430 protein-coding genes, 6 tRNA genes and 2 riboswitches (1 of these 438 only partly in view) are annotated in these 461,373 nt (G+C 52.7%); of the genes, 213 read left to right on the top strand and 223 right to left on the bottom strand.

Translation table 11 applies throughout. The features are described from left to right. The 3 genes from COO92_RS05945 to COO92_RS05935 all read left to right on the top strand — a co-directional run. A protein-coding gene (locus tag COO92_RS05945) for an LpxI family protein (protein WP_101300614.1) crosses the window boundary here: on the top strand, nucleotides 1–587 show its 3' portion. 262 nt of this gene lie to the left of the window's left edge; only the last 587 of its 849 coding nucleotides appear in the window; its start codon lies off the left edge, out of view; the stop codon is at nucleotides 585–587. Next, a complete protein-coding gene (gene lpxB, locus COO92_RS05940) occupies nucleotides 584–1,750 on the top strand; it encodes a lipid-A-disaccharide synthase (protein WP_101300613.1) in 1,167 nt (388 codons plus the stop codon). The genes COO92_RS05945 and lpxB overlap by 4 nt, the downstream gene beginning before the upstream one ends. Nucleotides 1,751–1,825: 75 nt before the next feature. Beyond that, complete coding sequence (locus COO92_RS05935; RefSeq protein WP_101300611.1) at nucleotides 1,826–2,266, top strand: VOC family protein; 441 nt, start codon at nucleotides 1,826–1,828, stop codon at nucleotides 2,264–2,266. Nucleotides 2,267–2,357: 91 nt separating this feature from the next. Here the strand turns inward: COO92_RS05935 and COO92_RS05930 are convergent, their stop codons facing one another. Continuing rightward, nucleotides 2,358–3,665 (bottom strand): citrate synthase, encoded by a 1,308-nt coding sequence (locus COO92_RS05930; protein ID WP_101300610.1) that lies wholly within the window; start codon nucleotides 3,663–3,665, stop codon nucleotides 2,358–2,360. Nucleotides 3,666–3,776: 111 nt separating this feature from the next. Beyond that, entirely contained in the window at nucleotides 3,777–5,183 is a 1,407-nt protein-coding gene (gene gltX / locus COO92_RS05925) for a glutamate--tRNA ligase (protein ID WP_101300608.1), read from the bottom strand. Nucleotides 5,184–5,498: 315 nt separating this feature from the next. Here gltX and COO92_RS05920 point away from each other — a divergent pair, with 315 nt between their 5' ends. Beyond that, entirely contained in the window at nucleotides 5,499–7,490 is a 1,992-nt protein-coding gene (locus COO92_RS05920; protein WP_240626341.1) for a ComEC/Rec2 family competence protein, read from the top strand. Nucleotides 7,491–7,642: 152 nt separating this feature from the next. Here the strand turns inward: COO92_RS05920 and lexA are convergent, their stop codons facing one another. The 5 genes from lexA to COO92_RS05895 form a co-directional block, all read right to left on the bottom strand. Then, nucleotides 7,643–8,350: a transcriptional repressor LexA gene (gene lexA / locus COO92_RS05915; protein WP_022732354.1), complete on the bottom strand. Its 708-nt coding sequence runs from the start codon at nucleotides 8,348–8,350 to the stop codon at nucleotides 7,643–7,645. Between the two features lie 150 nt (nucleotides 8,351–8,500). Beyond that, nucleotides 8,501–8,980, bottom strand: coding sequence for a cyclic pyranopterin monophosphate synthase MoaC (moaC, locus tag COO92_RS05910; RefSeq protein ID WP_101300606.1), 480 nt, complete (start codon nucleotides 8,978–8,980; stop codon nucleotides 8,501–8,503). 18 nt (nucleotides 8,981–8,998) lie between these two features. Further along, nucleotides 8,999–9,796 (bottom strand): indole-3-glycerol phosphate synthase TrpC, encoded by a 798-nt coding sequence (gene trpC / locus COO92_RS05905; protein WP_101300604.1) that lies wholly within the window; start codon nucleotides 9,794–9,796, stop codon nucleotides 8,999–9,001. Beyond that, nucleotides 9,793–10,827: an anthranilate phosphoribosyltransferase gene (gene trpD / locus COO92_RS05900; RefSeq protein ID WP_101300603.1), complete on the bottom strand. Its 1,035-nt coding sequence runs from the start codon at nucleotides 10,825–10,827 to the stop codon at nucleotides 9,793–9,795. Before trpD ends, trpC begins: the two co-directional genes overlap by 4 nt. Nucleotides 10,828–10,860: 33 nt before the next feature. Next, nucleotides 10,861–11,433 carry an anthranilate synthase component II gene (locus COO92_RS05895; protein WP_101300601.1) on the bottom strand — a complete coding sequence of 191 codons (573 nt, stop codon included), beginning with the start codon at nucleotides 11,431–11,433 and terminating at the stop codon, nucleotides 10,861–10,863. Between the two features lie 245 nt (nucleotides 11,434–11,678). On the opposite strand from COO92_RS05895, the gene COO92_RS05890 reads away from it, so the two are divergent. Both COO92_RS05890 and COO92_RS05885 read left to right on the top strand, forming a co-directional pair. Then, nucleotides 11,679–12,866: a divergent polysaccharide deacetylase family protein gene (locus COO92_RS05890; RefSeq protein ID WP_101300599.1), complete on the top strand. Its 1,188-nt coding sequence runs from the start codon at nucleotides 11,679–11,681 to the stop codon at nucleotides 12,864–12,866. A 136-nt stretch (nucleotides 12,867–13,002) separates the two neighbouring features. Next, nucleotides 13,003–13,482: a hypothetical protein gene (locus tag COO92_RS05885; protein WP_101300597.1), complete on the top strand. Its 480-nt coding sequence runs from the start codon at nucleotides 13,003–13,005 to the stop codon at nucleotides 13,480–13,482. On the opposite strand, the gene trpE is transcribed toward COO92_RS05885, so the two are convergent. Together trpE and COO92_RS05875 are read right to left on the bottom strand one after the other, a co-directional pair. After that, entirely contained in the window at nucleotides 13,479–14,975 is a 1,497-nt protein-coding gene (gene trpE / locus COO92_RS05880; protein WP_101300596.1) for an anthranilate synthase component I, read from the bottom strand. The genes COO92_RS05885 and trpE overlap by 4 nt on opposite strands. A gap of 92 nt (nucleotides 14,976–15,067) precedes the next feature. Further along, nucleotides 15,068–16,960 carry a peptidyl-prolyl cis-trans isomerase gene (locus tag COO92_RS05875; RefSeq protein ID WP_101300594.1) on the bottom strand — a complete coding sequence of 631 codons (1,893 nt, stop codon included), beginning with the start codon at nucleotides 16,958–16,960 and terminating at the stop codon, nucleotides 15,068–15,070. Between the two features lie 335 nt (nucleotides 16,961–17,295). Here COO92_RS05875 and tpiA point away from each other — a divergent pair, with 335 nt between their 5' ends. The 12 genes from tpiA to COO92_RS05815 all read left to right on the top strand — a co-directional run bounded on the left by tpiA (nucleotide 17,296) and on the right by COO92_RS05815 (nucleotide 30,844). Continuing rightward, nucleotides 17,296–18,051, top strand: a complete 756-nt coding sequence (tpiA, locus tag COO92_RS05870; protein WP_101300592.1) for a triose-phosphate isomerase — start codon at nucleotides 17,296–17,298, stop codon at nucleotides 18,049–18,051. Between the two features lie 97 nt (nucleotides 18,052–18,148). Continuing rightward, entirely contained in the window at nucleotides 18,149–18,508 is a 360-nt protein-coding gene (gene secG, locus COO92_RS05865) for a preprotein translocase subunit SecG (protein ID WP_101300590.1), read from the top strand. Between the two features lie 121 nt (nucleotides 18,509–18,629). After that, nucleotides 18,630–20,258, top strand: coding sequence for a CTP synthase (locus COO92_RS05860; protein ID WP_022732343.1), 1,629 nt, complete (start codon nucleotides 18,630–18,632; stop codon nucleotides 20,256–20,258). A 44-nt stretch (nucleotides 20,259–20,302) separates the two neighbouring features. Next, a complete protein-coding gene (gene kdsA / locus COO92_RS05855) occupies nucleotides 20,303–21,160 on the top strand; it encodes a 3-deoxy-8-phosphooctulonate synthase (protein WP_101300961.1) in 858 nt (285 codons plus the stop codon). A 104-nt stretch (nucleotides 21,161–21,264) separates the two neighbouring features. After that, nucleotides 21,265–22,536 carry a phosphopyruvate hydratase gene (gene eno / locus COO92_RS05850; protein ID WP_101300588.1) on the top strand — a complete coding sequence of 424 codons (1,272 nt, stop codon included), beginning with the start codon at nucleotides 21,265–21,267 and terminating at the stop codon, nucleotides 22,534–22,536. Between the two features lie 393 nt (nucleotides 22,537–22,929). After that, the gene (locus COO92_RS05845; protein ID WP_022732340.1) at nucleotides 22,930–23,280 is read left to right on the top strand and encodes an FtsB family cell division protein; all 351 of its coding nucleotides are present in this window, start codon (nucleotides 22,930–22,932) and stop codon (nucleotides 23,278–23,280) included. Between the two features lie 567 nt (nucleotides 23,281–23,847). After that, nucleotides 23,848–24,858, top strand: coding sequence for a pyruvate dehydrogenase (acetyl-transferring) E1 component subunit alpha (pdhA, locus tag COO92_RS05840; protein WP_022732339.1), 1,011 nt, complete (start codon nucleotides 23,848–23,850; stop codon nucleotides 24,856–24,858). Nucleotides 24,859–24,912: 54 nt separating this feature from the next. After that, nucleotides 24,913–26,346, top strand: coding sequence for a pyruvate dehydrogenase complex E1 component subunit beta (locus COO92_RS05835; RefSeq protein ID WP_022732338.1), 1,434 nt, complete (start codon nucleotides 24,913–24,915; stop codon nucleotides 26,344–26,346). Nucleotides 26,347–26,410: 64 nt separating this feature from the next. Further along, nucleotides 26,411–27,736 (top strand): pyruvate dehydrogenase complex dihydrolipoamide acetyltransferase, encoded by a 1,326-nt coding sequence (locus COO92_RS05830; protein ID WP_101300587.1) that lies wholly within the window; start codon nucleotides 26,411–26,413, stop codon nucleotides 27,734–27,736. 95 nt (nucleotides 27,737–27,831) lie between these two features. Then, nucleotides 27,832–29,229 (top strand): dihydrolipoyl dehydrogenase, encoded by a 1,398-nt coding sequence (gene lpdA, locus COO92_RS05825; RefSeq protein WP_022732336.1) that lies wholly within the window; start codon nucleotides 27,832–27,834, stop codon nucleotides 29,227–29,229. 118 nt (nucleotides 29,230–29,347) lie between these two features. After that, nucleotides 29,348–30,346, top strand: a complete 999-nt coding sequence (gene lipA, locus COO92_RS05820; RefSeq protein WP_101300586.1) for a lipoyl synthase — start codon at nucleotides 29,348–29,350, stop codon at nucleotides 30,344–30,346. Nucleotides 30,347–30,385: 39 nt separating this feature from the next. After that, nucleotides 30,386–30,844 (top strand): type II toxin-antitoxin system RatA family toxin, encoded by a 459-nt coding sequence (locus COO92_RS05815; protein ID WP_101300585.1) that lies wholly within the window; start codon nucleotides 30,386–30,388, stop codon nucleotides 30,842–30,844. A gap of 52 nt (nucleotides 30,845–30,896) precedes the next feature. Here the strand turns inward: COO92_RS05815 and COO92_RS05810 are convergent, their stop codons facing one another. After that, nucleotides 30,897–31,394 (bottom strand): CinA family protein, encoded by a 498-nt coding sequence (locus tag COO92_RS05810; RefSeq protein ID WP_420823335.1) that lies wholly within the window; start codon nucleotides 31,392–31,394, stop codon nucleotides 30,897–30,899. Further along, entirely contained in the window at nucleotides 31,391–31,882 is a 492-nt protein-coding gene (locus COO92_RS05805; protein WP_022732332.1) for a phosphatidylglycerophosphatase A family protein, read from the bottom strand. Before COO92_RS05805 ends, COO92_RS05810 begins: the two co-directional genes overlap by 4 nt. Nucleotides 31,883–32,110: 228 nt before the next feature. On the opposite strand from COO92_RS05805, the gene COO92_RS05800 reads away from it, so the two are divergent. Beyond that, nucleotides 32,111–33,439 carry a M23 family metallopeptidase gene (locus tag COO92_RS05800; RefSeq protein ID WP_101300583.1) on the top strand — a complete coding sequence of 443 codons (1,329 nt, stop codon included), beginning with the start codon at nucleotides 32,111–32,113 and terminating at the stop codon, nucleotides 33,437–33,439. Then, nucleotides 33,396–33,860 (top strand): bactofilin family protein, encoded by a 465-nt coding sequence (locus COO92_RS05795; protein WP_101300582.1) that lies wholly within the window; start codon nucleotides 33,396–33,398, stop codon nucleotides 33,858–33,860. Before COO92_RS05800 ends, COO92_RS05795 begins: the two co-directional genes overlap by 44 nt. Nucleotides 33,861–33,997: 137 nt before the next feature. Here COO92_RS05795 and COO92_RS05790 read toward each other — a convergent pair whose 3' ends face one another. Both COO92_RS05790 and COO92_RS05785 read right to left on the bottom strand, forming a co-directional pair. Then, on the bottom strand, nucleotides 33,998–34,696 hold the full coding sequence (locus tag COO92_RS05790) for a haloacid dehalogenase type II (RefSeq protein WP_101300580.1): 699 nt from the start codon (nucleotides 34,694–34,696) through the stop codon (nucleotides 33,998–34,000). Between the two features lie 99 nt (nucleotides 34,697–34,795). Further along, the gene (locus tag COO92_RS05785; protein WP_101300579.1) at nucleotides 34,796–36,829 is read right to left on the bottom strand and encodes a lytic transglycosylase domain-containing protein; all 2,034 of its coding nucleotides are present in this window, start codon (nucleotides 36,827–36,829) and stop codon (nucleotides 34,796–34,798) included. A 208-nt stretch (nucleotides 36,830–37,037) separates the two neighbouring features. On the opposite strand from COO92_RS05785, the gene dapA reads away from it, so the two are divergent. The 4 genes from dapA to COO92_RS05765 all read left to right on the top strand — a co-directional run bounded on the left by dapA (nucleotide 37,038) and on the right by COO92_RS05765 (nucleotide 39,791). Further along, nucleotides 37,038–37,919, top strand: coding sequence for a 4-hydroxy-tetrahydrodipicolinate synthase (dapA, locus tag COO92_RS05780; protein ID WP_101300959.1), 882 nt, complete (start codon nucleotides 37,038–37,040; stop codon nucleotides 37,917–37,919). A gap of 17 nt (nucleotides 37,920–37,936) precedes the next feature. Beyond that, a complete protein-coding gene (smpB, locus tag COO92_RS05775; RefSeq protein ID WP_101300577.1) occupies nucleotides 37,937–38,413 on the top strand; it encodes an SsrA-binding protein SmpB in 477 nt (158 codons plus the stop codon). Between the two features lie 132 nt (nucleotides 38,414–38,545). Continuing rightward, complete coding sequence (locus COO92_RS05770) at nucleotides 38,546–39,205, top strand: sulfite oxidase-like oxidoreductase (protein ID WP_101300576.1); 660 nt, start codon at nucleotides 38,546–38,548, stop codon at nucleotides 39,203–39,205. 88 nt (nucleotides 39,206–39,293) lie between these two features. Beyond that, nucleotides 39,294–39,791, top strand: a complete 498-nt coding sequence (locus COO92_RS05765) for a glutathione peroxidase (RefSeq protein WP_101300574.1) — start codon at nucleotides 39,294–39,296, stop codon at nucleotides 39,789–39,791. 53 nt (nucleotides 39,792–39,844) lie between these two features. On the opposite strand, the gene recQ is transcribed toward COO92_RS05765, so the two are convergent. The 3 genes from recQ to COO92_RS05750 all read right to left on the bottom strand — a co-directional run bounded on the left by recQ (nucleotide 39,845) and on the right by COO92_RS05750 (nucleotide 43,026). Beyond that, a complete protein-coding gene (gene recQ / locus COO92_RS05760; RefSeq protein ID WP_101300572.1) occupies nucleotides 39,845–41,677 on the bottom strand; it encodes a DNA helicase RecQ in 1,833 nt (610 codons plus the stop codon). A 19-nt stretch (nucleotides 41,678–41,696) separates the two neighbouring features. Beyond that, the gene (locus COO92_RS05755) at nucleotides 41,697–42,338 is read right to left on the bottom strand and encodes a uracil-DNA glycosylase (protein ID WP_101300571.1); all 642 of its coding nucleotides are present in this window, start codon (nucleotides 42,336–42,338) and stop codon (nucleotides 41,697–41,699) included. Nucleotides 42,339–42,414: 76 nt separating this feature from the next. Continuing rightward, nucleotides 42,415–43,026 (bottom strand): LabA-like NYN domain-containing protein, encoded by a 612-nt coding sequence (locus tag COO92_RS05750; RefSeq protein WP_028791546.1) that lies wholly within the window; start codon nucleotides 43,024–43,026, stop codon nucleotides 42,415–42,417. Between the two features lie 184 nt (nucleotides 43,027–43,210). Here COO92_RS05750 and folK point away from each other — a divergent pair, with 184 nt between their 5' ends. The 15 genes from folK to COO92_RS05680 all read left to right on the top strand — a co-directional run bounded on the left by folK (nucleotide 43,211) and on the right by COO92_RS05680 (nucleotide 56,622). Further along, nucleotides 43,211–43,759, top strand: a complete 549-nt coding sequence (folK, locus tag COO92_RS05745) for a 2-amino-4-hydroxy-6-hydroxymethyldihydropteridine diphosphokinase (RefSeq protein WP_240626340.1) — start codon at nucleotides 43,211–43,213, stop codon at nucleotides 43,757–43,759. A gap of 109 nt (nucleotides 43,760–43,868) precedes the next feature. After that, nucleotides 43,869–44,201: a DNA-directed RNA polymerase subunit omega gene (gene rpoZ, locus COO92_RS05740; RefSeq protein WP_022732319.1), complete on the top strand. Its 333-nt coding sequence runs from the start codon at nucleotides 43,869–43,871 to the stop codon at nucleotides 44,199–44,201. A gap of 144 nt (nucleotides 44,202–44,345) precedes the next feature. Then, nucleotides 44,346–46,499: a RelA/SpoT family protein gene (locus COO92_RS05735; protein WP_101300569.1), complete on the top strand. Its 2,154-nt coding sequence runs from the start codon at nucleotides 44,346–44,348 to the stop codon at nucleotides 46,497–46,499. 131 nt (nucleotides 46,500–46,630) lie between these two features. Then, nucleotides 46,631–47,341, top strand: coding sequence for a DUF2062 domain-containing protein (locus COO92_RS05730; protein ID WP_022732317.1), 711 nt, complete (start codon nucleotides 46,631–46,633; stop codon nucleotides 47,339–47,341). Continuing rightward, nucleotides 47,338–48,090, top strand: a complete 753-nt coding sequence (locus tag COO92_RS05725) for a pyridoxine 5'-phosphate synthase (protein WP_101300567.1) — start codon at nucleotides 47,338–47,340, stop codon at nucleotides 48,088–48,090. Before COO92_RS05730 ends, COO92_RS05725 begins: the two co-directional genes overlap by 4 nt. Beyond that, nucleotides 48,087–48,482, top strand: a complete 396-nt coding sequence (acpS, locus tag COO92_RS05720; RefSeq protein WP_022732315.1) for a holo-ACP synthase — start codon at nucleotides 48,087–48,089, stop codon at nucleotides 48,480–48,482. Before COO92_RS05725 ends, acpS begins: the two co-directional genes overlap by 4 nt. 28 nt (nucleotides 48,483–48,510) lie before the next feature. Next, nucleotides 48,511–49,257, top strand: coding sequence for a signal peptidase I (gene lepB / locus COO92_RS05715; RefSeq protein ID WP_022732314.1), 747 nt, complete (start codon nucleotides 48,511–48,513; stop codon nucleotides 49,255–49,257). After that, on the top strand, nucleotides 49,257–49,940 hold the full coding sequence (rnc, locus tag COO92_RS05710) for a ribonuclease III (RefSeq protein WP_022732313.1): 684 nt from the start codon (nucleotides 49,257–49,259) through the stop codon (nucleotides 49,938–49,940). Before lepB ends, rnc begins: the two co-directional genes overlap by 1 nt. Beyond that, the gene (era, locus tag COO92_RS05705) at nucleotides 49,933–50,871 is read left to right on the top strand and encodes a GTPase Era (protein ID WP_101300565.1); all 939 of its coding nucleotides are present in this window, start codon (nucleotides 49,933–49,935) and stop codon (nucleotides 50,869–50,871) included. The genes rnc and era overlap by 8 nt, the downstream gene beginning before the upstream one ends. Before the next feature lie 44 nt (nucleotides 50,872–50,915). Next, entirely contained in the window at nucleotides 50,916–51,146 is a 231-nt protein-coding gene (locus COO92_RS05700) for a hypothetical protein (RefSeq protein ID WP_022732311.1), read from the top strand. After that, the gene (locus COO92_RS22040; protein ID WP_022732310.1) at nucleotides 51,146–51,313 is read left to right on the top strand and encodes a hypothetical protein; all 168 of its coding nucleotides are present in this window, start codon (nucleotides 51,146–51,148) and stop codon (nucleotides 51,311–51,313) included. The genes COO92_RS05700 and COO92_RS22040 overlap by 1 nt, the downstream gene beginning before the upstream one ends. A 9-nt stretch (nucleotides 51,314–51,322) precedes the next feature. Continuing rightward, on the top strand, nucleotides 51,323–52,078 hold the full coding sequence (gene recO / locus COO92_RS05695) for a DNA repair protein RecO (RefSeq protein ID WP_101300563.1): 756 nt from the start codon (nucleotides 51,323–51,325) through the stop codon (nucleotides 52,076–52,078). A gap of 137 nt (nucleotides 52,079–52,215) precedes the next feature. Then, the gene (gene parC, locus COO92_RS05690) at nucleotides 52,216–54,459 is read left to right on the top strand and encodes a DNA topoisomerase IV subunit A (RefSeq protein ID WP_022732308.1); all 2,244 of its coding nucleotides are present in this window, start codon (nucleotides 52,216–52,218) and stop codon (nucleotides 54,457–54,459) included. Between the two features lie 244 nt (nucleotides 54,460–54,703). Then, a complete protein-coding gene (locus COO92_RS05685; RefSeq protein ID WP_165792286.1) occupies nucleotides 54,704–55,249 on the top strand; it encodes a TRAP transporter small permease subunit in 546 nt (181 codons plus the stop codon). Then, complete coding sequence (locus tag COO92_RS05680; RefSeq protein ID WP_101300561.1) at nucleotides 55,249–56,622, top strand: TRAP transporter large permease; 1,374 nt, start codon at nucleotides 55,249–55,251, stop codon at nucleotides 56,620–56,622. The genes COO92_RS05685 and COO92_RS05680 overlap by 1 nt, the downstream gene beginning before the upstream one ends. Before the next feature lie 156 nt (nucleotides 56,623–56,778). On the opposite strand, the gene COO92_RS05675 is transcribed toward COO92_RS05680, so the two are convergent. The 4 genes from COO92_RS05675 to motA form a co-directional block, all read right to left on the bottom strand. Further along, a complete protein-coding gene (locus COO92_RS05675) occupies nucleotides 56,779–57,873 on the bottom strand; it encodes a TRAP transporter substrate-binding protein (protein WP_101300559.1) in 1,095 nt (364 codons plus the stop codon). Nucleotides 57,874–58,024: 151 nt separating this feature from the next. Then, nucleotides 58,025–58,780, bottom strand: a complete 756-nt coding sequence (locus COO92_RS05670; protein WP_101300557.1) for an arginyltransferase — start codon at nucleotides 58,778–58,780, stop codon at nucleotides 58,025–58,027. Between the two features lie 123 nt (nucleotides 58,781–58,903). Further along, nucleotides 58,904–59,857 carry a flagellar motor protein MotB gene (locus tag COO92_RS05665; protein WP_101300556.1) on the bottom strand — a complete coding sequence of 318 codons (954 nt, stop codon included), beginning with the start codon at nucleotides 59,855–59,857 and terminating at the stop codon, nucleotides 58,904–58,906. A gap of 44 nt (nucleotides 59,858–59,901) precedes the next feature. Then, nucleotides 59,902–60,756: a flagellar motor stator protein MotA gene (gene motA / locus COO92_RS05660; protein ID WP_101300554.1), complete on the bottom strand. Its 855-nt coding sequence runs from the start codon at nucleotides 60,754–60,756 to the stop codon at nucleotides 59,902–59,904. A 253-nt stretch (nucleotides 60,757–61,009) separates the two neighbouring features. Here motA and COO92_RS05655 point away from each other — a divergent pair, with 253 nt between their 5' ends. Continuing rightward, the gene (locus tag COO92_RS05655) at nucleotides 61,010–61,492 is read left to right on the top strand and encodes a flavin reductase family protein (RefSeq protein WP_022732301.1); all 483 of its coding nucleotides are present in this window, start codon (nucleotides 61,010–61,012) and stop codon (nucleotides 61,490–61,492) included. An 82-nt stretch (nucleotides 61,493–61,574) separates the two neighbouring features. On the opposite strand, the gene COO92_RS05650 is transcribed toward COO92_RS05655, so the two are convergent. Together COO92_RS05650 and COO92_RS05645 are read right to left on the bottom strand one after the other, a co-directional pair. Continuing rightward, complete coding sequence (locus tag COO92_RS05650) at nucleotides 61,575–62,795, bottom strand: threonine ammonia-lyase (protein WP_101300954.1); 1,221 nt, start codon at nucleotides 62,793–62,795, stop codon at nucleotides 61,575–61,577. A 354-nt stretch (nucleotides 62,796–63,149) separates the two neighbouring features. Continuing rightward, nucleotides 63,150–64,637: an aldehyde dehydrogenase family protein gene (locus tag COO92_RS05645; protein WP_101300553.1), complete on the bottom strand. Its 1,488-nt coding sequence runs from the start codon at nucleotides 64,635–64,637 to the stop codon at nucleotides 63,150–63,152. Nucleotides 64,638–64,869: 232 nt separating this feature from the next. Between COO92_RS05645 and COO92_RS05640 the strand changes: the two genes are divergently transcribed. Then, on the top strand, nucleotides 64,870–66,036 hold the full coding sequence (locus COO92_RS05640) for a type III PLP-dependent enzyme (protein WP_101300552.1): 1,167 nt from the start codon (nucleotides 64,870–64,872) through the stop codon (nucleotides 66,034–66,036). Nucleotides 66,037–66,188: 152 nt separating this feature from the next. Continuing rightward, entirely contained in the window at nucleotides 66,189–67,703 is a 1,515-nt protein-coding gene (locus COO92_RS05635) for a malonate--CoA ligase (RefSeq protein WP_101300550.1), read from the top strand. A gap of 125 nt (nucleotides 67,704–67,828) precedes the next feature. On the opposite strand, the gene COO92_RS05630 is transcribed toward COO92_RS05635, so the two are convergent. Then, on the bottom strand, nucleotides 67,829–67,987 hold the full coding sequence (locus tag COO92_RS05630; RefSeq protein WP_081649507.1) for a DUF1127 domain-containing protein: 159 nt from the start codon (nucleotides 67,985–67,987) through the stop codon (nucleotides 67,829–67,831). A gap of 483 nt (nucleotides 67,988–68,470) precedes the next feature. Here COO92_RS05630 and COO92_RS05625 point away from each other — a divergent pair, with 483 nt between their 5' ends. Next, nucleotides 68,471–69,433 (top strand): HAD-IIA family hydrolase, encoded by a 963-nt coding sequence (locus tag COO92_RS05625; protein WP_101300548.1) that lies wholly within the window; start codon nucleotides 68,471–68,473, stop codon nucleotides 69,431–69,433. A gap of 97 nt (nucleotides 69,434–69,530) precedes the next feature. Here COO92_RS05625 and hemB read toward each other — a convergent pair whose 3' ends face one another. The 4 genes from hemB to COO92_RS05605 form a co-directional block, all read right to left on the bottom strand. Then, on the bottom strand, nucleotides 69,531–70,532 hold the full coding sequence (hemB, locus tag COO92_RS05620) for a porphobilinogen synthase (protein ID WP_101300546.1): 1,002 nt from the start codon (nucleotides 70,530–70,532) through the stop codon (nucleotides 69,531–69,533). A gap of 89 nt (nucleotides 70,533–70,621) precedes the next feature. Further along, on the bottom strand, nucleotides 70,622–71,818 hold the full coding sequence (locus COO92_RS05615) for an MFS transporter (protein ID WP_101300544.1): 1,197 nt from the start codon (nucleotides 71,816–71,818) through the stop codon (nucleotides 70,622–70,624). A 5-nt stretch (nucleotides 71,819–71,823) separates the two neighbouring features. Next, nucleotides 71,824–72,582, bottom strand: a complete 759-nt coding sequence (locus COO92_RS05610) for a DeoR/GlpR family DNA-binding transcription regulator (protein ID WP_240626339.1) — start codon at nucleotides 72,580–72,582, stop codon at nucleotides 71,824–71,826. Between the two features lie 156 nt (nucleotides 72,583–72,738). Beyond that, the gene (locus tag COO92_RS05605; RefSeq protein ID WP_101300542.1) at nucleotides 72,739–74,025 is read right to left on the bottom strand and encodes an O-acetylhomoserine aminocarboxypropyltransferase/cysteine synthase family protein; all 1,287 of its coding nucleotides are present in this window, start codon (nucleotides 74,023–74,025) and stop codon (nucleotides 72,739–72,741) included. 228 nt (nucleotides 74,026–74,253) lie between these two features. Here COO92_RS05605 and COO92_RS05600 point away from each other — a divergent pair, with 228 nt between their 5' ends. From COO92_RS05600 to COO92_RS05555, 10 genes are all read left to right on the top strand, one after another. Next, entirely contained in the window at nucleotides 74,254–75,393 is a 1,140-nt protein-coding gene (locus COO92_RS05600; RefSeq protein ID WP_101300541.1) for an acyl-CoA dehydrogenase family protein, read from the top strand. A gap of 3 nt (nucleotides 75,394–75,396) precedes the next feature. Further along, a complete protein-coding gene (locus COO92_RS05595; RefSeq protein ID WP_101300539.1) occupies nucleotides 75,397–76,491 on the top strand; it encodes an enoyl-CoA hydratase/isomerase family protein in 1,095 nt (364 codons plus the stop codon). Between the two features lie 69 nt (nucleotides 76,492–76,560). Then, entirely contained in the window at nucleotides 76,561–77,451 is an 891-nt protein-coding gene (gene mmsB / locus COO92_RS05590; RefSeq protein WP_101300537.1) for a 3-hydroxyisobutyrate dehydrogenase, read from the top strand. Between the two features lie 130 nt (nucleotides 77,452–77,581). Further along, nucleotides 77,582–77,773, top strand: a complete 192-nt coding sequence (locus COO92_RS05585) for a DUF6898 family protein (protein ID WP_081649506.1) — start codon at nucleotides 77,582–77,584, stop codon at nucleotides 77,771–77,773. 353 nt (nucleotides 77,774–78,126) lie between these two features. Beyond that, nucleotides 78,127–79,050, top strand: coding sequence for an ABC transporter permease subunit (locus tag COO92_RS05580; protein ID WP_022732285.1), 924 nt, complete (start codon nucleotides 78,127–78,129; stop codon nucleotides 79,048–79,050). After that, on the top strand, nucleotides 79,050–80,570 hold the full coding sequence (gene livM, locus COO92_RS05575; RefSeq protein WP_206186367.1) for a high-affinity branched-chain amino acid ABC transporter permease LivM: 1,521 nt from the start codon (nucleotides 79,050–79,052) through the stop codon (nucleotides 80,568–80,570). The genes COO92_RS05580 and livM overlap by 1 nt, the downstream gene beginning before the upstream one ends. After that, a complete protein-coding gene (locus tag COO92_RS05570) occupies nucleotides 80,567–81,424 on the top strand; it encodes an ABC transporter ATP-binding protein (RefSeq protein WP_101300536.1) in 858 nt (285 codons plus the stop codon). Before livM ends, COO92_RS05570 begins: the two co-directional genes overlap by 4 nt. 20 nt (nucleotides 81,425–81,444) lie before the next feature. Then, nucleotides 81,445–82,155 (top strand): ABC transporter ATP-binding protein, encoded by a 711-nt coding sequence (locus COO92_RS05565; protein ID WP_028791542.1) that lies wholly within the window; start codon nucleotides 81,445–81,447, stop codon nucleotides 82,153–82,155. A 10-nt stretch (nucleotides 82,156–82,165) separates the two neighbouring features. Further along, on the top strand, nucleotides 82,166–82,519 hold the full coding sequence (locus COO92_RS05560; RefSeq protein ID WP_022732281.1) for a DUF6867 family protein: 354 nt from the start codon (nucleotides 82,166–82,168) through the stop codon (nucleotides 82,517–82,519). A gap of 208 nt (nucleotides 82,520–82,727) precedes the next feature. Next, nucleotides 82,728–83,834 (top strand): branched-chain amino acid ABC transporter substrate-binding protein, encoded by a 1,107-nt coding sequence (locus tag COO92_RS05555; RefSeq protein WP_022732280.1) that lies wholly within the window; start codon nucleotides 82,728–82,730, stop codon nucleotides 83,832–83,834. A gap of 131 nt (nucleotides 83,835–83,965) precedes the next feature. Here COO92_RS05555 and COO92_RS05550 read toward each other — a convergent pair whose 3' ends face one another. Beyond that, nucleotides 83,966–84,385, bottom strand: coding sequence for a Ros/MucR family transcriptional regulator (locus COO92_RS05550; protein WP_101300534.1), 420 nt, complete (start codon nucleotides 84,383–84,385; stop codon nucleotides 83,966–83,968). A 460-nt stretch (nucleotides 84,386–84,845) separates the two neighbouring features. Between COO92_RS05550 and rpiB the strand changes: the two genes are divergently transcribed. From rpiB to thiL, 9 genes are all read left to right on the top strand, one after another. After that, nucleotides 84,846–85,280, top strand: a complete 435-nt coding sequence (rpiB, locus tag COO92_RS05545; protein WP_101300533.1) for a ribose 5-phosphate isomerase B — start codon at nucleotides 84,846–84,848, stop codon at nucleotides 85,278–85,280. A gap of 96 nt (nucleotides 85,281–85,376) precedes the next feature. Next, complete coding sequence (gene glyA / locus COO92_RS05540) at nucleotides 85,377–86,651, top strand: serine hydroxymethyltransferase (RefSeq protein ID WP_101300531.1); 1,275 nt, start codon at nucleotides 85,377–85,379, stop codon at nucleotides 86,649–86,651. Between the two features lie 24 nt (nucleotides 86,652–86,675). Next, nucleotides 86,676–87,149, top strand: coding sequence for a transcriptional regulator NrdR (nrdR, locus tag COO92_RS05535; protein ID WP_022732276.1), 474 nt, complete (start codon nucleotides 86,676–86,678; stop codon nucleotides 87,147–87,149). Further along, nucleotides 87,149–88,270: a bifunctional diaminohydroxyphosphoribosylaminopyrimidine deaminase/5-amino-6-(5-phosphoribosylamino)uracil reductase RibD gene (gene ribD / locus COO92_RS05530; protein WP_101300529.1), complete on the top strand. Its 1,122-nt coding sequence runs from the start codon at nucleotides 87,149–87,151 to the stop codon at nucleotides 88,268–88,270. Before nrdR ends, ribD begins: the two co-directional genes overlap by 1 nt. Nucleotides 88,271–88,274: 4 nt before the next feature. Beyond that, nucleotides 88,275–88,862, top strand: coding sequence for a riboflavin synthase (locus COO92_RS05525; protein ID WP_101300528.1), 588 nt, complete (start codon nucleotides 88,275–88,277; stop codon nucleotides 88,860–88,862). Between the two features lie 6 nt (nucleotides 88,863–88,868). Then, complete coding sequence (gene ribB, locus COO92_RS05520) at nucleotides 88,869–90,023, top strand: 3,4-dihydroxy-2-butanone-4-phosphate synthase (protein ID WP_101300526.1); 1,155 nt, start codon at nucleotides 88,869–88,871, stop codon at nucleotides 90,021–90,023. 4 nt (nucleotides 90,024–90,027) lie between these two features. Continuing rightward, complete coding sequence (ribH, locus tag COO92_RS05515; protein ID WP_022732272.1) at nucleotides 90,028–90,492, top strand: 6,7-dimethyl-8-ribityllumazine synthase; 465 nt, start codon at nucleotides 90,028–90,030, stop codon at nucleotides 90,490–90,492. Continuing rightward, complete coding sequence (gene nusB, locus COO92_RS05510) at nucleotides 90,492–90,989, top strand: transcription antitermination factor NusB (protein WP_022732271.1); 498 nt, start codon at nucleotides 90,492–90,494, stop codon at nucleotides 90,987–90,989. The genes ribH and nusB overlap by 1 nt, the downstream gene beginning before the upstream one ends. Before the next feature lies 1 nt (nucleotide 90,990). Continuing rightward, nucleotides 90,991–91,965 carry a thiamine-phosphate kinase gene (thiL, locus tag COO92_RS05505; RefSeq protein WP_101300524.1) on the top strand — a complete coding sequence of 325 codons (975 nt, stop codon included), beginning with the start codon at nucleotides 90,991–90,993 and terminating at the stop codon, nucleotides 91,963–91,965. Nucleotides 91,966–91,993: 28 nt separating this feature from the next. Here the strand turns inward: thiL and COO92_RS05500 are convergent, their stop codons facing one another. Further along, a complete protein-coding gene (locus COO92_RS05500) occupies nucleotides 91,994–92,443 on the bottom strand; it encodes an outer membrane protein assembly factor BamE (protein ID WP_022732269.1) in 450 nt (149 codons plus the stop codon). 164 nt (nucleotides 92,444–92,607) lie between these two features. Between COO92_RS05500 and COO92_RS05495 the strand changes: the two genes are divergently transcribed. The 7 genes from COO92_RS05495 (at nucleotide 92,608) to COO92_RS05465 (ending at nucleotide 97,170) form a co-directional block, all read left to right on the top strand. Beyond that, nucleotides 92,608–93,156 (top strand): ubiquinol-cytochrome C chaperone family protein, encoded by a 549-nt coding sequence (locus tag COO92_RS05495; RefSeq protein ID WP_101300948.1) that lies wholly within the window; start codon nucleotides 92,608–92,610, stop codon nucleotides 93,154–93,156. Between the two features lie 19 nt (nucleotides 93,157–93,175). Further along, nucleotides 93,176–93,754 carry a YceD family protein gene (locus COO92_RS05490; RefSeq protein WP_101300522.1) on the top strand — a complete coding sequence of 193 codons (579 nt, stop codon included), beginning with the start codon at nucleotides 93,176–93,178 and terminating at the stop codon, nucleotides 93,752–93,754. Nucleotides 93,755–94,009: 255 nt separating this feature from the next. Next, entirely contained in the window at nucleotides 94,010–95,080 is a 1,071-nt protein-coding gene (gene plsX, locus COO92_RS05485) for a phosphate acyltransferase PlsX (protein WP_051145985.1), read from the top strand. 41 nt (nucleotides 95,081–95,121) lie between these two features. After that, complete coding sequence (locus COO92_RS05480; RefSeq protein WP_101300521.1) at nucleotides 95,122–96,093, top strand: beta-ketoacyl-ACP synthase III; 972 nt, start codon at nucleotides 95,122–95,124, stop codon at nucleotides 96,091–96,093. A gap of 159 nt (nucleotides 96,094–96,252) precedes the next feature. After that, nucleotides 96,253–96,543 (top strand): integration host factor subunit alpha, encoded by a 291-nt coding sequence (locus COO92_RS05475; RefSeq protein ID WP_101300519.1) that lies wholly within the window; start codon nucleotides 96,253–96,255, stop codon nucleotides 96,541–96,543. Between the two features lie 11 nt (nucleotides 96,544–96,554). Then, the gene (locus COO92_RS05470; RefSeq protein WP_101300518.1) at nucleotides 96,555–97,025 is read left to right on the top strand and encodes a MerR family transcriptional regulator; all 471 of its coding nucleotides are present in this window, start codon (nucleotides 96,555–96,557) and stop codon (nucleotides 97,023–97,025) included. Nucleotides 97,026–97,093: 68 nt separating this feature from the next. Continuing rightward, nucleotides 97,094–97,170: transfer RNA gene (locus COO92_RS05465), tRNA-Pro, on the top strand. 29 nt (nucleotides 97,171–97,199) lie between these two features. Here COO92_RS05465 and COO92_RS05460 read toward each other — a convergent pair. Together COO92_RS05460 and COO92_RS05455 are read right to left on the bottom strand one after the other, a co-directional pair. Further along, entirely contained in the window at nucleotides 97,200–97,790 is a 591-nt protein-coding gene (locus COO92_RS05460) for a histidine phosphatase family protein (protein ID WP_165792283.1), read from the bottom strand. A 189-nt stretch (nucleotides 97,791–97,979) separates the two neighbouring features. Continuing rightward, complete coding sequence (locus tag COO92_RS05455) at nucleotides 97,980–98,225, bottom strand: hypothetical protein (RefSeq protein ID WP_022732262.1); 246 nt, start codon at nucleotides 98,223–98,225, stop codon at nucleotides 97,980–97,982. An 89-nt stretch (nucleotides 98,226–98,314) separates the two neighbouring features. Between COO92_RS05455 and cutA the strand changes: the two genes are divergently transcribed. Both cutA and COO92_RS05445 read left to right on the top strand, forming a co-directional pair. Continuing rightward, on the top strand, nucleotides 98,315–98,671 hold the full coding sequence (cutA, locus tag COO92_RS05450) for a divalent-cation tolerance protein CutA (RefSeq protein ID WP_101300516.1): 357 nt from the start codon (nucleotides 98,315–98,317) through the stop codon (nucleotides 98,669–98,671). Nucleotides 98,672–98,734: 63 nt separating this feature from the next. After that, on the top strand, nucleotides 98,735–99,298 hold the full coding sequence (locus tag COO92_RS05445; RefSeq protein ID WP_101300515.1) for a septation protein A: 564 nt from the start codon (nucleotides 98,735–98,737) through the stop codon (nucleotides 99,296–99,298). A 90-nt stretch (nucleotides 99,299–99,388) separates the two neighbouring features. Here the strand turns inward: COO92_RS05445 and COO92_RS05440 are convergent, their stop codons facing one another. Further along, the gene (locus COO92_RS05440; RefSeq protein WP_101300513.1) at nucleotides 99,389–100,597 is read right to left on the bottom strand and encodes a bifunctional 2-C-methyl-D-erythritol 4-phosphate cytidylyltransferase/2-C-methyl-D-erythritol 2,4-cyclodiphosphate synthase; all 1,209 of its coding nucleotides are present in this window, start codon (nucleotides 100,595–100,597) and stop codon (nucleotides 99,389–99,391) included. Nucleotides 100,598–100,720: 123 nt separating this feature from the next. Here COO92_RS05440 and COO92_RS05435 point away from each other — a divergent pair, with 123 nt between their 5' ends. The 12 genes from COO92_RS05435 to COO92_RS05380 all read left to right on the top strand — a co-directional run bounded on the left by COO92_RS05435 (nucleotide 100,721) and on the right by COO92_RS05380 (nucleotide 114,831). Next, nucleotides 100,721–101,530 carry a cytochrome C assembly family protein gene (locus COO92_RS05435; RefSeq protein WP_022732258.1) on the top strand — a complete coding sequence of 270 codons (810 nt, stop codon included), beginning with the start codon at nucleotides 100,721–100,723 and terminating at the stop codon, nucleotides 101,528–101,530. Nucleotides 101,531–101,735: 205 nt separating this feature from the next. Further along, nucleotides 101,736–102,746 (top strand): tRNA dihydrouridine synthase DusB, encoded by a 1,011-nt coding sequence (gene dusB / locus COO92_RS05430; RefSeq protein WP_101300512.1) that lies wholly within the window; start codon nucleotides 101,736–101,738, stop codon nucleotides 102,744–102,746. 49 nt (nucleotides 102,747–102,795) lie between these two features. Further along, on the top strand, nucleotides 102,796–103,941 hold the full coding sequence (locus COO92_RS05425; protein WP_022732256.1) for a two-component system sensor histidine kinase NtrB: 1,146 nt from the start codon (nucleotides 102,796–102,798) through the stop codon (nucleotides 103,939–103,941). Further along, nucleotides 103,938–105,386 (top strand): nitrogen regulation protein NR(I), encoded by a 1,449-nt coding sequence (gene ntrC / locus COO92_RS05420; protein ID WP_022732255.1) that lies wholly within the window; start codon nucleotides 103,938–103,940, stop codon nucleotides 105,384–105,386. The genes COO92_RS05425 and ntrC overlap by 4 nt, the downstream gene beginning before the upstream one ends. Continuing rightward, nucleotides 105,383–107,647 (top strand): sensor histidine kinase NtrY-like, encoded by a 2,265-nt coding sequence (locus tag COO92_RS05415; RefSeq protein WP_101300511.1) that lies wholly within the window; start codon nucleotides 105,383–105,385, stop codon nucleotides 107,645–107,647. Before ntrC ends, COO92_RS05415 begins: the two co-directional genes overlap by 4 nt. Nucleotides 107,648–107,705: 58 nt before the next feature. After that, nucleotides 107,706–109,079 carry a nitrogen assimilation response regulator NtrX gene (gene ntrX / locus COO92_RS05410; RefSeq protein WP_101300509.1) on the top strand — a complete coding sequence of 458 codons (1,374 nt, stop codon included), beginning with the start codon at nucleotides 107,706–107,708 and terminating at the stop codon, nucleotides 109,077–109,079. Nucleotides 109,080–109,163: 84 nt separating this feature from the next. Beyond that, nucleotides 109,164–110,543 (top strand): Trk system potassium transporter TrkA, encoded by a 1,380-nt coding sequence (gene trkA / locus COO92_RS05405; RefSeq protein WP_022732252.1) that lies wholly within the window; start codon nucleotides 109,164–109,166, stop codon nucleotides 110,541–110,543. A gap of 63 nt (nucleotides 110,544–110,606) precedes the next feature. Beyond that, the gene (locus COO92_RS05400) at nucleotides 110,607–111,293 is read left to right on the top strand and encodes an HAD family hydrolase (protein WP_101300507.1); all 687 of its coding nucleotides are present in this window, start codon (nucleotides 110,607–110,609) and stop codon (nucleotides 111,291–111,293) included. A gap of 119 nt (nucleotides 111,294–111,412) precedes the next feature. Beyond that, nucleotides 111,413–111,670, top strand: a complete 258-nt coding sequence (gene hfq / locus COO92_RS05395; RefSeq protein WP_008891082.1) for an RNA chaperone Hfq — start codon at nucleotides 111,413–111,415, stop codon at nucleotides 111,668–111,670. Nucleotides 111,671–111,677: 7 nt separating this feature from the next. Beyond that, nucleotides 111,678–113,009 carry a GTPase HflX gene (gene hflX / locus COO92_RS05390; RefSeq protein WP_420823341.1) on the top strand — a complete coding sequence of 444 codons (1,332 nt, stop codon included), beginning with the start codon at nucleotides 111,678–111,680 and terminating at the stop codon, nucleotides 113,007–113,009. Nucleotides 113,010–113,042: 33 nt separating this feature from the next. After that, on the top strand, nucleotides 113,043–113,864 hold the full coding sequence (locus COO92_RS05385; protein ID WP_240626337.1) for an inositol monophosphatase family protein: 822 nt from the start codon (nucleotides 113,043–113,045) through the stop codon (nucleotides 113,862–113,864). 97 nt (nucleotides 113,865–113,961) lie between these two features. After that, a complete protein-coding gene (locus COO92_RS05380) occupies nucleotides 113,962–114,831 on the top strand; it encodes an AraC family transcriptional regulator (RefSeq protein WP_101300504.1) in 870 nt (289 codons plus the stop codon). A 41-nt stretch (nucleotides 114,832–114,872) separates the two neighbouring features. Here the strand turns inward: COO92_RS05380 and mazG are convergent, their stop codons facing one another. From mazG to ectA, 5 genes are all read right to left on the bottom strand, one after another. Next, on the bottom strand, nucleotides 114,873–115,697 hold the full coding sequence (gene mazG / locus COO92_RS05375; protein WP_101300502.1) for a nucleoside triphosphate pyrophosphohydrolase: 825 nt from the start codon (nucleotides 115,695–115,697) through the stop codon (nucleotides 114,873–114,875). Between the two features lie 162 nt (nucleotides 115,698–115,859). Beyond that, nucleotides 115,860–117,365, bottom strand: coding sequence for an aspartate kinase (locus COO92_RS05370; RefSeq protein WP_101300500.1), 1,506 nt, complete (start codon nucleotides 117,363–117,365; stop codon nucleotides 115,860–115,862). Nucleotides 117,366–117,450: 85 nt separating this feature from the next. Then, on the bottom strand, nucleotides 117,451–117,852 hold the full coding sequence (locus COO92_RS05365) for an ectoine synthase (protein WP_022732245.1): 402 nt from the start codon (nucleotides 117,850–117,852) through the stop codon (nucleotides 117,451–117,453). An 82-nt stretch (nucleotides 117,853–117,934) separates the two neighbouring features. Beyond that, complete coding sequence (gene ectB / locus COO92_RS05360) at nucleotides 117,935–119,218, bottom strand: diaminobutyrate--2-oxoglutarate transaminase (protein WP_101300499.1); 1,284 nt, start codon at nucleotides 119,216–119,218, stop codon at nucleotides 117,935–117,937. Between the two features lie 127 nt (nucleotides 119,219–119,345). Continuing rightward, a complete protein-coding gene (gene ectA, locus COO92_RS05355) occupies nucleotides 119,346–119,894 on the bottom strand; it encodes a diaminobutyrate acetyltransferase (protein WP_022732243.1) in 549 nt (182 codons plus the stop codon). A 323-nt stretch (nucleotides 119,895–120,217) separates the two neighbouring features. Here ectA and COO92_RS05350 point away from each other — a divergent pair, with 323 nt between their 5' ends. Beyond that, entirely contained in the window at nucleotides 120,218–120,694 is a 477-nt protein-coding gene (locus tag COO92_RS05350; RefSeq protein ID WP_022732242.1) for a MarR family winged helix-turn-helix transcriptional regulator, read from the top strand. 81 nt (nucleotides 120,695–120,775) lie between these two features. On the opposite strand, the gene COO92_RS05345 is transcribed toward COO92_RS05350, so the two are convergent. From COO92_RS05345 to COO92_RS05320, 6 genes are all read right to left on the bottom strand, one after another. Then, nucleotides 120,776–121,909: an AbrB family transcriptional regulator gene (locus COO92_RS05345; protein WP_101300497.1), complete on the bottom strand. Its 1,134-nt coding sequence runs from the start codon at nucleotides 121,907–121,909 to the stop codon at nucleotides 120,776–120,778. Next, nucleotides 121,909–123,591 (bottom strand): methyl-accepting chemotaxis protein, encoded by a 1,683-nt coding sequence (locus tag COO92_RS05340; protein WP_101300495.1) that lies wholly within the window; start codon nucleotides 123,589–123,591, stop codon nucleotides 121,909–121,911. Before COO92_RS05340 ends, COO92_RS05345 begins: the two co-directional genes overlap by 1 nt. Nucleotides 123,592–123,627: 36 nt before the next feature. Further along, on the bottom strand, nucleotides 123,628–125,163 hold the full coding sequence (locus tag COO92_RS05335; protein WP_101300494.1) for a tripartite tricarboxylate transporter permease: 1,536 nt from the start codon (nucleotides 125,161–125,163) through the stop codon (nucleotides 123,628–123,630). Nucleotides 125,164–125,173: 10 nt separating this feature from the next. Beyond that, the gene (locus tag COO92_RS05330; protein WP_101300492.1) at nucleotides 125,174–125,647 is read right to left on the bottom strand and encodes a tripartite tricarboxylate transporter TctB family protein; all 474 of its coding nucleotides are present in this window, start codon (nucleotides 125,645–125,647) and stop codon (nucleotides 125,174–125,176) included. Between the two features lie 44 nt (nucleotides 125,648–125,691). Then, nucleotides 125,692–126,690 (bottom strand): tripartite tricarboxylate transporter substrate binding protein, encoded by a 999-nt coding sequence (locus COO92_RS05325; protein WP_206186366.1) that lies wholly within the window; start codon nucleotides 126,688–126,690, stop codon nucleotides 125,692–125,694. Nucleotides 126,691–127,018: 328 nt separating this feature from the next. Then, entirely contained in the window at nucleotides 127,019–127,699 is a 681-nt protein-coding gene (locus COO92_RS05320; RefSeq protein ID WP_101300488.1) for an IclR family transcriptional regulator, read from the bottom strand. Nucleotides 127,700–127,818: 119 nt separating this feature from the next. On the opposite strand from COO92_RS05320, the gene COO92_RS05315 reads away from it, so the two are divergent. Then, the gene (locus COO92_RS05315; RefSeq protein ID WP_101300486.1) at nucleotides 127,819–129,036 is read left to right on the top strand and encodes a CaiB/BaiF CoA transferase family protein; all 1,218 of its coding nucleotides are present in this window, start codon (nucleotides 127,819–127,821) and stop codon (nucleotides 129,034–129,036) included. Next, nucleotides 129,033–129,881 carry a citryl-CoA lyase gene (locus COO92_RS05310; protein WP_101300484.1) on the top strand — a complete coding sequence of 283 codons (849 nt, stop codon included), beginning with the start codon at nucleotides 129,033–129,035 and terminating at the stop codon, nucleotides 129,879–129,881. The genes COO92_RS05315 and COO92_RS05310 overlap by 4 nt, the downstream gene beginning before the upstream one ends. A gap of 29 nt (nucleotides 129,882–129,910) precedes the next feature. On the opposite strand, the gene COO92_RS05305 is transcribed toward COO92_RS05310, so the two are convergent. Then, entirely contained in the window at nucleotides 129,911–131,035 is a 1,125-nt protein-coding gene (locus COO92_RS05305; protein ID WP_101300483.1) for an ABC transporter substrate-binding protein, read from the bottom strand. A 121-nt stretch (nucleotides 131,036–131,156) separates the two neighbouring features. Here COO92_RS05305 and COO92_RS05300 point away from each other — a divergent pair, with 121 nt between their 5' ends. Together COO92_RS05300 and COO92_RS05295 are read left to right on the top strand one after the other, a co-directional pair. Next, nucleotides 131,157–131,822 carry a response regulator transcription factor gene (locus tag COO92_RS05300; RefSeq protein ID WP_101300482.1) on the top strand — a complete coding sequence of 222 codons (666 nt, stop codon included), beginning with the start codon at nucleotides 131,157–131,159 and terminating at the stop codon, nucleotides 131,820–131,822. Then, nucleotides 131,819–133,237 (top strand): sensor histidine kinase, encoded by a 1,419-nt coding sequence (locus COO92_RS05295; RefSeq protein ID WP_101300481.1) that lies wholly within the window; start codon nucleotides 131,819–131,821, stop codon nucleotides 133,235–133,237. Before COO92_RS05300 ends, COO92_RS05295 begins: the two co-directional genes overlap by 4 nt. Nucleotides 133,238–133,485: 248 nt before the next feature. Here COO92_RS05295 and COO92_RS05290 read toward each other — a convergent pair whose 3' ends face one another. Next, nucleotides 133,486–134,538: a LacI family DNA-binding transcriptional regulator gene (locus tag COO92_RS05290; RefSeq protein ID WP_206186365.1), complete on the bottom strand. Its 1,053-nt coding sequence runs from the start codon at nucleotides 134,536–134,538 to the stop codon at nucleotides 133,486–133,488. A 300-nt stretch (nucleotides 134,539–134,838) separates the two neighbouring features. Between COO92_RS05290 and COO92_RS05285 the strand changes: the two genes are divergently transcribed. From COO92_RS05285 to COO92_RS05250, 8 genes are all read left to right on the top strand, one after another. Beyond that, nucleotides 134,839–135,819 (top strand): NAD-dependent epimerase/dehydratase family protein, encoded by a 981-nt coding sequence (locus COO92_RS05285; RefSeq protein WP_101300479.1) that lies wholly within the window; start codon nucleotides 134,839–134,841, stop codon nucleotides 135,817–135,819. A gap of 48 nt (nucleotides 135,820–135,867) precedes the next feature. Next, nucleotides 135,868–136,851: a substrate-binding domain-containing protein gene (locus COO92_RS05280; RefSeq protein ID WP_101300941.1), complete on the top strand. Its 984-nt coding sequence runs from the start codon at nucleotides 135,868–135,870 to the stop codon at nucleotides 136,849–136,851. A gap of 83 nt (nucleotides 136,852–136,934) precedes the next feature. Beyond that, nucleotides 136,935–137,939, top strand: a complete 1,005-nt coding sequence (locus tag COO92_RS05275; protein ID WP_206186363.1) for a Gfo/Idh/MocA family protein — start codon at nucleotides 136,935–136,937, stop codon at nucleotides 137,937–137,939. Between the two features lie 131 nt (nucleotides 137,940–138,070). Beyond that, a complete protein-coding gene (locus COO92_RS05270; protein ID WP_101300476.1) occupies nucleotides 138,071–139,018 on the top strand; it encodes a sugar-binding protein in 948 nt (315 codons plus the stop codon). A gap of 181 nt (nucleotides 139,019–139,199) precedes the next feature. Continuing rightward, nucleotides 139,200–140,639: a sugar ABC transporter ATP-binding protein gene (locus COO92_RS05265; RefSeq protein ID WP_240626349.1), complete on the top strand. Its 1,440-nt coding sequence runs from the start codon at nucleotides 139,200–139,202 to the stop codon at nucleotides 140,637–140,639. Between the two features lie 3 nt (nucleotides 140,640–140,642). After that, complete coding sequence (locus tag COO92_RS05260) at nucleotides 140,643–141,626, top strand: ABC transporter permease (RefSeq protein WP_101300473.1); 984 nt, start codon at nucleotides 140,643–140,645, stop codon at nucleotides 141,624–141,626. A gap of 66 nt (nucleotides 141,627–141,692) precedes the next feature. Beyond that, the gene (locus COO92_RS05255; protein ID WP_101300471.1) at nucleotides 141,693–142,433 is read left to right on the top strand and encodes an ATP-binding cassette domain-containing protein; all 741 of its coding nucleotides are present in this window, start codon (nucleotides 141,693–141,695) and stop codon (nucleotides 142,431–142,433) included. Between the two features lie 26 nt (nucleotides 142,434–142,459). Then, nucleotides 142,460–143,455: an ABC transporter permease gene (locus COO92_RS05250; RefSeq protein ID WP_206186362.1), complete on the top strand. Its 996-nt coding sequence runs from the start codon at nucleotides 142,460–142,462 to the stop codon at nucleotides 143,453–143,455. Between the two features lie 176 nt (nucleotides 143,456–143,631). Here COO92_RS05250 and COO92_RS05245 read toward each other — a convergent pair whose 3' ends face one another. The 9 genes from COO92_RS05245 to COO92_RS05205 form a co-directional block, all read right to left on the bottom strand. Next, nucleotides 143,632–144,405, bottom strand: coding sequence for an MBL fold metallo-hydrolase (locus COO92_RS05245; protein WP_101300470.1), 774 nt, complete (start codon nucleotides 144,403–144,405; stop codon nucleotides 143,632–143,634). Beyond that, nucleotides 144,402–145,220, bottom strand: a complete 819-nt coding sequence (locus COO92_RS05240; protein ID WP_101300469.1) for a TatD family hydrolase — start codon at nucleotides 145,218–145,220, stop codon at nucleotides 144,402–144,404. The genes COO92_RS05245 and COO92_RS05240 overlap by 4 nt, the downstream gene beginning before the upstream one ends. Further along, nucleotides 145,217–146,782 (bottom strand): methionine--tRNA ligase, encoded by a 1,566-nt coding sequence (gene metG, locus COO92_RS05235; protein WP_101300467.1) that lies wholly within the window; start codon nucleotides 146,780–146,782, stop codon nucleotides 145,217–145,219. Before metG ends, COO92_RS05240 begins: the two co-directional genes overlap by 4 nt. Before the next feature lie 85 nt (nucleotides 146,783–146,867). Continuing rightward, nucleotides 146,868–147,977: a DNA polymerase III subunit delta' gene (locus COO92_RS05230; protein WP_101300466.1), complete on the bottom strand. Its 1,110-nt coding sequence runs from the start codon at nucleotides 147,975–147,977 to the stop codon at nucleotides 146,868–146,870. A gap of 4 nt (nucleotides 147,978–147,981) precedes the next feature. Then, nucleotides 147,982–148,638 (bottom strand): dTMP kinase, encoded by a 657-nt coding sequence (tmk, locus tag COO92_RS05225; RefSeq protein ID WP_101300465.1) that lies wholly within the window; start codon nucleotides 148,636–148,638, stop codon nucleotides 147,982–147,984. After that, nucleotides 148,635–149,717 (bottom strand): D-alanyl-D-alanine carboxypeptidase family protein, encoded by a 1,083-nt coding sequence (locus COO92_RS05220; protein WP_240626335.1) that lies wholly within the window; start codon nucleotides 149,715–149,717, stop codon nucleotides 148,635–148,637. Before COO92_RS05220 ends, tmk begins: the two co-directional genes overlap by 4 nt. Nucleotides 149,718–149,996: 279 nt before the next feature. After that, on the bottom strand, nucleotides 149,997–151,061 hold the full coding sequence (locus tag COO92_RS05215; RefSeq protein WP_101300462.1) for a septal ring lytic transglycosylase RlpA family protein: 1,065 nt from the start codon (nucleotides 151,059–151,061) through the stop codon (nucleotides 149,997–149,999). Between the two features lie 75 nt (nucleotides 151,062–151,136). Then, nucleotides 151,137–152,141, bottom strand: coding sequence for a lytic murein transglycosylase (locus COO92_RS05210; RefSeq protein WP_101300461.1), 1,005 nt, complete (start codon nucleotides 152,139–152,141; stop codon nucleotides 151,137–151,139). A 20-nt stretch (nucleotides 152,142–152,161) separates the two neighbouring features. Beyond that, on the bottom strand, nucleotides 152,162–152,842 hold the full coding sequence (locus COO92_RS05205; protein WP_165792282.1) for a YdcF family protein: 681 nt from the start codon (nucleotides 152,840–152,842) through the stop codon (nucleotides 152,162–152,164). A 304-nt stretch (nucleotides 152,843–153,146) separates the two neighbouring features. On the opposite strand from COO92_RS05205, the gene COO92_RS05200 reads away from it, so the two are divergent. Further along, a tRNA-Ser gene (locus COO92_RS05200) sits at nucleotides 153,147–153,236 on the top strand. A 108-nt stretch (nucleotides 153,237–153,344) separates the two neighbouring features. Further along, nucleotides 153,345–153,683, top strand: a complete 339-nt coding sequence (locus COO92_RS05195) for a zinc ribbon domain-containing protein YjdM (RefSeq protein ID WP_101300939.1) — start codon at nucleotides 153,345–153,347, stop codon at nucleotides 153,681–153,683. A gap of 89 nt (nucleotides 153,684–153,772) precedes the next feature. On the opposite strand, the gene COO92_RS05190 is transcribed toward COO92_RS05195, so the two are convergent. Then, entirely contained in the window at nucleotides 153,773–156,013 is a 2,241-nt protein-coding gene (locus tag COO92_RS05190; RefSeq protein ID WP_101300457.1) for a TRAP transporter permease, read from the bottom strand. A 113-nt stretch (nucleotides 156,014–156,126) separates the two neighbouring features. Continuing rightward, entirely contained in the window at nucleotides 156,127–157,101 is a 975-nt protein-coding gene (locus COO92_RS05185; protein WP_101300455.1) for a TAXI family TRAP transporter solute-binding subunit, read from the bottom strand. A 300-nt stretch (nucleotides 157,102–157,401) separates the two neighbouring features. On the opposite strand from COO92_RS05185, the gene COO92_RS05180 reads away from it, so the two are divergent. Further along, nucleotides 157,402–159,348, top strand: coding sequence for a methyl-accepting chemotaxis protein (locus COO92_RS05180; protein WP_101300454.1), 1,947 nt, complete (start codon nucleotides 157,402–157,404; stop codon nucleotides 159,346–159,348). On the opposite strand, the gene COO92_RS05175 is transcribed toward COO92_RS05180, so the two are convergent. After that, nucleotides 159,322–159,651: a hypothetical protein gene (locus COO92_RS05175; protein ID WP_133125046.1), complete on the bottom strand. Its 330-nt coding sequence runs from the start codon at nucleotides 159,649–159,651 to the stop codon at nucleotides 159,322–159,324. The two genes, COO92_RS05180 and COO92_RS05175, sit on opposite strands and share 27 nt — an antisense overlap. A gap of 113 nt (nucleotides 159,652–159,764) precedes the next feature. On the opposite strand from COO92_RS05175, the gene COO92_RS05170 reads away from it, so the two are divergent. From COO92_RS05170 to COO92_RS05135, 8 genes are all read left to right on the top strand, one after another. After that, entirely contained in the window at nucleotides 159,765–160,538 is a 774-nt protein-coding gene (locus COO92_RS05170) for an ABC transporter ATP-binding protein (RefSeq protein WP_101300451.1), read from the top strand. An 87-nt stretch (nucleotides 160,539–160,625) separates the two neighbouring features. Continuing rightward, entirely contained in the window at nucleotides 160,626–161,423 is a 798-nt protein-coding gene (locus tag COO92_RS05165; protein ID WP_022730822.1) for a lysine/arginine/ornithine ABC transporter substrate-binding protein, read from the top strand. A 110-nt stretch (nucleotides 161,424–161,533) separates the two neighbouring features. Further along, nucleotides 161,534–162,226, top strand: a complete 693-nt coding sequence (locus tag COO92_RS05160) for an ABC transporter permease (protein ID WP_101300449.1) — start codon at nucleotides 161,534–161,536, stop codon at nucleotides 162,224–162,226. 3 nt (nucleotides 162,227–162,229) lie between these two features. After that, entirely contained in the window at nucleotides 162,230–162,973 is a 744-nt protein-coding gene (locus COO92_RS05155; RefSeq protein ID WP_101300448.1) for an ABC transporter permease, read from the top strand. Nucleotides 162,974–163,076: 103 nt separating this feature from the next. Further along, nucleotides 163,077–164,216, top strand: a complete 1,140-nt coding sequence (locus tag COO92_RS05150) for a succinylglutamate desuccinylase/aspartoacylase family protein (RefSeq protein WP_101300446.1) — start codon at nucleotides 163,077–163,079, stop codon at nucleotides 164,214–164,216. Nucleotides 164,217–164,417: 201 nt separating this feature from the next. Continuing rightward, nucleotides 164,418–165,251 carry a deoxyribose-phosphate aldolase gene (gene deoC / locus COO92_RS05145; protein ID WP_101300444.1) on the top strand — a complete coding sequence of 278 codons (834 nt, stop codon included), beginning with the start codon at nucleotides 164,418–164,420 and terminating at the stop codon, nucleotides 165,249–165,251. Between the two features lie 60 nt (nucleotides 165,252–165,311). Beyond that, the gene (locus COO92_RS05140; protein ID WP_101300442.1) at nucleotides 165,312–166,535 is read left to right on the top strand and encodes a phosphopentomutase; all 1,224 of its coding nucleotides are present in this window, start codon (nucleotides 165,312–165,314) and stop codon (nucleotides 166,533–166,535) included. 4 nt (nucleotides 166,536–166,539) lie between these two features. Next, nucleotides 166,540–167,229, top strand: a complete 690-nt coding sequence (locus tag COO92_RS05135; RefSeq protein ID WP_101300440.1) for a DsbA family oxidoreductase — start codon at nucleotides 166,540–166,542, stop codon at nucleotides 167,227–167,229. A 57-nt stretch (nucleotides 167,230–167,286) separates the two neighbouring features. Here COO92_RS05135 and mfd read toward each other — a convergent pair whose 3' ends face one another. Beyond that, nucleotides 167,287–170,784: a transcription-repair coupling factor gene (gene mfd, locus COO92_RS05130; protein WP_101300437.1), complete on the bottom strand. Its 3,498-nt coding sequence runs from the start codon at nucleotides 170,782–170,784 to the stop codon at nucleotides 167,287–167,289. Nucleotides 170,785–170,791: 7 nt separating this feature from the next. Then, nucleotides 170,792–171,064, bottom strand: coding sequence for an FAD assembly factor SdhE (locus tag COO92_RS05125; RefSeq protein ID WP_022730814.1), 273 nt, complete (start codon nucleotides 171,062–171,064; stop codon nucleotides 170,792–170,794). A gap of 227 nt (nucleotides 171,065–171,291) precedes the next feature. Here COO92_RS05125 and recG point away from each other — a divergent pair, with 227 nt between their 5' ends. Next, nucleotides 171,292–173,379 (top strand): ATP-dependent DNA helicase RecG, encoded by a 2,088-nt coding sequence (gene recG / locus COO92_RS05120; protein WP_101300435.1) that lies wholly within the window; start codon nucleotides 171,292–171,294, stop codon nucleotides 173,377–173,379. A gap of 106 nt (nucleotides 173,380–173,485) precedes the next feature. On the opposite strand, the gene COO92_RS05115 is transcribed toward recG, so the two are convergent. Then, nucleotides 173,486–174,364 (bottom strand): DUF502 domain-containing protein, encoded by an 879-nt coding sequence (locus tag COO92_RS05115; protein WP_101300433.1) that lies wholly within the window; start codon nucleotides 174,362–174,364, stop codon nucleotides 173,486–173,488. A 203-nt stretch (nucleotides 174,365–174,567) separates the two neighbouring features. Here COO92_RS05115 and COO92_RS05110 point away from each other — a divergent pair, with 203 nt between their 5' ends. Together COO92_RS05110 and COO92_RS05105 are read left to right on the top strand one after the other, a co-directional pair. Further along, nucleotides 174,568–174,837 carry a hypothetical protein gene (locus COO92_RS05110; RefSeq protein ID WP_101300431.1) on the top strand — a complete coding sequence of 90 codons (270 nt, stop codon included), beginning with the start codon at nucleotides 174,568–174,570 and terminating at the stop codon, nucleotides 174,835–174,837. Next, the gene (locus COO92_RS05105) at nucleotides 174,830–175,285 is read left to right on the top strand and encodes an NUDIX hydrolase (protein WP_240626334.1); all 456 of its coding nucleotides are present in this window, start codon (nucleotides 174,830–174,832) and stop codon (nucleotides 175,283–175,285) included. The genes COO92_RS05110 and COO92_RS05105 overlap by 8 nt, the downstream gene beginning before the upstream one ends. A gap of 132 nt (nucleotides 175,286–175,417) precedes the next feature. On the opposite strand, the gene rpoH (COO92_RS05100) is transcribed toward COO92_RS05105, so the two are convergent. Then, nucleotides 175,418–176,287 (bottom strand): RNA polymerase sigma factor RpoH, encoded by an 870-nt coding sequence (gene rpoH, locus COO92_RS05100; protein WP_022730809.1) that lies wholly within the window; start codon nucleotides 176,285–176,287, stop codon nucleotides 175,418–175,420. Between the two features lie 631 nt (nucleotides 176,288–176,918). Between rpoH (COO92_RS05100) and COO92_RS05095 the strand changes: the two genes are divergently transcribed. Beyond that, the gene (locus COO92_RS05095) at nucleotides 176,919–177,422 is read left to right on the top strand and encodes a YchJ family protein (RefSeq protein ID WP_101300428.1); all 504 of its coding nucleotides are present in this window, start codon (nucleotides 176,919–176,921) and stop codon (nucleotides 177,420–177,422) included. 31 nt (nucleotides 177,423–177,453) lie between these two features. Here COO92_RS05095 and COO92_RS05090 read toward each other — a convergent pair whose 3' ends face one another. From COO92_RS05090 to COO92_RS05010, 17 genes are all read right to left on the bottom strand, one after another. After that, nucleotides 177,454–177,858 (bottom strand): NUDIX domain-containing protein, encoded by a 405-nt coding sequence (locus COO92_RS05090; RefSeq protein WP_240626333.1) that lies wholly within the window; start codon nucleotides 177,856–177,858, stop codon nucleotides 177,454–177,456. 93 nt (nucleotides 177,859–177,951) lie between these two features. Further along, nucleotides 177,952–178,824 (bottom strand): hypothetical protein, encoded by an 873-nt coding sequence (locus COO92_RS05085; RefSeq protein WP_101300426.1) that lies wholly within the window; start codon nucleotides 178,822–178,824, stop codon nucleotides 177,952–177,954. A gap of 121 nt (nucleotides 178,825–178,945) precedes the next feature. After that, nucleotides 178,946–179,482: a single-stranded DNA-binding protein gene (ssb, locus tag COO92_RS05080; protein ID WP_101300425.1), complete on the bottom strand. Its 537-nt coding sequence runs from the start codon at nucleotides 179,480–179,482 to the stop codon at nucleotides 178,946–178,948. Nucleotides 179,483–179,542: 60 nt separating this feature from the next. Next, complete coding sequence (locus COO92_RS05075; RefSeq protein ID WP_101300423.1) at nucleotides 179,543–180,016, bottom strand: GAF domain-containing protein; 474 nt, start codon at nucleotides 180,014–180,016, stop codon at nucleotides 179,543–179,545. A 142-nt stretch (nucleotides 180,017–180,158) separates the two neighbouring features. Beyond that, nucleotides 180,159–181,229 carry a sn-glycerol-3-phosphate import ATP-binding protein UgpC gene (locus COO92_RS05070; RefSeq protein ID WP_101300421.1) on the bottom strand — a complete coding sequence of 357 codons (1,071 nt, stop codon included), beginning with the start codon at nucleotides 181,227–181,229 and terminating at the stop codon, nucleotides 180,159–180,161. A 59-nt stretch (nucleotides 181,230–181,288) separates the two neighbouring features. Beyond that, nucleotides 181,289–182,143, bottom strand: a complete 855-nt coding sequence (ugpE, locus tag COO92_RS05065; RefSeq protein WP_101300419.1) for a sn-glycerol-3-phosphate ABC transporter permease UgpE — start codon at nucleotides 182,141–182,143, stop codon at nucleotides 181,289–181,291. Nucleotides 182,144–182,152: 9 nt separating this feature from the next. After that, nucleotides 182,153–183,031, bottom strand: a complete 879-nt coding sequence (locus tag COO92_RS05060; protein ID WP_101300418.1) for an ABC transporter permease subunit — start codon at nucleotides 183,029–183,031, stop codon at nucleotides 182,153–182,155. An 82-nt stretch (nucleotides 183,032–183,113) separates the two neighbouring features. Continuing rightward, nucleotides 183,114–184,412, bottom strand: a complete 1,299-nt coding sequence (locus COO92_RS05055) for an extracellular solute-binding protein (protein WP_022730800.1) — start codon at nucleotides 184,410–184,412, stop codon at nucleotides 183,114–183,116. A 437-nt stretch (nucleotides 184,413–184,849) separates the two neighbouring features. Then, nucleotides 184,850–185,707 carry an ABC transporter permease gene (locus tag COO92_RS05050; protein WP_101300416.1) on the bottom strand — a complete coding sequence of 286 codons (858 nt, stop codon included), beginning with the start codon at nucleotides 185,705–185,707 and terminating at the stop codon, nucleotides 184,850–184,852. Nucleotides 185,708–185,716: 9 nt separating this feature from the next. Beyond that, nucleotides 185,717–186,598, bottom strand: a complete 882-nt coding sequence (locus COO92_RS05045) for an ABC transporter permease (RefSeq protein ID WP_101300414.1) — start codon at nucleotides 186,596–186,598, stop codon at nucleotides 185,717–185,719. After that, on the bottom strand, nucleotides 186,595–187,704 hold the full coding sequence (locus COO92_RS05040; RefSeq protein WP_101300413.1) for an ABC transporter ATP-binding protein: 1,110 nt from the start codon (nucleotides 187,702–187,704) through the stop codon (nucleotides 186,595–186,597). The genes COO92_RS05045 and COO92_RS05040 overlap by 4 nt, the downstream gene beginning before the upstream one ends. Before the next feature lie 124 nt (nucleotides 187,705–187,828). Further along, nucleotides 187,829–188,920: an extracellular solute-binding protein gene (locus COO92_RS05035; RefSeq protein WP_101300411.1), complete on the bottom strand. Its 1,092-nt coding sequence runs from the start codon at nucleotides 188,918–188,920 to the stop codon at nucleotides 187,829–187,831. 310 nt (nucleotides 188,921–189,230) lie between these two features. Beyond that, nucleotides 189,231–190,349 carry an ABC transporter ATP-binding protein gene (locus COO92_RS05030; RefSeq protein WP_101300409.1) on the bottom strand — a complete coding sequence of 373 codons (1,119 nt, stop codon included), beginning with the start codon at nucleotides 190,347–190,349 and terminating at the stop codon, nucleotides 189,231–189,233. A 27-nt stretch (nucleotides 190,350–190,376) separates the two neighbouring features. Then, the gene (locus tag COO92_RS05025) at nucleotides 190,377–191,225 is read right to left on the bottom strand and encodes a carbohydrate ABC transporter permease (RefSeq protein WP_022730794.1); all 849 of its coding nucleotides are present in this window, start codon (nucleotides 191,223–191,225) and stop codon (nucleotides 190,377–190,379) included. A gap of 12 nt (nucleotides 191,226–191,237) precedes the next feature. Continuing rightward, entirely contained in the window at nucleotides 191,238–192,176 is a 939-nt protein-coding gene (locus COO92_RS05020; RefSeq protein ID WP_022730793.1) for a carbohydrate ABC transporter permease, read from the bottom strand. Nucleotides 192,177–192,353: 177 nt separating this feature from the next. Continuing rightward, on the bottom strand, nucleotides 192,354–193,616 hold the full coding sequence (locus tag COO92_RS05015) for an ABC transporter substrate-binding protein (RefSeq protein ID WP_101300407.1): 1,263 nt from the start codon (nucleotides 193,614–193,616) through the stop codon (nucleotides 192,354–192,356). A 46-nt stretch (nucleotides 193,617–193,662) separates the two neighbouring features. Next, nucleotides 193,663–194,550, bottom strand: a complete 888-nt coding sequence (locus COO92_RS05010; protein WP_101300406.1) for an N-acetylmuramic acid 6-phosphate etherase — start codon at nucleotides 194,548–194,550, stop codon at nucleotides 193,663–193,665. Nucleotides 194,551–194,825: 275 nt separating this feature from the next. Here COO92_RS05010 and COO92_RS05005 point away from each other — a divergent pair, with 275 nt between their 5' ends. From COO92_RS05005 to uvrA, 7 genes are all read left to right on the top strand, one after another. Then, nucleotides 194,826–195,707, top strand: a complete 882-nt coding sequence (locus tag COO92_RS05005; RefSeq protein WP_101300404.1) for a glucosamine kinase nucleotide-binding domain-containing protein — start codon at nucleotides 194,826–194,828, stop codon at nucleotides 195,705–195,707. Continuing rightward, nucleotides 195,704–196,465, top strand: coding sequence for a GntR family transcriptional regulator (locus COO92_RS05000; RefSeq protein WP_101300402.1), 762 nt, complete (start codon nucleotides 195,704–195,706; stop codon nucleotides 196,463–196,465). The genes COO92_RS05005 and COO92_RS05000 overlap by 4 nt, the downstream gene beginning before the upstream one ends. Nucleotides 196,466–196,508: 43 nt before the next feature. Beyond that, complete coding sequence (locus COO92_RS04995; protein ID WP_101300935.1) at nucleotides 196,509–197,552, top strand: SIS domain-containing protein; 1,044 nt, start codon at nucleotides 196,509–196,511, stop codon at nucleotides 197,550–197,552. Beyond that, the gene (gene nagA / locus COO92_RS04990) at nucleotides 197,552–198,688 is read left to right on the top strand and encodes an N-acetylglucosamine-6-phosphate deacetylase (RefSeq protein ID WP_101300400.1); all 1,137 of its coding nucleotides are present in this window, start codon (nucleotides 197,552–197,554) and stop codon (nucleotides 198,686–198,688) included. Before COO92_RS04995 ends, nagA begins: the two co-directional genes overlap by 1 nt. Nucleotides 198,689–198,730: 42 nt before the next feature. Next, nucleotides 198,731–199,798 carry a Gfo/Idh/MocA family protein gene (locus COO92_RS04985; RefSeq protein ID WP_101300398.1) on the top strand — a complete coding sequence of 356 codons (1,068 nt, stop codon included), beginning with the start codon at nucleotides 198,731–198,733 and terminating at the stop codon, nucleotides 199,796–199,798. A gap of 20 nt (nucleotides 199,799–199,818) precedes the next feature. Beyond that, nucleotides 199,819–200,898: a class II fructose-bisphosphate aldolase gene (fbaA, locus tag COO92_RS04980; RefSeq protein WP_101300396.1), complete on the top strand. Its 1,080-nt coding sequence runs from the start codon at nucleotides 199,819–199,821 to the stop codon at nucleotides 200,896–200,898. A 196-nt stretch (nucleotides 200,899–201,094) separates the two neighbouring features. Continuing rightward, entirely contained in the window at nucleotides 201,095–203,923 is a 2,829-nt protein-coding gene (gene uvrA, locus COO92_RS04975) for an excinuclease ABC subunit UvrA (RefSeq protein WP_101300394.1), read from the top strand. A gap of 42 nt (nucleotides 203,924–203,965) precedes the next feature. Here uvrA and COO92_RS04970 read toward each other — a convergent pair whose 3' ends face one another. Then, nucleotides 203,966–204,940, bottom strand: coding sequence for a hypothetical protein (locus COO92_RS04970; protein WP_101300392.1), 975 nt, complete (start codon nucleotides 204,938–204,940; stop codon nucleotides 203,966–203,968). 197 nt (nucleotides 204,941–205,137) lie between these two features. On the opposite strand from COO92_RS04970, the gene trmFO reads away from it, so the two are divergent. Then, entirely contained in the window at nucleotides 205,138–206,484 is a 1,347-nt protein-coding gene (trmFO, locus tag COO92_RS04965) for a methylenetetrahydrofolate--tRNA-(uracil(54)-C(5))-methyltransferase (FADH(2)-oxidizing) TrmFO (RefSeq protein WP_101300391.1), read from the top strand. A 59-nt stretch (nucleotides 206,485–206,543) separates the two neighbouring features. Here the strand turns inward: trmFO and COO92_RS04960 are convergent, their stop codons facing one another. The 3 genes from COO92_RS04960 to COO92_RS04950 all read right to left on the bottom strand — a co-directional run bounded on the left by COO92_RS04960 (nucleotide 206,544) and on the right by COO92_RS04950 (nucleotide 209,288). Then, nucleotides 206,544–207,116 carry a hypothetical protein gene (locus COO92_RS04960; RefSeq protein ID WP_101300390.1) on the bottom strand — a complete coding sequence of 191 codons (573 nt, stop codon included), beginning with the start codon at nucleotides 207,114–207,116 and terminating at the stop codon, nucleotides 206,544–206,546. 148 nt (nucleotides 207,117–207,264) lie between these two features. After that, nucleotides 207,265–208,110 (bottom strand): phytoene/squalene synthase family protein, encoded by an 846-nt coding sequence (locus tag COO92_RS04955; RefSeq protein WP_101300388.1) that lies wholly within the window; start codon nucleotides 208,108–208,110, stop codon nucleotides 207,265–207,267. A gap of 5 nt (nucleotides 208,111–208,115) precedes the next feature. Further along, nucleotides 208,116–209,288: a mechanosensitive ion channel family protein gene (locus COO92_RS04950; protein WP_101300387.1), complete on the bottom strand. Its 1,173-nt coding sequence runs from the start codon at nucleotides 209,286–209,288 to the stop codon at nucleotides 208,116–208,118. Nucleotides 209,289–209,398: 110 nt separating this feature from the next. Between COO92_RS04950 and COO92_RS04945 the strand changes: the two genes are divergently transcribed. Then, entirely contained in the window at nucleotides 209,399–210,757 is a 1,359-nt protein-coding gene (locus COO92_RS04945) for an NAD(P)-binding protein (protein ID WP_101300385.1), read from the top strand. Here COO92_RS04945 and COO92_RS04940 read toward each other — a convergent pair. The 5 genes from COO92_RS04940 to yajC all read right to left on the bottom strand — a co-directional run bounded on the left by COO92_RS04940 (nucleotide 210,754) and on the right by yajC (nucleotide 215,280). After that, nucleotides 210,754–211,134: an Mth938-like domain-containing protein gene (locus tag COO92_RS04940; protein ID WP_022730777.1), complete on the bottom strand. Its 381-nt coding sequence runs from the start codon at nucleotides 211,132–211,134 to the stop codon at nucleotides 210,754–210,756. The two genes, COO92_RS04945 and COO92_RS04940, sit on opposite strands and share 4 nt — an antisense overlap. Nucleotides 211,135–211,185: 51 nt before the next feature. Beyond that, the gene (locus tag COO92_RS04935; protein ID WP_240626332.1) at nucleotides 211,186–212,097 is read right to left on the bottom strand and encodes a DMT family transporter; all 912 of its coding nucleotides are present in this window, start codon (nucleotides 212,095–212,097) and stop codon (nucleotides 211,186–211,188) included. Between the two features lie 136 nt (nucleotides 212,098–212,233). Beyond that, complete coding sequence (gene secF / locus COO92_RS04930; protein WP_101300383.1) at nucleotides 212,234–213,163, bottom strand: protein translocase subunit SecF; 930 nt, start codon at nucleotides 213,161–213,163, stop codon at nucleotides 212,234–212,236. Nucleotides 213,164–213,182: 19 nt separating this feature from the next. Further along, nucleotides 213,183–214,757 carry a protein translocase subunit SecD gene (secD, locus tag COO92_RS04925; RefSeq protein ID WP_101300932.1) on the bottom strand — a complete coding sequence of 525 codons (1,575 nt, stop codon included), beginning with the start codon at nucleotides 214,755–214,757 and terminating at the stop codon, nucleotides 213,183–213,185. 142 nt (nucleotides 214,758–214,899) lie between these two features. Continuing rightward, the gene (gene yajC, locus COO92_RS04920; protein ID WP_022730774.1) at nucleotides 214,900–215,280 is read right to left on the bottom strand and encodes a preprotein translocase subunit YajC; all 381 of its coding nucleotides are present in this window, start codon (nucleotides 215,278–215,280) and stop codon (nucleotides 214,900–214,902) included. A gap of 235 nt (nucleotides 215,281–215,515) precedes the next feature. Between yajC and COO92_RS04915 the strand changes: the two genes are divergently transcribed. Beyond that, on the top strand, nucleotides 215,516–216,379 hold the full coding sequence (locus COO92_RS04915; RefSeq protein WP_101300381.1) for an ATP-binding protein: 864 nt from the start codon (nucleotides 215,516–215,518) through the stop codon (nucleotides 216,377–216,379). Between the two features lie 57 nt (nucleotides 216,380–216,436). Here the strand turns inward: COO92_RS04915 and COO92_RS04910 are convergent, their stop codons facing one another. The 14 genes from COO92_RS04910 to argS form a co-directional block, all read right to left on the bottom strand. Next, nucleotides 216,437–217,492, bottom strand: a complete 1,056-nt coding sequence (locus COO92_RS04910) for a M23 family metallopeptidase (protein ID WP_240626331.1) — start codon at nucleotides 217,490–217,492, stop codon at nucleotides 216,437–216,439. A gap of 97 nt (nucleotides 217,493–217,589) precedes the next feature. After that, nucleotides 217,590–218,243, bottom strand: a complete 654-nt coding sequence (locus COO92_RS04905; RefSeq protein ID WP_101300379.1) for a protein-L-isoaspartate(D-aspartate) O-methyltransferase — start codon at nucleotides 218,241–218,243, stop codon at nucleotides 217,590–217,592. Further along, the gene (gene surE, locus COO92_RS04900; protein WP_101300377.1) at nucleotides 218,240–219,007 is read right to left on the bottom strand and encodes a 5'/3'-nucleotidase SurE; all 768 of its coding nucleotides are present in this window, start codon (nucleotides 219,005–219,007) and stop codon (nucleotides 218,240–218,242) included. Before surE ends, COO92_RS04905 begins: the two co-directional genes overlap by 4 nt. An 11-nt stretch (nucleotides 219,008–219,018) precedes the next feature. After that, the gene (serS, locus tag COO92_RS04895) at nucleotides 219,019–220,296 is read right to left on the bottom strand and encodes a serine--tRNA ligase (RefSeq protein WP_101300375.1); all 1,278 of its coding nucleotides are present in this window, start codon (nucleotides 220,294–220,296) and stop codon (nucleotides 219,019–219,021) included. A 100-nt stretch (nucleotides 220,297–220,396) separates the two neighbouring features. Next, a complete protein-coding gene (tatC, locus tag COO92_RS04890; RefSeq protein ID WP_420823339.1) occupies nucleotides 220,397–221,392 on the bottom strand; it encodes a twin-arginine translocase subunit TatC in 996 nt (331 codons plus the stop codon). Nucleotides 221,393–221,394: 2 nt separating this feature from the next. Next, a complete protein-coding gene (gene tatB, locus COO92_RS04885; RefSeq protein ID WP_101300372.1) occupies nucleotides 221,395–221,808 on the bottom strand; it encodes a Sec-independent protein translocase protein TatB in 414 nt (137 codons plus the stop codon). A gap of 35 nt (nucleotides 221,809–221,843) precedes the next feature. Next, the gene (tatA, locus tag COO92_RS04880; RefSeq protein WP_022730766.1) at nucleotides 221,844–222,080 is read right to left on the bottom strand and encodes a twin-arginine translocase TatA/TatE family subunit; all 237 of its coding nucleotides are present in this window, start codon (nucleotides 222,078–222,080) and stop codon (nucleotides 221,844–221,846) included. A 164-nt stretch (nucleotides 222,081–222,244) separates the two neighbouring features. Continuing rightward, the gene (locus COO92_RS04875; RefSeq protein ID WP_101300370.1) at nucleotides 222,245–223,288 is read right to left on the bottom strand and encodes an ABC transporter ATP-binding protein; all 1,044 of its coding nucleotides are present in this window, start codon (nucleotides 223,286–223,288) and stop codon (nucleotides 222,245–222,247) included. Between the two features lie 133 nt (nucleotides 223,289–223,421). Next, nucleotides 223,422–224,192 (bottom strand): SMC-Scp complex subunit ScpB, encoded by a 771-nt coding sequence (gene scpB, locus COO92_RS04870; RefSeq protein ID WP_028791288.1) that lies wholly within the window; start codon nucleotides 224,190–224,192, stop codon nucleotides 223,422–223,424. A 17-nt stretch (nucleotides 224,193–224,209) separates the two neighbouring features. Further along, nucleotides 224,210–225,082 (bottom strand): segregation and condensation protein A, encoded by an 873-nt coding sequence (locus COO92_RS04865; RefSeq protein ID WP_022730765.1) that lies wholly within the window; start codon nucleotides 225,080–225,082, stop codon nucleotides 224,210–224,212. 37 nt (nucleotides 225,083–225,119) lie between these two features. Beyond that, nucleotides 225,120–225,803 (bottom strand): site-2 protease family protein, encoded by a 684-nt coding sequence (locus COO92_RS04860; RefSeq protein WP_022730764.1) that lies wholly within the window; start codon nucleotides 225,801–225,803, stop codon nucleotides 225,120–225,122. Continuing rightward, complete coding sequence (gene nagZ / locus COO92_RS04855; RefSeq protein WP_101300369.1) at nucleotides 225,800–226,870, bottom strand: beta-N-acetylhexosaminidase; 1,071 nt, start codon at nucleotides 226,868–226,870, stop codon at nucleotides 225,800–225,802. Before nagZ ends, COO92_RS04860 begins: the two co-directional genes overlap by 4 nt. After that, nucleotides 226,857–227,744, bottom strand: a complete 888-nt coding sequence (locus COO92_RS04850) for an SPOR domain-containing protein (RefSeq protein ID WP_101300367.1) — start codon at nucleotides 227,742–227,744, stop codon at nucleotides 226,857–226,859. Before COO92_RS04850 ends, nagZ begins: the two co-directional genes overlap by 14 nt. A gap of 3 nt (nucleotides 227,745–227,747) precedes the next feature. After that, nucleotides 227,748–229,499 carry an arginine--tRNA ligase gene (argS, locus tag COO92_RS04845; protein WP_101300928.1) on the bottom strand — a complete coding sequence of 584 codons (1,752 nt, stop codon included), beginning with the start codon at nucleotides 229,497–229,499 and terminating at the stop codon, nucleotides 227,748–227,750. Nucleotides 229,500–229,739: 240 nt separating this feature from the next. On the opposite strand from argS, the gene erpA reads away from it, so the two are divergent. Continuing rightward, entirely contained in the window at nucleotides 229,740–230,081 is a 342-nt protein-coding gene (erpA, locus tag COO92_RS04840) for an iron-sulfur cluster insertion protein ErpA (RefSeq protein ID WP_022730760.1), read from the top strand. A gap of 97 nt (nucleotides 230,082–230,178) precedes the next feature. Then, complete coding sequence (gene xth / locus COO92_RS04835; protein WP_101300365.1) at nucleotides 230,179–230,958, top strand: exodeoxyribonuclease III; 780 nt, start codon at nucleotides 230,179–230,181, stop codon at nucleotides 230,956–230,958. A gap of 125 nt (nucleotides 230,959–231,083) precedes the next feature. On the opposite strand, the gene ribB (COO92_RS04830) is transcribed toward xth, so the two are convergent. The 11 genes from ribB (COO92_RS04830) to COO92_RS21960 all read right to left on the bottom strand — a co-directional run bounded on the left by ribB (COO92_RS04830) (nucleotide 231,084) and on the right by COO92_RS21960 (nucleotide 242,991). After that, the gene (gene ribB, locus COO92_RS04830; RefSeq protein ID WP_022730758.1) at nucleotides 231,084–231,752 is read right to left on the bottom strand and encodes a 3,4-dihydroxy-2-butanone-4-phosphate synthase; all 669 of its coding nucleotides are present in this window, start codon (nucleotides 231,750–231,752) and stop codon (nucleotides 231,084–231,086) included. 132 nt (nucleotides 231,753–231,884) lie between these two features. Further along, nucleotides 231,885–232,040: riboswitch (FMN riboswitch) on the bottom strand. 116 nt (nucleotides 232,041–232,156) lie between these two features. Further along, complete coding sequence (locus COO92_RS04825; RefSeq protein WP_101300363.1) at nucleotides 232,157–233,434, bottom strand: EAL domain-containing protein; 1,278 nt, start codon at nucleotides 233,432–233,434, stop codon at nucleotides 232,157–232,159. Between the two features lie 57 nt (nucleotides 233,435–233,491). Continuing rightward, the gene (locus tag COO92_RS04820; protein WP_101300362.1) at nucleotides 233,492–234,355 is read right to left on the bottom strand and encodes an aminotransferase class IV; all 864 of its coding nucleotides are present in this window, start codon (nucleotides 234,353–234,355) and stop codon (nucleotides 233,492–233,494) included. Next, the gene (locus COO92_RS04815) at nucleotides 234,340–234,948 is read right to left on the bottom strand and encodes an anthranilate synthase component II (RefSeq protein WP_101300360.1); all 609 of its coding nucleotides are present in this window, start codon (nucleotides 234,946–234,948) and stop codon (nucleotides 234,340–234,342) included. Before COO92_RS04815 ends, COO92_RS04820 begins: the two co-directional genes overlap by 16 nt. Then, on the bottom strand, nucleotides 234,945–236,333 hold the full coding sequence (gene pabB, locus COO92_RS04810) for an aminodeoxychorismate synthase component I (RefSeq protein WP_101300359.1): 1,389 nt from the start codon (nucleotides 236,331–236,333) through the stop codon (nucleotides 234,945–234,947). Before pabB ends, COO92_RS04815 begins: the two co-directional genes overlap by 4 nt. Before the next feature lie 224 nt (nucleotides 236,334–236,557). Then, nucleotides 236,558–239,224: a valine--tRNA ligase gene (locus COO92_RS04805; protein WP_101300926.1), complete on the bottom strand. Its 2,667-nt coding sequence runs from the start codon at nucleotides 239,222–239,224 to the stop codon at nucleotides 236,558–236,560. Nucleotides 239,225–239,314: 90 nt separating this feature from the next. Next, nucleotides 239,315–239,968, bottom strand: a complete 654-nt coding sequence (locus tag COO92_RS04800; protein WP_338063608.1) for a DUF2497 domain-containing protein — start codon at nucleotides 239,966–239,968, stop codon at nucleotides 239,315–239,317. A gap of 93 nt (nucleotides 239,969–240,061) precedes the next feature. Continuing rightward, on the bottom strand, nucleotides 240,062–241,414 hold the full coding sequence (locus COO92_RS04795; RefSeq protein ID WP_101300357.1) for a TolC family outer membrane protein: 1,353 nt from the start codon (nucleotides 241,412–241,414) through the stop codon (nucleotides 240,062–240,064). Between the two features lie 143 nt (nucleotides 241,415–241,557). Then, nucleotides 241,558–241,881, bottom strand: a complete 324-nt coding sequence (locus COO92_RS04790) for a rhodanese-like domain-containing protein (RefSeq protein ID WP_101300356.1) — start codon at nucleotides 241,879–241,881, stop codon at nucleotides 241,558–241,560. A 68-nt stretch (nucleotides 241,882–241,949) separates the two neighbouring features. Next, nucleotides 241,950–242,603 (bottom strand): protein-L-isoaspartate O-methyltransferase family protein, encoded by a 654-nt coding sequence (locus COO92_RS04785; RefSeq protein ID WP_101300354.1) that lies wholly within the window; start codon nucleotides 242,601–242,603, stop codon nucleotides 241,950–241,952. Beyond that, the gene (locus COO92_RS21960) at nucleotides 242,578–242,991 is read right to left on the bottom strand and encodes a hypothetical protein (protein ID WP_133125045.1); all 414 of its coding nucleotides are present in this window, start codon (nucleotides 242,989–242,991) and stop codon (nucleotides 242,578–242,580) included. Before COO92_RS21960 ends, COO92_RS04785 begins: the two co-directional genes overlap by 26 nt. An 87-nt stretch (nucleotides 242,992–243,078) precedes the next feature. Here COO92_RS21960 and COO92_RS04775 point away from each other — a divergent pair. The 5 genes from COO92_RS04775 to COO92_RS04755 all read left to right on the top strand — a co-directional run bounded on the left by COO92_RS04775 (nucleotide 243,079) and on the right by COO92_RS04755 (nucleotide 247,059). Beyond that, nucleotides 243,079–243,152: transfer RNA gene (locus COO92_RS04775), tRNA-Cys, on the top strand. Nucleotides 243,153–243,156: 4 nt separating this feature from the next. Further along, nucleotides 243,157–243,232, top strand: a tRNA-Asn gene (locus COO92_RS04770). A gap of 450 nt (nucleotides 243,233–243,682) precedes the next feature. Then, nucleotides 243,683–243,758: transfer RNA gene (locus tag COO92_RS04765), tRNA-Asn, on the top strand. Between the two features lie 73 nt (nucleotides 243,759–243,831). Beyond that, nucleotides 243,832–244,149: a hypothetical protein gene (locus tag COO92_RS04760; RefSeq protein ID WP_022730746.1), complete on the top strand. Its 318-nt coding sequence runs from the start codon at nucleotides 243,832–243,834 to the stop codon at nucleotides 244,147–244,149. Between the two features lie 219 nt (nucleotides 244,150–244,368). Beyond that, the gene (locus tag COO92_RS04755; protein ID WP_101300351.1) at nucleotides 244,369–247,059 is read left to right on the top strand and encodes a bifunctional acetate--CoA ligase family protein/GNAT family N-acetyltransferase; all 2,691 of its coding nucleotides are present in this window, start codon (nucleotides 244,369–244,371) and stop codon (nucleotides 247,057–247,059) included. Between the two features lie 91 nt (nucleotides 247,060–247,150). On the opposite strand, the gene COO92_RS04750 is transcribed toward COO92_RS04755, so the two are convergent. Both COO92_RS04750 and COO92_RS04745 read right to left on the bottom strand, forming a co-directional pair. Beyond that, complete coding sequence (locus COO92_RS04750) at nucleotides 247,151–247,588, bottom strand: MerR family transcriptional regulator (protein WP_101300350.1); 438 nt, start codon at nucleotides 247,586–247,588, stop codon at nucleotides 247,151–247,153. 144 nt (nucleotides 247,589–247,732) lie between these two features. Beyond that, complete coding sequence (locus tag COO92_RS04745) at nucleotides 247,733–249,220, bottom strand: hypothetical protein (protein ID WP_101300348.1); 1,488 nt, start codon at nucleotides 249,218–249,220, stop codon at nucleotides 247,733–247,735. A 213-nt stretch (nucleotides 249,221–249,433) separates the two neighbouring features. On the opposite strand from COO92_RS04745, the gene COO92_RS04740 reads away from it, so the two are divergent. Beyond that, nucleotides 249,434–250,219 carry a DUF4198 domain-containing protein gene (locus COO92_RS04740; protein WP_101300346.1) on the top strand — a complete coding sequence of 262 codons (786 nt, stop codon included), beginning with the start codon at nucleotides 249,434–249,436 and terminating at the stop codon, nucleotides 250,217–250,219. Between the two features lie 70 nt (nucleotides 250,220–250,289). Further along, complete coding sequence (locus COO92_RS04735; RefSeq protein WP_133125044.1) at nucleotides 250,290–250,961, top strand: hypothetical protein; 672 nt, start codon at nucleotides 250,290–250,292, stop codon at nucleotides 250,959–250,961. Between the two features lie 6 nt (nucleotides 250,962–250,967). On the opposite strand, the gene COO92_RS04730 is transcribed toward COO92_RS04735, so the two are convergent. Genes COO92_RS04730 through COO92_RS04705 form a run of 6 tightly spaced genes read right to left on the bottom strand, consistent with a single transcriptional unit; the run spans nucleotide 250,968 to nucleotide 256,074 of the window. Then, a complete protein-coding gene (locus COO92_RS04730; protein WP_240626330.1) occupies nucleotides 250,968–252,416 on the bottom strand; it encodes an MFS transporter in 1,449 nt (482 codons plus the stop codon). Between the two features lie 22 nt (nucleotides 252,417–252,438). Next, on the bottom strand, nucleotides 252,439–253,173 hold the full coding sequence (locus tag COO92_RS04725; RefSeq protein WP_101300340.1) for an energy-coupling factor ABC transporter ATP-binding protein: 735 nt from the start codon (nucleotides 253,171–253,173) through the stop codon (nucleotides 252,439–252,441). After that, nucleotides 253,157–253,954, bottom strand: a complete 798-nt coding sequence (gene cbiQ, locus COO92_RS04720; protein WP_101300338.1) for a cobalt ECF transporter T component CbiQ — start codon at nucleotides 253,952–253,954, stop codon at nucleotides 253,157–253,159. Before cbiQ ends, COO92_RS04725 begins: the two co-directional genes overlap by 17 nt. Continuing rightward, nucleotides 253,951–254,565, bottom strand: a complete 615-nt coding sequence (locus tag COO92_RS04715) for a cobalt ABC transporter permease (RefSeq protein WP_240626329.1) — start codon at nucleotides 254,563–254,565, stop codon at nucleotides 253,951–253,953. The genes cbiQ and COO92_RS04715 overlap by 4 nt, the downstream gene beginning before the upstream one ends. After that, complete coding sequence (gene cbiM / locus COO92_RS04710) at nucleotides 254,558–255,259, bottom strand: cobalt transporter CbiM (RefSeq protein WP_101300337.1); 702 nt, start codon at nucleotides 255,257–255,259, stop codon at nucleotides 254,558–254,560. Before cbiM ends, COO92_RS04715 begins: the two co-directional genes overlap by 8 nt. Nucleotides 255,260–255,276: 17 nt before the next feature. After that, on the bottom strand, nucleotides 255,277–256,074 hold the full coding sequence (locus COO92_RS04705; protein ID WP_101300335.1) for a DUF4198 domain-containing protein: 798 nt from the start codon (nucleotides 256,072–256,074) through the stop codon (nucleotides 255,277–255,279). A 168-nt stretch (nucleotides 256,075–256,242) separates the two neighbouring features. Next, nucleotides 256,243–256,448, bottom strand: a riboswitch (cobalamin riboswitch). 151 nt (nucleotides 256,449–256,599) lie between these two features. On the opposite strand from COO92_RS04705, the gene COO92_RS04700 reads away from it, so the two are divergent. Continuing rightward, complete coding sequence (locus tag COO92_RS04700) at nucleotides 256,600–257,142, top strand: DUF924 family protein (RefSeq protein WP_101300334.1); 543 nt, start codon at nucleotides 256,600–256,602, stop codon at nucleotides 257,140–257,142. Nucleotides 257,143–257,228: 86 nt separating this feature from the next. Here COO92_RS04700 and COO92_RS04695 read toward each other — a convergent pair whose 3' ends face one another. Beyond that, the gene (locus tag COO92_RS04695) at nucleotides 257,229–258,293 is read right to left on the bottom strand and encodes a glycosyl transferase family protein (RefSeq protein WP_101300332.1); all 1,065 of its coding nucleotides are present in this window, start codon (nucleotides 258,291–258,293) and stop codon (nucleotides 257,229–257,231) included. Between the two features lie 36 nt (nucleotides 258,294–258,329). Beyond that, a complete protein-coding gene (gene yaaA / locus COO92_RS04690; RefSeq protein ID WP_101300330.1) occupies nucleotides 258,330–259,103 on the bottom strand; it encodes a peroxide stress protein YaaA in 774 nt (257 codons plus the stop codon). A 194-nt stretch (nucleotides 259,104–259,297) separates the two neighbouring features. On the opposite strand from yaaA, the gene COO92_RS04685 reads away from it, so the two are divergent. After that, entirely contained in the window at nucleotides 259,298–259,618 is a 321-nt protein-coding gene (locus COO92_RS04685; protein ID WP_022730731.1) for a peptidylprolyl isomerase, read from the top strand. Nucleotides 259,619–259,696: 78 nt separating this feature from the next. On the opposite strand, the gene COO92_RS04680 is transcribed toward COO92_RS04685, so the two are convergent. The 3 genes from COO92_RS04680 to COO92_RS04670 all read right to left on the bottom strand — a co-directional run bounded on the left by COO92_RS04680 (nucleotide 259,697) and on the right by COO92_RS04670 (nucleotide 261,414). Next, nucleotides 259,697–260,047: a DUF1491 family protein gene (locus COO92_RS04680; RefSeq protein WP_101300328.1), complete on the bottom strand. Its 351-nt coding sequence runs from the start codon at nucleotides 260,045–260,047 to the stop codon at nucleotides 259,697–259,699. Further along, entirely contained in the window at nucleotides 260,048–260,842 is a 795-nt protein-coding gene (locus tag COO92_RS04675) for a peptidoglycan DD-metalloendopeptidase family protein (protein ID WP_240626328.1), read from the bottom strand. Nucleotides 260,843–260,928: 86 nt separating this feature from the next. Next, nucleotides 260,929–261,414 carry a hypothetical protein gene (locus COO92_RS04670; protein WP_022730728.1) on the bottom strand — a complete coding sequence of 162 codons (486 nt, stop codon included), beginning with the start codon at nucleotides 261,412–261,414 and terminating at the stop codon, nucleotides 260,929–260,931. Between the two features lie 211 nt (nucleotides 261,415–261,625). Here COO92_RS04670 and COO92_RS04665 point away from each other — a divergent pair, with 211 nt between their 5' ends. Beyond that, complete coding sequence (locus tag COO92_RS04665) at nucleotides 261,626–262,303, top strand: DUF599 domain-containing protein (protein ID WP_101300327.1); 678 nt, start codon at nucleotides 261,626–261,628, stop codon at nucleotides 262,301–262,303. A gap of 66 nt (nucleotides 262,304–262,369) precedes the next feature. On the opposite strand, the gene COO92_RS04660 is transcribed toward COO92_RS04665, so the two are convergent. Continuing rightward, a complete protein-coding gene (locus tag COO92_RS04660; protein WP_101300325.1) occupies nucleotides 262,370–263,557 on the bottom strand; it encodes an MFS transporter in 1,188 nt (395 codons plus the stop codon). A gap of 411 nt (nucleotides 263,558–263,968) precedes the next feature. Here COO92_RS04660 and thrS point away from each other — a divergent pair, with 411 nt between their 5' ends. Further along, nucleotides 263,969–265,906 carry a threonine--tRNA ligase gene (thrS, locus tag COO92_RS04655; protein WP_101300323.1) on the top strand — a complete coding sequence of 646 codons (1,938 nt, stop codon included), beginning with the start codon at nucleotides 263,969–263,971 and terminating at the stop codon, nucleotides 265,904–265,906. Between the two features lie 106 nt (nucleotides 265,907–266,012). On the opposite strand, the gene COO92_RS04650 is transcribed toward thrS, so the two are convergent. Next, on the bottom strand, nucleotides 266,013–266,729 hold the full coding sequence (locus COO92_RS04650; protein ID WP_101300322.1) for a DUF4126 domain-containing protein: 717 nt from the start codon (nucleotides 266,727–266,729) through the stop codon (nucleotides 266,013–266,015). Nucleotides 266,730–266,896: 167 nt separating this feature from the next. Here COO92_RS04650 and COO92_RS04645 point away from each other — a divergent pair, with 167 nt between their 5' ends. Both COO92_RS04645 and COO92_RS04640 read left to right on the top strand, forming a co-directional pair. Further along, nucleotides 266,897–267,331, top strand: a complete 435-nt coding sequence (locus COO92_RS04645; RefSeq protein ID WP_240626327.1) for a tetratricopeptide repeat protein — start codon at nucleotides 266,897–266,899, stop codon at nucleotides 267,329–267,331. 124 nt (nucleotides 267,332–267,455) lie between these two features. Next, a complete protein-coding gene (locus tag COO92_RS04640) occupies nucleotides 267,456–267,842 on the top strand; it encodes a hypothetical protein (protein WP_101300318.1) in 387 nt (128 codons plus the stop codon). 14 nt (nucleotides 267,843–267,856) lie between these two features. On the opposite strand, the gene COO92_RS22035 is transcribed toward COO92_RS04640, so the two are convergent. Next, nucleotides 267,857–268,195, bottom strand: a complete 339-nt coding sequence (locus COO92_RS22035; RefSeq protein WP_165792281.1) for a hypothetical protein — start codon at nucleotides 268,193–268,195, stop codon at nucleotides 267,857–267,859. Nucleotides 268,196–268,199: 4 nt separating this feature from the next. Between COO92_RS22035 and COO92_RS04635 the strand changes: the two genes are divergently transcribed. After that, nucleotides 268,200–269,474, top strand: a complete 1,275-nt coding sequence (locus tag COO92_RS04635) for an SPOR domain-containing protein (RefSeq protein WP_165792280.1) — start codon at nucleotides 268,200–268,202, stop codon at nucleotides 269,472–269,474. 66 nt (nucleotides 269,475–269,540) lie between these two features. Here COO92_RS04635 and COO92_RS04630 read toward each other — a convergent pair whose 3' ends face one another. Continuing rightward, nucleotides 269,541–269,864, bottom strand: a complete 324-nt coding sequence (locus tag COO92_RS04630) for a hypothetical protein (RefSeq protein WP_101300315.1) — start codon at nucleotides 269,862–269,864, stop codon at nucleotides 269,541–269,543. Between the two features lie 175 nt (nucleotides 269,865–270,039). Here COO92_RS04630 and msrA point away from each other — a divergent pair, with 175 nt between their 5' ends. After that, entirely contained in the window at nucleotides 270,040–270,684 is a 645-nt protein-coding gene (gene msrA, locus COO92_RS04625) for a peptide-methionine (S)-S-oxide reductase MsrA (RefSeq protein ID WP_101300313.1), read from the top strand. A gap of 224 nt (nucleotides 270,685–270,908) precedes the next feature. Then, entirely contained in the window at nucleotides 270,909–272,249 is a 1,341-nt protein-coding gene (locus tag COO92_RS04620) for a diguanylate cyclase (protein WP_165792279.1), read from the top strand. A 59-nt stretch (nucleotides 272,250–272,308) separates the two neighbouring features. Here the strand turns inward: COO92_RS04620 and COO92_RS04615 are convergent, their stop codons facing one another. From COO92_RS04615 to moaB, 5 genes are all read right to left on the bottom strand, one after another. Further along, a complete protein-coding gene (locus COO92_RS04615; protein ID WP_101300309.1) occupies nucleotides 272,309–273,070 on the bottom strand; it encodes an IclR family transcriptional regulator in 762 nt (253 codons plus the stop codon). A 72-nt stretch (nucleotides 273,071–273,142) separates the two neighbouring features. After that, nucleotides 273,143–273,955 carry a hypothetical protein gene (locus COO92_RS04610; RefSeq protein ID WP_101300307.1) on the bottom strand — a complete coding sequence of 271 codons (813 nt, stop codon included), beginning with the start codon at nucleotides 273,953–273,955 and terminating at the stop codon, nucleotides 273,143–273,145. Between the two features lie 190 nt (nucleotides 273,956–274,145). After that, complete coding sequence (locus tag COO92_RS22340) at nucleotides 274,146–275,165, bottom strand: methyl-accepting chemotaxis protein (protein WP_101300305.1); 1,020 nt, start codon at nucleotides 275,163–275,165, stop codon at nucleotides 274,146–274,148. Between the two features lie 268 nt (nucleotides 275,166–275,433). Further along, entirely contained in the window at nucleotides 275,434–276,213 is a 780-nt protein-coding gene (locus tag COO92_RS04600) for a sulfite exporter TauE/SafE family protein (protein WP_101300303.1), read from the bottom strand. Nucleotides 276,214–276,283: 70 nt separating this feature from the next. Further along, nucleotides 276,284–276,814, bottom strand: coding sequence for a molybdenum cofactor biosynthesis protein B (moaB, locus tag COO92_RS04595; protein WP_206186360.1), 531 nt, complete (start codon nucleotides 276,812–276,814; stop codon nucleotides 276,284–276,286). Between the two features lie 421 nt (nucleotides 276,815–277,235). Between moaB and COO92_RS04590 the strand changes: the two genes are divergently transcribed. From COO92_RS04590 to COO92_RS04565, 6 genes are all read left to right on the top strand, one after another. After that, complete coding sequence (locus tag COO92_RS04590) at nucleotides 277,236–279,188, top strand: acetoacetate--CoA ligase (protein ID WP_101300301.1); 1,953 nt, start codon at nucleotides 277,236–277,238, stop codon at nucleotides 279,186–279,188. Nucleotides 279,189–279,686: 498 nt separating this feature from the next. Then, a complete protein-coding gene (locus tag COO92_RS04585) occupies nucleotides 279,687–280,709 on the top strand; it encodes an amino acid ABC transporter substrate-binding protein (protein ID WP_101300299.1) in 1,023 nt (340 codons plus the stop codon). A gap of 115 nt (nucleotides 280,710–280,824) precedes the next feature. Further along, a complete protein-coding gene (locus COO92_RS04580) occupies nucleotides 280,825–282,021 on the top strand; it encodes an amino acid ABC transporter permease (RefSeq protein WP_101300297.1) in 1,197 nt (398 codons plus the stop codon). Nucleotide 282,022: 1 nt separating this feature from the next. Then, a complete protein-coding gene (locus tag COO92_RS04575) occupies nucleotides 282,023–283,126 on the top strand; it encodes an amino acid ABC transporter permease (RefSeq protein ID WP_101300295.1) in 1,104 nt (367 codons plus the stop codon). Nucleotides 283,127–283,219: 93 nt separating this feature from the next. Then, complete coding sequence (locus COO92_RS04570; protein ID WP_198413558.1) at nucleotides 283,220–283,930, top strand: amino acid ABC transporter ATP-binding protein; 711 nt, start codon at nucleotides 283,220–283,222, stop codon at nucleotides 283,928–283,930. Between the two features lie 160 nt (nucleotides 283,931–284,090). Further along, nucleotides 284,091–284,909, top strand: a complete 819-nt coding sequence (locus COO92_RS04565) for an ABC transporter ATP-binding protein (RefSeq protein ID WP_101300291.1) — start codon at nucleotides 284,091–284,093, stop codon at nucleotides 284,907–284,909. A 21-nt stretch (nucleotides 284,910–284,930) separates the two neighbouring features. On the opposite strand, the gene COO92_RS04560 is transcribed toward COO92_RS04565, so the two are convergent. Beyond that, a complete protein-coding gene (locus tag COO92_RS04560) occupies nucleotides 284,931–285,695 on the bottom strand; it encodes a DeoR/GlpR family DNA-binding transcription regulator (protein ID WP_101300289.1) in 765 nt (254 codons plus the stop codon). 408 nt (nucleotides 285,696–286,103) lie between these two features. On the opposite strand from COO92_RS04560, the gene COO92_RS04555 reads away from it, so the two are divergent. Further along, nucleotides 286,104–287,702, top strand: a complete 1,599-nt coding sequence (locus COO92_RS04555) for a GMC family oxidoreductase (protein ID WP_101300287.1) — start codon at nucleotides 286,104–286,106, stop codon at nucleotides 287,700–287,702. A 58-nt stretch (nucleotides 287,703–287,760) separates the two neighbouring features. Here the strand turns inward: COO92_RS04555 and deoA are convergent, their stop codons facing one another. From deoA to COO92_RS04515, 8 genes are all read right to left on the bottom strand, one after another. Further along, nucleotides 287,761–289,101: a thymidine phosphorylase gene (gene deoA, locus COO92_RS04550; protein ID WP_101300286.1), complete on the bottom strand. Its 1,341-nt coding sequence runs from the start codon at nucleotides 289,099–289,101 to the stop codon at nucleotides 287,761–287,763. A 59-nt stretch (nucleotides 289,102–289,160) separates the two neighbouring features. Further along, nucleotides 289,161–289,967, bottom strand: a complete 807-nt coding sequence (locus COO92_RS04545) for a purine-nucleoside phosphorylase (RefSeq protein WP_101300284.1) — start codon at nucleotides 289,965–289,967, stop codon at nucleotides 289,161–289,163. Next, on the bottom strand, nucleotides 289,964–290,377 hold the full coding sequence (cdd, locus tag COO92_RS04540; protein ID WP_022730700.1) for a cytidine deaminase: 414 nt from the start codon (nucleotides 290,375–290,377) through the stop codon (nucleotides 289,964–289,966). The genes COO92_RS04545 and cdd overlap by 4 nt, the downstream gene beginning before the upstream one ends. Before the next feature lie 32 nt (nucleotides 290,378–290,409). After that, entirely contained in the window at nucleotides 290,410–291,432 is a 1,023-nt protein-coding gene (locus COO92_RS04535) for a BMP family lipoprotein (protein ID WP_101300282.1), read from the bottom strand. A gap of 80 nt (nucleotides 291,433–291,512) precedes the next feature. Then, a complete protein-coding gene (locus tag COO92_RS04530; RefSeq protein WP_101300281.1) occupies nucleotides 291,513–292,484 on the bottom strand; it encodes an ABC transporter permease in 972 nt (323 codons plus the stop codon). Beyond that, complete coding sequence (locus tag COO92_RS04525; protein ID WP_101300280.1) at nucleotides 292,484–293,602, bottom strand: ABC transporter permease; 1,119 nt, start codon at nucleotides 293,600–293,602, stop codon at nucleotides 292,484–292,486. The genes COO92_RS04530 and COO92_RS04525 overlap by 1 nt, the downstream gene beginning before the upstream one ends. Continuing rightward, on the bottom strand, nucleotides 293,599–295,182 hold the full coding sequence (locus tag COO92_RS04520; protein ID WP_420823338.1) for an ABC transporter ATP-binding protein: 1,584 nt from the start codon (nucleotides 295,180–295,182) through the stop codon (nucleotides 293,599–293,601). Before COO92_RS04520 ends, COO92_RS04525 begins: the two co-directional genes overlap by 4 nt. A 42-nt stretch (nucleotides 295,183–295,224) precedes the next feature. Then, a complete protein-coding gene (locus COO92_RS04515) occupies nucleotides 295,225–296,220 on the bottom strand; it encodes a BMP family lipoprotein (RefSeq protein WP_101300278.1) in 996 nt (331 codons plus the stop codon). Between the two features lie 611 nt (nucleotides 296,221–296,831). Between COO92_RS04515 and COO92_RS04510 the strand changes: the two genes are divergently transcribed. The 3 genes from COO92_RS04510 (at nucleotide 296,832) to COO92_RS04500 (ending at nucleotide 299,888) form a co-directional block, all read left to right on the top strand. Continuing rightward, a complete protein-coding gene (locus tag COO92_RS04510; protein ID WP_101300277.1) occupies nucleotides 296,832–298,427 on the top strand; it encodes a bifunctional metallophosphatase/5'-nucleotidase in 1,596 nt (531 codons plus the stop codon). A gap of 151 nt (nucleotides 298,428–298,578) precedes the next feature. Beyond that, the gene (locus COO92_RS04505; RefSeq protein ID WP_240626326.1) at nucleotides 298,579–299,529 is read left to right on the top strand and encodes a carbohydrate kinase family protein; all 951 of its coding nucleotides are present in this window, start codon (nucleotides 298,579–298,581) and stop codon (nucleotides 299,527–299,529) included. A gap of 116 nt (nucleotides 299,530–299,645) precedes the next feature. Then, a complete protein-coding gene (locus COO92_RS04500; RefSeq protein ID WP_022730692.1) occupies nucleotides 299,646–299,888 on the top strand; it encodes an Lrp/AsnC ligand binding domain-containing protein in 243 nt (80 codons plus the stop codon). A gap of 82 nt (nucleotides 299,889–299,970) precedes the next feature. On the opposite strand, the gene COO92_RS04495 is transcribed toward COO92_RS04500, so the two are convergent. Together COO92_RS04495 and COO92_RS04490 are read right to left on the bottom strand one after the other, a co-directional pair. Continuing rightward, nucleotides 299,971–300,474: a hypothetical protein gene (locus tag COO92_RS04495; protein WP_240626325.1), complete on the bottom strand. Its 504-nt coding sequence runs from the start codon at nucleotides 300,472–300,474 to the stop codon at nucleotides 299,971–299,973. A gap of 135 nt (nucleotides 300,475–300,609) precedes the next feature. Beyond that, nucleotides 300,610–300,702: transfer RNA gene (locus tag COO92_RS04490), tRNA-Ser, on the bottom strand. 283 nt (nucleotides 300,703–300,985) lie between these two features. Here COO92_RS04490 and COO92_RS04485 point away from each other — a divergent pair. After that, nucleotides 300,986–301,207: a hypothetical protein gene (locus tag COO92_RS04485; RefSeq protein ID WP_022730690.1), complete on the top strand. Its 222-nt coding sequence runs from the start codon at nucleotides 300,986–300,988 to the stop codon at nucleotides 301,205–301,207. Nucleotides 301,208–301,364: 157 nt separating this feature from the next. Here COO92_RS04485 and COO92_RS04480 read toward each other — a convergent pair whose 3' ends face one another. From COO92_RS04480 to COO92_RS04450, 7 genes are all read right to left on the bottom strand, one after another. Further along, nucleotides 301,365–302,540, bottom strand: coding sequence for an MFS transporter (locus tag COO92_RS04480; RefSeq protein WP_101300275.1), 1,176 nt, complete (start codon nucleotides 302,538–302,540; stop codon nucleotides 301,365–301,367). Nucleotides 302,541–302,614: 74 nt separating this feature from the next. Further along, complete coding sequence (locus tag COO92_RS04475; RefSeq protein WP_101300273.1) at nucleotides 302,615–303,643, bottom strand: GlxA family transcriptional regulator; 1,029 nt, start codon at nucleotides 303,641–303,643, stop codon at nucleotides 302,615–302,617. A gap of 132 nt (nucleotides 303,644–303,775) precedes the next feature. Further along, nucleotides 303,776–305,464 (bottom strand): hypothetical protein, encoded by a 1,689-nt coding sequence (locus COO92_RS04470; RefSeq protein WP_101300271.1) that lies wholly within the window; start codon nucleotides 305,462–305,464, stop codon nucleotides 303,776–303,778. A gap of 285 nt (nucleotides 305,465–305,749) precedes the next feature. After that, a complete protein-coding gene (locus COO92_RS04465; protein ID WP_101300269.1) occupies nucleotides 305,750–306,343 on the bottom strand; it encodes a PqiC family protein in 594 nt (197 codons plus the stop codon). Then, nucleotides 306,343–308,031, bottom strand: a complete 1,689-nt coding sequence (locus COO92_RS04460; RefSeq protein WP_101300267.1) for a PqiB family protein — start codon at nucleotides 308,029–308,031, stop codon at nucleotides 306,343–306,345. The genes COO92_RS04465 and COO92_RS04460 overlap by 1 nt, the downstream gene beginning before the upstream one ends. After that, nucleotides 308,028–309,368 carry a paraquat-inducible protein A gene (locus COO92_RS04455; protein WP_101300266.1) on the bottom strand — a complete coding sequence of 447 codons (1,341 nt, stop codon included), beginning with the start codon at nucleotides 309,366–309,368 and terminating at the stop codon, nucleotides 308,028–308,030. Before COO92_RS04455 ends, COO92_RS04460 begins: the two co-directional genes overlap by 4 nt. Nucleotides 309,369–309,503: 135 nt before the next feature. Beyond that, nucleotides 309,504–310,403 (bottom strand): LysR family transcriptional regulator ArgP, encoded by a 900-nt coding sequence (locus tag COO92_RS04450; protein WP_101300264.1) that lies wholly within the window; start codon nucleotides 310,401–310,403, stop codon nucleotides 309,504–309,506. 122 nt (nucleotides 310,404–310,525) lie between these two features. Between COO92_RS04450 and COO92_RS04445 the strand changes: the two genes are divergently transcribed. Next, complete coding sequence (locus COO92_RS04445) at nucleotides 310,526–311,152, top strand: LysE/ArgO family amino acid transporter (RefSeq protein WP_101300262.1); 627 nt, start codon at nucleotides 310,526–310,528, stop codon at nucleotides 311,150–311,152. A 42-nt stretch (nucleotides 311,153–311,194) separates the two neighbouring features. On the opposite strand, the gene COO92_RS04440 is transcribed toward COO92_RS04445, so the two are convergent. The 3 genes from COO92_RS04440 to COO92_RS22245 all read right to left on the bottom strand — a co-directional run bounded on the left by COO92_RS04440 (nucleotide 311,195) and on the right by COO92_RS22245 (nucleotide 312,756). Beyond that, nucleotides 311,195–311,773 (bottom strand): thymidine kinase, encoded by a 579-nt coding sequence (locus COO92_RS04440; RefSeq protein WP_101300261.1) that lies wholly within the window; start codon nucleotides 311,771–311,773, stop codon nucleotides 311,195–311,197. Nucleotides 311,774–311,850: 77 nt separating this feature from the next. Then, the gene (locus tag COO92_RS04435) at nucleotides 311,851–312,477 is read right to left on the bottom strand and encodes a substrate binding domain-containing protein (RefSeq protein WP_240626324.1); all 627 of its coding nucleotides are present in this window, start codon (nucleotides 312,475–312,477) and stop codon (nucleotides 311,851–311,853) included. Nucleotides 312,478–312,585: 108 nt separating this feature from the next. Then, nucleotides 312,586–312,756, bottom strand: coding sequence for a helix-turn-helix domain-containing protein (locus tag COO92_RS22245; protein ID WP_240626323.1), 171 nt, complete (start codon nucleotides 312,754–312,756; stop codon nucleotides 312,586–312,588). Nucleotides 312,757–312,862: 106 nt separating this feature from the next. Here COO92_RS22245 and COO92_RS04430 point away from each other — a divergent pair, with 106 nt between their 5' ends. Next, a complete protein-coding gene (locus COO92_RS04430) occupies nucleotides 312,863–313,543 on the top strand; it encodes a type 1 glutamine amidotransferase domain-containing protein (RefSeq protein ID WP_101300259.1) in 681 nt (226 codons plus the stop codon). Between the two features lie 90 nt (nucleotides 313,544–313,633). Here COO92_RS04430 and COO92_RS04425 read toward each other — a convergent pair whose 3' ends face one another. After that, complete coding sequence (locus COO92_RS04425) at nucleotides 313,634–314,839, bottom strand: MFS transporter (protein WP_101300257.1); 1,206 nt, start codon at nucleotides 314,837–314,839, stop codon at nucleotides 313,634–313,636. 135 nt (nucleotides 314,840–314,974) lie between these two features. Between COO92_RS04425 and COO92_RS04420 the strand changes: the two genes are divergently transcribed. Together COO92_RS04420 and COO92_RS04415 are read left to right on the top strand one after the other, a co-directional pair. After that, entirely contained in the window at nucleotides 314,975–315,733 is a 759-nt protein-coding gene (locus tag COO92_RS04420; protein WP_101300255.1) for an AraC family transcriptional regulator, read from the top strand. 103 nt (nucleotides 315,734–315,836) lie between these two features. Then, nucleotides 315,837–316,391 carry an NADPH-dependent FMN reductase gene (locus tag COO92_RS04415; protein WP_165792278.1) on the top strand — a complete coding sequence of 185 codons (555 nt, stop codon included), beginning with the start codon at nucleotides 315,837–315,839 and terminating at the stop codon, nucleotides 316,389–316,391. Between the two features lie 96 nt (nucleotides 316,392–316,487). On the opposite strand, the gene COO92_RS04410 is transcribed toward COO92_RS04415, so the two are convergent. From COO92_RS04410 to COO92_RS04375, 8 genes are all read right to left on the bottom strand, one after another. Continuing rightward, the gene (locus COO92_RS04410) at nucleotides 316,488–317,051 is read right to left on the bottom strand and encodes a hypothetical protein (RefSeq protein ID WP_101300251.1); all 564 of its coding nucleotides are present in this window, start codon (nucleotides 317,049–317,051) and stop codon (nucleotides 316,488–316,490) included. 175 nt (nucleotides 317,052–317,226) lie between these two features. Then, nucleotides 317,227–318,681: an Asp-tRNA(Asn)/Glu-tRNA(Gln) amidotransferase subunit GatB gene (gene gatB / locus COO92_RS04405; protein WP_101300249.1), complete on the bottom strand. Its 1,455-nt coding sequence runs from the start codon at nucleotides 318,679–318,681 to the stop codon at nucleotides 317,227–317,229. A gap of 3 nt (nucleotides 318,682–318,684) precedes the next feature. After that, nucleotides 318,685–320,163 (bottom strand): Asp-tRNA(Asn)/Glu-tRNA(Gln) amidotransferase subunit GatA, encoded by a 1,479-nt coding sequence (gene gatA / locus COO92_RS04400; RefSeq protein ID WP_101300247.1) that lies wholly within the window; start codon nucleotides 320,161–320,163, stop codon nucleotides 318,685–318,687. Further along, nucleotides 320,163–320,453 (bottom strand): Asp-tRNA(Asn)/Glu-tRNA(Gln) amidotransferase subunit GatC, encoded by a 291-nt coding sequence (gatC, locus tag COO92_RS04395; protein WP_022730672.1) that lies wholly within the window; start codon nucleotides 320,451–320,453, stop codon nucleotides 320,163–320,165. Before gatC ends, gatA begins: the two co-directional genes overlap by 1 nt. Before the next feature lie 355 nt (nucleotides 320,454–320,808). Continuing rightward, nucleotides 320,809–322,029 carry an ABC transporter permease gene (locus COO92_RS04390; protein WP_101300245.1) on the bottom strand — a complete coding sequence of 407 codons (1,221 nt, stop codon included), beginning with the start codon at nucleotides 322,027–322,029 and terminating at the stop codon, nucleotides 320,809–320,811. Between the two features lie 4 nt (nucleotides 322,030–322,033). Next, entirely contained in the window at nucleotides 322,034–323,599 is a 1,566-nt protein-coding gene (locus COO92_RS04385) for an ABC transporter permease (protein WP_240626322.1), read from the bottom strand. Between the two features lie 198 nt (nucleotides 323,600–323,797). Then, entirely contained in the window at nucleotides 323,798–324,910 is a 1,113-nt protein-coding gene (locus COO92_RS04380; RefSeq protein ID WP_101300241.1) for an extracellular solute-binding protein, read from the bottom strand. Between the two features lie 86 nt (nucleotides 324,911–324,996). Continuing rightward, complete coding sequence (locus tag COO92_RS04375; RefSeq protein ID WP_101300239.1) at nucleotides 324,997–326,097, bottom strand: ABC transporter ATP-binding protein; 1,101 nt, start codon at nucleotides 326,095–326,097, stop codon at nucleotides 324,997–324,999. Nucleotides 326,098–326,391: 294 nt separating this feature from the next. Here COO92_RS04375 and ruvX point away from each other — a divergent pair, with 294 nt between their 5' ends. Next, entirely contained in the window at nucleotides 326,392–326,928 is a 537-nt protein-coding gene (ruvX, locus tag COO92_RS04370; protein ID WP_101300913.1) for a Holliday junction resolvase RuvX, read from the top strand. A 68-nt stretch (nucleotides 326,929–326,996) separates the two neighbouring features. Here ruvX and COO92_RS04365 read toward each other — a convergent pair whose 3' ends face one another. Further along, a complete protein-coding gene (locus COO92_RS04365; RefSeq protein ID WP_101300238.1) occupies nucleotides 326,997–327,812 on the bottom strand; it encodes a VOC family protein in 816 nt (271 codons plus the stop codon). Between the two features lie 250 nt (nucleotides 327,813–328,062). On the opposite strand from COO92_RS04365, the gene COO92_RS04360 reads away from it, so the two are divergent. The 7 genes from COO92_RS04360 (at nucleotide 328,063) to rnr (ending at nucleotide 338,739) form a co-directional block, all read left to right on the top strand. Next, nucleotides 328,063–328,986, top strand: a complete 924-nt coding sequence (locus tag COO92_RS04360; RefSeq protein ID WP_101300236.1) for an AEC family transporter — start codon at nucleotides 328,063–328,065, stop codon at nucleotides 328,984–328,986. A 165-nt stretch (nucleotides 328,987–329,151) separates the two neighbouring features. Next, on the top strand, nucleotides 329,152–330,111 hold the full coding sequence (locus COO92_RS04355) for an aspartate carbamoyltransferase catalytic subunit (protein WP_101300911.1): 960 nt from the start codon (nucleotides 329,152–329,154) through the stop codon (nucleotides 330,109–330,111). Then, nucleotides 330,108–331,430 carry a dihydroorotase gene (pyrC, locus tag COO92_RS04350; protein WP_101300234.1) on the top strand — a complete coding sequence of 441 codons (1,323 nt, stop codon included), beginning with the start codon at nucleotides 330,108–330,110 and terminating at the stop codon, nucleotides 331,428–331,430. Before COO92_RS04355 ends, pyrC begins: the two co-directional genes overlap by 4 nt. 1 nt (nucleotide 331,431) lies before the next feature. Next, nucleotides 331,432–332,100 carry a glycerol-3-phosphate 1-O-acyltransferase PlsY gene (gene plsY / locus COO92_RS04345; protein WP_206186358.1) on the top strand — a complete coding sequence of 223 codons (669 nt, stop codon included), beginning with the start codon at nucleotides 331,432–331,434 and terminating at the stop codon, nucleotides 332,098–332,100. Nucleotides 332,101–332,159: 59 nt separating this feature from the next. Next, on the top strand, nucleotides 332,160–333,437 hold the full coding sequence (dprA, locus tag COO92_RS04340) for a DNA-processing protein DprA (RefSeq protein WP_240626321.1): 1,278 nt from the start codon (nucleotides 332,160–332,162) through the stop codon (nucleotides 333,435–333,437). Nucleotides 333,438–333,603: 166 nt separating this feature from the next. Next, the gene (gene topA, locus COO92_RS04335; protein WP_101300232.1) at nucleotides 333,604–336,246 is read left to right on the top strand and encodes a type I DNA topoisomerase; all 2,643 of its coding nucleotides are present in this window, start codon (nucleotides 333,604–333,606) and stop codon (nucleotides 336,244–336,246) included. A 48-nt stretch (nucleotides 336,247–336,294) separates the two neighbouring features. After that, entirely contained in the window at nucleotides 336,295–338,739 is a 2,445-nt protein-coding gene (gene rnr / locus COO92_RS04330) for a ribonuclease R (protein WP_101300230.1), read from the top strand. 88 nt (nucleotides 338,740–338,827) lie between these two features. Here the strand turns inward: rnr and COO92_RS04325 are convergent, their stop codons facing one another. Continuing rightward, the gene (locus tag COO92_RS04325) at nucleotides 338,828–339,610 is read right to left on the bottom strand and encodes an Hpt domain-containing protein (RefSeq protein ID WP_101300228.1); all 783 of its coding nucleotides are present in this window, start codon (nucleotides 339,608–339,610) and stop codon (nucleotides 338,828–338,830) included. Between the two features lie 184 nt (nucleotides 339,611–339,794). Between COO92_RS04325 and COO92_RS04320 the strand changes: the two genes are divergently transcribed. The 3 genes from COO92_RS04320 to rpmG all read left to right on the top strand — a co-directional run bounded on the left by COO92_RS04320 (nucleotide 339,795) and on the right by rpmG (nucleotide 342,136). Next, entirely contained in the window at nucleotides 339,795–340,175 is a 381-nt protein-coding gene (locus COO92_RS04320) for a DUF983 domain-containing protein (protein ID WP_101300226.1), read from the top strand. A gap of 139 nt (nucleotides 340,176–340,314) precedes the next feature. Then, on the top strand, nucleotides 340,315–341,874 hold the full coding sequence (locus COO92_RS04315; protein ID WP_022730654.1) for a S41 family peptidase: 1,560 nt from the start codon (nucleotides 340,315–340,317) through the stop codon (nucleotides 341,872–341,874). A 94-nt stretch (nucleotides 341,875–341,968) separates the two neighbouring features. Then, nucleotides 341,969–342,136, top strand: coding sequence for a 50S ribosomal protein L33 (gene rpmG / locus COO92_RS04310; RefSeq protein WP_008890790.1), 168 nt, complete (start codon nucleotides 341,969–341,971; stop codon nucleotides 342,134–342,136). A gap of 159 nt (nucleotides 342,137–342,295) precedes the next feature. On the opposite strand, the gene COO92_RS04305 is transcribed toward rpmG, so the two are convergent. Together COO92_RS04305 and COO92_RS04295 are read right to left on the bottom strand one after the other, a co-directional pair. Continuing rightward, the gene (locus COO92_RS04305; RefSeq protein ID WP_101300225.1) at nucleotides 342,296–342,673 is read right to left on the bottom strand and encodes a DUF423 domain-containing protein; all 378 of its coding nucleotides are present in this window, start codon (nucleotides 342,671–342,673) and stop codon (nucleotides 342,296–342,298) included. Nucleotides 342,674–342,965: 292 nt separating this feature from the next. After that, complete coding sequence (locus COO92_RS04295) at nucleotides 342,966–343,646, bottom strand: Crp/Fnr family transcriptional regulator (RefSeq protein ID WP_101300221.1); 681 nt, start codon at nucleotides 343,644–343,646, stop codon at nucleotides 342,966–342,968. 247 nt (nucleotides 343,647–343,893) lie between these two features. Between COO92_RS04295 and COO92_RS04290 the strand changes: the two genes are divergently transcribed. Together COO92_RS04290 and ggt are read left to right on the top strand one after the other, a co-directional pair. Continuing rightward, nucleotides 343,894–344,730, top strand: a complete 837-nt coding sequence (locus tag COO92_RS04290; protein ID WP_101300219.1) for an alpha/beta hydrolase — start codon at nucleotides 343,894–343,896, stop codon at nucleotides 344,728–344,730. Nucleotides 344,731–344,887: 157 nt separating this feature from the next. Continuing rightward, nucleotides 344,888–346,603: a gamma-glutamyltransferase gene (gene ggt / locus COO92_RS04285; protein WP_206186357.1), complete on the top strand. Its 1,716-nt coding sequence runs from the start codon at nucleotides 344,888–344,890 to the stop codon at nucleotides 346,601–346,603. A 75-nt stretch (nucleotides 346,604–346,678) separates the two neighbouring features. On the opposite strand, the gene COO92_RS04280 is transcribed toward ggt, so the two are convergent. Together COO92_RS04280 and COO92_RS04275 are read right to left on the bottom strand one after the other, a co-directional pair. Beyond that, nucleotides 346,679–347,353 (bottom strand): HAD family hydrolase, encoded by a 675-nt coding sequence (locus tag COO92_RS04280; protein ID WP_101300216.1) that lies wholly within the window; start codon nucleotides 347,351–347,353, stop codon nucleotides 346,679–346,681. Between the two features lie 13 nt (nucleotides 347,354–347,366). Continuing rightward, nucleotides 347,367–347,720, bottom strand: a complete 354-nt coding sequence (locus COO92_RS04275; RefSeq protein ID WP_101300905.1) for an ArsC/Spx/MgsR family protein — start codon at nucleotides 347,718–347,720, stop codon at nucleotides 347,367–347,369. 142 nt (nucleotides 347,721–347,862) lie between these two features. Between COO92_RS04275 and dusA the strand changes: the two genes are divergently transcribed. The 4 genes from dusA to COO92_RS04255 are packed head-to-tail and all read left to right on the top strand — an operon-like array spanning nucleotide 347,863 to nucleotide 352,990. Further along, nucleotides 347,863–348,858 (top strand): tRNA dihydrouridine(20/20a) synthase DusA, encoded by a 996-nt coding sequence (gene dusA, locus COO92_RS04270; protein ID WP_101300903.1) that lies wholly within the window; start codon nucleotides 347,863–347,865, stop codon nucleotides 348,856–348,858. Beyond that, on the top strand, nucleotides 348,855–350,888 hold the full coding sequence (mnmC, locus tag COO92_RS04265; protein WP_101300215.1) for a bifunctional tRNA (5-methylaminomethyl-2-thiouridine)(34)-methyltransferase MnmC2/FAD-dependent 5-carboxymethylaminomethyl-2-thiouridine(34) oxidoreductase MnmC1: 2,034 nt from the start codon (nucleotides 348,855–348,857) through the stop codon (nucleotides 350,886–350,888). The genes dusA and mnmC overlap by 4 nt, the downstream gene beginning before the upstream one ends. Continuing rightward, nucleotides 350,885–352,081, top strand: coding sequence for an MFS transporter (locus COO92_RS04260; RefSeq protein WP_101300213.1), 1,197 nt, complete (start codon nucleotides 350,885–350,887; stop codon nucleotides 352,079–352,081). Before mnmC ends, COO92_RS04260 begins: the two co-directional genes overlap by 4 nt. Before the next feature lie 51 nt (nucleotides 352,082–352,132). Then, nucleotides 352,133–352,990, top strand: coding sequence for a class I SAM-dependent methyltransferase (locus COO92_RS04255; protein ID WP_101300212.1), 858 nt, complete (start codon nucleotides 352,133–352,135; stop codon nucleotides 352,988–352,990). A gap of 87 nt (nucleotides 352,991–353,077) precedes the next feature. On the opposite strand, the gene COO92_RS04250 is transcribed toward COO92_RS04255, so the two are convergent. The 17 genes from COO92_RS04250 to COO92_RS04170 all read right to left on the bottom strand — a co-directional run bounded on the left by COO92_RS04250 (nucleotide 353,078) and on the right by COO92_RS04170 (nucleotide 374,314). After that, complete coding sequence (locus COO92_RS04250) at nucleotides 353,078–354,247, bottom strand: ABC transporter permease (protein ID WP_022730642.1); 1,170 nt, start codon at nucleotides 354,245–354,247, stop codon at nucleotides 353,078–353,080. Beyond that, complete coding sequence (locus tag COO92_RS04245; protein ID WP_101300210.1) at nucleotides 354,244–355,242, bottom strand: ABC transporter permease; 999 nt, start codon at nucleotides 355,240–355,242, stop codon at nucleotides 354,244–354,246. Before COO92_RS04245 ends, COO92_RS04250 begins: the two co-directional genes overlap by 4 nt. 78 nt (nucleotides 355,243–355,320) lie before the next feature. Beyond that, the gene (locus tag COO92_RS04240) at nucleotides 355,321–357,255 is read right to left on the bottom strand and encodes an ABC transporter substrate-binding protein (RefSeq protein WP_206186356.1); all 1,935 of its coding nucleotides are present in this window, start codon (nucleotides 357,253–357,255) and stop codon (nucleotides 355,321–355,323) included. Further along, entirely contained in the window at nucleotides 357,252–359,180 is a 1,929-nt protein-coding gene (locus COO92_RS04235) for an ABC transporter ATP-binding protein (protein WP_101300208.1), read from the bottom strand. Before COO92_RS04235 ends, COO92_RS04240 begins: the two co-directional genes overlap by 4 nt. A gap of 6 nt (nucleotides 359,181–359,186) precedes the next feature. After that, nucleotides 359,187–359,810 (bottom strand): hypothetical protein, encoded by a 624-nt coding sequence (locus COO92_RS04230; RefSeq protein WP_101300206.1) that lies wholly within the window; start codon nucleotides 359,808–359,810, stop codon nucleotides 359,187–359,189. Then, nucleotides 359,801–360,559 (bottom strand): polysaccharide deacetylase family protein, encoded by a 759-nt coding sequence (locus COO92_RS04225; protein WP_101300204.1) that lies wholly within the window; start codon nucleotides 360,557–360,559, stop codon nucleotides 359,801–359,803. The genes COO92_RS04230 and COO92_RS04225 overlap by 10 nt, the downstream gene beginning before the upstream one ends. Further along, a complete protein-coding gene (locus tag COO92_RS04220) occupies nucleotides 360,556–361,698 on the bottom strand; it encodes a glycosyltransferase family protein (protein ID WP_101300202.1) in 1,143 nt (380 codons plus the stop codon). The genes COO92_RS04225 and COO92_RS04220 overlap by 4 nt, the downstream gene beginning before the upstream one ends. Next, entirely contained in the window at nucleotides 361,695–362,312 is a 618-nt protein-coding gene (locus COO92_RS04215) for a histidine phosphatase family protein (protein WP_101300200.1), read from the bottom strand. The genes COO92_RS04220 and COO92_RS04215 overlap by 4 nt, the downstream gene beginning before the upstream one ends. After that, nucleotides 362,309–363,382, bottom strand: a complete 1,074-nt coding sequence (locus tag COO92_RS04210; protein ID WP_101300198.1) for a glycosyltransferase family 4 protein — start codon at nucleotides 363,380–363,382, stop codon at nucleotides 362,309–362,311. The genes COO92_RS04215 and COO92_RS04210 overlap by 4 nt, the downstream gene beginning before the upstream one ends. A gap of 78 nt (nucleotides 363,383–363,460) precedes the next feature. Further along, nucleotides 363,461–364,741, bottom strand: coding sequence for a glycosyltransferase family 4 protein (locus tag COO92_RS04205; protein ID WP_101300196.1), 1,281 nt, complete (start codon nucleotides 364,739–364,741; stop codon nucleotides 363,461–363,463). A gap of 22 nt (nucleotides 364,742–364,763) precedes the next feature. Beyond that, a complete protein-coding gene (locus tag COO92_RS04200) occupies nucleotides 364,764–365,966 on the bottom strand; it encodes a glycosyltransferase family protein (RefSeq protein ID WP_101300195.1) in 1,203 nt (400 codons plus the stop codon). A gap of 134 nt (nucleotides 365,967–366,100) precedes the next feature. Beyond that, complete coding sequence (locus COO92_RS04195) at nucleotides 366,101–367,675, bottom strand: MBL fold metallo-hydrolase (protein WP_101300193.1); 1,575 nt, start codon at nucleotides 367,673–367,675, stop codon at nucleotides 366,101–366,103. A gap of 85 nt (nucleotides 367,676–367,760) precedes the next feature. Then, the gene (locus COO92_RS04190) at nucleotides 367,761–369,014 is read right to left on the bottom strand and encodes a molybdopterin molybdotransferase MoeA (RefSeq protein WP_101300191.1); all 1,254 of its coding nucleotides are present in this window, start codon (nucleotides 369,012–369,014) and stop codon (nucleotides 367,761–367,763) included. Nucleotides 369,015–369,082: 68 nt separating this feature from the next. Next, on the bottom strand, nucleotides 369,083–370,819 hold the full coding sequence (locus COO92_RS04185) for an ABC transporter permease (protein ID WP_101300899.1): 1,737 nt from the start codon (nucleotides 370,817–370,819) through the stop codon (nucleotides 369,083–369,085). 216 nt (nucleotides 370,820–371,035) lie between these two features. Then, a complete protein-coding gene (locus COO92_RS04180; protein ID WP_101300190.1) occupies nucleotides 371,036–372,061 on the bottom strand; it encodes a Fe(3+) ABC transporter substrate-binding protein in 1,026 nt (341 codons plus the stop codon). A 226-nt stretch (nucleotides 372,062–372,287) separates the two neighbouring features. Next, nucleotides 372,288–373,304, bottom strand: a complete 1,017-nt coding sequence (locus tag COO92_RS04175; RefSeq protein WP_101300897.1) for a Fe(3+) ABC transporter substrate-binding protein — start codon at nucleotides 373,302–373,304, stop codon at nucleotides 372,288–372,290. A gap of 176 nt (nucleotides 373,305–373,480) precedes the next feature. Beyond that, nucleotides 373,481–374,314, bottom strand: coding sequence for a 3'-5' exonuclease (locus COO92_RS04170; protein ID WP_206186355.1), 834 nt, complete (start codon nucleotides 374,312–374,314; stop codon nucleotides 373,481–373,483). A 322-nt stretch (nucleotides 374,315–374,636) separates the two neighbouring features. Here COO92_RS04170 and COO92_RS04165 point away from each other — a divergent pair, with 322 nt between their 5' ends. Further along, on the top strand, nucleotides 374,637–375,671 hold the full coding sequence (locus COO92_RS04165) for an ABC transporter substrate-binding protein (RefSeq protein ID WP_101300188.1): 1,035 nt from the start codon (nucleotides 374,637–374,639) through the stop codon (nucleotides 375,669–375,671). Between the two features lie 84 nt (nucleotides 375,672–375,755). Here COO92_RS04165 and COO92_RS04160 read toward each other — a convergent pair whose 3' ends face one another. Further along, nucleotides 375,756–376,292: a MarR family winged helix-turn-helix transcriptional regulator gene (locus tag COO92_RS04160; protein ID WP_101300187.1), complete on the bottom strand. Its 537-nt coding sequence runs from the start codon at nucleotides 376,290–376,292 to the stop codon at nucleotides 375,756–375,758. Nucleotides 376,293–376,533: 241 nt separating this feature from the next. Between COO92_RS04160 and proV the strand changes: the two genes are divergently transcribed. The 3 genes from proV (at nucleotide 376,534) to proX (ending at nucleotide 379,973) form a co-directional block, all read left to right on the top strand. Next, nucleotides 376,534–377,739, top strand: a complete 1,206-nt coding sequence (gene proV, locus COO92_RS04155) for a glycine betaine/L-proline ABC transporter ATP-binding protein ProV (RefSeq protein WP_101300185.1) — start codon at nucleotides 376,534–376,536, stop codon at nucleotides 377,737–377,739. After that, nucleotides 377,732–378,856: a glycine betaine/L-proline ABC transporter permease ProW gene (gene proW, locus COO92_RS04150; protein WP_101300184.1), complete on the top strand. Its 1,125-nt coding sequence runs from the start codon at nucleotides 377,732–377,734 to the stop codon at nucleotides 378,854–378,856. The genes proV and proW overlap by 8 nt, the downstream gene beginning before the upstream one ends. Nucleotides 378,857–378,956: 100 nt before the next feature. Beyond that, nucleotides 378,957–379,973, top strand: a complete 1,017-nt coding sequence (gene proX, locus COO92_RS04145; RefSeq protein ID WP_101300183.1) for a glycine betaine/L-proline ABC transporter substrate-binding protein ProX — start codon at nucleotides 378,957–378,959, stop codon at nucleotides 379,971–379,973. Between the two features lie 128 nt (nucleotides 379,974–380,101). On the opposite strand, the gene COO92_RS04140 is transcribed toward proX, so the two are convergent. Further along, complete coding sequence (locus COO92_RS04140; protein ID WP_101300181.1) at nucleotides 380,102–381,769, bottom strand: methyl-accepting chemotaxis protein; 1,668 nt, start codon at nucleotides 381,767–381,769, stop codon at nucleotides 380,102–380,104. A gap of 83 nt (nucleotides 381,770–381,852) precedes the next feature. After that, nucleotides 381,853–382,443, bottom strand: a complete 591-nt coding sequence (locus tag COO92_RS04135) for a PDC sensor domain-containing protein (RefSeq protein WP_206186354.1) — start codon at nucleotides 382,441–382,443, stop codon at nucleotides 381,853–381,855. Between the two features lie 294 nt (nucleotides 382,444–382,737). On the opposite strand from COO92_RS04135, the gene COO92_RS04130 reads away from it, so the two are divergent. From COO92_RS04130 to COO92_RS04120, 3 genes are all read left to right on the top strand, one after another. Beyond that, a complete protein-coding gene (locus COO92_RS04130) occupies nucleotides 382,738–383,598 on the top strand; it encodes an ABC transporter permease (protein ID WP_101300179.1) in 861 nt (286 codons plus the stop codon). Beyond that, nucleotides 383,598–384,626: a quaternary amine ABC transporter ATP-binding protein gene (locus COO92_RS04125; protein ID WP_101300178.1), complete on the top strand. Its 1,029-nt coding sequence runs from the start codon at nucleotides 383,598–383,600 to the stop codon at nucleotides 384,624–384,626. The genes COO92_RS04130 and COO92_RS04125 overlap by 1 nt, the downstream gene beginning before the upstream one ends. Before the next feature lie 89 nt (nucleotides 384,627–384,715). Further along, entirely contained in the window at nucleotides 384,716–385,810 is a 1,095-nt protein-coding gene (locus tag COO92_RS04120; RefSeq protein WP_133125043.1) for an HD-GYP domain-containing protein, read from the top strand. Between the two features lie 52 nt (nucleotides 385,811–385,862). Here COO92_RS04120 and COO92_RS04115 read toward each other — a convergent pair whose 3' ends face one another. Further along, a complete protein-coding gene (locus COO92_RS04115; RefSeq protein WP_101300175.1) occupies nucleotides 385,863–386,357 on the bottom strand; it encodes a M67 family metallopeptidase in 495 nt (164 codons plus the stop codon). 35 nt (nucleotides 386,358–386,392) lie between these two features. After that, nucleotides 386,393–386,779, bottom strand: coding sequence for a hypothetical protein (locus tag COO92_RS04110; RefSeq protein ID WP_101300173.1), 387 nt, complete (start codon nucleotides 386,777–386,779; stop codon nucleotides 386,393–386,395). Between the two features lie 291 nt (nucleotides 386,780–387,070). On the opposite strand from COO92_RS04110, the gene COO92_RS04105 reads away from it, so the two are divergent. After that, nucleotides 387,071–388,069 carry an RluA family pseudouridine synthase gene (locus tag COO92_RS04105; protein WP_101300171.1) on the top strand — a complete coding sequence of 333 codons (999 nt, stop codon included), beginning with the start codon at nucleotides 387,071–387,073 and terminating at the stop codon, nucleotides 388,067–388,069. Between the two features lie 111 nt (nucleotides 388,070–388,180). Then, nucleotides 388,181–389,047 carry an RNA polymerase sigma factor RpoH gene (gene rpoH / locus COO92_RS04100; RefSeq protein WP_101300170.1) on the top strand — a complete coding sequence of 289 codons (867 nt, stop codon included), beginning with the start codon at nucleotides 388,181–388,183 and terminating at the stop codon, nucleotides 389,045–389,047. Between the two features lie 114 nt (nucleotides 389,048–389,161). On the opposite strand, the gene COO92_RS04095 is transcribed toward rpoH (COO92_RS04100), so the two are convergent. From COO92_RS04095 to COO92_RS04050, 10 genes are all read right to left on the bottom strand, one after another. Beyond that, the gene (locus tag COO92_RS04095; RefSeq protein WP_101300168.1) at nucleotides 389,162–389,635 is read right to left on the bottom strand and encodes a hypothetical protein; all 474 of its coding nucleotides are present in this window, start codon (nucleotides 389,633–389,635) and stop codon (nucleotides 389,162–389,164) included. A gap of 9 nt (nucleotides 389,636–389,644) precedes the next feature. Further along, nucleotides 389,645–391,777, bottom strand: coding sequence for a serine/threonine-protein kinase (locus tag COO92_RS04090; RefSeq protein ID WP_101300892.1), 2,133 nt, complete (start codon nucleotides 391,775–391,777; stop codon nucleotides 389,645–389,647). A gap of 249 nt (nucleotides 391,778–392,026) precedes the next feature. Next, the gene (locus COO92_RS04085) at nucleotides 392,027–393,322 is read right to left on the bottom strand and encodes an adenylosuccinate synthase (protein WP_101300167.1); all 1,296 of its coding nucleotides are present in this window, start codon (nucleotides 393,320–393,322) and stop codon (nucleotides 392,027–392,029) included. Between the two features lie 35 nt (nucleotides 393,323–393,357). Then, nucleotides 393,358–394,524 carry an ATP phosphoribosyltransferase regulatory subunit gene (locus COO92_RS04080; protein ID WP_101300165.1) on the bottom strand — a complete coding sequence of 389 codons (1,167 nt, stop codon included), beginning with the start codon at nucleotides 394,522–394,524 and terminating at the stop codon, nucleotides 393,358–393,360. 154 nt (nucleotides 394,525–394,678) lie between these two features. After that, the gene (locus COO92_RS04075) at nucleotides 394,679–395,860 is read right to left on the bottom strand and encodes a phosphoserine transaminase (protein ID WP_101300164.1); all 1,182 of its coding nucleotides are present in this window, start codon (nucleotides 395,858–395,860) and stop codon (nucleotides 394,679–394,681) included. A 175-nt stretch (nucleotides 395,861–396,035) separates the two neighbouring features. Next, a complete protein-coding gene (locus COO92_RS04070) occupies nucleotides 396,036–397,907 on the bottom strand; it encodes an SLC13 family permease (protein WP_022730606.1) in 1,872 nt (623 codons plus the stop codon). 274 nt (nucleotides 397,908–398,181) lie between these two features. Next, nucleotides 398,182–399,006, bottom strand: coding sequence for a PhzF family phenazine biosynthesis protein (locus tag COO92_RS04065; protein WP_101300163.1), 825 nt, complete (start codon nucleotides 399,004–399,006; stop codon nucleotides 398,182–398,184). A 61-nt stretch (nucleotides 399,007–399,067) separates the two neighbouring features. After that, a complete protein-coding gene (locus tag COO92_RS04060; RefSeq protein WP_101300161.1) occupies nucleotides 399,068–400,501 on the bottom strand; it encodes a pyridoxal phosphate-dependent decarboxylase family protein in 1,434 nt (477 codons plus the stop codon). Beyond that, on the bottom strand, nucleotides 400,501–401,466 hold the full coding sequence (locus tag COO92_RS04055) for a threonine dehydratase (protein ID WP_206186353.1): 966 nt from the start codon (nucleotides 401,464–401,466) through the stop codon (nucleotides 400,501–400,503). Before COO92_RS04055 ends, COO92_RS04060 begins: the two co-directional genes overlap by 1 nt. Nucleotides 401,467–401,583: 117 nt before the next feature. Further along, nucleotides 401,584–401,868, bottom strand: coding sequence for a DUF1127 domain-containing protein (locus COO92_RS04050; protein ID WP_101300159.1), 285 nt, complete (start codon nucleotides 401,866–401,868; stop codon nucleotides 401,584–401,586). 79 nt (nucleotides 401,869–401,947) lie between these two features. Here COO92_RS04050 and COO92_RS04045 point away from each other — a divergent pair, with 79 nt between their 5' ends. The 3 genes from COO92_RS04045 (at nucleotide 401,948) to COO92_RS04035 (ending at nucleotide 406,782) form a co-directional block, all read left to right on the top strand. After that, nucleotides 401,948–403,390 (top strand): aminotransferase-like domain-containing protein, encoded by a 1,443-nt coding sequence (locus COO92_RS04045; protein ID WP_101300157.1) that lies wholly within the window; start codon nucleotides 401,948–401,950, stop codon nucleotides 403,388–403,390. A gap of 247 nt (nucleotides 403,391–403,637) precedes the next feature. After that, nucleotides 403,638–406,022, top strand: a complete 2,385-nt coding sequence (locus COO92_RS04040) for a Lon protease family protein (RefSeq protein WP_101300155.1) — start codon at nucleotides 403,638–403,640, stop codon at nucleotides 406,020–406,022. Nucleotides 406,023–406,146: 124 nt separating this feature from the next. Further along, nucleotides 406,147–406,782, top strand: a complete 636-nt coding sequence (locus COO92_RS04035) for an SPOR domain-containing protein (protein ID WP_165792277.1) — start codon at nucleotides 406,147–406,149, stop codon at nucleotides 406,780–406,782. 24 nt (nucleotides 406,783–406,806) lie between these two features. Here COO92_RS04035 and COO92_RS04030 read toward each other — a convergent pair whose 3' ends face one another. Continuing rightward, nucleotides 406,807–407,115, bottom strand: coding sequence for a DUF5818 domain-containing protein (locus COO92_RS04030; RefSeq protein ID WP_101300153.1), 309 nt, complete (start codon nucleotides 407,113–407,115; stop codon nucleotides 406,807–406,809). 146 nt (nucleotides 407,116–407,261) lie between these two features. Here COO92_RS04030 and COO92_RS04025 point away from each other — a divergent pair, with 146 nt between their 5' ends. The 4 genes from COO92_RS04025 to COO92_RS04010 all read left to right on the top strand — a co-directional run bounded on the left by COO92_RS04025 (nucleotide 407,262) and on the right by COO92_RS04010 (nucleotide 413,248). Continuing rightward, on the top strand, nucleotides 407,262–407,957 hold the full coding sequence (locus tag COO92_RS04025; protein ID WP_101300151.1) for a GGDEF domain-containing protein: 696 nt from the start codon (nucleotides 407,262–407,264) through the stop codon (nucleotides 407,955–407,957). Between the two features lie 312 nt (nucleotides 407,958–408,269). Next, complete coding sequence (locus COO92_RS04020) at nucleotides 408,270–410,123, top strand: EAL domain-containing protein (protein ID WP_101300149.1); 1,854 nt, start codon at nucleotides 408,270–408,272, stop codon at nucleotides 410,121–410,123. After that, the gene (locus tag COO92_RS04015) at nucleotides 410,120–411,844 is read left to right on the top strand and encodes a sensor domain-containing diguanylate cyclase (RefSeq protein ID WP_022730594.1); all 1,725 of its coding nucleotides are present in this window, start codon (nucleotides 410,120–410,122) and stop codon (nucleotides 411,842–411,844) included. Before COO92_RS04020 ends, COO92_RS04015 begins: the two co-directional genes overlap by 4 nt. Nucleotides 411,845–411,856: 12 nt before the next feature. Continuing rightward, on the top strand, nucleotides 411,857–413,248 hold the full coding sequence (locus COO92_RS04010; RefSeq protein WP_101300147.1) for a DUF2336 domain-containing protein: 1,392 nt from the start codon (nucleotides 411,857–411,859) through the stop codon (nucleotides 413,246–413,248). 53 nt (nucleotides 413,249–413,301) lie between these two features. On the opposite strand, the gene COO92_RS04005 is transcribed toward COO92_RS04010, so the two are convergent. Continuing rightward, nucleotides 413,302–413,784, bottom strand: a complete 483-nt coding sequence (locus COO92_RS04005) for a GNAT family N-acetyltransferase (protein ID WP_101300145.1) — start codon at nucleotides 413,782–413,784, stop codon at nucleotides 413,302–413,304. A gap of 86 nt (nucleotides 413,785–413,870) precedes the next feature. Continuing rightward, the gene (locus COO92_RS04000; protein WP_309471169.1) at nucleotides 413,871–414,218 is read right to left on the bottom strand and encodes a sulfurtransferase TusA family protein; all 348 of its coding nucleotides are present in this window, start codon (nucleotides 414,216–414,218) and stop codon (nucleotides 413,871–413,873) included. A 24-nt stretch (nucleotides 414,219–414,242) separates the two neighbouring features. Here COO92_RS04000 and COO92_RS03995 point away from each other — a divergent pair, with 24 nt between their 5' ends. From COO92_RS03995 to COO92_RS03985, 3 genes are all read left to right on the top strand, one after another. Then, nucleotides 414,243–415,166 (top strand): sulfite exporter TauE/SafE family protein, encoded by a 924-nt coding sequence (locus tag COO92_RS03995; protein ID WP_101300143.1) that lies wholly within the window; start codon nucleotides 414,243–414,245, stop codon nucleotides 415,164–415,166. Further along, nucleotides 415,166–415,930 (top strand): TIGR02186 family protein, encoded by a 765-nt coding sequence (locus COO92_RS03990; RefSeq protein WP_240626320.1) that lies wholly within the window; start codon nucleotides 415,166–415,168, stop codon nucleotides 415,928–415,930. The genes COO92_RS03995 and COO92_RS03990 overlap by 1 nt, the downstream gene beginning before the upstream one ends. A gap of 239 nt (nucleotides 415,931–416,169) precedes the next feature. Next, nucleotides 416,170–416,673 (top strand): universal stress protein, encoded by a 504-nt coding sequence (locus tag COO92_RS03985; protein ID WP_022730588.1) that lies wholly within the window; start codon nucleotides 416,170–416,172, stop codon nucleotides 416,671–416,673. A gap of 68 nt (nucleotides 416,674–416,741) precedes the next feature. Here COO92_RS03985 and COO92_RS03980 read toward each other — a convergent pair whose 3' ends face one another. Beyond that, nucleotides 416,742–419,171, bottom strand: coding sequence for a tetratricopeptide repeat protein (locus tag COO92_RS03980; RefSeq protein ID WP_240626319.1), 2,430 nt, complete (start codon nucleotides 419,169–419,171; stop codon nucleotides 416,742–416,744). A 264-nt stretch (nucleotides 419,172–419,435) separates the two neighbouring features. Continuing rightward, nucleotides 419,436–420,518 (bottom strand): saccharopine dehydrogenase family protein, encoded by a 1,083-nt coding sequence (locus COO92_RS03975; protein WP_101300141.1) that lies wholly within the window; start codon nucleotides 420,516–420,518, stop codon nucleotides 419,436–419,438. A 176-nt stretch (nucleotides 420,519–420,694) separates the two neighbouring features. Between COO92_RS03975 and COO92_RS03970 the strand changes: the two genes are divergently transcribed. The 3 genes from COO92_RS03970 (at nucleotide 420,695) to COO92_RS03960 (ending at nucleotide 425,088) form a co-directional block, all read left to right on the top strand. Beyond that, nucleotides 420,695–421,132, top strand: coding sequence for an Lrp/AsnC family transcriptional regulator (locus COO92_RS03970; protein WP_101300140.1), 438 nt, complete (start codon nucleotides 420,695–420,697; stop codon nucleotides 421,130–421,132). A gap of 47 nt (nucleotides 421,133–421,179) precedes the next feature. After that, on the top strand, nucleotides 421,180–423,039 hold the full coding sequence (locus COO92_RS03965; RefSeq protein WP_101300138.1) for an adenylate/guanylate cyclase domain-containing protein: 1,860 nt from the start codon (nucleotides 421,180–421,182) through the stop codon (nucleotides 423,037–423,039). A gap of 156 nt (nucleotides 423,040–423,195) precedes the next feature. Beyond that, a complete protein-coding gene (locus tag COO92_RS03960) occupies nucleotides 423,196–425,088 on the top strand; it encodes an adenylate/guanylate cyclase domain-containing protein (protein ID WP_165792276.1) in 1,893 nt (630 codons plus the stop codon). 67 nt (nucleotides 425,089–425,155) lie between these two features. Here the strand turns inward: COO92_RS03960 and ykgO are convergent, their stop codons facing one another. Both ykgO and COO92_RS03950 read right to left on the bottom strand, forming a co-directional pair. Further along, complete coding sequence (gene ykgO, locus COO92_RS03955; RefSeq protein WP_007090004.1) at nucleotides 425,156–425,281, bottom strand: type B 50S ribosomal protein L36; 126 nt, start codon at nucleotides 425,279–425,281, stop codon at nucleotides 425,156–425,158. 148 nt (nucleotides 425,282–425,429) lie between these two features. Next, nucleotides 425,430–426,461 carry a class I SAM-dependent methyltransferase gene (locus COO92_RS03950; RefSeq protein WP_101300135.1) on the bottom strand — a complete coding sequence of 344 codons (1,032 nt, stop codon included), beginning with the start codon at nucleotides 426,459–426,461 and terminating at the stop codon, nucleotides 425,430–425,432. A gap of 184 nt (nucleotides 426,462–426,645) precedes the next feature. On the opposite strand from COO92_RS03950, the gene COO92_RS03945 reads away from it, so the two are divergent. Continuing rightward, complete coding sequence (locus COO92_RS03945; RefSeq protein ID WP_101300886.1) at nucleotides 426,646–428,004, top strand: DnaJ domain-containing protein; 1,359 nt, start codon at nucleotides 426,646–426,648, stop codon at nucleotides 428,002–428,004. A gap of 67 nt (nucleotides 428,005–428,071) precedes the next feature. Here the strand turns inward: COO92_RS03945 and COO92_RS03940 are convergent, their stop codons facing one another. The 3 genes from COO92_RS03940 to COO92_RS03930 all read right to left on the bottom strand — a co-directional run bounded on the left by COO92_RS03940 (nucleotide 428,072) and on the right by COO92_RS03930 (nucleotide 431,922). Beyond that, nucleotides 428,072–429,532: an aminoacyl-histidine dipeptidase gene (locus tag COO92_RS03940; protein WP_101300133.1), complete on the bottom strand. Its 1,461-nt coding sequence runs from the start codon at nucleotides 429,530–429,532 to the stop codon at nucleotides 428,072–428,074. Between the two features lie 144 nt (nucleotides 429,533–429,676). Then, the gene (locus COO92_RS03935; RefSeq protein ID WP_101300131.1) at nucleotides 429,677–430,186 is read right to left on the bottom strand and encodes a GNAT family N-acetyltransferase; all 510 of its coding nucleotides are present in this window, start codon (nucleotides 430,184–430,186) and stop codon (nucleotides 429,677–429,679) included. 104 nt (nucleotides 430,187–430,290) lie between these two features. Then, nucleotides 430,291–431,922, bottom strand: coding sequence for a diguanylate cyclase (locus COO92_RS03930; RefSeq protein ID WP_101300129.1), 1,632 nt, complete (start codon nucleotides 431,920–431,922; stop codon nucleotides 430,291–430,293). A gap of 265 nt (nucleotides 431,923–432,187) precedes the next feature. On the opposite strand from COO92_RS03930, the gene COO92_RS03925 reads away from it, so the two are divergent. Together COO92_RS03925 and COO92_RS03920 are read left to right on the top strand one after the other, a co-directional pair. Further along, nucleotides 432,188–432,847 carry an NUDIX domain-containing protein gene (locus tag COO92_RS03925; RefSeq protein ID WP_240626318.1) on the top strand — a complete coding sequence of 220 codons (660 nt, stop codon included), beginning with the start codon at nucleotides 432,188–432,190 and terminating at the stop codon, nucleotides 432,845–432,847. 133 nt (nucleotides 432,848–432,980) lie between these two features. Beyond that, nucleotides 432,981–433,979, top strand: coding sequence for a cysteine synthase A (locus COO92_RS03920; protein WP_101300126.1), 999 nt, complete (start codon nucleotides 432,981–432,983; stop codon nucleotides 433,977–433,979). Between the two features lie 98 nt (nucleotides 433,980–434,077). On the opposite strand, the gene COO92_RS03915 is transcribed toward COO92_RS03920, so the two are convergent. Beyond that, nucleotides 434,078–435,439, bottom strand: a complete 1,362-nt coding sequence (locus COO92_RS03915; protein ID WP_101300125.1) for an MFS transporter — start codon at nucleotides 435,437–435,439, stop codon at nucleotides 434,078–434,080. Between the two features lie 111 nt (nucleotides 435,440–435,550). On the opposite strand from COO92_RS03915, the gene COO92_RS03910 reads away from it, so the two are divergent. Next, nucleotides 435,551–436,465: a LysR family transcriptional regulator gene (locus COO92_RS03910; protein ID WP_101300123.1), complete on the top strand. Its 915-nt coding sequence runs from the start codon at nucleotides 435,551–435,553 to the stop codon at nucleotides 436,463–436,465. A gap of 41 nt (nucleotides 436,466–436,506) precedes the next feature. Here the strand turns inward: COO92_RS03910 and COO92_RS03905 are convergent, their stop codons facing one another. Next, nucleotides 436,507–436,995 carry a P-loop nucleotide/nucleoside kinase family protein gene (locus COO92_RS03905; RefSeq protein ID WP_101300121.1) on the bottom strand — a complete coding sequence of 163 codons (489 nt, stop codon included), beginning with the start codon at nucleotides 436,993–436,995 and terminating at the stop codon, nucleotides 436,507–436,509. Between the two features lie 141 nt (nucleotides 436,996–437,136). Between COO92_RS03905 and COO92_RS03900 the strand changes: the two genes are divergently transcribed. The 3 genes from COO92_RS03900 to COO92_RS22030 all read left to right on the top strand — a co-directional run bounded on the left by COO92_RS03900 (nucleotide 437,137) and on the right by COO92_RS22030 (nucleotide 440,074). Continuing rightward, complete coding sequence (locus COO92_RS03900; protein WP_101300119.1) at nucleotides 437,137–438,156, top strand: LLM class flavin-dependent oxidoreductase; 1,020 nt, start codon at nucleotides 437,137–437,139, stop codon at nucleotides 438,154–438,156. 183 nt (nucleotides 438,157–438,339) lie between these two features. After that, nucleotides 438,340–439,914: an L-lactate permease gene (locus COO92_RS03895; RefSeq protein ID WP_101300117.1), complete on the top strand. Its 1,575-nt coding sequence runs from the start codon at nucleotides 438,340–438,342 to the stop codon at nucleotides 439,912–439,914. A gap of 1 nt (nucleotide 439,915) precedes the next feature. Next, on the top strand, nucleotides 439,916–440,074 hold the full coding sequence (locus tag COO92_RS22030) for a hypothetical protein (RefSeq protein ID WP_165792275.1): 159 nt from the start codon (nucleotides 439,916–439,918) through the stop codon (nucleotides 440,072–440,074). A gap of 57 nt (nucleotides 440,075–440,131) precedes the next feature. Here COO92_RS22030 and COO92_RS03890 read toward each other — a convergent pair whose 3' ends face one another. Further along, entirely contained in the window at nucleotides 440,132–440,764 is a 633-nt protein-coding gene (locus COO92_RS03890) for a LysE family translocator (protein WP_101300115.1), read from the bottom strand. A gap of 349 nt (nucleotides 440,765–441,113) precedes the next feature. Here COO92_RS03890 and COO92_RS03880 point away from each other — a divergent pair, with 349 nt between their 5' ends. Together COO92_RS03880 and COO92_RS03875 are read left to right on the top strand one after the other, a co-directional pair. Further along, a complete protein-coding gene (locus COO92_RS03880; RefSeq protein WP_101300111.1) occupies nucleotides 441,114–442,754 on the top strand; it encodes an inverse autotransporter beta domain-containing protein in 1,641 nt (546 codons plus the stop codon). A 73-nt stretch (nucleotides 442,755–442,827) separates the two neighbouring features. Continuing rightward, a complete protein-coding gene (locus COO92_RS03875; protein ID WP_101300109.1) occupies nucleotides 442,828–443,988 on the top strand; it encodes a PA0069 family radical SAM protein in 1,161 nt (386 codons plus the stop codon). Between the two features lie 44 nt (nucleotides 443,989–444,032). Here the strand turns inward: COO92_RS03875 and COO92_RS03870 are convergent, their stop codons facing one another. From COO92_RS03870 to COO92_RS03860, 3 genes are all read right to left on the bottom strand, one after another. Further along, on the bottom strand, nucleotides 444,033–444,311 hold the full coding sequence (locus tag COO92_RS03870; protein WP_101300108.1) for a tyrosyl-tRNA synthetase: 279 nt from the start codon (nucleotides 444,309–444,311) through the stop codon (nucleotides 444,033–444,035). A gap of 308 nt (nucleotides 444,312–444,619) precedes the next feature. Continuing rightward, entirely contained in the window at nucleotides 444,620–445,132 is a 513-nt protein-coding gene (locus COO92_RS03865; RefSeq protein ID WP_101300106.1) for a hypothetical protein, read from the bottom strand. 89 nt (nucleotides 445,133–445,221) lie between these two features. Beyond that, nucleotides 445,222–445,947, bottom strand: a complete 726-nt coding sequence (locus COO92_RS03860; RefSeq protein WP_101300104.1) for a DUF4194 domain-containing protein — start codon at nucleotides 445,945–445,947, stop codon at nucleotides 445,222–445,224. Nucleotides 445,948–446,179: 232 nt separating this feature from the next. Between COO92_RS03860 and COO92_RS03855 the strand changes: the two genes are divergently transcribed. The 5 genes from COO92_RS03855 (at nucleotide 446,180) to rpmF (ending at nucleotide 449,470) form a co-directional block, all read left to right on the top strand. Then, nucleotides 446,180–446,890 (top strand): alanyl-tRNA editing protein, encoded by a 711-nt coding sequence (locus tag COO92_RS03855; protein WP_101300103.1) that lies wholly within the window; start codon nucleotides 446,180–446,182, stop codon nucleotides 446,888–446,890. A 141-nt stretch (nucleotides 446,891–447,031) separates the two neighbouring features. Beyond that, nucleotides 447,032–447,895, top strand: a complete 864-nt coding sequence (sseA, locus tag COO92_RS03850; RefSeq protein ID WP_101300101.1) for a 3-mercaptopyruvate sulfurtransferase — start codon at nucleotides 447,032–447,034, stop codon at nucleotides 447,893–447,895. Nucleotides 447,896–448,023: 128 nt separating this feature from the next. Next, entirely contained in the window at nucleotides 448,024–448,566 is a 543-nt protein-coding gene (locus COO92_RS03845; protein ID WP_101300099.1) for a GNAT family N-acetyltransferase, read from the top strand. Continuing rightward, nucleotides 448,563–449,249 carry a GNAT family N-acetyltransferase gene (locus COO92_RS03840; RefSeq protein WP_101300097.1) on the top strand — a complete coding sequence of 229 codons (687 nt, stop codon included), beginning with the start codon at nucleotides 448,563–448,565 and terminating at the stop codon, nucleotides 449,247–449,249. Before COO92_RS03845 ends, COO92_RS03840 begins: the two co-directional genes overlap by 4 nt. A 41-nt stretch (nucleotides 449,250–449,290) precedes the next feature. Continuing rightward, the gene (gene rpmF / locus COO92_RS03835) at nucleotides 449,291–449,470 is read left to right on the top strand and encodes a 50S ribosomal protein L32 (protein WP_007090029.1); all 180 of its coding nucleotides are present in this window, start codon (nucleotides 449,291–449,293) and stop codon (nucleotides 449,468–449,470) included. A 238-nt stretch (nucleotides 449,471–449,708) separates the two neighbouring features. On the opposite strand, the gene COO92_RS03830 is transcribed toward rpmF, so the two are convergent. Beyond that, nucleotides 449,709–450,665: a threonine ammonia-lyase gene (locus tag COO92_RS03830; protein ID WP_101300095.1), complete on the bottom strand. Its 957-nt coding sequence runs from the start codon at nucleotides 450,663–450,665 to the stop codon at nucleotides 449,709–449,711. Between the two features lie 207 nt (nucleotides 450,666–450,872). Between COO92_RS03830 and metC the strand changes: the two genes are divergently transcribed. Both metC and COO92_RS03820 read left to right on the top strand, forming a co-directional pair. After that, nucleotides 450,873–452,057 (top strand): cystathionine beta-lyase, encoded by a 1,185-nt coding sequence (gene metC / locus COO92_RS03825; protein ID WP_101300093.1) that lies wholly within the window; start codon nucleotides 450,873–450,875, stop codon nucleotides 452,055–452,057. 298 nt (nucleotides 452,058–452,355) lie between these two features. After that, the gene (locus COO92_RS03820; protein WP_165792274.1) at nucleotides 452,356–454,647 is read left to right on the top strand and encodes an SLC26A/SulP transporter family protein; all 2,292 of its coding nucleotides are present in this window, start codon (nucleotides 452,356–452,358) and stop codon (nucleotides 454,645–454,647) included. Between the two features lie 46 nt (nucleotides 454,648–454,693). Here COO92_RS03820 and COO92_RS03815 read toward each other — a convergent pair whose 3' ends face one another. From COO92_RS03815 to COO92_RS03805, 3 genes are read right to left on the bottom strand one after another with little or no spacing between them, the layout of a single operon-like run. Further along, nucleotides 454,694–455,491, bottom strand: a complete 798-nt coding sequence (locus COO92_RS03815; protein WP_206186352.1) for a metal ABC transporter permease — start codon at nucleotides 455,489–455,491, stop codon at nucleotides 454,694–454,696. Next, nucleotides 455,488–456,309: a zinc ABC transporter ATP-binding protein ZnuC gene (znuC, locus tag COO92_RS03810; RefSeq protein ID WP_101300089.1), complete on the bottom strand. Its 822-nt coding sequence runs from the start codon at nucleotides 456,307–456,309 to the stop codon at nucleotides 455,488–455,490. The genes COO92_RS03815 and znuC overlap by 4 nt, the downstream gene beginning before the upstream one ends. After that, entirely contained in the window at nucleotides 456,290–456,766 is a 477-nt protein-coding gene (locus COO92_RS03805) for a Fur family transcriptional regulator (protein ID WP_022730554.1), read from the bottom strand. The genes znuC and COO92_RS03805 overlap by 20 nt, the downstream gene beginning before the upstream one ends. A 150-nt stretch (nucleotides 456,767–456,916) precedes the next feature. On the opposite strand from COO92_RS03805, the gene hisI reads away from it, so the two are divergent. The 4 genes from hisI to COO92_RS03785 all read left to right on the top strand — a co-directional run bounded on the left by hisI (nucleotide 456,917) and on the right by COO92_RS03785 (nucleotide 460,469). After that, a complete protein-coding gene (hisI, locus tag COO92_RS03800; protein WP_022730553.1) occupies nucleotides 456,917–457,315 on the top strand; it encodes a phosphoribosyl-AMP cyclohydrolase in 399 nt (132 codons plus the stop codon). 14 nt (nucleotides 457,316–457,329) lie between these two features. Continuing rightward, complete coding sequence (locus tag COO92_RS03795; protein ID WP_101300884.1) at nucleotides 457,330–458,460, top strand: CobW family GTP-binding protein; 1,131 nt, start codon at nucleotides 457,330–457,332, stop codon at nucleotides 458,458–458,460. 335 nt (nucleotides 458,461–458,795) lie between these two features. Continuing rightward, nucleotides 458,796–459,626 (top strand): aldo/keto reductase, encoded by an 831-nt coding sequence (locus COO92_RS03790; protein WP_101300088.1) that lies wholly within the window; start codon nucleotides 458,796–458,798, stop codon nucleotides 459,624–459,626. 87 nt (nucleotides 459,627–459,713) lie between these two features. Then, nucleotides 459,714–460,469: a YitT family protein gene (locus COO92_RS03785; protein WP_338063607.1), complete on the top strand. Its 756-nt coding sequence runs from the start codon at nucleotides 459,714–459,716 to the stop codon at nucleotides 460,467–460,469. A 69-nt stretch (nucleotides 460,470–460,538) separates the two neighbouring features. On the opposite strand, the gene COO92_RS03780 is transcribed toward COO92_RS03785, so the two are convergent. Then, nucleotides 460,539–461,180, bottom strand: a complete 642-nt coding sequence (locus tag COO92_RS03780) for a hypothetical protein (RefSeq protein ID WP_101300086.1) — start codon at nucleotides 461,178–461,180, stop codon at nucleotides 460,539–460,541. Nucleotides 461,181–461,373: the final 193 nt, after the last annotated feature.

Below are 461,373 nucleotides of genomic sequence, written 5' to 3'. Positions count from 1 at the left end.
GCTTTTCCGCCATGAGGCCTGATTGGCGCGCCACCAAAATTCTGATGAAAGTTGGCATGAAGGCGCTGGGCGATGATGGGCTCTTGCGTCTTGTTGGTCAGGAACTGGAACGCGAAGGTTTCCGGCTGATCGGGGCGCATGAAATCCTGACCGATTTAGCGGTCGAAGAAGGCGTTCTTGGCAAAGTTCAACCAGATGAACAGGCGATGAGCGACGCCAAACACGGTCTTTCAGTGGCCCGGATCCTTGGTCAGGCCGATGTCGGGCAGGGCTGTGTGGTTCAACAAGGACTTGTTCTCGCCCTTGAGGCGATTGAGGGCACCGATGAAATGCTCCGCCGTTCTGCTCTCTATAAACGCGAAGGCGTCGGTGGTGTTCTGGTGAAATCGGCTAAGCCGCAACAGGACAAACGCCTTGATCTGCCGGCCATTGGACTGAAAACCATTGAAGAATCTCATAAGGCAGGCCTGCGTGGCATCGCACTTCTTGCCGGTGGGACCATGATCATTGACCGTGAGGCGGTTTTGGCCCGTGCTGATGCGCTGGGGATGTTTATTGTTGGTCTGCGCGCGGATGATGATCAATGACCAATCAGACCGTTTCTAACGGCCCTAAGATCATGCTTGTTGCCGGTGAAGCATCTGGCGATCAGTTGGGTGGGCGTTTGATGGCTGCCATCAAGGCACAGGCACCCGATGCGCGCTTTATCGGCGTTGGTGGCCCGCGCATGGAACGCGAAGGCCTAAGCAGCCTGTTTCCGATGAATGAAATGTCGGTCATGGGCCTGACAGAAGTCGTGCCGCACATCCCGCATCTTCTCAAACGTATTGCACAGACCGCAAAATTTGCCCAAACCGAACAACCCGATGTCGTGGTGACAATCGATGCCCCCGATTTCAGTTTTCGTGTTGGTAAGAAGTTAAAGGGCAAGGGCATACCGCTTGTCCATTATGTCGCACCCTCTGTCTGGGCATGGCGCGAAGGGCGGGCGCGCAAAATTGCCGGTTTCCTTGATCATCTTTTGGCACTTCTACCGTTTGAACCGCCCTATTTCGAAAAAGAAGGCCTGCCAACCACCTTTATTGGCCACTCAGCCGTCGAAGAGCGTCACGATGGGGATGCAGATCGTTTTCGGGCCAAGCATGGCCTCAGCGATACCACAAAGCTGCTCGCTGTTTTACCCGGCAGCCGCAATTCAGAAGTCAAACGTCTGTTGCCTGTGTTTAAGACCGTGATCATGGACATTGCGGCCAAATATCCTGATACACGCATCGTCGTGCCAACCGTAGCCAAGGTCGCCGATACGGTCACCGCGGAAATGAAAGATTGGCCATTGTCGCCAATCGTTGTTTCAACCGATCAGGAACGTCACGATGCGTTTGCCGCTTCATACTGTGCCTTGGCCGCATCGGGCACAGTATCGTTGGAGCTTGCCATTTCCGGTGTGCCCCATGTTATTGCCTATCAGCTGAACGCAATAACCGGCTGGATTGCCAAACGCCTGATCAAGATTGATACGGTAACCATCGTCAATTTGGTGCTGGGGCGTAAGCTGATCCCCGAATTCCTGCAAGATAAGTGTCAGCCGGGCAATATTACGCCCGTACTTGATGGCTTGCTCGGAGATAGTCCGATCCGCCAGGAGCAGAAGGACGGCTTTGACGAAGCCTGCCACCTGTTGGGGTTTGGCGGGCGTGCGCCAAGTGAAAAGGCCGCCGAGCAGATTTTGAAAATCATCGCCAAAAAATAATCGACGCAGGGTGGCGTTATTGCCTGATAACGCATAGTTTCACGTCATTGATCACTTCATGACGGAGACATTGTTATGCGTTATTTGCACACGATGGTGCGTGTCGAAAACATCGATGATTCGCTGAAATTTTATTGTGACCTGCTCGGCATGAGCGAAACCCGCCGCATCGAAAGCGAGCAGGGGCGTTTTACCCTGATTTATCTGGCACCGCCTGCCGACGTTGACAGTGCCAAGGTAACCAAGGCACCGGAACTTGAACTGACCTACAACTGGGACCCGGAAAGCTATTCAGGCGGTCGCAACTTTGGCCATCTGGCCTATGAAGTTGATGACGTCTACGCGCTCTGCCAGAAACTGATGGATGCCGGTGTGACCATTAACCGTCCGCCCCGCGATGGCCGGATGGCATTTGTGCGTTCCCCTGATGGCATTTCCATCGAGTTCCTGCAAAAGGGTGAAAACCTCAAATCAGCTGAACCATGGGCCAGCATGGAAAACACCGGAAGCTGGTAAAGCACCGTCGCTTCATACCTTAGATGCAAGAAAGGCCCGGAAAAATCCGGGCCTTTCTTTTTGTTCAGATCGCGTCTGTGGTCGCCGCGAATTAACGCTTGTCGACCGGAACAAACGGACGTTCTGCGACGCCGGTAAACAGCTGACGCGGACGACCGATTTTCTGTGAAGGATCTTCGATCATTTCTTTCCACTGGGCGATCCAGCCGACGGTACGTGCAACCGCGAACAGCACGGTAAACATGCTGACCGGAATGCCCATCGCCTTGAAGATGATGCCCGAATAGAAATCGACGTTCGGATAGAGTTTCTTCTCGATGAAGTACTCGTCTTCACGTGCAATGCGTTCAAGTTCCTGCGCAACGTCAAGCAACGGATCGCTGACGTTGAGTTCTTTGAGAACTTCGTGGCAGGTTTCCTGCATGACTTTGGCGCGCGGATCGTAGTTTTTGTAAACGCGGTGACCAAAGCCCATCAGGCGGAACGGATCGTTCTTGTCTTTTGCTTTTGCAACATATTCCGGGATGTTTTTCACATCGCCGATTTCGTTAAGCATTTTAAGAACGGCTTCGTTAGCACCACCATGTGCCGGCCCCCAAAGGGACGCGATACCAGCAGCAATACATGCAAACGGATTTGCACCCGAAGAACCGGCAAGACGTACGGTCGAGGTCGATGCATTCTGCTCATGGTCGGCATGGAGGATCAGGATACGATCCATTGCTTTGGCCAGAACAGGATTAACAACATACTCTTCGCACGGGTTGCCAAACATCATCTGCAGGAAGTTTTCCGCATAACCGAGTTTGTTGTTCGGATAACGGAACGGCTGACCGATCGAATATTTATACGCCATCGCTGCGATGGTCGGCATTTTCGCAATCAGGCGATATGCCGAAATCAGACGCTGCTGCGGGTCATTGATGTCGGTGCTGTCATGATAGAAAGCAGACATCGCGCCAATAACACCAACCATAATGGCCATCGGATGCGCATCGCGGCGGAAGCCGTTATAGAAATTGCGCATCTGTTCATGCACCATGGTGTGCAGGGTGATGTCGGTTTCGAACTGTTTCTTTTCGGTGGCGTTTGGCAACTCGCCATAAATCAGCAGGTGGCAAACTTCCAGGAAGTCTGAATCTTCTGCAAGATCGTCAATCGCATACCCACGATGGCGCAGGATACCCACATCGCCATCAATATAGGTCAGCTCGGACTGGCAGGAGCCGGTCGACGTAAAGCCAGGATCGTATGTGAAAAATCCAGTTTCAGCATAGAGTTTACGAATGTCGATAACATCCGGTCCTACGCTACCCTTAAGCACCGGCATCTCGATCGACTTGCCTGTGGCGTTGTCGGTCAAGGTTACGGTGTGGGAAGTCTTGGAATTATCAGCCATGACTATTTTTCCTTCCCTGTTTGAACGAACACGGTTTCAAGTTGAATGCAGCATAATGCTGCGGCGCACCAAGCGCAAACAGACTATTAACTTTTTCGTTATTCGCTGTTGTTATGCATCGAAATGTCGGATGCGTTTCAGCGTTTGCTCTTTGCCAAGCACGATCATTACGTCGAAGATGCCTGGTGAAGAATTGGAACCTGTGAGCACCGCCCGCAAGGGTTGCGCGACTTTACCGAGTTTAAGATCGAGTTTTTCGGCAGTTTCGCGGACACTTGCGTCAACGTTCTCTTCGGTCCAGCTATCAAGCGCTTCGAGACTGTTGGCCAGTTCAGCAAACAGACCTTCGGGTGCGCTATCAATGAGGGACTGAGCTTTCTCGTTAAATGACGTAACGCCATCCGTAACGTAGAAGGCCGAAGAGCAGGCGAGCTCGATGAGTGTCTTAGCCCTTTCTTTAAGGCCTGACATGCCATTGATCAAGATTTCTTTTTGCGCTGCATCAATTGCATCGCTTCCAATCAGGGCCGCAACCCGTTGGGAAATCTCGTCTACTAGCCTCTTGTCATCTGCCTGGCGCATGTAGATGCCGTTAAGGTTTGTCAGCTTCGCGAAGTCAAATCGCGCCGCACCCTTACCGACATCGGTGATGTCAAACCACTCAATTGCCTGCTCCTGGGAGATGACTTCATCATCACCGTGGCCCCAGCCAAGGCGCAGCAGATAGTTGTTAACCGCTTCGGGCAGGAAACCCATTTCATCGCGATAGGAATCAACACCTAACGCGCCATGGCGTTTGGAAAGTTTTGCACCGTCCGGGCCATGAATAAGCGGAATATGGGCAAATGTTGGAACATCCCAACCCAGTGCGTCATACAAAGCTTTCTGACGGAATGCGTTGGTCAGATGATCATCGCCGCGAATGACATTGGTGACACCCATGTCATGGTCATCGACAACAACCGAAAGCATATAGGTCGGCGTGCCATCGCCGCGCAGAATGACGTAATCGTCAAGCTGCTCATTGCCGACCCGGACTTCGCCCTGCACCTGATCATTGATCACCGCATCGCCTTCTTGTGGCGATTTCAGCCGCACGACAGGTTTGATGCCCTCGGGGGCGTCAGACGCATCGCGGTCACGCCACGTGCCGTCGTACTTCATCGGACGGCCCTCTGCGCGTGCTTTTTCGCGCATGGTGGTCAGTTCTTCGGGCGAGCAATAGCAATAATATGCCTTGCCTGCATCCAGAAGGGATTGGGCAACCTCGGCATGGCGGTCGCGACGGGCAAACTGGAAAGTCGGCTCTTCGTCGGCGGTCAGGCCCAGCCAGTTCAACCCGTCAAAAATAGCGTCGACAGCTTCAGGGGTTGAACGTTCGCGGTCAGTGTCTTCGATACGCAGCAAGAACTTGCCGCCAGTATGTTTGGCATAAAGCCAGTTATAAAGGGCGGTACGTGCGCCGCCGATGTGTAAGAACCCGGTCGGGGACGGGGCAAAACGGGTAACAACCGTCATTCAATATATCCGTTATTTGGATGTTGTCGCTTGTCGCAAGGACTTTTGGCGTGCAGGCTATAGCACAAATGACACGCTGTTGCACCACAGCCGATGTTAGATAGAAACTAACCGTCGGGTAGGCTATTGGACATTCGTCGAAGACAGTTCAGTGGAATATTGAAAAAACAATATCTTGTGGAGGTACCTTCACAGATTGCATCCGCTGTTGCACGCCAAAGAAATAAATGGTTCCTGTCATCGGTTCTCTTCTTTGGGTTGGGATGTGCGCTGTATTTTTGTCTTCCTGCGCGTATCTGGCCGCATCAGGCCGCCTTGGCTTTGATTCTTTTGCTGTGCGGATTTTGGCGGTCCCGTCGCCGGGCCATGGTGGCGTTTGTCCTGCAATCTCTGGCGTGTCTTGTCGCCGGACTTTTGATCGCTGCTCTTCATACCCAGGCCGGACCAACGAATCTTCTGACGCGGACGTTGTATTCAACCACAGTGACCGGCGTGGTTTCTGGCCTTGAACCGCGTGGAAGCCGATTGCGCGCAACCATCGATCCGACGCATATTGATGGTTTGGATCAGGACGGTTTTGATTGGAAAGTGCGGATCAGTTTTCTGGGCGATAGCGATCTTGCGATTGGCGATCAGATATCGGCCAAGGCCCGCCTGTTTCCATTGCGCCCGCCGTCCGTGCCCGGTGATCCCGATTTTGCCCGCAACCTTTACTTTAGTGATATTGGCGCAACCGGTTTTGCCTTTGGTCGTCAATTCGAAGTGTCTCGATCCCAAAGTGATAAATCTAATGAAATCAGTTCATTATTAAGTTATTTCGAGGTTCTGCGACAAAACGTATCGCGCAGGATTGACGATGGTATGCGCCCCCCGGAAGCCGGAATCGCCAAGGCCCTGATCATTGGTGAACGGGGTGATGTCCGGCCCGATATTGCCGAAGATTTGCGAAAATCCGGACTGGCCCATCTTTTGGCAATATCAGGCCTGCATATGGGGCTTCTGTGTGGAACGGTATTTTTCCTGATCCGCTTGGGCTTGGCAGCAGTCCCGACGATTGCCTTGCGTTATCCGATTAAAAAATGGGCCGCCGTTGGTGCGATGGTGGCCGGGCTGGTCTATCTCGGATTATCCGGCGCGACCGTTCCGACCCAACGGGCATATGTCATGCTGCTTGTGGTTTGGGTTGCCTTGCTACTGGATCGACGCGCCATTTCGCTGCGTCTCGTCGGGGTGGCTGCGGTGATTGTTTTGCTCTTGCGACCTGATGTGGTGTTAGGCGCAAGTTTTCAGCTTTCATTTGCCGCAGTCGGCGCGCTTGTTGCCTTTTACGATGGACCGGGACGGCGTTGGCTTGACGGGCAGGGAGCCCGACCATTGTTTGAACGCGTGATGGTCTATCTGGTCGGGCTTGTCATCACGGGCATCATTGTTACCGCTGTGACGGCCCCGATCATTGGCTATCACTTTGGCCGGGTATCCGCCTTGGGCGTGGTGGCAAACCTGATTGCCATACCGGTAATGGCGTTTTGGATCATGCCATTGATTGTTGCCGCACTTGCCCTGATGCCCTTTGGCTTTGAATACCCCGTACTGTGGTTGATGCAGCCCGGTTTGACCGTCTTGCTTGATACCGCATCCGGGTTGGGGAGTGTCGAATGGGGATTATGGTACGTTGCGAGCCTTGATGCCGTGGCGGTATCTTGCGCGATGTTAGCGCTAACATGGTGCGTGATCTGGCGGGATCGCTGGTTGGTGTTACCTGTGATCCCGATACTGATCGCGGGGATAATCATTCAATCGCGCCATCATTCCCCTGATATTCTGATTTCCGGGGACAGGGAAAGCTGGGCGGTTTTTGATCGCGACCAGAAGGTTCTCCACATACCTGAAAAACTGTCTTCATTTCAAAAATCCCTATGGATGGCGCGGTTTGGGTTGCGTCCTGAAAACGAAGACCGGCATTTGCAAACATGTGCCAATGATCCGTGCCGTGTTGTGATGGGCAGTGATGTAATGGGGGGTGGCGTATTGGGCGGTGATGGGCAAAAGACCATCGTGATCGCCAACACATTCGCCAACCCGTTCTATGCCTGTCGCAATGCCGATATCGTAGTTGATCTCAAAAGTGATCTGCCCCAAACGCAATGCCGCGCAGCAGGGGCTGACATTCTGGTCGATGATGATGTGTTGTGGTGGCAAGGCGGGGTGACCATTGATCCGGCCAATCATGAAAACCCGGTGAGATCGGTTCGAACCGAAACCGGCGGCTGGCCATGGATTGTGATTGGTGGCAGGATTGCACACTGATCTGCACCGGGATCGGCAAAACAGCCGGTAACAAACGGCACGAAATCACCCAAAAAGTAATCATCATACAAATTAATTTCGCCCGGACTTCATCAAAGCCGGGCGAAACAAAAATGGATGTATGTATGGGGCAGAGCTTAGTCTGGCTTGCCTTAGTACTGGCGCAAAAGCCCCACCAGACGCCCCTGAATGCGCACACGGTCCGGTGACAGGGACCGGGTCTCATAACGCGCGTTGGCCGGTTCCAGCATGACTTCACCGCGGCCGCGTTTAAGGCGCTTCAGGGTCGCTTCACTGTCATCAACCAGAGCAACAACGATGGTGCCGTCATGGGCCTGCTCGCACCGCTGGATCAGCACGGTATCGCCATCAAGGATCCCGGCCTCAATCATGGAATCGCCTGATACCTCAAGCGCATAGTGATCACCAGCCCCCAGAAGGGCGGCGGGAACCTGAACCATCGTGCTTTGATCGCGCAGCGCCTCAATCGGCGTACCCGCAGCAATCCGGCCATACAGCGGCAGCGAAATGGCGTCACTGTTGTCTGAAAAGGCCGTCGGAACGGTTGTTGGCCGATGCGGGGTTTTGCGCGCACTGGCAAGCGATGTCACATTGTTTGGCGTTTCGGGCGCATCATCATCGCTGTTTTCCGGCAGGCGCAAGACCTCAAGCGCACGCGCACGATGGGCTAGGCGGCGGATAAACCCGCGTTCCTCAAGCCCGGTAATCAGGCGATGAATGCCCGATTTGGATTTAAGGTCCAGTGCCTCCTTCATTTCATCGAAAGAAGGCGAGATACCGCGATCGCGAAGGTAATTGTCGATATAGACCAGCAATTCATATTGCTTGCGCGTCAGCATGATATTTTCCGAACCTGTAACAAGAACAAAAAGAATACATAGATGTTCTACTTTAGTTCTTTTTACAGGTCAAGCGCATCAATACGATTTGACATCAAATGTGTTTAATCGCCGGTATTATTCAAAATATGTGAATAATCGAACAGGGGATTAATCCGCGACGAAGGTGCCTGATTTGCCACCTTCTTTTCGGGTCACCCGCAGATCAGTAATCTGCATGCCCTTATCAACAGCCTTGCACATGTCAAACACCGTCAGTGCCGCAACAGACGCGGCCGTCAACGCTTCCATCTCGACCCCGGTTTTACCCGTGGTCTTGCAGGTGGCGGTGATCTCAACCGCATCAACGCCGTCAACCAGTTCAAGATCAACCGTCACCGATGTCAGCGGCAGGGGATGACACAGTGGAATCAGGTCGGGGGTTTTTTTGGCCCCCATAATCCCGGCCAATTGGGCAATGGCAAGAACATCACCCTTTTTATGACCGTGATTTGCGATCAGCGCATACGTCTCGGCAGACATCAGAACGCGGGCCTTGGCAACGGCAATGCGGGCAGTCTCGGCCTTGGCCGAAATATCAACCATCACCGCATTCCCGCCAGCATCAATATGGGAAAGTTTGTCTGCCATAAAACTATCCGATCCCAATCAGGCCGCAAGGCCAAGTAGTGTGCGGGTGGCCGCGGCAACGTCGTCCTGACGCATCAGACTTTCGCCAATCAGGAAGCATTGCGCGCCGACCTTTGCCATGCGCGACAAATCATCTGGGGTGAACAGGCCACTTTCGGCGACCAGCAAGCGGTCCTCATCAACCATGGCGGCCAGTTCTTCGGTGGTGGTCAGCGACGTTTCCATGGTCTTGAGATTGCGGTTGTTCACCCCGATCAGACGCGACTTAAGCTTTAACGCCCGTTCAAGCTCCGGGGCGTTGTGGACCTCGATCAAAACATCCATGCCAAGCGCATGGGCCGCATCTTCAAGTTCGGCGGCCTGAGCATCTTCAAGAGCCGCCATGATCAGCAAAATGCAATCGGCCCCCAGTGCGCGGGCCTCGGTCACCTGATAGGGGTCAATCATGAAATCCTTACGAAGTGCTGGAAGGTCGACAGCGGCGCGGGCCGCGACCAGATAGCTGTCATCACCCTGAAAATATGGAATATCGGTCAAAACCGACAGGCAGCTCGCCCCGCCAGCCTGATAGGCCTTGGCCAGTTCCGGCGGATTAAAATCGGCGCGAATAAGGCCCTTTGACGGGGAGGCTTTCTTGATTTCAGCAATCAGGCCATAGCGACCATCGGCCACAGACGTTTCAAGCGCCTTGATAAAACCACGTGGTGCGGACTGTTCCTGAGCCAAAGCTTCAAGGGCGCCAAGCGTCGTGCGCGCCTTGCAGGCCGCAACATGATCGTGTTTGTCGGTGCAAATTTTGGTAAGGACGTCGCTCACGCTGCATTTCCTTCGTTGGTAATCTTAACAAGGCCTTGCAGCGTTTCTGCTGCCTTGCCGCTATCAATGGCGTCGGCGGCCTTTTTAATGCCGTCTGCAAGGTCGCTTGCGATATCGGTGACCACAAGGGCGGCACCGGCATTCATCAAAACGATATCGCGATAGGCACTTTTCTGACCGGCCAGAAGATCAAGAATGGCTTTGGCATTCACATCGGCATCGCCACCCTTAAGCGCATCAAGGGTCACGGTTTCAATACCATAGTCACCGGGGCTGATTTCAAACGTCGTGACCTTGCCATTTTTAACTTCGGCACCAAAAGTCGGTCCGGTGGTCGAGATTTCATCAAGCCCGTCATGACCATGAACAACCCATGCATGCACCGATCCCAAACGGTTCAGCACATTGGCAATCGGTTCGACCCATTCACGGGCAAAAACACCGAGAACCTGACGTTTTGTCTTGGCCGGGTTGGCAAGTGGGCCCAGAAGGTTAAAGATGGTGCGTGTGCCCATTTCAACGCGGGTTGGCATGACGTGACGCATGGCCGAATGGTGACGGGTCGCCATCATGAAACACAGATTGATGTTTTTAAGCGCCTTTTCCAGAAGCGCCATGTCGGCATCAAGATTAACACCAAGTGCCATCAAAACATCCGCTGACCCCGATTTGGAGGATGCCGCCCGGTTACCATGTTTGGCAACGGTCGCACCGGCGGCTGCGGCCACAATCGCGGCTGCGGTTGAAATGTTATAGGTTCCGCTGCCATCGCCACCCGTACCGCAAGTATCAACCGCGTTTTCAGGTGCAATAATCCCGGTCGCCTTGGCCCGCATGACACGCGCCGCCCCGGTGATTTCATCGACCGTTTCACCGCGCAGGCGCAAGCCCATCAGGAACGCGCCCATCTGTGATGGGGTAGCCTGACCCGACATCAGAACGTTAAAGGCCTGTTCGGCCTGTTTTTCGTTCAGCTTTTCGCCGGTTGCGACTTCGGCCAAGATGGCCTTGAGATCATAATCAGTCGACATACAGGTGTCCTCGGTTTGCGGTCCGGTGCAGGGTCATGCGCCGGTAAAATCGATAAAATTCTTTAATAATGCGTGGCCATGTTCTGACGCGATGCTTTCGGGATGGAACTGAACGCCATGAATTTGATGGGTTTTATGACGCACCCCCATGATCAGACCATCTTCGCTTTCGGCGGTAATTTCAAGGCAATCGGGCAGGGTGTCGCGTTCAATGACCAAGGAATGGTACCGTGTTGCCGTGAACGGACTGGGCAGCCCGTCAAACACACTTGTCGCGTCGTGGTTCATGGCATCGGTTTTACCATGCATGCAGTTTGGCGCACGGATGACCTTGCCGCCAAAGGCCTGACCAATGGATTGATGGCCAAGGCACACGCCCAGAAGTTTGACCTTACCCGCGGCCGACTTGATCAGATCAAGGCAAATGCCAGCCCGTTCCGGATCACAGGGGCCAGGTGATATCACAATGCCGTCGGGGTTCAGTGCAAGAGCCTCATCAACCGTGATTTCGTCATTACGGCGCACTTCGACCTCGGGGCCGAGTTCGCGCAGGTAATGCCACAAATTGAAGGTAAAGCTGTCGTAATTGTCGATGAGGAGATACATCGCGGGAAAGGCCTATGCATATTCAAGGTCGCCAGAGAATAAACGCACCTGCGGCCACGTCAAGCGGAAGCAGGATAAGGATTTTTTCGCCTGCATGGGGTGGTGATGGTCCGGGGTTAACAGGGTGCTAACCAGACGCGGTGTAAAAGCAGCAAAACAACAGCCGACACGATCGGTCTATAATCACCATATGGGTAGCACGATCCGGTAAACGAGGCCGGGCAAACAAGACTGGAGACGACCACGTGGCACGTCGGGCACAACCCGCCAAACGTAAAAAGGCGGCACCCAAAAAATCAACCCGCAAGAAGTCTGCGCCGAAAAAGAAATCGGGCGGTATCGGTCGCCTGATGCTGGGCGGGGCTTTTGTGGCCGGGACACTGTCGGCGATCATTGCGGTTGGCAGTATGCTTGAACTTGACCGCGCCTCGGATGAATTTGGTCGTGCCGTCGATCAAAAGGCCCCGGATTATACCCTGGCCGAACCTGCCCCGACGCCAAAACTGCGTAAAGATTACAAGCTTTCGGAAGACACGCCGACACGCGGTCGGACGGGCTATCTTGTTGGCAACGAGGAAGAGACAGAAGGTGCTGCGCCCAAAACGGCGGCAGTACCCAAGCCCCGTGAGACCAAACCGGAACCAGATATTCTTCCCGGTGACAGTGGATCAGATCACGGTGTTGCGCCAGACAGTGATAGGAATGCGCCGTGGCGCAAATATGCCGCCCTTGCCCCGAATGCCGGAAATGCGCCGGTGATTGCGATTGTCATTGATGATGCGGGGCTTGATCAGCCGCGCACGGCGCGCACCGTCTTGCTTCCCGGACCGGTCACTATTTCATATCTGCCCTATGCCCGCGATTTGCAGCCACAGGTCAATGCGGCCCGCAAGGCCGGCCACGAAGTGATGCTGCATATGCCCATGGAGCCGTCATCGGCATCGGTTGATCCGGGGCCGCATGCTTTGCTGGCGAACTATGACCGGCAAAAGATTTTAAACGAAATGACATGGATGCTGGATCAGTTTGACGGTTATGTCGGGGTTAATAACCACATGGGCAGCAAATTCACATCCGACCCTGACCGCATGAAGATCGTGATGGAGGTCATGAAGTCGCGGGGTTTGATGTTCCTTGATTCACGCACCAGCGCCAAATCGGTTGGTTTTTCAACCGCCAATGATTTCGGTGTGCCGGCCATCACCCGTGATGTGTTTATTGATGATGCCGATGATGACGCCAAAATCGCTGATATGCTGGCAAGAATAGAGCGGGTTGCCGCCAAGCAGGGCTACGCCATTGCTATTGGCCATCCACGTGACCGAACGCTTAAAGCACTTCGAAACTGGATTCCATCGCTCAAAGCCAAGGGATTTGTGCTTGTCCCGGCGACAGAGGTTCTCAGGCGTACAACGCAAAGTGCGACGGGCTGAGTGCTTCTTTATCTCAACAGCAGGCTTGAAGTGGAAATTGACATTTTTAAAATGCATCGACTGCTATAAAATTTTGGTGCCGAAGTGCAATGTCAATTAGGGTTCTGAACAAGTTAGCGTTCAGGAGGGTAAACTTATGCGTGATCCACGGGCAGCAGAAACGGATTTCTTCATTCACCGTCTGGCAGTTTTGGGGTTACTGCTTTTTGCTTGTGTGTTTTTTGCTGGTTTTATCGGGAACGAAGCAATTGCTTATGCTCTCACCCGGCTCGATAGCGAAAAAACTATCGCGAAAGTGACCAAATATGAATCAGTAAATCAGCTCAAAATAGTGTGGTACGAGTTTTCCGACGCAAACAATGTACGTTACGAAAATAGAGTGCATGTACCATATCGCGCATCGTTTCATCCTGAGGAGGGAATGGAAGTCGAGGTGACGTACTTCCCTTTAAACCCAGAATATTCAGATGTCACGGATCTACTGCAAGGACGTCGTGAAGCAACATCAACGTCCTTGGCGATTGGAGCGTTGGCTGTTGGTGGTGCGATAATTGTGATCTTTTTTGTTTCTGCTCGTTCTTATCGCCAGCACAAAAGAAAGATGAAGTATTACTAAGCAAACCGATGCGCTTCACGGGCTGCAGCCATTAGCGCGCCTGCCTTGTTTCGGCATTCTTTGTCTTCGAGTTCGGGTTGGCTGTCGACAACGATGCCAGCCCCGGCCTGAATGTGGATTTGTTCATCCTTGATGACGGCGGTGCGCAGCGCGATGCAGGTATCCATTGATCCGTCGGCGGAAATATAGCCAATGCATCCGGCATAAATGCCGCGACGGACCGATTCCAGTTCATCGATAATTTCCATGGCGCGGACTTTTGGCGCGCCCGAGACGGTGCCTGCCGGGAAACCAGCCTTGAGTACATCCATCGCATCGTATTTTTCGTCGACTTCACCAACAACATTGGAAACGATGTGCATGACGTGGGAATAATATTCGATCTTTTCGCGGTCGGTGACGCGTACGGTTCCGGGCTTGGAAACGCGGCCCACATCGTTGCGGCCAAGATCAAGCAGCATCAGATGTTCTGAGCGTTCCTTGGGATCGTCCAGAAGGTCATGCGCCATGACTTTGTCGTCTTCGGGTGTATGACCGCGGCGGCGGGTACCGGCAATGGGGCGAATGGTGACTTCGTTATCACGCAGGCGCACCAGAATTTCCGGGCTGGCGCCAACCACCTGAAACCCACCGATATCGAGATAGAACATGAAAGGCGACGGGTTGATCCGGCGCAGCGCACGATAAAATGCGAAAGGCGGGAGCTGATAAGGCAACGTGTAGCGTTGTGACAGCACCACCTGAAAAATATCGCCCGCGCGGATATATTCCTTGGCCTGATCGACCATTTTATGGAACCCGGCTTCGTCGACGCTGACCTTGGGGGCGGGCAGGGTATCGGGCACCGATTTCGAACGCCGGTCGATAAACAGATTGCGCTGAAACTGTAACACCACGTCATTGAGGCGCGCGCAGGCCAGATCATAGGCTGCATCAGCACTGATGCCGTCTTCGGGGCGGACCGGGGTTACCACGGTTACAGTATCGGCGATGGTGTCAAAGCTTGCCGTGACTGTCGGGCGGATGAAAATGCCATCGGGAACACCAAGTTCATCCTTGTTGCTGTCGGGCAGCTTTTCCATCAGGCGCACAGTGTCATAGCCCATATAGCCGACAAGCCCGGCACTCATGGGCGGCATATTGTCAGGCAGGGTAATGTGGCTTTCAGCCATCAGCTTTTTCAGGCTTTCGAGCGGGGCGTCTTTTTCGGCGACAAACGCATCGGCATCGGCCATGGCACGGCGGTTGAGTTCGGCGCGATCGCCAAAGCACCGCCAGATCAGATCGGGTTTCAGGCCAAGGAACGAATAACGTCCGCGAACAGCACCACCTTCAACAGATTCAAGCAAATAGGTGTTGGGCATGCCGTCGGCAATTTTAAGGAAAGCCGAGACAGGTGTATCGAGGTCCGCGGTGAGCGCTGTTGAGAGAACCTGCGAAATGCCGTTTTCGTAATTTTGCTTGAAACTGGTGAAATCCGGTTTGATTTCCATGGGGATGTCCGATTTCCGGTCTTTGGGTGTGAGTGAGATTTGATAAGAAAAAGGGCGGCCTGTTTAAACAAGCCGCCCTTTGCGTTGGATGATCAGTTTGCCGCGGCGGGCGCATAAAGCCCGTTGATCACGCTGTTGTTGATGCTGACCGAGATTTCCTCGTTCAGGTAATCAAGATACTGCGCGAGGATGTCCTGATTGATGGCTTGTTTAAGCTCATCGGTGACAGGGGCCGCATCTGCGGTATCGGTCTTGGCAGCCTTGATGTCATCAAGTTTAACGATGATGACGTTTTCGCTGGTCTGGAGTGCTTTGGCCTTACCATCCTCAAGCGAGAACAGGGCAGCGGCAACAGATGGGCTTACGCCATCGTTAAGTCCATTGCCGTCACGTTTGGTCAGGCCGCTTTGTTTGACTTCCGCACCGTCATTGGCCGCCGTGGTGGCGATGTCAGCACCTGTGTTGTTGATGTCATTGGCCAGTTCTTCGGCCTTGGCAAGCATCAGGCGTTGACGTTCATCGGTTGTCCATGCGGTCACAACCTCGTCACGTACGTCCTCAAACGGACGCAAGGCTGACGGGGTGATTTTATTTACGCGCAGGACATAGCGCAGACCGTTTGCGGTTTCCTCAAGCAGGCTCTCTTCGCCACCTTCGAGTTCAAAGATTTTGGCGTTGATTTCATCCGAACCATCGATGGTTTCACCGGCCAGACCTTCGCCACGGACAACGCCCGACAGGTCATAGGTTTTTGCCCCGACCTCGCGTGCGGCATCTTTGATCGGGGTGCCTGCACCAAGTTCTTCGTCAAAGGTTACCGACAGATCATAGATCGCGTCTTCGGCTTTGAACTGTTTCAAACCATCAACAACGGTGTCGCGAACGTCATCAAGTGACTGGGTTTTCGCCGCTGTGATCGACGGAACACGCAGAATGTGCCAGCCAAGTGCGGTTTCAACCGGTTCGGAAACACCCCCTTCAGGCAACGCAAAGGTCGCATCGCGCAAATCAGGGAGAATATCATTGGCGGTGAATTCACCCAGATTAACCACCGAGCTATCCATGCCGGCTTCTTTGGCGACGTCCATGAAGTCAGCGCCTTCTTGCAGACGTTTGTAAGCGTCTTTGGCAGTCTGTTCTTCGTTCGGAGCAAACAGGATCTGCTGCACGGTGCGCTTTTCCTGCGTCTGGAATTCGGCAATGCGCTGGTTATAGGATTCGAGGACTTCTTCGTCGGTCACGCTGATCGTGCTGACAAGATCCGCAGAAGACAGTGTCGCCAGGGTGACGTCACGGGTTTCAGGTGCGGTAAACTGCTGGGCATTGTCTTCGTGATATTTGCGAAGTGTGGCGTCATCTGGGGTTGCGATGTCGTCGAACTCTGTGCGGTTAAGGGTAAAGAATGACCCCGAACGCTGTTCGTTCCGATATGCAACGATCTGCTGTGCCATCACTTCAGGAACGGCAGCAGTGCCGGTCAGGCTGCCAACAATCTGCTGGCTCATAAGATCGCCACGCACACCGTCGATGAATTCCTGTTCCGTGTAACCCGCTGCATAGAGCGACTGCATGAAACGATCACGGCTGAACTGTTTGGTTGCCGGGTCTTTGAAGTTGTCCGAGGCAAAGATCGCGTCACGGACTTTTTCATCACTGATGCCAATGCCCTTGTCACGTGCGTCTTCACGCATGATCTTCTGGGAAACCAGCGACTGAACCGTATTGTTCAGGAGGCCCATTTGCACGGCCTGTTGCTGGTTGAAGTTCGGACCAAACACATTACGCATGTTCTGGACACTGCGCTGGAAAGCGCGGTCCAGTTCGACAGGAGTGATCGACTGATTGCCGATTTCCGCGACTTGACGTGATGTTCCAAGGTCAAGCATGGATGCGTTAAGGCCCCAGCCGACGAAGCTCAGCGCAAGCACACTAAAGATGATCTTGGCAAAGATTGATTTCGAAAAATTGCGAATGCCAGCAAGCATATGAATAAGCCTAACAATTCGTGGTTTGGTGTCGAAATGGTGTTTCGACAGGTTATAATTTTGTCCGTCACGGCATGTAATCCGATGCGGAATTGCCGCGCATCTTAATGGCGAGAGGTACCCCCGGCAACATCCGATTGCATAGAACAAATAAGCAGGACAAAACAAGGGCCGTATCACCGCCGTTTCCGGGGCTTGGCGCAGAGCATACTGCGTGCTAGAAACCGCGTATCAAGATAGAATGTAACAGATCGTAACCGGGCTATGCGCCCGACGACGCATTTGTTAGAGATACCGAACCTGTTTGACCCTGACCCAGCAAGAGGACTACATCCATGACCCAACGCCGTCCCATGATCGCCGGAAACTGGAAAATGAACTGTTTGCGCGCGGACGGTATCGCGCTGGCCACGGCTTTGGCGGCCAAGGCTGCCGAAAAGGGGGCTTTGGGCTGTGACGTTCTTGTCTGTCCGCCGGCAACTCTGTTGTCTGATGTTGTCGCGGCGACCAAGGGCAGTGCCGTTATGGTCGGCGGGCAAGATTGCCACGTAGCAACGTCAGGCGCGCATACCGGGGATGTGGCCGCACCGATGCTGGCTGATATTGGTGCGGGTTATGTCCTTGTTGGGCATTCCGAACGGCGTGCCGATCACGATGAAAGTTCCACCACCATCCGTCTGAAGGCCATTGCCGCACATGATGCGGGGCTGGCGGCGGTTGTCTGTGTTGGTGAAACCGAACAGGAACGTGATCTTGGGGCGACACTTGCGGTGGTGAATGGTCAGGTTGCCGTGTCTGTTCCAGGCGGTGCGACGGCGAAAAACACGATTATTGCCTATGAACCGGTCTGGGCCATTGGCACCGGGCGGACGGCCAGTGTTGCCGAAGTTGCCGAGGTTCATGCGGCAATTCGTGCCGAACTTGTTGAACGTTTTGAAGACGGTGATGAATTCCGTATTCTTTATGGTGGTTCGGTCAAACCGTCCAATGCGGCGGAATTGCTTGCTGTCGAAGATGTTGACGGTGCTTTGGTCGGCGGGGCCAGCCTCAAGGTTGACGATTTTTGGAAAATTATTGAAACTTGCGCCTAGCCAACAGCCATAAAACGGGTTAAATACGCATCAAATTTATGCCCGATCCGGGGCAGGTTGCGTTCGGATCGGAAGTTAGGACAAGAGTTTCGACACCATGCAAACAGTTATTCTGGTAATTCACCTTCTTCTCGCGCTTGGCATGATTGCCGTCATTCTCGTACAGCGCAGCGAGGGCGGTGGGCTTGGTATCGGTGGTAACAGCGGCGGCGGTGGCGGCGGCGGTTTCGGCGTGATGAGTTCACGCGGTGCTGCAAACTTGCTGACCCGCACGACTGCGATACTGGCAGGCGCGTTCATGATCACCAGCATCATCCTCGCACTCCAGTCCAACAGCCACACCAAGCCAGCTTCCATCTTGGAACAGGCTCCGGCAGCATCGTCCTCGGCGACCACGGATGCCCCAGCGGTTACTGAACCCGCTGAGGATACCGGGCCCGCGGCTCCGACCCGCTAGACAAAATAACCGACGACCCGAGGCGGCAAACTTGCCGCCTCATTTTTTGATTGTTGTATTTCCCGGTTCATGATGCACTGCATTGGAACCGAGGCTTTGTGCTTTGAGATGAGGCAAAGAAATGACTCGTTATATCTTTATCACCGGTGGCGTTGTTTCTTCGTTGGGCAAAGGCCTGGCGTCGGCTGCTTTGGGTGCCTCGCTACAGGCACGTGGTTTTACCGTTCGCCTGCGCAAGCTTGATCCGTATATCAACGTTGATCCGGGCACCATGAGCCCGTATCAGCACGGTGAGTGCTATGTGACCGAAGACGGGGCCGAGACCGACCTTGATCTTGGCCATTATGAACGTTTTACCGGCGTATCATCGCGCCGTTCTGATAACGTGACCACCGGGCGGATCTATTCCAATGTGATTGCGCGCGAACGTCGTGGGGATTACCTCGGCGGGACGGTGCAGGTCATTCCGCACATTACCGACGCGATCAAGGAATTCGTTCAGTCCGATGCGACCGAGGATTTCGTTCTGGTCGAAATCGGCGGCACGGTTGGCGATATCGAAAGCCTGCCGTTCCTTGAAGCCATCCGTCAGATGGGCAATGATCTTGGCGATGGCCGGACCTTGTTCATGCATCTGACACTGGTGCCGTATATTTCATCGGCCGGTGAGCTTAAAACCAAACCAACCCAGCATTCCGTCAAGGAATTGCAAAGTGTTGGTATTCAGCCTGATATTCTTCTGTGCCGGTGTGATCGTGAAATTCCGATCAATGAACGCCGCAAGATTGCGCGTTTCTGTAACGTGCGTGAAGCGGCTGTTATCCCGGCCTATGATGTTGATAACATCTATCAGGTGCCGATCAGCTATCACCAGTATGGTCTTGATAACGAAGTGCTTCATCACTTCGGCCTGCAGGCACAGGACCCCGATTTGCGTCCGTGGGATGAAATTTGCAACACCATCCGCAATCCGGAAGGTGAGGTCACCATCGGGATCGTTGGCAAATACATTCAGTTGCCCGATGCCTATAAATCCCTGACCGAAGCCCTGACCCATGGCGGCATTGCCAATAAGGTCCGGGTTAAGCTGGAATGGATTGCGTCTGACGCGCTTGAAAAAGAGGGTGACGTTAGCGAAATCCTGTCCAAGCTTGATGCGATCATGGTGCCGGGTGGTTTTGGCGAGCGTGGCGCAGAAGGCAAGATTGCCGCTGCGCGCTATGCGCGTGAAAACAAGGTGCCGTATTTTGGCATTTGCTTTGGCATGCAGATGGCGGTTCTTGAAGCAGCGCGTAATTTGGCCGGCCTTAAAGATGCATCGTCATCGGAATTTGGTCCGACGAAAACACCGCTTGTCGGTCTGATGACCGAATGGTCGAAAGACGGTGGGTCGGTTGAGCGACGTTCGGATGAAGATGATCTTGGCGGCACCATGCGCCTTGGCAATTATGAGTGCAAACTGGTTGACGGATCGCGTGCGCGCGACATCTATGCCAGTGAGACCGTGCTTGAGCGTCATCGCCATCGCTATGAAGTTAACGTAAACTTCATGGGGCAGCTTGAGGAAAAAGGGCTTAAATTCTCGGGCCTGTCGCCGGATGGGCGGTTGCCGGAAATCGTCGAATACCCGGATCATCCGTGGTTTATCGGTGTTCAGTTCCACCCGGAACTGCGGTCGCGTCCGCTTGATCCGCATCCGCTGTTTGTGTCCTACATCAAGGCTGCCAAAGAGCGCAGTCGTCTGGTGTGATCCAATCGCTTGCATGCCTGAAGCCCTGAGTGAAAGTCAGTGAAGTGACCGAAATCAAAACCGTTAAAGTCGGAAATATCGAAATCGCCAATGACCGGCCGTTTGCTGTATTGGCGGGCCCGTGTGCGATTGAAAGCCGTGCGCATGCGCTTGAAATGGCCATCGCCCTTAAGGAACTTTCCGAGGGAATGGGCATTGGGCTTGTCTATAAAAGCTCGTTTGATAAGGCCAACCGGACCAGCACCACATCCAAACGCGGTGTTGGCATGTCCGAGGGGCTTGATATTCTGGCCGAAGTTAAAGCCAAGACCGGCCTTCCGATTGTAACCGATGTGCATTTGCCTGATCAGTGTGCGGCTGTTGGTGAAGTTGCCGATATTCTGCAGATCCCGGCATTCCTGTGCCGTCAGGCCGATCTTTTGCAGGCAGCGGGCAAAACCGGGCGCGTGGTTAATGTCAAAAAGGGTCAGTTCCTGGCCCCTTGGGACATGGCCAATGTCGCCAACAATATTGCTGCCACTGGCAATGAAAATATTATGCTGTGCGACCGTGGAACCAGCTTTGGCTATAACACGCTCGTTACAGACTTCCGCGGACTTCCCACCATGGCCCGTCAGGGCTATCCAGTTGTCTTTGATGCAACCCATTCGGTTCAACAGCCGGGCGGGCAGGGCACGACATCAGGCGGCCAGCGCGAATTCGCGCCGGTGCTTGCACGTGCGGCCGTTGCGGTTGGCATCGCGGCACTGTTTATCGAAACCCACGATAACCCGGCGACGGCCATTTCCGATGGCCCGAACCAAATTCCGTTGAACAAACTCCCCGAAGTTCTTTCGGTCCTGATAGAACTCGACAAGGTGGCCAAAGCCAACCCGGTTCGTCTGGATATGTTTGACGTCTGAAAATAAAAATGCCGCCAGAACATGTCTGGCGGCATTGTTTTTGCTGTAACCCGCAGGCCCAATAAAGGGCTTGCTTCCTCGTCCTTAAGGAGAACGTTTCAGTCATGACCGCTATTATCGATATTCGCGGCCGCGAAATCCTTGACAGCCGTGGTAACCCGACGGTCGAAGTTGATGTCACCCTGGAAAATGGCGCCTTTGGTCGTGCTGCCGTTCCGTCTGGCGCGTCAACCGGTGCGCACGAAGCTGTTGAGCTGCGTGACAAAGAAGACCGCTATATGGGCAAAGGTGTCACCAAGGCAGTGGCTTCGGTCAATGGTGAGATTTTTGAAGCACTGGTTGGTATGGATGCCGAAGACCAGATTGCTGTTGATACCGTGATGATCGATCTTGACGGCACGGCGAACAAAGCCCGCCTTGGCGCAAATGCGATCCTTGGTGTGTCGCTTGCCACAGCCAAGGCTGCGGCAGAAGATGCAGGCCTGCCGCTGTTTCGGTATGTGGGTGGTTCGTTTGCCAGAACCCTTCCGGTACCGATGATGAACATCATCAACGGTGGTGAGCATGCCGATAACGCCATTGATGTTCAGGAATTCATGGTTGTTCCGGTCTCCGCCGAAACCGGGTCAGACGCGATCCGTATGGGTGCGGAAATCTTCCATAACCTGAAAAAGGCACTGTCCGCAGACGGTCTGAGCACCTCGGTCGGGGATGAAGGTGGTTTTGCCCCGAACATCGCATCGACCGAAGCTGCAATCAGCTATGTCATGAAGTCGATTGAGGCCGCTGGTTATCGCCCGGAAGAAGACGTTGTGCTGGCGCTTGATGCCGCATCAACCGAATTCTACAAGGATGGCAAATACGTGCTGGCGGGCGAGGGTAAGACCCTTGATGCCGGTGGTATGGTCAAATACTGGGCCGATCTTGTCGGGAAATACCCGATCTTCTCCATCGAAGATGGCATGGCCGAAGATGACTGGGACGGTTGGGCAGAACTTACCGCAGCAATCGGTGCTAAAACCCAGCTGGTTGGCGATGATCTGTTTGTGACCAACCCGATCCGTCTTGCCGACGGCATCAAAAAGGGTGTGGCGAACTCGATCCTGGTCAAAGTCAACCAGATCGGCACGTTGTCCGAGACGCTTGAAGCTGTCGAGATGGCCCATCGCGCAGGCTATACTGCCGTGATGTCGCACCGTTCGGGCGAAACCGAAGATTCGACCATTGCCGATCTGGCGGTTGCCACCAATTGTGGTCAGATCAAAACCGGTTCGCTGTCACGTTCTGACCGTCTGGCCAAATACAACCAGTTGATCCGCATCGAAGAGATGCTTGATGCCGGTGCGTATTATCCGGGTCGTTCGATCCTGAAGTAAGCGGGATCGATTTTAAAGATCGATAGATGTTAAAGCGGGCCGTTCCGGGAATGCCGGGATGGCCCGCTTTCTATGGGCGATGAGCGGTGCCCGAAAAGGCCCAGACGCCAAGAAGTGGTGGATGAAACGGCTGGTTCTGTGCTCTCTTGCAACACCATTTTCCTAATTCAGAATTACCTGTTTGACCGTATTTTTGTGCGTTTGAGGCGCGCGGTTAACTCTATTTTTACGCGTTTGGGTGTTACTTGACGGGTAATATTACCCGGCTTCTGACCTTAACAGGTGCTATCTACCTGATAAGGCATGGGAATAACGTATGTTGTTTTCATGTTGCGGAGCCGGAATAACTTTTTAAGCCGTGAAAATCGGCTTTGTGCGCACGGGCAGGGGTAAATGTCTTCAACATCACCGGTCTTTCGTCGCCTTAAACAGGCTGTTGCACCGGTCATCGCATTTACAGTCATGGCGTATTTCATCTTTCACAGTGTGGAAGGTGATCGCGGTCTTTTGACCTATTGGTCGATGCAGGATCGTGTCACCGAGATTGCTTTGGTCCGCGATGAGACGACGCAAAAGCGCAAACTGCTTGAACAACATGTTGTGTCCTTGCGCGCGAAGCATCTTGACCCCGATCTGCTTGATGAACGCGCGCGTGCGATGCTTAATGCCGCCCATCCAGATGATGTGATTATCTTCCATCATGATGGCTACAGCGACACCGCAACCATCACAGCGCAGAAGTAATCTTCCCGGCACTACGTCATCGTTTCTTCCGGTGCTTTAAAACAGGCCGGAGAATCCATTGATTGCAATTGTTGTAACTTTTGCCGTTTTGGCGCCGGTTTGGCACAAATCCTGTGCTTGATGTGAATATTTACAGTTGTGAAATGGCTTCAGTAATAAATCCCTTTGGATAAGGTTTTGTTTCAACTGACTTTTGGTTGAAATGCCAATTCCTCAGGAAAACAGTTGAGGGCGTTGATATTGAATGCCTTCTGGGGTTGTATTTGTTCTTTTACGGCTATGCGATATTATGTTCATAAAAGCATAGCATTTGTGACGTCAGGGAATGAACGGATTTTAAAGGATCGCCCCAAGTAGCTGAAAACTCTGAAAATCTGTATATTTGTGAAATTGCGATAATTAACCACTTTATGGTTTATCAGCAATTGTGCGTTGCAAAACAACGGTTTATTCAGTGTTAGATTACTTGCCCTTCCACGTGGTTTTAGGTAGTCATTTCGGTGGTCCAGTACCGAATTAAGCGCTCATACATGATGCTTAAGCGACAGCCATCCACCGGGAGGAAACATGGCGACCACGAAACGCAAACGCGCCACAACGCGCGCCGACAATCAGGCGAGCAGTGACGATCTCCTCAAATATTACCGTGAAATGCTTCTGATCCGTCGCTTTGAAGAAAAAGCCGGTCAGTTGTATGGCATGGGTCTCATCGGTGGCTTCTGTCACCTTTACATCGGGCAGGAAGCAGTCGTTGTCGGCATGCAGGCTGCTGTTACCGGCGACGATGGTGTTGTCACCAGTTACCGTGACCATGGACATATGCTTGCATGTGGTATGGATGCCGGTGGCGTGATGGCCGAGCTGACAGGTCGCGAAGGCGGGTACTCCCAAGGTAAGGGTGGCTCGATGCATATGTTCTCCAAGGAAAAGAATTTCTATGGTGGACATGGTATCGTTGGCGCACAGGTTCCGCTTGGGACCGGTATTGCCTTCAATTACAAATATCGCGGTGAAGACAAGGTCTGCCTGACCTATCTTGGTGACGGTGCCGTCAACCAGGGGCAGGTATACGAGTCCTTCAATATGGCCGCACTCTGGCAGCTTCCGGTGATTTATTGCATCGAGAACAACCAGTACGCCATGGGTACCTCTACCCAGCGTCATTCATCCAGTCCTGATCTTTATCAGCGCGGCTCTGCTTATGGCATTCCGGGTGAACAGGTTGACGGTATGGATGTTCTGGCGGTGAAAGCCGCTGGCGAACGTGCGGTTGAACACTGCCGCGCAGGCAAGGGCCCTTATATCCTTGAGCTGAAAACGTATCGTTATCGCGGTCATTCGATGTCGGATCCTGCGAAATATCGCACCAAGGACGAACTCGACAAGATGCGCAAAGAACACGATCCGATCGATATGGTCAAAAAGCTTCTTATTGATGGCGACATCATCGACGAAGCGGGCCTGAAAGATATCGACAAGGAAGTGAAATCCGACGTCGCAAAAGCAGCCGAGTTCGCACAGAACAGCCCGGAGCCGGATGTTTCGCAGCTGTTTACCGATATTCTGATCGACGCGTGATCGCTAACTCTCGCGAACCGCTTTTGAACGATTTTTCCCGGGAGAGAGGGAACAATGCCGATTGAAGTTTTGATGCCGGCGCTGTCGCCGACCATGACCGAAGGCACGCTTGCCAAATGGATTGTCAAGGAAGGCGACACTGTCGCATCCGGTGACGTCCTCGCAGAAATTGAAACCGACAAGGCGACGATGGAAGTCGAAGCTGTCGATGAAGGTACTGTGGGCAAGATCGTGATCGCTGAAGGTACCGAAAATGTCGCGGTGAATGCAGTCATCGCGTACATCCTCGACGAAGACGAGGATGCATCTGCACTTGATAACGTTTCTGCGTCACCTGCGCCCAAAGCAGAAGCCGCACCGGCACCCGCCGAAGAAAAAGAAACACCGGCACCGAGCACGGCAAAGGCCGCCCCGGTTTCCGCAAGTGGTACGATTGAACGTGCGGAGTCCGATCCGCGCGCCATGAGTGTTGTTAACGCAACGCAGGATGAGAAAACCTACACCAGCTTTAAAACCCAGTCGGTGCGTGAAGCCTTGCGTGATGCAATGGCCGAAGAAATGCGCAGTGATGAAAACGTCTTTGTCATGGGCGAAGAAGTTGCGGAGTACCAAGGGGCCTACAAAGTTACCCAGGGTCTGCTTGATGAGTTTGGTGACAAGCGTGTTGTTGATACGCCGATTACCGAACAGGGTTTTGCCGGTCTTGCGACGGGGTCCGCATTTATGGGCCTGCGACCGGTTGTCGAATTCATGACGTTCAACTTCGCCATGCAGGCGATTGACCAGATCATCAACTCGGCAGCAAAGACGCTTTATATGTCTGGTGGCCAGCTTGGTTGCCCGATTGTGTTCCGTGGTCCAAACGGTGCCGCATCGCGCGTGGGTGCCCAGCACTCGCAGTGCTATGCATCATGGTATGCACATTGCCCGGGTCTTAAGGTCGTTGCACCGTATTCGGCCGCAGATGCCAAAGGTCTTCTCAAGGCGGCGATCCGCGATCCGAACCCGGTTGTCTTCCTTGAAAACGAACTGATGTACGGTCAGAGCTTCGAAGTTCCTGATGACGACAATTTCGTTCTGCCAATCGGTCAGGCCAAAATTGAACGCGAAGGGACCGATGTCACCATCGTTGCTTTCTCGATCATGGTTGGCAAGGCACTGAAAGCTGCTGAACAGCTGGCAGAGCAGGGCATCTCGGCCGAGGTCATCAACCTGCGTACGATCCGTCCGCTGGATGTGAACACGATCATTCGCTCGGTGATGAAAACCAACCGTATTGTCACCTGTGAAGAAGGCTGGCACTTCGCCGGTATCGGTGCGGAAATCGCATCGGCGGTCATGGAACATGCATTTGATTACCTCGACGCACCGGTTGCGCGTGTCGCCGGGGAAGATGTTCCGATGCCGTATGCTGCAAATCTGGAAGTGCTTGCACTTCCGCAAGAGCAGCACATCGTCGATGCGGCCAAGGCCGTTTGCTATCGCTAAGTGATACGGACAGGGGCAGGTGCGGTTATAGAACGCACCGCCCCGTTACCGGGAGAATGTGTTCATGCCTGTAAAAGTATTGATGCCGGCGCTTTCGCCGACCATGACCGAAGGCACCTTGGCAAAATGGCACGTCAAGGAAGGTGATACCGTTGAATCGGGCGATGTCATCGCAGAAATTGAAACCGACAAAGCCACGATGGAAGTCGAAGCCGTCGATGAAGGCAAAATCGGTAAAATCCTTGTTGCCGAAGGCAGCGAGGGTGTTCCTGTAAACGAGGTAATCGCGCTTCTGCTTGAAGAAGACGAAGACGAAAGCGCGCTTGACGGTGCTGATACGTCAGCAGCCGATACCTCGGCGGCAGGTTCCAAAGAAACAAAAGAGCCTGCACCCGCCAAAGAAGACGCACCAGCGGCTGCTTCTGCCCCGGCAGAAGCAAGTCAGGCACCAGCAGCCCCTGTGTCTGGTGGTGAGCGCGTTAAGGCCAGCCCGCTTGCACGACGCATTGCGTCGAACGAAGGTGTTGACCTTGCGGCTGTAACCGGCTCTGGTCCGCGTGGTCGCGTTGTCAAACGTGACGTCGAAGCGGCCATGTCGTCGAAACCGGCAGAAAAGAAATCGGACGCAGAGGCTGCGCCATCTGCACCGGCTGCTTCTGCTGCACCGGCGGCATCTGGCTGGAACCCGGATTTGACTGGTCTTCCGGAATACGAAGAAGTTCCGAACAGTGGCATGCGCAAAACCATTGCGCGTCGCCTGACGGAATCCAAACAGCAGGTTCCGCATTTCTACCTGACGGTCGATTGCGAACTCGACAACCTTCTTGCCACCCGTAAGCAGCTAAATGAAAAAGCTGGTGACGGTGTCAAAATTTCGGTCAATGACTTTGTCATCCGTGCTGTTTCGTTGGCACTTAAAAAAGTTCCGGCGGCGAACGCCATCTGGACCGACAAAGCGACCCTGATGTGCAAGAAACAGGATATCTCGGTGGCGGTTGCCATTGAGGGTGGGCTGATTACGCCGGTTGTGCGTGATGCGGGCTCCAAGGGCCTTGCTGAAATCTCGGGCGAGATGAAGGCACTTGCTGGCAAAGCACGTGATGGCAAACTTAAGCCGGAAGATTATCAGGGCGGGACCTTCTCGGTTTCCAATCTGGGCATGTTTGGCATTAAGGAATTTTCTGCCATCATTAATCCGCCGCAGGGTTGCATTCTTGCCGTCGGTGCAGGCGAACAGCGTCCGGTTGTTAAAGACGGCGCACTTGCCATTGCCACGGTCATGAGTTGTACCCTGTCTGTTGACCACCGTGCGGTCGATGGCGCGGTCGGTGCCGAGTTCATGGCCGAATTCAAAAAGCTGATTGAAGATCCGCTGAGCATGCTGCTCTGAGGGTCCAAAGTTGCGCGGGGACTTTAACTAGTCCCCGCAAGCATTTGAATTTCAAGACCTGTAACCGGTGACGGGCAGGCGAAGGAGATCCTACGATGGCGGATAGCAATTTCGACGTAATCGTGATTGGTGCAGGTCCGGGTGGTTATGTAACCGCAATCCGTGCTGCCCAGCTTGGCCTGAAAACGGCTGTTGTTGAACGTGAACATCTTGGCGGTATTTGCCTGAACTGGGGCTGTATCCCGACCAAGGCGTTGCTGCGTTCAGCCGAAGTATATCGCAATATGAACCATGCAAAGGAATATGGCCTTTCGTGCGAAAAGCCGTCCTTTGATCTTGATGCGGTGATCCAACGGTCACGCGGCGTGTCGAAACAGCTGACCGGTGGCGTTGGTCATCTTCTCAAGAAGAACAAGGTCACTGTCATCAACGGCGAAGCCAAGTTTGATGGCCCGAAAAAGATCGTTGTTGAAGGCAAGGATGCAGGCACCTATACGGCAAAGCATTACATCATTGCCACCGGCGCACGCGCACGTTCGCTGCCGGGGCTTGAGGCCGACGGTAAGGTGGTCTGGGATTACAAAAAGGCGATGACGCCGGACAAAATGCCCAAAAGCATTGTGGTCGTCGGGTCGGGGGCAATCGGGATCGAATTTGCCAGCTTCTATCACACCATGGGTGCGGATGTGACCGTGGTTGAAATCATGTCGCAGATCATGCCGGTCGAAGACAAGGAAGTTGCCGCCCTTGCGCAGAAAATGATGACCAAGGACGGGATGAAAATCCTGACCGAAGCCAAGGTTGCCAATCTGAAGCGCAATGCGGATAACGTTGTTGTGACGGTTGAGACCAAAGACGGCAAGAAACAGGAAATCACCGTTGATCGCGTGATTTCGGCTGTTGGCGTGATTGGCAATACCGAAAACCTCGGTCTTGAAACCACCAAGGTCAAAGTTGATCGCAACGTCATTGGTGCCGATGAATATTCGCGCACCGCAGAACCGGGCATTTATGCCATTGGCGATGTTGCCGGTCCGCCGATGTTGGCCCATAAGGCCGAGCATGAAGGTGTGATTTGTGTTGAGAAAATCGCCGGTGTCAAAAATGTTCACCCGATTGATCCGCTTAAGATTCCGGGCTGTACCTATTGCCATCCGCAGGTCGCCAGTGTCGGCCTGACCGAAGCCAAGGCCAAAGACGCCGGATACGATGTCAAAGTTGGCAAATTCCCGTTCATTGGCAACGGCAAGGCGGTTGCATTGGGTGAGCCCGAAGGTCTGGTGAAAACCGTGTTTGATGCGAAAACCGGCGAATTGCTGGGCGCGCATATGGTTGGGACCGAAGTGACCGAGCTTATTCAGGGCTTTGTCGTGGCCATGGGGCTTGAGACGACCGAAGAAGACCTGATGCATACGATCTTCCCGCATCCGACACTTTCGGAAATGATGCATGAGTCGGTCCTTGACGCCTATGGGCGTGCGATCCATTTCTAAAATATCGCGTTTTACCGGGCAAGCATGCCCGGTATGACGTAATTTGACGAATGTCGGTTTGACAAATACGTGACGTGGCGGCACATTGCCGCCCGTCAAATCCTTCGGAGGTCACTCTATGTCGACGGCGCAGAACGAGGCGAAAGCACTTCGTCACCCGGAAAAGCAAAAACGCCCGGATCGTCCATCAGGACGCAAGCCGTCCTGGATCCGTGTTAAGGCGCCGACGTCGAAGGGGTATCAGGAAACCCGCGAACTTGCGCGTGGTCTGAACCTGCATACGGTCTGCGAAGAAGCGGCATGCCCGAATATCGGTGAATGCTGGCAGAAAAAGCACGCGTCCTTCATGATTATGGGCGACACCTGCACGCGTGCATGTTCGTTCTGTAACGTTAAAACCGGGATGCCAAACGCGCTTGACCCGTTTGAGCCGGAAAATCTGGCGATGGCGGTTGCCGACATGCAGCTTAAGCATGTTGTGATCACGTCTGTTGACCGTGATGACCTTGCCGATGGCGGGGCAGCTCACTTTGCCCGCGTGATCGAAGCGATCCGTCATAAAGCGCCGGAAACCACCATTGAAATTCTGACCCCGGATTTCCGCGATAAGCCGGGGGCGGTTGAAATCGTCGCCAAGGCACGCCCGGATGTGTTTAACCACAATTTGGAAACCGTGCCGCGTCTTTATACCAACATCCGTCCGGGCGCGCGCTATTACCAGTCGCTGCGCATTCTGGATCGGGTGAAACAGATTGATCCGACGATCTTTACCAAATCGGGCCTGATGGTTGGTTTTGGCGAAGAACGTAAGGAACTCTCACAGGTAATGGATGACCTGCGGGTTGCTGATGTCGATTTCCTGACAATTGGGCAGTATTTGCAGCCCACCCTGAAACATGAGCCGGTCAATCGGTTTGTGACGCCGGATGAATTCGATGAATATGCATCGATGGCACGTGGTAAGGGCTTCTTGATGGTGTCAGCAACGCCACTGACGCGTTCGAGCTATCACGCGGACCGAGATTTCGAACAACTGCGTGAAGCACGTGAGAAAAAGCTGGCGGCGGCAGATCAGGCCAAAGCAAAAGCGGCACGCGCAACCGAAGCCGCCGAATAAGTTAGAAACGATACGCGCGACGATAAGGGGAGATATCGAGTGCCGACGCATGCAGAGCGCAGGAAGCTGCCTTATACGCAGGAACAACTCTTTGCACTCGTCGAGGATGTCGATTCCTATTCCGAGTTCTTGCCGTGGTGTGTCGCATCGCGTGTACGCAGCCGCGAGGGTGATGTTCTTAAAGCCGATCTTGTGATTGGCTTTAAGATGTTCCGCGAGAAATACACATCCAAAGTAACCTTGCAGCGCCCGGACCGGATTGACGTCGAATATCTGCAAGGGCCGTTCAAATACCTCAACAACCATTGGGTGTTTGAAAAGGATGAGGACGGCGGGACGTGGCTTGATTTCTTCGTTGATTTTGAATTCCGATCAGCCCTTTTGCAAAAGATGATCGGGGTGGTCTTTAACGAAGCGGTCAAAAGAATGGTGGGGGCGTTTGAAAACCGCGCCCGCGAAGTTTATGGCGCGCCGAACGTGCCGCCATCGGGCGACTAATTCCCCTTTTATATCTCGATCATGGAGGCTGGGGCAGGCGTATATTGCTTGATCAGTCGCTTAGCATGTCGTTGATCATGGCAAAGGCGTGAAGGATGGTTGCCTTACGCACTGCATGGCGATCACCGGAAAAGACTTCGTGATACAGTCGGGTCGGGCGTCCTTTGCCTGCACAGCCAAAATGAACCAAACCAACAGGTTTTAACGCACTTCCGCCCCCCGGACCGGCGATGCCGGTTACGGAGACGGCAATGGTTGCATTCGGGGCGCGCTGCAATGCGCCTTCGCACATCGCCTTGGCGACCTGTTGTGACACGGCACCATGTTCGGCCAGCACATCCTGGCTTACACCGACCAAGCTATGCTTTGCCTCGTTGGAATAGGTGACAAACCCGCAATCAACCACAGATGAGCTGCCATCGACGGCGGTCAGGGCGCCGGTGATTAATCCACCGGTACAAGACTCGGCCGTTGCGATCATTTCGCCCTGTTGGGTGCATTTTTCAATCAGGTTACGTGCGGCGGTCAGGATATCGTCATCTATCATCATACAAATCCCCCGCTGATGAAATGATGGATGCCGGCAAGTATGATCATTGCGAATATTCCAGCCAGAACATCATCACACATGATGCCAAATCCACCCCCGACACGACGATCAACCCAGCGGATCGGCCATGGTTTTAAAACGTCAAACACACGAAACGCGACGAAAGCCCCAAACAGCCAGGCCAGATCAATCCAGCCATTGCCAAGCGGAATGACCATCAGGCACATCCATTGACCGACAACTTCATCAATGACGATTTCACCGGCATCATGGACGCCGATCATGTGGCTGTATCGATCAGCGATAAACACGCCGAAAACGAAAACAACGATGCTGGCAACGATAAGGGCGGTGTTGCCACCGTAAGCCCACAACAACCAGCCGAACGGTAATGCGGCAAAAGACCCCATCGTGCCGGGGGCCTTTGGACTTTTTCCGCTATAGAACCAGGTGGCGGAGCAGGTGATCAAAAAACGGGAAAAAGGCATTACTGATCCGCACATTAGCTATTGAACATGCCATTAAGTACCATAGCAAAGCAACCGACCGGAGAAAATTTTGAAGTTAAGGTTGCGTTAACATGCTTGCCTGAGTGGCGAGTTACAGGTAGCGTAAAGATAAAGCAAAAAATAAGATCGACGGGGCTAAGAAGAAACAATGCGTGATCGGGGGTCCCGGATGCGTGAGTACGGGCAAGTAGGGGTTATATACTGAATATGTCGGCGTTTGAACGCACGCGTCGCTTGGTGAATAAATGGTTCCCGGACCGGCAGATACTGGTCCGATCAAACGATTCTGTTTACCAGCTTCGGCTTGGAAAATACGCACAGCTCGGTTTGGCTTCGCTCGGGGCCGCTGCCATCACGTGGATGGTCGGTGTGTCGGGGTATAGTTGGTACCTTGATCAAAGGCTGGCGACGCGCGAACAGCAACTTTTTCGCAGCGAGCTGTCCTATAACCAGCTGATCACGCGGGTTACAGAAAGTCAGCGCCGGTTTGGCGAAATTACGACCCAGATGGAAGGGACGCACCGCAACCTTCTGTCGATGGCCGAAAAGAACATGCAGCTTCAAGCGCGTGTACAGGATTATACGTCCAAGCTCGAAAGCAGTGAGAAAGAAAAAACCCGTATTTCTGCGCTTCGGACGTCAATGGACAACCAGATGTCGGCCCTTCAGGGGCAGATCGACGGGATTACCAACCGCAATCTGGCACTGCGCGATGAACTCGAAACAGTTGAAACCGTGATGTCGCGGCTCATGCGTGAACGGGATCAGGCCTTGCAGCGGTCAAAAAAGTTGCAGGTTGAACTGAGTGACACGCGCCAACGTATTGCTGATCTGCATACCGTGCAGCAACAGGCGATGCAGCGGGTGGCAGAAACCGCAGACAGTACTATTCTTGAACTGGAAAGTGTTCTTGAAATGACCGGCTTGCAGCCGGAAGAATTTATCCTGCCGCCGATGAAGCCCGATGAACCGGGGATTGGTGGTCCGTTCGTGGCGTTTGAGCCCGAACATCCGCAGGACGAGGAATTCGTCAATACAGCCGTGGCCTTGAATGATCGCATGGATCATCTTGCCAATCTGAATGAGCGAATAACGAAGGCACCGATCGGGGAACCGGCAGGGGCTTATTATCTATCCAGTCCGTTCGGTAAACGAAAAGACCCGATCAATGGGAAATGGGCCTTTCATTCCGGCGTCGATCTTGCCGGGCCGGTCAAAACAAAGATCTTTGCTACAGCACCCGGAAAAGTGGTGCATGCAGGGTGGAGTGGCAAATACGGGAAAATGGTCGAACTCGATCATGGGAACGGCGTTCGAACCCGTTTTGGGCATTTATACAAGGTCCTCGTAAAGAAGGGCGATGAAGTAGGTTATCGAGACATCGTTGCATTGATGGGAAGTACCGGTCGAAGTACGGGAAGCCATGTTCATTACGAGGTCTTGGTTAATGACAAACCGGTCAATCCGATAAAGTTCATTGAGGCGGGACGTTATGTTTTCAAAAACGAGCAAGACGAAACAAACGGCAACAACTAATCACGGTGGTTCTGCTGCCGAGAAGAAGGGTGGCCTTTCAGTAATTAATGCGGATCTTCGGGTAACCGGCGATCTGATTTCGGAATCTGATGTGCAGGTTGATGGTTCTGTGAATGGTGACATTCGCACCCGTAACCTGACCATTGGTCAATCTGGCGAAGTCCGCGGCGAAATCGTTGCCGACAAGATTCGCATTTGCGGTTCCGTCACCGGGCAAGTCCGAGCCCGTGACGTATCGCTGGCAGACACAGCACGCATGATGGGCGATATCCTTCATGAAAGCCTGTCGATCGAGCCCGGTGCCCATATCGAAGGGCACTGCCGCCGTATTGAAGGCCTTGCCGAAGAAGGCGGCCTGACGGTTATTCAGGCAGGGCAGGTTGTTGCGTCTCATATCAAAAAAGAACAACACAGCAAGTGATCTAAAGATGATCATCTGGGCGCGACCAACAAGTCGCGATCCGCTGGTTCCATAAAATGAAAGGCAGGCCCGTTTGGCCTGCCTTTTTTATTGGTCGTGATCTCGTCTGTCAGAAAAGCACTGTCCAGTGTTCCCGGTTACGCTTTTTGCGGTGCCTCAATCAGGGGCAAAAGTTCGTCCAGACCGTTGAGGACCACATCAGCCTGATGCGACAGGCGTTCCATCGGTTGTTTGGTGCGATTGATCCAGGCGGTGCGGAAACCAAAATGCCCGGCACCGGCAATATCCCAGCCATTAGACGACTGGAACGATATCTCGGCGGCGTCAACTTCGAGCTGATCGACGGCCAATTGATAGACATCTGGGTGCGGCTTATAGGTTTTGAGATCATCGACACAGATAATGTGATCGAACAAGGTGAGTATGCCCGATGATTTTGCCGCCGAAATCAGCATATGCTTGGCCCCGTTCGACAGGATGGCCAGTTTGTGGCCCTGCGATTTAAGGGTCTTGAGCGTTTCGACAACTTCCGGGAAGGTATCAAGTGACAGATAGGTTTCCATCAGCTTGGCGCGTAAAACCGGGTCTTTTTTACCAGTCTGTTCCATGGCGAAATCAAGGGCATCGCCGGTAACGGTCCAGAAGTCGGTGAAATCACCCATCAGGCTGCGCAGCCAGGTGTATTCAAGTTGCTTTTGCCGCCAGACTGCGGAAAGTCGCTCTGCCTCGTCGCCGACCGTGTCGCGAAACTTGGCAACGGCGGAGCCGACGTCAAAAAGTGTACCGTAAGCATCGAATACAAATGCGCGGCAGGATGAAAGTTCTTTATCGGACATGTTTTCGACCTTCTTCTGACAAGCAGGATGGATCAAATTTGGTGCGATGGTAACCGTTGCGCAAGCCGGTGTGTTTTTCGACTATGCGCAACGGTGAGTTTATTCGTCGGTCTTGGCGTTGTCTTGCCCCATCGCGATTTCGTCGCGGGCAAAACGCCTGCGATAGACATAGGTTCCTTCCATCACGCGCTGCACGTAATTTCGGGTTTCGCTATAGGGGATCATTTCAATCCAGTCGACCACATCAACATCGGGATCGCGTGGATCACCATATTCGTTGACCCACTGGCGCACACGGGTTGGTCCGGCATTGTAACTGGCAATTGTCAGGACTTCTTCGCCGCCCCAACGATCGAGTAGCCGCGCAAGATAGGCACGTCCAACAGCAATATTGAACGACGGGTCTTCGGTCAGACGTTCGGTTTCATATTCAAGGTCCAGCGACTGTGCCATGCGTTTTGCCGTTGCGGGCATTAATTGCATCAAACCGCGTGCACCGGCAGATGACACCGCATTCGGGTTAAACAGGCTTTCCTGGCGCATGATCGCATGTACAAGGCCAGGATCTGGATTGCGTCCCAACGGAACCTGTTCATGGACCGGATAGGCGGCATCAAGATAGCCGCTGCCAGAACGAATGCTTCGTTTGGCAGCAATAATGCCAAGGTCGGCCCGGCCATATTCACGTGCAAGATCGGTCGCCATGGCAAGATATTCCGGTTCATCATGTTCATAAACCAGTGCCATGATGAACGGCCGGATGATGTTGCCAAGGCCAAGATCGCCAAGTTTGCGAACAACCTGTGTCAGTTCCTGATTTTCAAAATCGGCACGTTGTTCTGCTGTCGGAACCGGCTGGATCACTGAATAGCTTGGTTTGGCGCCAAGCGCATCGATTGCCAGTTGACCATAGAATGTATGGGCATGTTCCGCGGCAAGTTTATACCAATGGTGTGCACGGTCCTTGTCGCCAATTTTTTCACTGGCACGACCGGCCCAATAGGCACCGCGAGACAGGCTGATCGGGTACTGCACAACATCATAAAGATTCTGGAAGTGCGTGAGGGCGATATCCGCATCGCCAAGGAACTCGAGCGCAATCCACCCGGCATACCATTCGGCTTCTGCAATATCTCCGGCATCGGTCTGACCATGGTTGGCGACCAAACGATAGGCATCGGTGATATGGCCCTTTTGCAGGGCGCGACGCGCCAAAATGGCCTTTTCAAGCCACCAGTATTGTGGGCGGATCGAGATGTAGGCCAGATCATTTGCCTGTGACAGCAGCAGGTCACGGGCTTCCTGATCACGGTCCTTGATGCGACGCCAGCGAACACGTTCGTATATCAATCCCGGGTCATTGCGGTATTTTTCCGGAACGCGGTTGATTGCCGCATCCACACCGCCACTCATTGAGCGCAATGCTGCACGGGCCTTTGCCAGTAGGCGATAGTCGTCACTGACATATTCCATCGTGCGCGATGCCGGGCCCAGTCGGCCTTCCCACAACAGGCGGTCTAGGCGCTGTTGATGGGTATCCTGATCGATGTATTTGCTGTTCCGATCAAGGAAACGGCGTTCCTGTCCGCTGCCGAAATTTTCGTTGATCCAACTTGTGCGGATCAAGGCGGTTGCAGCAGACACCTGTCCAGCGTTCAAAAGGGCCTTGATCTGGCGGGTTGCGCCATCGGCAGTTACCGGTGCAGATCGTTTGAACCATGCGAGAATTTCGGCGTCAGGCACCGCATCGGTCATGGCTTCTTCGGCACGCTGGCGCAGTAATGACTGACTGGGCCATTTTGGATGGGCGTCGATAAAAGTGGTGATTTCTTCAAAGCTGCGCCCCGAATTCGGGGCAACAAGCCACATCCATTCTGCGGCTTTTTGCAGCAACGGATCCTCAAAATTCGGGAGCAATTGCTCAAACGTTTCTGTACGCCCGTTTTCAAGAGCATCAAGAAATGCATTCAGTCTGGCCCGGCTGACTGCGGAATAGGCAGGCGAGGGCGGTTGCGTTAGAAGAAGATTGTCTTCGTATGCCTCGGCCTTTGCCTGATTGCCCGTTGGCATCAGCATTGATAAGCCCAGTGCCAATGCGCAGACCGAAATCTTGCGGAAAGACGCTTGCGCCATGTAATTGTCCCCTTGTGCCTTTCGGCAGCTTTTGCGCTTTAGACCTGCGCATTATGGCAGTGAATTTGACAAAAGCCAAACAGTCCTCGTCGGAAATTGCAACCGCAATCGCAGAACCGACTTATTAATGTATACAGTGCTTGCGGGAATGACCAACAGCCGCTATTTTCGCGTCCGCTTTCAATCCATCCAAGATTTGGAGATCTCTATGTTTAAGGGTTCTATTACCGCTTTGATTACACCGTTTGACCGTGATGGTGCGATCGATGAAAAGGCGTTCCAGGATTTTGTGGATTGGCAGCTTAAACAGGGCACGGCGGGTGTTGTGCCTGTCGGAACCACCGGTGAATCGCCGACCCTTAGCCATGCCGAACACCATCGCGTGGTTGAACTGGCACTGGAAGTTGCCAAGGGGCGCGGTCCGGTTATTGCCGGTACAGGGTCAAATTCGACTGCAGAAGCCGTTTCGCTGACACGTCATGCCCAGAATGCCGGGGCGGATGCAGCCCTTGTTGTGACACCTTATTACAACAAACCGACCCAGGCGGGACTGCATGCGCATTACAAAGCAATTCACGATGCGACCGACATCCCGATTGTGATTTACAACATTCCGGGCCGTTCGACCGTTGACATGTCGGTTGACACCATGGCGTCGCTTGCGAAACTGCCGCGCATTGTTGGTGTTAAAGATGCGACCAGCGATCTTGAGCGTCCTGCATTGACCCGTTTGGCAGCAGGGGCTGATTTCTGTCAGCTTTCGGGCGAAGACGGGACAATTGTTCCGTTCCTTGCACAGGGCGGACATGGTTGCATTTCGGTGACATCAAATATTGCCCCGAAACTCTGCGCTGATCTTCATAGTGCATGGGCGGCAGGGAACCTTTCGAAGGTTCAGGAGTTGAATTATCGACTGATGCCGGTTCACAAGGCGATGTTCTGTGAATCGAGCCCCGGACCTGTAAAATACGCGGCAGAACTTCTCGGCCTGTGTGGACGTCATATGCGTCTGCCGATGGTCGAGATTGCCGATGAAACCAAACGCAAGGTCGAAGCCGCGCTTAAGGGCGCTGGTATTCTCGGCCACTAGGCGATTAAAGCTGATTTATGGCACCCAAGAAAGAGACAGATAACACGAATATTGTCGCGCAAAACAGGCGAGCCCGCTTTGATTTTTTCCTGACGGAAACTTTTGAAGCCGGGATCGTTTTGCGTGGAACCGAGGTCAAATCGCTGCGCGAAGGCAAAGGCAATATTCAGGAATCCTATGCCGAGGCCAAAAATGGCGAAGTTTGGCTAGTGAACTGCTATATTCCTGAATATCAAAGCAAAATGCCGTTCGGCCACGAAGAACGCCGTCCGCGCAAGTTGCTGCTGCGTAAGCGTGAAATCACAAAGATGCACGACGCGTTGAACAAAAAGGGTTTCACCCTTGTTCCCGTGAAGCTGTATTTTACGGAACGCGGCATCGCCAAACTTGAAGTCGCCATCGCAGAAGGCAAGAAAAAAGCCGATAAGCGAGAAGCAGTTAAAGCGCGTGATTGGCAGCGCGATAAAGCGCGTATTCTGCGCGATTTCAGCTGATATTGAATGTTAGCGGGTAACATCGCGCGCATGTGAATTGCACGCGGCCCACGATTTAGTGATTAAATGGCGTCGTCATGGTGAACATGTCGGCGCCATTTTTCGTATCAGCTTGTAGTAAAGGAGAGTTCTGTGACGCAAAGTTTCAGTGGCAAAATCAAGGACAAGCTGATTGCGGCCAAACGCAAATGGGCCGAAGACGGGCGTCTTTTGACCGGTACGGCGGATGAAAAGCACGAGAACCGTTTGCCGCCGGGCCAACGTTTGGTCAAGGATTGGCCGGTTCTTGATCTTGGCATTACACCGCATATCAGCCCAGATGCTTTTGAACTGTCAATTACGGGGGAGGTGGAAAATCCGCTTATCCTTGATTTTGAGCGGCTTCTTGATTTGCCAAATGTTCAGGCAAAGAATGACATTCATTGTGTGACCAGTTGGTCGCGATATGACAATCACTGGCATGGTGTGTCGGCGTTGGCACTGGCCGATATCGTCAAGCCAACCAAGGATGTGACGCATGTTTTGTTCACCGCCCATGACGGCTATACGACCAATGTCCGAATTGATCAGTTCCTTGATGACGATGTGCTCATCGCCCACCATTGGGAAGGTGAGCCCTTGACCGAGGAGCACGGTGGTCCGGTTCGCGTGGTTATTCCGAAATTGTATTTCTGGAAAAGTACGAAATGGGTGCGCGAGATCAATTTCGCCAAGCACGACAAACCGGGATTCTGGGAAGAACGTGGATATCACAATAACGCCGATCCCTGGACGGAGGAACGATATGGCTAGACGCGATTACCCAAGTAGCAAGTCATTTCAATTCGTTGTATTGTTTTCACTTCTTTTTGTAACAGTCATTTTTTCCGGGAGAGGAAGTATGGCATCGGGTGATGCGCACACTGCGTATGACTTTTCATTTCCTGCCATTGATGGTGGTGAAATTAATCTGTCAGATTATCGTGATAAGGTCGTCTTATTGGTCAATACCGCATCCATGTGTGGTTACACGCCGCAATATGAGGGGCTGCAAAAGCTGTGGGACGATTACAGGGACGATGGTTTGGTCGTTCTGGGCGTGCCGTCAGGTGATTTTGGGGGGCAGGAATATGGTGACGACGCAGCAATTCAGGATTTTTGTGAAGTCAATTTTGATATCGATTTCCCGCTGACGTCCAAAACCGGGGTCAAGGGACCAGATGCTCACCCATTTTTTAAGTGGGCAGAACAAACACTTGGTGCGGATAATGCGCCGCAGTGGAACTTCCATAAATATCTGATTGGTCGGGACGGGGCGCTCATCAACAGCTTTGAAACGCGCGTCAAACCCGCTGATGACGAGGTCATCACGGCGATCAAGGCCGGACTTGCAGATTAGTAACTCATTTCCCGAGTAGCCTGACTTGACTTCAGATAGATGGGCGGCTGTGATTAACGCCGCCCGTCCATCACATCCAAAAATGCCAAGCCATATTGGTCGAGCTTTTTCACGCCAACGCCATTGATGGACATCATGTCTTCAAGGGTGCGGGGTTTGAAGCGTACCATTTCCCAAAGTGTCCGGTCGCTAAAGATCACATACGGCGGGACATTCTGACCCGTGGCGAGCTCACGTCGCATGGTACGCAGCCGTTCCCAAAGATCGCGGTCTTCTTCATTTTCAAATTCGGTATCGAAATCGCGCAGGCGCCGCGTTGTTGCGCGTTTGCTTTCGCCCGGGTCTTTACGCATTTCAACGACTTTTTCGCCACGTAAGACCGGTCGTGATTCCTCGGTCAGGTAAACGCCGCCATGACCTTCGACATCGACTTGCAGATACCCCATCGCCAGAAGTTGACGAAAAACAGATCGCCATTGCGGCTGGGCGATGTCTTTGCCAATCGCATATACCGAAATATTATCGTGGCCGTTCTGACGGATTTTTTCGGTTTTGCGGCCGATCAAAACTTCGATTACATGGGCCGGTCCAAACCGCTGTCCGGTGCGGTAAACCGCCGACAAGGCCTTACGTGATGCCTCGGTCGCGTCCCATGTTTCCACCGGCTCAAGACAGGTGTCGCAATTACCGCACGGTTCGTGACGATCTTCGCCAAAATACGACAAGATGACTTGTCGGCGGCATTTGGTGGTTTCGGCCAAACCGACAAGCGCGTCGAGTTTGCGCGATTCAATGCGCTTTTGCGCTTCGGGGGCTTCGGAGCCGGCGACCATGCTGCGGATTGATACGATGTCAGACAGGTCGTAATTCATCCACGCATTGGCAGGCAATCCATCACGGCCCGCACGGCCGGTTTCCTGATAATAGGCTTCCATGCTTTTGGGCAGATTGAGGTGGGCGACAAACCGGACGTTGGGTTTGTCGATCCCCATGCCAAAGGCCACAGTGGCGCAAATGATCATTCCATCTTCGCGCAGGAATCGGTCCTGATGGCGTTGGCGCACGTCCTGTGTCAAGCCGGCGTGATAGGGAAGGGCCGGGCGACCATTATCGGTCAGCCATTGGGCGATATCTTCGGTTTTGCGACGCGACAGGCAATAGACAATCCCGGCATCTTCGACGTGTTCACGGTTTAAGAATGACAATAGCCGCTGTTTGGCGTTGCCCTTGGTTTCAATCCGGTACGTGATATTGGGGCGGTCAAAGCCGGTCAGAAAGCACTGTGCATCCGTCAGATGAAGGTTTTCTGCGATGTCTTTACGCGTTGGTGTGTCTGCCGTTGCGGTAAGGGCAATGCGCGGCACATGGGCAAAGCGCGTCGGCAACAGATCAAGGCGACGGTATTCCGGGCGGAAATCATGGCCCCATTGCGATACGCAGTGGGCCTCGTCAATCGCAAACAGCGAAATGCTAATGCGATCTAAAAGGTTCAAAAATCGATCAGATGCAAAGCGTTCCGGTGCGACATAAAGCAGATCGATGTCGCCATCAATCGCACGTGCCTCGATCTCGCGTGCGGCATCGGGGGCCAGTGTCGAATTGATAAAGGCGGCCTTCACACCAAGCTGGCTTAGCGCGTCGACCTGATCTTTCATCAAGGCAATCAGGGGGGAGACAACAATCGCCGTCCCCGGTCGGCAGAGGGCTGGAACCTGATAGCAAAGCGACTTGCCGCCGCCGGTTGGCATCAGGACAAGCGCATCGTTGCCGGCAATCACATGGTCAATGACTTCTGCCTGTTGACCGCGAAAACTGTCATAGCCAAAAACGTCGCGCAGAACGTCAATCGGCAGACGTTGAGCAGGTCGGTCGAGTAAGTCGTGCATGGGTGGTATATCGGGCAATTTAACCGTCCAGATGTGCGCGGATGTCGACAAAGACGTTTTCAAACATCTCTGGCGTCAGGCGATAGGTCTGGGTGTTGTAGCGCGAACAGTGATAGCTATCAAACAATGTGATGCCATTTTCCATGCGATGTGATGCACGGTGGGCGAATTTAAATGCTGAAAGCTTCAAGCCATAGGTGCGCATCATCGCCTGATGGGCGACCTGACCAAGGCACAAAATGGCCGAAAGGTTGGTCATCGCGTCAAATTCACTGATCAGGAATGGGCGGCAGGTGTTGGCTTCTGGCCCGGTCGGTTTATTTTCCGGCGGAACGCATTTAACGGCGTTGGTAATGCGACAATCAAGCAGTTCCAGCCCGTCATCAGGGCGTTTGTCGTAGGTGCCCTTGGCAAACCGAAATTTTTTGAGCGTGTCATAGAGAAGATCGCCGGCATAATCGCCGGTAAACGGGCGGCCTGTGGCATTGGCACCCTTTAGGCCGGGGGCAAGGCCGACAATCAAAAGTCGGGCATTAATCGGGCCAAATGGCCGAACGGGGCCATTATAGAAATCGGGAAATTTTTCCTGATTTGCCCGGCGAAATTCAACAAGGCGCGGGCAAAGCAGGCAATCTCGGTCGGGCTGCTGATAGGTGGTCATGGCAGATCTGACAGTTTGCCGGTTACGGTGCGGGCCGTAACCGGTCGTGATCAGGATGGGCGGGCACGGCGTTCAATCAGGTGTAATCGAACTCGTCATCAAGTTCAGGGTGGTCGGGGTGATCATCAATATCAGGATGATCATCGTCGCGACGTTGCTGAACCTTGCGTGCGATAGTGCCTTCAAGGTCGGTCAGTTCGATGAAATTGTCGGCCTGACGGCGCAGCTCATCGGCAACCATCGGCGGGTTCGATTTAACCGTGGAGACAACCGTTACACGGACACCTTTGCGCTGGATGGCATCGACCAGACGGCGGAAATCACCATCGCCTGAGAAAATAACAACATGATCAAGGTGTTGCGCCATTTCCATGACGTCAATCGCCAACTCGATATCCATGTTGCCTTTGATCTTGCGACGGCCAGTGGCATCGGTGAATTCCTTGGTCGGTTTTGTGACCATGGTGTAGCCGTTGTAATCAAGCCAATCGACAAGCGGGCGAATGGGGGAATATTCCTGATCTTCAATCAGCGCCGTGTAGTAAAATGCACGGATCAACTGACCTTTTTGCGAAAACAGTTCCAAAAGGCGTTTGTAATCAATGTCAAAACCAAGCGCACGTGCCGCAGCGTAGAGGTTGGAGCCATCAATAAAGAGCCCGATCCGCTCTTGCGGGTAAAAAATCATCATATAAATTCCTCAAACATCAAATTTAAGTATGCTGTTCCTAAAAAAAACGGAACACCAAATGTTTACCGTGGGTAGGTGGACAAGGAAAGGTGAAAATGTCACAGAATGTCATAGACAGAATATGCTGACTCCCTTAGATATGCCGTCTTTCCCGACACCCACAGACCCGAAAGCCTGCTTTGTGAGCACCTCGTCGACGTCCAACAGTCACCATACGTCTGAAAACGCTATTCTGATCGCTTTCGGTGCAAATCTGCCTACCGATCAATATGGTGCGCCAGCGCAAACATTGAAGGCGGCACTGGAACATTTGGCCAAGGATGGCGATGTTTTGGTCGATTGTGTGTCATCATTTTATGAAACAGCCCCGGTGCCGGTTTCCGATCAGCCATGGTATGTGAATGGTGTTGCGCGGTTATCGACGGATCTTTCGGCCCATGATTTGCTATCACGTTTGCATGACGTTGAATCTGAATTTGGTCGGGTGCGTCGCGAACGCAATGCCGCACGGGTGATTGATCTTGATCTGGTGGCCTATGGCCGTGAGTTGATCGCGGAAGATGGCGGAATTCAGGTGCCCCATCCCAGAATGGCCGAACGGGCGTTTGTTCTTTTGCCGTTGCGCGATGTTGCGCCAGGGTGGGTGCATCCGGTTCTGAACAGGTCGGTCGAAGACCTGATTTCCGATCTTCCATCCGATCAGCAGATCAGACAACAGGCAAATCGCTGAAAAATGCAGTGAAAACCTGTTCTGAAGTGTGGTTTCGCTGTTGCAACACAAACGATCCGGCGCTATAAAGCTCGGTCTGGACACCCCAAAAGTTTTTCTGGAGACATTTATGGCGCGCGTTACCGTCGAAGATTGCGTAGACAAGATTCCGAACCGCTTTGAGCTGGTTATGATTGCTGCTCAGCGTGCACGCAACATTTCGGCTGGCGCTGAACTGACCATTGATCGTGACAACGATAAGAACCCTGTTGTTTCGCTTCGTGAAATCGCTGAAGAAAAAGTTGATTTCGACGAACTGCGCAATGGCTTGGTTCAGGGTCTGCAGCGACATGTTGAACCTGATGAACCAGAAGAATCCGAAGATGATTTCGGACCGAAACTGGTTGCAGAAGCTGTACAAGATGCGTCGGTTGGTGTGGTTGCACCATCCGAAGAAGAATAAGGTCACAGCGACGTTGTTGTGAGACCGTTTCAAAAGAAAAGCCACGGTGTTTATCTTCCGTGGCTTTTTTTTGTCTAAATCGTACTATCTTATGAACGGGGCGTGGTTTGTGCCCCAGTCGTGATTTGCGGAGATGCCCCCTGAATGATGCGTCAATATGAACTTGTTGAACGGGTAAAGGCTTACGACCCTGATGCGTGCGAAACCACGCTTAATCGGGCCTATGTCTATGCGACCCAGAAACATGGTTCTCAAAAGCGCGCCTCGGGGGATCCGTATTTTTCCCATCCGATCGAAGTCGCGGGCATTCTGACCCATTACAAGCTCGATTGCGACACGATCATCACGGCGCTTCTGCATGACACCATCGAAGATACCGATGCCACGCCAGAAGAAATCACCAAGCTGTTTGGCACCAACATCCTCAAGATGGTGGATGGTGTTACCAAACTGACCCAGATCGAGTTGAAATCAGCCGATTCAAAGCAGGCCGAGAACTTCCGCAAGCTGCTGCTTGCCATGTCAGAAGACATTCGGGTTCTGTTGGTCAAACTGGCGGATCGCCTGCACAATATGCGCACGTTGCATTACATCGACAAACCCGAAAAACGGGTGCGCATTGCCGCAGAAACGCTTGAAATTTATGCCCCGCTTGCTGAACGCATCGGTATGCATGACATCAAGGAAGAGCTCGAAGATCTGGCGTTTCAGCATATCAATCCTGAAGGCCGTGACTCGATCCTTGCCCGGTTGGAATTCCTGCGCGAGAAGGACGACAATGTTGTTAATCGCATTGTCTCAGAGCTTAAAGACGTTATCGTGCGCCAGGGCCTGAAGGTTGATATTTATGGGCGTGAAAAACGGCCATATTCTATCTGGCAGAAGATGCAGCGCAAGAACATCACCTTTGGTGAGCTGTCTGACATCATGGCATTTCGGGTGCTGGTGGAAGATATGCCGCAATGTTACGAGGTTCTTGGCTATTTGCATGCCAATTACAAAGTCGTACCCGGGCGGTTCAAGGATTACATTTCGACCCCAAAACCGAACGGCTACCGGTCCATCCACACAACCGTTCTTGGCCCGGAAAACCATCGTATCGAGGTGCAAATACGTACCCGTGAGATGCACGAAGTCAACGATAACGGTGTTGCGGCACACTGGGCGTACAAGCAGGAAGGTGGCTCGCAAAAGGCTGGCCCGCAAAAAGAAGGTGTGCAGTATCGCTGGCTGCGCGATCTGCTGGATATTCTTGAACATGCGTCAGAGCCAGAAGAGTTCCTTGAACACACCAAGCTCGCAATGTTCCAGGATCAGGTGTTTTGCTTTAGCCCGAAGGGCGAAGTCATTGCATTGCCTGCACGCGCGACCCCGGTTGATTTCGCCTATATGATCCATACCCACATCGGGGATACCTGTGTCGGGGCGAAGGTCAATGGGGCGATGGTGCCGTTGCGCACCGTGCTGAATAACGGCGATCAGGTTGAGATCGTGACGTCTAAGGCACAAACGCCTAATCCGACGTGGGAACGGTTTGTTGTTACCGGCAAAGCACGCGCGCGAATTCGCCGGTTCATCCGCCAGCAGCAAGAAGACCAATACAAGGACCTTGGTAAAGCCATCCTGCAAAAGGCGTTCCGTCAGGAAGGCTACGATTATTCCGACAAGGCCATCGATGGTGTTCTGAAAATCTTCAAACTGCCGACGGTTGAGTCTTTGCTAAGCTCGGTCGGGGCAGGGCATCATACCGGGCGTGAAGTTGTTCATGCCGTATTCCCGGGATCGAAAGACACCGAAACCGCGCGCAAGATTATACCGCTTGAAAAAGGGCGCACCCGCAAGCACGAGCATGCTATCCCGCTTAAGGGGCTTATTCCGGGCATGGCGGTGCATTATGCCGGGTGTTGTCATCCCTTGCCGGGCGACCGCATTGTCGGGATTGTGACGACAGGTAAGGGCGTTACGATCCATACGATTGACTGTGACACGCTTGAAACCTTTACCGAGCAGCCTGAACGCTGGCTTGATGTTGGCTGGGACAATGATGGCGATCCTGAACACTTTATCGGGCGCCTGGGCTTGACCGTCGGGCACGAGCAGGGCGCACTTAGTTCCATTACCAGTGTGATCGCCAAGAATCATGGCAATATCACCAATCTGCGCTTTACCAACCGCACCACGGATTTCTTTGAGATGTTGATTGATGTCGATGTTGTCGATGTCAAACACCTGACCAATATCATTGCCGCTTTGCGGGCAACCCCGGTGGTCAATACTGTGGAGCGCGCGCGCGGGTAATGGGGAAACGTAACGTCCTTCGCCTTTTCGATTGTTTCGGCGTAAAAGCCTTGCCAAGTGCGCAGGTAGCACTTACCCATATGCCTCGACTTTGTCTTGGTTTACCTGATTTTTCCCAGAACTGATCCCACATGTTTCGGCGCCGCATCAAACCAAATTCCTTTGAAAAATTTCGCAACGTGGTTTGGCCGCGCGGCGGATGGCGGCGCTCGTCGCAATATTTTGCCCATCGTGTCGCACGCTTGCCGGGGTCGCCCTACAGCATTGCGTCGGGTTTTGCGATCGGGGCGGCGGTTTCCTTTACGCCGTTTATCGGGTTTCATTTTGTTCTGTCTGCGATTCTAAGCTTTGTCTTGCGAAGCAACCTTGTTGCATCGCTGCTGGGCACGATTATCGGTAATCCCTGGACATTCCCGTTTATCTGGATATGGCTTTATACCAGCGGAAACTGGATACTCGGTGTGGATGAAACCGCACAGGCGGTTCATTTTGATATGACCGTTCTTTGGGATTTCATCACCTTGGGGCTGAGCTATATTGGCGGGGGATTGATTTTTGGCCATTGGGATCCGGCCGATCACACGACACTGGGAAATCTGTGGCACGGCATTGTCGATATTATCTGGCCGATGATCGTTGGCTGTGTTCCGACTTCACTTGTGGTCTGGATGCTGTTTTACTTCCCGGTGCGTCGCGCTGTGGGGATTTATCGCCATAACCGTATTTTGCGTCGCATGAAAAAATCGGACCGCCATGGGTTGGTGCCGATGCTTGAAAGTGCGAAGGAAAAGATCGGAAGTGCGGCAAAGAGTGCCACCAAAAAGCAGGATGAAACTTCATGAGTTCGAAACTTCGGCTCGGCGTCAATATTGACCATGTTGCGACTGTACGGAATGCCCGTGGGGGTGTTGCACCTGATCCTGCACGTGCGGCGGCCCTTGCGCAGGCCGCCGGTGCAGACGGAATTACCGCGCACTTGCGCGAAGACCGTCGTCATATTTCTGATGATGACATGAAGAAGCTTCGTGAACATATTGATATTCCGTTGAATTTTGAAATGGCCGCAACCGATGAGATGCTGGCGATTGCGCTTGAAACAAAGCCGCACGCTGTTTGTCTGGTTCCGGAAAAACGTGAAGAACGCACGACCGAAGGCGGTCTTGATGTCGCTGGTGGGCACAATCATCTCAAGCGGTTTGTGTCTGAGCTTGGTGATGCCGGTATCCGGGTGTCGCTGTTTATCGAAGCATCGAAAGAACAGCTTGATGCTGCCAAAAGTCTTGGCGCACCCGTTGTTGAAATTCATACCGGTGCCTATTGTGATGCGCAGACCGAGGATGATCGTAACCGGGAACTTCAGCGTATCGGCAAGGCAGTTGCCTATGGTTCTGCGATCGGGCTTGAAATCCATGCCGGGCATGGTCTGAATTACGACACGGTCAAACCGATTGCGGCGATTCCTGCTATTGCGGAACTTAACATTGGGCATTTTTTGATCGGCGAGGCGATCTTTGTCGGTCTGGAAGCTGCGATTGGCAAAATGCGCCGTCTTATGGATGAGGCGCGTGGCCTTGAAACGGGTGCTAAATGATTATCGGGATTGGCACAGATTTGTGTGACATCCGCCGGATAGAGACGGCTCTTGAGCGTCACGGCGAACGTTTCATGAAACGTGTCTTTACCGAGGTTGAAATTGCCCGTGCAAAGCGCCGCCCACATCGGACTGCATCGTCGCTTGCCATGTCTTTTGCTGCCAAAGAGGCGTGCTCAAAGGCATTGGGAACAGGCTTTCGCCGGGGTGTTTATCACAATACGATGGGGGTTGTGCATCAACCCAGTGGTAAACCTGACATGGTTTTGATAGACGGTGCTTTGAAAAGACTTGAAGAATTGACCCCTGACGGGAAAATTGCATCAGTGTATGTGACGTTGACGGATGAATATCCATTGGCCAACGCTGTTGTGGTTATTTCGGCGGATTGACAGATTAAAGTGATTGGTAAGACACGGAATGGAAAAGCTAGTGCATAAAAAGAAAACGGGTGGAATTCTCGATACTCTGAAAACCGTTTTCTGGGCCGTTCTCATCGCGCTTCTGGTTCGCACATTCGCATATGAGCCGTTTAACATTCCGTCCGGGTCGATGATTCCGACCTTGCTGGTCGGCGATTACCTGTTCGTGTCAAAGTTTTCGTTCGGGTATTCCAAACACAGTTTGCCCTTCAGCCTGCCGCTGATACCGGGTCGTGTGATGGAATCACAGCCTGAGCGCGGTGACGTTGTTGTTTTCAAACTGCCGTCTGATACGTCGCAGGATTACATCAAACGTGTGATCGGACTTCCGGGTGATACCGTTCAGGTGACCAACGGGCGTCTTTACATCAACAACAAGATGGTCGAACGCGAACGGATCGAAGATTACATCCTGACCGATGGGACCGGGCGTTCAGCAGCCGTTGCACAGTATCTTGAAACGCTTCCCAATGGTCGAGTACACCGTATCCTTGAGCTGTTTGGCGATCAGGGGCCAAGTGACAACACCGAGCCATTTACCGTACCTGAAGACCATTTCTTCATGATGGGTGATAACCGCGACAATTCGGCAGACAGCCGCGCATTCCCGTCACGCTTCCGCTTCGTTCCGATTGAGAACCTTGTTGGCCGCGCTGAATTCCTGTTCTATTCCAAGGACAGTTCGCAGCCGATCTATGATTTGGGCAGCATCCGCTATGACCGCCTGTTCCAAGGGGTTAACTGATGGGCGATGGTGCTCCGCTGATCCCAGAAATTGATCACGGTTTTTCTGACCCGGACCTTCTGCGTGTCGCCTTAACGCATCGTAGTGCGGCAAAGGGCAAAGACGCACTGAGTGGGGGCAACGAACGCCTTGAGTTCCTTGGCGATCGTGTTCTTGGTCTGGTCGTGGCTGATATGCTATACACCCGTTTCGGGCGCGAACGCGAAGGGGCTATGGCCAAGCGCTTCGTCGCCCTTGTGCGGCGTGAGACACTTGCGCGTGTTGCAGTCCAGATCCATCTGGGTGATCACATCCAGATGGCAAAAGGCGAACGTGCTGCGGGTGCCGATACCAATCCGGCAATTTTATCTGATTGCATGGAAGCAGTGATTGCCGCACTCTATCTTGACGGTGGCTTGGAACCGGCGCGTAGCTTTATTGAAAAGCTGTGGACGCCGCTTCTTGATGAAGATAACAAGCCGCCCCAGGATGCGAAAACCCAGTTGCAGGAATGGCTGCAAGGACGCGGGAAGCCGCTTCCAAAGTATGAAATGGTTGGCCGCGAAGGCCCGGCTCATGCACCTGTTTTTACCATCGAACTGACCACCAGTGATGGCGACAGTGTCAGTGCCGAAGGCAAATCAAAACGTGAGGCGGAACAGATAGCCGCCCAATTGATGTTGGATAAACTGAGCTATGAATGAGGTTCCCACACCTGTGAGTGAAGACAGATTACCTTATCAGCAGCGCTGCGGCTTTGTTGCACTTGTTGGTGCACCAAACGCGGGCAAGTCGACCCTGCTGAACCAGCTTGTCGGTACGAAAGTATCGATTGTCTCGCCCAAGGTGCAGACAACCCGTACCCGTGTGCGCGGTATTGTCATGACCGAAGATGCACAAATTGTTTTCATTGATACGCCGGGGATTTTCGCCCCCAAACGCCGCCTTGACCGCGCCATGGTCAAAGCCGCGTGGAATAGTGCAGATGATGCGGATCTGATTGTTCTTGTTATTGATGCCGGGGCAGGTGTTACCGCAGAAGATCAGGCCATCATCAAGCAGCTTAAAGATCAGCACCGCAAAGCCATATTGGCCTTAAACAAGGTCGACAAGGTTACGGATAAGGAAAAACTTTTGCGCCTGTCGCAAGATCTGTTTGCGCATGAAGTCTTTACCGATGTGTTTATGATTTCAGCTAAAAAGGGTGCCGGAACACAGGATCTGGTTAATTTCCTTTCGGCAAAAATGCCTGATGGCCCTTGGATGTTCCCAGAAGACGATGTGTCTGACATGCCGCTTCGTCTGCTGGCAGCGGAAATCACCCGCGAGAAGCTATACTATCAGCTTCAGCAGGAGTTGCCGTATTCTGCAACGGTGGAAACCGAGCTTTGGGAAGAGCGTAAAGACGGTTCAGTCAAGCTTGAGCAAACCATTTTTGTTGAGCGTGAGGGCCAAAAGGCCATCATTCTGGGCAAGGGTGGCAAACGGATCAAGGCACTGGGCAGTGATGCGCGCAAGGAACTTGAGGCGATTTTCGAACGTCGTGTTCATTTGTTCTTGTTTGTTAAGGTGCGTGAAAACTGGGGCGACGATCCCAATCGGTTCGCCATGTGGGGCCTGGACCCCAACGCCTGACTTAAACGCGCCGTACGGATGAGCTATCAATCACGGGATAGATAATGGAAATCGGATCGTTTTGGGGCGTTGTCTTGATTGTTGTTGGCGCTGTTGCCGCAATGATTGTTGCGCGCATTGCCAGAAAACCTTTCCGGAAACGGATTGATCGTTCGTCCGTACGTCGCGAAACCTCTTTTTTGCATCGCCCACTTAACCTTATTGCACTGCTGGCAGCGCTGAGCATCTTTTTGCTCGGGTTGTTTTGGAAGATGACGGGCGGAGGCCCGAATTAATGACCAAACATTCCACCGATCCAATCGATATGGCTGTCGAAGACGTCGAAAACCGTTCATGGGGCAGAAAAGCTGTTCTGGGCGTGGCTCTTTTCTGTCTTGCGTCCTGCTTGATTGGTTTCTTTTTCCTTGTGACCCGACTGATAGTGCCCAGCGGCTTTTTCTAAGGTGCGTGCATGGACTGGCGTGATGACGGCATTGTTCTTTCGACACGCAAACTCGGCGAAAATGCCGTTCGTTTATCCGTCCTGACCCGTGATTATGGCCGTCATGCTGGCATGGTGCGAGGTGCCACCAGCAAATCAATGCGCGGTACACTTGAGCCGGGAAATGAAGTGCGGGTGGGGTGGTCGGCACGGCTGGCGGAACATCTTGGACAATTTCGCTGTGAGTTAACTGGTGCGCACGCGGCTGATCTTTTGCTGTCTGCGGGGCCGTTGATGGCGATGAGTTCGGCCTGTGCCATGCTTGATGCGACCTTGCCCGAACGTGAATCCCATCCTGATTTATTCCATGGAACCATCGCATTGCTGTCGGCTTTAAAGGCCGAACAGTGGCTGCCTGCCTATATCCGTTGGGAGGTCGGCCTTCTTGAAGAACTTGGTTATGGTCTTGCACTTGATTGCTGTGCGGCGACAAATGCGACCACGGGGCTTGCTTATGTGTCGCCCAAAAGTGGGCGGGCTGTGGCGGAAGAAGCCGGTCATGCCTATCGTGATCGTCTGTTGCCATTACCGGCCTTTCTTGCCGGTGGGCAGGGATCGGACGCACGCAAGGCCGCACCGCTTTCCGACCAGATACGCGATGGGCTTAAGCTTACCGGGTTCTTCATTCATCGCGATATTTTCGAAGCAAAAGCCCTAAAGCCTGTCGCGGCACGCGACCGTCTTGTCAGCCATGTCTGGCGGTCTGTGCCCGTGCAAGAAAAATAAATCACCCATTTTGTACAGCACATGTTGACCACTCCTACGCCGGGCGTAGTATGTTGCCAGAACAGTGAGACATTGACGCCAAAATCGTTTGTGTTGTCACACCTGTCCATTCTGCAAAGAAATAAGAAAAACCGTTCATGAGCACCAAGACTTCCGACCCGGCCGGTGCCGGCCAAATCAGGGAAACCCGCCTTGCCGACGCGCTGAGCGAACGTTACCTTGCTTATGCGATGTCGACGATCATGTCGCGTTCTCTTCCCGATGTTCGCGATGGATTGAAACCAGTACATCGCCGTCTTCTTTTCGCCATGCGCCAATTGAAATTGAACCCGGAACACGGGTTTAAGAAATGCGCGCGTGTGGTTGGTGACGTGATCGGTAAGTATCACCCGCATGGTGACCAGTCGGTCTATGACGCGCTTGTGCGTCTGGCACAGGATTTTGCAGTGCGTTATCCGCTTGTCGACGGGCAGGGTAACTTTGGCAATATTGACGGCGATAACGCCGCGGCCATGCGATATACCGAAGCCCGTATGACCGCCGTTGCGGCGGCTTTGATGGACGGTCTGGACGAGGACGCGGTTGATTTCCGGTCGACCTATGACGGTGAAGAACAAGAACCGATCGTTATGCCCGCCGCGTTTCCGAACCTTTTGGCGAACGGTGCGTCGGGCATTGCAGTTGGTATGGCAACCAACATACCCCCCCATAATGCGGACGAGCTGTGTAAAGGTCTGATCAAGCTTATCGACAACCCGGAAACCTCGATTGCCGAGCTTGTGCGCTGTGTGCCGGGACCTGATTTCCCGACAGGTGGTGTTCTGGTTGAACCGCGCGAAAATATTCTTGAGGCCTATGCGACCGGGCGTGGATCCTTCCGCCTGCGTGCAAAGTGGGAAGTCGAAAAACTCAGCCACGGCCTCTATCAGGTTGTGATCACTGAAGTTCCCTATCAGGTTCAAAAGGCCAAGCTGGTTGAACGCATCGCCGATTTGATGATTGCCAAGAAGCTGCCGCTTCTTAATGATGTTCGCGATGAATCGACCGATGTTATCCGTCTTGTTCTGGAACCACGCACCCGTGCGGTTGAACCAGAACATCTGATGGAAATGCTGTTCAAAAACACCGAACTGGAAATCCGGTTTGGTTTGAACATGAACGTTCTTGATGGGGATAACACGCCGCGTGTGATGAATTTGCGCGAAGTTCTTCGCGCGTTTCTGGCCCACCGTCAGGATGTTCTGATCCGTCGTTCCAATCATCGACTGGCCAAGATCAATCATCGTCTTGAGGTGTTGGAAGGCTATCTTGTTGCCTATCTGAACCTTGATGAGGTCATTCGCATCATCCGGTTTGAGGATGAGCCAAAGGCGTCTTTGATGAAGGCGTTTGACCTGACAGAAGTTCAGGCTGATGCGATCCTGAATATGCGTCTGCGGTCTTTGCGCAAGCTCGAAGAGATGGAAATCAAGAACGAGCACGCCAAACTGACCGAAGAAAAGGAAGGTCTGGAAGCGCTTCTTGCCAGCGAGACAATGCGTTGGGAACGCATTCGCGACGAAGTCGAACTGATGCGCGAAAAGTTTGGCAAGAAAACAGCACTTGGCAAACGCCGTACCGAGATCGGTGATGCGCCAGAGGAAATTGAAGTCCCGCTAGAGGCCCTGATTGAACGCGAACCGATTACGATCATTTGTTCGAAAATGGGCTGGGTTCGTGCCCTTAAGGGGCATGTTGCCGACCTTGGCGACCTTAAATTCAAGGATGGCGACGAAGGCCGCTTTGCGCTTAAGGCCTTTACGACCGACAAAGTGATTATCTTGTCAACGGCAGGACGTTGTTACACCATGTCGTGTGACAAGCTGCCCGGTGGTCGTGGTAATGGTGAACCGATCCGTCTTTCAATCGACCTGCCACAGGAACATGACATTGTCTCCATGATCGTTCACAAGAATGATCGTAACCTGCTTGTGGCAAGTTCAGCCGGACGTGGTTTCCAGGTTGCTGAGAAAGACGTTGTTGCCCAGACCAAGAACGGCAAACAGATCCTTAATCTTGGCGCGGGTGAAGTTGCCAAGATATGCCTGCCGGTCGAACACGACCATGTGGCTGTTTTGGGCGATAACCGTAAACTTTTGATCTATCCGATTGCCGAAGTGCCTGAAATGACGCGCGGCCGCGGCGTGATTTTGCAGAAATACCGTCAAGGCGGTCTTTCAGACCTGATCATGTTCAAGCTTGAAGACGGTCTGAGCTGGGCTATGGGCGGCAACGAAGGCCGTACCCGGACTGTGACTGATCTCGCCGAATGGACCGGCAAACGTGCCGGGGCAGGGCGCCTGCCGCCAAATGGTTTCCCGCGGTCCAACAAGTTTGAATAAGCTTTGATTTGTTGAACGCAGAACGATTGAAAAGCCGGATGGAGCCGTTCCATCCGGCTTTTTTTATGTTCGGACGGGCCAAAGACATCTGAAACAATATCCATGACAGTAAAAATGCCCGGAAATGGCGGAAATACGCACCAAAAGATATAGCGTTTTCGATGTTTAATATGTAACTTCGCAACCTGAATAACAGGAAGCCCGCAATTTTCCTGTGCGATACATAAGGGCTTGGGAGTGGAAAGTGAGATTTCTGGGAAATTTCGTCCGCGCGATTGATGGTCTGAATGACCTGATCGGTCGCGGGGTCGCTTGGCTGGTGATCCCGATGGTGGTGATTACTTTTTTGGTCGCCACATTACGATACGGCTTTGCGATCGGCTGGGTTTCGATGCAGGAAAGCTATATGTGGCTTTACGGCATCATGTTCATGGTCGGCGCGGGATATACGCTTTTGCATGGTGGTCATGTGCGCGTTGACGTGTTTTATCGTCCGGCATCTGCGCGCTATAAGGCGTGGGTTGATCTGTTTGGATCGCTGTTCTTGCTGATGCCGGTTATCATCATGATTCTGATGTATAGCTACCCGTATGTGGTGACCAGCTGGCACCGTCTTGAAGGGTCGCATGAAACGGGCGGTCTTCCGGGGCTGTTCCTTTATAAATCCGTGATTCTGGTGTTTTGCGTTTTGATGCTGCTGCAAGGGATGTCTCTGGCAGCGCGTAGCGTTCTGGTGCTTGCCGGTCATAAAGAATTTGAAATCAACGAAGAAGAGCACGAGGGCGTTTGATGACAGGTGAAGTTCTTAGCCTGGTAATGTTCGCCGTTGCGTGCGGCGTGCTTATTCTTGGTTTTCCGGTTGCCTTCTCGCTTGCGGGTACCGGTCTTGCTTTTGCGCTGATTGGCAATGCGCTTGGGTCGTTTGATATGCCGCTTCTGGGCTCTTTGCCGTCACGCTATTTCGGTGTGATGACCAACGAGCTTTATGTTGCGATCCCGCTGTTCGTCTTTATGGGCGTGATGCTCGAGCGTGCACGCATCGCCGAAAAACTGCTGACCACCATGGGAATGCTGTTTGGCACCATGCGGGGTGGTCTTGGTATTTCGGTGGTGATTGTTGGCATGTTGCTCGCAGCATCCACCGGTATTGTCGGTGCGACGGTTGTTACCATGGGCTTATTGAGCCTGCCTGCTATGAACAAGGCAGGGTATGACCCGAAACTGTCGACTGGTATTATTTGTGCGTCAGGCACCTTGGGGCAGATCATTCCGCCGTCAATCGTGCTGGTTCTGCTTGGTGATATCCTGCAAGGGGCCTATGCCGAAGCACAGCGTTCGATTGGCAACTGGGCCCCTGAGCCGATTTCGGTGATGGACTTGTTTGCAGGTGCCTTTATCCCTGGGATCATGCTGGTTGCCTTGTATATCGGCTGGATCATCATCAAGTCGATCATTGATCCTAAATCTGCACCAGCCCTTGTCGAAGGCAAACGTCCGGAAGGGCTTTGGGGGGAAGTGCTGCGCGCGCTTTTGCCGCCGGCTCTTTTGATTGTTGCGGTTCTGGGATCGATCCTAACGGGGATTGCCACACCAACAGAATCGGCTGCTTTCGGGTCTGTTGGTGCGATGGTTCTGGCCGCATTCTATCGTCGTCTTGATATGGCAGTTCTGCGCCATGTTGTGCGTCAGACGGTTCAGGTTAGCGCGATGGTGTTTGTCATCCTGCTCGGTGCGTCGGTGTTCTCATTGGTGTTCCGTGGTCTTGGTGGCGATCAACTGGTTGAAGACCTTTTGCACAACCTGCCGGGTGGCGCGTTTAGCGCGATGCTGGTGGTGATGCTGTTGATGTTCTTCATGGGGTTCTTCCTCGACTTCATCGAGATCGTGTTTGTTGTGGTCCCGATTGTTGGTCCGATCTTGCTTAAGATGGATATTGACCCGGTCTGGCTGGGCATCATGATTGCCATCAACCTTCAGACCAGCTTCTTAACCCCACCATTTGGGTTTGCGCTGTTTTATCTGCGCGGGGTGGCTCCACCCTCGATCAAGACGATGGATATCTATCGCGGTATTATTCCATTCGTGGTCATTCAGATGCTGGGCTTGTGCCTTGTCGCAGCCTTCCCGTGGCTTGCAACGTGGTTGCCAAGCGTTCTGTTCTAGATAACAGCATCTCAAACAATCTTACGAGAAGGGCACCCAACCGGGTGCCCTTTTTGTTTTCGGGGTGCTATTTTACAGATCAAATACGGTGCGGTTAGACGCAAAAAAAAGGGCTGGCAAAATGCCAGCCCTTGTTCGTTTCCGTAAGACGGAGACTTAGTATTTGAACGGCAGGATACGTGCCTGTGCGAAGGCCGATTCCGAGAATTTCGACCATGCGATCGACTGGGTCCGGAATTTAATCAGGCTTTCGAATACTTCCTGAGACAGCGGGTTGGATGAAACCAGATCACGCAGAACTTCCCCGGACAGTTTGCCAAGGCCTGTCAGGATGTCGTCAGAGAACGGGCGCACATCAACGTTGTGCTTGTTACGCAGGGTATCAAGCGCCTGATTGTTTCGTGCGGTGAATTCCGACAGTACCATCTGGTTTACAGCGGTGTTGGCTTGGGTAACGATTGCCTTGAGGTCATCAGGAAGGGCATTCCATGCATCAAGGTTGATGAAGTTATCAAGAACGGTCGCTGGCTCATGCCAACCCGGGTAGTAGTAGTATTTCGCGGATTTATAGAGACCAAAGGCCAGATCATTATAAGGACCAACCCATTCGGTCGCATCAATCGCGCCAGACTGCAGCGCCGGCGGAATTTCACCCCCCGGAAGGTTCACAACGTTTGCACCCGCTGCTTTGACGACTTCGCCACCAAGACCCGGAATACGCATTTTTAGACCTTTATAGTCGTCAATGGTATTCATTTCCTTGTTGAACCAGCCCCCCATCTGGGTGCCGGTGTTGCCCGACGGGAAGAATTTACAATTGAGTTCGGCATAGACCTTATCGGCCAACTCCTGACCACCGCCCCACTGGAACCATGCATTTTGTTCCTGTGCGTTCAAGCCAAACGGCATTGCCGCGATATATTGGGTCGCGTCGACTTTGCCTTTCCAGTAGTAAGGCGCGCCGTGGCCCATTTCAACGGTGCCGTTCCCAACAGCATCAATGGCTTCGAACGCCGGAACGATTTCGCCAGCGCCGTAAACGGTGACTTTCAGGCGACCTTCAGATGCCTTGGTGATGTATTCAGCAAGAAGGTTTGCACCGGTTCCCAGACCCGGAAAATTTTTCGGCCAGGTCGTGACCAGACGCCATTCACGGACGTCCTGTGCCAGTGCCGGTTTGGCAAAGGTAGATGCAGCGGCAGCAGTTGCACCTGCTACTGCGGCGCCAGAAAGAAATTGCCGACGTTTCATTTGTTACAGCCTCCCAAAGATGCAAGCTCATGATTTATATGTAAAAGCCAGTTAATTGGCTTTGTCAGGCAGCTTATATGCGTCTTTGGGTGCAGGCAACCGGGGATCGAGTTGCGTGATTGGACTTTAGTATAATGTAGAAAAAGAAAGGTCAGGCAGTGTCGTCGGGACGGGCTTTGTTTGCGTCTTCTGACATGATTTCCCATCGACCATTCTTGAAGCCTTCAAGCGGCTGGAAACGCATTTTATAGGACATTTTACGGCAATCAGAAATCCAGTACCCCAAATAAATATGAGGAAACTCAAACGTCTGTGCTTCGGCTATCAAGTCCAAAATGATGTAGGTCCCAAGACAACGCTTATGCTCCTTGGGATCAAAAAAGCTATAAACCGCCGAAAGACCATCAGACAGATTATCAACCAGTGCGACGGCAATCAGGCTGCCATCCGGACGCCGGTATTCAAAGATGGATGTGTCAATCGTGCTGTCTTCGACCATCGCGCGGTAATCACGCGCATCCATTCGTGCCATGTCACCATTGCCGTGGCGTGCATCCTGATAGGTGCTAAAAAGCTGAAACTGTTCCTGAGTAGCTGACGCAGGCACGATGCTGCGCACAATGTCGTCGTTTTTGGCTTGAATGCGGCGAAAGGAACGACCGGGTTTGAAGTCAGCACACGACACCCGAACTGGCACACAGGCGTTACAATCGCTGCAGGCGGGAAGATACGCAATTGAATGACTACGACGGAACCCGGCACGTGACAGAAGATCATGAACGCCATTGGCTTCTGGCCCACGCAATTCTGTCACCAGCTTGCGTTCAAAACGCCCGGGCAAATAGGGGCAGGGCATTGGGGCCGTCATGAAATAATGCTGGGTAAGTCGGCGCTGATTGACTGTCATTTAGCTTTTCTGTGTCCCGGTCACATTCAACCTTCTCTATTATATGAGATTAAGTGTTGTTTATGACAGTTTAAAGGGCTGAAACACAAAAGGACCGCGCAAAACCCGGTTTGCGCGGCTGTTTTATGGCTGTGACGGGACGGAGAATGACGGACGTCGCACCGGGGCTGGTGACGTCCTTGGGTCAATATTTTCCCCCGACGTGCCCGTTGTTTCCCCACCTGCACCATTTTCCTGACCACCCTCAAGTGCGGTGCGTTCACCGGTACCGCGCAGCAACGTAATGCTGATACGTCGGTTGCGCTCGTTATCAGGGGCTTCGGGCATCAGCGGATCGGTATCGGCAAGACCGGCAACTTTGGCAAAGCGATCTGTATTCAGACCAAGGTCTTCAAGGGTTCTGCGTGTTGCAAGTGCGCGTTCAGAGGAAAGTTCCCAGTTTGAATAGCCGTCGGCGCGGTTAAACGGGACCGAGTCTGTATGGCCTTCAATTGCAACGTCTTGTGGCAGTTTTGCAATGATCTCAGCGACCTTTTGCAGAAGCTTTTTGGTATGTTCGGCCATCGAGGGGCTGCCGCTTGGGAACATTGCGGTGCCGTCTTCATCAAGCAGCTGGATGCGAAGGCCTTCATCGGTATCTTCAATGCGGATATTCTTTTCGAGCCCTTGGAGCTCTTCGCTGCTTTCTATGGCTTTGCGAAGTTCTTCCTGAGCTTCGTTGAATTCCTGTTCTTCCATTTGGGCCACGCGAATGGCTTCGCGTTCATCGGGCGACTGTTGTGGCGGAATATCCATACTGACGGTCGGCGACCCAAATTCAGACCGCAACGCACCGTCTTCGGCAAGGCTGGTGCCACCTAGCAAACCACCCGACCCAGAGTCGTTTTGCGAAATGGTTTCGGGGGTAAAATAGTTCGAGACCCCCTGAAGCTGTTCTTCGGTGGCGCTTGACAGCAGCCAGAGCAACAGGAAAAACGCCATCATTGCCGTCACAAAGTCGGCATAAGCAACCTTCCATGCGCCGCCATGGTGGCCATGTCCACCTTTCTTGATTTTCTTTATGACGATATCAGGCATGCGTCGTATTTTTCCCTAAACCGGAACTTCACTATTCAAGAAAATCAAGCTGTTGGTGCATTTTGCAAGGCTTCATCAAGTTCCTTGAAGCTTGGTCTTAGGCCGTGCGGCAGGGATTTTCGCGCAAATTCAACCGAAACCTGAGGCGCATATCCCTGCATGTGTCCGATCAATGCGGCCTTGATACAGGTGTAATATTTTGCATCTGTATCAACGGTGTTTTTGATGATGGAAGCCGTCGGGGCGACAAAGCCGTATGCGCCGAGAATACCAAGGAATGTCCCTACCAGTGCTGCCGCGATCAGGCCACCAAGAATTTCGGGGGGTTCTGTCACGGAACTCATGGTTACAATCACGCCCAGAACAGCAGCCACAATGCCAAGGGCAGGAAGCCCGTCGCCAACAGTCTGAACAGCATCGGAAACCGCGTGCTCTTCCTCGTGATGGGTTTCGAGCTCCTGATCGATGACAGCTTCCAGCTCATACGGATTGGTTGTGCCAAGGGTCAGTAGGCGAAGATAGTCACACATGAATTCCAGCGCGTGGTGATCTTTCGTCAGAATCGGAAAATTGGCAAAAAGGCTGGAACTTTCAGGGTTTTCAACGTGGCTCTCAAGGGCGAGATCGCCCTTAGATTTTGCAAGTCGAAAAATTGCGTAAAGGCAGGTCAGAAGCTCGACATAGGCGACCTTCTTCTTGGGGCCCTTCATGGCACGCAAGGTGTAGGAGAACGACCGTTTGACAACGTTTAGCGGATTGGCTGTCAAAAACGCACCAAATGCAGCCCCGAAAATAATCAGGACTTCAAGCGGTTGAACGAGAATGTCAAATGACCCGTGTGGTAAATAACCGCCCAGCACCGAGCCGAGTACTATGATATAACCGATTATCAGAAACACTATTTTTCCCCGTTACGCCGATATCGATACCGGATTAATTCACGATACATTTATCTGGCCCCAAGCTGTTTTTTGCATCCAGATAAGACGCAAGCCCCATCTATATGGTCCTATTAACTTTTAATGTTATTAATATCGCGTTTAAATCTGCTGCGAGATAGGTTTGACAGCGCGAAGATTAATCGCCATTTTCCCTTTGCCCTGAGCAAGGGCCGTTAGATTATATGTTTAGTCAGTAAGAGCATTCTTCAATATGTCATTCTCTCCGCGCGATTTTCGCGACTGTCTGGGTCAGTTCGCAACAGGTGTTGCTGTTGTGACGACACGCGCACTGGATGGGACCAAAGCAGGTATCACCATCAACAGTTTTGCCTCCGTGTCGCTTGAACCGGCCTTGGTCCTGTTTTCTGTCGATTGCCGGGCGGCGACACATGACATGTTTGCAGGCGAATGCACCCGGTTTTGCATCAATATCCTGCGTCAGGAACAGCAAACCCTGTCCGATCTTTTTTCCTCACCCGGTCAGAATGATTGGGATGGTGTGACCTATCGCGATGATTGTCACGGTGTTCCGTGTCTTAGCGACAGCCTTGCAACATTTTCGTGTAAGCGCCACGCGATCCATGATGGTGGGGATCACAGCATCATTGTCGGGCAAGTTCAGGAAATTGACTTGGGTAAAACCGGGAATCCGCTTTTGTATTATGGCGGGCGTTACCGCGGACTTGATTGCTAACAGCACCAAACATCAAAGTTAGAAAAAACGGGCCGCAGCGAAATGCTTGCGGCCCGTTTTTTATTTCGCATAAAGATATTGATCAATCAAGTGATGTGTTGCCAAGCAGTCTTCCGCCAAATCCAGCGTTAATCAGGCGTGCAATGACCTGTTCTGCATGTACGGTGTCGCGGACCTCAAGAACCATATCAACGTCGGTCTGTTTGGCCGGGACATCATAGAAATGGCGCTGATGATAGACTTCAATGATGTTGGCTTCTTCTTCACCGATCAGGGTGCTGATGGTTGCCAATGCACCCGGGACATCAGGGATTTCAATGCGAACGCGCACAAGGCGGCCCTGACGGGCCATGCCGCGCATCAGGACCTGTGCGAGAAGGCGGGTGTCTATGTTGCCACCACTTATGATGAGACAGACCTTTTTGCCCTTAAACCGTTCGGGATGGTCGAGCAGAGCGGCAAGTGGTGCCGCCCCGGCACCTTCGACAACGCTTTTTTCGATTTCAATCAGCATCTGGATGGCGCGTTCGATTGAGCTTTCCTCAACCAGAACCACGTCATCAAGTTTTTCCTTACAGATTTCAAGTGTCAGGCCACCGGGTTGCTTGACTGCAATGCCCTCGGCAATTGTCACGCCACCGCCAGTGAACTCCTGATTTGTCATGCCTTCTAGCATCGACGGATATAGCTTTGTTTCGACACCGATGATTTCGATGTCGGGTCGGCGCGCCTTGATCGCAGTTGAAATACCCGACGCAAGGCCACCGCCGCCAATCGGAACGACAATGGTGTCGATGTCGGCATTTTCATTGAGAATCTCAAGTCCGACAGTGCCTTGTCCTGCGATGATATGCGGATCATCAAACGGATGCACAAAAGTCAGTCCACGCTCTTGCTGAATTTTGCCAGCAGCCTCGAGGCTTTCGGCAAATACATTACCGATCAGGACAACTTCGGCGCCATGAGATCGCGTGTGATGTACTTTGGTGAACGGGGTATTTTTGGGCATCACGATGGTTGCCGGAATGCCAAGTCGTTTGGCGTTATAGGCCACACCCTGTGCGTGGTTGCCCGCCGATACGGCAATCACGCCTTTTTCGCGTTCTTGCGGTGTCAGGCTTGCCAGTTTGACATAGGCACCGCGTTCTTTGAAGGACGCGGTGTATTGTTGGTTTTCAAGCTTAAGATAAACTTCTGCCTGACAAATATTTGAAAGCGTTAAGGACTTTACCAAAGGTGTTTTGGCAACAATGCCCTCTAAAAGTCCAGCTGCACGGACGATATCGTGATAGGAAACAGCCATAATTTCCATGCTCCTGCGGCCACCATCAAGCTTGATGTGGTGGCAATATTATCATGTAACGGGTGATAAACGGGTTTAAACCGGTCCTGTCATTCGCGAATGACAGGGATCACATTCGCAGGTCGGAAATCCCAATAATCATGGCCATCGCACCGGCACGAAGCGTCGGACGGGAATGCGATGCGGGGATGTCATTGTATAAAGACATTGCCATGTTCTTTCAGGTTTATGGACGTGTGTTCGAGCGCAGCTTTGCGGATTAGTTGCCTAAGGTCAAGGGCCGCAAAAGAAAAACCGGGTTGCAAAAGATGCAACCCGGCAAGGTTAAACGCCTGGCATAGGGTTGGTTTGGCGTTATTCCATGTTAAGAATGATGGTTTTCTTGTAGGTGAAATGTTCAAGCATGCTTTCAAGCGAGGCTTCCTTGCCCAGCCCGGAAAGCTTGATCCCGCCATATGACAGGTTGGGTTGAACAACAAGATTCTGGTTGACCTGAACAAAGCCCGCTTCAAGGCGCTTGGTTGCGGTCAGTGCGGTTTTAAGATCGGTTGTCCATACTGTTGCCGCCAAACCAAAATCACTGTCGTTGGCAAGCTCAAGTGCCTCTTCGAAGGTTTTGAACTTGAACACGCATGCCACCGGACCAAAGATTTCTTCGCGGGCGACGCGGGCGTTCGGATCAACATTGGTAAAGATCACCGGGCGCACAAACGTGCCATCGGCGAGCGCACTATCGGTTGGAAGGGCACTTAGTTCATGCTTGGTCGCACCTTCTTTTTCGCCGATATCAATGTAGCTGCGGACCTTGTCGAACTGCTTGCGGTTGATGATGGTGCCGATATCGGTTTCTTCGTCAAGCGGATCCCCCATCTTAAGGGCATTGACCTTGTCAATCAGCTTCTTAACAAACGCATCATGAAGTTTTTCATGAACAAGAATACGCGATGATGCCGTGCAGCTTTGCCCCTGACGGGTAAAGCGCATACCACCAACAGCACCGGCAATTGCCTTATCAAGGTCGGCATCGTGCATCACGATCATTGGTGATTTACCGCCGAGCTCAAGCGTGACCGGGATCAGTTTTTCCGCTGCGGCCTTGTAAACCGTGCGGCCGGTTTCGACAGAGCCGGTAAAGGATACTTTTTTGACGTCCTTATGTTCGACCAGTGGTCCACCGCAGGACGGGCCAAAGCCAGACAAAATATTTAGAACGCCCTTGGGCAGGGTTTCCTGCATGATCTGACAGACGCGCAAAGCTGCAAGCGGGGTGTCTTCGGCCGATTTTACAACGACTGCGTTACCAGCAACCAGTGCCGGTGCAACTTTGATCGCCATCAAAAGAAGCGGCACGTTCCAGGGAATAATTGCACCGACAACGCCAACCGGCTCACGGGTGGTCAAGGTCATCATGTTGGGATTAAACGGTACGGTTTCGCCCTTAAGCTCGGAAGCCAACCCGCCGAAAAAGACAAACATATCGGCAAGAACCGATGCCTCAACCCGGCTTTCGGTGCGCAGTGCTTTGCCCGATTCAAGGGCAATCAAACGACCCAGTTCTTCGGTGTGTGACATCAGCACACGACCACATTCGGCAACCAGCTTTCCGCGTTCGCGGGCAGGGCGCTCCGCCCAGTCTTTCTGTGCCTTCTTTGCAACTCCAACGGCAATTGCCACATCTTGGACGTCCCCGTCTGCCGCCTGACCAATGACCTTGCCGGTTGCGGGGTTTAAGACATCAAAGTTTTTGCCGCTTTGGGATGCAACGAGTTCTCCATTGATCAGGTGGCGGCCAGAAAGTTCGCGGGCAAGGCTGCTGGGATCAAGGATCGGGTCGATGGGCATTTCAGGCTCCCTGTATGTTGGCGTGCTGTGGCGCAGAAAAGCGTAAATCACACGATATTGGTTATTTGGTATTGGTTTACCAATTTATCGGCGGGCGTTTGGAATATCAAGATCAATTCGCCGGTTGGGGCATGACAGCGCCCAAAAGGGCTGCTACCCTTGTGTTTATAAATGGCCAGCCCGGCGATAATGCGTGTCTGGGCGCCAGATACCCGTGAACGATGGAGTTTACATGCCGCGTCATTTCGATACGACGTTCGATGTTGTTAAGGAACTTAAGCCGTCCTATCCGGTCTATTGTCTCAGGCCCAATATCCTTCGAGAAACAGCGCAGCGCTTTGTCGATATGTTCCCTGGTGACGTTCTTTATGCGGTGAAATGTAATCCGCATCCCGAAGTCATGCGCTATCTGCATGAAGGTGGGGTGCGTCATTTTGATACGGCCTCGCCAGATGAAATTGCATTGGTGCGCCGCCAGTTCCCCGGCATGAAGTCCTACTTCATGCACCCGGTTAAAAGCCGCGATGGCATTCGCAGCGCGCACCGGGTCTTTGGCATTGATCACTATGTGATTGATACTGAAGATGAACTTAAAAAAATCCGCGAAGAAACCGACGGCGACACCAATCTAAAAATTCATGTGCGTTTGGCGACCCCGCCGGCCGGTGCAATCTATAATCTGTCAGCAAAGTTTGGTGCTCGCCCAATGGCCGCGGCCGAACTTCTTAAGCAGGTTGACGCATTGGGCTATGAGGCCGGGCTTTGCTTCCATGTTGGGTCGCAATGCACGACGGCAAACGGCTATCGCATTGCGATTGAGCTGATCCGCCAAGTTGTCGATTTCTCGGGCGTGAAGGTAAAACATATTGATGTGGGCGGCGGGTTCCCTGGCCAGTATATGAACCAGCGTGGCCCGGCACTTGAAGAAATCATGGATGAAATCAAGGACTGCATCCGGTGGCTTGATATGCCTGAAACCACCTTTATGTGCGAACCGGGCAGAGCCCTTGTTTCAAGCGGCGTGTCGCTGATTACCCAGGTGCAACTGCGCAAGGAAGATCAGCTTTTCATCAATGATGGTGTGTATGGCAGTCTATCAGAAACCGTCACCGGTCAATTACGCTATCCTGTGCGGCCGATGCGTCTTAAGGGTGAATTTGATCCTGAGGAAACGCTTGATTTCACCATCTATGGACCAACCTGCGACAATATGGATGTTCTGCCAGCAACCGTGAATTTGCCCGCAGACATTCGCGAAGGGGACTGGATCGAATTTGGTCATATTGGGGCCTATAGCAACGCACTTGCGACGAATTTCAATGGGTTCCACCCGGAAGTGCAAGTCACCGTCGGCGAGGCTTTCCCGTTTGTTGACGGCGAATTCCCGTACGTTGCGTAATCTTTTCGCCTAACTGATTTCGCATAAAACCAACCATTACGGTAAAATAGTACTTGTTTACCGATAATGGTTGGTTGCACTATGCTGCCCGCGAGCATGACCGACAGCAGAAAGCTGCTGGTTCAATGATAATTCATCGGGGAAGCGTTACTGTGACCAACAGCCTTTTTATGCGTATTCGGGATCGGTTCCCGGCTGATTTGTCGTCGGTTTTGATCGAAACACCAGATGGCAAGACTTATAGCTATGGCGATGCGGATACGTATTCAGCCCGCATTGCGGGGCTTTTGATCTCTTTGGGGGCCCAAAAGGGCGACCGGATCGCGGTTCAGGTCGATAAATCACCCGAAGCCCTGTTTTTATATCTTGGATGTATTCGTGCCGGTCTTGTTTATTTGCCGCTCAACACAGCTTATCAGGCCGGTGAGTTGGCGTATTTCATGGGCAATGCATCGCCGGTGATCTTTGTCTGTCAGCCGTATCGTGAAACAGAAGTCAGCGCAATCGCCGCAGAACAGGGTGTTAAATCTGTTTTGACCCTTGGCACGGAAGCGGACGGGACGTTGGTCTCAGGCGCAGCAGAGCAGGGCGATGATTTCGCACCCGTGGCCTGTGCTGATGATGACCTTGCCGCAATCCTTTACACGTCGGGAACAACCGGCAAGCCCAAGGGCGCGATGATGACCCAGATGAACCTGTGGTCCAATGCATCAACACTCGAAACGCTGTGGGGCTTTACCGGCGACGATGTTTTGCTGCACGCCTTGCCAATCTTTCATACCCATGGTCTGTTCATTGCCTGTCACTGCGTGATGTTGTCGGGCTCAAAGATGTTCTTCCTGCCGAAGTTTGACCGCGATCAGGTTCTGGCGCTTTTGCCGCGCAGTACTGTCATGATGGGTGTTCCGACTTTCTATGTCCGATTGTTGTACGAGGATGATTTTACTGCCGATGTTAGCGCTAACATGCGGTTGTTTATTTCCGGTTCCGCCCCGTTGCTACCCGAGACCTTTACCGCGTTTGAACAACGTACCGGCAAGGCCTTGCTTGAACGCTATGGCATGACTGAAATGGGGATGGCGACATCAAATCCGCTGGATGGTGACCGCATAGTGCATACAGTCGGGCCGGCATTGCCCGACGTGGATGTACGCGTTTGTGATGATGCCGGCACGATATTGGCAACCGATGAAGTCGGGGTACTTGAAGCGCGCGGTCCGAATGTATTTGCCGGCTATTGGCAGATGCCCGAAAAAACGGCTGAGGAATTTCGCGATGATGGCTTCTTTATCACCGGTGACATCGCCAAGATTGATGCCAAGGGATATGTCCATATCGTCGGTCGGGCCAAGGATCTGGTGATCTCCGGCGGGTTTAATATCTATCCCAAAGAAATTGAAACGCTGATCGACAAAATGGATGGTGTTGTTGAGAGTGCTGTGATTGGTGTTGCCCATCCGGACTTTGGCGAGGCGGTCGTCGCAGTGATCGTGCGCAACAGTGATGAATTGTCAGAAGACGATGTCATCGGTGCCATCAAATCACAGATGGCCAATTTCAAAGTGCCAAAACGGGTATTTTTTGTGGGCGAACTGCCACGCAATGCGATGGGCAAGGTGCAGAAGAATATCCTGCGCGAAGAGCACAAGGCGCTATTTGCCAATTAGACGGCAGAACATTGATAAGCTCTGCGGGGTAGGTCATTCGTTCGTTCGATCGATTGCATAAAGCAGATAAAGAAAAACCCCGGCAAAACTGCCGGGGTTTTTTCGTCGGACGTTTCAGTCGTTGATTAACGACCGAAAGCAACGCGGTGTGCTACATCGTCGATCATGTCGCGGTTCAGACCGATGTCGGCAAGTTCGCGCGGATCAAGTTTACGCAGCGCAACCTGGGTCTGGTACTGAACGCGAAGAGCGCGGAGGAAAGCAAAAATTTTAGTTACGATCATTTCATCACCTATTTCAAACCGGCCGATTTTTCGGCGCCTGTTCAGATAACCGGCATGTTCTCACCGAAGGTATTCCGCATGCGGAATAGTTAACTGGTTTGACGTGTCGGTTTGTTTACAATGTATCGAGTGATCATCTGCTTGTTGGCGCATTCACCAGTCGATACGTCCTATTCATTTCGTGAGGGCAATCTACGCTCGGCATTTGTGTAATTCCAATGCATTTTTTGCATGGCAGTCGCTTGGAAAGTGCAAAAAGTCACCGAATCGCAATGAATTGGTTTTAATTCTGTCATGAAGCGATGCTTTTCGATGTTTTATTGCTATGCTTGCGGCGCATGGCTAACGAAGTTGCTTAACGCGTAAAGGTTGTTTAGTCCCGAATGGTCTTGCATTAAAAAATTGGGATGTAAAAAGGTCGCTTAATCGGGTTGAATGGGCCCGCTATGCGTTCCGCACCCCATACGATCAGGAGAATCGAACATGAGCATCAATCGCCCCAGGCTCAATTTTGAGCAGGCAATCGAGGCCTATTTGCATTATGCGCCCCGTTTGCCGGAGGTGCGTGCCGATGCGGTGCCCCCAAAGACAGAATATGTTGAAAACCTTCTGTCGATTGCGGATCAGTTTGATTTGATCGTCTTTGATGCCTTTGGCGTGCTTAACAGCGGTCCAACAGCCATCCCCGGTGCAGTTGATACCATTGCGCATTTACAGGGCATGGGCAAAAGCATTGCTGTTGTTACCAATGACGCGTCAAGCTCGGCCGAGGCTATTTTGGCCCGCCACCGTAATCGCGGATTTGATTTTGATGCCAGCAGTCTGATCAGCAGCCAGCAATTTGTCGCCCCGATGATGAATAGCCATGGCGACATTACGTATTGGGGGGCAATGGCGCCAAAAGATTGGCCGTTCCATGTGCTGCCTGACACTGTTGAGCCGCTTGGCGAAGACCGCGCACTATATGATGCGGTCGGTGGTTTCCTTCTTATTGATTCTGAAAGCTGGTCTGACTCCCAGCAGAACCTGCTCGAGCAGAGCCTGCGTGACAATCCACGACCGATTTTGGTGGGTAACCCGGATATCTGCGCCCCGATGGGGGAATTCCTGTCGGTTGAGTCAGGTTATTTCGCGCATTTGGCGGCGGACGCCTGCGGTGTGATGCCGCAATGTGTTGGTAAACCGTATCATCACGTATTCGAAGAAGTCCTGCGCCGTCACCCCGGTGTTGACCGGGACCGTGTGCTGATGGTTGGGGATACGGTTCATACCGATGTGCTGGGCGGGCTTTCTGTCGGGATTAAGACCCTTTTGGTGCATCAGGGTGGTTTCCTTGATGGGCAGGATATCGAAGGCGTATTTGCCCGTGCCGGTCTTCGCCCGCATTTCTGTGCCCGCGCGATTGGATTTGGCATCGGCGACAATATCAAAACCGAAGTCGCCTGATCGAAAATAAACCACATAGACCATACAACAAAGGGCCTCTGGTGAGGCCCTTTGTTTCGTTCAATAATCTTTTAAGTCAGCTAATTACATTTGCAGATTAAAGCGCTTCGGCAACTTCGATTGCGCTGTAGGTCAGAATGCCAGATGCGCCGGCACGTTTGAAACACGACAGTGTTTCAATTGCACAGCCAAGATAATCCAGCCAGCCATTTGCCGCGGCCGCACGCAGCATCGCGTATTCACCCGACACCTGATAGGCAAAGACCGGAACGCCAAATTCCTGACGGACCCGATAAAGCACGTCAAGATAGGGCAAACCGGGTTTGACGATGACGGAGTCTGCACCTTCGTTCAAATCGTAAGCCACTTCGCGCATGGCTTCGTCGGTGTTGGCGGGATCAAGCTGATAGGTTTTTTTGTCAGCCTTGCCCAGCGCGCTTGCCGATCCGATGGCATCGCGGAACGGTCCATAGAACGATGACGCGTATTTCGCGGCGTAGGCCATGATCTGCACGTTTTTAAGGTTCTCGCCCTCAAGCACGTCGCGAATGGCGCCGATGCGGCCATCCATCATGTCGGATGGGGCGACTACGTCACAACCTGCCTGCGCCTGAACCAGTGCCTGACGGACCAGTGCCTCGGTGGTTTCGTCGTTCAGAATCTGACCATCAACCACAATGCCGTCCTGCCCATCGGCATTGAACGGATCAAGGGCGACATCGGTGATCACGCCAAGGTTAGGGCAGGCGTCCTTGATGGCCTTGGTCGCGCGACAGACAACATTGTCTGGATTGTATGCTTCGCGTGCGTCCTTGGTTTTAAGGCTTACATCAATATAGGGAAACAGGGCAAGCGCCGGAATGCCAAGGCTTTGCGCATGTTTTGCTGTTGCAACCAAAACATCAATTGATTGACGTTCGACACCGGGCATGGATGGAATTGGCATACGTTGATTGGTGCCATCCACAACAAACACCGGCAAAATCAGATCATGGGGTGTCAGCCGGGTTTCCGCGACCATTTTCCGTGACCAGTCGGACATGCGGTTGCGACGCTGGCGGTTGCGGGGGAATGCGCCATAGGTATGGGATTTGGCCATGATCTGTTCTCTGTTTTGTGGGCTGCTTTGTGGGGCTGTGTCACCGGCAGGACCGGCTGGTCAATTTATGCGGCAGAATGCACGCCGGATCAACCATTGCCCGCAATTTGCAAACGCCGACGCATGGTTAGCAGATAAACAGGGATGATCAGAGACAGAAAACTGGCCGTGACGATAAAGGCATTTACAAGCCCGAATAACTCACCAATGGCACCAATAATCGGCGGTCCAGCCATGATGGCTGAATACCCCGTGGCCGCGATGATGGAAACAACCGTTCCGCCGCCTTTGCCCGTGGCTTTTGATGCAGCAGACAACAGCAATGGTAATATCACGGCAAGTCCCATCCCCGCGATGGCACATCCGATCCACGCCACAACGAAATGCGGAGACAATGCGATGATGAATGTGCCCAGGGACGCCAAACATGAACTGGCCAGAAGGACCTGTGCTCGGCCAAATTTCATCACCAGCATATCGCCTGACAATCGCGTTGCGGCCATGGCGCATGAATAGATCGCAAATCCAACCGCCGCCATAGTTGGGCCGGACGACAGTTCGCTGTTCATAAAGACAGTTGCCCAGTCGGTAATCACGCCTTCGCCAAATTGCCCGATGAAGGCACAGACCCCAAATGGCAACAGAAACACAATGAGCGGGCGCCGTTTGAGGTTTTGGGTGCTCGGGTTGGGTTGCTGTATGTCAGGTTGAGATGTTTGAGCATGGACGGCGGCATCAGGGACGAGGCCCGCCTGCACGATCACATGCGCGACAAGGAAGATAGACAGCACGGTTGGCAAGTGCGCTGCGATCGGGATGGGCAGGGCAAACCACGCGGCCGCGATCCCGGCACCAGCAAAGCCGCCGAGGCTCCAGAAGCCGTGTAGGCCCGACATGATGCTACGGCCCCGAAGGCGTTCCACATTCAATCCATTGGCATTCATCGCGACATCCAGAAACGCGCCAGAAAAGCCCAAGGCAAACATCGCAATCGTAATGCTAAGGTAGGACGGCATGAATGCGGGAAGTCCTACTGCAACAAAGTAGAATAACCCCGAATAGCGCACGACACGTTCACTGCCGAAACGGTCAGCCAGCCGTCCGGCAATTGGCATTACGGCCAAAACACCGATGGCCGCCGCCAGCAAAATGCCGCCAAGATCATTGTGACCAAGATCAAGACGTTCCTGAACCAGCGGGATGTGGGGAACCCAGCTTGAAAACGCAGCCCCATGCAAAAAGAAAATGGCGCGGACCCTGTTATGGGCTTTGGTGTAATCGTGCATGTCGTTTACGCCTGAATAACGTTAAGGCCGCGATCAGAATAATTGGCGAGGTATCCCGCCGAAAGTTTCCGCCCGGTCACAAGGTACGAAATCGCGTCAATGTCACATACGCGGTAAGGAAGGCTTGTTTCGAGTTTATCGGCCGTTGTGACAGCAATGATTTCAGCAGACTGGTTAATCATGGTGGCCTTGGTCGCGCGTTCTTCGGCCGTGCTGGTCGAAAGACCGGCTTCGGGGTGAAGTGCGCAGGTCCCCAAAAGGGCGATATCGGCATTGTAGTTGCGAATTTCGTCAACCGTTGTCGGGCCGCTGACCACCATGTCGTCTTTCAACAGAACACCACCAATCATGATGACGTTGGCGTTGGGGTGCTTGGCCAGTTCAACCGCAACCATGGGGTTAACCGTAATGATCGTGCCGCGGAACGATGGTTTTAGATGCCGGGCGACCTCGCAGATTGTCGTGCCGCTGTCGAAAAAGAACACACCGTGGTCGGGGATAAGGTCGTTTGCGGTTTTTTTTGCGATGGCCGCGCGTTCGGGCTGAAGTTCCTTGGCGCGTTCGTCATAGGTTGCTGTGGCAGTATTGGGCAGGATTGCCCCACCATGAATTCGGCGCAGGTGTCCTTCGTCTTCAAGTTGGCGCAAATCACGTCGGATCGTATCAAGGGATGCATGAAACAAAGCGGCCAGATCATGGATATGGACGGTGCCATGGGCACGGATCAAAGTTTGTATTTCCTGTTGCCGGGTGGTGACGGACATGATCGTTTGCCTGTTGCGTAAATTGCACGTTTTGCATGTTTTGCCGATAATGCGCATTTACGGCGTTTGGGCAACGGGGTCAACAAAAAACCGGCCATGCCATTTCATGGCCGGTCTTGGTCTGATGCGATTGCTTTATCGTAACCGTGCAGATTGTCAGGCTTTAGCAAGCGCCTGTGTCAGATCAGCAAGGATATCGTCAATATGCTCGATTCCAATGGAAAGGCGAACGTAGCCATCGGTCACACCCGATGAAAGACGATCTTCTTCTGAAAGCTGACTGTGAGTCGTTGTCGCCGGATGAATGGCGAGTGAGCGTGTGTCACCGATGTTTGCAACATGATAAAGAAGTTCCAGCGCATTGATAAACTTCTCACCGGCTTCCTTGCCGCCCGAAAGTTCAAAGCCCATCAAGGATCCGTACCCGCCCTTAAGATAAGTGTCCGCACGTTTGCGGCTTTCTCCATCTTGCTGGCTGGGGTGATTGACCTTTGTAACTTTCGGGTGCTTGGATAGGAAATCGGCAACCTTATTGGCGTTTTCACAATGGCGTTCCATGCGCAGGGCCAGCGTTTCCATGCCTTGAATGGTCTGGAACGAATTGAACGGGGAGGCGGCAGCACCAATGTCACGCAGCACGGTGCAGCGCAGTTTGATAGCATAGGCAACCGGGCCAATCGGCTTGACGGCCTGCGTCCAGACAGCCCCGTGATAACTGGGGTCGGGTTCGTTCAGGAGCGGGAAACGGGTTGCATGTTTTTCCCAATCAAATTTACCGGAATCAACCACGATCCCGCCAACCGATGTTCCATGGCCAGCAATGAATTTGGTTGTTGAATACATCACAATACTTGCACCATGCTCAATCGGCTTACAGATCACAGGCGCGGCAGTATTATCGACAATCAACGGAATTCCGAGCTCATCACCGATATTGGCGACATCGCGGATCGGGAAAACGTGCAATTTCGGATTAGGCAGGGTTTCGGCGTAATAGGCACGTGTCTTGTCATCGGTTAGACGGCGAAAGTTTTCAGGGTCGGACGGATCGGCAAAGCGGACCTCGATCCCCATCTGTTTAAAGGTATTGGCAAACAGGTTCCACGTCCCGCCATAAAGGTCGGTGGAACTGACAATATTGTCGCCAGCCTGGGCAATGTTCAAAATCGAAAAGGTTGATGCGGCCTGACCGGACGCCAGTGCCACGGCTGCGACACCACCGTCAAGGGCGGCAACGCGTTGTTCAAGCACATCATTGGTCGGGTTCATCAGACGGGTATAGATATTGCCCAGTTCCTTCAGCGCAAAAAGGTCCGCTGCGTGTTGTGTGTCACGGAACTGATAACTGGTGGTTTGATAAAGCGGTACGGCAACAGAACCAGTTGTCGGTTCGGCGCGGTATCCAGCATGGAGGACAATGGTTTCCGGTTTCATGGACGTCATGATGTCGTTTTCCCTGATTTATGATTTTTCTCTGAGGCAAAAAAGGTACGCGCACCGATAGGGCGTCAGCAAGAAACATTTGGTGATTTCGACAAATGTTTTGCACGTCGTTGGTGAGGCTGCGATGCATTGTGATAATTCGGTACTGTTATACCGAATGAATTGACAAACAGGCCGTTTCACGTTTACGTAAAGGGAAAATAGAAGAACATCAGAGGCGGCGATCCAATGGAATTCAACCTGACAGACGATCAGCAGGCTTTTGCTGATGCTGCCCGCGATTTTGCCCAGAACGAAATGGCGCCAAATGCGGGTGAGTGGGACACAAAACATATCTTCCCCGAAGAAACCCTGCGCAAGGCGGCTGAGCTTGGCTTTGCCGCGATTTATACCCGTGATGAATATGGCGGGTCGGGCCTTGGGCGACATGACGCGGTTGTGATTTTTGAGGAACTGGCAGCGGCATGTCCGTCGACTGCGGCCTATATTTCCATTCACAATATGGCCTGCTGGATGATTGACAGCTTTGGAACGGATGCACAACGTGCCCAGTTTCTGCCAAAGCTTGTCACGATGGAGCATTTTGCAAGTTACTGCCTGACCGAACCCGGTGCGGGGTCGGATGCGGGTGCCCTTCGGACCAGTGCGGTACGCGAAGGCGATCATTATATCCTAAATGGTGAGAAGGCGTTTATTTCCGGCGGATCGCGTAGTGATATCTATGTTGTCATGGCGCGTACCGGGGATGATGGTCCGGGCGGGATTTCGACCTTTATTGTCCCAAAGGACGCCGTGGGCCTGTCCTTTGGGAAGCTTGAAGAAAAGATGGGCTGGAACAGTCAGCCTACCTCGGCTGTTATTTTTAGCAATTGCAAGGTTCCAGCCGAAAACCGCCTTGGTGCCGAAGGCGAAGGGTTCAAGTTTGCCATGAAGGGGCTGGATGGTGGGCGCCTTAACATTGCTGCCTGCTCAATCGGTGGGGCGCGTGCCGCGATGGAGCATGCGCGCGATCATATGAAAGTCAGAAAGCAATTTGGCCGTAGCCTTGATCAGTTTCAGGCGTTGCAGTTCAAATTTGCAGATATGGTGACGGAACTCGAAGCCGCCCGCTTGATGCTGCATAAAGCCGCATGGAAACTCGACCTTAAGGCCGATGACGCAACTCAGTTTTGCGCCATGGCTAAACGGTTTGCGACCGATATCGGATTTCAGGTCTGTAACGAGGCCCTGCAACTGCATGGCGGATACGGCTATATTCGCGAATATCCGATTGAACGGTTGCTGCGCGATTTGCGGGTGCATCAAATTCTGGAAGGCACGAACGAAATCATGCGCCTGATCATATCGCGTGCCGCCCTAAAGGATTGAGAGATGACCAGCGAAAAAAACAACGATCAGAGCCAGCCGTCTGAAGCCCCCGTCTTGTTCAAAAAGGACGGACCGGTTGGTCATATCCTGTTGAACCGTCCGCGCGCGCTGAATGCGCTTAATCTCGATATGGTGGACATGATGGCGGCCCAACTGAAATCGTGGGAAAATGATCCTGCGGTCAAGGTTGTTGTTGTCGAGGGGGCTGGCGAGAAGGCGTTTTGTGCTGGTGGCGATATTCGCGGTCTTTATGATGCGCGCGCTGTCGATGATGAAGATATGCTCGATGCGTTCTATCGCCGTGAATATCATTTGAACCATGTCATCGCCAATTACCCAAAACCCTATGTCGCGATGATGGATGGCATCACGATGGGGGGCGGTGTCGGGGTTTCCATTCACGGTCGGTTCCGTGTTGTGACGGAACGCACCATGTTTGCCATGCCTGAAACCGGCATCGGGTTTTTCCCGGATGTTGGCGGTGGGTATTTCCTGTCGCGATGCCCCGGAGAAATCGGGATGTATCTTGGTCTGACCGGCGCGCGCCTTAAGGCGGCAGACTGTCTTTATGCAGGTCTTGCGACCCACGGTGTTCATGCCGATCAGGTCGCGGCAGTGAAAGCTGCGTTGGTGCAGGCCGATTACGGTTCGGATGCTTTTGCCGCAGTCACAGAGATTCTGACCGGGTTTCATGCCGACATGGGCGAGGCCAGCCTTGTTGCGCAGCGTGATAAGATTGATCAGACATTTTCCGCTGACAGTGTTGCGGCAATTTTTGATGCGTTGGGGCGTGAGGACACGGCGTTCAACGCAGATTGTCTTAAGACATTAAGTGGCAAGTCGCCAACAGCACTGTGCGTCAGTTTCGATCAAATCTGCCAAGGGCAGGATATGACGCTGGCCGAGGTGCTGAATATGGAATTTCGCCTGTCACAGCGCATGGTCCGCAAGCCCGATTTGTTTGAAGGGGTGCGTGCCGTGATTATTGACAAGGATCATGCGCCGAAATGGCAGCATGGTGATGTTGGGCAGGTTGATCCGCGTGAAGTGGCCGAATATTTCGCACCGTTGCCAGCGGATCGGGAACTGAACCTTTAAGTCACAGCGATCTGTGGCGAATGTGATGAAAACAAAGTCCCGCAAACGGGACGTCAGAGGAGACTTCAAATGGCGAATATCGGTTTTATCGGCTTGGGTAATATGGGTGGGCCAATGGCGGAAAACCTGCTTAAGGCTGGTCATGCGCTGAAGGTCTATGACCTTTCTGCGGATGCGGTGGCCAAGGCAGTTGAAGCCGGTGCCACCAAGGCAGATACAGTTGCCCAGGCTGTTAGCAATGTGAACTTTGTTGTCACGGTCCTGCCGGCGGGCAAGCATGTTTTGTCGGTTTATGATGGACCAGATGGCGTGGTTGCCAATGCAGCACCCGGAACGATCCTGATTGATAGCTCGACGATTGAAGTGGATGCCGCGCGCAAGGCCGCAGACTTGGCAAAGGCCAAGGGGTTTGGCGCTGTTGATGCACCGATATCGGGCGGTACGGCCGGGGCGGCCGCAGGAACGTTGACGTTCATGGTTGGTGGTAGCGAAGCTGATTTCGCCAGTGCCGAGCCAATCCTTGATGCGATGGGCAGCAATATCATCCACGCGGGTGACAGTGGGGCCGGGCAGGCGGCCAAGATCTGTAATAACATGGTTCTTGGCGTGAATATGATTGCCGTGTCCGAGGCATTTATGCTGGCCAAGCGTCTTGGTCTTGATGCGCAAAAGCTGTTTGATGTTTCATCAAAGGCGTCAGGTCAGTGCTGGGCCTTGACCAGCTATTGCCCGGTACCGGGGCCGGTGCCGACGTCACCGGCAAACCGGGACTATCAACCGGGCTTTGCCGTGGACATGATGCTTAAAGATTTGAAGCTGGCCCAGCAAGCATCGGCGGCATCGGGGGCAACAACCCCGATGGGGGCGCTGGCGGAAAGCCTTTATGCGCTTTATTCCAATGGTGGAAATGGCGGTATGGATTTCTCGGCGATTGTCAAAATGCTTGATGGTGAGAAGTAACGCATCATCTTGACGATTTGTTACGACGGGTCCGGTTCGCCGGGCCCGTTTTTGTTATAACTATTGCGTTGTCTGAAAATGCGCGCAAAATAGAGCGGTATTTTGTCCCGAGTAAGGTTTTACGTTCGACATGAGCACGCGCCCAACCACGACCCGAGAGATTTATTTCGAGCTGCGTCAGGTCGGAACCTATTTGCGGTGCACAGCGATTGACGGACAGACGGGAACAGAAGTGACTGTGGCAGGGCCGGTCAGCCGGAATCCGGAGCAGTTGAAGCGGGTTGCTGCACGAAAACTTGAATACGTTCTCAACAAGGGATAATGTATACAATATAAAGAGCGGGTGGCGATGTCGGTCAGTGTTTTATTCCAATTCCAAATCCGGATTTGGTGATTTCTGCTAAATTCCGAAAGCCGCTTGCAGCCTTTGAACACATGTGTCTAAGGTTTGCGCTCTAATCGCGTTCCCGGACGGAAGAGCCACAAAAAGAATGGCCGTCTCCGGGAGCTAAACGGGGTCCTACCCGATAACAATAAGACGGAGGCTTTGCGGGGTTTGCAAGGGGGCAAGGGGGAGACTATGTCTCATCCAATCAATACATATATCTATGACTTGATGCCTTCTGTTGATCAGGCGAAGACCTTGTTTGTCTGTGCCAAATCTAAGGTTGTGCAATGGATTGGGCTTATTTCCTACAACAATTGATCAACGGTCTGACGCTGGGAGCCATCTATGGTCTGATCGCCATCGGTTACACCATGGTGTATGGCATCATCGGCATGATCAACTTCGCGCACGGCGAGATCTATATGATCGGTGCGTTTCACTCCCTGATCACCTTCCTGATCTGTCAGGCAGCAGGGATTAGCGGTATTTTACCGCTCACACTTCTTTTGATGCTGTTCGTTTCAATGGTTCTGACCTCGATCTATGGTTGGGGCGTTGAACGGGTCGCATACCGGCCGCTGCGCGGATCATTCCGGCTTGCAGCGCTGATTTCTGCCATCGGCATGTCGATCTTCCTGCAGAACTTCGTTCAGATTTCGCAAGGTGCACGCGTTAAACCGATGCAGCCGCTTATTGAAGGCGGCATTACCATGATGAAAAGTGCGAACTTCGATGTTCAGCTGAGCTATATGCAGATCATCATTATTGTTCTGACCTTTGTGCTGATGGTCGTGTTCTCCACACTGATTGCCAAAACATCACTGGGTCGTGCGCAGCGCGCTTGTGAACAGGATCGCACAATGGCGGGCCTTCTGGGCGTCAATGTCGACCGCACAATTTCGACCACCTTTGTTATGGGGGCTGCCCTGGCATCGGTCGCAGGGATGATGGTGACACTGTATTATGGTGTGATTGATTTCTACATCGGCTTCCTTGCTGGTGTGAAAGCCTTCACCGCCGCTGTTCTGGGCGGTATCGGTTCACTTCCAGGTGCGATGCTCGGCGGGCTCTTGATTGGTCTGATCGAGGCATTCTGGTCGGGGTATCTCACGATTGAATACAAGGACGTTGCGACGTTCGGTATTCTCGTTCTCGTGCTGATCTTCCGCCCTTGGGGTCTGCTTGGTAAGCCTGAGGTGGAGAAAGTCTGATGTCTTCTGCATTTGCTTCATCTCGTACCAGCGGCTCAGAGATCGTCAAGGAACTCGCGTTCTTTGCCGTGATTGCGCTGCTCATGTCGGTCATGATCCTTGGGGTCGAGACCGTTGACCGTCCTACTGGTCTTGAACTGGCTGTGCGGTGGGACCTTGTCCTGATCGCCATTGGATCGACGGTTATTGGCCGTCTTGCCCTGATCGTTCGTCGTGAAGGTATTTCACGGCTGGTTCAGGCCCTCATGATTACGCTGGCTGCGGTTTGCGTTTTCGAAATGTTTGTGCGTTTCCGCGACATGGACGACCGTTGGGCATCGCCTGTGGTTCTTGATATGGCGGTTGGCAGCTTCACAAGCATTGTTGTGACGGTTTGTTTCCTCGCGATTGTTTTTGCCATCGCGTACTTCTCGATGAAGGAAAAGAGTGCTGTCGTCGTTGATGAAAGCACGAAAATTTCATCGAAAATTCAGGTTGCCTATCGGTCCAATACCAAAAAAATCGGTTTAATCGGGATCATCTTCTTCTTCATCTTCCCGTTGATCTTTGGTGAAAACCGTTCTGCAATCGATCTTGCAACCCTTGTTATGATTTACATCATGCTCGGTTGGGGGTTGAACATTGTGGTGGGGCTGGCCGGTCTTCTCGATCTTGGCTATGTGGCTTTCTACGCTGTTGGCGCATATTCCTATGCATTGCTGTCGCAGAACTTCGATCTGAGCTTCTGGCTGTGCCTGCCGCTTGCGGGCATCTTTGCGGCAAGCTTTGGCATTGTTCTGGGCTTCCCGGTTCTAAGGCTTCGGGGTGATTATCTGGCGATTGTGACCTTGGGCTTTGGCGAGATCATCCGTGTTATCCTCATCAACTGGTATGATTTGACCGGTGGGCCAGACGGTATTTCGTCTATCGAGCGTCCGAGCTTCTTTGGGCTGGCGGAATTTTCGCGCCGTGTTCCCGAAGGCTCCATCGGGTTTGGTGATTTGATGGGTATTGAATACTCATCCATGCATCGCCTGATCTTCCTGTACTACCTGATCCTTATTCTGGCGTTGGTTACAAACTTTGTAACCATGCGCTTGCGTAAATTGCCGATCGGGCGGGCGTGGGAAGCGTTGCGTGAAGACGAAATCGCCTGTCGTTCTCTTGGCATTAATCCAACCAACACCAAGCTGTCTGCATTTGCAATCGGCGCGATGTTTGGTGGTTTTGCCGGTGCGTTCTTTGCAACCCGTCAGGGCTTCATCAGCCCGGAAAGCTTCACTTTCCTTGAATCTGCTGTGATCCTGGCCATCGTTGTGATGGGAGGTATGGGCAGTCAGATTGGTGTGGTGCTTGCCGCGGTCGTGATGATTGGCTTCCCGGAAATGTTCCGTGAGCTTGCCGAGTATCGCATGCTGATCTTTGGGGCTGGTATGGTTGCCATCATGTTGTGGCGCCCACGTGGACTGTTGTCTTTCCGTGATCCAACCATCCTTTTGAATATGAGCAAGAAAGAAAAAGTTGCCGGAGAAGCCAAATGACCGACAACAACGTCCAACTTGAAGTCGAACACCTGACCATGCGCTTTGGCGGTCTGGTCGCCATTGATGATCTTTCTTTCACCGCGCGAAAGGGTGAGATCACGGCAATCATCGGCCCGAACGGCGCAGGGAAGACCACGGTCTTTAACTGTCTGACCGGGTTCTACGTTCCGACTGAAGGTCGTCTGACGCTTTATGCCAATGACGGACCGCGTCTTTTGGAGCGTAGTGAAGGCTTCCGCATCCCACGCAACAATGGTGTGGCACGGACATTCCAGAACATTCGCCTGTTTACCGGCATGACTGTTCTCGAAAACCTGATCGTGGCACAGCATAATGCCTTGATGGATGCATCGGCCTTTTCGCTGGCGGGTCTGTTCAATCTTGGTCGCTATGCCAAGGCGGAGAAAGCGGCGCTTGAAACCGCCAAATTCTGGCTGAACAAGGTTGGTTTGTATGATCAGGCCGACTGGAATGCTGGCAATCTGCCATATGGTTCACAGCGTCGCCTTGAGATTGCACGTGCGATGTGTGTGAACCCGTCACTGCTGTGTCTTGATGAACCGGCAGCTGGTCTTAACCCCCGTGAGTCTGCGGAGCTTAATGTTCTGTTGCAGAGCATCCGTGATGATCAGGGGATTGGCCTTTTGCTGATTGAACATGACATGAGCGTCGTCATGAAGATTTCCGATCATGTGATCGTGCTTGATTACGGTAAAAAGATCGCCGATGGCGATCCTGATGCCGTCAAGAATGATCCGGCTGTTATTCGCGCTTACCTCGGTGAGGATGAAGACGACGAATTGCCACCGGAAGTCGCTGCCGACCTTCATCTTGATCCGAAAGCGCAGTGAGGGAGTAGATCGATATGTCCATGCTGAAAATTGAAGGTGTACATACCTTCTATGGCAATATCGAAGCCCTCCGGGGCGTCGATATGGAAGTCAACGAAGGTGAAATTGTTACACTGATCGGCGCCAATGGTGCTGGTAAGACGACGTTGCTGATGACGTGTTGTGGATCACCGCAGGCCACCAAAGGACGCATTTTGTTCGAAGGTCAGGATATCAGTCGCATGCCAACGCATGAGATTTGCCATCTTGGTATTCAGCAGTCGCCTGAGGGGCGTCGCATTTTCCCGCGCATGTCTGTGCATGAAAACCTGCAGATGGGAGCCAACACCCAGGATCCGAAGTATTTCGAAGACGATCTTGAAATGGTGTTCGATTTGTTCCCGCGTTTGAAGGAACGTATCAACCAGCGTGCCGGAACGATGTCCGGTGGTGAGCAGCAAATGCTGGCGATTGGCCGTGCGCTTATGGGGCGTCCGCGTCTGTTGCTGCTTGATGAACCGTCGCTTGGCATTGCGCCGCTGGTCGTAAAGCAGATCTTTGAAACCATCAAAAAGATCAACCGGGAAAAGAAAGTTACGGTTTTCTTGGTCGAGCAGAACGCGTTCCATGCGCTTAAGCTTGCCCATCGCGGTTATGTGATGGTGAACGGCAACATTACCCTTTCGGGAACAGGTGCCGAACTTCTGGCCAATCCGGAAGTCCGCGCAGCTTATCTCGAGGGTGGCCACTAGGAGGGCGGATATGGAAGCGATTACAGGTACCAGTACTGGTGTCACGATCGGAATGACCGTCATCCTGATGGGGTTCTGTGCGTTCATGACCGGGCAGGCGATTGCCAATACGTGGCGTTCTGTCCATCAGCTCTATGCGTATTCATTGCTGCTGGGGCTGACTGACCGGTTTCTGACCTATGCGTTGTTCGAGGGCGAGTTGCTTTCGCTTTCGGGCTACATTTTTGACACGGTGATCATTTTTGCGATCATGTCGGCAGCCTTCCGCGTGACAAAGGTCAACAAGATGCTGTCGCAATATCCATGGCTTTATGAGCGGGTCGGACCGTTTGGGTTCCGCGCACGTGAAGGGGCGGACGTCTGATCATTCGATGGTGGCAGGGTGTTGCCACCATCGCGTTGCTAAATTGTTGGCAGCGCATTGCTTTGTACTATTGCACACCAATTTATGGGTGTTAAAGTACACGGAGATGAAACCGGTAATCGGAAGATAAAACGAGCCGGTTTTGTGTCCAGAAAGACGGTTCTGTCATGGTGACGGAACCAACCTTTGGAACAGGGAGACTTCTCTAATGTCGAAAACCAAGCTCGGCCTTCTGGCAACTGCTTCTGCACTTGTACTTTCGATGGGTGTGGCAAAAGCAGACATCGTTATCGCGACCGTTGGTCCGATGACCGGCCCTTATGCCGCCTTTGGCGAACAGATGACCAAGGGCGCCGAGAAAGCTGTGGCGGACCTCAATGCTGCTGGTGGTGTTAACGGCGAAAAAGTCGTTCTCGAAATCGGCGATGACGCATGCGATCCGAAACAGGCTGTGGCTGTTGCCAACCAGCTCGTCAGCAAAAACGTTGCACTTGTTGCTGGTCACTTCTGCTCGGGTTCTTCGATCCCGGCTTCTGAAGTATACTTCGAAGAAGGCATCGTTCAGATTTCTCCGGCTTCGACCAATCCGCAGCTCACCGAGCGTGACATGGACAACGTATTCCGTGTTTGCGGTCGTGATGACCAGCAGGGTGAAGTTGCTGGTAAATACTTGGCTGAAAACTATGGCGACAAGAAAATTGCCATCGTTCACGACAAACAGGCTTATTCCAAAGGCCTGGCTGACGAAACCAAGAAAAACATGAACGCTGCTGGCGTTGAAGAAGTGATGTATGAAGCCATCACCCCGGGTGAAAAAGATTACTCGGCACTGGTGACCAAGCTGAAATCTGAAGGCGTCGACGTCCTGTATTACGGTGGTTACCACACCGAGCTGGGCCTGATTGTTCGTCAGATGCGTAGCCAGGGCCTTGATACCCTTGCAATCTCCGGTGATGCACTGAACTCGCTTGAGTATTGGTCAATCACGGGTGATGCCGGTAAAGGCACGCTCTTCACCGCAGGTCCGGCTCTTGAAAAAGATCCGCGCAACGCTGAACTCGTAAAATACTTCGAAGCTCAGAACTACAAGCCTGAAGGTTACACCCTTTACACCTATGGTGCGATCCAGGCTTGGGCACAGGCTGCAACCAAAGCCGGTACCACTGACTCCGAAGCTGTTATCGAAGCTCTGCACAGCGGAGATGCATTCGACACCGTTCTTGGCTCCATCTCGTTTGATGCCAAAGGTGATGTTGCTGCTCCGGGTTATGTTTTCTACGAATGGGAAAACGGTTCGTACGATTACGCAAAATAATCAAATCATCTGATTTGGGAAAAGCCCGGCTTCTTGCCGGGCTTTTTTATGGGTAGTTCAAACAAAAACGCCGTTCTGAACAAACAGAACGGCGTTTTTGTTTTAGTCGTTTGGTGATCGGGCAGGGTGTGTTACTTCGCCTTGCGACCAAGACCGATTTTCTTGGCAAACTGCGAACGCTGTTTTGCATAGTTCGGCGCAACCATCGGGTAATCAGATGGCAGACCCCATTTCGCACGGTATTCTTCCGGCGTCAGGTTGTAGGTCGTGCGCAGATGGCGTTTCAGCATTTTCAGCTTTTTGCCGTCTTCAAGGCAGATGATGTAATCATCACCAACCGATTTACGGATCGGAACAGCCGGTTTAAGCGGTTCTTGCTCTGGCTCGCTCTCGTCGGCGCGGATTTCGTCGAGTGAGCCAAATACGGTCGAAATCAGTTCAGGGATTTGTGCCGCGGCAAGTGCGTTGTTACTCACATATGCAGAAACAATATCTACGGTCATCTGCAAGAGTTCGTCGCGATCAAGCACGCTATTATCGGCGTCAGCCATGAGTGATAGTTTCCTTTAGTTTGAAAATTACATAAAAATTAATGCACTAATTACCCGATATAGTCAAACAACAGAAAAGAGCAAGAGGATTTAATAATAAAATGATTCAATCAAAGTACATTCGATTACATCAGTGGCACCCAATTGTCTGTTGTCATTAAAAGGCGGTCATGTCCGAAAAACTAATATTGTAGGCTGCGAATAATCGTGCTGGGTGTGCTTAATGGTGTTTCTTTAAGTTCATCACGCTTTGATCATTTGCGCGTATGTGAGGGCAATAATAATATTATAGCGTGTGTGAAGCTTCACAACATGACTGGCGCAACGATTTCTGTTGTTGGGGCGCATATCTGGTCTTCGTAAAACTTGCAGATCAGGGTGTCCTGCGCGTTGGCAGTTTGCGTCCTATATGCTACAAGGCGCTCAAATTTAATCACTGACTTCGTTCAAGGGCGCGCCGATGACTGTAAAGACCATTGCCATTGCTGCCGATCATGGTGGCGTCGAACTTAAAACCGCAATTATCAGTGCTCTTAAGGATCGCGGCATTGAAGTTTTCGATTTTGGAACGAACGGCTCCGAATCTGTTGATTATCCGGACTATGCACATGCCGTTGCCAAATCGATTATTGATGGTCAATCCGAAGCGGGCATTCTTGTATGTGGCTCTGGGATCGGCATGAGCATTGCCGCCAACCGTTTCCCGGAAGTGCGTGCTGCCTTGGCGCATGATCGCCTTTCGGCCGAGCTTTGCCGTCAGCATAACAACGCGAATGTTTTGTGTCTCGGCGCGCGCATCGTGGGTGACGCCAAGGCACTTGATTGCGTGGATGCGTTTATTTCGACCGAGTTTGAAGGCGGTCGTCACGCGCTTCGTGTTGCGAAGATGTCTTAATCCTACCAATTACACCGCCATCTGGCATCAACCAGACCGGGTTGGTTCGCTTCGGTTCGCACCAACCCGTCATATTGCATTGAGAGAGGCCCCAGCATGTCGTTCAAAGGCTTTTTCACGACCAGCTTGTCCGACGCCGATCCGGCATTGTTCAAATCCGTCACCGATGAACAGGATCGTCAGCAAAACCAGATCGAGATGATTGCTTCGGAAAACATTGTTTCCAAAGCCGTAATCGAAGCTCAGGGAACGGTTCTGACGAACAAATATGCCGAAGGTTATCCTTCGCGTCGTTATTACGGCGGGTGTGAATTTGTTGATGTTGCCGAGCAGCTTGCGATTGATCGCGCCAAAGAACTGTTTGGCTGTGAGTTTGTCAACGTTCAGCCGCATTCCGGTGCGCAGGCGAACGGTGCAGTTATGCTGGCACTGTGCAAGCCGGGCGATACCATTCTGGGGATGTCGCTTGATGCTGGTGGCCATCTGACCCATGGCGCACGTCCGGCCCTGTCAGGTAAATGGTTCAATGCCATCCAGTACGGTGTACGTGAAGACGATTTGACCCTTGATTACGATCAGGTCGAAGCCCTTGCTGTTGAACACAAGCCTGCCTTGATCATTGCAGGTGGTTCTGCCATTCCGCGCCAGATTGATTTCAAGCGGTTCCGTGAAATCGCCGATAAGGTCGGTGCACTTTTGATGGTTGATATGGCGCACTTTGCTGGTCTGGTTGCCGGTGGTGTGCATCCGAGCCCGCTTCCTTATGCTGATGTTGTAACCACCACCACGCATAAAACCCTTCGTGGTCCGCGTGGCGGCATGATCCTGTCGAACAATCTTGATATCGGCAAAAAGATCAATTCGGCGGTTTTCCCAGGCTTGCAGGGTGGTCCGTTGATGCACGTAATTGCTGCAAAAGCGGTTGCCTTTGGCGAAGCATTGCGTCCGGAATTTAAAGATTACACGCAGCAGATCATCGACAATGCCAAAGCACTGGCAGAAGTTCTGGTGAAACGCGGTTTCGATATCGTGACTGGTGGCACGGATACCCATCTGATGCTGGTTGATCTTCGTCCCAAGGGGCTGAAGGGCAACACAGCAGAAGTCGCACTTGAGCGTGCGGGCATCACGTGCAACAAAAACGGCATTCCGTTTGATACCGAAAAACCGACCATCACGTCGGGTATCCGTCTGGGAACACCGGCTGGCACCACGCGCGGGTTTGGTGTTGAGGAATTCAAACAGATTGGTGAGCTGATCGGTGATGTTCTTGACGCAATGGTCGATAGCCCGGAAGGCAATTCCGAGGTCGAAGCCGCTGCGCGTGCGAAGGTCGAAGACCTTTGCAAACGCTTCCCGATCTATTCCTGATCGCGTCAAGAGCGAGTAAAGAAAATGCGTTGCCCGTTTTGCGGACATACTGACACACAGGTCAAGGATTCCCGTCCGACCGAAGAGCATCATGCTATTCGCCGTCGCCGGTTCTGTCCTGCATGCGGATCACGTTTTACGACATTTGAACGTGTTCAACTGCGTGAACTGATGGTTGTCAAAACCGACGGGCAACGCGAATTGTTCGACCGCGACAAACTGGCGCGGTCGATCTTTCTGGCCTGCCGTAAACGCCCGATCGAGGACGAGCGTGTTGAAAAGGCCTTAAATGGCATTCAACGACGCCTCGAAAGCAGCGGTGAAAGCGACATTACCACCGATACCATCGGTGAAATGGTGATGGAGGCGTTAAACGCACTCGATCAGGTGGCGTATGTGCGCTACGCTTCAGTGTATAAAAACTTCCGCGAAGCCCGTGATTTCGAACAATTCGTGGAAAACATGCAGGACGGGGAAGAAGAGGCGGACGCAGAGTAATGACAGCCCCCGCGTTTACAGAAGACGACCGGCATTTCATGCGGGTCGCGTTAAGCCTGTCTAAACGCGGTTTGGGAAATGTATGGCCAAACCCGGCTGTTGGGTGCGTTCTTGTTTCTCCTGACGGTGTGGCCGTCGGGCGTGGTCATACCCAACCCGGTGGTCGTCCGCACGCTGAACGTGTTGCCCTTGATATGGCAGGCAGCCTTGCAAAGGGGGCTACGGCCTATGTCACCCTTGAGCCCTGTAGTCATTTTGGCAAATCTCCACCATGTGCATCAGGTTTGATTGATGCGGGTGTTTCCCGTGTTGTCAGTGCGCTTGAGGACCCCGATGCCCGTGTATCAGGACGTGGCCACCAAATGCTGCGGGATGCAGGGATAAATGTTGATGTTGGCCTTCTGGGCGATGATGCACGTCGTCTGAACGAAGGGTTTCTGTCGCGGGTTGAGCGACATCGTCCTTTCGTGACGCTGAAACTGGCATCGACCCTTGATGCACGTTCGGCCACCGCACGCGGTGAAAGCCAGTGGATCACTGGGACAGAGGCACGCGCACACGGGCATCTTTTGCGTGCTAGTCATGATGCAATCCTTGTCGGTGCCAGTACCGTTGTTGCCGATGACCCGACCCTGACATGTCGTCTTGCCGGGCGGGAGCATCAATCGCCTGTGCGCGTCATTCTTGATCGGACAGGGGCTGTGCCAGCATCAGCGAAACTTGTTCAAACCGCGAATGAGGTTCCTACCTGGCTTGTCGTATCAGACGATCATTTTGCCGAACTATCGGAAAAATTTAAAGAAACCTCGGTAAAAGTGATCGCTGCGGGATGCGCAGACGATCATTTGAACCTACATGACGTCATGCGAAAGTTGGCTGATCTGGGGCTAACGCGTATTCTGGTCGAAAGTGGTGGCAACCTTGCGGCCGGTCTGCTGAAGGCCGATGTGGTTGACCGGGTCATTCATTTTGTTGCTCCGGCGATGATTGGCGATGACGGTAAGGCAATGGTTGCGTCACTGGGTGTCAAACAGCTTTCAGATATGCCACGGTTCGAACGTGTTTCGGTTCGCGAAATAGGTGAAGATATCGTGGTAACTTACGACAATAAAACGGATTAAGTGCATGTTTACTGGCATTATTACCGATATTGCAAACGTTCGCGCAATTGAAAAAACGGGCGATACCCGTTTTGAATTCACCACATCATTTGATACGTCCAAGATCGTTTTGGGGGCATCAATTGCGTGTAATGGCGCGTGCATGACCGTGATTGAAACCGGCGATAACTGGTTTGCGATTGAAGCATCTGCCGAAAGTCTGGACCGGACCACGCTTGGTGATTTGTCGACGGGATCGAAAGTTAATCTTGAACAAGCGACACGTGTTGGCGACGAACTGGGCGGGCATATTGTGTCGGGCCATGTGGACGGTGTCGCGACACTGACCAAACGTGTTCCTGAAGGTGATTCCTTGCGTCTGACCTTTGAAGTGCCGGAAACCTTTGCCAAATATATCGCGTCAAAGGGATCAGTAACCCTTGAAGGTGTATCTTTGACGGTCAATGAGGTTGACGGAAACACTTTCGGTATCAATCTGATACCTCATACACAGATACACACCACGTTGGGTTCGAAGCAGCCGGGTGACCGGATCAATTTCGAAATCGACATGCTTGCACGCTACGTTGCGCGCATGCTGGGCAAGGATTGATCACAGATGCCAAACAATTATCTTTCGCCGATTGAAGACGTCATCGAAGAAGCCCGCAATGGTCGGATGTTTATTCTGGTCGATGATGAAGACCGCGAAAACGAAGGTGATCTTGTCATTCCCGCCCAGATGGCAACCCCGGATGCCATCAACTTCATGGCGACCCACGGGCGCGGGTTGATCTGTTTGACCCTTGAGAACCAACGGTGCGACGAATTGGGCCTGACAATGATGAGTGCCCATAACGGCACGCGTCACGAAACGGCCTTTACCGTGTCGATTGAGGCAAAAACAGGTGTCACCACCGGGATTTCTGCCCCGGACCGTGCGCGTACGGTGGCGGTTGCCATTGATCCGACCGCGGGGCGGCATGATATCGTGACACCAGGCCATGTGTTTCCGCTGCGTGCGCGGGCAGGCGGGGTGCTTGTTCGGGCTGGTCATACCGAGGCATCAGTTGATATTGCGCGTCTTGCCGGATTGAATGCATCGGGCGTGATTTGCGAAATCATGAGCGATTCCGGTGAAATGGCGCGCCTGCCAGAGCTTGTTGAATTTGCCAAGAAACACGACCTAAAAATCGCACAGATTGCCGATTTGATCCGGTATCGCCGCAAGCACGAGAAAGTTGTGCAGCGCAAGGCAACGACGAAGATCAAAAGTTCCAATGGCGGCGAGTTTGACCTTCATCTGTATGTCAACAACGTCACCTATGCCGAACATATCGCGCTTGTAAAAGGCGACATTAGCAATGACGCGCCGGTTCTGACCCGTGTGCATGCGCTTAATGTCCTTGATGATGTTCTCGGGGATACCCAGTCGGGTCATCATGGCCATTTGGCGGCTGCCATGCGCCAGATTGGCGACGAAGGGCGCGGCGTCGTTGTCTTGATCCGTGAGCCGCGCCCCAACAGCTTGTCTTCTTCTGTTGCAAAGCTGATTGAGTTGAATGGCGGAGACGGCGAAGCCCTGCGTCAGGAACTGGCGCAGGCGACAGGTGAAACAGATTTGCGCGATTACGGCGTTGGCGCACAAATCTTGCATGATCTGGGTATTCGCGACATGATTCTGCTTTCAAATACCAAACGCCACATTGTAGGACTTGACGGCTTCGGTCTAAATCTGGTTGATCAGCGTCCGCTTGTCGTCTCGGAGGAATAAAACCATGAAAAACGCCCCCCACATTTTGATTGTGGATGCGCCGTATTACACGCATATCGTTGAAGACCTCGTGAAGGGGGCTGCATCTACTTTGGAAGCTGGTGGCGCAACGTGGGACCGTATTTCGGTATCAGGCGCGTTCGAAGTGCCAATTGCCATCCGTTATGCGGTACAATCAATGCAAGAGCTTGCAACCGGTCCGCGTTATGACGGGTATTTGGCTCTTGGCTGTGTTATCCGCGGGGAAACGACCCATTACGATCACATCTGCGAAGAAGCCAACCGTGCTTTGATGCAGCTTTGCCTCGATCTTCGACTGGCGATCGGGAACGGTATCCTGACCGTTGAGGATGAGGCACAAGCAATTGCACGCTGTAAGGCCGATCAGAAGAACAAGGGTGGCGAAGCTGCCAAAGCTGTTCTGCGGATGATCGAAGTTCAAAACCATTTTGGAATCCATCACAAGTAATGACTGATAAACCAAAGGCATCTGCCGCACAGCGGCGCAGCGCAGCGCGTTTTTCTGCCATTCAGGCACTTTACCAGGCCGAATTGTCGCAGCTTTCGGCCGGTGACATCGTTCGGGAATATTCCGATTTTCGTCTTGATGGCGAAGGTGGACGTGATCTTGATATCACCAATGATGATTTGATTGATCCGGATCGCGGCTTCTTTGCTGATCTGGTTCAAGGGGTCGCGGCCCGCATGGTTGATATCGATGCGTTGATCGATGGTGCGCTTGAAAAAGGCTGGACAACCAAACGTTTAGAGACGGTTCTGCGTAGCATCATGCGTGCCGGTACCTATGAACTTATGGCGCGTGAAGACGTTCCGATGCGTGTTGTTATCACCGAATATGTCGATGCAGCCCATTCATTCTTTGATGAGAATGAACCAAAACTTGTGAATGCGGTTCTTGATCGCATTGGCAAAACGCTGCGTCCCGGTGAAGCCGGGAAAAACTGATATGGCAGCGCGGTCAGGGGAATTTGATCTGATCGCGCGCCATTTTGCGCCTATTGCACAGCGTGACCCTGCGGCATTGTCGCTTAAAGATGATGCCGCGGTCTTTACACCGCCAACCGGCTGTGAAGTTGTCGTCACCACCGACGCGTTGGTTTCCGACGTCCATTTCCGCAATCTTGATGCCCCTGAGTTGATCGCCAAGAAGGTTCTGCGCGTGAACCTTTCTGATCTGGCGGCAATGGGCGCGACCCCGCTTGGCGTTGTTCTGACGGCAGGATATGGCCCGGATGTGTCCGAAGACTGGATAGAACGCTTCGCCAAAGGGTTTGGCGAAGATTGTGCGGCCTATTCGGTTGCGTTGATGGGCGGCGATACGGTCGGAACGCCCGGTCCAACATTTTTCAGTCTGACGGCATTCGGCTATATCGCGACGGGCAGGGCTCTGCGACGCGATCAGGCGCGGCCCGGTGACCTTTTGGCCGTTACCGGCACGTTGGGTGACGCGGCGATTGGTTTGTCTGTCCTGGCGGGTGACTGTAATGACCTTGATGACGCGGCGCGGGATCACTTAAAAGACCGCTATTGGTTGCCTCGTCCACGCATTGATATCGCGAAATCCTGCATTTCATTGGGAAAACGGTTTGCTGCGATGGATATATCGGATGGATTGGCGGGGGATTGTCGCAAGATTTGTGCAGCATCAAACGTTGGCATGACGATTGATCGAATGAAAATCCCGCTGTCAAATGCGGCTGCGCAAGCCGTTGAGCATGATGAACACCGATGGCAGAACGTTTTGGCAGGTGGCGATGACTATGAGTTGCTGATCGCGGGCGCGCCAGATTACGTGGCCGCATTGGGTGATCAGGTGACAGTTATCGGCACGGTTACCGACAAGGTTGGGCAAGTCGAATTGATCGGACCAGATGGCAAAATGGCCGAACTCGCACCGGGCGGGTTCGACCATTTTCGATAAAGCCTGAATATTTTATCAGGATGCTGTTCTATTTGCCTTCGCTGAAACGACCAAGGTTGCCAAACAGCTGTTGCAGAATGGTCATTTCACGACCTTCGGTCGGCGTGACCCGATCCGACGGAATAACTGGTTTGCCGTCTTCAAGATCATATTCGCTGAGGATGTCGACACGGTTTGCCTTGTCAAAGCTGATCAGGACAACTTTTTGCTCAACGGTTTCGGGGGCAAAAAAAGCGACGGTTTCCGTCCTGCGCGAAATATAAAGCCATACATTTTCGTCAAACGCGGCGACGGTGGATGGAGAGCCCAAAATATCGGTGACATCGCCCTTGGTCGATTCTCCGATTGTGATCTGTTCAAGCATTTCTGGTTCCGGCGCGTTACCGCGCGACGCGACCCGGGGACTGCAAGCCGATACATACAGGACGGCCAGTCCTGCCAGCATCATCAGGGGAATGCGTGTAGTTTTATTGTGCATGAAGCTCACCAGAGCGACCCTCTTATTGAAACCAAACCGGAATTGCCTTGAGTTTCTGCGCGATGCGCATGATATTGCCGGGCAATGTTTGGGGCAGAGTCGCCCCTGAAGATTTACGGCATTCTGCGTGCCACGACAGGAATGTCAACGAAGGAGTGTTACTGTTGTTTGGATGGCTTAAGAAAAAAGACCGCAACCAGTCGGCTGCGTTCGATCTTTACACCGCAATGGTCACCCAGGCGCGCCAGCCCGTATTCTATTCAAAGCTGGGCGTTGCCGACACGCTGGAGGGCAGATTTGACCTTATTCTGGTCCATGCCTTCATCCTGTTTCGCCGCTTGAAAACCGAAAATGGTGACAAGGATCTGGCGCAGAAGGTATTTGACGTGATGTTTGCTGATCTTGATCAAAACATGCGTGAAATGGGCATTGGCGACGTTGGAATTTTAAAGCGCATTCGTAAAATGTCGGAATCCTACCACGGTCGGATCGTTGCATATGAAGAAGGTGTGCAAAGTGGTGCTGCCGAACTTGCCGCTGCCTTGAGCCGCAATCTTTATGCCGATACCGAAGTCCGTGACGAACAACTGATGGCATTGGTTGGCTATGTGCATGACGCACTGACCATGCTTGAAAAACAGCCAATCTCAGAAATACAAAACGGCGATGTGCGTTTCCCGGCTGTGCCGGTGCCCGCCGTAACCGCAAACTAATTGAAAAAAGAGTCCACCCATGTCTAAAAAATATACCCCGGAATTTTCCCGCATCGTCAACACCGAAGAACAGGTCAGTAAAAAAGAGAAAATCATCCTTGAAGCTAGCGCACAGGAACGTGCGGCCTTGGCCAAGCGGTTTGAATTGGTCTCGATTGACAGCCTGACGGCTGAACTGACAATCATTGCGGCATCAAATGGCGAAGTAACGGTGCGCGGCCCAATGCATGCGCAGATCGTACAGAGCTGTGTGACGACACTTGAGCCTGTGCCTGAAATGGTTGAAGACGAGGTCAAAGTACTGTTTTCACCGCACGTTTCAGAAGAAGACATGCCGTCAAACCCTGATGACCTTGAAGACCTGTCGGAAGATGAACTGATGGCGCTTCTTGATCAGCCAGAACCGCTTGTTGATGGCAAAATTGATGTGGGTGAGGTCGTTTCGCAATTTTTGGCCGTCGCAATGAACCCGTATCCGCGCAAAGATGGCGCAGAACTTCCTGACGCTGCTTTGATCGAAGAAGAAGCTGATGAAGAACGCCCGAACCCGTTTGCCAAGCTTGCTGGTCTAAAAGAACAGCTTGAAAAGAAGAAGTAAGCCGGTTTCGGCTTGAAAAGTTGACGCGATGTGTCAGGTGGGATGCCGGTCTTTACCGGCATTTCACTTTTATGGAATACAGTGCGGGTCGGTTACGCTGGTAAGGTTGGTTCGGTTCGTGTGCTTTACCTTGTATCTGGTCGAGAATTCCGGTAATTACGGGCGTTCCGGCCAATAGATGACAGGTGACGGTCCAAAGGGCCACCTGCCGGAATATCCGGTTCAGATGTTTTAGAACAACCATAAGAGAAGACGTTGCCTGAACAGGTTTGCATATCACTTGACGCGATGGGAGGAGACCACGCGCCAGAGATGGTCGTAGCTGGTGCGGAGATCGCACTTAAGAGGCTCCCTCATCTCAAGTTTTTGATGTTTGGCGATGAAGCGCGACTTACGCCGCTGCTTGCCAAATACCCAGCATTGAAAGCGGTGAGCGAGGTTCGCCACGCTTCGCAAGAAGTCACGATGGACGACAAGCCTTCTGTCGCGCTGCGTCAACGCCGTGACTCCAGCATGCGTCTGGCGATCAATGCGGTCAAAGACGGTAGCGCACAGGGTGTCATATCGGCCGGGAATACCGGTGCGTTGATGGCGATGGCAAAATTCGTTCTGAAAACCGTGCGCGGTATCGATCGTCCCGCCATTGCGACATATATGCCAACTCAGCGTGGCGAAACCGTCATGCTTGATCTTGGTGCCAACATTGAATGTGATGAAAACAATCTGGTGCAGTTCGCCCTGATGGGGGAAGTATTTACCCGCATTCTGTTTGGCCTTGAAAAACCGTCGGTTGGCTTGCTTAACGTTGGCATAGAAGAGCTCAAAGGCAACGAATCGGTCAAGAAGGCTGCGGTGATCCTGCGCGAAATTGATTTGCCGATCCGCTTTGCTGGTTTTGTTGAGGGCGATGATCTTGCAAAAGGTACGGTCGATGTGATCGTCACCGATGGTTTTACCGGCAACGTTGCCCTTAAAACCGCAGAAGGCACAGCACGACTTCTTGTGCATTTCCTGCGTGAAACCTTCAAAAGTTCATTCTTTGCCAAACTTGGCTATCTTCTTGCGCGTCGTTCGCTTCAGCGTTTTCGCGACCGTATGGATCCGCGCCGCTACAACGGTGCGATGTTGCTTGGCCTTAATGGTATCGCTGTTAAAAGCCATGGCGGCACGGATGCTCTTGGGTTCTCAAATGCGATTGGCGTTTGCCATGATCTGATTGTGAATAATCTCAATGACAGCATCAAAAATGAACTTGCTGCCTTTGAACAGGCCATGTCGGGTAAAACAGTAGAAGAAATTGCTGTTTCTGCCGGTCAGGCCGACTGATAAATTCAACAAAATACTAGAAAACTGGCGGTCTTCACATCATGACAGTTCGTTCTCGCATTATTGGTTGCGGCTCCTACCTTCCTGCAAATGTCGTAACCAATGACGAGTTGGCAAAGCGCGTCGATACATCCGATGAATGGATTGTTGCGCGTACAGGTATTCGTCAACGTCACATTGCAGCCGAAGACCAGACCACCAGTGATCTGGCGGTTGAGGCGGCAAAAAAGGCGATGGAACATGCCGGCGTTACGGCTGCTGATATCGATCTGATTATTGTTGCGACTGCGACACCTGATAATACATTCCCGGCGACCGCGACCAAGGTTCAACATCGTCTTGGTGTGACCGGCTTTGCCTTTGACGTCCAGGCGGTATGTTCTGGCTTCATCTATGGCTTGACGACAGCTGATATGTATATCCGTAACGGTCAGGCCAAAACCGCCCTTGTGATTGGTGCCGAAACATTTTCGCGTATCCTTGACTGGGAAGACCGCCGGACCTGTGTGTTGTTTGGTGACGGGGCAGGGGCTGTTGTCGTTCAGGGATTTGAAGGTACCGGAACGCTCGAAGATCAGGGCATCCATGCCAGCCGTTTGCATTCAGACGGCAGCAAGTATGAACTTCTTTATGTTGACGGTGGTCCATCTGCGACCCAGACCGTCGGGCATCTGCGGATGGAAGGCAAAGAAGTCTTTCGTCATGCCGTAACCAATTTGGCCGGTGTGATTCGTGAAGTTCTTGCTGATACCGGGCTTGAAGCCGCTGACATTGACTGGCTGGTTCCCCATCAGGCGAACCGTCGCATCCTTGACAGCACGGCCAAGAAATTCGGAATTTCGCCAGACAAGGTTGTGGTGACTGTTGATCGTCACGCCAATACATCGGCGGCGTCGATTCCCCTGGCATTGGCAGAAGCCGTGCATGACGGACGCATTAAACGCGGCGATATCGTTATTCTTGAAGCGATGGGTGGTGGTTTTACCTGGGGCGCATCGCTCGTTCGCTGGTAAAATGACGGCAGTTATCTTTGCTGTTAGGCAGAAAAGAACGCCATTTCCTTAAAAATCACAACATTCCGCCATAAAGCAGTGTATCCTGTTGATATTGACTGATTTCGCCACCAGATATAGCCTTGTGTATATAGTCCCGAAATAAGGAGGCGGCCTGTTATGTCGGAAACAACGATTACCCGTGCGGATCTCGCTGAAGCCGTTTACCAGGAAGTAGGTCTGTCGCGGAACGAGTCCGCCCAGCTACTTGAAACTGTTCTTGATGAAATTTCGACCGCGCTGATCAAAGACGAAGTGGTGAAGATTTCCTCGTTTGGAAGCTTCTCTGTACGTCAGAAAGGCCAGCGTATCGGACGGAATCCTAAAACGGGTGACGAAGTGCCCATCTTGCCGCGGAAGGTTCTTGTGTTCCGACCGTCGCAGGTGCTGAAAGCCCGCATTAACGCTTAAGAAAAGAAGTCATGAAAACGAACTTGGGGGCTGCGGCGGGACCATCCCGCCGGACAGCAAAGTCTGATTCTGCCTTTCGCACAATTAGCGAGGCAGCAAAAGAACTTGGTCTTCAACAGCATGTGCTGCGGTTTTGGGAATCCAAGTTTCCTCAGATCCAGCCAATGAAACGGGCTGGCGGGCGGCGCTATTATCGTCCGGAGGATATCGAATTCCTCGCCAGTATTCGGACACTGTTGCATGATCAGGGTTTCACCATCAAAGGTGTCCAGAAGCTGCTTGATCAGAACAAGGGCAAACTCCCCGGTGAAATCACGGTAAATGCCAGTGATGTTGATCAGGGGGCTGTTGCTGGTTTTGCGTCAAGTGTTTCAAGCAATACCGGCTTGAATAAAGCTGCGGTTGAGACGGTTCTTGGTGAATTACAGGAACTGCAGGACATCCTTCGTGCCAGCTTGCGGGACATCAAAAAAAATCCATAAAAACCATTTGCGTCTTTGGCGCCGCGCGGCTATTTATCGAGCCGCGCTAAAGAGCGCAAACATACGGTCGGAGCGTGGCGCAGCCTGGTAGCGCACCTGCATGGGGTGCAGGGGGTCGGAGGTTCGAATCCTCTCGCTCCGACCAATTATTTCCCCTTACAGATAAATCCCACATCAAATGCCTTGTAATGCGTCAGGCATCAGGCGCCCGACAGTTGTGATGTCACCATTATCCGTGACACGGATCAGAATGATTTCGCCAGACTGTGGGTAAATCCCGGTCAGAGCTGTGATATTCACCTGATGGGTAACCATTAAGGCCGTCATGCCGGTCGGAAGACTGCCAAGGCGTTCAATCGTCTGATTGGTTTGGCTGTTTTGCATACCACGGTCTGAGAAAAACGAATTAAGTGCTGGTTCTTCCTGAACTGGCCCCAGATCAAGCAGTGCTGCGGTTTCAAGGCACCGACACCACTGACTGCTCAGCACGATATCAATCGCAACGCCCTGCGCGCGGATAAGCGTCCCTGTAGTGCGTGCCTGACTTTTTCCGGTGTCATCAAGATTACGCTGGGTGCTGCAATCGCCCAATTTAAATTGGGCGGGGTCACCGGTTCCCGGCGCAATTGCATGGCGCATCAAGGCATGAACGCCCGGTTCGGCCAATATTTCCCATGGGTCTTGTGGGGATGATTGCGCATTGGCAGGTATACGTCCGAGCGTTAGTGCAACACAGACAGATACTATTGTGAGGATGGATCGCATGACACTTCACCTTCGTTGGTGACAAGGAGGTGTCCTTGATACCCGGTGACCTGTCATACGGATCAGTTTATCTGCTTTGTCGCACGTGAGCAGGATCGTCAGATCACAGGTTTTGCGCAACGACTTGCCAGCAAGCAGACCGTCCTGCGCATTCTAAAATGCCCTATGCCCTATGCCAAAGGGCCACGCCTATGCATTGGTCGTAGAAACACGGCGACCTTCGTCGGTCAGTTTGCAGATCAGCCAATCGGGCTTGATCGGATTGTCGAACCAGGGGGCCGCCCAGCCATGATCAATGCAGCTTTGGACTGTTTTATCGCTGATCTGTTTGCCATTTTTGTCAAACAGTGGCAGTTTTCCGCCCGGTTGGCTCAGGCCCCGACGTAGCCATTCAAGCTGAACATCGGTTGGTTTTGAATGTTTTTTACCCGTCATCGGTACTCCCTGCACCGTTATGGTATCAGTGATATATTCAACATTGGATGCCATCAGTGTGGCGGATAATCAACTTTGGAGCAATCGCAATGACAGCAGATCACTTTCAGCCAAGCGAAATGTCATTTTTGTATGTCACCGTTCCGGATATGGACATGGCGCGTGTGATTGCGGGCGGTGCCATTGGTGAAAAATTGGCCGCATGCGCAAACGTGTTGCCCCAAATGACGGCTATTTACGAATGGGATGGGGATGTCGAAGAGGAAAGCGAACTTATTGTGATCCTTAAAACCGCAAAATCAACCGCATCTGCTCTGGCAAAATGGATCGAAGACAATCACCCGTATGAGGTGCCTTGTATTCTTGAAATACCGCTTGGACGGGGGAACCACGACTATGTCAGCTGGTTGCAAAAGCAGATGGGATCAAGATCACGGTTGATGTGATTGCATCGCAGCGATTTGCCCCCTAGGATGGCGCAAATTTAATCCATTAGGTGACGTGTTTTAATGAACCAGCTTACTAAAATGGCCCTTGAAATGGGGCCCTTGATTTTATTCTTTGCTGCCAATGCGACAACCAATCTGATGACGGCAACGGCTGTGTTTGTTGCGGCCACCATTGTCGCCCTTAGCGTATCTTATATCATCGCGCGCACCATCCCGATTATGCCACTTATTGGTGGTGCTTTCGTGATCGTGTTTGGTGGATTGACCCTTTATCTTGATGACGATCTGTTTATCAAAATCAAACCGACGATTGTGAACCTGTTGTTTGCGGCAATCCTGTTTGGCGGCCTGATGGCCGGAAAGCTTTTTCTCAAGCTGGTTTTGGAAAGTGCGTTCAAGGCAACCGATGAAGGTTGGCGTATTCTGACGTGGCGTTGGGCGATCTTTTTCGTTGTTCTGGCGGTGATCAACGAAGTGGTCTGGCGCAACTTTTCGACCGACACATGGGTTGCGTTCAAGGTCTGGGGCATCATGCCGCTCACCATGGTCTTTGGCATGGCGCAAGTGCCGGTGCTGATGAAGTATCAGCTGCCAGAAGAAGAGGGCGGCCCAGCGGCTTCCTGATCGACCGGACATAAAAATAGACGAAGGGGCAGGATATAAATCCTGCCCCTTCGTTCTTCAGCGAAAGGCGCTACGCGCGAACCCGGATGATTATGTGATCGGGAGTGCGATGCTGGCCGCAGCCTGTGCTGCGATGCCTTCTTCGCGACCGGTAAAGCCAAGTTTTTCGGTGGTGGTGGCTTTGACATTGACCCGGTCGATATCAATCGCAAGGATTTCTGCGACTTTCTGGCGCATCGCGTTTGTATGCGGTCCGATTTTAGGCCGTTCGCAAATCAACGTCAGATCGACATTCACAATCCTGCCGCCGCGTTGACGGACAAGGTCTGCGGCATGCTTAAGAAAGATATCGGACGCCGCACCTTCCCATTTCATATCGCTGGGAGGGAAATGCTGGCCAATATCGCCTGCACCAATCGCACCAAGGATCGCATCGGTCAGGGTATGCAGTCCAACATCGGCATCGGAATGACCCTCAAGGCGGGCGGTATGCGGCACTTTGACGCCACACAGGATGCAATGGTCGCCCGGTGCAAACCGATGCACGTCAAAGCCGGTTCCCGCACGATATTCTTCCTGTGGCATTGCCGTATCTTCCATTTTTTTCATTTCAGTGGGGGCGATCCAGTTTTGTGCCCGGCCAAAATCATCGCGCAGGGTGATCTTGTCATTCGCTGTTGCACCTTCGACGCAGACCACGTCCAGACCAAGTTGCTCGAGAAGGGACGCGTCATCGGTCTGTTCTTGACCCTCGAACTGCGAATGGGCATCCAAAATGGTCTTGAAGATAAACCCTTGCGGGGTCTGGGCACGGTGAAGGCTATCGCGCGAAATGGTGCGCAAAATGATGTTGTTTTCATTTGTTTGCTTGATGGTGTCCGCGACGGGCAGGGTGGGTATGGCCCCGGCATGGGTTTTTAAGGCATGAAGAACCCGCGAAATAACCGCATCGGAAATTCCCGGCCGGGCGGCATCATGGATCAAAACAACATCAGGCGATTTGCCCGCCAGTGCCCGTAAACCATTTAAAACGGATTGCTGGCGGGTTTCGCCACCGTTAACCGGCATTGGGATATCGGCCTTGCAGGCAACGTCGGACATGGCATCCTCATACCAATCCTGATGGACTGGATTATAGACGATTTGAATAAGGTCTGCGGATGTATGACCGACAAAGCAATCAACGCAATGAGCCAGCAGGCTTTTGCCGCCAAGTTGGTGATATTGTTTTGGTAATGGGTCACCAAATCTGCTACCGCTGCCCGCAGCAACGATGACAACCCCGATTTTTTGGGTCATAAATATTATGCCGTCGCTTGTCTGAATTGCGCCGCAGGCTATCTTTATGCGGAGAATTTGCCAAGTCGGCATTTTGCCTATCGAGATCTTTCGATCAAGACAAACGGATCAACGGACCTTCCTATGCTGGCTGCATACATTCATATCTTGGCGTTGTTACCGCTGACCGCGCAGATTTTGCGTCAGGAGCCGCGTCGCGACATATGGCTGTATGGATCGATTTTCCTGGCCGCGATCGGGACAATGGTTTTGCTTGGGGTGACCGGTGAAGAAGTGCAGTCACGCGGATTTGCCGCAGCCCTGCACTGGTCCGAGCTTACCGTTATTGTGATATTCGGCGGATTGGTGATTTGCAAGGGGCCGCAACAGGTTTGGCGACTGGCGGGCTATATCGGCGGGTATTTGTTGCTGTTTGCGGTGTTGGCGGCTGTTTTCAGTGTGTTGTTGTATCGACATGAGCCGGCAACTGTTCACGGTCCGGCTTTATATTCTGGCTGGCTGTGGGCGCATATCGGCAGCTCGCTTGTGACCTATGCCCTTGTGACCTTGGCTGCGATTGCAGCAATGGCCTATGTTGTGCAGGAACATGCTCTCAAACATCGAAAACCGACACGGTGGAGCCGTCGCTTGCCACCGCTTCGCGATAGTGAATACATGTTGGTTGGCTTTTTGAAATGGTCGGCATGGGTGTTGGTGATCGGCATTGTATCGGGCTTTGCGCTTCGTTATGTCGAAGGCAGCCCCATTTGGTCGATTGACCATAAAATGCTTTTGACCCTTCTGGGTTTTGCCACCATCTGTACGCTTATTTTTATTCATGAAAAGTCTACCTTGCGCGGTAGAATGGCTGTGCGCTTTGTTCTTGGGGCTTGGTTGCTGCTGACGCTGGCATTTCCGGGCGTTCGGTTTGTTACCGGTTATATCGTCGGCTGATCAGTGCGTAATTGCTGATCAGTGTGCGGTGCGATATGTCTTCGCCTTAAGTCGACAGCCCCTTAAAACATCCCCTGTTTTCAGTATATTCCTGATCGTTTACGTGCTTTCGCACAACGTTATTTCAGATGATACGCTTAGAGTTGTTGCAACTGGGGGCCAGTTTTATTAATCTGCCCAAGTTTTAGGCAATCGGAATTCCTTCATGTCATTGCAGATTGGTTCTGTACACGTGCCAGAGAATGTCATTCTGGCACCCATGTCAGGTGTGACTGACCTTCCATTTCGACAGCAGGTCCGCCAGTTTGGCGGTCACCTTGTTGTGTCTGAAATGATTGCGTCAGACGCCATGATTCGCATCCAGCGCCACGATAAGGAAGTGCGCAAGATGCATGGAGATTGTGCAGCCGAAAGCCCGCTTTCCGTTCAACTGGCCGGGACCGAGCCCGAAGAAATGGCGCAAGCCGCCAAGATGAATGAAGCACGCGGTGCCATCATCATTGATATCAACATGGGCTGCCCGGCAAAGAAAGTGACCAAGGGATACGCGGGTTCGGCCTTGATGCGCGATGAATGCCTTGCAGCTGATATCATCAAGGCCACCGTGGATGCGGTGTCTGTTCCGGTGACGCTTAAAATGCGGTTGGGCTGGGACGATGATTGCCGGAATGCACCGGCTCTTGCCAAAATTGCCGAAGACCTCGGCATTGCGATGCTAACCATTCATGGTCGTACTCGGTGCCAGTTTTACAAAGGCGACGCGGATTGGGACGCTATTTCGCTGGTCAAGGATGCAGTTTCCATTCCCGTGATCGGCAATGGGGACGTTAACAGCGAAGAAGACGCTGCTGAACTTTTGAAACGCTCAGGGGCCGATGGTGTCATGATTGGACGCGGTGCGCAGGGGCGGCCTTGGTTCCTTGAACAAGTTTCACATTATTTGAAAACAGGCGAGAAGCTGGCTGCACCATCACTGGCAGTCCAGCTTGAAACCATCCTGCGTCACTATGACGCGATGATTGCCCATCATGGTCGTCAGGGTGTCCGGATCGCGCGCAAACATCTGGCCTGGTATTGCAATAGCCTTCGCAACGCGACGGAATTTCGGCGTGTTGTCAATGTATTGGATGATCCAGATAAGGTGAAAGATCAAATCCGCGCTTTCTACGAGCCGCTGGTAGAAAACGAAATCAAACTCGATCGGCAAGTAGCCTGATCGTATTATAACAATAAAATGACGATGAAAATCGTTGGGGAAGAATTGAATGAGACTGGGATTTGGAAAAGGCAACGGGGTTGACCCGACGGGCGTACTTAACGCCATTGCGAGCGCCGTCGTCGTTGCCAACCGGGATGGTAATATCCGTTTTGTCAATCAGGCGACGGAACAGCTGTTTAACACCAGTGCAAGTGTTCTGTGCCGCACCAATCTGACGGACTATATTCCCGGTGACAGCCCGGTTTTTTCTTTGATCAGGCAGGCAATTGATGGCGCTACTTTGGTTGCAGACCACAATCTGATGATCGAAAGCCCGAAAATCGGTAAGCACACGGTCAATCTGACCGTCGGTTCGATGCCAGATGAAAGTGATTGTGCTGTTCTGACATTTGAACCACGCTCTATCGCGCAAAAAATTGACAATCAGCTGCTGAGCCGAAATTCTGCCCGCTCTGTCAGTGCCATGGCGGCCATCCTTGCCCATGAAATCAAAAACCCGCTTTCGGGTATTCGTGGCGCTGCACAACTGCTTGAACAGACAAGCAATGAGGATGACCGGGTTTTGACGCGTCTGATTTGCGATGAAGCCGACCGGATTGTTGACCTTGTCGACCGGATGGAGATTTTCTCTGACAAGCCGCTCGAACGTGGGGCTGTGAATATTCATACGGTTCTTGAGCACGTGCGTCGCCTGGCTGAAAATGGTTTTGGTAAACATCTGGTTTTCGAAGAGGTATATGATCCATCCTTGCCGCCGGTGTTTGGCAACCGCGATCAGCTCATTCAGGTGTTTCTCAATCTTTTGAAAAATGCTGGTGAGGCGGTCGATGCCGACGATGGTACGATCATCATTTCTACCCGCTATCAACACGGTGTCCGTCTTGCGGTTGCGGGTGCGGATGCGCGGGTGCATTTGCCGCTTGTCGTGTCGGTCCGCGACAATGGTCCGGGGATTTCGCCAGATATGCGCGAAAGCCTGTTTGACCCATTTGTGACAACAAAACCAACTGGTACGGGGCTTGGCCTTGCACTGGTGGCGAAAATTATTAATGACCATGGCGGCGTGATTGAGGTCAAGGATGTGCCGGGGGGCGGCGCTGAATTCCAGATCATGCTGCCGATATATAACCGTGCGCTGGCCGAAGATGTCGACGAGGGGGAAACAATGAAGAACAGGGGTGAAACCGTATGACCACGCGCCCGGCAAGAATTCTTGTAGCCGATGATGATCGTGCGATCCGTACAGTACTGACACAGGCGTTGTCCCGTCAGGGGCATGAAGTCCGCAGCACCGGCCATGGCCGCACACTTTGGGACTGGATTGCCGATGGGGATGGCGATCTAGTAATCACGGATGTGATGATGCCTGATGAAAACGGGCTGGATATGGTTCCGCGTATTCGCAAACTGCGCCCGGATCTGCGCGTGATTGTTATGAGCGCACAAAACACGCTTATGACTGCGGTTAAAGCTGCCCAGCGTGGTGCGTTTGAATACCTTCCAAAGCCATTTGATCTCAATGAGTTGATAAGTATTGTTGATCGGGCACTCGAAACGCCGCAGCAAGACGAAAAACGTGCTGCCACGGATGAAGAAGGCGATGATCGCCTGCCGTTGATCGGCCGTTCGGCTGCAATGCAGGAAATTTATCGTGCGCTGGCGCGCTTGATGAATACCGACCTTACGGTGATGGTGACTGGCGAAAGCGGGACGGGTAAAGAACTTGTTGCACGTGCCTTACATGAATATGGCGGGCGCCGTCATGGACCGTTTGTGGCGATTAACATGGCGGCAATTCCGCGCGAATTGATCGAAAGCGAACTGTTTGGGCACGAAAAGGGCGCCTTTACCGGTGCCAACGAACGCAAGGTTGGTCGGTTTGAACAGGCCGAGGGTGGAACACTGTTCCTTGATGAAATCGGTGACATGCCGCTTGAAGCCCAGACCAGACTTTTGCGCGTTTTGCAGGAAGGCGAGTATACCCGTGTGGGTGGTCGCACACCGATCCGGGTTAATGTGCGCATTGTTGCGGCAACCCACCGTGATTTGCGCAAATTGATCCGCGAAGGCACCTTCCGCGAAGATTTGTTCTATCGCCTGAACGTTGTACCTATCCGTTTGCCGTCCTTGCGCGAACGTCTGGAAGACATCCCGGAACTGGTTAATCACTTCCTGATGCAAGCCAGCGAAGAGGGACTACCGCGTAAAACCCTGTCATCAGACGCGATGGCACGGCTTAAGGCGCATCGCTGGCCGGGTAACATTCGCGAACTGGAGAATATGGTTCGCCGTCTTACCGCGCTTTATTCGCACGACGTGATCGGCGTTGATGTGATCGAGACCGAGTTTTCCGAAAACAGCCTCAATGATGCAGCACCAAGTACCGAACCACAGTCGCTATCGGAATCTATCGAACGCCATGTGCGTGAATACTTTGACGCCCATGATGAAGACTTGCCGTCTGCTGGCTTGTATGATCGCATCTTGCGCGAAATGGAACGTCCGCTTTTGAATATCACCCTTGAAGCGACCCGTGGAAATCAGGTCAAGGCGGCAGAAGTTCTTGGGTTAAACCGAAATACCTTGCGTAAGAAAATTCGTGATCTTGGGCTGGAAGTCGTCAGAGGCACGAAATGAATAATACCGACCGTTCGATCTCCAACCGGTTTTTACGGTCGGGCTTTGTACGGTTTCTGGGGCGGTTGGGCCAATCGCGCAGGTTTGCGTTTGGCTTGGTCGCAGCTGCACTCATATCAGTAACGGCAACCTATCTTGCGATGACGGGAACGGCGCCATTCCAGCCCGACCCGCGCCTGATCCTGTTGCTGTTGAATGCCGATTTGGTGTTGGTGTTGCTGCTGGCAACACTGGTGGCCCGGAAACTGGTGCAGATTTGGGTCGAACGTCGGCGTGGTGTTGCGGGCGCAAAGCTTCACACTCGTATGGTCCTGATGTTTTCGCTTGTGGCGGTGACGCCGGCGATTGTGGTTGCCGTCTTTTCGGCCTTGTTCCTGCATTTCGGGATTCAGGGCTGGTTTAGTGACCGGATCAGAACGGCGGTCGAAGAAAGCATGGTGATTGCGGATGCTTACCTTAAAGAGCATCAGGAATTGATCCGTGCCGACGTACTGGCAACGACCAACGATCTTCAACGGTTTGGTGTGAATTTCTCGACCAATGCGGATCGAATTTCTGACATTCTAACCGATCAGGCGCTGGCGCGTGGGTTGCCGGAGGTCTTGATGATTGACGGTTCCGGGCAGATTATTGCCCAGTCCGATTACAGTTTTTCAAATGATTTCGAATTAAAAAATATCCCACCGGAAGTTTTTGACGACGCACGGATCAAGGATGTGGTTCTGATGATCGGGTCGTCTGACAACCGGATCCGGGCATTGGCAAAAATCCCAAGCTTTGTAGATGCATATTTGCTGGTCGGCCGGTTTGTCGATCCGAATGTTCTTGATCGTATCGATAAGGCGCGCCGTGCTGTTGATGCCTATGAAAGTCTTGAAGGCGAACGATCAGGGATTGTCATCACCTTTGTGATGATCTTTGTGTTGATCTCGGTTGTGTTGTTGCTGGCCGCGGTGACGCTTGGTCTTATGGTTGCCACCCGATTGGTGCAACCGGTGTCCCAGTTGATCATTGCTGCTGAACGTGTGCGCGATGGTGACTTGACCTACCGTGTGCCACTCGACGGGCAGGGCGACGAACTCGAAGCGTTGTCGCGTGCCTTTAACCGAATGACCGCGCAGCTTGATACGCAACGCAATGAGTTGGTCGCTGCAAACCGGCTAAATGATGAACGACGACGCTTTACCGAAGCGATCCTTGGCGGGGTGACTGCGGGTGTGATTGGCCTAGACCCTGAAAGCAATATCGAACTGCCGAACCGCAGTGCATCCGATTTGCTGGGCGTGGATCTCGAAGATTATCTGGGGCAGAAACTAAGCACTGTTATCCCCGAGTTTGAGCCGTTATTTGGCGATCTGACCCGTGATGGCGATCGCAGCAAGCCGCGCCAGATCGAAATTCGCCGAAATGGCGTCAATTTGACACTTCTGGCACGTGTTACCGCAGAATGGGCCGACGATGGTGCTGTTTTCGGTTACGTCGTCACATTCGATGATGTCACTGAGTTGCAAACTGCCCAGAGAATGGCTGCCTGGGCCGATGTTGCACGCCGTATCGCCCATGAGATCAAAAATCCGCTTACCCCGATCCAGCTTTCGGCTGAACGGCTTAAGCGGCGTTACCTCAAGCAGATTGGCGACGACAAGGAAGTCTTCCAGACCTGTACCGACACGATCATTCGTCAAGTATCTGACATTGGCCGTATGGTTGACGAGTTTTCCAGTTTCGCTCGGATGCCAACGCCCAAAATGCGTTCAGAGAAAATAACCGATCTTGTTAAGAGCGCTATTTTCCTTCAAAAACAGGCGCACACAAAGATTACGTATGACTTTGATTCGAACGCGTTTCGCGATCTGAAAATCTCATGTGATTCACGGCAGGTGAACCAATGCCTGACAAATACGCTGAAGAACGCGGCTGAGGCAATTGATGGTCGCGATGGCGATGGCGGTGATCTGCCACCGGGGCGGATCGAAGTATCAATCACGCAATCAGATGAAACAAAACGTGTGTTTGTTGCGGTTTCCGATAATGGCCGTGGGCTTCCGGTTGAACATCGTGAACGTCTCACCGAACCGTATGTAACGACCCGTGCCAAGGGAACCGGACTTGGATTGGCGATCGTCAAGAAAATCATGGAAGATCATGGTGGAGAACTGATACTGTCTGACGGTGTTGAAGCGGGGGCAACGGTTACGCTTTCCTTCCCGCTGGTTGTTGATCTTGCAACGGACGATCCAGCGGACGACACACATTCCTAAGGCAGTTGATCCAATTGCCTGCCTTACAATGAAAACAGAAAATTGATTTGGTCACGATATGGCGCACGACATTCTGATTGTCGATGATGAACAAGATATCCGGGCACTTATTTCCGGTATTTTGGAAGACGAGGGCTATACCACACGACAAGCGGGTTCGAGTCAGGAAGCGCTGTCGCAGGTTTCTGCGCGCCGCCCCAGTCTGGTTGTGCTCGATATCTGGATGGATCAGAGCGACCATGACGGTATTGAGACGCTTAAGCTGATCAAACGTGAACACAGCGAAGTGCCTGTTGTGATGATTTCAGGCCACGGCAACATTGAAACCGCACTCGAAGCATCGCGTAGCGGTGCCTATGACTTCATTGAGAAGCCGTTTAATACGGATCGTCTGTTGCTGGTTGTCGAGCGCGCCATTGATGATGCGCGTCTTCGCCGTGAAAACCGTGAACTCACCCTTAAAGCTGGCGGTGATAACGAACTGATTGGCAAGTCTTCTGCGGTTAATAATTTGCGTCAGGCGGCCGAACGTGTTGCCAGAACGGGCAGTCGTGTCCTGATCAATGGACCGGCAGGGTCGGGCAAGGAAGTTATTGCCCGGCTTATCCATAAGAAGTCGGCACGGTCAGAAGCCCCGTTTGTCGTATTGAACTGCGCAAATATCTCGCCTGAAACGATGGAAGAATCCCTGTTTGGTGCGGAGGCGTCATCAGATCGCGACGCGCGTACCGGGGTTCTTGAACTGGCGCATGGCGGCACGCTTTTGCTTGATGAAGTGGCTGATATGCCCTTGGAAACGCAAGGAAAAATTGTTCGTGTTTTGCAAGATCAGACGTTTGAACGTGTCGGTGGTGCGCTTCCGGTAAGTGTCGATGTCCGTGTGATTGCGACAACCGCGCGTGATCTTGAAGCCCGTATTGCCGAGCAAACATTCCGTCAGGATCTTTATTATCGCTTGAACGTGGTGCCGCTTGAGGTGCCATCACTTCAGCAACGTCGCGATGATATCCCCGAACTCGCCGAACGGTTTCTGGTACGCTATGCCGAGGCGACCGGGCTTCCCCAACGTAAGCTGTCGCCAGAAGCCATGGCGACCCTTCACGCTTACGATTGGCCAGGGAATGTCCGGCAGCTTCGCAACGTCATTGAACGTTTGATGATCATGGCGCCGGACGACAATACAACCGATATCATCACGGGCAAGATGCTGCCGTCTGAGCTGTTTTCGGACATGCCAACATCGCTAAGTTTTGACAAAACCAGTGAAATCATGGCATTGCCGCTGCGCGAAGCACGCGAGATGTTCGAAAAAGAATATCTGCAGACACAGATCGACCGGTTTGCGGGCAACATTTCCAAAACAGCGGCCTTTGTCGGGATGGAACGTTCCGCGTTGCATCGCAAGCTTAAAAGCCTAGGTGTTGGCGGCTGATTATCAGCCTGTTGATATCAGTGTTAGGATAACTCTGATTACCAGTCGCGACATCGCAGGCTGCTGTGAACGGGAGAATACACGATGAAGGTCATCATTTGCGGGGCCGGGCAGGTGGGTTTCCACATTGCCAAATATCTGTCTGCAGAAAACAATGATGTAACCGTGATCGACCAGTCCGAAGAACTGGTCCGGAAAATTTCGGACACGCTAGAGGTCAAAGGCATCATCGGGTTTGGCTCTCACCCTGATATTCTCCAGCAGGCAGGCGCAGAAGAAGCCGACATGCTGATTGCGGTGACCTTTGCTGACGAAGTCAACATGACTGCCTGTCAGGTCGCTCATTCGCTGTTCAACGTACCGACCAAGATCGCCCGTATCCGAAGCCAAACCTATTTGCAGCCGGAATGGGCCAGTTTGTTTGGCCGTGAAAAGTTGCCAATTGATGTGGTGATTTCTCCGGAAATGGAAGTGGCCCGTGCCGTTGCGCGCCGTCTGCAGGCGCCCGGGGCGTTCGATATGATCCCGTTTGCCGATGACAAGGTCAAAATCCTTGGCCTGCGGTGTAGCGAAGACTGCCCGGTGATCAATACGCCACTGCGTCAGCTTCATCAGCTGTTCCCGGATTTGAATATTTCGATCCTTGGTATGATCCGCAATGACAAGCCGGTCTATCCCAAGGGCGATGATCAAATGCTGGCCGGTGACCTTGTGTATCTTGCGGTGTCAAGCGATCAGGTGGATCGGGCAATGTCCGCATTCGGGCACGAAGACCCCGAAGCACGCCGTATTGTCATCTTTGGCGGGGGGAACATCGCGCTGTTCCTAGCCGAAGAAATCAACAAGAACTTCCCGGGCGTGACCACACGCCTTGTCGAGGCCGACGCCGAGCGCGCGCGCTATGTCGCCCAAAAGTTGCCAAAGAAAAGCGTGGTTTTGCACGGAGACGTGCTTGATCCAGAATTGCTTGAAGAAGCAAACGTCGGCAATGCCGAGGCCGTGGTTGCGCTTACCAACGATGACGAAACCAACATTCTGGCATCTTTGCTCGCAAAGCGGTATGGCTGCCCGCGTGCTCTGACGCTGATTAATAAAAGCACCTATAACTCGCTGGTGTCTGAACTGGGCGTTGATGTGGTCATCAGCCCGCGCATGACGACAGTGTCGACGATCCTGCATCATGTGCGCCGTGGGCGTATCCGTGCGGTTCATAGCCTGTCAGAAGGCTTTGGTGAGGTGCTTGAGGCAGAGGCACTTGAAACAGCACCGATTGTCGGTAAGGCAATTAAGGATATTGCCATGCCAGCCAGTGTGGTGTTTGGCGCAATCTTGCGAAATGGTGAAGTTGTCATGCCGCGTGCCAATACCGTGATCGAAGCGAACGATCGCATTGTTGTCTTTGCCGGGTCTGAGCAGATCAAAAAGGTCGAGAAAATGTTTGCTGTACGTCTCGAATACTTCTGATCTGCGTCGGGCTTTCTATAATCCTCATACAAATAATATCCACCCAAGCCACCGGATTTCGTTATGTCTGACCAATTGCCTCATCGACCAAATGCCGTCCTGTTTGACTGGGATAATACCCTTGTTGACAGTTGGGGTACCATTCAGGCAGCCCTGAACATGACATTTGAAGAGTTCGACAAACCCAAATGGTCGCTTGATGAAACCAAGCAACGGGTTGCCCGATCACTTCGTGATAGTTTCCCTGTTTTGTTTGGCGAAGATCGCTGGGAAGCTGCCAAGGATAGTTTTTACGCACATTTTCGCAGCATTCACCTTGAAACGTTGACACCTTTGACCGGTGCCTATGATCTTTTGTGTGCGCTGCGTGAAAACGGGACATACATCGGTGTCGTCAGCAATAAGAACGGTGACTTTTTGCGCAAAGAGGCCGAACATCTTGGCTGGACCACGTTTTTTAGTCAAATTGTCGGGGCGACAGATGCCGCTAATGATAAACCTGCCGCCGACCCTGTGCATATGGCAATGGGCGACTCTTCGGCGCCGCAATATGAGAATCTCTGGTTTGTAGGCGATAGTGTTGTCGATATTCAATGCGCGCGCAACGTCGGGGCAACTGCAATCCTGATTGGGGATGAAATTACCGGACACAGTGATGCGCAGAATTCCGCGAATCTCGACCCTGATTGGCATTTCGCTGATTGCGAAGCGCTTGTAAGGGTTGTAAAAACCTTTACGAAAGTCTTATAGTTCAGGTTGGTCATTAAGATGGGGCTGGAACCGTGACGAACTTGACGTCGATGGTTCCGCATTTTGCTTGGCCGCCCGAAACTAAAAAAACGCTCATAAAAGAAGGCTAGGTCTAACCAATGGCGGAAAAATCACAAAATGTTCAGGACGTTTTCCTGAATTATTGCCGTAAAAACAAAACGCCGGTTACCGTGTTTCTGGTCAACGGAGTCAAATTGCAGGGGATTATCACCTGGTTTGACAATTTCTCTGTTTTGCTGCGGCGCGATGCTCACACCCAGCTCGTGTACAAACACGCGATCTCGACGGTAATGCCGACGACACCGATCAAACTGTTTGATCCGAGCCAGCCAGCAACGGAAGAAGAAAATAGCTGAAGAATCTCTGACGTCGGGGGGAGGCACTGAGCCGGAAGCCCCCCGAGTCCTCGTTTTCCACCCGGAACTAAAACGCGCGGACCAGAAAGCGTCCTGGCGTGACGCATCGTCGCGTCTGGCCGAGTCAATCAGTTTGACTGGCGCGTTGGATTTTGAAGTGGTGGGCGCAGATATTGTGCCCATCGCAAAAGTACGCCCTTCGACCTTATTTGGGAAGGGCGTTACCGAACGGCTCGGTCTGCAGATCAAGGCAGAAGAAGCCGACATCGTTATGATCAATGGCCAACTTACCCCGATCCAGCAGCGTAACCTGGAGAAAGAGTGGAAGTGCAAGGTTATTGACCGTACCGGTCTGATCCTTGAGATTTTTGCTGACCGTGCGCGGACCCGTGAGGGACGCTTGCAGGTACAATTGGCATTGCTGAGTTATCAGCGGTCACGACTGGTTCGCACATGGACCCACCTTGAGCGTCAGAGAGGTGGTCGCGGCTTCCTTGCCGGCCCGGGTGAACGTCAGATCGAGATTGACCGTCGTTTGATTGGTGACAAGCTTGCCAAACTTCGGCGTGAGCTTGAGGAAGTTAAACGGACACGTGAGCTTCACCGCGAAGCACGTCGCCGTGTGCCATATCCTATTGTGGCCTTGGTGGGCTATACCAACTCCGGAAAATCGACGCTGTTTAATCAGCTGACCACGTCCGAGGTGTTTGCCGAGGACATGCTGTTTGCAACTCTTGATCCGACCATGCGCGGTCTGATTTTGCCAAGTGGACGCAAGGTCATTCTGTCTGACACTGTCGGATTTGTTTCCGATTTGCCGCACGATCTGGTGGCAGCATTCCGTGCAACACTTGAAGAAGTGCTTGAAGCGGATTTGATTGTCCATGTGCGTGATGTGGCTTCGGCAGAAACAGAAGAGCAACGGCTTGATGTGCTTGAAGTTCTTAAGGAACTTGGGCTGCAAAAGGCAATTGACGGCGAAGAACTTGTTGAAGCGCTTAACAAGATTGACCAGCTTAAAGGTGATGACCTGCAGGCGGTGAACGAGTCAGCGGCGCGCCACGACAACACGATCGCCATTTCGGCCATTAAGGGTACGAATTGCGATGCGCTTCTGGGCTTGGTTGAAGACCGGCTTACGGAACATATGCCGGTGTTTGAGCTGTGCGTGCCGTATTCGGATGGCAAATCGCTGGCACGTCTTTATGAACATGGTGAAGTTCTTCAGCGCACAGAAGGCGATGACGGTATTGCCATTCAGGTGCGGATAGATTCTACGCGGGTGGGGCGTTTTGAAGACTGGTGTGCTAAATCTGGTTTTGAAATACACGTTGTCTGATTGTCGTTAAACGCCAGAAGGAGAAATTGCGTTGTGGTGAAAGTCGATATTGAAAAAGTAACCGGTATCATCCGGGAAGTATCGGCTGCTGAAATTGCCCCGCGCTTTGGACAACTGGCCGATGAAGATATCGAGGCTAAAACCCACGCGCTTGATCTGGTGACCATCGCCGATACAGAAGCCGAACGCGTTTTAACTGCCCGGTTAACCGACCTGTTACCGGGCAGTATCGCCTTGGGCGAAGAGTCAGCACATGCCGATCCGAAATTACAGGACCGTGCATTTGCCGCATCCGATCCCGTCTGGATCATTGATCCAGTCGATGGCACCAAAAACTTTGCCCACAATCGTCAACCGTTTCGCTGCATGGTTGGTTTGTATGTTGCGGGTGAAACGGTTGCGGCATGGATTGTTGACCCGATTGAGGGAACCGCAACCGTGGCCGAAAAGGGTGCTGGGACGCGTTATCAGGACAATCCTGTTTCGGTGCGATCCCACATCACAAAAGCCAGCGATGCCAAAGGGTTTCTGATTTCCTATGCGCGTGACCGTCTTGTAAGCCATTACGGGCATATGGATTTCTTTGACACCGTTGCGCATTATTCCTGCTGCGGTGCTGAGTATGAAGAATTGGCACGTGGTGATTTCGATTTTTGCGCCTATCGGACTCTAAAGCCTTGGGACCACGCACCGGGCACGCTTTTGGTGCGCGAAGCTGGTGGGTATGCCCGCTATATTACCGCAGACCGTAATAATGAATATAACGCCAATACAGAGGCCCCCGGACTTTTGTGTGCCAGTTCCGAAGACCTGTGGTCTGAGATGAATGAAATTCTTCTGCCGCTGTTTTCGTAAGTCGATCCGAGCCACGGCTTGACGCAAGATCGCAAGATTTGTCAAATCGACGCGTGTTAGCGTTTTCAAAGTGCACAACAAATTGCATGAGAGAACGATGAACAAATTACATGCCCAACGCTCCTACCAAGACCGCCTTACCCGCGTGCAGGCCCACATCCATGACCATATTTCTGACGAACTTGATTTAAATCGACTGGCCGAAATTGCCTGTATGTCGCCAACGCATTGGCATCGCATTTATCACGGTGTGTTTGGTGAAACCGTCGCCGCGACGGTAAAGCGCGTTCGCCTTCATAGCGCGGCCGGTATGCTGGCAAACAGTGCAATTCAGATTGATAAGATCGCCAAACGATGTGGCTATCCCAATCTACAATCTTTCACCCGAATATTCTCTGACAGCTATGGGATGCCACCGGCGCGCTATCGCAAGGAAGGCAGCCATCGCCAATTCCATGACGCCCTTGAAGAGCAGGGTGAAAGCGTCTGTGGTCCTTGGACTGTCGAAATACGCGATGTGCCTGAAATGTCGCTTTTGACCATCGATCACCACGGATCATTCATGCAAATTGGTGAGGCATTTGATCGCCTGTTTGGATGGCTTGCGGTGCGTGACCTGATTGAACCAAATGTCAGACTGATTGGCGTGTATCACACCGACCCAGATGCCTTTGCCGAAAACGATCTGTTCTCAAAGGCGGGTGCGCTACTTGATCAGACGGAATCAGTTACGATTGAGGCGCCGGTTGAACGCACAGTGGTGGTGGCCGGAAGATACGCATGCCTGCGGTACAAGGGACCATATGCTGATATGAAGTCAGCTTATTTATGGTTATTTGGCAATTGGTTGCCCCAGTCTGGTGAAGAAGTACGCGAGGGCCCCGTGTTCGAGGAATATTTGAACAACCCGCGTGAAACGGCACCAACCGAGCTTTTGACCGAGATTTATATGCCGCTTGAAGGTTGACGCACATATTATATGAAGGGGCAGGTGTCGTGCCGGTGCACTTATGCCTGCCCCCGTTCAACCTTCTTTGCCTTATTCCAAAGCGCGTCCATTTCTTGCAAATCGGACTGTGACGCGGTGCGGCTGTCTTTCGCCAGTTCATCTTCGATGAAGTGGAAGCGACGGGTGAATTTATGGTTCGCGCGCCGCAGGGCGACTTCGGGATCGACGCCAAGCTTACGACCAAGGTTTGCCATGACAAATAACATGTCGCCCAGTTCATCCTCGATACGGTCCTGATCGGGGTTTTCGGTCATTTCGGCTTTAAGCTCGTCAATTTCTTCATGAAGCTTGTCAAACACGTCATCCGTGCTTGGCCAGTCAAAGCCAACACGTGCAGCACGTTTGGTCAGCTTTTCAGCCCGCATGAGTGCGGGGAGGGCGCTGGCAACACCGTCAAGCGCGCTGTGACGGTCGTGACCCTTGGTTTCGGCCTTTTGCGCCCGTTCAGAAGCCTTGATTTTCTCCCATGTCTGGTTGACGCCATCGGTTGTGGTGGCGTCTCCCTCGCCAAATACATGGGGATGACGGCTGATCATTTTCGCATTGATGCTGTTGGCGACATCTTCGAAGGTGAAATGACCTTCTTCCTGTGCCATCTGCGCATGGAAAACCACCTGCAGAAGCAAATCCCCCAACTCATCGCGAAGTTCGTTCATATCACCATCGGCAATGGCGTCGGCAACTTCATAGGCTTCTTCGATGGTGTAGGGGGCGATGGTCGAAAAATCTTGTTCCAGATCCCAAGGACACCCGCCATCCGGGTCGCGCAGCTTGGCCATAATATCAAGAAGGTCGTTAATCGCTTTGCTATTATGAGTGCTCATGCGGGCTTTCCTGAGAAACGGGCGTTGGACTGGACTAGACAGATAAGTCCTATCGCGACGCACCATCTCTGACAATGGCAAGTATGGGGTTGGCACAAAACAAAACCCGCAGGCTTTTGCAAGCACTGCGGGTTTTGATGTGATGTTCGGATGCCTTAAGGCTTATGCAGCCTTAAGCTTGTCCTGTTTGTTAGCGCTGTCATTCTTGGTCTTTTTGTCTGACGCGCCTTCTTCTTTTTTACCTTCAACAAGACCGCGATGCAGGGCAACGATTGCCTTGTTGAAATCGCCTTCTGCCACAACAAACTGCAGATCGACGCGACGGCTCGGGAAGTGCGAGGCAACCAGTTCGACGCCTGCCTCATCAAGGACTGTCACAGCACGTGCAAACAGGCCAGGCTGATCAATATTGGCGCCAATCACCGAAACAATCGCGACCTTACGGGTCTGAACGGTTGCTTCAGGGTGCTTTTCCTCGATCTCGTCAACACAACGACGGATCTGCTTCAGCGGTGCTGATACATAATGCGTAATTGTATTGGCGTTCAGGTTCTTGGTAACGGTCGGAACCTTATAACGTTTAAGCACGCTAAGGATTGATTCCTCGCTGCCCGGAATGCCCACCATATCCTGATTGAAGACCTCAATCTCGAACGCGGTCGGAACGCCAGTGACAATCTCAACCCGGCTGTTTTCCGGATCCCAATGATCGTCAATGACCGTACCGGGATGTTCCGGTTCAAAGGTATTGGCGATACGCAACGGAATGTCGTTTTGACGCAATCCCTTGGCTGCACGCGGATGGATGGCTTCCATCCCCATGTTTGACAGCTGATCAGCGACGTCATAGCTCGTGCGGCCAATCGGGCGCACGGCATCTTCGCCGACGATGCGCGGATCTGCACTCGACAGATGGAATTCCTTGTGAATGATCGCTTCGCGCGCCTGCGTCAGACATGCAATGCGCGAGAAGGTGACTTCACTATAGCCACGGCCATAGATGCTCATCAGGCCTTCACTGCACTGGGCATAGCCGGTTGCAATCGCAAGCTGGCTGCCAAGATCAATGTCATCGAAGACTTTTGAGATGCGACCATCAAGGGTTGATGCTTCTGGCTCACGCCACCCCGAAAGGTCGGCGAACACAGCATTCACGCCCTTGGCACGCAGCAGCAACATGGTGTTGTGCGCACTATGGGACTCACCAATGGCAGACAGCATCTCACGAACGGTCAACAGGTGCTTTTCAAGTTTGAAATGCCCAAAGCTGCACAGACGATGGAGGTCCATCAAGCAGCTGCGCGTACCTTCAACGCGTTCCTGAACAAAGGCATTGGCCAGTTTCAGTTCGGGTGCATCACCAAAGATTTCTTCGTTGATGGCACACATTTTCTCGGAAACTTTGGTCAGAGAATCGCCCCAAGCCCAATCGGTTTCCGATCCGGCATAAAGCTGATAGACGCCTGCTTCACCGGTTTTCTTGTTTTCCAGCAGAAGGTCGGTGAACCCGCCATAAGCTGAAACGACAAAGACCCGATTATACAGTTTTTCTTCGCTGCGATTGCCGACCAGAATGTTGTCCATGACCGCTTCAACCTGGGTCATCGACGTACCACCGATCTTGTGAACGCTATGCCCAGCGTCCGTTTTTTTCTGGGCTGAAAGCATGTTGCCTCCTTTGGGGGCGTATCCTTGAAAACTATTATTTCTTAAAGTCTGGGGCGGCTTTTATCTACCGCCCCAAACCAAAAGCTTAACTGGCGAGTGCGTCGCCATCGAGCGGGTAAACCCCGTTCTCGTCATGGACTTCACGGCCATTGAGCGGCGGGTTGAACGCGCATGCGACAACCATATCCTCGGTGCCGCCGCGCAGATAATGGCGATCGTGCTTATCAAGGATGTAAACCGTTCCTGGCTCAATTTTGTACTTTTTGCCATCCGCGATGGTTTCGACTTCACCGTTGCCTGAGATGCAATAGACGGTCTCGAAATGATTGGCATAGCAAATTTCGGTTTCGGTACCGGCATAGATGGTGGTGATATGGAAAGAGAAGCCCATACCATCTTCAGCAAGCGACATACGCGTGCTTTCCCAGTTATCAGAAACCACACGGCGACCGGATGCTTCACATTCTTTCAGGGTGCGAACAATCATTTTTAACTCTTTGAATTATTTAAGGTGTGGGGCTATCTAGGTGGTAGGGAAGGGCGACACCCAATAGCATCGCCCAACCTTATTATTCCGCAGCGGCTTTGACTGCAACAACGTCCTTGCCCATGGCTTTGGCAGTTGCCAGCTCAAGGATATCAAGGCCGTGACCCAAATCCTGCTTGGAGATGATCAAAGGCACAAGGCATTTGACAACTTCATCTTCCGGGCCGCTGGTTTCAATGATCAGGTTATGCTTGAAGCATTCCTTGGTAACCTTCGATGCGAGTTCACCGCTTTCAAAGCAGATACCCTGCATCAGGCCGCGTCCTTTGCGATAGATTTTGCCGTCGCCATAGCGTTCGGCAATTTCTTCGAGACGCTTGCCAAGGAATTCAGCCTTGTCAGACACTTCGGATGCGAACTTATCATCTGACCAGAAGTGATCAAGGGCTGCTGTAGCGGTGACAAACGCATGATTGTTACCACGGAAAGTGCCGTTGTGCTCGCCCGGATGCCAGACGTCAAATTCCGGCTTCATCAGAACAACCGCAAACGGCAGACCATAAGCTGACAGCGACTTCGAAAGCGTAATCATGTCAGGTTTGATACCAGCGGGTTCAAAGCTAAAGAACGTGCCAGTACGGCCGCAGCCTGCCTGAATGTCATCAACGATCAGCAGAATGTCGTGCTTACGACAGGTCTGTTCGAGCTTTTTCAACCAGCCAAAGTCAGCCGCGTTCAAGCCGCCTTCACCCTGTACTGCCTCGACAATTACAGCAGCAGGAAGTGACACACCGCTTGAGTTGTCGGAAAGAACACGATCAAGGTAGTCAACGGTATCAACACTGTCGCCCATGTAGCCGTCAAACGGAACGGCAACGGCGTTGTCAAGCGATACGCCGGCAGCCCCGCGATGATGCTCGTTACCGGTGATGGCAAGCGCACCCAAGGTGCAGCCATGGAAGCCGTTGGTGAATGAGATCACCGTTTCGCGGCCTTTGACGCGGCGAGCAAGTTTCAATGCGGCTTCAACAGCATTGGTGCCGGTTGGACCGGTAAACTGAACCTTGTAGTCCATGTCGCGCGGCTTGAGGATTTTGTCTTCAAGCGCGGTCAGGAATGCTTCCTTGGCCTTGGTGTGCATGTCCAGACCATGGGTAATGCCGTTTGATTTGATGTAATCAATCAGCTTTTCCTGCAGAACAGGATGGTTGTGGCCATAGTTCAGGCTGCCGGCACCGGCAAGGAAATCAAGGTAACGGTTGCCGTTCTCATCGGTGAGCCAGGCGCCTTCGGCTTTTTCAAACGTAACGGGGAAGGAGCGTGCATAGCTCTGAACTTCCGATTCAAGGCGATCAAATACAGTCATGGTTCCCTCTTTCAGATTGGGAAAAGTCAAGTCCACTTGTCATGTCAAACGTCCCGGCGAACCGGATGTTCCCAATAACGGCTTTGCCGTTTTGAGGCATGAAAGCGGTGAAAATGCTTATTGAGGATCAGGCCGCGACGCGTTCGACGTCTTCACGTTCAAACGGGCCAATCTGCCACAGGATCTCACTGGCAGCCGCGCCGTCAAAATGCGTTTCGCGTTCAAACTGAACTTTGCGTTTGACGTCGGCGCCGAGCTCGCGTGCGACTGAACGGAACACACCCTGAGACGGTGCATTGGTTGACGTGATCGTCGTGTTCAGTTGCGACACATTGTAGCATGCCGGGCGATCCAGAATATCAAGGATCAAACGTTTCGCCAGACGAAGGCCACGGGCCTTCGGGGAAACGGCAACCTGCCAGATAAAGAGCTGCTCAGGCGTACTTGGGACGATGTAACCGGAAACAAAGCCCACGGCTTCGCCATCGAGTTCTGCAATCGCGCATGTGTCGCCAAAGTGCGAGCACTGCAGCAAGTTGCAATACATCGAATTTTCATCCAAAGGCTTACAATCGGCGATCAACGCATTGACCGTTGCGCCGTCGGTGGCCTTCGGTTTTCGGATAATCAGGTTGGCTTTGCGGCCGGTGTTGCCTTGATTGTTGGCAATTTTCATCGGTCTGCCTGCTCTGTTATTTCGATATGCGATCATTCATGTCGCGAGAGATGTATAGAATAGCGATACAAATTGATCAACCCTTTCTCGATGAAAATAACGTGAAACCAAGTAAGTTATTGATATAAAATAAAACATAAATTAATCGGTCTTCGATATTGATGGATCGATGTCGCTGACATATTTTCGTCATGAAATACCGAAAATCGATGAAATAAAACATCGGATATCGATGGAAGGTCATCTTAAACCGTTGCGGTTTCGCGGTTCTGGGGCTAAAACATCTTTTGTAGCAGAACAACAATTGACGCCCGGAAATTCAAATGGACAAATTGCATGAAGCGTTGATCTCCATTCGCCGCATTCTACGCGCGAGCGATATTCACGCTAAAAAACTTGGTAAAATCACCGGGTTGAAGACATCGCAGCTTCTGGTTTTGCAATCACTGGAAGAATACGGCGAGATGACGGTTGGCCAGATTGCCGCAAAGGTGAATCTGGCGCAGGCATCAACAACCTCATTGGTTGATAAGCTTCAGGCGATGGAGCTTGTCTTGCGTGCGCGTGGTGACACGGATAAGCGCAAAGTGTTTGTCCGCTTAACGGATCAAGGACGTTCCATCCTTGATCGGGCTCCCATGGCACTGCATGACAGATTTTCAGATAACTTCAATGATCTTGAAGAATGGGAACAGACGTTCCTGATCGCTGCCTTGCAACGTGTGTCCGGCATGATGGATGCAAGCGACATCGATGTCGCGCCACTGCTTGATCATGATGTAATTGTCGATAAAAACTGACGGTTAAGCGTCATCCCGTCTTTTTTGATTCCCGGAAATCTTAGTACTTAAAGGCGGAAAAATTCCGTCGGTGCAGAACGCTTACCGGGCAGGGGTGTTATTCTGCGCGTTCTTGCGCTGCATATGGCGCTGGAACCACTTAGCCATGATCGGTGCAAGTAAGACGATTTCAAATATACGCACGATGTGGTGGAAGGCAACGAAGCTTGGCTCGACATTCAGTGCCAGCGCGATCAACGACATCTCAGCCACGCCCCCCGGCGCAAACGCCAGCAACACAGCAATGAAATCAAGATCAAGCCACTGCGATACCATCCAGGCAACGCCGCCGGTAAAAGCCAAAATTACTAGCGTGGCAAAGATCGAATAACCGGCCAGTCGCGCCAGAAATGATAATTTGACGCCTGCAAAGCGGCTGCCGATGGCGGAACCAAGGATCAAAAGGCTTCCGGCCAAAAGCCAATCAGGCAAATTACCTTCAACGATCCCGGTAACGTGCAGAACCATGCTGGCAAGCATTGCACCTGTCATATAGGCAGCCGGGACGCGAAGCTTGCGAAATAGCAATACAGTGAGAAGGGCGGCACCACCTGTCAAAAGACCTTCTGACAGTGTCATATAGACCGCATCACCATCGCCATGACCGCTGGCAACGACACCCGTAATCATTAAAACGATCAAGGGGGCGGACATGACCAGCAACAGAACGCGCAAGCCTTGCGTTAATGCGATTTCCTGTTCATTTCCGCCCGCAGCAGCGCCAAGGACGACCATAGGCGTTAAACCACCTGGTGTTGCTGAAAACAGGGCTGTTGCTGGATCAAGTCGGGCGATTTTGGTATAGAACCACGTCACAAGAACCGTCACGACGGGCACGTAAATCAGCACCGCAATCATGCTGATTGGCCAGCGGGCGGCCTGATCAAGGGTTTCAGGGGTAAAGGACGCGCCAAGAAAAATGCCGATCACCCCCAGAATGACCGAGCGAAACTCCATCGGAATGCCCATCTGAACGCGCATCAAGCTTGCCACAAAAGTTGCAAGCATCGGTCCCATCATCCATGCGAGTGGCATGTCTAGGCTATGTGCGATCAATCCACCAACAAGGCCAATACCAAGGGCAATAGAGAGTCTTTTGAAAAAGCGCGGTGTCATGACACCCGAAATACGGTTGATCCAACAGGACGTGGCTGGATCTTCGGGTGATCCGCTCATTATGCGCTGGCCTTGTTCTTGTTGATCTGTTCGAGGAACCCATCAATCGCATCGCGCAGTCGCGATGCTTCGGCATTAAGTGTATTGGTTGCGCGCGTGACATTTTCCGAACCGTTGTGAACGCGGGCGGTTTCGGTATCAAGAGCACCAACAGCCTCAGCCACCGTGCGCATGCCGCCATTGGCATCATGGATGCTATCGGAAATACCAGCCGTCGATGCCTGTTGTTCTTCCACAGCTGCGGCAATCGCCGCGGCCGATTGATCAACCTCACCAATCACATTTGCAACACTTTGCAGTGCGCCGACGACATTGTCTGTCAGGCCACGGATCTCATCGACCTGATTGGAAATATCCTCGGTCGCGCGTGCTGTTTGCGATGCAAGGTTTTTAACCTCACCGGCAACGACGGCGAAGCCCTTGCCAGCGTCCCCTGCACGTGCTGCTTCGATGGTGGCATTCAGGGCCAGTAGGTTGGTCTGGCTTGCGATGTCTTCGATCAGACCGACAATATCGCCAATCCGCTGTGTCGCGTTGGTCAGCTGTTCAAACAGGGCGCGGGACTGTTCACTTTCCGAGCGGGCCTTGCCAGCGACTTCGGCCGAGTTCTGTGCCTGATGGCCGATTTCGGCAATGGCTTCGGACAGGCTTGCCGTGGTTTGCGATACGGCTTCGATATGGTGGAGAACTTGTTCGGAATGCTGATTGGCATCAGCGGAACGTGCTCTTGCCGACGTTGCGATCTGTTCCATTTCGCTTGCCGATCCGTTCAGTGAGCCAAATTCACGATCAAATCCGGAAAGGGCATCTTGAACGGTGCGCTGGAAATGATCGGTAGCGCGGATCAGATCCTGCTGGCGTTCGCCTTCGATCGTTCGGACGCGTTCGCGTTCTTTGCGCAGGCTTTCGGCTTCTTTGGATTGATCGCGCAAAACAGTTACAGATCGTGCAACTGTGCCGATTTCATCACGGCGTTGAACGCCACGAACATCAATGTCCAGATCGCCATTGGCGATTTGTTCGATCAGATGTGAGAGGTCGGTCATGGGGCGTGAAATGCGCCGGGAGACGAACACAGAAACCACCCCGGCAATAAACACAACAAGGATGGCAACAATCACGAATACCCGTTGCAAGGCTTCTGCCTGTGACGATGCATTGGCAAAGGATGTTTGGGCCAGTTCGTGGGTCTGCACCAGAATTTGAGTAAGCGGAACCTGAAGGGCGCGGAATGTTTCATCGGCCTGCGCAATGACTTCGAGTGCGCCGTAGATGTTCATTTCGCTTTCAATCAGGAACTGGTCAACCTGTTCGATGTATTTCTCATAGTTGCTGGTGAACTCGTCGCCACCAACAACCGCAAGCCGTTGTGCGAGCGGGGCAAGGTCTTCTGAAATATGGCTGACCTGTTCGCGCAACTCAGGAACAGTCGCAGCATTAATGCCGTTGGAATCCCATGTTAGGATACGAAACAGCGATCCATGCATCTCGTTCAGTGCGTTACTGAGTGTGAGTGCGTCAGACCGCCGCTCATAGGCTTCGACGCGAAGGCTGGTGAGGGTGTTTTTCTCGCTTTCAAGTGTGGCGACCGTCGCAATACCCATTGCAACGATCACAACCATCAGAAAGACCGGGACCAAAAGAGTTTTTGGCCCAATCGCCAAATTATCAAGAAAGCGCATTCATCCAATTCCTTCGCGTCGGAAGCTTTTCAGGTCTTAGAATTCACCGTCGTTTGGCACCGCTTTGCGGTTTTTTACCCATTGGCGCAGGTTGCCGACCAAAGGTGCTGACAGGAACAGGGCGCTGATCAGAAGGATCACAAGCGTGATCGGACGTTCCCAAAGGAAGGCCAGCGAGCCATCACTGATCATCAATGCACGGCGCAGGTTTTCTTCCATCATGCTGCCCAGAATGAACCCCAGCAGCATCGGCGCCATCGGATAGTTCAAAAGACGCAAACCAATGGCGATTGCTGCGGCAATAACCATCATGTGAATATCAAAGGCGTTAAAGGTCACCAGATAAACACCGATCAGCGAGAAGAACAGCACGAACGGGACCAACAATTGCTGCGGCAACGCCAAAAGGCGGGAGATGTAAGGGATCAGCGGCAGGTTCAACACCAGAAGCACGATGTTGCCGATATACATCGAAATAATAACCGACCAGAAGACTTCCGGCTGTTCAACAAACAGACGTGGGCCTGGCTGAACGCCATATGAAATCAAAGCACCCATCATGACCGCCGTCGTACCAGACCCCGGAATACCAAGGGTCAAAAGCGGAACGAACGAACCAGAACAAGCAGCATTGTTAGCTGTTTCAGGGGCAGTAAGGCCACGAATAGACCCCTTGCCGAACTGAAGCTTTTCCTTGGCGGATGCAATGTTGCGTTCCATGCCATAGGCAAGGAAGGATGCAATTGTCGCACCGGCACCGGGCAGAACGCCGGTAAAGAAGCCAAGCACCGAGGATCGACCGATCACCGGAATCATGGTTTTGACTTCTTCTTTGGACAGCTTCATCGAGCCAAGGTTTTTTAACGCCCGTTCTTCGTCGGTGCGTGTGTCCTTGGTCGGACGCAGGATCGACAGAAGGGCTTCGGAGAGCGCAAAGGTCGACATGGCAAGCAACAGGAAGCTGATGCCGTCAATAAGGTCCATATTGCCAAAGGTAAAGCGTGCAACACCAGCCGCCGGATCAGTGCCGATGGTCGACAGCATGATGCCAAACAGCGTCATGGTAATCGCCTTGAGAACCTGACCTTTACCAGCAAAGGCCGATACCGCCGTTAGGCCCAATACCATCAGGGCGAAATAATCACCCGACTGGAACGATAGCGAAACAGAAGCAAGAACAGGGGCCGCAACCAACAAGAAGATCGCCGCAATCGTGCCGCCGGAAAATGACGAGTAGGCGGCAATTGCCAGTGCCTTGCCAGCCTGACCTTTTTGGGCCATTGGGTAACCGTCAAAGGCAGTCGCAACGGTGCCGGCAACGCCGGGTGCGTTAATCAGGATTGACGATGTCGAACCGCCAAAGATGGCACCGTAATAGACACCGGCCATCAGGATCAGGCCGGTAGAGGGATCAAAGCCGTAGGTGATCGGGATCATCAGCGCAATTGCGGTGATCGGACCGAGCCCCGGCAACATGCCGATAAAGGTCCCGGCGAAACAGCCGACAGCAACCATCAGAAGGTTGATCGGCATGACTGCGGTCGAAAGACCGGAGAAAATTCCTTCAAGCATTTCTTTCGCCCTAACCCAGCATTTCGAAGATGTCACCCGGTGCCAGATAAATGCCCATCAGTTGGGTCAGCAGGTACCAGAAAATGAAAACAACGGGGATGGATGCACCCAGCAAAACCTTGATTCGGCGTTCACCAAGAACGGCAAAGCCACCGACCAAAAAGATCGTGGTTGAGATCAGGAAGCCGAGATAGCGAATGGTAAATCCATAAAAGACCATCAGCACACCAAGCTGAACAACACGGCCCCATTTCAAACCGCGGAAGGCGGACGAAAGGTTGCCTGCCTCTTGATTAGCCGGCATGACCAGTTGGATGAAGGAAACCAAACCTAATATCCACGCAAGCGCATTAGGAAGGGTTTGAGCATTAAACGGCGCATCTTCGTCGCCAAACAGCAACGGGATATCATCGACATAAAACCCGTAGATCAGCGCAAGGCATAGAAAAAGCAGTGCGCCGAATTTGTCACGATTGATGGACATGGCGTGGTTTCCTTCGGAAGTCTTTTTATCGGTTTTCTAATGGCTTATTTCAGGAAGCCAAGATCGCGCATCAGGTCGCCAACGACCTTTTCCTGGTTTTCCATAAAGGTGGAAAACTCTGCACGACCTTTATAGATTTTTTCCCAGCCGTTACGTTTGCGCACGGTGTCCCATTCCGGGGTTGCCTGCACGTCTTTGAGAAGTGCTGCATACGCATCTGCTTTGTCAGCCGACAGGGAAGGTGAGCCGAAGTAACCGCGCCAGTTGATGAATTCTGCATCAATGCCGAGTTCGCCGAGAGCCGGAACTTCCGGAGCTGCTTCGATACGTTCGTTCGAGGTTACCGCAAGAATACGAATCTGGCCTGCTTTGGCGAGTTCAAGAAGTTCACCAAGACCGGTCGACAGAACGTCGGTTTCGCCCGACAGAAGACCTGCAATTGCTTTGCCGCCGGCATCATACGGAATGTATTTTACCTGTTTGGCATCGCCGCCACCCTGCTGCACAGCATAGGCTGCAACAATGTGGTCCATGCCGCCACGGACTGAGCCACCACCAAATTTGACCGATGACGGGTCAGACTTGACAGATGCAACAACGTCGGTGAAAGATTCAAATTTGCTGTCTGCTGGTACGGCAAAGGCCGCATATTCAGCAACAACAGCAGCAATCGGGGTCAGATCGCGGAACGACTGCGGGAAGACCCCGGTCAGCGAACGCACGATGATCGGAGTGGAGTTGACCATCAAGGTGTTATCAAGGCGATCAGCAGCTTCGATCATGTAAGCAATGGCTTTACCGCCGCCGCCGCCAGACATGTTTTCATAAGATGCGGTGCCAACCAGACCGGATTTGGTCAGGGCTTCACCTGTACCACGTGCGGTACCGTCCCAGCCGCCGCCTGCGCCGCCCGGAATGATGAAGTGAACTTCATCCATTTCTGCAGCTTTGGCAGTCGTAACAGCAAAAGCAGCCGTCGAAACAGCGACAGCAGTTGCTGCAACCATAAATCCGCGACGCGAGAACATCGTCAGCTTGTTCATCAGGGTCTCCTCCAGACACTAAAGCATTTTCCCAAGCCACCAAAACGGTGGCGCGCCGATCATTAAGGACAGAACTTCAGCAACGGAGAACGATCACGACCTTTCAGGTGTGCAAACGCAACCTGACTGTCGAATTGAAAGTAAGTCCTCCCTTGCCGATATTCTTGTTTTTGATCCTTGGGCGGTTTTACCCCCTGATCGGCAGTGGCAGGACGTTAACAGTCAAACCTGTCACCAACCTGTCATTGCCAACAATCAGGTGAAAAAAAGGCATATGTTTTATGAAGCTGTGGCATAGACGGTGCTGAATATGGCGGGAAAGTGGGCCTTACGCCGAAAGAGAGCGGCCACATTCGAGGGCATGAGATTTCAATAAAGACAATACGCTCTGGCGTTTTTCTGCTGTAAACCGGCTGCCCGGACCCGACAATGACAAAACACCCAACATTTGTTTGTGTCGGTCAAGAACCGGAACAGCGATGGCTGAAATATCAGGGTCGCGTTCACCGTGGCTTTGCGCAAAACCGTGTTCAAGGACTTCTAGCGCCCGATCATCAACACCGTTGCCCCACGCACGAATAACATGTCCGGCGGCCCCACGGTCACAGGGCAGGATAGCACCTTCTTCAAGATGATGGCGCAGGCTGCGGGATGAGTTTTCGCGAAACAGGCACAGGCGGTTTGACCCTTCCGGGACGTAGAAAGAGGCTGTTTCACCACTTTGATCAACAAGGGCGCTTAGATGTGGGCGGACAACGTCATCCATCCTAAATGATCGCCGGTAAATAGACCCCAATCGCCATAAGGCCGGGCCCAATCGATATCGCCCACGCCCCGAAATCATCAGAAAACCATTCGACTCTAATGTTCCGGCCAGTCTTGAGATGGTGCTTTTGTACATTCCGGTGCGTTCAGCGAGGTCCTTAAGCGACAGATCCGCATCCTGATCGGTGAAGACATCAAGGATCATAAATGCGCGTTCAACAGCACTAACAGTTTGTTCTGACATGGTCTTTCCAAGTTCCAAGAGGTGGCAGCCTGATTGCTTACTGATTGAACCGTTTTGCGAGGACTATAAATTCTATATAATAGAACATAATTCTACCAGGCAGAATATTGGAAAATAGCATGCAAAATACCAAACCGCTTCATGGTGTCACGGTTTTGGACCTTACCAATGTGCTTGCCGGACCGTTTTGTTGTCATCAACTGGCACATCTTGGCGCAACAGTGATTAAGGTCGAAGCCCCCGGGCGCGGTGATTTGGCCCGTCAGCTGGGTGCGGATGCCGGTTTGAATGAAAAGCTGATGGGGGTTTCGTTCCTCGCCCAGAATGCCGGGAAGAAATCGATCACACTTAATCTGAAAGACCCGCGCGGCAAGGATATCCTTAAAAAACTGGTCAAGAAGGCCGACGTATTAGTTGAGAATTTTCGACCCGGCGTGATGGATCGGCTTGAGCTTGACTATGACGCGTTGTCCAAGGTGAACCCGGCTTTGATCTATTGTGCGATATCCGGGTTCGGGCAAAATGGTCCGATGAAAAAGCTGCCAGCTTACGATCAGATCGTGCAGGGCCTTTCTGGTATCATGACCATCACTGGTGAAGAAGATAAGGGAACCTATCGGGTCGGATATCCGGTTGCCGATACCATTGGGGGCCTGACGGCAGCTTGTGCGATCAGTTCAGCACTTGCGGGCAGGGCGCTTGGCAATAATGAGGGCAAGGGCAGCTTTATCGATATTTCGATGCTGGAGTCGGTCGTTGCCACCATGGGTTGGGTGGTTTCGAACTTCCTTATTGCCGGGCAGCAACCGACCGCAAACGGCAATGATAACTTTACGTCATCACCGTCCGGAGCCTTTCGTACTGCAGATGGTCAAATCAACATTGCGGCGAATAAGCAGGAACAGTTTGAAGCCGTGTGTGATGTGCTTGAACTAGACGCGCTTAAAGCCGATCCACGCTTTCTGACCCGTTCTGATCGTCTTTCAAACCGCAAAGAATTGGCCGAGTTGCTTGAGAGTGTGCTTCAAACAGGTCGTACCGATGACTGGGTACTGGCATTTAATGCAGTTGGGGTGCCAGCCGGGGCGGTTCTAACCGTGCCACAGGCACTTTCATTACCACAAATCGCCGACCGCGGAATGATCGCCGATTTCGCGAGCGTGCCGGGTGTTGAACGTGACATTCGCGTCTTGCGCACGGGCATGAAGCTTAATGGCGAAGCCCCAAGTGTCGATGCGCCGCCGCCCGTTTTGGGACAGGACAATGAAACCATTTTGGCCGGGCTTGGATTGTCGGTTGACGAAATCAAAACGCTGAAAGCGGAGGGTGTATTATGAGCGAGAAAACAGCACGTGATGTCGAACACGAAGTATCGGACTGGTGGCAAAGCTCGATCATCGATATGAAGCCCGGCGAAATTCGCTATTCAGGGTATGCCATCGAAGATTTGATTGGCAATGTCAGCTTTCCGGCAATGATCTGGTTGATGACACGGGGTGAGCTGCCCAATCCAAAACAGGCAAAATTGCTTGAGGCGGCACTGGTGGCCGCTGTCGATCACGGTCCACAAGCCCCAAGCATTGCCATTGCCCGCATGGCGGCAACCTGTGGCGTTGGACTTAACAATGCAATGGCAAGTGCCGTAAATGTGCTGGGCGACGTTCATGGTGGTGCGGGCGAGCAGGCGGTTGCCTTATATCGCGATATTGCACGACGTATTGATGATGGCGTATCCGTCGCGCAGGCGGTTTCGGACGGGCTTGATCACCAGATTTCCGAACATGGCAAACATATTCCCGGATTTGGGCATCGTTTCCATCCGACCGACCCGCGTGCGCCGCGCTTGTTGCGACTGGTGGAATATGCGGCCAAAGATGGCATTGTCAACGGGTATTTTGGCATGATTGCCCGTGAAGTCGAAAAGACGCTTGAGGCGCGTAAAGGCAAAAAAATCCCGATGAACATAGATGGTGCGACGGCGGTTATTTATGCCGAGTTGGGATTTGATGCGCCCCTGGCACGTGGGTTGTTTTGCCTGTCACGGTCGGTGGGCATTCTTGCCCATGCGTGGGAGCAAACCCAGCAAGGTGGCCGTAACAAAGGCCCAATCCCGCGTCGCATGATCTGGAACTATACCGGGCATGAACCGCGCCCCGTACCTATGGAAAAGCAGGAAGGTTAATCGTTTTCAAAGGCATGGCGGGATGTATTTTAACGCCGGTTTAAAAGTGCATCCTGCCATCGACGAATAAACCGCTGACGTTTTGCCTGATCAAGATAGACCAGCAAGCCGGGACCAACCGGAAAGGAGCGTACACGTTCTCCGTAGCGGTCAAAGATCAATGAGGAAAATGGACTTTGCGGAACATCGGCGCGCACCGGGTTAAAATTACCTGCGTCCTGCAGAACGGTTTGTCCTTCGATCGACAGCATGTAATCAAGGAAACGTGCGCCGAGGTTCGGGTTGCGCGCTCCGCGCGGGATGATGGCAATACGCGAATAAACCACAATGAAATCATCGGGAAGGATGACGCCAAGGTTGGGTGTTCTGTGGCTAAAGGTTTCCGCATAGGATCCGAGAAGGTTGTAGCCAAGGACGACCTGACCGTCGGCGATTTTTTCCAGCATGGGTGAGGTGTTTGAATACAGCTTTACCTTGGATTGACCCAGCTGCCGGATGAAGTCCCATATACCGGGGAAAAATCGTTCATCACGGGCAAGAAAGAGAAAGCCAACGCCGCTGCGCTCGATATCGTAGGTTGTTACTTTTTCGCTGAGTAAATCATCATTTGCACGCAGCAGTTCAAGGAATGCTTCGCGTGTGCGTGGTGGTTCCAGTTCATTTTCGCGGAAAAATTCCCGATTATAGGCAATGACGGCGGGTTCCTGCGTCACGGCGAATGCTTCGTTGCGCCAACGCGCCCAATTGGGCAGGGCATCCGTTTGCGTACTTTGGTGGGCGATTGCATATCCGTCATTTGCCAGCTTCATCTGCAAATCCATGGATGAACTAATGATCAGATCGGCATTGGCGGCACCACTGGCGCGTTCCTTGATCGTCATGTCATACATTTCAAGTGTCTGAAGCTGATGATATTCAATGCCAACCTGCGGGTTGTTCTGCTGAAATGCTTCGATGGCGGGGCTAAAAGCGCCAATGTCGGCAGAGCCGTATATAACGGCCACCTGATTGTAATCGGTCAGAAGGGCTTGTTCTGGGTCGGCGGGCTGGCTTGCGTGCAGGGCAGGGAACTGAAACACCTCGGCAAACGCAGAAGATGCTTGCATCGCGACGGCAATGACACATAAACGAATACAGGAACGTCCCAAGGTCATAGTGTACTATCCTAAGCGGGCGTCGATTGTCGATTTCATCGGCCAGAACTACCGACTTGGTATGATGCACCAAATCTGCGGAACCCGATTATCGGTTTATCAGGGAAGAGTACGACAAACAATGAGAGTCCTCGTCGTCGAAGATCATGCCGCACTGGCGGACGGCATAGCCAGATCGCTTCGGCAATCTGGCTATGCCGTTGATGTGATCGCAGATGGTGAAGAAGCCGATGATATTCTGCGCACTCAGGAATACGGGTTGGTCGTGCTTGATCTTAATTTGCCAAAGCTTGACGGGCTTGAAATTCTGCGCCGGTTGCGTCATCGCGGTGCCGAAAGTGCTGTTTTGATCCTGACCGCGCGCGGAGATATCGAAGATCGGGTCAAGGGACTTGATCTTGGCGCGGATGATTATCTGGCAAAGCCGTTTGAACTGGTCGAGCTTGAGGCCCGCGTACGGGCACTGATGCGGCGGAATGCAGGCACTCACAACACCCAGATCAGATGTGGTCAGTTGGTGTTTGATACGGTGGCACGGCGCGTCATGATCCATGGCGATGACATTGAAATTCCACGCCGCGAGCTTAATATCCTTGAAATTCTGCTGTTGCGGCTGGGGCATGTTCTGAGCAAGGAACAGATTGCCGACCAGTTGGCCGGGTTTGAGGACGATATCAGTGCGAACGCGGTAGAGCTTTATATCAGTCGTTTACGCAAACGCGTTGAAGCGGCTGAGGTCAAAATTCAGACGGTACGCGGACTTGGTTATTTGTTGAAAAAGACATGAAGTGGCGTAACGGATCACTCAGGCGACGGCTGATTATCTGGCTTCTGATCCCGCTTTTGGTGATCAGTTCATTAATGCTTCTTGAAGTGCGAAGCAACGCTGTTCGCTCGACAAATCAAGCATTTGACCGCGCACTTTTAAGTTCTGCATTGGCGATTGCCGACCGTGTTGTCCTGATCGGGGGCAAGATAGAAGTTGATGTACCGTATGTCGCACTTGAGATGCTGACAAGTTCGGCCGAAGACCGCGTGTTTTATCAAGTTGGCACCATACAGGGTGAATTTATCACCGGGTACGAAGATCTGCCGCCGGTACCAGAGGCGTTATTGCCACTGCGCGAAAATCCGGTGTTTTATGATGCGGTGTATAACGGCGAAAATGTTCGCATTGGCGCATTGTCGCGCTATGTCGCCAGCGTTCGAAAGGCAACACGTTTTCAGGTACTTGTTGCTGAAACCATGGGTACCAGAACAAGTCTGAGCGAAGACATCCTTGCCAGTGCGGCTGCGCGTCAGATTGCACTGATTGTGATTGCGGCTGTTATTGTCTGGTTTGGCATCGGGCAGGGGCTCAAACCGCTCACGCGCCTTGAAGAGGCACTTAACCGTCGTTCACCAACCGATTTGCGGCCGATTGAACATGATGTTCCCAATGAAGTGCGGCACCTCGTCGGCGCGATTAATCATCTTTTTCAACGCCTTGGAAACAGTTTGGCAACCATGCAGCGCTTTACAGCGGATGCTGCCCATCAGTTGCGCACGCCACTTGCCGCATTGCGCACGCAGTCTGAGTTGGGCCTTCGTGAAGATGATCCGGAAAAGCTGCACCAGATCATGGCTACGATCGCAACGTCCACCCAGCAAACGTCGCATTTGGCCAATCAGTTGCTGGCATCGGCCCGTGCCGCACCGGAAGGCCTTGCCGGTCGACCGTTTGAGAAAATTGATCTGTGTGACATCACCAGAACAGTGACAGCATCAAAAGTCATGACGGCCATCGAAAGCGGCATTGATCTTGGATATGAAGGTATCACAGAACCCACGATGATCATGGGCAATGCCACGTTGATTGAGGAGCTTTTGAAGAACCTTGTGCACAATGCGCTGACATATTGCCCGGAAGGAAGTGCTGTCACAGTCCGACTGGAAGATGACGTGGTGCGCAACAGTGTAACCTTGACGGTCGAGGACAACGGTCCGGGAATTCCATCGAAGTACCATAAGGATGTTTTCAAACGGTTTTATCGTATAGCCGAGAACGGAGAGGACGGGTGTGGGCTTGGATTATCGATCGTCCGTGAAATTGCGCTGCGTCACCATACGACTGTGAAACTGACAAAACCTGATGATCACAACGGATGTGTCTTTACCGTTCAATTCGAACGGGCGGATGCGGTAAGCGATACATCTGCCTAAAAGGCAGACCGAATGGTAGCAGAGGATTATAGAATGGCGCGCGTGGCGACCGCTGCACAATACAGTTCCGCAAATTCAGGATCGACAGTCGCCAAGTTCAAAGTCGCTCATTAGCGTATGGATCGGAACCTTGCGATCAAACACAGCTCGTGTCGCTTTGTCTTTTCGGCCAGATACCCGCAGTATGTTTGAGGCATATCAGATTACAGACACCTATTTGCGGAGTTCCAAATCTGACTTTACCTGTTTTAGGCGGTTTCTGAGGACTTTACGACAGAATCGCGCTCTACCAATAGGCACTCGACTTTGATTTGGTTGGGGTTTGCGAGTAAGCCGCCAACGCTATCAATCAGGAGTTCCGCACCAATTTCCCCCATTTCGTAGTGTGGTAAAATTAGCGTAGTAAGAGACGGGTGGGTGTGCTGCGCAATTTCCCGGTCATCGAAGCCGATCACAGCGACGTCTTCCGGAACGCTAAGGCCCAGTTCGCGCAAGGCATCAAAACAGCCAAGTGCCATCAAATCATTGGCGCAAAAAATCGCATCCGGCGGATTATCCAATGCCATAAGTTCGTGTGTCATTGAGTAGCCTGTTGAAGGCTCCCAATTGCCTGGACGAACGAGTTCCGGGTGGAATGGCATATCGTTGCTCGCAAGTGCCTGTTTGTATCCTTTAAGCCGGTCTCGCGATGCGTCGACACCTTTTTGGCCGTTAATGATAGCAACGCGTTTGCGTCCGGCACTGATCAGTCGTTCTGTCGCGGCACGTCCCCCGACAAGGTCACCTGGTAAAACCGACGGTAGTGTGCGTGTGCTATCGTAGCAATTAACGAGAACGGTTGGCTTTTTTGACAGTGCTGGCGGCAACTCTACCAGTCGGGTGAGGATCGTACCGTAGAGAAAACCAATAACATTTGAATCTGCCATCTGATTAACGATACTGGCTTCGATGTTGGCATTGCCATGGCTAACGGCCAGGCAGACATTAATCCCGTATTCCAGTGCCTTATTATGCGCGCCTTCAAAGGCGAGGGCCATCCAGGGGTCTGTGCTGATTTCATCTACGATGAAGATAATCGCAGAGCGGACTTTACTGCTTGGCGCCATTTGACTTTCTCGACGAACAAGCTGGTAACCAACGTCGTTGGCAGAATCGATCACGCGCTGTCGGGTTGCTTCGGTTAATTTGGCAGGGCTACCGTTTAGCACAAGCGATACCGTCGCCTGCGACACACCGGCCATTGTCGCCACATCCATCATCGTAGGACGGTTTTTGCCACCGTAGTGTTTCTTTTCCGACATTGACTTGTCTGCCTCTGGTCTTTTGGCCAAGCACTATTCTTGAGCGGTTGCATCAGGTGTCCCGAAACGGACTGACAAATTCAGCCGTTAATTCGGCGACTTGATCGATTTGGCGCGGGGTAGGTCACCAAAGCGCCAATGGTAATACCTTTTCGGTCGTATCAAGACAACCCGTCAGGCGGGAGAAAGGTAATAATTATTAATTGGTCTGAATCATGAATTTATCCGGTTCATTTATCGCAAGGTTACTTGACTCATTATTATTAATAAATATTATTAATTCAACTGGGAGAAAAATTAATGAAGATTCTGATTACGGGCACAACCGGAAAGGTTGGCAAAGCGTTCTTGCCAGCATTCCTTGAAAAACCGCAATTTTCATCCGCGGAGGTCGTGGCACTGTGTCACAACCGTCGAATTGAGGCGGGTGAACGGGTGGAGGTCGTGACCGGATCGCTCGCAGATCCGCAAGCTGTTGCATCGGCAATGGACGGTGTGACCCACGTGCTTCACATGGCTGCAGTGAAAGAAAGCCCCGATCTGGTGATTGATGTGGCGATCAAGGGAATGTTCCTGTTACTTGAGGAAGCCCGCCAGTCAGCGACACTAAAGCAATTCATCCTGATCGGAGGGGATTGCAGTGTCGGGCATATTTTCAAGGACTATCCAGCACCTATTACTGAAAACTCGCCGCGGAAAGCATACAGCGGGTGCTATGCGCTGACCAAGGTGATTGAGGAAGTCATGGTCGAGCAATATCAGATCCAGTATGGCCTGAACGGCACTGTTTTACGTGCGCCCTGGATCATGGAAAAAGATGATTTCAAACACGCGCTCTCATTCGGTCCAGACCAATTTGGTGGGCCAATCTGGAGTGATTTGATGAGTACGGGCAAGGCAGCGCGCCTTGGTCACGGGGGATTTGTTCCGTTAATGCGCGACAGCACCGGGGCGTCGCTTAAACGCAACTTTGTCCATGTTGATGATCTGGTTGCTGCCTTGCTGGCGGCACTGGATAACCCGCATGCAAAGCAGGAGCTTTTTAATATAGCGATGGATGAGCCGGTCGATTACGCGTCGGTGGCTGAATATCTTCTGCGGACGCGGGGGATGGAGATTGTTGAAATACCTACGCCATTTCATAGCAACTGGCTGGACAACACAAAGGCGCGTCAGGCGCTGGGTTGGCGGCCGCAAGTCGATTTCGAGGGGATGATCGAGCGCGCCTGGTCTTATGAAAGGAAGCCGAACGATCCTCGGACAATCTGGTATCCGGGGTAATCAACTCCGGGCCAGACCAACTAGGGAGAGCGAAACGTGAAAAATAAGATGTTATTAACTCTCACATCTGCGTTGATTCTTGCGACAGGTGTTGGTGCCGCAAATGCCAATGATAAAAAGACATTGGCCATTGTAGTTAAAGGCTTGGATAACCCCTTTTTCGAGCAGATTAATCTGGGGTGTCAGAAGTGGATGTCCGAAAACAAAGACTCGGAATATGAGTGCCTGTACACAGGGCCCGCCTCAAGTGCGGACGAGGCAGGTGAAGTTCAGATCGTCGACGATCTACTGACCCGTGGTGTTGCGGCGATTGCAATTTCACCGTCAAATGCGCCGGCAATGGCGAATCGCATCCGTCAGATCAATCCGGATGTGCCGGTGATGACGATCGATGCTGATTTCCTTGAAAAAGATCGCGATTTGCGTACGACCTATCTGGGGACGGACAACTACCTGATGGGTGTCAAAATGGCCGAAGAAGCCATGGCATTGAAACCGTCTGGTGGGTCTGTGTGTCTTCAGTTGGGGAATGTTGCCGCAGACAATATTAATGCGCGTGCCGCCGGCTTCCGGGACACGATTGCCGGCACCAAAGGCATTGAGCGCCTTGAAAGCACCAATGGCTGGACGGAAATCGAGGGTTGCCCTGTATTTACAAATGACCAGGTCGATCTGGCCAATCAGCAGATGGCAGATACCTTTACCGCAAATCCAGATTTGGACGCCTTTATTCTGATTGGCGGATGGGCCCAGTTTGCACCACAAGCCTATGCGCAAGTCACCGATCAGGTGATGCATCGTCTGAAATCCAAAGACATGATTTTGATTGCAGGCGATACGCTTCCTCCGCAGACGCAGGCTTTCCGTGATGGGCGTAGCCATGCTCAGGTCGGACAGCGTCCGTTTGAAATGGGCTACCGCGCGCCAGACGTCATGATCGAGTTGATCAACGGAAAATCAGTCGATGATCCGCTGTTCACCGGGCTTGATGTTTGCAATCAGTCTGATCCGGGCTTCTGCGCGGACAACTAACATCGAGAAATCATGAGCTGGGCCGGGTCTGCTTTTCAGATCCGGCCCAATTTTATCAACTTATGGCAAAGCAGGCAGTGGGCGTGGCAACAAGAAAAATCAACTGGGGCATTCTTTCGACAGCCAATATTGGGCTGGAGAAGGTGATACCCGCAATTCAGAACTCGGCTTCTTCGAATGTTTTGGGGATTGCATCACGGAGCGTGGAGCGCGCAACGCAGGCGGCTAGGGATCTTGGGATTCAAAAAACATATGCGTCGTATGAGGCCTTGATTGCGGATCCGGAAATTGACGCGATCTATAACCCGTTACCAAATGATATGCACGTAGACTGGACAATAGCCGCGGCAAAAGCAGGCAAGCACGTGCTGTGTGAAAAACCTATCGGACTGAGTGCGCAAGATGCCGAACGGCTTCGCAGTTGCCCAAAAGATGTAATGGTCACCGAAGCCTTTATGGTTCGCTACCATCCACAATGGCTTCGTCTCCGCGAAATGGTCCGAAGCGGAGAGCTGGGGCAGGTGCGCGCCATTCAGGCGGCCTTCAGTTACTTTAATGATGATAAGAATAACATTCGCAATCGCCCGGAAAACGGGGGTGGTGCGATGATGGATATTGGGTGTTACCCAATTACTGCTGGCCGTTTCCTGTTCGAAACGGAACCCTTGCGGGTAACCGCGTTGATCGAGCGCGACCCGCAGTTTAAGACCGATCGCACTGCGAGTGTCGTTGCGGACTTTGGGGGAGGTCGGCAGTTGTCCTTCGTTGTGTCGACGCAATTATGTCCGTACCAGACGTTAAATGTGTTCGGAACAAAGGCCCGTGCTGAGGTCATGATTCCCTATAATGCGCCAGCAGGCGAGGAAACAATCGTAATCGTTGATCACGGTGAAAGTTTCGACGGCAGCATGGCAGGGTGCGAGGTCATACCGCCATGTGATCAATACACCGAGCAGGCTGAGCAATTTGCCCAAGCAATTCTGACGCAAACACCATTGCCATACGGGATTGAAGATTCCATTGCCTCCATGCGCGTCCTTGACGCGATTTTCGCAAGCGAAGCCCAACAAAAATGGGTCAATGTCTGAGTTGAGATATCAACTTACGATTTTTTGACGAAAATAGCTTGATCCAATATTATTAATTATATTATTAATTAATCAGCACGAAGATAATTTATAAATACAGATGTGCTGGCAATTTATCGGGAGGACTAACAATGAAAATTGCATCAACAGTTGCGGCGTTCAGTTTGTCGATGGTTTTGGCAGGCGGAGCATTCGCACAAGAAAAACAACAACTGGCTTTTGTGGTTAATGCTGCATCTGACTTTTGGAAACTTGCCGAAGCGGGTGTTGAAGCTGCACAGGCTGAGCTACCGGAGTACGAGTTGCAGTTTCGCTATCCTGCACAGGGGACCGCTGCGCTCCAAAATGCATTGATGGATGACTTGGTTGCAGGCGGGACCGATGCGATCATGATTTCATCGGCAGATCCGAAGAACTCGATCGATGCGTTTAACCGCATTGCAGCCCAGGTTCCGCTGTTCACCACAGATAGTGATGCGCCGCAAAGCGACCGTATCTCCTATTTGGGGTCGTCGAACGTCGCTGCTGGTGTTCAAGCTGGTGAAATCGCGGTGCAATCTATGCCAGACGGTGGAAAATGCATGGGTTTTGTCGGTTTCCTTGGTGCGGATAACGCCATCGAACGTATTGCAGGGTTCCGTCAGGCAGTCGAAGGGGCAGGGATCGAGCTCATTGACGTTCGCGGCGATGATGTTGACTTTGCCCGCGCGCGCTCAAACGTCGATGACGTACTTGCGGCCAGCCCGGACATCAACTGCATGGTTGGGTTCTATTCCTACAACCCGCCTAAAATTTACGAAGCATTGCAGGCAGCTGGAAAATTGGGGCAGGTCACTGTCATTGCGTTTGACGAAGACCCTGTGACCCTTGGGGCTGTGCGTGAGGGCAGCTTTGCCGGCACGGTGGTTCAGGACCCCTATCAGTGGGGGTATCAGGGCATGCACCTGATGGCGGATTATCTGGAGGGTGATACATCGCAGGTTCCAGATGATGGTCTTATTATTGTGCCCACCAAAGTGATCGATAAATCCAATGTCGATGCATTCGAGGCCATCGTTAAGGAAAGAATAGGCGGGTAATTTCTTCCCCCTGCCTAGCGAGTGGGGGTGTGCGGATATGAGACTGCCGCCATGCCCACTCGCACCTTCTGTTGATATCGAAGACATTGGGGAGCCGAATGTAATGAGTGCAGTGCAGAGGCTTGATCTAAGACTGGAGGGTGTCACTAAGGTGTACCCAGGCGTCGTCGCATTGAACGACGTGTCTTTGCAGATCAAAGCTGGTGAAGTGGTTGGCCTTCTTGGGGAAAACGGGGCAGGTAAATCAACCCTCATGAAAATTCTAGGCGGCTTGATTGCGCCAACTTCCGGACGGATCATGTTGGATGGTCAGGAGTATCTCCGGTTCGATGTTCAACAGTCACAGCAAGCCGGTATCGCTTTCGTTCATCAGGAACTGAATGTTTTCGATAACATGGATGTTGCGGCCAATATCTTTTTGGGGCGTGAAAAGGTAAGGGGACCGCTGCGTCTTACTGATCTAAAACGCATGAATGAATTGACGCAACCGCTCCTTGATCGCGTTGGTGCACGGTTTCACTCAGACACATCGGTTTCGACCTTGTCGCTGGCGGAATGCCAGTTGCTTGAGATTGCGAAGGCTTTATCGATGAATGCGCGGTTGGTCATCATGGACGAACCGACGTCAAGCCTTACCCTGTCTGAAACCAATATGCTGTTAAAGGTGATCGCGGATCTAAAGGCGCAGGGGATTGCTGTTGTCTATATTTCCCATCGTCTGGGTGAGGTTGAGGAATGCGTCGACCGCGCAGTGGTTTTGCGCGATGGCCATAATGTGGGAACACTGGAACGTGAAGACGTTACCCATGATGCCATGATCCACATGATGATTGGACGGGATCTGAAGGCGCTTTACACACCACCTGCACAAATGTCGTCCAAACCAATCCTGTCGGTCAGAAACTTTTGCATCAAAAGCAAACCTGATCGTCCGGCAAGCTTCGACCTGATGGCAGGCGAAATCCTTGGCGTCGCAGGGTTGATTGGTGCCGGGCGTACGGAATTGGCCGAAGCCATATTTGGAGTTGGTCAAAAACTTGGCGGAGAGGTGTTGATAGATGGTCAGCACTTAAACGCGAAATCGCCGGCCGATGCGATTGCAGCCGGGCTTTATCTTGTTCCAGAAGATCGTAAACGTGCCGGATTAATTCTGGATTTTCCAACGGTTGAGAACATTACAATGGCCAGTCTTTCGGCCTTTACGTCGCACGGGCTGGTTTCGCAAAAGCGCCAGATTGAAGTGGCCGAGGTGCAGCGGAGTTCTTTGTCGATCAAGACACATGATGTTTGCCGCGCGGCCAATGAAATGTCAGGCGGAAATCAACAGAAAGTCGTTCTGGCAAAATGGCTTTCGATGGATCCGAAGGTGATCATTTTCGATGAACCAACCCGCGGGATCGATGTGGGGGCGAAAGCCGAGATTTACAGTTTGATGCGATCTCTGGCTGATCGTGGAGTAGGGGTGATGATGATATCGAGTGATATGGAAGAGGTGATCGGTGTCTCAGACAGGATTGTCGTAATGAAAGACGGGGTGATCACTGGGGAATTGCCACGCCTGAAATTTTCCGAAAGTAGCGTCCTTAATCTTGCCGTTGGCAGGGTACTGGAAGAGGCCTGAGAAATGCAAAAAAAAGACATCGGTTTGGCAGTTCTGATTATCGTTGTGGGTATCATTGTTTACATGCGAAACCCGCTTTTCCTTTCGCCAATTAACCTTGGTAATACGGCAAACCTGATTGGGTTGTTTGGACTGTTTGCCATTGGGCAGGGGTTTGTCATCATGACGGGCGGCATTGATCTTTCTGTTGGATCAGTTATTGCCCTGCTGGGCGTCCTTTTTGTCGATATGGTTGGCAAATTTGGCGTTCCATGGCCTTTGGCCGTCGCACTGATGATTGTGTTGGGGGTGGTGATCGGTCTAGCGCACGGCGTTTTAATAACCCGGTTTAAACTGCAGCCATTTGTCGTGACGCTATGTGGGTTGCTGATTTATCGCGGGATTGCGCGGGGATATACGGCGGAATCTACAGCTGGTTTCCCATTCGGGTCGAGCTACCCGCAACTTGAATGGCTAACAATCGGGCGCAGCTTTGGCGTGCCGCATTCGTTTGTTGCGATGCTGATCGTTGCTGCAATCATGTGGGTTGTTTTGCACCATACCGTCTTTGGTAGGCATCTTTGCGCAGTCGGCAAGAATGAAGAAGCGGCACGTTTCTCAGGGATCAATACCCGGTTTGTGACCATCGCGGCTTACGTAATATGTGCGGTGTTGGCGTCTATCGCGGCGATCTATTTCGCGATGTTCACCAAGTCTGTTCAGCCGTCATCGCACGGCAACTTTTATGAATTGTACGCGATTGCCGCGGCTGTATTGGGCGGATGTTCGCTTCGTGGCGGCGAAGGATCTGTGATTGGCATTGTTCTTGGCGCCGTGCTGCTGCAGGAACTGCAAAATCTTGTCAACCTGTTGGGAATTCCGTCTTCGCTGAACTTCGCAGTGATGGGCGCTGTTATCCTGCTTGGCGTTTTGGCAGATCAGCAATTTGCTGCCTATCGCAACAGAAAGAATACTGAGCGCGCTTTGGGTTTGCTGCAAAAATCATAAATCACAATAAGAAGCACTCTGTGCATTGCCTGATAAATCGGTACGGCGGCAGAGGAGGGGGGATTAATGAACGTTTTGGAATTAAAAAACATATCCAAAAGCTATGGGGCTATTCAGGCACTTAGGGACGTTTCTTTGGCGATTGAGCCCGGGGAAGTTGTCGGTCTTATGGGCGATAATGGTGCTGGGAAATCCACGTTGGTCAAAGTCATTGCGGGCAATTTCGCACCAAGTTCTGGTGATATTTTGATCTCTGATCAAAAAACGGTATTTCACAAGCCATTGGATGCCCAAAAAGCTGGTATCGAGGTCGTCTATCAGGATCTTGCAATCTGCAACAATATGACGGCCGCTTCGAACGTATTTTTGGGGCGCGAACCGACCCGTAAAATCGGGCCGATAAAAATCGTCGACTATGCATTCATGCGTAAACGGTCTGCTGAGTTGTTTGCACGTCTGAAGTCAGAAACCCGACCACGTGATTTGGTGCACAGAATGTCTGGTGGGCAGCGTCAGGCAGTTGCAATTGCCAGAACGCTTTTGAGTGATGCAAAGATCGTTCTGATGGACGAGCCGACAGCGGCGATTTCCGTTCGTCAGGTCGCAGAGGTTCTTAATCTGATCCGGCAATTGAGTGATCATGGGATCGCAGTGGTTTTAATCAGCCATCGCATGCCCGATGTATTTGAAGTTGCTCATAAAGTTGTTGTGTTGCGGCGTGGGGAACTTGTGGCCGACAAAAAAGCGTCAGACTCGTCGCCAGAAGAAATCACAGGCCTGATTACCGGGGCAATTGAAACAGCATGAGTGGAAATGAAAAAGGAACAATGAGCATGTCAGATCCTACTCTTGCTGATGCCATTAACCGTTCACAGCATCACGGATTGATCGCGCGCATTACAAGCCAGCAGATTTTCTGGGTGTTTATGGCTGCTGTGTTTGCCTGTCTTGCATTAACTATTCTCACAGACAGCTTTGCCACGGAACGTAATCTTTTCAATGTCACACGCAACTTTGCGTTTGTCGGGATTATTGCGCTCGGCATGACAGCGGTCATTGCCTCGGGCGGCATTGATTTATCGGTTGGCTCGACCTTGGTGATTTCTGCGATGACTGTAAGCGTCATAATGTCTGCGGGAATGCCGTTCTGGGTAGGGTGTCTCGCAGCACTTTCGGTTTCAATGCTTGTTGGCGCAATAAATGGCGTTCTGATCGCATATGCCAAGATGCCACCGTTTGTCGTCACGCTCGGTATGCTGTCTATCGCGCGTAGTCTGGCCATGGTGTTGTCGGACAACAAGATGATTTATGAATTTGGTCCTGACCATGACTTTTTGCTGTGGCTTGGCGGCGGCGCGACATTTGGTTTGCCACATCCGCTGATCATTTTGATCATCCTAGCGGTTATAACGGCTTTCGCGTTTCGTCAGCTGCGCTGGGGGCAGCATTTGTTCGCAATTGGGGGCAATGAGAATGCGGCTGTTCTGACCGGTATCCCTGTCGCGCGGATAAAAGTCAGCGTCTATATGTTTTCTGGCCTGATGGCCGGTATTGCAGGTGTTCTTGAAGTGGGCTGGCTTGGTGGTGTCACGACCAATCTGGGGCAAGCTATGGAGTTGACCGTGATTGCTGCGGCTGTGATTGGTGGGGCTAATTTGGCTGGCGGCGGCGGTACTGCATTCGGGGCTGTGATCGGGGCACTATTAATTGAAGTGATCCGAAACAGCCTCATTCTGTTAGGCATCAGTACATTCTGGCAAGGAACATTCGTTGGGGCATTTATTGTCATTGCGGTTGCGTTTGATCGCTTCAGGCAGGAGAAAACATAATAGTATCAATTGATAGGTGGCGTGAGTGGATATGTGACATTTAGTGTAGGGTTTGGGGCGCGCTGAAGCTACGGCTGGTTACTATTTGTCATAATATATATTATAGAACTAATCGGCATAGGAGAACGGAGCCCTTTTTCCTCTAACAATCCGGCTCCGTGAAACGCTCGTTCTGATCAGTTCACGTTAATAACAAGCCCGTCATACGCAGGTTCAACATTGCACGGTGTATCCGCCATCGCCTGCGCGTAATCAAACTGGATGCTCATGTGGGTCATATAGACCTGCTTGGGTTTGAATTCCTCAACCCAGCTCAACAGCTTTTCAACATGGGCATGTGTGTTGTGCGGTTTATGGCGCAGGCAATCGACGACCCAGACATCAAGATCATAGAGGTGTTGTTTGGACGCCTCGGGGAAATCAACCACGTCGGTCGAATAGGCAAACTTCCCGATCTTAAAGCCCAACGTCTCGCAGTAGCCGTGATCCTGAGAGAAAACTGTTATTGGGACCCCTGCTGCCTCAAACGGTCCAGAGATCACATGCGGCACCAGTACCGGTTTAAAAAAGAACGCGACGCCATCAGGAAGCGGCGTAAAGACATAAGCAAACCGATGATCAATGTCCGAGATTGTCTGCGCCGATGCGTAAATGTCGATCGGTTGTCCCATTGCAACATTGAGCCAACGCACATCGTCAATACCATGGACGTGGTCGGCATGCGCATGTGTAAACAGGATTGCGTCAAGATGATTGATATCGTGAGACAATGCTTGCTGACGAAAATCAGGTGTTACATCTACCAGTATCTTCTTGCCGGCTTCCTCTATCAGGATTGAGCTGCGCAAGCGTCGGTTTTTAGGGTTTTTCGGGTCGCACTGCCCCCATCCCAGGCCAACAGATGGCACACCATTTGATGATCCACAGCCCAAAATGGTTATTTTCGTCACTGTGCGCTATCCCCCAGCGCCAGAAGGTTATTGCGATCGGCCTTGGTAAACAGATTAAAGAAATTATCCGTTGTGATGCGGGCGATTTCTTCGACGCTGACACCTTTAATTTCCGCCAGTTTTGCCGCCGTATGGGCAACATAACTGGGTTCATTGGGTTTGCCGCGTTTTGGTACAGGTGCCAGATACGGCGCATCTGTCTCAACCAGCAACCGATCCAGCGGTACATCTTCAAGGGCGGCACGGATTTCCTTGGCGGAATTAAACGTGATGATGCCCGAACACGAAATGTAAAATCCGATTTTCAAGGCTCGTTGCGCCAAGGCCGCAGAACTTGAAAAACAATGGATAAGGCCGGGAAACGGCCCCTTTTCATATTCTTCTTCAAGAATATCCATCGTGTCATCATCCGCGTCCCGGGTGTGAACGATCAAGGGCAACCCGGTTTCACGACAGGCCGCGATATGCGCACGGAAGCTTTCCTGCTGTGCATCTCGCGGGGCATTATCATAGAAATAATCAAGGCCGCTTTCACCGATACCAATGATTTTGGGATCAGACGCCTTTTCGATCAGGGCGTCGGGGGTTGATATCCCCTCCTCGCCCGCCTCGTGCGGATGAACCCCGATCGTGCAATAAATATGGTCTGCCTGCGCGGCAACCGCACGAACCTGATCGAATGTCGTCAGTTTCACGCCGATGCTGACCATCATGCCAACACCGGCATTTTTCGCACGCGCGATGGTTCCGGCAAAATCATCGGAAAATTGCGGGTAGTCCAGATGGCAGTGGCTGTCGACAAGGGCGACATTCATGCCTTCTCTCCTTCGGCTTCCGGGTCAACAAAGCGTGGGAAGACGCCTTCCGGTTTGGGTAACTCGGTGCCAACTGCCAATGCGTGATCAGGACCAAGGGTTTCAAAGCCGCGTTTGTCATCGGCAAGAACCAGAAGATCAAGAATCTTGGCAGCAGAATCCGGCATAATCGGTTGCACAAGAATCCCGACATGGCGGATGACTTCGGCCAGAACATAAAGAACCGTTTCCATGCGTGCTGGATCGGTTTTCTTTAGGCCCCAAGGCGCCATTTCATCGACATAGCGATTGGCATCGCCCACCAGGCTCCAGATTGCTTCAAGTGCCTTGTGGAAGGCCTGTTCGTCAAACAGCGGACGCACGGTACCAAGCATGTCGTATGCTTTGCCAAGGATATCCTTGTCAGCATCGGTGAATTCACCGGGCGTCGGAACCGCTGCATTGCAGTTTTTATAGATCATCGACAACACGCGCTGGCACATATTGCCAAGGTCGTTGGCCAATTCACTGTTCATCCGGCTGACCATGGCGCGATGGCCAAAATCACCATCATTACCAAACGGGACTTCGCGCAGCAGGAAATAACGGGTTTGATCAAGGCCATAGCGTTCCGTCAGATCATAAGGATCAATGACGTTGCCGATTGATTTCGAAATCTTCTGACCTTCGTTGGTCCACCAGCCGTGCGCAAACACACGTTTGGGCGGAGCGATGCCCGCTGCAAGCAGGAATGCCGGCCAATACACAGCGTGGAAGCGCAAGATGTCTTTTCCAACCATATGCAGGTCAGCCGGCCAGAATTTTTCAAGTTTAGCCGGATCGACGTCTGGATAGCCAATGGCGGTCAAATAGTTGGTCAGCGCATCAAGCCAGACATACATGACGTGATCTTCATCATTCGGTACCGGCACACCCCATTTAAAGCTGGTGCGTGATACCGAAAGATCGTGCATGCCCCCCTTAACAAAGCTGATGACTTCGTTACGACGTGAAGGTGGTGCGATGAAATCGGGGTTGTCGTCATAGAATTTCAAAAGACGATCACCCCAAGCCGACAGCTTGAAGAAGTAGCTCGGTTCCGACACCCATTCGACCGGGGCTCCCGTCGGTGCGATTTTTTCACCGTCTTTTTCGATCAGTTCTTTTTCGGCGTAGAATGCTTCGTCGCGGACCGAATACCAGCCGTCATAGGAGCCAAGATAAATCTCGCCCTTTTCGAGCAGCGTATTCCACAATGCCTGACATGCTTTCTTATGGCGTTCTTCCGTGGTGCGGATGAAATCGTCATTGGAAAAATTCATGTGTCCGGCCAGATCGCGAAAGTTCTGCGACACTTGATCGGTAAAGGTCTGCGGATCAATGCCTTTGGCCGCAGCAGATTTATCGACTTTCTGACCGTGTTCATCCGTACCAGTCAGGAACATCACATCAAAACCGTCAAGGCGCTTAAAGCGGGCCAATACGTCACATGCCAAGGTGGTATAGGCATGGCCAATATGTGGCTTGTCATTGACGTAATAGATCGGTGTCGTGATGTAATAGGGCTGTTTGTGCCCGGTCATGGCCGCAAATCCTTCGCGCAAGTCGTGAAACAAAACGGCCCGATTGGGCCGTGATGGTCGAAATTTCGATTATTGGTCGTTGATGTCAGTTTCGCATGGTTTCTTCAAGCATGAAGAATGCATTCAGCAAGGCTTGTTTACGATCAAGATGCAAACCACGGGTCGCGCCCATCAATTCGTTGATCTTTTCCCATACCTCTAGCCATTGATCAAGCGGTTGCGATGCAGCCATACGCTGCATGGCTGGTAATTCACCGTCAACAATCTCACGTGGGGCTTGGCCAGTCGCGGCAAAACGGATCATCCGTGCCAGCCACCAATGCAAAAGTTCAGTGATTGTCGCAAACGATGCATCCTTATCGGCGGCGGAAAAACGTTCGGCAAACTTGTGTTGTCCGGCGACATCTGCATTGGGGAGTGCGGCAATAAGGGTGACCAATTCGGTATACAGCTCAAGCCCGCCAACTTCGTGAAGCTGTAAGGCGCGGCCGACACTGCCTTCTGCCAAACCAGACAATGCATCACGATCGCCAAGATCCATATCCGGGCAATAACGCCCCAAAAGGTCAACAACCTGATGTTCTTCAAGTGCCCCAAGATTAAGACGGCGACAGCGCGACCGGATTGTCGGCAACAACCGGCCCGGATGATGCGCAACCAGGATCATCAGGGCGTTGGCAGGCGGTTCTTCCAGAACCTTCAAGATCGCATTGGCTGCATTTCGGTTAAGCTCGTCTGCGGCATCGACAATGACAACGCGCCACCCGCCCTCGGCCGAGGTTTTCGACATAAAATTGCCAACTGTCCGCACACTGTCTACCGTGATTTCGCCCTGTAGACGCTTTTTCTTTTCATCGTATTTGCGTTCAATGACCTTAAGGTCACCGTGCCCACCACCCGCGATACGGCGAAAAACTGGATTTTCCGGATTGACGTAAAGACCGTTTGGGCTGTCACCAAATAACCCTGCACCACCGTCCTCGCCCCCACCTGAAAGGATAAAGCGCGCCGTACGGTAGGCAAGTGTCGCTTTGCCAACCCCGCGTGGGCCGCACAATAGCCACGCATGATGCATGCGTTTGCTGTTCCAAGCATCCAGAATGGTTTTCTCGGCCTCTTCGTGGCCCAGAAAGGCATCGTTTTTGCGTGGGGAGAAAATGTCGTCTTCGGTTTCCGTCTCGTCAGCACGGGCCATAAGGTTAGCTCCCCTGCCTGGTTAGACCGTCTTTCACCGCGGAAATCATTCGTTCGGCGACAGTATCTATGTCACTGTTAGCATCAATCATGCGGCAGCGATCCGCATCAGTTTGCGAAATTTCCTTGAACCCGTCACGCAGGCGCTGATGAAATTCGACGCCCATGCGCTCAAACCGATCTTCGGCAGCGCTGACATTGGCAAACCGTGCCCCTGCCCGGTCAAGACCGACTTCAATTGGCAGATCAAAGATCAAGGTAAGATCCGGTTTGAAATCGCCAATGGCCAAAGCCCAGAGATTGCGGATGTACTCAGCCCCCAAGCCATGGCCATAGCCCTGATAGGCAACTGATGAGTCGGCAAATCGATCACACAGAACAACTTTACCATCGGCCAAGGCCGGTCGAATGGTGCGTTCAACATGATCACGGCGTGAAGCAAACATCAAAAAAGCTTCAGTCACGGCATCCCAGCGACCGGGATCGCCGGTGAGTAGCAGGTTACGGATTTCCTCAGCACCAGGTGACCCACCCGGTTCGCGGGTGACGACAACATCGCGTCCCTGATGGCGGAACCATTCTTCAAGACGCCGAATTTGAGTGGTTTTTCCGCTGCCTTCGCCGCCTTCAAAACTGATGAAAAGGCCGGGCTTTTCACTCACCCGTTTGCTCCCCACAGCAGATATTTGATCGCAGCCCCAATGCGGCCAATGAACCCAAGGCGGCCGACATCATGTGCGGCATAGAGCGGGAATTCACGGGTTTCCTGATCAGCCATTTCGACTTTCAACGACGCGACTTGTGCGCCCTTGGTAATCGGTGCGGGGATCGGTCCCTCGTAAACAACGGAAACTTTCATGTCATTACGCGCACTGCGTGGCAAGGTCAGAAGAATGTCCTTATCCGAAACAAGGTCAACCTTTGTTTCCGCACCAAGCCAGACATTGGCCGAACCAACTGTTTCGTCCTTGGCAAACAGATCGTAATTGTCAAACTCACGGAAACCCCAATCAAGAAGTTTCTGTGATTCGGTACGACGTTCACGCACCGACCCAAGGCCATTCACGACAAGGATCAAACGACGACCATCGCGTTCTGCCGAAGCCGTCAGGCCGTACCCCGCCGTTTCAGTATGGCCGGTCTTAAGGCCGTCAACACCAGCACTGGTCCCCAAAAGCGGGTTGCGGTTGGGCTGACGAATGCCGTTATAGGTAAATTCTTTCACTGAATAGAGTTTGTAGAGTTCAGGAAAGTTACGAATTGTATCGCGCGCCAGTGTAGCAAGGTCATGTACGGTGACAAGATGCCCTTCTGCCGGCCAGCCAGTCGCATTTTTAAACACCGACTTGGTCATGCCGATATTGCGGGCTTCTTCGGTCATTTCAGTGGCAAAGGCGTCTTCGGTCCCTGCCAGCCCTTCGGCGACGACAATGGCAGCATCATTTCCTGATTGAACGATAATCCCATGCAGCAGGTCGGAAACCGAAACGTCGGAGTTTACCTCCACAAACATCTTGGAGCCGCCCTTGCGCCAGGCTTTTTCACTGACGTGGAACGTATCATCCATCGATACACTGCCGTCCTTGATATGCTTAAACAGCATATGGACAGTCATCATTTTGGTCATGGAGGCCGGTTCGGTCAGCGTATCGCCTTCCTTGTCCAACAGAACAGTGCCGGTATCAAAGTCCATGATAAAAGCTTCGCGCGCGTTAGTCTCAAGGGCATAGGCGCTGGTCATTGACATCGCCATGATAGACCCAAGTATGGCAGCACCTGCCACTACTCGGTTCAGACGTTTCTTGAACGGAATTGGCGGCATCAAAGTCATAGCGTCCTAACCTTGTAAACTAGAATTCAGTGGTACCGGGCGACCGGCGTCTTCAAGCTGTTGCTTATGTCGCAAATCCGGCAAAATTGTGCAACAGTCTGAGAATTTTCTCATAAAACAAAAATCTGTTTGGTGCGTAGGTTTTTGACCATGTGACATTCGCAAACAGATCAAAAACATAAACGATGTCTAGCAAACCGAGCTTGATTTCGGAGCTCCACCAACGTTTTCTGCGCATTCGACCACAACTTTTGCACCGTTCTGGCCTGTCGCAATCACCCGTTCAAGCAGAATGTCTGCTTCGGGAACGGTATTAAGCGGCCCCAACCGAACGCGGTAAAATGTCGTCCCTTTAACCTCAATTGGCTCTATCTTGCTTGGCCCCATGTCATACAGGCGGTTGCGTAGATTAAGCGCATTGTCATAGATCGAAAAGGCACCTGCCTGAACATAAATTGCCGATGTCGTCACCGGCTCTACGCTGATGACGGCTGCTTCCTCGATTGTACCTTCAAGGGAGGTTTGTTCAACAGTGGCCTGCGTGCTTGGCGGCGTCAGGATAATTTTGGATGTGGTTGGTTCGCCGCTATCCGTAATCGGACCATCATCAAGACGCACTGTTTCCACAGTATCGCGTGGCGCCGCCGTGACAGTTTTCTGTTCGGCTGCTGATACTGCGACTGTTGGTGCGGCTTCGCCTTTTGCAACGGCTGCAATCTGCCTGCTGTCGAGTTCAACCACTTCTACAAGGACCTTAGCGGTGCCCTTTTTCTCAAACCCGAGCAATTGGGCCGCGCGGCGCGACATGTCGATGATCCGGCTGTGTGCGAATGGGCCGCGATCATTAACACGCACTTTTAGTGAACGCCCGTTTTCAAGATTGGTAACACGCACGATGCTTGGCAAAGGAAGGGTTCGGTGGGCAGCTGAAATTTCGTACTGGTCGAAAGTTTCGCCATTTGCCGTTTTCTTGCCATGGAATTTCGGTCCATACCAAGAAGCAATGCCCGTCTCGCTATACTCATAATCAACTGCTGGATAGTACCACTGCCCTGCAATTTCATAAGGGTTGCCAATTTTATAGTTCCCAACCTGAGTGGGCTGTGACTGACCACCCCCAAGGCGTTTTACCCCGTGAACGGCAAGCTGGGTTTCGGCACAACCTGAAAGCAGCACCCCCAAGGCAACAGCAGTGATACCAATGCGTCCTTTGGTAAACATCCGTCGAAACGCATTGTTATTCGTATCTGGCATCAAGGTGTCCCCGCTTAAAGATGCTCTGTTCTTTGCAACATCCGTTACTGAATATCACATAGCGTATGCTTGATCTTAGTACCCGGCGATTGCATCAGCCAAGGTGCCAACAGCAATTGCAAAGTATGTTGACCGGTTCCAATGCATGATGGTGTGGAAGTTGTTATAAACCATATAAGCAGGACCTTCACCGTCATTTACGATGATAATCGACGCATCCATGTCCGCTTTTGGAAGATCACTGCCATTTGGCATTCTCACGCCAACTTTTTGCCATTCGCTGATCGGTTTGCGAATGTCGCGTCCTTCAAGTTCCTTGTCGAAATCCTTGGGGAGCGAAATTTTACGTCCCCAACGTTCATCCGCTTTCCACCCAACTGTTGAAAGATAGTTCGCTGCAGAGGCAAAGACATCTTCCTTTGCGCCCCAGAGGTCAATCTTCCCGTCATCATTTCCATCACGGGCGTAGTTCAGGAAGGTCGATGGCATGAATTGGGCCTGCCCCATTGCACCGGCCCATGATCCGGTCATGTCCTCAGCCGCAATATGTCCGGCATCAATGATCGTCAGCGCATTCATAAGCTCTTTGCGGAAGTATTCCGCACGTCGGCCTTCGAACGCCAGAGTGGCAAGTGAATCGACCACCGAGTAACCACCCGTATGGCGGCCAAACCCGGTTTCAATTCCCCAGAACGCCGTCAAATATTGACCAGGCACGCCATATTTCTTGGCCGCGGCATCAATGACGGCGCGGTTCTCTGCATATTTCGCGCGACCTTCGTTAATACGTGATTGTGGCACGACGCGCTGAAGGTACTGCTCGAACGTCAGTTTGAATTCAGGCTGGCTGCGGTCATATTCAATGACCTTCGGGATCGGTTTGGTGTTGGCAAACGCGATTTCAAGCGTCGGATCTGAAATGCCCTTGGCAGCAGCTTCTTTTTTAAAGGCGACAAGCCAGTCTTCGAACCCTTCAGTGGTGAATTCCGGAAGCTTTTCGTCAGTCTGCGCAAAGGCAGGCGCGCTTGCGGTGATTACGGCAAGTGCGGAAGCGGCAGTCAGGAGTTTCCAGAATTTCATCAAAAGCCTCATCCAAGATATCAGTTACCAGCCTCCTTAGGCATCGGCCCAGGAAACCATTCATCTGTTCGCCCGGTCCAGTAATAGGCGGTCAATCCAGCCCATTCACGCAGACCATGGCTTAGGGATCTGATACCGCCTGAGACGTTAAGACTTGCTAAATGAAGGTCATCAGAAGTGAATCTTCCGACCGGATAGGCAATAATTTTCCATCCCGCTTGGCGGAAAACACCAACAGCGCGTGGCATATGATCCGCTGAAGTCACCAAGACCCAAGGCTTTTGTGATTTTTCCGGCCAACGGCCAAAGACCAATGTGCGCGTGTTCACAGCATTCTCATGTGTGTTACGTGCTTCGGTCTCAAAATACATGTTCGGGGTTCGCAGGCGCGAATCGCTTAGCCATTTCTGCAAGACTTCCGCTTCACTAAACCCACGATCAACCAAGACGCCGTCCTTTCCCGTAAAAATCACCGGTTTGTCAGGATGACGATGGGCAAGGCGCAACATCGTAAACACGCGGTCCGGGGCGCTTAAAAACTGCACATCGCCTCGATCTAGGTAGCTGGCGGGATCAATAGTGCCAGACAAGGTAATAACGCCAGCAAACTCGGTATGATCAAGGTCTGGCTTGGCAAAACGTGTTTCAAGCGTATGTGACAGAAATCCCCCAACGGGGATGATTGTGATCAAAACCGTCATGACGGTAATGCCAATCAACGACATAACGGCAAACCGGCGGGTTCGCTTCAGACATAGCAACAGCACAAGCAGCAACAGAATAACGCCATGGACCAATCCAATATCGATCAGGTAGCCAACGGTTTTGGATAAAAAATAAAACACGAGAAATCAGCCTAATGAAAGTCGATCCAGAGTTGCGGCCACCATACTGTATCGATGCTTTTTGACCAGCTTTTGATACAATACGCGATTGCCCTATTGACAGTAAGGCACTGCCAATTTATTGAAAGCGCCCAGAGCGATATGCTCCAACCGATTTTGCGGAGAGGTGGCAGAGCGGTTGAATGCAACGGTCTTGAAAACCGTCGTGCCTTTACGGGTACCGTGGGTTCGAATCCCACCCTCTCCGCCATTCCTTCCGGCTCAGATCAAATGTCTAAAAAGCCTTACAGGCCAAACAGCCTGAAAGATGCCGGGCTGTGTTCGCAGTAACGCAAACCACATCACAAAGGCCCAAGATATGAGCGAACTACCACCCTGCCCTAAATGCCAGTCAGCTTACACCTATGAAGATGGTGAATTGTTGATTTGTCCAGAATGCGCACATGAATGGTCTGAAAGCGGTGATGCGGCATCAGAAAATGTCATTCGCGATTCCAACGGCACTCCCCTTGCGGATGGCGATACCGTTTCTGTGATCAAGGACCTCAAGGTCAAGGGATCTTCGTCCGTTGTCAAAGTTGGCACCAAGGTGAAGAATATCCGCCTTGTCGGTGGCGATCATGATATCGATTGCAAAATACCGGGCATTGGGCAAATGGGCCTGAAATCAGAGTTTGTAAAAAAGGTCGCGGAATAACACTGCTTGATCATTACAGCCTTGATCGCCAAAGAAAAAGCGCACCAGATTTTGGTGCGCTTTTGTCGTTTAGGGTGGTGTGCAGAAGGTTAGTCCGCACCACCTGTTCGGAACGTCGTTCCCGGTTTTGGGTTAACGATCCGTTGGATGAAGAAGGTCGCAATGGCAATCCCAATACCGATCAGATCGGTCAGAATACCGCCTTCGATCATGAATAGGGCAGCTGCCACCAATGCAATACGCAGGAACCAGACCGCGGTTCGACCAAGGAACCAGCCCTGCACGCCAGAAGACAACAAGAACACGCCGGCAATGGCCGTTACCAGCGCCTGGCCTATCTGCAGATAGGTACCGTCCATCAAAATGGCGGAGTTATAGAAGAACATGAACGGCACGATAAAGGCAGCAATGCCGATCTTGAACGATGCCATTGATGTTTCCATCGGATTGGCGCCGGATATACCGGCGGCCGCATAAGACGCGAGTGCTACGGGCGGTGTAATTGCCGAAACAACCGCAAAGTAAAACACGAAGAAATGTGCCGTAAGCGGTTCAATTCCAAGCTCAATTAACCCTGGCGCAACCACAGATGCCGCAACCGCATACGCCGCCGTTGTTGGCATCCCCATGCCTAAAAGAATGGCAATCATCATCGCAAACACTAGCGCCAATAGCTGAGATGCTTCGGCCAAACCAAGCAGAAGGTTGGAGAACCGCGCGCCAACACCTGTCAGGGCGATAACCCCGACAATGATACCGGCACAGGCACAAACTGCGATGATCTGGATCGACATTGCCCCCGCCAGTTCGAATGCCTTGGCAACCGATTTAATGCCAACCCTGTGGGGGGTCAGCCAACTGACAACGACCGCTGCCACGGTAGCCAAAGTACCCGCACGAATGACCGAATAGCCCATGAAAAGGGCGATGATCAGGATGATGATCGGAAGGAAAAGAAATACCTTTTTGATCATTTGGTTAAAGCGCGGCAGTTCGTCTTCTCTCATGCCGCGCATACCAAGCTTGGCGGCTTCGAAATCGACCATGAAATAGATCGAAACGAAATAAAGGATGGCCGGAATAATTGCGGCAATCGCGATCTCGGTATAGGGAATGCCCGTGATCTCGGCCATGATGAAGGCACCTGCCCCCATGATCGGCGGCATGATCTGCCCGCCGGTCGAGGCCGCAGCCTCAATCGCACCAGCTGTTTTCTTGTGGTAACCCACCTTTTTCATTAACGGAATGGTCAACGACCCGGTCGCAACAACGTTGCCCGCCGACGTGCCATTGATCATGCCCATCAAACCCGATGCGAAAATCGCAACCTTTGCCGGGCCACCCCGTGCCCGCCCCGCAACCGAGAAGGCAAAGTTGACGAAATAATCGCCAACCTTTGATGCCTGAAGGAATGCTGCAAAGATGATGAACAGAATGATGTAAGTCGATGAAACGGCCGTTGTTGGACCAAGAATGCCGGCATCAGTGTAAACCTGACTAAAGAAACGCTGCCACGTGACAGCAGGTGATTGCAGGAATCCCGGCAGAAACTCGCCAATGAAGACGTAGCACAAAAAGATTGTTGCGATGATCACAAGTGCAAGGCCCGCAACCCGGCGTGTGAGCTCCATGATCAAAAGCGTCCCCGATACCGCCGCAATCGAAATACCGATTGGGGCAAACGGCGTGCCGGTAGAGTTGCGCATCAAGGTGCCGTAAATCGTAATCAAATAGAGTGCAACAGCCAGACCACAGACAGTCAGCACGAAATCTGGTGGGGAATATTTTTCGCGACTGGTTTTATGGAACCATGAAAGGACAATGCCCCCAACGGTCGCCACCATCAATGGCAGTCCAAACAGCCATGTTTCATTGAATTTAATGCCTGCATCAATGCCATTCCACATGACTCCATTGTCAATTTCAAAGGCAAAACTGACGGCGGTTCCAACGGCGACAAAGGCGGGTACGAGCAAGACGTAGGAAAGATACCCCAAAAGCGGCGTCTCGCTGCTGTTGTCTTCGACAAAACTGTTTGCCGAATACCACAGAAAACCAAGTGCTAAAGCACCTGCTACATGGACTATGCGGAAATTCCACGTTTCAAGTGGGAAATCGGGCAAGAATGCAAGATCAACCAGGCCGCCTGTCATACCTGACAAAGATACCCCATTCAGGGCAAGCATATGAAAGGCCGCATAGATCGCAGCGGCCAGGGTGATGAAGGTTAGTCCCCTGCCCTCAAAAAGACGGCGATTGCTTTCAACCGGTTCATCATCCACGCCTTCAGCGATGAGAGGTTCGTCTTCAACCTGGCTTTTTTCGGTCATCAGGTTTCCCCACACTCTTGGTTCATTGTTTTTTGGCCACTTTATGCGGCAATTGAAAAAAAGCGGGCCGCCATCCTTGGACGGCCCGCTTTATCGACATTCTCAGGCGTGATTTATTTGATCATGTCTGCGGGAATGTTCGCACCATTTTCGTTAAACCACTTCGCAGCACCCGGATGCCACTTCATGACTTTGTTTTTATCCCAGTTGGCAGGAACAGTCGAACGTGCCGCACGGTGAATTGAGACCATGCGATCATTGTCCGACATCACAACGTCGGTTGCGGCATAGACAAAGCTTTCCGGAAGATCGCAATTGGCAATTGCAAAGTTCCACATCGACACTGAACGTGCCGGTGCCGTCAGCGTGGTGTAGGTGTCTGCTGCAATATCAAATTCGGATACCGGGAAGGCATCCATGATCTTTTGCTGTTCATCAGCAGTGAACTCGATGATGTTAACATCGGTCTGGACTTCAAGCTGGCTCACGGCCGGAACCGGGACACCGGCTGCGAACGCGATTACGTCAAGCAATCCATCCTGAAGCTGGCCACCAAGGTCGGACCACCCACCATTACGACGCTCGAAATTAACACCCAGTTCTTCCAGCATCCGCGGGAAATAGGTGTCCGAGGTGGAGCCTGCTGGACCAAAACCAATTTTTGCACCATCCGGAATTTCGGCAACGGACTTAATCCCAGAAGACGAAAGTGCGGTGATCGAGAACGGTGTCTGATACATCGGGAACATTGCACATGCGTTGGTCATCTGAACGCCCGGTGCAATCGGGTTGGTGCCAGCAAGTGATTCTGCTGCTGGGCCCATTGTGGTCATGCCAAAGGCTGCTTCACCGGTGTGAACCAATGCCATGTTTTGCATCGGACCACCGGTGACTTCACCACCACCGGAAATGCCAAGCTCTTCGGCAACAAGGTTTGCCCAGCCAGAACCATATGCGAAAAACGTTCCGCCCTGAGAAGCGGTGCCGACAGTAAAGCTGTCAGGCCAACCTGCACGATCCTGTGCAACGGCTGCGGTGCTCCCGAACGCGAACGCGACAGCCATCCCTGCAAATAATGCGCGTTTCATTTATTTCCTCCGATTGACGGTAATTTTTAAGACTTTGCCCCCAAAGCCATTTCCTCATATGGGGAAACCAAAGGTTGAAGGCAATGCGCTACATTATCAATAGGTAAAACGCTTCATTTGAAAAGTGATGTCGATCTCTGCGCCCCTGATACTTTGGTCGTACGTCTCGTATTTCATAGGGAAATAAGAATACCGCATATTTTTCTTATGTAACTTTAAAATCAGCCAATTAGTGGCTTGCAAAGCCCTGTAATCGACCCAACCTGAAGAAGAATTGGCATTTTTAAAAGGTTTGGGGCCATGGGGTTGAATATTGGAAGTAGAATATTGCTGGCCGCAGCAATGATCGTCGTCGCGACGTTTGTCGCCTTTATCCTCTACTTCGACTATCAGCAGCGCAATTCAATCCAAGACGCTCTGCAGTCCAAGTTGACTGAAAGCGGTTCTCTGGCAACAGCGGGCATAGCCAACTGGCTTGATGGGCGAAGATTGCTGGTGGAAAGTCTGGCGAACAATATTGCACGTGACAGTTCACCTGAAAATGTTAGCGAACTCGCGAGTGGCGAAGCCCTTTCAGAATCCTTTATCTTTTCATATTTCGGCAGTGCCGATGGCATCATGACGATGTATCCATCCGAGGAATTGCCCGCAGATTATGATCCACGCAAGCGTCCATGGTATAGCGATGCCGTCGCGATTGGTGACAGCACATTGACTGAACCGTACGAGGATGCCTCAACGGGGCAATTGATCGTAACCGCAACAACACCGGTATTTGACGGCACGAGCCTGCTTGGCGTTGTTGGCGGTGATATTGACATCACAATCCTCGGCGACCTTGTGCGTAGCATCGATCTGGGCGGAATTGGCTACAGCTTCCTTGTTAACGATCAGGGGACAATTCTTATTCATCCCAATGCAGATTTTACGCTCAAACCCATCGAGGAAGTCTTTCCAACCGATACCCCGACGGTTACCGAGGGAATGGACAATGTTCTTAATGGTACCGGCGATCAGCTGTTCACATTCTTTAAGGTAAACGGGCTTCCGTCGGTTAAATGGTACCTTGGATTTGCTCTTGATAAAAATGCGGCCTATGCATCCTTAACCGAATTTCGCTACACCGGGATTATCACCGCGATTATTGCCGTCTTGGCGATCATGGGCCTTATGGGCATCCTAGTGCGTATTTGGGTTTCACGCCCGGTCTTGAGCATGACGTCTGCGATGACACGTCTGGCCAAAGGCGAACATGACATTGAAGTGCCAGGCACTGAACTTAAGGATGAAATCGGGGCAATGGCGGCTGCCGTTCTTGTGTTCAAAACCAATGCAGCAGAGGTTGACCGCCTTGCCCATGAAAATGAAGAAGCAACAAAACGGGCTGCAGAAGATCGAAGACAGGCCCTCAATCAGATGGCCGACAATTTCGAAAAATCTGTTCTTTCAATTGTTGAAACAGTGGCGGAAGCAGCCGAACACACGCAAAACGTAGCGACACAGCTAACGGCGAATGCCAATGAATCGAATACACGGGCATCTGCCGTGTCCGAAGCCGCCATTCGGACAAGTGAAAATGTTCAGGCCGTCGCGTCGGCGACAGAACAACTTTCTGCTGCCATCCGCGAGATTGCCGCACAGGTCACCCAGTCGATTGATGTTGCCAATGAAGCTGTGAACGGTGTTAGCAACACAAGTGCGACGGTAACGGAACTGGCCGAATCCGCCGAACGGATTGGCAAGGTGGTTGGTCTTATTCAAGACATTGCAGGTCAGACCAACCTTCTTGCGCTCAATGCAACCATTGAAGCAGCACGTGCGGGCGATGCTGGCAAGGGGTTCGCGGTTGTCGCGGGTGAGGTTAAATCACTTGCCAATCAAACCGATAAGGCAACCGGCGATATTCAGACACAGGTAGACGGCATTCAGGGATCATCCAATCGGTCTGTTTCCGAAATTGACTCCATTTCTGCAACGATTGGACGGATCAACGAATTCTGCAATGCCATCGCAGCTGCTGTCGAACAGCAAGGAGCGGCAACTCAGGAAATTGCCGATAGTGTGTCTCGCGCTGCATCGGGCACGCAGGAAGTATCGCAAAACGTTAGCGCCGTGTCGGCGGCATCGACCATGGTAAGTGAAGAAGCCAATTCCTTACTGCAATCTTCAAATGATATGCGGTCCCTAGCCCACCGGCTACGAGATGAGGTTCTCGGCTTCTTAAAATCGGTGCGCAGTAATCAGTGAATTCCCCTGATCCACGACGAAGCACTTTTTTGCAAACCCGGTTCCATCGAAAATGGGACCGGGTTTGTTGTAACCGAGGGCATTTTGCATGTTATGATCGTTTCGACGACAGTTTCCACCCGCAAAATTCAGCCATTCATCAGATAATCCAATATTTTTAAGTGGTTTTTTATTGCGTAAAAACACGTACTGATGCACGATTTTTGCGGGAAGATTGCGCAAAGTGCTTATAAAGCAGGCAAAGTCGTAGATTTCTTCATAAAACTGCAAAAACCAGTGGAAATACCTGCGACCGACAGGCAATTATTTACCCCACAAGGAACGCTACTGCGTGAATTGTAGGGGGACATCCGGTTGCGGATGTTAAAGACGAATTCGAATTTCAGAACTTTCAACAGGGGAATTTTTAACTCGATATGAGCAAAAACATACCCGCCTTGCAGGTTGAAGGGATGTTCAAAAGTTTTGGGGACCACGAAGTTCTCAAGGGCATTGATTTGACAGCCAACACTGGCGATGTAATTTCCATCATTGGTTCTTCAGGCTCTGGCAAAAGCACATTTTTGCGCTGCATTAACCTTCTTGAGACCCCGAACGCTGGGAACGTCCTTGTTCATGGGGAATTGATCCGCATGCGCACCCTCAAGGACGGCAGTCAGGATGCAGCCGACAAAAAACAACTCCAACGTATTCGCACCAAATTGGCGATGGTGTTTCAGAGCTTTAACCTCTGGAGCCATTTGACCATTCTGGAAAACGTGATCGAAGCACCTGTACATGTTCTGGGCATTCCGAAAAAGGAAGCCATCGAACGCGCGGATGCGCTGCTGCATAAAGTTGGCATGTACGAGCGTCGCGATTACTATCCGGGCCATGTTTCTGGCGGGCAACAACAGCGCGCGGCAATTGCACGCGCACTTGCCATTGAGCCCGAAGTTCTTCTGTTTGATGAACCAACATCCGCACTCGACCCGGAACTGGTTGGCGAAGTTTTACGTGTCATGACAGATCTGGCAGAAGAAGGCCGCACAATGCTTGTGGTGACCCATGAAATGGGGTTTGCCAAAGGGGTATCGAGCCACGTGATGTATCTGCATCAAGGATGCGTCGAAGAGTTCGGCGCCCCGAAAGAAGTTTTCGAGAATCCAAAATCAGACCGCATGAAACAATTTCTTCAGCGTGATTTCTGATCTGGGGTGACAGCTGCATTGATATGCAGCCGTCCAAGAATAGCCGTAAGAATTGCGTGCTGTTCCAATCAACAAGGGAGACTATGAATGAAAAAATGGATCAAGGTTGCAACCGCTGCTGCGCTTGGCGTGGCAATGAGTGCTTCTGCGGCAAATGCCGCATGGGAAAAAGTTGTTATTGCGACCGAGGGGGCTTACCCCCCGTTTAACGAGATTGATGCCAACGGCAAGGCAATCGGTTTTGATGTTGATATTGCAAATGCTCTTTGTGAATCAGCTGGCTTGACCTGCGAAATTGTCACGCAGGACTGGGACGGCATGATTCCTGGCCTGTTGGCTAAAAAATACGATGCCATTATCGCCCAGATGTCGATCACCGAAGAACGGAAACGTTCGATCGATTTCACCAACTATTACAGCGCCAGCCCGGCCGTTTTCGTTGGTAAAGAAGGCATGGAAGTCAATGCCTATGCCGATGGTGAAGTTGTTGAAGATGCACTCGATGGCATGGTCGTTGGTGTCCAGCGTTCGACCACGCATTCTTCGTTCCTCGAAGATAACTTCCCGGGCGTTGAAATCCGTCTTTATGACACCCAGGACAACGCGTTGCTCGATCTGGTTGCTGGTCGTATCGACGTGACCCTGGCTGATTCCGGCGTACTTTTGAAATGGGTAGAGTCTGATGACGCCGCCGGATATGCATTCGTATCGGATGCATTTGCACCGGAAGAATGGTTTGGTGCTGGCGAAGGTATTGGTATCCGTAAGGAAGACCAGGATTTGAAAGAAATCTTCAACAAGGCGCTGGAGGACATTCTTGCCGACGGCACCTATGAAGAAATCAACAAAAAATACTTCACATCCGTCAACCTGCATTCGCGTTGATCAACGGATATTTCGGGGCGGCACATAGTTGCCGCCCCTTTCCGTTTCTGTTGGTTCAGGTCATAGCGCACGAATGAGATCGATGGGCATCAAGGTTTGCTGGAGACACCATGTTTGATTTATACGGCCGCGGCTGGCAAATGCTTGAAGGGGGATTTGTCACGATTCAGCTTTGCCTGTCTGTGTTGCCTTTTATGATCATTATCGGGTTGCTGGGGGCATCGGCGAAATTGTCGTCGTTCCGCGTGCTGCGTGTTATCGGTGAAAGTTACACTGTCATTATTCGTGGAATTCCCGAACTTCTTGTTATTTTGTTGATTTATTTCGGTGGTACCATTGCCATTCAGAATCTTGCTGAGTGGCTGTCGGGCGAAGAAACCCGCGTTGATATTCCAGCATTCTGGTCAGGGGTCGCGGCCTTGGCATTGGTTCAGGGCGCGTTTGCGTCTGAAGTCTTCCGCGCAGCCATGCAATCCATCCCGGTCGGTCAGATTGAAGCAGCAACCGCATGTGGCATGACACCCCGTCAAATATTCCTGCGCATCAAGCTTCCTCAATTATGGCGGTTTGCACTGCCCGGTTTGAATAATCTGTTTCAGGTTTTGATCAAGGATACGGCCCTTATTTCTGTGGTCGGTGTCGAGGAAATCATGCGCAAGGCCGCCATCGGGGCTGGAACCGAAAAAGCCCCCTTTACCTTCTATCTTGTTGCGATGTTGATGTTCCTGGCCTTTACGACGATTTCTCTTTTCGTTTTCAACCGACTTGAAAAGCGGGCTGCCCGCGGGATCGCGAGGGCCTGATAAATGTTTGAAGATTTTATTTATGTTCTGACAAAATATGATGTCTGGCTATGGCGGGGTTTCTTGCTGACAGCGCAACTTCTGGTAATTTCAGTTGCCTTTGGCACAGTTCTGGCCATTCCGCTTGCGGTGGCCCGTGTGTCCAAGAAAGTCTCGATACAGGCCGTTCCCTTTGCTTTCATCTATATGTTCCGCGGCACCCCCCTGATTGGGCAGTTGTTCATGATGTATTACGGGGTCGGCCAGCTGGTTGCCAACATTGATGGCATTCAGGACCATTGGACGTGGACATATCTGCGCGATCCATATTGGTACTGTCTTCTGACATTTGTTCTCAATACCGCGGCCTACGTCGCCGAAATCATGCGCGGTGGCATTCAAAACGTTCCGGGCGGTGAAATCGAAGCAGCACGCGCATGCGGGATGACTCCGTTCACCACCTACCGCCGCATTATTTTCCCGCGTATGTGGCAGATGATCTGGCCTGCCTATACCAATGACGTCATTTTCACCCTTAAAGCCACATCGCTGGCATCGACGGTGACCTTGATTGAATTAACCGGTGCCGCCCGCAAGATTGTTGCCCGCACCGCCCTGCCCTATGAGGCGTTTATTTCCGCTGGTTTGATTTATCTGATCATTGTGTATGTCCTGACACTTGGTTTTAAGATGATCGAGCGGTATTTGCGGCGAAGCGAAAAACGTAAGGATAAACTTCCCGGTAAAATCAAACCCATGGGGGTCTGATTTGAATATTTTTTGGTCAATATGTGTGTCGAGAACGCAGTATTGATATCAAAAATTTATATCGTTTCATCACGTCATATCGTTGCCAACGCAGGACCAGAAAATGCAAGAAGACCGCATTAACCTTGTGCGTCCGCAGATGGGGACATCCAGAGCACTGACCGTGCGCCGCTATGGCAAAGTTGGCAGCGGGCCGAAGGCCTATTTTCAGGCCGCATTGCATGCCGATGAACTTCCTGGTGTCATTACCCTTCATCACCTTGAGGCGTTGCTTAAAGAAGCCGACGCCAAAAGTGAAATCACCGGCGAAATCGTTGTTGTTCCATTCGCCAACCCAATCGGCTTTACCCAGTATGTCGATATGAAACCACTTGGCCGGTTTGAAATGCGCAGTGGTCAAAACTTTAACCGGCATTATCCGGATTTAAGCCCGGCCCTGATTGAGGCGGTAGCATCCAAGCTGACGCAGGATGCCGATCAGAATGTTGCAATCATTCGAGCTGAATTACGACGCCTGATTGCCAAGAGCCGCAAAGACAGTGCACCGCTAACCGATCTTGTTGATTTGCGTCTGACACTTGCGGAACTGGCGATTGATGCGGACTATGTGATGGATCTGCATTGCGACTGGGAAGCGCCAATGCATCTTTATATCAGCGACCATAACTGGCCAGATGCGGCTGACCTCTCAGCCCAGATTGGCTCGGAATGCAGCCTGATTGCAGAGATCAGCGGTGACAATCCGTTTGACGAAACATTCAGCCGTCCCTGGGTCGAGTTGCGCCGGGTCTATCGCGATAAATTCCCCATTCCAATGGCGACCCTTGCCACAACGATTGAGCTTCGCGGCGATCGCGATGTGTATGATGACTATGCGATTAAGGATGCGGACAATCTGTTTAAATTCCTGCAGCGTCGCGGTCTGATCAAAGGTGATCCGGGGGCCCTTCCTGATGCCAAATGTGATGCCACCCCGCTTTCAGGTGTTGACCGGGTAATGGCGCCGCATGGCGGTATGGTGGTGTTTCATGTTGAAGCCGGGGAAAAAGTCGAAGCAGGTCAGGAACTTGGATATGTTCTTGACTGTGAAACCGGGCAGAAAACCACGTTTTCAAGCCGGACCAACGGCGTTCTTTATTCGCGCATTGGCATTCGCCTGATCGTTCCGGGTGGGTATTTGTGTTCTGTCGCTGGCGCAGAACCATTACCGGGCCGCGAAGGGCAACTTTTACTGTCAAAATAATCCATCAGATAGGCCATTGGCATGTTCTGATTGAAACTGTGTTTTGGGACGGATTGATTGATTGCTTGGCCAAGGTTGGATACCTTTGTCGCCGGTATTCGGTCTCGATCAGACCGTGATTGAAACCGTCTTTCGTCATCATCGTTAAATGGTGATGCACACCAGAATAATTTGCGTTCTACGCGTTGCAAGGATGACCTGATGTTCGACCCGAAAACCGTTCCCGACGTTATTAAAATGGCCGCGAAAAAGGCGGTTTCTGACGCCGAAACCGCGCGTCGCGCCATTTCCGTTCTGGATCTGACCAGCTTGAATCATGACGATACGCCCGAGGTAATCGAGGCCCTGTGCAAACGCGCGCAAACGCCTGCGGGCAATACAGCTGCGGTTTGTGTGTTCTCACCGTTCGTTGAAACGTCATGGCGGGCTCTGGGCCAAAGCGGGGTTAAAACCGCGACGGTTGTTAACTTCCCCGAAGGCGGCACCAATGCCCAGCGCGTTGGCGATGAAACAGCCGACTGCGTTGCCAAGGGTGCCGATGAAGTTGATCTGGTTCTTCCCTATAAGGCGTTTCTGTCGGGTGATTTGGCAAGTGTGGTTGATGTTCTTGACGCGACACGCACGGCCTGCGGCCCCATGACCACCATGAAAGTCATCCTTGAAACCGGTGAATTTGATGACCTGTCAAAGATTTATGACGCCGCACGCCTTGCGATCAAACACGGTGCGAATTTTGTCAAAACCTCAACCGGGAAAGTTCCGGTTGGTGCCACACCGGAATCGGCCGTTGCCATGCTGACGGCCATTCGTGATGCGCGTGATGAAGATGGCGCTGTTTCGGGTTTCAAGGCATCTGGCGGGGTGAAAACCACAGCTGACGCCGCCCTTTATCTCGCGATTGCCGACGAGATCATGGGCGACGGCTGGGCCACACCGCAAACCTTCCGGTTTGGGGCTAGTGGCGTTTTAACTGCCCTGCTGGAAACCTGCGGCCTTGATCAGAACAATGCACCTGCGGCGACTGGCAACTACTAGAAAAAATTACTATCTGCCAGACAGAATAAGACGGCAGAACATGGTTAAAGGACAACATTAATGGCACGTGCCATCATCATCGTGGCAGACAGCTTTGGCATTGGCAGCGCACCGGATGCGGCCAAATTCGGTGATCAGGGTTCTGATACTCTGGGCCATATTGCCGAGCATTGTGCACAGGGCCTTGCTGATAACGATCAACGCAGCGGGCCATTGCATATTCCAAACATGGTCGCACTTGGTCTGGGCGAAGCCGCAAAAGACGCCACTGGTCGCGTTCCACCGGGATTGGATCATGGCGGTGCGATCCTTGGGGCCTTTGGCCATGCCAAAGAACTGTCACGCGGCAAAGACACCCCAAGTGGTCATTGGGAAATTGCCGGTGTGCCCGTCGATTTCGATTGGGGATATTTCCCGCAAACGGTTCCGACGTTTCCAGCGGAATTGACCGATGCCTTTATCAAACAGGCAAAGCTGCCCGGGATTCTTGGTAATTGCCATGCATCTGGCACAAATATCATTGCCGATCTTGGTCAGGAACATATCAAAACCGGCATGCCGATTTGCTATACATCGGCCGACAGCGTGTTCCAAATTGCCGCACACGAAGAACATTTCGGTCTTGATCGGCTTTATGATATCTGCGAAATCGCATTCAAACTGGTCGAACCGTATAATATTGGCCGCGTGATTGCCCGCCCGTTCGTCGGCGAAAGCCCCGCGGATTTCAAACGTACTGCAAACCGTCGTGATTTGGCCATCCCGCCGCACAAATCCACTTTGCTTGATCTGTTCAGCAATGCGGGCGGCAAGGTCATTTCGGTTGGCAAGATCGCCGATATCTATGCCCACCGTGGGATTGCGAAAAAGGTCAAGGCATCGGGCAATATGGCCCTGTTTGACGCTATGATGACAGAAATCGCCGAAGCGCCTGATAACAGCATTGTGTTTACCAACCTTGTCGACTTTGACATGGAATTCGGCCATCGTCGCGATGTTCCGGGCTATGCCAATGCACTTGAAGAGTTCGATGTCCGTATTCCGGAATTGCGTAACGCCCTGAAACCGGGTGACCTGGTGATTGTAACCGCCGACCATGGCTGTGACCCGACTTGGCGTGGGAATGATCACACGCGTGAGTTTGTGCCGGTACTGGCCTTTGGTCCTGCGATTGCGCCCGGCCCGTTTGGAATGCGCGAAACCTTTGCCGATATCGGGCAAACGGTCGCCGATCATTTAGGCATTGCGCCGCTTGCAACAGGCACGTCTTTTTTAAACGGATAACGCAATGAATTGGCATGCTGGACAAAACGAAACATCATTGATGCCGATCCGTATTGAGGCAATCGTCGATACGATTTGTCCATGGTGCTACATTGGCAAAAAGCGCCTTGAAAAGGCATTGTCGCGCGAACAGCTTGATAACCTGATTATCAACTGGCGGCCCTTCCTGCTTAATCCTGATATGCCAAATGGTGGTATTGACCGGAAACTTTATCTGTCGGCCAAGTTTGGCGGGACTGAAAGTGCCACACGCGTTTACAAGGCTATCGAAACGGCCGGGGCGGCTGTTGGTATTGATTTTAAGTTCGACGACATCAAAATCACACCAGATTCAACAGACTCACATCGCCTGATTTTCAAGGTGTGCTCAGAACGCCCTGCCGTTGGCAATGCCTTGGTCGAGGACCTGTTTGTGGCCTATTTCCTTGAAGGTCAAAACATTGGCGACCTTGATATTCTGGCGGAAATTGCCGTAACACACGGCGAAGACCGAAATGAAATCCTGGATTACCTTGCCGGCGATATGGACCGTGATTTCGTTGGACAGGAAAACCGGGTTGCACATCAGATGGGTGTGACCGGTGTTCCGTGCTTTGTCTTTAACGGTCGTCATGCACTGTCGGGCGCACAGGAACCTGAAATTCTTCAGCGCATGGTACGGCTTGCCCGACAAGAAGAAACACCCGCATCATAAAGGTGGATCAATGAAGAAAAAAAAAGGCGGGATAACAATTTGTTACCCGCCTTTTCTTTATGCTTTTTCTGCGATATCCGAAAGTCGTTTCATTAAGCGTTTCAGACCTTCCAACCGATCGGTCGGTCCATCCCAGCCCGCGGCATAGACGATCTTATGGTCGGGACGCAATCGGGCAACACCGACCTGTTGCTGAATAAAGCCGACCAATCCGCCCGGATTTGGGAATTCATTGTTACGCAGGGTAATCAATGCCCCTTTTGGCCCGGCATCAAGCTTTTCAATATTGGCAACGCGACACCATTGTTTGATGGTCACAACATCCAAAAGGTTCTCGACCTCTTTGGGGAGTTTGCCGAACCGGTCAATCATTTCTGCTGCAAACTGATCGACTTCTTCGCGTGATCGCAATTCAGAAATCCGCCGATACAGCCCCAAACGCACGCCCAAATCGGGCACATAGCGATCCGGGATCAGAACCGGCATACCGATATTGATCTGTGGGATGAAGCTTGCCTCGTCAGATGCCTCGATCTCGCCCTTGGCTTCGGCCACAGCTTCTTCGATCATTTGCTGATAAAGTTCGATCCCGACTTCTTTGATATGGCCTGATTGTTCTTCGCCCAACAGGTTCCCTGCCCCGCGAATATCAAGATCATGGCTGGCAAGGTTAAATCCGGCACCCAAGCTATCAAGGGTCTGCATGACCTCAAGCCGCTTAAGCGCGGTTGCCGTCAGTTTCTTGCCATTGGGCAGTGTCAGATAGGCATAGGCACGTTGTTTTGACCGCCCAATCCGACCGCGCAGCTGATAAAGCTGAGCCAGACCGAACATATCCGCACGGTGAATGATCATGGTGTTGGCGTTGGGCACATCAATGCCCGATTCAATAATGTTGGTCGCCAGCAACAAATCAAACTTGCGATCGGTAAAGTCGGTCATCACCTGTTCAAGGTCACGTGCACCCATTTGACCATGGGCAACGTCAAACTTGATTTCCGGAACAAGCGCTTCGAGTTCCTTGGCAACACGCGAAAGTTCATTGACCCGTGGGCAAACATAAAACACCTGTCCGCCACGATGGCGCTCGCGCAAAATTGCCTCTCGGACAACCACCGGATCGTAGGGTGTGATGTATGTCCGCACGGCAAGACGATCTACCGGCGGTGTCGCAATGATCGACAGTTCCTTAACCCCGGTCAGGGCCAATTGCAGGGTGCGCGGGATAGGTGTAGCCGTCAGGGTCAGAACATGGACGTCAGATTTAAGCTCTTTCAGACGTTCTTTATGTTTAACGCCAAAGTGCTGTTCTTCATCGACTATCAAAAGACCAAGGTCTTTGAAATGAACACCATTGCCAAGCAAAGCATGCGTGCCGCAGACGATATCAACATGTCCGCTTTCAAGGTTGTCCTTGACCAGCTTGGCGTTTTTACCGGCCACAAGACGCGACAGTTGCTCAACACGCACAGGGAGCCCGTCAAAGCGTTCCTTGAAGTTCAGGTAGTGTTGACGACACAACAGTGTCGTCGGGGCGACGATGGCAACTTGTTTGCCTGACATCACGGCCGTAAAGGCGGCCCGCATGGCGACCTCGGTCTTGCCAAAGCCAACATCGCCACAGACAAGACGATCCATCGGCTTTCCTGCCGCAAGGTCGTCGAGCGTATCGACAATTGCACGTGCCTGATCTTCGGTTTCGGCAAACGGGAACCCGGCACAGAATTCATCATAGCTGCCTTCAGGCGCGCTGAGTACGGCACTTTTGCGCAAATGACGTTCAGCCGCGACTTTAATCAGTTTGGCCGCCATATCGCGAATACGTTCGCGCAGCTTGGCCTTACGCGCCTGCCAGGCAACGCCGCCCAGCTTATCAAGGATTGAAAGTCCCTCGTCCGAGCCATAGCGCGACAGGACTTCTATATTTTCCACCGGGACGAACAGCTTGTCACCGCCGTCATATTCCAGCTCAAGACAGTCATGCGGTGCACCACCAGCCGTAACGGTCTTTAGGCCCAGATACCGACCGATCCCATGTTCAAGATGAACCACAAGATCGCCTTCGGAAATCTCGGAGGCCTCACGCAGGAAATTATCAGCCTTGCGACGGCGCCCACCCGGGCGGCTCATCCGGTCGCCAAGGATATCCTGCTCGGTGACGAACCAAAAACCTTCTCGGCGAAAACCGCGTTCCATATCAAGGATAACAACCGCAACCTGCTCAAATGTCAGATCATCGGTAATGTCTTCCCAGCATTCTGCGGTAACGACTTTGCCAACACCATGTTCACGCAAAAGCGAAACCATACGATCGCGCGATCCATCAGAATAGGCTGCAATGGCGATCTGGTTTTCCTTGCCACGTTGTTCGGTAATGAAGTCCCGCAACGCTTCGTAAAGGTTGGTGTCGGCCCGTGCGCGCACATCGCCAAAATCACGCCCGGCACGCGCGCCAATGTCGTAAATCCCGCGTTCGGGATCTTCGGCCTCGTAATAAGGGGAAAATTCAAGGACGACCCGGTCCGACAGCATCCGATCAAATTCGGCCTGATCCAGATACAGCCGTTCGGTTGGCACCGGTTTATAGACGTTGTCGCCCGAAAGCCCGCCACCCTTGATGTTCAAGCGCGCCTGATAGTAGTCATCGATCATCTCAAGACGGTTTTCAAGGACTTCGCCGTATTGGTAATCAAGGCTAATGACAGTACCGGGCAGATAGGCGAAAATCGTATCAAGCCCATCATGAAACAGCGGCAACCAATGTTCCATGCCGCCATATTTCAGGCCGTTACTGATCGATTCATACAGCGGATCGGTTTGCGAAACCGCGCCAAACAATTCCCGATAATTGCTGCGAAACCGTGAAATGCTTTCTGGGTCGAGAAACACTTCACCAACCGGCAGAAGTGCGATTTCCTTGACCTTACCAATCGTGCGTTGGCTTTCAACGTCAAAACGCCGGATGCTTTCGATCTCATCGCCAAAGAAATCAAGACGCACTGGTTCATTCATGCCAGGTGCGAAAATATCGACGATGTCGCCACGCACAGCATAGTCGCCCGGCTCCATCACCTGTTCCGACCGGTTGTAGCCCATCCGTTCGAAATAGGCGGTCAGTTCCGTGCGGTCATACTCAGCCCCTGCCTTAAAGGCCAGTTTACCGGCACGCATCACATCAACGCGCGGTACCCGCTGCAGGATCGCTGCTGCTGTTGTCAGGACAATTCGCCCGTGTCCGGCTTTGGGGGCGTCCCCTTCGGCCAAAATGGTCAGCGTTTCCACACGACGTGCGGTGACTTCCGAAATCGGCGAGACCCGGTCATACGGCAGGCAATCCCACGCCGGCAGTGTCAGGACTTCCACCTCACCAGCGAAAAAGCGCAATGCTTCTGCCAGCTGCGCCATGCGTTTGTCATCGCTGACAACATGCAAGATCGTGCTGTTCGACGCCTTGGCATCAAGCAGTTCACGCAAGACCAGTGCGTCCGCACCTTCGGGAACACCGCCGACGCGTTTTCGACCTTTGGATGATAAGATTTCTTTGATTTTTTTCAATGTTTTATCAGGCGTTGCTCAAATCCTGAATCATATGCAGCACATCGGTATCATACTCCGCCGGTGCTGCTTCCTTACGCGTCGCCCATTTGAAGAAATCTGCATCGGGAACGTCCACAATCAGGGCTTCAAACGTATCAAGCTGTTCTGCGGTCAACGTCGCAAGATGCTCGTCCATAAAGCGACCGATCAGGATATCGTTTTCCTTGGTACCACGATGACCACCACGGAACAGCAGCTTCTTGCGCCGCATTTCAAGTTCCGAAATGTTATCTGTCATAATTGATCTCCTGACTTATTCTGCACAGCAGCCTTTTGCACGGCGCTATATGATATTCTGTGGCATGGTTTGTACGGTAAAATACGCTTTTGGTCCATGCCGTGATCAGGTGATTTTGCATCAAAGGGTGACTTGATGGTTGTTGCGCGATAATTTTGTTGTATACCCGTCCGGGAAACCTATTTGTTCTATTAACGTTCTCGTCGAAAGTTGCAACGAAAACCGACATGCGCCCGGAAATTTTATTCCCGCTTTTTGCCGAAATCGAAACCCTGCCCGGTATCGGGCCGCGGTTAAAGCCACTGGTCGTACGCTTGATCGGTGGCGAACATGTTGCCGATTTACTCTGGCATCTGCCATCGGGGATCATTGACCGTCGTTTTTCGCCACCACTTGATGAAACAATCGATGGTTCGATTGTGACAATGGATGTTTGGGTAGAACGCCACGAGCCCCCCCCAAACCGGCGCCGCCCCTATCGCGTAATCTGCAAAACACTCAGCGGCACTCTGGTCCTGTCATTTTTTAATGCGCGGGCCAAATACCTCAATGATGTGCTTCCCGTCGGGGAAAAACGCATCGTGTCGGGCAAGGTCGATCATTATCGTAACGAATATCAGATCACCCACCCCGATCGGATTGGCACAGAAGCCGAGCGCGCGGAAATTCAAACCGTCGAGCCGGTCTATCCGATGTCTGCCGGTGTGACGGGCAAAACATTGACCAAGGCAATGCGTGCTGCCCTTCAATTGGTCCCAGAACTTCCGGAATGGCACGATCCCGCATTGGTTGCGCGTAATAAATGGCCTGATCTCGCCAGTGCGCTTCGTACCATTCATAATCCCGAAGACGCCGCTGATCTATCGCCAGATCATCCGGCCCGCCAACGGCTTGCCTATGACGAATTGCTCGCCAATCAACTGGCCTTGTCGCTGATCCGGGCAAAAATGCGCAAGCTTGGTGGGCGTGTGACCAATGGTGCGGGTGATTTGCGACAAAAGCTTGCCGCGAACCTGCCCTTTGCCATGACAGGCGCACAACAACGTGCACTGGCCGATATCTATGACGATATGGCCAGTGAAGGCCGGATGTTGCGCCTTTTGCAAGGCGATGTTGGTTCGGGCAAGACCGTTGTTGCGTTGATGGCAATGCTCAACGCTGTCGAATGCGGTCGCCAAGCAGCCATAATGGCACCGACCGAAATTCTGGCCCGTCAGCACTTTGAAACGATTGGTCCATTACTCGGACAAATCGGGATTAAATGTGCGATCCTAACCGGGCGCGACAAGGGTAAAGCCCGTAAGGCAACTCTTGAAGGGTTTGCCAATGGTGATGTGCAGATTGCCGTCGGCACCCACGCGCTGTTTCAGGATGATGTTGTTTTTTCTGACCTTGCATTTGCCGTTGTTGATGAACAGCACCGATTTGGCGTTCATCAACGTTTGATGCTGGCTGGCAAAGGTCAAGCCGTCGATGTTCTGGTTATGACCGCGACCCCGATCCCGCGCACCCTGACCTTGACCGCATTTGGCGATATGGAAGTATCGCGGCTTGATGAAAAGCCGCCGGGGCGAAAACCGGTTGATACCCGCGTTTTGCCGATTGATAAGGTCGATGACGTCATTTCGGGCATTGGGCGCGCAATGCGCACAGGCACCAAAATCTATTGGGTCTGCCCGTTGGTCGAAGATTCAGAAATTCTCGACCTTCAGGCTGCCGAGGAACGCTATCGCATCTTGGTTGAATTGTTCGGTGACGCCCGCGTCGGGCTTGTGCATGGCAAAATGAAGGCTAAGGAAAAAGATGAAGTTATGGAGCGCTTTGCCCATGGCGATACATCGATCCTTGTTGCGACCACCGTTATTGAAGTCGGCGTCAATGTACCTGATGCCACCATCATGGTGATTGAGCATTCCGAACGGTTTGGCCTGGCCCAGCTTCATCAGTTGCGCGGTCGTATTGGCCGTGGGGATGCGGCGTCCACCTGTCTGCTGCTTTATGGTAGCCCGTTGGGACAGGTTTCCAAGGCGCGTCTTAAGATCATGCGCGAAACAGAGGACGGCTTTATCATTGCCGAAGAAGACTTGAAACTTCGCGGTGCGGGTGAAGTTCTTGGTACGCGTCAAAGCGGGCTTCAGGAATATCGCTTGGCCAATCTGGAACTGCACGGCGATTTATTGGCAATTGCCCGCGATGATGCCCGTCTGATTGTGGATCGTGATCCAGATTTACAAAAAACGCGTGGCGAAGCGTTGCGTTTGTTGCTGTACCTGTTCGAACGCGATGAAGCCGTGCGATACTTCCGATCCGGGTAAAAAAGACGCCGCGATAAAAAACCGTATAGCCAGACACAACAAAGGGCGCAGCCAGCTTGGCATGCGCCCTTGTTTTAACTGTTAGTCACCGGCAACGGCCAAGTGATCAGGCATCTTCGCGATGTTTGTCATCTTCGCCCTGCCCGGCCTTCCCGGTATTTTCGGTACTATCGGGCTTTTGACGGGGGGCAATGTCACGCGAAACCAAAATGGGGCTGTTTTCTTTTTCGCGCAGCACATCAAGGTCTTCGTAGGTTTTCGATGAAACCCGCGGCTGATTCTGTTCTTCGGGCGAACGGCGATCCGGTGGGGTTACAATACCGCCAGACATCACCATCTTGATGGCCTCTTCGACCGACATATCAAGAATGACGACATCCTGACGCGGCACAAACAACAGGAAACCCGATGTCGGGTTTGGTGTTGTCGGCAAAAAGATGTTGATGACCGTATCTTCGGTAAGGTGTTGAACCTCACCCTTGGTTTCACCAGTAATGAACCCAATCGCCCACATGCCGCGGCGTGGATACTCAAGCAACACCGCCTGGCGGAATGCATTGGACTGATTAGCTAGAACCGTTTCAAGAATTTGTTTGATCGCACCATAGATGCTGCGCACTGCCGGAATACGGCCCAGAATGCGCTCATACAGCTTAATCAAGGCACGACCGGCAAAGTTGGTGGTGAACCAGCCAACCATGGTGATGAACACCAGCATGACCAGAAGACCAAATCCCGGAATGCCGTATTCTTGGTAGCCGTCAGGAAGATATGCTTCGGGATTGTAATGTGCCGGGATCAGCGGCATCACCTTGCTGTCGACAAACTCGATAAACCACCAAGCCAGTCCAAAGGTAATCGCAAGCGGTGTACTGATCAGAACGCCGGTCAGGAAATAGGCGCGCACACGCGCAAAGAAACCCGGGCTCGGCAGTGCGGAGCCGTGCTTGTCCGCGTCATGTTTATCGTCGCGCTTGGCGTTCATTGGTCACCTGTACTGATAAGCCGCATTAGAATACCCAAACCGTAAGAATAGCTTTTGGCATTCACCATTTATCAGTATGAATATGGTACTACTGCGACATTGGATCAGGGATAACTCCCTATTTTCAAGTGATACCAGTATTCAAGATTGCGGTGCAACCAAACAAACAGCAAATCATCAAATAGCAGCCCGATGGAGTTATTTTGAAGGTCTGGATTGTCGAATACATATACGACGACAACGGGTCAGTCGGCATCAAAACATCCAAGGTACGCGCACCTGACTATGACACGGCGCGTCAATTTGCGGTTGGAGATGCCCCGGCGGTTGATTTTGTCATGTCGTTGCGTCCTGAATCAGAAGAACAGTTTTTGGGAACCCCGACCATTCGCGCCCGCGAAATGACCGGGAAAATCGTTCACGAGGTCCCTGACCCCGATGATGACCTTGAAGACGACGAAGACGATGTCTGACGCCGATGTTCGTACATTCCTGCCGCGCCCCATCATCGGCGTCGGGGCTGTGGTTTGGCGTGACGATCAGATCTTGCTGATCAAAAGGGCCAAAGAACCCAACATTGGTAGCTGGAGTCTTCCTGGTGGGGCTCAAGAACTAGGTGAAACGCTTGAACAAGCGGTCAGACGCGAAATTCTTGAAGAAACTGGCATCGAAATATCCCCCCCGATCCTTGTCGATACGGTGGACCTGATTTCCCCCGCACCGAATGGCATCATCCAGTATCATTATACCCTGATTGATTTTACTGCCGAGGCAGTTGGTGCGGATTTATGTGCCGGCGGAGATGCCGCCGATGCGCAATGGGTCGACGCAACCAGACTTGCCCCCTATAAGCTTTGGAACAAGACGATTGAAATGATCGAAAAGGCAAGACGTGTGCGCGGTAATGCGCAGCCACGCTAAAGGCTCACGTCATGAGACCAGAATGCGTCTGACCAAAGCGACCTGTGCCGATACCAGCAATGCCTCTAATTCCTCATACAAAAAGGCGACACCCATTGGATGTCGCCTGATTTTGTCGGATGATTGAACTGATCACGCTGCGGCGTGTTGGCTCAGAACGCTTTCCTGAATCTTCTTAAAGGCACGAGCCTCAAGCTGGCGGACACGTTCACGGCTCACACCGAAACGTTCGCCGAGTTTCTCAAGAGTGATCGGATCGTCGCTGAGGAAACGGGCTTTGATGATTTCCTGTTCACGTTCCGGGAGTTCACCCATCGCGTTTTTCAGCATACCATTATTAAGCACGCGTTCTTCTTCGTTCCCGACCAGTGCCTCTGGACTTGGCGCATCCGATGACAGGGTATCGAGATACTCCATGCCTTCGTCTTTGGGCATCGGGGTGTTCAGCGAGAAATCACGCGCCGCAAGACGGCGGTTCATATCAAGCGCTTCACGATCCGTAACGCCAAGGCGTTCGGCAACCTGAGATGCCTGTTCTGGCGACAATTCACCATTATCATAGATGTTAAGCTGACGTTTGGCTTTGCGCAGGCTGAAGAACAGCTTTTTCTGTGCAGCCATCGTGCCAAGCTTGACCATCGACCAGCTTTGCAAGACGTATTCAGTTACGGCAGCACGGATCCACCACATCGCATAAGTCGACAGGCGGAAACCACGTTCCGGGTCAAATTTCTGAACCGCACGCATCAGGCCGGTATTGCCCTCTGCCACAAGATCAGCCATCGGCAGGCCATAGCCGCGATACCCGAATGCAATTTTGGCAACAAGGCGTAAGTGACTGGTGACAAGCTTGTGCGCAGCAGCAGTATCGTCATGATCCTGATAACGGTGCGCAAGCATGTATTCTTCGTCCACGGTCAGCATTGGAAACTTCCAAACTTCGCGGAGATATCCCGAGAAACCGTCTTCCTGGGAAACAGCTGGTAATTTAATGGCGCTCATTTTCTGTCCTCCTGAGAGGTTAACGCGTCGACACCTGTATATGCATACGGGGCCAGTCAGAATTTAGATGACGCGCGAACACTGTCGTTTGTGAACTTATTCACGTGGATGACCGGATTAAGACCAATAAGGTCAAAGTCGTCCGGTCGCATTTTCATCCCATTGAAAGGTCTATGGGAGAGGACAGCTGATGCGAAAAGAGTCTGTATTCATGGTGTCTCATCCTTACTTGAAGCAAATCGACAATTTCATTGTCCGCCAATAGGCCGGACTTCGATCCGGCGGTGCCTTTGGGCCCCCACCCGCACAATTAATATATCTAAACCCGACCAAATCCGTCAAGAACTTCTGACCAGCGTTTCAGTTATATTAATCACTCGATATCAGCGTTTTAATTTCTATACCCGACTTTTCCTGTCGGGAATTAAAAGCGCCGATAACTCACGGTATAAACGATATAAGGCGAAACAAAGGCAAACGACCCAAATTGCGCAGCAGAGTTGACCATCAGTCACGTACTAGGGTTTCCAACGATCCTGACCCAGAAAATGTTCCCGCCGAGCTGGAAATCAATACGATTGCGCGATACCATTATGTGTGCCCGCAAACGATAAAGACCGGAAGCCAAACCATGCCCGTTTCCTCAGAAACAGACCTTTGCCCGTGCGGCAGCTCACGCAGATTTGATCACTGCTGCGGTCGGTTTTTATCCGGCGCAGATTATCCGAGCACAGCGGAAGAATTGATGCGATCCCGCTATTGTGCCTTTGTTCTTCGCAATGGCGCCTATTTGTCCGATACCATCGCCGCTGAAAAGCGCGGTGCGTTCGACGCAAAAAGCATTGAACGCGATCAAACCGACTGGATCGGGCTTGAGATCATTGACTGCAAAGCGGGCGGATTACTCGATCAGACGGGACAGGTCGAATTCATTGCCCGATTTAATGAACACGGGCAGCACCATCACCTCCATGAACGGTCAAGCTTTGAACGCCGTGCCGGTAAATGGGTATATGTCGATGGTGATTTCCCAAATGCGAATGGTATCAAACCGGGCGCAGCGCCCCATCGGGTCGGACGTAATGATCCCTGCCCGTGTGGATCTGGCAAGAAATTTAAAAAATGCTGTGGATAATTATACACTGGCTGAGAAACTGGGGGGGTCGTCAGCCTTTCCCGACGACTTCGAGTGCCCATTGGTGAAATAACCGGATAAGCTGGCTGTGCGCGTCGTCATAGGACAGCCAAATCAGTTCATGATCATCTTCAAGTGGCGGCCCAATACGTTCAACCATTTCACATTGAAAGAACGTCGCACGCTTTAATCGGTAACGGCCCTTGCCCGGATTATTAATATACTGGGATGCAAATCCGATCCGGGACAGGATCCGAACCCGATAGCCCGATTCTTCATAGGCTTCACGGTGAAGGGCATCACGTTCGCTTTCGCCCGGTTCAACCCCGCCGCCAATCAGGACCACACCCTTTGGTGTTTTGGCCACGGCAACCCTGCCCTGATCATCCTTGATGACCGCATAGGCACAATCCTGGACTGTGTAACTTTGCCCCATGCGCGGGGTTCCAAATATCGGAGCGACCAAAATGGGCAACCTTGCCTTCGACCTGTGAGTGCACCCCCTGCTGTGCAGGATCGTATAATTGTTTTATACCGCAATAGCGCGATCAAGCATTCCTTGGCAACGTGTGACATCAAACCGCAATGACGTTTCTCGTGCATTGTCGAAATACGAATGTAATTCCGCGTCGCTTGCCGGGGTTACACACGCCCCACATTCAGCGACAAGTTTTTCATGGTATGGTGTCGGCAGATCAAGCGTCTTGCATTTGTTCCTGAACAGGAATTTCTCGGATAATGCAAAATCATGCTGCATGTTGCGGTACAAAATTGTCTGGTAGTTCGTATGCAGGCCGATATTCCCGTCCGGCGTAATCAGGAACAACGGAAACATCACGGCAAGATCCGGCAATACGCGATTGGGGTAAACCTGGCCTTTCCAATACTTTTCAGCCAAATCTGCGTAGCCATCATAATCATTAATCGGAAACATTCTGGCTTTGGAAAGTGGCAATATTTCCACTTTATCCTTGCGGATGTCGACCGTGTCATTTGAGACATCGACATATAGACTGCCAAACTGAAAAGCGTTCTGAAAATACTGATTTCGCAGATTGCCCCAGACACGTTTTGCCAAGCCACCGTTGCTTACAAAGTCACGGAGTGCAACTAGTCCGGGACTTGTTGCAGAACCAACCTTTTGCTCAAGAAGGCTTTTAACCCCAAGCGTGATTTCCTGACAAAATCCTTCCGGGTAGGATTTGCCGCCCTTGCTGAGCGACACATCAAAACTTTGGTCATACTGCTGGCGCAGCAAAAGCATATCGTTATGCAATTCCTTGATCCGCGGCAGAAGGTATTTCTTGGTTAATTTGACCTGTTTGAAATTGACGGGTGATATCTGTTCGTCTTCTGCCCGTGCTGTAATGTCTTCAAGCGTAAGCTTTTGAGGTGTCGTCATTATATGATCTGCTTATTCCAACGTTGGATCGCATTAAAATGGCATTGGATCGGCATAAAGAAAACACCCCAAAACACAGATCGCGTTTTGGGGTGCCTGAAAAATAACTTTGGAGTCTGACTTAGAACGGAATTTCGTCATCAAGGTCCGGGGCGCCAGTCGGGGCGGAACCGCCACCAGAGGACGAACCACCGTTGCCCCAGCCTGCGTCAGATCCGCCGCCACCGAAGTTGCCGCCATTGTCCTGGCCGCCGCCATATCCGCCGCCAGACGACGATCCACCACCCATTCCGCTGCCTTCACCGCCACGACTATCAAGCATGGTCAGGTTGGAGTTGAAGCCTTCCAAGACAATTTCAGTGGTGTAATTGTCTTTACCGTCCTGCCCCTGCCATTTGCGGGTCCGAAGAACGCCTTCGATGTAAAGCTTGCTGCCTTTTTTAACAAAGCGCTCCACGACATCTGCAAGGCCTTCGTTGAAGACAACAATGCGGTGCCATTCGGTACGCTCGCGGCGCTCACCAGACTGACGGTCCCGCCACTGTTCGGAGGTCGCAATACTGAAATTGGCGATTTTCTTGCCAGCCTGGGTGAACCGAATTTCAGGGTCGCGGCCGAGGTTTCCGACGAGAATGACTTTATTGACACTGCCAGCCATGGGTTATCTTCCAAAGTTTGTGTTTGTCCGTGGCCCTGTATGCACAGGACTTGTGAGTTATCATTGCGCAAAAATGCGCTGCATTAAAGTTTCAAGTTCGACGCGGTCTATTTCATCAAATGAATTGAGCTCGACACTATCGACGTCGAGCACAGCAATCAACCGATCATCCGCATTAACAACCGGCACGACGATTTCCGAATTGGACCGACTGTCGCACGCGATGTGTCCCGGAAAGGCATGCACATCGGCAACCAATTGCGTTTCGCGCGTTGACGCGGCTGTCCCACAGACACCACGCCCGATCGGGATGCGTAAACAGCCAAGTGTGCCTTGATACGGCCCGACAACCAGTTCATTTTGTTTATTGGGATCAACAACATAAAATCCTGTCCAAAAGTAATAGTCGAACTTTTCGGACAAGATGCAAGACACTGTTGCCATCAACGCAGTGACGTTTGTTTCGCCTTCGGTGATGCTAACCAGTTCTTTTGTCGCCTCTTCATAAAGCGCCTTTTTCTGATCCGCCTGCATGATGGTCTCCTGAATTCTGAGAGACTACGAACTACCCGCTCGTCAGGCTTGAGACAAGGTTAAATTGATCCATATCCCAAAACAAAAGCACCCCCGACGACAGATCATCGCCGGGGGGTCGTCAGGCACAAATTAGATATGTTCAAATACGCTTGCCGGTTTCGGAGTCAAACAGATGGATCATGTCTGGGGTAATGGACAACGTAAGCACCGTGCCCTTGGCGAACTGATGGGTTCCCTGAACACGCAATGTCACGTTTTCATTCCCGATGCCAAAATCAAGATACACAAGCGTTTCCGCACCAAGCGATTCGACCATCCGCACAGAGGCGCTTACCGGCCCGGCATCATCGCCACACAGGCGGAAATGCTCGGGACGAATGCCAACCGTCACATTGCGTCCGGCCTCGACATCGTGATCAAGGTCAAGTTTGACCTTATCACCAACAACAACATGCGTGCGATCATCTGATACTTTCCCGGGAAGGAAATTCATCGCCGGTGACCCGATGAAGCCCGCAACAAACAGGGTTTCGGGCTTTTCGTAAATATCGATCGGACTTCCGATCTGTTCGGCAATACCACCCTTCATGACGATCAAACGGTCGGCCAGTGTCATGGCCTCGACCTGATCGTGGGTGACGTAAACCGATGTAATCCCAAGGCGTTGCTGAAGGTTTTTGATTTCAAGGCGCATATCAACGCGCAGTTTGGCATCAAGGTTGGACAATGGTTCGTCAAACAGGAAAACCTTTGGTTGCCGGACAATGGCACGCCCCATGGCCACACGCTGGCGCTGGCCACCGGAAAGCTGGCTTGGTTTACGCTCAAGATGGTCTTCAAGTTGCAATATGCGCGCAGCTTCACGCACTTTGCTGTCGATTTCTGATTTGCTGTGGCCGCGGTTGCGAAGACCATAGGCCATGTTGTTGTAATTACTCATGTGCGGATAGAGCGCATAGTTCTGGAAAACCATCGCGATATCGCGATCGGCTGGCGCAACCTTGTTGACGACCTTGTCATCAATGCTGATCTCGCCGTCCGAAATGCTTTCAAGACCAGCAATCATGCGCAGCAAGGTGGACTTGCCACATCCTGACGGCCCGACAAGTACAGTAAATTCACCGTGTTGAATCTCAAGATCAATCCCGTGGATCGCTTTATAGCCGTTTGCGTAAGTCTTTTCGGCCTGATTAAGTGTAACAGTTGCCATCGTAGTATCCTGTATGCGGACAAGTTATTGTCAATTCTGCGGATCAAGGGAGACAGAGCTTATTTTTCTGTCTCGACCAGACCTTTGACGAACATGCGTTGAAAGACCACCACCACCAAAACCGGCGGAATGGTTGCCATGATTGTCAGTGCGAATGCCTTGGGGAACTGCGGAATCTGCCCGCCTTCATAAAGCGAGTTATAGACCTGCTTGATCCCGATCACGATCGTATAGAGCTGATCATCGGTGGTCATCAAAAGCGGCCAGAGATACTGGTTCCACCCAACAACGAACATGATGATAAAGATCGCCGCAATCATCGTGACCGATAACGGCACAAGAATATCGATGAAAAATCGAATGGGCCCTGCTCCATCCAGACGGGCTGCTTCAAGCAACTCATCTGGCACCGAACGGTAAAACTGCCGGAAGAAAAACGTCCCGGTTGCTGACGCAATCAACGGCAATATCAATCCCGTATAGGTGTTCAGCAAGCCAAGGCTTGCGACAACTTCATATGACGGCACGATACGCACTTCGAGCGGCAATAAAAGGGTTGAGAAAACCACCCAAAACAGCGGAACAGCGAGCTTAAAGCGGAAGTAAACAATGGCATAAGCCGCCATCATCGAGATGATGACCTTGCCAATGGCAAAGCCAAGACCAAGCACCATGCTGTTAAACAGCATCTCAAGGGCGGTCACCCTGCCCTTTGTTGCCGAGGGATCAAACAGGATTGCACCATAGTTTTCAAAAAAGTGCTCCCCCGGCCAAAACTGCAATCCGTTTTGAAAAACGAATTCACGGGTGTGGGTGGAAGACACAAACGCAATCCAGACGGGCATGATCATAAAGAGCGCGCCGAGGATCAAAATTGCGTGGTTGGTAAATATACGCCATTTCGACTGATACATAACGGCCCCCTAGTAATGAACTTTGCGTTCGATGAAGCGGAACTGGAACACGGTCAAAACACTGACCATGATCATCAGCAAGACCGACTGGGCCGAACTGCCGCCCAAATCCGCACCAAGGAACCCGTCGACATAGACCTTGTAGACAAGCGTTGCGGTCGCCCCGCCGGGCGATCCTTTGGTCGATACGTCAATGATGCCGAACGTTTCAAAGAAGGCGTACGTCAGATTGATCACCAGCAAGAAGAAGGTGGTTGGTGCCAATAACGGGAACGTAATTGTCCAGAACCGGCGTTCCGGGCTTTTGCAATCAAGTGTGGCTGCTTCCTGCACTGATTTGGGAATGCCCTGAAGCCCGGACAGGAAAAAGATGAAGTTCACGCTGACCTGTTTCCAGACGGCAATCAGAATGACGACAAATGCTGCGTCATTGGCATTCTCGATATGATTGAATTCAAAGCCAAAGCTGTTGAACGCCATATAAAGGTCCCCCATCAGGGGATTAAACAGCATGTTACCCAGCAAGCCGGCCACTGGTGGCGCAATCGCATAGCCCCACATCAAAAGGGTTTTGTACGATTTGGCACCGCGCACGACTTCGTCGGCGCGTACCGCCAAAAACAAGGAAATTGCGATTGATAAGACCGAGACAAGAACAGAAAAGACGACCGTAAAAATAGCCGACCGCGTCCATGAACTGCTCGACAGGACGTCTTCAAAATTTCTGAACCAGACAAACTGCGAAGACATGCCAAACGCGTCTTCAAGCAAGAATGACTGATACACAGCCTGGGCCGCAGGCCACAGAAAGAATATGGAAATAATCAGAATCTGGGGTGCAACAAAAAGATAGGGCACCGCGCTATGTTCAAATTGTACGCGCTTCATCGCCTACGCCACCTTCAAGCAAGTCCGGAAAATGCAAAACAGGGCGACCAACAAGGGCCGCCCCGCATTTGCGAAAAGTAGATTAGTTCGAATAGGTGTCGTTGAAACGTTTCAGAAGACCGTTTGCTTCTTCTTCAATCGTTGCAAAGGCTGCATCGATGGTTTCTTCACCGTTCATCATCTTGTCGACTTCGCGGTAAATAACTTCACGGATCTGAACATAGAAACCAAGGCGATAGCCTTTGGTCCAGTCACCACCTTCTTCCGAAAGCTGCTGAATGCCGACTTCTGCATCCGGGCTTTCCGTGTAGTAGCCGTCTTTTTTAGCCAACTCATAAGCAGCGTTGGTGATCGGAACGTAACCGGTTTCTTTGTGCCAGTAGTACTGGGTTTCCGGTTTGGTCAGGAATTTAAAGAATTCAGCAACGCCGGCATCTTGTTCGGCACTATGACCGGCAAAGGCAAACAGTGCAGCGCCACCGATAAAGGTCGATTTCGGCGCGTCACCGACACCTTTCCAATATGGAAGGGTCGAAGTACCAAAATCAAACTGTGCGGATTTTCGCAAACCACCGAATGAGCCGGAAGAACCGATCCACATTGCGACCTGCTGCTGAACGAACGCGTCCTGGTTCGCACCCCATGCACGACCGTAGTAGCCGTAGTAACCTGCATCTTTCCAATCTTTGACGTGCTGCCAGTGATCTTTGAGCGCGTCATTGTTGTAAAGGACTTTGGCATCGGTGCTGTCGTAACCGTTGTTGGCGGTTGCCATCTGCAGGTTATGACGCGACATGAAGTTCTCAAAGAAAATCCATGGGCTGTGCGACTGCGCAAGGGCGGTGTACCCAGCTTCTTTAAGCTTCGGTGCAGCCGCTTCGAATTCCTGCCAGGTTTTCGGAACATCTACGCCCGCTTTGGCCAACGCATCTTTGTTGTAATACAGAAGCGGAGTCGAGCTGTTGAACGGCATGCCGATCATTTTGCCGTCTGAATCGGCAAAGAAGTAACGCACACCCGGGATGTAGTCGTTGATGTCGAATTTGACATTGTTGGCTTCAAGCAGATCCTGAACTGGCTTAACCGCGCCCTTTGCATTGATGATGGTGGCAGCACCGGCATCAAAGATCTGGATGATGTTTGGCTGGTTTTTCGCGCGGAACGCTGCGATGCCAGCCGTCATGGTGTCTTCGTAACCGCCCTTGTTGACAGCCACGAGATGGTATTCATCCTGGCTTGCGTTGAAGTCTGCGGTGATCTGATCAACAACGCCACCAAGTGCCCCATCCATTGCGTGCCACCAGGTGATCTCGGTTGCGGCCTGTGCGGTGTTGCCAAGGGCAAACACTGCGGCAGCTGCCATTAGAGTTTTGCGAAACATGATTTGTTAGCTCCCAAATAAAAATACGTCTGCGTCAAACCGCCTGTTGTTCGGTTGAGCGCAACACGTCTTTTTTCTGTCGAGAACCACATTTCCTCAAGTGACAGTTTTCGGAAATTTACTTTTTGAACTTATAAATACGCAATAATGACTATTTAACGGGGGTATTTTGCGCGATATCCATAAACTAAAATGTTCAAGTGAACAGATATCAGAGCTATTTAGGTTTCCTTGATCACGAATACTTTGCCTTGAATCCCATACGAGTGAAGATATTTTATCGTTTGATATTTGACACTTATGTTAAAATAATATGACTCTGCCACATTATAGAAACACGCGCAGTGACGGCAAATAACAACTTGAACGTAAAGAAGGGCGGCAAATCTGCCGCCCTTCCAATAGTTTCATTTGTGAAAATTAAGTGCGCTAAACGATCATGACGTCTTGTCGCGCTGCACAAACACCGACAGCAACGCAAGCCCGCCAGACACCACCATCAGCAACAGCGACAATGCATTCAACACTGGCGTCGACCCTTGTTTTAACCGGTCAAACATCGCGATTGTCAGAGGGGCATCCGACCCCACCAGCATCAAGGTCGTGTTGAAATTCTCAAACGACATCAAGAACGCAACGATACCTGCCCCCACCAAGGCGGGTTTCAGGAACGGAATGGTCACTGTCCAAAGGGCTGCACGCCGCGACGCGCCAAGATTTAAGGCCGCCTCTTCGAGGCTGATGTCAAATTTACGCAGGCGAGCTGAGATCACCAAGGTCGTGATCGTTGTGATAAAGGCAAACTGGCCAATAATCACAAGGAACAGCCCCGGACGCAGGAATTCAAGATCCCATCCAATAGCCTCCTCTACGCCATTGGCAATTGCATTGGAAAAGACGAGTATCGAGATGCCTAGAATAACCCCGGGAATGACCAGCGGTGACAGCGACACGATATACAGCAGGTTCTTGCCCGGAAACTGGCTGCGTTCAAACAGAAACGCATTACATGTACCAACCGTGACCGACAGAACCGTCACCCAAAAGGCCACAAAAGCAGAGACACCAATGCTTTCAAGCAACTTACTGTCGTTGAAAATCCCGATATACGGCCCTTCGGTTCCAAAGAACCACGCCAGTGTGGCTCCTTCCCATGGCATCGATGGGAACAGGCTATCGTTGAACGCAAAAACACCAACAACAATTAGCGGTGCACTGAGATAGATGAAAAATAGGGTGATATAGCCCGAATAAAGACCCTTATAGAATTTGGGCTGCGGAATACTTGGAATCATGATGCGCCCCTAGCCCACGGTTTCTGAAAGTGTCTGTTTGCTGAGCTTCAATCCGACCCAGACAATCAACGATGAAAGCACCAACAACAAGAAGCCAAAGGCAGAACCTGATTCCCAGTTAAAGCGCGTGATGAACTGGGTGTAAATTTGCTCGGTGAACCACAGACTGTCTTTCCCGCCCAAAAGGTTCGGTGTCAGGTAATTTCCCAACGTCAACATAAAGACAACGATACACCCCGATGCAATACCAGGCATTGCATGCGGGATGACGATGTCGCGGGTGACCGTAAAGCCATTGCCGCCAAGATCGTACCCCGCCTCGATCAGGCTATCGTCAAGACTGTCGAGCACCGATACCAGCGGCACGATCATAAACAGCATGGATGTGTAAACCAGACCGACCATGATCGTCGCATCATTATACAGCATTTCAACCGGCCCATCGGCAATTCCGGACCACTGCAAGAAGTTGCTGACCACACCGCTTTCACGCAGCAGGATCATCCAACCAAATGTGCGGACAAGTTCCGACACCCAGAACGGGATCAAACACATCAGGAACAAGACGTTCTTGCCCTTTCCGCGCATGAATTTTGCAATGTAGTAGGATACTGGAAAGCCGATTACCAAAGTCAAAAAGGTTGCAAAGATCGACATGACGGCGGTGCGAACGTAGGTATTCCAATACAGCGGCTCTGAGAAGAACTCGATATAATTGATCAGGCTGAACTCGTATTTGCCATACGAAATGCGTTCGCGCATCGACACCAGAAACAAGTCGATGTGCGGCAGAACCACCAGCAGGAACAGCCATAACAGCAACGGGAATGCCAATAACAGCAACCCAAAGCAAAATGTGCCGCCTCCTTTTACAGAAGTGCCATTGCTCATGCCGTTGCTCCGCTATCTGACGCGGCAAAGCATCTGGTCTGCTCAAAGCTCCAGGACAGATTGATGTTATCGCCAGCCTTGACCGACGCGAACGCACCGGTTTGCGGCAATGCGACGGTCATCTCGTGACCTGTGGTGGTTTCGCGTACCTGAAGACTGCTGGCAGCACCATTAAACAGCACGTTCTCAACCTTGGCCGACAGAGTGTTATCAACCGCCCCTTCGCCGTCAATGGCGATGGCCTCAGGGCGAACAAAGACGTCAACCGCCTGCCCGTCTTTCAGGGCCGCATTCGCGTCGCGCTTGGCGACAACCTTGCCTCCAGCCGCCAGATTGATTTCGACTTGATGTTCATTCCCGCCACCGACAACTCCGTGCCATCGGTTGCTTTCCCCAACAAATCCGGCAACGAACGCCGTTTGCGGATTGTAATAAAGATCTTGTGGCGCACCGACCTGCTCAAACCGGCCCGCATTCATCACGGCAACCTGATCAGACATCACAAGTGCTTCGGACTGATCATGGGTGATGTAGACAAAGGTGGTGCCGATCTCGTGCTGCAATTGCTTGAGCTCAACCTTCATATGTTCACGAAGCTTTAAATCAAGTGCGCCAAGCGGTTCATCAAGCAACAGCACCGCAGGATCAAGCACAAGACAGCGCGCAATCGCAATACGCTGTTTCTGCCCACCTGAAAGCTGGCTGATTTGTTTTGGACCGGAATCGGGCAACCCCACGCGTGCCAGTGTCTCGTTGACCTTTTGCGCGATGGTGGCTTTGTTTACGCCGCGACGCTTTAAACCGTACGCCACGTTTTCCGCCACATTCATCATCGGAAACAGTGCCAGATGCTGGAAAACCATATTCACCGGGCGACGGTTTGGTGGAACGCCCAAAACCGATGCCCCCTTAATCAGAATATCGCCCGAAGTCGGCGCCTGAAAACCGGCAAGCATCCGAAGCAACGTGGTTTTCCCACAGCCACTTGGCCCTAGAATGGAAAAGAACGACCCCTTGGGAATGGCAAGCGAGATGTCATCCACAGCAGTAAAGTCGTCAAATTTTTTGACCACATTGCGGCATTCAAGGTCAAACTGATCAGCCATGGGAGCCCTGTTCTCGTTATATTTTTTAATGAAATAACCATGACGGCAATTGCCATCGTAAAAAGCAGAATGTCCCCGGCATAAACCCATGCCGGGGACCAGAATATTGGCGTCGTGTTAGGCCTTAGTTCGACTGTGCGGCTTTCACACGGTCAAGCGTCTTGCCTTCAAGTACTTCCAGACCCGCCGGAACGGTCGGATACCACTTGATATTATCAAGGTCTTTTGCCGGGAAGCTGCCCTGGAACTGAGCTTTAAGCTTGTCATCTGCAAACTCGTCAGCACCCTTGGACGCGGTGAAGTTACCGGCATTCGCCGTAATCATCGCGGCAATTTCAGGCTGCATCACAAAGTTGATCCACTTGTAAGCGGCATCTTCGTTCTTGGTTTTGCTCGGCAGAACAAAGGTATCGATCCAACCAAGGGCACCCGATTTCGGGGCGACAAAGGTGATGTCGGCATTGTCGTTGTTCAATTTCCACCCACCGGTATCCCAAGCCATGGCGGCAACAACTTCACCAGAACGCACAAGGTTCAGCAGCGCATCGCCACCTTCCCAATAGGTTTTGACGTTTGCTTTGCAATCGATCAGCTTGGCTTCAACCGCATCAAGGATTTCCTGATACTTTGCTTCGTCGCCATAAGCAGCAAACGGATCAAGACCCATCGCATAGGCAAAGCCGATCAAGGTTGGACGTTTCAGACGATAGGAAACTTTGCCTGCAAGATCATCGGCACAAAGATCGGTGTAATCGGCAACGTTTGCAGCCTTGGTTTTATCAACAATCAAACCGCTGGTGCCCCAAACGTGTGGCACGCCGTAGACTTCCCCATCAACCGTTGTGTTGGTCTTGGTCGCAGCAAGCATGGACGGAATGAATTTCGCGCTGTCGACTTTCGACAGGTCCATCGGCTTATAGATGCCGTATTCAAGCTGTGCGCCGGCAATACGGTCCTGCGATGGCTGCGCAAGGTCAAAGCCCCCGCCACCCGTGGCGCGAAGTTTGGAAATCATGTCTTCGTTGTTTGACAACGTCACTTCAACATCGATGCCAGTTTCTTTTTCAAATGCCTCGATGACCTCATCGGGGGCATAGCCACCCCAGGTCAGAAGACGAAGTTCATCCGCCTGTGCGGCCGAAACAAGAGAAACCATTCCTGCAATTGCCGTAAGGCCGAGTAAGGAACCACGCAATGCGCCGTGTTTTTTAGACATTTTGAACCCTCTAAATGAACGTGATGGCATTTCCCTGAACCCGGAGCACACCCTTTTTAGGCTTGGCTGCATCCAGGCGGGGGCATTATCGCAAACTCATTTGTTGATACGAAAGGAAAAATGAACTTTTTTCTTTCCTTTGAACACCTCGAATTCATTTTTGCGCCATGCGTCCATCAAGGGCAAGTTAAAGTTCTGCAACAGTTTTCCCGCCGCAACGCAACATTTCAACCCTCTCTAAGGCCCTTCCAAAAGCAAAAGGGTGCCGCATGCGACACCCCTTCTTGCTCTTCCACCGGAACGCTGTCGGTTATTCGTCGGCGCTATATTCCGCCGGGCAATCGACCTTGGCAAAGGCCTTGCCGTTACCATTAAACAGATGCGCGGCCCCTGCGGATGCGGATGCTGTGACGGTTTCACCGATCTTGACCCGGCTGTGGCCCGGTGCGCGTACCGTGACATGATCGCCATTGGCAAGTTTCAGATAAAGATAGGTCGAATCGCCCAGCTTTTCGACAACATCAACCTCGCCATGGACTGTCAGCTCACCTCCATCGCCAAGAGAAAGATGTTCGGGACGAATGCCAAGCTCAACCTGTTTGCCAAGCTCATTCTGGTCAACATCAAATGGCAGGACGGACGGGGTGCCGCCCGGGATTGAAACGGTTACCTTGCCGGGTTCAACCTTGTCGATCCTGACATTGGTAAAGTTCATCGCCGGTGACCCAATGAAGCCTGCGACAAAGCGGGTCTGAGGATGATGATAAAGCTGCATCGGGGAGCCAACTTGCTCGACGTTACCACCATTCATCACAACGATCTTGTCAGCCAGGGTCATGGCTTCGACCTGATCGTGTGTGACATAGACAATGGTTGATTTCAGTTCCTGATGCAGCTTGGCGATTTCAAGGCGTGTCTGAACACGCAGGGCTGCATCAAGGTTTGAAAGCGGCTCGTCAAACAGGAACACCTTTGGCTGGCGCACAATGGCGCGGCCAATGGCAACGCGCTGACGCTGCCCACCGGAAAGTTCCGACGGACGACGGTCAAGCAACTGATCAAGTTGCAGGATACGGGCGGCTTCGCGCACCCGCGCATCAATTGCCGCCTTGTCCTGTTTGTCGAGTTTCAGGCCAAAGGCCATGTTTTTATAGACCGTCATATGCGGATACAAAGCATAGGACTGGAATACCATGGCAATGCCACGATCCCGCGGGCTTTTGGTATTTACCAGATCACCATCGATCATAAGATCGCCACTGGTGATATCTTCAAGCCCGGCAATGATGCGAAGCAAGGTTGATTTACCGCAGCCTGACGGCCCGACAAAGACAACGAACTCACCATCTTTTACATCCAGATCAATGCCGTGAAGCACATCAACAGCGCCATAGCTTTTGTGGATCTGGTCAAGTTTCAAGTCAGCCATTTATTCAAAGCTCCTGTCAGCCAACATTTATTTCACTGCGCCAGACGTAAGGCCGCGAATGAGTTGTCGGGAGAAAATCAGATAAAGGATCAGGATCGGGATGATCGCGAGGCTCAGCGACGCCAGAACTGCGTTCCAGTCCGTCACGTACTGCCCGATGAATTGCTGCACACCCAGCGTAATGGTCTGTTTGCCATCACCCGGTGCCAAGATCAGCGGGAACCAAAGATCGTTCCAGATCGGGATCATCGTAAACACAGCCACCGTCGCCACAGCCGGACGGATCAGTGGCAGGATAACCGCGAAGAAAATCTTGAATTCCCCCACCCCGTCACAGCGCGCGGCTTCTTTCAAATCCTTCGGGATCTGATGCATGAACTCGGTCAGGATAAAGATCGCCAAGGGTAATCCTTGGGCGACATACACCAGCACAAGTGCTGTCAGCGTATTTATCAATCCCAAATCAACGATCAGATTAAGGATCGATACCGAGCCAAGGCGGATCGGCACCATGATCCCGATGGCAAGGTACAGTGCAAGCACTGTATTGCCGGGGAATTTGTATTCCGACAACGCCCAGGCTGCCATCGCGGCAAGCAACAGGACAATCGCGATGGTGATAACCGTTACTGTAAAGCTGTTGTAGAAAAACACCTCGAAATTCGACTTGGCCAAAACCTTGGTAAAGCCCTCAAGGCTGAAGGTTTCCGCATTCGGAAATCCCATCGGATCGCGGAAAATGGCTTTGCGTGTTTTAAAAGCGTTAATCACCACCAGGAAAATCGGGTACAGCGCAACCAGTGTGTAGGTCAGAAGAATACCATGCACGATGACAGCGCGGCTTGCGTCTTCTCTACGTATGTTTTTGAAACTCATGATCGCCCCCGATTACAACTGATAGCGCGAAAGACGGCGCTGCACGGCGAACAAATAGAACAAAACACCCGCCAGAATGATCAGGAACATCAGTGATGCAACCGTCGCCCCAAGATGAGGATTGCCCAGCTGCAACTGATAACCAAAGAACGTGCGATAGAACAACGTCCCCATGATATCGGTTGCAAAGTTTGGCCCGGCCAGCGCACCCTTTACGGCATAAATCAGGTCGAACGCATTGAAATTACCAACAAATGTCAGGATCGAAACCATGGCAACCGTTGGGAAAACAAGCGGCAACTTGATGTGCCAGAACACTTCAAAATGGGTCGCGCCATCGACAACGGCGGCATCAACCAAATCATCGGGAATGGCAAGTAAGGCAGCATAAATCAGCATCAAGGGAATACCGACCCACTGCCAGACTGAAATGAATGACAGGGTAATCAGCGCACTTCCTTCTTTGCCAAGCCATGGGCCAAACAGCGATTTCAACCCGATTATATCAAGCAGGTCCGCACCCACACCCCAAACGGGGCTTAGGATCAACTGCCAGATAAAACCGACAATCACCACGGACAACATTGTTGGCATGATCATCATCGTCCGATAGCTGTTGCGAAAACGCAGGCGCGGCAAACTTAAAATACCGGCAAGTGCAATCCCGATCGGGTTTTGGATCAACATGTGAACAGCAAAGAACTTCATGTTGTTCCAGAAACTGTTCCAAAAGGTCGCCGCCCAGTCCGGGTCAGCCAGAACGGTGCGATAATTGTCCAGGCCAACAAAAGCCGCCTCGCCGCCACTTGGCGTCGCATAGAAGCTAAGGCGGATGGAATCGACCAGCGGATAGATCATGAACAATGTGTAGATGATCGTTGCCGGAGCCAGAAAGGCGATCACAGGCAATCTTGCCTTGCGCCAATCGGTCATGGGGCCGGAATGCGCCATACCCTGTCCTGTATTTCCAAGATTAAAAGGTTGAAGGCTGTCTGTTGCCTTCGGAACTTAGTGACCGCTCATTTATGCCCGGCGGTCGGAATGACGCAGATCACAAGACCGATGCGTCTGACGGGCAATCAAAGAAGGATGGCAGAAACCAGACGTTTCCGCCATCCCTTCACAGTCTTACTGGTGCGGAGCGTACCATTTCGCCAGACCAGCTTCGGCAGCGGCACCGGCATCGGTCGGAGAAATCGTACCGTTGATAACCTGAGCAGACAGGTTCCACAGTTCGTTCTCAAGGTTAGGCGCGCCACGCGACAGGATCTGATACGAGTTACGAATGGTTGACTCGCATTCCTGACGCCAGCTCACAAACTCGTTTGCAACCGGGTCGGTGATTTCAACGTTGTGCTTCGACAACGAGAAGAAGCCCGGAAGCTCGTTGGAATAGAGTTCGGCAAATTCGGAACCAGTCATCCACTCGAGGAAGATTTTAGCCTCAGCCGCATTGTCGGACTTGGCATTCAGGCCAAGCGCAATATCGGTATGGTCACTGATGTAGCAGGTATCAGAACCAGCCGGTGCAGGCGGCGGGAATGCGCCGAATGCGAAATCAGCCTGATTGTTAAACAGCGAGATATCCCACGAACCTGCCGGATAAACAGCCGCACGACCCAGCGTGAAGAGGTTCTGCGCATCCGGATATGAAATGGCTTCATAGCCATCCGGCAGATAGTTCTTCCAGGTCGCAAGCTCGGTAAAGGTATCGACATATGGCTTGTCGGTGAATTTCGCGCTGCCGTCGATCAGGGCTTTACGACCCGCTTCACCTTTCCAGTGGTTCGGACCAATATTTTGGAAGCCCATGGTTGCAGCTTCCCACTGGTCGGCCGTTCCCATTGCCATTGGAATGTAGCTGCCCTCTTCCTTGATTTTATCAAGGGCCGCATAGAATTCTTCGCTGGTTTGCGGTACTTCAACGCCAACTTCTTCAAAGGCTTCTTTGTTATAGATAAAGCCATGAATTACCGATGCCATCGGCAAGCAGAAGGTCGCTGATCCGTCATCCGTCTGCCACGCAGATTTGGCAACGTCAGAGAAGTTGTCCATGCCCTTAAGGTCGTCAAGAGCAGTAAGGTTACCCTGCTTGTAAAGCTCAAGCGACGCATCAAACGGACGGCAGGTAATCAGATCACCCGCAGTACCACCGGCCAACTTGGCATTGACCGAAGCGTTGTATTCAGTCGGCGGGGTCGGTGTGAAGGACACTTTAATGTCCGGGTGTTGCTCATTGAATGCCGGAATGATCTTGTCGTTCCAGATATCAATATCATCGTTACGCCAGCTTTCGATAACAAGCTCGCCGGCCGATGCCATCATCGGAACCAGGGCGACACTTGCCGCCAGGGCCCCGGCCAGGCCTTTTGCTAAGACTTTATTCGACATTTATGCCTCCTCTGATCAATGTCGGCGGACCAGCACCCAAAAGATGTTAGTCCCGATACTCAAGTGCTGCCCGGAGATTTCCATTAGACAGTCCAAGAATTTCTTTTGCCCGCGCGATACTATGGCCCTTGGCCACCAGAACGGCGGTGCGAATATCAAAATCTGATTGTGTCAACGCGTCTTTGGCGTGCGCACCATCACAAGATGCGATGTGTGCAACAATACGGATGGCGCGTTCGTGCAGTTTGATGTTTTCTGCGCGCATGCCAACCATCAGGTTATCAAACAATCGACCAAGCTTGTTCATCACAAGGGTCGAAAGGATATTAAGCGCGGCCTTTTGTGCGGTCCCTGCCCCCATGCGGGTCGAACCGGCAACAACTTCAGGCGCGCTATCAAGGAAAATGCCACTGTCGGCGATGTCGATCAATTTGCCATCCGGATTATTGCAAATGGCAACGGTGAAGGCGCCGCGTTGGCGCGCAAGTTCAACCGCACGCACGGTATAGGGCGTCGATCCACTGGCTGCGATGGCGATCACGGCATCGTTTTCGCCGATTTCATGTTGATGGATTTCGCGCGTGGCAAGATCGACGTCGTCTTCCGCACCGTTAAATTCATTCGGCGCGCTTTGCAACCCGCCTGCCAGCATGACAATGGTATGCTCTTCGGGCCAGCCAAATGTTCCGCCAAGCTCCTTGGCGTCCTGCCATGCAACAGTACCAGATGTGCCTGCCCCGACATAAACGAGACGCCCGCCGCCCCCCAGGCGACGCGCTATCCCGTTTGCGGCTGTCGCCAAATCCGTAAGGACTGGACCAACCGAGGCCACAGCACGCATCTGGCCTTCCCACAAGGCCATAAGGAAATCGGCGTCGGACCATTGATCCAACCCGGCAAATCGCAAATCAAATTCTTCGGTGCGTGATGCCATTTTTCCGTCTCCCTCTCCAAATTAAATACCATTGTGATACCAGCGACGCAAGACACTTCGTAAATATTTTATGCGACGACACTATATAGAGGCATATATTTAATATAATTCAATTTGTTATGAGGATTTTTAAATCTCTCGCTACATATTCTACGTGTATCTACGGATTCCAAAGACAGACCATTCACATCTATAGTGGCGTTATATTGGTATTGATTTTTAAGATACCACTCTGGTATGGTTAGGACATCAACTAGAAGACGGTTACACAAACAATGCAAAACGAACGGCTTTATCTTGGTATTGATGGCGGCGGCACCCGCTGCCGCGCGCGCATTGTAAATGCGTCCGGCGATATACTGGGAGAAGCCGTTTCTGGTGGTGCCAATACCCGACTTGGCATGGACCACGTCTTTGGTGAAATTGTCGCGGCCGCCTCCCTTGCACTTGAAAAAGCAGGCATGGATGACTCTAGACTGGGCGACCTTCATGCTGGGTTAGGACTGGCCGGGCTTCCACTGGAACGTGAACGTAAACTTGCCCATGCCTATCCTCATCCTTTCGCCAGCATATGTTTTGCCACCGACGCCTATACGGCCTGTCTTGGCGCCCATGATGGTGCAGATGGCGCAATCCTGATTGTCGGAACAGGAACCTGTGGTCAGGCAATCGTCGGCAACCGGGAGCTGTCGGTCGCGGGCTGGGGGTTTGAGGTTTCCGATATCGGCAGTGGCGCACGCATTGGCCGTGCCGCGATCGAAACAGCCCTACTCGCCCATGACGGATTGGCTAATCAAACCGATCTGACAAAACAGGTCATGGGGAAATTTAACAACAACCCCGAAGATATCGTCGCCTTTGCCGAAACGGCACGTCCGGCCGACTATGGCAGTTTCTGTCCACTGGTGTTTGACGCCGAAGCAAAGGGTGACGCTGCGGCTGGCGTGATCATTGATATCGCGGTTCAGGCGAATTTGCAGATTTTGCGCAAACTGACGGCGTTTGGCGCATCGCAGATCACTCTTATGGGCGGACTGGCCGATCAAATGGCCAACCGCATGCCCCGCGACATTGCGGATCAACTGGTTTCGGCCAAGCACGATGCAATGCATGGCGCAATTCTGATGGCCAAACAGCGCGAAAGAACTGCGGCATGATCACAACCCAGGACATTATTGAGAACCTGCGCACGCGCGACATCGAAAACACTGGAAATGGGCCGCTTTATCGCCGCCTTCAATCCGCACTGAAGGCCGTGATTGATGATGGGGTTTTGCAAGTTGATGATGCGTTGCCAAGCGAGCGTGACCTTGCCAACGAACTGGGCATTTCGCGTGTCACGGTACGTAACGCCATGCGTTCATTGGTCGATGAAGGCGTTCTGGTTCAACGCCATGGCGCGGGCACGTTCGTAGCCCCGCGTGTTGAACAGGCGCTTTCACGCCTGACATCCTTTACCGAAGACATGATCACACGTGGCATGGATCCGGGGGCGATTTGGCTTGAAAAAACAGTTGGTCACGCATCCCCGGAAGAAGCCATGGCTCTGAACTTGTCCCCCGGCACCGAAGTCACACGCTTGCGCCGTCTGCGTACCGCCAACGACAAGCCAATGGCCCTGGAATATGCGGTCATTCCGCGTGCATTTTTGCCAAGTCCCGATGAAGTGGATAAATCACTTTATGACGCCTTGGCAAAATACAACAAGAAACCCGAACGCGCCCTGCAGCGCCTTCGGGCTGAACTTTTTGATGGTGAAACCGCAAAAATTCTGGGTGTGCCGGACGGCAGTGCAGCACTTTATATCGAACGCCGCTCGTTCCTTGCCAATGGGACACCGGTCGAATTCACACGGTCCTACTACCGTGGTGACAGTTATGACTTTATCGCTGAAATGCAGGTAGATGCCCGCTGATCAAAAGATCGGGCACCTTGCAGAAAATGAGGGAACACTGGATATGACAACAAGCTGGCGCCCGAAAACTCAGATGGGCCGCGAATTGGCAGAATCCCCGGATGTTGTTGCCAAACAACTCGCCCACAACAAGACTGCAATCGACACGCTTGCAACGGAACTTCGCGCCAATCCGCCGAAATTCGTTGTTACATGCGGTCGTGGTAGTTCAGATCACGCCACCCTTTACGCAAAATACCTGATTGAAAGCCAGCTTGGCATTCCGGTTGTTTCTGCGGCCCCGTCGATTGTATCTATCTATAACCGTACCGTTGCCAGCAAGGACGCACTTTTCATTGCGGTCTCGCAGTCTGGCAAAAGCCCGGATCTTGTCAAAAACGCCCAAGCAGCCCGGGATGCCGGTGCGCGGACTGTGGCCTTGGTTAATGTTGTTGATTCTCCTCTGGCCGATACGGTTGATCACGTTATTCCGCTGCTTGCCGGACCGGAAACAAGTGTTGCCGCCACCAAGTCCTATATTGCGACCCTGTCGGCGATTGCCCAGATTGTTGGCGCATGGACGCAAGACACCAGCTTTAACGACGGTCTAAGCAAACTTCCGAACCTGCTAACGTCCGCACTTGATCAAGATTGGCTCGGTGCGTCTGATACCATTGCCAAGTCTGATGGTCTGTATGTCATCGGGCGCGGCCCGGCCTTTGCGATTGCGCAGGAGGCTGCCCTGAAATTCAAGGAAACCAGTAGCTTGCACGCCGAAGCATTCAGTGCTGCTGAGGTAAAGCATGGCCCAATGGCCTTGGTCTCTAAAACATTTCCGATGCTGGTGTTTTCACAGCAGGATGCATCGCGTGACAGTGTCGAAGATTTCCTGACTGAAATGCGCGGGAAAACAGATAACCTGTTTGCAGCCGAAACCGGCTATGCCGATATCAAGGGGCACCTTCCGGTGGTCGAGGATATCCACCCGCTTCTCGCCCCGATTGCCATGATCCAGACGTTCTATACGCTGGCTGAAAACGTGGCACTTGCGCGTGGCTGCAATCCCGATGCACCGCCGCATCTTTCGAAAGTAACGGAGACCCACTGATGTCTGCATTTGCCATTACCAATGCCCGTATCTTTGACGGCACAGATTTTCTGGACGGCAAGTCGGTCATCGTGCGCGATGGCAATGTTGATAAGATTGTCGATGCGGCCGCCCTGCCCGCTGACCTCACCGTTATTGACGGTAACGGACAGATGCTTGCGCCCGGTCTGATTGATGTTCAGGTCAATGGTGGTGGCGGTGTGTTGCTGAACGATCAGCCCACGGTCGATGGTGTGCGCGCCATCATGCAAGCGCATCGCAAATATGGCACAACCGCCATGCTGCCAACATTAATCACCGACCATCGAGGCAAGATGGAAACCGCCATTACGGCGGTGACAGATGCGATTGATGCAGGTGTTCCGGGCATTGTCGGCATTCACCTTGAAGGACCGTATCTCAATCCAGAACGTAAGGGCGTTCACAGTGCAGATATCATCCGGCCGATGGAAAATGACGCGATTGAGCTGCTGACCCGGCTACCAAACGGTCGCATTCTGGTCACCATGGCCCCGGAAAAGGCCGCCAAAGGCACCATCAAAACCCTTGCGGACAAAGGTGTTCTGGTCTGTGCCGGGCATACAGCCGGAAATTACGCTCATATTCAAAGTGCCATTGACGAGGGCCTGCGCGGTTTTACCCACCTGTTTAACGCCATGAGCCCGATGACCCACCGGGAACCGGGTGTGGCTGGGGCGGCAATGGCCGATGACACAACCTGGTGCGGTCTGATCGCAGACGGATATCATGTTCACCCCGCCGTACTTAAGGTTGCCATTCACGCCAAGGCCACGGGCAAGATCATGCTGGTGACCGACGCCATGCCAACCGTGGGGGCCGATGACAAACGTTTTACCCTTGGCGGTGAAGAAATCATTGCAGCTGATGGTCGCTGTGCGTTGGCCGATGGAACATTGGCCGGGTCGGACCTTGATATGATCAGTGCCGTGAAAAACTGCGTTGAAATGGTCGGACTTGATCTGGGCGAAGCGCTGCGTATGGCGTCCCTTTATCCGGCGGAATTTTTGAAACTCGATGACAAAATGGGCCGGATTGCACCGGGATATCAGGCCGATATGATCCTGTTTGATGACGCATTCAATGTGTCGCGCAGCTGGATTAACGGTGCGGAATAATCATAACAATCAATATATTATCAGGTTTTAAGGAGGCACAAAATGAAGCCCGTTCGTATTCTGGTTATCGGTCTTGGCAATATGGGCCTGTCGCACGCAAAGGCCTATCATGCGCTTGATGGATACGAAATTGTTGGCATTTGTGCCCGGTCAAACATTCCTGCGGAAAAGCTGCCAGATGGGTTTGCTGCTTACCCGCAGTTTACCGATTTTTATACCGCATTGGCGCAAACCAAACCCGATGCCGTGTCGATCAACACCTATACAGAAACCCATGCTGACTTTGCCGTCGCCGCCTTTGAGGCCGGTGCACATGTGTTTATCGAAAAGCCACTTGCCGCCACAGTGGAGGACGCCGAACGGGTTGTTGCCGCAGCCAAAAAGCATGATCGCAAACTGGTGATTGGCTATATCCTGCGCCATCATCCGTCCTGGGAAAAGTTTGTTGAAATCGCCAAGACGCTCGGCAAACCGCTTGTCATGCGCATGAACCTCAATCAGCAAAGCAGCGGTGCCTTTTGGGAAACCCATAAACGGTTGCTCAACAGCGTGTCACCGATTGTCGATTGCGGGGTTCATTACCTTGACATGATGTGCCTGATGACGGCGGCCAAGCCGGTGTCGGTCAATGCCATGGGCGTGCGCCTTTCCGAAGACGTCGCACCAGACATGTATAACTATGGCCAACTTCAGGTCCGCTTTGATGATGGATCCATCGGCTGGTACGAGGCCGGATGGGGCCCGATGATCAGTGAAACCGCCTTTTTTGTGAAAGACGTGATCGGGCCAAAGGGCAGCGTTTCCATCACCGATGTCGAAGAAAAAGGCGCTGGTTCAGCCGATATTGATACCCACACCAAGACAAATGCACTCAAACTTCACCATGCTGCCACAAACAGTGCCGGAGAATTTACACAATTGGACGAGATCATCAAAACTGATGACGAGCCCGATCATGACGGCCTGTGTCTGCGTGAACAGCAATTTTTCCTAAAGTCTATAACGGAAAATCTTGACCTTACGCAGCATATGGAAGATGCATTGGGCTCTTTGCGGATTGCCCTTGCTGCGGACCAGTCGGTTCGAACGGGGGCACCTGTTTTACTCTGACCCCCAGGAGGAGTACCCACATGCCTTCCGTTAAACCCGGTGTTGTTACCGGTGCTGCCTATCGTGACCTTGTCGCTGCCTGCAAGCAGGACGGTTACGCCTTACCTGCTGTCAATATCACATCGTCAAGCACGATGAATGCCGCCCTTGAGGCCGCTGCAAATGCCGGTTCTGACATTATCATTCAGCTTTCGAATGGCGGTGCACAGTTCTTTGCCGGCAAGGGCATCAAGGACGCCGCGGCTGCCCGTGTTGTGGGCGCCGTTTCAGCCGCACGCCATGCACAGCTTCTGGCTGAGTATTATGGTGTTGCGGTTGTCCTGCATACCGATCACGCGAACCGCAAGTTCGTGCCATGGGTCGATGAAATGCTAAAATGGAGCGAAAAGGCCTATGCCGAAGAAGGCAAAGCGCTTTACAGCTCGCACATGCTTGATCTTTCCGAAGAACCACTCGAAGACAACTTGTCGACCTGTGAAACCTTCCTCAAGCGTATGTCCGCCATCGAAATGAGCCTGGAAATCGAACTGGGCGTCACGGGTGGCGAAGAAGACGGGATCGGCCATGAACTCGACACCTCGATCGAGGAAATTGATCCGCGTCTTTACACCCGTCCCGAAGAAGTCGAAGAAGCCTACCGTCGCCTGTCACCGCTCGGCCATTTCTCGGTCGCAGCAGCGTTCGGTAACGTGCACGGCGTCTACAAGCCGGGCAACGTCAAACTGCGCCCTGAAATCCTTCTCGAAAGCCAGAAATTCGTCGCCGAGAAGCATGGTCTGGGCGACAGCCCGTTGGACTTCGTGTTCCACGGTGGTTCGGGTTCGGAAAAAGCGAAAATTGAAGAAGCTGTCGGCTATGGTGTTTTCAAAATGAACATCGATACCGACACCCAATTCGCTTATGCCCGTCCGGTTGGCGAATATGTCGAAGCAAACGATCGCGCCTTTAAATATCAGGTCGATCCCGAAACCGACAAACCTTATAAAAAACAATATGATCCGCGTGTCTGGATCCGCGAAGCCGAACTCTCGATGGCTGCGCGCCTCGAAGAAGCCTTCAAGGATCTTGGTGCGACCGGTCGTTCGGTGACCAAAGGCTAGTCCGCCTGAAACGGTCAAAAGATTTGTGAAGCCCGCCGGACTTGTTCGGCGGGCTTTTTCATGCATCCATGTCGACCTTGGTTGCGAAAAAGATCTCTCCTGACAAATACTGACAGGAACTGTCAGGGGCATGCTTGCGTATACAGGTTGCCTCCTCTATACACTTTCCGAACAATTCAGGAACAAAAGGCCCGACATGCTGACGAAAATTTCGGTTCGCGGTGCGAAAGAACACAATCTGCAGAACATTGACGTTGAACTGCCCCGTGACGCCTTGGTTGTGATTACCGGCCTGTCAGGATCGGGTAAAAGTTCGCTGGCATTCGATACAATCTATGCTGAAGGCCAGCGTCGTTATGTCGAAAGCCTTTCAGCTTATGCGCGGCAGTTTCTTGAATTGATGCAAAAGCCTGACGTCGAATACATCGACGGCCTGTCACCGGCGATTTCGATTGAGCAGAAAACAACGTCGCGCAATCCGCGCTCGACCGTTGGTACTGTCACCGAGATTTATGACTATATGCGTCTTCTCTGGGCGCGTGTTGGCATCCCCTATTCACCGGCCACCGGATTGCCGATTGTCAGTCAGACCGTATCGCAGATGGTCGACCGCGTGCTCGAGATGGAAGAAGGAACACGCCTGTATCTTCTGGCCCCCATCGTGCGTGGTCGCAAAGGTGAATACAAAAAGGAACTGCGTGATCTACGGTCGCGCGGTTTCCAGCGCGTCAAAATCGATGGTGAAATGTATGACATTGATGACGCGCCAGACCTCAACAAGAAACTCAAACACGATATTTCTGTTGTTGTTGATCGTCTGATCGTCAAGGACGGCATCGGAACGCGTCTTGCCGACAGCTTTGAAACCGCCCTTGAACTGACCGATGGCATTGTCCTTGCCGAGGATGCCAAAACGGGCGACACCACGGTGTTTTCCGCCAAGTTCGCCTGCCCGGTTTCCGGCTTCACAATCGAGGAAATCGAACCGCGTCTATTTTCCTTTAACAACCCGTTTGGCGCCTGCCCGGCCTGTGACGGTCTTGGCACCCAGATGGAATTCGATCCGATGCTGGTGGTGCCCGATGAAAGCAAAACGCTTGATGATGGCGCGGTTGCACCGTGGGCCAGCTCAACATCGAAATATTATCTGCAAACCCTGAAATCCGTCGCTAAGCATTTTGGGTTTAAAACCAACGTTGCGTGGGAAAAGCTGCCCAAAACCGCACAGGACACCATCCTGTTTGGCTCTGGCGACGAAGACGTCACCGTGACCTATGACGATGGATCGCGCAGTTATAAGGTTTCACGCCCGTTCGAAGGCGTCATTCCAAACATGTCGCGTCGCTGGCGTGAAACCGACAGCCAGTGGGCCCGTGACGAACTTTCCAAATACCAGATGGTGTCAAACTGCCCGACCTGTAACGGGCAGCGCCTCAAACCCGAAGCCTTGGCCGTTAAGGTCGATGGGGCTGAAATATCGCGCATCACCGACCTTTCAATCGCCAAGGCGGCCGATTGGTTTCTGGCCCTTGAAGACAAACTGAACCCCAAGGAAACAGAGATTGCGCGCAGAATCTTACGCGAAATCAATGATCGCCTGCGCTTCCTGCGCGATGTCGGACTGGATTACCTGTCGATGTCACGCACATCGGGCACCCTTTCAGGTGGTGAAAGTCAGCGTATCCGACTGGCATCACAAATCGGTTCGGGCTTAACCGGGGTTCTTTACGTCCTTGATGAACCGTCTATCGGTTTGCATCAACGCGACAATGACCGGTTGCTTGAAACGCTTAAACGTCTGCGGGATCTTGGTAATACGGTTCTGGTCGTCGAACACGACGAAGACGCCATTCGTGCGGCTGACTATGTGGTCGATATGGGCCCGGGTGCCGGTATCCACGGCGGTCGCATCGTTGCCGAAGGCACCCCCGAACAAATTCAGCAAAACCCCGAAAGCCTGACGGGCAAATACCTTGTCGGGACCGAACAGATTGCCGTGCCAAAGGAACGCCGCAAAGGCAATGGCAAGTCGATTGCGATCAAAGGCGCCACAGCCAACAACCTGCAAGGTGTCGATGCCGAATTCCCGCTGGGCAAATTCATCTGTGTTACAGGTGTTTCAGGTGGTGGTAAATCAAGCCTTGTGATTGAAACACTCTATAAGGCGCTGGCCAAGCGGATGCACAATGCGCGCAACCATCCCGGCGCCCATGACAGCATCACCGGTGTTGAGCATATCGATAAAATCATTGATATCGACCAAAGCCCGATTGGCCGAACACCACGATCCAACCCGGTAACCTACACCGGTGCATTCACGCCAATCCGTGAATGGTTTGCCCAACTGCCAGAGGCCAAAACGCGCGGGTATAAGCCGGGACGTTTTTCGTTTAACGTTAAGGGCGGCCGCTGCGAAGCCTGTCAGGGCGATGGTGTTATCAAGATTGAAATGCACTTCCTGCCCGACGTTTATGTCGAATGTGATCAGTGCAAAGGCAAACGATATAATCGTGAAACGCTCGATATATCGTTTAAAGGCAAATCGATATCTGACGTTCTTGATATGACCGTTGAAGAAGGTGCGGATTTCTTTAAGGCTGTTCCATCAATCCGCGACAAGATGGAAACCTTAAAACAGGTGGGTCTTTCCTATATCCATCTGGGTCAACAGGCTACCACCCTGTCGGGTGGCGAAGCACAGCGTGTCAAACTGGCCAAGGAGCTATCAAAACGTGCCACTGGACGTACGATTTATATTCTTGATGAACCCACAACCGGGCTTCATTTCCATGATATTCGCAAGCTGCTTGAAGTGCTCCATACCATTGTCGATCAAGGCAACACAGTTGTCGTGATTGAACACAACCTTGACGTCATCAAGACGGCCGACTGGATCATTGATATTGGACCTGAGGGGGGCGACGGCGGCGGGAAGCTTGTCGGATGCGGGACGCCCGAAGACATCATGGCCAATAAGAAAAGCTATACCGGACATTACCTTAAGCGTCATCTGGGACTTAAGTAGAACCAAAACGGGGCAGTGATATTCTGCCCCGTTTTGCTGTGATCAATCTGTACGGGCAACCCTGTCTTCAACGCGCTTGACTAGTGCGGTGCTAAGCCGTTCGCTAAATCCTGACAGGAATGCAAACACCAAGACAATTGAGATTTGCTGTCCAGCAGCAGCCGAGTTGCCAATCTGGTCCAAGTCATCAAGATTGTGCAACTGATCAAGCGGGATCGGCAATATCCCTGCCCGTAGTGCCAACAAAACCAGAAGTGCAAAGCAGAACCCCATGCAGGGCCGGAACAGGAAATTAAAGAACACCGAGGCTGGTTCCATCTCGTTCCATTTCACATCCTTGCCAAGCCGCATCATCATGCTGGTTAGCGCCCCAATCGCCCCAAAACTGCCAACAAAGAACAACAGGTCATAACTAAACCCGAATATCTTGCCCGAACTGCCGCTGATCAGGGTATCGACCTGAACAAACAGCAAAACAGCGAACACTAGAAAAATTGGCGACAGCGCCAATGCAATGGCGGCAATCCGAAGGCTGCGATAAAAAGCTGCTTCGACCGGATTAGGTTCCGCTTTCGGTACGGGGCGACGGCTATCCCCCTGCAGGTCATGCAAATAGCCCTGCACAAACCCTTCCCGTCCCTGATTAAGGGCCAGCAACATGATCATGGCATCCGACAGTTTTCGTTCTTCTGGAATATCGGAAAACGCGTCATTTACGCGCCACCAACGCAAGAATGACCGCATCACCAGCGACGCGCGCCATCCCTGACGGGTGGTGATGATATATTCAATCATGGCGTCGATATCTGCTGTTGCAAACACGCCATCGCTAGAACTGGCAAAGGGAAATCCGATATGATGGCCGATGACCAATGGCTTGGGGCTGGCATCAGGTGACGTGCCCTTATCTGGGACGTCAGGACAGTCGAGGTCACGACGCCAACGGCGACTGGGCACCAGACCGATGACCGGACAATGGGTCGGTTCATATCCATAGGGATGATGCGGGTAGCTCATATGTCTGCCATTTTCGCCTGTTTCGGGATAGAACGGCTCTGTCCTGTATGACGCGCCTGATGTGGCATTGTGAAAAATTCATATCCACATGCATGAAACCGGCACCACAGTTACGTAATTGACTTGAAATCTGCCCCTTTGCACCGCTATGTGTGTGCCAGGTTTTAAAACACATTCTTCGCGAGGAGTTCGCACACGTGAGTACGGTCAAACCTGTTCATATTATTGGTGCCGGTCTGGCCGGTAGTGAAGCCGCATGGCAACTGGCCGAGGCTGGCGTGCCCGTCACCCTTCATGAAATGCGCCCGGTGCGACCAACCGATGCCCACCATACGGACAAATGCGCCGAACTGGTCTGTTCGAACTCGTTCCGCTCCGATGACAAGGAATACAATGCTGTTGGCCTGATCCATGATGAAATGCGCCGTGCCGGGTCGATCATCATGCGTTGTGCCGATGAACACAAGGTTCCCGCCGGTGGTGCGCTTGCCGTTGACCGCGAGGGTTTTTCTGCTGCTGTAACAACTGCACTGGAAAGTCATCCTCTGATCACGATGGAACGTGGCGAGATTGATGGCCTACCGCCCGTGGAATGGGAACACACCATCATTGCTACCGGCCCGCTGACCTCTGGTCCACTCGCCGAAGCCATTCGGACCGAAACCGGCGAAGAAAGCCTCGCCTTCTTTGATGCGATTGCGCCGATTGTCTATAAGGAAAGTATTGATTTCGACAAGGCATGGTTCCAGTCGCGCTATGACAAGGGCGACGGCAAGGATTACATTAATTGCCCGATGAATGAGGCCGAATATAACGCCTTCATCGATGGCCTGATCGAAGGTGATAAAACCGAGTTTAAGGAATGGGAAAAAGACACACCCTATTTTGATGGCTGCCTTCCGATCGAGGTTATGGCTGAACGTGGCCGCGAAACCCTGCGTCATGGCCCGATGAAGCCGGTTGGCCTGACCAACCCGCATGATCCAACCAATAAGCCACGCGCCATTGTTCAGCTGCGTCAGGATAATGCCCTTGGTACGCTTTACAATATGGTCGGTTTCCAGACCAAACTGAAATACGGCGCACAGGCCGACGTCCTGCGCACCATTCCGGGACTGGAAAAGGCTGAATTTGCCCGTCTTGGCGGCATTCACCGCAACACGTTCCTGAATTCACCGCGTCTTCTGGACGGCAACCTGCGCCTTAAATCACGTCCTGATGTGCGGTTTGCCGGTCAAATCACCGGTTGCGAAGGCTACGTTGAAAGTGCGGCTGTCGGGTTGATGGTTGGTCGGTTCACCGCCGCAGAAAAAAGCGGAAAAACACTTCCCACACCGCCGCTTGCAACCGCAATGGGTGCATTGCTCAACCACATCACAGGCGGTGCGGATGAAAGCACATTCCAACCGATGAATGTTAATTTTGGTCTATTCCCTGACCTTGAATTGACCAAGCGCGTTAAGGGGCGGGATCGTAAAAAGCTTTATTCAGATCGCGCTATCCCGCTGTTTGACGCATGGTTATCGGAAATCGCTGCTGCCTGATAAAACGACAAAAGCCGCTTCATTCGAAGCGGCTTTTTGGTTGGGCAGCAGCCCTTTGATCAGTAGCCCTTTTTTTCCTGACGCAGGAGCTTTCCGGTAATATCGCGGATCGTCTCGCCATTGCGGAACCGCTTGAAGATCAATTCCATATTGCCTTCATCATCGAGCTTGCGTTCATAGACCTGCATCTCATACCCACCGTCATCGGTGATATAAAGCGCATGGATCGTCAATGTACGATCAACAATCCGCGCCCAAAAGAACGGTTCTCCCTTAAGCGGATCATTGGGAACTCGTTTGCCAAACAAACCGGACCGCATGGCACTTCCGTAGATGTCTGGTCGATCCGTGCCATAGAATTCAATATTCAGTGAAACGGTCTTTTCTCGGCCATCGGATTTGTGAATGACAGTAGTCCAATCGACGACAAAACCACGGTCTGCTTTGACGATTTTGACATCAAGATCACGGGCTTGCAATTCCCCTTCGGCGTGCTCAATGGTTTCACCATGATACTCACCCAAAAACGGCTCAATGCTTGCTGCCTGCGCCGAAATTGGCAAAAAAAGCCAGCTCAGCATGAACAAACTAGCAAGCCACTGATATCTTTTGCCGATGTTCTTATGTGCCATTCGGGTCCTCGCCTAATAGGATCAAGCCGCCATTGTGCCCTGTTATCAAAGCGTTTTTAACGCTAGCACGGCCAGATCAGAACTGCCTTATTCTTTTGCTTAATTTAGATGACATTTTCGCAATATCCAGCAACACCGCGAAATTAATTCAGTATCGCTTGAACATTCCGTTCAATGTCAGGCGCAAACTTGCCGGACGAGCTAGCCCGAACTCCGCAGAAAACGGATCATAACCGGCCTTTGCCAACTTGCGAAGATACCCGTCGGCCAGCACAACCGGCAGTCCTACGGCCAGGGCACTTTTGGGCAATGCTTTGCGGGCAGAACGGGCATCCTTGATCCGTTGACGTGCAAGCTCAGCCAGCGCACGGATAAAAGTTTTGACCTCATCCTTTTTACGGAACTCAAAAATATCACCTTGGGCAACGTTATGGAGTTCCATCTGATCTTTGGGCAGATACAAGCGTTTTGCACGACCGTGAAAAACAATTGCGCGCATGATACCTACAAGACCATATGCATTTCCGGCCAGCCGGGCGGCATGTTCAGCATCCTCACCCTTAGCACCGAGCAAACGGGCGGCAAGCACAGAAAGATGACCAGATGTCTGATCGATATAGCGATCAAGCTCGACCTGATTTTCCGGCTGACGATCTTCAAGATCAAATTCGCGTGCTGTCACCAATGCGCCAAGGTCTTCAACAGACAAATCACCAGATTTGACCAGCTCTGCCAGTGGCTCGATCACCTCATGCTTGCGCACAGTGCCTTCTGCCAGATCAGACAAGGCATCATGCCACCATTGCACGCGAATGTGCCCCAGCATCACTTCGCTGACCATTTCGCGGGTTTTCGACACTTCCTGATTAAACGCATACAGCGTGAAAAGATCATCACGCTTATCGGGGCTTGCGAAAAGTGCACATAGGAAGCGATCCCGGTCGTGGCGACGAACATAGTCCGCGCAGTAAGGCAATTTCGGCGTATCTGTCATCGTCTTCATCCGATCTTACGCGTTTCGCGCTGATCGTCGCTGCTGTTTGAAGGATTTTCTGGCATGGTTTCGACATACAGCGACTGCGACGGGAATGCAAATCCGGCCCCCGCTTCCTCGACAATCCGCTTGAATGCAATGATATGACGGTTGCGAATTTCACGCCACGTCACCCAGTCGGTCGTGGTGGTGAAATAGTACAGATCAATATTTATAGAACTTGCCCCAAAATCAGACAAATGCACCATCTGTGCGACTGCTGTTTGTGCAACGTCTTCATCATTTTTCAGAAAGTCACGTAACTGATCAACAATAGCTTCCATCTGCTTTGCAGTGGTCCGATATTCCAGACCAATCGACATCTTGATACGCCGATGCGTCATGCGTGACCAGTTAATCACCGGTGAATCGACGATTTGCGCATTTGGCATGGTGACAAGTGCCTTGGCAAAGGTCCGGACCTTTGTGGCACGTAGGCCGACAACTTCGATGGTCCCTTCAAAATGCGGCGTTTCGACCCAGTCACCCCGTTTGTAAAGGTTATCGGCGAAAATCGTCAGCCCACCGAAAACGTTGGCAACAGAATCCTTTGCCGCCAATGCAACAGCCATCCCCGCAAGGCCAAGACCACCGAGGAAGGCCGAAACATCAATGCCCCACCCTTCGAGCAAAATGACAATCCCGATTACGGCAATCAGGGTTTTAATGCCACGGATAAAGAACTGCCTTAAATCATCGCCCAACCCGGCACCGAACCGGCCAATCAGGCGGTTAAACGACAGTCCAAGTGGCTCGACCGCACGAAACATCGCCCAGAACACGCTAAAGCCTGCTGCAAGGCTGGTGGCATCAAACAGCACCGTTTCGATTTCCAGGGAAAGATCAAGCAGCTCAATGGCAAAATAAATGCCGACAATCATCACGAGGGCCTGAAGCGGCAACGCAAAAGCATCAAGTACATTCGCAACCGTGCTTTGCTTATTCTGATGTGCCAATCGGCGCATGCCCCCCAGAATAGCAGCGGCTAAAACACGTTTGAGGATGAAAAACACAATCAGGACAACAAGCGCACCAATCCATCTTCCGATGTCACCGCCACCAATCATATCGACCCAATTATTCAGTTGGCCAATGACTTCGGTATTCAGGCTGTCGAGTTCTGTCGAAATTTCATCCATGACTTCTAAAGCGTTCTACTGTTAATGTTTATTGACGATAGGCCTTGCGCGCAAAAGCAGCGACCTGCACTTAGAAGGCCTTTGTATAACAATTAAAATGGCACAGGCATATGGCATCATTGACATCTGGCCGACTACACGTCATTGGCGGCGGCTTAGCCGGTTCCGCCCTTGCAACACTGATGGCAGAAGATGGTGTCGACGTTACCCTTTACGACCAGGCCGAACCGTTTGAAAGCCGCTGGACGCGTGGCATGCAGACATCTCCTGAAAGCCACAAGGTTTCTGAACCGGAAATATTTTACGATCCCGAAGGGCTCGTCGCCGATTTCTTTGCCCGCTTCCCCGAAATTCCGGGAAAACTTGTCAGACCGGCACATGGTGTCCTTGGCCTGAAGCGCGGCCGACGTAAACCTGCTATCGTTACCCTTGACGAGGGCCTGGCACATGCCTTGGTCAACCGGCGAAGCGGCCCACTGATGCGTGCTATCACGGCTTTTGGTCTTTGGCAAAAACGTTACGCCAGTGAAGACAGTCGCGTTGAATTACCCAAAGGCATGGGCCATGCTGGCATAGATCCCGACGATGACCGCCAAAATCCGGGCACTTACCACCGGGACGGTTTGGCGGTTTTGGCCGAAGTTCTGTTTTCAATGCCGGCACACCGGTGTTCGAACGCTCTGCTTGGGCGAGTTATGTTGCCACGGGTAAAATCCCTGTTTTCCAAAAATCATGAACCGGTTTTTTCAGCCATTGACCCGATCATCCTAAATGACATTGCGCTACCAACCCTGCGCGACCGGTTTGTCAGTGCGGGTGGTAGTGTCGCGGCGTGGGCGCCACTTGGCGACATCGACAGTACATCGGAATACGCAACGGATTTGCTGTTTGGCGAAGATACCCAGATCGTTCTCAAACCTGATGATGCGGTCGTGCTTGCGCTTCATCCAAAGCAACTATGTGACACGGTTCCCGACATCGGCTTTGCCCCGGCCCCGGCCCGTCGCCAGACAATGGCATTTGAAATGCGTCGGCCATTTGCCGAACCACGCTGCCTGTTTACGTCTGACGATCTTGTTCGGGCGATTTACTGCAACCGTCGCCATATTCAGGTCAGCCTAGGCAGCAATGTTCATCTGCCATCTGATGGCACGGCGGATCAATTTGCCCACCGTATTTGGCAAAGGTGCATCTGGCTTTGTGACCAGTATTTGAACCTCGACCTTAGTGCGCGGTCGGAAAACACCAATAATCAGGGCTCCCCTAAGTTCAGTTTTGTGGACGCGGAAGCCCCGTTTCCCGAACTCACACCCGGCTTGGCGGCTCTGCGTTTTCGGCTGCAGCCCCCTTGGAAGAACCTGTTTCTATGTGGGGATTCGTTTCCCGCCGAATATGCCCCCGGCCCCGCCGCCGTTTTTGCCAGCGTCAAACAAGTCCGTCGTCAACTACAAACATTTTTCTCGGTTTAAATGGCGATAATTGCCGCAGCAACCCGACGTCCTTCAGACAGAAGAACATTATAGGTCCGGCATGCAGCACCGGTATCCATTGGTTCAATGACGATGCCATGTTCTTTAAGAGCACTGCGCCATTCCATTGGAACGCGGGTTAAGCGGTTCCCCATGCCCAGCAGCAGGATTTCAACAGTATCGGCGGCATCAATAACGCGGGCGAAGGAATCGACCGTAATGTCATCAACCGATGTCACATTCCACGAATAAACCGCTTCAGGAAACATAAGGATTGATCCGGCAACAGAATCTTCGCCAAAACGAAACAGACCGTCACCATAACTGGTAACCATTTTACTGCCTTCGGCGACCATCGGATTTAGTTCAGTAGCCATACGGGCCCTCTTTTCGTCGTTCGATAAATTTTCTCTGGATTTAGGTACATATCAGCGCGGGGCAACCGATTGCGCCGTAACTTTTCCGCGCCACAGAATGAACAATCCCGATAGAACGACGATACCACATCCGATCATCATCATCATGTCTGGTTCTTCCCCAAACAGGGTCATCCCCAAAGCAATACCAAACAAAAGCCGCGTATATCTAAACGGTGTAACTGCGGACACATCGCCGCTGCGCATCGCCTTCATTAAGGCGCTATAGGCAAATGCGCCCATTAGCACAGCGCCCAGGAAATAGAAAAGACTTTTCCCATCAAACCAGGTGAACGCTTTCCCATCCCAAATCGAAAACAACACACCGGCCAGAATGATGGCAACGAATCCATAAAAACCCAGAAGAGATGTGCTGAGTGATACTGGCGCAGCACGGCTTGCCAGATCCCGTCCGGCAAAACCGATTGTTCCAATCACTGCCAGTAACGACAAAGCCGAAAAGCTGTCGGTGGTCGGACGCAGAATAATTAAAACACCGATCAAACCAATCAGGATTGCGCCCCATCTCCGCCAGCCGACCTTTTCGCCAAACAGAATAGCCGCACCAAGAACAACGATAATAGGTGTCGCCTGAAGAATGGCCGTGGTCGAGGAAAGCGGGGTCAGTGCCAATGCGAGCACGTAAAACAACCGGCCAATAACTTCAAACACGACCCGTATCCCCATGGCGCGGGACAGAACATCAGGGTTCAGCAGACTTTTCTTCTGGATCCGCGCGATAACCGCAAACAGAAGCGTTCCGCCAAGACCAAAGACAATAAGAACCTGCCCAACCGGATGCGTTTCCGAGACCGCTTTAACAAACGCATCTTCAAAGGAAAATGCCACCATGGCCGCCATCATCCAAAGGCTACCGATCAAATTGGCGCGATGAACGTTGCGCGCATCTGCGTGGGGCGTCATGTGCAGCAGCCTGTTTTTGAAGGATTTTTACCGAGCTTTCGAAGACACTTGTTAGGAACAGACCAAAAGAAAGGCCGGGTTTGTTGTCGCACAAACCCGGCCTTTCTGTAAACGTCTATCGATCAACTGTGGTTGATCAGGCGTTGGCTTCCTGCCCTTCTTCGCCTTCTGGAATTTTACGCTTAAGACGCAAAACAACCAGCAATGGCGACGCGACGCAAATCGATGAATATGTGCCGACAACGATGCCAAAGATCAGCGCCATGGTGAAGCCACGTATCGCTTCCCCGCCAAATGCAAACAACGCAATCAAGGCCAGCAATGTGGTAAATGACGTCATTGTCGTACGCGACAGGGTCGAATTGATCGACAGATCCAAAAGATCCGTGAGCTCCATTTTGCGGAACTTGCGCAGATATTCACGAATGCGGTCAAACACAACAACCGTATCGTTAATCGAATACCCGGCAACCGTCAAAATGGCGGCCAAGGTCGCAAGGTCAAACTGAACACCGGTAATGACAAAGAAGCCAATGGTGATCAGAACGTCGTGCAAAAGTGCGATGACGGATGCCACTGCAAACTGCCATTCGAACCGGAACCAGATATAGACCATGATCAGCAAAAGAGAGATCACGACCGAATAAATACCGGCTTCCTTAAGCTCGTCACCGACCTTCGGGCCGACAAGTTCGCTTCGGCGAATGGTGACACTGTCGCCAAGGGCGTCAGTCACCTGGGCCAAGGCGGTCATCTGGGCTTTTTCGTCCCCATCCTGACGCTGCAACTGAATCAGGACGTCATCGGGTTCGCCGAATTCCTGAATAGACACATCACCAAGACCAAGACTGCCAAGATTATCACGCAATGCGCCGATATTTGCCGGGCCGTCCGTTTTGATTTCCACAAGAATACCGCCGCGGAAATCAATGCCGAAGTTAAGCCCCTTGGTGAAGAACAGGCCAACAGAGGCCAGCACCATCACCAAGGACACGATGTAAAAGATCTTCCGGAATTTGAGGAACGGGACGTTCACGTCATCCGGGATAAGATGCAAAGGTTTCATATCTTCCCTGTTCCCTTCCTCAAAGTACCAGCTCGTTCGGACGACGACGCTTGATCCAGACTGCAATCAGCAGTCGGGTCAGCCAAATCGCCGAGAACATGGATGTGATGATGCCAATTGCCAGCGTCACGGCAAAGCCCTTGATCGGGCCAGAGCCAAAGCTAAACAACACCAGTGCCGCAATCAGCGTGGTGATGTTGGCATCCAAAATGGTCGACATCGCACTGCGATACCCTGCATCGATCGCATTAATGATCGTCCGCCCGTTACGCCGTTCTTCACGGATACGCTCAAAGATCAGCACATTGGCGTCAACCGCCATACCAACCGTCAAGACGATCCCCGCAATCCCGGGCAACGTTAAGGTCGCCTGAAGCACAGACATCACCGCCAGCACAAGGATCAGGTTCATCATAAGCGCGATATCGGCATAAATGCCAAACCGGCCATAGCTGATGACCATAAACGCGATAACAAACACCAGGCCGAGAACGGCTGCGATTTCACCTGCCTCAACAGAATCCTGACCAAGCCCCGGACCAACCGAGCGTTCTTCAAGGATTTGCATCGGTGCAGGCAATGCACCCGCGCGCAGCAGCAGTGCCAGGTCATTTGCTTCCTGCACACTGAACTGACCGGTAATGATGCCGCTGCCACCAAGGATCGGTTCATTGATCCGCGGGGCTGAAATCACTTCGCCATCAAGAACAATCGCAAGGCTGCGTCCGGCACTTTTGCTGGTGACGTCACCAAACCGTGCGCCGCCTGCCGCATCAAAGCGGAACGAAACCACAGGACGACCTTCGTTAAAGGTTGGTTGGGAATCAACAAGGTTGTCCCCCGACACAACAATACGGCGGTCAATCAGGTATTCCCGAATGCCTGCGGCCTTGTCCCCTTCGTCCGCAGACGGAAGGATCATGGTCCCGGGCGGCAAGCCGCTGGAGCGCGCATCAGCAGCCGTTTTCTGGCCATTGACCAGATGGAAGTTCATCTTTGCCGTACGACCAAGGATCGCACGCAAACGCGATGGGTCATCAAGGCCGGGAACCTGCACCACGATGCGGTTTGTGCCCTGACGCTGAATGGACGGCTCGGTTGTGCCAAGTTCGTCGACACGACGGCGTACCACCTCAACCGACTGGCTAAGCGCCCTATCGATCAATTCCTTCATCGCAACTTCGTTATAGGAAACAATGATATTGTTCCCCTCGCCGCTCATGACGGTATTGGGTTCGATATTACGCACCAGCTCGCGGGCCTTCTCGGCATCCTCGGCTTTGAGAACGGTAACTTCCGCACCCTGCAAAGTCGCTTCGCGCGGACGGTTACGGATCTGTGCCTGACGCAATTCTGATCGAATAGAATCTGCCAATGCATCATAACGTTCACGCACAACGCTGTCGGTATCAACCTCCAACAACATGTGTGACCCGCCGCGCAGATCGAGGCCAAGATTGACCTGTTTGCTCGGCAGAAGGCTCGATTCTGTCGGAAGAACGTCCTTAGGCAAGAAGTTCGGTGCGGCGTAAACCACACCCAAAGCACACACCAAAAGAACCAGTGCTGCTTTCCATTTTGTAAAATAAAGCATGTGTTCTTTGACCGGATTTGTCTGGATCAACCTTGGTCTGGTTCCAAGGTCCTTGGAACAACGGGTATTTTGTACCGCTCAGGCCACCGGTAAAATGCAAGAAGGCGGAGCCAGATGCTCCGCCTTGCTTTGCTCGAAGAGATTAGTCTTTTTTGGTCTCTTCTTCGTCTTTTTCTTCTTTTTCTTCTTTGGCGTCGCCCTTGGCCGGTTCCGTTTTCGACAGAACCGTCGAAACCATGCCGCGTGCGACTTTGACTTTTACACCATCGGCAATCTCAACCGACAGCTCGTCGTCACCAATAACTTTTGCAACGGAGCCAATAAGACCACCTGCGGTAACGATTTTATCGCCACGGCGGATCGCCCCGAGCATTGCTTTATGTTCTTTCTGCTTTTTCTGCTGCGGACGAATAAGCAGGAAATAGAAAACAACAAAAATAAGGATCAGCGGTGCAAATTGCATAAGTGCGCCGGCACCATCAGAACCACCTGCGGTCTGCGCAAAAGCAGTCGAAATAAACATTAGTAACTCCTAATCCCTCAGGACAAAATATATCAACTGCCGGAATATAACGGTGTCAAACGTCAAAGCAAGGAAGAACCGGATTTTTCCGGGTTAAATCACCATTTATGTGGCCTTGTTCACCAGCTTTCTCGCCTTTCTGGCGTCAACATCCTATTCCTTTACGCCACGGGTATGCTAGCTTTCGCGCCATAAACCACCGTCACCAAGAACAAGAAACATCCAAGAGGCCTCAATGACCACAGATTTCGACAAATTATTGCCAACCCTTGAACGAATTGCGTCCGCACTTGAACGCATGGCCCCACCTGCACGCACGCAAAACGACTTAAGTGCCGCAGATGCCTTCGTCTGGCAGGCCGAAAACAGCTATCTTCAGCCGGTTCGCAACGTCAACCGCATTGATATCGATCTATTGCAAGGCATCGGCCAACAAAAAGAGATTCTTTATAATAACACCAAACGCTTTACCGATGGCCTGCCCGCCAACAACGCCCTTTTGTGGGGTGCACGTGGAACCGGTAAAAGTTCCATCGTCAAAGCCATGCATGCCAAGATCAACGCAGAAACGCCTGCGGCACTGGCACTGGTGGAAATTCACCGCGAAGACATCCCGAGTCTGCCTACTCTCCTGCATATCCTTCAGGAAAGTGGTCGCAAAACCGTGCTGTTCTGTGATGACCTGTCGTTTGACTTGCATGATGAAAGCTATAAGTCGCTCAAGGCCGTACTCGAAGGCGGTGTTGAAGGGCGGCCAAAGAACGTCATCTTTTACGCGACATCAAACCGTCGCCATTTGATGGCCCGCGACATGATCGAAAATGAACGATCAACCGCAATCAACCCGTCAGAAGCTGTCGAAGAAAAGGTCTCCCTGTCCGACCGGTTTGGTCTGTGGCTTGGCTTCCACAATATTTCCCAGGATATCTATTTCGAAATCATCGAAGGATACGCCAAGGAATTCAACCTCGACATTCCCACCGAGGAACTCCATGCCCGCGCAAAGGAATGGACCGTCACGCGCGGCAGCAGGTCTGGCCGTGTCGCATGGCAATTTATTCAGGAAATTGCCGGTGAACTTGGGAAATCAATCGACTGACTTCAACGCTCAATCAAATCATCATACAAAAACACCCGGTTTCGCACCGGGTGTTTTTTATCGTGATACCATAACACTTGGTAAAAATTTCATCGGGTCAGATGATTCCCGTCCTCGCCGTATTTCAAAGTGCAATTGCGGGAAGGTCACGGCCCCGGTTGACCCGACACTTGAAATGTGTTGGCCACGGGTCACAACATCACCACGTGCCACCATGGGGTTTTCCGTGTGGGCATAGGCCGTCACATAATTATCGGCGTGCTTGATCAGGATCAGGTTACCAAACCCGCGCAACTCATTGCCGACATAAGTCACAACACCGTTTTCCGCTGCTGTAATTGGAGTCCCACGGTTGGCCTGAATATTGATGCCGTCGTTAAACAAGCCGCCATTGCCCGCACCGTATTTCAAAACAACTTTGCCCTGAACCGGCCAGATGAAGCCTTTTCGGCCTGTTGGTTCGGCCAGAACAACATCTTTGCGAACATTGCTGCCCTGCCCGGCTTCGGGAGTCGACTTCCGATCTGATTGCCAGCTGCGCGTTGTGGAGAATTCCTGTTCGGCGGCTGCGGCATAGTCCCGTGGTTTTATGCCGGGTGTCGGGATACTTCCGCCCCCTGTTGGCGCGACACGGGCAACGACGGTTTCTGGCCGTGAAGGCGCACTTGAGGACGGCGTACTTTTGGTCGGAACATTAACCACCTGTCGCTTGCCACCAATGGTCACCGTTTTTGTTGGCGCACTGGGTTTGGATGACGCAACAGCGGTCGGGGGCATGCTGTCATAATCTGATTGCCACGGCGGCAACACCAATCGTTGGCCCGGGTAAATCACATAGGGTTCACGCAAATCATTGCGCGATGTAAACCGACGAAAGTCTGTGCTGTAACGTGCCGCGATCTGCGAAACCGTGTCACCGGGTTCAACGGTAACGACGCGTTCGCCGTTTTTGAGTTTCGGCATGCTATACGGGCTATAGCTTGCGCCATCGCCATACACGACAGGCACAGGAACAGAGTTCAGCAAACAGCCGCTTAGGGCCGCAGTTGTCATACAGACAAGCAGCAGACTTTTCCCACGTTGGACAGCCTGTGTGACACAATTTTCCATCATGGGACCTAGTGTCCATGATCAGCGGTTAACAATCAGTAAGCACCGACCGCATTTGGAAAATTTTACTGTAAATTCGGGGTGCGTTTTGACAGAAAGCCTAGAATTCTTCAGTACCAGGCAACATCGGCACAAAACGGACTGGCATCAGTTCAGTAACCTCAACCCCGCTTGGTGTCCTTAACACACGCAACAGCAACTGCGTATGCGATACCTCGCCAACCGGAACAACCATAATCCCGCCAACCGCAAGCTGATCAACCAGAACCGGCGGCACATCCTGTGCTGCTGCGGTCACAATGATCCGGTCAAACGGCGCTTGCGCTTTCCAGCCAAGCCCGCCATCGCCATGCAAAGTCGAAATCGTGTGCAGTCCAAGCTCACGGAATTTTTCCTCCGCCTCGCGCAAAAGCGGCTTGTGTCGTTCAAGGGTATAAACCCGGCGTGCAAGTTTGGCCAAAATCGCCGCCTGATATCCTGACCCCGTTCCGACCTCAAGAACCTTCATCCGATCATTAAGCTCAAGTGCCTGCGTCATGAGTGCTACGATATAGGGCTGGGAAATGGTTTGTCCCTTACTGATGGGCAAGGCGACATTTTCCCACGCACGCTCAACAAAGGGGTCCGCAACAAATGTCTCGCGCGGGACATCGGCCAATGCCTGCAAGACAGTCTCGTCATGAATGCCATCATCACGAAGCGCCTCAAGCAGATTGGCTATTTCTGTTTCACGGGTAATGACCGGCTCGTTCACGGAAATGCTTTCGTCAATTTTTCGTGCGTTTCGTAGTGGGTAAAATCAAGACTGATCGGTGTTACCGAGATATCGCCTTGTTCGATCACCCGCAAGTCTGCATTTGGATCTTCGGGAAGTTCCGACAGGATTGCACCAATCCAGTAATAAGGCTCCCCGCGCGGATCATGGCGTTCGGCAATGTGATCGCCAATTTTACGCTGTCCCTGCTTGGAAATCCGCACACGCGCACCACCTTGCGCCTCGTGCTCGGGGAAGTTCACATTGATCAAAACACCCTTTGGCCAGGTTGTCTTCACCAGTGTTTTTGTCACGTCATAAAGGTATTTTTCGGCAATCGTCCAATTGATCATGTCACCGGAAAAATACTGCGAAAACGCAATTGCGGGCACATTAAGAAGCGTTGCCTCCATCGCAGCAGCAACCGTCCCGGAATAGGTCACATCCTCGCCAAGGTTTCCACCCCGGTTAATGCCCGACAGAATAATGTCCGGCGGTGTATCGCGCATGACCTGCTGCAACCCCAAAAGGATGCAATCGGTCGGCGTACCATCAACCGCGTAGTGGCGTTCATCACGTTTGTGAATGCGAAGCGGGCGGCGCAGGGTCAATGAATGCCCTGCACCACTTTGTTCCGTCGATGGTGCAATAACCCACACATCATCGGAAAATTCACGCGCCAAGCGTTCAAGCAGCTTGATCCCCGGCGCGTCAATGCCGTCATCATTGCTGATCAGGATACGTGCGTTCGATAGATCAATCATGCCGTGATGCCTTAACCGCGCGGTGAGATAACCTCAAGTCCGCCCATATAGGGTTTCAGCGCATCCGGAACACGGATAGAACCATCTGCCTGCTGATAGTTTTCCATGACCGCGATCAGGCAACGGCCAACGGCAAGTCCCGACCCGTTCAGGGTATGAACGAAATTGGTCTTTTTGTCGCCAGCCGCGCGATACCGCGCATTCATGCGACGGGCCTGGAAATCACGGGTGTTCGAGCAAGACGAAATCTCACGGTACTTACCCTGGCCTGGCAACCAGACTTCAATGTCATAGGTCTTGCAGGCCGAGAACCCGATATCACCCGTGCACAGGATAACCGTACGATACGGCAGACCAAGACGCTCAAGAACCGTCTCGGCACAACGTGTTTTACGGGTAAGTTCCTCGTCGGACTTTTCCGCCTCAACCACCGACACCATTTCCACTTTGGAAAACTGGTGTTGCCGGATCATGCCTCGGGTATCGCGCCCGGCCGAACCGGCTTCGGACCGGAAACACTGCGTCAATGCGGTAAAGCGCAACGGAAGCTTTGCCTGCTCAATGATGTCGCCAGCAACCTGATTGGTCAGGGTGACCTCAGACGTCGGGATCAGCCAGTAATCATTGGTGGTCTTAAACGAATCCTCGGCGAATTTCGGCAATTGCCCCGTGCCAAACATGGCGTCATCACGCACCAGCATCGGGGTGATGGTTTCTTCATACCCATGTTCAGTGGTGTGCAAATCAATCATGAACTGCGACAACGCACGTTCAAGTTTGGCCAACCCGCCGCGCAGGATGACAAACCGCGAACCCGACAGCTTGGCTGCGGTTTCAAAGTCCATCATGCCAAGCTTTTCGCCGATTTCGAAATGTTCGATTGGCGTGAAATCGAACGTCGCAGGTTCCCCCCAACGGTTGACCTCGACATTATCGTCCTCGTCGTCACCGACCGGTACTTCAGGGTCAAGAATGTTGGCAAACGATGACAGCAGAAGATCAAGCTGCTCGTTCAGGCTGGCCTGACCGTCTTCCGCATCCTTGATCTTGTCCTTGAGCGTGCCCATTTCGGCCATCAACTCGTCAGCATCTTCGCCATTTTTACGAAGCTTGCCGATTTCACCGGAAATCGTTTTGCGGCGTGCCAGCATTTCCTGATGTTCTGTCATCAGTTTGCGACGCTCAACGTCGATATCCATCAGACGTTTCGCAGTAATTTCCTGCTTGCGCACGGCCATCGCCGCGTCGAAAGCCTCGGGGTTGTCCCGAATCCATTTTATGTCGTGCATCGAACAGCACCCTGTCAGTCAATTATTTGTGGCTTTATACGATGGGGTGGACACAAGGTCCACCCCATCAAATCAGACGTTTGAAGGCCGATGATTTCAATTAACGTGCGTTATTGAAATCGTCTTCCCCGTCATCATCGCGAGACGGTCCCGACAAGCGCGGAGAACCATCTTCAGAAGAAGATGAACGGGTCAGAGATGTCTGGCCATCATCATAGGATGCACCTGCCGCAGCAGCCCCTTGTTGATCAACCGTATCATCGGTTTTGGCAACAGAACTACCGCCAGAAGGATCATCTTCCGGATCATCACCATCGTCTTCGTCTTCTGCCTCGGCTTCCGCAGCACGCTTGGCGCGCTTGCGTTCAGAAATCCGGGCCATAATGATGGAAATCTCATAGAGAATAATGATCGGAATCCCCAACCCAACCTGCGAAATCAGGTCGGGCGGCGTCAGAACAGCGGCAAAAACAAAGGCAATAACAACAGCATATCGGCGTTTCTTCGCTAAGCTATCGGCCGTCACGATCCCTGCGCGCGCCATCAGCGTAAGCAAGACCGGCAACTGGAAACAAAGACCGAACGCAAAGATAAGCTTCATTACCAAAGACAGATATTCATCGACTTTGGCTTCAAGCTGAATTGCAAGGTTGGATGCGTCGCCGACCTGCTCAAAACTCAGGAAAAACTTCCACGCCAGCGGCATGATGAAGTAATAAACCAAAGCCCCACCTGCCAAAAACAGAACAGGTGTCGCAAACAGGAACGGCATGAAGGCCGATCGTTCGTTTTTATACAGACCCGGTGCAACAAATGCCCAAAACTGCGACAAAAACACCGGGGTTGAAACGAAACAAGCGGCAAAGAACGATACTTTGACATAGGTGAAGAATACTTCGGTCAAAGCCGTGTAGATCATGCGCCGATCCGGCCCCATGATTTCTGCCAGCGGTCGCACGAGGAAACCATAGATATCCTCGACGAAATAATAGCAGAGCCCAAAGGTCAGAAACAGCGCCAAGACAGCCCATGTCAGGCGATTTCTTAGCTCTATCAGATGCTCCATAATCGGCATCTGCTCGTCATGCGATTGCATGTTCACGCCTGGCTCTCCGGGTGGTCTTTCTTTTTGCTATTAGCAGCTGACGATTTGGTATCTGACGACTTGCTTTCAGTAGCAGCCGGTTTTTCGTCCGAGCCACCACTGTCCGCCGGCTTTGCCTCAGATGCCTTCGCATCTGTTGCTTTGCCGTCGGCTTTGGGTGCGCCAATCGTCTTTTCCATAAAATCGGTCGGGTTGGTACTGGCACTGCTCACCTGCTTGCGCAGATCATCAAGTTCCGCTTCGCGGATGATGTCATCAATGCCACTTTGGAATTCGCGCGCCATTCCGCGCACTTTTTTCCAGTACCCCGCCAACTTGTACAGAAGATGCGGAAGCTCCTTGGGGCCGACGACAAATAATGCCACGACGGCCACAAGAGCCAATTCGGTCCAGCCGATATCAAACATATGACACGCCTATCTGAAGGAAACCCGACAGACGATCAGGATTTCACTGAATCCTTGTCTTTGCTCTCGGTCGAAACCGATGCAGAGGTCGTGTTTTCGATGGTCTTGGCCGAAGCGCCAGCATCATCATCTTGTTCTTTTTCGTTAATGCCCGCTTTGAAGCTCTTGATGCCCTTACCCATGTCGCCCATCACTTTCGGCAGTTTACCTGCGCCAAAGATGATCAGGACAATCGCCAGAATAAGAACAATTTGCCAAACGCCAATACCCATAACTTCTTTCTCCAAAGATCCGTTCTGCCTTCCGGCGTTATGCACGGATAATGGCAGAAAGCCCCCCACTGTGCAATGCGACGGATGGGTTAATACCCGTGATTGCAATCCAATTGTAATTTAGCATTCTGTCCCGGTTAGATTTCAAGGGACAGTTGGCCGTATCAGGACATAGGAAACACGAAGGTCATCTCTGGATCAAGCGTAATAGCGACCGAATTCTGATTTAATGTCGAAAAGCGCCGTGGCACGCGTGCATGAATGTGCCCGCCCTTTTCCAGCGTCAAATGCATCAGGTTGACTTCACCCAATGCCCGCACGGCATCAACATTGGCCATGATATCGTGACCATTCACGGAATCACCGACATGAAGTCCTTCGGGACGCACCAATACGTCAACCTCGGTTCCATCGGCAAATTCATCGGTGGTGATCTGACCGACCGGTGTTTCAATAATGCCATTGCGCACAGTTGAGGCAAATTGGTTCACCTCGCCAAAGAATGACGCAACAAAACGGTTTTCCGGCTGGAAATAAAGCGATTCCGGTGTCCCGTCCTGCATGACCTGCCCTTCGTTCATCACGATAATACGGTCGCCCATATACATCGCTTCCTGAGGATCATGGGTCACCATGATGGTTGCAATACCGGCATTTTTCAAAACATGAAGGGTCGTATCACGCAAATCTGCGCGCCGTGCGACATCCAGTCCGGAAAACGGTTCATCAAGCAACATGATTTGCGGGGTTGGTGCCAATGCGCGGGCCAATGCAATCCGTTGCTGCTGACCACCTGAAAGTTCGTGCGGATAGGCATCGAGGTATTCTGACATGCCAACCTGTGTCAGCGCACGTTCAACCGCCTCACGGCGCTGGGCGTCGCTAAAATGCTTCAGGCCAAAGCCGATGTTCTTGGCAACGGTTAAATGCGGAAACAGTGCATAGTCCTGAAAAACCATACCAACGCCGCGTTTTTCCGGCTCAACATAGTCACCCGGGTGGGCCACGATCTGATCATCAATGGCAATTTGCCCGAACTGAAGTTTTTCAAGCCCCGCCGCCAGCCGCAGCGCAGTTGTTTTTCCGCAACCAGACGGACCAAGCAAACAGACAATTTCTCCTGGGGCGACATCGAAACTAATGTCGTTCAGAACCCGGTTGGAACCGAATTCGTGACTGACATTCGACATCCTCAAACCGTCGGGCATCAACAAACTCTTTATCTGGACGTGGTCAACGCACCAAAGGTGCAAATGATTAGCGAAATCTTTCACAGAACTTAAGCGCCCGCCGCCCTTCTTGCAAGGCGCAGAATAACTTCGGTTACCGGACCCTAAACGATCAGGTGTCCGATACCTCTTTTTCATCAAGAAGATTGGGATTGTCGGAATAAATCGTCTCGTCGAGTTCTTCGAGATTGCGCGTCGTCAGGGCTTCTTCGACAACAGAATCGGTCACCTCACCGTCATCAACAAGGTCAGGCAATGCTTCGTCATCAGAATTCGCCCCATACCGGCCCATTCCCGGACGGCTATCAAGCAGGCCCGCGGCCTTAAGGTCCGCAAGACCGGGCAAATCATCACGGTCTTCAAGACCAAAGTGATCAAGAAATTCATCCGTTGTCGCCCAAAGGACAGGCCGCCCCGGCACACGTTTACGCCCACGTGGCCGGATCCATTTGGCCTCCAGCAGAATATCAAGCGTGCCCTTGGACAGCGCCACACCACGAATTTCCTCAACCTCGGAACGGGTAACTGGCTCGTGATAGGCAATGATCGCAAGCGTCTCGAGCGTTGCACGCGTCATTTTCTTGGCTTTTTCGACCTCGATATGAAGATCACCGGCAAGATCAACAGCGGTGCGAAACGCCCATTTATCGCCAACCCGGTTCAGATTGACGCCGCGTGATGCGTATGTGTCCTGCAAAACCGTCAGCACGTCTGAAATATTGGTTCCTTCGGGCAAACGTGCGGCAATGACGCGTTCGCTGATCGGGTCTGCAGATGCAAACAGCACAGCCTCGACAATGCGGACATGCTGAAAATCGACTTGCGGGCCGGTTTCGACCCCATCGATTTTAAGCTGCGCGTCACCGGTTACATCATTTGGCATTCACTTACCCCTGCCCCTTATTCTTCGATCAAATTATCATAAGGTCGATCATTGCGGGGCAAATCGCCCTCGCGCGGTTTTTGGGGCGACCGCAACATGATCGGACCAAATGTTTCTTCCTGCGAGATTTCCAACTCCCCATCCCGGCACATCTCAAGGCTGGCGACGAAATGGGCAGCCAAGGCCGACCGGGCTTTTAAAGGAGAGCCCAAGCCATGGGGCATAAACTCAAGTAACTTGGTCCATGTCGGCACAACACGTCGCCCAAACAGATCGCGTAACCGCCGGATTGCATCATCCATCGCATAAAGGTCAAACGCCTCAATCTCAAGCGTCTTGGCTTCTGACGTCAACATGATCTGGGCATAGGATTTCAAAAGATCATAAAGCGACGCGTCATAGACCGATGCCGTTGTCACGCGAATGTCCTCCGGCGCGCCCCGGGCAAAGAAATCGCGCCCCAGATTGGGTTGTGCCAGCAACTTTTCACCGGCCGCCTTCATCGCTTCAAGACGTTTTAGCTGGAAAGCAAGCAGCTCTGCCATTTCTTCGGCGCTGAGCTCGTCCTCGTCGTTGTCTTGCTTGGGCAACAGCAATCTGGATTTCAGATAGGCCAGCCATGCCGCCATCACCAGATAATCCGCCGCCAGTTCAAGCCGAAGCCCTTCTGCCGTATTGATGAATTCAAGATATTGTTCGGCAAGATCAAGGATCGAAATCTTGATGATATCGACCTTTTGGTCGCGTGCCAGTTCAAGCAGAACATCAAGCGGGCCTTCAAACCCGTCCAGATCAAGTATCAGGCGTTCGGCAAGGCTCGGTTCATCATCGTCGACCGGTTTCTTGTCGAACACCTCATCTGGAATTTCCAACTCGAACTGGTCTGCCATCTATCCCCCTGCCCAAACCCGCGCATTATGCTGGGCGTCAGGCAAATATCGCTGCCAGAAAATGGACCAACGCATTGGCCGGTTCAATCACCAACCACTGAAAGATCGGAAGGTAGATGCCAAGCTTTGATGTCACATATGGCAACAAGAATACCAGACCGATCAAAATGATCATGCCGGTTTTTTCCATACGCGCCAAGACCCGTGCAACCGGAAGCGGTGAAATCGCAGTCAGGACCCGCCCGCCATCAAGTGGCGGGATCGGCAGCATGTTAAACACTGCAAGAATACAGTTCAGCCAGATCGACTGGTTGAGCATCGTACCAAGCCAGTCATTGACCGCCGGGGAAAAGCTTGGCAACCCAACCAGAAGCAGGATCGATACAATCGCCAGCAAAACATTGGTCAACGGCCCGGCAACAGCAACGCCAATAACCCCAAGGCGTTGGGGATGCAGACGATGAAACGCCACGGGCACAGGCTTGGCATAGCCAAACAAAAACGGTGCAGCGGTGATCAACAACAATGCCGGGATCAGGATGGTGCCAACCGGATCGATATGGCGAATGGGGTTCAGGCTTAACCGGCCAAGACGCTGGGCGGTATCATCGCCAAACAATTTCGCGGCAAACCCGTGGGCTGCTTCATGCAATGTCACAGCAAACAGCACCGGCACAACCCACGTTGATGCCGAGATAATAAATTCAATCGCGTTACTCACGTGCCGGTATCCTCAGCCTGCCAAACAGGCGCAAGAAGATCGGCAAGACGCATCCGCCAATCTGTCAGTTGGCTTGATGATGGTTTGTCGATTTTGAAACTGGAAATCTGATTGGTAAAGTTTTGCGACCGCAGAAGTGCCGCACCGCTCAACAACGGCGTCATGGAAACAACTTCTTCCATCTCGGTGCGTTTGCCATTGCAATGAAGCGCAATGTCACAGCCCGCACTCAGGCATTCATGGGTGCGACTTGCAATCGAACCACCCAGTGCCTCCATCGACAGATCATCACTGATCAAAAGGTTCTCAAAGCCGATATCACCCCGAATGACATCATTGATAATCGTCGCGGACACCGTGCCGGGACGTTGATCATCAATCGCGGTAAACAGCAAATGTGCCGACATCGCCGCCATAACGTCTTTCATCTGACGGAACGGTGCAAAATCAAACTCGGACAGCTCAGCCCGCGTGGCACTGACAATCGGCAGGTCCTTGTGACTGTCGACCGCAGCACGGCCATGTCCGGGGATATGTTTAATGATCGGTGCAATCCCGCCGTCAAGCAACCCGGCGGAAACCGCACTGGCCAAAACCACAACGCGGGCCACATCCGCCCCATAAGAACGATCACCGACAACATCGCTCATGCCCGGAAAACGTAGATCAAGAACCGGTGCGCAGGTGGTGTTAAACCCGGCTTCGCGTAAATCCATCGCCATCAAACGGGCATTGATATAGGCGGCTTCACGGGCGTCTTCGGGGGATTTATCAACCAACTCGCCAAACACACCGGCCGCCGGGATTTTGCGCCAATGGGGTGGCTTAAGCCGCATCACACGGCCGCCTTCCTGATCGACAAGGATCGGGACGTTGTTTTTGCCAACAACATCACGCAGCTGATCGGTCAGGGTGCGTATCTGATTGTGATCTTCGACATTGCGCGCAAACAGGATAAAGCCATAAGGATCGGCTTCGCGAAAGAAGCCCTTTTCCCAATTGCTCAGTTCCGTTCCGCCAATCCCAAGGATACAGGCGCGCGGCTTTTTAACTTCAAGGCCGGACAATCAGGCACCCCACTTTGCGTTGTTTCAAATCACCACACAGCTTTTCTGCCGCCGAGGCATCGGCAACCGGGCCTGCCTGCAGGCGATAGTAAACCCCCTTGCCTTCAATCTCGGTACGCTGCACGAACATCTGAAGGTTACCCAACAAGTCTTTGTTTTTCGACGATAATCTTTTCCATTCCGCCGATGCTTTGTCTTCCTCACGAAGTGAGGCCAGCTGAATGCGGAAATCTCCGGTTGCCGCGGGTTTCTCTTGCGGTTTTTCCGGGGACGCTGCTTGCGGTGTTTCTTTGGCCCGCGCATCAACCGCGGCAATCGCCTTTTCGGCGTCACTCATCGTATCAGGGGCCTTAATTTCCGGCGCGGCCATGCCCGAAGACGTATCCGCCGCATCCGCCGCATCATCAGCAGGGCTTTCGGCTGCAGGGTCGACTTTCACGTCACCGTCACCGTCAACGGCCCCGTCATCATTCGATGCCACCACATCCGAAGATTTCGGTGCTGTTGGCATCACATCCGGCGTGCGCGGCATATCTGGCAGTTCCTGAAGCACGACATCCGCGTCCGGATCAACATCGCTTAGCTGGTCATAGACCGTCGTGTTTCGGTGGGGCACTTCCATTCCGCCCGGATCTTCGGGCCGCAGCTTGATCGGGGCCGGATCAGGCAGAAGAATGGGCAATTTTCCATCATCCTGAATGGGTTGCCCCTGATTGTAAAACCAGTAACCTGCCCCGCCAAGGCCGCCGATTACAACAGCCGCCCCGAAGAACACGGTCATAATTCCCTTCAACTTGCTTTTGCCAGCACCCGGCTCGGCTGCATAGTGGGCTTCGCGCTCGGCATGAAGGTTGTTACCGTGTTCTTCGTTCATATTTTACATCTCCTCGACAGGCGTGACACCAATCACATCAAGACCCGATGCAATGACGGTGGCCACTGCACGGATCATCGCAAGACGCGCCAATGTCGTCGCCAAATCATCGGCGATGATAAAGCGAAGCTCGGTATTGTCGCGTCCCTTGTTCCACAATGCATGGAATTCAGCTGCAATTTCTGTCAGGAAAAAGGCAATGCGATGGGGTTCATGCGCGGTTGCGGCCTGCTCGACAATACGCGGCCATTCTGCCATCCGGCGCACAAGAAGCTTTTCTTCGTCTGAAGACAACAACGACAGGTCTGCCGTCTCAAGCGTTTTTACCGAAAAATCCTGCCCCGGGAAGGCTTCTTTGGCCTGACGGAAGACCGAGCTTACCCGTGCATGCGCGTACTGAACGTAAAATACCGGGTTGTCTTTGGACTGTTCGGTCACTTTGGCGAAATCAAATTCAAGCGACGCATCATTTTTGCGCGTCAGCATGATGAACCGGACAACGTCCTTACCAACACGTTCGACAACATCGCGCAGCGTGACAAATGTCCCGGCACGCTTGGACATCTTAACCGGCTCGCCCTTATCAAACAGGCTGACAAGCTGACAAAGCTTCACGTCCAGATCACCTTCGCCACCTGTGATGGCCTTGGTTGCTGCTTTCATGCGTTTGACGTAGCCACCGTGATCGGCGCCAAACACGTCGATCATCAGGTTAAATCCGCGCTCATACTTGTCAAAGTGATACGCAATGTCGGATGCAAAATAGGTCCAGCTGCCATCGGATTTCTTCAACGGCCGGTCAACGTCGTCACCAAAATCGGTGGCGCGGAACAGGGTTTGCGGGCGCGGTTCCCAATCTTCGGGTGTTTTGCCTTTTGGCGGCTCCAGCACACCGACATAAATATCACCCTTTTTCTCAAGGTGTTCAAAGGCCGATTGAACCTTGCCTGCCTTGACCAGACCGTCTTCGGACGTAAAGACATCATGTGCGACGCCCAGAAGACGTAAATCTTCCTTGATCAACAACATCATCTCGACAATGGCAAAGGTCCGGAACTGCTCAAGCCAGTCGGCTTCGGCGGCGTTGACCCATTTGTCACCTTCGCGCTCGGCCAGCTTTTTGCCCGGTGCAACCAGATAATCGCCCGGATACAGGCCTTGTGGAATTTCACCAATGTCTTCACCAAGTGCTTCGCGGTACCGCATATGAAGCGACCGGGCCAGAACATCAACCTGCGCGCCGGCATCGTTAGTGTAATATTCCTTGGTAACCGCATAGCCCGCCTTGGCCAGAAGATTGGCCAAAACGTCCCCGACCACAGCCCCCCGGCAATGACCAACATGCATCGGCCCCGTCGGGTTGGCTGAAACATACTCGACGTTGATTTTTTCGCCCTTGCCCAGATCGCTGCTGCCATATCCGGTGCCAACTTTCAGCACTTCGGACACCTGTGACAGCCAGAACTGATCGGCCATGCGCAGGTTAATAAAGCCCGGTCCGGCGATTTCGACCGTGTCGATGTGATCAAGCAATCGAAGTTTTTCAGCCAGTTTTTCGGCAAGGTCGCGTGGCTTCATGCCCGCAGCCTTTGACAGAAGCATGGCGGCATTGGTCGCGGCATCCCCATGAGACGCATCGCGCGGCGGCTCTACCGTCACGCGCGCGGTGTCACTTCCAGTAGGAAGAACACCATCATTCTCAAGGGCGAGAAGCTGTTTCTCGATGTCGCTTTTCAACAGGCTGAAAACATTCATAACTTTGGTCTTTGCATATTTTTGTTTGTGGTCAATCGGACCATGTGACTGCGGCTGTTTTGGGACATTTCCGACCAAAAGGCAAGCAACGGGTCTTTCGAATGCCTACAGGTTTTGACATTTCAGCCATGCACGCTAAATAGTGACTTAAATACTATGATCTGACCGTGCTATGATGTCGCCAAGGATCGTAACGACCCCCGCCATAAATCTGGCGGGTTGAAGATCAAGGAGTATTGAATGACCGAAGCTTCACAGCAAGTCCAGATGACCGAAAGTGCTGCAAATCGTATTCAGGAACTGATCGTAAGCGAAGGTGCATCGAACACGATGCTCCGCTTGCAGGTTTCCGGCGGCGGTTGCAGTGGTTTTCAGTACGAATTCTCACTGGATGCTGACACCACTGACGAAGATTGCGTTTTCGAAAATCACGGTGCGAAAATGGTGATTGACGAAGTCTCGCTCGATCTTCTGGGCGGTGCCGAAATTGATTACGTCCGCGAGTTGGTTGGGTCCGCATTTCGTGTGAACAATCCAAACGCCACGTCATCATGTGGTTGCGGATCGAGTTTCTCGATTTGATCCGTACCGACAAAACGATTTATAAAACGGGGTTCGTTATTGCGAACCCCGTTTTGTTTGACCAAACTCATCTGATCCCATTGGAATCGAGGCCTGAATGAAAATCGCTACCTGGAACGTCAATTCAATCAAGGCCCGCCTGCCCAATGTTATTGAGTGGCTGCAAGAAGCCAAACCCGATGTTGTCCTGTTACAGGAAACCAAGACGGTTGATGACGGTTTTCCGGCGATGGAAATCGAGGATCTTGGCTATAACATCGCGATTCACGGCCAAAAAACCTATAACGGGGTCGCCATCCTGTCGAAATATCCGATCGAGGATGTTGAGCGCGGCCTGCCGAGCAATGATGACGACGAACAAGCCCGCTATATCGAAGCGACGATCAGTTCCCCCCATCCGGTGCGTGTGGCATCCATCTATGTCCCGATGGGAACGGCTGTTGGCGATGAAAAATTCCACTACAAACTGAACTTCCTTGATCGCCTGATCACGCGGTTTGAAAAAATTCGCGCAGAGGGCGAAGCTGCGGTCATGGGGGGCGATTACAATATCGCGCCGGACGATTCGGATGTTTATGATCCGGCAAAACTGCATGAAGCGGTCTTATGTTCGACAACTGAGCGCAAACGTCTGCGCACCATGATGAACATGGGCTACACCGATGCGTTCAGAACCTTCAACCCGAAGGGCCATCAATACAGCTGGTGGGATTACCGCGCGGGTGCGTGGAACAAGGACAATGGTTTGCGCATTGATCACCTGCTGCTGACCCCGGCTGCCGCAGATCGCCTGAGTGCGTCGGACATTGACCGTGACCCACGCGGCAAGGAAAAGGCATCCGATCACACCCCGGTCTGGTGCATGATCGACGATTAACGTCTTTGGCTGGCAGCATACCGCGCCAAAACCACTGTTAAACATCACAAAGGGCAGCACCGAAACCGGGCTGCCCTTTGTGTTTTGTCTTCATCTTCGCCAATCGCCAGACTGGCGTGCAGCTTCTATTCCGCGGCCTTTTGCATGGCGGTGCGATAGGCAACGATATCTTCGATGCTGATCACAACCATGTCATGCTGTTTGGCATAGGAAATCAGCTCAGGCAGGCGCGCCATCGTGCCGTCAGGGTTTGTGACCTCACATAACACGCCGGATGGCTTAAGCCCGGCCAAACGCATCAGGTCAACTGTACCTTCGGTGTGGCCACGACGTTCCAAAACACCACCTGCCCGCGCACGCAGCGGAAACACATGGCCCGGACGCGCAAGATCGGATGACTTTGCACCATCGGCAATCGCCGTTTTGACGGTGGTCACACGATCCGCCGCCGACACCCCGGTCGTCACACCGACCTTGGCCTCAATCGTGACGGTAAAGCCTGTCCCCATGCTTGATGTGTTATCCGCAACCATCGGCGGCAAATCAAGCGCCGTGGCCTTTTCGTCTGTCAGACACAGGCACACAATGCCGCTGCAATCGCGGATCAGCATCGCCATCTGTTCGTTTGTCAGATTTTCTGCGGAAAAAATAAGATCGCCTTCGTTTTCGCGATCTTCGTCATCGACAACCAGAACACCTTTGCCTTGGCGGATGTCAGCAAGTGCACGTTCTAAACGCTCCTGCGGATCGCCAAAGGTCGAAAGACCTGATTCCTGATGAACACTCTGATTCATAACCGTCCTCCTCGGATGGCGGCTTACGAATCAGGGCACAAAAGAAAGGCCCGGCATATTGGCACACTGCACCAGATACCGGTCGTAGACAAAAAGCAATTTCCACCCAACCGGGTGATCTTGCCTGTCACGCTTTATCCTCTCCCATCCGGACTATTACCGTCGGCTCCGGATTTACACCGGATCTGCTGACCCTGCTGACCCAGATGGATCAACAGGCGCTCGCGGGCTTTTCAGTTGCCTGAATTTACCGCCGGTAGGGACTTGCACCCTGCCCTGAGAATAAGCGCCGTGTTTCAACGACAAACCTGATCAAAATTGATCAGGTACGCCGCACTTTAGAAAAGCTCTGCGCGCTTGTCAAACCTGTTAAAACACGACCAAACGCATCCTAAACGCACGGTTTAGACTTCTGAGAGAACCTTCCCCAGCCGGAAATGGAAATCGCATCCGTTTTTACGGGCTTCACGCGGTGCCCATTGGCAAACCGCGCAGCGTTTGTCTGATGATCGCTTTGGGGTTTTGCATTCCTGCTTAAGATACGGGCCAAGCACCGCATCGATGTAGGTTCCCTGAAACGCTTCAACGCCAAGACTGCGCCCCATACGAAGGGCCGTGCGGCTATCACACCGCGTCAGTATCAGGCTCTGATCAACAAACAGATTGGCAAATTCCCGGAGCCGCTCGGTAACTTCTGTGCGGCGTGACCCGATAATGTTCTGATCCCAGATCACCTTGACGAAATCGACATTCATTTTTCTGGGCGACAAAAATTCAAGTGCCGGAAGTGTAATGCGATCTAGGCCAACACGAATCCCAACTGATTTAAGAAACGCGCAGGCATCTTCGAACTCCCACCAATTGGCAATCGCATTTTCCATCGAAAACTCAACTGCCAAATTCTCAATCAGCTTGCCATTCCCCGATCCGATAAAGTCACTGAATGTTTCGCTCAAGACCGTTTGCACCTGCATATTCAAATGCAGCCGATCCGGGAAAATCGATGACGCAATCGATTGCGTCACATCCATGACCTTTTCATCGAGGACCCGCGACAGGATTTCAAGCTCTCCGGGACCTTCAAGCAGAAAACTGGCAAGGTGGTGCTGACGCAAATAATCAAGCGAACAATAAAGTTCATGGCCGAGAATTTCGCGACTGTTGTCGTGGACGCCAACGATGGCTTGGCGACGACAGGAATCGAAAACCGCATCTACCGTCACGGCACCACGCAGCATTTCCGCCATATCAAATCGTTGGGATGGCTCATTTGAAAAATGCCCGATGGCTGGCAATCCCAGTAATTCCAAGACCTGTTTCTCGTCAATCGGCCACTGGAACCGGTTCCAAAGCGTGTCGGGTATATGGCCAAGACCTTGCCGTTCAATGACATCGGAAAGGGTCTCGCGAACATGGTCGACAAAGTTATCGTCACCTTCCGCCCATTTCCCGCCACGCACAAAGGCAACCATCCCGTTTTCAAGACGATGGACCTGCGTGTTTTCTGGCAAATGGTGAAATGCATCACGGGTAATCGCCCGATAATCTTCTGTTCCCAAGCGCAAATCCATCGGGATATTAAGAATCCCGAGATGCGGCTTTTTTCCATTTGCGGCATGCTTGCGCAGGCTATCGACAAAACGGCTTAGTGGGACGGCGGGTTTGGCAGCTTGGGCGGTCATCGGCAATCCTGAACTTAAGGCAAGGACGCGATACTGACAGCCGTTTATTAACTTACTCTAAACTCTTATACCATTGCATAGATTACCCTCCACCATTCGTGTCAGCATGGTAAAGATATCTTGGGGTTGTTTGGCATTCCCGATCGGTGCCCCATCCAGGGCCATGACCGGCCTCATTCCCTGCAACGCATTGGCCGTAAACAGCATATCCATCTCGGTCAGCTCAAGTGGTGTTCTCGGGTCAAAACGGGTTTCAACGCCGTTTGCCTTGGCACAATTGATCACAAAGCTACGCGCCAGCCCGCACAGAATACCAGTAGTACCGTCCGGGGTCCAAAGCGCCCCATCCTTGATCCCAAACAGGTTTGCAATCGTGGTTTCGGCCACAGATCCGTCCACCGACATGATCAATGCGTCATCTGCCCCGGCCTGTTGGGCCTCCTGTTTGGCAACGATGTTATCAAGATAATTCAGGCTCTTGATTGTTCCGGCAACCGACCACGGATTACGGCGGATTTTTTGCGCCGTTATCAACGTCAACCCGTCAGATGACGGAGCTGGCGTAAAGGGTGCTGTTGTCACCATGATGGTTGGCGTTGGGTTTTCCGGCGGCAACAAGCCGCGTTGACCACTTCCGCGCGACAGAGACAGGCGAACAACCGCACTTTGCAATCCATTGCCCTGACACAGCGTGGCAATAATTTCGGCAATATCATCACCAGATGGCAACACCTGTGACGACAGCCCGATCACAGCGGCATGTGCCGCCAGCCGTTCCATGTGCGCATGAAGCCAGGCAACCGTGCCACGATGGGCACGCATTGTTTCAAAAAAACCATCCCCCAAAAGAAACCCGCGATCCGTTGCAGGAATAACCGCATCTTGCGCGTTTAAATATGTGCCATTCAACCAGACTTGCATATGGCACTCCGCTTTGTGGCTCTGTGATCTGCCGCAAGTTTAAGGAAATTGGCCAGCAAGTCATGCCCCTGTTCGGTCAGGACCGCTTCTGGATGGAACTGAACACCATAAATCGGCAACGCCGTATGGGCAAACGCCATCACCTCCCCGTCCGGTCCGGTCGCAGTTTGCACCAGACTGCCATCAACAGGCAAATCGACAATCAGGGAATGATAGCGCGTTACGCGCAACGGCTGCTTTAAGTCGTTAAAAATGCCATCACCATCATGGTCAACATCCGATGTCATGCCATGTATTGGTCTTTTGGCGCGCTTGACCTTTCCGCCAAACGCCTGTGCAATCGACTGGTGCCCCAAACACACGCCCAGCATGGCAAACTCCCCGGACAGATCCCGGATCAGCGCAAGGCTGTTGCCTGCCTCATCTGGCCCGCAAGGACCGGGCGAAAACACCAGCGCATCCGGACAGCGTTCGCGCACCATATCGGTGGTGATTTCATCATTACGGATGACCTCAACCTCCTGATCCAGCTCACGCAGGTACCGGGCGAGATTGAAAACAAACGAGTCATAATTATCGATCAAAAGGATCATCGGACGATCCCCAGCGCTTCGAACATTTTGGCGGCTTTGACCATGGTTTCGGCATACTCATGGTCCGGTTGGCTGTCCGCAACAATGCCGCCACCAACGTTAAATGCCATTCGACCCTTGTTCATGCAAATGGTTCTAATGGCGATATTGGTATCCATGCTGCCATCAAACCCGATATAGCCGATCGCACCGCAGTATGCACCGCGTGTAGTTTGTTCAAGTTCGGTGATGATTTCCATCGCACGTATTTTCGGAGCCCCCGTAATCGATCCACCGGGAAAACAGGCAGCCAAAAGATCGATTGCTGTTGCATCATCATCAAGTTTGCCAGTCACAGTCGATACCAGATGATGCACATTGGCATAGCTTTCAAGCGCGCAAATCGTTGGTGTTTTGACCGAATGCGGCTTACAGACCTTGGAAATATCATTTCTTAAAAGGTCAATAATCATAACGTTCTCTGCGCGATCTTTTGCAGATAACATTAATTCCTGTGCCAGTTCGGCATCTAAAATCGGGGTTTCTCCGCGCGCGCGGGTTCCCTTGATCGGGCGTGTTTCAACAACGCCGTCCGTCACCTTTAAAAACCGTTCTGGCGAGTTCGACAGAACCGCAACATCGCCAAAATTCAGGAAGGCCCCAAACGGCGCGGAACTAACAGTCGATAGCCTGCGATACAGTCCGAACCGTTCCGGAATGGAACCTTGGGCATATTCCGCCCGAAAACTTTGCGACAGATTTGCCTGAAAAATGTCCCCGGCAAAGATGTACTCAATCACTTTACCCACAGCATGCTGATACGCAGCCGGATCAAAGTTGGACGCCCATGTGGTGATATCAGGTTGGTGCGGCACATCGGGCACATCAAAAAGCGGACGGGCCAACCGCAAATACTTGCGCAACATGGTCATGCGTTCAGCTGCACGTTGGGCGCGTGCTTGGTTTTCTGGTGCAGGCATCCCCGTTGAAATCAACCACATTCGGCGCTGGTGCAGATCAAATGAAATCACAAGATCATAAATACCAACGGCCATATCGGGCATTTCCAGCCAGTCGTCATCGGCAACGGGAAGCGTTTCGGTCTGATGGGCCAATTCATAGCCAAAGTACCCGACCACGCCGCCCTGAAACGGAGGCAGGTCTTCCTGTTTTTCGCGGCGATACCGTGCAAGGAGATCGCCCAAAACATCAAACGGGTTGCCCGGCACAGCAAAACCATCAAGGGTCACCTGCCCGTTCTTGGCTGTTAGCTTATGAAACGGTGATACCGCGATATAGGCATAGCGGTCCCTGTCCCCGGAATCGAGAAAATGGCTATCGGCAAAGGGCGCAAAAGCCCCATAGGCATCAACCGGTTCAATAAAGGGACATTCTTCAATCAGCATGGCACGCGGCAGTCTTGCGGGAGTGATGGAACAACGATCCGCACCCAAAGCCAAAAATCAGCCAAGCCGCGAGACCGTTTGCATAACGTTGGCGACAATCTATGCGATTCGTTACCGCACAGGGGAAGATTTTTATCACAGCGCGCAAGGTGCCAATTCAAGCCAAGAAAAAAGGGCCAACCCCACTCGGTTGACCCTTTTTTCATCGCGTTATTTAAGCCGCATTACATTGCAGCAATACGATCATATGCCTCGTTCAGCTTGGCAAGCGTATCTTTTGCTTCTTCAAGCTTGGCTTTCTCGGTTGCCACAATATGATCCGGCGCGCGGCTGATGAAGTTTTCATTCGACAGTTTGCCTTCCTGACCCTTGATGTATTTGGCTTTGCCCTGGATTTCTTTTTCCAGACGGGACTTTTCAGCCGCCACATCAATGAAATCAGCAACCGAAACAAACACGGTCACACCGTCAACCACGGTCTGGATGGCCCCCTTGGCGATGGCTTCGATATCGCCCTGCCCCTTGAAGCCGATTTCGGCAACACGTGCCAGACGCTTAACCTGTGCTTCTTGCGCGCTCACCGCAGCCTTCATCGCATCGGTGGCATCGACCAGATAAATCGGAACCTCCGCCCCCGGGGGGACATTCATTTCAGAACGCACACCACGGATGTCACCGATCAGACGGATCGACAGATCAACTTCGGCCTCGGCCGCACGATCAATCAGGGTCTCGTCAAACTTCGGATAGCTTGCCGACATCAGCATGCTGCTGCGGTTATCAGAAATCTTGTCCCACAGTTCTTCGGTGATATAGGGCATGACCGGATGCAAAATCAGAAGGATCTGATCAAGAACCCATGCGGTGACCGCACGGATTTCGGCCTTGGCCTCTTCGTCATCGCCCATCAGAACCGGCTTGGCCAGTTCCAGATACCAGTCACAGAAAGACCCCCAGACGAACTGATAGGCACTGCTTGCCGCCTCGTTAAAGCGATAGGCTTCAATACCTGCACCAACCGATTTGGATGCTTCAACCGTTTTACCAACGATCCAGCGGCCAAGGGTCGATTTCACGTTCGCCGGATCAAAACCATCCACCGGTTTGCATTCATTCATCTCGGCAAAGCGTGCGGCATTCCAAAGCTTGGTCGCAAAGTTGCGGTATCCCTCAACCCGCGATGCCGCAAGCTTGATATCACGCCCCTGTGCGGCCAAAGCCGTCAGGGTAAAGCGCAGCGCATCACAGCCATATTCGTCAATGAGTTCCAACGGGTCGATAACATTGCCCTTGGATTTGGACATCTTCTGGCCGTTTTCATCACGCACCAGCGCATGGATATAGATATCCTTGAACGGGATTTTCCCATCCATGAAATGCATGCCCATCATGATCATGCGGGCAACCCAGAAGAAGATGATGTCAAACCCGGTCACCAAAACGTCACCCGGATAATATTTATCAAGCTCCGGGGTTTTGTCGGGCCAGCCAAGGGTCGAATACGGCCACAAGGCGGATGAGAACCACGTATCAAGAACGTCAGTTTCCTGAGTCAGTTCAACGTCTTTGCCGTAATGGGCCTTGGCTGCGGCAATCGCTTCTTCTTCGGTTTCTTCAACAAAGAATTCGCCGTCCGGGCCAAACCATGCCGGGATACGATGCCCCCACCACAATTGGCGTGAAATACACCATGGCTGGATGTTGCGCATCCATTCAAAATAGGTGTTTTCCCAGTTCTTGGGTACGAACCGGATGCGACCGTCTTCAACCGCCTCAGTCGCCGGCTTGGCCAGAACTTCGGCATTCACAAACCACTGGTCGGTCAGATACGGCTCAATCACAACGTTTGAACGGTCGCCATAAGGCACCATGTGAACGGTGTCTTCGATTTTCTCAAGCAGGCCCAGCTCATCCATCTTCGCGACAAGAAGCTTGCGCGCCTCAAATCGGTCAAGACCGCGATATTCCTCGGGCGCTTCATCGTTGATGCACGCATGGTCATCAAGGATGTTGATCTTTTCCAGACCACAGCGTTTGCCAACTTCAAAGTCATTGAAATCGTGCGCCGGGGTGATTTTCACCGCACCGGACCCTTTTTCAGGATCGGCATATTCATCGGCAACGATTTTAATCCGGCGCCCAACGATGGGCAGAATGCAATACTGACCAATCAGGTCCTGATAACGTTCATCATCGGGATGAACCGCAACACCGGTATCACCCAGCATGGTTTCCGGACGCGTGGTGGCAACAGTGATAAACTCACCGTCCCGGCCTTCGATCGGGTATTTGAAATGCCAGTAATGGCCTTTGACCTCTTTCTGAACGACTTCAAGATCGGAAATCGCCGTCAGAAGCTTCGGATCCCAGTTCACCAGACGCTTGTCACGGTAAATCAGGTCCTGTTTGTGCAAAGTCACGAACACTTTGCGCACAGCCGCCGAAAGGCCTTCGTCCATGGTGAAACGTTCACGCTGCCAATCAGGCGACGCGCCAAGGCGGCGCAGCTGATTGGTGATGGTGCCACCCGACTGTTCTTTCCATTCCCAGACTTTTTCGATGAACTTTTCACGGCCAAGGTCATGGCGCGTGACGTTCTGTTCGCCAAGCTGGCGTTCAACAACCATCTGGGTTGCGATGCCTGCGTGGTCAGTGCCGGGCTGCCACAGGGTATCCTTACCGTTCATACGGTTATAACGCACAAGAATGTCCTGAAGCGTAAAGGTCAGCGCATGCCCCATATGGAGGCTGCCGGTCACGTTGGGCGGCGGCATCATGATGACATAGGGATCGGCTTTTGACGCCGAATCGCTGGCAAATGCCCCCGATTTTTCCCATTTATCGTAAAGTCTGCCTTCAACGTCGGCCGGGCTGTAGGTCTTCTCCAACATGGTCTTTTGTCCGCTGCGGGTTTTCATCAATCTTACAAAGAAAAAGCGGCGCACCTTGGGCGCGCCGCTTAAATTCGAATATCGGCTCGCCTACAAGTCTTCGGCGCGGTTCACAATCCGCTCGATTTCTTTTTTCACAAGGCGTTCGATCATATAGGGCAGGTTTTCGTCAAGCCATTCCTTAAGAAGCGGGCGCAGCATATCGCGCACCAAATCTTCAAGCGTGATGTGACCTGCGTTAAGCCCAAGAGCAACTGCGCGTTTCTTTGCAACAGCTTGCGCCAGTTCCGAAATGGTCCCGGTGGCCGTTGATTCCGTCAAATTGGAAATAAGCGGCTCATCATCGTCTTCGTCGTCATAGACAGCCGGGATCGATGGTTCTGGCTCTGGTTCTTCAAACTCGTCTTCGAAGGGATCAGGCTCCGGCTCATCATCAAGCGGAGTCTCATCAAAATCAAGCATGTCATCAAGTTCAAGCTCTTCTTCGGGCTCGTCAAGTTCAAGTTCTTCGGGTTCTTCGTCAAACTCAAGCTCTTCGGGCTCTTCATCAAGAACGAGCTCGTCAATTTCTTCTTCCGGCTCAGGTTCTGGCGCGGGTTCGGGCTCCGGTTCTGGTTCCGGCTCTGGCGTTGGTTCGGGTTCAGGAGCGGCTTCCTGTTTTTCTTCATCCCCCTCATCGGCAAGAATTTTGCGGATGGACTGGAGGATGTCCTCCATTGAAGGTTCTTGTTGCCCGTCACTCATAATTAAACTTCCGCACTAGTGTCATTACCCAGACCGATCCGTCCCCTGGTGCGGACGGGATACAAAAGAATCCCGTCCTGGCGCCCTAACAGGTCAGTCTGTTCCCCACCACTGGTCCTTGACTTTATTATAGTTGGACTCAGTGTCATAAACGTCCACAGGCAGGCCAAGCACCTGCGCATTCAATGCGCCCATGGCGGCCTTAACCTGGAATTCAGCCACGGCAGCATCACGGCGCGATCCAACAAGATCAACACGTGCCTGCAAAAGTTCCTGTTCCTGATCAAGGACATCAAGAACCGTACGCGACCCGACAGAGGCCTCACGCTGAACACCATCAAGAGCAACTTCAGCCGAAGAAACCTGCGCCTGCTGAGACTCGATCCGTGCACGCGCAGTCACAAGCGTTTCCCACGCACTGGTCGCATTTTCAATCACAGCCCGGCGGGCTTCGTCCACCTGCACACGTGCCTGCCCTGCGGTCTGCTTGGCAGCACGTACAGAGGAATAAACAGCCCCCTGCTGATACAGCGGAACCGAAACCGATGCGATGATGTCCGCACTGTCGACCGTCATATCCTCGTTAGATGCTTCATATGCACGTTCAACACCGGCCGAAAGACTGACTTCCGGATACAGCGAACCTTCGCTCAGACTGATATCTGATTTTGCCGCTTCTTCGGTATAAATGGCCTGCAAAACATCAGGATGCTGATCCTGCGCGATTGCCAAAACATCGGCAACACTGGTCGGCAAGCCCGCAAGCGAGTTTGGAATTTCAAGATTGGACGGCGGATTACCCACCAGGCGCTCATACTGCGCACGCGTATTTGCCAACGCACCCTGTGCCGAAATCAGATCGGCTTTGGATCCAGCAAGACGTGCCTCGGCCTGCGATACGTCCGTACGTGTCACTTCACCAACTTCAAAACGATCACGGGTCGCCTCAAGCTGACGATCAAGAACGCGCGTATTGTTCTGGTTCAGTTCAACAACAGCAGTATCACGCAGCACATTGAAATATGCCGTTGAGACCTGCAACATCACATCCTGCTCGGTCGAGCGAAGCGAAGCACGTTGCGCCTGAATACGTGATTCTGCACGGTCGGTTTCAGCAGTCGTCCGCCCACCACGATACAGCGGCTGCGTCACATTCAGACCAACGGTATAAGGTGTGAGACTGTTATCCGTCTCCGTCCCGTTGACTTCAGTTTCGTTTTCACGAAAACCGGCATCGCCATTCAGCGATACGCTGGGACGCCAGTTCGACAGCGCCTGCGAAATTTCTTCATCGGTCGAGCGCAATGCAGCACGACCGGATTCAAGTGTCGGGTTGCTCTGGTATGCCTTAATAAGAGCGTCCTCGAGGCTTTCTGCAGATGCGCCATGCGCAACCAGTCCCCCGGTTGCCAAAATACTGCAGGTCAGCAAGAACCGTTTTATCATTTATCTACCCTTGTAAAATCCAACACCAAGTCCCGACCCCGGCGCAGTTTCACGTATGGTAACGACGGAACGAAAAATTTCCAACAAAAGAGGCGCTTGTACCCAAAAAAAGTATTTTGCCTCTTTTTCCGTCGTCACGACCATCAATCGTAGCGTGTCATATCCGGCTCTACTTCAAGCGCCCAGATATCTATACCGCCACTAACATTAAAAACATCTTTAAATCCGCATTCTTCAAGGAGCATGCCCGCATGGCGACTGCGAACGCCATGATGACAAATCACCGCCAGTGGTTTTTCTGGCGACAACTCCCCGACCCTGACCTGCAACTCCGATAACGGAATATGCCGGGCACGATCAATTATGCAAATTTCAACTTCCCAGTCTTCACGTACGTCCAACACGTCCAAAGGCTGTTCACCCGAAAGGCTGGCAGCAAGTTCACGACAACTTATGTCTCGGACCATTTAGGACAACCTGTTGTACATACGCAAAAAGAGATGCCCGACCAAAGCCGGGCATTCCGAATATCAAATTAGAACACAAAGCTCTCGGTCGGCTCAAATCCCGGAAGATACGGGATGTTGGCATCAAACAGATCGCGATGACCAATAACACCGTTCTCACGCTCATAAAGACGCGCAATCCCGACTTTGCCCTCGGCGCGCACAACCGCCAGAAGACGACCGCCTTCTGAAACCTGTTCAAGAACGCCTGCCGGAACTTCCGTTACCGCACCGTCAAACACGATCACGTTATAAGGTGCCTGATTGGGATAGCCAGCGGCCAGATCGCCTTCGACAACAATGACATTGTCATAGTTGGCACTCTGGAAGGTCGCCTCGGCCGAAGCGGTCATATCCTTATCGCTTTCAACAGCGACAACCGTTTCAGCGACGCGCGACAGAAGTGCTGCGCCATAACCGTAGCCGGCACCAATAATAAGGGCGACATCCGTCTCGGCAATTTCGGCACACTGCATCAGGCGCGCGATCACCATCGGCTCCATTGCATAGCGACCGCCGCCAACGGCGATATCTTCGTCGACATAAGCAACGCCGCGTTTTGCTTCGGGCAGGAACAGTTCGCGTGGAACTTCCTCCATCGCAGCAATGACCAAGGGATCGGTGACCTTGTTGGTCCGAACCTGATTTTCCACCATGTTATGGCGCGCGATTTGGTAATCCATGTTTATCTGACCTGAAAATTCTCGCGAGAAAAACACCGCAACCGTCTTTATCGTCCCCAAAGCCGCTTGCGATCATTGCCCTGTTTATAGTCAGCACATAAGCACCTGACAACATCCGATCAATGGCAAAGCAGCAATTGCACAATAAAAACCACAATATAAGTACGTCACGGCGCTCCTGACGCGCATTCAACCCCATCAAATTTCGAAAATTCAGCCGATGCTGGAATTTCGTGCTTTTGACAACATTTGAGAAACTCTGATTGCATTGATGACCATGATTTCGATCGCAACGAAGCAAAATAAAATCGTTGTCGGCAAACACGATGGCGATGTCATTCAAGGCGCCCGGGATTGCTTTCCGGGCGCTTTTTTCTGTTTTGGGCATGAAATCAACACGCTGGTCGAAAAATCTGGAATTGGGTGCTTGACGGGTCGTATTCGATGGGGCTATACACCGGCCAGCCAACGCTAAGGCGCGATGGCGGAGTGGTTACGCAGAGGACTGCAAATCCTTGCACGCCGGTTCGATTCCGGCTCGCGCCTCCACTGATCCGGCATAGCTCAGTTGGTAGAGCAAATGACTGTTAATCATTGGGTCGCAGGTTCGAGTCCTGCTGCCGGAGCCAAAAAACCCTGGAACTTTGTTCCGGGGTTTTTTGCATTCTGGACCAAAACAGCGCTTTGCTGTTTCAAAAGACACCCTACCCGACTTTGTTCGTGCGCATGTGTGCGGCATATCCCCATGAGTTGTACATTCAGGTTTGATCAAATTTAACTGCAATGGGCCGATGCCCGACCTTTGGCACCGTATTCATAGGGTCCACACTTAACAGCACTTCCTGCAGTCAAAAACAGCCGTAAGTGCCATCGGCAATGTAATATCGCACCATCGCCCCCTCAATCGGCCTCAACCATATTTCGACATATAAACGCCAACGGATTAACCCCGGCGCGCCATTGGCGTGAAAATTCGCAAAAAGACAAAGAATTGGCCCTTTTTTCGTAAAAAGGTCTTGCGGGGTTTGGGTCGTTTGATTATACACCTGCCACGCGCTTCAAACGGGGTGCGTACCTGATCCGGCATAGCTCAGTTGGTAGAGCAAATGACTGTTAATCATTGGGTCGCAGGTTCGAGTCCTGCTGCCGGAGCCAATTAAAAAGGGACCGAACTTTATGTTCGGTCCCTTTTGTTTTTAGCCGCCTGATCTTACGGGAACGCATCACCATGAAAACAGTGAAAATTGAACTGCGTGAAGTCAAGCTCGGCACGCTGTCTGGCGCCAGTCAGGGCTGGTTGATTATCGGTGAACAAGACGTCATTCACGGCATGGTTCATCCGATTGACGGGGAATTGTTTACAATTTCATCAAATACCGATCCCCGCATTCAGGCCTTCGGCTGGTGCCCGATGTTTGACAATCTTGCCCATGTTCAAAATGATCTTGAAATCGCACTGGCGATGCAAAGTGCCGATGAAGTCGAACAATGGATCGAGCAATCGGAACGTTATGACGACGACAGCCATCGTGGTCATATGCACTGATGAGCACACGCAGCACCTCACCCGCCCGGACAGATATGTGACAACTCCATAAAAACTTTGTCACTTCAGTGCTTTATTGATGCAAAGCAAATCAATATAATTTGGCCTGACATACGATCTCGCAGCTGAAACAATAGCATCGGTCAAAACGCCGTCACGACCATAGACGCATTGGCGGATGCACTGAACCGGCCCCAGACATAACGCGGGAACACGGCCATGAGCACGATCAACCTCGACCATCTGTTTAAACCCAAATCTGTTGCCGTCATTGGCGCATCAAACCGCCCCCATTCTGTTGGGCAGGTCATGATGCGGAACCTTCTGGCTGGTGGCTTTAAAGGGCCGATCATGCCGGTCAATCCGCACAGTCAATCGATTGGCGGTGTCCTGGCCTATCCTGATGTCAACAGCCTCCCGGTGACACCGGAACTTGCGGTAATTTGCGTGCCGCCACAGGCCGTTGTCCCGACCATGGAATGCCTTGCCGACAAAGGATGCCTTGCGGCGATTGTCCTGACTGCCGGGCTTGGCGCGGAACCCTTTGATGAGACGCGCAGCATCAAACAGGCAATGCTCGACATTGCCGCAAGCCGCAAAATGCGCCTTCTTGGCCCGAACTGTCTCGGCCTTATGGTTCCGGGCATTGGTCTAAACGCCAGCTTCAGCCACCAAAGCATTGAAAATGGTAAAATCGCCTTTGTGTCACAGTCCGGTGCGCTGTGTACCGCTGTGCTTGACTGGGCTGCCGCGCGCGGCATTGGCTTTTCGCATTTCATATCTTTGGGTGAATGCGACGATGTCGATTTTGGCGATGTCATCGACTATCTCGGGTCTGATCCACAAACCCGTGCGATCATGCTTTATATCGAATCCATTCATGAACGCCGAAGCTTTATCTCAGCTGCCCGTGCGGCATCCCGCAATAAGCCGATCCTGTGTATCAAGTCTGGCCGCTTTGCCGAGGGTGCGGCGGCTGCCGCGTCTCATACGGGCGCGCTGGCCGGGGCCGATGATGTGTTTGATGCAGCGATCAAGCGTGCGGGTGTCTTGCGTGTTTACACCGTCAGCGAAATGTTCTCAGCCGCCGAGACACTGTCGCGCATGCGTCCGTTCCGGGGCGATAAACTGGGCATTGTCACCAATGGTGGCGGCATCGGGGTTTTGGCCGTCGATGCCCTGATTGAACGCCATGGCCATCTGGCACAGTTGAGTGACGACACCATCAGCGCGCTTGATGATGTTTTGCCCAGCACATGGTCGCACGCCAACCCGGTCGATATCATTGGGGATGCGCCGGGCGAACGTTATGCCAAAACAATTGAGTGCGTTTTAAAAGACAGCAACATCGACAGCCTTTTGGTCATGCATGCCCCAACCGCGATTACCGATCCGGTCGAAGTCGCGCAGGGCGTAATTGACGTTATTAAAACCAGTAAGAAAAACATCCTGACCAACTGGGTCGGCGAAGCCACCGTCGCCGAAGCCCGCAACATGTTCTATGCCGCAGGCATCCCGACATATCGCACGCCGGAAAATGCCGTCGCCGCCTTCCAGCACATGGTCAATTACCGCAAACTGCAAGACCTGCTGATGGAAACGCCGCCTTCGATGCCGCGCGACTTTACCCCGCAAATCGACAAGGCGCGCCAAATCATTCATGCCGCCATTCACGCCGGGCGCGACATGCTGACCGAACCCGAAGCCAAAGCTGTCTTGGAATGCTACGGCATCCCAACGGTTAAAACACTCGCAGCCACCTCTGTCGAAGATGCTGTCAAAACGGCTGACGACATTGGCTATCCAGTTGCCCTAAAAATCCTGTCAGATGACATCAGCCATAAATCGGATATCGGGGGTGTGGCGCTCAACCTTGACAGCAGTGACGAGGTTAAAAACGCGGCGACCAAGATGTTGCGTACCGTTAAAAAGGCCTTCCCGACCGCGCGGGTGCGCGGCTTTACCGTACAGGAAATGGTCAAGCGATCCGGTGCGCGCGAATTGATTGTTGGCATGACCACCGATCCGATTTTTGGCCCGGTGATCCTGTTTGGTCATGGTGGGGTTGAAGTCGAAGTCGTGCGTGACCGCGCGATGGCCTTACCACCATTAAACATGAAGCTTGCCCGCGAACTTGTTGAAGGCACGCGGATTTATAACCTTCTGAAAGGTTACCGCGACGTCCCGGCGGTCAACCTTGAAGACCTCTATATGACGCTGGTCAAATTGTCGCAGCTTGTGGTGCATCTTGGCGAAGTCCTCGAACTTGATATGAACCCGTTGCTTGCCGATAAGGACGGTGTCATCGCCCTTGATGCCCGGATCAAGGTCACACCAAAAGTCATCAGCGATGATAAGCGTCTGGCCATTCATCCCTATCCTCGGCATCTGAAAAAGGAACTGGTTCTGGATGACGGCACGACCTATTTGCTACGTCCGATCAAACCCGAAGACGAACCGGCGCACTATGAGTTCATGTCAAAACTCACCCCCGAAGACATTCACTTTAGGTTCTTCGGGTCGGTGCGTGAATTGCCCCATTCCGAAATGGCGCGCCAGACACAGCTTGATTACGACCGTGACATGGCGTTTCTCGCCATTGTGCCCGATGGCCCGGAACAAGGCCAAATCCACGGCATGGTGCAGGTTGTCATTGATCCGAACAATGAACACGCCGAATACGCCGTCATGGTCCGGTCCGACATCAAGGGGCGCGGTCTTGGTCGGGTACTGATGGAACAAATGATCGAGTTTTGCCGCCGCAAGGGGACGGAAACCTTCATTGGTCAGGTCCTGCCCAACAACCGGCGCATGCTGACACTGTGTGAAAAACTCGGCTTTAGCCGCAAGTATCTCGCCGACGAAGAAGTCTTTGAAGTCACCCTGCCCTTGCAGCGTGACCCGCAATAGAAAAACTGTCGCCCAAACACAAAAGCCCGGCTCAAATGCCGGGCTTTTTGCGTATCGGACATATCGCTAGATGCGTTTGTCTTGGATCTGCTTATACGGTTTCCATCGCCAATTTAGACCGGATATCCAAAAGCGCCTTTTCCGGATCAATGCCCTTTTGCGTCAGCGCATCTGCCGCCTCACGCTCAATCTTGCGGAGTTCGCCCAGCGTTGTTTGAACGTCATCAAGCTGCTGTTCAAGCTCGGAAATACGGCGACGCCCGACCAGCATCAAATGTGCAAGTTGCTCTGTCCCGCTCCGCTCGGCATCATAAAGATCGATGTATTCCTTGATATCCTCAAGCGAAAAGCCAAGCCGTTTGCCGCGCAAAACCAGCATCAAGCGTGCCCGGTCACGGTAGTTGTAAACACGCGTGGCCCCTGCACGCTGCGGGGCAAGCAGGTTTTTGGTTTCGTAAAAACGGATTGCGCGCGGCGTGATGTCAAACTCTTCGGCCAGCTCGGTAATACTATAAAGCTTATCGTTCATGATTTTTCTTGTTTGTTAAAGACCATGCGACACCATCGCAACATTAAGACATACCAGTCAACCTATTTACGCTTACGTCACCATGACACGCCCAATGACGGCCCTAACGGCAACGTCGTGGTTCTGGCCCTCTATGGCGCTGTCTTAATCCCGCGTGTTCAAAAGTTCGCGAACATATTCAAGATTGACGGCAACAAATTCCGGTCCCCCATAGCGTTTCCCATCTGTAATCGCGCCGGGCCACTGATCCTGATGACCTGTCCAAACGGTTCCATCAGGCATCGGGATCGCAAGGTTGCTGTCATATGGTGTCTGATATGCGCGGCGCAGATCAAACCGCCCGGCCAAACCATCCTCAAAAAGCGGCGTTTGCGCACTTCTTGGATCGGCAAGCACGCCCGGATAGCGGTCAAAAACGGCCGGATAGGTTGCGTGGTTCGCCAGATCGCCGGAAAATATCACCGGCAACGGTGCCTCTGCAGACAGTTGAAGGCCATCGGCATCGCCAAAAAACGTCTGATCGGCTGGCATAAAGTCGGTTGGCAAAGCGGATGGGTCCGCATGCTCAATCGCATTGCGCGCATTGATCAACCCGCGTGTTGTGCCCTTTTTGATGTATTTCTGGCGCAGGAAAAAGCTGTTGTGAAAGCAGGCTGATATGAAGTCAGGCTGCGGCACTGTGCCGCCTTTGCCCAGCTTAAACACCGCCCCGCCGTTATATTCATCGCCTTCGGGTCCCGGGCGGCTATCGAACCAGCAGATATTGCCAAAATAGTACCAGAAACCGCCGCGCACACCGTCTTGTGAAAACAGTTTATGGCAATTGTAAAACCGGTTTCGCCCAATCCACCAGCCAACTGCGGTGGCTTCGGGCTCGACCGGATTGTCGCGTATATAACTGAAATTATTATCAAAAATGCGAACGTCGCGGTTAAAACTGCCGATGGGGGCGGCAAGGTTTTCGGCGGACACATCCATCCGGACACCATTGTAACAATCGCGGATGTCATTGCGCGCGATCAGGACGTTGCCTGTGATGTCATCGGCCCCAAAAAACGCGCCGTTGAGATAGCGAAACGGGGCTTTTCCGTCGGGGTGAATGTTGCCATCATGGATGTCATCCCAGCGAATGGCGCGCCAGATTTCATCATCCTGTGTCCAGCGACATTGTGTAATTTCAATGGCTTGCGTTGTGACACCGTTGGCATACACCGCATAGGTGCCCGCCGTGATATCAAGCCCGGTGAAGCATAGATCATGGCTGTTTTCGATATAGACCGCACTTGGCCAGGAGCGGATGATCGACAGGTTCTCGATCCGGATATGGGCGACATCAATCAGCTTAAATGCCGCGAACCGGTCGCGGCCGGGATTATTCGCTGAAACTGAATAATCCGGCTTATTATTCACTTTTAGTTGCGATCCGGTATCCCCGCGCAGGATGATCGGGGCTCCTTCGTGACCGCTTCGCGGGAAGACCAATGGCTCGGAAAGGGGGTAATCCCCTGCAACAAGCCGGATCAGGTCGCCCGGCATGCTGTCCTTGACCGCCACATCAAGGGATTTGGTCGATCGCCATGCGGCATCAATCCAGCATTCCTGCGCATTTGGCGATACATATACAATCCTCATACAATTCCCTTTTCGCAGCACACCCTGTGATTTTGCAAGCACGATACCGTAAAAACACCGAATGCAAAGTGTGTTTGATGCAGGGCACTGACGGTGACGTCACAAAATAACGATTCATACCTTTTGCGTTTTTGTATGATTTACTTTATTTCAAAGGGCATAGAACGATCTGAAATTGTTCGCGTAAAAGACTTCATAACAAAGGATTGCACAATGTCCCTGCCCAGCGGCTTTTTACCCAAACTTGCCCTTACTCTGGCCTTGAGTACCGCCGTCGTTGGCACGGCGCAGGCGCATTTTCAGAAAATGATCCCGTCGGCCAATGTGGTCGATCAGGACAGCGGGACGCAGGTGACATTTGATCTGACCTTCACCCATCCGATGACCAATGGCCCGGCGATGGAAATGTTCACACCGTTGCAGTTTGGTGTGCAGCACAATGGGGAAAAAACCGACCTTATGTCGTCGCTGACCGCCAAGACGGTGGATGGCAAGGGCGCATTTGACGCCAAGACGACTATTAAGGCACCGGGGGGGTACGCCTTTTACCTTGAGCCGGTTCCTTACTTTGAGCCAGCAGAAGGCAAATACATCATTCAATATACCAAGACCGTCATTGATGCCTTTGACGCAGGCGAAGACTGGGACCAGATGGTCGGTTTTCCGGTCGAGATCGAACCGCTGACCCGGCCGTATGGCATTTGGACCGGCAATGTGTTTTCCGGAATGGTGCGCCACAATGGCGCCCCCGTCCCGTTTGCCGAGGTCGAAGTTGAATATGCCAATGACGGCAGTGTCACCTTGCCCAATGCGACATTTGCCACACAGGTGATTAAGGCTGATGCCAACGGCATTTTCCATTACGCCATGCCAAAGGATGGCTGGTGGGTGTTTGCCGCATTGATCGAAGACGGCACGATGGCCGCCCCCAACAGCGATGAACAAGTTCCTGTCGAGCGTGGTGGTGTGATCTGGGTGAAAACCGACGCAATGAACTGATTGGCGTGAAATGCGGGCAGGTTCCTGCCCGCCATTTTCCGTTGCGACATCCATAAAACAGGCAATCCCGATGACCTCACCCTATCGCAAATTCTTAAGTCTCCTGACCTTGCTGCTTGTTCTGCCGGTTGGCGTGGCACAGGCGCATAACTTAAATGTCTTTGCGATCAGCGACGGCGAAGTGATTGAGGGATATGTCTATTTTACCGGCGGCACGCGGGCGCGCAATGCGACCGTGACGCTAAAGGATGGTTCTGACACCGCCCTTTTGACGACCACAGCCGACACTGATGGCGGTTTTGCCCTGCGCGTCAGCCACCGGGCCGATTATGCCGTTTTCGCCGATACAGGGGATGGGCATATCGCAAGTTTTGCACTGCCCAAAACCGAGTTTTTAGAAACCCTGCCCGAGGCAAAAGATGGCGACGCCATCACGGTTAGCGCCCTGCATGACGCGGCACCCTTGACCGATACCACCCCCACGGCTTCGCCTGCCCGCGCAGATGACGACACCAATGCCGTTGCGGGTAATGGCAATGTCGGTATCAAGGGGCTGTCTGAGGATGATTTGACAGCCCTGATCAACCGGGCGGTTGCGCGGCAGGTCGGGCCGTTGCGCACCGAGATCAATGCCTATCGCAATGATGTCCGCATGTCCGACATTCTGGGCGGGATCGGCATTATCATCGGGATTTTCGGTGTCGGCGCCTGGGTGGTTGCGCGCCGTCAGCGCAAGGCATAAGCGTTACTAGACCTGTTCGCCACTTTCGACCGGCCAGCGGCTGTGGTGGCTGTCGATCACAAAGCGATGCTTGTGCGTGACCGGCGGGTGGAAGTGTTCGTGGCGATGGCGTTCATCATCGTCAGAATGCGCATGAGTATGATCATTGGCATCAACCGCATCGGTTTGCGTTCCCGGGTGTGCATGCGTGTGGTGCGGGTCATGATGGTCATGGGGATGGTCATGCCAAAACCCCGGATGGCTGTGATGAATTTCCAGCGGATCCTTGCGCGGCCAGACTGAAACGGCCAACCCGACCCCCAGCAACGCCATGCTGCCCGACGCCAGAAAGGCAACGGACAAATCAACCAAGCCGCCCAGCCAGCCGACCATGGCATAGGCTACCAACCAGCCACCATGCGACAGCGCAAAGTTTGCCGCAAAGAACGCCGATTTATCGCCGACTGCGGCGGAACGTTGCACCAGCCTGCCGCCGGGTGTTTGAGCAAATGTTGTCCCTGCCCCGGCAATGGCCCACAGAACGGCATAGAAAACCGCACTGCCAAAGCCGAGCATCATGTTGATGCCCCCAACCAGCATCGCCCCGGCGGCAAACACGATCCCAGATAACATCAATCTGCGTTCGCCAAGCTGGTCAATCACCTTGGGGATCAGGAAGGCGGCACACATCGACCCCGCCCCGGCACAGCCAAGAAACACCGTTGTCATGATTTCGCTGCCGCCCAGCACAGATCGGGTCAAAACAACGGTGTTGACGATGATCATTGCACCGACGCATGACACCGCAAAATAGACCGCAAGCAATCCCCGCAGGCGCGGTGTTTTAAGATAGGCCACCAAGCCAAACAGCGTGTTTTCGTAAAACCCGCCGACCCGGTCTGTCTGAGCCGCAGCGGGGATGTTAGCGCTAACAATCAGGATGGCGGAGACAACAAAGGTCAGGCAATTGACGATAAACAGGCTGTCAAATTGCCAGACAAACAGTAAGGCGGCGGCGACTGCCGGACTGGCAAGGTTTTCAAGGTCATAGGCAAACCGGGCATAGGACAGCCCCTTGGTATATGTTTTTTCGTCATCAAGTATTTCGGGGATGATGGCCTGAAACACCGGTGTAAACCCGGCCGATGCCGCGTTGATGACAAACACCAGAACGAAAATCTGCCAGATTTGGTCAACGAACGGCAGACAGAGAACGATTGCGGCGCGCAGCACATCCAAACCGACCAGCCACGCCCGGCGCGGCACCCGATGGGCAATACCGCCCGCGACCGGCGCAATCAGCAGATACGCCACCATTTTAAGCGCCAGAACAGAGCCCAGAACAAGCCCGGCGTCCTCCCCGGCAAGATCAAATGCCAGAAGTGACAGTGCAACTGTGGTGAGGCCCGTCCCAACCAAGGACGTGATCTGTGCGCCAAACAAATGGCGAAAGGCAGAAACGGAAAATGGCGACATGGATGAAACCATTCATCAAAACTTACTGAGCGGCAGATGCGCTGGCATTGGCATTGGCGTTGACTGCGTCGCGTCCACGATCAGCGGCACTGCATTTTGGGGCAGAACGATCTGATAGCTTACCGCCGCGCAGTTCAAGTGTCCGGGTGGCGAGTTTGCGGCGGAAATGCGGGTCGTGTGATATCAGGATCATGGCCTGCGGCAGGTCGCGCAGGATTTCTTCAAGCCGTTCGAGGTTTTCTTCGTCCAGCGCATTGGTTGGCTCGTCGAGCAACAACACATCGGGGCGCATGGCCAAAACAGCCGCCACCGACACCAGCCGTTTTTCCCCACCGGATAATTCATGGGTGATGCGTTCGCGCAAATGACGCAGATGCAGTTGATCAAGCACCTCATCAACAATCGCCAGTGCCTCATCGCGGCTGGCGCCAAGGTTGAGCGGACCAAAGGCGATGTCTTCGACCACAGTCGGACAGAATAGCTGATCATCGGGGTCCTGCACAATGAACCCAACCCGACAGCGCAGATCATGAAAATCGGCTTCCTGAACACGCGGCTGACCAAATGCCGATATCCGACCATGATGCGGTTTGATCAGGCCGACCAGAATGCGCAAAAGCGTGCTTTTCCCTGCCCCGTTCGGACCGGTGATGAAAAGTCGTTCTCCGGCATCAAGGGTCAGACTGACACGATCCAGCACCTTTTGCCCGGACCGATAGCCGTACGAAATATCGTTGAGTTCAATAAGCGAAGACATACATTCGATCCAACAGGACAAGTGCGCCAATCATGACGCCAAAACCAACGGCCAGCATGCCGTCACGGACCTTGAATTCCAAATGATCAATCATCGGGAAATGGCCACTAAAGCCACGGCATTTCATGGCCTCAAGCACGCGTTCGGCCCGTTCAAGGGAGCGGACAAGCAACATGCCGAAAAGATAGCCAATCGAGCGGTAGGTATGGAATGTGTTGCGCGCCCGAAACCCGCGCAGCTTCATCGCCATGCGCAAACGGTGATATTCGTCATGCAGCACAGAGATGTAGCGCACCGTAAACATCATCAGATGCACCAGTGCCGCCGGGCATTTCAAGCGATACAGGGTATGCCCCAATGCCACCGGCGACAGGCCAGACAGCAGGCTTAGCATCATCAGGACAACCGCATTGGCCCGCACACCGATCAAAACCGCATGCATCAGGCCTTCTTTGCTGGCATCCGCCCCCAACAGCGAAAACATCGGTGTGCCGGGTGTTGTAAAGGGCAACATCACCAGCATCACGATGATAAAGCCGTCCATCGCCGCCATGCGTTTTAAGGTCAAGCGCAGGGGAAGATCGGTCAGAAACACAGTCCCGAGGGCCAGCAGAAATGCGCCAAAGGCAAATTCAACCTGATGTAAGGCCACCACCATCACAGCAAACAGGCCTGCCGTCGCCACGCGCACACGCGGATCAAATGATCCGACAAACGACGGCGCAGTGCCGCCGCTTGCCTGTACGCCCAATGGCTGGTCATGCCCGAAAAGATGGCTCATGCTTGTTTATCTTTGGCTCTCAGACGGCGTGCTGCGATGTAATAGGCAATTCCGAAGAACCCGAATATATAGCCAATCCCGCCAAGAATCGATTGAAAGTCATTCTTTTCCTTATAGGCGGTAATTTCGCGGCGTAGCGGACGCAACTCATCGCGCACGATGGCCGCAATCAAGACTTCCTGTTCCTGAGTGACTGCGACATTCCCGGAGGCCGTATTGGGACTGTCCCCGGTGCCCTTGGCCGTTACACCCGTGGTTGGCGCAAGCTGATCGCCCGTTAGAACCGATGACAATTCGGAAATATCAAAGGTGGTCTTGGCAATATGGCCCGCACCAAGATCGGCGCGAAAGACATGGTTGACCTGGCTTGTCGGCGTATAGGTGAAAAAGCCGTCACTGTCGGTTTTGGTCTGACCAAGTTTATTGCCCTGTTCGTCGAACACCTCAACCACTGTGTCGGCGGCCATGTCGCCATTGGAAAAGCCAATTTCACCTTCGATATCGGTGCCACTGGCAAAAACAGACGCGATCACCTTATGGGCCTGTGCCTGTCCGGTTGCGGCAGCCAAAAAGAGCACCGTAACGGCCAGCACGGATAGAGATTTAGCCATTATTGGCCTCGCTCGTCGCCGGTGTCACTTGTGCAGTTTGCCCAGTGGTCATTGGGTACGGCGCATCATCATAGGCCCGATCATAAGCAGAGTCAGAAGCCCGCATCAGTTCCGGCTTTACCTTGCAAATCAGGTAAATGGCAGCGGCTGAAATCAGGCCTTCGATGATCATGATCGGGATATGGGCAAAGAACACAAGCTTCGCGGCGGCTACGAAACCCTCGCCACTGAGCCCCAATGAGATCGCCACAAAGACGGTCGTTACCGCGATCGAAGACGCCCCGGCAATCCCGCCCCAAATGGCGGCGGTTGTCGGTGAACTTCGTGTTACCAAACCGCGAAACGTCAACCCGATCAGTACCGCAGGCAGTGCAATATTGACGGTATTGACGCCGAGAACCGTCAAACCGCCAAAGCCAAAGAAGACCGCCTGCAACAACAAGCCAACAAACAAGGCAGGAAACGCGGTCCAGCCCAGCACAAGCCCGGCCAGACCGCTCATGATCAAATGCACACTGCTTGGACCAACCGGCACATGAATAAGGGATGCGACAAAGAAGGTTGCCGACAGCACGCCGGTTGCTGGAATTTTATCAATCGGCAGTTTTCGCAGGCCAAGACCGAGGCCCGCAACGGCAAGAACACCCCCGCCAATCAAAACTTCAGGAGCCAGTGCCCCGTCAACGATATGCATCTAATTTTTCCCTACACCTATTTCACATCATAGGCGCGAACCCACAGGACTGCATCCTGCGAAAGTTCTTTATCCTGATATTCTTTATCAGGACCACTGCCCAGCGCGGCAAATCCCCAAAAACCGGCCTTGGGAACGCCGAACGTGAAATACCCATTGTCATCGGAAATGGCGACAATCGCCCCGCCCGGCATCGGAGATGCGGTTGGTTCTTGCGGTTGGTTGTTGGCCATATCGGGTTCAGCAGCCATATATTCGATTTCAATCTCGACCCCGGCGGCAGGTTTGCCTTCGGACAAAACACGGCCGGTGAAGGTTGAGCCCGCGACAATGTTGGTCGGACGGTTGAGCGGCAGAATTTCGGTTTTCAGGCCTTGCGCATCCATCCAGTCGGTCGGGATTTCATTGCGGTTGACGTAGGATTTGGTGATCTGCTGGATATAGATATCCTCGCTTTCCTCATAGTATGGCTCGGGCACCACCACCATGACGTAATCGCCACTGCGTTTAAGCGTCAGTGTGCCGTCATATGCCGCAGCACTGTTTTCAGATCCCTTGAAGGTCATTGGGGAAAGCGTTGATTTTAAATCAATCTTTTCACCGCGATGCACCGCATAAAACTCAAGCGGTTCGCCCATATCCATGACATGGCCGTTTTCAAACGGGTGCCAGAAAATCAGTTTGACGGCGTGATCACCGGCTTTGGTGATGTTTACTTCCGGCGTATAGGCCAACTGGAAATGCGCCTGCGCAGAGCCAGAAGCCAGTAAAGTACAGACTGCTGCGACAGCAAGCCTTAAAGGCGTTTTCAACATGGTATCGTCTCTTCCAAAAACGATGTGCGTAAGGCAAATACCAACGCACAGGGTTAGGACAAGAACGATAGGATGGCTGGAAGCAGATGTCCGGATCGATAAAGAAACCGCATTTTCCCTGCAACCTGACGCTCACCCCGGCGTCCAACAGTTTCACATCAACCAATGTGTGGCTGATGGTCCAAGGCAGGTCTCCTGGCTCGCGGTTTTCAGAACATTACGCCTTCCCGGTCATCACCAGTGGCATGTGTAACGCTCAAGACCGCTTACAGTTGCGGGGGCAGCCGTGGCATTGCTTAAGGGACTTTCCCAAAACGCACCACGTTCCCTTTTAAGCCGATCGTTAAGATCGACACCCAAGACATCGTCATAATCCATCGGCGGTGATGGGGTGTCAACCATTACAATTCATACTTTTAAATATTTCGTCATACGTCCGCAGAAAACTCGACGTTACGCGCCTGCCCCCCTAAGATCAGCCAAACTTCAACACCCAAAATCTCAAGAATAAGGGGCGGATGCGTTATGACACCTGAAACAGTTCTGGTTTTCTGGTTCAAGGAACTTGATCAGAAGCAGTGGTTCGAGAAGGACCTTGCGCTTGACCGTCATATTACCGAACGGTTTGCCGATTTTCATGCGGCGGCCAGTGCGGGGGAATTTTATCGCTGGCGTAAAACCGCCCATGGGCGTCTGGCGGAAATCATTGTGCTTGATCAGTTTTCACGCAACATGTTTCGCGACAGTCCTGCATCCTTTGCCACTGATACACTTGCCCTTGTTCTGGCACAGGAAGCGATTGCCGCAGGGGCAGACAAGAAGATTGTAAAACCCGAGGAACGGGCATTCTTGTATATGCCCTATATGCACTCGGAATCCGAGGCAATGCATGACATTGCGATGGAACTGTTTGATCAGCCCGGCCTTGAAAACAACCTGAAATTTGAAATCAAGCATAAGCAGATCATTGACCGTTTTGGTCGCTACCCGCACCGCAATGATATTCTGGGCCGGACGTCAACAGATGACGAACTGGCGTTTCTTAAAGAACCGAACTCTTCGTTCTGAGCATGAAAAAAGGGACGGCAACCGTCCCTTTTTTTGATTTCTTTCTGGTGCCGTGCGTGACGACATAAGGGTCAGATCAAAACGCCCTATCCGACATTTTTGTCGCGCGCATCCCACCAGCCATCAATCAGCGTTTCGGCCTCGTCGATATAATCGGCCTTACCGGCAAGGAACGCGCCCATGGCGGCACTGCCCTTGATCCGTGCAATCGCAGGCGCATCATCGACATCGCCCCGCCAGACATCGAAAAAATGCTTCAAGGTTACCGGGCTTTGTTCTTCGATGTCTTTTTCGGTCCGGGGCAGCAAGGCAGGCCAGCGCACATCACCGAGTTCGCCATTATCGAGCATACGCAAATCGACATGTTTGAACGGGGTGCGTTCGGCCTCCCCGCCACCGCCCTTGATCACGCCAATACGCGGCAGATCAAGCAGTTTTCCGGTTTCACGATGGACATCCAGAAATGCCGGGTGAAACACGCCAAGGAATGCGGCGCGTGCCTGCAGCGGGTTTAACAGACGCAACAAGGTGTTAACCGGGCTGCGCAACCCCAACAGCGGCCGCAGACCAATCAGTTCCTGCAATTTCGGATGCATGTGGCGCAGCGGAAGATAGGCAAACCCTTGTGATGCAATGTCAGACCGGGCTTCTTCGGCAGACATCGCCACCGGCAATTTAAGTGCCTTGACCGCTGTTTCTGTGCCGACACCATTCACAAGATGCGAATTATAGCCATGCATCAGAACCGGCACGCCGTTTTTCGACAAAAGAAGTGCGGAAAGAACAAACCACGGCAAGCCACGCGACCGACCCGCCGCATAGGACGGCCAATCCAGCATGGGACGGCCTTCTGCCTCGGCTTCGGGGCCATCGTCGGTATCAAGGCGTGCGGCCTTGCGCACGGCTTCAATCATCCCGGCCAGCTCGTCGGGGGTTTCAGCCCGATACCGCAGCATCAGTAAAAACGCGCCAAGCTGGATCGGTTCGACCTCGTCGCGCAGGATCATTGAAAAGGCGTCAAACGCCTCTTCGCGGGTCAGGCTGCGTGAGCGGCCCGGCCCGCGGAAGAAAGTCCGCAAATAGCCAGAGAACGGGTGTGCCTCGGGCAAGTGGTTTTCTTCCTCGAGCTGTTCAAGATGCTCGTCGGTCATTTCTGTCACCGAATTTGTTGCCAGTCTTGTTTGTTATCAGTAGTGAACGCGGGTAAAGACCCACTCGGTTTCTGTCGAAAGATCATCCTGATAGCCATAGCCATCTACCGCGAACTTCTTAAGACCTTCGGGGGTCTCAAGGCGATTATCGATCATAAAGCGCGCCATCATACCGCGTGCACGCTTGGCCGAAAACCCAATAACCTTGGCAACCCCGGCTTTGACCTCTTTGAAGACCGGGGTAATGACCGGGCCTTCAAGGGTTTGGGTCTTGACCGACTTGAAATATTCGTTCGATGCCAGATTGATCAGGCTGCGGTCTTTGTGGCCATCGGTCAGGCGGTTAATCTCATGGGCAATTTTATCGCCCCAGAAGGCATACAGGTCTTTGCCGCGTGCGTTGGCAAGCTTTGTACCCATTTCAAGCCGGTAGGGCTGCATCAAATCACGCGGTTTCAGCAGGCCATAGAGCCCCGAAAGCATGCGAAAATGATCTTCGGCCCAATCGATATCCTTGGCCTTCATGGTATCGGCATCAAGCCCGATATAGGTATCACCGCGAAATGCGAACACCGCCGGTTTGGCATTGGTCCGATCAAAAGGCCGTGAGAAATGGGCAAAGCGCTGATAGTTGAGGTCAGCCAGATTTTCACTGATTCCCATCAGCTTCATCAAATCGCGACGGCTTTTTTTGCGAGCAACTTCAATAAGCTCCTCGGTGTCATCGAGAAACACAGGTTGGGAAACAGCCATTTCTGGCGCATCTGTTTCGAAATCCAGTTTCTTTGCCGGGGACACAACAGCAAGCATCTATCTGCCTCTTCTCTTTCATCTCTGATCATTTTGTCGTAACAAGCCACAAGGCATGGTCAATGTCTAGGGTTCAAGCTCATGTATAGGCGTATACGGCTGTACATGAATTTGGACCCTGGGCCTTATCCATAATTTCTAATCTTGCATAAAACCCGCCAAACGCAAGCCATTGGCGGATGAAAGGACCCATTATGAGTGAACAAGTTCGCGCGTCGCACATTCTTCTGATGTATGCCGGTTCGGCACGCTCGACCGCCACCCGTACCAAAGAAGAAGCCCTGACTGAAATCAATGGTCTTAAAGATCAGGTTGCCAATGGTGGTGATTTCGCAGAGCTGGCCAAAGCCAATTCCGATTGCCCGTCCGGTCAGCAGGGTGGCGATCTTGGTTTCTTTGGCCGTGGTATGATGGTTCCGGAATTTGATGCGGCGGCCTTCACCATGGATGTTGGTGCGACTTCTGATGTGGTTGAGACCGATTTCGGTTACCACCTGTTGCAGCGCACCGCCTAAGGCGACGCCCCCTACAGAGACGCATTTATAAAGGTCGGCACAATGTTGCCGGCCTTTTATTTTAACCGATTGCGACCCTTAGAAATCGACGATTGGGGCATCAAGTTCGTATTGGCCTTTGTGGTCTTCGACCTCCAGCACCCAGACATCGCGGTCAAAGGCGACCTGTTTGCGCCAGTATTCGTCACAGTTAAATTCGGTTTCGCGGCCCCCCTCCGGGCCGCCGGCGACCTGCATCCAGCCCATATCGCCATCAAGGGTGGTTACGCGCGAATAAACAAAGCAGCCGTTGGCAAAGCGGTTGAGTTTGACCAGTACAGCCCCGGCGTCTTCGTTGCCCATATGGGCGATCATGGCGATGATCGACGATGACTGGCAAATGGCGATTTGACCACGCACCCAAAGGCCTGCTTTTAAACGGGGCTGCATTTACACCCCTTCCCGGCTGGCGGTGACATTTTCGGGCATCTGCAACATCAGGTTCGGGTTCGGGCAGATGTTTGCCCAGATATCCCATTCGGACGGTTTGGCAGCCCCAAAGAAATCGCCTTCGCGGCCGAGCATATCAAAGATGATCTGAAAATGCAGATGCGGGATCCAGTCGCCATTGATCGGGAAATTGCCAAACCGACAGACAAGATCGCCCTTTTTGAAGGCTTTGCCCTTGTGTAATCCGTCAAGCGACTCACGGCTGAGATGACCATAGAGGGTATAGAACCGAATGCCCGGTTCGGGATTATGTTCCAAAATGATGGTCGGGCCGTAATCGAGATGCAGGTTATTGTCGGCAAAGCTGTGGACCACCCCATCAAGCGGAGCAAAGACCGGGGTTTCCGCCGGGGCAAACAGATCAATGCCGAGATGCTGGCTGCGGGCTTCGCCGTCGGTCTTGAATTGATCGGACTGATAACACACGCGGTCTTCGCGGTAACGCCCGATGCCGACCGGCGCATTGGCGTTTGCCAGTTGCTGCCACATGATATCGGTCTGATGGGCCGGGTCGCTGGTGTTGCCAATCACGACATCGCCCTCACTCGAGAAATCATAGACGATTTTTGGGCAGGTTTTCAGATCACATTCCATCACCGCACCAAAATCATCGGCATGATCGGCAATCCATTGGCGCAGGCGTTCTGCATCGGGCATGGCTTCCTGACCGCTTGCATGACGATCAAGATAGGATTGAAAACGTTTGGTCGCATCTATTGGCATTTGGGCGGTCACGCGCGTGGCTCCAAAACAGAAAAAGGCGGGGTGTTACAGCCCCGCCTTTTGCCTACATATATTTCGCCGTAACGGCAAGCCATTGGTTACCAGTTGGTGACTTCATATTCGCACGACACATCGTCATCGTCGGTGTCGGTCAGTGCGACCGTCAAACGGCGCATCTGCGGGTTGAAGCGTTTGATGAAGTTCAGCAACAGCAGGGCTTCTTCGGACAGCTCGCCAGCGTCTTCGTCATCTGCGTCAAGGTCGCACAGCTCAACCAGTTCAAGGAACAGCGCACCAAGGGCACGTTTGACGTCTTCGCCGCCCTTAAGCCCGCCGGTCAATTCACCGAGTGGGGACAGGTCGAGTTCAAGTTTGCGCAGATCGCGGCTCATCTGGTTGATGGCATCTTCGTCGAGCACCATTTCAGCGGCAATCATATGCGTGCCGACTTCGTTGATGTTCATAAAGCCGACAAACTCGAACAGATCGTCCTTGGTGCGTCCGTCTTTCAGCAGTTTTTCGGTATGAGATTCGAAATCATCGAAATCAATGTCTTCGCCAAGATCGTTCTCGAGTTCGCTCATGTCACTCTCCAATGAAAATTTGCGCTGCTGATACTCTGAATTGCGGCAAAACTCAACCCGAACTGGTGATATGACCATCAGCTATGCATAGGGAACATCCCGACGATATGGCCCTTACCCCAAGCATTGCCAAAGAAGATTGCGAAGAATGCCGACATGTCAGTAGGATATAGGCCAATATGCGCCAAACATCCTTTTGCATGGATCAGATATGCCCGAATTTACCGTTCTTGATGTTGTTGCGATTTGCTGGGCATTTGCCTGGTGGATTGGCTATACGATCTTTGCCGATGCGGGCCCGCGCAGGCGCAATTCCATTTCGGCCCATATGGCGCGCAATCGCCATCGCTGGATGGAGCAGATGCTCCAACGCGACATTCGCATGGTCGATACATCGATTGCCGGCAACCTGATTACGGGCATCAGCTTTTTCTCATCGACGACCATTCTGGTTCTGATCGGTCTGGTCGCCTTGCTTGGCTATACGCAAAAGGCGATTGAAACCGTCGCCACCCTGCCCTTTGCTGCGGTCACCACGCCGGGGGTTTGGGAATGCAAGGTGGTGCTGCTGGTGGTGATCTTTATCTATGCGTTCTTTAAGTTCACATGGGCGTTTCGATTGTCGAATTATTGTTCGATCCTGATTGGGGCGGCACCGGACCCAAGCGACCCGGATGCCGCGCGCGCCGCCGCCCGGGCCGCACGCATGAGCATGATGTCGGCCCATAATTTCAATCGCGGCATTCGCGCCTATTTCTTCGCACTGTCCGCCCTGGCATGGTTTTACCATCCGGTGGCGTTTATCGTCTGTGCCGCGTGGGTGACACTTGTGCTGTATAACCGTGAATTCCGGTCCCATGCGCTTGAGATTCTGACCGGGCATCATTGATCGGGCTTCTGAACGCACAAAGGGCCGCTGATGCGGCCCTTTGTCGTTTGATTGTGCTTTTAAAGTTCAAGCCATCTGTCTGGGGCGGCGCAGCGCATAGACCGACACCACGAGCAAAACCAGACCAACCGGCAAGGCCGCACTATAGAGCAAGGTGATCCAGCCAGATGCGGCATAGATCGTGCCTGCCGACAACGAGCCGATGGCAACCGTGCCAAATACGACAAATTCGTTGATGGCCTGCACGCGGGCCTGTTCGGACGGACGATAGTTTTCCGTCAGGAAGGTCGTGGCCCCGACAAACATGAAGTTCCACGCAACCCCAAGGATCACCAATGACACCCAGAAGTTGGCAAGCAGATCCTCACCGGACAAAGCAACCGCCAGACAGACGAAATTCAAGATCGCCCCGGTCTGAATGACTTTAAGTGCGCCAAAGCGTTTGATCAGATTGCCGGTAAAGAAGCCCGGCGCATACATGCCGACCACATGCCACTGAATGATAAAGGCGGCATCGCCAAACACGTAATCACAATCAAGGATCGCAAGTGGCGTTGCGGTCATAACAAAGCTCATCACGGCATAGCCCAGCGCACCGGCAAAAATGGCGATGATGATTGCCGGTTGGCCCAGAACGGTTTTAAGCGCGCGGGCCGGTTCGACATGTTTGACACCGCGCGCATCAGGAAGACGCAATTGCCCAATGGCAATGATTAATAAGACCTGCAATCCGATCAGGGCGACAAAGGTGCCAAGGAAGGGTACGGTTTCAAACCAGTCACGGGCAAAACTTGCCAAATTGGGGCCGATAAAGGCGGATGCCAACCCACCGAGCATGGTGTAGGAAATGGCGCGCGCGCGAAATTCCGGCGGGGCCGCCTCAGCCGCAGCAAACCGGTACTGCATGGCAATGGCGTTGCCAGCACCGATGCAGGCGCAAGCCACACACAAAAGCCAGAAGTTGCTGTAATACACCGCCCCCATGCCAGACAGCGCGCCCAGCATGGCGATGCCTGAGCCCATCCAGAACCCGAAACGACGGCCAAATTTGGCCATCACCATGGCCGAAGGTGCGGTCATGGCCATCATGGCAATCATCATGAAGGCAATCGGCAGGGTCGAAAGCGACTTATCGGTGGCAAGCGAATAGCCGATGACGGCGGCAACCGTAAAAATCAGGGACATCGCACTGGCAGACAGTGCGACGCATAAGCTCAAGAACATAATGTTCCGGCGAACTTCCGGGCTGGACATGTGGGGCTCCCTTCTGGCGGTGGTGACGCGCCGTTATTTGGTTTTGTAACACAGACATGAACATTCGGGTAAAGGCCATAACTGGCAATGGCTTGTCATCGACATTGCAGGTCGCAGGCTATGATACCTTCTATGTTGCCGTGTGCGTTTCACCTGTTATATTGGCTGATCACGAAACGGGAAAGCATCAATGAACGGCCATGCCGACAAAAAGTTGATCTTTAAGGTAACTCCTGCGCGCTGCAATGGTGTCGCGGCGTTTTGTGCTGCCCCGAATGTCGCTTTTTTCAAAGAGCGAACTTGACCTCATCCTGAAATTCCTTTTCTTGTGCGTTGCGCCCGCGTAAACATGCGGGTTCGAAATGTGCATTTCACTTGTGTGCCCGCAGATAAAACAGAGTTGAGCCAACCATGATTGCCCTGACCCTTCCCGATGGCGCCGTACGCGAATTCGACGGTCCCGTATCGGGTTTCGATGTCGCAAAAAGCATCAGTTCTTCACTGGCAAAGAAATCCTTTGCCATCATCGTCAACGGCGAAGTGCGCGACCTTGCGCGTGAGATTGACACCGATGCGACCATCGAAATCGTGACCAAGGGGCATCAAGAGGTTCTGCCCCTGATCCGTCACGATTGCGCGCATGTGATGGCCGAAGCCGTTCAGGAACTTTATCCCGACACGCAGGTCACCATTGGCCCGTCGATTGAAAACGGCTTTTATTACGATTTCGCCCGCGAAACCCCGTTCACGCCCGACGATCTGGTCAAGATCGAAAAGCAGATGCACAAGATCGTTGAACGCAACGAGCCGATCGTGCGTGAAGTCTGGGACCGCAATGAGGCGATCAAGTTCTTCCTTGAAAAAGGTGAGAACTATAAAGCCGAGATCATCCGCGATCTGCCGGAAACCGAGACCATTACCTGTTACCGCCAGGGTGATTTCATCGATCTGTGCCGCGGTCCGCATGCGCCGTCCACGGGTAAAATCGGTAAATCCTTCAAACTGATGAAGGTGGCCGGTGCCTATTGGCGTGGCAATTCGGATAACGCGATGCTTCAGCGCATCTATGGGACGTGCTGGGAAAGCAAAGAAGACCTTGATGCCTATCTGCATATGCTTGAAGAAGCCGAGAAGCGCGATCACCGTCGCCTTGGCCGCGAGATGGACCTGTTCCATATGCAGGAAGAAGCCCAAGGGTCGGTTTTCTGGCATGACAAGGGTTTGAAGCTGTATCGCAAGGTTGAAACCTATATCCGGGATCGTCTTGATGATGCCGGGTATCAGGAAGTTCGTACGCCGCAGCTTGTGGATCGTGTGCTTTGGGAAAAATCGGGTCACTGGGAAAAGTTCCGCGAGAACATGTTCACCACCACCCCGGATGAAGATGATCCTGAAAAGGTTCTGGCGCTTAAGCCAATGAACTGCCCGTGCCATGTTCAGATTTTCCGTCTGGGCAGCAAATCGTACCGCGATTTGCCGCTGCGCATGGCGGAATTTGGCTGCTGCCACCGCAATGAGCCATCTGGCGGCCTGCATGGCATCATGCGTGTGCGTCAGTTCATTCAGGATGATGCGCATATCTTCTGTACCGAAGACCAGATTGTCTCGGAAACCAAGATTTTCTGTGACCTCCTGAAATCGGTTTATAAGGATTTCGGTTTTACCGACATTCTTGTCAAATTCTCGGACCGTCCGGAAGTGCGTGCAGGGTCCGACGAGATTTGGGACAAGGCGGAAACCGCTCTTCGTGAAGCCGCGGAAGAAGCTGGTCTTGCGCTTGAGATTAATCCGGGTGAAGGCGCGTTTTACGGGCCGAAACTTGAATTTGTTCTGCGCGATGCGATTGGTCGTGACTGGCAGTGTGGCACGCTTCAGGCGGACTTTGTTCTGCCTGAACGTCTTGATGCATCCTATATGGGTGAAGACGGTGAAAAACACCGTCCGGTCATGCTTCACCGTGCGATCCTTGGATCGCTGGAACGTTTCATCGGCATTTTGATTGAAAACTATGCCGGTCGCCTGCCCTTGTGGCTGTCGCCGGTTCATGCGGTGATCTGCACGATTACCAATGAAGCAGATGACTACGCACATGAAGTCAAAGCCGCCCTTGCGGCCAAGGGGCTGAATGTCGAAGTCGACACCCGCAATGAAAAGATCAACTACAAGGTCCGCGAACATAGCCACGCAAAGATCCCGATGATCCTTGCCCTTGGTAAACGCGAAGCCGAAGAAAAAACCGCATCCGTGCGCCGCATCGGGTTCAAGCATCAGAAAACCTTTGGCATTGATGAGATTGCCGAGGCGATGGCTGCTGAAATTCGTGATCGCGTCATCGAAGCGGATTTCTGATCCCTTCAAGTTGATCAGATAAAAATCAAAAAACCCCGCAGACCAATTGCTTGCGGGGTTTTTCTTTGTCTATTTTAGTTAAGTATCGACCCGGATCATGCGACAGTTACTTTGGATCATGCGGTGGCAATTGGGCATTGTGGCCCGCCCCTGACAGATCAATTTTTCCCGTCTGGTTCATGGTTGGTGCGGATTGATGTGCGCGTGCCTGACTACAGGCTGCCGACGGATGACGGGCATTGCCAAACACATCGCCGATAAAGCGCCAGATTTTTGGCACCAACCAAATCAGCAACAAGACAAACATCGCAAACAAGACAAAGAACACAACCGGATGAAACGCAACCGTATAGAGCGCGCCGAATACGGCGACGTCTTCTGTTACTGATGCAATGGTGTTTGTCACAGGTTCGGGCGATGTGTTGATCGCAGCGCGGCTGCCGGCCTTGGTAAAGTGGCTTCCGGCCGCGACAGTCCCGCCAATCAATAACGTAATCACCGTTTGGACGTCCTCGCCCATACCAGCGTCAAGGCCACTCATGGCACCAGCGGCCAGCAATGCGCCAGCCGGGATGCGGATGAAGGTGTGGATGGCATCCCAGACGCTGTCCACAAACGGGATTTTGTCGGCGATAAACTCGATCAGATAGAACAAAACAGCAAAGCACAGCACCCACCATGACGTCAGGATTTGAAGATCCGGCGGCAGGGTTATGAGGCCGAAATTATCCATCATGCCCAGCACAACAACGGTGCCGTAAAGATTGATTCCACTGGCCCAGGCACCGCCCATTCCCAGTGCAAGTGTCTCGATTACCCCCAAAGAACTTGCCCTTTTAATGTCATGATTTTCACCAACAAGTGACTATGCAAAACTTCCAGTTGTGATAAATCACAAATCTGTTCCGTCCCATCGAACGTATTTACAAACGATAACGACCAATGAAAGGTACGACGATGACCCTTAGTGGTAAAACCCCAAAAATAATCATGACTGTTGCGTTCGCGATGATGTTTGCAAGCCCGATGGCGGCAACCAACGCCTTGGCAATGGGCAACTCGACCTCATGGGGTTCAGGAGACACCGATCTTTCCGCCGTTACCGAACTGGTCGATGGTGGCATGTATGACAAGGCTATCGATACCATCAAGGAAATGTTGAAAGACGATCCTGAGAACGCCGACCTGTTAAACTATCTTGCTTACAGCCAGCGTAAACAGGGCGACTTTGACAGTGCAGCCCAAAACTACGAACGGGCTTTGATGATAGATCCGGAACATGTTGGTGCGCTTGAGTATCAGGGTGAGCTTTTCCTTCAGACCGGAAAGCCCGACATGGCACGCGAAAACCTTGCGCGACTTGAACAGATTTGCGGCATGTCTTGTGATGAATACAAGGAACTGTCGGCGAAAATCGGGAACTGAACAGATCCTGATCCTAAGTCCTGATCGCGAAGATGTGATGACCTATTCGTTAGGATAGCTTTTCATTTTTCTCTGAAAGCGCCATGTAAAGGCCGTTTACGGGACTCTGGAGAACGGTCAAGTTATGTCTGATACCATCATGCGCAAAAGCTATACGGTCGTGTGCGTGCGCACGACCGGACAGCCGATGGAGCTCCAAACGGTCTCAGATTACGCAGCGGCGGTGAATGCCGCCAAAGAAGCCCTGACAAACAGCAAAAACACTGAAGTCCGCGTGGTCGAGAACAAATACGATTCTGCGACCCGTAAGGACAAAAAGCAGATCGTCAAAATCCTGACCCCTGAATCAACCGGATCTGGCGGATCATCGGCCCGTAGAAATACCAAGGGTTCGACAGGTGTATCGCGCGAAGTTGCCAATCAGGCAACCAAAGGCATCGTCTATATCGTGATTGCGGTCACTGTGCTGATACTGCTGGGCGGTATCCTCGTTCCGATTGCGATGCGCTGATTTAAAAGTCGGCTTTATCCCACCATCATCTGATGGCGTTTGACCAATTTCCCTTCATTTTCCGCCTGATTGTTTATCCCACTGAAATTGCGGGATGCTTGACAGTATCTGAAGCGCTTGCGACAGTTGTATTTCCCTGCAAAGGGCAATAAACAGTGCGCATATGCAATTACAGTGATCATCAGGTGAAGTGTGAAAATCAGGTCTGCGACAACCACCTCTAAAGCATCACGAAAACGGGTTTGGTTTACTGCCGCAGCACTTCTGCCGCTTCTGGCGGCTTGCAGCTCATCGGATATGTCGGGATTCTGGTTTGAAAGCGATCCGCAAGCCAGATCAACATCGGCTGACATGCCGATGGAAACACCGCCAAGCGAACGCGCAGCCCTTGATCGGGCGACCTGTGGGCTATTCTTTGATCAGGATCATGTGCGTGATCAAGCGACAGAAACCGCATCGTCAACCGACATGCAGCCAATCTCGCTGGATGCCAGTCCGCAGGACAATCTGCTACAAGCGATATCCTATGACCTTGATGGTCATTACGACAATGCGCGCAAGCTTTATGTCTGGCTTACCGCGTCGTCACCGGATTTGAAGATTGATCTTGATTGCGGTCAGGGTATCCGCCTTTCGGGCAGTGTAAACAGTCTGGCACAGCGTCGCCTTGTTGCCCTTGATCGTAGCAAACCGCAATTTGCCCGGTCGGCTGAAATCGATACTGTGGTCGCCGCCGCCACCGTTGCCCCCGGCCCTGACCTTCCCAATCCGCCACAGGTCGACCGGAACCGTGACTTTTATAAAACGGGCGGCGTGGTCGCCGCCGAGCCGGAAGACCGCGCATCCCCAACACCGCCGATGGAAATGAATGTCAGCGAAAACACGGCACGCCTGACATCTGTTGAGCGCAAAACACCTACAGTCGCACCTGCCCCAGCAACAAGCACCTCGTCGGCGACAGTCAATGCAGCCGCACCGGCGAAGGCGGCATCGAAGGCACCTGTTGCCGTTGTTGCCCCCGTTCCTGTCCTGAAAGAAACGGCAAAACCGGCCCCGAAACCGGGCAGTTCCATGGCCATTGAGGCAATGTCGGCCCCGACCATTGCCGGGGATCAACAGGAAACAACCCATACCGGTGCCGTGGTTGCAACGAACGCGCGCCCCGTTGAACAGGGTGAGCTTGAAATCACTGACAGTGCGCCCGCAACCTCGATGATCGAAGTGCCGATGGCATCCAAGGCGCCAGCGACGGCCAATGATATGCCAGATGTCGCGCCTCAAGCCACGCCGACGCCAAAACCAATACCAGTAGCGACCACGCAGCCGACAACACAAAACGAGCCCATAGTTGCGCCATCGGGGGTTGCGCCATCGGGTCCCTATTACGCGGTGCAGCTTGCAGCGTATCGCACACGTGAGCGCGCGGAATCGTCATGGTCGGTTTTTCAGTCACGATCAAATGGTGTTTTGACCAACGCCCAACATGACGTTTCCACCATCGCAATTGAGGGTCAGGGATTGTTTTTCCGTTTGATCACCGGGCAATACGCAACCAACGATCAGGCCGCTCAGGCATGTACGGCACTTAAAAATCAGGGTGTAGATTGCCTTGTCCGGCGGATAACACCTTAATTGTCTGGTCCGTGTGACGTTGCAGCACATTCAATTGGCGTCAAACCCCTGCCAACGACGGCATACCTAACCTTGCTTGGCGTTGTTTTTGCCGCGCAGGCGCACCAACACATCCGGGCGCGTACGATGACCATGTTTTCGCAAGAAAGATGGCAGCCGCGACACCAGATATTCGACCTTTTGGTTATGGCGATAATGACGCCATCGCATCAACTGGATAAAGCGTCTGGTGCGTTTTGACCCGGCGGCCAGCATCGGAATCCCGGCAGCAATAAAAACCATACCGAAAAATGGTGGCGGCAAGGGCAAAAAGGCAACCCCGATGAGAAGACAGACGACACCGCCGATCATCAAAATCGTTGATTTTAAATGCTTTAGGCGCTGAACCATACAATTCCCTGATGACCGGCCCGATGACGGGCGACAGGTTTACAGCGCAGTATCATCGCCCGGCTTGCCCTTGCCAAAAGAACGTTCAAAGACATTTTACCAACAGGGGAATTGCTATTGCCGTGCTCTGGGTTACATTGCACATCAGAAACCCAAATTTGATCAGGTGACGAAGATGTTTTCCGGCCTTATGTCTGAAAAAGCGAAAATGCCAACTGCCGATACGGCCCTGCCCGGGCGCGACGAGGAAGTTCCTGTTGCAGACCGGCATGTTGTGACCGGAAACCCCATGACAGGCCCGTTTCCCGATGGTCTTGAAGTGGCCGTGTTTGGCATGGGGTGCTTCTGGGGGGCTGAACGGCTTTTCTGGAAGGTTCCCGGCGTTTACACAACGGCCGCAGGATATGCCGGTGGCTATACCAAAAACCCGACATACCGCGAAGTTTGCAGTGGCATGACCGGTCACGCCGAAGTTGTTCTTGTCGTGTTTGATCCGACGGTGGTTTCCTATCCGTCGCTTTTGAAGGTGTTTTGGGAAAACCATAACCCGACCCAAGGCATGCGCCAGGGCAACGACATCGGATCCCAATACCGTTCCGTGATCTATACCATGAATGATGATCAGGCGGAGGCCGCGGAAAGTTCGCGCACGCAGTACCTTGCCGCCCTTGGCAAAGCCGGACTTTCCGAGATTACGACCGAGATTGCCGATGGCCAGACCTTCTATTACGCAGAAGACTTCCATCAGCAGTATCTGGACAAGAATCCGGATGGCTACTGCGGGATTAGCGGAACAGGCGTTTCCTGCCCGGGGATGTAAGAACACAGCCCCCAAACCGATCCACATACGACAATTAGCTACTTGTAATACTCGACCGTAGGTATATTCTTTCGCCGTCATCACGGTGAAAGAATATACCAAACGCTATGCCCGGTCCCTTTTTAGAGAACCGATATTTTGTCGCCCTGCTGATTTTCTGGTGCTTGCTGGGAATTTGGCTGTGCGGTGGTGCCCATGTTGTACTGGGGACCACAGAAACCTTGATGGTTTCTTCGGCATTCCCCTCATCCGTTGTTTTCTTTGTACTGACCGGACTTGGCATGATTGGCCTGCACCTTATCGTGCGCCGCAATGCCCGCGCCCGTGCAAGGTTCTTTGCCCGCCTGCCCGGTCTGGTTTTTCGGATCGACAAAGATGGCCTGATTGAATTTGCCTCCGAACAGGGTCTGGACTGGATTGGGGCCAATCTTGCGACAGACAGTCGTCCCGATCTTCGCGATCACATTCTTGACCATGCATCTCTTATAAACCTTCGGGAAAACGCAATTTCCGCCCAAGGCGACATCACGGTGGCGGAACTTCCGCTTACCACCAAGGAACACGAACAACGCTGGTTGCGGGTTCAGATGCGCGCCCTGCCGCCATATACGTCCGATTGCCAGATTGATTGTATTGTCTGGGATATTACCGAGCTGGTGCGCGAACGCAATTTGCGCCGTGAAAGCCAGACCCGTCTGGAAACCATGGCCAATCTTTCCAATGAAGCTTTGTTTCTTCATGACAGCGGTAAATGCGTTGATGCCAACAATGCGGCGGAACGCATGTTCGGGTATGGGCGCACCGCACTTTTGAACCTTAGTGCGGCGGATATTATTTCATCTGAAACATTGCCAACCGTGACGGACAATATCCAGTCGGGTTATGACAAACCCTATGAGGCGATGGCAAAACGACACGACGGCAGTCAGTTCCCCTGCGAGATCAATGGGCGAAACGTGCTTATTGATGGCAAGACACTTCGCCTGACCAGTTTCCGTGACATTACCGAACGCAGAACCGCCGAAGAACAAATCCGGTTTCAGGCAAATCACGATGCGCTGACGTCGCTTCCCAACAGATATCTGTTTATGGATCGGCTGACATTTGCGATCAAGCTTTCCAAACGTCGACGGGAATGCTTTGCGCTGATGTATATTGATCTGGATGGGTTCAAGACTCTCAATGACACGCGCGGCCATATCATTGGCGACAAAGTCCTGCGGGACGTCGCCGCACGGCTGAGTGCGAAGTTACGCGATGTCGATACGGTTGCGCGCATTGGTGGCGATGAGTTTACCGTCATCCTGTCGGGGTCAGAAACCCCCGAGGATGCCGAAATTGTCGCCAACAAACTGAAAGATGCCCTGACCTCAAGCCCGGTTGACCTTGGCCCGGACGAAGCGCCCTATCTTGTTACAGCATCCATTGGCATATCGCTTTATCCCGATCACGCCGAAACCATTGACGAGCTTATATCGGCGGCTGACAGTGCGATGTATATGGCCAAGAAAAACGGGCGCAATACATTCCGGTTCGCCACCACCAAGCGGTCCGAAAACAGCTAAGCCCGACAGCCGGCCTTGCCCGAAACGGGCGGAAGCAGCCCGCCAATGCCAATCGGTTGTTAAACCGGAACCCCGCCATATTCGCGGCTAAGGTCGGCACAGACGCGCCGTACTTTTAAACCGAACTGTTCAATACGGTCATTGGGAATGCGTGCCGCAGGCCCGGACAGCGACAAGGCAGCAATCGGATTGCCGGTTTCGTCACGGACAACTCCGGCAACACAGCGCAACCCAACAGCGTGTTCTTCGTCATCAAGCGCGTAGCCAAGCTGACGGGACCGTTCCAGATCCTTTTTAAGGGCACCTGTGGTTACCAGTGTGCGTTCGGTGATTTTTGGCAGGCCGTGCTTTTCAATCACCGCACTGAGTTCTTCGTCTGGCAGGAACGCCAGCAAGGCCTTTCCCACGCCAGAACAATGCATCAATGCCCGGCGCCCCGGTGTGACAAGTGCGCGCATCATTTTGCGGCACTCGACCTGAGACAGGAAGATCACCTCGCCGCCATCGGCGACGGCAAGATTTACGGTTTCGCCGCTGTCTTCCATCAGGGCCCGCATATAGGGTCGGGCGATCTGGCTCAGATTACGGTTTTTGGTAAAGGAATTGCCAACACTGAATGCCTGCACGCCGACGAACCACAATGTCCGTTCGCCATCAAAGGCGACGTAGCGTTCGTACTGCATCGTGGTCAGCAATCGATGGGCGGTTGATGGGGGCAATTTAACCTGCCCGGCAATTTCGGTCAGCGTCATGCCGTCGTCGCTCTCGGCGAGCGCGTTGAGGATGCTTAATGCCCTGACCAGTGACTGTACCTGCTGCATGCAGCGTAATCTCCCTGAAGTGGCCTTTCGGGACGGGCCCTTATTTTACTTTTAGGTCGTGATGGTATGAAATCAGCCCGATGCTTGCACGGACTTTCGTCGCATCCAGACGAAAGTGGAATAACTGACCAGATAAACAGTTGCGATGCCAAACGCCGCCAGCGTCCCAAGCTCAAGCCCCATAACAGGATAGCCCAGCGACACGGTCAGGATATACACCCACAAAGCCCCCATGCCGCGCGGGAAGTTACGGATCAGGGTATGAACCGGTCCCGCGCCATAGGTGAAATGCAAGATCAGCATGATCGGATACAGCGTCACCGGGAACCCCGACAGTAACCCCGACCAACGCGGGCCGATCCATGCGGCAAGGCCACTAATGATCAAAACAATCAGTGACGCCAGAGCAGCGCGCAACAGCACAACGCTTTTTGTCAGGCGCACACGGTTCAGGATGCTTTCATTTTCGATTTTTCGAAACAGGATGAGGGCAACAAACATCGCCACCAGCAGAATGATCGCCGCCTGCGTCAAGGACATTTCGGTCAGTTGGAACAGCCAGGACACGCCAAGGAAGGCTGCAAAGGCGCATAGCGAACACAGCAATATTTGCGGCAAGACAGGAAGCTGCGTGCAGCGGCGCGACGCCAGAAAATACGCATACAGAAACGATAAGGTCGCGATCAGACCGGGAAAGGCATAGACCGCACTTTTACTGGCAAAATCGATCCCCTGCTCAATCCCGATGAAATACAGCAGGATTGCCGTTCCCAGCGGATATCCAGCCAAGACACCGGCCACACGTGGCCCGGCACGTTCCGCCAGCATCGACAGGCCCAGCACCACGCCAATCGAAACTGCAAGCTTTGCCAAAATCAGCGCCAATCGAAGTTCTCCGCCATTCGCATCAAAAACAATTTATCGATAATCTGCTTATATCGCTATCGCCTTTGCGGGCATTAGACAAGCATGAACCATTTCAGGTGGTTCCCGTTGCAGGGCCGGGACATAAAAAAAACAGGCCCCCAAACAAGGGAGCCTGTTTCACAACGTCGCACATAAAGAGCCCTGAATGCTATTTCACTGGTTTGGGTGCCTGCACAATAACACCGCGCCACCCAAGCCCCTGATATGTTTCATAGCCGGGGGTCAACGCATAGGCGACAAGGGATTTATCCTCAAGAAGGTATGAGCCGATTGCAGGGTCATCGACCTTAAGGTCAAATTTCTCCGTGAGAACGCCCTTATCATCGGAGGCGGCCAATATCCGATTGTGGACATCAATCAACAAAACCCGGGTGCGTTCACGTTCTTCATCATTGAAATTCAATGATTTTACGATCATGGGTGCCTGACTTTCCCAATCAAAAAACACCCCCATAACACCAATAACCTCACCATGTGCGGCACCATTCTTGCGCACAGCCGTCGCATATGTCGGGGTTGCGGCATCGCGGAGTTGACTGTTGCGCGCCACGTCGGCAACCGCATATTGCCCGCCGTCGCGACAACGCAGCGCATCCTGAAACCATTTCTGATCTGAGATATTTACACCTTTGAGGCGATACTCATTCGGGCGTCCGTTGGCGATGATATTGCCATCACGGTCGGCAACCCAAAGATCAAGATAGACGGTGTAGGAATCAAGGATCACGCCCAGTCGTTCAGACGCGCGCGCCGCTATCGCATCATCATGCGCATGCTCACAAACATCGACCACGGCTGCATCCGTTGCCCACCAGCGCACATCACAGGATCGTTCGTACAAATTGCGATCCATCAGTTCGACCGCATAACGCGCAAGATCGGCAAATCGATCCCCGCGCGCGGTTTGTGCTGTCCGCTCAAGATCAAAGGCGAGATCGAGAAACATTTTCTCAAGCTCTTCGGTGATTATGGTGACGCGCTGCGAGATATCCTTGACCTCATTGGCGACAACCCCAAAGCCGCGACCAACATCACCGGCCCGGGCCGCCTCGATCAAGGCGTTGAGTGCCAGCGTTCGTGTTGCGCGCGTAACAGCCTTGATTTCGGTTATTTTTTCGTTGGCCTGCCCGGACATGTCCGTTGCCACCTGCAGAATTCTTTCTGGCATTTAAACCAAGCTCCTCGATGCACACCCGTCTCCTCCAGCTTTTGGCTTGTGTTTATTTTAATCAGCCATTTTTTCTGGTTATTTTATCAGCAGAAAAACTCTTAATGCAGTTATCACCAACCGTAAACAACCGATATGTTCGCCGTCAGATCAGCACCCTATGCGACGTATGGATAGGTGAACGATCCAAACCGCAGAAGTGTTCATGTTCTCTTTGAAAATCGGAACAGACCAAGGGCGACCGAAGACGCCGGTTGGGGCGCCTTGCTTAAACCGCGCCAACCGAAATGAAGTGCGTCACCCCATCCCACAAAAGCTTAAGCCCGGTCACAAAAAGCAGGCCATAGCAAACGCGGTAGAATACCACGACATTGACCTTGTCATGCGCCCAAAGCCCAAGCCATGTGCCAAACAGTGCCACCGGGATCAACAGGGCCGCCGTACCAAGGTTTGAGGCATCAAACTGCCCAAGAAACCAGTACGGGATTAGCTTGACGTAGTTCACAACGATAAAGAACATTACCGTCGTTCCGACAAAGACCGATTTATCCATGCGTTGCGGCAATAAAAACATCGATACGGGTGGCCCGCCTGCATGGGCCACAAAGCTGGTAAAACCAGCCAACCCGCCAAGCACCGTCCCCTTGCCCCATGTCGCGGGCTTGGGCGTGTCGCCGGCATTCTTGCCGCGCAGCCAGTGATCAAGCGTAAAGATGATCGCGATGGCCGCAATGATCAGTTTTACCGCTGCAATGCTCAGATAGCTAAACGACAAGGTTCCAACCAGAATGCCAACCAGGGCGGCAGGGACAAGGATCATCATGTTGCGACGATCCCAGCGTTTCCGATAGGCCCAGACATTGGCGAGATCCATCATGCACAGGATTGGCAACATGATGGCCGCAGCAGCCTGCGGCGATACCGCAAGCGCCATCAAGGGAACGGCCATGACCCCCAACCCGCCGCCAAAGCCGCTTTTTGATACGCCTGCAATCAGAACTGCGGGGATACCAACAGCATAAAAGAACGGGTCGGTGATGAATTCCATGGGGCTTCCTGTTTGGATCGGAGGGATGCAACACCCTGACGGGCATCGCACACTGGGGACGGACGACGGCTTAAACCTCGGTCAGGCGCGGCATCAATTCAACGAAATTACACGGGCGATGACGGATATCGAGTTGATAGTGTAAAATATCATCCCACGCATCCTTACAGGCGCCAGTTGAACCGGGCAGCGCAAACATATACGTCCCGCGGCACACGCCTGCTGTTGCGCGCGATTGAACGGTTGAGGTCCCGATTGTTTTAAACGAAAGCCAACGGAACAATTCGCCAAATCCCGGGATTTCCTTTTCATACAGCCGACGATGGGCTTCGACCGTCACGTCACGGCCGGTCACGCCGGTCCCGCCAGTTGTGATGATCACATCAACATCAGGCGCGTCGCACCAGGCGTCGAGTTGCGCCACAAGACTGTCCTGATCATCGGGCAGGATTTTGCGATCAATGACACAATGCCCCTTCTGCACGATACGTTCGGCAAGAATATCGCCAGATGTATCATTGGATTGGGTACGGGTGTCGCTGACCGTCAGGACGGCAATATTAATCGGTACAAACGCGCGACTTTCATCAATCCCAGCCAAGACCAGTCTCCCTTTTTGCTCGGTGCCCCGCCAACCTAGTACGCCCTGTCGCAAGCGCAAGAAATTTTGCGTATTTGGCCTGAAATCACCAAGACGACGAATCATGAAGAAACAAAAATACACCCATTTCGGTTATATTATTATCAATCTGTCAGATTTCAGGCCACAATCACCAAACTATTTTTCATCACATAAATCGATCAAATATATGTTTAAAAACAGAACTCTAAGCACACGATAATAACAGATAACTTTAAAAAATATCCAGAAATTGGTATTACCAATTATGGACTTCCTTGTCACTGTTCTTGAAGTGCAATATTTTTAGCCGTAAAAAGCGGTAACGAGATACCAATTTAGCGCCAGATAAACGATGCGCCGCACCGAAAACCAGACATTGGCAGGAAACAGAGGACACATCATGAGCGACTTACTTTGGCAACCTGCGAAAGACCGTATCGAAAATGCGAATGTCACCCGCTTCCGCCGCTGGGTGAACGACAAGCATGGGCTCAACCTGCAGAGCGTCACAGCCCTGTATGATTGGTCGGTTGATGACATCGAGGCATTCTGGCCTGCCATTATTGAATATACTGGGCTTAAGGCAGAAAGCTGGGGCGAGCGCATCCTGATTGATGGCGACAAGATGCCCGGCGCACAGTTTTTCCCCGATGCGCGCCTGAATTTTGCTGAAAACCTGCTGGTGCGCGATGACGACAGCGATGCACTGGTGTTCTGGGGCGAAGATAAAGTCAAATCGCGCATGTCCTGGGCCGAGCTCAACATCGCTGTTTCAAAATTCTCGCAAGCTTTGCGCGCCGAGGGTGTTGTCAAAGGCGACCGCGTATGTGGCTATATGCCCAACATGAATGAAACCGTTGTCGCGATGCTTGCAACCGCGACGATTGGTGCGACGTGGTCATCGGCCTCCCCTGACTTTGGCGTACAGGGTGTGGTTGACCGGTTTGGGCAAATCGAACCCGCCATCATGATCACGGTGGATGGCTACCATTATAATGGCAAGCAGCATGACATCCGCGAAAAGGTCCGAGATGTTGTGGACCGCATCGATAGCCTCAAGAAGGTTGTCATTGTTCCTTATGCATTCGATGGCACCAACACCACCGGGATCCGCGGCGGAATTTCCTATGATGATTTCGTTGCACCATTTCGCACTGAGACGATCGTTTTCGAACAGGTCGAATTCAATCATCCGCTATATGTGATGTTTTCATCGGGCACGACCGGTAAACCAAAATGCATTGTGCATGGGACCGGCGGCACGCTTCTTAAACAGGTATCCGAACATGTTCTGCACTGTGATGTAGCGCCCGGTGACCGTGTGTTTTATTTCACCACATGTGGCTGGATGATGTGGAACTGGTTGATGGCAGGACTGGCGGCCGGTGCGACCTTGCTGCTGTATGACGGTTCCCCGTTCTATCCAAGTGGAAACATCCTGTTTGACTATGCCGATGCGGAACGCATGACCCTGTTTGGGACGTCTGCCAAATATATTGATGCACTGGCCAAGGCCGATCTCAAGCCGCGTGAAACCCATGACCTGTCAAGTGTGCGCGCAATGACGTCAACCGGATCGCCATTGGCGCCGGAAAGCTTTGATTATGTCTATCGCGACATTAAAAATGACATTCATCTGGCGTCGATTTCAGGCGGCACAGACATCCTTGGCTGCTTTGTGCTGGCCTCGCCTGTCCTGCCTGTTAAGCGCGGAGTTATTCAAACACGTGCCCTTGGCGTTGCTGTCGATGTTTTTGATGACGACGGCAAACCGGTTCGCAATGAAAAAGGTGAGTTGGTCTGTACCAAACCGTTCCCATCGATGCCGGTTGGTTTCTGGAATGATCCGGATGGATCGCGATATCACAGCGCCTATTTCGATAAATTCGAGAACATCTGGTGTCACGGCGATTATGTCGAACTTGATGATGAGGGCGGCATGGTGATTTACGGCCGATCCGACGCAACCCTGAACCCGGGTGGCGTTCGAATTGGCACCGCCGAGATTTACCGACAGGTGGAAATGCTGCCTGAAATTCAGGAATCGATTGTCATTGGTCAGGAATGGGATAATGACGTTCGAGTGATCCTGTTCGTTGTGCTGCGCGAAAACAACGTGTTGGATACCGCACTTATCGACAAGATCAAGAAGCAGATACGGGCCAACTGTACGCCCCGACACGTCCCCGCCAAGGTCATTGCCGTGGCAGACATTCCACGCACCAAGTCGGGCAAGATAACCGAGCTTGCGGTACGTGATGTGGTCCATGGGAGGCCGGTTAAAAATCAGGAAGCCCTAGCAAACCCGACAGCACTGGAATTATTTTCCAATCTTGGTGAACTGAAAAGCTGAATTTTACCCCTGCCCTAACCGGCGGGGGTTTTCTTTTGCCCCGTGCACATCCCGTCCATCTGGGAAAGATTAGAATGAATGATCACAAACTCCGATTCCGCATCGCAACAGTGTTTATTTTTTAATCATGAACCTGATGTGGCATATTTTTAATCACTGTCGTTAACATTACGAAAAAAAGTTCGTGCATTTTCCTACTTTAGCGAACATTCAACGAATGAATTCATCAAGCGATTGAAAAAACACAATTTTCTACTAATTTACGCGCATCACCTGCCCCTGCTTAAAGCGTCGCTAGGGGGTAAAAACAGCTGATTTTACTGCTTATTTGACAGTATGGGTGGACACTGAAAACTTTTCATACTTGACACATGGCGGCCTAAAATTTCTTATTTTGGCTGTCCGATTAAGTTTTGGACTGATGGATATGCCGAAACGCATATTCAGGGTGGCACAAAAGCTAAAAACAATGCTTTGCTAATAAGGGAGCTCTTTCTTATGAAAATTCAAACGATCCTGGCCGCTGGCGCAATGACTGTTGCAGCCATCGCCGCACAGAACGCACACGCTGGTGCAGTACTGGACGGTATTAAGGCAAAAGGTTTCGTTCAGTGTGGCGTGAACACCGGTCTTCCGGGTTTCTCTGCTGCCAACGCTGAAGGCAAGTGGGAAGGCATCGACGTTGACATTTGCCGTGGTATCGCAGCAGCGTTACTTGGCGATGCCAACAGCGTGCAGTACACCCCGCTGACCGCAGCACAGCGTTTCACGGCTCTGCAGTCTGGTGAAATCGACATCCTGTCGCGTAACACCACTGCAACCACGACCCGTGATGCGAAACTTGGTCTGACTTTTGTCGGCATCAACTACTATGACGGTCAGGGCTTCCTGATCCCGAAAGCTCTTGGCGTTTCGAGCGCGACCGAGCTTGACGGCGCAACCGTCTGTGTTGAGCCAGGTACCACCACCGAGCTGAACCTTGCTGATTACTTCCGTGCAAAAGGCATGAGCTTTGAGCCGGTCGTGATCGAAAACATCAACGAAGCAACTGCAGCCTTCTTCTCAGGTCGTTGCGACGTGTACACCACGGATGCTTCGGGTCTTGCTTCGATCCGCACCACCATGGCTGAAAACCCGGATGACTATATGATCCTTCCGGAAATCATTTCTAAAGAGCCGCTCGGCCCGGTTGTCGCCCAGGGTGACGAACAGTGGTCGGACGTTGCACGTTGGGCATTCCTTGCCATGGTTGAAGCTGAAGAATTCGGCGTCACCATGGAAAATGTTGACGACATGAAAGCGAACAGCACCAACCCGGGTATCCAGCGTCTGCTGGGCGTTTCACCGGGCATGGGTGAAGCTCTTGGTCTTGATGAAGCTTGGGCATACAACATCATCAAGCAGGTTGGTAACTATGGCGAAAGCTATGAGAAAAACGTTACCGCGAAACTTGGTCTTGAGCGTGGTCTGAACGCTCTGTGGACCGATGGTGGCCTGCAGTACGCTTGGCCGGTTCGCTAATTCGCTTAGCAACGGCTAACTAAACCTACGAAGCTCCGCCCCACTGCCTTGACGCATGGGCGGAGCTTTTCGTTAGGTGCCCATTCATTGGATACAATCTACACCTGAGGGTCATATGAGTAAGCCTCAACATGCCCCGGGGGATGTTCGTTCCAAGAGCCTCGTCGATTATCTCAATGACGAGAATGTGCGTGCGGTTTTATATCAGATTATAGCAATCGGCCTTGTTATTCTGGCTGGCTGGTATCTGGTGTCCAACACCCTGTACAATCTTGAAAAACAGAACATCTCTACCGGTTACGGGTTCCTCGATCTTGAAGCATCCTTCGAGATCAGCGAGACAATGATCAACTACAGTGCGCAAAGCGATTACGCGACGGCACTGATTGTCGGTCTTCTCAATACCGTGAAGGTTGCGGTGCTTGGCATCGTCCTTTGCACGATTATTGGAATTATCTTTGGCGTTGCCCGCTTGTCGTCGAACTGGATCGTTCGCAAACTGGCAACTGTTTATGTCGAGACATTCCGTAACATCCCGGTTTTGCTTCAACTTTTCTTCTGGTATGCGCTTATTCCGGCAGCGTTCCCGCATCCGCGCGATGCCTTTGAGCCCCTACCGGGTGTTTTACTGACGTCGCGTGGCATGTATTTGCCTGTTCCCGTGGCTGACAACGCCTATACATTGATGGGCATTGCCGCGATCATTGCGTTTGTGGCCATTTATTTCATCAAGAAATGGGCGACCAAACGTCAGGATGCGACAGGACAACCCTTCCCGATGCTGTTAACAGGCATTGGTATTTTTGTCGGCCTTGTCTTCCTGGCCTATCTTATCGGTGGTGCGCCAACCGAACTTAGCACGCCAGCCCTCAAGGGCTTTAACATTCAGGGTGGATATAACATCTCACCGGAATTCATGGCGGTTTTGATCGGCTTGACGGTTTATACGTCGACTTATGTTGCAGAAGTCGTGCGTTCGGGGATTCAAGCAGTGTCCTCGGGCCAGTGGGAAGCGGCCGACAGCCTTGGCATCAAACGCTCTGTTGCGCTTCGCAAGGTGATCTTGCCACAATCCATGCGTGTTGCGATCCCGCCTCTGACCAACCAGTATCTTAACCTTACCAAAAACAGCTCTTTGGCTGTGGCTGTCGGGTATCCTGATCTGGTTTCCGTTTCCAACACGACCATGAACCAGACAGGTCAGGCGATTGAGGCCATCTCGATCTTCATGTCTGTCTATCTTGGTTTGTCCTTGTTGACCTCGCTTTTTATGAACTGGTTCAACAAGAAAATGGCTCTGGTGGAGAGGTAACATGTCAGAAAAAGCAAAATTACCTCCTCTACCGGTCGGTACATTTACGGAACGTGCTGTAACCTGGTCAAAGAAGAACCTGTTTGACGGCTGGTTCAACACCATCCTGACACTTGGTTCCATTGCCTTTCTGCTTTGGCTAATACCGCCAATCATCGAGTGGGGAATCATCAATGCGACCCTTACTCCGACGATTGAAGGCTGTGCCGAGGCAACAGGTGCGTGCTGGGGGTTTGTCAATGCGAACCTGCGACTGATCCTGTTTGGCACCTACCCGTATGATGAACAATGGCGTCCCTTGCTTGCCATGATCTTGCTGATGGGGATCATTTGCGCCAGCTTGGGCGGTGTTAAATACCCAAGTGTTCGCAAATGGATCATCCCGATGTGGGTGATTGGCGTTCCGATCATTGCCATTTTGATGTGGGGCGGCGTTCTGGGTCTTACCTATGTCCAGAACAGCTATTGGGGTGGCCTTCCGCTCACCCTGATCCTGTCGTCGATTGGTATCGTCTTTGCGTTCCCGTTTGGCCTGTTGCTCGCCCTTGGGCGTCAGTCAAACATGCCCGCACTGAAAACTCTGTCGGTCGTCTATATCGAAGTCATTCGTGGTGTACCGCTGATTACGGTTTTGTTCATGGCGTCCGTGATGTTCCCGCTGTTTTTGCCTGATGGGGTGACCATCGACAAGTTGCTGCGTGCACAGATCGGTATCATCCTGTTTACCGCCGCCTACCTTGCTGAGGTATTCCGTGGTGGTTTGCAGGCGGTACCGCGCGGTCAGTTTGAAGCAGGTGAAAGCCTTGCACTTTCATACTGGCAGTCCATGCGACTGATCATCCTGCCGCAAGCTTTGCGTCTGGTTATACCGCCAACCGTGAACAGCTTTATTTCCATGTTCAAGGACACAACACTGGTCGTCATCATCGGCCTGTTTGATTTCCTTGGTACGGTAAAGCTGGCACTGCGCAGCGACCCGGCCTGGACCAAGTATTACGTCGAAGGTTACACCTTCGCCGCGGCAATCTTCTTCCTGATCTGTTTCTCGATGGCGAAATATTCCGCCTATCTTGAAAAAGAACTTCGCAAAGGCGAACGCAGGTAAGGCGTTGAGGAAAAAACAATGACTGTAGCAACTGAAACCAAAACCGGTGCTGTTCCTCCTCCTTCTTCGGAGGATGTCATCACCGTCACCAAAATGAACAAATGGTACGGCAATTTCCATGTTCTCAAGGATATTGACCTGTCCGTTCGTAAAGGTGAGCGTATCGTTATTTGCGGACCTTCGGGCTCAGGTAAATCAACGCTGATCCGTACGCTGAACCGTCTTGAAGTCTATCAACAAGGCGAAATCACCGTGAACGACATCCTGCTGGGCGATGATGTTAAAAACATCGAAGCCGTGCGCCGGGATGTTTGCATGGTGTTCCAGCACTTCAACCTTTTCCCGCATATGACCGTGTTGGAAAACCTGACGTTGGCACCAATCTGGGTTCGCAAGATGCCCAAGAAAGAAGCCAATGATCTGGCGATGCATTATCTTGAGCGTGTTCGAATTGCCGAACAGGCCCATAAATTCCCCGGTCAACTTTCGGGTGGCCAGCAGCAGCGTGTGGCAATTGCCCGTTCGCTCTGCATGCAGCCGAAAATCATGCTGTTTGATGAGCCGACGTCCGCCCTTGATCCGGAAATGGTCAAGGAAGTGCTCGATGTCATGGTCGAACTGGCCAAAGAAGGCATGACCATGCTGTGTGTGACTCATGAAATGGGCTTTGCCAAGGAGGTCGCTGATCGCGTGATCTTTATGGATGAAGGCCAGATCATCGAAATGGCTGGACCGCACGAGTTCTTTGATAACCCCAAAAGCGAACGGACCAAGCTGTTCCTCAGCCAGATCCTGTCGCATTAAGCGGTTTATCAAGACCCAAAACACATCTGCAAAGCGGCCTCAAACGGGGCCGCTTTGTTTTTTGTGAATTTCTCGCTTGCCCCCTGCCCGCCAATTGCCGAAACTCGCCTCCATCAGCGGCCAAGCCACTTTCAAAGCCGAAGCAAAACCCGGAAGTCATATGACACAGCCAACATCAACAGCACCGATCACGCCTTCTTTCATCACGGTTGATGGCCTTACCAAACGGTTTGGCACCACGTTGGCGCTGGATGGTGTTGATCTGCGTCTGGCAAAGGGTGAGACGCTTGCGATTATCGGGCCGTCAGCGGCGGGTAAAAGCGTTCTGATGAAATGTTTGGTGGGTATTTACGGCCCTGATAGTGGCACCATCGTTCTTGATGGTGATGATGTCAGCAAACCGAATGCGGACAAACGCCCGGAATGGGCATCAAAAATCGGCATGCTGTTTCAGCAAAATGCCCTGTTTGACAGCCTGACGGTTTGGGAAAACATTTGTTTTCGCCAGATTGAGCTTGGCACCATGAACCGCAGCCAAGCAAAGGCGCACGCGATTGACCTTCTGGGGCATGTTGGGCTTGCCGAAGAAAGTGCCACCCTGTCACCCAGCGACCTGTCTGGTGGCATGCAGAAACGTGTGGGCATCGCGCGCGCCATTTCATCGGATCCAGCTGTGTTGTTGCTTGATAACCCGACAGCGGGCCTTGACCCGGTTCTGTCCAATCATATCGAATTGATGATTGCCAAAATAGCCGAGCAACGCGGCACCACTGTTATCTCAATCACCAATGACATGCAGATCGCGCGCCACCGGTATCAGAACCTGATGATGATGCATAATGGCAAGGTCTATTGGTCTGGCCCGACCAGTCGCATTGATGACGCGCACAACGACCATCTGACCCAGATGCTCAAGGGATCGTCACATGGTCCAATCACCATGCGGGCAGGCAAACGCGATGATGGCGTTTACGCCTGATGACGGCGATCAGCTTTAAGATTAGTTGGCGGTATAGACCGATACGTCTGCATCCCGGATAACATCGGACCAAATCGGCCCCGGATGGCGATCGGTAAACAGCGCATCAATTTCCGAAAGATGGCCAAGACGCACCATCGCACGGCGACCGAATTTTGACGCGTCGGTGCACAGGAACGTCTGCCGTGCGTTGGAAATAATTGCCCGCGCAACGCGGACTTCACGGTAGTCAAAATCCATCAGGCTGCCGTCTTCATCGACACCGGAAATCCCGACAATTGCAAAATCAACCTTGAACTGGTTGATGAAATCGATGGTCGCCTCGCCAATCACGCCAAAGTCACGTTGGCGGACAACACCCCCGGCGATGATCACTTCAAATCCCGGATTGGCCGCACAAATTTCGGCGACATGCAGGTTGTTGGTGATGATCTTAAGGCTGGTATGGCCCGACAGGGCATGGGCGACTTCTTCGTTGGTGGTGCCGATATTGATAAACAGCGATGCGCCTTCGGGAATGTGGTCGGCGACCAGTCGGGCGATTTCACGCTTGCTGCCAAGATTAAGAACCTGCCGGTCCGTGTAGGCGGTATTTTCCGTGGTCGAAACGCTGGCAGCCCCTCCGTGATAGCGGGCAATCAGGCCTTCTTCGGCCATTTCGTTGATGTCACGGCGAATGGTCTGCGGGGTGACTGAAAAATGGTCCGCCAGGGTATCAATGGTCATGAAGCTATTGGAAGCCACCAGTTCAAGTATTTCACGGCGGCGACGATCCAATTTACCCATGACGTTCTCCTGTTGTGCGGATTTTCACCTTGGACGGCGAATTTTCATTGACGATCAAAATGCGATCTATCCGCACAAGATGCAACCTTTTCTGATTGCGAAGCATTTGAAGTCAAAAGAATTGGGATCATTGTAATCGAACATATGATGCGATGATCGCATCAGAATACGTCGGTTATTTTGACCTTTCCCTTTGCCATTCCATATGCGGGCAACATCAATTTTCCGTATGCTGGAAAGCATATTCCCAATGAATATATTTCCCGCTCATCGGATCAATGGTAGCGTCGATAAACATAAAATATTCGATCAAAAACAAGAATATGCCCACCAGGGAGGGTCCCACAATGACCAACCATTTACGCACATTGATATGCGTCCCCGATGCTTTGAGGGCCGGAGGACCGCATGGATCATTTTGATTACATCGTGATTGGTGCCGGCTCGGCCGGCTGCACGATGGCCAATCGGCTTTCCGAAATCGAAAATGCGAAAGTTTTACTACTTGAAGCCGGTGGAAAGGATCGCAACCCGTGGATCCATATCCCGGTTGGATACCTTTATTGCATCGGCAATCCCAATGTTGACTGGTGCTTTAAGACCGTGCGCGAGCCGGGGCTGAATGGCCGGTCATTGGGCTATCCACGCGGCAAGGTTCTGGGCGGATGTTCGTCAATCAATGGCATGATTTACATGCGTGGTCAGGCCAATGATTATGATCAATGGCAACAGGCGGGCTGTTCTGGCTGGGGCTGGGACGATGTCTTGCCATTCTTTAAAAAGTCCGAAGACCATTATAAGGGTTCGGACGAGATGCATGGCGCGGGCGGTGAATGGCGTGTCGAGCAGGCGCGTGTGCGCTGGGACATCCTTGATGCCTTTCAAAATGCCGCAGCCGAGGCAGGCATTCCGAAAGTATCGGACTTTAACCGCGGTACCAATGAAGGGTCCGGGTATTTTGATGTGAACCAAAAGCGCGGCATTCGCTGGAACACGTCAAAGGCGTTTCTGCGCCCTGCCCTTAATCGCAAGAACCTTGAAGTCCGCACCAATGCCCATGTGCGTCGTCTGACCATCGCCGATGGCCGCGTGACGGGCGTTGAATATGAACGAGATGGTCAGATCGAAACCGTGACCGCATCGCGCGAAACCGTTTTATGTGCGGGATCAGTTGGGTCGCCCCAGATCCTTGAGCTGTCGGGGATCGGTCGTGGAGACGTTTTGCAACAGTATGGCATCGAACAAACCCTTGATCGCCCGCAAGTCGGTGAGAACCTGCAAGACCATTTGCAATTGCGCTGTGCCTATAAGGTCAGCGGTATTCGCACCCTGAATGAAAAAGCCAGCAGCCTGATTGGCAAGGCCAGTATCGCGCTTGAATATCTGTTCAAACAGTCTGGTCCGATGTCCATGGCACCAAGCCAGCTTGGCGTGTTTACGCGCTCAGACAGCTCGTTTGACACACCAAACTTGCAATACCATGTGCAGCCGCTGTCCTTGGAAAAGTTTGGTGATCCGGTACATCCGTTCCCCGCCTTTACCGCCAGCGTGTGTAATCTGCGCCCGCAAAGCCGCGGCAGCATTCATATCAGCAGTCCCGATTACCGTGAACAGCCTGCCATTGCGCCAAACTACCTTTCAGCGGATGCGGATAAAACGGTCGCGGCTGATTCAATTCGTCTAACGCGTAAGATTACGCAACAGCCTGCATTGGCCCCCTATCGCCCCGAAGAATTCAAACCCGGTCCGTCTTATGAAACTGAGGATGACCTTATTCGTGCGGCGGGTGATATCGGCACGACCATTTTCCATCCTGTCGGCACATGCCGAATGGGGGCGGATCCGGCATCAGTTGTTGACCCGGAACTGCGTCTTCGCGGGCTGACAGGTTTGCGGATTGCTGATGCGTCTGTCATGCCAACGATCACCTCGGGCAACACAAATTCGCCGACCATCATGATCGCAGAAAAAGCTGCGGCCATGATCAAGGCTGCAGCCAACGCTTAATACGCAAAAAGCCGGGGATGATCCCCGGCTTTTGATGGTTCATATTTGCAAGAACGTCTTAGGACTTTTTGCTGGCAACGATCCGTTCGCGAACGGCAGGTGCGTTACCGGTTTGAGCCACCTCACCCTCGCCGATTTCAATTGCATCGCGCAGCAGGGCCGTTGCTTCATCAAGCTGGGCCTGATCGCGGGTATGGGCCATGCACAATGGCGTTTCAGCCGACACCGGCTGGCCGACCTTGATAAAGTCGCTAAAGCCAACGGCAAAGTCGATCTTTTGATCGGCTCGGGTCCGACCGCCTTTAAGGGCCACCAGAGCCAAGCCCACTTTGCGCGCATCCATCGACAGAACCCGTCCGGTTTTGGCCGCCTTGACCACCTGCACCATCGGGGCGGCTTCAAGGTACTTGTCGTGTTTCTCAACGAAATCTGACGGTCCGCCAAGGCTTGAAACCATTTTGGAAAACACTTCGGCGGCCTTGCCGCTTTCAAGTGCCTCACCGGCCATCTGGAACCCATCGGCGACATCGGTTGCAACGCCACTGACCGCCAGCATCTCAGCAGCAAGCGCCATGGTGACGTCATAGACCCGCTGTTCTTGATGCTTTCCGGTCAGGAAATCAATCGCTTCGCGCATTTCAAGCGCATTGCCAACCGTATCGCCCAGAACCTGCTCCATATCGGTCAGAAGGGCCACTGTCGGCACACCATTGCGGGTGGCGACTTCGGTGATGCTTTGTGCCAATTCACGCGCGCGTTCATATTCATTCATGAAGGCACCCGACCCGAATTTGACATCCATCACCAAGGCATCAAGTCCAGCCGCCAGTTTCTTTGACAAAATGGACGCGGTGATCAGCGGGATGCTTTCGACCGTCGCGGTGACATCACGAATGCCATAAAACCGTTTATCGGCTGGTGCCAGATCGGCCGTCTGACCAATAATCGCACAGCCAACCTCACGGGTGACTTTGGCAAATTCTTCGAGTGTCGGTGCGGTTCGATAGCCCGGAATAGAGTCAAATTTGTCGAGCGTGCCGCCCGTATGGCCAAGACCACGCCCGGAAATCATCGGCACAAAGGCACCGCATGCGCCGACAATTGGCCCGAGCATCAGGCTGACCTTGTCGCCAACCCCGCCGGTCGAATGCTTATCGACAACCGGCCCGTCAAGGCCAAGTGCCTTCCAATCGAGAACCGTGCCACTATCGCGCATGTTGCGCGTCAGGGCCGCCCGTTCATCCATGGTCATGCCGTTAAAGAAGACTGCCATCGCGAAGGCAGCAACCTGCCCTTCGCTGATGGTTTCATCGGCAATGCCTTTGACGAAAAAGGCAATTTCGGCGTCGCTAAGAACGTCGCCTTCGCGTTTACGGCGAATGATTTCTTGGGGCAGCATAAGCTGTCTCCTGCGGGCTTATCGTTAATTTAACTTGGTCCAGACCCGAAAATTCGAGTTCATGCAGAACGTGAAAAGTACTGCAACAAGATACGGATAAGATTGGCGGAACCTTCTTTGGACATCTCAAGAGTTTGCGCGTGGCTAAGCGGCGTCGCACTCATGCCCGCGGCAAGGTTGGTGATGTTTGAAACGGCTGCGACTTTAAAACCAAGCCGTCTGGCAAGGATGTTTTCAGGCACAGTTGACATACCAACCGCATCCGCGCCCAGCACCTTAAGCATCTTGATTTCAGCCGGCGTTTCAAAGCTTGGCCCGGTGCACCAGCAATAGGTGCCTTCAAACAGTTTAATGCCCAGCTGTGCCGCCGTTTGATGCAAGCCTGCCCCGATTTCCGGATCATAGGGCACATCCATCCCGACAAAGCGGTCATCGCCGTGATAGCCAATCAAGGGATTGGGTCCAAACATGCTGATATGGTCGGTGATCAGCATCAGGCTTCCCGGCACGGCATCGGGCACAAGCGACCCAGCCGCATTGGTCAGGATCAAGCGATCCGCGCCAAGTTCACGCAGAGTTTCAAGTGGTTCGGCCATCAGATCCGAACGGCCATGTTCGTAAAAATGCGCGCGCCCCTGCATGACCGCAACCGACACACCGCCGATCCGCCCAAGGACAAGCTGCCCGCCATGTCCGTGCACTGTCGGCAACGGAAAGCCCGGCACATCTTCATAGGCAATCTTGATCGGGTCACTGACCGCATCAACCACCCCGCCCAGCCCACTGCCAAGCACCATGGCGACATCGGCCTTAAAATCCGGGGCCTTTGATGCGATGACCTCAAGTGCGGCTTTGACATTGCTCATTTCAAGTTCTCCGGCCCAAAGGAATGCGGTATCAAGGCTTCGCGGGTCAGGGTCAGAAGCGTTTCGCCCTGATCATTGATGATGAAAATGGTTGCGTCTGGTCCGGTAAATTCACGGATTTTCTGACGACAGCCGCCGCATGGTGTGCAGGCAACGTCACCCAGACCAACCACGACAATCTCATCAAACTTGGTTTCACCCGACAAAACCATGGCCGAAATCGCCCCGGCCTCGGCACAGACACCTTCGGGATAGGCCGCATTTTCAACGTTACATCCAGCGATGATTTGACCATTGCCCGTGCGCAATGCCGCCCCGACATGGAATTTTGAATAAGGCGCATATGCCTTGTCGCGAGCAGCAAGGGCCGCGTCAATCAAATCGCGCGGTGCCTGTTGTGTCGTACCCATCGTTTTCGTCCTGTTTTCTATATCCGTGCAGCCTAATTCGGGCACGTGTTATCTATCATGTAGTCATGGATCGTTATTTTACCGCTGATAATGTCGGCCTTTGCCTTCTTGGCGGCCACTTCCATATCGTCGGTCATCAGATCACGGTTGTTTTCATCCAGCGCCCAGTCAATGCCACCCTCGGCCAAGCCAAGGCTTTTGATACCCGGTTGCCAGTTCCCGTCGCGGGCCGCCTTGAAGGCCTCATACACCGCAACATCAACATGTTTGACCATGGATGTCAGAACCTGCCCCGGGTGTAATCCATTCTGGTTGGCATCTGAACCGATGCCAAGAATCTTTGCGTCAGAAGCCGCCTGCAAAACGCCAATCCCCGTTCCACCAGCCAGTTGCAGGACAACATCCGCCCCCTTACCGATCTGGGTTTTGGTCAGTTCACCGCCACGGATTGGATCGTTCCATGCCGCACCAGTTGTGCCAACGAAATTCACCAGAACATTTGCATCGGGTTTTGCGTAGTGCGCGCCCAGCTGATAGCCGCATGTCATCCGGCGAATAAGCGGAATGTCCATCCCGCCGACGGCACCGATTGTATTGCTGTTTGACGCCATGGCAGCCAGCATGCCGACAATGAAGCTGCCTTCGTGTTCGCGAAAGACAACCGATTGCACATTGGGTTGATCGACAACCATATCGACAATTGCAAACCGGGTTTCGGGGAATTCCGGTGCGACTTCGGCCAAGGCCGACGCCTGCTGAAAACCAATCACAACGACCGGATCATGCCCATCACGGGCAAAGGTCCTGATGGCTTGCTGGCTTTGTGTGTCATTGCGCAGTTCAAATTCGCGGTAGTCAATGCCGGTATCGGTTTTGAATTTCTCTGCCCCGGTAAATGCAGATTGATTAAACGCACCATCGAACTTGCCACCCGTCGAATAGACAACAGCCGGTTTGATGGTTTCGTCTGCAAATGAGGGGCTGCTCGTCGCGATGATCCCAGGCAGAAACGCTGAAAGAACTGCGATGGCACCAAGGAGCGGTTTTCTTTGCATGAATGTCTCCAACGCAACAAATCGGGGGTTCGCGGTCCGGCGCATGGTCCCTTTAGACCATCAACCGAACCGCATCCCGATTAACGTTCCTTCACATAGGCACGGCCAAGTGCCTTGGGTGGTGTGGCGCGACCAATGAACCCGGCCAGCAGGATAACCGTCAGCACATAGGGCAATGCCTGCACCAACTGGACCGGGACCTCGCCAATACCGGGCAGAATAACGCCCTGCAAACGGGTCGCCGCCGCATCCAAAAACCCAAACAGCAAACACGCAAACAACGCCGGGAACGGACGCCATTTGCCAAAGACCATGGCTGCCAGCGCGATATAACCCTTACCCGCCGTCATGTCTTGGAGGAACGACGCACCTTGGGCTGTTGAAAGATACGCACCCGACATGCCGACAAGCACGCCAGAACACACCACCGCACGATAGCGCATCAGAACAACGCTGATGCCCGCAGTATCGACCGCACCGGGGTTTTCACCAACAGCACGCAACCGCAACCCAAACCGGGTGCGATACATCACCCACCATGCCGCTGGAACGGCAAAGAACGCGATATACACAAGGATGTTATGGCCACTGAGAAGTTCGAAGTAAATCGGTCCCAGTATAGGCACATCCCGAACGGCCTCAGCCCCCGGAAGGGTGATCGGCTGAAAACGCGATGCCTTATCAAGAGCCGGGGTTTTCCCGCCTTGGGCAAAGAGTGCGATGCCGACAAGGGCGGTAAAGCCCGACATCAGGATGTTAATCGCCATGCCCGAGACAACCTGATTGCCCTTGTGTGTGATGCAGGCAAAGCCATGCAGCAAGGAAAGCGCAATGGTTGCGGCAATCGCGGCCAGAAGCCCAACCCATGGGCTACCGGCGTAATAGGCCACCGCAGCAGCCGCAAAGGCCCCGCCCAGCATCATGCCTTCAAGGGCCAGGTTGATCGTCCCTGACCGTTCGGAAAACATGCCTGCAAGGGCGGCAAGGATCAGAGGTGTCGATGTGCGAAGTGTTGCATCAAGAAGCAGAATGACCAGTTCGAAATTTTCCATCACGCAGCCTCCATCCGGTCACGGCGCAAACGCCAAGCGGTATAAATCTTGGTCACGCGCGGTCGGAACATGTGTTCCATCGCCCCGGTAAACAGGATCACCAGACCTTGAATAACCACGACCATGTCATTGGAGATGGTTGGAATTTCAAATGAAAGCTCCGCCCCGCCCTGATAGAGCATGCCAAACAGCAATGCGGCCAGGAAAATGCCAAACGGATGGTTGCGCCCCATAAGGGCAACCGCGATCCCGACAAAGCCATAGCCAGCGGTAAAATCAATCAGCAACCGGTGCTGCACACCCATGACTTCGTTCAGCGCCATAAAGGATGCCAAGGCCCCGGAAATCATCATGGCGATGATGATGTAGCGCCCCGGATCAATCCCGCCATAGGTTGCCGCCACCGCATTGGCACCAACGGTACGGATCGCATAGCCCCAGCGCGTATGCCAGATAAACATCCAGACAAGGATGCTGGCCGCAATCGCATAGACAAATGACAGGTTCAGCGGGCTTGACGCCATGTCGATGCCAAAGGCTGCTGCCATGTCATGGATGAACGGCAACCGAAGATGTTCGGCAATCTGTTCGCTTTCCGGGGTCATTGAGCCTTGCGGGCGCAAGACATTGACCAGTAAATACACCATCAGGGATGACGCAATGAAATTGAACATGATGGTCGTGATCACGATGTGCGATCCACGGCGCGCCTGCAAATAAGCCGGAATATAGGCCCATGCCGCCCCAAAGATTGCCGCAGCCATCATGCCCACCACAAGCATCAGCGGAAATGGCAGAAAATCAAGATAAAGGGCCGCCAAGGTTACACCAAGACCGCCAACGTAAGCCTGCCCTTCGGCACCAATGTTAAATAGACCGCAATGGAATGCGACGGCAAAAGACAGCCCGGTAAAGACGAAATTGGTGGTGTAATAAAGGGTATAGCCCCATGCCTCGTCATAGCCAAACGCGCCATACAGCAAAATTTCGACAACCTCGACCGGGTTTTCACCGATTGCGAGCACCAACAGAGCGGAAACCACCAGTGCCAGTAAAAGATTCAAAAGCGGCAAGACACCGACATCAATCCAGCGCGGCAGTTGGACAACATTACTCATGCCTGCCCCTCCACTGCCTTGGCTTCGTTCGGATCAACCCCGGCCATCATGAGGCCAAGAACGCGTTCATTTGCCTCAGCAGCAGAGACTTCGCCGATGATGACACCATCGCACATCACCAAAATTCGGTCGGCAAGCGACATAATTTCGTCAAGCTCCACGGACACCAGAAGGACAGCCTTGCCAGCATCCCGCATGGCGACAATACGTTTGTGAATGAATTCGATGGCACCGATATCAACACCACGGGTCGGCTGACCAACCAACAACAGTTCAGGGTCCCGCATGATTTCACGCGCCAGAACGAGTTTTTGCTGATTGCCGCCGGAAAAATTGGCGGCTTTTAAATCGGGATCATCCGGGCGTACGTCAAATTCCAACATCATGTTCGCCGTGGCCTTGGAAATCGCGTGCCAGTCCAAAAGGATGCTGTTGTTATAGGCCGGGTCATCCTCGTAGCCCAGAATGGCGGCTTCCTTTGCCGTAAAGCCAGTAACCATCGCCATGCGATGCCGGTCTTCTGGCACATGAGCAACGCCGCGTTTGCGCAGTTCGGCCGCATCAACGCCCTTGCCCGGTGTGACATCCTGATCATTGAGTAAAACGCTGCCTTCACTGGCAGAACGAATACCGCCAAGAGCCTCAAGAAGTTCGCTTTGCCCGTTGCCAGACACCCCGGCGATGCCGACAATTTCACCGGCACGCACGGTAAAACTCGCATTTTTGACCTTGCGAACACCTTGGGCGTTATCAACACAAAGATCGTTCACCTGAAGAACTGTCGCCCCCGGATTGGCTTCGCCTTTTTCAAGGCGGAGCAATACACGGCGGCCAACCATGAGTTCGGACAATTCTTCGGGACTGGTTTGGGCGGTTTTGCGATCCGCCACCATTGCGCCCTGGCGCATGACGGAAACATTATCCGTCGCAGCCATGATTTCGCGCAATTTATGGGTGATCAGCACGACCGTTTTGCCCTGTTCCTTCAGGGTTGCCAGAATGCGGAACAAATGATCCGCTTCCTGTGGTGTCAAAACACCGGTCGGCTCGTCCAAAATCAGGATTTCCGCACCACGATACAGTGCTTTGAGAATTTCTACACGTTGTTGCAGGCCAACCGACAGGTCGCCGACAATTGCATCCGGGTCAATGTCGAGCGAATATTCGCGTTCAAGCCGTTCAAGCTCCACGCGGGCCTTATCGACCCCGTCGCGCAAAACAGCCCCGCCTTCGACACCCAGAATAACGTTTTCCAGAACAGAAAAGGTTTCGACCAGCATGAAATGCTGATGGACCATGCCAATACCGGCGGCAATGGCGTCTTCCGACCCTTTGATATCGCACAGCTTGCCATCGACATGAATGGTGCCACCGTCAGCCTGATAAAATCCGTACAGGATGCTCATCAGCGTCGATTTACCTGCGCCATTCTCTCCCACGATGCCGTGGATTGTTCCCTTATCGACCTTAAGGTCAATTTCCTTATTGGCATGTACCGCTCCGAACCGCTTGTCTATTCCACGCAGTTCAATAGCGGGTTGCACGGCACCGGTTTCCCCGGTGCCGTGCATTTGATGCATCGTATCCGACACTACAAATCCCCGGTTTGCTTCACCACTGCCTTACATTGGGCAGGCGCTATCACTCATGTAGTCATGCACTTCAAGCGAACCCGAAATGATTTCTTCTTTGGCCTTTGCGACAGCCGCCTTCATGTCGTCGGTGATGAGCTTCTCGTTGTTTTCATCAAGAGCCCAGTCAACACCGCCTTCTGCCAAACCGAGAACAGTCAAGCCCGGCTCCCAGCTGTCGTTTGCCACTGAACTGAATGCTTCGTAGACGGCAACATCAACACGCTTAAGCATCGAAGTCAGAACCGATCCCGGGTGCATTCCATTCTGGTTGGAGTCAACACCAATACCCAGCTTGCCCGCATCTGCCGCTGCCTGGAGAACGCCAACACCCGTTCCGCCAGCAGCGTGGTAAACAACGTCTGCACCACGATCAAACTGTGACTTTGCCAATTCACCGCCTTTGACTGGATCATTCCATGCCGAGGGGGTCGTGCCAGTCATGTTCTGGAAAATTTCAGCATCGCTATTTGCGTACTTAACACCCTGCGCATAACCACAGGAGAATTTGCTGATCAACGGAATATCCATACCGCCGATAAAGCCAACTTTCCCGGTTTCAGATGCCATCGCAGCAAGAAGGCCCACGAGGAAAGACCCTTCATGTTCCTTAAACACCACCGACTGAACGTTCGGAAGGTCAACAACCATATCAACAATGGTGAACTTGGTGTCGGGGAACTCTTTGGCGACTTTTTCAAGTGCGGACGCCTGATTGAAGCCAATTGCCACGATCGGGCTCATACCACGGCGAGCAAAATTGCGCATCGCCTGCTCGCGCTGGGAATCGTTCTGGATCTCGAAGTCGCGATACTCGGTACCGGTATCTTCTTTGTATTTCTCGGCACCCGTGTAGGCTGACTGGTTGAACGAACGATCAAAACGTCCACCCATGTCATAGATAACTGCCGGTTCGATTTCTGCAGCCGCTGCAACACCTGCATAGCAGGCGACAGCCGCGACCACGGAGGTCAGAAGCTTTTTCATTCCGATGCCCTTCTTTGCTTGAATTCTATTTATTCTTCCGCCGGTGCCCTTAACCGGTGGAACTCCCTCATCGAAAAACCTGATCCGCAGTGCGACCAAAATTTGGCCCCTCTACCGGATTGAACCGGAATGTCTGCACTGCGAGATGCTTATGGTAACTACAAAAGATAGTACCCTGTAAATAGAAGACCGCGCAAACTGCGGCATAACCTGTCCATTTGGTCAAAAAAGGCATGCAGCAATTCCGCCGTTGCACGTCCCCTTCCTGCGGGGTTTCCCTTAGGTTAGGGCGCATTCCTCATTCAGGTTCGACGATATTTCGCACGATAGATTTTCTTGGCAAACTTAATAATCAACCAAACCCGTTTTATGACGTTCGCCATCGCAACACGGTCATTCTGTGCTGCCGATTCTTTACCGGCTACATAAAACCATACGCATCCAACGCGCAGGCCACGGTTGAAAAATTATATTTTTCATCGCACCGTCATCAACCGGGCGTACCACCGGCGATTAATTGGTGTTAGCATTCCGCACGTTTAAGGCTTTGTCATATCATGCCAGCTTGCTGCGAGGGATCGGCAAAACTGGCCCATTGCTGGAGATCAATAATGAAACATAAGATTGCAGGGCTTCTATCGGCATGCACCATGTTGACCCTTGGTGCCGGAAGCGCATTGGCAGATTATGATTTGCGTATTCTTCATACCAATGACGTTCATGATCGCGTTGAATCTGTCACCAAGTATAACAATACCTGCTCGGTCGAAGACGATGCCGACGGAAAATGTTTTGGCGGATACGCGCGTCTTGCGACCGCCATCCGTGATGCCAAGGCCCAAGGCGGCAATGTGCTGGCTCTTGACGGTGGCGATCAGTTTCAGGGGTCCCTTTATTATTCGACCTATCGGGGCCAACTGACCGCCCAGTTGATGACCATGGCTGGCTATGACGCCATGACAATTGGCAACCACGAATTTGACGATGGCCCCGAAGTGCTTGAGGCTTTTATCAAAGCCAGCACTGTTCCGGTCCTGTCAGCCAATGTGCATCCGACTGCGGCGTCCAGCCTTGATGGTGAAATCAAGCCAGACATCATTATCGAACTTGGCGGTGAAAAAATTGGCCTGATCGGCATCACGACGGAAGAAACCCCGGATATCTCAAGCCCGGGCGATCAGGTTGAAATCACAGATTCCGAGATGGCATTGCGCTATTCCGTGGCGCGTTTGCGCCTTAAGGGGGTCAATAAAATCATCGTCATGAGCCATTCGGGTTCCTACAAGGATTTCGAACTGGCAAAAACCGTGAGTGGCATTGATGTCATTGTCGGTGGCCATGACAACCAGCTGTTTTCCAATACCAATGAAAAGGCCAACTACCCCTACCCGGTTGTTGAAACCGCACCGGACGGTAAACCTGTTCTTGTGGTTCAGGCATACGCCTATAGCCGCTATCTTGGTGAGTTGAATGTCACCTTTGATGATGATGGTGTCGCAACCGCGTGGTCAGGTGAACCGATTGCCCTTGATGCCAGCATAAAACCGGCCCAGGACGTTCTCGACGTTATTGCCTTGTCCAGCGGCAAGGTTGATGCAGTTCGCAATGTCGATGTCGGCAGCTTTACTGCCCCCGCAGACGGATCGCGCGAAACATGCCGCCATATGGAATGTTCCATGGGCTCATTGGTGGCCGATGCGATGTTGTGGAAAGCAGGCGACGGTTATCAGATTGCCATTCAGAACGGTGGTGGAGTGCGTGCCAGCATTGACGAAGGAACGGTTACCATGGGCGAAGTCCTGACGGTTTTGCCGTTCCAGAACGCGCTGGCAACGTTTAACCTGTCGGGCAAGGATGTTGTCGCATCGCTTGAACATGGTGTTTCGAAAGTCGACGAGGACAAAGGCCAGTTCCCGCAAGTCGCCGGTCTTAAATTTGATCTTGATCTGTCCAAGCCGGTTGGGTCGCGCGTTTCAAACGTCATGGTCGCCGAGGGTGACAGTTATGCCCCGATTGATATGAACAAGACCTATGGTGTTGTGTCCAACGACTTCATGCGCAATGGCGGCGATGGCTATGCCCTGTTCCGGGATAATGCGACCAATGTCTATGACTTTGGTCCCAACCTTGAGCAGGCGGTTGCCGACTATATCGGTATGAAGTCGCCAGTGACCCCAATGGCGGGTGACCGGATCATGCTGAAATAAGTGCCGCACATATGGCATAAGATATCAAAGGGCGGCCACGTGGGTCGCCCTTTGTTGTTTTTCTTGCCTTTGATCGGTGTCGCGGCTTAGAAAGTCGCTTGTTTGAAATTGCCTGTCACTCCCTGACCCTCACCACAAAGAGCAACAACCTGTGATCACGCCCTCGGCCAATATTCTTTGTTTTGGTGCCGCTCATTTTGACCGCACCTTGCAATGTACGGAACAGTTTGTCCCGGCGGCCTCAAATCCCGTCAGAACCCTGCACCGCAAACCCGGCGGTGTTGCGCGCAATATTGCGGTTCATCTGCGGTTACTTGGCAACAATGTCGCAATGCTGAGCGCGGTTGGAGATGACGGTGACGGCGAACAGGTGATTGCCGCCCTGTCTGAACTGGGGATCGATACCCGCCGGATGCACAAGCTCGACGGTAAGCATACAGCAGGTTATACCGCAGTGCTTGATGACACCGGCGAACTGGCGTTGGGCATGATGGACGCCGAAGTCTATGACCTGCTGAGCATCGACCTTTTGAAGGATCAACTGGCCAACCTTCAGGCGTGGCCATGGTGGCTGATTGATGCCAATCTGCCCGCCCCCACCATTGACTGGCTGACGGAAAACAAGGGCAGCTCAAAATTCTGTGCTGCAACCGTTTCTCCAAGCAAGGGGGCGCGCTTTGCCCCGGTTCTTGACAAGCTTGACCTTTTGATCGCCAACCGGGCTGAGGCAAAAGTCCTGACCGGCATTGAAATCAATGAGATTGATCAGGCAAAGACCGCCATTGACGTTCTGCGCGGCAAAGGTGTTTGTGACGTGGTGATTACGCTGGGGGCAAAGGGTGTTGTGTCATCATCTGGCGACAGCACAGCATTCTGGCACCCATTGCCAACAAAGGTCTGCGACGTCAACGGGGCCGGTGATGCCTTTTATTCCGGGTTCCTGTCACGGTTTACCAAACCGGGCGCGATGATGGATGATGCGGTTGCCGAAGGTTTGGCCATGGCCAGCCTGACGGCTGAAACCGAAGGCACCACCGTTTGGAACCTGACACAGAGTGCGGTTGACACACGCGCTGAGCACGCCTTTAAAAAACTGATTTAACCGTCACGGATCGAGTTGGTGTGTCTTATCTTGAACGGTTACACGCGCGATAAGATTGCAAGCCCTGCCGTGTCGCGATAGCTTATCTGAAATTCAAACCTACTGGAGCACTGCCGATGCACCCCTTTTTCATCTTCGTGAAATGCGAATTGGGCAAAGCCTATGACGTCGCCGCCAATCTTGTCGAAGAAGTCGAAGGTGTCTCGGAGGTCTATTCCATTTCCGGCCCGTTCGAACTTCTGGTCAAAGTTTATGTCGAAGACGAACAGGATATCGGGCGCTATGTGAACGAACAAATCCACAAGCTGCCCAATATCAAGGACACCCAAACCATCATCACGTTTAACGCGTTCACCTGATCACTCAGGCAAGGGCGTAAAATGACAAACGCGGCGAAAATCTTCGCCGCGTTTTTTGTTTGTGTGTCGTCAGACATTTCGTCTAGTTGCGCACGACGTCCGAAATCACATCAAGAATGAGCTCGGTGCCCTTCTGGATCAGGACAACGTCATTGCCGACAATCTGGCGGATAGCACCGTCTGTGCGATTTGGCAGGCGTGCGCGCAGATCAGCCGGAAGGTCGCGCTTGGCAATTCCTGGTGGCAACGAACCACCCCGTTCAAGCTTCATGGCAATTCCCGGCGGCAGACCTTTGTTGCCCTTGCCTTTGTTTCCGTGGCCTTTACCGCCTTTGTCGTTGCCGTGCCCCTGATCGGCATCAACGGTCCCAGTTGCGACATCGAGAACATCACGGATGATGCGGCGTTCTTCATCGGAAAAAATACCGCCGCTTTGTGCGATTTCGACATATCCATGATCATGCGCGCTGTTTGACGCATGCGCCATCACCGATGGTGTTGAGAACATCGCACAGGCAACGGCAACCGCTTTGGTTATGCATCCTGCGTAAACTGTCGTTTTACTGAGCATTTTTTCCTCAATCATTGTGGTATCGCAGTCATGATCAGATGAGGGCTTTTCGCAAAAATGCGAGCCCCCGATACCTAGACAACGCTTGAGAAGGAAGTTTTCTGCCATTTAGGCAAAGAAAAAGGCACCCTTTTGGGGTGCCTTTAACATTGGCGGGCAAGGAGGGATTCGAACCCTCGATAGGGCTTTTGACCCTATACTCCCTTAGCAGGGGAGCGCCTTCAGCCACTCGGCCACTTGCCCTCTATGTCCTTGGTGTTCCCTGCGGAACGACGCCTTTCTTAAACACCGGCACGGCGTGTGTCAATGCCCGAAACCAGCGTTTACGACGTTTTCTTTTTAACAGGCCCATCAAATAAAACCAGCAGCTTTTTGAGACCCCGTCTCATGGCATTTTCCGGTTGAAAGCCAAAAGAGTCTTCAAACCATCACACAGCTGTCATCTGTTGGCAAAAAACACCTGTCATAAAGCGACAGTCGATTGGTTTTTCACCGTCAGAAGACGCTACAAGCTGGTTGGAGTAACATGCGTACCATCTATCAGAGCACCGATGATTTCGGCCACACTCTTCGTGCCCTCAAAATGACCCCGGAAGGTTATACCGATCCGGTGTATATGGGGCTGGTCATTCAGGATCGCGAGGTTCTTTTCCGCACCCGTGAAAACAGCTCGCGAGAGTTCGTGTTGCAGAAGATCAAGGAATTTGTCGCGGGCAATGCACCGTCAATGAACGCACAACCGGCCTGATGGCCGGTTTTTTATTGTCCGGATTTTGGGATCCAAGAACCTGATAGCTAAGCATAATCTTGTGATCCGGACATCAAATCGCGCCGAGGCGAGCCTCCCCGTTCGCCTCGCAACTCCAACCGCCGGTCGCGATGACCGGCGGTTTCTTTTATCGTGCTTAGACGTTGGCCGGAATCTGGTCCTGCCGTGCGCGCCACATCATGATCAGCGCCACACACAGGAACGGCAGCACACCATAATTGATCAAATCCCAACCGGCCCCGGCAATCAGGGCCCCTGATATAACGGATGCGACGGTTGCGGTAATACCGTTGCCCAACTCCATCAGGCTTTGCGCATGGCCACGTTCGGCCTCCGTGTGCCCTTTGCCCAACAAGGTCGTACCCGCCAGAAGCATCATGTTCCAGCCAATCCCAAGCAAAAACGAACTGACCAAAAAGGCCGTAACCGTCACCCCGGACAAGGCCGCCATCACACTGACCACCAGCACCCCACTGCCCAGAACCGCGACACGACGTGCACCGAACCGATCAATCATCGGCCCCGCAATAAATGCGGGCAGAAACATGCCGACCAAATGCCAGCGAATGACATTGGCCGATACATCGACATCAAAACCGCAATACTTCATGGCAAGCGGCGTTGCGGTCATCACCAGCACCATAATGCCGTGACCGCAGGCACTGACCGCGATTGCCCCGCGAATGGCCGAACGGCGCAAAAGGCCGCGCATGATGCCCCGACTGGTGTGCGGTTTGACCGGAATACCGCCATCAGGCAGCATTATCATCAAAAGCGCGCCCACAGCCGCCAGCGCCGCCAGTGCAACATACGCACCGGCAAATGGGACGGGCAGCATGTCACGACTGGACGCAGCAATTTCCGGTGCGATCAGGGCGGCCAAAACACCGCCACCGACAACCAGTGCTGCGGCACGGCCTTTATGGGCGGCATCAACTGTTTCAAGGGCGGCGTAGCGGTAATACATCGCAGATGCCTGATAGGTTCCAATCAAAAATGGGGCCGCCGCGACCAGCCAAAACGCGCCGATGTAAATCCCCACAGACAGCAACAACCCGCCAGCAACGCCACACAAAGCCCCCAGAAACAGGCCTGTGCGTCGGCCATAGTTCTGCATGATCATCGACAGCGGATGCACAGACGCCAGATTACCAAGCATCAAAATGCCCAACGGCAAAGTCGCCAAGACCGCCGTTGGCGCAAGCGACACGCCAACAATCGAGGTCAGCGTAATCCCGATCAGTGAACAGGACCAATACAGTGCCTGTGCGACAAACAGCAGACGCAATGATCCATTGGTCAGCAACAACATGTTTCCAACTCCCAACAAACATTCAATTTTACGGTAAATATTCGCCCGTCATGACAGGTGTTAAGGATCAGGTCCTAAACGGGTGAAAGTGACTTTCGGGCAAACCGTTCAACATATTCCTGCGGGCTGACGGCCAAATGACGTTGAAACGTACGCCGCAGGGTTTCAGGGTGGCGAAAGCCACATAAGGTCGCGACCTCTGCAATCGTCATGGCTTCGTCCTGTAGCAATGCTCTTGCGGCCTCAACCCGGATCCGTTCAATGTATCGCGCCGGGCTCATACCCATATCGCGCGCAAACACACGTGAAAATGTCCTGGGTGTCATTCCTGCCCTACCCGCCAGGACGTCAAGTGACAGGTCCTGTTCAAGATGGCCCGGCAACCATGCCAGCAAACCGGCAAGGCGCGCGGTCGCCCCCTTTTGCGGGATAAGATAGGAACTGAACTGTGCCTGTCCGCCGGGGCGCTTTAAAAACATCACCAACCGGCGGGCGACGGACAAGGCAAGGTTACGGCCAAAGTCGGCCTCGACGATTGCCAATGCCAAATCAATCCCGGCGGTCACACCAGCGGATGTGAAAACATGAGGATCCCCGTCAAACCCCGTTGGGTCATAACTGTGCAGACGGTCGCCCATCATTTTGATTTTTGGAAAATCGCGCGCCATTTCATCACACCGCGACCAATGGGTTGTCGCCATGCGCCCGTCAAGCACCCCGGCCTCGGCAAGGATCAAGGCACCGGAGCACACAGAGCCCAGACGTGCGATCTGTTTTTCCGCATCTCGTACCCACTGATGCAACGCCTTATCCTTGCGGCGCTCAGGCATGCCATTGCCGCCCGGGATCAGCAGGGTATCGACACCAGCCAGATCAAGGTCACGCAACGCCATATCGGCATAAAGCCGAATGCCACATGACGTTTTGACCGGGGCTGCGTCATCTGCCACGACCATATTCTCGTAAGTTCGCGCACGGCCCAGCGATAATAATTCGTCATTGGCAGTGGCAAACACCTGCAACGGCCCGACGATATCAAGGCTCATGACCTCGTCATAGGCATAGCAAACGATCAACCGGGTATCGGATGTTTGTGCTGACATAGCGTGATCTCCCTTACGCACCCCAACAATGCCGGAAATCAAAACTGGCAACAATGACAAACACCCCACCAATCTTGCCACGATGGCTTGGTGGGGTGTTGTGTATTCGTCAGCTTGTCAGAAAGAACGTCGCTAGAACCCGCTTCGCTGCAAAAGCGCATAGAAGTCACGAATGGTGCCTTCCTTGGCGGGCATGTCGGTAATGTCATCGACCAGCTTGTCGGTAAAGTTGGGTTGCTTAAGGTACCCGACCACGCGTTTTCGCGCCATGCTGGCCGACTTTCCTTCGATCAAGACGCCGCTAGAACAAAACTGCACCAGCATATAGGCGCGTTTGCGCAAGTGCAGTGACGGGTTGTCGATCCGTTCAATTACCTTTTCGCGCACAAGATATTCCGCCAGCCCGTCGTCAAGCTTGCCACCGATTTCCTTTTTCTTGTCATCGGGTATAACCGATGCTTCAAGGATATCGTTCATGTGTTTGACATTGGCCATCTTGTCACGCGGCTTTGCGTCGGCATCGCAGAACGCCCGCAGTGCGCGCATATCTTTGACCGCATCGGTCATCATGCCATACAGCTCGTCTTCGAAACCTTCGGCGATACCACTGTTGGCAACCGCAATCAGCCAAGTCAGCTTGCGCCAGTTGGGGATCAGGCGCCCGCAGATTTCCTCGACCCCTTCGATCATGGCGCGTGGACCACCAACGTTGCGCAAACGTGCACCACGTTCTGCCAGTGCCGCCGTCATTGGCGTTCCATAGATAACGCCATTTTCCGTCACCAACCGATCCAGAATATCGGTCAACGGGTCCGGATCGCTTTCGTGGCGCGTCAGGTTGTTGGGGCTTTTAAGCTCACGCACGATGTAATCAAACATCGCTTCCTGACTGGTCGCCAAAAGACCCGAACCAAACAGCGGGTTCATCAGTTCAAGAATATCATTCGCGGCACCGCGATTGCCCTTAGCCCGCCCCAGCGCCAGATCAATGTGAAGCGTGACCGCTTCGCCGAAGCTACGTGAACTGCCAAGCAGTTCCTTAAGTGCAACCGGGGATCCCAGAATATCTGCGATGACATCATCAAGCAGTTTACGGGCGGCTTCGTCTTTCTCGTCGCCTTTGACCTTAAGTGCCAGATCAAGCTTGCCGACCCAGTTGCGCGTCGAGGACATAACGCGTGTTAGCGCTACCATCGTAAGGAAATCAGTATCTTCGGCCAAATTCAGGCGGCGAATTTCATCGCGCACTTCTGAAATCGTTGCGTCTTCAAATTCAGGAAGATCAACCTTTTCAACCTCACGGGCGCGCGCTGCAAGCTGCTCAATCGCGCCGTGCAGATTGTTCATCGCCTCAATATGATCGCCATCGGTTGCCTTGGCATGCAGCCCGGCAACCTTGTCGACCGCAGTCGGCATCAAGGTATCATGGAACATCAACTTGCGCAGATTCTGGTAATTATACATTACCTCGCAAGGAGTCAGGATTTCCTGTTCAAAATACTTGCGCAGCAACCGGTTAATGGTCGCGCGGCTTTCTTTCTGGAGAAGGTCATTGTCGGTTTCGCACAGCGGCGCTTCGTCAATCGACGTGACACGCACATCTTTTTCTTCTTCGTCGCCAGCCCCTTCTTTTTCAAGAAGAACCTTTTCAATATGCTTACCGTCGCCGCGTTCCCAATCACGGACAACACGCACGGCCGAAACCTTGGTTTTCAGAAGCTTTTCAGCTTCTGTTACCGCTTCTTTTTCGACATCAAATGTCGAATGAATGATCCAGCGATCCCCCCGCTGAACCCGTACTTCAAATGTCGTATCCGACATAACGCGCTCTGGCTCCCTAACTTCCTGTTTGGGCGGCATCTACATGCCGTTTTTGCAGTCAGGCGCGTGTCCCATAGTTTTTATATTTATATCTTCTATATAAGCCCATTCGTATGATGAAAACAATAGGTTGATATTGATCTTTTCCAATCTTCAGCGATTTCGATGTGAAGTCGGACACCTTTCCAAGCCTGATCATTGGCCGTAGAAGCCCGCCCAGCCTAGATCAGCGCGACATGCCACGGCTGGGCCCAAAAGCAGCTTAAACCGTGACCCCGACACGTATCACGGAATGTATTTTGCAATATCAACCGACATATCCGCCAAAAGGTCACTCATGGCGGAAACCGTGCTTTCAACATCGGTGTTTTTGGGGTCAACAACCTTCTCGTACCGGTTTGATGCAGTGATATCGCCACTTTCAAACGCAACAAGTTTCCAGCGGGCTGCCAAAAGAACCTTGCCATCCGCCTGACGTTCGAACCGGTCGATATCAACCACAATCTGCCAGTCGACGCCATCGCGCGATGTCCAGGGGAATGTTTCCAACCGGACTGCCTTGCCGGTGTGGTCTATATTTTCCAGCAGGATGCGATTGATGTTTTCATCAAGCGGTTCGGCCCACCGATGGCCGACATTGACTTCCAGCCGGTTGGAACTGCTGCGTGACACAATCATCGAACGATCCAGATGACTTGGGATGGTCACAGGCCCAATTCCGATCACAGTCCCCTGCCCGGCAACCGGTGCCGCCGGGTTAAGGGTCGCCGAAAGCAGGTAGTACCGATCCGGGGCCGGTGTTGAACAGGCCGCCATCAAGGGTGCGATAAGAAACAGAAGCACCCCCGCACGGATATGCATTGGCAATGTCTGACGCATTATTCGTCCTCCCTCGGGCCTTTTTTGCCAAGTATCAGTGCACTTGGGTTTTGTTCAAGAAACTCGGCAAGATCGCGCAACGAACGTGCCGTTGCCGTCAGTTCCTTAAGGGCCTGTTCCAGATTATAGCGCACAGGCGACGTCGGGCCGGTCACATCGCGGACACCACCCAATGCTTCGCGGGCGGCATCAAGTGCGCTTTGGGTTGCTGGCAGCACACTGCTGTCAAGGTTTTCAACCAGCTTGTTCACGCCATCTGCCGCCTGTTGAAGACTTTTCATGCCATCGTTCAAGGCAGGAGATGTGACGATGTTTTCCATCCCCTCGACCGTTCCAAGCAAGCGAATGCCGATTTCTTCAATCGGGAACGTTTCAACCTTTTCAAGCAAACTGCTCAGTGAATTGGCAATCTCGTCAAGCTTCTGCGGCAAGGTTGGCAATTCAGGTATATCGCCCTTTTGATTGCCCAGATATCGGGCTGGCGCGACCGTGTGCATCGACAGATCAACAAACAGCTGACCGGTGATGAAGCTTCCTGTTTTCAGCCGCGCCCGCAGGCCATTCTCGACCAAGGTTCCAATGGTTTCTGTGTGATCAATCTCAGCAGAATCACCGCCCACAACACTGACCCGCTCCGGTTCAAGGGTGACAACGACAGGGACCCGGAAGGCGCGCTGATCAACCACATATTCGAGATCAACGCTTTCGACTGTACCAACACGAATACCGTTGAATTCCACCGGTGCGCCGCGTGACAGTCCGCGTACGGATGAGTCGAAATAAAGAATGTATTTCTTACTGTATCCTTCGGTCAGAAGTTCAGCCTGCTCAAGCGTTTTAAACAGATTGAAAACCGTGTCAGACGGGGCTCTTTCGCTTTGTTCACTGTCATCGGGGGTGTAAAAATTAATGCCCCCGGCCAGAACCGATTTAACCGATTGCGCGCGCAATGACAGCCCATCGGAATTAAGATCAACCGCAATCCCGCTTGAATCCCAAAAACGGGTATCGCGCTTCACCAGCTGATCAAACGGTTTTCGAATAAATACGGGAACGGAAACCCCCTTGGCATCGTCATCAAGTTCGGTATCAAGAACTTCGCCAACCTCAACCCCGCGCAGCAACACCGGCGCACCAACCGACAATGACCCAAGTTTGTCCGCCGTCAGGACAAAGCGCGTCCCTTCTTGGTCACTTGTGATGAGTTGGGGCTCCTCGGCACCGACAAAGGTATCTTGCGCAGCACCGCTATCATCAGGAGCTACTTCGATGTATGCGCCAGAAACAATTGTTTCCAGACCAGTAATGCCGCGTCCCGACACCCGGGGACGGACGACCCAGAACTGGGTCTTATCCGTCAGATAGTCACTGAAATCGGCATTCATCCGCACGGTCAGACGTACGTGATCAAAGCCCTTCGCCAAGCTGATTTCGGTGACCTGCCCGACATCAACATCGCGATACCGTATCGGGGTTTTCCCCGCCACCAGCCCGTCAGCCGTTTCAAACGTAAGGGTGATTTCCGGGCCCTTTGACACAACATCGCGCCACAGAAGCCACCCTCCAACCAGAAGCGCCACCAACGGAACCAGCCAGATGATTGAAAATCTGCCCCAGCCTTTTTTGACGTCAGGTTGACCGATTTGTCGTTCGTTTGGCCCTTGTGGCGTCATATTGTCGTCACTCATGACGGGCTCCCCTGTGTTTCTTTCAGACTATTGCTGCGCAAGGTTTTCTGACGCAGTGTTTCCCGGCGCATCCCGGCACGATCCCAGATCAACCGTGGATCAAAGGCCATCGCCGACAGCATGGTTAAAATGACCACGCCACAAAAGGCAACTGCGCCAAATCCCGGCTGAATGGATGCGATGTTGCCCAGTTTCACAAGGGCCGCAAGGATGGATACCATAAACACATCCACCATCGACCAGCGTCCAATCAGTTCCGTAATCCGATAGACCCATGTGCGTTGCCGCAACGGCCCGGACAGGCCCAGCCATGTTGCAAGGTATATCCAGCCGAGCAGAACAATCTTGATAATGGGCACAAGGATACTTGCGGTAAAGACAACAATGGCAATCGGCCACTCCCCGGCTTGAACCAGTGCCGCCACACCAGACAATATTGTATCGGCCTCCGCCCGACCAAGATAGGTCACGGTCATGATCGGAAAAACATTTGCCGGGATGTATAGGACAATTGCCGTCAACAGCAGGGCAAAAGCCCGCGACAGACTGCGGGCCTTACGCATATGAACAACCGCACCACAGCGCGGGCAATGCCCATGATCGACATTCGGCGCGGCAACAACCATAGAACAGGTATGACAGGTCATAAGTCCTGCGCCTGATCCTTTGGTGTTGTCTTGTCCCGAACCGTTGGAACGGCTTTCTATCAGGTCATTTTCAGTAAGATATCGCAAACCCTTTGGCGCAATGCGGCGCCAAATCGTCCGGGGATCAAGCGTGGTATTCATTAAAAGCACGGTCGGGATCAAACAACAGACCGCAAAGAATGCCGGTCCTGCGATCACCTGAGCGAAATCGGTCAACTTGGTCAGGGCGACCAAAAGCCCGATCAAAAACACATCAAGCATCGACCACGGACGAATGATTGCCAGAACACGCCAGACACGTTTAACCCCCGGCACAGTCCACCCCATTGAGATCGGCAACAAGACATAGATATGGGCAGCGATCACCACCATCGGGGCGGCTATCGATGTGAGTGCAACCATAAAGGCCAGAAATGGAAACCCTTCCTGCCAGAATGTCAAAACGCCGCTGCCCAGGGTATTGGTCTCGGCACGGCCTTCCATCGAGAAGGTCAAAAGCGGATAGATATTGGCGATTACAAACAACACGAGGGCCGTAAAGGCCAGTGCCAATGGCTTGTCAAAACGTTGTTGTTCGGCTGCATAAAGCGGTGACCCACATCGAATACAGCACGCGACACTGCCTGCGGGAATGTCGTTTTCCACATGCACATAGTCACAATGTTCACAAGCAATCAGGCGATGCGCCATGGTTTCCCTGTTTAAACAGACCGTTATCGAATTTGTTTTACCCGCCAAAGTAAGCGCCAGTTTGGCCTTGAAGTCAAACCGGATCAGAAAAGAGTCATTCCAAATTTTGGTAAAACGCCTTGTTATCTGAATGTGTTAGCGATCAATTGCGGGTAAAAAACGGCGCGCTTCGGACAAGATTGTTTCATTGACCCGATCGAGCAGTTTGCTTTTCATGGTTCGGTGATGCCAATAAAGCGGACGTTCAATCACATGATCACAGGGCTGGACCAGCCGCCCGGTCCGCAAGGCATCGTTGGCTTGATGGATTTCCACCACGGCATAGGCAATGCCCTGCTCGGCCACCGTCACGAACCCTTGTGAACTTGGCACCGTGTGGGCAGGAAAATCGCCGGGGTTCAAACCGAAATGGGTTTTAAGGTACTGGTTTTGCAATTCATCATGGTGTGAAAAATTCACCGCCGGACAGGACCGCAATGCATCTGCCGTCACCCCGGCCGAAAAATAGCGTTTTTGAAATTCCGGTGACACCACCATGACATAGCGCATCTTACCAAGTGGTCGTGCCCGACAGCCTTGCATCGGGGTCGGGCGCAGGCTAATGGCGCCAAGCACCCTGCCATCCAAAAGGGCCTCGTGATTAAGCGATTCATCATCGACACTTAAATGAACCAGAAGTCCAAATTCATCAAACAAGCACTTGGGAACATTGACAAACCATGTCGCAAAACTATCTGCATTAACCGCAAGAGCCACCTGCCCAAAACCGCCATCAGACGGGATATCGGGCAAGTCATCCTGAAGGTCGTGTTCCAGCAACCGGACACTTTGGTAATGCTGTAACAGGCGCTTACCAGACGCCGTCGCGACAATCGGTTTGGCCCGAATGATCAGGGGTTGTCCCAAACGGTCTTCCAGCAATTTGACCCGTTGCGATATCGCCGATTGCGTCAGGCCCAGTTCGCGGGCCGCCTTTTCAAAACTGGCATGACGGATCACTTCGGCACAGGCTTGCAGTAATTTGTAATCCAGCATGGCCTATCCCAAATTCCCACTCGTTCACATTAAATATTCTAATCCTACATGACCATAATTCGATTTTCTTATTTGATCAAATTGCTATGACTGGGTTCCCAACACACACAGGAATTCCGAATATGTTTCTAAGCTATGCGACCGGATTTGGCCTTGGCGGCGGATTGATCATTGCCATTGGTGCACAGAACGCCTTTGTCCTTGGCCAAGGATTGCGCCGCAATCATCCGATGATGGTGGCATTTGTCTGTGCGCTGTGTGACGCGGTCTTGATTGCCGCGGGCGTTGCGGGTTTGGGGACGTTAATCGCCGCCTACCCGCTTTTGACCAAGATCGCCGCATGGGGCGGTGCTGCGTTTCTGATCTGGTATGGGTTTGGGGCGCTGCGCCGCCTGTTTGATACCGAAACCCTTGCCGAAGAACATATCTCCAAAACCGGCTGGAAAGCCGTTCTATCGACGACCTTGGCGGTCACATTGCTTAACCCGCATGTTTATCTTGATACGGTGGTGATGCTGGGCGGGATTGGCGGGCAGTATCCAGCCGATGAGCGGCTTGGCTTTGCGCTCGGCGCGATGAGTGCCAGTTTCGTGTGGTTCTTTGCCATTGCGCTGGGTGCGTCATGGCTTGCCCCCTATGTGGCACGACCGATCACGTGGAAGATCGTTGATGCCTTGACCTGTGCGGTCATGTGGCTGGTGGCCTATAGCCTGCTGGCGCCGGAAATTGCCGCGCTTATTGGTGGCTGACCGCCCAAAATCAATTCATCATACAATTAAAAGGATGCGGGATTATTGCCCCATCGCATCCTTGAAATGACGGCGACATACCGGGACATAACGATCATTGCCGCCGATTTCGACCTGTGCCCCTTCGCGGACGGGATCGCCGTTTTCATCGACCCGCAAAACCATCCCTGCTTTGCGCCCGCAATGGCAGATGGTTTTAAGCTCATTGAGCTTATCGGCCCAGGCTAGAAGCCATTTCGATCCTTCGAACAGCTCGCCTTGAAAATCGGTACGGATGCCATAGCACAGCACGGGAACCTTATGCTTATCGGCAATGTCGGAAAGCTGCCAGACTTGGTTCTTGGTCAGGAACTGCGCTTCATCGAGCAAAACACAATCAACCTTGCCCTTTTCCAACTCCCCCAAGATCAGCGCCGTCATATCGGTTTTCGCATCAAACAGCAGTGCCGGGGCTTCCAGACCAATACGCGATGCGATTTTGCCCTCGCCAAACCGGTCATCAAACGACACGGTCAGCAACAGCGTCTGCATCCCGCGTTCACGGTAATTGAAGCTTGCCTGAAGCAATGTCGTCGATTTTCCGGCGTTCATCGACGAATAATAAAAGAACAGATTGGCCATGGGTCCCCCGAATGATCGTAAATGGGGAATAGCCGATCAGTGCCGATTGATCAATATGGCTTAAGGCGCAAGTTTTCTTAATGTCGGCTTTCGTCAATATCGGCCAGTTGGGCCCGCAGGAAATCAAGCAGTGTTTTGACCTTGCTGCTGCGCATGACATCACCGGAGTAAACCGCATAAACGCTAAGATCCGGCAGGTTCCAATCAGGCAAAATCCGCATCAAGTCGCCGTTTGAGATATCATCGGCCACATCCGAAAACGGCACCACAGCCATCCCGTGACCATCGCGCAGAAATTGCAGCCGTGCGGTTGCACTATCGACCTGAACACTGCCCGATACCGGGACTTTGCGTTCTTGATCACCTTGTGCCAATCGCAGGGTTTCAGGCACCCGGCTATACATCACCCAGTTATGATCGGTCAGGTCCTCGGGCTGGTCTGGAATACCAAAGGCGGCCACATATTGTTGGCTGGCGACAATGACACGGCGGGTTTCATAAAGACGGATGGATTTTAGTTCCGAACTGCGCAACGGACCGGATCGAATGGCGATATCAATCCCCTGCCCGATCAGATCGACAACCTCGTCGGTCAGGCGCACATCAAGCGCAACGCCGGGATAGGTTTGACGAAACCGGCTTAAGATCGGCACGATCCGCAAATTGCCCATGTGAACCGAACAACTCAGCGATATTTTGCCCACCGGCTCATCACGGAGTTCTTCAACGCGTTTGCGCGCTGCTTCGGCCTCAAGCGTGATGGTGCGGCAACTGTCGTAATAGCGCGTTCCGGCATCGGTCAGGCTGAACGTTCAGGTGCTGCGCCGAAGCAACGGCACGCCAAGTTTCGCCTCAAGCTGCCTGATCTGATGGGAAATCGCCGCACGGCTTAGCCCCATTTTACGCGCAGCGGCGGAAAACCCACCTTCTTCAACCACGCGGGCAAAGATCATCATGGCCCGTACTTCATCCAATGCCGACATTTTATATGCTCAATAAATTTGACAATCTGTTCATATCTACGATCTTTCGCAAAATTTGTCAGCCAACTATATTCGGTTCAAACCAAATCAACGCATGGAGGATCTTATGCGAATCCTGATGATTGTCACATCCCACGACCAGATGGGCGATACCGGCCACAAAACCGGTATCTGGCTTGAAGAACTTGCAGCCCCCTATTTCCGTTTCCGTGATGCAGGTGCCGAAATTACGCTGGCATCGCCCAAGGGAGGTCAGCCGCCCCTTGACCCCAACAGCCAGGTGCCAGATGCCCTGACCGATGCGACCGCACGGTTTGAAAAAGACGACGCGGCGCAAAAGGCATTTGCCAATACCGTCACACTGGATGGTTTGAAGGCCGATGATTATGACGCCATCTTCTATCCCGGTGGTCACGGGCCACTTTGGGATTTGGCCACCGATGCCAAATCGATTGCCTTGATCGAGGCGTTTGTTGCCCAGAACAAACCGGTTGCTGCTGTTTGCCATGGCCCGGCGGCACTGGTGAATGCCAAAGCCACCGATGGCAAGCCATTGGTCGCAGGTAAAAAAGTTACCGGCTTTACCAATGACGAAGAAAAGGCCGTTGGTCTTGAAAAGGTTGTGCCACTGTCGATTGAAGACGAATTCAACAAACAGGGCGGCCTTTATGAACGCGGTGAAATGTGGGCGTCCTATGCGGTTGTTGATGGCAAGCTCGTCACCGGCCAAAACCCGGGATCAAGCGATGCGACCGCCGATGCGGTTATGAAGCTTCTGGGCAAATAATCGCCTGACCTTCTGACGCTAAAACTCCAAGAGTACCAGCCTGAAAGACGTTCACAGCTCTCAGGCTGGTACCATTCGAGTACTTGCGCATCAGGATTTGTGCCCATGTTCGATATCGGGCAGAAACACCGCCAGAAACCCGATGGCGGGTAAAAAGGCACAGACCTGATAGACAACTTCCAAGCCAACGGCATCGGCCAACACACCTAAAATCGCCGCTCCGATCCCGCCAAGCCCAAAGGCAAGACCAAAGAACAGGCCCGAAATCATACCGATGCGTCCGGGCACAAGATCCTGTGCATAAACAACAATGGCTGAAAACGCCGAGGACATGATCAGGCCAATGGCAATGGAAAGAAGCACGGTTGCCGTCAATCCCACATAGGGCAGGATGAGCGCAAAGGGCAACGCCCCAAGGATCGATCCCCAGATGACCTTTTTGCGCCCGATCCGATCCCCGACTGACCCGCCGATTAATGTTCCCGCCGCAACCGCGGCCAGAAAGATGAACAGGTAAATCTGGGCATCGCCTTCGGAAAGCGGGAATTTTTCCATGAGATAAAACACGTAATAGCTGGTGAAACTGGCCAGATAGAACCATTTTGACAGCATCAGGCAAAACAGGACGCTCAGGCCACCGATCACCTGACGACGGGCGGGGCGATCTTCTGGCGCGACAATTACACGTGGACGCCGCACAGCATGACCATTGCGTTTGTACCAGCGCCCCAGCAGGGTCAGGATAATCACCCCACCAAGGGCGACAAAGGCAAACCACGCCAGACTACCCTGCCCGTATGGCAGCACAACCGCCACCACCAGCAATGGCCCAATGGCCGAGCCGACATTGCCGCCAACCTGAAACAACGACTGGGCAAAACCATGTGCCCCACCAGATGCCAACCGCGCCAGACGCGAGGATTCCGGGTGAAAGATCGACGACCCCACACCCAACATGGCACTGCCGATCAACAACACCGTAAAGCTTGGGGCCGAGGACAGCACCAGCAAACCAGAAAGCGACATCCCCATACCAAACGGCAAGGAATAGGGTTGCGGGCGCCGGTCGGTGAAGTGACCGATGAACGGCTGTAACAGGGATGCCGTGACCTGATAGGTCAGTGTCAGCAACCCAAGCTGGGCAAATGACAGATCAAAGCCGCCCTTAAACACCGGATATGCCGCCACAAATAGCGACTGAATCATATCGTTCAGCAAATGACAAAAACTGGCCGCCCCCAGAACCGATAAAACGGTTCGGGCTGGTTGCGGTGATTTGAGAACGGCTTCGTTCATGAGGGACCTCGTTAAGTGGCAACTGTGCCCGTTTCCGGTGCGCGGTCCTTATTATAAAAATTGCCATTCGGCCCACCACCGCGTTAGGGTCAACTTATTACGAGATTGGGCCAATTCATCGGCATAGGTATTGCCATGTCATCTTTTCGCGAAGTTCCCCGCCCGGTCATTGCATTGGGCACCGATTATCCCGACGGTCATGTGATTGCCGCCCATCGCCATGACCGTGACCAGTTGCTGTATGGCTTGACCGGGGTTTTGATGGCATCCACCCCGCAAGGCGCATGGATGATGCCGCCCCAGCGCGGCATGCTGATTCCGGCCGGAGTTGTGCATGAAGTCCGACTGTTTGGCGATGTTAAAATGCGATCATTGTATCTGCGCCCGGAACAACTCGGAACGCCGGATCGCCAGTGTAAGGTGGTCGGTATTTCATCGCTGATGCGGCACTTGCTGAGCGAGGCGGTGACAATTCCGGCTGAGTATGACGTCGACGGGCGCGACGGGGCACTGATGACGTTAATTGAGCATGAAATTAAGCGGCTGCCGGTTTTGCCTTTGTCTCTTCCATTGCCGAAACATGCATCCCTTGGGGCAAAATGCAGAGCATTTCTGACATCCCCGACCCCGCATGAAACGATTGAGGACTGGTGTGATCATCTGGGCATGAGCCGCCGCAGCTTTACCCGCCTGTTTCGCAAGGAGACCGGATCAAGCTTTGTCGAATGGCGGCAACAGGCCTGCATCCTTGCCGCCCTGCCACGGTTGGCCGCGGGTCAGGCCATCACGACCATTGCGCTGGACCTTGGCTATGACAATCCAGCAGCGTTCAGCAATATGTTCAAACGCATTCTTGGCACATCACCCCGCGATTACCGAACCACCGAGACATAATCGTATTTTGTCCAACCGGGGGTTTTCATCGCGGTACAAAGCCCCCTACACTGCCATCCGAAATTCGCCGTCAGCACACACCAACCGTCAGGAAATCATTCCGATGCCCCGTCATGTTCTTGCTATCTGTGGAAGCCTGCGGGCGCAGTCAATCAATCGCACCTTATTGCTGGCCGCACAGAAATGCGGGCAAGCGCACGGGTTAGAAATCCATTTGTATGATGGGTTAGGCAATTTGCCGATTTTCAATCCTGATAATGAGGAAACACCACCCAAAAGTGTTCTTGATTTTCGGGCCAAGCTTGCACAAAGCGACGCGGTTTTGATCGCCAGTCCGGAATATGCCCACGGGGTGACCGGGGCGATTAAAAACGCGCTTGATTGGGTGGTTGCCAGTGGCGAGTTCATGCAAATGCCGGTCGCAGCCATCAACGCATCGGGCCGGGCCACGATTGCGCAGGCGGCTTTGATCGAAACCATCCGCACCATGGATGCAAATATCATTGAGCAAGCCTGTCTGACCATTGCGCTTAATGGCAAGAATTATAGTGCCGAAGACATTTTAAACGACCCGGAAACGGTCGGATTATTGGATCAGTCACTTGGCGTATTGAAGAACGTAATCGGATTTTCGCATCAGAAACGTGGCATCGCCTAAAATTGAAAAAGCGGCCCGCTTCGTCTTGAAACGGGCCGCTTTTTATGTTGGTGATTTTCAGTACTCTGCTTGCATTACTTATCGCCAAACAGGTATTCAATCTATGTCGGGAGAACCGAAAAAATTTTGCCTCCCACGATAAGTATCTTGGTCCATTACCATAACCATATCGTTTGCGGTTTTACCCTTAAAATCCGGGATAAAGAGCAGCGGCAACTTCTGCTTTCCAACATAGCCAACTTGGGCACCTTTAAACGAGCCATCAAACATTTGCGCACCCAAAAGACCTAGCAATTCACTTGGCACGTAAGCTTCTTTGGGAAACGCTGTAGTGCAAAACTTTCCATTCTCTGTAACAGAAAATCCTGCATAAAATTTTCCATCTTTAAGAAAATAATAGTTTAAAGACCTATATTCAGCGTCGTTAATCTTTAAAGTTTTATCTTGGTCAGGCACGTAGATGCCACCCTGATTTTCTATCGCTAGATTAATTGCATCAATGTCACCGATATGTTCAACACATGTTGCTAAAATAATATCAGAAACACGGTCTATATCTTTTGCTATGTATTTGCGAGCGCTATCAGAATAATTAGAAGTAGTTGTTTTCTGGCAAGCCACTAACAGCATGGCAAATGCAAATATCGCGATTTTGTTCATACTATTTCCCCAAGAGACATTAATTTCCGGACGCGTATAGACGAAGTCGATAAAGCTAAACGAACTGAAAAGCTAACCAGATTGATTATCGTATTTTAGTGCCACTAATTTCAAACTAAAAGCCGCCCGCTTCAGCGTGAAACGGGCGGCTTTCCTATTTGTCTGATGACTAAAATCAGCCGAGGATTTTATCGCGCAGCATTTTGTTGACCATGCCCGGGTTGGCTTTGCCACCCGTGGATTTCATCACCTGCCCGACGAACCAGCCGAGCATACGATCCTTACCGTCGCGGATTTCCTGGACCTTGTCCGGGTTGGCCGCAATAACTTCGTCAATGGCAGACTCAATCGCACCGGTATCGGTGATCTGTTTGAGACCTTTTTCTTCGACGATCTTTTCAGGATCACCGCCGGTTTCGATCATGATTTCAAAGACATCCTTGGCGATACGGCCAGAAATGGTGTCATTGGAAATAAGATCGATCAGCTTACCGAGGTTTTCAGCCGTGACCGGGCTGTCAGCAATGCCGACTTCGGCCTTGTTCAGCGCACCAAACAGGTTGGTGATCACCCAGTTCGCCGCCAGTTTGCCATCACGGCCCTTTGCGACGATCTCGTAGTAATCGGCCTTTTCCTTTTCGGCGACAAGTACACCAGCATCATAGGCCGACAGGCCGTTTTCATTGATGAAGCGGGCTTTTTTCTCGTCTGGCAGTTCCGGCAAAGTTTTTTCGATTTCCGCGATAAACGCATCGTCGAACACCAGCGGCAGCAAATCGGGATCCGGGAAATAGCGGTAATCATGTGCCATTTCCTTGGAACGCATCGCACGGGTTTCGCCAAGACGCTGATCAAACAGACGGGTTTGCTGAATGATTTCGCCGCCGGCTTCAAGAACTTCGACCTGACGTTTGGCTTCGATCTCAATCGCCTGCATCACGAAACGGATGGAGTTGACGTTCTTGATCTCGCAACGTGTGCCAAATGGCTCGCCCGGACGACGAACCGATACGTTGGCATCGCAACGCATGGAGCCTTCGTTCATGTTGCCATCACACGTGCCAAGGTAACGCACAATCGCGCGCAGCTTGGTCAGATAAGCACCGGCTTCTTCGGGGTGGCGAATATCAGGGTCCGAGACGATTTCCATCAGGGCAACGCCCGAACGGTTCAAATCGATGTGCGAATATTTCGGGTCCTGATCATGCATCGACTTCCCGGCATCCTGTTCAAGATGCAGGCGTTCAATGCCAACCGACTTGGTCGTGCCATCGGGCATATCAAGGATGATGGTGCCCTTGCCGACAATCGGTTTATCGAACTGCGAAATCTGATAGCCCTGCGGCAGATCGGCATAGAAATAGTTCTTGCGCGAAAAGACGCTTTCTTTGTTGATCTGGGCTTTTAGGCCCAAACCGGTTTTCACAGCCTGACGCACGCATTCTTCGTTGATGACAGGCAACATGCCCGGCATGGCGGCATCAACAAGGCTAACATTGCTGTTGGCTTCGTTACCAAATTTGGTCGAGGCACCTGAAAACAGCTTGGAATTGGAAACCACCTGACAGTGAACTTCCAGACCGACAACGATTTCCCACGGGCCGGTTGAACCTTCGATGATATAGGTCATGGATCAGCCCTCCTGCCCGAATGGTTTTGCGGTAAAGTTGGCCGCACTTTCAAGTACACCCCCGACACGCAGAACGGTTTCTTCGTCAAACGGTTTGCCAATCAGCTGCAAACCAAGCGGAAGACCTTCGGACGACAGACCAGCCGGCAATGACAGGCCCGGAAGACCCGCAAGGCTTGCCGGAACGGTGAACACATCGTTGAGATACATTTTGACCGGATCGTCTTCGTTTTCACCAATCGCAAAGGCCGCAGACGGTGCGGTCGGTGCCAGAATGGCATCAACTTTGCCAAAGGCGTTTGCGAAATCTTCGTAGATGCGACGACGAACTTTAAGCGCCTTATTGTAATAGGCGTCATAATAGCCAGCCGACAGCACATAGGTCCCGATCATGATGCGGCGCTGGACTTCTTTACCGAAACCAGCCGCACGTGATTTGGAATACATGTCATCAAGGCTGTCGCCTTCGTCCATGACACGCTGGCCATAACGCAGACCGTCATAGCGTGCCAGGTTCGACGATGCTTCGGCCGGGGCAACGATATAATAGGTACCCAGCGCATATTTGGTGTGCGGCAAGGTCACATCGACCACTTCCGCACCGGCATCGCGCAACATGGCAACGCCATTTTCCCAAAGCTTGGTGATTTCTTCGGGCATGCCATCAACGCGGTATTCTTTGGGAATACCGATTTTCATACCGCGAATGTCGCCGGTCAGGGCGGCTTCGAAGTCAGGCACTGCCATCGGGGCAGACGTGCTGTCCTTGGCATCGTGACCGGCCATTGAACCGAGCATGATGGCCGCATCACGCACGGTTTTGGTCATCGGACCGGCCTGATCAAGCGAGCTTGCAAAGGCAACGACACCCCAGCGTGAACAACGACCATAGGTCGGCTTCAAGCCAACAATACCGCAATAGGATGCGGGTTGACGGATTGAACCACCGGTATCGGTCCCGGTTGCGGCAAGCGCCATGCCACCGGCAACGGCAGCAGCCGAACCACCCGACGAGCCACCGGGTACAAGGTCCTTGCCGTCTTTGCCTTTCCACGGGTTAATTACATTACCGTAGTAGGATGACGTATTGGCAGACCCCATGGCGAACTCATCAAGGTTCGCCTTACCGAGCATCACAGCGCCATTATCAAACAGCTTGCTGGTGACGGTTGATTCATATTCAGGTTTGAACCCTTCGAGGATGTGCGATGCGGCGGTGGTCTGAACACCTTCGGTGCAGAAAAGGTCTTTGACCGCAATCGGCAGGCCTTCCATGTTGCCAGCGTCACCTTTGGCGCGCTTGGCATCGGATGCCTTGGCCATCTCGATGGCTTTGTCCGGGGTTTCGGTGATGTAAGCGTTCAGGTTGCGATGCGCTTCCATCGATTTCAGGTGTGCTTGGGTCAATTCGACCGAAGTGTAATCACCCTTTGCAAGACCGTCGCGGGCCTCGGCAAGTGTCAGCTTTGTCAGATCAGTCATTATTCAACCACCTTGGGCACAACAAAACAGCCAGCATCGGTCATCGGTGCGTTTGACAGCACTTTTTGCTGGATGTTGCCATCGGTGACTTCATCCTTGCGCAGCGGCAAGGTCAGATCGGCAACCGACGTCAGGGGTTCACAACCTTCGACATCAACTTCTTGCAGTTCCTCGACAAAATCGAGGATACGGGTCAAATCACCCGCCAGTTCGGTCAGGCCTTCTTCGGACACGTTGATACGTGAAAGATAGGCAATACGGCGAACTGTTTCCTTATCCAAAGACGACATGGATGAAAGTCTCTCTTAAGGAATGACAAAAAACCCGGCAGATGATCCATCTGCCAGAACGTGAATTACAGCGCGGAAACTAGCACCCCGACGCCCCCGCCGCAAGGGCCGGTAATGCCGATGATCATGCGCCACACCGGTCGTTTCGGTTTTGAGATTTTACGCCATGGTTCTGGCACAACACCCTCGCGCATCAATGCACGATAACAATCACCATAATGCACATGCGATTGGGCGGAATTTTACAGGCCGAATATACAAACGGGCCGACGACACAGAATGCCGCCGGCCCGATTTAACTCAGATGTATCCCGGTCTGTTTAACGAGATACAGTTCTGGTCTGATGCATTCGGCTTATCCTGGGCTCATGCCACGCAGACGCTCGGAACGACGGCGGAGCAACTCAACCGTTAGCAGAAGCAGGATCGAGACCGATACAAGGATTGTCGCTGCGGCCAGAATGGTCGGAGAAATCTGTTCGCGCAAACCAGTGTACATCTGCCATGGCAGAGTTTGCTGACGGGCTGAGCCGACGAACAACACAACAACCACTTCATCAAACGAGGTGATGAAAGCAAACAAACCGCCCGAAATCACGCCCGGCAGAATAAGCGGCATCTGTACTCTGAAGAACGTAGTGACCGGGTTGGCCCCCATATTCGCCGCTGCACGCGTCAGCGATTTATCAAAGCCCACCAATGTCGCCGTGACAGTGATAATAACGAAGGGAATCCCCAGCACAGCATGGGCCAGGATCACCTTCACATAACCAACAAATGCCTGATTAAGGCCGAGATTTACCTGAAGCCAGTTGCCAAGCGGCGCATAGAAAAAGAACATGCCAGTCGCAGAAATGATCAATGGCACAATCATCGGAGAAATCAGGATAGCCATCATTGCCTGCCGACCGGGCACATGAGACTGGCTCAAACCAATAGCCGCCAACGTCCCAAGCGACACCGATATAATCGTCGCAATCGGCGCAATGATCAGCGAGTTTTTGAGCGGCACCATCCACTCATCCGTCCCAAGGAAGTCACGGTAATGCTTCAGGCTATAGCCTTCGGCCTTAAAACTCAGCATTTCAGGCGTAAAGGTGAAGAAGTTTTCAGCATTGAAGCTTAGCCAAATGACTGGAACCAAGGGTGCGATCAGGAAGAAGAAGACGAAAGCACAGATGAACAGGAACGTACTGTGCCACAGCACCTGCCCCGGTGTGTAATAGATTGGCACACGTTTACGATACTGACCGGTGCCGACCCATGTCGCGAACCAGCCCATCGAGAGGCCGACAAGAAATCCGCCAAACAAACCGCCAACACCGCCGAACATTGCCCCGACGACACCGAAAAGCACGGCAACGCCCCAGATGCTTTTCCAACGCTTGACCGACGTGATCTTTGCCAGAACACCGGCCAATGCTGCACCGACAATGGCACCGCCGATCAACCCGATCCATGGATCACCAAAGATGTTGCCGGTGATAAAGCCGAACATCGCCCCCAATACTGCCACGATGGGCATCGTGAAGGTCAAAAGGTCCGGCCGTTTGATTTCAATGATTGCAGCACTCATGCCCTTAGCCCCCCAACTTCACGTTATCAATGCCGACAATCTTGTCATAGCACCAGTACAGACCGAGCACGACCACCAGAAGGATCGAGCCCAATGCCGCCGCCAGGCCCCAGTTGAGTGAACTTGAGATGTGATAGGCAATCCGGTTTGAGATGAAGACACCACTTGTGCCACCAACGATTTCCGGCGTGATGTAATAGCCAATCGCCAGGATAAAGACCAGGATCGAGCCTGCGCCGATACCCGGTACCGATTGAGGGAAATAAACCCGCCAGAACGCGGTCCAGTTGGTCGCACCAAGTGATTTGGCCGCCCGAAGGTAGCTTGGCTGAATGGTTTTCATCACGGAGTAAAGCGGCAGGATCATGAACGGCAGCAAAATATGTGTCATGGCAATGATCGTACCGGTCGCATTGTTCATCAGGATCAGACGATCAGCATCATTCACAAAACCAAGCCAAACAAGGATTTCGTTGATGACCCCTTGTTGTTGCAAAAGGACTTTCCATGCCGAGGTCCGAACAAGAAGCGACGTCCAGAACGGCAGAAGAACAAGGATCATCAGAATACTGGCCGTGCGCATTGGCAAGTTTGCCAGAAGCCACGCAACCGGATACCCCAGCACGACACAGCTTGCCGTGATGATCAGTGCCATCACAAGTGTGCGCATAAACAGCTGGGTATAGATTTGCTGGTTTTCTGGTTTCTGTTCGATCCCGTCCGGGGTCAATTGCATATCGACCGCATTGAGGAAATATCCTGACGTCATGCTCGATGAATAGAGCTTGATCGTGGCCCAGACATCAGGCGACAGCCAGTCTTCATTCTCAGCCGCGAAGGCCTCGCGGAAGCCGGTTTGCGGCAGTTGGCCGACATTGGCAGCCGCAGCTTTCAAGGCATCAGCCCCCGGCCCGGTATAACTTTGGATCGCGGTGACAGTTTCGGGGTTGGTCAAATCCATCCCCAAGGCACCATAGACTGCTTCCCAAGGGTCTTCCTCGGCAACGGAGTCTTCGTCCTCGATTGCGGTCCAGATTGCGAAATCTGTATAGGCACGCGTGGTCCAGGGCAACATCTGAGCAACCTGCTCTGACGGGACAAAGCCGACATCCCCGGCCATGCTTTCACCAACCATTGCAGCCCAAAGATCGCGGCGCTCCTCAAGCAGATCTTCGCCGTCGGTGCCAGACATCATTTGGTACCAGAACGCACCGTCTTTGAAATTCGCATCGATATCTTCGAGCGGGTCTTGCCACTCTTCACCAACGTCATCAAGCGAACGCCCGGTGGTGCGCAACAAAGATGACAGTCCGGTTTTCTCATAGTTCAGACGCGTCCCCAGTCTGGTGTGCTGTTTGGCTTCTGATGCCTTAAACAGGTCCAGATAAAGGTAGCGGAATACTTGTTCGGACGGCGGCAGCCCGGCGGAACCATCCCATTCGGCAAGTTCGGTTACCACGCCGGGAATTGTGTCGGGCACGATGTCGTTTTCAACAGAGCGGAAAAGCATCGATAGAATAGGAACGATAAAGGTCACGACCACAAACAGCAAAAGTGGCGCGATCAGCATCAGCGCTCGTATCTTTTGCCGCATTAAAGCCCGTCGCAAGCTCTGTTTTAGTGGCCTGCCATCCGCTGCTAGCACTAACTCTTGTGTCGTATCACTCATCACGCCCCCGTCAGCCCGCCGTTTTGTCGGTCTGTTATATCGATTGGTCACACTTTAATGGGAAAAGGGGGCCGCAGGCGGCCCCCTTCCAATTAGCTCTTACTGAGCCAACCAAGCCTGGAACTTGGCATCGATATCGTCGCGGTAATCAGCCCAGAACTCGTAGTTATAAAGGAACGTGTTCTTGCTGTTTGCCGGATCGGTCGGCATATGCGGCGCCATGTCGATACCCAGTGTGGCATGTTTGCCAACCAACGGAGCCGAAGATGCACGGGCCGGACCATAAGAGATGTATTTGGACTGGTCGGCCAAACGCTGCGTGTCGGTCGCAAAGCGAACGAAATCTTTTACGCGGGCAAGGCGATCTTCTGGCAGGCCGGCCGGAATGATCCAACCGTCAAGATCGAAGACCTGTGCGTCCCAAAGCATACCAATCGGCTGGTCCTGCTCAACAATCGCAGAGAACAGACGACCGTTGTAGGTCGAACCCATGAAGACTTCGCCATCAGCCAGAAGCTGCGGCGTATCTGCACCAGCACTCCACCAGATCACGTCATCCTTAATGGTTGCGAGCTTATCAAGTGCCTGCTGCTGACCTTCCGGGGTACCGAGAACGTCGTAAACTTCGTCCTTGGCAACACCGTCGCAAAGCAGTGCCCATTCCATGTTATTGATCGGGCGTTTTTCGAGCGAACGCATGCCCGGATAAGTTTTGGTATCAAACAGTGCACAGATATCGGTCGGCGCAGCAGTGCCTTCCGGAACCATGTCGGTCCGGAAACCAACGGTGGTTGAATAAACGATCTGCGGGATATAGCAATCGCTGACCAGAAGGTCGCCAAAGTCATCTTCGGCCGACGTCCCATCAGGAGCAGGCGCAAGAAGTTCGTTGGCGTCAATTTCCATTGCAAGGCCTTCGTCGCAAAGGCGCAACGCGTCAGCAGCAACGACGTCAACCAGATCCCAGGTGACGTTGTTGGCTTCGTTCATCGCACGTAGCTTGGCAACAGCCTCGTTCGAGCTTTCGTCCCAGGTAATCGTAACATCTGGATGCATGGCTTTGTATGGCTCGGCGTAAGCCGCAACCTGACTGGCCTGATAGGCACCACCCCAGCTTACCAGCGTCATGTTCGAAGCCATATCGTCGGCATATGCCGTACCACTGGCCGCGACGAGCAGTGCCGTCGCCGAAAGGGTCTTAATGAGTTGCATAGTATGCTCCCTGATTGTTTCCCGGAACTATTGACTTCGGAAGGCACCCGGGCGTGCCAATCCTGTTTCTGCCTAAAGTCTGATCGTCACGCGTCTAGAGCGCGGCAATCTTCTGCAAGCCAGCCGATTTCGATCTGCTGGCCCCGCTTCAAGCGTACCTGATCTGGTGCGTTTCTTGTTTTGATCACAAACTCGTCGTTTCCGGCCACACGCAGACGTGTGCGGAAAATATCGCCCATATAGATGAATTCCAGCACCTCGGCTTTGAGCGTGTGGGCATCTTCGTGGAGACGATCCCGGTTATATTCAACGCGTTCTGGGCGGATCGACACACGGGTGCGTTCGCCGACTTTACTTACGTTGACCGGTACGGCGTCAATGACTTCGCCGCCATCGAGCTCAATGACGCAAGTATTGCCCTTGATTTCTTTGACAACACCTTCAAGTGTGTTGTTCTCGCCAATGAATTGGGCGACGAAGCTGTTTTCCGGTGTTTCATAAAGCTTATCTGGCGGCGCAAGCTGCTGAATGCGGCCATCGTCAAACACGGCAACCCGGTCTGACATGGTCAGGGCTTCGGTCTGGTCATGGGTCACGTAAACTGTGGTGATGCCCAACTGATGCGCCAGATAGGTGATTTCAAACTGCATTTTTTCACGCAGCTGTTTATCAAGTGCGCCTAGCGGCTCATCCATCAGAACAAGTTCTGGCTCAAACACCAGTGCGCGCGCCAAAGCGACACGTTGCTGTTGTCCACCCGACAATTGTGCCGGACGGCGACCACCAAAATCGCCCATCTCAACCATGTCGAGTGCCCTTTTGACCTTCTCTTCGCGCTCGGCCTTACCAAGCTTGCGAACTTCGAGCGGGAACGCAAGGTTCTCGGCAATGGTCATATGCGGGAACAGTGCGTAGTTCTGAAACACCATGCCAATACCGCGCTTGTGCGGCGGGATATTATTGATGGAAATACCGCCCAGACGAATGTCGCCATGTGTGGCTGTCTCAAAACCTGCGAGCATCATAAGGCATGTCGTTTTGCCAGACCCTGACGGGCCAAGCATCGTCAGGAATTCGCCCTTTGGCATCGATAGGTTGAGATCTTTCACGACAAGCGTTTCGCCATCGTAGCTTTTCTGTACGCGTTCAAATTCAACAAACGCGTCATTAGATGCACCGTCGGTCAAGCCCAAATACCCCCTGTTTTATCTTCATTCACTTTGAGTTTCGTTTTCGCACAAATTTTGTGCTGTTTTCAGTTTTGCTCAAATTTTGAATTCACACATTAGAACAAACAAGCTGCTTCAGTTCAACCTAAAGAAACACCAAATATAGAAGGATTGCGACATAACCACACAAAGATTACACCAAAAGCAGCATTATCGACTGCTACCCGGGGTGCAGCCTGCTATGCGTTCACGGATGGGCAACATGATTGCTTTGCGCTGGTATTTTATCGCCAACGAACCTATAAGGTCGCCATGATTTGCAATGATACACAGGAATTGCTGCGGTGCCTGACACCAGCAGCGCGCGTTTTGGGGCTTGATCTTGGCACCAAAACCATTGGCGTGGCCCTTTCAGATGTCGGGCTGCAGATTGCATCACCTTATGAGCTGATCTCGCGGAAGAAATTCACCCGCGACGTTGCACAGCTTTCATCAATCGTCACCAAGCAGAATGTCGGGGGCATCGTCATTGGCTTCCCGCGTGAGCTTGACGGTACGATTGGGAAAGCTTGCCATCGGGTTTACGCGTTCATCGACGAGATGGAAAAATATATCGACCTGCCCGTTTTGATGTGGGACGAGCGCCTGTCGACCAATGCGGTTGAGCGCATCCTGATCCAGGAAGTCGACATGACGCGCAAACGTCGCGCGGAAGTCGTCGATAAAACGGCGGCCGCCTATATCCTGCAAGGTGCGCTTGACAACCTTAACCGTCATACCGATCCGGGCGAGAATGCCGTGCCCGATGAAGAAGAAGACGATTTTGATGATGAGGGCAACGAGGCATAAACGCCCTGCCCCAAGCGCAAACGACATAATGCCAATTTTAAAGCTGCCTGACATTTCAGGCAGCTTTTTTATTTGGCAGTGATCACGACCATCACGCCAAAGAATTTCGAGGGCGGCAGGATCAACTGATCCTTCTTATAAATCGCTCCCAGCGATTTGGCCGCATCCACGGTCTTGGACATATCATCGACAATCAACTCAAATCCGGCAAACCCGTCTGTTGGGAAGTTTGGATCATCAATGCCATATTTATCGATCAGCTCATCGCCGTGCAGGGCTTCGATCACCCCATCGACATCAATGCCTTGATAGAATTCGCGCACGGCATCCGCAGCCCAATGCGACAAGAAGACCTTGCCAATCGCGCAGGCCGTATTTTGATGTGACTGATATTCGGGGAAATAAAAATTCTGGGGAGGATGCCGGTGCTGGCAGACGAAACTGACCGCATTTCGCAACAATGGATGGTTGGCAAATGCCAGCGAAAACGCCACACCAACCTCATCGCCCTGTGGGGTTTTGGCATCTCGTTCGAAATGAAAGACGCGCGGTACAGCCGCCCCGGCAGCCATGAAATCTTCGCGATCTTTTTCCGCATCGTGTGATTGCAGGGCCAGCATCGACATGCCTTCACGATGGCGCAGATAGTCACGATTATAAACGGCAAAGGAAAATGGCGACGCCAGATCGGTTTCGGCAATCTTGGCTGGCTCAATGACCGACAGTAATTCGATGTACATACCATCGAGCTGAATCAGCGCATTTCCGGTCCCAAACGGGTGGATCGCACGCGGCGTTACGGTAAAGCCAAGCTCAACATATGCGGCAATTGCGGCATCAAGATCGTTCACACACAAAACAAGATGATCAATCGCGCGCGGCATTTGGTAACCCCTTATGGTGGTGGCGTAGAAAACGCTTTCAATTGAAATCAGTGTACATTGTCAGCATTATGAACCCTGTGCTGACTATCACAGTCTGATATCATCGGCAAAGCACAACTGGCTCACGGTCAGATCATATTCTGCAAACCAGTTCCCTAGACCAAGTGGTTGCTTTACAATTGTAAATCAAGCTCCAGACTGCTGATCGAAAGACAAACAGTGCTCGCAGTTCCATGTTGAAAGACATTTGATGATCGCCATTCTTTCCGCCCTGCTACCGACATTTGCCCTGATCATTCTGGGGTATGTTTTACGTCAACGGCGTTTTCTGCCAGACACGTTTTGGCCGGGTGCGGAAAAACTGACCTATTTTGTCACCTTCCCGGCCTTGCTGTTTTCCAATACGGCCAAGGCCGACCTTGGCAGTTTGCCGTTGTTGGGGATTGCCGGGGCAATGCTGGGGACAATTGCGATCTGTACGCTTTTAATTCTTGCAATCAAACCGGTGCTTAAAGTCAGCCCGGCGGCATTTTCATCGCTGGTGCAAGGGGCCATTCGGCCCAATACCTATATCGGCCTTGCCGTTGCGGCCGCCTTGCTAGGGACGCATGGATTAACAGTGACCGCCCTTTGCGTTGCACTGGTGGTGCCAACAGTCAATGTTATCTCGGTTCTTGCCTGCGCGCATTGGGGTGACAATGACCGTACACCCGGTGTGTTGTCGCTGCTGCGCGATGTCGGCAAAAATCCACTGTTGATGGCCTGTGTCCTCGGAAGCCTTGTGAACGTCATCGGGATTGGTTTGCCCCCGGTCATTGGTCCGTTTCTTGAGGTTCTTGGCCGGGCAGCCCTTCCGATCGGGTTGCTTGCGGTTGGAGCCGGACTTGATCTGACAGCAGCCCGGCAGGCGGGCATTCCCGTTGGTATCTCAACAATTGGAAAACTGGCAATCAGCCCGGCAATCGCCGCGGGGCTTTGCATCGCATTGGGATTACCCACGACCGACATGGCAGCCGTTGTCCTATATGCCGCCCTGCCCTGTTCGGCCAGTGCCTATGTACTGGCGCGCCTGATGGGCGGGGATGCGCCGATGATGGCTAGTATCATTACTGTCCATACACTGGTGGCAATTGCGAGCATGCCAATCATTGCCATTCTGGTGCATGCGGTTTAACGCGGGCCCTGTCCACGCAACCGGCCCGAAAACTTGACCATACAGTCAGGAAACAGGCAGTATAACAGCACAATATTTACCTTTTCGTGACCGGGCCAATTGGGTATGCTCCGCGCGAAATTCTTCCAGGATCACCCAAGGGAAATGTGCAACGCCATGAGCGTCATGGGACCAGCGGCGGATCATTATCCGCACCCACACCTCCTCGGCATCGAGGGTCTTACCCCCGGGGAAATCACCCTTATTCTTGATCGGGCACAGCATTACGCGGAAAAGAACCGTTCTGCTGACAAGACCAGTAACATTCTGGCCGGTGCCACGGTTGTTAATCTGTTTTACGAAAATTCCACCCGTACCCTGACGTCCTTTGAGCTTGCCGCCAAGCGGCTTGGTGCGGATGTCATCAACATGACGGTGGGAACGAGTTCGGTCAAAAAGGGTGAAACCCTGATTGATACGGCAATGACACTCAATGCGATGAACCCGGACGCGCTTGTCGTGCGCCATGGCGACAGTGGTGCTGTCAAATTGCTTAGCGAGAAGGTCAATTGTGCGGTTTTGAATGCCGGGGATGGTCGCCATGAACATCCGACACAGGCGTTACTGGATGCATTGACCATTCGTCGCCACAAAGGTCGCCTGCATCGTCTCAACGTTGCGATTTGTGGGGATATCGCCCATTCACGCGTGGCACGGTCCAATATCCTTTTGCTCAACACTATGGGATCGCGGGTGCGCCTTGTGGCCCCACCGACCTTGATCCCGTCAAAGATCGACCGGATGGGTGTTGAGATCTTCCATAACATGGAAGAAGGCCTGAAAGACTGCGACATCGTGATGATGTTGCGTCTTCAGCTTGAACGCATGGAAGGAAGCTTTATCCCTTCGGTGCGTGAGTATTTCCATTTCCATGGGCTTGATCGCGCCAAACTGGCAAATGCCAAACCCGACGCGCTGATCATGCATCCCGGCCCCATGAACCGTGGTGTCGAAATCGACAGTGAAGTGGCTGATGACGTCGAACGGTCGGTCATTCGCGAACAGGTCGAAATGGGGGTTGCCGTGCGCATGGCGACACTTGAACTGCTTGTCCAGAACCATAGAACGATGGGAGGTCAGGCATGAGCCCCGCCATTCGCGCCAAAGGCGCTGGCCAAAAGGCATTTATCAATGCCCGCCTGATTGATCCGGCAAAACAGACCGATACCCTTGGTGGTATTCTGATCAACGACGATAAAATCCTTAAAAGCGGTTCCGATGTTACGGCCGATACAGTGCCCGACGGTTATCAGGTCACTGATTTGAACGGAGCATGTCTCGCTCCCGGACTGGTGGATATGCGCGCGCAATTGCGCGAACCGGGGTTTGAGCATCAGGAAACCATCGAAACCGCGGGAAAATCGGCTGCCACGGGTGGCATTACAACGATCATTGCCCTGCCCAACACCGATCCGGTGATTGATGACGTGGCGGGTGTTGAGTTCATCGCACGGCGCGCGCGCAAGGTTGGATTGGCAAAAGTTTTTGTCTATGGCGCGGTCTCCAAAGGCATTGAAGGCAAGGAAATTACCGAGCTTGGCCTATTGCATCAGGCTGGTGCGGTTGCCTTTTGCGATGGCATTCAAACAATTGCCAGCGCACGCCTTTTGCGTCAGGCGCTGGCCTATTCGACTTTCTTTGATGGCATGATTGTTCAGCACCCCGAGGAACCGGAACTTTCCAAGGGTGCGGCGATGAACAGTGGCGAACTTGCCACCCGCCTTGGACTTTCGGGTGTTTCGCCCCTGGCCGAGGTTATTCAGATTGAACGTGACCTGCGTTTGGTTGAAATGACGGGTGGACGTTTGCATTTTGCCCATATTTCGACAGGTGAATCGGTTGAAGTGATCCGCAAGGCCAAAAAACGTGGCCTAAAAGTCACGTGTGACACGGCACCGTTTTACTTTGCGCTCAATGAAAACGCGGTGTCTGATTACCGGACATTTGCCAAACTGTCCCCACCCCTTCGATCCGAAGACGACCGTCAGGCGATTGTTGCCGGTTTGGCCGATGGCACGATTGATGCCATTGCGTCGGACCATAACCCGCAAGATGTTGACTCAAAGCGCCTGCCTTTTGCGCAAGCCGCCGCCGGTGGTGTTGGGTTTGAAACGTTGCTGCCCATCGCACTTGAGCTCTATCACAACGGGCATATGTCGCTGCTTGAGGTCATCACGAAATTGACCCGTGTTCCAGCAGCGCTTGTCCGCATCAAGGGGGCTGGCACGCTTGAAGAAGGCACACCTGCGGATCTTGTGATCTTTGATCCGGACCGTCCGTGGAAAATTGATCCTTACCAATTCCAGTCCAAATCAAAAAACTCGCCCTTTGATGGTCGTCTGACGCAGGGCCGCGTTTTGCGCACCCTGATTGATGGCCGCGAAGTCTTTACGGAAGGTGCCTGAGATGGAACTTGATGCAACCTACAAAGCAATGTTGATGTCGCTTCAGGTGGCAACAGTTTGCGGTTATTTGCTGGGGTCCATTCCGTTTGGCCTTGTCCTCACCCGCATGGCCGGTCTTGGTGATATTCGCAAAATCGGTTCGGGCAACATTGGTGCAACCAACGTTTTACGCACCGGACGCAAGGGCCTTGCCTTCCTGACACTGATTGGGGACGCGGGCAAAGGTGCGTTTGCGGTTCTGATTTTCACCCACCTTGTCGGCGTCGAACAGGGCATCTTTGCCGGTGGGGCCGCCGTGATTGGCCATATGTTTCCGGTCTGGCTGCGGTTTAAGGGCGGCAAAGGTGTTGCCACGACCCTTGGAACCCTGGCCGCCGTAAACTGGATCATGGGGCTTAGCGCGGCACTTACATGGCTGGTGATGGCGCTGATATTCCGCATTTCATCGCTTTCGGCCCTGATTGCAATGATCGCAGCCCCACTTGCCGCTTTCTTTATTGCCAATGATCCGGGTGCTGGATGGCTTGGCGTGTTTTTGGCGGTGATTGTCTGGCTGGCCCATCACGCCAACATCAGACGCCTTCTGCGCGGTGAAGAACCCAAAATCGGGCAAAAGAAAAAAGACGCACAAGCAGACGGCGACAAGGACGAAGATATCCAAGCGAGCTGAGCGACAGTCTTTTGAAGTACTTGACGAATTAACGCCCGGATGAGCACAATCCGGGCGTTATGTTTTTTGATCATGAGCAACCTTCGCGATTATCGCAATCTGAACGTCTGTCGCGCATACGACTGGCGCGCAGCAGCAATATTGGCCCGATCACATTTCGCAAACTTCTTGATCGATTTGGCACGGCCCGTGATGCGATCGAACAGTTGCCTGACATTATTGCCAAAACCAAAGGATTTCGTAAAATCGTTCTAGCCAGCAGGAACGATACGGTTTTGGAAATCGAACTGGCCCAAAAATGCGGTGCAAAACCGGTTATTTGGGGTGACCCTGAATATCCCGCCCTTCTGGCCCGGATCGAAGATGCCCCACCTTATTTTTATGCCGTCGGCCGTGTTGAGCTTTTGGCCCGCCCTGCGATTGGGCTGGTCGGGGCACGCAACGCATCGGCCAACGGATGCGGATTTGCCCGAAAGCTTAGCCACAGCCTATGTGATGCGGGGTATGTTGTGGTGTCGGGCATGGCGCGCGGCATTGATGGGGCAGTCCATGAAGCGGCCCTTACGGCCGATCCAAAAGCGAATGGCGGCACCATTGCCGTTCTGGGCGGTGGGGTTGATGTCATCTATCCACGCGAACATCGCGATCTTTATGGCAAACTGTGCGAACAGGGCTGTGTTATTTCGGAAATGCCGCCCGGTTTACAGCCACAAGCGCGGCATTTCCCAAGGCGGAACCGCATTATTTCCGGCCTGTCATACGGAACGGTCGTGATTGAAGCGGGCCGAAATTCCGGTTCCTTGATCACGGCACGATTTGCCGGTGAACAGGGACGCGATGTGTTTGCCGTCCCCGGTTCCCCAACCGATCCGCGTGCAGCAGGCCCAAATAGCCTGATCCGGGACGGCGCAATATTATGCGACTCTGCGGATGTGATTTTGGATGCCTTGCGTGATGCGACGCAAAACACGCACCTTTTTGAAGATTTTCATCAATTTAACACGAACGCACACAGCCCTGAGGCAAATAGCGATCCGGCGCGGTATGATGACATCGCACAATCGATTGTTCAGGATGCGGAAAATTCTGGATCAAAAGAACCGTCACAAAGCATTGAAATTGATAGCGAACTGGGGGATTTATCCCCCATCGACACCGATGCGGATCAGAGTGGCAAAGTTCTTGATCTTTTATCGACCACACCGCTTCTGATTGATGACCTTATTCGGGCGTCTGAGCTTCCGGCAAACAGCATTTCGAGCATTCTGATTGAACTCGAACTTGCAGGAAGGGTTGAACGTCACCCCGGAAATAGGGTATCGCGTATCGCCAAATGAGAGTCGCGTCGAAATCGGGCGTGACAAATATTGTTGTGATTTGCTGCAATTTGCGCAATCTGGTCTGGACTTCCGATACACTATATATATGTGTCGCTCATTCGGATTATTCGAAACACAGCATAATGATCGCCTTCGGGCGCAAGAACCGGACACGAAAAACGTAATGAATCTTGTCATCGTCGAATCCCCGGCCAAAGCCAAGACGATCAACAAATATCTCGGTGATGATTTTAAGGTGCTGGCCTCTTTCGGTCACATCCGCGACCTTCCGTCCAAAGACGGTTCGGTCGATACCGATAACGACTTTTCGATGATCTGGGAAACAGACGGTCGATCTGAAAAACAGATCCGTGAAATTGCGTCAGCGGCGCGAGACTCCGATACCATCTATCTCGCGACTGACCCGGATCGTGAAGGTGAAGCCATTTCGTGGCACATTCTTGAGGTGCTTGAGCAGAAAAAATTGCTCCGTGGGCGTGACGTCCATCGCGTCGTGTTTCACGAGATCACCAAAAAGGCTGTTACCGAGGCAATTGCCAATCCGCGTGAGCTTAATAAAGAGCTGGTCGACGCCTATCTGGCGCGCCGCGCACTGGACTATCTGGTCGGGTTTAACCTGTCACCGGTTCTGTGGCGCAAACTGCCCGGTTCACGGTCGGCAGGCCGTGTGCAATCGGTCGCACTTCGTCTGATTTGCGAACGCGAAATCGAGATTGAAGCATTTCGCGCCGATGAATACTGGTCGCTCGAAGCTGGGTTTACGATCCCGGAAGGCAATTTTTCGGCCCGTCTCACCCATTTGAATGGTGAAAAACTCGACAAACTTGCCCTTGGCAACGAAGACGCCGCCAAGATTGCGCAAGAAAAAGTCGAATCGCGTAGCTACACGGTTTCCAAGGTTGAGCGCAAAGACGTTAAACGCCGTCCGCAGCCGCCTTTCACCACGTCAACCTTGCAGCAGGAAGCATCGCGTAAGCTTGGCTTTGGTGCCAAGCGGACCATGCAGCTTGCCCAGCGCCTGTATGAGGGGATTGATATTGGCGGCGAAACCGTTGGTCTGATCACCTATATGCGTACCGATGCCGTCATATTGTCGGGCGAAGCATTGGCCGCGGCACGTCGCCTGATCGGCAAGGATTACGGTGATCAGTATCTGCCCGCAAATGCGCGCAGCTTTGCCAACAAATCCAAGAACGCGCAGGAAGCCCACGAAGCCATCCGTCCAACCGATCTGTTCCGTCGCCCCGATCAGGTGGCGCGACACCTCGATAAAGATCAGTTGAACCTTTATACCCTGATCTGGAAGCGGACCGTCGCCTGTCAGATGGAAGACGCGCGTTTTGATCAGGTTGCTGTTGATCTGTCATCGAATGACAATCACGTTGTTTTGCGTGCCAATGGCTCGGTCGTAAAGTTTGACGGCTTCCTGAAACTGTATCAGGAAGGCAAGGATGATGATTCAGACGATGAAAAAGATCGTCGCCTGCCGCCGTTAAAAGAAGGCCAGAAACCCGATCTTGGCAAAGTCAGCATTGATCAGCACTTCACCCAGCCGCCGCCCCGCTATACCGAGGCGAGCCTGGTCAAGAAGATGGAAGAACTCGGCATTGGCCGACCGTCGACCTATGCGTCGATCATTTCAGTGTTGCAAGATCGTAACTATGTCTTGCTCGAACGTCGTCGCTTTGTCGCGCAGGACCGTGGGCGTCTTGTCACAGCGTTCCTGTCGAAATTCTTTGAACGCTACGTGCAATACAACTTCACCGCCGACCTTGAAAACCAACTTGATGAAGTCTCGATGGGCAATCTGGCCTGGAAAGATGTTCTGAAAGATTTCTGGTCTTCGTTCAAAGGTAACGTTGACGAAGCCAAGGAACTTAAAATCACCGAAGTGCTTGATGCGCTTCAGGTGATGCTGGAAAACTATCTGTTCCCGACCCGCGAAGACGGCAAAGATCCACACAAATGCCCGAAATGCGAAGACGGGCAATTGAGCCTGAAACTGGGTAAGTTTGGCGCCTTCCTTGGCTGTTCAAACTATCCGGAATGTAATTTCACCCGTCCGTTGGTTGCCAATGAAAACGGCAGTGATTCCGAACTTGATGCCGGACCAAAGGTCCTTGGTATTGACAAGGAAACCGGCAAGGAAATTACGCTACGCAAAGGCCCATACGGCGTTTACGTGCAGCTTGGCGAAGAAGAAGAAGTCGAAGGCAAAAACGGCAAGCCCAAGAAGGTCAAACCGAAACGGACATCCTTGCCCAAGGGGCTGGAACCGTCGGTCGTTGACCTGTCAAAAGCCGAGGAGCTTCTGACGTTGCCGCGGCTGGTCGGGATTTATCCTGATACCGGTGAAGAAATGAAAGCCAATGTTGGTCGTTTCGGCCCCTATGTTCAGGCAGGTAGCATATTTGCGTCGCTTAAGGCCGATGATGACGTCCTGACGATTGGCGAAAACCGCGCCATTACCCTGATTGCGGACAAACGTGAAAAGGCCGGCACAGAAATAGGCAAGCATCCTGACGACAATGAACCGATCTTTGTTGCCGTTGGTCGCTGGGGTCCGTTTGTGAAGCACAAAAAGACCATCGCCAACATCCGCGACGTTGAACGTGACGACATCACGCTGGAGATGGCGATCAAGGCGATTAAGGAAAAGGAAGCCAAGTCGGGCAAAACCACCAAAGCCACGGCGAAGAAAGCGGCTCCGAAGAAAACAGCGGCCAAGAAAGCCCCCGCTAAAAAGAAAGCTGCAAAGAAACCTGCAGCGAAAAAGACAACCACGAAAAAGGCGGCGGCGACGTAATCGCCGCCTTCCTTTTTCGGGTGACACGATTGAAAGGACGCCGCAAAGTTGGCGAACGATAGAGACGATAAGAAGCACTTCCCGACACGGGAAGAAATCATTGAGTTCATCGGCATGAGCCCGACCCCGGTCGGCAAGCGCGAGATCGCGCGCGCCTTTAACATTAAAGGTGCGGCCAAAATTGAGCTTAAAAAAGTCCTCAAAGACCTGAATATCGGCGGTGACGTCGTCAAGGGACGTCGACGGTTTGATAAACCAGACCGCCTGCCCCCGGTCGATGTTCTTGAAATCACCGGCATTGACGATGACGGCGAAGTTCTTGCCAAGCCAAATGTCTGGAAGCACGACTACGAACCGCCACAGATCACGGTCAAGTCGATCCGTCGCGGTGGACCAAGTGCACCGGGCGTTGGTGACAAGATCCTCGCCAAGTTGCGCTATACTGGCAAGCAAACCTACGAAGCCAGCATCATGAAGGTTCTGGGCAGCGGTCCTCAACGCGTTCTGGGTCTTTATCGACCGAACGAGCGCGAAGGCCGTGTTGTGCCAACAGACCGCAAGGATAGCGGCGAAATCGCGGTGCCACTAGATGATCATCCCGATCTTGAGGCCGGTGCGCTGGTTTTAACCGAAATTCTGCCGGGCAAACATTTTGGATTGCGCAAAGGCCGCATCACCGAAGTTCTTGGCAACATCAACGAACCAAAGTCGATCAGCCTTGTGTCGATCCATGCGCGTGGCATTCCATTTGAATTCCCGCCAGAAGTCGAATTACAGGCCCGTGAGTCCAAGGCAACGCCGATGGACAAACGTACAGATCTGCGCGACATCGCGCTTGTCACCATTGATGGCGCCGATGCGCGTGACTTTGATGATGCGGTCTGGGCAGAAGCCGACACCGACCCGGAAAACGAGGGCGGCTGGCACCTTATGGTGGCGATTGCCGATGTGTCCTGGTATGTACGTCCGGGCGACGCATTGGACCGCGAAGCAGTAAAACGCGGTAACAGTTGCTATTTCCCTGACCGCGTGGTGCCGATGTTGCCGTTTGAACTGTCAAACGGTTGGTGTTCGCTTGTTCCCCATGAAGACCGCGGCTGTATGGCTGTTGAAATGTGGCTCGATAAAAATGGCCACAAGCTTCGGCATAAGTTCTGTCGCGGCATGATGCGCTCCGCCGCACGTTTGACCTATGATCAGGTTCAGCGCGCCGTGGATGGCCAGCCAGACGAGACAACGGGTCCGCTGGTCGATACGGTCATCAAACCGCTTTATGGCGCGTTTGACGCCTTCCTGCAGGCACGCAAACGCCGTGGTGTTCTGGAACTTGATGTTCCCGAGCGCAAGATCGAACTTAATGATCAGGGTCAGATCGTTGCCATTGCACCGCGTGCCCGCTTTGACAGCCATAAACTGATCGAAGAATTCATGATCGCGGCCAACGTTTGCGCGGCCGAGGAACTTGAGCGTATCAAGCAACCTTGCATGTATCGTATCCACGATGCACCAAGCGAGGAAAAGCTTGAAGCGCTGCGTGAATTCCTTGAAGGGGCTGGCTATACGCTGAATAAGGCAGCGGTTCTGCGACCGCGTGACTTCAACCAGATCCTTGAAAAAGCCAAAGACACGCCAGAGGCCGAACTGATCAATACCGTGGTATTGCGCAGCCAGTCACAGGCGATGTATAGCCCCGACAACATCGGGCACTTTGGCTTGGCACTGAACAAATACGGGCATTTCACATCTCCGATCCGACGCTACGCCGATCTTTTGGTTCATCGCGCATTGATTGCCGGTTTGAAACTTGGTGAAGGTGCTCTGCCACCTGAAGAAGGGGAACGGTTTGAGCAAATCGGTGCCGACATTTCCGGTACCGAGCGCCGTGCAGCCATGGCAGAACGCGACGCGGTTGACCGGTATGTTGCAGCCTATATGTCTGACAAGGTCGGAGCCGAGTTCCCCGGCAAGATTTCCAGTGTGACGCATTTTGGCCTGTTCATTTCGTTGCAGGAAACCGGCGCGGATGGTCTGGTACCGATTTCCACCCTGCCCGACGACTATTACGTTCACGACCCCGCCAACCACGCGTTGGTTGGCCAAAACCGTGGCAAGACGTTCCGTCTGGGGGATCAGGTTGTTGTGCGCATTGCCGATGCTGATGCCGCAACGGGGTCGCTGGCACTGCGTTTGGCCGAACATGCCGATATCACGGCACGCGATCTGGAAGAACGCCCACGCAGTGGCCGTCGTGGCCCACAAAACCGCCGCGGCAGCCCGGGGGATCGCAGCCACCGTCACGGCAGCAAGCCGGGTTTCCGATCCGGCCCACGCGATGCCGCTGGTCCGGGTGGGACGTCTGCAACAAAGTCCAAGGGGAAAGGTGCGGCCAAGCCCGGGGGCAAAAAGAAAACAACCCCAAAAAAGCAGCGTAAAATGGTCGCATCCGATCGCGTTGCACGCAGCAATGCAAAACGCGGTGACAAACCGCAATAAGACCCAAGACATCCGTTAAGACGTTTAAAGGGCGGCCCGTTTAGGTGGCCGCCCTTTTTCGCACTGATCTGGTTTCCACAAACATTGCTTACATCATTGTATCGATGAATTTTGCAAGTTGGTCGGCCGTTTGTTTGCCACGGTTACTGATAATCGCGACATTGCCCGGCAAGCCTTCAAGGTCGGGATGACCGGCATCGAAGCTTGTCAGCAAACCAAGTTTTTTATTGGTCAGAGTTTTCATCGCAGCCAGCGCACGGATCAATTCAATACCGCTTAATCCATCAAGAACGGCGGCTGTGATCACGGCATCAGGATGTGATTGCACAACGGTTTCAAATGCTTCGACAGCAGTGCGTGCCGTGATGGTGCGGAAACCCTTTTCGCGCAACTCGCGCTGCAGAAAACGTGCCTGTACAGCCGTCGCCGTCACCAAAAGGACTTCCTTGTCATTGGCCGTGACCGCAGTATCTTTTGCTCCTTCTTCGTCAGCTTTGGCGCTACGGGTTGGCAGAGAGCGCAGAATACGTGTTTCTTCATCAGCAGCCGGGTTGGTCCCGCTTTCAATGATCTCGCGGATCCAACTGGTGAAATCTACAAGCGAAGCCGCCTCAAGATCATTAATCTCGGTCAGTTCGGCAATGTAGTCTTCCAGACGATGGGCAATTGCCCCGACAAGTGGAAAACCAAATGATCCCGCAAGTCCCTTTACGGTGTGGGCTTCGCGGCGCAGTTCGGCAATCCCCGGTCCGGCTTCATCCATACCACCTGCGATACGATCAATTGTGGTTTCAATCCGGTCGACCCGGTCCACGGTGTCCTCAATGAAGTCCTGTTTAAGACTGGCGACGATATCGTCGGCATTTCCCATTGGGTCACTCCTTTGGCAGGTATTTGATAACGTTCAATAATCTTTAGTTCGCGCAGGAGCTGAATTGGCTGGAACGAATTCTCTTGCTTACGCTATTGAACATCATGATGATGGTTTGACGTTTCAATGCCCCTTTTTAGCCCCCGGATCAAGGGGACAAAAAAGAAACCGGAGTTCTCGCCCCATGACCGACGCGCACGCCCCACACCAAAGCCGCGGCAGCCGACTAATGACAGGTCTGCGCCGTGGTTTTCGCCGCAAATGCCCCAATTGCGGAAAAGGTTTTGCTTTTGGCGGCTATCTTAAACTTCGATCTGAATGCGACGTCTGCGAACATCCGATTGGCGAGTACCGCTGTGACGATGCCCCGCCCTATTTCACCATTTTTCTGGTGGGACACATTGTTGTGTCAGGCGCCCTTGCCATGGAACAATCCATGAGCCCGTCGATGACGCTTCAATTGGTTGTCTGGCTGCCGACAACGGTTGTGTTGTGCCTTGGCATTCTGCCGTTCGTCAAGGGAGCTGTTCTGGGCACGCAGTGGGCCATGGGGATCAAAGGATAGCCATTGGCCTGATGGCGGTTTTCCTTTAGAATTGGTCCTCTTGGCACTTTATTTGAACCGGAACATTTAATTGGTTACAGCTGCTTTGCCAATCACCGACACTTGCTCTTTGACGTGCCGTCCGCGAAGACATTTGCGTATGGTCGTACTTGTTGGTGCCTGTCTTTGGCAAGCAGCATGTGCCACATCCAACCAGCCCGCAATAACATCGGTTGATGATCCGCAAACGCGAGATCTGCTTAACCAGACCATTGAACTGGTTGCGACACGCTATATTGATCCGATCAGCCGCGAACAGATTCTGGTTAACACACTTGATGGCCTTTCTGATCTGGATAACAACATTCGGGTAAATATTACCCCTGATGACCTTGTTCTGAACTATGGCACGCAAACAGTGCAAACCATCGAGCTTCCCAAAACGCCCGACAGTGGCGGCAGCCCGATGGTGTGGTCAGAGATCACCATCAAGGGACTGAGTACATACCGGGCTTATTCGCCGGATTTGCGTTCCAGTTCGACACTAGACATTCAATCCGCCCTGATCAGCGGTGCGATCCGCAATCTGGATCGCTACAGCCGTTATGAAGGCCCAAAGCAGGCTGAAACGGCGCGCAACCGTCGTGATGGCTATATCGGGATCGGGGTCCGTGTGATTGGCGGGGAAGGATACCCTGTGGTCAAACTGGTTCATCCTGATAGTCCAGCCGATTTGGCCGGTTTGCATCCGGGTGATGAGATCATCTCAGTCAATGGCGATGACATGTATGGCCAGACCAGCCAGTTCACAGCAGACCTTTTGCATGGCGAAGAAGGCAGCAGTGTGCGCATGGAGGTCAATACCGCCAGTTCACTACAAATCATCCCGATGGAGATTGTGCGTGAACGGGTGATTGACCGGACAGTCTTTACCGAGTTTCGCGACAATGTGCTGATTGCGCGCCTGAGCAGTTTTAACAATGCGACGGCCTCTGCCCTTGGTGACAGCCTTCTAACGGCTCAATTACGTCCTGGCGGGCTCAAAGGGGTCATCCTTGACCTTCGTGGCAACCGTGGCGGCCTTTTGCAGCAGGGTGTGGCAGTTGCCGACCTGTTTTTGGAAAACGGTCCCATTGGCAACACGTTTTCGCGCGTGATGGCCGCACGCCATGTGTTTAAAGCTGAAACAGGTGATGTCAGTTCTGGCGTCCCGCTTGTCGTGTTGATTGACGGGCGCACGGCATCATCGGCGGAACTGGTCGCAGCAGCACTTCAAGATCGCAATCGCGCCGTGCTGATTGGATCGACCAGTTTTGGCAAGGGTTCTGTTCAGGCCATCAACGATCTTCCTAACAAAGGTACGCTGACGTTCACGTGGTCACGCATGACGGCACCTTCTGGCTATACGTTCGATCGAATTGGACTGTTCCCGGCGGTATGTACGGGCACACCGGCGACGCAGAAAATCAATGCGTCCGATCAAGTAACAAATGCTCTGGCCCATCACGATCAGATCACCAAGATCATGACAAAGTGGCGCAGTCTTGATTATCAGGATGAAGCAACACGGCGAGAGCTTCGGGACGTCTGCCCGGCCGATACGCATGGCACAGGATTTGACGTTGAAGTTGCCCTTGAATTGATCAAAAACCACCCTTATTACAGGACGCTCGTCTTTGCTGGACAACAGGAAATCGCGGACATTTTTAACGTCGAGTAAAAATGCATTATTTTTTGCCAAAATGGCTTGACAGTCTGTCGATAACCTTTATGTTCCGGCGCCTGAGATACACCTGAACACAGGATGCAGAGACATGGCGAAGCCCGCTTCGATCCTCGTAAAGTTGGTAAGCACCGCAGATACCGGTTACTTCTATGTTGTTAAGAAGAACCCGCGGAATACCACCGAGAAATTCCAGTTTCGCAAGTACGACCCCGTCGTGCGTAAGCACGTCGTGTTCAAAGAAGCGAAAATGAAGTAATCTGGTTCTTCGGAACTTGATTACACTCAGACTTTAAAAAAGACGTGTCCTTATGGGCACGTCTTTTTTTATTTGTCCCGGAAGGTTGTGCCAGTTCGAGCTGAATGGCATCCACATTTAAAGGACGACCATTACGTCCTGTCCACACCCGCACGTCGCCTAAGACGAAAACTGCCGGTACCCAGCCACAGCAAGCAACAACCAGCCGACAATAAATGCGATCCCCCCAATGGGTGCTACGGCGCCAAAAACTGACAAGCCGGTAAACGCAATCACGTAAAGCGCGCCACAAAAGAACACGATGCCAACCAGCATGGCATAGGCAGCAGCCCGCAAAAGCTTTTCATCGGGCACTTGGCGAACAACTGCCGCGATTGCAACAAGGGCCACGGCATGGATCAATTGATAATGTGCGCCCTTTTCAACAAGACCGCGCGCATAGTCCATGTCGCTTCCGGCCATCGCGTGGGCGGCAAATGCGCCCAGTCCGACCGCGATAGCGCCATTCAGCCCCGCCAGAATAACAGACATACGCATGATGGGTTTTCTCCTGCTTGGCTACGCCATGAAAGTCATGCGCGACATTACCGGGCGATTGGTAAAACAGCCATGCGATAACGCAAAAAAAATGGCCGTACATAAAAATGTACGGCCAGTAAACTCTCTTGGGGGAGATGTGTCGAACAATCTAACTGTCCGTCACAAGACTATTACTACCCCTGCGATCATCGAATTTCTGTGACAACCATCACAATTAGAAAATAATTTTCGGCGATGACAGCCCATCCGAGACAGTCATGCAAAACCCCCAGCCAGAACAGATCACAGCTTAGTGGATGGATTCACTCAGGAATTCTTCAAGTCGGCGCACATCGGGGACATGCAGGCCGTTATCGACCTTGTTCACAAGCCCCTTGCGGCCAAGACTGCCCATAACGCGGGCCACCGTTTCACGCGATGTGCTGACACGTCCGGCGATTTCGGAATGCACCGGCACCGGTGACAATACTGCGGCGCCTGTATCGTCTGAGACTTGCTGTGCACGGCGCATGATTTCGGCAACCACCCGTTCGTTGGCACCAAGGGTGCTGACATCGACAATGCGCCGTGTGGATGTGCGTACAATGCGTGCGAGTTCGCGAATGACGTTCCAGCCGACCGACGGATGGCTTTTGACAACCGTTTCAAAATTGGCCGGACTTAGGATGGCGACTTCTGTATCGTCCACGGCAAACACACAGGCCGACCTTGGCTGCCCATCAATGGCTGAAAGCTGGCCGACACAGCCACCTGCCCCGATTTCTTCAAGCGTGATTTCACGCCCGGACAGCGAGTAATTCACGATCCGCACCCGACCAGACAGGATCAGATAAACATCTGAACTGTCGGCTTCCGGTTCGATCATTTGTGCCCCGGCCGAGAAGTTTTTCCGGTTAATGTGGCGCTCCACATCAGTAAGCGCCTCCTCGTCCAAACCCGCCAAAATCCCGACGACAGATAATTTAACCATGTGTCCGTGCTTTTCGCTTTTGTGTTGTTTTTATGAGAACAGCCCATTGTCTTAAACAGGAAGGTCCACCCCATTGCAGTATCAAGTTTGATCATATGCAAACAAAGGTAGACTGACAATCATTGCGCATTGAAATGTTCGAAACCAGATCAAGATAGACTTGTCTATGCTGCATGTGCGAACATGTGATCGACGTTTTCAGACAAGGCTTCATCTTTCGTCCGTCCCATTACCAAGGAGACCGACCATGAGTCCCGAGTTGGAAATCTTTCGCCGCAGCCCGACTGGCAAAGCCAAAAGCAAAAACCCAATCGTTTTTGTCCATGGCGCTTATACCGGTGCCTGGTGCTGGAACGAGCATTTCCTCACCTGGTTTGCCGATCAGGGGTTTGAAACAATATCCTTCTCTCTTCGTGGCCATGGCGGCAGTGGAGGCCGCGCATTGCGCAGCCTTGCTTCAATTGACGACTATGTCGAGGATCTGGAAGAAATCGTCGAGACACTGGGTAAAAAGCCTATCCTGATCGGTCATTCGATGGGCGGCTATGTTATTCAGAAATATCTTGAACGCCATACCGCCGAGGCGGCAGTTCTTTTGGCATCCGTGCCGCCAGAGGGACTTTTGGCAAGCAATGCGATGATGGCGATGGCCCAGCCTGATCTGTTTTTCCAGATGTTCTGGTTACAGGCCATCGGACCACACACATTGCTCCGCGAGCGTCTTGGGCGTGCGATGCTATCGCCTGACATCGCCGAAGATGAAGGGATGATCTATTTTGGACGGCTCGAGACCGAAAGTCATCGGGCATTGATGGACATGATGGGGGCAAATCCTGTTTTCCTGTCATCCACAGAAGTACCGTCGATGCTTGTTCTTGGCGCACGCAATGACGAGATTATCCAAAGCGAGCTGATCCATCGGACTGCCCGGCGCTATAACGCCGACTATGCGCTGATTGATGATATCGCGCATGCCATGATGCTTGATAAAAACTGGGAAAAGGTTGCAGAAACTATCCTGCAATGGCTTGAAGTTACACTCGTTACTCAGGAACGTCGCAAAGGCAACAAAAGCGCTGCATGACAACGGCGAAAACAAGCGCTTTCCATTTTGTGGAAATTCTGGAAGCATGAACAACCTCTGGATTTAAAGTCTCACCAGATAAAAGGTTGTTGATATGCCCCGCAAAAATACATCTTCTCGCCTTGCATCCTTTGTAGCGATTGCTTGCTTAACCAGCATGTCCATACCCTCGGCACATGCCCAGCAAGCCACCGACGCCGTCGCGCCAGAAACCGGCAACACACAACGCATCGGGCTCGCCAGATCGATCACATCCGATAACTGGATGATCGCGGCGGCTAACCCGCTTGCAGTTCAGGCAGGAGCAGACATCCTGCGCCGTGGCGGCAATGCGATTGATGCGATGGTGACCGTGCAAACGATGCTTGGCCTTGTAGAACCGCAGTCCTCGGGCCTCGGCGGGGGCGCTTTTCTGGTGTATTATGATGCAAACTCAGAAAAGCTTACAACGCTGGATGGACGCGAAACCGCACCGGAAAATGCCACACCGACCCTGTTTCAAGATGAAAACGGCGAACCGCTTGAATTCTATGATGCAGTTGTTGGTGGACGGTCGGTCGGAACACCGGGGACTCCGGCCTTGATGAAATCCGCCCACGAAAAGTGGGGGCAACTCCCATGGGAAAATTTGCTTGCCCCGGCAATTAACACAGCGACCAACGGCTTCTCAGTTTCCCCGCGACTGGCAGAACTGATCGCCAGTGACCAAGAAAAGCTTTCACGTGATCCGGTTGCGAAAAGCTATTTCTTTGACAAAGACGGTGCACCATTAACAGTCGGGGCGGTTTTAAAAAACCCGCAATATGCCACGACCCTAAAAGATCTGGCCGAAAACGGGACAACGAACTTCTATACCGGACAGATAGCCAAAGACATCGTCGCCAAAGTCACTGGCGCAAGCTGGAACCCCGGTGTTTTATCGCTTAACGATCTTGCCCGTTATCAGGTCAAAGAACGCGCAGCGGTTTGCGCGACCTACCGTGTATATGATGTTTGCGGCATGGGGCCACCGTCGTCAGGTGCCCTCACGGTTGGTCAGACGCTTGGGCTGCTCGAGCCCTATGACATTGCATCGCTCGGTCCGAATTCAGCAGAAAACTGGCGCCTGATTGGGGATGCATCCCGCTTGGCCTTTGCGGATCGCGGGCGTTATATGGCCGATGTTGATTTCGTTCCTATGCCGTTAACCGGGTTGCTTGACGCGGACTATCTCGCAGACCGGTCCGAACAGCTTAACCGCGATAAAGCGCTTGAAGATGTCGCACCGGGAACGCCAGCCTTTAGCCACGCGATGAACCTTTCTGACGACGACGCCATCGAATTTCCCAGCACAAGCCATTTTTCCATTGTTGATGCCTACGGCAACGTTGCATCGATGACGACCACGATTGAAAACGGTTTTGGCTCACGCCTGATGGTGCGGGGCTTCATGCTCAACAACGAATTGACTGATTTTTCCTTCCGCACGCACACGGACGGCGTTCCCATTGCCAATCGGCTTGAACCGGGCAAACGCCCCCGCTCCTCAATGGCGCCGACAATCGTCATGAAGGACAATAAACCATTTATCGCAACCGGATCGCCCGGCGGGTCACGGATCATTGGCTATGTCACACAGTCGATCATCGCCATGATTGACTGGCAACAGCATCCTCAGGCAGCGGTCACCATGCCCCATTTGGTCAACCGGTTCGGCACCTTTGATCTGGAAGCAGGTACCTGGGCCGAGGACCTTGCCCCGGCCCTTGAGGACATGGGCTTTGAGACCAGCATTCGGGATCTTAATTCCGGTATCCATACCATCATGATCACCGAGGATGGGCTGATTGGTGGCGCCGATCCACGGCGCGAAGGTATCGTGATCGGGGAGTAACCACCTTGGTCAGACAAAACGGGCAGCACATGGTGTGTCTGCCCGTTTTTCATTGGAAACGTCATACATTCAGGCTTAGCTGCCAGTTAGCCAATCATCAAGAAGAGCATTCAGCTCTTTATGGTCGCTTGCAATGTAATCAGCCCCCGCTGCGCGCAGCATGTCGGCGGGCGTGATATCAACCAAACCAATGGTGGTCGCACCGGACGCAGCACCTGCACGCACACCGCTCTGACTGTCATCAACGACGACACATTCTGAAATTGGAACACCGATCTTTTTAGCTGCCAGTAAATATACATCCGGGTGTGGCTTGGCATTAGCGACATCGTGGGCCGAACAAATATTGCCGTTAAAGCGTTCTTTAAGCCCAACCTTGCCCAATGACACTTCCATTTTGTCATGTGGACCATTGCTACCAACCGCCATAGGGATACCCTTGGCATCCAGAAGATCAAGGATCGGGACGAGGTCGGCATAGGGTTCAAGATCGTTGCGAAATGCCGTAAAAGTCCGCGAATAGCATTCTGACAGCCAGTCTTCTGGCAAGGCAATGCCAAACAGGTCTTTCATTTTGGGTGGCACCATCGCAAGTGTACCGCCGATGAAAAGATCATGGGTTTTTTGCATATCCATATCGCAACCATAGCCACAGAGCTGCTCAGTCAAGACACGACATGCAAGTGTTTCGGTATCAACAAGAACACCATCGCAATCAAAGATTACACCGCGTACAACTGGTTTGGTCATGTTTTGATTATCCTTACACACCAGCCAGTTCTGCCCACCGGGCTTCGTCATAGGCGACGGTGCGGGTATTTCCAAAATCAACCACAGGACGCTTGATCACGGTTGGATTGGCCGCAAGGATTTCCGCCGCCGCTGGTCCGCCCTGCTCAAGCGTTGCCTTATCGGTGTCTGACAGATTGCGATAGCTTGGCCCGCGTTTATTGATCAGCACCTTGCCACCAACTTCATCCAACCAGCCCGCAATGGTTTTGACATCAATGCCATCGACACGGAAATCATGAAGTTTGTTTTCAACGCCCTTGGCGTCAAACCATTTCAGGGATTTGCGCACCGTGTCGCAATTCTTGATGCCGTAAATCGTAACCATGTTCATTCCTGTTTTGATGTCTGTGCGATGCAGCCATGCACGACACAAACGGTTTTGACCCTAAATCATTGAACCTATATAAAGACCACGCCTTGACGACGGCAACCCCATTGACCCTGATTTGATGACGAACGGCACAGATATGACTGTTAATCGACGTATTTCCGTCGCCCCGATGATGGATTGGACGGACCGGCATGATCGCTTTTTCTTGCGGCAGATCAGTCGGCATACGTTGCTTTATACCGAAATGGTCACAACAGGTGCGATCATTCATGGCGGTGTGGACCGGCATCTGCGTTTTAACGATGCGGAGCATCCGGTTGCCTTGCAACTTGGTGGCAGTGATCCCGATGATCTGGCGCGTGCGTGTGATATCGCTAATCAATATGCCTACGACGAGATCAACCTTAATTGCGGGTGCCCGTCGGATCGCGTGCAAAATGGGGCGTTTGGCGCATGTTTGATGGCGACACCGGATGTGGTTGCCGAGTGCGTTAAGTCGATGATTGCGGCCAGCGACGCGCCAGTCACAGTCAAAAATCGAATTGGCATTGATGATCAGGAAGATTATCCGTCGCTCAAACGGTTTACCGAAACGGTTGCCAATGCCGGGTGCAAGACGTTCATCGTCCATGCCCGCAAGGCGTGGCTTAAGGGCCTGTCGCCCAAGGAAAACCGCGAAGTGCCGCCACTTCGCTATGAGCTGGTCTATCAGCTTAAGCAGGAATTTCCCGAACTGGAAATCCTGATCAATGGTGGCATCAAGACGCTTGATGAGACCGAAGATCATCTTAAGCATGTCGATGGGGTAATGATCGGGCGCGAGGCCTATCAAAACCCGTATGTTTTATCGGATGTCGATCAGCGGTTTTATGGTGATGATACCCCGCCCTTGACCCGCCATCAGGTGGTCGAGGCGATGTTGCCCTATATCGAACAACACCTTGGCGAAGAAAACGGCACGATTGGCCATGTCACCCGTCATATGCTGGGCATTTTTCAACAGATGCGTGGTGCTAAACAATGGCGTCGGTATTTAAGCGAAAATGCACACCGCAAAGGGGCCGGGACAGAGGTTGTGCGCGAAGCACTCGCCCTTGTCCCTGAGCAGCAAGACGCGGTCCTGTCGGCATGACAGCCGATGCACCGTCTACTCGGGGTGGAAACGCAGATCCCGTTGCCGGTGACATAATCTGGCATGACGGAAATGTGCCGTTTTCACCGCATTTTGGCGATGTGTATTTCAGCCCCAAAGATGGTCTGGCAGAATCACGCTATGTCTTTCTTGAAAGCAACAACCTGCCAGCTGCATGGCAAACGCGCGATAATTTCACGATTGGGGAAACAGGGTTTGGCACCGGGCTCAATTTTCTGGCGGCCTGGCAGTGTTGGACACAAGACCCCAAGCGATCCAAACGCCTGCATTTCGTGACTGTCGAAAAATACCCGCTTTCGCGCGACGATATGATCCGTGCTCATCAAAGCTGGCCGGAGCTTTCGGATTTCTCACACCAACTTGTCGATATCTGGCCGAAAGAGACCATGTTACCCGGCGCCCATCGTTTCATCCTTGGCGATGACACAATCAGCCTGACGGTCCTGATCGGTGATGCGACTGACTGTTTTGGTGATTATGACGGTGCGATTGATTGCTGGTTCCTTGATGGCTTTACCCCGTCGCGCAATGCCGACATGTGGCAGCCAAAGCTGTTTGATGCTCTTGCATCGGCGTCAAATGATGACGGGGCGACACTGGCGACCTTTAGCTCCGCGCGCATTGCGCGTGACGGGCTTAAAGATGCAGGTTTCACGGTCAGCAAACGCCGGGGCTTTAATCACAAGCGTGACATGATCATCGCCACCCTGCCTGCCAAGACACCGTCGGAGGCCGGATTAAAGATTGCCGATGATCCATGGTTTGTCATACCCAAAGCACGTCCACCCAGGTCAGTGGCTGTCATTGGGGCCGGCATGGCGGGTGCGGCCTGTGCGCAAGCCCTGCGACAACGTGGGTGCGACGTCCATCTGTTTGAAAAGAATACCCATACGGCCAGTGCGGCATCGGGCAATGCGGTTGCGATGCTCGAACCCTATTTAACCGTCGATAACGCAATTATGGGGCGCTTTTACGAAGCCGGGTTCCGATTTAGCCATCACATGATCAAACGCCTTGCGAAGGCAGGGCTGGTTGATGCTGATTTCTGTGGTGTGCTCTCCATGGTAACGGATCCGCGCACGCAAGAACGTCAAAATGGCCTGATGGCCCGCCTGCCCGACAAGCCCGATTTGGTCAGAGCCCTTAACCGTGATGAGGCCAGCACAGCATTTGGTTTGCCCCTTCCTGCTGGCGGGTTGTTTTACCCGAATGCTGGCTGGGTTAATCCGCCGTCCTTTGTCAACGCCTTGTTGGATGGGATTGCCATCCATCTTTCCACAGAAATCGTCACAATTTCCGATGATACATCGGGCAAGGTTTTGACATCCGGTGATGGGGTGCAGCACGGCCCGTTTGATGCCGTGATCATCGCCGGTTCCACCGAAACCGGGCAACTTTCACAAACAGCGTGGCTTAGCGCGCATATGCAACCCGTTCGCGGCCAGATCAGTACATTTCCGCAAAGTCTTGTGCGTGGTGTACATGGTCGCGATGACATCCGCTGTGTGTTGAGCCATAAGGGATACATCACCCCGGCGCGCAAAGGTGTTCATGTCTTCGGGGCGACATTTGCACGTGACGACACACAAACCGATCTGCGCGAAAGCGACCATGCCGCTAACATTGCCCAACTGGCCGATGTGTTACCCGATGTGGCAAAAATGCTTTCGCCCGGCGATCTTGGCGGTCGTGCGGCACTTCGTACTGTCACAACCGATCATTTGCCCATTGTCGGCCCGGCCCCTGATTATGATGCCTTTCTGTCGGCCTATCCCGATCTGGACAAAGGTAAAAATTACGCGCGATATTTCAATGCGCCTTACCACAAGGACGTGTATATCTGTACCGGATTTGGGGCGCGCGGTTTGATTGCCGCCCCACTTGCCGCCGAAATTCTTGCCAGTGAGATTTGCGCCATGCCCCTGCCATTGGAAAAACAGCTGATGCATGCGATCCATCCAGCACGGTTCATCATTCGCGGATTGAAACGGCGGAAAATCACGGCATGAGTATGCGCGACAAATTTCCCCTGCAATCGTCCGAACGGATGCAAACAGCAACGATCCTTGCGCTGTTTTTCGTCGGGCTTTTCCTGATCCAAGGCGTTTTCCTGCCCTATTGGCCGGTGTGGTTGAAGGCGCAAGGATTGTCGGCCGGTGAAATTGGTATTTTGCTGTCGCTGCCAAACTGGGTGCGGGTGTTTGCCGATCCATTGATTGCCCAGCGCGCCGACCATACGGGCAATCGTAAAACACCCATGATGTGGCTGGCGGGTATTTATGTCCTGACCGTTCTGGCCTTTCCGGTTTCAAGCAACTTTTGGTGGCTTGCCGGGTTATCGGTGGTCATTGGCTTTACGTTATCACCGCTTTTACCACTTGGCACGACAATCACAGTCCATGAATGCAAAACCCGCGACCTTGATTACGGGCGCGTCCGGCTTTGGGGATCACTTGCGTTTATTTTTGCATCCTATGGTGCGGGTTGGGTTCTCGATGGAACCTCAACCACATGGATTGTCTGGATGCTGTTTATTGCTGGCATTGTCAATTTTGCCATCACAACCCGCATGCCTGATCCGCAAACAGACCGTTCTCTGAGGTCCGGATCATCGCTTGTTTATCTGCTGCGCAAGCCGGTTTTCCTGATCTATCTTGGCTGTATTGGCTTTGCCCAAGGGTCGCATGGAACTTATTACAGCTTTGCTTCTGTCCATTGGGAAACGGTTGGTTATTCCCATGAAATGATCGGCACATTCTGGTCCATCGGGGTGATTGCCGAAATCGCGCTGTTTGCAGTTGCGGGCAAGTTTGTGCGCGGCCGCCATCCGGGGATCCTTTTTGCCCTTGGTGCAGCAGCGGGTATCGTGCGCTGGATTGTGCTAGGCAGCAGTGATGCATTCTGGATGATTGTGCTTGTACAGCCGTTACACGCCATGACCTTTGGCATCACCCATCTGGCAGCTGTCAGCTTTATCGCACGCGCCATTCCGCAGCAATTGGCGACCTCGGCACAAAGCTTGATGGCGACCTTGTCGATGGGGGTATTTCTGGGCAGCAGCATCTGGGCATCCGGCCCGCTGTATGAACATTTCGGATCGCACGCCTATTACGCCATGGCCGGACTTTCAGGGATTGCGCTGGTATTTGCCTTCTGGCTTATGCAAAGTTGGCGCGGCGAGGACAAAACATTCTGTGACTGACAGAATTTCAACGACCGCAAACACAAACAAATCCGCCAAACGGGAGCCTTCATGACGTCAATGCCGTTATCACGCCGAATACGCCGCTGGAAATTCGGTCTGAAAACCCTGTTTGGCAGTTCACCTGCAGGATATTTCATCCCGTATCGCTACGCCGATGAAACCGCCAAGGCAGTTGGGCAACCGACATACCCGGCGATTGAACGCATGATGGATCATGCAGCACCAACCATGAAAGCATGGCTGACCAAGGCGGAAAAATACCAAAGCATATTTGATACGCTAAACGATGCCGTGCCGCCCGAACCACGTTGGCAGCAAAGCTGGTTCCCGCGTCTTGATGGCATGATGGCCTATGTCATGACCCGTGAATTTCGCCCCAAGCGGATTGTTGAAATCGGATCGGGTCACTCAACCCGGTTCTATCACCGTGCGATCCGTGATGGCGACCTTGAAACCGCGTTTCACGCGATTGATCCGGCACCGCGTGCCGATATCGCCGAACTGCCGATTACCGTTGAGAAAACCATCGTACAAAAGGCCGACCCGACAATTTTTGAGACAATCGAAGGGGCCGATATCCTGTCGATTGATTCAAGCCACATCCTGATGCCCGGCACCGATGTTGATTTGCTGTTCTCATCAGTCATCCCGACATTGCCCAGCGGCACGATCATTCATATCCACGACATCACCCTGCCCGATGATTATCCGTCAGAATGGCAGTGGCGCGGATATAACGAACAACAGGGTGTCGCGTCCCTTCTGGCCGGGAACGGCTTTGAAATCCTGTGGTCGAGTGCCTATGCAACGACAAGGCTGCAAGATCTTGTTGACGCGTCACCGGCAAAGAGCATCCATCTGCCAAAGGATGCGATTGAGACCAGCCTGTGGCTGCATAAGAAATAACGTACCCATAAGATCAAGCTTATACAGACACCAAAGGGCAGCTCAGAGAGCTGCCCTTTGGTGTAAATGAGCGCTGCTTAATCTCGCCTAATTCTTATAGGGATCGGCCGCATCGCGTAGGCCGTCGCCCAGGAAGTTAAACGCCAGAACAACGATCACCACCGGCACCACAGGCAACATCAGCCATGGATAGACTGCAACCGCGTTGATGTTTTGCGCATCATTGAGCAACACGCCCCAACTTGTCACGGGTGCCCGCAGGCCCAGCCCCAAGAAGCTAAGCGCAGTTTCACCAAGGATCATGTTGGGGATCGACAGGGTTACGGATGCAATCAAGTGGCTGGCAAAGTTTGGCAGAAGATGGCGTGCGACAATCCGTTTGGGCTTTGCGCCCATCAGACGGGCAGCAAGCGCATAGTCCTCTTCGCGCAGAGCGAGAAGCTTGGAACGCACAGCACGTGCAAGCCCGGTCCAGTCAATCAAGCCGAGAATGATCGTTATCCCGAAATAGATCAGGATCGGGCTCCAGGTGACCGGTAAGGCTGCTGATAACGCCATCCAAAGCGGGATTTCGGGCAAGGAACGGATCACCTCAATCACGCGCTGTGCGGTTGCATCCACCCAACCACCGTAATAGCCCGCCGCCCCGCCAATCACGATACCAAGGAAGAAACTGACGGTAATGCCGACAAGACCGATGGTCAGCGAGACCCGCGCACCATAAATGATGCGCGAAAACATATCGCGTCCAAGGCGGTCGGTGCCAAAGACAAATAAGGTGCCGTCTTGCGCCGGACACACGAAATGAAAATCGGTTTTAATCAGGCCCCAGAATTCGTAATCATCGCCAGAGCAAAAGAACCGAAGCCGATCAACCCGGTCCATGTTTGGGACGTAGTTCGGCTTAAGCGTTTCCATATCGACAGAGAAATCGGTGCCATATGTAAACGGGCCGACAAATTCCCCGTCATGGAACAAGTGAATGGATTGCGGCGGATGATGGATAAAGTTCGAATTACGCGTTTCCTGCGCATAGGGTGCGATGAATTCGACAATAAACACCGACGCATACATCACAGCCAAAATGATCAGTGAGACATAGGCCAACCGATGGCGTTTTAAGCGCCACCACGTCAAACGCCACTGCGATGCCAGATAGTATTTTTCCTGTTCCGGCGTCAGGGCATCGCGTTCGTAGGGATTAAAGGGTGCTTTATCGACAAAATGCGCGTTGCGCTTTTCTTCGTCACTGCTCATTTACCGACCCCTCCCTGCAATCGAATGCGTGGATCAAGCCAGGCCAGTAACACGTCGGAAACAAACATCCCCACAACCGTCAGAAGGGCTAGAAACATCAGGAACGAACCAGCAAGGTACATGTCCTGACTTTGCAAGGCAGTCAGCAACATCGGCCCGGTTGTCGGTAAGGACATGACAACCGATACAAGGACCGAACCCGAAACCACCTGCGGCAGGATATTACCAATATCGGCAATAAACGGGTTAAGCGCCATGCGCAGCGGATATTTAAACAGCACCTTAAGCGGTGACAGGCCCTTGGCATGGGCGGTGACCACATATTGCTTGCTCAACTCATCAAGCAAATTGGCGCGCAAGCGCCGGATCATGGATGCGGTTCCCGATGTCCCGATGACGAGCACCGGCGCCCATAAATGTTCGACAACGGACATGACCTTGGCAAACGACCAACCCTGATTGATGAATTCCGGATCCATCAGCCCGCCGATCGAGGTGCCAAACACCACATTGGCGTAATACAGCAATATCAAAGCAAACAGGAAGTTTGGCATCGCAAGGCCAAGGAAACCAAGCAGCGTAAAACCATAATCGCCCCAGCTATATTGCCGGGTGGCGGAATAAATGCCGATTGGGAAGCTGACGATATAGATGAACAAAATGGTGCTGAAATTCAGAACCAGCGACAACCACAATCGGTCGCCGACGACTTCGGTCACCGGCAGGTTATATTCGAATGAAAACCCAAGATCGCCGTGTAAAAGCCCCCAAGCCCAATCGAAATATTGTACGTAAAGCGGCTGATCAAGGCCGTATTGGTGCTTTAAGAATTCGATTTTTGCCGGATCAACCGCCTCGCCCTGTGACTGCAGCTCGTTGAGATACGTGCTCAGGAAATCCCCAGGAGGAAGCTGAATGATCACAAATACCAGAACACTGATCATAATCAGTGTCGGCACCATTACAAAAAGCCGTCTAGCCAGAAAGGTCAGCATCGGCGGTTACGCTCCCCCAAACGTTTTATTCCCAATCCCACATCAGGAACAAACCGTCGAATAATCAAATTGTTCGTCTTATCGATCCCACCAGAATGTATCTGGTCGATAAATGCCAAAGAAGGCACCCGGCTCCCAACTATGGATACCTTTTTCCGGCACATTGCGCATGTCTTTATCCACAACAACCGGTTGCGGTACATTCCCGATCAATCCAATGGAAAACATGTTTTCCGAATTGATATCAAGGATCGACTGCCAAGCCGCCATCCGTGCTGCATCATTGCCGGTTTGCCATTTGCGGTATTGCACCATCAATTCCTTTGCCGCAGGCATATCTGGTGCTTCGCCAGCTTCGCCGTCGGTTTGATAGTACTGCCCCCATTTCGGCCATTGCAGGGTGTCTTGCTGTACCGGGACAAATTCGGACGGTACGGAATTGGGTGTTGCCAAACCGTTGTCGATGCCATTGAAAATCGACATAATGGTTTCGCCAGTATAGGCCCGGTTGCGCAAAACTTCGCGCTGTAGCCCTTTGACAAACATCTTAATCCCGACCTGACGCCAACTGTCGCCAACCAGCTCAAGCATATCATCGTGTTCGGGGTTCTCGCCTGTTGTCTCAACAATGATTTCCATTGGCCGACCATCAGGCAAAAGCCGGATGCCATCACCATTGCGTTCATCAAGCCCCATCTCGTCAAGCAGGGCATTGGCCTTATCAACGTCGAACTGGATATAGTTTTCGCGATATTCCGGCTTATACAGCGGGCTTTTTGGCAGAACCGTATTGTTGGTTGGCTGTGCCAGACCAAAGAACATAACGCGGTTGATTTCGGTGCGATTGATAGCAAGCGACAATGCCCGACGGAATCGAACATCGCGTAATACACCACGCCACACCGGATCAGAGCAGGTCAGATTTGGATAAAGTGCGGCATAGGCACCGGCCCCGACATCCCACAGGCGGACGTTATAGTTTTGTTGTGGTTCGGCCTGTTTGAGGAAGGTGTAATCCTTTAGCGACAGAATGCGGCTTTGCAGGTCGACCTCTCCTGCCCCGACTTTTGCCGGGACCAATTTGGAGTTGGCGATGTTAAAGATCATCTTGTCGATATAGGGAAGCTGATTCCCGGCCGGATCAACCCGATGATAAAACGGGTTGCGCACAAAGACGAACCGATCAGATGGTTCTTCCGTGGTGATCAACCATGGCTCAAGCGACGGACGGTCGATATTTGAAAGCTTGTAGGGCCGGTCAATATCGGTGTGCAACACGGCCCAGCTGCGCAAGCCGCGTTCTTTGACCATAGCATCCAGTTCGGCCGCATCGCGGTAGTTTTCATGGAACTGTTTTAGGTAATGCGCCGGACGATAAATGAATGGTGGCCTTGTACCGGCAAGTTCGGTCAAAAAGAACGGATTGGGCTGTGACCAGCTATATCGCACCGTAAATTCGTCAAGAATTTCAAAGGTTGCGGGTTCATCGCCAACAAACAGGAACCGCGGCGGACCGACCGGAAACAGTTCATCGTTGTTAACAATGTCTTCCCAGTAGTAGCGGAAGTCTTCGGCGGTAAAGGGTTCGCCGTCAGACCATTTATGACCTTTGCGAAGATGAAGGGTAAAAACATTCCCTTCGTCATTCACATCAAGGCTTTCAAGAATGTCAGGCTTCAGATCAAGGTTTTCATCATAGCCGATCAGCCGTGCATAGCCATAAACAACCGCCATGCGGATGTCTTTTGACCGGCCCATGATGGTCACGAACTGGCCACCATACTTGCCAACAGTTTTATCCTCGGCGTCGAAATCGATCACTTTGGGATGTTCAGGCAACCGATCAAGCATCGGAGGCAACTCGCCACTGGCAACGGCATCCTCAAAATACGGCACCTCGGCCTGCGCTGATGTCGAAAGAACTGCCCCACCGGAGCAAAGCCCTCCGGCGAAGATAGCCCCCATGATGGCATGGCGGAAAACACAACCTTTGTCATTGGGCCACCGGGTCATATTGCTATCTCCGTAAAATCGGCACGCTCGGCGCGTACAAAATGGTCTTCGGCAAACTGCATCATTTTCGGGTCGCTATTACGGTTAATCGTAAAAGGTGCCGGCCAGCGCGCCGGATCAGACGCCTTGCCATCCATAATCTTGTTGAAATCAAGTGGATGGTCCAGATCAGCAAACGGAACAGCATTGAGCAACGCCTGCGTATAAGGATGCAGCGGGTTGCGAAACAGTTGTTCACGTGGTGCAGACTCAACAATACGACCAGCACACATCACCGCAATGCGGTCCGCGACATAATCTATGACCGCGAGGTTGTGCGAGATAAACAGATAAGTCAAATTAAGATCGCGCTGCAAATCTTTTAAAAGGTTAAGTATTTGCGCCTGAACTGACACATCAAGTGCCGATGTTGGCTCATCAAAAATCAACAGGTCTGGCTTAAGGCTAAGCGCACGGGCAATGCCGATACGCTGGCGTTGGCCACCGGAAAAACTATGTGGGTAGCGGCTGAGGAAGCGTGGATCCAGCCCGACAACTTCCATCAATTCGAGTACCATCTTACGGTGATAGGCGCTATTGCCGACCCCATGGATGATCATTGGCTCTGTGATGATATCCTGCACTGTCATGCGTGGATTAAGCGACCCAAACGGGTCCTGAAAAACAAACTGGATGCGTTTGCGATATGGATTTAGCTGATCTTCATCAAGACCCGTCAGTTCGGTCATCTGACCGCTTTCACCGCGAAACAGGATCGATCCATCATCCGGGTTCATCGCCCGCATAATCAGCTTGGACAGCGTTGTCTTGCCACAACCACTTTCGCCAACCAGACCAACGCATTCGCCGCGGTTCACCGTAAGCGATACGTCCGATACTGCCGGGATTGAATGATGTTCGGCCTTAAACCAGTTGCCCTTACGCTGGGTGAAGCTTTTGCTGAGATGACGGACGGCCAATACAGGTTCGCTCGCCATGCTTGGATGTAAGGCCAATGACGGTGGAACTTCGGTTTGTTCGCGTGGATCATCTTCGGATTCGTTAAGCGCTAAAAGACTACCGGTCTTTGGTTTGATTTCACGCAACGGCTTTAGCCGTTCGTCGGGCCCCATGTCAAAATGCGGTACAGCAGCGAGCAGCGATTGGGTATAGGCATGGCCGGGATTGATAAACACGTCATCGGTCCTGCCCGACTCAACAACCCGGCCATCATAGATAACCACCATGCGATCAGCCATATTGGCGACAACCCCAAGATCATGGGTAATCAACAGCACCGACATTTTAAGTTCGCTTTGCACTTCCCGGATCAAACGCAGTATTTGAGCCTGAATGGTGACATCAAGTGCAGTCGTCGGTTCGTCCGCAACCAGCAGGGCCGGTCGACACACCATGGCCATGGCAATCATGGCACGCTGACGCAGGCCACCAGACAATTCAAACGGATATGTCTTAAGCGCGCGTTTTGGGTCGGCAAACCCGACAAGCGTTAGCATTTCCTTGGCAAGTTCGCGGGCCTCGCTGTTGCCGACCTTTCGGTGAAGGCGGACGGCCTCGCAAATCTGATCGCCAATGGTATGAAGCGGGGACAGAGAGCTCATCGGCTCCTGAAAAATCATCGATATCCGGCCACCGCGGATTGACCGCATTTGCGCGCCAGAACGGTCAAGCATAGCAATATCGACGCGCGTTCCGGGCTTATCGGGGTCTGCAAATATAATCGAACCGTTGGTGATCTGTGCGGCCTTGGGCAACAGCCCCATGATGGCCTGTGAAATTGTGCTCTTGCCCGACCCTGATTCGCCTACCAAAGCGACTGTTTCCTGCGCACCAATCCGAAAAGTGACGTTTTCGACTGCATTGACCCGCATATGGGGCAAAACAAATTCAACCTTCAGGTCCTTGATACGCAGAATGTCAGTCATAATTTCTTAGGCACCACCATTTGACCTTTCTGATGCGACAGCCCGAACAAGCGTTTCAGCCTCATCCATGCGCATCAGATTGGTACGTGTAACGTCGTCCACAAGAAGTTGGTTATCTTTCGCCCAATCACGAGAAATATCAAGAAGTTCGTCGAAGCCGACCAAGGTGGATTCAGCAACAATCTTGGCATCTCCGGCTTGCAGTGTGAGTTCAAACCAACCTTTGTTGCCATCGCGCTTGGTACTGAAGTAACGCAAACGGAACTTCGAAAGTTCCGACCAGGCAAACGCCGTCCCGCCCCGCATGCTTGAAAGACGAATGCCATATTCGGAAATGTAAATTTTCGACTGGAACCGCAGCAAAGTCCGCACAAAGTAAAAAATGAACAGCAAGGACAGCCCGGCTGCGGTCCATTGAATGATGGCAAGCATTTCCGGGATCAGGGCAATCACCCCGCAAATCAGCAAACCAACAATTGATTTGGCCAAATCAGGCGCCATTGTTTTTGTCGGATAGGCCAGCATTTGCACATCACGATCATGTACCCCGGCTGGTTTTACCGGATCAACCGCTTCGTCGACGACTGGCGCGTCATCAAGCTCCGGATGTTTGTTCGGACTTATTGCCATGGAAATACTCCGGGAATTCTTAGCCAGCTGAGTGCTGAATGTTCCATCGAAAAAAGATTATCAAGAAAATGTGTTGTTGCCTCGTCATGGACCAGATGATGGGTCAGGATACCAGTCGGCTCTTTTGGGTCAGCTGCACCGGTACGACGGGCGGCAAGATGGGCGATCATAGACCCAAGCGCCACGTCTTCACCAACAAATCCACGACTGCCCCGCCAATCAATGACATCGACATGGGTATTTACCTGCAACAGCCCCTTGTACGGCTCGGCAGTTTGGCGCGCATTAAAGGTGCTTAAACCACAGAACCCGAGGGAATTTAGGGTTGCGACCACATCATCGGCGATCCGGTTCCACGGCGGAACAACCACCGGAAGAAACCGGTTCCCAAACCGTGATGACAGCACCGAAAACCCTTTGCGCAAATCGGCAACGACAGCACCAAGATCGCGCACGTCATCAAGTTCCTGTTTTTTGCGCCCATCGGGCATATGGTTCTGGTGGGCCCATCCATGCTGCAACACGCGGGTATCAAGAGTTTCTGCCAGCCGTTCGACCAGATTATTTTGCAAATTTGCCGGAATCACGGCCAAGGCAAGCGGCACCTTGTATTTCTGTTCAAATGCCAAAATGGTATCGAGTTGCGGGGTTACCGTTACAGCATCATCATCGCGCCACCATGCCGTGGCAATCCGTCCTTCGGACTGCCACAGATCAAGTTCTGCGCGCAAATGATCCCAACTGCTCATGCCGATCCCTTTATCAAAGCTGCGATAAGTGCCGCAGTTCTTTGCGCACCATCCAACGCAATACTGAGATTTTGCGGTTGATTGGCACGATCTATTTGTTTTGCTAATGATTGCGCAGTCAGGCCACTAAGATCAAGCAGGGAAATGACACCGGCACTTGATAAAATTTCGCCGCGCTCTTTTTGTTCACTTTCGCCACCTTCGGCAAACGGCACCATAACCGCAGGTGTCTTTGTCGAAAGAACATCCATCAACGTATTATACCCGGCTTGCGAAACGGACACAGCAGCCTTGGCCATGCGGGCGCGAAAGTCTGGCAGGAAGCGATGCAAAATCATACCCGACGGCAATGTTTGCGATACTGCGTCAAAGCGTTCTTGCGCGAAATGTGGCCCGGCAACGATGTCCCACTGTGCATTTCGAAACCGATCTGAATGCTCCCGCGCAGCAATGGCAATTTCAATCAGTTCCGCACCAACCGCACCACCGCCCGCCGATACCAGAACCCCACTTCGTGTATCATCCTGTCCGGTCAAATATTCCGATGCGTTGGTTGGCGCGACATAGCCGGTATAGGTAATCAGGTCGGCTATATCATTGGCGTATGGAAAACTATGGTCAAAGCCAAACAGATCGGGATCGCCGTGCACCAGAACCTTGTCGAAATACTGACGGGCGATATCACGCATCCACTTGGTCTTTCCCGGGTCTTTCTTACGCACCAAAAGGTCGCGCACCGAACAGACAATGGGCACACCGGCCTTCTTTGCTACGTCCATCAAGGGGATCAATTCGAACCGAAATGCTCGCCGTCCAAACGGGAACATTTCAATCAGCAGCAGTTTTGGCGACGCCTTTTTGAATGCTGCCAGTAAGTCCTGTGTCCGGCAGATTTTCCAATCCTCATCGACCGGACAATCATTGGCATCAACAAGCCCCGAGAAATTGCTGTCGGCTGTACGGCATGCGGGTAATTGCACAATTTCGTCTGCGGCAAAATCAAGTGCCGGGTCCGGGATGCCTCCACTGGCGACAGTCACCGTTAGTCCATGCCCGCGCATAGCCTGATTGATCACGGCCATGCGCCTGACATGTCCAATACCAAGCAAATGCTGCACATAGACCATGACGTCGGTCATACAGCGCCCCCACCGGCGGGAATTAAGGCGATGTTGAGTTTCACAACCTCAAAGCCGCCTTGCTCAGACCAGTCAAAAACATGCAGGCATTCCCAATTTAGTTTATCGGGGATTTTTCCCATCATGTCCCATCCACGTGCCGCAGCATAAACAGAACGAATAACGCCTTTGTGGGTGATGGCGCCAAATTTTACGGCGCCATGCGTACTTATCTGTCTGGCAAGGAAACCCTGGACACGCACAAGCACATCTTGCGGGCTTTCGCCGCCATCTGGGCGAAACGCCCAGCCACGATCTTCATTCTGTGCCATGGCAGCCCCAAGCACCTTACGAATATCTGGCAATCGTTGGCCTTCCCAATCGCCCCAATCCATCTCAATCAGATCGGGTTGCGGTGTGACCGGTGAAATCGCCAAGGCATCGGCTGTTTCACGTGTGCGTGACAGTGGCGTGCAAAACCACGGAACGGCTTGCCAATCGTTTGGCAAACGTCGGGTCTGGTATTTGGCGATGGTATCAGCCCGCAATGAAATGTCAGAACGGCCCTGAATACGTTTTTCCGCGTTCCAGTCGGTCACTCCGTGGCGTAAAAGGGCAAAGCGTATTTTGTTCATGCGCCCCCCACCGTTGCATTCGCAACGATATTGCGAATCTCAGAACCCAATACATCTGATGCTGCGCCGATTGTGTGATCCTGCTTGGCTTTTGCGGCCGCATTGCGCCCGAAAGAACGCAGTGTATCAATCTGATCTGTCAGACATCTTGTTAGCTGCGCACCAAAAGCATCTTCATCCCCAACCGGGACAAGCCAACCTGTTTTCTGATCCGACACCACACCAGGCACACCCCCCGTGTTTCCCGCCAACACAGGCAACCCCGACGCCTGAGCCTCAAGTAAGGCCATACCGTATGCTTCGTTAATCGCAGGCCAAACAAACAGATCTGCAGACGCAAGGTGTTTGCGTGTTTGATCTGGACTACACAGCCCGGCGAAACAAAGGTTCTGTGTCGTGATCCCCTGCGCGGTAAACAAACCTTCGACTGATGTCCGCTCCGGACCATCACCAATGACTGTCAAATGCCAGTTTTCAACATTTTCACGTTTAAGGCGGCCCAGCACGCTTGCCAAGACCTCAAAGGATTTCATCTTGTCGCCATCGCGCATCATTGCCGTTGTGACAAGTTTTACGCAAGCAGGATCGATATCGGCCCGTTCGGCCACCTGCCAGTTTTCAATCTGGGTAAAGGGTGCAAGATAATGCAATTTTCTGGCATCACAAATTGGTCTTAGACATTCCATATCCGCACGATTAAGCGAAAAGACCGCATCTGCGTGACGCAGAGCCAGTTCGACCGCCTGATGACTTTGTTGCCACGGGCCATCTGCGCGTTTGGGGGCAAAGGATGCCTCGGCCACGACATAGGGAATGCCCAGCGCATTGGCGACAATCGGACCGATCCAGTCCGGTGCCTTGTAATACAGATGATAGGTAAACCAAATGTCGGGCTTTGGGCGAAAGCCGGTTTGATATTGGCGCAAAAGTCGTGCAGCCAGCTTCGTCCCCAACTCGGCCAGACGCGCCTGTTTTAGGATATTGCCATCTGAAACCCGGCTGCGCAGACGCGCTGCAATATCGACCTGCATGTCAGCCCCTTCAAGGGCGGCAACCAACATCCGCGCCATCAACCTGTCGCCCGATGGCACTGGATGGTCAGCAGGCTTTAGCGGAGCATAGAAGGCAACCTTTACGATGGTAGCCTCCTACTCTGCTGCGGGTTTCTGAGAATGGCTGGAAGAAATGCTTTCCGGATTGACGTCCGTTACGCCAAAGCGATGGGCGAGATCCTTCATACCGCTGTAGAAGGAAAAATCGCGTCGTACGATTTCATTTCCCTTCCGGCCCATTTCATCGCGCTGTTTCGGGTTTGTGATCATGGTTTGCAAGGCCTTGGCCAGTTCATCGGGATTGCGCTGAGGAACCAGCAGGCCGTTCACACCATCTTCGATCAGTTCCGGGATTGCGGAAATCGCGGTTGAAACGGCTGCCAGACCACAAAGCTGTGCTTCCATCAACACATTGGGCAGACCATCACGGTCACCATCCTTTTGTATCCGGCTGGCCAGAACAAACAAATCAGCAGACTGACAGGCTGCAATGACTTCTTTCTGATCGCGGGCACCTTGCCACTCACAACGTCCTGAAATGCCAAGCTCAGCGGCAAGTTTACGGTATTTATCGCCACTTCCCCCACCGATGTGCACAAAACGCCACGAAAGGTCCTTGGGCAGTTTGGCCAAGGCACGCAGCAAATCGTCATAACCCTTTTTGCCGACCAAACGCCCGACCGACAAGATCGTTACTGGCTGATCGGCATTAACGCCATCGTGCATTTCACGATCTGGCAGCTTTTCGGGAAACCGTGAAAAATCAAGTCCGTGATAGAGCAGATGAACCTTTGACGGGTCTTCGGCCAGCTCCTGCAGGTAATCGACATTGGCCTTGGTACAGGTCACCAACCAATCCATATCGCGCAGCTTTTCGCGCATATCCCAATCCGCACTGGTGTAGATATCCTTGGCGTGCGCCGAACAGGACCATGGAATTCCCCGCATGATCGCGCAATAGCGTGCGACCGATGCAGGTGTATGGAGGAAATGGGCGTAAATACGGGTGATGTCATCGGGAGTTTCAGCCGCCATGACAATGGCCTGCACAAACCGTCGGGCGCGGTTTGGTGTGCGGTCACGGCGGTAATCCTGCCACCAAATATTGACTGCCCGGCGATAGCCGCGCAATTTTCGGACTTTTAACCAACTGCGCACAACACGCAGCGGTTCCTGATAGACATATTCTGGCAGATAATCGATATCCCCCGTGATCCTTTCATGGATCGGGTGACGTTTTTTATCCGTGGGATGACGCAGCGACACAATTCGATAGGGAATTCCGGCCTGCTGAATGCCGAGGATTTCCTGCGCAATAAAGGTTTCCGACAATCGCGGATAACCTTTAACCACGATTGCAAGAGTGTCGCGTGTCATAAATTGGGCATCCCGGCGTTACTTATTCGGCCGCCATTTGCGGCGGGAGCCAGCGATCAACAAGATCACCGACCCGATCAAGCCCGCCCATCAGGTTGGGAACGGTTACATGCGACGGTTTGGGCTGCGAAATCAATCCATGAAGCGCATCGGCCATTTGGCGCGGATCCCGACCTTTGTCTTCCGTGAGCATTTTGACAAGACCGAGCTTTTCCGCCGCAGAGGCACGGACATATTGTTCAAGACGCGGGACGGTGCGCGGCACAATTACAGCGGGCTTATCAAATGACAGAATTTCGCAGAACGTATTATAGCCGCCCATGGCAATGACACCGGCAGAATTATGCATCAGCATTTCGACATTGGCATCAAATGTAATGACCGATAGCTTGTCGATCTTTTCAGCCCGTTCCATGAAGGATTTCTGTTCGGCCGGGGCCATGAACGGCCCAAGCACGACAAGCGACGGCACGGCAATGGTCTCATCGGCTTCATAAGCACTGATGACCCAATCGACCAGATTAACCCCATCACCACCACCACCCGTGGTCACCAGATAATAAGGTTCTTCAAGACCAAGGGCCCCATGCTCCGGTGTTGGACGCTGGGTTGCGGTACGCGGCAGATACCCCGTATAGGCCATTTTGTTTTCCACACCCGGGGGCAAATCAATCCCTTCAAGCGGGTTACAGATTTCCTGCAGACCATAAACCCAGATTTCGTCATAGAGCTCGGCCAAGGCAGGCACGCATTGCTTGCGGTCCCATTCTTCGCGCAGATGAACCGGATCATCCATCACATCGCGCAACCCCATGACAAGACGGGTGCGGCGATGGCGCAACATACGCAAGGTGGACTCAACCTCACCGCGCAGACCAAGCGGCTCTTTATCGACGATGAAAATATCGGGATTAAACACGTCTGCGGTATGTTTGATGATGGATTCACGCATCTCAAGTATCTGATCAACATCGATATTGAGATTAAGTGACGTGTATTCCCCGTTCGAGAGTTTGATCACGCCGGGAATACGAACAAAATCGACTCGCGAACGGAACTCGAAACTGCCGATAATTGGGGACCCCGACAAAATAAGAACAGAAACATCATCCCTGCGTGAGACCAGCGCATGCGCAATAGTCCGGCACCGGCGCAAGTGGCCGAGCCCAAAGGTATCGTGGCTATAGATTAGAACCCGATAGCCTGAGTTCCCTACGATTGACATATATTCGCCCGCTTACGCAGTGGTCCCTGATACCTATTCAACCAAAAACATGGATGGCAAGATATCCCTCATCGGTAAGTAAATCCGTTTTGGATACACTTTTAAACCGTAATTTTTAATCCGCCCTATTGCTCTCACACAGAGGCAATATCGCGCAAGACTTTTTCAAGCAGATCACGACGTTGCGCATCGTTTTCGACAGAACGCAGTTTTTCCGAAAGTGCCGTAATCGTTCCAGCATACAGATTATGCCAGTCATCCCGCGATAATTCTTCTCCCGATAATCTGGGTCGGATTTTTGCCGTTTTAACTGTCCCGGATCTCAAGATTACGGTCTCGTCAAGCATAGGCAAGGCTATCTTTTTACTATCGATCCCTTCGGCCAGCAATACTTGCTGAAAGGCGGTTCGCGCCCCTTCTTCGCCGTGGGTCAAAAAGATCTGCCTCTCGACAGGCAGGCGGTCGCGTGTCCATCGCAAAAGCATGTCCTGATCGGCGTGACCGGAATAGACATCAAGGGTACGAATACGCGCATGAACCTCAATTTCCTCACCATGAATGCGTACCCCTTTTGCACCACGCTGCAACACCCGCCCAAGAGACCCCGCAGCCTGGAACCCGACAAGCAGAACTGTCGCCTCCGAGCGCCAAAGGTTGTTTTTCAGATGGTAGCGAATACGCCCGGCATCGCACATCCCGCTTGCGGAAATAATAATTGCACCGCTTTTAACCAACGCAAGCTGCTTACTGGCCTCGACATCCGGTACCATGTGAAACTTTGGATGTGCTAACGCACGTGCATCCGAGCCGGTTAGATGCTTTGCAAAAACGTCGGTCGCTCGTTGCGCAAGCGGACTATCAACAAAGACAGTCGCCTCGGGCAATTCGCCACGATTAAACAAATGCGCCAAATCAACCAGTAACTCTTGGGTTCGCGCGACAGCAAAGCTTGGAATAACGAGATTTCCTCCCGCTTTTAGAGACTCACGAACCTCCTTACCGAGCAATGCACGACGTTCATCGTCCGTCATATCGTCGCGATTGCGATCGCCATAGGTGGTTTCAACAAAGAGATAATCGAGATCAGTGGGGGCCTCTGGTGCATTATTAAAGACCGCTTCACCGGTTCCAATATCGCCAGAGAACAGCAAACGGGTCGGCTTATCATCAGGTTCCGTGGCCGCCACTTCGATTTCAATTGATGCCGATCCGAGCAAATGGCCTGCATCCCAAAACCGTGCTTTAACCCCTGAAATAACATCCTGCCAAACGTGATATTCAACGACACTTAGCTGGCTGAGCGTATTTTCGGCATCGTGACGGGTATAAATCGGCGTGACCTGCGGACGACCGCGTCGGGCATTGCGACGATTAAGGCGTTCAACTTCTGATTCTTGAATATATCCCGAATCCGGCAACATGTATGTCAGGAGATCGCACGTCGGTTCCGTCGCAAAAACCGGCCCTTTGAATCCCGCTTTGACCAGTTTTGGCAATAAACCTGAATGATCAATATGAGCATGTGTCAGAACGACCGCCGATATTGAGCTGACATCAAATGCGAAAGGTTCGTAATTCAGTTCCCGAACGGTTTTGCTGCCCTGAAACATCCCGCAATCGACAAGGATGTTACCCTGATCTGTTTGCAGGAAATAGCACGACCCGGTCACACCGCCAGCGGCACCGCAAAAGGTTACTGATACTGTCATGACATCCTCAATCGGTTTCTGATTATCTCATCACCATCACGCAAAGATCACGACATAACAATGACATGGATCACGCAGAACTGCTTTACTGGAGCCCACGTAACGGAAGGTAAACGACTTCATCACCCACAACAACCTGACCGCAGTCTTCCGGTATTTCGATCAAACCGTCGGCCCAGACCATCGATGACAGCATCCCGGAACTCGTGGAATTAAAGGCAATCGCTTCAAATGCGCCATCCTCATTTTGCACAAGTCGTGCGCGCAACCATTCTCGCCGTCCGGTCCCGCGCTTAAAATCAAATCCGGCACGAACGGGCATCCTTACCGGGACCGTTTGCGCACGATCCGCCCCCATCATATGGCGCAACAACGGCATAGCAAACAACAGCCCTGCAACCAGCACCGAAACCGGATTACCCGGTAGGCCAAGGATAAGACAGCTCCCAATCTTGCCCCGCATCAAGGGCTTTCCGGGTTTTATCGCCAGCTTCCATGCGTGAATTTCACCAAGTTGATCAACAACCGGCTTAAGCAAATCTGCCCGACCAACTGATACTCCACCCGACGTCATAATCACATCGTGGGTCTTGGCCGCATTATCCAAGGCATCGTGCAAAACATCGAAATCATCGGTCAACAAACCAAGATCAGTAACCTTACAGCCGATATTGCGCAGCATGCCAATCATGGCAAACCGGTTGGAATCATAAATCCCGCCAGGCGGCAACGGGTCACCCGGCTTTGCCAGTTCATCGCCGGTGGAAAACACCGCGACCGACAAAGGCCGCGCCACGGCCAAAGTCCCACGCCCCTGCCCGGCGGCAATCGCAATATCTTGGGGTCGAAGGACCCTGCCCGATGAAAGGACCACCGTTCCTTGCTTGATATCTTCGCCCGCACGGCGAATGTTCTGCGCAAGTTGGGTGCGTGCAATCACATCATCGCGAATTTCAATGATGGTTTCATTTTCATTGGCGGAAACGTTTTCCTGAATGATCACGCAATCCGCACCATTCGGAATGGCAGCACCGGTGGCAATCCGAATAGCTTTTCCCTTAGGAAGTGTGCCTTCGAACGGATGGCCGGCCATGGAACTGCCGACCACATCAATTGCCCCCGTCATATTCGCAAGGTCGGCAAACCTTAGCGCATAGCCATCCATGGCCGAATTATCAACCGATGGGACAGCAACCTTCGCAATCACATCACGCCGCAACACCGCACCAAAGCAGTCGTCAAGCGGGCGTTGTTCGACATCCTGCACAATACCAACCTCGGCAAAGGCGATAACAAGCGCATCGGAAAGTGTCGTCAATCCGGGTTTGATGGTTTGCATAAAACTGGGAGCCTGTTGTGATGTACCTGACTTAGATAATCTGATGCGATGTCACCGCAAGGATAAAATCAGTTGCCGTGGCCAGGACGTGACCGTGAAATCGCGCGGCTGAGCATAATAACCGGGATCACCCCGACCACAACAATGGTCAAGGCTCCAAGAGCTGCCTGTTCAATCATTTCATCCTTGGCAAACTGATAGACATACGTCGCCAGTGTATCAAAATTGAACGGCCGCAGGATCAAGGTTGCGGGGAGTTCTTTCATTCCGTCAACAAAGACAAGCACCGATGCCGCCAGAATGCCGCCGCGCACCATCGGGAAATGAATGCGTTTTAGCGTTCCCCAAGGGCTTTCGCCCAAAGTACGCGCCGCGTCATCCATGCTGGGGCGAACTTTACCCAATGCCGCCTCGATCGAGCCATACGATACCGCCATAAACCGCACGGCATAGGCAAAGACAAGCGCAAACACCGTTCCACTCAGCAACAAACCGGTCGAAATGCCGAATGTATCGCGCATGACCGCATCAACCGCATTATCAAGACGGGCAAACGGGATAAGAACACCAATCGCCAGAACCGCGCCGGGCACTGCATAGCCCACCGAAGAAAATCGAACACAGAATTTCAAAAGCGGTTGCGGGAACAGGCGCAGGGCATAGCCCATGAAAATCGCACATCCAACCGCAACCAGCGTTGCCAGTCCTGACACCAGCAGACTGTTCCCGGCAAACTCAAAGAAGTCTGACGTCCAGCTTTGATCAAAATAGCCGATGGAATAATAGATCAGAACAGCCGACGGTACGACAAAACCAAGCAGGATCGGCAGGATACAGACGGCCAAGGCACCCACCTTGCCCATGGGGCCGAGATCATAGCCCGGTAATTCCTGAAACCGGTTGGTGGTATCGTGGAACCGCTGGCGACGACGTGAATAGCGTTCAATCACCAAAAGCGCAATCACCACAGCCAGCATCGTCAAGGCAATCTGTGCTGCCCCACCGGCATTGCCCATACCCAGCCAGACGTTGAAAATGCCCGCTGTCAGGGTATGGACAGCAAAGAAGTCAATCGTGCCAAAATCATTGAGCGTTTCCATCAATGCAATGACAACCCCGACCACAATCGCCGGACGGGCCAAGGGCAAGGCCACCGTGATGAATGAATTCCATGAACTGCGTCCCAGTATGCGGGCGGCTTCGAGCACACAGATCGATTGCGCCAAAAAGGCGGCGCGCGCCAGCATATAGACGTACGGATAAAGCGTCAGGCTGAGCACCACAATCGCCCCGCCCTTGGTACGAATATCGGGAAACCAGTAATCGCGCGCGGATTGCCAGCCGAAGACATCACGCAACATTCGCTGCAACGGCCCGGCATATTCAAGAAGATCGGTATAAACATAGGCAACGATATAGGCCGGAACCGCCATCGGCAGCAACATCGCCCATTCAAAGAACCGCTTACCCGGGAGCTTGCACATGGTGACAACCCACGCGCTTGAAACCCCGATCAATGTCACCCCGACCCCGACGCCAAGCATCAAAATGCCTGTATTTTTGAGGTATCGGGGCAGCATCGTCGATGCCAAGTGCGGCCAGATGTTTTCGGTCGGAAAGAGCGCGATATAAATCACCGCGACAATCGGGGCTGCCACCAGAAGGGCAATCACAAACGCGCCAAACAACCATATCGCCGACTGCCGACGCGGCAACCAGCGCATGGCAACGCTTCCGGTTGGTGTCCGCATCGGATCAAACGTTTCCGTGGCGACGGTCGGACGAATATCTTCGTCCCTTTTCATTTTGCGGCTTGTTTGGCGTGCGGTGTTCAATATCGTTCTCGTCTTCTTCGTCGAAGGCCACATCATCCAAAAGCTGTTTGGCCACATCGTGATAGCCTGCAATGGCGCTTAAAGGCAAACGTTCAGACGCAACTCACCCCGGTAAATGCACCATTGCACGACATTTCGACCACACATACGCCCAACACGACGGACGATATGATTAATGCGCCGAATCTATTCGTTAAATCCGACTTCATCAATCATGCGGATCGCATCCCCACGTTTTGCGGCAACGACATTCAACGACAAATCGTCGTGTTTGAACGTGCCCCATGAACGCACCATTTCCGACCAGGCCACGCCCGGTTTGACGGGATATTCAAAGTTGACATCGGCATACATGTGTTGTGCTTCATCACCCGACAGGAATTCCACCAGCTTGATGGCGTTTTCCTGATTGGGGGAATGCTTCATCAGGGCAACGCCGGAAATATTGACGTGTGTGCCGCGATCCCCCTGGTTGGGGAAGACAATGCGCACGTCTTTGGCTGCCGGGGCCTTATTGGGATCATCAAGCATCTTGCCGTAATAATACGAATTACCAATCGCGATATCACATACGCCCTGTGACACGGCTTCAATCTGGTCGATATCAGCCCCCTGAGGCTTGCGCGCAAGATTGTCCTTAAGGGCTGTCAGCCATTTTTTGGTATATGCTTCGTCATGATTGGCAATCATCGATGCGATCAACGCAATGTTATAAACATGCATACCTGAACGAATACAAATACGGCCTTTCCACTTCGGGTCAGCAAGGTCTTCATAGGTGGTGATTTCATCGGGTGCAACACGATCAAGTGAGGTGTAAATCACCCGTGCGCGGGTTGTCAGCCCGACCCAGAGATTATTTTCGTCACGGAACTGATCAGGGATGTTACTACGGATTATATCGCTTTGAAGGGGTTGGGCAATATCGGCATCAACGGCATCCTGAATACGGCCAATATCAACGGTCAAAAGCAAATCCGCCGGACTGTTACGCCCTTCGTGCTTGATCCGTTCAACCAGTCCACTTTGTGAAAACAGCGTATTGACCCGAATACCGGTTTCCTCGGTAAAGCGTTTGAACATCGGTTCGATCAAAAATGGCTGACGTAAGGAATAGACATTCACTTCTTCTGCTGCAGTGGCCGGCTGGTTCAACGATATGCCCATTGCGACCGCAACAAGACCAAAGACCGTTTTGCGCAGTGAAATCATGAATGCCTCTCTTGGGTGTGCCACGCGAATTTGCAGCAATTAGGAATGATTTGTATTTGCTTTGGCCGAAATTAACGACCCTGCCCCCCATTTTGCAAGCCCCAAAACCACATACGAGCAATGCTCACGTCCCGAAACTCTGTCAAAATAACGTGATCACGAACGTAGAAAGGGGATGGCATATGACCATCCCCTTTGCAAAACAATGCTGTCTCAAATTGTCTGACTATTCGTTGTACCCGATTTCGTCGACCATCTTGATTGCCGCTGGCGTCAGACGGGCAATCTCGGCCAATGACACGGTATCAGCCTTGAACGTGCCCCATGATTTAACGTTTTCGGCCCACTCGACACCCGATTTGACAGGATACTCGTAATTTACCTCGGCATAGATTTTCTGTGCCACGTCATCGCTTAGGAATTCCATCAGCTTGACCGCATTCTCCTGATTAGGGGCACCCTTGATCAGGCTCATGCCGGAAATATTCATCGACATGCCGCGACCATCCTGATTGGGGAAGACGATATTGACCGCTTCTGCCCATGGACGCTGTTCTTCATTCTCAAGCATTTTGCCATAGTAATACGTATTACCAATTGCCAGATCGCACTCGCCTTCCTTGATCGCCTTGACCTGTGCGCGATCATTGCCCTGCGGTTTACGTGCAAGGTTTGATTTCAGGCCTTCAAGCCATGTCTTGGCTTTTTCTTCACCGTGAACGGCAATCATCGAAGCAAACAAGGCAACGTTGTAAACATGGGCGCCCGAACGGGTACAAATGCGACCTTCCCATTTCGGATCGGCAAGATCTTCGTAGGATGTGATTTCGCCTTCTGCAACCCGGTCCTTGGAGGCATAGATCGCACGACCACGCTGGGTCAGGGCAAACCAGTGCCCTTCGGGATCGCGCAAATGGGCCGGAATGTTGGTCGCCAAAACATCATTGGTCAGGGTTTCGGTCACACCGGCATCAACGGCCTGCTGGATACGGCTGATATCAACCGTCATCAGGACATCAGCCGGGCTGTTTACGCCTTCCTGCTTTATGCGTTCAACCAGCCCTTTTTCAGCAAAGATCACATTGACCTTTACCCCGGTCTGTTCGGTGAACTTTTCAAACAGAGGTTCGACCAAAAATGCCTGACGCAAGGAATAGACATTTACTTCCTGTGCAGAGGCCGCCGTTGCGGCCATTACTGTTACGCCGAAGACCGCGGCGCTGACGAGTTTTCCGATATCCATTTGAACGTTTCCCTTGATGCTCGAATGCAGATGCAAATCAGTTGCATATGCATTCGACATGTAAGCCTTATTCCATGCTGTTTCAACAAGCTTTCGTCTGGATCAACGCGTCGATGTGATATGCATCACTTCCGCCAAAACATACATACACCAGCTTGTTACGTGGCACTGATTGGTCAAAGGACGTTAAACGACCCGCCACTGGAGGCCCGCCATCCATCAAGGAATTCCTGATAGGCAGGAATATCGCCAGCGCGTTCTTCAAGCCACGCCACGGTTAGATTGATTGCATGGTTATAGCTGTCATGGTCGGTCAGCCCGGTATGCAGCGCATGACGCAAATACAAAAGATAGGTGTTGAGCACATCGGTTTCGCAATAGCGTCGAATGCCATCAATCTCGCCGTTATCGAACATGCCCGACACCTTACTGCCATCGACCCCGGTTTTCCCCGGCAGATCAAGGGCAGCACAGACTTCATTCATTTTGGTGCGCGCCGATGCCCCGTAATCCGACAGAACTTCGGCCAGATCACAATGCCAGTTCGGTGCATAACGCGATGTATAGTTTTCCCACTTGTTGGTCGATTGATGCAGCCAGCGCGCCGTCACACCGTGCTTCATCGCTCGGTACTTCAAAACCGGTAGATCAAACCCCCGCCCATTGAAACTGACAAGACGCGGGAACAGTTTCCCGCAATAGGCAAAGAACCCGTTGACCAAATCCTTTTCCTCGGACGTTAGATCACCGCCCGACCGCAGCTCTTCGATTTCGTACATTTCAAGATTTTCATCGCGCTGGATGGTGGCGCGCAGAAAACTGATGGCGACAACCTTGTGAAACGGCTGACGGGGAAAGCCATTGCGTCCATTAGTGATTTCAAGGTGATAGTCTTCAAGCATCTTGCGCCCGGTTTCCGGGTCCGGGGCGGTTTCACCTGTCAATTGCGGCAAGACGTCGATATCGGGAACGGTTTCGATATCAAAGACGAACAGACTGGTATGCATCATGACAGGCCCCACAGGTTTGTTTTGCCCAACATAACGATAAAACCCGTTAAATTCACGGAATTATCGCCACATAAAAATGCATTCCACTGACAGCTCCTGCCATGGATGTCAGGAGCCTTCTGCGATGATCATTCAAACCGTGTCCGGCATTCTTTGCGATAAATACCAATGCGCAGGGTTGCATGACTTTTGAACCCACGGTTAAACTCACATCACCTGTATCAGGGGCAAGGTCTGGTTTGAACCCGCGAGATCACGGCACAAACCTGCAAGACATTGCATTTGATGCGATTCCGGACCGCAACAACGAAGGGACAGAAGGATGAACACCCTGCCTACCGGAGCCGCAATGTTGATGGCCGCTGGCCTCGCATTTACCACATTCGCAACCACAGCACAGGCACAGGACGCATCCTGTGAAATAGATCGGCCGGTGATGTTCGCCGGACTGAACTATGACAGCGCCCTGTTCCATAATGCCGTGGCCCGTTTCATCATAGAAAAAGGCTACGGCTGTAAAACCGATGCCCTGCCCGGCGATGTCATCCCGCTTTTGACCGGGGCTGGCAAGGGCGATGTTGATGTCGTCATGGAAATCTGGCGCGACAATGTTGCTGACGCCTGGAAAAAAGCAGAGGCCGCCGGCAATGTCAGCCAGATCGGGGTTAACTTCGATGACGCCGTTGAAGGCTGGTTTGTCCCGCGCTATGTCATTGAAGGCGATGCCGAACGTGGTATCGAACCGATGGCCCCTGATCTGAAATCGGTCGATGATCTGCCCAAATACACCGACCTGTTTGCCGATGCCGAAGAACCCGGAAAAGGACGTTTTTACAACTGCCCGTCGGGCTGGGTCTGTGAAAAGGTCAATTCGGGTAAGCTCGCGGCCTATGGTCTTGATGACAGCTTCACCAATTTCCGTCCTGGTACCGGGGCGGCACTTTCAGCAGCCATCGCATCGGCACACAAACGCGGCAAGCCAGCCCTTTATTACTACTGGGGTCCGACGTGGGTGATGGGTCTTTATGACAGCTATCGTCTTGAAGAACCGGCGTATGACAAGGAAATCTTTGATGCGCTGAAAACCGATGCCACACCGACCAAGGCAACAGCCTATCCACAAAGTACGGTAACGGTCGGTGTGAATAATGATTTCAAGGAAGCAGCCCCCAATCTGATCACGTTCCTGACCAACTATGAAACAAGCAATGCGCTGGTTTCTGAAATGTTGGCCTACATGCAGGAAAATGATGAAAAGCCAGATGGGGCTGCGCGTTATTTCCTGAAACAGAAACCTGATATCTGGAAATCATGGGTTCCTGAAAGTGTTGCGCAAAAGGTTGAAAGCGCGCTTTAAGGCCCTTGATACCAATAGACTTCCCAAACAAGGCGCAGTGAAATATCTGCGCCTTGTCAGCTTTTGATCACACTATTTGCGCATTCATCGATCTTGGCTGGATTCAAGATGGATTGGGAATGACGATAATATCGGATCCAGTTCGTCATCACTGACCGATGGGCAGGTGTCGACGTCATCGGACGCCATCAGGTGTGCGACATGCTGAAGTGTCTCAAGAATTTCGCCGCGCTTGGCAACATCAAGCATCTGATAGCGGCGCATGAAGTGCCCGTCCATCAAGGGCGGCGTATCCACCAGAATCTCACGTCCCTTATCGGTCAGACAACTGTTCACAACGCGTTTGTCCGTGGCATTGCGCGTGCGCTTGATGAAATCACGGGTTTCAAGTCGGTTCAGGATTGTCGTTACCGTTGCCTGGCTGAGCGACACGTGATGGGAAATCTGCCGCACGGTCACAGCCCCGAGCTCCTCAATCGCGAGCAGAACAACAAGCTGCGGAACAGTAAGACCACAAACTTTCATAACATATTTTGAATGAAGGTCTGTTGCCCGAATAATCTGCCGCAACGCAACAAGAACATCCAGAAATTCCCGCTTTTTTTGTTGTTTTTCAACCATAACACCACGTCTCCTCGTTCCCCGATCGTCGGAAGCGTAACGTGATTATAATTTGACATCAAATGTTTTGACCTGTAACCATCCGTCGACAAATTCAGACATGGCTTGGGGAAACCTGCGGGGCTTTTGGCCTCTTATGCCACCATCGACATAAAAACAGACTGATGAACGATGTTTGCCGCGCAAAGGCTGTTTGCCTGCGTGATGTGCGTTGTTTTTCGCCAAAAATCGACAAGGACTCATGACCGAAAAAATCGTTGTAAAAGACCTTTATAAAGTCTTTGGCGACCGTCCTGATCAGGCAATGCAAATGATCAATGACGGGATCGACAAAGACGAAATCTTTGACAAAACCGGACAAACCGTTGGTGTTTGCGGGGCAAACTTCACCGTCAAACAAGGTGAAATATTTGTCGTCATGGGGCTGTCTGGCTCGGGAAAATCGACCCTTGTGCGACTATTGAACCGCCTGATTGAACCGACATCGGGTCAGGTTTTATATGATGGCGTTGATATTGCCGCGATGTCCGACGAAGAATTGCGCGATCTGCGCCGCCGCGACATGGCGATGGTGTTTCAATCCTTTGCCCTGATGCCGCATCTTTCGGTCATCGATAATGCATCGTTTGGTCTTGAGCTGGCGGATATGGATGAAAAAGAGCGCCACAAACGCGCCCTTGTCGCACTTGAGCAAGTTGGCCTTCCCGCGCATGCCAATTCATATCCTGACGAACTGTCGGGCGGCATGCAGCAACGTGTTGGCCTTGCGCGTGCGTTGGCCAATGATCCGGCTGTGATGTTGATGGATGAAGCCTTTTCCGCACTGGATCCTTTGATCCGCACAGAAATGCAGGATGAACTCCTGACCCTTCAGCGCGAACATAAACGCACGATCATCTTTATCTCGCACGATCTTGATGAAGCCATGCGGATCGGGGATCGTATCGCAATTATGGAAGGCGGCATTGTCGTTCAGGTCGGTACTCCAGAAGAAATTCTGAACAATCCGGCCAATGACTACGTCAAATCGTTTTTCCGCGGGGTTGATGTTTCCACCATCCTCAGCGCCAAGGACATTGCGTCAAAACGCGAAGTCACCGTGATCGAACGCGAAGGTGTCGGCCTTAAAACCGCGCTCAGCCGTTTGAACAAGGAAGACCGCGAATACGCCTATATTGTTGGCGACAAGCTTGATTTCCACGGTGTGATCTCGATCGACACCCTTGATGCCGCCATTAAATCGGGCGCGGATAAACTTTCAGCCGCCTTTTTACCCGGCGTTGAACCGGTTTCCCATGACACACAGCTTTCCGAACTGATTGGAACTGTGGCGCACGCCCCGTGTGGCGTGCCGGTTGTTGGTGAAGACGGCAAATATATGGGCGTGATCAAGAAAGCCAACCTGCTGGCAACACTCGACCGTGAAGGAGAAGGCACCAATGGCTGACAACAGTAATCCTTGGGGCCAGACCAACGCCACTACCGAGAGTACTGATAGCACATCAGGGGCTGCATCAACTGGTGCATCTGGCCCGGGTGGTGGTGCGACTGGCCCCGGCGGCCCATCAGGTCCGGGCGGAGGCACTGGCGACGCGGCATCATCAACCGATTGGCTGTCCAATGCCGCCCCTGCCCCGGAAAAGCATTTTGATATCCTGCATCCGTTTCAGGATGCGGTGATCCCGCTGGATGGCTGGGTCAATGATGGTCTTGATTGGATTGTCACGCATTTCCGTAGTATTTTTCAGGCCATCCGCTGGCCAATTGATGCTGTTCTGAGCGGTGTTGAAACCGGTTTACAGGCAACACCGGCCATTATCATCATCATCATTATGGCCTTGATTGCATGGCAACTTGCCGGGCGTCGTTTGGCCATCGGCACATTGATTTCGATGGTTATTGTCGGCTTGATCGGCGCGTGGTCCGAAGCAATGGTGACCTTGTCGCTGGTGCTGACATCTGTGTTTTTCTGTGTGGTTATTGGGCTTCCGACTGGCATTTGGCTGGCGCGCAACGAACGTGCGTCGAATGCAGTCCGTCCAATCCTTGATGCGATGCAGACCACCCCGGCATTTGTTTATCTGGTGCCGATTGTGATGCTGTTTGGTATCGGCAATGTGCCGGGTGTTGTGGTGACCATTATCTTTGCCCTGCCACCCCTGATCCGCTTGACCATCCTTGGCATCCGTCAGGTCCCAAGCGATCTGGTTGAAGCCGCCCGTTCATTTGGGGCGAGCCCGAAACAGCTTCTGTTTCGTGTGCAGTTGCCACTTGCGATGCCGACCATCATGGCCGGCGTCAACCAGACCTTGATGCTTGCCCTTTCGATGGTTGTAATTGCGTCGATGATTGCGGTTGGCGGTCTTGGCCAGATGGTTCTGCGCGGTATTGGCCGACTTGATATGGGGCTGGCAACGATTGGCGGGGTTGGCATTGTCCTTCTGGCCATCGTTCTCGATCGCATGACCCAGGCACTGGGCAAGGACCAACGGTCCAAAGGCACGCGGCACTGGTATGACGCTGGTCCTGCGGCACTTGTCCGATCAGTTCTGGGCAAAAAATAATACATTTAAACGAGATAGCGGACGGAACCTTTTGTGGTTCCGTCTGTTTGGAGAACGGGGTCAACCAATACGACCTCAATCTATCAACAAGGAGAAGTTCATGACGTTCCTGAAGAAACTTTCTGCGGGTGCTGCTATTGCCGTTACCGGCTCGATGCTGATGACCGGCACTGCGTTTGCTGACAACATGATGCCGGGTAAAGGCGTTGAAGTTCAGCCGCTTAAAAGCTCCATCGCTGAAGAAACCTTTCAGACCGTTGTGGTTATGAAGGCTCTTGAAGAGCTTGGTTACGACGTTAAAGACATCCAGGAAATCGAATATGCGGCTGGCCATGTTGCCATTGGCAATGGTGATGCGACCTTTATGGCCGATCACTGGAATCCGCTGCATGCCGATTTCTACAAGGCCGCTGGCGGTGCTGAGAAAATCTATCGCGAAGGTGTTTATTCACCGGGCGCGCTTCAGGGTTATCTGATCGATAAAAAAACGGCTGATGAATATAACATCACCAATATCGAACAGCTTAAAGACCCGAAAATCGCGGCATTGTTTGATACCAATGACGATGGCAAAGCCGACCTTTCGGGCTGCAACCCGGGTTGGGGCTGTGAAGGTGTGATTGAAAACCACCTTGATGCCTATGGCCTGCGCGACACCGTTACCCACAATCAGGGTTCCTATTCGGCCATCATCGCCGATACGATCACCCGTTACAAAGCCGGTGAATCGGTCCTGTATTACACATGGACCCCGTATTGGGTGTCAGGTGTTCTGGTCCCGGGTAAAGACGTGACCTGGTTGCAGGTTCCGTTCTCATCGCTTCCGGGTGAAAACAAGGATGCTGATACTGCCCTTCCTGACGGCAGCAACTATGGCTTCCAGGTCAACAATCAGCAGATCATCGCTAATAAGGCATGGACTGATGAAAACCCGGCAGCGGCGAAGCTGTTTGCGATCATGGAACTGTCGGCCAATGACATCTCGGCTGAAAACCTTGCCATGCGCGACGGCGAAAAATCCGCCGAAGACATCGCACGTCATGCAGATGCCTGGATCAAAGGCCATCGCGCAACCTTCGACGGCTGGCTCGAAGAAGCCCGCGCTGCGGCGAAGTAATCCAATTGACTACCGCGATTAGGATTTAACCTGATCGCCAATCACTAAACACCCCGCAGGAGACATCTTGCGGGGTGTTTGACTTATCTGGGGTGTTCGTCACGGGCCCATTTGCCTGTCACACAGGTTTAGTGAATGTTTTCAATAAACTTGTTGGCATTTTGGTGCAGGCGATCCGCCTCGCCGGTTAAGTCAGACGAAGACCGACGGACCTCTTCGGTGATTTCGCTGGCGTGATGGATTGAGCTTGAGACGTCTTCGATATCGCGGCTCACCCGGTGGATGGTGGTATCGGCGTGTTCAATCGTTGTTGTGATATCGTTTGCCGCACTTGATTGCCGTTCAACCGCGTTTGAAATCTCGATTGAAACGCTCTGCACCTGATCAATACATTCGCGGATTTCGGAAATCGCATCGGCGGTTTGTCCTGAAATCGACTGAACCGACGCAATCTGACGGGTGATATCCTCCGTCGCCTTGGCAGTTTGATTTGCCAGTGTCTTGACCTCGTTGGCCACAACGGCAAAGCCCTTGCCTGCGTCGCCCGCGCGTGCGGCCTCAATCGTTGCGTTCAAGGCAAGAAGGTTGGTTTGTTCGGCAATGTCCTGAATGAGTTTAACAACATCGCCAATCTTTTCAGCTTCTGACGACAGGCTAGCGACCGTCTCATCCGTGTGGCGAGTTTGATCAACTGCCGTTTCAATTACCGCCCGTGCGCCAAACACCTGCTGAGATACTTCTTCGAGTGCGATGCGTAACGTTCCGGCAGCTTCGGTGATTGAGCGCACATCGGCGGTTGCTTCTGCGACCCGTTCAAGGACTTTTTCAGTTTTCTGACGAGAGTCATCTGTTGTTGTAAACAGTGTTTGCGCATTGCCGCTCAGAGCGCTTGCCGCGTTACGGACGCTATCGACAATTTGCCCGATGGTGTTTCGGAACGACACGGACGTGTCTGCAAGCCGCTGTTTGTTTTCCGAACGATTGCGTTCTTCGAGTTCATCGCGTTCTTTACGCAGATGCTCGACCCGAATGGCATTGGCCTTAAAGATACTAAGCGCGTGCGCCATTTCACCGATTTCATCTCCGCGGCCTGAGGCCGGAATATCAACCTCAAGATGACCATCGGCAAGATCGGTCATGACCCCGGACATCAACTGTAAGGGGCTTGCCACGATCTTTTGAATGATAACAACCAGCACAATCAACAGTACCGCCAGTAGTACAAAGGCAATTGCGGCAAGGCGAAATGCGTTATCACGCATGTCCGCTTCAAGGGCATCAAACCCCCAACCCGATACAATCACACCGTTGGGCGCATCCGATTTACCAAAAAACGATGGCGATGCAACAACTTGCTTTCCCGCGATCATTGTTTCCTGCGGCGCGCCATCAGCGAGCACAGCAGCAACCATTTTTTGAACTTCTGCGACGTCAGGGGCGGCCTCATCAGGCTGGAGAAATCTGGTTATTTCTTCGCCCGCAATATCAAACACAATCGCAGATGCCAGACCACTGTCACTATTTTCGATCAATGAGCCGAAGCTGGCAACAATCGCATCTTCCTTGCGAAATTTGACCGCGCCACCAATCTGCGAGGCAATCAGGTTCGTAACGACCCGGTTGCTTTCAGACAGTTTTGTACGGGCCGAGTCAACAGAGAACGCGATCCCCAGATAGATCACGGCCAAAAACGCCACTGTCACGACGGCAGCGACCACTGCCAACAATTTCCCCCGGATCGACCACCCGCTTTTTTTAAAGTCCGGGATACTGGAACTTTGCGCTGCCAGGCTCATCTCATCACTCCGGTCATATTGCAAAATTTATATGCCGGATGAGACATAGACATATCCATCCGGCATTTGTTTTGATCAGGGTTCTATTGCAAGAGTTCGACGTTAATGCCGACTGTGACCGCCCCGATGACGCTGCCATCAGCGGCATCAACCACCGGAAGACTTAATTGCGACTGATAGGTCTGGGTCGATTCATCAAGTTCGACATCGCCAAGATGAATGGCATCTTTTCCGGCACTGTATGTTTCTTGCCATTTGGCTTCATCACCCTGCCAGTAGTCACTGGTGATGCCACTTTGCCCGACGTTCAGGCCCTTGTTATCCATGACGAATATTTCAGTAATCAGTCCTTCGGATTCTTCGGATTTCTGTTTCAGGAAGCTCGACAGATCACGACCAAGAACCTCATCGATCATGGGCTGAGTAGCGGCGGATGTTTCTGCCCGCCACTGTTTGTCCAACTCATCAATGTCGGCCTGGCCGAGTGACGCATTCTTTTCGTTCTGCATCTTGACCGCATCAATCACCACCGGATCACCAATCCACCCTTTGACGTCCTCGGCGAAGCTTTTCAATTCGGCCTCATATTCATTGGCATGCACGGTGCCTACACTAACAAACGACATAAGTGTTAGTGCGCATGCCGTCGTTATCGTTACCAATTTCAGTGACATCATACTCTCCCGGATCATTTCAACGTTCGACAGGTGGGCTGCATTCATCAATGAATACAAACAAGTTTGGACGTGGGAATTGCCACACAGATATCAATTAAAATTATTTCGATAAATTCGCTTTCTGCCTCTTGATTGCAGATTTGCATTCCCCAACGCTTCACTAGGGTCTGAATGTCAGGAGCGTCTGGCAGGAGCACCGTGCTCGGGTCATTTTAACCGTGTGTTACGAGATTGATCTTGTTAGGCTCCTCCGCTCGTTGATTTATTGAGCAGATCGGGCAAAGCGCCATCATGTTTCCAGAACAGTTGAATGTGCCGTTGGGCAAATGGGTTAATCAGTTCGTTGATTGGCTGGTGATCAATTATGGCGCGGCGTTTGAGGCCTTTGCCGATAGCCTGCTGACAGTGTTGGTCGCGTTAGAACAGGTTTTGCGCGGTGCCCCGTGGTGGGTTGTCCTGATTGCGATTGCCGCGATCACGTGGCATGCCAGTAAGAACTGGAAACTGGCGGTGGGCCTCGTGATTGCGATGTTTGCCATCGGCACACTCGGCCTTTGGGACAAGGCGATGCAAACCTTGGCCCTAATGATTGTTGCCACGTCGCTTTCAGTGATTATTGGGGTGCCGGTCGGCATTGCCATGGCGATGTCAAACCGCCTGCGGGCCATCATGTTGCCCGTGCTTGATACCATGCAGACCATGCCAAGCTTTGTGTATCTGATCCCTGCCCTGATGCTGTTTGGCCTTGGCAAGGTTCCGGCCATTCTGGCCACGGTTATTTACGCCGCACCACCGGTCATCCGACTAACCGATTTGGGCATTCGCCTTGTCGATCAGGAAGTTCTCGAAGCATCGCGCTCGTTTGGTGCAAGCCGCAAACAAATCCTGTTTGGCGTCCAGTTGCCATTAGCGCTTCCCAATATCATGGCCGGGATCAATCAAACCACGATGATGTCGATTTCAATGGTCGTGATCGCATCGATGATTGGCGCACGCGGCCTTGGCGAGCAAGTATTGATGGGCATTCAGCGTTTGGACGTTGGGGCCGGCATGGAAGCCGGAATTGCGATTGTGTTGCTGGCGGTTGTGTTTGACCGGATCGGACAGGCTTATGGCAAACGATCACAGCGCAGCCATGCGGAGGACGTGTGATGAGCTACATCGAAATCCGCAATATTTTCAAAATCTTTGGCCCTGATCCCGAGGGGGCACTTGAACTGGCAAGGGCCGGTTCTGATAAGGATGAAATCCTTACCAAGACGGGCCATACGGTTGGCCTGCATGACGTGTCGCTGTCGATTGAACAGGGGGAAACCTTTGTCGTCATGGGTCTTTCCGGATCGGGGAAATCAACCCTGATCCGACACTTAAACCGCCTGATTGACCCAACGGCAGGAAGCGTTTCTTTTGGTGGTGAAGATATCCTTGCGATGGATATTCCGGCCTTGAATGCGTTTCGGCGCAAACGGCTTGGCATGGTGTTTCAACGGTTTGGACTGCTGCCCCATCGCAATGTGATGGATAACGTTGCCTATGGCCTCGAAATTCAGGGTACAGATCGTAAATCTCGTGAGGCCGCCGCATCAAAATGGATTGAGCGGGTTGGACTTGCCGGATACGAAGCCAAATTCCCCGATCAACTTTCAGGTGGCATGCAGCAGCGTGTCGGCCTTGCCCGAGCACTTGCAACCGACCCGGAAGTTCTTTTGATGGACGAGGCCTTCTCGGCCCTTGATCCGCTTATTCGCAGTGACATGCAAGATGAGTTGATGAAGCTTCAGGCAGAGCTTCATAAAACCATTGTGTTTATTACCCATGATCTGGACGAGGCACTTAAACTCGGCGACCGGATCGCAATTTTGAAAGACGGCAAACTGGTGCAAGTCGGACGGCCCGAGGAAATCATCCTTCATCCCGCCGATGATTATGTGCAAGCCTTTACCCGTGATGTGAACCGGGGTCGTGTGCTGCGAGCCCGAAGCGTCATGCAGCGTTTAACACCCGGGTCGGAGCGATCTGAGGATGACAGTAACGCGCCTGTCATTCGCGACGACACACGGCTTGAGGATATCGTGAGCATATCGCTCAAAACCGGACAGACCATTTCAGTAATGGATCGAGATGACAATCGGGTGGGATTGATTGACCGAGATCAAGTTATTTCCGCATTGTCTCGATAACATGAAAAAATGCTTATAGTTGAATTTCATCTCATACAGGTATAAGTCGACAGGAATAACAAAGATAACACTTTAAATAGCGGGCCGCGGTGAACGACAGACAGAACATTATCCATGTCCTCTGCGACGAAGAACACCGCCATATGTTGCCATCAGCACTTATGGGGTTCGGGGTACGTTTGCTTGATCCGCAAAAGCCAATCCCGGGCAGCACGATGATTTTGATGGTTGATGTCGACCTTCGGAATCCGGAAATGGTCGCCCGATTGCGCGAATTTCGCAAAGTATCACAACGTGGTTCGGATCAGATCTTTGCCATTGGCAAAAACGATTTGCAAGACGAACTACAGGCAACCGCGTTGGGAGCCAGAAAGACCATCACCAAGCCAATCACCGAAAAAGTATTGGCCAAACATATTGAAGAACGCCGCGTTGCCTTGGGCATGACCGGGCAAACAGCCATTACCGCAGCACAAGCCGGTGCCCAAGCCATTCAGGACAGTTTTGACGAAGCCAAAGACGACACACCGGTCAATATCGATAAAATAAGCGAAGCTGGTAAGAACATTGCGGCTTCTATTGCTGATCTCGGTATTTCAGAATGGCTCAGCACAGTCCGAGTTTATCACCAATCCACATTCCAGCATATCCTGCTGGTGACCGGCATTGCCTGTGCATTTGCGCAAAACACCGGCATGAGCAATTCAGACATTGCCAAGCTAACCCAGGCGGGGCTTTTACATGATATCGGTAAGGTTTGGATCCCCGAGGAGATCCTCGACAAACCTGGAAAGTTAACTGCGGATGAGTTTGACATCGTCAAGCGTCACCCGATGGATGGCTATAACAAACTGTCCTCACAGGGCAATATTGATCCGTTGATCCTGCATGGTGTGCGGCATCATCATGAATATCTCAATGGCAGTGGCTATCCCGATGGCCTGTCTGCGCCCGAAATTCCCGATTTAACGCGCATTTTAACCATATGTGACATCATGGGCGCCTTACTCGAAGACCGGTCCTACAAGCCACCTTTTAGCATCGAAAAATCCATCTCCATTCTGATGAAGATGGCCGATGACGGTAAAGTTGAGCGGGCTCTTGTTCGTGCACTTGCACATGTGATGACCCAGCATTGGACACCGGTAGAGCAGGCGAAAAACCCTGGTGCGCTGAAAGCCTAACACGGTCCCCCGCCCCATGCTCATACCGATCAAATCGCGTGCGTTTTCGTGCTCAGATATCTTGTTCAATCAATTTGCAGCGCTGGAAATAGCGGATGTTTTCACCACTATCGGCATCGATCATTTTTTGATGCATGATCCGATACATGCCACTGGCCAGTGCGCCGGTGTGGTTAGTCGCGACGATCAACCACAAGAATGCGTGTTCATCGGCCCGGTCCCGGTCGGTATTGGATGGTAAGGCGTTGCCGTTCGGATGGGAATGGAAACAGCCGACAATTTCCTCGCCGGTTTCCCTGACGGTCCGGTGGGTATCAATCAAGGTTTGCGGATCAATTTCAAAGGTCTTTTGCGGTTCATCAGCAACATTTCGGGCAACAACCACGCGCTGAATGCGATCAGGAACGGCGTTTGACGCAATCAGAAGGCCACAGGTTTCCTCGGGCCAATGCAGGGCGCAAAGATCCCGAATTTCTCCATGCAGGCGTGCCGAAAAGTAAACCCGGTTTTGGTTCTGCCGGTTCTGTTCACTGCCCTGCCCCCCCATGCATTGTTTTCCTTTTGATTGGCCCGTATGGCCGCCTACTGCGCGGATGTTCCAAGCAGGATACGCCCCAGAACCTTTTTTTTCTCAATCGATACGATGACAAGGCGTGAAGCGTTGCCCTCATCACTCTCGATATGCAGGGTCACATCGTCGCCCTGACGGGAATAGCTAATAAGTTTCTCGCCGGGGGCCATATCAACCGCAATATCGCCAAATGCAGACAGCGAAGCAGAGGGCATCATTGGTGCCGCATTTGATGACACAACATCCCCCGCCAAAGGAACAGACGGGGTTACAGGTGAAACCGGTGTCGTTTTTGGATCATCTGCATTCTTGTCAAGGGACAGCCCATAGGCCACCAGACCAATGCCGACAACAATCAGCACACCCATAAAAAGAACTAAAACCTTAACGATACGCATCGTATTTCCAACCGATAAAACTGTGTGATCGCTGCATTTTCGACCTTGTGAAACCGATCACGCAAAACGTATGTCAACGCCATAGCGCCATGGTCAACGAATTGCAAGTTCCCAAAATGCGATTGATCCGTGATTGTGATGAGGATCAAGCATGATTAAAAGTCTGTCACCACATTTCATTTGATTGCATTACACGTCAGACGCGCTAAAACCTGCAAAACAAAGGTATCACGCCTGCCCTGACGTCATAACGATGTCGCCTTGCATGGCATAACAACATACATTTGACAGATGAACGACACCGATCAGAGTACAGAGATCCTTGAACATACCGCCACGTCCGCGGACGAAGGTGCACGTCTTGACAGGGTTCTGGCTGGTGCATGGCCGGAACAATCGCGTTCCCGGATCAAGTCCCTGATTGAAGACGGGCATCTTTTGCAAAATGATCAAACCGTTCTGAAAATGTCGGGAAAGGTCAAAGGCGGCGATAAATTCGTCCTTACGATCCCTCCTGCCGAGCCAGCCCTGCCCGAAGCCGAAGATATCAAGCTTGATGTCCTTTATGAGGACGATGACCTTCTTGTGATCAACAAGCCCGCCGGCATGGTTGTCCACCCGGCCGCAGGCAATGAAAGCGGCACACTGGTAAATGCCTTGCTCGCGCATTGTGGCGACAGCCTGTCGGGGATTGGCGGGGTTAGACGCCCGGGCATTGTCCATCGACTTGATAAAGACACCAGCGGGGCGATGGTTGTTGCCAAAAACGATGCCGCACATCGTGGTCTTTCGACCCTGTTTTCCGAAGATAAAGACAATATCGACCGGGCATACCTTGCGGTCGTGTGGGGCGTTCCAGCCAAAAGCGACGGCGAAATCGAAGGAAACATCGGCCGCAGTCCGCGCAATCGCAAGAAAATGACGGTCTTGAAATCTGGGGGGAAATACGCACTTACCAGATACAAATTACTGCAAAAACGCGACGACTCGCTGGCATCACTGGTTGAATGCCGCCTCGCGACCGGTAGAACCCACCAAATCCGCGTTCATATGAGCCATATCGGGCACTCACTTGTCTGTGATCCTGTTTACGGCAAGAATAAATATTCACAGAAGTTCAACTTCGAAACGCAAGAAATTTTGAACGCATTCAATAAACAAGCCCTACATGCCAGAACCCTTGGGTTTGTGCACCCAAACACAGGTACGTTTATTTCGACGACAGCCCCCCTCCCCGACGACCTCATAGCTCTTATTGAAAGCCTGAACCTATCCATTAAGATAGGTTGAACTAGACTTTATGGTCTAAATACCATTGACGAAGACTAATACCCATGTATAGCATGATGGAAGGTGCCAGGGGATAAACCGCACCATTTCGAAGCATAACGGGAGGCTTCAATGAAACAGGGAAATGCACTTCCAACAGTTTCTCAAGATGGTTTGACTGTATATCTACAGCGTATTCGCCGTTACCCGATGCTAACACCGGAACAAGAGACGCAGTACGCCTGTGACTTCCGAGACCACGATGACGATGCCGCCGCAGGGCGCATGATTACAAGCCACTTGCGGCTGGTGGCCAAAATCGCGATGAGCTATCGCGGATATGGCCTGCCCGTCAACGAGCTGATCTCTGAGGGCAATGTAGGTCTTCTTCAATCTGTCAAACGGTTCGACCCGGACAAGGGTTTCCGACTTGCAACATATGCGATGTGGTGGATCCGTGCCGCCATTCAGGAATATATCCTTCATTCCTGGTCGCTGGTCAAAATGGGCACCACTGCTGCTCAGAAAAAACTATTCTTCAACCTTCGCAAACTCAAAAGCCAGATGCAGGCTATTGATGAAGGTGATCTGCAGCCAGAGCAGGTCGAATTCATTGCCACCAAGCTGAGCGTTACCGAAGACGAAGTAATCATGATGAACCGTCGTCTTGCCGGTCCTGATCACTCGTTAAATGCGCCGGTACGTGTTGAAGGTGATGGTGAATGGCTTGATTGGCTCGAAAGCAACGAAGAAGATCAGGAAACGACATACGGCAAGCGCGAAGAGTTCCTTCAGCGTATGGATATGCTCAAAAGTGCGATGTCGCATCTCAATGAACGTGAACGTGACATTCTGACACAACGCCGCTTGCTGGAAAGCCCGGTAACACTGGAAAACCTGAGTGTTGCTTATGGCATATCACGCGAACGCATCCGTCAGATCGAAGTTCGCGCGTTTGAGAAAGTCCGTAAATCAATTCACACTGATCTTCCGCACTGAACCCTTCCCGGGTTGAGTTCCTGATACGCGTCCCTTCATCAAACAAAACTACGGCGGACATTGTCCGCCGTCTTTTTTTTGTTACATCGTTGATTTGACTGCGTGCAGGTTTAATTAGCCCGACCGATCTACTTCCTTGATCAGGCTATCGCCCCAGGTTTTGATCAGTCCGCGCTGGTTTTTGCGCAATTCGGTAACTCTGCGCTGAGCCGACAGGTTCAGAACATTTGCAACAATTGGCGGCATCGCAAGATACAGCAACCAGCCTAAACCAGCCGCACCATACATAATTGAAAGAGCAAGTGGCTGGAAAATCTGTTGTGTTGCCCCGCCGACAGTCTGTGCACCATCTTGCCAAAGCTCAAGAATATAGGGTGCCACACCAGAAAAGTTCAAACCAAACACGCAACGCGCCATCATGCGTCCCGGGCTGCGGTCAAAGATGAAGGCGACCAAGGACGGCAATAGCCCCACCGTCAGTGTAATGAATGTCGGCAACGCAACCATGAACAACAAAACGGCTGATGCGATAACCGACAAGCCGGAAAATGCGCTGCGTCCTTTGGGCTTTCTACCTCTTGCTGCCATGTCAGTCCCTTAAAAGATATGCATCAAAAACAGCGCGGACACTGTCAGAAGTGCGATCATGGTTGATGCGAAAGCAGCTGCCTGCTGCCCGACTTTTTCGGCCATTTCAAGACGTGCGGGGCCAGAAGATTCAAGGTCAAAGACCTCGCTTTCGGCTTCGGAATATTCCGCCACCGCCTCGACAAACTCAGACTGGTCCTTACGACGTTCCTGTTCATCGTTGATCAGGTTATAAAGTTCAACAAGGTTGCCGCGCTTCGCCAGTTTTGGAATTTCGGTTTCAACACGTTCACGACGTGCCTTGCTATGGAAGACCTTCACAGCAGGCTCCATCAGACGTGCGACCCAGTGCGACAAGTTCTGCAAATTGTCCGGCCCGTGACGCCATTGAACAACCGCCAACATACTGATGATCGCACGGCTATATTCAACCTCGTCAGACGGGTTTTGCATTGCCATCAACTGGCCTTCAACATCATCTTCAAGACGTGTTGCGATAAAGGCTGCTATGTGACGATCTACCGGCCATGCATCGTCCGATACATTTTCAGCAGCCTTTTCCAACGCAGGCAACAATTGCGCGATATCAACAACATATTCCTGTTCGATCATCGGACTTAGGCAATGTTGGTTCCTCACCATCGAATACAGGCATCTTTCATACCCATATCCAGCACTTTTTTGCTGAATGTAGTAGCGTAGGTTTTTATATGCACTTTGAAGCCGTTGAACTTCAGGGCTGTAACCTTCCTGGCGGCCAAACCAGAAAGCAGGAATATCGCGCACAATAACATCGGAAAAACGCTGCGGGCCACTGCCATGCTGCACATCATAAGACAGCATATTACCAAACCCATCGACCATCGCCGAAAAGCCCTTGTAGCGAACAGGACCGCTCGGATCGAGGATGAGGATCGACCGGGCAACAAGAACTTCCTCGGCTGATCGTTTATCCGCACCGGCCCATTGTAATTGGCGCATGGCATCGGCCATGGCCTTTGCCCGATCGTTGTCACCAAGCCCCCGGCGCAACCAGATTTCCACCGTGCCATCGCGCAAAGGTGTCAGGGCATTTACCCAGTTTTTGGCAACCCCTTGGGCAAGGGCGCGCACAGTGTAGTAATCCTTGCCAGAAATATTTTGTGATCGCGCAGCACGCTTTTCCGTATTGCCCTGAACCGGCTTGGTACGACGCCCGTCAAGCCATGCGTGCAATTCGGCAAAGCCCCAACGTTCTTCGGGATCGTCACACAGCAATCCACGTACTGGTTCAATCATGATAAGCGGGAGTTTTTCTTGTGACGCGATGGCCTGGAACGATCCCTTGGACAATTTGATGTCCATGATTTCCTGATCGGTCATACTCGCCAATGGCCGACGCCCAATTGCCAATTCAGCAAGCGTCATGCCCAGCGCATAAAGATCATCGCTCAAGGTTCCGACACCACGGCCTGCTGGATCTGCGGCCATGCGGGCAGTCGTTTCATAGACCAATGGTTGGTCATAGCCGGGGGGGCCCGAAGCACAATCCCCCAGAATGACTTTCCCCCCCTCCGGATCGCCAAAGAAAAGGTTGGTCGCCCGGACCGCACGGTGTGTAAGCCCCTTCTCGCCAAGTGCCTGAAGCACATTCATCAGTGGCTCGACCACCGATGCGGCGATGTCTTGTTCATTAATTGAGCGCTGCTTGCCAGAAGAAACGATAACGTGGCCACCCTTTGGCTTTTCAAAGAAAAGCACCATGGTTTTACGCCCGAAAATCGGCCAATGCGCGATAGCACTATCAAGAAGATCAATCTGGCCCGCCATATGAACGCCAGACAGAAACTTGATCAAATCATAACGTGTCGGCAAAACCGGGTCAGTCACAAGCGCAAATGCATTGCCCTCGCTCCGGCGCAGATTGTCGGCGGCATAGGCCTTGCAATGGCCCATATCAAATTCAGGTAAGCGCAAATCGGTAAAGACACGGAAGTTACCGATTTCCAGATTTTTACCGCCAGTCGAAATTTCTTCTTCCCGATTGGCGTTGGCATCCGCGGTTTCGTCCACAGGCGCACCACCGCCGGGCTTGTCCATTTCTGGTTTTTGCCCAGCGTCGTTTGAAACGTCCTGTTTCTGGTCTTCCGCTTGCTCTGCCATGGTCCCGATATTCATTACCGACTGTATCATTCCCTGAGTGGCAGGATCGCATTGACCAAATGTCTGCCTGACAGGACGATCAATACGCTACCCTCAAAAGGTTGATAAAACGATACTTCTGATATCACACCGTAGCAAGCGGTTATAAGCCGCCGGTATGGCAAAGCGTGCCAGCAAGTCTTTCATCTAGAACGCAAAAAGCCACCAGCGAGACTGGTGGCTTTTGCAGTGCATGAAACAAATCTTATGTTACCCGCTGAACGGGTCGTGCACCAGAATGGTATCGTCACGTTCCGGGCTGGTCGAAAGCAACGCAACCGGTGCTTCAATCAGCTCTTCAATACGACGGACATATTTGATCGCCGCGGCCGGAAGGTCGGCCCAGCTGCGTGCGCCCATCGTGGTATCTGACCAGCCTTCGATGCTTTCATAAACTGGTTTGGCTTTGGCCTGCAGACGCTGGTTTGCTGGCAAATGATCATAGATCGTGCCATCAATGTCATAGCCTGTGCAGATCTTGATTTCTTCAAACCCGTCAAGAACGTCAAGCTTGGTCAGCGCAATACCGGTAATGCCGTTGACCTTGACCGACTGACGGACAAGTGCGGCATCAAACCAGCCACAGCGGCGTTTACGACCGGTCACAACACCGAACTCATGACCACGTTCGCCAAGACGCGTACCGTTTTCGTCAAACAGCTCGGATGGGAACGGACCTTCGCCAACGCGCGTGGTGTAGGCCTTGGTGATTCCAAGAACATAACCGACACCCGATGGACCCATGCCTGAACCCGCCGCCGCCTGCCCGGAAACAGTGTTTGACGAAGTCACAAACGGATACGTGCCGTGATCGATATCAAGCATCGTGCCTTGCGCACCTTCAAACAGGATACGCTTGCCAGCTTCCTTGAACTGGTTCAGCGATTTCCAAACCGTGTCAGAAAACGGCAGAATTTTCGGTGCGATTTCCTTAAGCTGAGCAAGAAGCTCGGCGCCATCGACTTCCGGCTGACCCAAACCGCGCAGAAGCGCATTGTGATGGGTCAGAAGGTTTTCGACCTTGGCTTCAAGCAGATCTTCATCGGCCAGATCACCAACACGGATCGCACGGCGACCAACGCGGTCTTCGTATGCCGGGCCAATACCACGACCGGTCGTGCCGATCTTGTTGTCACCCGAAGCCGCAGCTTCGCGGGCACGGTCAAGGTTGCCATGCAAAGGCAAGATCAGGCAGGCATTTTCAGCCACACGCAGGTTTTGCGGCGAAATATCCACGCCCTGTTCTTTCAGGCGCGCAATTTCGGTCAGCAATGCCCACGGATCAACAACAACACCGTTGCCAATCACTGAAAGCTTGTTCTGACGCACAATGCCAGACGGCAGAAGGCTCAGCTTATAGGTCGTCCCGTCGATCACCAAAGTATGACCGGCGTTATGCCCCCCCTGGAAACGAACAACAACGTCGGCGCGTTCTGACAGCCAATCGACGATCTTGCCTTTTCCTTCGTCTCCCCACTGGGATCCGATCACGGCAACATTGGTCATCGCAAAACTCCTTGTGCGATAGAGATTTCGTAAAGTTAAGCGCTTAGCGGCATCACTTGGCCGCCAAGGTAAATAAAGTCACAGCCCATGCGGCGCGCTTCAATGCGTGCGCCGTCTTCTGTTTTGGCCTCAGCCGCCCCTTCAAGGGCAGCAACGGTGTAATGACCATCAAGGCGCAGCTGACGTGCTTCGCGCTGCGGCGTGCCAAGCGGCAGATAAACCCGCGATATCGCGTCACCGTCCGGCAAGCCACGCAAAATACTATCCATATAAAGCGACATGCCGGTTGCAGCTTCGCCCGCCGTACCACCGGCACGGTAACGACCGCCCCGGCCAATTTCACCGCGAACGTTTTTGGCAAACAGGGTAAAGCTGACACCGGTCTGATATCGGAAACCAGCCATTTCAACCGGATCGATCGTAAGCGCGGCATCAAGCCCCGAAGCCAAAACGCGTTCAGCAACATCAATCAGGCGATACAACTCATCAGATGCACCAAGCGGCAATTCGAGTTTTTTAAGTTTTGGCAATGCGGTTTTGGCCGGGCCTGCCGCCTCAAGCAATGCCACCAGAACATCAGTGACCTTGCCATCAATCCCCTTAAGGGCGGCGACATCACGACGCTCAAGCGCCTCAATGAGCGCCTCACGCTCATCGCCCTTAACGCCAAAGGCATCAAACAGGCGGACAGGCAAGGTCGGCAAATTGAGGTCAACCGAAACAAACGGCACATTGATGCGATCAAGGGCTTCGAGGGCCAAAAGAACAATCTCGGTATCGGCTGCGGCACTTGAGACACCAATCAGTTCAGCGCCAACCTGGGCGAACTGACGTTCCGGGCGCAAATGCGATCCTTTAATCCGCAGAACATCCCCCGAATACGACAGGCGCAGCGGACGCGGCGCATCAACCAATCGGGTTGCAGCAATTCGACCAACCTGCGGAGTCATATCGGACCTAACACCCATCATGCGACGCGATTCGGGGTCCATAAGGCGAAATGTCTGGGTGGAAAGTTCGGGGGCGGCACCTTCAAGAAGGCTTTCCTCGAACTCGACCAACGGGGTTTTCACCCGGTCATAGCCTGCATGTGCCAAACTGGCCATCAGCTTTTCACGGATTTCAGCTTCCCGTGCGGCGGTTCCTGGCAGAACATCCTGCAGGCCGGCGGGCAAAAGTGCTTTCCTGGCGAGTTCGGTCATTTTGTGTGCTTTCCGGACTGGGCGCGCAAATTCAAGTTGATGGCAGCCTGATCTTGGTCATGGCTCACTATCCGGTAGCGGTTACTACCGCTTTGTGCCGGACAGGGCAACGGGGAAAAGTCCTAAAACGCAAATAATACGTACGAAATACGTCTTATCCAGTCTGAATTTCAGCTTTTACAGACAAATATGCCCAATCAAGCCATGGTAAAAGAGCCTTTACATCGTCGGGTTCAACCGTTGCCCCGCCCCAAATTCGCAAGCCCGGGGGCGCATCGCGATAGCCATTGATGTCCATTGCGATGTCTTCGGCTTCCAAAATCTGTGAAATGCGCTTGGGCAAGGTTGCTTGCTGGTCATCGGGCAATGACAACGCCCACGGATCGACGATTTTGATGCACATCGACGTGTTTGACGCCGTTTCCGGGTTCTCGGCCAGATCTGCGGCCCAGTCGCTGGTCGCCAACCAAGCATCAAGATGCGCACGGTTCGCCCGAGTCCGTTTCAAGAGACCCTCAAGTCCACCAATGTCCTCAGCCCATTTCAAGGCATCAATCGCGTCTTCGACCACAAGCATCGACGGGGTATTGATGGTTTCGCCCCGGAAGATGCCATCAATCAGTTTCCCGCCCTTGGTCATGCGGAAGACTTTCGGCATTGGCCAGGCTGGCACATGACTTTCAAGACGCGCAACGGCACGCGGGCTCAAGATGATCACACCATGGCCGCCTTCACCGCCCAGAACTTTCTGCCAGCTATAGGTCACAACATCGAGTTTATCCCACGGCAGTTCCATGGCAAAAATCGCTGACGTCGCATCGCAAATGGTCAACCCTTTGCGATCATCGGCAATCCAGTCACCATTGGGCACACGTACCCCAGCGGTCGTCCCGTTCCAGGTGAAAACCACGTCGCGGTCAAAATCAACTGTATTGAGATCGGGCAACGTGCCGTAATCGGCCTCAAGAGTTCGGACATCCTCAAGCTTCAGTTGCTTGATCACATCGGTGACCCATGTCGCGCCAAAGCTTTCCCACGCCAGCATATCGACACCGCGCGCGCCAAGCATCGACCAAAGCGCCATTTCCACCGCCCCGGTATCGGACGCGGGCACAACGCCGAGCAAATAATCATCAGGAAGGTTCAGGATTGCGCGTGAACGGTCAATGACCTCTTCCATGCGTTGTTTACCCAGCTTCGAACGATGTGAACGACCGAGCACTGTTGTCTCAAGCGCATCTGCGGACCAACCGGGACGCTTTTTACACGGACCCGATGAAAAGTTCGGACTGGCAGGACGAAGGACGGGCTTGGCGTTCGCAGCATTCTGGGCCATCGGCATATTCCTGAGCAAGAAGAACGATCTGGATGAATTAATTCAGATCAAATTACGGGGGTGATCCTATTGAGACGAAGGCAAAAGTCAAACGCCATCACCACAAACGGGCCAGCCAAATTTGCATGGCTGACCCGGGTAGTCATTGGGGATTGCTATTGCGTGAAGCCCCAGATCAAAACGGGATACCGTAGTACCAGGGCGCAAACAGGCTGAAGGTCACCCAAAGCAGTATAATCAAGGGCGTCCCGGCCTTAAGGAAGTCGATAAAGCGATAATGCCCCGGCCCCATGACAAGCAGGTTGGTCTGATAGCCAACCGGGGACGCAAACGAACAGTTTGCAGCCATTACCACGGCAATCGCAAACACATGCGGGGGCACGCCAAGTTGTTGCGCCATACCGATTCCAATCGGGGTAAACAACACCGCACAGGCATTGTTTGACAACACATTGGTAAAGGCTGCAACGATCAGGAAGAACAATGACAAGATCACAGGGGCCGGTGCACCACGCGTCGCGGCAAGCAACTGATCAGCAACAAATTCCGCACCACCGGTCATTTGCAAGGCATTGCCAAGCGCAAGTGCGGCGGCAACCATTAAAACAATCTTGCGATCAATCGCACGCGATGCCTGACGCAAGTTAAGCGCGCCTGACGCAATCATTAATCCCGCACCGATAAAGCTTGAAATCATGATCGGGACAATTCCCGTCGCCGCCAAGGCAATCACAGTCAGGAAAATCGTTGCCGCACGACGGGCGTGGAACGGGCGGGGCAAGGCACGTGTTGACCATTCCAGCAACACCACATCACGGATTGTGCGAAGTGCTTCGACATCTTCGGAACGGCCCTGCACCAGCAAGACGTCACCGGCCTCAAGCCGGATTTCTGTCATCTGGGTGCGGATCATACGGGACCGGCGCTGAATGCCCAGAACAAGGCATTTGTACTGATACCGGAAACCGATCTGCTCAAGGTTAAAACCAATCAGGCGCGAACCAGGTGGCAACATGACCTCAGCCAGAAGCTGGGTCGACTTTTGCGGTGTGTCCTCGCCACTGTCACTGACCGCTGCGGCATCAGCATGCAGCAAACCGGGATCTTTTTGCAGCGCTTCTGTAAGGGCCTTGCGCGTCGCAGCCACCACCAGAACATCACCCGCCTGAATTTCCATGTCATCTTCGAATGGTGGCAAGTCGGCATGTTCGCGGCGCACAATCATTTGGATGGTGATGTTGGGCAAGTTTTTAAAGAACCCGGCAACCGGACGCGTTCCGATCATTTGCGAGGCAGGACCGACCGTGATTTGGGCAATGAACTGTTTGCCGCTGCTATCAGGATTGGCAAGCTTGCTGCTCATGGAGGCCAGTGCAGGCAAAAGCCGCGGCGCAACGAACAAAACATAGGCGAAGCCGACCAGAGCCAACACACTCCCGATCACGGTGAACTCAAAGAATTCAAGCGGCGGCATCCCCAGTTCAATCAACGAACTCGACACCAAAAGGTTGGTTGATGAGCCGATCAGGGTGGTCATCCCGCCAAGGATGGCCGCGTATGACAGCGGTATCATAAGCGCACTTGGCGATCGCTGAATACGCTCGGAAAGCGCCTGAATGATCGGGATAAAGATAACGACAACCGGAGTATTATTCAGAAATGCCGACATCAACATCACAACGAACAAGCCGATAAAGATGGCCACAGCGGGCTGCTTGCCCCCATGTTCGGTAATTAGACCGGCGATATAGCTTACCCCGCCAGTCAGAACCATGCCCTGCCCGACCACGAGCAACGACAGCACTGTCAACAATGCCGGATTGGCAAAGCCAGACATGATGGTCGCCGCCCCCATCATGTTGTCACCATTGGCATCGGCAAGCGGGAAGAAGTTGAAGAACAACAACAAGGTCGCGATCAGCGCCATGCTGGTCAGTTCAAGCGAAATACGCTCCAGCCCATACAGAACAAGCGATCCAGCAACAAGTGCCAGAACCACCCACATCTGCATTGGTGTTGCAGAACTGGCGACAACACTTTCGATCACGATCTATCTTCCCCTGCTGTTGCAAACCCATGCGGTTTCAGACCAACGGAATTTCCCGTCCGGCCCTGCCGCAATCATCGTATTTTCCCATTACTTAGACGAAAGCCCCATGCCGTGGTCAATAAAAAACAAACCGAAACCAGCGCAATGCGGATTAGTCGGTAGTCGCACGATGACCAAAATACAGGTAAATCCTCACGATATCCGCATCAAAAAACGGGCACCCTCACTAGATGCCCGTTTCGCGAAATTCATATTCGACATTATCAGCCAATCAGGCTGAAACGGTGATTTCACCTTTTAGGTACAGCACCGCCTCCCCCGTAAGATGTACCCGATCACCAACCACCTTGCAGGCAACGACACCACCACGTGCGGATGCCTGATAACCGACAACATCGTCCTGACCGAGCTTATCAGCCCAATACGGCGCGACAACACAGTGCATATATCCCGTCACCGGGTCTTCGTTGATGCCAATGGCCGGCACGAAATAGCGTGAAATCATGTCAAGTCCGGTCTTGTCCCCCGGTGCCGTCACGATAACCCCACGATCCGCAAGCTTGGCCAAGAGTGACATATCGGGCGTCATCGAACGAACAATCGTCGCATCGTCATAAACCGCAACAAGATCAGTATCGCGACTTGCCACGCCAAATGTTTCCACCGGCGTATCGCCACCAAGGGCCGCAATCACATCATCTGCGATTGTTTCAGGCACAATCGGCTGTTTTGGGAAGTCCAGAACAATGGCACCTAAATAACGGCGGGCAGTCAGAATGCCGCTTTTGCTTTGAAGACGGACAATGTCGCCCTCAAACCCAAGCTGATTAAAAATCACATAGGCGCTCGCAAGGGTCGCATGCCCGCACAACGGAACTTCAACTGTCGGGGTGAACCAGCGAATGTGAAAGTCTGCGTTCCCTGCCGTAACCGGCACGAAAAACGCCGTTTCCGACAGATTGTTTTCCATTGCAATTTTCTGAAGCACATCATCAGGCAACCATGTCGACAGCGGCACGACAGCCGCCGGATTACCGGCAAACAAAACGTCGCTAAAGGCATCAATCTGATAGATCGGCAAATTCTTGGTCGTCATCGTCACTTCCTGAAACAGTGCTGTTTTCCGATATATAGCAGCCCATTATAACACCGCAGCATTACAACACAGCGTCAATTGCCTGCTTGATAATGACAAGGTCATGATCCTGCGTCCGCCAATTGCTAAATGCTGCGCGGAACCCAAACCGCCCGCCATATACCGTTGGTGTAAGGAACAGCTTGCCACTTGCATTGATCCGTTCAAGCAAGGCACGATTGTCATCATCTGATCCAACACTGGCAAACATTGTGACATTCAATTTTGGCTCGGCAAGCAGTTCAAGCTTTTCATGGGTTCTAACCCACGCGGCAAGATCGGCTGCCTGATCACAGTTTGCACGAATGATCCCGGCAAATCCTTCGCGGCCATAGGCCTGCATTGACACCCAAAGCGGCAAGGCTCGGAACCGACGCGAATTTTCCACCCCGCGGTTGATATACATGTTGCCTTCGGCCTTGGTGTCGAGATACGGCGCAAACGCCCGGCAGCATTTTTCCAAAACGCCGATATGACGGGTCAGGAAAATTCCGCAATCATAAGGAACGTTCAACCATTTATGCCCATCGGACGTAATCGAGTCTGCCCGATCAAGGCACGCCAAAAGGTGTGACCGCCGATCATCAAGGGCGGCAAACATTCCAAATGCGGCGTCAACATGCAGCCACGCGCCATAGGCCGCACAAAGATCTGCAATGGCAGTCAAGTCATCAAAGTCCGTCGCATTAACCGTCCCGGACGAGGCAATCACGATTTTACCGCGTGCATCGCTGGCAGCAAGTTTGGCTTTGAGGGCATTAACGTCGGTTTGCTCTGTTCCGGAAAGGGTCGCAACCTTGGTAAAGTTGTTCCGTCCAATCCCGGAAATCGAAAGGTCCTTGACCATGCTGGCGTGCGGGCTGGCGGCAAAAAGCTCCAAATCGGGCAAAGCACCCGCACCGTCCGCGTCAATATCGACACCAACTTTTTCACCGCACCATTGGCGACCTGCGACCACCCCCAAAAGGTTTGATACCGTCGCCCCAGTCGTTAAAACGCCATCAAATTTCTTTGCTGGCAGGTGGGCAATTTCGCACAACCAATTGATGACCTGTTCTTCGACGGCGGCATTTACCGATCCTTCTGGTCCGGTGGCATTTTGATCGATGGCCCCGGCAAGCCAATCGCCGACAAGGGCTGCTGGCGTCGTGCCGCCGGTCACAAAGCCAAGATATCTTGGACCAATTGAGGCGGCGAGCAGCGGCAGAATTTCATCCTGCACTGCGCGCAACGCATCAAGTGTGCCGCGACCTTTCTGCGGTAGTGGGCGCGAAGGGTCAAATGCAGAAAAGTCGCGGCATGTCGCATCCATGTCATCCGCGCCTTGAACAAAGCTGTGTGCGACGTCCCCTGTTTGCACAAGGATGCGGCCAAGCTTTTCAAGGTCATCAAACATCAGATGACGTGCTGTATCGGCAGTGGGGCTGCTTTCGGCACGGTTTTCGACGCGGTTCATCAAATATCTCCTGCTAGAATTCGGGCATATTCAGCCCGATCAATGTTCGCGCCGGTCAAAATGACGGCGACTTTTTTGCCGATGTTGTCGTCGCGCCCGGCAATGGCCGCGGCCAGCGGTACAGCACCTGCACCTTCTGCCACCGTGTGACACGAACTGAAATAAAGTCGCATGGCGTCACGAATTTGTTCTTCATCGACCGTCACAATATCCGCAGCCCCCTTTAGGATGATATCAAGGGCAGACGGATTTGGACTGCGACACGCCACCCCATCGGCAAAGGTACGCGCAGCCGCCGTCTCAACAACCTTACCGGCCTTAAACGACTGGGCAATCGCATCCGCGCCGCTGGCGACAACTCCGATGATTTCAGTCTCAAGTCCAAGGGCATCACGCGCCGTAATCAGCGAACAAATCCCTGAGCCCATCCCGACGGGCACATAAACGCGATCAAGCCCGGAAACGGCATCAAACAGTTCGAGCCCATAGGTCGCCACACCGCGCACAAGTTCGCGATGAAAGGGTGGAATCATTACAAGGTCTTCGTTCGTGGCATGCTTGGCGGCAAATTCAGCAGCTTCCTGAAAATCATCACCATGTTCGATGACCTCGGCACCCCACGCCCGCATCGCGGCATTTTTCTCAACCGAATTTCCATGCGGGACAACAATCGTTGCAGCCATGCCAAACCGGCTGGCAGCGTGCGCAATGCTTTGTCCATGATTGCCACGTGTTGCACTGATCACCCCGCGGTTCACATCAACGGAGTTCCCCAGATATCGGCAGAATGTCAAACCACCACGGACCTTAAAGGCCCCCAGTTTAGTGTGGTTTTCATGCTTCACATACAGCGACAATCCCGTTGCACGATCCAGAACCGGCCAACGTATCGTCGGGGTTGGCGCAACATGCTGATGCACAAATTCCGCCGCATCACGTAATTCGGTCACATTAAACAAAGGCATTGTACCCCTTCAATCCATAACAAGAAGAATATCAACACATGTGCACGCAATGCACATCGAAACCGGACCGAAACGGAGACACCGGGAGCATGGTGCCTCCGTTCAACGCGGCAGTGGCTAACCGCGCGGGGGGAAATTGGTCCAGTGTGACTGCGACAGCTGCCGATCAAGTTCGGCACGCGTCATCCCGATATCCTTAAGCAAGTGATCATCAAGGTTTTGCAAAGCCTTACGATCACGTGCACGTTCTTGTAAAAGGCGGAACTTCTCGACAACGGAGATGGCAGTACCAATCATCGCTGAACGCCAAGTTACGGTCTTTACCGTCGTGGGGCCGTTCATCACATTGCGATCATCGACCCCGATATTGGAAATTCGAATTGTATCGTTACAATTTACCATATCCATCTCCTATCGGGTAATTGTCTCGATATTGTTTTGTCATTGACATCATCATTGTGTCAATTTAAACATTGTCACCATGACAATATGGCTTCCAAACCTTAAAGATGCCGGTGGTCCTGTTTATCGACAGATCGCACAGGCCATCCGCACGGCGGTCGATGACGGCACGTTAAAGCCGGGCGAACGCTTACCCACACACCGTGACCTCGCCTATCATCTGGGCGTCACCGTCGGGACCATCACCCGATCGTATCGGGAAGCAGAAAGGATTGGGCTTGTTGCCGGGGAAGTCGGACGCGGCACGTATGTTCTTGATAACATTCAGGCCCAACTCGACATGGCGGCAACAACGCCGCTGCCACCGTCATTTACCAACAACATCGGTCCGATGCGCCATGGCACGCCGGAAGTCGAAGTTGAAAACACCGGACCAATCAATTTTCGGATGAATTGTCCTCTGCCGCCGCAGAATGATCACTTGCGCAATACGTTACTTGAAATTGCCCAAACCATGCCGCTTGACGACATGGTTACCTACAAGTCGGAATATGGCATGGCCCATCAGCGCAAGGCCCTTGCGGCTGCGGCTGGGCGACTTGGGCTGGACGATAACCCCGAACGCGTTGTTCCGACAGCTGGCGTGCAACACGGCATGACCGTGTCGTTGCTGGCAACCATTCGCCCCGGTGATCTGGTTCTCTGTGAAGAAATGACCTATCCGAACTTGCGCAGCCTTGCCAATTTGCTGCAATTTCGTCTGCGCGGTGTTGCAATGGATGACGATGGCATCATCCCCGATGTTTTGGAAAACCTGTGCCGCACACACAGTCCGCGCGCTATCTATCTGATGCCAACCCTTCACAATCCGCTGTGCAGCACCATGAGCCAGCAACGTCGCATTGATATCGCCGAAATCTTGCGCAAATACGATTTGACCTTGATCGAAGACGGCATTTACCACTTCCTTGATCCGAACGCCCCGCCCCCGCTTTCATGTTTTGCACCAGAACGCAGCATCTATCTGGATGGTGTATCCAAAAGCATCGGTGGCGGATTGCGCGTTGGTTATATCCATGCACCCGGCGAACTCATCGGCAAGCTGGCAAGTGCCATCCGCGCAACCTGCTGGATGGTTTCAACCATCAACCTTGAACTGGTGTCGCGGATGATCATGGATGGCAGCCTGCAACAATTTGAAGCATGGCACCGTGAAGAAGCGGCCAAACGTCTTGCCATAATCCTTGGTACGCTCAAAGGATACGACATCCGGTCGCACCCGACGAATTATCACATCTGGCTTGACCTTCCTGACCACATTGACCCCGGTGAGCTGGTTATGAACGCCGCCAACAGCGGTGTGTTGTTAACCGCGGCTCAGCAATTTGCTGTCGGCCCGGTCCCGCGTGGGCTTCGCCTGTGCTTTGGGGCCGAAAAGTCGGTTGAGCGGCTCCGTCGCGGGGTTCAAACAATCGACCGGCTGCTTAAAAGTAGCGATTTTGGCAATTCAGTTGTCATGTAATGTGACGTGATGCGGTGTTGCGTGGCGTGGACCTTCGGGCGCACCGCGCCCCCGCCATCACGCACTTAAAGCTTGTTGTTTTGGTCTTTCTTTTAATCGCCGCGATCTTTGGGACGATGGTTTTTGTTGTGATAACAACAATTTCTCCAAGCAGCGCTTGACCACTGTATTGCGTTGCTTCCAAGATATGATGCACGGCCTAAAAGCCCGTCGCCATTTATTATCTTGGGCAGAAGAAAGTCAGCAGATGCCAGTTTCCCGTCTCGACGCAGAAGATTGCGGTTTTCCGCACTTTCGGATTAGAAGCCCACACAAAGACCAAACGCCAAAGATTTTTGATTTTTCATCGCACTACCGTGCCGCAGAGGCCCTGAAATTCGGGCTTTCCATGCAAGAACCCGGGTTCAACATCTTTGTTCTGGGGATTGATCGGGCCGGTCGCATGACCGCGACGCTTGATTACCTGAACAAGGCAATGGAAGAACGCGCGGCCCCTGACGACTGGGTATATCTAAACAATTTCTCACGTACCAACCGGCCCCGCCCCTATGCGATGGCGGCCGGTGACGGTCACAAATTGATGACGGCGATGGAAACGCTGATTTCGCATCTGCGCGAAGCCTTTTCATCCGCCTTCAATGCCCCGGCCCATCTGACCGACACCCAGTCACAAACGGAAGAAGCCCGTGCTCAGGTGCGCGAAAAGTTTGATGCCCTGCGTGAATACGCCCGTGAACGCGACCTTGATGTTCAGGAAAACGAAAAAGGTGTCATGATCGTCGCCCTGAACGAGGAAGGCGAACCGGTATCGCTTGACGAAATCCCCAAGGAACGCCGTCGGAAGGCCGAAAAATCGTTCGAAGACGTCGCCGAAGAAGCCCGCAAAACCCTGCTTTCGACCCGCGACCTTGAAGAACAAATCGCTGACACCCTTGATAGCCTGCGCCGCGATGCCGCAAAGGTGGTTTTGAAACCCCGCATCAAGAAACTCCGCGACAAATTCACAAGCCCCGGCCTGAAGGCATGGTTTGAAGCACTTGAAAAAGACATCCTTGATAATATTGATGCCTTTGAAGAAGAAAGCGATCAACCCGCCATCGAAAGTGGCGATGGCAAGATCCCCGAAACCGTGGATGATCGCTATGCGGTTAATCTTTTAATCGATCATTCACGCGACACCCACCCCGATGTCGTGCTGGAACCAAGCCCAAGCTATGACAACCTTTTCGGGCAAATCCAGTATCGCCCAATGGGGGGTGGGATGCACCCGCATTTCAGCCTGATCAAGCCCGGTGCGCTGCATCGTGCCAATGGTGGCGTTTTGGTTTTGCGCGCCGAATCGCTGCTTGAACATGAAGACAGCTGGGGCTACCTCAAGGCAGCCCTTCGTGACCGCGAAATCCGCATTGAAGAAACCCATAAGGGCGGACCACCGACCGCAGGTGCGCCAGAGCCGCGCCCGATCCCGCTTGATCTTAAGGTCGTGATCGTTGGCGCACCGAAATTCTATTACAGCTTCTTCTCGCTGGATGTGGATTTCCGAAACCATTTCCGGGTCAAGGCCGATATTGACGCAGATATGCCCGCTGCGGGTCGCAACATATCGATCTATACCGGACTCTTGCGCGAGTCCGCCCTGTCACGGTCCGGCATTCCGGTCGATAACGGGGCCATTCGCCAACTTCTTGGTCAAGCCGCCCGTTGGGCAGGCGAACGCGACAAACTGACCGCCCAGATCGAACGGGTGGAAGATGTCGGCACCGAAGCCGGAGCACTTGCCAAAACCGATGGCCGTGACAGCATTCGTGCAGCCGACGTGCGCCGCGCCATTGAAGAACGCCGACACCGCAACAGCCGCCTTGAAGACAAATCCCATGAACGGGTTCAGCGCCGTGAAATCCTGATCGACAGTTACGGATCAGTTGCCGGTCAAGTGAACGCGCTCACCGTTCTGGACTATGGCGATCACGCCTTTGGTCTGCCTGCGCGCGTGTCTGCACGCTCCTATGTCGGAAGTCTTGGTGTTTTAAACATTGAACGCATGGTGGATATGTCGGGTCCGCTTCAGCAAAAGTCGGTTATGACAATCGAAGGGTTCCTGAAATCACGCTTTGCTCAGCAATTCCCACTTTCGTTCGCATGTAACGTCACGTTTGAGCAAAATTACGGCGGTATCGAGGGCGATTCGGCATCAATGGCCGAGCTTTGTGCGATCATTTCGTCGATTGCCAACATTCCGATGCGTCAAAACATCGGCGTAACTGGCTCGATGAACCAGTTTGGCGAAGCTCAGCCGGTTGGCGGTATTTCGCATAAGATCGAAGGTTTCTATCGCATTTGCGCCGATCAGGGCTTTACCGGCGATCAGGGCGTTATCATCCCCCAACCAAACGCCGAAAATGTTGTTCTGCGCGAGGAAGTCGTGCAGGCCATCCGTCAGGGCAAATTCAACATCTGGACCATTGAACACATCAATGATGCAATTGAACTTCTAAGCGGCATGCCATCGGGGGATCGTGCCGACGGGCAATATCCGTCCGAAAGTGTTTACGGCAAGGCCATGGAACGGTTGCGCCAGAATGACATTATATTGCGTGACAGATATGCCTATCCGCCACGGGGAGAGCGTTAAGAGAATGTCAGAACCCACCCGCCATAGACCACATTATGCGAAGCCTGCTTCGCATAACCCTTGCGTGGTTTTATGGCGGGGGTTTCTAAACATCCGCAAAGCCAGCATAATTTCGTTTTCTGTGATGATTATTGCCACTCCACACGCGGCCCTTGCACAGCAAAATTCTGATGATGCACCAATCAGCGGGATTGACGCCATTCCAACAGACCTTCCTGTGCATGCCTCGACTGTGCGCGATCCCAAACAGCCGGTAAGCCTGCTGCCCGGAACCATTCCAATCATCGACTCAGCAGAGTTTGTTGAAGAAATTCCGTCGTTAGCAGCGCAATATCATCAAACAATAAGCGGCACAGCCCCCCGCGCGACCAAGCAGGCCCCTAAGAAACCAAAAGTCTCTTCGGCGCCCCAAAAAACACCGGCAGTCAAACGCCCTGCCCCGATGCAAACTGTGACAGTCGCAGCCACACCGTCACCATCCGTTGAGAACGCGTCACTTGGTGAGACAACGGGCCAGTATCAGATACAACTTGGCGCCTTTCACGACACCATCAGTGCGCAAACATATTGGGCCAGTTTTCGTATCCGCTATCCCGACTTGGCCCAATCCCACCCGCGCGAAATCGCCACGGCGGACCTGGGAAGCAAAGGCATTTTTCATCGCCTTCGTCTGGGAGGCTTTCCCAATCAGGTAACCGCTGATGAAAAATGCCGCCAGCTTATTGCTGACGGCACCGATTGTTTCGCCATCCGTCCGTAAACGATGGCGGGACAAAGTCCCGATTTATTTCGCAGGCACAAGCAGAACGATCTTATCAACAATAAGCGTCGACGCCTCGGTGCAGGTCGTCATCAAGGCTTCATGTCCCGTGACACGAACCTTATCGCCCGGGCGGAATTTCGTTGCCTTGTTCGCCAACGCATACAATGTTCCGTCATCGGCACGGAAAGTTACGCATTCTTGTCCCTGATCGGTAATTTCACCGGCAATGGTGAAATTATTCTTTTGTATAAATGAACAGGCTGACAATACGACTGCAACTGTGAGAATCGCAATTTTCCCTGAAAGTCCTGCCATTAAACCGGTCTTCATTCTTCAATCTCCTGTGTGTGAACGATTGTTCTTCGTCACAAACTCTTTCGTGTCGCGTTAAGGTTCTTGTAACGCAGCCAGCTGTAAAAAGGTATTCATCCTTTTACGGGTTTCGCAATCTGATGTCATGGGTTACCAGACGGGTTATGGAAAAGTCGCAAATCGAATTTCTGACAGAACTTGCTGAAGAATTTCAGCAACAGACTGCGATTAACAATCGCGCGACGGAGGAATCCGAGCAAAGCGACGCACTGTCGACGCTGGTTGATCTGGCGCGTGACATGCAAGCCCGGCTGGACCAGCAGCAAAACCGTATTCGCCAGCTTGAGCTAATGGTCGAAACCGATGAACTCACCGGCCTGTATAACCGTCGCGGCTTTATGCGCCGCACCCGCGAAGCTCTTGCCCGCTCGGCGCGCAGTGGCGAAAAAGGCCTTATGGTGATCGCCGATCTTGATGGTTTCAAACAGGTAAATGACGAGCACGGCCACGCGGCGGGCGACGCAGTCTTGCGTCATTTTGGCCAAAACCTGCGAACTCATACCCGGGCTGATGATTTTGTTGCACGGTTTGGTGGCGACGAGTTTGCCATTCTCATGACCGGAAGCGACCCCGATGCCGCAGAAAAACGCCTTAAACAACTTCAACAGGCAACGGCACGCTTCCCGCTGATCTGGCATGGTACGCCACTTCGTATTCAGGCCAGTTTCGGGTTTTCGGTCTATACCACCAAGAATGATATCTCCGACCTGATAAGCGATGCTGACAAAGACATGTATAAAAACAAGCACGCAGGCCGCAACAATCAAAAACCCGCCCAAACCGATCATAACGCAGCCTGACCCTCCAAGCACGATTTGCGTGTCCTGCCTGAGTGATAAAAATCTTCGTCCCTTCACCGTATTCCATTGCCAAAGCCCCCATATCAAACGTCGAGACCTGACTGATCACACGCGAGAGTCTAGACGTATTGTCCCGTTCAGAAACCTGAGCGGCAATAGTCGAGCATAGCAACTTCTGATATTCTGGGTTTTTGTCTGATTTTTTGGCGAATAATGTGCAAATCCTTCATATCCCCTATAGGATTGTTATTTAATATATACAGGTAGTATCGCACCTAGTTTGATCAGGTGTTTTTTGATGATGGGTCCTCAATGACAGACAGCGTTGGCTATTCAGCGGAAACAAATGACCAGGACCTGTTGGCTGCCATGGCATTTTGCTGGGCAGACATGCTGCTGGAAGTTGATGAAAACGGATATGTGCTGTTTGTTGCTGGTGCAACCGAAAGCCTTTTGGGCTGCACTCCGGATCGTCTGATTGGCGAAGCGCTTGAAAAGCTTGTTGTGAAGTCGGAACGCCCACTGTTGCGGGCTTACCTGCACAGCGGGTCTGGCCTAAAACGGCTCGAAGAGCTTGATCTTGATTTCCAACTGTTCGATGCAGATGGCACTCCGGTACAGGATATCGTGCCGCTGTCACTGAGCGGTTACATGATCGCCAATCCAGCTAGCCGATATTACATTGCAGCACGCCACCGGGCCATCCGCCCGCGTGCGCGCTCGGGCATTGATCGATTGATCTTGCAAAGTGCGGTTCAAGAACAAAAACGCGGATCAGACTCGCTGTCGGCTTCTCGAAATCTTGATCAAATATCGTCGAAATATCACAGCGAAGCACTGGTGGTGCTTGAAAATCTGGCTGCATCGCGATCACAGGCCGAAACAGCCGCAACCAGCGAATTAGCCCATTTGATTGGCATGCGCACCATGCAATCATCGAACTTGTTCGCGTCGGCCAGTACAAGCCCGTCAGACCGGATCCACCCGGTTGATGAACCGATGATCGAACTTGAACGCAGGATCGTTGCCTATGCCAGCGCATTGCGGGTTGATCTGGGTGATGCCACTACGGGTGAAACGACAGATGCGTTATTATCTCTGACCAACGGTATGGCAGAAACCTTCACAAGCAAGCAGAAGACCATATCATCTAACAAGGATATGTTTGGCAGCGACTATGAAAGTGCGCGCAATTTTCATCAGTTTGACGCCACAGAAAACTTTGTCGGTGGCGACAATGATCGTGAAACCAACCTGACGCGCGCGGTCGCCTATGCGCTTAACCGTATGCAGCACCGAAGCCAAAACGATGTATCGGCCGAACGCCTGTCGGCCAGCTTGCCACACCTTATTCAGGAAACATTGAAATCCGTTCGGGCCTTTCGTGAGATCGTTGAAAACGGCTCATTTGCTGTCGCCCTGCAACCGATTGTTCATTTGGGCAGTCAGGAAATGCACCATTTCGAAGCCCTGGCACGCTTCACCAATGGCAGTAGCCCGCTTGCTGTTGATCAGATCATTCACTTTGCCGAGGGCACAGGCCTGATTACAGAATTTGATCTGGCGATGAGCCGCAAGGTTCTCGACCATGTACGCGACACACCTGATAAAATCCCCTATCCGGTCGCGGTTAACCTTTCGGGGCATTCGCTTGAACAAGCTGATTTCTTGCCTGATTTGATCAGCCTTCTCGATCAGTATGATATTAGATCGGAACATGTTCTGTTTGAAGTAACCGAAACATCGCGCATTCGTGGGCTTAAGGACGTGAACAATGGCCTTCAGAAACTGCGCGCACGCGGTCACGAAATTTGCCTTGATGATTTTGGCGCCGGGGCGGCCAATTTTGAATATCTGAGCGCCCTTGACGTCGACATCATCAAGTTTGACGGCGGTGCAATGCGTACAGCGCTTGCCAATCCCAAAGGCCGCGCATTCCTTAAGGCAACGGCCCTTCTTTGCCGTGATCTTGGCATTCATACGATTGCAGAAATGATCCATGATCAGGCCAGTTACGAGATGGTCTGCGAGCTTGGGATTGATTATGGTCAAGGGTATTACCTTGGCCCGCCAGTAACCATTGGCAGTACTCCAACCAACAGCGACCTTGAAATGGGCTCAAGCAATACAGATCACAGTCAAACAGTTTCAGGAGGACGATCATGAACACCCGTCATCCTGCCCCCATCGACCATAATAGTGACGACCTGACAGGTTACGACGCAGAAGTCTTTGCGCTTGATCCAAAGGTGATGGCAGATGCCGAAGCACCAGTGATTGTCATGGACGCGCATGGCGTTCCGTTGTTTGCCAATAAGAATGCGGTTGGTTTTGCCAATGGTATTCGCGACGGGTTGTTTCCCGAAATTTACCAACTGATCCGCCGCGCGTTAACTACACCCGGCGGTGTGGTTGAAATGTTGACCTTTGAAGTTCAGCGCGGCACGGCCACACTTGAGTTAACAGCGCTTCCGACGACCAACAACCATGTGATGCTCCTGCCGCGCGATGTCAGCATGGACCGCAACCTGCGCGAAGCCCTGATTGATTCGCGCCAACGGTATCGCGACATTGTCGAAGTATCGTCCGCATTTGCTTGGGAAACCGACGAAAACGGCAAGTTTATCTTTGTTTCGCCGCGCGGCGCACTTGGCTATCGCGCCGAAGAAATCGTCGACCGCTTTCCACGTCATTTCATTCTTGATATCGCCGATCAGGATGCCGAGCACGTGTTCCGCACCCAGAAGGCCGTGCGCGATGTTCCGGTATGGTTGCGCCGGTCAAACGGCAATGATGCCTGTCTTGCGGTATCGTCAACACCGGTTTATTCGCGCGAAGGAAAATGGATCGGCACCCGCGGTCTTGCGCATGACATCACTGAACAACGCCGCCGCGAAAGCGAAGTGTCAATCGCGCGAAACCGTGATCGACTGATGACCTATATCGTGCGGACCATGCGTGATGAAATTGATCCGCTGATGGTTCTTAAGGGCGCATCAGAGGCCAGCACGCGCGCACTGGCCTGTGCAAATTGTGTCATTTTCAAACGCAATGATGAAACCAACGAACTGGAGATCGCAGCAGGTGATGACAACAAAGACGCAAACGAGATTTCCAGACAGGCACTAGCGAAACTCCAGCAATCGGGCGAAGTTTTCGACGCCCAGATTGACACCTGGCATGTCTTTGCCCTGCCCTGCCACTATCACCAGCGTAACAATGGTGCAGTCATCTTCCTGTTTGATAGTAATCATCCGGACCCCAATGACGGCGAACGTGCGATCATGACGGAAGTTGCTGATCAAATCGGCATCGCCATCGAACAGGCAATTCAGCATGAACGCATTCTGACCTTGTCACGTACAGATGGTATGACTGGACTTCTGAACCGCCGGGCATTCTTTGATGAACTCAAACGCCGTCACAGCCGCCTGCAACGCGACCTTGAGCCAGCATCGTTGATGTATGTCGATATGGACAACTTCAAAATGGTCAACGACATCCACGGCCATCAGGTTGGTGATGAAGCCATTCTGGCCTTAACCAAGGTGCTAGAAGAAAATGTCCGCCCATCAGATCTGGTTGCGCGGCTGGGTGGCGACGAATTTGTCTTATGGCTTGAAGGTGCTGATGTGGCGGCCGCCTCAAATCGTGCCAAGACACTGATGAAAGAAAGCGCCATACTTTCGAAGTATTCCGGTGACAAGGACCATCCGCTGGGCATATCAGTGGGGATTGCCGTGCATGAAGCCGGTTCGAAAGAAGATTTGGAACTCCTTGTGCAGCGTGCTGACCAAACGATGTATCAAGTTAAAAAACTCGGCAAGGGCCGCTTTGGCATTGCATCTGCCCCCGGTACAACCAATTCGGCTAAGATCGAAGATTAGGAGGAATGCCCGATGAAGGGATTTTTGCAGCGGGTATTTACCAAGCGACGCGAAACCCCCATCACCTACGACGAAGCCAAGGAAATGGCGGCAAGTCCCGATGCCGGTGTGCGCGGAACGCTTGCCCAGCGCCATGATACGCGCCCTGAAATCCTGTATTTCCTTGCCAACGACACCGATTCTTCGGTGCGTCGGCATATTGCCGCCAACGAAGCAACGCCGGTACAAGCTGACGTCTTTCTAACCGACGATACAGATGACAGCGTTCGTGGCAGCCTTGCCGAAAAAATCGCCCATCTTTCGGCTGGCCTGACGCCAAACGAAAGCGACAAACTCCGCCGTATGACCTATGAGGCACTTGATAAACTGGCGCGCGATCAGGCCGTCCATGTTCGTCAGGTTATTTCCCAGACACTTAAAGACATCGCCGACGCCCCGCAGCCGATCATTCAGCAGCTTGCGCGTGATGCCGAAAGTGTCGTGTGTGGTCCGGTCTTGCAATATTCGCCGGTTCTAAGCGAAGACGACCTTCTTGAAATCATCGAGGGAAGCTCCGGGCGCGGCGCGCTGAGCTTTGTCTCGCGTCGACGCAATGTCGGCGAAAAACTGGCCGATGCCATTGCTGCGAGCAGTGACAAAGACGCGATTTCGCATCTTTTGGGCAACCGTTCGGCACAAATCCGCGAAGAAACCCTTGATCAACTGATTGACCGTGCCCCCGATTATCCAGAATGGCACCAGCCCTTAGTCGAGCGCCCGGAACTGCCACCAACTGCGGCGGGTAAACTTGCCCGGTTTGTTGCAGAAAACCTGATCAGCGTACTTGAACGGCGCAAGGACCTTAAGAAAGATCAGCTTGAGGCCGTGCGCGAAGTCGTCCAGCGCCGAATTGCATCTGGCGAGTTCGAAAAACGCGAAGCACCCGCCGAAGAATCCAAGAAGAAAGCCAAAAAAGGCGCACCAGCTGAACCGACCAAAGGCAAAGCCGATGGCAAGGATGCGGCGACGGCAACGGCTGCTGCCGGAGAAGAGGAAGAAGAACCCGCCTACGACAAGGCGGTTGCGATGCATGCCAAAAAGAAGCTGACCGACAAGGAAGTCGCCAAAGCTCTTGCCGCCAATGATGTTAAATTCGCCCGTGCGGCCCTTTCCGTTCTTGCCGGCATTCCCCCGGAAGCTGTGACAAAGGTGCTCAACACGCATTCGGCCAAAGGGGTTGTGGCCCTGACATGGAAAGCCGGGTTGCCTGCCGACCTTGCGGTTAAAATTCAGGTCAAACTGGGCCACGTCCCACCAAGTCAGACGCTTAATCCACGCAACGGCAATCAATATCCGCTTAGCGAGGATGACATGAACTGGCAACTGGAATTCTTTACCGGGATGACAACGACCGGTTTGCGCTGATCCCTAACAATAAGCGCTATTCCCACACCCATATCAATGTATCAGAAAGCAGATTACGCCGGGCGTTCCATACAAATGTGAGGAATGCCGTCTTCCTCGTACTCATTGCCAAACTGAATAAAGCCAACGTCTTGGTAGAACTTCTTTAGATACAGCTGCGCATTAAGATAGATCGCCTTGCCGGAAAACTTTTGATCGCAATGGTCAATCGCATGGATCATCAATTGGCGCCCCATCCCCTTCCCGCGTAAAACTTCACTTGCCACAACACGGCCAATCGCAGGTCGGTCGCCTTGTTCTACATGATCAGGATCAATGCCCGGTCCAACAATGCGAACGGCGGCGAGAACAGTCTCACCATCAAGGGCGATGATGTGATCGCACAGCGGATCAAGACCATCAATCTCGGGGAAAATGCATTCCTGCTCGATGATAAAGATTTGCTGGCGCAACTTTAGCAGGCTGTAAACCTGATGCGGGGTCATCTCGTCAAAACGACAGGAAACCCATGTCAGTTTTTGTGGGGCGTCTTGCATGGAAACCGTCTTTCTTAAGGGCATCGTGGCATTGTCAGACAGATGCAAATAGATGCTTAGCATCGATGGTATTGTTCGCCCTCGGATCAGGGCGCGACTTTTTCAATATGATAGATGAAAACGTCATCGGATTTCTCGGACGATCGCAACCGATTTCCGGTCATCTCACAAAATGCTTTCATATCCGCCACCGATCCGGGGTCTGTGGCCATAACCTTAAGCATACCGCCCGCTGGAACATCCCGGAGGGCTTTTTTCGCCTTGAGTACGGGCATCGGGCAAATCAAGCCCCGCGCATCCAAAATTACATCAAAATCATCACTTGAAGATGTCGACATGAAGGACCTTATAAAAAAAGCGGTTTCTGTGTGATAAAGCGCCAATTGGCGATTGTTGCATTTGCACAATATGTTAGACTGAATAATAACAATCAATCAAACGCTGTTAGCCTCCCCAAGATGCAAATCTATCTCCCGATTGCCGAAATATCGGTAAATATATTCCTTATTCTGGGACTGGGCGGCGGTGTAGGCTTTTTGTCTGGCCTGTTTGGCGTCGGCGGCGGCTTCTTGATTACGCCGCTTTTGATTTTTTATGGCATCCCCCCGGCAGTATCCGTTGCCACGGCAGCAAACCAGATCGTCGCATCGTCAGTATCAGGTGTTTTCGCCCATTGGCGGCGCGGCAATGTTGATCTGAAGATGGGGCTGGTTCTGCTGGTCGGCGGCATCTTCGGATCAACGGTTGGCGTCTGGGTCTTTGCCTGGTTGCGATCACTCGGGCAGATCGATCTTGTGATTTCGCTTTGCTATGTGATCTTCCTTGGCATCATTGGCGGCATGATGCTGTTTGAGGCATCACGCGCCATTTTTCGCACGCGCCGCAAAGGTGGTGGTATCCGCCGCCGTAAAAAACACCAGCACAGCTATATTCATGGCCTGCCGTTCAAAATGCGGTTTTACCGTTCGGGCCTTTACATCAGTGCGCTTTTACCCCTTGTCATTGGATTCTTTGTCGGCATGCTGACGGCCCTGATGGGGGTTGGCGGCGGCTTTGTCATGGTGCCTGCCATGATTTACCTTCTTGGTATGCCGACCGGTGTTGTGATTGGTACATCGCTTTTCCAAATCATCTTTGTCACTGCAAACGTCACATTCCTGCAGTCGATCCAGACTCAAACGGTTGATGTCGCCCTTGCTACCCTGCTTTTGATTGGTGGGGTGATTGGCGCACAGTTTGGCGCGCGGTTTGGATCGCGCCTGAAGGCAGAACACCTTCGTGCACTTCTTGGTTTGCTTGTGCTATCGGTCTGTCTCAAACTGTTGTTTGATTTGGTGATCGAACCAAGCGAGCTCTATTCGATCATGCCGGGGAACCTGTGATGTCATTTTCCCCGCACATGTTTCGCATCGCATTCATGGCTGCTGTTACCGTCATCTCGGCGACCTTACCGCTTAAGAACAGCTGGGCCGATGCGCTGGTGGTGGATTTGTCAAACCACCTTGTTGCCATCACAACCGGCTTTACCGGCACCGATGTTCTGCTGTTTGGTGCGGTTCAAAACGAAGGCGACATTATCGTCACTGTGCGCGGCCCCGATCAGGATATGGTCGTGCGGCGCAAGGAACGCACTGTCGGAATATGGGTGAACCGCGAAAGTGCAACCTTCAAAAACGTTCCGACATATTACGCCAGTGCATCAAACCGACCGATGGACATTATTGCCAACGATAATGTGCTCAAAGATTATCGTATTGGTCTGGAACATCAGCGCTTTATCGCAACCACCGACATCACGGAAGTCGACCAGAAAGCCTATCGCGAAGCACTCGTACGTAACATGCAAAACGTTGGCTTGTTTAACCAGCGCCCGGCAAAAATCAGCTTCTTGTCAAACCAGCTGTTTCGAACCGACATCCATTTCCCGGCCAACACACCGACCGGCACCTATATGATCAATGTCTATTTGATCCGAGACGGACGCATTGCCAGTGTCAAAACAACCCCGTTGGTGGTTTCTAAAACCGGGGTCAGCGCAGAAGTCTATGACTTTGCTCACCGTTACTCGGCACTTTACGGCATCATTGCCGTGATCATTGCTGTGATTTCGGGCTGGGTCGCAAGCGTCGCCTTCCGCAAGGGATAATTTCCCAAACCGTCACCGGATAAGGCCAACGTCTCCGTTTGTCCGCTTTCAAAATAGAGATTTGTGCGTGCGCAGCAATTTTCCCGCACCTGCTCAATAGATAATTCTTTGCCCGACGGGCTAAAAAACAGCTTGGAAACAGGCCTCGAATTACGGCACACTTTATGAAACAGGCCAATGACGCTGTCCCACACTCAGTGCCATGATTGCCGATCGGGTAAACTAATCAGGGCTTACATATGACTTCACACGATGCCGATGCGGAACTGCGCACATCAACAAACCGAACGTTTCTTGTTGTGGTTGATGACAGTGACGAGATGACCAAGGCACTTCGTTATGCCTGCCGCCGTGCGCAACATACGGGCGGTCGCGTTGCGTTATTGAGTGTTATTGAACCTGCAGAATTTCAGCACTGGGTTGCTGTTGGCGACCTGATGAAGGAAGAAGCCCGCGAGGAGGCAGAAGCCCGCGTCAATGAACTGGCCGCCTATGTCCATGAACAAACCGGCGCCATGCCGCTTCTGTTTATCCGCGAAGGCCGCCTGAAGGATGAATTGCTGACGTTGCTTGAAGAAGAAGAACAAATTTCCATTCTTGTTCTCGCAGCTGGCACCAATTCCGAGGGCCCCGGCCCGCTTATCACTGACCTGACCAAAAGCGACACGGTTGGCCAGCTGCGGTTGCCATTAACCATCGTCCCTGCCGCCCTGTCAGAAGCAGACATCGATGCCTTAAGCTAACGCAAGCTTTTGCTGAAAACCTTGATGAAACATCAAATCAACCGGCCGCCTATCCTCAGACATCGGGGTCAGGCATAGGCCGGTTGAATGGTTTTCTCAAGAAACTGCATATAGGCGTCAAAGGATGATTTTTGCCCAAACAGGATGTGGGATCGGCTCCGGATAGCCTGTGAGACGACCGAACGGCGACGTTTATCCGTCGCCAGCGTAAGGGCGGTATCAACGTAATCGGCAGAATGATACGCCACACAATCAAACACTGAAATCTGACGATAACAGGTATGACTGCGCCGTGACCGGGCTGCACTACCGGGCAGGGTCACCAGTGGCACGCCAAGCCCGAGGCAATCAAACGCCAGCATCGCATCATTCCATGCCGGACTTTCAAGCACCACATCAACCGCACATAAAAGTGACAGCATATCGGACCGATTGCGCACCGAGACAAACCGCATGCGTCCCGCAACGTCGGCATAATTAACAGCAAACCGCCGCCCCCATGCCGCGTCCCAGCTATCACGTTCCGGTGCGATTAAAATAAGTTCAGCCGTTTCATCAAGTCGCAGGATTTCGGCAATCAGCGGATCAAATTCGGCGGTCAAAACATCCAATGGCTGCGGACACAAATAGGTATTTCTATCTTGCGCCAGGCGCCAGTGTCGTTGCAGATCCGTCGTTGTCAGACCAAGGTCATCTGGCCGTGTCGCATTGACAAACAACCCCGGTAACCGGATCAGCTTTTCGCTAAACCGTTTTTCACCGCCTGCCGTTTCCCAGTCTTCGGCAATCAAATGATAATCGATATTTGAAAGGCCACTGGTTGCGGCAATACCGCCGCCGGAAATCTGCATCGGGGCCAAACGCCAGCTTGCCAGCAGCATTGTATAGGCATCGGCCTGCGGATCGACATAATGCAAAACATCAAGATCAAGCCCGGCAATCACGCGCGCGGAATGCAATGGATCAAGTGGCAATGGCACGACAAGATCGGCATGTTCGTCAATACGCGCAGTAATATCGTCTTCACCAGTTGGCGGACGGATCACAGTGACATCGAACCGATCCCGGTCAATCGCATCCACAAGCCCGACAATCCAGCGTCCGATACCATTTTCGCACATATTGGCGGAAACGACCCCGATGCGGATTTTACCGCCATTATGGACCTTGTCCTTGCTGACTTCGGGCACGTCATATCCCGACACCAGCTGCTCCCAGTAATGACCAACCGCGCGCAGTTGCTTGTCACCTTCAGGACGAAGGGCGGCACGCCAAACTGGTGGGAACCGTGTCAGAATAGTAGGATCAATGCGGTCTGCACCGACGTACTCCAGCCCCGGTTCAAGCGAGTCTTCATCCATCGTGTCGTCAAGCAACTCACGAACGACTTCGTCATTCTGTGCCGCAATGTTGGTCGGCACGGGGGCAAACAGCAACCGTCGGGCCGTCCTAAACAGGGCGGCGTTTTCGCCTGCTGCGATCTTGCGATCAATGCCGTTTTGCAGGACCGATTGCGCCGATGCGGTATCACCTTCTTCGGCCAATTCGACAGCAAGGCGAAATACCGCGTCATCGCCGCCACCAACACCGATTGCCGCGCCAAACCGTTCAACGGCTTCGCTATGGCGGCCCACAATGCTAAGCGCCTCGCCCATCATCAGCAAAAGTTGAGGATCCTCAGGGTTGGCCTGTAAAAGTGGCTCAAGCGCGCCAATAGCTTCTGTTCCCTGCCCGACCCGCAAATTGAGCAAAGCCAAAGTCCGGCGTGCGGGCGCATCGGTGGGATCAAGCGCAAGAACCTGACGCAAACAATGCTGCGCCCCGGCAAACTGTCCCAAACGGAAAAGTGCGTCGCCATAGGCTGTTAAGGCCCGTTGATGACCCGGCTCAAGATCAAGCGCGCGGCGCAGAGGTTCGCTGGCTGAAACAGTTCGTCCCTGATCAAGCCTGATTTGGCCAATCAGAACAAGTGCATTGACGATATCATCGCGCATTTTAAGCGCAGTCAAACAGGACGTTTCAGCCCCGGCAACATCGCCCAACGCATAAAGGCAGGCCGCATAGTTGGCATGAATTTCTGCAACGTCAGGGGCCAATTCCAACGCATGTTGGTAATTTTCCCGTGCTGCGTCGAGTTCATCAAGCTGGCGATAGGTATTGGCGATATTGCAATAAAGTGCAGGTGCATCCGGACACAGCCGTATGGCGCGCTTAAACGCGCCAATTGCATCACGCAATTTACCAACGGCTTTTAAGGCTTGTGCGTGATCATGCTGGATTTCGGCACTGTTGGCGTCGGCAATGGCCGCACGCCCCATGCGTTCGGCAGCAACGGCCTGATTTCCCTGACGCATGGCGACAAGACCGGCAAGATGCATTGCCTCTGCAGCCTGTGGAAATGCGCGTGTCATCTTGCGACAGGCTTGTTCAGCCTCCGCAAGCTGGCCTGCTTCATACAGGTCCATCGCAGACCGGAATATGTTGCCGAAATCAGACAAGGGATGCCTTCGCCGTTAGAGTATCAATTTATCCCGTCACCATACGGGCCAAGCGTTAACAAACCACGTCTTTGCCATAAATTCTTGCTCGTGGCCATGCCCAAGGGTTGCATTGATGCAATACCATCCTGCGCCACGGTGAATTTCATCTTTCAATCTCTCAGAAATTCACAGTAATCCCCGAAAAAACCGGAAAAAATCCCCCGAACTTCCATTCAGGGGATTTTATGGACATCGATAAAGCAATGGCGGAAAGGTTAAGGCCTATCCGTCGTGACTGAAATACCGACCAAACCGGTTGGCGAGAAAATCATCAAGACCAACTTCTTCCTGACGAACATAGCCAGCCCCCGGGAGCTGTTGGGTCAAAACCATATCGATCAGCGCGCACAACCCGGCAGAGGTCGTAATCTGGATCGCCGACCACCTCTGACCACCAATTTCAGTACCATGCACTTTGCGGATGAAGTTTTCTTCGCACAGGTCCCCATTTCGCATGCCAACCGCATCAGCAAAAATGACAATCACATCCTGCTGGGTAATCGGCAGGGCATTTTCAAAAATTTCCTTCATCATATCGGGGCGTTCGCCCAAACGCAGATCTTCGATCAAGATTTTCAGGATTTCCTGATGCCCCGGATAACGCACAGTTTTGTAATCAAGATTGGCAACCTTGCCTTCAAGCATGTCACATAATGCCCCAACTCCACCCGACGTATTGAAGGCTTCGTATTCTGTGCCATCAATTGTGAAGCGTTCATATCCTTCAAGCGGCAGCACCTCGACACGTTTGCCATTGAGGATGGCCTCACACGGATTAAGGTACTCGTTAATCAGTCCGTCAGTTGACCAGGTCAGGTTATATTTCAAACGGTTGGTCGGATTTTGCGGTAACGCCCCAACCCGAAGACGCAATTTCTGCACGCTATCAAACCGCTTAAACAGGTCATGGGCAGCAATTGAAATAAACCCCGGTGCAAGGCCACATTGCGGCACAAACGCGCTGCTTGCCCCCTCGGCGATTTCACGGATGGCACGGGTGGTTTCAACATCCTCGGTCACATCAAAATAGGATGCCCCGACTGCGCGCGCCACACGGGCAATCGCAACGTTCAGATAAAACGGACAGGTCGACAAGATGGCATCATGCCCACGGGCAACCTCGGTCAGGGCGGCTTCATCTGTAACATCAACCTTTACAAGCGTTGCTGCATTATCCTGCGCGCAGAATTCCAGCATGTCGCCATTGGCATCGGCCAGTGTCACCGCATAATCGCCACTTTCATTGAGCATGACGGCGGCAATACGCCCGATTTTACCAGCCCCAAGGATCAAAATCTTTTTCATTTTCGTTCACTCCCAGATCAACACACAATAAACAAACAGCCATGTTTCCGATGCCGTGCCTGTCCTGATAACGTTTTGTTTATGACCCTTTTATCGTCCGCCGCTGGACTGACGCTTACAACCCGGCGATACTGTCAAAATCATTGAATAGACCGTCATTTTTATGGGTATACCCGATGAAACGCCGACTTGATGAAACCGACCGTCGCCTGATTGCCAGGTTACAGGAAAATGCACGTATTCCGATTACCGCCCTTGCGCGCGATGTTGGATTATCGCGCAGTGCCGTTCAGGAACGTCTTGAACGGCTTGAAAAATCACAGACAATTATGGGCTATACCGTTCAACTTGGTGATCAGGCACGCCCGGTTCTTCTGGCCGAAGTCATGATCCAGCTTGAACAAAAGCAATCTGCGGGTGTTGTTGGCGCATTACAGAAAATCCCCCACTGCATTCGCTGTCTTGCGATTGCCGGGGAGTTCGATCTGATCGCTGAAATAGCGGCCGATACATCGGAAGAACTCGATACTGTACTTGACCGGATCGGCGGCCTTGCCGGAATAAAACGCACATCAAGTTCGATCATCCTTTCAACTAAATTCGATCGCCGCTAAACTGGCTCTCAAGGTTGGGGAACCTTCTTTTCAGGAAGAAACACCGAGTGACGTCAAAACGTAGATATTCCGTCCTTTCTGTCCTTCTTGCCGGTTTTTCCGCCACCAGCATTCTGGGCGTCGGTTTGGCCCTTTATGTCGGGCTTGGAGCGGCCTATGAGAACACCCGCAATCTTTGGGTGATGCTTGCAGATGTCGATCTGACATCAGTTCAACGCACCATGCAGGAACGCATGGATGAAGTTGACAAAAGATCAAACTGGGTCGCCGAGCAGGTTGCCGAAAGTGCGCTTGACCCCAGCTTCCAATACGGTTGGAACAATGCAATGCGCGCGCTTGCCGCGGCAAATATGGATGTCATGGCCTATGGCCTTGTCACCGGTGAACGGCAGTTTATCGGTTATAACCCCGATGATATGAGCGTCATCCGGCGTACCCTTCCCATGGACGATATGCTGTTTTCCGAATTGGCCCAGATACGCGGACCAGCGACCAGTAGAACCGGCTTTCCCCGCTGGGACCCATATTTCGACAAAACCGTGTTAACCAGCTGGGTCCCGTTATTTAATGACGGGCGCTACCTTGGAACCTTCATACAATATCTATCGCTCTCGAACCTGTCCGACAGCCTGATTAGAGGGCGCGAAGACTTACCCGGAACACCTTTTATCCTGATTGGTGGCAATCGGGTGATGGCACATCCGGGTTTGCGTGACTGGGGCACTAACACCGCATCCAAACTCATCGATGATGCGAACATTGCGCGCAGCCCGATCCCCCTTCCAACCATAAGTGACATCAGTGATCCGGTTCTGGCCAATATCGGTAAATCCGAAAGGATCAAAACCGAACGCGATGACGACGGGGAAAAAGGAAAAGGCATTCAGCTTTCCGGTCTTGAACTTGATGGAAAGTACAACCTGATCGTTACACGACAGGTCGAAAATGCTGCAATTTCGCCCATCATCATCGGTATGCATTTCGACGAGGAACTGTTTAACGATGAATGGGAACGGCTCGTACTGGCATCTATTCTGGGAGGTGGCGTTCTGGTGCTTGCGATCCTCGTCGCGATTGTGATGTCACGCCAGTTCACAAAACCCATCCGAAAGTTCGCGGCCGCGGCACGTGCGTTCGAAGACGAAGCAATCGCCTCTGCCGATGTCCCTCAACTTGAAGGTAGCCGAATTCGCGAATATGACGATGCCGCCCGATCCTTCAATCACATGATGATTGCGGTTCATGACCGCGAACGTATTACCAGTCTGTTTGGTAAATTTGTCCCGCAATCCATTGCCAAAAAACTTCTGGCATCGGGAACAGATTCCGGGGCACTACCTCCACAACAAACAGAAGCAACGGTCCTGTTTATCGACATCGCCGGGTTTACATCGATGTGCGAGACACTCGACCCAAATCAGATCATTTCGATGCTCAACGCCTATTTTGATTGTGCGACAAGCATTATCGAATCGCATAGCGGCATCATCACCCAGTTTCAGGGCGATGCTATCCTTGCGGTTTATAATGTGTTTGATGACTTGGAAAATCACGCTGATGCCGCCCTCGACAGCGCAATTGCCCTACAAAAAGAAGTCCATAGCAGAACATTTGAAGGATTGTCGATCCGTTGCCGATGCGGGGTGAATACCGGTAATATGGTGGCCGGGAACGTCGGTGCGAAGGCACGGCTATCGTTTACGGTTCACGGCGATGCGGTCAACACGGCGTCGCGTCTGGAACAAGAGAACAAGGTGCTTCATACTGATGTTTTGATATCAGAAAGTACGCGTATCCTGCTTTCCAACCCAGACAGAGTGATCAAGGCAGGTGAAGTTCTGCTGCGGGGGCGCCATAGCATGACCGAGCTTTATACAGTGCCGTCGGACTTGCTCGGCCTATCATAAAGTCAAAACACACTGAACAGTGCATACCTACCCAGAGTTGACTGCCCTCTTTCCATGCTCATCAAAAGTACATAAGCTGATGAATTGAATGGTAAGATAAGCATGTTCAAAATGGACAGGCATCATCGCATTTCCATTAAACTTGGGGGAAACAGTTTGGCAAAACGTCACGGACGCTTTTCCATTTTTGGCGTTTTGCTGGGGGGCTTGTTGCTTTGCAGTGTGGTTGGTGTTGGTCTGTCGCTTTATGTTGGTCTACAGACTGCGGTTGAAAACACCCGCGATCTTTGGATCAGCATGACCAGTGCTGACCTTGCCGAGGCGGAACGCACTGTCGAAAAACGCCTGATCCGACTTGCCGATCGCAATAACTGGGTCGCAACACAAACTGCCGAGGGTCTTGTCAATCCGCGCAACCCGTCGTTCTGGACCGATAATATCCCGTCATTGATTGCCGGTGAAACCGATATCGCCGCCATCGGAATGACAACACCGGATGGTGAGTTTCTTGGCTACGATCCAAAGACGCATAAGTTTTTAAAAACCAAGGCCGATCTGTTCGATGGACAGATTGCAGAACTTTTCCCCGAGACCGGTCCAGCCAAGAGCCAAACGCTTTTCCCTTACTGGCAAAGCGCACTTCGTCAGGTCGTGATTGGTGAAGCCATCCCGCTTTTTCAGAACGGCGAATATCTTGGTGTCCTGATCCAGTACCTGACCCTGCCCGGTTTGTCGCGCGACCTTCCAATGCAGGAGCAAGGCGATGGACGGACAGCCTTCATCATGGTTGAAAATCACATCATCGCCCATCCAAGCCTTTCAAACTGGCAACGGGTCAATATGCGGGCCGAGGATTCTGCCTTTGTCCCCGAAACGCTAGAAGAAGCGACAAGCGTCCTTCCGCAACTTGATCAAATCGGCGATCCGATCCTTTCCCAGCGTGCCAGATGGAAACCGCTTGACCTTGGTGACAGCCTTAAACTCGCTTTGGATCAACGCCTTGATGTATCGCAGGTCATCATCAATTCGACTTACAACATTATCGTCACCCGCGAAGCATCACAGTCGTCTGCGACGCCGATCACCTTTGGAATGCATTTTGCGCCGTCTGTCTTCGCAGCAGAAGGTCGTCGCCTTGATTTTCTGCTGTGGATCGGCGTTGTTGTGTTGATTGGGGCCCTGATCGGTGCGGCTGTGATTGCACACTATTTCTCGCGCCCTCTTAAACGGTTTTCCGCTGCCACCCGCCAGCTTGAAGAAGGCAATCTAACATCCCTGCCCCACCTTCCAGAAAGCTACATCACAGAATTTAACGATGCTGCGACGTCCTTTAACCAGATGGTCGTCACACTAAATGACCGCGAACGGATCGGACGCCTGTTTGGCAAGTTCGTGCCCCCGGCAATTGCCGAGCAACTTTTAGCATCACAAAGCGATGCCGGAACAATCCCACCACATAAATGCATTGCGACAACGCTCTTTGTTGATTTGCAGGGCTTCACCAGCATGAGCGAAAAGGCAGACCCGCAGCATGTTGTTGATATTCTGAATGCCTACTTCACGGATGCTACGGCAGTGATCGAAGCCAACAAAGGGATTATCACCCAATATCAGGGCGACGCGATCCTTGCGGTGTTTAACGCGGTTGGCGAACTGCCCAACCATGCCGATGCCGCCGTTGAAACGGCCATTTCCCTGCAAAAGATGGTTTATGCCAAACAGTTCAAGGAAACAACTTTACGGTGCCGCTGCGGGGTAAATACCGGTGAGCTGGTTGCCGCCAGCGTTGGCGCGCCAGGCAGGCTTTCCTTTACCGTCAATGGCGATGCCGTAAACAGTGCCGCCCGCCTTGAAGCGATGAACAAGGAACTGGGAACGAAAATACTGATCGGCGAGAGCACATATAGCAGGCTCAGCGATCCGTCACAGGCCATACCAGCCAAGGAAGTTCTTCTGCGTGGCCGAAGCGAAACAACAGCCGTCTATAAAGTTTTGATTGACGGCATCGATGACGCAGCGAAAGACAGCACATCCCCCGAAAGCAGATAAAACAAAACGCCGCATTGGAAAACCAATGCGGCGTTTTGTAAAACCTTTGCGGTCAAGATGCCGGGAATTAACCCTGACGCGCCTTGAAACGCGGGTTCTTTTTATTGATCACGTATACGCGGCCACGGCGGCGCACGATACGGCAGCCCTTTTCCCGCAGCTTAGCGGATTTCAATGAGTTCCGGATCTTCATAATCTTAAACCTTAGAAACTTGGCCCCTTCGAGGAAGCCGGAAAATAGAAGTAGGACTTGCCCCTGTCAACACCTAAAACAGGTTGCGGCGACAGAAATCGGGACAAATCCCTATAAAAGCGCCAGCAGCAATCTAAAACCTTACCGATCACCTGATCGTTGCGTAGAACCGATAAAAGGCTAGCGACCCATTTTCAAGCATTTTTACGCGATTCATCCACATTTCCATCTCAGAAACCATATAATCCATCACATCAGGGTCTAAACCGCTCTTTTGGATGTCCGACAACAAGGTCATCCACGCCATTTTTATATGAGCCAGATGCGTTTCCGACTCATCTTTGGCAATACGGATGTCAAATTTAAGTGCGCCTAATTTTTCTTTGTATTCCTGTGCCGTCCATGGAAACAGCTCCTCGCCTTCCAACTTGGCCCATTTTCCAAGCTCTGCCTCGTCGAGATCACGGGTCAGCACGTAATCGGTCAGCAATATCTGTCCGTGGTCACGCAAGGTATCCGCAATCGCAGGAAGAAATGCGTCCTTTTCCGGGATTTTGAACAACTCCCCATAGGAATAGACAACGTTGAAATACGCTTTGCGCAATTCCGGGGCACGCGGATCGAACACCTGAACGGGAACTTTTTTCTGAACACCCGACTGAACTGAGCGTTCCATACCAAGGAGCGCCAATTCGCCGTCCTGCTCATACGCCGTGACCCAAACCCCCAGCCGATCTGCCAGAATACGTGCCACCCCGCCAAGCTTCGCCCCAATTTCCAGACAACTTAACGTCTCATCAAGTGCCAGCGGCTTGGCCAGTTCGAGCGCGTATTCATGTCCCCCCGGGATCATGATCCCGTGATCAAACAACTTATCATACAGCCTGATACGCTCAGGCGGCCAGCGCCCGATTTCGTCGTCAAGGTCAAGTTCGCCCAGTTCCGGCTCGACAGGACGGGCAAGGAATACCCGCATTTTGCGCAGCCAATCGGCATAGGCATCTATTTCAAGCTGAAGCAGATAGTATTCAACCGGATCGTCATACCCTTCCCACTTGGCCCGCATGCGGATACCAAAGCTAAGGTGATGACCCGGTGGCATCTGGAACTCGGACGCGTTGTCGTCTTCGGACAAATCGTCGTCATCATCGACATTGCGTTGCCAAAACTTCAGCTTCAATGTTGCTACCTGCTTGTTCCGGACGTGTTTAAACTTGATTCTTGCAAAATATGGCAATTCGTCAAAAGTGACAACGTGTTAAGATTTCAATCATATGATTGTGGCGTAAAAGCCATTGTCAAAATGGCCATCAAATAACTTCCCCATGCCGGGAACCCATGCAGGACAGGAATTTTCTTTCACCATGAATCAGGATCGCCTGAGCATATATTACCGCATGCTGAACATTGCGCCTGGTGCCAGTGCGAAGGAAATCAAGCTTGCCTATCGCAAACTGGCCTTTGAATTCCATCCTGATCGCAACACTGACGCGGATTCGGAAGAAAAATTCAAAGACATCACTGAGGCCTATGAAATCCTGACCGGTGAACGCAAAGCCCCCGCACAGGCCAATAACCCTAAAAACGGCTCGGCGGCTCAAAGCGGGCAAACCAAATCATCAACATCCTCGGCCTATGGCCCAGATGCTGCAGGCGCACGCAATGCCAACAAAACCCGTCAAGGATTTGCCGGATCCGGCCGCAAAGAACAACAAGCCAATCCCGGCAAGGATGACAAAGTCGCACGCGCCAATCAGGCCTACCGCGAACAACAGGCCAAAGCCAGCGGACGCAAAAGCAACATTCACCCCGGCGCACGCCGCCACAAAGCCAAAAGACCCGACAGCAACGCCGCGGGATTTATCCAGTGCGCCGTCACCGGCGTCGTATCGGCACAGCCGCGTCTCGTCGAATTCAAAATCGTGCGTGGCTTTTTCAATTCTGTCCGTACGGAAGTCGTCTCAGCCTACCTTGCCCCCAAAGGGGCTCGGCGGATGGCGCTAAAAGCAAGTTTTAAGACATGGCTGCGGGGGTTCTGGGGCTGGCGCAGTTTTATCCCGGCATGGCGTGCGATCCTTGGCAACATGCGCGGCGGCACGTTCCCGGCCGAAGGCAATGCAAAGCTTCTTTTCACCCAAGCCACCGCCTTTGAAAAATCCGGTAACCGACCACTGGCGTGCGCGGTTTTGCTTCAGGCACGTGATTTCATCGGCACAAACCGCTCGGCCCTTGCCGAACAAATTCGCACCAGCATTCGCCGCCTCGAAGATGGTCAACCCGCCAGACGGGTGCGCGATGAATGGCAACGGGTGGGCATGATGGTTGCCCTGCTCCATCTCAGTCCGGTTTTCGTCGTGATATTTGCCCTGCTGATCGCCTTTGGCCCCGGCCAAGGGTTCCTGACCCGTGATCTGCCTGCCATGGTCGCTGAAAAAGGCAGCCAGATCACCCGCCAAGTCGAACAGATGATCGGCGAAGACCGCGATCCATATTATGTCGACCGTGATTTACTCAACATGCGCAACGGTGCGGGCGTGACCAACACGATCATTCGACGGCTGGCGCGGTTTGAAACGGTTTATATTTCCGGCGACAGCAAAGGCATCTGGGTTGAGATCGACACATCAATCGGTGAAACCGGCTTTGTCAATCTTGATGCACTTGTCCCAGGTAATGGGGCAGATGCGCGCGATACATGGTGCCGTAAAAACAGCTGCGACTGACCACCAAAGGCAGTCAGTCGCAGCAACAGACTTCTAATCTGCAGGTCTTTTCTCATTACAAAGACGGTTAAGCCTTGGCCGGAATAGACTTCAATGCGGCCAAAAGATAATCCCAGAAGCGCGTCACACTTGGCACATGTACACATTCATCCGGGCTGTGCGCGCGTTTAATCGTTGGCCCAAATGATACCATGTCCCAATGCGGATATTTCGATCCCAGAACCCCGCACTCAAGACCCGCATGGATCACCCGAATTTCCGGATCTTTGCCAAACATGTCGCGATGAACAGCCATCATCATTTTAACAGCTTCGCTATCCGCGTCCGGTTTCCACCCGGGATAAGCATCACCCCATGTAACGGTTGCACCGATATTTTCAAAAACAGCGGTTGCGGCTTCGCGGATCGAATCACGCGCCGAGTTGATTGAGCTTCGTGCCGACAGGGTCACATCGGCCTTGCCATTTGCCAGTTTAATGATCGCAAGATTGATCGAGGTTTCAACAACTCCTTCAACACTTGTGCTCATGGCCTGAACACCATTTGGTGCACCGACACAAGCATTGTTGAATTTTTGCGAGTCAGACGCGCTCATTGCGGTTGAAGGAAGATCAGCATCCTTGGCGGCAATGTTGAAGTTTGGCTCGATTGCGCCAATCTCGTCTTTCACGGCGGCACCAAAGGCTGCCAGTGTGGTGTTGAAAGCAGAAGCCTGATCAGCTGGCAAAACAACCGATGCAAAAGATTCACGCGGAATGGCATTGCGGGCTGTTCCGGCATTAATGGTGACAATCTGCGCACCAAGGTCGCGGATTGCGGTGCGCAGGAAACGCGCCATCAGTTTGTTGGCATTGCCAAGACCAAGAATAATGTCGATGCCCGAATGGCCGCCCTTAAGACCGGTCAGCGCGATATCACGGGCAACAAACCCGGCATCCACGGCAACTGGCGCATAATTAAAGGTCGCGACAAGATCGCCACCGCCAGCACAGCCGACACACAGCTCATACTCGTCTTCGGTATCAAGGTTCAGCAGAATGTCGCCTTTAAGACGCCCCGGTTCAAGGTTCATCGCGCCGGTCAGGCCGCGTTCCTCGTCAACTGTGAACAGAAGCTCCAGCGGACCGTGCTCCAGACCATCTTCGGTCATAAAGCCCATCATGGCCGCGGCACCAATACCGTTGTCCGCACCAAGCGTGGTGTTGTCGGCCGTGATCCATTCGCCGTTCATCACCATGCGGATCGGGTCGGTATCAAAATTATGGCTCGAACCGGAATTGGCCTGCGTCACCATGTCGACATGGGCCTGTAAAATGACCATTTTACGGTCTTCATAGCCCGGCTTGGCGGGAACCGTAATGACAAGGTTGCTGCCGCTATCGCGGAAGTGTGCGAACCCTTTGGCATCGGCCATTTTTTCCAAAAGCTGCAACACAGCTTCTTCCTTGGTCGATGGACGCGGGGTATCGCAGAGTTTCTGGAAATTCTCCCAAATCGCGACCGGGGCAATTTTGCTGATCTCGTTCACGGCGGCGCTCTCCTGTTAAAGTCTTCGTTTGTGAGTTTTCGCGGGTTCGATCAGTTGATTACCTCATTCACGGCTGAATTTAAAGCGCATGTAAGGGTTTCTGCGCAATTTTGCCCTGCTTAGCACCATCTCAAAGTCCGCAAGTTATTCAATACCAACGATTTCACTGCGCCGTTGCAACACCATAACATCGCGCCACTGGCCTGCCATTGGCCCATAGTTCATCCGGCCCAAGCCACGCTTGCGCCCGACAATATCAAATCCGTGTTTTTGGTGAAGCGCGATGCTGGCTTGGTTTTCTGGAAAAATTCCGGCTTCCAACGACCAAAATCCATTCTGTTCACTCTGCGCGATCAGAGACGCCAGCAACATGTTGCCAATGCCCCGTCCTTGGCTGGCCGGGTCAACATAAACCGATATTTCGCCAACCCCTTGATAGACACATCGCCCGGAAACACCCGAAAGCCCCGCCCAGCCGCAAATACGTCCGTTCCCATCACAGGCCACCAATCGACAGGCATCAAGATGCCCCTGATCCCAATCAGACCATGTACCTGCATTTTCCTGAAACGACGCATGCCCGGACTGTAATCCGCGGTGATAGACATCAACAACGGCGGATCCATCGTCGGGTGTCATGGCGCGAATATTCATTGGCAACCCTCCTGCTTCACATGGCTATGGCATGCAACAGAATAGGAGAAATTCGATTTTCGGGAAGTGTGAATTTAAGAACCGGGCATTAAACACCGCTGCCCCTAATCGTCTATCTCATCAAGCGTTTTGAACTTGATTTGATCACGACCGGCTTCTTTGGCTTCATACATGGCGCGATCCGCAACCCGCATCGCATCGGCAAGCTCAACAAACTTTTGCCGTCCTTCACCGCCAACGGTTGCGCCGAAACTTGCCGTGATTTTTGCGACCGTACTGCCGTCCTTGTCGACGGCCACTTCGATTTCTCGGATCATGCTGGCCAAACGTTCTGCAATGCGTTTGGTTACCGCAGCTGTCGCCGATGGCAACAGAACGGCGAATTCTTCGCCCCCCAAGCGCACGACAAGGTCATCATCACGCAATGCCTGGCGCAAAACCTGAGCAACTTTTTCAAGCAGACGGTCACCAACAGAATGGCCATAGGTATCGTTGGTCTGTTTAAAGTAATCAAGATCAAGAACGATCAAGCCAAACAGCCAGCTTTTATCTTTAAGATGCCGGATTTCACGCAACCGACTGACCGCACTTTCAAAGCCGCGCCGGTTAAGCGCCCGGGTAAGCGGATCGGTCGATGCCAGCGTATCAAGGAACTCTTCCTTACGCTTATGATCGGTGATGTCAGTGGCCGAAACCATCACACCACCGCCCTCCATCATATTCATGCGAATATCCGCCATACGCCCGGACGGTGTTTGCATTTCATCAATCGTCGCGTGCCCATGCCCAACGGCCTTTAAACGTTCATAACAATCGCGCAACGCCGTAATTTCAAATGATGGTTCGGCGTCTTCTGCCGTTCCGTCAGCGCCAAACAGGCGGGAAAATTCATAATTGTAATGAATGACATCAAGCTTGCTATCAAGCATCGCCACGGCCGAAGGCACCATACGGATGACTTCGGTGACGGCGGCCTCAAGTCCGGACTTGGCACGCACCAATTCGTCATGCATTTCGACTTCATCACGGACATCATGTGCGGTTGTTAAAACCGCTGGTTTTCCGTCATGCCATAAAATGCGCTCATCTGTCAGATCACGCCAAACCGATGTTCCATCATCAAGAACATCCTCCACCCGATGACGATCACCCGTGCGGTCCCCACTCAGAATATCGGCAACATGCTTAATGGCTCTGGATTGATGTTCCTTAGGGATAAACCGCAGGACGTTGGGCTGTTCCATAAAACTGCTGGCATTTTTCGCGCCCATAAGGTGTGCAAAGGAATCGTTCACATAAAGTGCGGTCATATTGCGATGAACCATCACGCCGATGAAAGACCGGCCAAGCATGTGATCGACCTGCATGGCGGTTGTGCCATTATCAATCATCTGTGCGGTGGTCAGAACAGCACTGCCATCTTCCCACTCAACGGTTTCATCGCTGATTTCCATCCACACAGGCGACCCATCAGCCCGAATGTTATAGACCTTCTTCCAGCCGTGAAAGCCAGTGCTGCTTTGATAGTTTTCGGAAAGTTTGGTGGCTTCATGGTGAAAACTGGGCGGGATATATTGGCGCATGTCGGGTGCGGTCATGAAATCCTTGACGTCCCGACGGCCAAGCATCTTGGCATAGGCATCGTTGACGTACACGGCCTGAAGGTCCTTATGGACAACAACCCCTACGCGTGAACGCCCATACAGACGTGCGATCTCTGTTGGTTCGAACCGCATCAACGTCCTGCATCCCCCGGAATCCGGACCATTTTCTGCAGGGATCGATATGCGTCAATCACTGCGCCTAATTGGCCTCTTAGCCTACACTATATTAGAGATCATTAAAACAATCCGATACCCTGCCTGCCACTCAAACGCCTGTATCACCCTTAATGTGATATCGCCTGAATAAACAGGAGTCTAGAGCTACCATACAAATGGATAATAAATACTTTAGGCTGAGTATTGCCTCCTAAACACCCTACAAATATGCTCATTGCACATGCTCGAAACGACTATGGAAACGGATTACATGTCCCCGAAAAACTACGAGATTATCGAACACAGCCGCGGCTGGAACGGGTATTTCAAGCTTGATGTGTATCGCCTGCGCCACGACACCTTTGAAGGTGGCAAAAGTGCTATTCTTGATCGTGAAGTGCTTGAGCGCGGACATGCGGTTGCCGTCCTGCCCTATGATCCGGTGCGTGATGAAGTCGTTTTGATCGAGCAGTTCCGACCGGGCGCGATATCGGTTCAAAAAACCTATCCCGACATGCCACTGTGGCTAAATGAAATTGTCGCAGGCATCATCGAAGATGGTGAAAAACCGCAAGACGTTGCGCATCGCGAAACCTTGGAAGAATCCGGCTGCACCATCATTGGCGATCTGGAATATATATCGCGCTACTATGTCACACCGGGCTGCTCAAGCGAAACCGTCACCCTGTATTATGGTCGCGTGGACAGCACGAACATAGGTGGCATTCACGGCGTTGTTGACGAAGGCGAAGACATCCGCGTTTACAAAGTATCGGCCGAGGAATGCTTTGCCATGTTGCAAAACGGGCAACTCTGCAATGCAACGGCGACAATTGCAGTACAGTGGCTTATGCTCAACCGCGACCGCATCCGCAAGGAAACCAGCGCATTGCGCCCATAATATAGACTTTGCGCTCAATTGACATTTAACACAAAATAAACGTGATAATTTTCAAACCATCTTGACTTTTGTGTATAAAAGACCCAATCAACGGGTAATCACATTTTAAACCTAACCACGTTGGGAGTCTGTCATGGACATTCGCAATGGCACCATTGACGCCATTGGCCGCACCCCACTTGTGAAGCTTAAAAAAGTTTCCGAGCTGACGGGCTGCACCATTCTGGGCAAGGCAGAATATGCCAATCCGGGCGGATCGGTGAAAGATCGCGCCGCCCTTGCCATCATTCGCGACGCCGAAGCACGCGGCCTTTTAAAGCCGGGCGGCGTCATTGTCGAAGGAACGGCTGGCAATACTGGTATCGGTCTTGCTGTTGTCGGCAATGCGCTTGGTTATCGCACTGTCATCGTTATCCCGGAAACCCAAAGCCAGGAAAAGAAGGACCTGCTGCGTCTTTTGGGGGCGGATTTGCGCGAAGTCCCGGCCGTGCCGTACCGCGATCAGAACAACTATGTTCATGTGTCGCGCCGTTTGGCCGAAGAACTGGCACAGTCTGAGCCCAATGGCGCGATCTGGGCCAACCAGTTTGACAATATCGCCAACCGTCAGGGCCATATTGACACCACGGCACCCGAAATCTGGGAACAGACCGATGGCAAAGTCGATGGCTTTATTTGTGCTGTTGGCACCGGTGGTACGCTTGCCGGTGTGTCGCTGGCGCTTAAAGAACGCAACAAGGAGATCCAGATCGGTCTTGCCGATCCGATGGGGGCAGCCCTTTACAGCCACTATAAATTTGGCGAGTTGAAATCCGAAGGAAGCTCGATCTCAGAAGGTATTGGTCAGGGGCGTATTACCGCCAACCTCGAAGGCATCGAGATCGATCACCCGTTCCAGATTTCTGATGAAGAAATGCTGCCAATCGTCTTTGACCTTTTGAAAGAAGAAGGTCTGTGCATGGGCGGTTCCACCGGGATCAACATTGCCGGTGCCGTGCGCCTCGCCCGTGAACTCGGACCGGGCAAAACCATCGTCACCATTCTGTGTGACCTTGGCACGCGCTATCAAAGCAAGCTTTGGAACCCGGAATTCCTCAAAGAAAAAGGTCTGCCGAGCCCAAGCTGGCTCTAGGCCAAGCCGAAAACAGCACCCGAAACAGCAAAACCCCCGACCAGAAATGGCCGGGGGTTTTGTTTTAGGTCCTGAGGTATGTGCTCCCTCACCCATGCCTACGCCGCCTCAACTAAATTACCCTCCGCGCGCTGGGCGGCCTGCGTTGCCAACCGCCAAAGATACAGACCACATAACAGCGCACAAACCAGAAGCATTCCGGCAAATCCAGTCACCGCATTCCAGCCGCCATGCGCCCAGAACCAGCCACCAACCGACCCCATGATGCTTGATCCCAGATAATAGGCCAGCAAGTACAACGATGATGCGTGGCCCTTGGACGTCTCGGCAAGACGTCCGACCCAACCGCTGGCGATTGAGTGGGCAACAAAAAATCCACTGGTCAGAACAACAATGCCGCCAATCACACCAAGCAAGCTTTCCAGCATGGTCATCGCCACACCAACACCGGCCAAAAGAACCCCCACAACCAACACAGGCCCCCGACCAAGCTTGTCCGACAAAGCCCCGGCAATCGAGGACGTTACCGAACCACACAGATAGACAACAAAGATCAGGCCGATCTGACTTTGGCTCAGCCCATAGGGCGCATCTGAAAGACGGAACCCAACATAGTTAAAGATTGTCACGAAACAGCCCATAGCAAACGCGCCGATCAGAAACACAAACGGCAATCCCGCATGGGTTAAATGCCCAGCCCAAGCCCGCAGATGATATCTGATCTGAAATCCCGGGTGTCGGACAAAGTTGCGCGATGCTGGCAACAAAACCGCAAATCCAAGGGCCGCGACAAGGCCAAGTGCGCCCATCGCCCCCAATGCGATATGCCAGCCAAAAAGATCGGTCAGGAAGCCGATCACGACACGGCCACTCAGCCCGCCAATCGCCGTCCCGCTGATATAAATTCCCATCGCCATGCCAAGAGCTTTAGGGTCTATTTCTTCGGCCAGATAGGCCATGGCAACCGCCGGCACCCCGCCCAACATCAATCCTTCAAGGGCGCGCACCACCAAAAAGGCATGCCAGTCCGAAAGCAATGGCGCAATCAGGTTCAAAACCGACGCCACACACATCGACACGAGCATCAATTTCTTGCGCCCTGTCGCCTCCGATACGGCACCGGCCAGCAAAATGGCAAAGGCCAGAAAACCAGTCGTCAAAGAAAGGGCGAGCGAGCTTTCGGCTGGCCCGACCGCAAAATGGCGCGCAAGTTCGGGCAACAATGGCTGTACACAGTAAATCAGCGAGAATGTCGCATAACCGGCCAGAAAAAGTGCGATGCTAATACGGCGAAACGCCGCTGAACCGGGTTTAATCCAGACCGGTTCAGTGGTCGTTTGGGCGTTGGTGGACGCGAGTGGGTCATCAACACGTTGGGGCGACGTGCTTTTCTGTGATGTAGCGGCATCAGCATCGCGATCAGATGGTGCAGCCGGGGATTTTTCCCGATATGCAGGCATTTATGGCCTCGTTTGGAACTATTCGTGGAACGGTTCTTATGGTTGCACTTCGCCTGCCATCCGTCCAATATATGATACAGTCAATTTTGATATGTTTTGGATATACCAATCATGGAACTGCGTCATATCCGCTATTTTCTGGCCGTCGCCCGCGAAGGAAACTTCACCCGTGCAGCAGCCAAGATCGGCATTGGTCAGCCGCCACTCAGCCAGCAAATCCGTGATCTTGAAACCGAAATCGGAACACCGCTGTTTCACCGTGTCCCCCATGGTGCGGAACTGACCGAGGCCGGATCTGCCTTTTTGGACATCGTCGTACAGTTCCCCGATCTGGCTGAACGGGCCATTCGTGCGGCCCAACGTGCCGGGCGCGGCGAAGTCGGCTCCATTCGGGTTGGCTTCACCGCATCGGCCGCCTTCAGCCCATCGGTCCCGCGCATTTTTCGCGACTTCCGCCGTGCCTTTCCCGGCGTTGACATGACACTTGAAGAAGCCAACTCGGCACAGCTTGTCACAGGATTAAAGGACGAACGTCTTGATGCGGTTTTCTTGCGTCAGGATGTCGTTGCCGGTGACGGTATTCGCCTGCATGTGATCTCGGCCGAACCGATGGTGCTGGTCCTGCCCGCTGGACATCCTGCGGCCCAAGGCGGCAAGGTTGCCCTGACCGAACTGCGCGATGACGCCCTGATCCTGACGCCGCGCGCGGTTGGTCCCACCCATTTTGACAAAGTCGTCACCGCCTGTCGCGTGGCCGGGTTTGAACCGCAACTGGGGCAATCCGCACCTCAGCTTGGCTCGGTGATCAATTTTGTTGCCGCTGAACTTGGCTTTTCGCTTGTCCCCAAACCGATGACCCAGCTTCAGGCCAATGGGGTTGTCTACCGCGAAATAAAGGGCGATGTGCCAATCGCCGAACTGTCGCTGGCCTATCGCGGCAATGACATTTCAATCGCACTTCGCAATTTTGTCAGCCGTACGCTGGCCGCTCATAGCGATACAACACCTAGCGAAATTCAAAAATGACACTTTAAAATCAATATATTGAATCTTGACCTTGAACAAATTTAACAAGTTTCCCCTGCCGCTTCTTCAAGTGACATGTGTGCTGTATCAATCACCAGATCGACCTGTTGCCATGGTTCGTACTCACGCGCGCAAACCTTCGCCCAGTCTGGCAGCTTATGGTTTTCAATGTCGCTGATCCGTGTTTCAACCCGTTGCCGATGGGCCGCCTTGTCCGAGCAAATCAACTCAACCTGAATATATCGCGCTTCGGCACGTTCAGCAGCACGCCGCCATTCAGAACGGCTTATTTCAATCGGATTGACGGCATCGCCAATCACCATATGGCCCAGCCGCAAGTTATCCGTCGCAAGCCGGTTTGCCACCATATAGCCAACCGGACCTATATCGTCATCTGGTGGCACATTGGCATCAAGAACCGCCTGTTCGATTGTATCAATCCGCAAATGAATTGCCCCGAGGGCACGCGCGGCAATTCGCGCCACAGACGTCTTGCCGACACCGGGTAAACCACCAAGAATGATCAACATTTCCGATCTCTTTTGTTCTGTTCCATCATGTTCATTGTCTCTTGGTACTGGCAAGCTTGCGATTTCAGGCTAGATTAACACCAACGTCGAAATCAGGCGCGCCTGCATCTAACGGCCTGCGCCAAACTGAAAGTCTGTCGAATGGTACGATATTCTCTCCTTGATCTATGCCCGGTCAATGCCGGTGAACATCCCAGTGATGCATTGCGCAATACGCTCACACTTGCCCAACATGCCGAAAAACTCGGCTATCACCGCTACTGGCTGGCCGAACATCACAACATGCCCGGCATTGCAAGTGCGGCAACGTCGGTCGTGATCGCCCATGTGGCAGCGGGCACGAAAACCATTCGCGTTGGATCGGGCGGCGTAATGTTGCCAAACCATGCGCCGCTTGTGATTGCCGAACAATTCGGCACGCTTGACGCATTACACCCCGGGCGCATTGACCTTGGCATCGGGCGCGCACCGGGAACCGACCAACGGACCGCCGCAGCCCTTCGCCGTGATATGCACGGGTCCGAAGACCGCTTTATTCAGGACGTGCTTCAGGTTCAGGCATTTCTGGCCCCGCTTGAAGGCAATCCGCCGATCCGCGCAGTTCCGGGTTATGGATCGCAAGTTCCGATGTGGCTTTTAGGCAGCAGCTTGTTTTCAGCCGACCTTGCGGCACGCCTTGGCCTGCCGTTTGCCTTTGCATCGCATTTTGCCCCGGACATGCTGATGGATGCGCTGTCGCTCTATCGTCACCGGTTTGAACCAAGTGAACAGCTCGATAAACCCTATGCGGTTGCCGCCATGGGTTTCTTTGCTGCGGATAGTGACGAAGAAGGTGAATATTTGGCGACCTCGATGCAGCAACAGTTCCTGAACTTGCGTCGCGGCACACCGGGTCAACTGCCCAAACCAGTTAAGAATATGAGTGAAATCTGGAACCGGGTCGAAAAAGCCGGGGTTGATCACGCCATGCGCTATGCCGCCATCGGTGGACGTGACACCGTGCGCAAAAAACTGCGCGAATTCATTTATATGACAAATGTCGATGAAGTCATGGTCACAGCCAATATTTATGATCAGGAAGCCCGCCTGAAATCGTTTGGCATTGCCGCTGACCTGTTCAATGAGCTCGGCACGGAAAAAACCAAACAAGACTGCGCCTAACACACCGAATAACCGATCAAAAAATGCGAATACCGGGTGCTTCGTGAACCCGGTATTTGCATTTCATCATACGAAATACAATTCATCACAGCTTGCACTTATATCCGCGCTCGGACACTATGCGCGCACCGTCGCAATCGTGACGACAATACCCTTGTTTCAAAAGGTTATGGTGCGCTCCCTATGACTGAGTTTCTCCTCGCGGCAACGCCGATTGCGACGATCCTTTTTTTAATGATCAAGGCCAATTGGGGGGCTGCGCGTGCCGGTGCTGCGGCATGGTTTGTTACTGCCCTGATTGCCGTTTTCTATTTCGGCGCCCCAACCGACATGCTGATCATTGCCCAGGCCAAGGGCGTGATGCTGGCCCTTTATATCCTTTATATCGTCTGGGCCGCACTCATCCTGTATTTCGCCGCTGACGAAGCAGGCGCGATTAAGACCATTGGCCGTGCGATCCGGTCCCTAACTGATGACCGCCCACTTCAATTGCTGATCCTTGGTTATGTGTTTGCAAGCTTTCTGCAAGGGGTTGCGGGCTTTGGCGTGCCAATTGCCGTGGTCGCCCCGCTTTTGCTCGGCATGGGTTTTTCGCCGGTTCTTGCCGTCGCCGCCCCGATGATCGGGCACAGTTGGTCGGTGCTGTTTGGCAATATGGCCACCTCATTCGAAGCCCTTATTGGTGTGACGGGCATTCCCGGGACCGAGCTTACCCATGACGCCGCCATTCTTTTGGGGCTGTCGGGAATGATGTGCGGCGCTGCTGTTTTGTGGCTGGATGGCGGGTTTCGCACCATTCGCCGCCGGATCGTGCCGCTGGTACTCATTTCCGGCACCATGGGAATTGCACAATATGTTATGGCCAATTACGGGGTCTGGACGCTGGGCGGCTTGACCGCCGGGATTGCCGGGCTTGCAATGTCGATCCTTGTCACCCGGTTCTGGAAACCCCATCCCGATGACATTGCCGAACAAGTCGAAGACGACCATCAACACATGCCGCTTCTTGAAGCGCTGACACCCTATCTTGTGTTTATTGTGTTGGTCGGTTGTGCGACCTTTATCCCAGCGGTTGAGGCGTTCCTTGGCCATATCCGCTTTACCCTTAATTTCCCGGCCACCAGCACCTCGCTTGGCTGGCTGATCAACCCGGAAAGTGCCAAGGCAATTGCCATTTTCGGCCATCCCGGGGCGTTGCTTCTTTACACATCGGCCATCAGCTTCGCCTTCTTTAAAATGCGCGGTCACTATGATGACGGCATTGGCAAACGTATCTGGCAACGCACCCTTAAAAGCGGCCTTCCGACCAGCATTGGCATGGTCCCGGTGATTGGGCTTGCAATTATTATGGACCATGCTGGCATGACTTATGCCTTGGCCGAGGGCGGTGCAGCACTGTTTTCCGGGGCCTTTTCGGTCGCCTATCCGGTGATTTCACCGGCCATTGGTGCGCTGGGTGCGTTTATGACCGGCAGTACAAACAATTCCAACGTGGTTTTTGGCATGTTCCAGCGTCACACCGCCGAACTTGCCGGTATTTCCACATCACTTGTGTTGGCGGCACAGGCGGCGGGCGCGTCGCTTGGCAGCATGCTGGCCCCATCCAAAATCCTTGTTGGTTGCTCGACCGTGGGGCTTTCGGGCAAGGAAGGCCCGGTGTTGTCGGTTGTGTTAAAAACCGGTGTCATCCTGACGTTGCTGTGCGGGGTAATGGCGCTGGGCATGTTGCTCATTTCGATGCACTCAGGGGGTATTTGACATGAAAAATAAACTGTTCAATCCGGTCTTTTTGTTTCTGGCATCCCTGATCCTGCCGGTCGCCGCATTTGAAGCGGTGATCGCCCAAAACACCACAGCAGCCGACATCCTGCTTGGACTGTTTGCGGTCATCATGGCGTTGATTGTTCTGCGCAAATAAAAACCCGTCGGGCAATCATCCCGACGGGTGCGACCGATTATCCGAATTAAAATGCGTTCAGGGCCGGAACGTTGCCAGCTTAATGCCAAAGGCAATGAAAACCGCCCCGGTGGTCGCCTTTAACACCCGCTGAAACCGCCCACTTCCGGCATAACGTGTCAGGCGCGCCAACAGCATAATAATCGCCCCGAACCAGACCGCGTTGATCATGGCATGCACGCAGACCAGCATGAAGGCCGATCCAATGGCGCCCTCACCGACCGGAATGAATTGCGGGAAAGCTGCCAGATAAAAAATCGACACTTTCGGGTTGAGCGCATTGGTCAAAAATCCCTCGCCATAGGCCGTAATCAAGGTCCGGCGACGCTTTGCCGGTGAGACGTCCGTTACCTTGGCAACACCGCGCCACGCATCGCGCAGTGCCTTAAACCCGACCCAGCACAAATAGGCCGCACCCAGCAGCTTGACGATCATAAACGCCTGTGCCGATTGCACCAGAATGACCGAAATACCCAGGATCGACAGCGCACCATGCAGGTAAAAGGCCGTAACGAAACCCGCCACATTGGCAACCCCGGCTGCCCGACCAGATGTCGGCACGGTGCGCGCAATCAAAACGCCATTCGGGCCGGGCGACATCACCAAAAGCGACGTCACAAGCGCAAAACTTAAAAACTGTGTCCAATCCATGGGGCACTCCTTTGAGGCTGGCAGGCACCGTAAGAAGCACCTTTCCCAAAACTATAAATCTATTTCCCCGACCAACAAGCAGGTAATTGTCACCATGACATTTATCATCAACGCCAAACACCACATCCAAAACGCGTTGACGGAAAATGATAACTCTTGCGAAAATGATAAAGAATACCAGTGGTTCGCAACGATCTTTGCCGGTAACTTTACCGCAAGAAAACAGAGACATGACAAACAGTCATGCATGAGCGGGACCCTGTAATTCCCACGCGTTTAGACCCCTGATGTATCACAGTGCCGCGGCATATTGCTGCTGCGCAATGATGCCTGCTGACCAGATTTTGTAATGCGTATGAAAAAGACCACCCTGATTGGATTGTTGTTCGGCTCCACAATGCTGGCAGCCTCTGGCGCCCATGCTGAAACCTCACGCGCCGCCAATAAATGGGGGCCGCATATTGATGTTGAAGGCAAAGCTGGAACAGATCGCAACCTTGGCGAGACGGATTTGTTCATCCCGCTTTGGCAAGACGACGACACGCTGAGCTTTGGCAGCATCCGCGCACGCATGGATGACAACAACAGTCACGAAGGCAATTTTGGCCTTGGGATCCGCCAGATGCTTGATACGGGATGGAATATCGGCGGTTACGGTTATTTTGACCGCCGCCACAGCCCATATGGCAACAAATTCAATCAAGTCACCGTCGGGGCCGAGGCCCTGTCGCTTGACTGGGATTTCCGCGCCAATGCCTATGTTCCGATCGGTACCACAAGTTATATGGAAGACAGCCTGAGCACGGTTGACTTTTCGGGCACATCGATCATGTACCGCCAGGGCGAAGAACGCGCCCTTCGCGGCTTTGATGCCGAAATCGGCTGGCGCGTTCCGCTGTTTGACGCAACTGCCGGACAACAACTTCGCGCCTATGCCGGTGGGTATCGGTTTACAGAAAAGAACGCTGATACGGTGCAAGGCCCGCGTGGGCGACTTGACCTGACCTTTGATGCGGTCCCGTTTCTGTGGGAAGGATCGCGGTTTTCACTCGGCGCTGAAATTCAGCATGACGATCCGCGCGGTACACAGGGATTTGCCAGTTTCCGGTTGCGTATTCCGCTGCAAGGTTTTGGTGATAGCCCAAAACCACGCCTGACCGCGATGGAACGACGCATGACCGATCCAATCATGCGCGACATCGATATCGTCAGTCAGGCCGGACAATTCACGGCCGCCGAAGAAATCACGACAACGGGCGACGGCGAAACGATTACGTTGCTGAACAGCGACACAACAACTGCTGCCAATTTTGCAACCGCTATTGCCAATGCAGGGACTAATTCAACGGTTGTCCTAAGTGGTGCCTATGCCGACATCGACAGCGTCACTGACGTTCAGGACGGACAGACAATCATTGGCGGCGGTGCTCTGGATATCAAAACACCATCAGGACGGTCTGTGACGATTGGCATCCCGAATGCCTCCATTTCCGGAGAAGGAAGCAACGGCGGTGCTGGTGGTTCCCGTCGTTTCTTTAACATGGCCGATAACAGCAGCCTGATTGGCGTGACAGCCAGCATCGACCGGGCAAGTAGTTTAACCATCGCCAGAATTGATGGCAAACAGAATGTCACGATCCGTGACAACACTTTTACAACAACAAGTGGTGCAACCGCAACTGGCCTCCAGATCATAGCCAGCCAAAACGTCACCATTGACAACAATACTGTTTCCATCGTCGCCAACGGCGGTAATGGTCAGTTCATTGCATTCCTCGGCACCAATTCGAATGTAAGTGTAAACAACAATACGGTTTCAATGACCGGCACAGTCCCCGACACCGACCAAGACTATATCTTCCTTGCTTCCGGCGTCACGATCAACAACCTTTCTGGAACCGGTAACACATCGAACATCACCAGATGCTATAATGACGGTCCCTACACAATCACCGGTTCGATCACGACAAGCGGCACAACATGCCCCTGATATGAGGTGCTCATAAGTTCGATCATGGTGTATTTCGCTTGAATGTTCTTATTTTGTTCTATATCTTGAACATATGCGAAACACCATCGAACCGCCGTTAGACAGCATAACGGAAGCTCTCCCGGGCGAAGGCTGGGAAGCCCCGAACTGGGACCCGGATCTACTCCCTGCGCGCGGGCAAAAGGGCCGTGGGGCGGTGTCAAATGTCGATGGCCGGTTTGAACGCCACATCCATCAGGCCGTTGATGACGGCTGGATCAATCAGCTCATTGACGACGCCCCGCCACGCATCAAAACCACCCTTGGCATTGATGGTGCGCGCAGTGTCATTACCCGCAACCAAAGCCCCGATGTGCCGTTTGATCGTTCAATTAATCCGTATCGGGGGTGTGAGCACGGCTGTATTTATTGCTTTGCCCGTCCCACCCATGCCTATCTGGGGCTGTCGCCGGGGCTGGATTTTGAAACCAAGCTGTTCTGGAAGCCTGAGGCACCCACTCTTTTGCGCAAACAACTTTCGGCACGCAGCTATTCCCCCGCCCCGATTGTGATTGGCACCAGTACCGATCCCTATCAGCCTGTCGACCGGGACAAGCAACTGACCCGATCGATCATAAGTGTGCTCAGCGATTGCCAGCATCCGTTTTCGATCATCACCAAAAGCGCGCTTGTCACCCGCGACATTGACCTGATCGCGCCGATGGCCGCCCAAAACCGGGCATCGGTTGCCGTATCGGTCACAAGCCTTGATCACAAGCTGTCGAACCTGCTTGAACCCCGCGCGTCCGCCCCGCACCGCCGCCTTGATGCCGTTCGCAAATTGTCCGATGCGGGCATTCGGGTTACGGTTCTATGCGCGCCGATTATTCCCGGCCTCAATGACATGGAAATTGAAAATCTGGTCGCCGCTGTTCATGACGCCGGGGCAACATCGGTATCACATATCGTCATCCGCCTGCCGCTTGAAATAGCCGATCTGTTCGAAGAATGGCTCGAAGCCAATTACCCCAATCGCAAAGCCAAAGTCACGTCCCTGATCCGCCAGATGCGTGACGGTGAACGCTATCAATCCGAATTTGGCACCCGCATGCGCGGCACAGGTCCGATTGCCGATTTAATCGCCACCCGGTTTAAGGCCGCGCGCAAGAAGCACGGCCTGATGGGACGGTCGCTTGATCTCGATTGTAGCGGATTTAAACGGCCCAGTGCCGATGGGCAGATGTCGTTGTTCTAGGCGCACCCACGCTCCAACATCCACCCGGCACATATCCAAAATACTCAGCCCACCCGCCGAATTGTTGTGTGCTTGCCCGCACCAACCGAAAGCCGAAGGATTTCACCATCATCAAAGGCGTAATTAAGCACATGATGATGGGGATCAGTAATCTGCTTTTCTTCTATCCATACCGTCCCGCGCGCGACAAGGTCTTGGGCTTCGGTGCTTGTTTTGGCAAACCCCGCCATCAGGATAAGGGACACGACTTCGATCCCGTTCTTTAAGGCTTCGGGTGCGAATTCAAGTGCCGGGGTACGATCAATAAGGGAGATATGGGTCATTTCGGTTTTCCTTCGTGGTACGACCACCTAGGGCAAACCGGGGATGAAAAACAAAAGGCTGCCCTGTGGCAGCCTGTTTTCATTTGATCAGATACAAATCAACACGCGCCGCACTTATGTGTACGACGTAAAATAGGCGTTGAAATGAATGATCGCGTTTTCCATACCCAAATTAGTAAGGCTGAAAACAGGGATGGTCAAGCGTCTTTTGTAACAGGGCATGCTGTGGCTACATGCATGAAAAAACCCGCCGGGCGAACCTGACGGGTGAAATCACTTAAAGCAGGCGATGAAATCATCAACAGATATCAGCTGACAACGCGGTACCGCGCATGGGGTGCCGGATCAGCAATGATCACCGGATCAAGCCCGGCATCATTAACTGCCGATGCGATGTCCGCGTCACCAAGCGCAACAGTGCCATTTTCCGACAACGCCATTGCGCGTGCACTTTCAAAGAACCGAAGACCACGCTTTTCCATAACATACAGGGTTTCACCCCCCCATTGCCCGGTCCAGACAAGACCCGACAGGCCGTCCATCTCCTGTTCGATCCGGGTCGGTGAAATCGGCATGCCCAAACAGGTAGTCAAAAGGAAGGAAAGTTCGGCGGCAGTCACCCCGTCTTCGCAGCATTCCTCGGCCAAGACCGACATCACCGCCATGGTCACAACCCGAAGCGATACCTTGCTGGTTTCAAGCCCCGGAAAACGGTTTTGCTGCAACTCGACAATATCATTGGCAATACGATCAACATCCCCCCGGATGACATAACGACCGCGCCACACCCGACAACTGGTTCTAACTTCCCATTCACGCATTTTTTGGTCCTGCCCGCTTTTATTGTCCCTGTCAAAAACGATACATCAACCATACATTTCGTCAACATATTTCTCGACAAATTGTACCGTTAATTACATTCCGCGCGAAACCATTGATAGCCAACCCTGGAAACAACAAATCCATCATCGTTTTCAATCGGCTCAAGATACCCACGTGACAGCGCAGCATGGAAATCACGGCTGAAGTTTCGCGGCATACGCAGATGATCCTGTCGGCGTAGCACCCGGCGAATATCATCGCGGGTCACCATGTTGCGCCCATCACGGTAATGCAGCCAGATCGCCGCAATCAGAATGGTTTCTGCATATCCACGCGGCTGAAGACGTGCGATCAAATCCCCAAGAGATCCGACAAAACGGGTCAGGAAACTGCCCGGATCCATCGCCCCATCCCACGCGGCCGAACCACCGTCAAATGCATGGGGAACTTGATCCGTTAAAGCTGGGCCAACAATGGCGTCATCGTTACGCGACATTTGCGTATCGGCCCCGGACATATCCAAAGAGGCATCAGCGCCTCCCTCAAAAGGCTGGCTCCCAGACGGTTGGGCCTCAGAGTTCTGGATCGGATAATCTGTTGGTTGCAGCGAAGTCTGCGCGGCAGACCGCAAAGGCCGACCAGCAGGCGCCGTGCGCGCCGCAGTTGTCGCGCCCGAAACATTCGATGCCGAGACAGGCTGCCCAAACAAGGCCGCCATCACCACAGGCAAACGCGCAGGCGGGATCGCACATTCGAGATCCACCGGCCCGAAATCCCCTTCGCCCGTCAATTTAACGTGAATAAGTGCCGCCAAGGTTGGTGATACTCCTGATTTACGCCACTGGGATACCATACATTATGTATAACTACAAACATCATTTTTCATTTTCTGTAAATAATTATACATATCTAATAAATAGATGGCGGACACATTTCCCCTCGACAACCTGCCCCACCCCACCGCACGATGAATTTAACTAAAAGAACACATCCAAGATTGCCCATTACGCGGCCCCAGCACGCGCCCAAGGGAGAAGATCCGAAAAATGACCCGCCTTTTGTTTCGTGAAGATGCCTATGCCAAAACCTGCACCGCGACCGTAACGGGGATTTCAGACCGCGGCGTCGCCCTTGATCAGACCGTATTTTACGCAACGTCCGGCGGACAGGCCGGCGACATTGGCGCGCTTAAAACCACATCAGGCGCAAGCCTTCCGGTCGCCACAACGGTCAAGGACCGCGAAACCGGCACCCTTTTGCACATCATCGCCGAAGGTCATGACCTACCAGCCATCGGCGACAGTGTCGAAGCTGAACTTGACTGGGACAACAGACATCGTCTGATGCGTTATCACACATCCCTGCATTTACTCTGCGCGGTGATCGACGGGGATGTGACCGGTGGCAACATTGCCGCCCACAAGGCGCGACTTGATTTCAACCTGCCGGATGCGGTGCTTGATAAAGACGACATCACTGCAAAACTCAATGAGCTGATCGCGCGCAACGCCGATGTCTATGACGGCGAAATCAGCATTGCAGAACTGAAAGCCAACCCCGAACTGGTCCGCACCATGTCGGTTCAGCCGCCGATGGATGGTCATTCCATTCGCACCGTCACCATCGAAGGCATTGATTTTCAGCCCTGCGGCGGCACGCACGTTAAAAACACGTCGGAAATTGGCCGGGTTACTATTTCAAAGATCGAGAAAAAAGGCCGTCAGAACCGGCGCATTAATCTTGTTTTTGAGGAATAAGACACAATCGATTTCAGGCCGGATATTGCCAGCACCGCATGGGCCCGTTACAAATTCACCTACAGGACCACTTTAAAAACAATCGATCCCCGGACCAACGGGGATCACGCAATACCCACCATTGCCAATCGGAGCTTGTCCATGAACAACCCACTTTCCGATGCCCTGGTTTCCACCCAGTGGCTTGCGGATCACATCGACGCGCCGGACGTGCGCGTCGTTGACGCCAGTTATTACATGCCCGCCCAGAACAAGAATGCGCGCGACCTTTATAAGGCGCAGCACATTCCCGGTGCGGTTTTCTTTGATATTGACGACATCGCCGCTGATGACAGCGCACCGCTGCCCCATATGATGCCAGACGCCATCAAGTTTTCCGCCAAGGTCCGCAAACTTGGCCTTGGCGATGGGGTACGCATTGTGGTGTATGCTCAGACCGGTGCCGCCATGGCCGCATGTCGGGCGTGGTGGATGCTACGGCACTTTGGCCATCAGGACGTTGTCGTTCTGGATGGCGGCCTGCCCAAATGGCTTGCCGAAGGTCATCCGGTGACCGATGCGATCACCCCGCCCCGCGAACGTCACTTTACCGCGCGCGCCAACAGTTTCCTGCTGCGCGAATATGATCAGGTGCTTTCAAACGTTACCAGCAAGCGCGAACAGATTGTCGATGCCCGTGCTGGCGAACGCTTCCGGGGTGAGGTCGACGATCCTTGGGGAAAATCAGGCCATATGCCCGGCGCGTTCAACCTGCCCTTTGATCAGCTGCTGAACGCAGACGGCACCTTTAAGGATGCAGACGAAATCAGTGCTGCATTTAAAGATGCCGGCATCGTTCTTGATCGTCCTGTCGTCGCAACCTGCGGATCAGGCGTCACTGCCTGCGTGCTTGCAATGGGTGCGTACATCGCCGGTCACAAGCAAGTCGCCGTCTTTGACGGATCATGGGCACAATGGGCCACCACCGAAGACAGCCCGGTCACAACCGGCCCGTCACAAGGCTAGGCTCCATAAAGCAACAACATGAATTGCGGGCCGTTTCGCATGCATATACCAATCTGTTAGACTGCCCCGCAATCATCGGCCCTGCATGATTGATCGTTCTGTAGATATAGATACTGACTGGAATAAAAATGCCCGACCCGACGTCTTATCGCCCGAAACCGGATATAGCCGCAAATGCGGCCACCTCGGCGGGCGCAGATGACGGGACGGGCATTTTACTTGAACAGCTTAAAACCCCTTCGGATGACGATGTTGCAGCCATAACGCACCTTTGGATCGCCACCGGCCTGATCCCGGCAATCCGTGATGCCCGCAAAGACATCGAAAATTGCATCAATGCCAATCACGGCAGCCTGATCGTTGCCCGCCTGCCATCAGACCGCCAGATCATCGCCACCATGATGACTGGCCATGATGAGATATTTGGCTGGATTCATTATCTGGCGATTGCCGCGTTCGCCCAGAGCCTTGGTCTTGGTCGTCAACTGGTGGAGCTGGCCGAAGACATCCTGCGTGCGTCCAATCTTGCTGAAGTCCGCGCCACAATCGAAACACCTGAGATTGCTGACTTTTATACCAAACTGGGCTATGAACCGGTTACCAATGCCCCACAGACAAAGGCGCATGACGTTTTTCAAACAACTCTCATGTGCAAGAGGTTATCCCCATGAGCCCATCCAATCCGCGCAAGCTTGACGTTGTTGTCAGCTTCCTTGAAATGCCCGCACCACCCGAACGGGCACCCGCCACCATCCCACCGGGAAAGGTCGCCATCGTGCGGGCCGAAAACCTGACATTGTCTTTTTACCGCTACTTATATGATACGGTTGGCGAACCGTGGCTCTGGTGGCAGCGCCGTTTAATGAGCGACGACGAACTTGGCCCGATTCTGGCCCTGCCTGAAACACATGTGTATGTTTTGTATGTTGCCGGTGTTCCGGCGGGCTTTGCCGAACTTGATCTGGGCGACCTTGAAGAAACCGGCGTGATCGACCTGCATTACATGGGTTTGATCCCCGATTTCATCGGCAAGGGTTATGGAAAATACCTTTTAAACTGGGCGATTGATACCGCCTGGGGCCTTAAGCCGCGCCGCCTTACGGTAAATACCTGCACTTTGGATCATCCAAGCGCATTGGGGGCTTACCAAAAGGCTGGCTTTGTTGTATACGACCAGCGAACAGATATTGTTGACGATCCTCGCGATGTCGGGCTGATCCCGCCAATTGATCACCATGTTGATCATGCTGGCAATCAGGACGGCGAAGCGCCCGACAGCGGAAGTGCCACAGAAAATGCAGATAATGCAAATTCTGACACTTTGATCGTTGACTTTCCCGAGCGCGCACGGTAACAAGCGCGCCTGAGTTTACCCAAGCCAGAGGATGATGACCCATGGCAGTGCCAAAGAAAAAAGTGACCAAGTCCCGTCAGGGCATGCGTCGCTCGCATGACAAGCTCGCCAAGGGCTCGTACCGCGAAGACAAAGAAACCGGCGAACTGCATCGCCCGCACCACATTGATCCGAACACCGGTATGTACCGTGGTCGTCAAGTGGTCGAGCCTAAGATGTAATTCCGTTCCAAAGGGCTCTTGCTCTTTGGCGGTTTGCGACGCTACAAAATTCCGCGCCATCCGTTTTTCGGATGGCGTCTGGTTTAAAAAGGGATGGAGCCCAACGGTTCCATCCCTTTTTATTTGTCTGATGATTTAGGTGTGCAGCGGTAACCCTTTAAAAACCATAACAAAACGGGCGGCACAGCCCCCTGTCCGCCCGCATGTTCTTGTCGACCACCCACGCACCCAAACCGGACTATTTCATCCCGTCATTCCCGGTCCCGCAAATAATCACACCAATCCGGCCCGGATCATCCACCCCCAAGCGGTCTTTCATGATCGCGGCCATCCCGGCCGCCGCGGAAAGCTCAACCGCAATGCCAAGCTCGCGCCAAAGCCAGCTTGCCGCCTGTTGCATTTCCTCATCGGAGACCAGCGCAATGCGGTCAACATTCTTACCGATCAAATCAACATTTAATGCGGAGGATTGACGCGGCGCCAAACTGGTTGCGGCGGTATTGACCGTTGGCAGGGTCACGACCTCGCCGGCCTTTAAGCTTTCAAACAGGGTTGCCGCCCCGATTGGTTCAACCCCGATGATCCGAATGGCGGGCCTTAGCAAACGCGCTGCCGTCGCAACACCTGAAATCAACCCGCCACCGCCAATGGCAACAACGAGCGTATCAAGATCAGGTTGCTGTTCTAGCATCTCAAGCGCGATGGTGCCCTGCCCGGCAATCACCTTGGGATCGGCAAAGGGATGGATATAGGCCATGTTGCTTTGGCGTGCGTGATCCATTGCCGCCCGGTTGGCATCATCCCAAACCGCCCCGGTCAGTGCGACATCAACGCCCTGCGCACGCAGCTTTTCGACTTTTGGCTTGGGCGTATTGGTCGGTAAAAAGATTTTAACCGGAACACTCAAAGTTCGCGCCGCATAGATCACACCCATGCCGTGATTGCCACCCGATGCCGTGCACAACCCGTTGGCGCGCTTGTCTTCATCAAGGGCCAATGCAGCATTCATCGCCCCGCGCGCCTTGAACGATCCAGTGACCTGCATGTTTTCAAGCTTCAGAAACATTTCAGGCAGGCGGTCGGGTTTATCAAACACCGATTTGGACGCAAAATTGTCTGCCTTAAATACCGGAGTCAAGCGCATATGACTGGAAATGGCGCGACGCGCGGCACGGAAATCCTGAAGATCGATCACGGGGCCTCCTGACGGGAATGGTTTTGTCTGACGGGATGGTAAAATGCACGAAGGACCGGTTGGTCCGCGCATAAGAAATAACCCAGTTGGCTGATTTCACAATGGTGATGCGTGACAAAGCGGTGAAAAAGCCTTGAACGGTCGCGTTTGAGATGCTTTGTCTTATCCATAAACAACAAGGCCCACGCCCAAGGAGAAGCACCACCGATGTCAGGTCATCGCCCCCAGAAAACTGAAACCAAGCTGGTTCACGCCGGTCGCCGGTCCAGCCAATATCACGGCGTGGTCAACCCGCCCGTGCTACATGCCTCAACCATCCTGTTTGACAGCCTTGCCGAGCTTGAAAAGGCAGGTGCATCGGCTCCGGGCAAAGTCACCTATGGCCGCCACGGCACGCCAACGCGATTTTTACTCGAAGAAGCCGTTGCCGAACTTGAAGGCGGCTATGGCACGCTATGTGTCTCATCGGGGGTTTCGGCAATCACCAATGCGATTTTGGCGTTTGTCAAACCGGGCGATCATATCCTGATTACCGACAGCACCTATTTCCCGACGCGCAATCTGTGCAACACCTTCCTGAAACGCTTTGGTGTTGAAACCGAGTATTACGATCCAACCATTGGCGGCGATATTGCCGGACTTATCCGTGACAATACGGTTCTTGTCTGGTGTGAAAGCCCGGGGTCACTGACCTTTGAAATGCAGGATATCCCCGCGATTGCCGCCGTGGCCCATGATCGTGGCGTCAAAGTCATGCTTGATAACACCTGGGCGTCCCCGATCCTGTGTCGTCCGTTTGAACTGGGCGTCGATGTGTCGGTGCAGGCTGGCACCAAATACATCGTCGGTCATTCCGATGTGATGATGGGTACGATTACCACCGCGACCGAGGAAGATTTGCTGACCATTAAAAAGCAGGTCCTGATTTCCGGCGACGCGATTGGACCAGATGATTGCTACCTCGCACAGCGCGGCCTGCGCACCCTTGCCGTTCGGATTAAGCAACACCACACAAGCGGCCTTAAAGTTGCCAACTGGCTGCAAACGCGACCAGAAGTAAAAACGGTCCTGCACCCGGCCCTGCCCGATCATCCGGGCCATGAAATCTGGAAACGTGATTTCAGTGGTGCGTGTGGCCTGTTCTCATTCGTGATGCAGCCGGTCGAGAAAAAGCAACTGGCCAATATGGTCGACAATATGGACCTGTTTGGCATGGGCTTTAGCTGGGGCGGGTTTGAAAGCCTGATTCTGCCATCCGACCCAACCAAAATCCGTACCGCCACCAAATGGGAAGACGACGGCCAACTGATCCGTCTGCATGTCGGCCTTGAGGACCCGGACGATCTGATTGCCGATCTTGAGGCCGGGTTTGAACGGCTAAAGACGACCTAGCTCAAACAGGCAAACCAACGACAAAGGCGACGCAGATCATGCTGCGTCGCCTTTATCGTTTTAAAATATTGACCAAACCGTGGATGGACTTAATTTTCCAAAAATGTCACATCTACTTTTACACTGATACGTGCCTATCCAATAAACAATCAAATCAAACAATTAGGGGATGGTGGTTAAGTACTGCCACGTTCTTCACGAGTCCAAAATACGGACGACTGGCAACCTGTATCGCATCGCGTTTTCATGCATACAGAGGACACCAGATCGTGGCGGATACCCTCCGATGAGGCACTTAATGATCAAAGGCATACGTCAAACCCGGTTAGAAACAGCACGCTTTGATATCGGGGCAGCGTGCGTCGGGATGCTGGCGACACTGCCGCAGGCGGTTGCCTATGGTTTAATCGCGTTTTATCCGCTCGGACCTCAGTGGGCATCCTTTGGCATTAGTGCAAGCATCGGAAGTGCCATTCTGTTTGGTATTATAAGCGGGATGTTTGGCGTTAACCCGTTTCTGGTATCAGGTCCGCGTGCCGTTACGGCACTTGTTCTGGCATCTGCAATCCAGATCGCCATTACACGTGGCAGCTCAGCCGGTGATGCCATCGTTATTGCCTTTGTCGCCGTTTTGGCCGCAGGTATATTTCAGTTTGTCGCAGGTCTGCTTCGTCTGGGGAATGCCGCGTCCTATATTCCGGCCCCCGTGTTGTCGGGTTTTGTAAATGCCTCGGCCCTTCTGGTGTTGATCAACACCCTCCCGACCGCACTTGGCAGTCTGACACCCGATATCACGGCTATTTTCGAACCTGACGAAAACAGCATTCTTTTCTTTGCAATTGCCATCAGCCTTACAACGATTTCGTTCCAGTTCATTGCTGCGCGCACCATTCGATTTGTACCGGCTGCCATTGTCGGGTTGGTCGCAGGTACGGCCATTTATTATATTGGTGTCTCGATCTTCCCGCTTGCTAACGCCCCCCTGATCGGCGCCATCGAGTTTTCCGAAATCTGGCGCATGCCCATCCTGATCAAGACAACACCGGTCTGGAATGAACTGAGCCCAAACATCGACATCGTAATCACCAGCGCCCTGACCATCGGGTTGCTGTCATCATTTGATACGGTGATTTCAAGCCGGGCAATTGACGCCAGAACCGCCCGGCATAGTGACGTAAATGCCGAATTGCGTCTCCACGGCCTTCTGAACATTCTCATGGGCTTTATCGGCTTCCTTCCCGGTTCCGGCACGATGAGCAGATCGGTTGCCATTCTGGATGCTGGTGCAAGATCACGCACCGCCAATTGGGCAAGCAGCCTCACACTCGCACTCAGCCTCTTGATCTTCGCCCCATTGGTCGCCGCCCTGCCAATCTGGGCAACGGCGGGCATGGTCATCGCGATTGCCATTCAGGCAATTGATCAACCAACCTTTATCAAGCTTTCGAAACTTGTCACCGGCAAATTCCCCTACCCAAGGGTCATTGTCGGAGACGTACTGATCAGCCTGTTTGTCGTTGCCATTGCACTTCTTTTTAATCTGGCATCTGCAGTCTGCGTTGGCGTGTTGGTATCGGTGATTTTATTTGTTCTGGGCATGAGTAAAAACCCGGTCAGGCGCACCTATCTTGGATCTCGTATTCATGCGCATCGACAGCGTAAAGTCGCCATCGTTGAATGCCTTGAAAAAGAAGGCCATCGCATTGCCGTCCTTGAACTTCAGGGTGCACTGTTTTTCGGGTCATGTTCCCGGTTACGCAGCACCGTCAGCCGTTGCCTTGAAACCGGGATCGATTATCTCATCCTTGATTTTCGTCATGTCACGTCAATCGACAGCACTGGCTCCGAGGCCCTTCGCGCCATTCATCAACAATGTCTCGACGGTGGCAAACACCTGTTCCTGAGCTCCATTCAGCCGGAACGCAGATTGTCCCCGAACAAACAACGCTCTGAACCAAGCTCTAGCTCGTCCCCCGATCAACGCGATCACAGATTAAAGCCACGCTGGATCTGGTTAAATCTTGATGCGAACGGGGTTATCAAAGCTGTCGGCAAGGAAAACTTCTTTGCCGAAACCGATGCTGCCCTTGCTCATTGCGAAGAACTTTTGTTGCGCCGGTTCTGCGACAAACCTGATCGCGGCATTCACAGGGTTTTTGCCAAAAGTTTGCTGTTAAACGGCATGACGCGCGATCAAATCACAACACTTGGTCACAAAGCTCAACGTCAGCGTTTCAAAAAAGGCGACCTTGTTTTTCAGCAGGACGACACCTGCAATCGCGCCTATTTCCTGATTTACGGGCGTATGGATGTTGTGATCAACGTGCCGGGAACGGGTCGTCAAAAACGCATCAACACCATCACGGAAGGCACGCTGTTTGGCGAGGTTGCACTGCTTGATGGTGCGCCAAGATCGGCCACCATCGTCGCCACAACCGATGCTTTGTGCCTGTCACTTGACGGTACCGATTTCGCAGCCCTGCGACAGGACCATCAGGACATTGTCACGCGCCTGTTGCTTAACCTTAATCGCATTCTGGCCAGCCGCCTGCGTCAGGCAAATATGATGATTTCAGAACTTGAACAGTAATCCCGCTCATCATGCCACGGCTCATCTGGTAACAGCGCCGAACCTCCTAGTTACGACGCAATCCCATCATCACGATCGAGCTGAGCACAAACAAACCGGCTGCTGAAATCACGATGCTAGGGCCCGCTGGCGTGTCGACATGCCATGACAGCGCAATACCGGCCATCACAGACGCCACGCCAAACACCGCCGCGCCAATCGCCATTTGTTCGGGCGTTCTGGCAAAGAACCGCGCACTGGCGGCAGGCACGATCAAAAGGGCTGTGATCAAAAGCACCCCGACAATCTTGATCGCCATGCCGATCACAAGCGCCATCAACAGCATGAAAATCAGGCGCAACCGTTCAACCGGAATGCTTTCCGCCGCGGCAATTTCCGGGCTGACCGTGACCGCCAGCAACGGTCGCCACATCCAGATCAGTACTGCAATGGCAAAGGCTCCGCCCGCTGCCAAAATCCAAATATCGGTCACATTGACGGCCAGAATATCACCAAACAGATAGGCCATGATATCAACAGCCACCCCCTGCACGAATGCAAGTGCCACCATGCCAAGGGCCAGTGTCGAGTGCGCCAACATGCCCAGCACTGTATCACTACCAATCCGTGATTGACGTTGCCCGATGGCAAGGATCAAGGCACTGGCAAGGCACGTGGCAATCATGCCAAGACGCACATCAACCCCGATCAGCAAACCAAGTGCAACACCCAGCAACGCCGAATGCGCCAGCATATCGCCAAAAAACGCCATTCGCCGCCAGACGATAAACGCGCCAAACGGACCACAGACACAGGCCAGCAAGACGCCACCCGTCACTGCACGAAACAGGAAATCATCCATCATTTTGTGGTTTCTGCCTCTTGCTTCTGATGGTCATGATGATGATGCGAATGCCCGTGATCATGGGAATGGTCATGGCCACAGTCGCCCACCACATGCCCCGACAAATCATGTTCATGATCATGTTCGTGGGTATAGATGCCAATCGCATCGGCCTCGCGCACGCCAAAAAGCGACCTGTATTCGGGATGCTGACGCACCGTGTCAGGGATGCCCGAACAACAGACATGGCGATTGAAACACACCACCTTGTCGGTTTTGGCCATCACCAGATGCAGATCATGAGAAATCATCAGGACTGCGCAGTTCAGCTCCGCACGGATGTCATCAATCAGCCGGTAAAGTTCCGCCTGCCCGCTGACATCAACGCCCTGTGTCGGTTCATCGAGAACCAGAAGTTCCGGGCGCAACAACAAGGCACGTGCCAGCATGACGCGTTGGGATTCTCCACCTGAAAGGCTACTCATCTGCGCATCAATCACATGCGCGGCACCGACCTGACCCAACACCATTTCGCAGGCACTGCGTGCAGCAGCCCGCGTCAGGGTCAAAAACCGCTTTACGGTCATCGGCAAAACCTGATCAATCGCCAACTTTTGCGGCACATAACCAATACGAAGGCCGTTTTTGCGGATCACATCGCCGCTGTCAGGCTTTTGCAAACCCAGCAACGTTTTAACCAGCGTTGATTTACCCGCCCCATTGGGACCAATTAACGTCATGATTTCGCCAGCCTGAATGGACAGCGACACCTGATCAAGCACGCGCTCACTACCATACGAAAGGGTCAGTCCCCGACCCTCAATGAGTGGCGCAGTCATGGCAAAGCCCTTTGATTTCAACCGTGGTCGCCTGAATGGCAAAACCGACATTGCCTGCGGCCTTACGCACGGCATTGCTCATGTCTTCGTTGACTTCCTCGGCGACACGGCCGCACTCGGTACAAATGAAATACTGCCCCAGATGATCGCAATCTGGCCGGTCACAGCCGAAATAGGCATTTAGCGATTCAATCCGATGCACCAAGCCAAGATCAGTCAAAAATTCCAGCGCCCGATACACGGTTGGCGGTTGCACGCGCTGTCCTTCGGACGTCAGCGCATCAAGCAACTCATAAGCCGTCACCGCCTTGTGCGATTGCCAGATCAAAGTAAAAACCTTGCGGCGCATGTCGGTAAACCGTGCACTTGCGTCGTCACAGACTTTCTCTGCCTGGGCAATTGCGCTATGTACGCATCTGTCGTGATCGTGGCCTTTTTTCGGGAAAAGATCGCTCATACTAGGTTTTCTCGCAGCATTGCCACTGTGGCCCACTTTCGGTCATATTGGCAGCAGCCAAAAAGCCGTGGCATTTGTTGAAATGTTATAATATATCATTTTCTGCCGTGCCACGCCCCAAAAGTCAACCATCATCGACCGGAGCCCTTCATGACCACCGCCAATGAACAGATTGCCGATAAACTGAAATACAATGAAAACGGCCTGATCCCGGCAATCGCGCAGCAGCATGATACGGGCGAAGTCCTGATGATGGCATGGATGAACCGCGATGCGGTGCTTGAAACGCTGTCGACCGGTCGGGTGTGCTATTTCTCACGCTCGCGCGGCAAGCTTTGGCGCAAGGGTGAAAGTTCCGGCCAGATACAGACGCTGGTTGATTTTCGCTATGACTGCGATCAAGACACGGTACTGGCACAGGTTGATCAGCTTGGCGTGGCCTGCCACACCGGGCGGCGCAACTGTTTCTATTTTGCCGCACGCGATGGCGCAGAAGTCGTGATTTCCCAGCCGGAAGTCGCTGTCGATGAACTCTATGGCAAAAAGTGATCAAAACCAGTCCCATGGCTATTTCCAACGAACAAGTCGAACGCGTCGCCACCACGGTTATCACCGGCTTTCTCGGCAGTGGCAAAACCACCCTGCTTAATGTATTACTGACCCAAGACGGCATGGATAAAACCGCCGTCCTGATCAACGAGTTTGGTGATATCGGGCTGGACCACTTGTTGGTGCGCGAAATTTCCGAAGACGTTGTTTTGCTTAATTCCGGCTGCATTTGCTGTTCAGTGCGCGGCGATCTGATTTCAGGTTTGCGCGATTTATTTGTCAAACGCACGCGCGGTGAAATCCCGCAGTTTGATCGCGTGATCATTGAAACCACCGGCCTTGCCGACCCCGCACCGATCCTGCACACGCTGATGACCGACCCGTTGCTGACCACCAAGTTCCGCCTTGATAGCGTGGTCACCACAGTTGATGCGGTGAACGGTGCACATCAACTTGATCACCATCCCGAAAGTGTTAAGCAAGCCGCCGTTGCCGACCGTATTCTTTTGACCAAGGCCGACCTTGCCGGCGAAACACATAGCAACACGCTGGCAACACGCCTGCGCGCCCTTAATCCCGCCGCACCGATTTATCCCGTTCACAACGGCGATATTGCCGCCGACAAGCTGTTTAATGCCGGGCTGTATGATCCAACAACCAAAAGCATGGACGTGCAGAAATGGCTGCGCGACGAAGCCTATGATCATCACGGCGAAGAAGTGCATGACCATACGCACAACCACAAACATGACCATGACCATAGCCACGAGCATCATGGCCACAGCCACGCCAACGACGTAAACCGCCATGATGACCATATTCAGTCGTTCTGCATCACCTTTGATGATCCGATCCACTGGGATGCCTTTGTTACCTGGGCCGAAATCTTTACCCAGATGCGCGGCGAAAGCCTTCTGCGGGTAAAGGGCATTTTAAATCTGGTCGGTGAAGACGCCCCGGTGGCCATTCACGCCGTGCAGCATATTTTCCACCCGCCCGCATCCCTGCCCGCATGGCCAAGCGATGATCATCGATCAAAGATCGTCTTTATCACCAAGGACCTTGGCCCGCAGATCATCCGGGAATCACTTTATCATTTGAATGCAGCCGTTGCCGAAACGGCGGAAAATGGTTCGTCTGATTGATTTTCCCAAACGGACATAATTTCTGCGATTGAGCCACATCAAGGATATCACTGGCGCGTTCAGGCATCCTCATTCTTGGCTTGATACAGCCTCACTCTAAGTTCAGAACTTCAGGCGGCCGTGCGTTGGTCGCCCTTTTTTTTGTGAACTTTCTTTTTTTGGCACAAGCCCATCCCCTTGCCGTCTTTGCCCGAAAGAACAGCCCGTTTCATCCAATCGTACAGGTTGCGATGATCTGGTTATGGACTAAATCAGGCGCATATCGGGATATTTGTCACCTCAAGGACAAATGACAGCACCCACAAACACAACAATCAAACCAAGGGGGTACACACATGATTTACCGGAACTGGCAGGGTAACAAGATTCCGGCCCTCGGATTTGGGACGTACGAGCTTGATAATGCTGCGGCCGCAAAGATGGTCGCCGAAGCCGCCAAAATTGGCTATCGCCATTTTGATACCGCCCAGATGTATCATAACGAACAAGGCGTTGGTCAGGGCCTTAAGGCCTCAGGCCTTGCGCGCGACGATTATTTCTTAACGACCAAAGTCTGGCCTGACGCCTTCCAAAGCGGCGATTTGCAAACCTCGGTCGTTGAATCATTGCGCAAACTTGACCTTGATCACGTTGACTTGTTGCTGCTGCACTGGCCAAATGAAGACGTGTCTCTTAGCGAAACCATCCCCGCCTTGAACGAGGTTAAAAACCTTGGCATGACGCGCCTGATCGGGATTTCAAACTTCCCGACCGTGCTGGTGGATAAGGCGATCAACCTGACCAACGTCCCGCTGACGGTCAATCAGGTCGAATATCACCCCTATATCGATCAGACGAAGGTGCTTGAAAACGCGCATTCGCATGACATGCTGATGACGGCCTATTGCCCGATTGCGCGTGGTGCTGTGCTCAAGGACGACGTTCTTACCGACATCGGGGCCAAACACGACAAGTCGTCTGTGCAGGTCACATTACGCTGGTTGATGCAACAGGATGGCGTCATGGCCATCCCGAAATCAGGATCACCGAAAAATGCGGCGGCCAATTTCGACATCTTTGATTTCGAGCTGACCGACGAAGAAATGGCAAAAATCAGCGATCTGGCCAAACCAGACGGCCGCCTGATTGATCCAGACTTTGCGCCTAAATGGGATGATGCGGCCTGATCGCGTCTTAACCATATATCCCCCAACACATAAAATTACCAAGACCGGCCTGAACTTGGCCGGTCTTTTGCGTTTATACTCAGTACATTGTCAGAAACCGGCGAAGAATACGGCACCATCGACGGCTGCTTGTTTCGCATCTGCGAACATCGTACCCTGATCGCCATTCATCAGACAAAAGACAGTTCGCAGATCATGACCAAACCCATCGCACGCACCACCAACTCCGACACCCCAAAAAAGGACGATATTTCCCATCGCCTGTATGAGGATGTCTTGGCCCTTCTGCTCAGCACCATGGTGGTCTCGCTTGGCGTAACACTCTATAGCGAAAGCGTTCTGGTCACGGGCAGTACCGCCGGCGCGGCCCTTTTGATCGAACATGCCACCGGGTTTAGCTTTGGCGTGATCTTCTTTGTCATCAACCTGCCGTTTTACTGGCTGGCCTATAAACGCATGGGTACGGCATTCACCATCAAAACCTTTGTCGCGGTCGGGTTGGTATCGATCTTTTCCAAACTGACCCCGATGATGGTCGATTTCACCATGCTCAACCCGGTCTATGCCGCCGTTGCAGGCGGTGCACTGATGGGAATTGGCCTCTTGATGCTGTTTCGCCATCGGGCGGGCCTTGGCGGGATCAACATCCTCGCCCTTTATCTACAGGAACATTTTGGTATCCGGGCGGGCTACGTGCAGCTTGCCATCGACATGGTCATCCTGATCATCGCCTTCCTGACCCTGCCATTTGATAAAGTCCTGCTGTCGATCTTGGGCGCGGTCGTGCTGAACCTGATCATCGCGATCAACCACCGTCCGGGGCGGTATTTGGCAGCACGCTAACACACCCGAAAAGAAAAAAGGTTGCGATAAACAGCTACTTAAATGCCATTTACTGCAACCTCAAGCGTCTTATTGCTCGCCGTAGAACCCTCTCTCAACTTTGGGCCTCCACGAGATTCCCCATTCTTTCAAACCATCTACCGTCACGTCATCTGGTTTAAAAAGATACGAGGCATCGACAAAGTAAGATTTGTCTGCAAACCGGTAGGATACTGCCTTGGCGGTATAACCTAGCTCGATCCCGTTTGCTTTGGCATATTGTTCGGTTTGCACCAAATATGCTGGCAGGTCTTTTTGAAGATCGGTGCTAAAATTGCGTACCCCCCAACACTCCTGAAGGCTGCCCTCAGGATTTGAAACCCGGTCAAGATAATCAATGTCATCGCGCTCACACAGACGGCCCGGCTGCCAGCCAGTTCGCGAAATCGTAATTGCAGTGCGAATGTCGATCATAGTTAAACCGTCATCCTCACCAACTTTGACAAGCACGGCCTCTTCGATCGGATTTTGATATCCAACCCGCGTGATATTGGCCCCCGCCACGACCCAATTTCCGGGCGGCAAAGGGATTTTCACACGGCCGTTTGCCGCTTCATAACTACCGGTAACGACAGTTCCCTGTGAGGGGATTGCATCAATCATTCCAGAAGTGGTTTGACACGCGAAAAGGGGAGCTACAAAAACCGCGACCATAAGATTTCTTTTAGACATACACATCTCCATTACGAGCAGTATACTGTCTTCAATTGGCGTTGATGTCCAACCCGTTTTTCCCATTACGCACTCGGAAACCACGCCAAAAGCCAACCTTTATTCAAGGAGGAACTTCAGCAATATCGAGTTATAAAAGAAGCTAAACGACTTTTTCAAAAAAAAATCGAAACCTAAAGCCTCATTTTACAAT

The sequence above is a fragment of the Thalassospira lohafexi genome (assembly GCF_002844275.1).
Lineage (GTDB): Bacteria > Pseudomonadota > Alphaproteobacteria > Rhodospirillales > Thalassospiraceae > Thalassospira > Thalassospira lohafexi.
The sequence above is the reverse complement of the archived record's forward strand: the minus strand, read 5'-3'. Positions and strand labels throughout refer to the sequence as shown.

Coding starts and splice junctions, on each gene's coding strand:
- COO92_RS05370 (WP_101300500.1), bottom strand. CDS start 117,365: ATGCTTTCAGCCCAGAAAAAAACGGACGCTGGGCATAGCGTTCACAAG.
- acpS (WP_022732315.1), top strand. CDS start 48,087: ATGATTATCGGGATTGGCACAGATTTGTGTGACATCCGCCGGATAGAG.
- COO92_RS05075 (WP_101300423.1), bottom strand. CDS start 180,016: ATGCAGGCGGATCAGAAAAAGGCGCTTTATGAAGAGGCGACAAAAGAA.
- COO92_RS04110 (WP_101300173.1), bottom strand. CDS start 386,779: ATGCGTATCGTTAAGGTTTTAGTTCTTTTTATGGGTGTGCTGATTGTT.
- pdhA (WP_022732339.1), top strand. CDS start 23,848: ATGGCGACCACGAAACGCAAACGCGCCACAACGCGCGCCGACAATCAG.
- COO92_RS04705 (WP_101300335.1), bottom strand. CDS start 256,074: ATGTTGAAAACGCCTTTAAGGCTTGCTGTCGCAGCAGTCTGTACTTTA.
- ntrC (WP_022732255.1), top strand. CDS start 103,938: ATGACCACGCGCCCGGCAAGAATTCTTGTAGCCGATGATGATCGTGCG.
- tatA (WP_022730766.1), bottom strand. CDS start 222,080: ATGGGTATTGGCGTTTGGCAAATTGTTCTTATTCTGGCGATTGTCCTG.
- COO92_RS04365 (WP_101300238.1), bottom strand. CDS start 327,812: ATGCCGCGCGCGATTGATCATCTTGTTTTGTGTGTGAACGATCTTGAT.
- COO92_RS05270 (WP_101300476.1), top strand. CDS start 138,071: ATGAAAATTGCATCAACAGTTGCGGCGTTCAGTTTGTCGATGGTTTTG.
- cdd (WP_022730700.1), bottom strand. CDS start 290,377: ATGGGTACGACACAACAGGCACCGCGCGATTTGATTGACGCGGCCCTT.
- nagA (WP_101300400.1), top strand. CDS start 197,552: ATGTCTGCATTTGCCATTACCAATGCCCGTATCTTTGACGGCACAGAT.
- glyA (WP_101300531.1), top strand. CDS start 85,377: ATGTCGTTCAAAGGCTTTTTCACGACCAGCTTGTCCGACGCCGATCCG.
- COO92_RS05625 (WP_101300548.1), top strand. CDS start 68,471: ATGAGCATCAATCGCCCCAGGCTCAATTTTGAGCAGGCAATCGAGGCC.
- COO92_RS05415 (WP_101300511.1), top strand. CDS start 105,383: ATGAATAATACCGACCGTTCGATCTCCAACCGGTTTTTACGGTCGGGC.
- pyrC (WP_101300234.1), top strand. CDS start 330,108: ATGAGCCCCGCCATTCGCGCCAAAGGCGCTGGCCAAAAGGCATTTATC.
- uvrA (WP_101300394.1), top strand. CDS start 201,095: ATGCTGACGAAAATTTCGGTTCGCGGTGCGAAAGAACACAATCTGCAG.
- COO92_RS05055 (WP_022730800.1), bottom strand. CDS start 184,412: ATGTTTCGCAAAACTCTAATGGCAGCTGCCGCAGTGTTTGCCCTTGGC.
- COO92_RS03900 (WP_101300119.1), top strand. CDS start 437,137: ATGGTACGATATTCTCTCCTTGATCTATGCCCGGTCAATGCCGGTGAA.
- COO92_RS04125 (WP_101300178.1), top strand. CDS start 383,598: ATGAGCTACATCGAAATCCGCAATATTTTCAAAATCTTTGGCCCTGAT.
- COO92_RS05455 (WP_022732262.1), bottom strand. CDS start 98,225: ATGACGGGTAAAAAACATTCAAAACCAACCGATGTTCAGCTTGAATGG.
- COO92_RS05425 (WP_022732256.1), top strand. CDS start 102,796: ATGAGACTGGGATTTGGAAAAGGCAACGGGGTTGACCCGACGGGCGTA.
- COO92_RS04140 (WP_101300181.1), bottom strand. CDS start 381,769: ATGAGCCTGGCAGCGCAAAGTTCCAGTATCCCGGACTTTAAAAAAAGC.
- COO92_RS22030 (WP_165792275.1), top strand. CDS start 439,916: ATGAAAAATAAACTGTTCAATCCGGTCTTTTTGTTTCTGGCATCCCTG.
- COO92_RS05030 (WP_101300409.1), bottom strand. CDS start 190,349: ATGGCTGACTTGAAACTTGACCAGATCCACAAAAGCTATGGCGCTGTT.
- COO92_RS04515 (WP_101300278.1), bottom strand. CDS start 296,220: ATGAAAAAGCTTCTGACCTCCGTGGTCGCGGCTGTCGCCTGCTATGCA.
- COO92_RS03935 (WP_101300131.1), bottom strand. CDS start 430,186: ATGAATATTCGCGCCATGACACCCGACGATGGATCCGCCGTTGTTGAT.
- argS (WP_101300928.1), bottom strand. CDS start 229,499: ATGAATGTTTTCAGCCTGTTGAAAAGCGACATCGAGAAACAGCTTCTC.
- COO92_RS03930 (WP_101300129.1), bottom strand. CDS start 431,922: ATGCGGTTCGAACCAACAGAGATCGCACGTCTGTATGGGCGTTCACGC.
- COO92_RS03875 (WP_101300109.1), top strand. CDS start 442,828: ATGCGAAACACCATCGAACCGCCGTTAGACAGCATAACGGAAGCTCTC.
- COO92_RS05400 (WP_101300507.1), top strand. CDS start 110,607: ATGTCTGACCAATTGCCTCATCGACCAAATGCCGTCCTGTTTGACTGG.
- tatB (WP_101300372.1), bottom strand. CDS start 221,808: ATGTTTGATATCGGCTGGACCGAATTGGCTCTTGTGGCCGTCGTGGCA.
- COO92_RS04800 (WP_338063608.1), bottom strand. CDS start 239,968: ATGAGTGACGGGCAACAAGAACCTTCAATGGAGGACATCCTCCAGTCC.
- ssb (WP_101300425.1), bottom strand. CDS start 179,482: ATGGCTGGCAGTGTCAATAAAGTCATTCTCGTCGGAAACCTCGGCCGC.
- metC (WP_101300093.1), top strand. CDS start 450,873: ATGTCAGGTCATCGCCCCCAGAAAACTGAAACCAAGCTGGTTCACGCC.
- COO92_RS04165 (WP_101300188.1), top strand. CDS start 374,637: ATGAACACCCTGCCTACCGGAGCCGCAATGTTGATGGCCGCTGGCCTC.
- ntrX (WP_101300509.1), top strand. CDS start 107,706: ATGGCGCACGACATTCTGATTGTCGATGATGAACAAGATATCCGGGCA.
- COO92_RS04385 (WP_240626322.1), bottom strand. CDS start 323,599: ATGCTGATCGCGCCACTTTTGCTGTTTGTGGTCGTGACCTTTATCGTT.
- COO92_RS05835 (WP_022732338.1), top strand. CDS start 24,913: ATGCCGATTGAAGTTTTGATGCCGGCGCTGTCGCCGACCATGACCGAA.
- COO92_RS05010 (WP_101300406.1), bottom strand. CDS start 194,550: ATGGCATCACGCACCGAAGAATTTGATTTGCGATTTGCCGGGTTGGAT.
- COO92_RS04275 (WP_101300905.1), bottom strand. CDS start 347,720: ATGGTTACGATTTACGGCATCAAGAATTGCGACACGGTGCGCAAATCC.
- COO92_RS05630 (WP_081649507.1), bottom strand. CDS start 67,987: ATGATCGTAACTAAAATTTTTGCTTTCCTCCGCGCTCTTCGCGTTCAG.
- trkA (WP_022732252.1), top strand. CDS start 109,164: ATGAAGGTCATCATTTGCGGGGCCGGGCAGGTGGGTTTCCACATTGCC.
- COO92_RS05025 (WP_022730794.1), bottom strand. CDS start 191,225: ATGAGTTTCAAAAACATACGTAGAGAAGACGCAAGCCGCGCTGTCATC.
- COO92_RS04445 (WP_101300262.1), top strand. CDS start 310,526: ATGTTTCTAAGCTATGCGACCGGATTTGGCCTTGGCGGCGGATTGATC.
- COO92_RS05040 (WP_101300413.1), bottom strand. CDS start 187,704: ATGGCTGATCAGTTTGACCTTGAATGCCGCAATGTGGTCAAAAAATTT.
- COO92_RS05260 (WP_101300473.1), top strand. CDS start 140,643: ATGCAAAAAAAAGACATCGGTTTGGCAGTTCTGATTATCGTTGTGGGT.
- COO92_RS05240 (WP_101300469.1), bottom strand. CDS start 145,220: ATGAATGTCGCCCTTGTCGACAGCCACTGCCATCTGGACTACCCGCAA.
- COO92_RS05750 (WP_028791546.1), bottom strand. CDS start 43,026: ATGATTTTTTACCCGCAAGAGCGGATCGGGCTCTTTATTGATGGCTCC.
- cbiM (WP_101300337.1), bottom strand. CDS start 255,259: ATGCATATCGTTGACGGGGCACTGGCTCCTGAAGTTTTGATTGGCGGG.
- COO92_RS04060 (WP_101300161.1), bottom strand. CDS start 400,501: ATGAACCGCGTCGAAAACCGTGCCGAAAGCAGCCCCACTGCCGATACA.
- COO92_RS04950 (WP_101300387.1), bottom strand. CDS start 209,288: ATGGATGAAATTTCGACAGAACTCGACAGCCTGAATACCGAAGTCATT.
- COO92_RS05570 (WP_101300536.1), top strand. CDS start 80,567: ATGACCGACAACAACGTCCAACTTGAAGTCGAACACCTGACCATGCGC.
- COO92_RS05295 (WP_101300481.1), top strand. CDS start 131,819: ATGAAGTGGCGTAACGGATCACTCAGGCGACGGCTGATTATCTGGCTT.
- COO92_RS05470 (WP_101300518.1), top strand. CDS start 96,555: ATGAAAACGAACTTGGGGGCTGCGGCGGGACCATCCCGCCGGACAGCA.
- hfq (WP_008891082.1), top strand. CDS start 111,413: ATGGCGGAAAAATCACAAAATGTTCAGGACGTTTTCCTGAATTATTGC.
- COO92_RS05800 (WP_101300583.1), top strand. CDS start 32,111: ATGTCGGCGTTTGAACGCACGCGTCGCTTGGTGAATAAATGGTTCCCG.
- proX (WP_101300183.1), top strand. CDS start 378,957: ATGACGTTCCTGAAGAAACTTTCTGCGGGTGCTGCTATTGCCGTTACC.
- COO92_RS05330 (WP_101300492.1), bottom strand. CDS start 125,647: ATGTCCATCAATCGTGACAAATTCGGCGCACTGCTTTTTCTATGCCTT.
- COO92_RS04090 (WP_101300892.1), bottom strand. CDS start 391,777: ATGGCAGAGCAAGCGGAAGACCAGAAACAGGACGTTTCAAACGACGCT.
- COO92_RS05050 (WP_101300416.1), bottom strand. CDS start 185,707: ATGATTCCAAGTATTCCGCAGCCCAAATTCTATAAGGGTCTTTATTCG.
- COO92_RS04040 (WP_101300155.1), top strand. CDS start 403,638: ATGCCAGTTTCCCGTCTCGACGCAGAAGATTGCGGTTTTCCGCACTTT.
- COO92_RS05555 (WP_022732280.1), top strand. CDS start 82,728: ATGTCGAAAACCAAGCTCGGCCTTCTGGCAACTGCTTCTGCACTTGTA.
- COO92_RS03870 (WP_101300108.1), bottom strand. CDS start 444,311: ATGACCCATATCTCCCTTATTGATCGTACCCCGGCACTTGAATTCGCA.
- COO92_RS03880 (WP_101300111.1), top strand. CDS start 441,114: ATGCGTATGAAAAAGACCACCCTGATTGGATTGTTGTTCGGCTCCACA.
- COO92_RS05300 (WP_101300482.1), top strand. CDS start 131,157: ATGAGAGTCCTCGTCGTCGAAGATCATGCCGCACTGGCGGACGGCATA.
- COO92_RS05230 (WP_101300466.1), bottom strand. CDS start 147,977: ATGGCCCGTGCTGACGAGACGGAAACCGAAGACGACATTTTCTCCCCA.
- COO92_RS04715 (WP_240626329.1), bottom strand. CDS start 254,565: ATGGCTAAATCTCTATCCGTGCTGGCCGTTACGGTGCTCTTTTTGGCT.
- COO92_RS04135 (WP_206186354.1), bottom strand. CDS start 382,443: ATGTCACTGAAATTGGTAACGATAACGACGGCATGCGCACTAACACTT.
- hisI (WP_022730553.1), top strand. CDS start 456,917: ATGACCACCGCCAATGAACAGATTGCCGATAAACTGAAATACAATGAA.
- COO92_RS05930 (WP_101300610.1), bottom strand. CDS start 3,665: ATGGCTGATAATTCCAAGACTTCCCACACCGTAACCTTGACCGACAAC.
- COO92_RS04985 (WP_101300398.1), top strand. CDS start 198,731: ATGAAGCCCGTTCGTATTCTGGTTATCGGTCTTGGCAATATGGGCCTG.
- COO92_RS04570 (WP_198413558.1), top strand. CDS start 283,220: ATGAACAAATGGTACGGCAATTTCCATGTTCTCAAGGATATTGACCTG.
- lpxB (WP_101300613.1), top strand. CDS start 584: ATGACCAATCAGACCGTTTCTAACGGCCCTAAGATCATGCTTGTTGCC.
- trpE (WP_101300596.1), bottom strand. CDS start 14,975: ATGGAAATCAAACCGGATTTCACCAGTTTCAAGCAAAATTACGAAAAC.
- rpoZ (WP_022732319.1), top strand. CDS start 43,869: ATGGCGCGCGTTACCGTCGAAGATTGCGTAGACAAGATTCCGAACCGC.
- COO92_RS05090 (WP_240626333.1), bottom strand. CDS start 177,858: ATGGGGCAAAGTTACACAGTCCAGGATTGTGCCTATGCGGTCATCAAG.
- thiL (WP_101300524.1), top strand. CDS start 90,991: ATGGCAGCGCGGTCAGGGGAATTTGATCTGATCGCGCGCCATTTTGCG.
- COO92_RS04305 (WP_101300225.1), bottom strand. CDS start 342,673: ATGCGTATGTCTGTTATTCTGGCGGGGCTGAATGGCGCTATCGCGGTC.
- COO92_RS04035 (WP_165792277.1), top strand. CDS start 406,147: ATGATTATTGCCACTCCACACGCGGCCCTTGCACAGCAAAATTCTGAT.
- secD (WP_101300932.1), bottom strand. CDS start 214,757: ATGCTTTATTTTACAAAATGGAAAGCAGCACTGGTTCTTTTGGTGTGT.
- COO92_RS04175 (WP_101300897.1), bottom strand. CDS start 373,304: ATGGATATCGGAAAACTCGTCAGCGCCGCGGTCTTCGGCGTAACAGTA.
- COO92_RS04530 (WP_101300281.1), bottom strand. CDS start 292,484: ATGGAAAATTTCGAACTGGTCATTCTGCTTCTTGATGCAACACTTCGC.
- COO92_RS05755 (WP_101300571.1), bottom strand. CDS start 42,338: ATGACCACCTATCAGCAGCCCGACCGAGATTGCCTGCTTTGCCCGCGC.
- COO92_RS04725 (WP_101300340.1), bottom strand. CDS start 253,173: ATGTCTTCGCTTATTGAACTCAACGATATTTCGTACGGCTATCGGTCC.
- COO92_RS04255 (WP_101300212.1), top strand. CDS start 352,133: ATGACGTCAATGCCGTTATCACGCCGAATACGCCGCTGGAAATTCGGT.
- COO92_RS03855 (WP_101300103.1), top strand. CDS start 446,180: ATGACCCGCCTTTTGTTTCGTGAAGATGCCTATGCCAAAACCTGCACC.
- COO92_RS04750 (WP_101300350.1), bottom strand. CDS start 247,588: ATGAACGATAAGCTTTATAGTATTACCGAGCTGGCCGAAGAGTTTGAC.
- lepB (WP_022732314.1), top strand. CDS start 48,511: ATGGAAAAGCTAGTGCATAAAAAGAAAACGGGTGGAATTCTCGATACT.
- COO92_RS05810 (WP_420823335.1), bottom strand. CDS start 31,394: ATGATGATAGATGACGATATCCTGACCGCCGCACGTAACCTGATTGAA.
- COO92_RS04390 (WP_101300245.1), bottom strand. CDS start 322,029: ATGAGTGCTGCAATCATTGAAATCAAACGGCCGGACCTTTTGACCTTC.
- COO92_RS04055 (WP_206186353.1), bottom strand. CDS start 401,466: ATGCCTTTGTTTAATGTGACCGAATTACGTGATGCGGCGGAATTTGTG.
- COO92_RS04695 (WP_101300332.1), bottom strand. CDS start 258,293: ATGACCGACGAGCATCTTGAACAGCTCGAGGAAGAAAACCACTTGCCC.
- COO92_RS05310 (WP_101300484.1), top strand. CDS start 129,033: ATGAGCGAGAAAACAGCACGTGATGTCGAACACGAAGTATCGGACTGG.
- COO92_RS03820 (WP_165792274.1), top strand. CDS start 452,356: ATGATCAAAGGCATACGTCAAACCCGGTTAGAAACAGCACGCTTTGAT.
- mmsB (WP_101300537.1), top strand. CDS start 76,561: ATGGCGAATATCGGTTTTATCGGCTTGGGTAATATGGGTGGGCCAATG.
- COO92_RS05285 (WP_101300479.1), top strand. CDS start 134,839: ATGAAGATTCTGATTACGGGCACAACCGGAAAGGTTGGCAAAGCGTTC.
- thrS (WP_101300323.1), top strand. CDS start 263,969: ATGATTGCCCTGACCCTTCCCGATGGCGCCGTACGCGAATTCGACGGT.
- COO92_RS04095 (WP_101300168.1), bottom strand. CDS start 389,635: ATGGCAGCAAGAGGTAGAAAGCCCAAAGGACGCAGCGCATTTTCCGGC.
- COO92_RS04525 (WP_101300280.1), bottom strand. CDS start 293,602: ATGAGTAATGTTGTCCAACTGCCGCGCTGGATTGATGTCGGTGTCTTG.
- COO92_RS04785 (WP_101300354.1), bottom strand. CDS start 242,603: ATGGATTACCAAATCGCGCGCCATAACATGGTGGAAAATCAGGTTCGG.
- COO92_RS05085 (WP_101300426.1), bottom strand. CDS start 178,824: ATGACGACACCTCAAAAGCTTACGCTTGAAGACATTACAGCACGGGCA.
- ribH (WP_022732272.1), top strand. CDS start 90,028: ATGAAAAACGCCCCCCACATTTTGATTGTGGATGCGCCGTATTACACG.
- COO92_RS05790 (WP_101300580.1), bottom strand. CDS start 34,696: ATGTCCGATAAAGAACTTTCATCCTGCCGCGCATTTGTATTCGATGCT.
- tatC (WP_420823339.1), bottom strand. CDS start 221,392: ATGCAATCGCATGACGAGCAGATGCCGATTATGGAGCATCTGATAGAG.
- COO92_RS05845 (WP_022732340.1), top strand. CDS start 22,930: ATGTCTTCAACATCACCGGTCTTTCGTCGCCTTAAACAGGCTGTTGCA.
- COO92_RS04440 (WP_101300261.1), bottom strand. CDS start 311,773: ATGGCCAATCTGTTCTTTTATTATTCGTCGATGAACGCCGGAAAATCG.
- COO92_RS03840 (WP_101300097.1), top strand. CDS start 448,563: ATGAGCCCATCCAATCCGCGCAAGCTTGACGTTGTTGTCAGCTTCCTT.
- COO92_RS04510 (WP_101300277.1), top strand. CDS start 296,832: ATGAAACATAAGATTGCAGGGCTTCTATCGGCATGCACCATGTTGACC.
- COO92_RS22340 (WP_101300305.1), bottom strand. CDS start 275,165: ATGCCAGAAAGAATTCTGCAGGTGGCAACGGACATGTCCGGGCAGGCC.
- COO92_RS05215 (WP_101300462.1), bottom strand. CDS start 151,061: ATGCCAGATACGAATAACAATGCGTTTCGACGGATGTTTACCAAAGGA.
- COO92_RS05730 (WP_022732317.1), top strand. CDS start 46,631: ATGTTTCGGCGCCGCATCAAACCAAATTCCTTTGAAAAATTTCGCAAC.
- COO92_RS05045 (WP_101300414.1), bottom strand. CDS start 186,598: ATGAGCAATGGCACTTCTGTAAAAGGAGGCGGCACATTTTGCTTTGGG.
- COO92_RS05165 (WP_022730822.1), top strand. CDS start 160,626: ATGAAAAAATGGATCAAGGTTGCAACCGCTGCTGCGCTTGGCGTGGCA.
- ectB (WP_101300499.1), bottom strand. CDS start 119,218: ATGACTGTATTTGATCGCCTTGAATCGGAAGTTCAGAGCTATGCACGC.
- COO92_RS04075 (WP_101300164.1), bottom strand. CDS start 395,860: ATGGCCCAGAATGCTGCGAACGCCAAGCCCGTCCTTCGTCCTGCCAGT.
- COO92_RS04325 (WP_101300228.1), bottom strand. CDS start 339,610: ATGGGAAATGCCGACGATATCGTCGCCAGTCTTAAACAGGACTTCATT.
- COO92_RS05070 (WP_101300421.1), bottom strand. CDS start 181,229: ATGGCAACTGTTACACTTAATCAGGCCGAAAAGACTTACGCAAACGGC.
- COO92_RS04760 (WP_022730746.1), top strand. CDS start 243,832: ATGAAAACAGTGAAAATTGAACTGCGTGAAGTCAAGCTCGGCACGCTG.
- COO92_RS04745 (WP_101300348.1), bottom strand. CDS start 249,220: ATGAGGATTGTATATGTATCGCCAAATGCGCAGGAATGCTGGATTGAT.
- COO92_RS04955 (WP_101300388.1), bottom strand. CDS start 208,110: ATGACAGATACGCCGAAATTGCCTTACTGCGCGGACTATGTTCGTCGC.
- COO92_RS04670 (WP_022730728.1), bottom strand. CDS start 261,414: ATGAGCGAACTCGAGAACGATCTTGGCGAAGACATTGATTTCGATGAT.
- COO92_RS03845 (WP_101300099.1), top strand. CDS start 448,024: ATGCCCGACCCGACGTCTTATCGCCCGAAACCGGATATAGCCGCAAAT.
- COO92_RS04645 (WP_240626327.1), top strand. CDS start 266,897: ATGACTGTTGCGTTCGCGATGATGTTTGCAAGCCCGATGGCGGCAACC.
- pabB (WP_101300359.1), bottom strand. CDS start 236,333: ATGCTGATTGAAGAATGTCCCTTTATTGAACCGGTTGATGCCTATGGG.
- COO92_RS04825 (WP_101300363.1), bottom strand. CDS start 233,434: ATGACCGCCCAAGCTGCCAAACCCGCCGTCCCACTAAGCCGTTTTGTC.
- COO92_RS04065 (WP_101300163.1), bottom strand. CDS start 399,006: ATGACGACCAAGAATTTGCCGATCTATCAGATTGATGCCTTTAGCGAC.
- COO92_RS03985 (WP_022730588.1), top strand. CDS start 416,170: ATGACTTCACACGATGCCGATGCGGAACTGCGCACATCAACAAACCGA.
- COO92_RS05610 (WP_240626339.1), bottom strand. CDS start 72,582: ATGTCCGTCACCACCCGGCAACAGGAAATACAAACTTTGATCCGTGCC.
- COO92_RS04170 (WP_206186355.1), bottom strand. CDS start 374,314: ATGATGCATACCAGTCTGTTCGTCTTTGATATCGAAACCGTTCCCGAT.
- COO92_RS05735 (WP_101300569.1), top strand. CDS start 44,346: ATGATGCGTCAATATGAACTTGTTGAACGGGTAAAGGCTTACGACCCT.
- plsY (WP_206186358.1), top strand. CDS start 331,432: ATGGAACTTGATGCAACCTACAAAGCAATGTTGATGTCGCTTCAGGTG.
- COO92_RS04960 (WP_101300390.1), bottom strand. CDS start 207,116: ATGGCACATAAGAACATCGGCAAAAGATATCAGTGGCTTGCTAGTTTG.
- COO92_RS05500 (WP_022732269.1), bottom strand. CDS start 92,443: ATGCACAATAAAACTACACGCATTCCCCTGATGATGCTGGCAGGACTG.
- COO92_RS04245 (WP_101300210.1), bottom strand. CDS start 355,242: ATGCTGACCTTTCTGGCTAGACGGCTTTTTGTAATGGTGCCGACACTG.
- dapA (WP_101300959.1), top strand. CDS start 37,038: ATGTTTAAGGGTTCTATTACCGCTTTGATTACACCGTTTGACCGTGAT.
- nusB (WP_022732271.1), top strand. CDS start 90,492: ATGACTGATAAACCAAAGGCATCTGCCGCACAGCGGCGCAGCGCAGCG.
- COO92_RS05525 (WP_101300528.1), top strand. CDS start 88,275: ATGTTTACTGGCATTATTACCGATATTGCAAACGTTCGCGCAATTGAA.
- COO92_RS05255 (WP_101300471.1), top strand. CDS start 141,693: ATGAACGTTTTGGAATTAAAAAACATATCCAAAAGCTATGGGGCTATT.
- COO92_RS03780 (WP_101300086.1), bottom strand. CDS start 461,180: ATGTCTAAAAGAAATCTTATGGTCGCGGTTTTTGTAGCTCCCCTTTTC.
- COO92_RS05340 (WP_101300495.1), bottom strand. CDS start 123,591: ATGCGCTTTCTTGATAATTTGGCGATTGGGCCAAAAACTCTTTTGGTC.
- COO92_RS05250 (WP_206186362.1), top strand. CDS start 142,460: ATGTCAGATCCTACTCTTGCTGATGCCATTAACCGTTCACAGCATCAC.
- proW (WP_101300184.1), top strand. CDS start 377,732: ATGGCTGACAACAGTAATCCTTGGGGCCAGACCAACGCCACTACCGAG.
- fbaA (WP_101300396.1), top strand. CDS start 199,819: ATGCCTTCCGTTAAACCCGGTGTTGTTACCGGTGCTGCCTATCGTGAC.
- COO92_RS04460 (WP_101300267.1), bottom strand. CDS start 308,031: ATGAGTGACGACAATATGACGCCACAAGGGCCAAACGAACGACAAATC.
- tpiA (WP_101300592.1), top strand. CDS start 17,296: ATGACCCAACGCCGTCCCATGATCGCCGGAAACTGGAAAATGAACTGT.
- COO92_RS04575 (WP_101300295.1), top strand. CDS start 282,023: ATGTCAGAAAAAGCAAAATTACCTCCTCTACCGGTCGGTACATTTACG.
- COO92_RS22040 (WP_022732310.1), top strand. CDS start 51,146: ATGACCAAACATTCCACCGATCCAATCGATATGGCTGTCGAAGACGTC.
- COO92_RS05290 (WP_206186365.1), bottom strand. CDS start 134,538: ATGTCGGAAAAGAAACACTACGGTGGCAAAAACCGTCCTACGATGATG.
- proV (WP_101300185.1), top strand. CDS start 376,534: ATGACCGAAAAAATCGTTGTAAAAGACCTTTATAAAGTCTTTGGCGAC.
- COO92_RS05440 (WP_101300513.1), bottom strand. CDS start 100,597: ATGACCCAAAAAATCGGGGTTGTCATCGTTGCTGCGGGCAGCGGTAGC.
- COO92_RS22245 (WP_240626323.1), bottom strand. CDS start 312,756: ATGTCGGCATTGGATGAAGTACGGGCCATGATGATCTTTGCCCGCGTG.
- COO92_RS04555 (WP_101300287.1), top strand. CDS start 286,104: ATGGATCATTTTGATTACATCGTGATTGGTGCCGGCTCGGCCGGCTGC.
- COO92_RS04280 (WP_101300216.1), bottom strand. CDS start 347,353: ATGACCAAACCAGTTGTACGCGGTGTAATCTTTGATTGCGATGGTGTT.
- COO92_RS05805 (WP_022732332.1), bottom strand. CDS start 31,882: ATGCCTTTTTCCCGTTTTTTGATCACCTGCTCCGCCACCTGGTTCTAT.
- ectA (WP_022732243.1), bottom strand. CDS start 119,894: ATGAAAATTGCCAACAATCAAGGCAACACCGGCCGCAAAGCCAACCTG.
- COO92_RS03905 (WP_101300121.1), bottom strand. CDS start 436,995: ATGTTGATCATTCTTGGTGGTTTACCCGGTGTCGGCAAGACGTCTGTG.
- COO92_RS05480 (WP_101300521.1), top strand. CDS start 95,122: ATGACAGTTCGTTCTCGCATTATTGGTTGCGGCTCCTACCTTCCTGCA.
- rpmF (WP_007090029.1), top strand. CDS start 449,291: ATGGCAGTGCCAAAGAAAAAAGTGACCAAGTCCCGTCAGGGCATGCGT.
- gatC (WP_022730672.1), bottom strand. CDS start 320,453: ATGTCGTCTTTGGATAAGGAAACAGTTCGCCGTATTGCCTATCTTTCA.
- COO92_RS04230 (WP_101300206.1), bottom strand. CDS start 359,810: ATGGCAATAAGTCCGAACAAACATCCGGAGCTTGATGACGCGCCAGTC.
- dusA (WP_101300903.1), top strand. CDS start 347,863: ATGACTGTTAATCGACGTATTTCCGTCGCCCCGATGATGGATTGGACG.
- COO92_RS05615 (WP_101300544.1), bottom strand. CDS start 71,818: ATGCACGATTACACCAAAGCCCATAACAGGGTCCGCGCCATTTTCTTT.
- COO92_RS04495 (WP_240626325.1), bottom strand. CDS start 300,474: ATGATTGAGGAAAAAATGCTCAGTAAAACGACAGTTTACGCAGGATGC.
- COO92_RS05580 (WP_022732285.1), top strand. CDS start 78,127: ATGGATTGGGCTTATTTCCTACAACAATTGATCAACGGTCTGACGCTG.
- COO92_RS05015 (WP_101300407.1), bottom strand. CDS start 193,616: ATGTCGAATAAAGTCTTAGCAAAAGGCCTGGCCGGGGCCCTGGCGGCA.
- ruvX (WP_101300913.1), top strand. CDS start 326,392: ATGATTTGCAATGATACACAGGAATTGCTGCGGTGCCTGACACCAGCA.
- COO92_RS03815 (WP_206186352.1), bottom strand. CDS start 455,491: ATGATGGATGATTTCCTGTTTCGTGCAGTGACGGGTGGCGTCTTGCTG.
- COO92_RS04290 (WP_101300219.1), top strand. CDS start 343,894: ATGAGTCCCGAGTTGGAAATCTTTCGCCGCAGCCCGACTGGCAAAGCC.
- recG (WP_101300435.1), top strand. CDS start 171,292: ATGCGCCCGGAAATTTTATTCCCGCTTTTTGCCGAAATCGAAACCCTG.
- COO92_RS03920 (WP_101300126.1), top strand. CDS start 432,981: ATGGACATTCGCAATGGCACCATTGACGCCATTGGCCGCACCCCACTT.
- COO92_RS05005 (WP_101300404.1), top strand. CDS start 194,826: ATGCAAAACGAACGGCTTTATCTTGGTATTGATGGCGGCGGCACCCGC.
- metG (WP_101300467.1), bottom strand. CDS start 146,782: ATGACCGGGCACAAACAGCCCTATTACATCACGACACCGATCTATTAC.
- lipA (WP_101300586.1), top strand. CDS start 29,348: ATGTCGACGGCGCAGAACGAGGCGAAAGCACTTCGTCACCCGGAAAAG.
- COO92_RS04045 (WP_101300157.1), top strand. CDS start 401,948: ATGACAATATGGCTTCCAAACCTTAAAGATGCCGGTGGTCCTGTTTAT.
- era (WP_101300565.1), top strand. CDS start 49,933: ATGAATGAGGTTCCCACACCTGTGAGTGAAGACAGATTACCTTATCAG.
- COO92_RS05105 (WP_240626334.1), top strand. CDS start 174,830: ATGTCTGACGCCGATGTTCGTACATTCCTGCCGCGCCCCATCATCGGC.
- COO92_RS05350 (WP_022732242.1), top strand. CDS start 120,218: ATGGACAAATTGCATGAAGCGTTGATCTCCATTCGCCGCATTCTACGC.
- COO92_RS04795 (WP_101300357.1), bottom strand. CDS start 241,414: ATGATAAAACGGTTCTTGCTGACCTGCAGTATTTTGGCAACCGGGGGA.
- dprA (WP_240626321.1), top strand. CDS start 332,160: ATGTTTTTTGATCATGAGCAACCTTCGCGATTATCGCAATCTGAACGT.
- COO92_RS04215 (WP_101300200.1), bottom strand. CDS start 362,312: ATGAACAAAATACGCTTTGCCCTTTTACGCCACGGAGTGACCGACTGG.
- COO92_RS04590 (WP_101300301.1), top strand. CDS start 277,236: ATGAGCGACTTACTTTGGCAACCTGCGAAAGACCGTATCGAAAATGCG.
- COO92_RS04910 (WP_240626331.1), bottom strand. CDS start 217,492: ATGATGGAAAATTGTGTCACACAGGCTGTCCAACGTGGGAAAAGTCTG.
- ribB (WP_022730758.1), bottom strand. CDS start 231,752: ATGAATCAGAGTGTTCATCAGGAATCAGGTCTTTCGACCTTTGGCGAT.
- COO92_RS04200 (WP_101300195.1), bottom strand. CDS start 365,966: ATGTCAATCGTAGGGAACTCAGGCTATCGGGTTCTAATCTATAGCCAC.
- COO92_RS04790 (WP_101300356.1), bottom strand. CDS start 241,881: ATGGTCCGAGACATAAGTTGTCGTGAACTTGCTGCCAGCCTTTCGGGT.
- COO92_RS04050 (WP_101300159.1), bottom strand. CDS start 401,868: ATGGTAAATTGTAACGATACAATTCGAATTTCCAATATCGGGGTCGAT.
- rnc (WP_022732313.1), top strand. CDS start 49,257: ATGGGCGATGGTGCTCCGCTGATCCCAGAAATTGATCACGGTTTTTCT.
- COO92_RS05860 (WP_022732343.1), top strand. CDS start 18,630: ATGACTCGTTATATCTTTATCACCGGTGGCGTTGTTTCTTCGTTGGGC.
- COO92_RS05645 (WP_101300553.1), bottom strand. CDS start 64,637: ATGCCCATCGACCCGATCCTTGATCCCAGCAGCCTTGCCCGCGAACTT.
- COO92_RS04545 (WP_101300284.1), bottom strand. CDS start 289,967: ATGAGCAATGTCAAAGCCGCACTTGAGGTCATCGCATCAAAGGCCCCG.
- ugpE (WP_101300419.1), bottom strand. CDS start 182,143: ATGTATCAGTCGAAATGGCGTATATTTACCAACCACGCAATTTTGATC.
- COO92_RS05490 (WP_101300522.1), top strand. CDS start 93,176: ATGTCTAAAAAATATACCCCGGAATTTTCCCGCATCGTCAACACCGAA.
- COO92_RS05565 (WP_028791542.1), top strand. CDS start 81,445: ATGCTGAAAATTGAAGGTGTACATACCTTCTATGGCAATATCGAAGCC.
- COO92_RS05585 (WP_081649506.1), top strand. CDS start 77,582: ATGAGCACGCGCCCAACCACGACCCGAGAGATTTATTTCGAGCTGCGT.
- surE (WP_101300377.1), bottom strand. CDS start 219,007: ATGATTGATCTATCGAACGCACGTATCCTGATCAGCAATGATGACGGC.
- COO92_RS05680 (WP_101300561.1), top strand. CDS start 55,249: ATGACAGGTGAAGTTCTTAGCCTGGTAATGTTCGCCGTTGCGTGCGGC.
- mnmC (WP_101300215.1), top strand. CDS start 348,855: ATGACAGCCGATGCACCGTCTACTCGGGGTGGAAACGCAGATCCCGTT.
- COO92_RS05675 (WP_101300559.1), bottom strand. CDS start 57,873: ATGAAACGTCGGCAATTTCTTTCTGGCGCCGCAGTAGCAGGTGCAACT.
- COO92_RS04850 (WP_101300367.1), bottom strand. CDS start 227,744: ATGAACGAAGAACACGGTAACAACCTTCATGCCGAGCGCGAAGCCCAC.
- COO92_RS05205 (WP_165792282.1), bottom strand. CDS start 152,842: ATGACGGTTTTGATCACAATCATCCCCGTTGGGGGATTTCTGTCACAT.
- COO92_RS05560 (WP_022732281.1), top strand. CDS start 82,166: ATGGAAGCGATTACAGGTACCAGTACTGGTGTCACGATCGGAATGACC.
- trpD (WP_101300603.1), bottom strand. CDS start 10,827: ATGTCGACTGATTATGATCTCAAGGCCATCTTGGCCGAAGTCGCAACC.
- COO92_RS05190 (WP_101300457.1), bottom strand. CDS start 156,013: ATGACCGAAAAAAGCCAGGTTGAAGACGAACCTCTCATCGCTGAAGGC.
- COO92_RS04560 (WP_101300289.1), bottom strand. CDS start 285,695: ATGGGTAAATTGGATCGTCGCCGCCGTGAAATACTTGAACTGGTGGCT.
- COO92_RS04730 (WP_240626330.1), bottom strand. CDS start 252,416: ATGTCGCCATTTTCCGTTTCTGCCTTTCGCCATTTGTTTGGCGCACAG.
- COO92_RS05595 (WP_101300539.1), top strand. CDS start 75,397: ATGACCAGCGAAAAAAACAACGATCAGAGCCAGCCGTCTGAAGCCCCC.
- COO92_RS21960 (WP_133125045.1), bottom strand. CDS start 242,991: ATGCCCAAAACAGAAAAAAGCGCCCGGAAAGCAATCCCGGGCGCCTTG.
- COO92_RS04030 (WP_101300153.1), bottom strand. CDS start 407,115: ATGAAGACCGGTTTAATGGCAGGACTTTCAGGGAAAATTGCGATTCTC.
- COO92_RS03805 (WP_022730554.1), bottom strand. CDS start 456,766: ATGAGCGATCTTTTCCCGAAAAAAGGCCACGATCACGACAGATGCGTA.
- COO92_RS05875 (WP_101300594.1), bottom strand. CDS start 16,960: ATGCTTGCTGGCATTCGCAATTTTTCGAAATCAATCTTTGCCAAGATC.
- COO92_RS05665 (WP_101300556.1), bottom strand. CDS start 59,857: ATGCCTGATATCGTCATAAAGAAAATCAAGAAAGGTGGACATGGCCAC.
- COO92_RS04235 (WP_101300208.1), bottom strand. CDS start 359,180: ATGACTGACATTCTGCGTATCAAGGACCTGAAGGTTGAATTTGTTTTG.
- COO92_RS04970 (WP_101300392.1), bottom strand. CDS start 204,940: ATGAGCTACCCGCATCATCCCTATGGATATGAACCGACCCATTGTCCG.
- ykgO (WP_007090004.1), bottom strand. CDS start 425,281: ATGAAGATCCGGAACTCATTGAAATCCGCTAAGCTGCGGGAAAAGGGC.
- COO92_RS04190 (WP_101300191.1), bottom strand. CDS start 369,014: ATGCAAACCATCAAACCCGGATTGACGACACTTTCCGATGCGCTTGTT.
- COO92_RS05115 (WP_101300433.1), bottom strand. CDS start 174,364: ATGAACGCCAAGCGCGACGATAAACATGACGCGGACAAGCACGGCTCC.
- COO92_RS05935 (WP_101300611.1), top strand. CDS start 1,826: ATGCGTTATTTGCACACGATGGTGCGTGTCGAAAACATCGATGATTCG.
- COO92_RS03895 (WP_101300117.1), top strand. CDS start 438,340: ATGACTGAGTTTCTCCTCGCGGCAACGCCGATTGCGACGATCCTTTTT.
- znuC (WP_101300089.1), bottom strand. CDS start 456,309: ATGACTGCGCCACTCATTGAGGGTCGGGGACTGACCCTTTCGTATGGT.
- COO92_RS04995 (WP_101300935.1), top strand. CDS start 196,509: ATGACAACAAGCTGGCGCCCGAAAACTCAGATGGGCCGCGAATTGGCA.
- COO92_RS04915 (WP_101300381.1), top strand. CDS start 215,516: ATGACCACAGATTTCGACAAATTATTGCCAACCCTTGAACGAATTGCG.
- COO92_RS05325 (WP_206186366.1), bottom strand. CDS start 126,690: ATGAACAAGCTGACGATGTTCTCGCGTCGCGGATTTATGGTTGCAGCA.
- COO92_RS05550 (WP_101300534.1), bottom strand. CDS start 84,385: ATGGCTGACGCCGATAATAGCGTGCTTGATCGCGACGAACTCTTGCAG.
- COO92_RS05185 (WP_101300455.1), bottom strand. CDS start 157,101: ATGAAACGCGCATTATTTGCAGGGATGGCTGTCGCGTTCGCGTTCGGG.
- COO92_RS04815 (WP_101300360.1), bottom strand. CDS start 234,948: ATGATCCTTTTGATCGATAATTATGACTCGTTTGTTTTCAATCTCGCC.
- COO92_RS05600 (WP_101300541.1), top strand. CDS start 74,254: ATGGAATTCAACCTGACAGACGATCAGCAGGCTTTTGCTGATGCTGCC.
- COO92_RS04225 (WP_101300204.1), bottom strand. CDS start 360,559: ATGAGCAGTTGGGATCATTTGCGCGCAGAACTTGATCTGTGGCAGTCC.
- COO92_RS04580 (WP_101300297.1), top strand. CDS start 280,825: ATGAGTAAGCCTCAACATGCCCCGGGGGATGTTCGTTCCAAGAGCCTC.
- COO92_RS04115 (WP_101300175.1), bottom strand. CDS start 386,357: ATGGGGGGGCAGGGCAGTGAACAGAACCGGCAGAACCAAAACCGGGTT.
- COO92_RS05475 (WP_101300519.1), top strand. CDS start 96,253: ATGTCGGAAACAACGATTACCCGTGCGGATCTCGCTGAAGCCGTTTAC.
- COO92_RS04465 (WP_101300269.1), bottom strand. CDS start 306,343: ATGCGTCAGACATTGCCAATGCATATCCGTGCGGGGGTGCTTCTGTTT.
- COO92_RS03890 (WP_101300115.1), bottom strand. CDS start 440,764: ATGGATTGGACACAGTTTTTAAGTTTTGCGCTTGTGACGTCGCTTTTG.
- COO92_RS04020 (WP_101300149.1), top strand. CDS start 408,270: ATGACAGACAGCGTTGGCTATTCAGCGGAAACAAATGACCAGGACCTG.
- COO92_RS05650 (WP_101300954.1), bottom strand. CDS start 62,795: ATGGCTGTTTCCTATCACGATATCGTCCGTGCAGCTGGACTTTTAGAG.
- parC (WP_022732308.1), top strand. CDS start 52,216: ATGAGCACCAAGACTTCCGACCCGGCCGGTGCCGGCCAAATCAGGGAA.
- COO92_RS05700 (WP_022732311.1), top strand. CDS start 50,916: ATGGAAATCGGATCGTTTTGGGGCGTTGTCTTGATTGTTGTTGGCGCT.
- COO92_RS05725 (WP_101300567.1), top strand. CDS start 47,338: ATGAGTTCGAAACTTCGGCTCGGCGTCAATATTGACCATGTTGCGACT.
- COO92_RS03790 (WP_101300088.1), top strand. CDS start 458,796: ATGATTTACCGGAACTGGCAGGGTAACAAGATTCCGGCCCTCGGATTT.
- COO92_RS05605 (WP_101300542.1), bottom strand. CDS start 74,025: ATGACGTCCATGAAACCGGAAACCATTGTCCTCCATGCTGGATACCGC.
- COO92_RS05305 (WP_101300483.1), bottom strand. CDS start 131,035: ATGACCTTGGGACGTTCCTGTATTCGTTTATGTGTCATTGCCGTCGCG.
- COO92_RS04635 (WP_165792280.1), top strand. CDS start 268,200: ATGGAAACACCGCCAAGCGAACGCGCAGCCCTTGATCGGGCGACCTGT.
- COO92_RS04025 (WP_101300151.1), top strand. CDS start 407,262: ATGGAAAAGTCGCAAATCGAATTTCTGACAGAACTTGCTGAAGAATTT.
- COO92_RS04485 (WP_022730690.1), top strand. CDS start 300,986: ATGCGTACCATCTATCAGAGCACCGATGATTTCGGCCACACTCTTCGT.
- hemB (WP_101300546.1), bottom strand. CDS start 70,532: ATGGCCAAATCCCATACCTATGGCGCATTCCCCCGCAACCGCCAGCGT.
- COO92_RS04500 (WP_022730692.1), top strand. CDS start 299,646: ATGCACCCCTTTTTCATCTTCGTGAAATGCGAATTGGGCAAAGCCTAT.
- COO92_RS05170 (WP_101300451.1), top strand. CDS start 159,765: ATGAGCAAAAACATACCCGCCTTGCAGGTTGAAGGGATGTTCAAAAGT.
- COO92_RS04945 (WP_101300385.1), top strand. CDS start 209,399: ATGGCATCATTGACATCTGGCCGACTACACGTCATTGGCGGCGGCTTA.
- COO92_RS04470 (WP_101300271.1), bottom strand. CDS start 305,464: ATGTCGGATACGACATTTGAAGTACGGGTTCAGCGGGGGGATCGCTGG.
- cbiQ (WP_101300338.1), bottom strand. CDS start 253,954: ATGAGCCATCTTTTCGGGCATGACCAGCCATTGGGCGTACAGGCAAGC.
- COO92_RS05125 (WP_022730814.1), bottom strand. CDS start 171,064: ATGACAGATAACATTTCGGAACTTGAAATGCGGCGCAAGAAGCTGCTG.
- COO92_RS04740 (WP_101300346.1), top strand. CDS start 249,434: ATGTCCCTGCCCAGCGGCTTTTTACCCAAACTTGCCCTTACTCTGGCC.
- ggt (WP_206186357.1), top strand. CDS start 344,888: ATGTCCATACCCTCGGCACATGCCCAGCAAGCCACCGACGCCGTCGCG.
- COO92_RS04630 (WP_101300315.1), bottom strand. CDS start 269,864: ATGGTTCAGCGCCTAAAGCATTTAAAATCAACGATTTTGATGATCGGC.
- COO92_RS04180 (WP_101300190.1), bottom strand. CDS start 372,061: ATGATTTCACTGCGCAAAACGGTCTTTGGTCTTGTTGCGGTCGCAATG.
- COO92_RS22035 (WP_165792281.1), bottom strand. CDS start 268,195: ATGTCAGCCGATGTTGATCTGGCTTGCGGATCGCTTTCAAACCAGAAT.
- COO92_RS04410 (WP_101300251.1), bottom strand. CDS start 317,051: ATGAACAAAATCGCGATATTTGCATTTGCCATGCTGTTAGTGGCTTGC.
- COO92_RS05765 (WP_101300574.1), top strand. CDS start 39,294: ATGGCATCGGGTGATGCGCACACTGCGTATGACTTTTCATTTCCTGCC.
- COO92_RS04320 (WP_101300226.1), top strand. CDS start 339,795: ATGACCGACGCGCACGCCCCACACCAAAGCCGCGGCAGCCGACTAATG.
- COO92_RS04680 (WP_101300328.1), bottom strand. CDS start 260,047: ATGCAGCCCCGTTTAAAAGCAGGCCTTTGGGTGCGTGGTCAAATCGCC.
- COO92_RS04660 (WP_101300325.1), bottom strand. CDS start 263,557: ATGTCCAGCCCGGAAGTTCGCCGGAACATTATGTTCTTGAGCTTATGC.
- COO92_RS04085 (WP_101300167.1), bottom strand. CDS start 393,322: ATGACCAATGTTGCCGTGATCGGATCCCAGTGGGGAGACGAAGGAAAA.
- COO92_RS03915 (WP_101300125.1), bottom strand. CDS start 435,439: ATGCCTGCATATCGGGAAAAATCCCCGGCTGCACCATCTGATCGCGAT.
- COO92_RS05640 (WP_101300552.1), top strand. CDS start 64,870: ATGCCGCGTCATTTCGATACGACGTTCGATGTTGTTAAGGAACTTAAG.
- COO92_RS03865 (WP_101300106.1), bottom strand. CDS start 445,132: ATGCGTGAATGGGAAGTTAGAACCAGTTGTCGGGTGTGGCGCGGTCGT.
- secF (WP_101300383.1), bottom strand. CDS start 213,163: ATGAAACCTTTGCATCTTATCCCGGATGACGTGAACGTCCCGTTCCTC.
- COO92_RS05095 (WP_101300428.1), top strand. CDS start 176,919: ATGCCCGTTTCCTCAGAAACAGACCTTTGCCCGTGCGGCAGCTCACGC.
- COO92_RS05210 (WP_101300461.1), bottom strand. CDS start 152,141: ATGAAATTCTGGAAACTCCTGACTGCCGCTTCCGCACTTGCCGTAATC.
- COO92_RS05655 (WP_022732301.1), top strand. CDS start 61,010: ATGTCATTCTCTCCGCGCGATTTTCGCGACTGTCTGGGTCAGTTCGCA.
- COO92_RS04425 (WP_101300257.1), bottom strand. CDS start 314,839: ATGAACGAAGCCGTTCTCAAATCACCGCAACCAGCCCGAACCGTTTTA.
- COO92_RS04430 (WP_101300259.1), top strand. CDS start 312,863: ATGCGAATCCTGATGATTGTCACATCCCACGACCAGATGGGCGATACC.
- rpoH (WP_101300170.1), top strand. CDS start 388,181: ATGAAACAGGGAAATGCACTTCCAACAGTTTCTCAAGATGGTTTGACT.
- COO92_RS05315 (WP_101300486.1), top strand. CDS start 127,819: ATGCAAAATACCAAACCGCTTCATGGTGTCACGGTTTTGGACCTTACC.
- COO92_RS04240 (WP_206186356.1), bottom strand. CDS start 357,255: ATGACCCGGTGGCCCAATGACAAAGGTTGTGTTTTCCGCCATGCCATC.
- recQ (WP_101300572.1), bottom strand. CDS start 41,677: ATGCACGACTTACTCGACCGACCTGCTCAACGTCTGCCGATTGACGTT.
- COO92_RS05895 (WP_101300601.1), bottom strand. CDS start 11,433: ATGTATCTCCTCATCGACAATTACGACAGCTTTACCTTCAATTTGTGG.
- COO92_RS04105 (WP_101300171.1), top strand. CDS start 387,071: ATGAACGACACCGATCAGAGTACAGAGATCCTTGAACATACCGCCACG.
- COO92_RS03795 (WP_101300884.1), top strand. CDS start 457,330: ATGGCTATTTCCAACGAACAAGTCGAACGCGTCGCCACCACGGTTATC.
- COO92_RS04260 (WP_101300213.1), top strand. CDS start 350,885: ATGAGTATGCGCGACAAATTTCCCCTGCAATCGTCCGAACGGATGCAA.
- COO92_RS04355 (WP_101300911.1), top strand. CDS start 329,152: ATGGGACCAGCGGCGGATCATTATCCGCACCCACACCTCCTCGGCATC.
- lpdA (WP_022732336.1), top strand. CDS start 27,832: ATGGCGGATAGCAATTTCGACGTAATCGTGATTGGTGCAGGTCCGGGT.
- eno (WP_101300588.1), top strand. CDS start 21,265: ATGACCGCTATTATCGATATTCGCGGCCGCGAAATCCTTGACAGCCGT.
- COO92_RS04015 (WP_022730594.1), top strand. CDS start 410,120: ATGAACACCCGTCATCCTGCCCCCATCGACCATAATAGTGACGACCTG.
- COO92_RS05020 (WP_022730793.1), bottom strand. CDS start 192,176: ATGGCGCATTCCGGCCCCATGACCGATTGGCGCAAGGCAAGATTGCCT.
- COO92_RS04820 (WP_101300362.1), bottom strand. CDS start 234,355: ATGCAAGTCTGGTTGAATGGCACATATTTAAACGCGCAAGATGCGGTT.
- COO92_RS04615 (WP_101300309.1), bottom strand. CDS start 273,070: ATGCAGCAGGTACAGTCACTGGTCAGGGCATTAAGCATCCTCAACGCG.
- gatB (WP_101300249.1), bottom strand. CDS start 318,681: ATGACCTATATCATCGAAGGTTCAACCGGCCCGTGGGAAATCGTTGTC.
- ribD (WP_101300529.1), top strand. CDS start 87,149: ATGACAGCCCCCGCGTTTACAGAAGACGACCGGCATTTCATGCGGGTC.
- rpoH (WP_022730809.1), bottom strand. CDS start 176,287: ATGAGCGCCATTAAATTACCAGCTGTTTCCCAGGAAGACGGTTTCTCG.
- COO92_RS05180 (WP_101300454.1), top strand. CDS start 157,402: ATGGGGTTGAATATTGGAAGTAGAATATTGCTGGCCGCAGCAATGATC.
- COO92_RS04185 (WP_101300899.1), bottom strand. CDS start 370,819: ATGAAAAGGGACGAAGATATTCGTCCGACCGTCGCCACGGAAACGTTT.
- COO92_RS05795 (WP_101300582.1), top strand. CDS start 33,396: ATGTTTTCAAAAACGAGCAAGACGAAACAAACGGCAACAACTAATCAC.
- COO92_RS04420 (WP_101300255.1), top strand. CDS start 314,975: ATGTCATCTTTTCGCGAAGTTCCCCGCCCGGTCATTGCATTGGGCACC.
- COO92_RS04755 (WP_101300351.1), top strand. CDS start 244,369: ATGAGCACGATCAACCTCGACCATCTGTTTAAACCCAAATCTGTTGCC.
- COO92_RS04360 (WP_101300236.1), top strand. CDS start 328,063: ATGATCGCCATTCTTTCCGCCCTGCTACCGACATTTGCCCTGATCATT.
- COO92_RS04805 (WP_101300926.1), bottom strand. CDS start 239,224: ATGTTGGAGAAGACCTACAGCCCGGCCGACGTTGAAGGCAGACTTTAC.
- ribB (WP_101300526.1), top strand. CDS start 88,869: ATGCCAAACAATTATCTTTCGCCGATTGAAGACGTCATCGAAGAAGCC.
- COO92_RS04480 (WP_101300275.1), bottom strand. CDS start 302,540: ATGTTGTTGCTGACCAATGGATCATTGCGTCTGCTGTTTGTCGCACAG.
- COO92_RS05150 (WP_101300446.1), top strand. CDS start 163,077: ATGCAAGAAGACCGCATTAACCTTGTGCGTCCGCAGATGGGGACATCC.
- COO92_RS05135 (WP_101300440.1), top strand. CDS start 166,540: ATGAATTGGCATGCTGGACAAAACGAAACATCATTGATGCCGATCCGT.
- COO92_RS04735 (WP_133125044.1), top strand. CDS start 250,290: ATGACCTCACCCTATCGCAAATTCTTAAGTCTCCTGACCTTGCTGCTT.
- gltX (WP_101300608.1), bottom strand. CDS start 5,183: ATGACGGTTGTTACCCGTTTTGCCCCGTCCCCGACCGGGTTCTTACAC.
- topA (WP_101300232.1), top strand. CDS start 333,604: ATGAATCTTGTCATCGTCGAATCCCCGGCCAAAGCCAAGACGATCAAC.
- COO92_RS05670 (WP_101300557.1), bottom strand. CDS start 58,780: ATGACAGTCAATCAGCGCCGACTTACCCAGCATTATTTCATGACGGCC.
- COO92_RS04415 (WP_165792278.1), top strand. CDS start 315,837: ATGCCCCGTCATGTTCTTGCTATCTGTGGAAGCCTGCGGGCGCAGTCA.
- smpB (WP_101300577.1), top strand. CDS start 37,937: ATGGCACCCAAGAAAGAGACAGATAACACGAATATTGTCGCGCAAAAC.
- COO92_RS03970 (WP_101300140.1), top strand. CDS start 420,695: ATGAAACGCCGACTTGATGAAACCGACCGTCGCCTGATTGCCAGGTTA.
- serS (WP_101300375.1), bottom strand. CDS start 220,296: ATGCACGACATAAAATGGATTCGGGACAACCCCGAGGCTTTCGACGCG.
- COO92_RS04160 (WP_101300187.1), bottom strand. CDS start 376,292: ATGGTTGAAAAACAACAAAAAAAGCGGGAATTTCTGGATGTTCTTGTT.
- rpiB (WP_101300533.1), top strand. CDS start 84,846: ATGACTGTAAAGACCATTGCCATTGCTGCCGATCATGGTGGCGTCGAA.
- COO92_RS04565 (WP_101300291.1), top strand. CDS start 284,091: ATGACACAGCCAACATCAACAGCACCGATCACGCCTTCTTTCATCACG.
- COO92_RS04940 (WP_022730777.1), bottom strand. CDS start 211,134: ATGGCTACTGAACTAAATCCGATGGTCGCCGAAGGCAGTAAAATGGTT.
- secG (WP_101300590.1), top strand. CDS start 18,149: ATGCAAACAGTTATTCTGGTAATTCACCTTCTTCTCGCGCTTGGCATG.
- COO92_RS05380 (WP_101300504.1), top strand. CDS start 113,962: ATGAACAAATTACATGCCCAACGCTCCTACCAAGACCGCCTTACCCGC.
- COO92_RS04005 (WP_101300145.1), bottom strand. CDS start 413,784: ATGCAAGACGCCCCACAAAAACTGACATGGGTTTCCTGTCGTTTTGAC.
- COO92_RS05060 (WP_101300418.1), bottom strand. CDS start 183,031: ATGAAGCGCGTACAATTTGAACATAGCGCGGTGCCCTATCTTTTTGTT.
- COO92_RS05140 (WP_101300442.1), top strand. CDS start 165,312: ATGGCACGTGCCATCATCATCGTGGCAGACAGCTTTGGCATTGGCAGC.
- COO92_RS05830 (WP_101300587.1), top strand. CDS start 26,411: ATGCCTGTAAAAGTATTGATGCCGGCGCTTTCGCCGACCATGACCGAA.
- rpmG (WP_008890790.1), top strand. CDS start 341,969: ATGGCGAAGCCCGCTTCGATCCTCGTAAAGTTGGTAAGCACCGCAGAT.
- lexA (WP_022732354.1), bottom strand. CDS start 8,350: ATGCTGACGCGCAAGCAATATGAATTGCTGGTCTATATCGACAATTAC.
- COO92_RS03910 (WP_101300123.1), top strand. CDS start 435,551: ATGGAACTGCGTCATATCCGCTATTTTCTGGCCGTCGCCCGCGAAGGA.
- COO92_RS04875 (WP_101300370.1), bottom strand. CDS start 223,288: ATGCCCGACGGTTTGAGGATGTCGAATGTCAGTCACGAATTCGGTTCC.
- COO92_RS03990 (WP_240626320.1), top strand. CDS start 415,166: ATGTCATTTTCCCCGCACATGTTTCGCATCGCATTCATGGCTGCTGTT.
- erpA (WP_022730760.1), top strand. CDS start 229,740: ATGACCGAAGCTTCACAGCAAGTCCAGATGACCGAAAGTGCTGCAAAT.
- COO92_RS05000 (WP_101300402.1), top strand. CDS start 195,704: ATGATCACAACCCAGGACATTATTGAGAACCTGCGCACGCGCGACATC.
- COO92_RS05280 (WP_101300941.1), top strand. CDS start 135,868: ATGTTATTAACTCTCACATCTGCGTTGATTCTTGCGACAGGTGTTGGT.
- COO92_RS04865 (WP_022730765.1), bottom strand. CDS start 225,082: ATGGCAGACCAGTTCGAGTTGGAAATTCCAGATGAGGTGTTCGACAAG.
- COO92_RS05195 (WP_101300939.1), top strand. CDS start 153,345: ATGAGCGAACTACCACCCTGCCCTAAATGCCAGTCAGCTTACACCTAT.
- COO92_RS05885 (WP_101300597.1), top strand. CDS start 13,003: ATGCGTGATCCACGGGCAGCAGAAACGGATTTCTTCATTCACCGTCTG.
- COO92_RS03925 (WP_240626318.1), top strand. CDS start 432,188: ATGCTCGAAACGACTATGGAAACGGATTACATGTCCCCGAAAAACTAC.
- xth (WP_101300365.1), top strand. CDS start 230,179: ATGAAAATCGCTACCTGGAACGTCAATTCAATCAAGGCCCGCCTGCCC.
- sseA (WP_101300101.1), top strand. CDS start 447,032: ATGAACAACCCACTTTCCGATGCCCTGGTTTCCACCCAGTGGCTTGCG.
- gatA (WP_101300247.1), bottom strand. CDS start 320,163: ATGACTGATCTGACAAAGCTGACACTTGCCGAGGCCCGCGACGGTCTT.
- deoC (WP_101300444.1), top strand. CDS start 164,418: ATGTTCGACCCGAAAACCGTTCCCGACGTTATTAAAATGGCCGCGAAA.
- COO92_RS05785 (WP_101300579.1), bottom strand. CDS start 36,829: ATGGCGCAAGCGTCTTTCCGCAAGATTTCGGTCTGCGCATTGGCACTG.
- COO92_RS04220 (WP_101300202.1), bottom strand. CDS start 361,698: ATGACCGACGTCATGGTCTATGTGCAGCATTTGCTTGGTATTGGACAT.
- livM (WP_206186367.1), top strand. CDS start 79,050: ATGTCTTCTGCATTTGCTTCATCTCGTACCAGCGGCTCAGAGATCGTC.
- mazG (WP_101300502.1), bottom strand. CDS start 115,697: ATGAGCACTCATAATAGCAAAGCGATTAACGACCTTCTTGATATTATG.
- moaC (WP_101300606.1), bottom strand. CDS start 8,980: ATGGCAGACAAACTTTCCCATATTGATGCTGGCGGGAATGCGGTGATG.
- dusB (WP_101300512.1), top strand. CDS start 101,736: ATGTCATTGCAGATTGGTTCTGTACACGTGCCAGAGAATGTCATTCTG.
- COO92_RS04475 (WP_101300273.1), bottom strand. CDS start 303,643: ATGTCAGCACAAACATCCGATACCCGGTTGATCGTTTGCTATGCCTAT.
- COO92_RS04130 (WP_101300179.1), top strand. CDS start 382,738: ATGTTTCCAGAACAGTTGAATGTGCCGTTGGGCAAATGGGTTAATCAG.
- recO (WP_101300563.1), top strand. CDS start 51,323: ATGGACTGGCGTGATGACGGCATTGTTCTTTCGACACGCAAACTCGGC.
- deoA (WP_101300286.1), bottom strand. CDS start 289,101: ATGCTGCCCCAAGAAATCATTCGCCGTAAACGCGAAGGCGACGTTCTT.
- nrdR (WP_022732276.1), top strand. CDS start 86,676: ATGCGTTGCCCGTTTTGCGGACATACTGACACACAGGTCAAGGATTCC.
- COO92_RS04600 (WP_101300303.1), bottom strand. CDS start 276,213: ATGGAATTCATCACCGACCCGTTCTTTTATGCTGTTGGTATCCCCGCA.
- COO92_RS04010 (WP_101300147.1), top strand. CDS start 411,857: ATGAAGGGATTTTTGCAGCGGGTATTTACCAAGCGACGCGAAACCCCC.
- COO92_RS03945 (WP_101300886.1), top strand. CDS start 426,646: ATGAATCAGGATCGCCTGAGCATATATTACCGCATGCTGAACATTGCG.
- scpB (WP_028791288.1), bottom strand. CDS start 224,192: ATGCCAAATGATGTAACCGGTGACGCGCAGCTTAAAATCGATGGGGTC.
- COO92_RS05155 (WP_101300448.1), top strand. CDS start 162,230: ATGTTTGAAGATTTTATTTATGTTCTGACAAAATATGATGTCTGGCTA.
- COO92_RS04685 (WP_022730731.1), top strand. CDS start 259,298: ATGAGTGAACAAGTTCGCGCGTCGCACATTCTTCTGATGTATGCCGGT.
- COO92_RS04665 (WP_101300327.1), top strand. CDS start 261,626: ATGCCCGAATTTACCGTTCTTGATGTTGTTGCGATTTGCTGGGCATTT.
- msrA (WP_101300313.1), top strand. CDS start 270,040: ATGTTTTCCGGCCTTATGTCTGAAAAAGCGAAAATGCCAACTGCCGAT.
- COO92_RS04295 (WP_101300221.1), bottom strand. CDS start 343,646: ATGGTTAAATTATCTGTCGTCGGGATTTTGGCGGGTTTGGACGAGGAG.
- COO92_RS04380 (WP_101300241.1), bottom strand. CDS start 324,910: ATGCAACTCATTAAGACCCTTTCGGCGACGGCACTGCTCGTCGCGGCC.
- COO92_RS03995 (WP_101300143.1), top strand. CDS start 414,243: ATGCAAATCTATCTCCCGATTGCCGAAATATCGGTAAATATATTCCTT.
- COO92_RS04585 (WP_101300299.1), top strand. CDS start 279,687: ATGAAAATTCAAACGATCCTGGCCGCTGGCGCAATGACTGTTGCAGCC.
- COO92_RS04205 (WP_101300196.1), bottom strand. CDS start 364,741: ATGACACGCGACACTCTTGCAATCGTGGTTAAAGGTTATCCGCGATTG.
- COO92_RS04520 (WP_420823338.1), bottom strand. CDS start 295,182: ATGCATCAAATGCACGGCACCGGGGAAACCGGTGCCGTGCAACCCGCT.
- COO92_RS05220 (WP_240626335.1), bottom strand. CDS start 149,717: ATGACCAGCGCCTATGCCCTTGAGACTAACGCGCGCGAAGCTTTTATC.
- COO92_RS04210 (WP_101300198.1), bottom strand. CDS start 363,382: ATGGCGCGGATGTTGGTTGCCGCCCTTGAAGGGGCTGACATGCAGGTC.
- COO92_RS04620 (WP_165792279.1), top strand. CDS start 270,909: ATGGTTTCTTCGGCATTCCCCTCATCCGTTGTTTTCTTTGTACTGACC.
- cutA (WP_101300516.1), top strand. CDS start 98,315: ATGACAGCAGATCACTTTCAGCCAAGCGAAATGTCATTTTTGTATGTC.
- COO92_RS04315 (WP_022730654.1), top strand. CDS start 340,315: ATGGTCGTACTTGTTGGTGCCTGTCTTTGGCAAGCAGCATGTGCCACA.
- COO92_RS05435 (WP_022732258.1), top strand. CDS start 100,721: ATGCTGGCTGCATACATTCATATCTTGGCGTTGTTACCGCTGACCGCG.
- COO92_RS04640 (WP_101300318.1), top strand. CDS start 267,456: ATGTCTGATACCATCATGCGCAAAAGCTATACGGTCGTGTGCGTGCGC.
- COO92_RS05160 (WP_101300449.1), top strand. CDS start 161,534: ATGTTTGATTTATACGGCCGCGGCTGGCAAATGCTTGAAGGGGGATTT.
- COO92_RS05460 (WP_165792283.1), bottom strand. CDS start 97,790: ATGCGATCCATCCTCACAATAGTATCTGTCTGTGTTGCACTAACGCTC.
- COO92_RS04250 (WP_022730642.1), bottom strand. CDS start 354,247: ATGAGCAGTGACGAAGAAAAGCGCAACGCGCATTTTGTCGATAAAGCA.
- COO92_RS05445 (WP_101300515.1), top strand. CDS start 98,735: ATGAACCAGCTTACTAAAATGGCCCTTGAAATGGGGCCCTTGATTTTA.
- COO92_RS04195 (WP_101300193.1), bottom strand. CDS start 367,675: ATGACAGTATCAGTAACCTTTTGCGGTGCCGCTGGCGGTGTGACCGGG.
- COO92_RS04080 (WP_101300165.1), bottom strand. CDS start 394,524: ATGACCGAACTCGCCAGGAAAGCACTTTTGCCCGCCGGCCTGCAGGAT.
- COO92_RS04450 (WP_101300264.1), bottom strand. CDS start 310,403: ATGCTGGATTACAAATTACTGCAAGCCTGTGCCGAAGTGATCCGTCAT.
- COO92_RS05335 (WP_101300494.1), bottom strand. CDS start 125,163: ATGCTTGAAGGAATTTTCTCCGGTCTTTCGACCGCAGTCATGCCGATC.
- COO92_RS05345 (WP_101300497.1), bottom strand. CDS start 121,909: ATGAGCGGATCACCCGAAGATCCAGCCACGTCCTGTTGGATCAACCGT.
- COO92_RS05365 (WP_022732245.1), bottom strand. CDS start 117,852: ATGATTGTTCGCACCCTGAAAGAATGTGAAGCATCCGGTCGCCGTGTG.
- COO92_RS04700 (WP_101300334.1), top strand. CDS start 256,600: ATGACACCTGAAACAGTTCTGGTTTTCTGGTTCAAGGAACTTGATCAG.
- COO92_RS05320 (WP_101300488.1), bottom strand. CDS start 127,699: ATGTCAGAACAAACTGTTAGTGCTGTTGAACGCGCATTTATGATCCTT.
- COO92_RS05035 (WP_101300411.1), bottom strand. CDS start 188,920: ATGTCTAAAAAACACGGCGCATTGCGTGGTTCCTTACTCGGCCTTACG.
- COO92_RS04935 (WP_240626332.1), bottom strand. CDS start 212,097: ATGACGCCCCACGCAGATGCGCGCAACGTTCATCGCGCCAATTTGATC.
- yaaA (WP_101300330.1), bottom strand. CDS start 259,103: ATGCTTGCTGTTGTGTCCCCGGCAAAGAAACTGGATTTCGAAACAGAT.
- COO92_RS04535 (WP_101300282.1), bottom strand. CDS start 291,432: ATGCAAAGAAAACCGCTCCTTGGTGCCATCGCAGTTCTTTCAGCGTTT.
- COO92_RS04455 (WP_101300266.1), bottom strand. CDS start 309,368: ATGGCGCATCGCCTGATTGCTTGTGAACATTGTGACTATGTGCATGTG.
- yajC (WP_022730774.1), bottom strand. CDS start 215,280: ATGTTTATTTCGACTGCTTTTGCGCAGACCGCAGGTGGTTCTGATGGT.
- COO92_RS03975 (WP_101300141.1), bottom strand. CDS start 420,518: ATGAAAAAGATTTTGATCCTTGGGGCTGGTAAAATCGGGCGTATTGCC.